Source organism: Macrococcus bovicus, from assembly GCF_030376725.1.
Lineage (GTDB): Bacteria > Bacillota > Bacilli > Staphylococcales > Staphylococcaceae > Macrococcus > Macrococcus bovicus.
The window spans coordinates 171813-633185 of sequence record NZ_CP128470.1; the positions used below are offsets into that span (position 1 = coordinate 171813).

General features: G+C 44.0%; 478 protein-coding genes, 10 tRNA genes, 3 rRNA genes, 1 other RNA gene, 2 pseudogenes and 5 riboswitches (1 of these 499 cut by a window edge). Of the genes and pseudogenes, 367 read left to right on the forward strand and 127 right to left on the reverse strand.

The features are described from left to right. A protein-coding gene (locus tag QSV55_RS01260) for a glucosamine-6-phosphate deaminase (RefSeq protein ID WP_289650384.1) crosses the window boundary here: on the forward strand, window positions 1–24 show its final stretch. Its footprint begins 714 nt before the window's first position; 24 of the gene's 738 nt are visible here — the last part of the coding sequence; its start codon lies beyond the left edge, outside the window; the stop codon is at window positions 22–24. A gap of 40 nt (window positions 25–64) precedes the next feature. Here the strand turns inward: QSV55_RS01260 and QSV55_RS01265 are convergent, their stop codons facing one another. Beyond that, on the reverse strand, window positions 65–1096 hold the full coding sequence (locus QSV55_RS01265) for an NAD(P)/FAD-dependent oxidoreductase (protein ID WP_289650385.1): 1032 nt from the start codon (window positions 1094–1096) through the stop codon (window positions 65–67). Window positions 1097–1197: 101 nt separating this feature from the next. Between QSV55_RS01265 and QSV55_RS01270 the strand changes: the two genes are divergently transcribed. From QSV55_RS01270 to QSV55_RS01345, 16 genes are all read left to right on the forward strand, one after another. Then, window positions 1198–2001, forward strand: a complete 804-nt coding sequence (locus QSV55_RS01270) for an ABC transporter ATP-binding protein (protein ID WP_289650386.1) — start codon at window positions 1198–1200, stop codon at window positions 1999–2001. Window positions 2002–2003: 2 nt separating this feature from the next. Continuing rightward, window positions 2004–2990, forward strand: a complete 987-nt coding sequence (locus QSV55_RS01275) for a FecCD family ABC transporter permease (protein ID WP_424960682.1) — start codon at window positions 2004–2006, stop codon at window positions 2988–2990. After that, window positions 2987–4009, forward strand: a complete 1023-nt coding sequence (locus QSV55_RS01280; protein WP_289650387.1) for a FecCD family ABC transporter permease — start codon at window positions 2987–2989, stop codon at window positions 4007–4009. Before QSV55_RS01275 ends, QSV55_RS01280 begins: the two co-directional genes overlap by 4 nt. A gap of 54 nt (window positions 4010–4063) precedes the next feature. Continuing rightward, window positions 4064–5104, forward strand: coding sequence for a GTPase domain-containing protein (locus QSV55_RS01285; RefSeq protein ID WP_289650388.1), 1041 nt, complete (start codon window positions 4064–4066; stop codon window positions 5102–5104). Window positions 5105–5245: 141 nt separating this feature from the next. Beyond that, window positions 5246–6544 (forward strand): ABC transporter substrate-binding protein, encoded by a 1299-nt coding sequence (locus QSV55_RS01290; protein ID WP_289650389.1) that lies wholly within the window; start codon window positions 5246–5248, stop codon window positions 6542–6544. Window positions 6545–6602: 58 nt separating this feature from the next. After that, the gene (locus QSV55_RS01295) at window positions 6603–7469 is read left to right on the forward strand and encodes a carbohydrate ABC transporter permease (protein WP_289650390.1); all 867 of its coding nucleotides are present in this window, start codon (window positions 6603–6605) and stop codon (window positions 7467–7469) included. Next, window positions 7469–8278 (forward strand): carbohydrate ABC transporter permease, encoded by an 810-nt coding sequence (locus tag QSV55_RS01300; protein WP_133451690.1) that lies wholly within the window; start codon window positions 7469–7471, stop codon window positions 8276–8278. The genes QSV55_RS01295 and QSV55_RS01300 overlap by 1 nt, the downstream gene beginning before the upstream one ends. A 1-nt stretch (window position 8279) precedes the next feature. Then, a complete protein-coding gene (locus QSV55_RS01305) occupies window positions 8280–9290 on the forward strand; it encodes a LacI family DNA-binding transcriptional regulator (RefSeq protein WP_289650391.1) in 1011 nt (336 codons plus the stop codon). After that, window positions 9287–10015: a ThuA domain-containing protein gene (locus tag QSV55_RS01310; RefSeq protein ID WP_289650392.1), complete on the forward strand. Its 729-nt coding sequence runs from the start codon at window positions 9287–9289 to the stop codon at window positions 10013–10015. Before QSV55_RS01305 ends, QSV55_RS01310 begins: the two co-directional genes overlap by 4 nt. Continuing rightward, the gene (locus QSV55_RS01315) at window positions 10008–11024 is read left to right on the forward strand and encodes a Gfo/Idh/MocA family protein (protein ID WP_133451687.1); all 1017 of its coding nucleotides are present in this window, start codon (window positions 10008–10010) and stop codon (window positions 11022–11024) included. The genes QSV55_RS01310 and QSV55_RS01315 overlap by 8 nt, the downstream gene beginning before the upstream one ends. A 12-nt stretch (window positions 11025–11036) precedes the next feature. Beyond that, the gene (locus QSV55_RS01320) at window positions 11037–12083 is read left to right on the forward strand and encodes a Gfo/Idh/MocA family protein (RefSeq protein ID WP_289650393.1); all 1047 of its coding nucleotides are present in this window, start codon (window positions 11037–11039) and stop codon (window positions 12081–12083) included. Beyond that, the gene (locus QSV55_RS01325; protein WP_289650394.1) at window positions 12083–13051 is read left to right on the forward strand and encodes a sugar phosphate isomerase/epimerase family protein; all 969 of its coding nucleotides are present in this window, start codon (window positions 12083–12085) and stop codon (window positions 13049–13051) included. The genes QSV55_RS01320 and QSV55_RS01325 overlap by 1 nt, the downstream gene beginning before the upstream one ends. Before the next feature lie 12 nt (window positions 13052–13063). Continuing rightward, a complete protein-coding gene (locus QSV55_RS01330; protein WP_133451684.1) occupies window positions 13064–14200 on the forward strand; it encodes an ABC transporter ATP-binding protein in 1137 nt (378 codons plus the stop codon). A gap of 84 nt (window positions 14201–14284) precedes the next feature. Then, complete coding sequence (locus QSV55_RS01335; protein WP_289650395.1) at window positions 14285–15955, forward strand: glycoside hydrolase family 13 protein; 1671 nt, start codon at window positions 14285–14287, stop codon at window positions 15953–15955. Between the two features lie 137 nt (window positions 15956–16092). Continuing rightward, window positions 16093–18462 carry a thermonuclease family protein gene (locus tag QSV55_RS01340; protein WP_289650396.1) on the forward strand — a complete coding sequence of 790 codons (2370 nt, stop codon included), beginning with the start codon at window positions 16093–16095 and terminating at the stop codon, window positions 18460–18462. 77 nt (window positions 18463–18539) lie between these two features. Continuing rightward, complete coding sequence (locus QSV55_RS01345; protein WP_133451681.1) at window positions 18540–19262, forward strand: VOC family protein; 723 nt, start codon at window positions 18540–18542, stop codon at window positions 19260–19262. Here QSV55_RS01345 and QSV55_RS01350 read toward each other — a convergent pair. Then, window positions 19253–19507 (reverse strand): hypothetical protein, encoded by a 255-nt coding sequence (locus QSV55_RS01350; protein ID WP_133451680.1) that lies wholly within the window; start codon window positions 19505–19507, stop codon window positions 19253–19255. The two genes, QSV55_RS01345 and QSV55_RS01350, sit on opposite strands and share 10 nt — an antisense overlap. A gap of 84 nt (window positions 19508–19591) precedes the next feature. Between QSV55_RS01350 and QSV55_RS01355 the strand changes: the two genes are divergently transcribed. After that, window positions 19592–20830, forward strand: a complete 1239-nt coding sequence (locus tag QSV55_RS01355) for a lipid II:glycine glycyltransferase FemX (protein ID WP_133451774.1) — start codon at window positions 19592–19594, stop codon at window positions 20828–20830. A gap of 32 nt (window positions 20831–20862) precedes the next feature. Here QSV55_RS01355 and QSV55_RS01360 read toward each other — a convergent pair whose 3' ends face one another. Then, on the reverse strand, window positions 20863–21150 hold the full coding sequence (locus QSV55_RS01360) for a hypothetical protein (protein WP_133451679.1): 288 nt from the start codon (window positions 21148–21150) through the stop codon (window positions 20863–20865). 166 nt (window positions 21151–21316) lie between these two features. On the opposite strand from QSV55_RS01360, the gene QSV55_RS01365 reads away from it, so the two are divergent. After that, the gene (locus tag QSV55_RS01365; RefSeq protein WP_289650397.1) at window positions 21317–24574 is read left to right on the forward strand and encodes an efflux RND transporter permease subunit; all 3258 of its coding nucleotides are present in this window, start codon (window positions 21317–21319) and stop codon (window positions 24572–24574) included. Between the two features lie 35 nt (window positions 24575–24609). Here QSV55_RS01365 and QSV55_RS01370 read toward each other — a convergent pair whose 3' ends face one another. From QSV55_RS01370 to QSV55_RS01380, 3 genes are read right to left on the reverse strand one after another with little or no spacing between them, the layout of a single operon-like run. Further along, window positions 24610–24921, reverse strand: coding sequence for a hypothetical protein (locus tag QSV55_RS01370; protein ID WP_289650398.1), 312 nt, complete (start codon window positions 24919–24921; stop codon window positions 24610–24612). Next, window positions 24918–26108, reverse strand: coding sequence for an MFS transporter (locus QSV55_RS01375; RefSeq protein ID WP_243721467.1), 1191 nt, complete (start codon window positions 26106–26108; stop codon window positions 24918–24920). Before QSV55_RS01375 ends, QSV55_RS01370 begins: the two co-directional genes overlap by 4 nt. Then, window positions 26059–26223: an SE1832 family protein gene (locus QSV55_RS01380; protein WP_289650399.1), complete on the reverse strand. Its 165-nt coding sequence runs from the start codon at window positions 26221–26223 to the stop codon at window positions 26059–26061. The genes QSV55_RS01375 and QSV55_RS01380 overlap by 50 nt, the downstream gene beginning before the upstream one ends. Before the next feature lie 74 nt (window positions 26224–26297). Here QSV55_RS01380 and ybaK point away from each other — a divergent pair, with 74 nt between their 5' ends. Further along, window positions 26298–26771 carry a Cys-tRNA(Pro) deacylase gene (gene ybaK, locus QSV55_RS01385; RefSeq protein ID WP_289650400.1) on the forward strand — a complete coding sequence of 158 codons (474 nt, stop codon included), beginning with the start codon at window positions 26298–26300 and terminating at the stop codon, window positions 26769–26771. Further along, window positions 26768–27850, forward strand: a complete 1083-nt coding sequence (locus QSV55_RS01390) for a metallophosphoesterase (RefSeq protein WP_289650401.1) — start codon at window positions 26768–26770, stop codon at window positions 27848–27850. The genes ybaK and QSV55_RS01390 overlap by 4 nt, the downstream gene beginning before the upstream one ends. On the opposite strand, the gene QSV55_RS01395 is transcribed toward QSV55_RS01390, so the two are convergent. From QSV55_RS01395 to QSV55_RS01415, 5 genes are all read right to left on the reverse strand, one after another. Next, on the reverse strand, window positions 27844–28245 hold the full coding sequence (locus QSV55_RS01395) for a DUF4064 domain-containing protein (protein WP_289650402.1): 402 nt from the start codon (window positions 28243–28245) through the stop codon (window positions 27844–27846). The genes QSV55_RS01390 and QSV55_RS01395 overlap by 7 nt on opposite strands. 75 nt (window positions 28246–28320) lie before the next feature. Then, complete coding sequence (locus QSV55_RS01400; RefSeq protein WP_289650403.1) at window positions 28321–29106, reverse strand: glucose 1-dehydrogenase; 786 nt, start codon at window positions 29104–29106, stop codon at window positions 28321–28323. Window positions 29107–29121: 15 nt separating this feature from the next. Further along, window positions 29122–29976: a GRP family sugar transporter gene (locus QSV55_RS01405; protein WP_289650404.1), complete on the reverse strand. Its 855-nt coding sequence runs from the start codon at window positions 29974–29976 to the stop codon at window positions 29122–29124. Window positions 29977–30072: 96 nt separating this feature from the next. After that, a complete protein-coding gene (locus QSV55_RS01410) occupies window positions 30073–30879 on the reverse strand; it encodes a GNAT family N-acetyltransferase (RefSeq protein ID WP_289650405.1) in 807 nt (268 codons plus the stop codon). After that, window positions 30869–31672: an HAD-IIB family hydrolase gene (locus tag QSV55_RS01415; RefSeq protein WP_289650407.1), complete on the reverse strand. Its 804-nt coding sequence runs from the start codon at window positions 31670–31672 to the stop codon at window positions 30869–30871. The genes QSV55_RS01410 and QSV55_RS01415 overlap by 11 nt, the downstream gene beginning before the upstream one ends. Before the next feature lie 104 nt (window positions 31673–31776). Here QSV55_RS01415 and QSV55_RS01420 point away from each other — a divergent pair, with 104 nt between their 5' ends. Together QSV55_RS01420 and QSV55_RS01425 are read left to right on the forward strand one after the other, a co-directional pair. Beyond that, window positions 31777–33894: a DNA topoisomerase III gene (locus QSV55_RS01420; RefSeq protein WP_289650408.1), complete on the forward strand. Its 2118-nt coding sequence runs from the start codon at window positions 31777–31779 to the stop codon at window positions 33892–33894. A 148-nt stretch (window positions 33895–34042) separates the two neighbouring features. After that, window positions 34043–35380 carry an NCS2 family permease gene (locus QSV55_RS01425; protein WP_289650409.1) on the forward strand — a complete coding sequence of 446 codons (1338 nt, stop codon included), beginning with the start codon at window positions 34043–34045 and terminating at the stop codon, window positions 35378–35380. 149 nt (window positions 35381–35529) lie between these two features. Here QSV55_RS01425 and QSV55_RS01430 read toward each other — a convergent pair whose 3' ends face one another. Beyond that, window positions 35530–35925 (reverse strand): hypothetical protein, encoded by a 396-nt coding sequence (locus tag QSV55_RS01430; RefSeq protein WP_289650410.1) that lies wholly within the window; start codon window positions 35923–35925, stop codon window positions 35530–35532. A 346-nt stretch (window positions 35926–36271) separates the two neighbouring features. On the opposite strand from QSV55_RS01430, the gene rpsJ reads away from it, so the two are divergent. The 42 genes from rpsJ (at window position 36272) to QSV55_RS01635 (ending at window position 63682) form a co-directional block, all read left to right on the forward strand. After that, window positions 36272–36580 (forward strand): 30S ribosomal protein S10, encoded by a 309-nt coding sequence (rpsJ, locus tag QSV55_RS01435; protein WP_133417834.1) that lies wholly within the window; start codon window positions 36272–36274, stop codon window positions 36578–36580. 25 nt (window positions 36581–36605) lie between these two features. Further along, entirely contained in the window at window positions 36606–37268 is a 663-nt protein-coding gene (gene rplC / locus QSV55_RS01440; RefSeq protein WP_133451665.1) for a 50S ribosomal protein L3, read from the forward strand. A 24-nt stretch (window positions 37269–37292) separates the two neighbouring features. Then, window positions 37293–37916, forward strand: a complete 624-nt coding sequence (rplD, locus tag QSV55_RS01445) for a 50S ribosomal protein L4 (protein WP_133451664.1) — start codon at window positions 37293–37295, stop codon at window positions 37914–37916. Further along, complete coding sequence (rplW, locus tag QSV55_RS01450; protein WP_133431425.1) at window positions 37916–38191, forward strand: 50S ribosomal protein L23; 276 nt, start codon at window positions 37916–37918, stop codon at window positions 38189–38191. The genes rplD and rplW overlap by 1 nt, the downstream gene beginning before the upstream one ends. 35 nt (window positions 38192–38226) lie before the next feature. Next, window positions 38227–39057, forward strand: a complete 831-nt coding sequence (rplB, locus tag QSV55_RS01455) for a 50S ribosomal protein L2 (RefSeq protein ID WP_133451663.1) — start codon at window positions 38227–38229, stop codon at window positions 39055–39057. Between the two features lie 65 nt (window positions 39058–39122). Beyond that, the gene (rpsS, locus tag QSV55_RS01460; protein ID WP_133417839.1) at window positions 39123–39401 is read left to right on the forward strand and encodes a 30S ribosomal protein S19; all 279 of its coding nucleotides are present in this window, start codon (window positions 39123–39125) and stop codon (window positions 39399–39401) included. 24 nt (window positions 39402–39425) lie between these two features. After that, complete coding sequence (gene rplV / locus QSV55_RS01465; RefSeq protein WP_133451662.1) at window positions 39426–39767, forward strand: 50S ribosomal protein L22; 342 nt, start codon at window positions 39426–39428, stop codon at window positions 39765–39767. A 27-nt stretch (window positions 39768–39794) separates the two neighbouring features. Continuing rightward, window positions 39795–40448 (forward strand): 30S ribosomal protein S3, encoded by a 654-nt coding sequence (gene rpsC / locus QSV55_RS01470; protein WP_133451661.1) that lies wholly within the window; start codon window positions 39795–39797, stop codon window positions 40446–40448. 2 nt (window positions 40449–40450) lie between these two features. Then, window positions 40451–40885, forward strand: coding sequence for a 50S ribosomal protein L16 (gene rplP / locus QSV55_RS01475; RefSeq protein WP_133431430.1), 435 nt, complete (start codon window positions 40451–40453; stop codon window positions 40883–40885). Continuing rightward, a complete protein-coding gene (gene rpmC, locus QSV55_RS01480; protein WP_133417843.1) occupies window positions 40875–41087 on the forward strand; it encodes a 50S ribosomal protein L29 in 213 nt (70 codons plus the stop codon). Before rplP ends, rpmC begins: the two co-directional genes overlap by 11 nt. A gap of 22 nt (window positions 41088–41109) precedes the next feature. Then, window positions 41110–41373, forward strand: a complete 264-nt coding sequence (gene rpsQ, locus QSV55_RS01485) for a 30S ribosomal protein S17 (RefSeq protein ID WP_133431431.1) — start codon at window positions 41110–41112, stop codon at window positions 41371–41373. A 29-nt stretch (window positions 41374–41402) separates the two neighbouring features. Then, entirely contained in the window at window positions 41403–41771 is a 369-nt protein-coding gene (gene rplN, locus QSV55_RS01490; protein WP_133451660.1) for a 50S ribosomal protein L14, read from the forward strand. A 31-nt stretch (window positions 41772–41802) separates the two neighbouring features. After that, on the forward strand, window positions 41803–42108 hold the full coding sequence (gene rplX, locus QSV55_RS01495) for a 50S ribosomal protein L24 (protein ID WP_133451659.1): 306 nt from the start codon (window positions 41803–41805) through the stop codon (window positions 42106–42108). A 24-nt stretch (window positions 42109–42132) separates the two neighbouring features. After that, window positions 42133–42672, forward strand: coding sequence for a 50S ribosomal protein L5 (rplE, locus tag QSV55_RS01500; RefSeq protein ID WP_133451658.1), 540 nt, complete (start codon window positions 42133–42135; stop codon window positions 42670–42672). 29 nt (window positions 42673–42701) lie between these two features. Further along, window positions 42702–42887: a 30S ribosomal protein S14 gene (rpsN, locus tag QSV55_RS01505; protein ID WP_133417847.1), complete on the forward strand. Its 186-nt coding sequence runs from the start codon at window positions 42702–42704 to the stop codon at window positions 42885–42887. Between the two features lie 29 nt (window positions 42888–42916). Further along, window positions 42917–43315, forward strand: coding sequence for a 30S ribosomal protein S8 (gene rpsH / locus QSV55_RS01510; RefSeq protein WP_012656119.1), 399 nt, complete (start codon window positions 42917–42919; stop codon window positions 43313–43315). 28 nt (window positions 43316–43343) lie between these two features. After that, a complete protein-coding gene (gene rplF, locus QSV55_RS01515; RefSeq protein WP_133451657.1) occupies window positions 43344–43880 on the forward strand; it encodes a 50S ribosomal protein L6 in 537 nt (178 codons plus the stop codon). A 25-nt stretch (window positions 43881–43905) separates the two neighbouring features. Then, window positions 43906–44262, forward strand: coding sequence for a 50S ribosomal protein L18 (gene rplR, locus QSV55_RS01520; RefSeq protein ID WP_133451656.1), 357 nt, complete (start codon window positions 43906–43908; stop codon window positions 44260–44262). A gap of 18 nt (window positions 44263–44280) precedes the next feature. Further along, window positions 44281–44778 (forward strand): 30S ribosomal protein S5, encoded by a 498-nt coding sequence (gene rpsE / locus QSV55_RS01525; RefSeq protein ID WP_133451655.1) that lies wholly within the window; start codon window positions 44281–44283, stop codon window positions 44776–44778. A 13-nt stretch (window positions 44779–44791) separates the two neighbouring features. Beyond that, window positions 44792–44971 (forward strand): 50S ribosomal protein L30, encoded by a 180-nt coding sequence (gene rpmD, locus QSV55_RS01530; protein WP_133431436.1) that lies wholly within the window; start codon window positions 44792–44794, stop codon window positions 44969–44971. Between the two features lie 29 nt (window positions 44972–45000). Then, entirely contained in the window at window positions 45001–45441 is a 441-nt protein-coding gene (gene rplO, locus QSV55_RS01535) for a 50S ribosomal protein L15 (RefSeq protein ID WP_133451654.1), read from the forward strand. Beyond that, complete coding sequence (gene secY, locus QSV55_RS01540; protein ID WP_289650411.1) at window positions 45441–46730, forward strand: preprotein translocase subunit SecY; 1290 nt, start codon at window positions 45441–45443, stop codon at window positions 46728–46730. The genes rplO and secY overlap by 1 nt, the downstream gene beginning before the upstream one ends. A gap of 15 nt (window positions 46731–46745) precedes the next feature. Further along, window positions 46746–47393: an adenylate kinase gene (locus QSV55_RS01545; protein ID WP_289650412.1), complete on the forward strand. Its 648-nt coding sequence runs from the start codon at window positions 46746–46748 to the stop codon at window positions 47391–47393. Between the two features lie 187 nt (window positions 47394–47580). Beyond that, window positions 47581–47799, forward strand: a complete 219-nt coding sequence (infA, locus tag QSV55_RS01550) for a translation initiation factor IF-1 (RefSeq protein ID WP_133417855.1) — start codon at window positions 47581–47583, stop codon at window positions 47797–47799. A gap of 32 nt (window positions 47800–47831) precedes the next feature. Beyond that, the gene (rpmJ, locus tag QSV55_RS01555) at window positions 47832–47945 is read left to right on the forward strand and encodes a 50S ribosomal protein L36 (protein ID WP_089831635.1); all 114 of its coding nucleotides are present in this window, start codon (window positions 47832–47834) and stop codon (window positions 47943–47945) included. A 19-nt stretch (window positions 47946–47964) separates the two neighbouring features. Continuing rightward, window positions 47965–48330 carry a 30S ribosomal protein S13 gene (gene rpsM, locus QSV55_RS01560; protein WP_133451650.1) on the forward strand — a complete coding sequence of 122 codons (366 nt, stop codon included), beginning with the start codon at window positions 47965–47967 and terminating at the stop codon, window positions 48328–48330. A 22-nt stretch (window positions 48331–48352) separates the two neighbouring features. Continuing rightward, entirely contained in the window at window positions 48353–48742 is a 390-nt protein-coding gene (rpsK, locus tag QSV55_RS01565; RefSeq protein ID WP_133451649.1) for a 30S ribosomal protein S11, read from the forward strand. A gap of 78 nt (window positions 48743–48820) precedes the next feature. After that, window positions 48821–49765: a DNA-directed RNA polymerase subunit alpha gene (locus QSV55_RS01570; protein ID WP_133451648.1), complete on the forward strand. Its 945-nt coding sequence runs from the start codon at window positions 48821–48823 to the stop codon at window positions 49763–49765. A gap of 18 nt (window positions 49766–49783) precedes the next feature. After that, window positions 49784–50152: a 50S ribosomal protein L17 gene (rplQ, locus tag QSV55_RS01575; protein WP_133431442.1), complete on the forward strand. Its 369-nt coding sequence runs from the start codon at window positions 49784–49786 to the stop codon at window positions 50150–50152. 250 nt (window positions 50153–50402) lie between these two features. Beyond that, window positions 50403–51194: an energy-coupling factor transporter ATPase gene (locus QSV55_RS01580; RefSeq protein ID WP_289650413.1), complete on the forward strand. Its 792-nt coding sequence runs from the start codon at window positions 50403–50405 to the stop codon at window positions 51192–51194. After that, window positions 51191–52042: an energy-coupling factor transporter ATPase gene (locus QSV55_RS01585; protein ID WP_289650414.1), complete on the forward strand. Its 852-nt coding sequence runs from the start codon at window positions 51191–51193 to the stop codon at window positions 52040–52042. Before QSV55_RS01580 ends, QSV55_RS01585 begins: the two co-directional genes overlap by 4 nt. Then, entirely contained in the window at window positions 52032–52829 is a 798-nt protein-coding gene (locus tag QSV55_RS01590) for an energy-coupling factor transporter transmembrane component T family protein (protein WP_289650415.1), read from the forward strand. Before QSV55_RS01585 ends, QSV55_RS01590 begins: the two co-directional genes overlap by 11 nt. A 9-nt stretch (window positions 52830–52838) precedes the next feature. Then, window positions 52839–53660 (forward strand): tRNA pseudouridine(38-40) synthase TruA, encoded by an 822-nt coding sequence (gene truA, locus QSV55_RS01595; RefSeq protein WP_289650416.1) that lies wholly within the window; start codon window positions 52839–52841, stop codon window positions 53658–53660. Window positions 53661–53778: 118 nt separating this feature from the next. Further along, window positions 53779–54216, forward strand: coding sequence for a 50S ribosomal protein L13 (gene rplM / locus QSV55_RS01600; RefSeq protein ID WP_239047514.1), 438 nt, complete (start codon window positions 53779–53781; stop codon window positions 54214–54216). Between the two features lie 19 nt (window positions 54217–54235). Continuing rightward, window positions 54236–54628 carry a 30S ribosomal protein S9 gene (gene rpsI / locus QSV55_RS01605; RefSeq protein ID WP_133431452.1) on the forward strand — a complete coding sequence of 131 codons (393 nt, stop codon included), beginning with the start codon at window positions 54236–54238 and terminating at the stop codon, window positions 54626–54628. Between the two features lie 72 nt (window positions 54629–54700). Further along, window positions 54701–55030, forward strand: a complete 330-nt coding sequence (locus QSV55_RS01610; protein ID WP_289650417.1) for a hypothetical protein — start codon at window positions 54701–54703, stop codon at window positions 55028–55030. Between the two features lie 243 nt (window positions 55031–55273). After that, window positions 55274–56977 carry an ABC transporter ATP-binding protein gene (locus QSV55_RS01615; RefSeq protein ID WP_289650418.1) on the forward strand — a complete coding sequence of 568 codons (1704 nt, stop codon included), beginning with the start codon at window positions 55274–55276 and terminating at the stop codon, window positions 56975–56977. A gap of 237 nt (window positions 56978–57214) precedes the next feature. After that, entirely contained in the window at window positions 57215–59203 is a 1989-nt protein-coding gene (locus QSV55_RS01620) for an elongation factor G (RefSeq protein WP_289650419.1), read from the forward strand. Between the two features lie 1209 nt (window positions 59204–60412). Next, entirely contained in the window at window positions 60413–60715 is a 303-nt protein-coding gene (locus QSV55_RS01625) for a hypothetical protein (RefSeq protein ID WP_289650420.1), read from the forward strand. Window positions 60716–60992: 277 nt separating this feature from the next. Further along, window positions 60993–61475, forward strand: a complete 483-nt coding sequence (locus QSV55_RS01630; RefSeq protein WP_289650421.1) for a hypothetical protein — start codon at window positions 60993–60995, stop codon at window positions 61473–61475. 190 nt (window positions 61476–61665) lie between these two features. After that, a complete protein-coding gene (gene rpsI, locus QSV55_RS11380; RefSeq protein WP_210152996.1) occupies window positions 61666–61749 on the forward strand; it encodes a 30S ribosomal protein S9 in 84 nt (27 codons plus the stop codon). A 256-nt stretch (window positions 61750–62005) separates the two neighbouring features. Continuing rightward, a complete protein-coding gene (locus QSV55_RS01635) occupies window positions 62006–63682 on the forward strand; it encodes an RNA-binding domain-containing protein (RefSeq protein ID WP_197932701.1) in 1677 nt (558 codons plus the stop codon). A 471-nt stretch (window positions 63683–64153) separates the two neighbouring features. On the opposite strand, the gene QSV55_RS01640 is transcribed toward QSV55_RS01635, so the two are convergent. After that, window positions 64154–64690, reverse strand: coding sequence for a cysteine hydrolase family protein (locus QSV55_RS01640; RefSeq protein ID WP_289650422.1), 537 nt, complete (start codon window positions 64688–64690; stop codon window positions 64154–64156). A 112-nt stretch (window positions 64691–64802) separates the two neighbouring features. Between QSV55_RS01640 and QSV55_RS01645 the strand changes: the two genes are divergently transcribed. The 9 genes from QSV55_RS01645 (at window position 64803) to QSV55_RS01680 (ending at window position 71079) form a co-directional block, all read left to right on the forward strand. After that, the gene (locus QSV55_RS01645) at window positions 64803–65219 is read left to right on the forward strand and encodes an Lrp/AsnC family transcriptional regulator (protein WP_289650423.1); all 417 of its coding nucleotides are present in this window, start codon (window positions 64803–64805) and stop codon (window positions 65217–65219) included. A 221-nt stretch (window positions 65220–65440) separates the two neighbouring features. Continuing rightward, window positions 65441–65524 carry a 30S ribosomal protein S9 gene (rpsI, locus tag QSV55_RS11385; RefSeq protein WP_210152996.1) on the forward strand — a complete coding sequence of 28 codons (84 nt, stop codon included), beginning with the start codon at window positions 65441–65443 and terminating at the stop codon, window positions 65522–65524. A 395-nt stretch (window positions 65525–65919) separates the two neighbouring features. Then, on the forward strand, window positions 65920–66933 hold the full coding sequence (locus tag QSV55_RS01650; RefSeq protein WP_353507452.1) for a S66 family peptidase: 1014 nt from the start codon (window positions 65920–65922) through the stop codon (window positions 66931–66933). Between the two features lie 28 nt (window positions 66934–66961). Then, window positions 66962–67342, forward strand: coding sequence for an NUDIX hydrolase (locus tag QSV55_RS01655; protein ID WP_133452316.1), 381 nt, complete (start codon window positions 66962–66964; stop codon window positions 67340–67342). Between the two features lie 42 nt (window positions 67343–67384). Next, window positions 67385–67849 (forward strand): hypothetical protein, encoded by a 465-nt coding sequence (locus QSV55_RS01660; RefSeq protein ID WP_289650425.1) that lies wholly within the window; start codon window positions 67385–67387, stop codon window positions 67847–67849. 64 nt (window positions 67850–67913) lie between these two features. Continuing rightward, window positions 67914–68426 (forward strand): hypothetical protein, encoded by a 513-nt coding sequence (locus QSV55_RS01665; RefSeq protein ID WP_289650426.1) that lies wholly within the window; start codon window positions 67914–67916, stop codon window positions 68424–68426. Window positions 68427–68756: 330 nt separating this feature from the next. Further along, window positions 68757–69674: an ABC transporter ATP-binding protein gene (locus tag QSV55_RS01670; protein WP_289650427.1), complete on the forward strand. Its 918-nt coding sequence runs from the start codon at window positions 68757–68759 to the stop codon at window positions 69672–69674. Beyond that, complete coding sequence (locus tag QSV55_RS01675; protein WP_289650428.1) at window positions 69667–70656, forward strand: ABC transporter permease; 990 nt, start codon at window positions 69667–69669, stop codon at window positions 70654–70656. Before QSV55_RS01670 ends, QSV55_RS01675 begins: the two co-directional genes overlap by 8 nt. 111 nt (window positions 70657–70767) lie before the next feature. Then, a complete protein-coding gene (locus tag QSV55_RS01680) occupies window positions 70768–71079 on the forward strand; it encodes a thioredoxin family protein (RefSeq protein WP_289650429.1) in 312 nt (103 codons plus the stop codon). A gap of 66 nt (window positions 71080–71145) precedes the next feature. On the opposite strand, the gene QSV55_RS01685 is transcribed toward QSV55_RS01680, so the two are convergent. After that, the gene (locus QSV55_RS01685) at window positions 71146–71586 is read right to left on the reverse strand and encodes an LPXTG cell wall anchor domain-containing protein (RefSeq protein WP_289650430.1); all 441 of its coding nucleotides are present in this window, start codon (window positions 71584–71586) and stop codon (window positions 71146–71148) included. 293 nt (window positions 71587–71879) lie between these two features. On the opposite strand from QSV55_RS01685, the gene QSV55_RS01690 reads away from it, so the two are divergent. Together QSV55_RS01690 and QSV55_RS01695 are read left to right on the forward strand one after the other, a co-directional pair. After that, window positions 71880–72119 (forward strand): DUF3923 family protein, encoded by a 240-nt coding sequence (locus QSV55_RS01690; RefSeq protein ID WP_289650431.1) that lies wholly within the window; start codon window positions 71880–71882, stop codon window positions 72117–72119. A gap of 184 nt (window positions 72120–72303) precedes the next feature. Further along, the gene (locus tag QSV55_RS01695; protein ID WP_289650432.1) at window positions 72304–72711 is read left to right on the forward strand and encodes a hypothetical protein; all 408 of its coding nucleotides are present in this window, start codon (window positions 72304–72306) and stop codon (window positions 72709–72711) included. A 21-nt stretch (window positions 72712–72732) separates the two neighbouring features. On the opposite strand, the gene QSV55_RS01700 is transcribed toward QSV55_RS01695, so the two are convergent. Then, the gene (locus tag QSV55_RS01700; protein WP_133452297.1) at window positions 72733–73071 is read right to left on the reverse strand and encodes a YbjQ family protein; all 339 of its coding nucleotides are present in this window, start codon (window positions 73069–73071) and stop codon (window positions 72733–72735) included. A gap of 106 nt (window positions 73072–73177) precedes the next feature. Here QSV55_RS01700 and QSV55_RS01705 point away from each other — a divergent pair, with 106 nt between their 5' ends. Continuing rightward, window positions 73178–73414: a hypothetical protein gene (locus tag QSV55_RS01705; RefSeq protein WP_289650433.1), complete on the forward strand. Its 237-nt coding sequence runs from the start codon at window positions 73178–73180 to the stop codon at window positions 73412–73414. A gap of 74 nt (window positions 73415–73488) precedes the next feature. On the opposite strand, the gene QSV55_RS01710 is transcribed toward QSV55_RS01705, so the two are convergent. Beyond that, complete coding sequence (locus QSV55_RS01710) at window positions 73489–74010, reverse strand: NADPH-dependent FMN reductase (RefSeq protein WP_289650434.1); 522 nt, start codon at window positions 74008–74010, stop codon at window positions 73489–73491. A gap of 232 nt (window positions 74011–74242) precedes the next feature. On the opposite strand from QSV55_RS01710, the gene QSV55_RS01715 reads away from it, so the two are divergent. The 5 genes from QSV55_RS01715 (at window position 74243) to QSV55_RS01735 (ending at window position 79259) form a co-directional block, all read left to right on the forward strand. Next, the gene (locus QSV55_RS01715; RefSeq protein WP_289650435.1) at window positions 74243–74599 is read left to right on the forward strand and encodes an ArsR/SmtB family transcription factor; all 357 of its coding nucleotides are present in this window, start codon (window positions 74243–74245) and stop codon (window positions 74597–74599) included. Further along, entirely contained in the window at window positions 74596–76686 is a 2091-nt protein-coding gene (locus tag QSV55_RS01720; RefSeq protein WP_289650436.1) for a heavy metal translocating P-type ATPase, read from the forward strand. The genes QSV55_RS01715 and QSV55_RS01720 overlap by 4 nt, the downstream gene beginning before the upstream one ends. A 399-nt stretch (window positions 76687–77085) precedes the next feature. After that, window positions 77086–77724 carry an NAD(P)-dependent oxidoreductase gene (locus QSV55_RS01725; protein WP_289650437.1) on the forward strand — a complete coding sequence of 213 codons (639 nt, stop codon included), beginning with the start codon at window positions 77086–77088 and terminating at the stop codon, window positions 77722–77724. A gap of 542 nt (window positions 77725–78266) precedes the next feature. Then, window positions 78267–78956 (forward strand): transglycosylase family protein, encoded by a 690-nt coding sequence (locus tag QSV55_RS01730; RefSeq protein WP_289650438.1) that lies wholly within the window; start codon window positions 78267–78269, stop codon window positions 78954–78956. A 117-nt stretch (window positions 78957–79073) separates the two neighbouring features. Beyond that, entirely contained in the window at window positions 79074–79259 is a 186-nt protein-coding gene (locus QSV55_RS01735) for a CsbD family protein (RefSeq protein ID WP_289650439.1), read from the forward strand. Window positions 79260–79302: 43 nt separating this feature from the next. On the opposite strand, the gene QSV55_RS01740 is transcribed toward QSV55_RS01735, so the two are convergent. Further along, window positions 79303–80403, reverse strand: coding sequence for a DUF418 domain-containing protein (locus QSV55_RS01740; RefSeq protein ID WP_289650440.1), 1101 nt, complete (start codon window positions 80401–80403; stop codon window positions 79303–79305). A gap of 197 nt (window positions 80404–80600) precedes the next feature. Between QSV55_RS01740 and QSV55_RS01745 the strand changes: the two genes are divergently transcribed. Together QSV55_RS01745 and isaB (QSV55_RS01750) are read left to right on the forward strand one after the other, a co-directional pair. Beyond that, window positions 80601–81590 (forward strand): alpha/beta fold hydrolase, encoded by a 990-nt coding sequence (locus QSV55_RS01745; protein WP_289650441.1) that lies wholly within the window; start codon window positions 80601–80603, stop codon window positions 81588–81590. A gap of 23 nt (window positions 81591–81613) precedes the next feature. Next, a complete protein-coding gene (gene isaB, locus QSV55_RS01750; protein ID WP_289650442.1) occupies window positions 81614–82123 on the forward strand; it encodes an immunodominant staphylococcal antigen IsaB family protein in 510 nt (169 codons plus the stop codon). Window positions 82124–82195: 72 nt separating this feature from the next. On the opposite strand, the gene QSV55_RS01755 is transcribed toward isaB (QSV55_RS01750), so the two are convergent. The 3 genes from QSV55_RS01755 to QSV55_RS01765 form a co-directional block, all read right to left on the reverse strand. Beyond that, window positions 82196–82747 (reverse strand): YdhK family protein, encoded by a 552-nt coding sequence (locus tag QSV55_RS01755; RefSeq protein ID WP_289650443.1) that lies wholly within the window; start codon window positions 82745–82747, stop codon window positions 82196–82198. A 154-nt stretch (window positions 82748–82901) separates the two neighbouring features. Beyond that, entirely contained in the window at window positions 82902–83846 is a 945-nt protein-coding gene (locus QSV55_RS01760; protein WP_289650444.1) for an L-threonine 3-dehydrogenase, read from the reverse strand. Between the two features lie 32 nt (window positions 83847–83878). Beyond that, on the reverse strand, window positions 83879–85069 hold the full coding sequence (locus QSV55_RS01765; protein WP_289650445.1) for a glycine C-acetyltransferase: 1191 nt from the start codon (window positions 85067–85069) through the stop codon (window positions 83879–83881). A 316-nt stretch (window positions 85070–85385) separates the two neighbouring features. On the opposite strand from QSV55_RS01765, the gene ald reads away from it, so the two are divergent. From ald to QSV55_RS01780, 3 genes are all read left to right on the forward strand, one after another. Further along, a complete protein-coding gene (gene ald / locus QSV55_RS01770) occupies window positions 85386–86507 on the forward strand; it encodes an alanine dehydrogenase (RefSeq protein ID WP_289650446.1) in 1122 nt (373 codons plus the stop codon). Between the two features lie 20 nt (window positions 86508–86527). Then, the gene (tdcB, locus tag QSV55_RS01775) at window positions 86528–87568 is read left to right on the forward strand and encodes a bifunctional threonine ammonia-lyase/L-serine ammonia-lyase TdcB (RefSeq protein ID WP_289650447.1); all 1041 of its coding nucleotides are present in this window, start codon (window positions 86528–86530) and stop codon (window positions 87566–87568) included. 109 nt (window positions 87569–87677) lie between these two features. Further along, window positions 87678–88340 (forward strand): YjjG family noncanonical pyrimidine nucleotidase, encoded by a 663-nt coding sequence (locus QSV55_RS01780; protein ID WP_289650448.1) that lies wholly within the window; start codon window positions 87678–87680, stop codon window positions 88338–88340. A gap of 108 nt (window positions 88341–88448) precedes the next feature. Here QSV55_RS01780 and QSV55_RS01785 read toward each other — a convergent pair whose 3' ends face one another. Both QSV55_RS01785 and brnQ read right to left on the reverse strand, forming a co-directional pair. Next, window positions 88449–89075 carry an NAD(P)H-binding protein gene (locus tag QSV55_RS01785; protein ID WP_289650449.1) on the reverse strand — a complete coding sequence of 209 codons (627 nt, stop codon included), beginning with the start codon at window positions 89073–89075 and terminating at the stop codon, window positions 88449–88451. A gap of 133 nt (window positions 89076–89208) precedes the next feature. Further along, complete coding sequence (gene brnQ, locus QSV55_RS01790; protein ID WP_289650450.1) at window positions 89209–90549, reverse strand: branched-chain amino acid transport system II carrier protein; 1341 nt, start codon at window positions 90547–90549, stop codon at window positions 89209–89211. 145 nt (window positions 90550–90694) lie between these two features. Here brnQ and QSV55_RS01795 point away from each other — a divergent pair. From QSV55_RS01795 to QSV55_RS01825, 7 genes and pseudogenes are all read left to right on the forward strand, one after another. Next, window positions 90695–91825: pseudogene (locus QSV55_RS01795) on the forward strand (SulP family inorganic anion transporter); the annotation flags it as partial. Window positions 91826–92275: 450 nt separating this feature from the next. Continuing rightward, complete coding sequence (locus tag QSV55_RS01800) at window positions 92276–92575, forward strand: metal-sensing transcriptional repressor (RefSeq protein ID WP_289650451.1); 300 nt, start codon at window positions 92276–92278, stop codon at window positions 92573–92575. Continuing rightward, window positions 92576–94963, forward strand: a complete 2388-nt coding sequence (locus tag QSV55_RS01805; RefSeq protein WP_289650452.1) for a heavy metal translocating P-type ATPase — start codon at window positions 92576–92578, stop codon at window positions 94961–94963. It begins immediately after the preceding gene. A 71-nt stretch (window positions 94964–95034) separates the two neighbouring features. Beyond that, complete coding sequence (locus tag QSV55_RS01810) at window positions 95035–95580, forward strand: transposase (RefSeq protein WP_289650453.1); 546 nt, start codon at window positions 95035–95037, stop codon at window positions 95578–95580. 77 nt (window positions 95581–95657) lie between these two features. Next, window positions 95658–96434 (forward strand): annotated as a pseudogene (locus QSV55_RS01815) (IS3 family transposase); the annotation flags it as partial. Between the two features lie 115 nt (window positions 96435–96549). Continuing rightward, the gene (locus tag QSV55_RS01820; protein ID WP_289650454.1) at window positions 96550–97599 is read left to right on the forward strand and encodes a S66 family peptidase; all 1050 of its coding nucleotides are present in this window, start codon (window positions 96550–96552) and stop codon (window positions 97597–97599) included. Beyond that, complete coding sequence (locus tag QSV55_RS01825) at window positions 97577–98008, forward strand: hypothetical protein (RefSeq protein WP_289650455.1); 432 nt, start codon at window positions 97577–97579, stop codon at window positions 98006–98008. Before QSV55_RS01820 ends, QSV55_RS01825 begins: the two co-directional genes overlap by 23 nt. A gap of 34 nt (window positions 98009–98042) precedes the next feature. Here QSV55_RS01825 and QSV55_RS01830 read toward each other — a convergent pair whose 3' ends face one another. Continuing rightward, window positions 98043–98396, reverse strand: coding sequence for a DUF2200 domain-containing protein (locus QSV55_RS01830; RefSeq protein ID WP_289650456.1), 354 nt, complete (start codon window positions 98394–98396; stop codon window positions 98043–98045). Window positions 98397–98701: 305 nt separating this feature from the next. Between QSV55_RS01830 and QSV55_RS01835 the strand changes: the two genes are divergently transcribed. Together QSV55_RS01835 and QSV55_RS01840 are read left to right on the forward strand one after the other, a co-directional pair. Beyond that, window positions 98702–100516, forward strand: a complete 1815-nt coding sequence (locus QSV55_RS01835; protein WP_289650457.1) for a M30 family zinc metallopeptidase — start codon at window positions 98702–98704, stop codon at window positions 100514–100516. Between the two features lie 86 nt (window positions 100517–100602). Continuing rightward, complete coding sequence (locus tag QSV55_RS01840; protein WP_289650458.1) at window positions 100603–101811, forward strand: NADH:flavin oxidoreductase/NADH oxidase family protein; 1209 nt, start codon at window positions 100603–100605, stop codon at window positions 101809–101811. Between the two features lie 52 nt (window positions 101812–101863). Here QSV55_RS01840 and QSV55_RS01845 read toward each other — a convergent pair whose 3' ends face one another. Together QSV55_RS01845 and QSV55_RS01850 are read right to left on the reverse strand one after the other, a co-directional pair. Beyond that, window positions 101864–102718: a homoserine O-acetyltransferase/O-succinyltransferase family protein gene (locus QSV55_RS01845; protein ID WP_289650459.1), complete on the reverse strand. Its 855-nt coding sequence runs from the start codon at window positions 102716–102718 to the stop codon at window positions 101864–101866. Beyond that, the gene (locus QSV55_RS01850; RefSeq protein ID WP_289650460.1) at window positions 102719–103993 is read right to left on the reverse strand and encodes an O-acetylhomoserine aminocarboxypropyltransferase/cysteine synthase family protein; all 1275 of its coding nucleotides are present in this window, start codon (window positions 103991–103993) and stop codon (window positions 102719–102721) included. Window positions 103994–104060: 67 nt separating this feature from the next. Then, window positions 104061–104156: riboswitch (SAM riboswitch) on the reverse strand. Window positions 104157–104654: 498 nt separating this feature from the next. Between QSV55_RS01850 and QSV55_RS01855 the strand changes: the two genes are divergently transcribed. From QSV55_RS01855 to QSV55_RS01875, 5 genes are all read left to right on the forward strand, one after another. Beyond that, window positions 104655–105794, forward strand: coding sequence for a 5-methyltetrahydropteroyltriglutamate--homocysteine S-methyltransferase (locus QSV55_RS01855; protein WP_289650461.1), 1140 nt, complete (start codon window positions 104655–104657; stop codon window positions 105792–105794). 152 nt (window positions 105795–105946) lie between these two features. Continuing rightward, window positions 105947–106423, forward strand: a complete 477-nt coding sequence (locus QSV55_RS01860) for a peptide-methionine (S)-S-oxide reductase (RefSeq protein WP_289651035.1) — start codon at window positions 105947–105949, stop codon at window positions 106421–106423. A gap of 58 nt (window positions 106424–106481) precedes the next feature. After that, window positions 106482–106552 (forward strand) — tRNA-Thr (locus QSV55_RS01865). 70 nt (window positions 106553–106622) lie between these two features. After that, entirely contained in the window at window positions 106623–107024 is a 402-nt protein-coding gene (locus tag QSV55_RS01870; protein WP_289650462.1) for an NUDIX hydrolase, read from the forward strand. Beyond that, window positions 107014–107406 (forward strand): hypothetical protein, encoded by a 393-nt coding sequence (locus tag QSV55_RS01875; RefSeq protein WP_133452266.1) that lies wholly within the window; start codon window positions 107014–107016, stop codon window positions 107404–107406. Before QSV55_RS01870 ends, QSV55_RS01875 begins: the two co-directional genes overlap by 11 nt. Window positions 107407–107760: 354 nt before the next feature. Here the strand turns inward: QSV55_RS01875 and QSV55_RS01880 are convergent, their stop codons facing one another. Beyond that, window positions 107761–109398 (reverse strand): FAD-binding dehydrogenase, encoded by a 1638-nt coding sequence (locus tag QSV55_RS01880; RefSeq protein ID WP_289650463.1) that lies wholly within the window; start codon window positions 109396–109398, stop codon window positions 107761–107763. A gap of 453 nt (window positions 109399–109851) precedes the next feature. Between QSV55_RS01880 and rpsN (QSV55_RS01885) the strand changes: the two genes are divergently transcribed. Further along, the gene (rpsN, locus tag QSV55_RS01885) at window positions 109852–110121 is read left to right on the forward strand and encodes a 30S ribosomal protein S14 (protein WP_289650464.1); all 270 of its coding nucleotides are present in this window, start codon (window positions 109852–109854) and stop codon (window positions 110119–110121) included. A gap of 32 nt (window positions 110122–110153) precedes the next feature. On the opposite strand, the gene QSV55_RS01890 is transcribed toward rpsN (QSV55_RS01885), so the two are convergent. Together QSV55_RS01890 and QSV55_RS01895 are read right to left on the reverse strand one after the other, a co-directional pair. Next, the gene (locus QSV55_RS01890; protein ID WP_289650465.1) at window positions 110154–110474 is read right to left on the reverse strand and encodes a branched-chain amino acid transporter permease; all 321 of its coding nucleotides are present in this window, start codon (window positions 110472–110474) and stop codon (window positions 110154–110156) included. Beyond that, complete coding sequence (locus QSV55_RS01895) at window positions 110471–111163, reverse strand: AzlC family ABC transporter permease (protein ID WP_289650466.1); 693 nt, start codon at window positions 111161–111163, stop codon at window positions 110471–110473. Before QSV55_RS01895 ends, QSV55_RS01890 begins: the two co-directional genes overlap by 4 nt. Window positions 111164–111287: 124 nt before the next feature. On the opposite strand from QSV55_RS01895, the gene QSV55_RS01900 reads away from it, so the two are divergent. Further along, window positions 111288–111581, forward strand: coding sequence for a hypothetical protein (locus QSV55_RS01900; protein WP_289650467.1), 294 nt, complete (start codon window positions 111288–111290; stop codon window positions 111579–111581). 48 nt (window positions 111582–111629) lie between these two features. Here QSV55_RS01900 and QSV55_RS01905 read toward each other — a convergent pair whose 3' ends face one another. Then, the gene (locus tag QSV55_RS01905; protein ID WP_289650468.1) at window positions 111630–112373 is read right to left on the reverse strand and encodes a thermonuclease family protein; all 744 of its coding nucleotides are present in this window, start codon (window positions 112371–112373) and stop codon (window positions 111630–111632) included. Between the two features lie 167 nt (window positions 112374–112540). After that, window positions 112541–112717: riboswitch (Lysine riboswitch) on the forward strand. Window positions 112718–112788: 71 nt separating this feature from the next. Here QSV55_RS01905 and QSV55_RS01910 point away from each other — a divergent pair. The 15 genes from QSV55_RS01910 (at window position 112789) to QSV55_RS01980 (ending at window position 128355) form a co-directional block, all read left to right on the forward strand. Continuing rightward, window positions 112789–113991, forward strand: a complete 1203-nt coding sequence (locus tag QSV55_RS01910) for an aspartate kinase (RefSeq protein ID WP_289650469.1) — start codon at window positions 112789–112791, stop codon at window positions 113989–113991. A gap of 17 nt (window positions 113992–114008) precedes the next feature. Next, window positions 114009–114998: an aspartate-semialdehyde dehydrogenase gene (locus QSV55_RS01915; protein ID WP_289650470.1), complete on the forward strand. Its 990-nt coding sequence runs from the start codon at window positions 114009–114011 to the stop codon at window positions 114996–114998. Further along, window positions 114995–115876 carry a 4-hydroxy-tetrahydrodipicolinate synthase gene (gene dapA / locus QSV55_RS01920; RefSeq protein ID WP_289650471.1) on the forward strand — a complete coding sequence of 294 codons (882 nt, stop codon included), beginning with the start codon at window positions 114995–114997 and terminating at the stop codon, window positions 115874–115876. The genes QSV55_RS01915 and dapA overlap by 4 nt, the downstream gene beginning before the upstream one ends. Continuing rightward, complete coding sequence (gene dapB / locus QSV55_RS01925) at window positions 115873–116592, forward strand: 4-hydroxy-tetrahydrodipicolinate reductase (RefSeq protein WP_289650472.1); 720 nt, start codon at window positions 115873–115875, stop codon at window positions 116590–116592. Before dapA ends, dapB begins: the two co-directional genes overlap by 4 nt. 12 nt (window positions 116593–116604) lie before the next feature. Next, entirely contained in the window at window positions 116605–117324 is a 720-nt protein-coding gene (gene dapD / locus QSV55_RS01930) for a 2,3,4,5-tetrahydropyridine-2,6-dicarboxylate N-acetyltransferase (protein WP_289650473.1), read from the forward strand. Between the two features lie 16 nt (window positions 117325–117340). Continuing rightward, the gene (locus tag QSV55_RS01935) at window positions 117341–118486 is read left to right on the forward strand and encodes a M20 metallopeptidase family protein (protein WP_289650474.1); all 1146 of its coding nucleotides are present in this window, start codon (window positions 117341–117343) and stop codon (window positions 118484–118486) included. Further along, window positions 118483–119547, forward strand: a complete 1065-nt coding sequence (alr, locus tag QSV55_RS01940) for an alanine racemase (RefSeq protein ID WP_289650475.1) — start codon at window positions 118483–118485, stop codon at window positions 119545–119547. The genes QSV55_RS01935 and alr overlap by 4 nt, the downstream gene beginning before the upstream one ends. Beyond that, entirely contained in the window at window positions 119548–120810 is a 1263-nt protein-coding gene (gene lysA / locus QSV55_RS01945) for a diaminopimelate decarboxylase (protein WP_289650476.1), read from the forward strand. A 12-nt stretch (window positions 120811–120822) separates the two neighbouring features. After that, the gene (locus QSV55_RS01950) at window positions 120823–121989 is read left to right on the forward strand and encodes an aminotransferase class I/II-fold pyridoxal phosphate-dependent enzyme (protein WP_289650477.1); all 1167 of its coding nucleotides are present in this window, start codon (window positions 120823–120825) and stop codon (window positions 121987–121989) included. 164 nt (window positions 121990–122153) lie between these two features. After that, window positions 122154–124247 (forward strand): ATP-dependent Clp protease ATP-binding subunit, encoded by a 2094-nt coding sequence (locus QSV55_RS01955; protein ID WP_289650478.1) that lies wholly within the window; start codon window positions 122154–122156, stop codon window positions 124245–124247. 107 nt (window positions 124248–124354) lie between these two features. Beyond that, complete coding sequence (locus QSV55_RS01960; protein WP_289650479.1) at window positions 124355–124783, forward strand: GNAT family N-acetyltransferase; 429 nt, start codon at window positions 124355–124357, stop codon at window positions 124781–124783. 69 nt (window positions 124784–124852) lie between these two features. Next, window positions 124853–125233, forward strand: a complete 381-nt coding sequence (locus QSV55_RS01965) for a MerR family transcriptional regulator (protein WP_289650480.1) — start codon at window positions 124853–124855, stop codon at window positions 125231–125233. A gap of 12 nt (window positions 125234–125245) precedes the next feature. After that, entirely contained in the window at window positions 125246–126553 is a 1308-nt protein-coding gene (locus QSV55_RS01970) for a hemolysin family protein (RefSeq protein ID WP_289650481.1), read from the forward strand. Window positions 126554–126782: 229 nt separating this feature from the next. Further along, window positions 126783–127622 carry a DegV family protein gene (locus tag QSV55_RS01975; protein ID WP_289650482.1) on the forward strand — a complete coding sequence of 280 codons (840 nt, stop codon included), beginning with the start codon at window positions 126783–126785 and terminating at the stop codon, window positions 127620–127622. Between the two features lie 67 nt (window positions 127623–127689). After that, window positions 127690–128355 carry an NAD(P)H-dependent oxidoreductase gene (locus QSV55_RS01980; RefSeq protein WP_289650483.1) on the forward strand — a complete coding sequence of 222 codons (666 nt, stop codon included), beginning with the start codon at window positions 127690–127692 and terminating at the stop codon, window positions 128353–128355. Window positions 128356–128376: 21 nt separating this feature from the next. On the opposite strand, the gene QSV55_RS01985 is transcribed toward QSV55_RS01980, so the two are convergent. From QSV55_RS01985 to QSV55_RS01995, 3 genes are all read right to left on the reverse strand, one after another. Then, a complete protein-coding gene (locus tag QSV55_RS01985) occupies window positions 128377–128934 on the reverse strand; it encodes a GNAT family N-acetyltransferase (protein ID WP_289650484.1) in 558 nt (185 codons plus the stop codon). Between the two features lie 67 nt (window positions 128935–129001). Next, a complete protein-coding gene (locus tag QSV55_RS01990; RefSeq protein WP_289650485.1) occupies window positions 129002–129559 on the reverse strand; it encodes an NADPH-dependent FMN reductase in 558 nt (185 codons plus the stop codon). 16 nt (window positions 129560–129575) lie between these two features. Then, entirely contained in the window at window positions 129576–130010 is a 435-nt protein-coding gene (locus QSV55_RS01995; protein WP_133452391.1) for a MarR family winged helix-turn-helix transcriptional regulator, read from the reverse strand. A 138-nt stretch (window positions 130011–130148) separates the two neighbouring features. Between QSV55_RS01995 and QSV55_RS02000 the strand changes: the two genes are divergently transcribed. From QSV55_RS02000 to QSV55_RS02010, 3 genes are all read left to right on the forward strand, one after another. Then, a complete protein-coding gene (locus tag QSV55_RS02000) occupies window positions 130149–131462 on the forward strand; it encodes a sodium-dependent transporter (RefSeq protein WP_289650486.1) in 1314 nt (437 codons plus the stop codon). 61 nt (window positions 131463–131523) lie between these two features. Next, entirely contained in the window at window positions 131524–131805 is a 282-nt protein-coding gene (locus QSV55_RS02005; RefSeq protein ID WP_289650487.1) for a GNAT family N-acetyltransferase, read from the forward strand. Between the two features lie 89 nt (window positions 131806–131894). Continuing rightward, window positions 131895–133490, forward strand: a complete 1596-nt coding sequence (locus QSV55_RS02010; RefSeq protein WP_289650488.1) for a MutS-related protein — start codon at window positions 131895–131897, stop codon at window positions 133488–133490. Between the two features lie 45 nt (window positions 133491–133535). On the opposite strand, the gene QSV55_RS02015 is transcribed toward QSV55_RS02010, so the two are convergent. Continuing rightward, complete coding sequence (locus tag QSV55_RS02015) at window positions 133536–133853, reverse strand: four-helix bundle copper-binding protein (protein WP_289650489.1); 318 nt, start codon at window positions 133851–133853, stop codon at window positions 133536–133538. A 180-nt stretch (window positions 133854–134033) separates the two neighbouring features. Between QSV55_RS02015 and QSV55_RS02020 the strand changes: the two genes are divergently transcribed. After that, window positions 134034–134444: a hypothetical protein gene (locus QSV55_RS02020; RefSeq protein WP_289650490.1), complete on the forward strand. Its 411-nt coding sequence runs from the start codon at window positions 134034–134036 to the stop codon at window positions 134442–134444. Between the two features lie 142 nt (window positions 134445–134586). Here the strand turns inward: QSV55_RS02020 and QSV55_RS02025 are convergent, their stop codons facing one another. Next, window positions 134587–135030, reverse strand: a complete 444-nt coding sequence (locus tag QSV55_RS02025; RefSeq protein WP_289650491.1) for a MarR family winged helix-turn-helix transcriptional regulator — start codon at window positions 135028–135030, stop codon at window positions 134587–134589. 104 nt (window positions 135031–135134) lie between these two features. Here QSV55_RS02025 and QSV55_RS02030 point away from each other — a divergent pair, with 104 nt between their 5' ends. The 4 genes from QSV55_RS02030 (at window position 135135) to QSV55_RS02045 (ending at window position 140659) form a co-directional block, all read left to right on the forward strand. Continuing rightward, window positions 135135–135563 carry an organic hydroperoxide resistance protein gene (locus QSV55_RS02030; protein WP_289650492.1) on the forward strand — a complete coding sequence of 143 codons (429 nt, stop codon included), beginning with the start codon at window positions 135135–135137 and terminating at the stop codon, window positions 135561–135563. 200 nt (window positions 135564–135763) lie between these two features. Continuing rightward, window positions 135764–138355 carry a pyruvate, phosphate dikinase gene (gene ppdK / locus QSV55_RS02035; protein WP_289650493.1) on the forward strand — a complete coding sequence of 864 codons (2592 nt, stop codon included), beginning with the start codon at window positions 135764–135766 and terminating at the stop codon, window positions 138353–138355. Between the two features lie 11 nt (window positions 138356–138366). After that, window positions 138367–139170 (forward strand): pyruvate, water dikinase regulatory protein, encoded by an 804-nt coding sequence (locus tag QSV55_RS02040; protein WP_243721495.1) that lies wholly within the window; start codon window positions 138367–138369, stop codon window positions 139168–139170. A gap of 157 nt (window positions 139171–139327) precedes the next feature. Then, window positions 139328–140659: an APC family permease gene (locus QSV55_RS02045; RefSeq protein ID WP_289650494.1), complete on the forward strand. Its 1332-nt coding sequence runs from the start codon at window positions 139328–139330 to the stop codon at window positions 140657–140659. Between the two features lie 29 nt (window positions 140660–140688). On the opposite strand, the gene QSV55_RS02050 is transcribed toward QSV55_RS02045, so the two are convergent. Beyond that, window positions 140689–142290 carry an ABC transporter substrate-binding protein gene (locus QSV55_RS02050; protein WP_289650495.1) on the reverse strand — a complete coding sequence of 534 codons (1602 nt, stop codon included), beginning with the start codon at window positions 142288–142290 and terminating at the stop codon, window positions 140689–140691. 92 nt (window positions 142291–142382) lie between these two features. On the opposite strand from QSV55_RS02050, the gene QSV55_RS02055 reads away from it, so the two are divergent. Further along, window positions 142383–143603 (forward strand): MFS transporter, encoded by a 1221-nt coding sequence (locus QSV55_RS02055; protein WP_289650496.1) that lies wholly within the window; start codon window positions 142383–142385, stop codon window positions 143601–143603. A 108-nt stretch (window positions 143604–143711) separates the two neighbouring features. Continuing rightward, window positions 143712–144212 carry a GNAT family N-acetyltransferase gene (locus QSV55_RS02060; RefSeq protein ID WP_289650497.1) on the forward strand — a complete coding sequence of 167 codons (501 nt, stop codon included), beginning with the start codon at window positions 143712–143714 and terminating at the stop codon, window positions 144210–144212. Between the two features lie 32 nt (window positions 144213–144244). Here QSV55_RS02060 and QSV55_RS02065 read toward each other — a convergent pair whose 3' ends face one another. Further along, window positions 144245–145405 (reverse strand): LPXTG cell wall anchor domain-containing protein, encoded by a 1161-nt coding sequence (locus QSV55_RS02065; protein WP_289650498.1) that lies wholly within the window; start codon window positions 145403–145405, stop codon window positions 144245–144247. Between the two features lie 284 nt (window positions 145406–145689). On the opposite strand from QSV55_RS02065, the gene QSV55_RS02070 reads away from it, so the two are divergent. The 4 genes from QSV55_RS02070 (at window position 145690) to QSV55_RS02085 (ending at window position 147632) form a co-directional block, all read left to right on the forward strand. After that, entirely contained in the window at window positions 145690–146061 is a 372-nt protein-coding gene (locus QSV55_RS02070) for an NIPSNAP family protein (RefSeq protein WP_289650499.1), read from the forward strand. Then, window positions 146036–146551, forward strand: a complete 516-nt coding sequence (locus QSV55_RS02075) for a GNAT family N-acetyltransferase (RefSeq protein ID WP_289650500.1) — start codon at window positions 146036–146038, stop codon at window positions 146549–146551. The genes QSV55_RS02070 and QSV55_RS02075 overlap by 26 nt, the downstream gene beginning before the upstream one ends. Beyond that, complete coding sequence (locus tag QSV55_RS02080) at window positions 146548–147189, forward strand: endonuclease III domain-containing protein (RefSeq protein WP_289650501.1); 642 nt, start codon at window positions 146548–146550, stop codon at window positions 147187–147189. The genes QSV55_RS02075 and QSV55_RS02080 overlap by 4 nt, the downstream gene beginning before the upstream one ends. A gap of 62 nt (window positions 147190–147251) precedes the next feature. Further along, window positions 147252–147632, forward strand: a complete 381-nt coding sequence (locus tag QSV55_RS02085) for a VOC family protein (RefSeq protein WP_133452409.1) — start codon at window positions 147252–147254, stop codon at window positions 147630–147632. Between the two features lie 298 nt (window positions 147633–147930). Here the strand turns inward: QSV55_RS02085 and QSV55_RS02090 are convergent, their stop codons facing one another. Beyond that, window positions 147931–148377, reverse strand: a complete 447-nt coding sequence (locus tag QSV55_RS02090; protein WP_289650502.1) for a MarR family winged helix-turn-helix transcriptional regulator — start codon at window positions 148375–148377, stop codon at window positions 147931–147933. 136 nt (window positions 148378–148513) lie between these two features. Between QSV55_RS02090 and QSV55_RS02095 the strand changes: the two genes are divergently transcribed. Next, complete coding sequence (locus QSV55_RS02095; protein WP_289650503.1) at window positions 148514–150154, forward strand: alpha-keto acid decarboxylase family protein; 1641 nt, start codon at window positions 148514–148516, stop codon at window positions 150152–150154. 126 nt (window positions 150155–150280) lie between these two features. Next, window positions 150281–150865: a signal peptidase I gene (gene lepB, locus QSV55_RS02100; RefSeq protein WP_289650504.1), complete on the forward strand. Its 585-nt coding sequence runs from the start codon at window positions 150281–150283 to the stop codon at window positions 150863–150865. A gap of 23 nt (window positions 150866–150888) precedes the next feature. Here the strand turns inward: lepB (QSV55_RS02100) and QSV55_RS02105 are convergent, their stop codons facing one another. Continuing rightward, entirely contained in the window at window positions 150889–151824 is a 936-nt protein-coding gene (locus QSV55_RS02105; protein ID WP_289650505.1) for a DMT family transporter, read from the reverse strand. 159 nt (window positions 151825–151983) lie between these two features. Between QSV55_RS02105 and QSV55_RS02110 the strand changes: the two genes are divergently transcribed. From QSV55_RS02110 to QSV55_RS02125, 4 genes are all read left to right on the forward strand, one after another. Then, the gene (locus QSV55_RS02110; protein WP_133452414.1) at window positions 151984–152304 is read left to right on the forward strand and encodes an ArsR/SmtB family transcription factor; all 321 of its coding nucleotides are present in this window, start codon (window positions 151984–151986) and stop codon (window positions 152302–152304) included. Continuing rightward, window positions 152301–153593 (forward strand): arsenic transporter, encoded by a 1293-nt coding sequence (locus QSV55_RS02115; protein ID WP_289650506.1) that lies wholly within the window; start codon window positions 152301–152303, stop codon window positions 153591–153593. The genes QSV55_RS02110 and QSV55_RS02115 overlap by 4 nt, the downstream gene beginning before the upstream one ends. A 12-nt stretch (window positions 153594–153605) precedes the next feature. Next, window positions 153606–153998, forward strand: coding sequence for an arsenate reductase (thioredoxin) (arsC, locus tag QSV55_RS02120; protein ID WP_424960689.1), 393 nt, complete (start codon window positions 153606–153608; stop codon window positions 153996–153998). A gap of 83 nt (window positions 153999–154081) precedes the next feature. After that, window positions 154082–155209 carry an MFS transporter gene (locus QSV55_RS02125; protein WP_289650507.1) on the forward strand — a complete coding sequence of 376 codons (1128 nt, stop codon included), beginning with the start codon at window positions 154082–154084 and terminating at the stop codon, window positions 155207–155209. Between the two features lie 97 nt (window positions 155210–155306). Here the strand turns inward: QSV55_RS02125 and QSV55_RS02130 are convergent, their stop codons facing one another. From QSV55_RS02130 to QSV55_RS02140, 3 genes are all read right to left on the reverse strand, one after another. Beyond that, a complete protein-coding gene (locus tag QSV55_RS02130) occupies window positions 155307–155507 on the reverse strand; it encodes a cold-shock protein (protein ID WP_133418548.1) in 201 nt (66 codons plus the stop codon). A 194-nt stretch (window positions 155508–155701) separates the two neighbouring features. Then, complete coding sequence (locus tag QSV55_RS02135; protein ID WP_289650508.1) at window positions 155702–156820, reverse strand: ABC transporter permease; 1119 nt, start codon at window positions 156818–156820, stop codon at window positions 155702–155704. Next, window positions 156817–157539, reverse strand: a complete 723-nt coding sequence (locus QSV55_RS02140) for an ABC transporter ATP-binding protein (RefSeq protein ID WP_289650509.1) — start codon at window positions 157537–157539, stop codon at window positions 156817–156819. Before QSV55_RS02140 ends, QSV55_RS02135 begins: the two co-directional genes overlap by 4 nt. Before the next feature lie 237 nt (window positions 157540–157776). On the opposite strand from QSV55_RS02140, the gene copZ reads away from it, so the two are divergent. The 3 genes from copZ (at window position 157777) to QSV55_RS02155 (ending at window position 159733) form a co-directional block, all read left to right on the forward strand. Beyond that, the gene (copZ, locus tag QSV55_RS02145; RefSeq protein WP_133452420.1) at window positions 157777–157995 is read left to right on the forward strand and encodes a copper chaperone CopZ; all 219 of its coding nucleotides are present in this window, start codon (window positions 157777–157779) and stop codon (window positions 157993–157995) included. Between the two features lie 87 nt (window positions 157996–158082). Next, window positions 158083–159315, forward strand: coding sequence for an aminopeptidase (locus QSV55_RS02150; protein ID WP_289650510.1), 1233 nt, complete (start codon window positions 158083–158085; stop codon window positions 159313–159315). A 28-nt stretch (window positions 159316–159343) separates the two neighbouring features. Continuing rightward, window positions 159344–159733, forward strand: a complete 390-nt coding sequence (locus QSV55_RS02155) for a hypothetical protein (RefSeq protein WP_289650511.1) — start codon at window positions 159344–159346, stop codon at window positions 159731–159733. 36 nt (window positions 159734–159769) lie between these two features. Here QSV55_RS02155 and QSV55_RS02160 read toward each other — a convergent pair whose 3' ends face one another. Continuing rightward, the gene (locus QSV55_RS02160) at window positions 159770–160282 is read right to left on the reverse strand and encodes a DUF402 domain-containing protein (RefSeq protein ID WP_289650512.1); all 513 of its coding nucleotides are present in this window, start codon (window positions 160280–160282) and stop codon (window positions 159770–159772) included. Window positions 160283–160445: 163 nt separating this feature from the next. On the opposite strand from QSV55_RS02160, the gene chrA reads away from it, so the two are divergent. The 3 genes from chrA (at window position 160446) to QSV55_RS02175 (ending at window position 163483) form a co-directional block, all read left to right on the forward strand. After that, complete coding sequence (chrA, locus tag QSV55_RS02165) at window positions 160446–161591, forward strand: chromate efflux transporter (protein ID WP_289650513.1); 1146 nt, start codon at window positions 160446–160448, stop codon at window positions 161589–161591. Between the two features lie 94 nt (window positions 161592–161685). Beyond that, entirely contained in the window at window positions 161686–162711 is a 1026-nt protein-coding gene (locus tag QSV55_RS02170) for a S66 family peptidase (protein ID WP_289650514.1), read from the forward strand. Between the two features lie 22 nt (window positions 162712–162733). Further along, complete coding sequence (locus tag QSV55_RS02175) at window positions 162734–163483, forward strand: class I SAM-dependent methyltransferase (protein ID WP_289650515.1); 750 nt, start codon at window positions 162734–162736, stop codon at window positions 163481–163483. 28 nt (window positions 163484–163511) lie between these two features. On the opposite strand, the gene QSV55_RS02180 is transcribed toward QSV55_RS02175, so the two are convergent. Then, window positions 163512–164639, reverse strand: a complete 1128-nt coding sequence (locus QSV55_RS02180) for an MFS transporter (protein ID WP_289650516.1) — start codon at window positions 164637–164639, stop codon at window positions 163512–163514. A gap of 97 nt (window positions 164640–164736) precedes the next feature. On the opposite strand from QSV55_RS02180, the gene QSV55_RS02185 reads away from it, so the two are divergent. The 3 genes from QSV55_RS02185 (at window position 164737) to QSV55_RS02195 (ending at window position 168369) form a co-directional block, all read left to right on the forward strand. Next, entirely contained in the window at window positions 164737–165348 is a 612-nt protein-coding gene (locus QSV55_RS02185) for a tetratricopeptide repeat protein (RefSeq protein ID WP_289650517.1), read from the forward strand. 84 nt (window positions 165349–165432) lie between these two features. Further along, window positions 165433–166908 carry a BCCT family transporter gene (locus QSV55_RS02190; protein ID WP_289650518.1) on the forward strand — a complete coding sequence of 492 codons (1476 nt, stop codon included), beginning with the start codon at window positions 165433–165435 and terminating at the stop codon, window positions 166906–166908. Between the two features lie 114 nt (window positions 166909–167022). Continuing rightward, the gene (locus QSV55_RS02195) at window positions 167023–168369 is read left to right on the forward strand and encodes a YjiH family protein (protein WP_289650519.1); all 1347 of its coding nucleotides are present in this window, start codon (window positions 167023–167025) and stop codon (window positions 168367–168369) included. 30 nt (window positions 168370–168399) lie between these two features. On the opposite strand, the gene QSV55_RS02200 is transcribed toward QSV55_RS02195, so the two are convergent. The 3 genes from QSV55_RS02200 to QSV55_RS02210 are packed head-to-tail and all read right to left on the reverse strand — an operon-like array spanning window position 168400 to window position 169749. Next, window positions 168400–168717 (reverse strand): heme oxygenase, encoded by a 318-nt coding sequence (locus tag QSV55_RS02200; protein ID WP_133452431.1) that lies wholly within the window; start codon window positions 168715–168717, stop codon window positions 168400–168402. Window positions 168718–168729: 12 nt separating this feature from the next. Beyond that, entirely contained in the window at window positions 168730–169437 is a 708-nt protein-coding gene (locus QSV55_RS02205) for an SDR family NAD(P)-dependent oxidoreductase (RefSeq protein ID WP_289650520.1), read from the reverse strand. Window positions 169438–169488: 51 nt separating this feature from the next. Beyond that, window positions 169489–169749 carry a SunI/YnzG family protein gene (locus tag QSV55_RS02210; RefSeq protein WP_133431720.1) on the reverse strand — a complete coding sequence of 87 codons (261 nt, stop codon included), beginning with the start codon at window positions 169747–169749 and terminating at the stop codon, window positions 169489–169491. A gap of 165 nt (window positions 169750–169914) precedes the next feature. Here QSV55_RS02210 and QSV55_RS02215 point away from each other — a divergent pair, with 165 nt between their 5' ends. The 9 genes from QSV55_RS02215 to QSV55_RS02255 all read left to right on the forward strand — a co-directional run bounded on the left by QSV55_RS02215 (window position 169915) and on the right by QSV55_RS02255 (window position 177311). After that, window positions 169915–170514 carry a hypothetical protein gene (locus QSV55_RS02215; protein ID WP_289650521.1) on the forward strand — a complete coding sequence of 200 codons (600 nt, stop codon included), beginning with the start codon at window positions 169915–169917 and terminating at the stop codon, window positions 170512–170514. Continuing rightward, on the forward strand, window positions 170511–171197 hold the full coding sequence (locus QSV55_RS02220; RefSeq protein ID WP_289650522.1) for a DNA alkylation repair protein: 687 nt from the start codon (window positions 170511–170513) through the stop codon (window positions 171195–171197). Before QSV55_RS02215 ends, QSV55_RS02220 begins: the two co-directional genes overlap by 4 nt. Continuing rightward, on the forward strand, window positions 171194–171703 hold the full coding sequence (locus QSV55_RS02225; RefSeq protein ID WP_289650523.1) for a metal-dependent hydrolase: 510 nt from the start codon (window positions 171194–171196) through the stop codon (window positions 171701–171703). Before QSV55_RS02220 ends, QSV55_RS02225 begins: the two co-directional genes overlap by 4 nt. Before the next feature lie 25 nt (window positions 171704–171728). Beyond that, the gene (locus tag QSV55_RS02230; RefSeq protein ID WP_289650524.1) at window positions 171729–172916 is read left to right on the forward strand and encodes a UTP--glucose-1-phosphate uridylyltransferase; all 1188 of its coding nucleotides are present in this window, start codon (window positions 171729–171731) and stop codon (window positions 172914–172916) included. A gap of 8 nt (window positions 172917–172924) precedes the next feature. Beyond that, complete coding sequence (locus QSV55_RS02235; RefSeq protein ID WP_133452435.1) at window positions 172925–173155, forward strand: hypothetical protein; 231 nt, start codon at window positions 172925–172927, stop codon at window positions 173153–173155. A 41-nt stretch (window positions 173156–173196) separates the two neighbouring features. After that, window positions 173197–174258 (forward strand): efflux RND transporter periplasmic adaptor subunit, encoded by a 1062-nt coding sequence (locus QSV55_RS02240; RefSeq protein ID WP_289650525.1) that lies wholly within the window; start codon window positions 173197–173199, stop codon window positions 174256–174258. A 92-nt stretch (window positions 174259–174350) separates the two neighbouring features. After that, on the forward strand, window positions 174351–175232 hold the full coding sequence (gene ypfJ, locus QSV55_RS02245) for a KPN_02809 family neutral zinc metallopeptidase (RefSeq protein ID WP_289650526.1): 882 nt from the start codon (window positions 174351–174353) through the stop codon (window positions 175230–175232). A gap of 66 nt (window positions 175233–175298) precedes the next feature. Beyond that, entirely contained in the window at window positions 175299–176828 is a 1530-nt protein-coding gene (locus QSV55_RS02250; RefSeq protein ID WP_289650527.1) for an amidohydrolase, read from the forward strand. A gap of 12 nt (window positions 176829–176840) precedes the next feature. Further along, window positions 176841–177311 carry a SepA family multidrug efflux transporter gene (locus QSV55_RS02255; RefSeq protein ID WP_289650528.1) on the forward strand — a complete coding sequence of 157 codons (471 nt, stop codon included), beginning with the start codon at window positions 176841–176843 and terminating at the stop codon, window positions 177309–177311. A gap of 36 nt (window positions 177312–177347) precedes the next feature. Here QSV55_RS02255 and QSV55_RS02260 read toward each other — a convergent pair whose 3' ends face one another. Next, window positions 177348–178808, reverse strand: a complete 1461-nt coding sequence (locus QSV55_RS02260) for an alpha-amylase (protein ID WP_289650529.1) — start codon at window positions 178806–178808, stop codon at window positions 177348–177350. A 163-nt stretch (window positions 178809–178971) separates the two neighbouring features. On the opposite strand from QSV55_RS02260, the gene QSV55_RS02265 reads away from it, so the two are divergent. From QSV55_RS02265 to rocF, 13 genes are all read left to right on the forward strand, one after another. Continuing rightward, window positions 178972–180000, forward strand: coding sequence for an Mrp/NBP35 family ATP-binding protein (locus QSV55_RS02265; protein WP_434784208.1), 1029 nt, complete (start codon window positions 178972–178974; stop codon window positions 179998–180000). A 12-nt stretch (window positions 180001–180012) separates the two neighbouring features. Further along, the gene (locus tag QSV55_RS02270) at window positions 180013–180699 is read left to right on the forward strand and encodes a KinB-signaling pathway activation protein (RefSeq protein WP_289650531.1); all 687 of its coding nucleotides are present in this window, start codon (window positions 180013–180015) and stop codon (window positions 180697–180699) included. Between the two features lie 478 nt (window positions 180700–181177). Beyond that, window positions 181178–182730, forward strand: a 16S ribosomal RNA gene (locus QSV55_RS02275). A gap of 88 nt (window positions 182731–182818) precedes the next feature. Next, window positions 182819–182895 (forward strand) — tRNA-Ile (locus QSV55_RS02280). A gap of 138 nt (window positions 182896–183033) precedes the next feature. Continuing rightward, window positions 183034–185955 (forward strand): 23S ribosomal RNA (locus QSV55_RS02285). Between the two features lie 80 nt (window positions 185956–186035). Further along, window positions 186036–186150 (forward strand): 5S ribosomal RNA (gene rrf / locus QSV55_RS02290). The 16S, 23S and 5S rRNA genes sit together here with 7 tRNA genes alongside, the layout of an rRNA operon. Window positions 186151–186164: 14 nt before the next feature. Continuing rightward, window positions 186165–186239, forward strand: a tRNA-Asn gene (locus QSV55_RS02295). Further along, a tRNA-Glu gene (locus QSV55_RS02300) sits at window positions 186240–186311 on the forward strand. A 3-nt stretch (window positions 186312–186314) separates the two neighbouring features. Continuing rightward, window positions 186315–186390: transfer RNA gene (locus QSV55_RS02305), tRNA-Val, on the forward strand. A 30-nt stretch (window positions 186391–186420) separates the two neighbouring features. Next, window positions 186421–186504, forward strand: a tRNA-Tyr gene (locus QSV55_RS02310). A gap of 4 nt (window positions 186505–186508) precedes the next feature. Next, window positions 186509–186583, forward strand: a tRNA-Gln gene (locus QSV55_RS02315). Between the two features lie 3 nt (window positions 186584–186586). Beyond that, window positions 186587–186659 (forward strand) — tRNA-Lys (locus QSV55_RS02320). Between the two features lie 164 nt (window positions 186660–186823). Beyond that, entirely contained in the window at window positions 186824–187729 is a 906-nt protein-coding gene (gene rocF, locus QSV55_RS02325; protein ID WP_289650532.1) for an arginase, read from the forward strand. Between the two features lie 23 nt (window positions 187730–187752). Here the strand turns inward: rocF and QSV55_RS02330 are convergent, their stop codons facing one another. After that, window positions 187753–188199: an ArsR/SmtB family transcription factor gene (locus tag QSV55_RS02330; RefSeq protein WP_289650533.1), complete on the reverse strand. Its 447-nt coding sequence runs from the start codon at window positions 188197–188199 to the stop codon at window positions 187753–187755. Between the two features lie 186 nt (window positions 188200–188385). On the opposite strand from QSV55_RS02330, the gene QSV55_RS02335 reads away from it, so the two are divergent. From QSV55_RS02335 to glmM, 4 genes are read left to right on the forward strand one after another with little or no spacing between them, the layout of a single operon-like run. Then, window positions 188386–189654, forward strand: coding sequence for a helix-turn-helix domain-containing protein (locus tag QSV55_RS02335; protein ID WP_289650534.1), 1269 nt, complete (start codon window positions 188386–188388; stop codon window positions 189652–189654). A 31-nt stretch (window positions 189655–189685) separates the two neighbouring features. After that, window positions 189686–190504 (forward strand): diadenylate cyclase CdaA, encoded by an 819-nt coding sequence (gene cdaA / locus QSV55_RS02340; protein ID WP_133451279.1) that lies wholly within the window; start codon window positions 189686–189688, stop codon window positions 190502–190504. Then, on the forward strand, window positions 190491–191435 hold the full coding sequence (locus QSV55_RS02345) for a CdaR family protein (protein WP_289650535.1): 945 nt from the start codon (window positions 190491–190493) through the stop codon (window positions 191433–191435). Before cdaA ends, QSV55_RS02345 begins: the two co-directional genes overlap by 14 nt. A gap of 14 nt (window positions 191436–191449) precedes the next feature. Further along, complete coding sequence (gene glmM / locus QSV55_RS02350) at window positions 191450–192796, forward strand: phosphoglucosamine mutase (RefSeq protein ID WP_289650536.1); 1347 nt, start codon at window positions 191450–191452, stop codon at window positions 192794–192796. 83 nt (window positions 192797–192879) lie between these two features. On the opposite strand, the gene QSV55_RS02355 is transcribed toward glmM, so the two are convergent. The 4 genes from QSV55_RS02355 to QSV55_RS02370 all read right to left on the reverse strand — a co-directional run bounded on the left by QSV55_RS02355 (window position 192880) and on the right by QSV55_RS02370 (window position 197997). Further along, window positions 192880–193989 (reverse strand): mannitol-1-phosphate 5-dehydrogenase, encoded by a 1110-nt coding sequence (locus tag QSV55_RS02355; protein WP_289650537.1) that lies wholly within the window; start codon window positions 193987–193989, stop codon window positions 192880–192882. Then, entirely contained in the window at window positions 193989–194423 is a 435-nt protein-coding gene (locus tag QSV55_RS02360; protein ID WP_133451283.1) for a PTS mannitol transporter subunit IIA, read from the reverse strand. Before QSV55_RS02360 ends, QSV55_RS02355 begins: the two co-directional genes overlap by 1 nt. 16 nt (window positions 194424–194439) lie before the next feature. Next, window positions 194440–196404 (reverse strand): BglG family transcription antiterminator, encoded by a 1965-nt coding sequence (locus QSV55_RS02365; protein WP_289650538.1) that lies wholly within the window; start codon window positions 196402–196404, stop codon window positions 194440–194442. A 75-nt stretch (window positions 196405–196479) separates the two neighbouring features. Next, complete coding sequence (locus QSV55_RS02370; RefSeq protein WP_289650539.1) at window positions 196480–197997, reverse strand: PTS mannitol transporter subunit IIBC; 1518 nt, start codon at window positions 197995–197997, stop codon at window positions 196480–196482. Between the two features lie 396 nt (window positions 197998–198393). On the opposite strand from QSV55_RS02370, the gene glmS reads away from it, so the two are divergent. The 3 genes from glmS to QSV55_RS02385 all read left to right on the forward strand — a co-directional run bounded on the left by glmS (window position 198394) and on the right by QSV55_RS02385 (window position 202132). Beyond that, window positions 198394–200196: a glutamine--fructose-6-phosphate transaminase (isomerizing) gene (gene glmS, locus QSV55_RS02375; RefSeq protein ID WP_289650540.1), complete on the forward strand. Its 1803-nt coding sequence runs from the start codon at window positions 198394–198396 to the stop codon at window positions 200194–200196. A 143-nt stretch (window positions 200197–200339) separates the two neighbouring features. Further along, the gene (locus tag QSV55_RS02380) at window positions 200340–201305 is read left to right on the forward strand and encodes an SGNH hydrolase domain-containing protein (RefSeq protein ID WP_289650541.1); all 966 of its coding nucleotides are present in this window, start codon (window positions 200340–200342) and stop codon (window positions 201303–201305) included. Next, entirely contained in the window at window positions 201305–202132 is an 828-nt protein-coding gene (locus tag QSV55_RS02385; protein WP_289650542.1) for an SGNH hydrolase domain-containing protein, read from the forward strand. Before QSV55_RS02380 ends, QSV55_RS02385 begins: the two co-directional genes overlap by 1 nt. 85 nt (window positions 202133–202217) lie before the next feature. On the opposite strand, the gene QSV55_RS02390 is transcribed toward QSV55_RS02385, so the two are convergent. Next, entirely contained in the window at window positions 202218–203516 is a 1299-nt protein-coding gene (locus tag QSV55_RS02390; protein ID WP_289650543.1) for a TcaA second domain-containing protein, read from the reverse strand. 160 nt (window positions 203517–203676) lie between these two features. On the opposite strand from QSV55_RS02390, the gene isaB (QSV55_RS02395) reads away from it, so the two are divergent. The 5 genes from isaB (QSV55_RS02395) to trhA all read left to right on the forward strand — a co-directional run bounded on the left by isaB (QSV55_RS02395) (window position 203677) and on the right by trhA (window position 207023). After that, window positions 203677–204180 carry an immunodominant staphylococcal antigen IsaB family protein gene (gene isaB, locus QSV55_RS02395; RefSeq protein WP_289650544.1) on the forward strand — a complete coding sequence of 168 codons (504 nt, stop codon included), beginning with the start codon at window positions 203677–203679 and terminating at the stop codon, window positions 204178–204180. A gap of 128 nt (window positions 204181–204308) precedes the next feature. Further along, the gene (locus QSV55_RS02400; protein ID WP_289650545.1) at window positions 204309–204806 is read left to right on the forward strand and encodes an NUDIX hydrolase; all 498 of its coding nucleotides are present in this window, start codon (window positions 204309–204311) and stop codon (window positions 204804–204806) included. After that, window positions 204803–205306, forward strand: a complete 504-nt coding sequence (locus QSV55_RS02405; protein ID WP_289650546.1) for a DNA topology modulation protein — start codon at window positions 204803–204805, stop codon at window positions 205304–205306. Before QSV55_RS02400 ends, QSV55_RS02405 begins: the two co-directional genes overlap by 4 nt. 163 nt (window positions 205307–205469) lie before the next feature. Continuing rightward, a complete protein-coding gene (locus QSV55_RS02410) occupies window positions 205470–206297 on the forward strand; it encodes an MBL fold metallo-hydrolase (protein ID WP_289650547.1) in 828 nt (275 codons plus the stop codon). Window positions 206298–206357: 60 nt separating this feature from the next. Beyond that, window positions 206358–207023, forward strand: coding sequence for a PAQR family membrane homeostasis protein TrhA (gene trhA, locus QSV55_RS02415; protein ID WP_289650548.1), 666 nt, complete (start codon window positions 206358–206360; stop codon window positions 207021–207023). An 82-nt stretch (window positions 207024–207105) separates the two neighbouring features. Here the strand turns inward: trhA and QSV55_RS02420 are convergent, their stop codons facing one another. Then, the gene (locus QSV55_RS02420) at window positions 207106–207492 is read right to left on the reverse strand and encodes a hypothetical protein (RefSeq protein WP_289650549.1); all 387 of its coding nucleotides are present in this window, start codon (window positions 207490–207492) and stop codon (window positions 207106–207108) included. Between the two features lie 126 nt (window positions 207493–207618). On the opposite strand from QSV55_RS02420, the gene QSV55_RS02425 reads away from it, so the two are divergent. The 8 genes from QSV55_RS02425 to QSV55_RS02460 all read left to right on the forward strand — a co-directional run bounded on the left by QSV55_RS02425 (window position 207619) and on the right by QSV55_RS02460 (window position 213768). Next, window positions 207619–207690, forward strand: a tRNA-Val gene (locus tag QSV55_RS02425). Between the two features lie 227 nt (window positions 207691–207917). Next, window positions 207918–208472: a hypothetical protein gene (locus QSV55_RS02430; protein WP_133451295.1), complete on the forward strand. Its 555-nt coding sequence runs from the start codon at window positions 207918–207920 to the stop codon at window positions 208470–208472. Between the two features lie 239 nt (window positions 208473–208711). Beyond that, window positions 208712–209272 carry a hypothetical protein gene (locus QSV55_RS02435; protein WP_289650550.1) on the forward strand — a complete coding sequence of 187 codons (561 nt, stop codon included), beginning with the start codon at window positions 208712–208714 and terminating at the stop codon, window positions 209270–209272. Between the two features lie 95 nt (window positions 209273–209367). Beyond that, entirely contained in the window at window positions 209368–210555 is a 1188-nt protein-coding gene (gene fmdA / locus QSV55_RS02440) for a formamidase (RefSeq protein ID WP_289650551.1), read from the forward strand. Continuing rightward, complete coding sequence (locus tag QSV55_RS11390) at window positions 210555–210824, forward strand: zinc ribbon domain-containing protein (protein WP_353507453.1); 270 nt, start codon at window positions 210555–210557, stop codon at window positions 210822–210824. The genes fmdA and QSV55_RS11390 overlap by 1 nt, the downstream gene beginning before the upstream one ends. A 419-nt stretch (window positions 210825–211243) precedes the next feature. Continuing rightward, window positions 211244–212311 (forward strand): YeeE/YedE family protein, encoded by a 1068-nt coding sequence (locus tag QSV55_RS02450; RefSeq protein ID WP_289650553.1) that lies wholly within the window; start codon window positions 211244–211246, stop codon window positions 212309–212311. Window positions 212312–212322: 11 nt separating this feature from the next. Beyond that, window positions 212323–212547, forward strand: a complete 225-nt coding sequence (locus tag QSV55_RS02455) for a sulfurtransferase TusA family protein (RefSeq protein ID WP_133451298.1) — start codon at window positions 212323–212325, stop codon at window positions 212545–212547. Between the two features lie 117 nt (window positions 212548–212664). After that, window positions 212665–213768 (forward strand): hypothetical protein, encoded by a 1104-nt coding sequence (locus tag QSV55_RS02460; RefSeq protein ID WP_289650554.1) that lies wholly within the window; start codon window positions 212665–212667, stop codon window positions 213766–213768. A gap of 423 nt (window positions 213769–214191) precedes the next feature. Here QSV55_RS02460 and QSV55_RS02465 read toward each other — a convergent pair whose 3' ends face one another. Beyond that, window positions 214192–215835, reverse strand: coding sequence for a peptide ABC transporter substrate-binding protein (locus QSV55_RS02465; RefSeq protein ID WP_289650555.1), 1644 nt, complete (start codon window positions 215833–215835; stop codon window positions 214192–214194). Between the two features lie 173 nt (window positions 215836–216008). On the opposite strand from QSV55_RS02465, the gene QSV55_RS02470 reads away from it, so the two are divergent. The 5 genes from QSV55_RS02470 to QSV55_RS02490 all read left to right on the forward strand — a co-directional run bounded on the left by QSV55_RS02470 (window position 216009) and on the right by QSV55_RS02490 (window position 224333). Further along, window positions 216009–216140: a hypothetical protein gene (locus QSV55_RS02470; protein WP_289650556.1), complete on the forward strand. Its 132-nt coding sequence runs from the start codon at window positions 216009–216011 to the stop codon at window positions 216138–216140. A 507-nt stretch (window positions 216141–216647) separates the two neighbouring features. Further along, entirely contained in the window at window positions 216648–221027 is a 4380-nt protein-coding gene (locus QSV55_RS02475) for a SpaA isopeptide-forming pilin-related protein (protein ID WP_289650557.1), read from the forward strand. Window positions 221028–221048: 21 nt separating this feature from the next. Beyond that, the gene (locus tag QSV55_RS02480) at window positions 221049–222560 is read left to right on the forward strand and encodes a SpaH/EbpB family LPXTG-anchored major pilin (protein WP_289650558.1); all 1512 of its coding nucleotides are present in this window, start codon (window positions 221049–221051) and stop codon (window positions 222558–222560) included. A gap of 73 nt (window positions 222561–222633) precedes the next feature. Then, window positions 222634–223518 (forward strand): class C sortase, encoded by an 885-nt coding sequence (locus tag QSV55_RS02485; protein ID WP_289650559.1) that lies wholly within the window; start codon window positions 222634–222636, stop codon window positions 223516–223518. Then, complete coding sequence (locus QSV55_RS02490; protein WP_289650560.1) at window positions 223515–224333, forward strand: class C sortase; 819 nt, start codon at window positions 223515–223517, stop codon at window positions 224331–224333. Before QSV55_RS02485 ends, QSV55_RS02490 begins: the two co-directional genes overlap by 4 nt. 161 nt (window positions 224334–224494) lie before the next feature. On the opposite strand, the gene rarD is transcribed toward QSV55_RS02490, so the two are convergent. Then, on the reverse strand, window positions 224495–225391 hold the full coding sequence (gene rarD / locus QSV55_RS02495; protein ID WP_289651036.1) for an EamA family transporter RarD: 897 nt from the start codon (window positions 225389–225391) through the stop codon (window positions 224495–224497). Window positions 225392–225523: 132 nt separating this feature from the next. Next, a riboswitch (SAM riboswitch) is annotated at window positions 225524–225626 on the forward strand. Between the two features lie 72 nt (window positions 225627–225698). Here rarD and QSV55_RS02500 point away from each other — a divergent pair. From QSV55_RS02500 to mqo, 3 genes are all read left to right on the forward strand, one after another. Then, on the forward strand, window positions 225699–226517 hold the full coding sequence (locus QSV55_RS02500; RefSeq protein ID WP_289650561.1) for a MetQ/NlpA family ABC transporter substrate-binding protein: 819 nt from the start codon (window positions 225699–225701) through the stop codon (window positions 226515–226517). A 133-nt stretch (window positions 226518–226650) separates the two neighbouring features. Continuing rightward, on the forward strand, window positions 226651–228132 hold the full coding sequence (locus QSV55_RS02505) for an FAD-dependent oxidoreductase (protein ID WP_289650562.1): 1482 nt from the start codon (window positions 226651–226653) through the stop codon (window positions 228130–228132). 87 nt (window positions 228133–228219) lie between these two features. After that, window positions 228220–229707 (forward strand): malate dehydrogenase (quinone), encoded by a 1488-nt coding sequence (mqo, locus tag QSV55_RS02510; RefSeq protein ID WP_289650563.1) that lies wholly within the window; start codon window positions 228220–228222, stop codon window positions 229705–229707. A 20-nt stretch (window positions 229708–229727) separates the two neighbouring features. On the opposite strand, the gene QSV55_RS02515 is transcribed toward mqo, so the two are convergent. From QSV55_RS02515 to QSV55_RS02525, 3 genes are read right to left on the reverse strand one after another with little or no spacing between them, the layout of a single operon-like run. Beyond that, entirely contained in the window at window positions 229728–230048 is a 321-nt protein-coding gene (locus QSV55_RS02515) for a hypothetical protein (protein ID WP_289650564.1), read from the reverse strand. A gap of 58 nt (window positions 230049–230106) precedes the next feature. Then, window positions 230107–230493 (reverse strand): GNAT family N-acetyltransferase, encoded by a 387-nt coding sequence (locus tag QSV55_RS02520; protein WP_289650565.1) that lies wholly within the window; start codon window positions 230491–230493, stop codon window positions 230107–230109. Between the two features lie 44 nt (window positions 230494–230537). Further along, a complete protein-coding gene (locus tag QSV55_RS02525; RefSeq protein WP_289650566.1) occupies window positions 230538–231020 on the reverse strand; it encodes a DUF805 domain-containing protein in 483 nt (160 codons plus the stop codon). Between the two features lie 153 nt (window positions 231021–231173). On the opposite strand from QSV55_RS02525, the gene QSV55_RS02530 reads away from it, so the two are divergent. Both QSV55_RS02530 and QSV55_RS02535 read left to right on the forward strand, forming a co-directional pair. Then, complete coding sequence (locus tag QSV55_RS02530; protein ID WP_289650567.1) at window positions 231174–232619, forward strand: NAD(P)H-binding protein; 1446 nt, start codon at window positions 231174–231176, stop codon at window positions 232617–232619. A 289-nt stretch (window positions 232620–232908) separates the two neighbouring features. Further along, complete coding sequence (locus tag QSV55_RS02535) at window positions 232909–233577, forward strand: C40 family peptidase (RefSeq protein ID WP_289650568.1); 669 nt, start codon at window positions 232909–232911, stop codon at window positions 233575–233577. 24 nt (window positions 233578–233601) lie between these two features. Here the strand turns inward: QSV55_RS02535 and QSV55_RS02540 are convergent, their stop codons facing one another. Then, window positions 233602–234297, reverse strand: coding sequence for a type 1 glutamine amidotransferase domain-containing protein (locus QSV55_RS02540; protein ID WP_289651037.1), 696 nt, complete (start codon window positions 234295–234297; stop codon window positions 233602–233604). An 86-nt stretch (window positions 234298–234383) separates the two neighbouring features. Between QSV55_RS02540 and QSV55_RS02545 the strand changes: the two genes are divergently transcribed. The 4 genes from QSV55_RS02545 to QSV55_RS02560 all read left to right on the forward strand — a co-directional run bounded on the left by QSV55_RS02545 (window position 234384) and on the right by QSV55_RS02560 (window position 236314). Then, complete coding sequence (locus QSV55_RS02545) at window positions 234384–234821, forward strand: GNAT family N-acetyltransferase (RefSeq protein WP_289650569.1); 438 nt, start codon at window positions 234384–234386, stop codon at window positions 234819–234821. Next, window positions 234805–235293 (forward strand): methylated-DNA--[protein]-cysteine S-methyltransferase, encoded by a 489-nt coding sequence (locus QSV55_RS02550; protein ID WP_289650570.1) that lies wholly within the window; start codon window positions 234805–234807, stop codon window positions 235291–235293. The genes QSV55_RS02545 and QSV55_RS02550 overlap by 17 nt, the downstream gene beginning before the upstream one ends. A gap of 31 nt (window positions 235294–235324) precedes the next feature. Continuing rightward, a complete protein-coding gene (locus tag QSV55_RS02555) occupies window positions 235325–235660 on the forward strand; it encodes a zinc ribbon domain-containing protein YjdM (protein ID WP_289650571.1) in 336 nt (111 codons plus the stop codon). A 156-nt stretch (window positions 235661–235816) separates the two neighbouring features. Beyond that, on the forward strand, window positions 235817–236314 hold the full coding sequence (locus tag QSV55_RS02560; protein WP_289650572.1) for a hypothetical protein: 498 nt from the start codon (window positions 235817–235819) through the stop codon (window positions 236312–236314). 30 nt (window positions 236315–236344) lie between these two features. On the opposite strand, the gene QSV55_RS02565 is transcribed toward QSV55_RS02560, so the two are convergent. Next, window positions 236345–236719, reverse strand: a complete 375-nt coding sequence (locus tag QSV55_RS02565) for a hypothetical protein (protein ID WP_133451315.1) — start codon at window positions 236717–236719, stop codon at window positions 236345–236347. Window positions 236720–236850: 131 nt separating this feature from the next. Here QSV55_RS02565 and QSV55_RS02570 point away from each other — a divergent pair, with 131 nt between their 5' ends. The 16 genes from QSV55_RS02570 (at window position 236851) to QSV55_RS02645 (ending at window position 253360) form a co-directional block, all read left to right on the forward strand. After that, on the forward strand, window positions 236851–237924 hold the full coding sequence (locus QSV55_RS02570; RefSeq protein ID WP_289650573.1) for a YkvI family membrane protein: 1074 nt from the start codon (window positions 236851–236853) through the stop codon (window positions 237922–237924). 86 nt (window positions 237925–238010) lie between these two features. Continuing rightward, window positions 238011–238925, forward strand: a complete 915-nt coding sequence (locus QSV55_RS02575; RefSeq protein ID WP_289650574.1) for an NAD-dependent epimerase/dehydratase family protein — start codon at window positions 238011–238013, stop codon at window positions 238923–238925. 195 nt (window positions 238926–239120) lie between these two features. After that, window positions 239121–239738 carry a DUF47 domain-containing protein gene (locus QSV55_RS02580; RefSeq protein ID WP_289650575.1) on the forward strand — a complete coding sequence of 206 codons (618 nt, stop codon included), beginning with the start codon at window positions 239121–239123 and terminating at the stop codon, window positions 239736–239738. Window positions 239739–239748: 10 nt separating this feature from the next. Further along, window positions 239749–240747 (forward strand): inorganic phosphate transporter, encoded by a 999-nt coding sequence (locus QSV55_RS02585; RefSeq protein WP_133451319.1) that lies wholly within the window; start codon window positions 239749–239751, stop codon window positions 240745–240747. 59 nt (window positions 240748–240806) lie between these two features. Beyond that, a complete protein-coding gene (locus QSV55_RS02590; protein ID WP_165983700.1) occupies window positions 240807–241355 on the forward strand; it encodes an esterase/lipase family protein in 549 nt (182 codons plus the stop codon). An 11-nt stretch (window positions 241356–241366) separates the two neighbouring features. Beyond that, window positions 241367–242893 carry a gluconokinase gene (gene gntK / locus QSV55_RS02595; protein ID WP_289650576.1) on the forward strand — a complete coding sequence of 509 codons (1527 nt, stop codon included), beginning with the start codon at window positions 241367–241369 and terminating at the stop codon, window positions 242891–242893. A 56-nt stretch (window positions 242894–242949) separates the two neighbouring features. Then, window positions 242950–243579, forward strand: a complete 630-nt coding sequence (locus QSV55_RS02600) for a Bax inhibitor-1/YccA family protein (RefSeq protein WP_243721450.1) — start codon at window positions 242950–242952, stop codon at window positions 243577–243579. 79 nt (window positions 243580–243658) lie between these two features. Continuing rightward, complete coding sequence (locus QSV55_RS02605) at window positions 243659–244372, forward strand: YebC/PmpR family DNA-binding transcriptional regulator (protein ID WP_133451323.1); 714 nt, start codon at window positions 243659–243661, stop codon at window positions 244370–244372. A 37-nt stretch (window positions 244373–244409) separates the two neighbouring features. Continuing rightward, window positions 244410–244901, forward strand: coding sequence for a cupin domain-containing protein (locus QSV55_RS02610; RefSeq protein ID WP_243721451.1), 492 nt, complete (start codon window positions 244410–244412; stop codon window positions 244899–244901). Next, complete coding sequence (locus tag QSV55_RS02615) at window positions 244901–246901, forward strand: acyltransferase family protein (RefSeq protein WP_289650577.1); 2001 nt, start codon at window positions 244901–244903, stop codon at window positions 246899–246901. The genes QSV55_RS02610 and QSV55_RS02615 overlap by 1 nt, the downstream gene beginning before the upstream one ends. A gap of 65 nt (window positions 246902–246966) precedes the next feature. Further along, window positions 246967–247347: a GNAT family N-acetyltransferase gene (locus tag QSV55_RS02620; RefSeq protein WP_289650578.1), complete on the forward strand. Its 381-nt coding sequence runs from the start codon at window positions 246967–246969 to the stop codon at window positions 247345–247347. Between the two features lie 12 nt (window positions 247348–247359). Next, window positions 247360–248139, forward strand: a complete 780-nt coding sequence (locus tag QSV55_RS02625) for an SDR family NAD(P)-dependent oxidoreductase (RefSeq protein ID WP_289650579.1) — start codon at window positions 247360–247362, stop codon at window positions 248137–248139. Between the two features lie 460 nt (window positions 248140–248599). Next, entirely contained in the window at window positions 248600–248989 is a 390-nt protein-coding gene (locus QSV55_RS02630) for a GntR family transcriptional regulator (protein WP_133451328.1), read from the forward strand. Then, a complete protein-coding gene (locus QSV55_RS02635) occupies window positions 248970–249875 on the forward strand; it encodes an ABC transporter ATP-binding protein (RefSeq protein WP_289650580.1) in 906 nt (301 codons plus the stop codon). The genes QSV55_RS02630 and QSV55_RS02635 overlap by 20 nt, the downstream gene beginning before the upstream one ends. Continuing rightward, window positions 249847–251742, forward strand: a complete 1896-nt coding sequence (locus QSV55_RS02640) for a hypothetical protein (protein WP_289650581.1) — start codon at window positions 249847–249849, stop codon at window positions 251740–251742. The genes QSV55_RS02635 and QSV55_RS02640 overlap by 29 nt, the downstream gene beginning before the upstream one ends. A gap of 52 nt (window positions 251743–251794) precedes the next feature. Next, entirely contained in the window at window positions 251795–253360 is a 1566-nt protein-coding gene (locus QSV55_RS02645; protein WP_289650582.1) for a phospholipase D-like domain-containing protein, read from the forward strand. Between the two features lie 37 nt (window positions 253361–253397). Here QSV55_RS02645 and QSV55_RS02650 read toward each other — a convergent pair whose 3' ends face one another. Together QSV55_RS02650 and QSV55_RS02655 are read right to left on the reverse strand one after the other, a co-directional pair. Then, window positions 253398–254741, reverse strand: coding sequence for an N-acetylglucosaminidase (locus QSV55_RS02650; protein ID WP_289650583.1), 1344 nt, complete (start codon window positions 254739–254741; stop codon window positions 253398–253400). A gap of 72 nt (window positions 254742–254813) precedes the next feature. Then, window positions 254814–255359 carry a TetR/AcrR family transcriptional regulator gene (locus tag QSV55_RS02655; RefSeq protein WP_289650584.1) on the reverse strand — a complete coding sequence of 182 codons (546 nt, stop codon included), beginning with the start codon at window positions 255357–255359 and terminating at the stop codon, window positions 254814–254816. A gap of 121 nt (window positions 255360–255480) precedes the next feature. Beyond that, window positions 255481–255585: riboswitch (SAM riboswitch) on the forward strand. A gap of 69 nt (window positions 255586–255654) precedes the next feature. Between QSV55_RS02655 and QSV55_RS02660 the strand changes: the two genes are divergently transcribed. The 6 genes from QSV55_RS02660 (at window position 255655) to QSV55_RS02685 (ending at window position 261692) form a co-directional block, all read left to right on the forward strand. Then, window positions 255655–256668, forward strand: a complete 1014-nt coding sequence (locus QSV55_RS02660; RefSeq protein WP_133451482.1) for a methionine ABC transporter ATP-binding protein — start codon at window positions 255655–255657, stop codon at window positions 256666–256668. Beyond that, window positions 256658–257323, forward strand: a complete 666-nt coding sequence (locus QSV55_RS02665) for a methionine ABC transporter permease (RefSeq protein ID WP_133451481.1) — start codon at window positions 256658–256660, stop codon at window positions 257321–257323. Before QSV55_RS02660 ends, QSV55_RS02665 begins: the two co-directional genes overlap by 11 nt. 12 nt (window positions 257324–257335) lie before the next feature. Further along, window positions 257336–258172, forward strand: a complete 837-nt coding sequence (locus tag QSV55_RS02670; protein WP_133451333.1) for a MetQ/NlpA family ABC transporter substrate-binding protein — start codon at window positions 257336–257338, stop codon at window positions 258170–258172. Window positions 258173–258502: 330 nt separating this feature from the next. Next, a complete protein-coding gene (locus tag QSV55_RS02675) occupies window positions 258503–259153 on the forward strand; it encodes a biotin/lipoyl-containing protein (protein WP_133451334.1) in 651 nt (216 codons plus the stop codon). 12 nt (window positions 259154–259165) lie between these two features. Continuing rightward, on the forward strand, window positions 259166–261034 hold the full coding sequence (locus QSV55_RS02680; RefSeq protein ID WP_289650586.1) for a DHA2 family efflux MFS transporter permease subunit: 1869 nt from the start codon (window positions 259166–259168) through the stop codon (window positions 261032–261034). A 121-nt stretch (window positions 261035–261155) separates the two neighbouring features. Further along, a complete protein-coding gene (locus QSV55_RS02685) occupies window positions 261156–261692 on the forward strand; it encodes a ribonuclease FAU-1 family protein (protein ID WP_133451336.1) in 537 nt (178 codons plus the stop codon). A 121-nt stretch (window positions 261693–261813) separates the two neighbouring features. On the opposite strand, the gene QSV55_RS02690 is transcribed toward QSV55_RS02685, so the two are convergent. After that, a complete protein-coding gene (locus QSV55_RS02690; RefSeq protein WP_289650587.1) occupies window positions 261814–262683 on the reverse strand; it encodes an SDR family oxidoreductase in 870 nt (289 codons plus the stop codon). A gap of 139 nt (window positions 262684–262822) precedes the next feature. On the opposite strand from QSV55_RS02690, the gene QSV55_RS02695 reads away from it, so the two are divergent. The 3 genes from QSV55_RS02695 to QSV55_RS02705 are packed head-to-tail and all read left to right on the forward strand — an operon-like array spanning window position 262823 to window position 265087. Next, on the forward strand, window positions 262823–263581 hold the full coding sequence (locus tag QSV55_RS02695; protein ID WP_289650588.1) for a TatD family hydrolase: 759 nt from the start codon (window positions 262823–262825) through the stop codon (window positions 263579–263581). Then, on the forward strand, window positions 263568–264419 hold the full coding sequence (locus QSV55_RS02700) for a LysR family transcriptional regulator (protein WP_289650589.1): 852 nt from the start codon (window positions 263568–263570) through the stop codon (window positions 264417–264419). Before QSV55_RS02695 ends, QSV55_RS02700 begins: the two co-directional genes overlap by 14 nt. Window positions 264420–264430: 11 nt before the next feature. After that, a complete protein-coding gene (locus QSV55_RS02705; RefSeq protein ID WP_289650590.1) occupies window positions 264431–265087 on the forward strand; it encodes a GTP pyrophosphokinase in 657 nt (218 codons plus the stop codon). 48 nt (window positions 265088–265135) lie between these two features. Here QSV55_RS02705 and QSV55_RS02710 read toward each other — a convergent pair whose 3' ends face one another. Next, window positions 265136–265771 (reverse strand): MOSC domain-containing protein, encoded by a 636-nt coding sequence (locus QSV55_RS02710; RefSeq protein ID WP_289650591.1) that lies wholly within the window; start codon window positions 265769–265771, stop codon window positions 265136–265138. 56 nt (window positions 265772–265827) lie between these two features. Between QSV55_RS02710 and QSV55_RS02715 the strand changes: the two genes are divergently transcribed. The 3 genes from QSV55_RS02715 to QSV55_RS02725 all read left to right on the forward strand — a co-directional run bounded on the left by QSV55_RS02715 (window position 265828) and on the right by QSV55_RS02725 (window position 268136). After that, on the forward strand, window positions 265828–267033 hold the full coding sequence (locus QSV55_RS02715; protein WP_289650592.1) for a sugar efflux transporter: 1206 nt from the start codon (window positions 265828–265830) through the stop codon (window positions 267031–267033). Further along, window positions 267030–267518 carry a DUF456 domain-containing protein gene (locus QSV55_RS02720; protein WP_289650593.1) on the forward strand — a complete coding sequence of 163 codons (489 nt, stop codon included), beginning with the start codon at window positions 267030–267032 and terminating at the stop codon, window positions 267516–267518. Before QSV55_RS02715 ends, QSV55_RS02720 begins: the two co-directional genes overlap by 4 nt. Window positions 267519–267659: 141 nt before the next feature. Further along, window positions 267660–268136: a DinB family protein gene (locus QSV55_RS02725; protein WP_289650594.1), complete on the forward strand. Its 477-nt coding sequence runs from the start codon at window positions 267660–267662 to the stop codon at window positions 268134–268136. 30 nt (window positions 268137–268166) lie between these two features. Here the strand turns inward: QSV55_RS02725 and pflA are convergent, their stop codons facing one another. Both pflA and pflB read right to left on the reverse strand, forming a co-directional pair. After that, window positions 268167–268922 (reverse strand): pyruvate formate-lyase-activating protein, encoded by a 756-nt coding sequence (gene pflA / locus QSV55_RS02730; protein WP_289650595.1) that lies wholly within the window; start codon window positions 268920–268922, stop codon window positions 268167–268169. Window positions 268923–268945: 23 nt separating this feature from the next. Continuing rightward, complete coding sequence (pflB, locus tag QSV55_RS02735) at window positions 268946–271195, reverse strand: formate C-acetyltransferase (protein WP_289650596.1); 2250 nt, start codon at window positions 271193–271195, stop codon at window positions 268946–268948. Window positions 271196–271426: 231 nt separating this feature from the next. Between pflB and QSV55_RS02740 the strand changes: the two genes are divergently transcribed. Continuing rightward, complete coding sequence (locus QSV55_RS02740) at window positions 271427–271840, forward strand: GNAT family N-acetyltransferase (RefSeq protein WP_289650597.1); 414 nt, start codon at window positions 271427–271429, stop codon at window positions 271838–271840. Between the two features lie 9 nt (window positions 271841–271849). Beyond that, a complete protein-coding gene (corA, locus tag QSV55_RS02745) occupies window positions 271850–272797 on the forward strand; it encodes a magnesium/cobalt transporter CorA (protein ID WP_289650598.1) in 948 nt (315 codons plus the stop codon). 33 nt (window positions 272798–272830) lie between these two features. On the opposite strand, the gene QSV55_RS02750 is transcribed toward corA, so the two are convergent. Then, on the reverse strand, window positions 272831–273334 hold the full coding sequence (locus QSV55_RS02750) for a cupin domain-containing protein (RefSeq protein WP_289650599.1): 504 nt from the start codon (window positions 273332–273334) through the stop codon (window positions 272831–272833). A 71-nt stretch (window positions 273335–273405) separates the two neighbouring features. Here QSV55_RS02750 and QSV55_RS02755 point away from each other — a divergent pair, with 71 nt between their 5' ends. From QSV55_RS02755 to QSV55_RS02780, 6 genes are all read left to right on the forward strand, one after another. Then, the gene (locus QSV55_RS02755) at window positions 273406–275439 is read left to right on the forward strand and encodes a cation:proton antiporter (RefSeq protein ID WP_289650600.1); all 2034 of its coding nucleotides are present in this window, start codon (window positions 273406–273408) and stop codon (window positions 275437–275439) included. A 63-nt stretch (window positions 275440–275502) separates the two neighbouring features. After that, entirely contained in the window at window positions 275503–275796 is a 294-nt protein-coding gene (locus QSV55_RS02760; RefSeq protein WP_289650601.1) for a hypothetical protein, read from the forward strand. Window positions 275797–275900: 104 nt separating this feature from the next. Further along, window positions 275901–277580, forward strand: coding sequence for an immune inhibitor A domain-containing protein (locus QSV55_RS02765; protein ID WP_289650602.1), 1680 nt, complete (start codon window positions 275901–275903; stop codon window positions 277578–277580). Window positions 277581–277713: 133 nt separating this feature from the next. After that, window positions 277714–280059 (forward strand): immune inhibitor A domain-containing protein, encoded by a 2346-nt coding sequence (locus QSV55_RS02770; protein WP_289650603.1) that lies wholly within the window; start codon window positions 277714–277716, stop codon window positions 280057–280059. 55 nt (window positions 280060–280114) lie between these two features. Then, window positions 280115–280663, forward strand: coding sequence for a GNAT family N-acetyltransferase (locus QSV55_RS02775; protein WP_289650604.1), 549 nt, complete (start codon window positions 280115–280117; stop codon window positions 280661–280663). Continuing rightward, window positions 280647–281114, forward strand: coding sequence for a 2-thiouracil desulfurase family protein (locus tag QSV55_RS02780; RefSeq protein ID WP_289650605.1), 468 nt, complete (start codon window positions 280647–280649; stop codon window positions 281112–281114). Before QSV55_RS02775 ends, QSV55_RS02780 begins: the two co-directional genes overlap by 17 nt. On the opposite strand, the gene QSV55_RS02785 is transcribed toward QSV55_RS02780, so the two are convergent. Further along, complete coding sequence (locus tag QSV55_RS02785; protein ID WP_289650606.1) at window positions 281088–281624, reverse strand: LOG family protein; 537 nt, start codon at window positions 281622–281624, stop codon at window positions 281088–281090. The two genes, QSV55_RS02780 and QSV55_RS02785, sit on opposite strands and share 27 nt — an antisense overlap. A gap of 49 nt (window positions 281625–281673) precedes the next feature. Here QSV55_RS02785 and QSV55_RS02790 point away from each other — a divergent pair, with 49 nt between their 5' ends. Next, window positions 281674–282141 (forward strand): GNAT family N-acetyltransferase, encoded by a 468-nt coding sequence (locus tag QSV55_RS02790; RefSeq protein WP_289650607.1) that lies wholly within the window; start codon window positions 281674–281676, stop codon window positions 282139–282141. Here the strand turns inward: QSV55_RS02790 and QSV55_RS02795 are convergent. The 4 genes from QSV55_RS02795 to QSV55_RS02810 form a co-directional block, all read right to left on the reverse strand. After that, window positions 282135–282578 (reverse strand): YaiI/YqxD family protein, encoded by a 444-nt coding sequence (locus tag QSV55_RS02795; protein WP_289650608.1) that lies wholly within the window; start codon window positions 282576–282578, stop codon window positions 282135–282137. The genes QSV55_RS02790 and QSV55_RS02795 overlap by 7 nt on opposite strands. After that, complete coding sequence (locus QSV55_RS02800; protein ID WP_289650609.1) at window positions 282579–283223, reverse strand: hypothetical protein; 645 nt, start codon at window positions 283221–283223, stop codon at window positions 282579–282581. 92 nt (window positions 283224–283315) lie between these two features. After that, window positions 283316–283735, reverse strand: coding sequence for a MarR family winged helix-turn-helix transcriptional regulator (locus tag QSV55_RS02805; RefSeq protein ID WP_289650610.1), 420 nt, complete (start codon window positions 283733–283735; stop codon window positions 283316–283318). Window positions 283736–283758: 23 nt separating this feature from the next. Continuing rightward, the gene (locus QSV55_RS02810) at window positions 283759–284601 is read right to left on the reverse strand and encodes an undecaprenyl-diphosphate phosphatase (protein WP_289650611.1); all 843 of its coding nucleotides are present in this window, start codon (window positions 284599–284601) and stop codon (window positions 283759–283761) included. Window positions 284602–284748: 147 nt separating this feature from the next. Between QSV55_RS02810 and QSV55_RS02815 the strand changes: the two genes are divergently transcribed. From QSV55_RS02815 to QSV55_RS02825, 3 genes are read left to right on the forward strand one after another with little or no spacing between them, the layout of a single operon-like run. After that, window positions 284749–286341 carry an ABC transporter ATP-binding protein/permease gene (locus QSV55_RS02815; RefSeq protein ID WP_289650612.1) on the forward strand — a complete coding sequence of 531 codons (1593 nt, stop codon included), beginning with the start codon at window positions 284749–284751 and terminating at the stop codon, window positions 286339–286341. Then, on the forward strand, window positions 286334–287959 hold the full coding sequence (locus QSV55_RS02820) for an amino acid ABC transporter ATP-binding/permease protein (protein WP_289650613.1): 1626 nt from the start codon (window positions 286334–286336) through the stop codon (window positions 287957–287959). Before QSV55_RS02815 ends, QSV55_RS02820 begins: the two co-directional genes overlap by 8 nt. A gap of 9 nt (window positions 287960–287968) precedes the next feature. Then, entirely contained in the window at window positions 287969–288814 is an 846-nt protein-coding gene (locus QSV55_RS02825; RefSeq protein ID WP_289650614.1) for a DegV family protein, read from the forward strand. 18 nt (window positions 288815–288832) lie between these two features. On the opposite strand, the gene QSV55_RS02830 is transcribed toward QSV55_RS02825, so the two are convergent. Next, on the reverse strand, window positions 288833–289273 hold the full coding sequence (locus QSV55_RS02830; RefSeq protein ID WP_133451364.1) for a MarR family winged helix-turn-helix transcriptional regulator: 441 nt from the start codon (window positions 289271–289273) through the stop codon (window positions 288833–288835). 133 nt (window positions 289274–289406) lie between these two features. Here QSV55_RS02830 and QSV55_RS02835 point away from each other — a divergent pair, with 133 nt between their 5' ends. The 8 genes from QSV55_RS02835 (at window position 289407) to QSV55_RS02870 (ending at window position 297372) form a co-directional block, all read left to right on the forward strand. Continuing rightward, window positions 289407–290306, forward strand: coding sequence for a CobW family GTP-binding protein (locus QSV55_RS02835; protein WP_289650615.1), 900 nt, complete (start codon window positions 289407–289409; stop codon window positions 290304–290306). A gap of 123 nt (window positions 290307–290429) precedes the next feature. Then, window positions 290430–291164 carry a DeoR/GlpR family DNA-binding transcription regulator gene (locus tag QSV55_RS02840; protein WP_289650616.1) on the forward strand — a complete coding sequence of 245 codons (735 nt, stop codon included), beginning with the start codon at window positions 290430–290432 and terminating at the stop codon, window positions 291162–291164. Window position 291165: 1 nt separating this feature from the next. Further along, window positions 291166–292068: a 1-phosphofructokinase gene (gene pfkB / locus QSV55_RS02845; RefSeq protein WP_289650617.1), complete on the forward strand. Its 903-nt coding sequence runs from the start codon at window positions 291166–291168 to the stop codon at window positions 292066–292068. Window positions 292069–292087: 19 nt separating this feature from the next. Next, window positions 292088–293995, forward strand: coding sequence for a PTS fructose transporter subunit IIABC (locus tag QSV55_RS02850; protein WP_289650618.1), 1908 nt, complete (start codon window positions 292088–292090; stop codon window positions 293993–293995). A gap of 112 nt (window positions 293996–294107) precedes the next feature. Further along, window positions 294108–294881 carry an alpha/beta fold hydrolase gene (locus tag QSV55_RS02855; protein WP_289650619.1) on the forward strand — a complete coding sequence of 258 codons (774 nt, stop codon included), beginning with the start codon at window positions 294108–294110 and terminating at the stop codon, window positions 294879–294881. A gap of 106 nt (window positions 294882–294987) precedes the next feature. Further along, window positions 294988–296325 carry a hemolysin family protein gene (locus tag QSV55_RS02860; RefSeq protein ID WP_289650620.1) on the forward strand — a complete coding sequence of 446 codons (1338 nt, stop codon included), beginning with the start codon at window positions 294988–294990 and terminating at the stop codon, window positions 296323–296325. Then, on the forward strand, window positions 296322–296630 hold the full coding sequence (locus QSV55_RS02865; RefSeq protein WP_289650621.1) for a DUF3817 domain-containing protein: 309 nt from the start codon (window positions 296322–296324) through the stop codon (window positions 296628–296630). The genes QSV55_RS02860 and QSV55_RS02865 overlap by 4 nt, the downstream gene beginning before the upstream one ends. A 37-nt stretch (window positions 296631–296667) precedes the next feature. Then, entirely contained in the window at window positions 296668–297372 is a 705-nt protein-coding gene (locus tag QSV55_RS02870; RefSeq protein ID WP_289650622.1) for a pseudouridine synthase, read from the forward strand. A 552-nt stretch (window positions 297373–297924) separates the two neighbouring features. Here the strand turns inward: QSV55_RS02870 and QSV55_RS02875 are convergent. Then, window positions 297925–298716: a TIGR00266 family protein gene (locus QSV55_RS02875; protein ID WP_289650623.1), complete on the reverse strand. Its 792-nt coding sequence runs from the start codon at window positions 298714–298716 to the stop codon at window positions 297925–297927. Between the two features lie 121 nt (window positions 298717–298837). Between QSV55_RS02875 and QSV55_RS02880 the strand changes: the two genes are divergently transcribed. Beyond that, entirely contained in the window at window positions 298838–299557 is a 720-nt protein-coding gene (locus tag QSV55_RS02880) for a YwiC-like family protein (protein ID WP_289650624.1), read from the forward strand. A gap of 57 nt (window positions 299558–299614) precedes the next feature. Here QSV55_RS02880 and QSV55_RS02885 read toward each other — a convergent pair whose 3' ends face one another. The 5 genes from QSV55_RS02885 to queC form a co-directional block, all read right to left on the reverse strand. Next, window positions 299615–300067: a DUF4385 domain-containing protein gene (locus QSV55_RS02885; RefSeq protein ID WP_289650625.1), complete on the reverse strand. Its 453-nt coding sequence runs from the start codon at window positions 300065–300067 to the stop codon at window positions 299615–299617. Window positions 300068–300115: 48 nt separating this feature from the next. Continuing rightward, window positions 300116–300370: a GlsB/YeaQ/YmgE family stress response membrane protein gene (locus QSV55_RS02890; protein ID WP_133430865.1), complete on the reverse strand. Its 255-nt coding sequence runs from the start codon at window positions 300368–300370 to the stop codon at window positions 300116–300118. Window positions 300371–300472: 102 nt separating this feature from the next. Then, a complete protein-coding gene (gene queE / locus QSV55_RS02895) occupies window positions 300473–301180 on the reverse strand; it encodes a 7-carboxy-7-deazaguanine synthase QueE (protein WP_289650626.1) in 708 nt (235 codons plus the stop codon). Beyond that, window positions 301177–301590 carry a 6-carboxytetrahydropterin synthase QueD gene (gene queD, locus QSV55_RS02900; protein WP_289650627.1) on the reverse strand — a complete coding sequence of 138 codons (414 nt, stop codon included), beginning with the start codon at window positions 301588–301590 and terminating at the stop codon, window positions 301177–301179. The genes queE and queD overlap by 4 nt, the downstream gene beginning before the upstream one ends. Further along, window positions 301587–302243 carry a 7-cyano-7-deazaguanine synthase QueC gene (gene queC / locus QSV55_RS02905; RefSeq protein WP_289650628.1) on the reverse strand — a complete coding sequence of 219 codons (657 nt, stop codon included), beginning with the start codon at window positions 302241–302243 and terminating at the stop codon, window positions 301587–301589. Before queC ends, queD begins: the two co-directional genes overlap by 4 nt. 164 nt (window positions 302244–302407) lie before the next feature. Here queC and QSV55_RS02910 point away from each other — a divergent pair, with 164 nt between their 5' ends. The 5 genes from QSV55_RS02910 (at window position 302408) to ltaS (ending at window position 307945) form a co-directional block, all read left to right on the forward strand. Further along, a complete protein-coding gene (locus QSV55_RS02910; RefSeq protein WP_289650629.1) occupies window positions 302408–302971 on the forward strand; it encodes an anthranilate synthase component II in 564 nt (187 codons plus the stop codon). After that, window positions 302968–304644, forward strand: coding sequence for an aminodeoxychorismate synthase component I (gene pabB, locus QSV55_RS02915; RefSeq protein ID WP_289650630.1), 1677 nt, complete (start codon window positions 302968–302970; stop codon window positions 304642–304644). Before QSV55_RS02910 ends, pabB begins: the two co-directional genes overlap by 4 nt. A 50-nt stretch (window positions 304645–304694) precedes the next feature. Next, the gene (locus QSV55_RS02920; RefSeq protein ID WP_133451381.1) at window positions 304695–304907 is read left to right on the forward strand and encodes a hypothetical protein; all 213 of its coding nucleotides are present in this window, start codon (window positions 304695–304697) and stop codon (window positions 304905–304907) included. 42 nt (window positions 304908–304949) lie between these two features. Continuing rightward, window positions 304950–305816, forward strand: coding sequence for a 5-oxoprolinase subunit C family protein (locus QSV55_RS02925; RefSeq protein ID WP_289650631.1), 867 nt, complete (start codon window positions 304950–304952; stop codon window positions 305814–305816). Window positions 305817–306004: 188 nt separating this feature from the next. After that, window positions 306005–307945 carry a polyglycerol-phosphate lipoteichoic acid synthase LtaS gene (ltaS, locus tag QSV55_RS02930; RefSeq protein ID WP_289650632.1) on the forward strand — a complete coding sequence of 647 codons (1941 nt, stop codon included), beginning with the start codon at window positions 306005–306007 and terminating at the stop codon, window positions 307943–307945. A gap of 37 nt (window positions 307946–307982) precedes the next feature. Here the strand turns inward: ltaS and QSV55_RS02935 are convergent, their stop codons facing one another. Continuing rightward, window positions 307983–308795, reverse strand: coding sequence for a ZIP family metal transporter (locus tag QSV55_RS02935; RefSeq protein WP_289650633.1), 813 nt, complete (start codon window positions 308793–308795; stop codon window positions 307983–307985). Window positions 308796–308885: 90 nt separating this feature from the next. On the opposite strand from QSV55_RS02935, the gene QSV55_RS02940 reads away from it, so the two are divergent. Genes QSV55_RS02940 through QSV55_RS02965 form a run of 6 tightly spaced genes read left to right on the forward strand, consistent with a single transcriptional unit; the run spans window position 308886 to window position 316585 of the window. Then, complete coding sequence (locus QSV55_RS02940; RefSeq protein WP_289650634.1) at window positions 308886–310742, forward strand: ABC-F family ATP-binding cassette domain-containing protein; 1857 nt, start codon at window positions 308886–308888, stop codon at window positions 310740–310742. 7 nt (window positions 310743–310749) lie between these two features. After that, entirely contained in the window at window positions 310750–312504 is a 1755-nt protein-coding gene (gene recQ, locus QSV55_RS02945; protein ID WP_434784209.1) for a DNA helicase RecQ, read from the forward strand. A 39-nt stretch (window positions 312505–312543) separates the two neighbouring features. Then, window positions 312544–313464, forward strand: a complete 921-nt coding sequence (locus QSV55_RS02950; protein ID WP_289650636.1) for an ABC transporter ATP-binding protein — start codon at window positions 312544–312546, stop codon at window positions 313462–313464. After that, window positions 313464–314978, forward strand: a complete 1515-nt coding sequence (locus QSV55_RS02955) for an ABC transporter permease/substrate-binding protein (RefSeq protein WP_289650637.1) — start codon at window positions 313464–313466, stop codon at window positions 314976–314978. Before QSV55_RS02950 ends, QSV55_RS02955 begins: the two co-directional genes overlap by 1 nt. A gap of 12 nt (window positions 314979–314990) precedes the next feature. Next, on the forward strand, window positions 314991–316052 hold the full coding sequence (gene hisC, locus QSV55_RS02960) for a histidinol-phosphate transaminase (RefSeq protein ID WP_289650638.1): 1062 nt from the start codon (window positions 314991–314993) through the stop codon (window positions 316050–316052). After that, window positions 316049–316585: a 5' nucleotidase, NT5C type gene (locus QSV55_RS02965; RefSeq protein WP_289651038.1), complete on the forward strand. Its 537-nt coding sequence runs from the start codon at window positions 316049–316051 to the stop codon at window positions 316583–316585. Before hisC ends, QSV55_RS02965 begins: the two co-directional genes overlap by 4 nt. A 32-nt stretch (window positions 316586–316617) precedes the next feature. Here the strand turns inward: QSV55_RS02965 and QSV55_RS02970 are convergent, their stop codons facing one another. The 5 genes from QSV55_RS02970 to QSV55_RS02990 form a co-directional block, all read right to left on the reverse strand. After that, a complete protein-coding gene (locus tag QSV55_RS02970) occupies window positions 316618–317526 on the reverse strand; it encodes a diacylglycerol/lipid kinase family protein (RefSeq protein WP_289650639.1) in 909 nt (302 codons plus the stop codon). Between the two features lie 72 nt (window positions 317527–317598). Next, a complete protein-coding gene (locus QSV55_RS02975; protein ID WP_289650640.1) occupies window positions 317599–319101 on the reverse strand; it encodes a peptide MFS transporter in 1503 nt (500 codons plus the stop codon). Between the two features lie 132 nt (window positions 319102–319233). After that, complete coding sequence (locus QSV55_RS02980) at window positions 319234–320706, reverse strand: peptide MFS transporter (protein ID WP_289651039.1); 1473 nt, start codon at window positions 320704–320706, stop codon at window positions 319234–319236. 113 nt (window positions 320707–320819) lie between these two features. Then, the gene (gene queF / locus QSV55_RS02985; RefSeq protein ID WP_289650641.1) at window positions 320820–321314 is read right to left on the reverse strand and encodes a preQ(1) synthase; all 495 of its coding nucleotides are present in this window, start codon (window positions 321312–321314) and stop codon (window positions 320820–320822) included. 49 nt (window positions 321315–321363) lie between these two features. Beyond that, a complete protein-coding gene (locus QSV55_RS02990) occupies window positions 321364–322212 on the reverse strand; it encodes a DMT family transporter (RefSeq protein WP_289651040.1) in 849 nt (282 codons plus the stop codon). A gap of 306 nt (window positions 322213–322518) precedes the next feature. On the opposite strand from QSV55_RS02990, the gene nrdI reads away from it, so the two are divergent. From nrdI to nrdF, 3 genes are read left to right on the forward strand one after another with little or no spacing between them, the layout of a single operon-like run. Next, entirely contained in the window at window positions 322519–322905 is a 387-nt protein-coding gene (nrdI, locus tag QSV55_RS02995; protein WP_133451393.1) for a class Ib ribonucleoside-diphosphate reductase assembly flavoprotein NrdI, read from the forward strand. Next, window positions 322868–324973: a class 1b ribonucleoside-diphosphate reductase subunit alpha gene (gene nrdE, locus QSV55_RS03000; RefSeq protein WP_289650642.1), complete on the forward strand. Its 2106-nt coding sequence runs from the start codon at window positions 322868–322870 to the stop codon at window positions 324971–324973. Before nrdI ends, nrdE begins: the two co-directional genes overlap by 38 nt. Before the next feature lie 26 nt (window positions 324974–324999). Next, complete coding sequence (gene nrdF / locus QSV55_RS03005) at window positions 325000–325965, forward strand: class 1b ribonucleoside-diphosphate reductase subunit beta (protein ID WP_289650643.1); 966 nt, start codon at window positions 325000–325002, stop codon at window positions 325963–325965. A gap of 183 nt (window positions 325966–326148) precedes the next feature. Here the strand turns inward: nrdF and rpmG are convergent, their stop codons facing one another. Further along, window positions 326149–326298 carry a 50S ribosomal protein L33 gene (rpmG, locus tag QSV55_RS03010; protein ID WP_289650644.1) on the reverse strand — a complete coding sequence of 50 codons (150 nt, stop codon included), beginning with the start codon at window positions 326296–326298 and terminating at the stop codon, window positions 326149–326151. 338 nt (window positions 326299–326636) lie between these two features. Here rpmG and QSV55_RS03015 point away from each other — a divergent pair, with 338 nt between their 5' ends. Next, entirely contained in the window at window positions 326637–327350 is a 714-nt protein-coding gene (locus tag QSV55_RS03015; RefSeq protein ID WP_289650645.1) for a FixH family protein, read from the forward strand. A 22-nt stretch (window positions 327351–327372) separates the two neighbouring features. Here the strand turns inward: QSV55_RS03015 and QSV55_RS03020 are convergent, their stop codons facing one another. From QSV55_RS03020 to QSV55_RS03045, 6 genes are all read right to left on the reverse strand, one after another. After that, window positions 327373–328320 carry a cation diffusion facilitator family transporter gene (locus QSV55_RS03020; protein ID WP_434784203.1) on the reverse strand — a complete coding sequence of 316 codons (948 nt, stop codon included), beginning with the start codon at window positions 328318–328320 and terminating at the stop codon, window positions 327373–327375. A 2-nt stretch (window positions 328321–328322) separates the two neighbouring features. Further along, window positions 328323–328757 carry a DUF2231 domain-containing protein gene (locus QSV55_RS03025; protein WP_289650646.1) on the reverse strand — a complete coding sequence of 145 codons (435 nt, stop codon included), beginning with the start codon at window positions 328755–328757 and terminating at the stop codon, window positions 328323–328325. A 67-nt stretch (window positions 328758–328824) separates the two neighbouring features. Then, window positions 328825–330009 carry a sensor histidine kinase gene (locus QSV55_RS03030; RefSeq protein ID WP_289650647.1) on the reverse strand — a complete coding sequence of 395 codons (1185 nt, stop codon included), beginning with the start codon at window positions 330007–330009 and terminating at the stop codon, window positions 328825–328827. Beyond that, complete coding sequence (locus QSV55_RS03035; RefSeq protein WP_289650648.1) at window positions 330002–330658, reverse strand: response regulator transcription factor; 657 nt, start codon at window positions 330656–330658, stop codon at window positions 330002–330004. The genes QSV55_RS03030 and QSV55_RS03035 overlap by 8 nt, the downstream gene beginning before the upstream one ends. Before the next feature lie 29 nt (window positions 330659–330687). After that, complete coding sequence (murB, locus tag QSV55_RS03040) at window positions 330688–331608, reverse strand: UDP-N-acetylmuramate dehydrogenase (RefSeq protein ID WP_289650649.1); 921 nt, start codon at window positions 331606–331608, stop codon at window positions 330688–330690. A 44-nt stretch (window positions 331609–331652) separates the two neighbouring features. Continuing rightward, window positions 331653–332117, reverse strand: a complete 465-nt coding sequence (locus QSV55_RS03045) for a GrpB family protein (RefSeq protein ID WP_289650650.1) — start codon at window positions 332115–332117, stop codon at window positions 331653–331655. 77 nt (window positions 332118–332194) lie between these two features. Between QSV55_RS03045 and QSV55_RS03050 the strand changes: the two genes are divergently transcribed. Next, the gene (locus QSV55_RS03050) at window positions 332195–333085 is read left to right on the forward strand and encodes an EMYY motif lipoprotein (RefSeq protein ID WP_289650651.1); all 891 of its coding nucleotides are present in this window, start codon (window positions 332195–332197) and stop codon (window positions 333083–333085) included. 9 nt (window positions 333086–333094) lie between these two features. On the opposite strand, the gene QSV55_RS03055 is transcribed toward QSV55_RS03050, so the two are convergent. After that, a complete protein-coding gene (locus tag QSV55_RS03055) occupies window positions 333095–333295 on the reverse strand; it encodes a hypothetical protein (protein WP_289650652.1) in 201 nt (66 codons plus the stop codon). Between the two features lie 101 nt (window positions 333296–333396). Between QSV55_RS03055 and ytxJ the strand changes: the two genes are divergently transcribed. Beyond that, a complete protein-coding gene (ytxJ, locus tag QSV55_RS03060) occupies window positions 333397–333717 on the forward strand; it encodes a bacillithiol system redox-active protein YtxJ (protein WP_133451403.1) in 321 nt (106 codons plus the stop codon). Between the two features lie 54 nt (window positions 333718–333771). Next, a complete protein-coding gene (locus QSV55_RS03065) occupies window positions 333772–334839 on the forward strand; it encodes a glycerate kinase (protein WP_289650653.1) in 1068 nt (355 codons plus the stop codon). A 28-nt stretch (window positions 334840–334867) separates the two neighbouring features. Here the strand turns inward: QSV55_RS03065 and pepT are convergent, their stop codons facing one another. The 5 genes from pepT to QSV55_RS03090 are packed head-to-tail and all read right to left on the reverse strand — an operon-like array spanning window position 334868 to window position 339303. Beyond that, window positions 334868–336091 (reverse strand): peptidase T, encoded by a 1224-nt coding sequence (pepT, locus tag QSV55_RS03070; RefSeq protein WP_289650654.1) that lies wholly within the window; start codon window positions 336089–336091, stop codon window positions 334868–334870. A 27-nt stretch (window positions 336092–336118) separates the two neighbouring features. After that, on the reverse strand, window positions 336119–336580 hold the full coding sequence (locus tag QSV55_RS03075; protein WP_434784210.1) for a threonine/serine exporter family protein: 462 nt from the start codon (window positions 336578–336580) through the stop codon (window positions 336119–336121). A 2-nt stretch (window positions 336581–336582) separates the two neighbouring features. Then, the gene (locus QSV55_RS03080; protein ID WP_289650656.1) at window positions 336583–337332 is read right to left on the reverse strand and encodes a threonine/serine exporter family protein; all 750 of its coding nucleotides are present in this window, start codon (window positions 337330–337332) and stop codon (window positions 336583–336585) included. Between the two features lie 47 nt (window positions 337333–337379). After that, window positions 337380–338441, reverse strand: a complete 1062-nt coding sequence (gene gdpS, locus QSV55_RS03085) for a GGDEF domain-containing protein GdpS (protein WP_133451407.1) — start codon at window positions 338439–338441, stop codon at window positions 337380–337382. Next, window positions 338434–339303: a YitT family protein gene (locus QSV55_RS03090; RefSeq protein ID WP_289650657.1), complete on the reverse strand. Its 870-nt coding sequence runs from the start codon at window positions 339301–339303 to the stop codon at window positions 338434–338436. Before QSV55_RS03090 ends, gdpS begins: the two co-directional genes overlap by 8 nt. A gap of 165 nt (window positions 339304–339468) precedes the next feature. On the opposite strand from QSV55_RS03090, the gene QSV55_RS03095 reads away from it, so the two are divergent. Further along, on the forward strand, window positions 339469–340512 hold the full coding sequence (locus QSV55_RS03095; protein WP_133451409.1) for a glycosyltransferase family 4 protein: 1044 nt from the start codon (window positions 339469–339471) through the stop codon (window positions 340510–340512). Here the strand turns inward: QSV55_RS03095 and QSV55_RS03100 are convergent. Next, complete coding sequence (locus QSV55_RS03100; protein ID WP_289650658.1) at window positions 340505–341140, reverse strand: YigZ family protein; 636 nt, start codon at window positions 341138–341140, stop codon at window positions 340505–340507. The genes QSV55_RS03095 and QSV55_RS03100 overlap by 8 nt on opposite strands. Before the next feature lie 122 nt (window positions 341141–341262). Here QSV55_RS03100 and QSV55_RS03105 point away from each other — a divergent pair, with 122 nt between their 5' ends. From QSV55_RS03105 to whiA, 21 genes are all read left to right on the forward strand, one after another. Continuing rightward, complete coding sequence (locus QSV55_RS03105; protein ID WP_289650659.1) at window positions 341263–342120, forward strand: DegV family protein; 858 nt, start codon at window positions 341263–341265, stop codon at window positions 342118–342120. A 69-nt stretch (window positions 342121–342189) separates the two neighbouring features. Next, window positions 342190–343404: a DEAD/DEAH box helicase family protein gene (locus QSV55_RS03110; RefSeq protein WP_289650660.1), complete on the forward strand. Its 1215-nt coding sequence runs from the start codon at window positions 342190–342192 to the stop codon at window positions 343402–343404. Further along, the gene (locus QSV55_RS03115; protein WP_289650661.1) at window positions 343392–344060 is read left to right on the forward strand and encodes a ComF family protein; all 669 of its coding nucleotides are present in this window, start codon (window positions 343392–343394) and stop codon (window positions 344058–344060) included. The genes QSV55_RS03110 and QSV55_RS03115 overlap by 13 nt, the downstream gene beginning before the upstream one ends. A gap of 65 nt (window positions 344061–344125) precedes the next feature. Next, window positions 344126–344680: a ribosome hibernation-promoting factor, HPF/YfiA family gene (gene hpf / locus QSV55_RS03120; RefSeq protein ID WP_133451414.1), complete on the forward strand. Its 555-nt coding sequence runs from the start codon at window positions 344126–344128 to the stop codon at window positions 344678–344680. A 113-nt stretch (window positions 344681–344793) separates the two neighbouring features. After that, a complete protein-coding gene (secA, locus tag QSV55_RS03125) occupies window positions 344794–347325 on the forward strand; it encodes a preprotein translocase subunit SecA (protein WP_289650662.1) in 2532 nt (843 codons plus the stop codon). Next, window positions 347325–348426 (forward strand): peptide chain release factor 2 gene (prfB, locus tag QSV55_RS03130; RefSeq protein ID WP_289650663.1). Its coding sequence is split into 2 segments (ribosomal slippage): window positions 347325–347396 and window positions 347398–348426, totalling 1101 coding nucleotides; the frame shifts between segments, so codons are not numbered across the junction. The genes secA and prfB overlap by 1 nt, the downstream gene beginning before the upstream one ends. A 54-nt stretch (window positions 348427–348480) precedes the next feature. Then, window positions 348481–348798 carry a cytochrome c551 gene (gene cccB, locus QSV55_RS03135; protein ID WP_133451417.1) on the forward strand — a complete coding sequence of 106 codons (318 nt, stop codon included), beginning with the start codon at window positions 348481–348483 and terminating at the stop codon, window positions 348796–348798. 108 nt (window positions 348799–348906) lie between these two features. Continuing rightward, window positions 348907–349809 carry an NlpC/P60 family protein gene (locus tag QSV55_RS03140; protein ID WP_289650664.1) on the forward strand — a complete coding sequence of 301 codons (903 nt, stop codon included), beginning with the start codon at window positions 348907–348909 and terminating at the stop codon, window positions 349807–349809. 160 nt (window positions 349810–349969) lie between these two features. Further along, window positions 349970–350404, forward strand: a complete 435-nt coding sequence (locus QSV55_RS03145) for a CHAP domain-containing protein (protein ID WP_289650665.1) — start codon at window positions 349970–349972, stop codon at window positions 350402–350404. Between the two features lie 79 nt (window positions 350405–350483). Further along, window positions 350484–351023, forward strand: a complete 540-nt coding sequence (locus QSV55_RS03150; RefSeq protein ID WP_289650666.1) for a TlpA family protein disulfide reductase — start codon at window positions 350484–350486, stop codon at window positions 351021–351023. A 9-nt stretch (window positions 351024–351032) separates the two neighbouring features. Next, window positions 351033–351263 carry a DUF2198 family protein gene (locus QSV55_RS03155; RefSeq protein WP_289650667.1) on the forward strand — a complete coding sequence of 77 codons (231 nt, stop codon included), beginning with the start codon at window positions 351033–351035 and terminating at the stop codon, window positions 351261–351263. A 104-nt stretch (window positions 351264–351367) separates the two neighbouring features. Continuing rightward, entirely contained in the window at window positions 351368–353344 is a 1977-nt protein-coding gene (uvrB, locus tag QSV55_RS03160; RefSeq protein WP_289650668.1) for an excinuclease ABC subunit UvrB, read from the forward strand. A 4-nt stretch (window positions 353345–353348) separates the two neighbouring features. Then, entirely contained in the window at window positions 353349–356177 is a 2829-nt protein-coding gene (uvrA, locus tag QSV55_RS03165) for an excinuclease ABC subunit UvrA (RefSeq protein ID WP_289650669.1), read from the forward strand. Window positions 356178–356267: 90 nt separating this feature from the next. Next, complete coding sequence (gene hprK / locus QSV55_RS03170; protein WP_289650670.1) at window positions 356268–357194, forward strand: HPr(Ser) kinase/phosphatase; 927 nt, start codon at window positions 356268–356270, stop codon at window positions 357192–357194. Window position 357195: 1 nt separating this feature from the next. Next, the gene (gene lgt, locus QSV55_RS03175) at window positions 357196–358038 is read left to right on the forward strand and encodes a prolipoprotein diacylglyceryl transferase (RefSeq protein WP_133451424.1); all 843 of its coding nucleotides are present in this window, start codon (window positions 357196–357198) and stop codon (window positions 358036–358038) included. Further along, window positions 358016–358489: an acyltransferase gene (locus QSV55_RS03180; RefSeq protein ID WP_289651042.1), complete on the forward strand. Its 474-nt coding sequence runs from the start codon at window positions 358016–358018 to the stop codon at window positions 358487–358489. The genes lgt and QSV55_RS03180 overlap by 23 nt, the downstream gene beginning before the upstream one ends. An 8-nt stretch (window positions 358490–358497) precedes the next feature. Further along, complete coding sequence (locus QSV55_RS03185; RefSeq protein ID WP_289650671.1) at window positions 358498–359910, forward strand: tetratricopeptide repeat protein; 1413 nt, start codon at window positions 358498–358500, stop codon at window positions 359908–359910. 54 nt (window positions 359911–359964) lie between these two features. Then, entirely contained in the window at window positions 359965–360900 is a 936-nt protein-coding gene (gene trxB / locus QSV55_RS03190; RefSeq protein ID WP_289650672.1) for a thioredoxin-disulfide reductase, read from the forward strand. A gap of 84 nt (window positions 360901–360984) precedes the next feature. Next, on the forward strand, window positions 360985–361887 hold the full coding sequence (gene rapZ, locus QSV55_RS03195) for an RNase adapter RapZ (RefSeq protein WP_424960678.1): 903 nt from the start codon (window positions 360985–360987) through the stop codon (window positions 361885–361887). Continuing rightward, window positions 361874–362854, forward strand: a complete 981-nt coding sequence (locus tag QSV55_RS03200) for a gluconeogenesis factor YvcK family protein (RefSeq protein WP_289650673.1) — start codon at window positions 361874–361876, stop codon at window positions 362852–362854. Before rapZ ends, QSV55_RS03200 begins: the two co-directional genes overlap by 14 nt. Before the next feature lie 14 nt (window positions 362855–362868). Continuing rightward, window positions 362869–363819, forward strand: coding sequence for a DNA-binding protein WhiA (whiA, locus tag QSV55_RS03205; RefSeq protein ID WP_289650674.1), 951 nt, complete (start codon window positions 362869–362871; stop codon window positions 363817–363819). An 18-nt stretch (window positions 363820–363837) separates the two neighbouring features. Here whiA and QSV55_RS03210 read toward each other — a convergent pair whose 3' ends face one another. The 3 genes from QSV55_RS03210 to clpP all read right to left on the reverse strand — a co-directional run bounded on the left by QSV55_RS03210 (window position 363838) and on the right by clpP (window position 366732). Next, on the reverse strand, window positions 363838–364557 hold the full coding sequence (locus tag QSV55_RS03210) for a hypothetical protein (protein ID WP_289650675.1): 720 nt from the start codon (window positions 364555–364557) through the stop codon (window positions 363838–363840). A 64-nt stretch (window positions 364558–364621) separates the two neighbouring features. After that, a complete protein-coding gene (locus tag QSV55_RS03215) occupies window positions 364622–366001 on the reverse strand; it encodes an alkaline phosphatase (RefSeq protein ID WP_353507458.1) in 1380 nt (459 codons plus the stop codon). Window positions 366002–366138: 137 nt separating this feature from the next. After that, window positions 366139–366732, reverse strand: a complete 594-nt coding sequence (clpP, locus tag QSV55_RS03220) for an ATP-dependent Clp endopeptidase proteolytic subunit ClpP (protein WP_133451431.1) — start codon at window positions 366730–366732, stop codon at window positions 366139–366141. Between the two features lie 147 nt (window positions 366733–366879). Here clpP and QSV55_RS03225 point away from each other — a divergent pair. The 18 genes from QSV55_RS03225 (at window position 366880) to QSV55_RS03310 (ending at window position 382455) form a co-directional block, all read left to right on the forward strand. Then, window positions 366880–366951: transfer RNA gene (locus QSV55_RS03225), tRNA-Arg, on the forward strand. A gap of 106 nt (window positions 366952–367057) precedes the next feature. Beyond that, a complete protein-coding gene (locus QSV55_RS03230) occupies window positions 367058–367360 on the forward strand; it encodes a hypothetical protein (RefSeq protein WP_289650676.1) in 303 nt (100 codons plus the stop codon). Beyond that, window positions 367347–367592 (forward strand): glutaredoxin family protein, encoded by a 246-nt coding sequence (locus QSV55_RS03235; RefSeq protein WP_289650677.1) that lies wholly within the window; start codon window positions 367347–367349, stop codon window positions 367590–367592. The genes QSV55_RS03230 and QSV55_RS03235 overlap by 14 nt, the downstream gene beginning before the upstream one ends. Window positions 367593–367705: 113 nt before the next feature. Continuing rightward, entirely contained in the window at window positions 367706–368746 is a 1041-nt protein-coding gene (locus QSV55_RS03240) for a sugar-binding transcriptional regulator (RefSeq protein WP_289650678.1), read from the forward strand. Window positions 368747–368762: 16 nt separating this feature from the next. Further along, window positions 368763–369776: a type I glyceraldehyde-3-phosphate dehydrogenase gene (gene gap / locus QSV55_RS03245; RefSeq protein WP_133451435.1), complete on the forward strand. Its 1014-nt coding sequence runs from the start codon at window positions 368763–368765 to the stop codon at window positions 369774–369776. Window positions 369777–369875: 99 nt separating this feature from the next. Beyond that, complete coding sequence (locus QSV55_RS03250) at window positions 369876–371066, forward strand: phosphoglycerate kinase (protein WP_289650679.1); 1191 nt, start codon at window positions 369876–369878, stop codon at window positions 371064–371066. A gap of 12 nt (window positions 371067–371078) precedes the next feature. Continuing rightward, window positions 371079–371828, forward strand: coding sequence for a triose-phosphate isomerase (gene tpiA, locus QSV55_RS03255; protein ID WP_289650680.1), 750 nt, complete (start codon window positions 371079–371081; stop codon window positions 371826–371828). Continuing rightward, window positions 371825–373363 carry a 2,3-bisphosphoglycerate-independent phosphoglycerate mutase gene (gpmI, locus tag QSV55_RS03260; RefSeq protein ID WP_289651043.1) on the forward strand — a complete coding sequence of 513 codons (1539 nt, stop codon included), beginning with the start codon at window positions 371825–371827 and terminating at the stop codon, window positions 373361–373363. The genes tpiA and gpmI overlap by 4 nt, the downstream gene beginning before the upstream one ends. Window positions 373364–373432: 69 nt before the next feature. Then, on the forward strand, window positions 373433–374737 hold the full coding sequence (gene eno / locus QSV55_RS03265) for a surface-displayed alpha-enolase (RefSeq protein WP_289650681.1): 1305 nt from the start codon (window positions 373433–373435) through the stop codon (window positions 374735–374737). Window positions 374738–374835: 98 nt separating this feature from the next. After that, window positions 374836–375069, forward strand: coding sequence for a preprotein translocase subunit SecG (gene secG, locus QSV55_RS03270; protein WP_133451440.1), 234 nt, complete (start codon window positions 374836–374838; stop codon window positions 375067–375069). Between the two features lie 93 nt (window positions 375070–375162). Beyond that, on the forward strand, window positions 375163–375903 hold the full coding sequence (locus tag QSV55_RS03275) for an alpha/beta hydrolase (protein ID WP_289650682.1): 741 nt from the start codon (window positions 375163–375165) through the stop codon (window positions 375901–375903). 15 nt (window positions 375904–375918) lie between these two features. Beyond that, complete coding sequence (gene rnr, locus QSV55_RS03280) at window positions 375919–378216, forward strand: ribonuclease R (protein WP_289650683.1); 2298 nt, start codon at window positions 375919–375921, stop codon at window positions 378214–378216. A gap of 10 nt (window positions 378217–378226) precedes the next feature. Beyond that, window positions 378227–378688, forward strand: coding sequence for an SsrA-binding protein SmpB (gene smpB / locus QSV55_RS03285; RefSeq protein WP_289650684.1), 462 nt, complete (start codon window positions 378227–378229; stop codon window positions 378686–378688). A gap of 79 nt (window positions 378689–378767) precedes the next feature. Beyond that, a complete protein-coding gene (locus QSV55_RS03290; RefSeq protein ID WP_289650685.1) occupies window positions 378768–379301 on the forward strand; it encodes a hypothetical protein in 534 nt (177 codons plus the stop codon). 77 nt (window positions 379302–379378) lie between these two features. Next, window positions 379379–379736, forward strand: a transfer-messenger RNA (tmRNA) gene (gene ssrA, locus QSV55_RS03295). A 294-nt stretch (window positions 379737–380030) separates the two neighbouring features. Beyond that, the gene (locus tag QSV55_RS03300) at window positions 380031–381026 is read left to right on the forward strand and encodes a M23 family metallopeptidase (RefSeq protein WP_289650686.1); all 996 of its coding nucleotides are present in this window, start codon (window positions 380031–380033) and stop codon (window positions 381024–381026) included. Between the two features lie 96 nt (window positions 381027–381122). Continuing rightward, window positions 381123–381848 carry a type I 3-dehydroquinate dehydratase gene (aroD, locus tag QSV55_RS03305; protein ID WP_165983707.1) on the forward strand — a complete coding sequence of 242 codons (726 nt, stop codon included), beginning with the start codon at window positions 381123–381125 and terminating at the stop codon, window positions 381846–381848. A gap of 67 nt (window positions 381849–381915) precedes the next feature. Then, window positions 381916–382455: a nitroreductase family protein gene (locus QSV55_RS03310; protein WP_289650687.1), complete on the forward strand. Its 540-nt coding sequence runs from the start codon at window positions 381916–381918 to the stop codon at window positions 382453–382455. Between the two features lie 20 nt (window positions 382456–382475). Here QSV55_RS03310 and QSV55_RS03315 read toward each other — a convergent pair whose 3' ends face one another. Then, a complete protein-coding gene (locus QSV55_RS03315) occupies window positions 382476–382799 on the reverse strand; it encodes a thioredoxin family protein (RefSeq protein WP_133451447.1) in 324 nt (107 codons plus the stop codon). A gap of 136 nt (window positions 382800–382935) precedes the next feature. Here QSV55_RS03315 and QSV55_RS03320 point away from each other — a divergent pair, with 136 nt between their 5' ends. From QSV55_RS03320 to QSV55_RS03380, 13 genes are all read left to right on the forward strand, one after another. Further along, complete coding sequence (locus tag QSV55_RS03320) at window positions 382936–383289, forward strand: arsenate reductase family protein (protein WP_289650688.1); 354 nt, start codon at window positions 382936–382938, stop codon at window positions 383287–383289. 67 nt (window positions 383290–383356) lie between these two features. Further along, on the forward strand, window positions 383357–383737 hold the full coding sequence (gcvH, locus tag QSV55_RS03325) for a glycine cleavage system protein GcvH (RefSeq protein ID WP_289650689.1): 381 nt from the start codon (window positions 383357–383359) through the stop codon (window positions 383735–383737). Window positions 383738–383806: 69 nt separating this feature from the next. Further along, on the forward strand, window positions 383807–384190 hold the full coding sequence (locus tag QSV55_RS03330) for a toprim domain-containing protein (RefSeq protein WP_133451450.1): 384 nt from the start codon (window positions 383807–383809) through the stop codon (window positions 384188–384190). Window positions 384191–384245: 55 nt separating this feature from the next. Further along, window positions 384246–384449, forward strand: coding sequence for a YbbN family protein (locus QSV55_RS03335; protein ID WP_465249760.1), 204 nt, complete (start codon window positions 384246–384248; stop codon window positions 384447–384449). A 36-nt stretch (window positions 384450–384485) separates the two neighbouring features. Further along, window positions 384486–384586: riboswitch (SAM riboswitch) on the forward strand. 67 nt (window positions 384587–384653) lie between these two features. Next, a complete protein-coding gene (locus QSV55_RS03340) occupies window positions 384654–385679 on the forward strand; it encodes a methionine ABC transporter ATP-binding protein (protein WP_133451452.1) in 1026 nt (341 codons plus the stop codon). Beyond that, the gene (locus QSV55_RS03345; protein WP_424960680.1) at window positions 385672–386367 is read left to right on the forward strand and encodes a methionine ABC transporter permease; all 696 of its coding nucleotides are present in this window, start codon (window positions 385672–385674) and stop codon (window positions 386365–386367) included. The genes QSV55_RS03340 and QSV55_RS03345 overlap by 8 nt, the downstream gene beginning before the upstream one ends. Window positions 386368–386392: 25 nt before the next feature. Beyond that, on the forward strand, window positions 386393–387214 hold the full coding sequence (locus tag QSV55_RS03350) for a MetQ/NlpA family ABC transporter substrate-binding protein (protein WP_289650691.1): 822 nt from the start codon (window positions 386393–386395) through the stop codon (window positions 387212–387214). Between the two features lie 207 nt (window positions 387215–387421). After that, window positions 387422–388195, forward strand: coding sequence for a Fe-S cluster assembly ATPase SufC (gene sufC / locus QSV55_RS03355; RefSeq protein ID WP_133451454.1), 774 nt, complete (start codon window positions 387422–387424; stop codon window positions 388193–388195). 12 nt (window positions 388196–388207) lie between these two features. Then, complete coding sequence (gene sufD / locus QSV55_RS03360) at window positions 388208–389503, forward strand: Fe-S cluster assembly protein SufD (protein ID WP_289650692.1); 1296 nt, start codon at window positions 388208–388210, stop codon at window positions 389501–389503. 18 nt (window positions 389504–389521) lie between these two features. Next, the gene (locus QSV55_RS03365; RefSeq protein ID WP_289650694.1) at window positions 389522–390757 is read left to right on the forward strand and encodes a cysteine desulfurase; all 1236 of its coding nucleotides are present in this window, start codon (window positions 389522–389524) and stop codon (window positions 390755–390757) included. Next, window positions 390747–391181: a Fe-S cluster assembly sulfur transfer protein SufU gene (sufU, locus tag QSV55_RS03370; protein WP_289650695.1), complete on the forward strand. Its 435-nt coding sequence runs from the start codon at window positions 390747–390749 to the stop codon at window positions 391179–391181. The genes QSV55_RS03365 and sufU overlap by 11 nt, the downstream gene beginning before the upstream one ends. Window positions 391182–391193: 12 nt before the next feature. After that, window positions 391194–392591, forward strand: a complete 1398-nt coding sequence (gene sufB / locus QSV55_RS03375; RefSeq protein ID WP_133451458.1) for a Fe-S cluster assembly protein SufB — start codon at window positions 391194–391196, stop codon at window positions 392589–392591. Window positions 392592–392715: 124 nt separating this feature from the next. Next, complete coding sequence (locus QSV55_RS03380) at window positions 392716–393642, forward strand: magnesium transporter CorA family protein (protein WP_289650696.1); 927 nt, start codon at window positions 392716–392718, stop codon at window positions 393640–393642. Between the two features lie 29 nt (window positions 393643–393671). On the opposite strand, the gene QSV55_RS03385 is transcribed toward QSV55_RS03380, so the two are convergent. Next, window positions 393672–394430, reverse strand: a complete 759-nt coding sequence (locus QSV55_RS03385) for an ABC transporter permease (protein ID WP_133451460.1) — start codon at window positions 394428–394430, stop codon at window positions 393672–393674. Continuing rightward, window positions 394427–395143, reverse strand: a complete 717-nt coding sequence (locus QSV55_RS03390) for an ABC transporter ATP-binding protein (RefSeq protein ID WP_289650697.1) — start codon at window positions 395141–395143, stop codon at window positions 394427–394429. The genes QSV55_RS03385 and QSV55_RS03390 overlap by 4 nt, the downstream gene beginning before the upstream one ends. 63 nt (window positions 395144–395206) lie before the next feature. On the opposite strand from QSV55_RS03390, the gene QSV55_RS03395 reads away from it, so the two are divergent. The 5 genes from QSV55_RS03395 to QSV55_RS03415 all read left to right on the forward strand — a co-directional run bounded on the left by QSV55_RS03395 (window position 395207) and on the right by QSV55_RS03415 (window position 399617). After that, window positions 395207–396055, forward strand: a complete 849-nt coding sequence (locus QSV55_RS03395) for a DUF72 domain-containing protein (protein WP_289650698.1) — start codon at window positions 395207–395209, stop codon at window positions 396053–396055. Between the two features lie 10 nt (window positions 396056–396065). Further along, window positions 396066–396884, forward strand: coding sequence for a sulfite exporter TauE/SafE family protein (locus QSV55_RS03400; protein ID WP_133451463.1), 819 nt, complete (start codon window positions 396066–396068; stop codon window positions 396882–396884). A gap of 12 nt (window positions 396885–396896) precedes the next feature. Then, on the forward strand, window positions 396897–398210 hold the full coding sequence (locus QSV55_RS03405; protein ID WP_289650699.1) for a bifunctional metallophosphatase/5'-nucleotidase: 1314 nt from the start codon (window positions 396897–396899) through the stop codon (window positions 398208–398210). A 61-nt stretch (window positions 398211–398271) separates the two neighbouring features. Then, window positions 398272–399177 carry a lipoyl synthase gene (gene lipA / locus QSV55_RS03410; RefSeq protein ID WP_133451465.1) on the forward strand — a complete coding sequence of 302 codons (906 nt, stop codon included), beginning with the start codon at window positions 398272–398274 and terminating at the stop codon, window positions 399175–399177. Beyond that, the gene (locus QSV55_RS03415; RefSeq protein WP_434784204.1) at window positions 399177–399617 is read left to right on the forward strand and encodes a YutD family protein; all 441 of its coding nucleotides are present in this window, start codon (window positions 399177–399179) and stop codon (window positions 399615–399617) included. The genes lipA and QSV55_RS03415 overlap by 1 nt, the downstream gene beginning before the upstream one ends. Window positions 399618–399639: 22 nt before the next feature. On the opposite strand, the gene QSV55_RS03420 is transcribed toward QSV55_RS03415, so the two are convergent. Then, a complete protein-coding gene (locus QSV55_RS03420) occupies window positions 399640–399903 on the reverse strand; it encodes a DUF3055 domain-containing protein (RefSeq protein ID WP_133451466.1) in 264 nt (87 codons plus the stop codon). A gap of 76 nt (window positions 399904–399979) precedes the next feature. On the opposite strand from QSV55_RS03420, the gene QSV55_RS03425 reads away from it, so the two are divergent. From QSV55_RS03425 to QSV55_RS03435, 3 genes are read left to right on the forward strand one after another with little or no spacing between them, the layout of a single operon-like run. After that, window positions 399980–400417, forward strand: coding sequence for a DUF86 domain-containing protein (locus QSV55_RS03425; protein WP_133451467.1), 438 nt, complete (start codon window positions 399980–399982; stop codon window positions 400415–400417). Further along, window positions 400404–401192, forward strand: coding sequence for a TIGR01457 family HAD-type hydrolase (locus tag QSV55_RS03430; RefSeq protein ID WP_289650700.1), 789 nt, complete (start codon window positions 400404–400406; stop codon window positions 401190–401192). The genes QSV55_RS03425 and QSV55_RS03430 overlap by 14 nt, the downstream gene beginning before the upstream one ends. Next, window positions 401189–402142 carry a 2-hydroxyacid dehydrogenase gene (locus QSV55_RS03435; RefSeq protein ID WP_289650701.1) on the forward strand — a complete coding sequence of 318 codons (954 nt, stop codon included), beginning with the start codon at window positions 401189–401191 and terminating at the stop codon, window positions 402140–402142. The genes QSV55_RS03430 and QSV55_RS03435 overlap by 4 nt, the downstream gene beginning before the upstream one ends. A 42-nt stretch (window positions 402143–402184) precedes the next feature. Here the strand turns inward: QSV55_RS03435 and QSV55_RS03440 are convergent, their stop codons facing one another. From QSV55_RS03440 to QSV55_RS03450, 3 genes are all read right to left on the reverse strand, one after another. Further along, on the reverse strand, window positions 402185–402856 hold the full coding sequence (locus QSV55_RS03440; protein ID WP_289650702.1) for a helical membrane plugin domain-containing protein: 672 nt from the start codon (window positions 402854–402856) through the stop codon (window positions 402185–402187). Beyond that, window positions 402856–405813 (reverse strand): formate dehydrogenase subunit alpha, encoded by a 2958-nt coding sequence (gene fdhF, locus QSV55_RS03445; RefSeq protein WP_289651045.1) that lies wholly within the window; start codon window positions 405811–405813, stop codon window positions 402856–402858. The genes QSV55_RS03440 and fdhF overlap by 1 nt, the downstream gene beginning before the upstream one ends. A 225-nt stretch (window positions 405814–406038) precedes the next feature. After that, complete coding sequence (locus QSV55_RS03450) at window positions 406039–406281, reverse strand: NifU family protein (protein WP_133430760.1); 243 nt, start codon at window positions 406279–406281, stop codon at window positions 406039–406041. A gap of 81 nt (window positions 406282–406362) precedes the next feature. Between QSV55_RS03450 and QSV55_RS03455 the strand changes: the two genes are divergently transcribed. Continuing rightward, window positions 406363–406680, forward strand: coding sequence for a YuzD family protein (locus tag QSV55_RS03455; protein ID WP_289650703.1), 318 nt, complete (start codon window positions 406363–406365; stop codon window positions 406678–406680). A 50-nt stretch (window positions 406681–406730) separates the two neighbouring features. On the opposite strand, the gene QSV55_RS03460 is transcribed toward QSV55_RS03455, so the two are convergent. Beyond that, complete coding sequence (locus QSV55_RS03460; protein ID WP_289650704.1) at window positions 406731–407795, reverse strand: NAD(P)/FAD-dependent oxidoreductase; 1065 nt, start codon at window positions 407793–407795, stop codon at window positions 406731–406733. 111 nt (window positions 407796–407906) lie between these two features. Here QSV55_RS03460 and QSV55_RS03465 point away from each other — a divergent pair, with 111 nt between their 5' ends. The 7 genes from QSV55_RS03465 (at window position 407907) to QSV55_RS03495 (ending at window position 413052) form a co-directional block, all read left to right on the forward strand. Then, entirely contained in the window at window positions 407907–408143 is a 237-nt protein-coding gene (locus tag QSV55_RS03465; RefSeq protein WP_133451473.1) for a YuzB family protein, read from the forward strand. A gap of 11 nt (window positions 408144–408154) precedes the next feature. Beyond that, entirely contained in the window at window positions 408155–408511 is a 357-nt protein-coding gene (locus QSV55_RS03470) for a HesB/IscA family protein (protein WP_133451474.1), read from the forward strand. 108 nt (window positions 408512–408619) lie between these two features. Next, entirely contained in the window at window positions 408620–409837 is a 1218-nt protein-coding gene (locus QSV55_RS03475; protein ID WP_289650705.1) for an NAD(P)/FAD-dependent oxidoreductase, read from the forward strand. A gap of 136 nt (window positions 409838–409973) precedes the next feature. Then, window positions 409974–410294, forward strand: a complete 321-nt coding sequence (locus tag QSV55_RS03480) for a YuiB family protein (protein WP_133451476.1) — start codon at window positions 409974–409976, stop codon at window positions 410292–410294. Between the two features lie 11 nt (window positions 410295–410305). Beyond that, window positions 410306–411271 carry a hypothetical protein gene (locus tag QSV55_RS03485; RefSeq protein WP_289650706.1) on the forward strand — a complete coding sequence of 322 codons (966 nt, stop codon included), beginning with the start codon at window positions 410306–410308 and terminating at the stop codon, window positions 411269–411271. Window positions 411272–411329: 58 nt separating this feature from the next. Then, complete coding sequence (locus QSV55_RS03490) at window positions 411330–412640, forward strand: Na+/H+ antiporter family protein (protein ID WP_289650707.1); 1311 nt, start codon at window positions 411330–411332, stop codon at window positions 412638–412640. A gap of 16 nt (window positions 412641–412656) precedes the next feature. Further along, window positions 412657–413052, forward strand: a complete 396-nt coding sequence (locus QSV55_RS03495) for a PaaI family thioesterase (protein ID WP_289650709.1) — start codon at window positions 412657–412659, stop codon at window positions 413050–413052. A gap of 344 nt (window positions 413053–413396) precedes the next feature. On the opposite strand, the gene mnhG is transcribed toward QSV55_RS03495, so the two are convergent. The 8 genes from mnhG to kapB all read right to left on the reverse strand — a co-directional run bounded on the left by mnhG (window position 413397) and on the right by kapB (window position 419552). Next, entirely contained in the window at window positions 413397–413738 is a 342-nt protein-coding gene (gene mnhG / locus QSV55_RS03500; RefSeq protein WP_133452383.1) for a monovalent cation/H(+) antiporter subunit G, read from the reverse strand. Beyond that, window positions 413719–414003, reverse strand: a complete 285-nt coding sequence (locus tag QSV55_RS03505) for a Na(+)/H(+) antiporter subunit F1 (protein WP_133452382.1) — start codon at window positions 414001–414003, stop codon at window positions 413719–413721. Before QSV55_RS03505 ends, mnhG begins: the two co-directional genes overlap by 20 nt. Continuing rightward, a complete protein-coding gene (locus QSV55_RS03510; protein ID WP_289650713.1) occupies window positions 414000–414479 on the reverse strand; it encodes a Na+/H+ antiporter subunit E in 480 nt (159 codons plus the stop codon). Before QSV55_RS03510 ends, QSV55_RS03505 begins: the two co-directional genes overlap by 4 nt. Then, window positions 414479–415948, reverse strand: a complete 1470-nt coding sequence (locus QSV55_RS03515; RefSeq protein ID WP_133452380.1) for a Na+/H+ antiporter subunit D — start codon at window positions 415946–415948, stop codon at window positions 414479–414481. The genes QSV55_RS03510 and QSV55_RS03515 overlap by 1 nt, the downstream gene beginning before the upstream one ends. Continuing rightward, complete coding sequence (locus QSV55_RS03520) at window positions 415938–416279, reverse strand: Na(+)/H(+) antiporter subunit C (protein ID WP_133452379.1); 342 nt, start codon at window positions 416277–416279, stop codon at window positions 415938–415940. Before QSV55_RS03520 ends, QSV55_RS03515 begins: the two co-directional genes overlap by 11 nt. Beyond that, window positions 416279–416707 carry a Na(+)/H(+) antiporter subunit B gene (locus QSV55_RS03525; protein ID WP_133452378.1) on the reverse strand — a complete coding sequence of 143 codons (429 nt, stop codon included), beginning with the start codon at window positions 416705–416707 and terminating at the stop codon, window positions 416279–416281. Before QSV55_RS03525 ends, QSV55_RS03520 begins: the two co-directional genes overlap by 1 nt. After that, entirely contained in the window at window positions 416688–419057 is a 2370-nt protein-coding gene (locus QSV55_RS03530) for a Na+/H+ antiporter subunit A (RefSeq protein WP_289650716.1), read from the reverse strand. Before QSV55_RS03530 ends, QSV55_RS03525 begins: the two co-directional genes overlap by 20 nt. Window positions 419058–419177: 120 nt before the next feature. Then, window positions 419178–419552, reverse strand: coding sequence for a sporulation phosphorelay system protein KapB (gene kapB / locus QSV55_RS03535; protein ID WP_289650717.1), 375 nt, complete (start codon window positions 419550–419552; stop codon window positions 419178–419180). Between the two features lie 61 nt (window positions 419553–419613). Between kapB and QSV55_RS03540 the strand changes: the two genes are divergently transcribed. From QSV55_RS03540 to QSV55_RS03575, 8 genes are all read left to right on the forward strand, one after another. After that, complete coding sequence (locus QSV55_RS03540; protein ID WP_133452375.1) at window positions 419614–420207, forward strand: peptidylprolyl isomerase; 594 nt, start codon at window positions 419614–419616, stop codon at window positions 420205–420207. A 98-nt stretch (window positions 420208–420305) separates the two neighbouring features. Next, entirely contained in the window at window positions 420306–420512 is a 207-nt protein-coding gene (locus QSV55_RS03545; RefSeq protein WP_133452374.1) for a hypothetical protein, read from the forward strand. Then, window positions 420496–420750: a DUF1871 domain-containing protein gene (locus tag QSV55_RS03550; protein WP_133452373.1), complete on the forward strand. Its 255-nt coding sequence runs from the start codon at window positions 420496–420498 to the stop codon at window positions 420748–420750. Before QSV55_RS03545 ends, QSV55_RS03550 begins: the two co-directional genes overlap by 17 nt. Window positions 420751–420813: 63 nt before the next feature. Next, on the forward strand, window positions 420814–421179 hold the full coding sequence (ygs, locus tag QSV55_RS03555; RefSeq protein ID WP_133452372.1) for a S1 domain-containing post-transcriptional regulator Ygs: 366 nt from the start codon (window positions 420814–420816) through the stop codon (window positions 421177–421179). Window positions 421180–421345: 166 nt separating this feature from the next. Further along, window positions 421346–422890 carry an L-glutamate gamma-semialdehyde dehydrogenase gene (pruA, locus tag QSV55_RS03560; protein ID WP_289650718.1) on the forward strand — a complete coding sequence of 515 codons (1545 nt, stop codon included), beginning with the start codon at window positions 421346–421348 and terminating at the stop codon, window positions 422888–422890. A 59-nt stretch (window positions 422891–422949) separates the two neighbouring features. Further along, window positions 422950–424143: an ornithine--oxo-acid transaminase gene (locus QSV55_RS03565; protein WP_289650719.1), complete on the forward strand. Its 1194-nt coding sequence runs from the start codon at window positions 422950–422952 to the stop codon at window positions 424141–424143. A gap of 102 nt (window positions 424144–424245) precedes the next feature. Continuing rightward, the gene (locus tag QSV55_RS03570) at window positions 424246–425490 is read left to right on the forward strand and encodes a Glu/Leu/Phe/Val family dehydrogenase (RefSeq protein WP_289650720.1); all 1245 of its coding nucleotides are present in this window, start codon (window positions 424246–424248) and stop codon (window positions 425488–425490) included. A 102-nt stretch (window positions 425491–425592) separates the two neighbouring features. After that, entirely contained in the window at window positions 425593–426753 is a 1161-nt protein-coding gene (locus tag QSV55_RS03575) for an iron-containing alcohol dehydrogenase (RefSeq protein ID WP_289650721.1), read from the forward strand. Window positions 426754–426768: 15 nt separating this feature from the next. Here the strand turns inward: QSV55_RS03575 and argH are convergent, their stop codons facing one another. Next, on the reverse strand, window positions 426769–428133 hold the full coding sequence (gene argH, locus QSV55_RS03580) for an argininosuccinate lyase (RefSeq protein ID WP_289650722.1): 1365 nt from the start codon (window positions 428131–428133) through the stop codon (window positions 426769–426771). Beyond that, on the reverse strand, window positions 428130–429326 hold the full coding sequence (locus QSV55_RS03585) for an argininosuccinate synthase (protein WP_289650723.1): 1197 nt from the start codon (window positions 429324–429326) through the stop codon (window positions 428130–428132). Before QSV55_RS03585 ends, argH begins: the two co-directional genes overlap by 4 nt. A 409-nt stretch (window positions 429327–429735) precedes the next feature. Between QSV55_RS03585 and QSV55_RS03590 the strand changes: the two genes are divergently transcribed. The 10 genes from QSV55_RS03590 (at window position 429736) to QSV55_RS03635 (ending at window position 443466) form a co-directional block, all read left to right on the forward strand. Continuing rightward, a complete protein-coding gene (locus QSV55_RS03590) occupies window positions 429736–431082 on the forward strand; it encodes a glucose-6-phosphate isomerase (protein WP_289650724.1) in 1347 nt (448 codons plus the stop codon). A gap of 91 nt (window positions 431083–431173) precedes the next feature. Further along, on the forward strand, window positions 431174–431767 hold the full coding sequence (locus QSV55_RS03595) for a TVP38/TMEM64 family protein (protein ID WP_289650725.1): 594 nt from the start codon (window positions 431174–431176) through the stop codon (window positions 431765–431767). After that, window positions 431764–432246 (forward strand): signal peptidase I, encoded by a 483-nt coding sequence (gene lepB, locus QSV55_RS03600; protein WP_289650726.1) that lies wholly within the window; start codon window positions 431764–431766, stop codon window positions 432244–432246. The genes QSV55_RS03595 and lepB (QSV55_RS03600) overlap by 4 nt, the downstream gene beginning before the upstream one ends. Before the next feature lie 10 nt (window positions 432247–432256). Continuing rightward, window positions 432257–432817 (forward strand): signal peptidase I, encoded by a 561-nt coding sequence (gene lepB, locus QSV55_RS03605; protein ID WP_289650727.1) that lies wholly within the window; start codon window positions 432257–432259, stop codon window positions 432815–432817. A 55-nt stretch (window positions 432818–432872) separates the two neighbouring features. Next, a complete protein-coding gene (addB, locus tag QSV55_RS03610; protein WP_289650728.1) occupies window positions 432873–436247 on the forward strand; it encodes a helicase-exonuclease AddAB subunit AddB in 3375 nt (1124 codons plus the stop codon). Next, on the forward strand, window positions 436228–439671 hold the full coding sequence (gene addA, locus QSV55_RS03615) for a helicase-exonuclease AddAB subunit AddA (RefSeq protein ID WP_289650729.1): 3444 nt from the start codon (window positions 436228–436230) through the stop codon (window positions 439669–439671). Before addB ends, addA begins: the two co-directional genes overlap by 20 nt. Beyond that, window positions 439668–440600: a hypothetical protein gene (locus tag QSV55_RS03620; RefSeq protein WP_289650730.1), complete on the forward strand. Its 933-nt coding sequence runs from the start codon at window positions 439668–439670 to the stop codon at window positions 440598–440600. The genes addA and QSV55_RS03620 overlap by 4 nt, the downstream gene beginning before the upstream one ends. 14 nt (window positions 440601–440614) lie before the next feature. After that, the gene (locus QSV55_RS03625) at window positions 440615–441514 is read left to right on the forward strand and encodes a fumarylacetoacetate hydrolase family protein (RefSeq protein WP_133452359.1); all 900 of its coding nucleotides are present in this window, start codon (window positions 440615–440617) and stop codon (window positions 441512–441514) included. An 88-nt stretch (window positions 441515–441602) separates the two neighbouring features. Then, the gene (locus tag QSV55_RS03630; protein WP_289650731.1) at window positions 441603–441980 is read left to right on the forward strand and encodes a YisL family protein; all 378 of its coding nucleotides are present in this window, start codon (window positions 441603–441605) and stop codon (window positions 441978–441980) included. Between the two features lie 106 nt (window positions 441981–442086). After that, window positions 442087–443466, forward strand: coding sequence for an alpha-amylase family glycosyl hydrolase (locus QSV55_RS03635; RefSeq protein WP_289650732.1), 1380 nt, complete (start codon window positions 442087–442089; stop codon window positions 443464–443466). Between the two features lie 292 nt (window positions 443467–443758). Here QSV55_RS03635 and QSV55_RS03640 read toward each other — a convergent pair whose 3' ends face one another. Both QSV55_RS03640 and QSV55_RS03645 read right to left on the reverse strand, forming a co-directional pair. Next, window positions 443759–445075: a CoA-disulfide reductase gene (locus QSV55_RS03640; protein WP_353507460.1), complete on the reverse strand. Its 1317-nt coding sequence runs from the start codon at window positions 445073–445075 to the stop codon at window positions 443759–443761. 2 nt (window positions 445076–445077) lie between these two features. Continuing rightward, window positions 445078–445899: a Cof-type HAD-IIB family hydrolase gene (locus QSV55_RS03645; RefSeq protein WP_289650733.1), complete on the reverse strand. Its 822-nt coding sequence runs from the start codon at window positions 445897–445899 to the stop codon at window positions 445078–445080. An 88-nt stretch (window positions 445900–445987) separates the two neighbouring features. Here QSV55_RS03645 and QSV55_RS03650 point away from each other — a divergent pair, with 88 nt between their 5' ends. Continuing rightward, the gene (locus QSV55_RS03650) at window positions 445988–446296 is read left to right on the forward strand and encodes a metal-sulfur cluster assembly factor (RefSeq protein WP_133452354.1); all 309 of its coding nucleotides are present in this window, start codon (window positions 445988–445990) and stop codon (window positions 446294–446296) included. Between the two features lie 40 nt (window positions 446297–446336). On the opposite strand, the gene QSV55_RS03655 is transcribed toward QSV55_RS03650, so the two are convergent. Continuing rightward, complete coding sequence (locus tag QSV55_RS03655; protein WP_289650734.1) at window positions 446337–447032, reverse strand: Crp/Fnr family transcriptional regulator; 696 nt, start codon at window positions 447030–447032, stop codon at window positions 446337–446339. Window positions 447033–447196: 164 nt separating this feature from the next. Between QSV55_RS03655 and clpB the strand changes: the two genes are divergently transcribed. Then, entirely contained in the window at window positions 447197–449788 is a 2592-nt protein-coding gene (clpB, locus tag QSV55_RS03660) for an ATP-dependent chaperone ClpB (protein ID WP_289650735.1), read from the forward strand. A gap of 31 nt (window positions 449789–449819) precedes the next feature. Here clpB and QSV55_RS03665 read toward each other — a convergent pair whose 3' ends face one another. Further along, window positions 449820–450011 carry a YjzD family protein gene (locus tag QSV55_RS03665; protein WP_133452351.1) on the reverse strand — a complete coding sequence of 64 codons (192 nt, stop codon included), beginning with the start codon at window positions 450009–450011 and terminating at the stop codon, window positions 449820–449822. An 81-nt stretch (window positions 450012–450092) separates the two neighbouring features. On the opposite strand from QSV55_RS03665, the gene QSV55_RS03670 reads away from it, so the two are divergent. From QSV55_RS03670 to fabF, 3 genes are all read left to right on the forward strand, one after another. Next, the gene (locus QSV55_RS03670; protein WP_289650736.1) at window positions 450093–451085 is read left to right on the forward strand and encodes a BMP family ABC transporter substrate-binding protein; all 993 of its coding nucleotides are present in this window, start codon (window positions 450093–450095) and stop codon (window positions 451083–451085) included. Between the two features lie 67 nt (window positions 451086–451152). After that, window positions 451153–452094 carry a beta-ketoacyl-ACP synthase III gene (locus QSV55_RS03675; RefSeq protein ID WP_289650737.1) on the forward strand — a complete coding sequence of 314 codons (942 nt, stop codon included), beginning with the start codon at window positions 451153–451155 and terminating at the stop codon, window positions 452092–452094. Between the two features lie 9 nt (window positions 452095–452103). Then, window positions 452104–453342 (forward strand): beta-ketoacyl-ACP synthase II, encoded by a 1239-nt coding sequence (fabF, locus tag QSV55_RS03680; protein ID WP_289650738.1) that lies wholly within the window; start codon window positions 452104–452106, stop codon window positions 453340–453342. 43 nt (window positions 453343–453385) lie between these two features. On the opposite strand, the gene QSV55_RS03685 is transcribed toward fabF, so the two are convergent. Next, a complete protein-coding gene (locus QSV55_RS03685; RefSeq protein ID WP_133452347.1) occupies window positions 453386–453757 on the reverse strand; it encodes a DUF3899 domain-containing protein in 372 nt (123 codons plus the stop codon). Between the two features lie 469 nt (window positions 453758–454226). Here QSV55_RS03685 and opp3b point away from each other — a divergent pair, with 469 nt between their 5' ends. The 5 genes from opp3b to QSV55_RS03710 all read left to right on the forward strand — a co-directional run bounded on the left by opp3b (window position 454227) and on the right by QSV55_RS03710 (window position 460272). After that, complete coding sequence (gene opp3b / locus QSV55_RS03690; protein ID WP_289650739.1) at window positions 454227–455153, forward strand: oligopeptide ABC transporter permease; 927 nt, start codon at window positions 454227–454229, stop codon at window positions 455151–455153. Then, a complete protein-coding gene (gene opp3C, locus QSV55_RS03695; protein ID WP_289650740.1) occupies window positions 455153–456202 on the forward strand; it encodes an oligopeptide ABC transporter permease in 1050 nt (349 codons plus the stop codon). The genes opp3b and opp3C overlap by 1 nt, the downstream gene beginning before the upstream one ends. A gap of 16 nt (window positions 456203–456218) precedes the next feature. After that, a complete protein-coding gene (locus QSV55_RS03700) occupies window positions 456219–457292 on the forward strand; it encodes an ABC transporter ATP-binding protein (RefSeq protein ID WP_133452344.1) in 1074 nt (357 codons plus the stop codon). Continuing rightward, on the forward strand, window positions 457292–458452 hold the full coding sequence (locus tag QSV55_RS03705; RefSeq protein WP_289650741.1) for an ABC transporter ATP-binding protein: 1161 nt from the start codon (window positions 457292–457294) through the stop codon (window positions 458450–458452). Before QSV55_RS03700 ends, QSV55_RS03705 begins: the two co-directional genes overlap by 1 nt. Window positions 458453–458607: 155 nt before the next feature. After that, a complete protein-coding gene (locus tag QSV55_RS03710; RefSeq protein WP_289650742.1) occupies window positions 458608–460272 on the forward strand; it encodes a peptide ABC transporter substrate-binding protein in 1665 nt (554 codons plus the stop codon). 67 nt (window positions 460273–460339) lie between these two features. On the opposite strand, the gene trpS is transcribed toward QSV55_RS03710, so the two are convergent. After that, window positions 460340–461332 carry a tryptophan--tRNA ligase gene (gene trpS, locus QSV55_RS03715; protein WP_289650743.1) on the reverse strand — a complete coding sequence of 331 codons (993 nt, stop codon included), beginning with the start codon at window positions 461330–461332 and terminating at the stop codon, window positions 460340–460342. Window positions 461333–461373: the final 41 nt, after the last annotated feature.

Genomic DNA, 461373 nt, shown 5'->3' on the forward strand with positions numbered 1-461373 from the left:
GCACAGCACATTCCGTTCAAATAGGAAAATCCCGTCTAGCATGTGCTAAACGGGATTTTCTTAGTTATAGCATATTGGACAGCAGTTCTTCATTCTTCTCTTTAAAGACTTCATTATGGCTGGAGACCGTGCCGGCATCATTTGCTGTCGGATCAATATAAGTCTTTGCCAGATTAGCTGCGTTGGCCGCATCATGAAAACAGCCCGCCATCAGCTGGACTTTACTGTCATGTGACAATATATCGCCGACTGCATAGACCCCTGCAACCTGGGTAGAGGAATCTGCATGACCTTTAATATAGAAGTTGTCTTGACGTTCGAGTTTGATGTCACATTGATCGAGCAGATCACTCTCCATATGGAAGCCGTGATTGATGATGACATCATCTACAGCTATTTCTCGTGGCTCCCGTGTCCGGCAATGCTGGATGATCACAGATTCAATCGCATCTCCTTCAGCCTGCAGGGAATGGATGGAGTGACTCATAATTTTTTCAACACCGCGGTCATCCAGCTTACGGACCATTTCTTCATGCCCCTTGAAATCATCTTTGCGGCATAAGATGGAGACATGGGCAGCGAATGGCGCGATAGCATAGGCCCAGTCGACTGCTGCATTGCCGCCGCCGGAAATCAGTACACGTCTATCTTTAAAACGGCTGAGTGAAGGGACTACATAATGAAGATTGGATACTTCATAACGTTCAGCCCCTTCGATTGCGAGCTTCATCGGCGAGATAATACCGCTGCCGATCGCAATAATGACAGATCTTGATAAGTAGCGGCTCTTATCTGTTATCACTTCAAAAAGCTGTTCATCTTTTTTCGTTATATTGATGACTTTCTCACTTAGATGGACATCTGGTTCAAACGTCAGTCCTTGCGTGATCATATCCTCTACAATCTCGCCGGCAGGTTTAGGTGCGATGCCACCGATGTCCCAGACAATTTTCTCTGGATAGAGATTGACTTTACCGCCTAGTTTGTCCTGGTATTCGATGATACGGACCTTCATACCACGTAAACCGGCATAAAAAGCAGTATACAGACCAGCTGGGCCGCCACCGATAATGGTTATATCTAATAATTGACTCAAAATAAAGTCCCCTTACTTCGTTAAGTTGCGTTGTTTACCATTATACTATAAAATGAGTGCATTGATAATGATTATCACTTAAAAAGTGAAGGCGGTTTAAAATGGAAAGATTATCCGGAGAAAAAATAACAATCAGCTACGGCGAACGCGAAATCGTCAAAGAACTGACAGTCCACATTCCTGACGGCAAAGTGACATCGATTATCGGGCCGAACGGCTGTGGTAAATCCACGCTTTTGAAAGCGATGGCCCGCATCATTCCCGTCAAGGATGGACGAGTGGTCCTTGACGGCAAAAATATCCATCAGCAATCAACGAAAGAAGTGGCGAAAAAAATTGCGATACTGCCGCAGTCACCTGAAGTAGCAGACGGTCTCACAGCAGGCGAACTGGTCAGCTATGGGCGTTTTCCATATCAGAGCGGCTTCGGTCGGCTATCGAAAGAAGATAAGGACGTCATCGACTGGGCGCTTCGCGCGACAGGCACTTACGAGTTCAAACATCGGGCCGTCAATGACTTAAGCGGCGGACAACGCCAGCGTGTCTGGATTGCTATGGCACTTGCACAGAAGACAGATATCATGTTCCTCGATGAACCCACTACCTATCTGGACATTTCCCATCAGCTTGAAATACTGGACCTTGTGCAGACGCTGAACCGTGAACAAGGGACAACGATCATCATGGTCTTACATGATATTAATCAGGCGATTCGTTTTTCGGATCATCTGATTGCGATGAAAAAAGGGGAAATCGTTCAGCAAGGTTCTCCGGCAGACGTTCTGACGCACGAAGTACTGGAAGAAGTCTTTAATATCGATGCAGAACTCAGTCTGGATCCACGTACAGGAAAACCTTTGCTGATCACTTATGATTTATTGTGTAAACACTACACGAGGATTTGATGATGAAAAGTATACATAAACCTATTGTTCTCAGTATATGTATCTGTCTGGCCATTATCGGGATGTTGATCCTCTCATTCTGTCTGGGTACCACTTATTATTCAGTGCAAGAAGTTCTCGGCGCATTCTTTCATTACCGGAACACAGAAAGTCAGAATATCATCAGGGATATCAGAGTCCCGCGTGAATTAGGCGCCCTGCTCGTCGGTGCGGCGCTTGCCTGCAGCGGGGCCATTATGCAAGGTGTGACGAAGAATGCGCTCGCTGACCCGGCACTCCTCGGACTGAATGCGGGTGCAGCTATGATGATCAGTGTCACAATGGCTCTGTTCAGAGAAACCAACTTCCTCTGGCTCATGATAGCAGGTTTCTTAGGGGCGGTGCTCGGTGGCACACTGGTCATGGTGATCGGCAGCTCCAGAAGAGGCGGCTTTAATACGATGCGTATCGTCCTGGCAGGTGCGGCTATCTCGGCTTTACTGACAGCACTGGCTGAAGGTATCGCTCTACTTTTCAGACTGAATCAGAGTATTACATTCTGGTCGGCAGGCGGTGTTGCCGGCACAACGTGGCAGCAGCTTGCGTATGCTGCACCGGTCATTCTGATGATCATCATTGTCGCATCACTGACTGGCAGACAGCTGACAGCCCTCAGTCTCGGGGAAGAGATGGCACAAGGGTTAGGAGTGAATACGCACCGGATCAGAATCCTCTTCTCTGTGATGACGATGCTTCTGGCAGGGGTAGCCGTCTCATTAGTGGGTTCACTTGCTTTTGTCGGGCTGATGATACCGCATATCGTCAGATTGCTTATAGGAACAGACTACCGTTTGATCGTACCGTTCTCCGCGCTGCTGGGCGGGCTGTCCATCGTGGCGGCAGATACCCTGGCACGCCTGGCAGGCGAATCGCCGCTCGGTGCCATCATTTCGATTGTGGGTGTACCGTTCTTTATTTATTTAGTGAGAAAGGACGGTAAACTATTATGATAGAAAAGTATAAAAGACGCAGACAGTTGCTTATTCTGGTGGTCCTGTGCATCATCGCGCTGTTGACTATGGCGTTCAGTATGACTACCGGTGACTTCAAGATGACGGTTCCCCAGTTCTTCCGTACATTGTTCGGCCATGGAGAGGCGACGGATACGATGGTGCTGTTCGAGTTCAGGATGCCGCGACTTGTGGTCACGTTACTCAGCGGCATGGCACTTGCTATCAGCGGTGCCCTGTTACAGAGCATCACTAAGAATCCGCTGGCAGATCCCGGTATCATCGGCATCAATGCAGGCAGTGGTTTCTTCATCGTGCTCCTGATCATGTTTATGCCTGTTGACAGCAGTACATTCGTTTATATACTGCCGCTCTTCAGTATGCTCGGCGGCCTGCTGACAGCTCTGTTGATTTTTATGCTGAGCTATAAAAAGAATGAGGGCATTCAACCGGTCAGAATGATACTGATGGGTGTTGGGATGGCGACGGCGTTAAGTGGTGCCTCCATTATGATGACGTCAACTTTCAACAGTGATCAGATGGAGTTCATCTCTGCCTGGTATGCGGGTTCCATCTGGGGAGATACGTGGCCGTTTGCTGTGATGATTACGGTAGCAGTCTGCATCCTGATGCCGATTGTATTGATGAAAGCTAACATATTGAATATCTTAAACACGCATGAGCATGTATCGACTGGTGTAGGGGTCGACGTTAACAGACAACGGCTGATCATGGTCTCTATCGCTGTATTTTTAAGCTCCTGTGCCGTCGCTGTAAGTGGAGGAATCGGTTTTATCGGTCTGCTTGGTCCGCATATTGCGCGAAGCTTAGTCGGGCCAAGACACCAGATGTTTATGCCGGTTGCACTGCTGATCGGTGCTATTCTGCTGGCGTTATCCGATACGCTCGGCCGAATGCTGCTGCAGCCGGCGGGTATTCCGGCCGGTATTATTGTGAGTATCATGGGCGCACCTTATTTCCTCTATCTGATGAATAGAAGTGCACAGAATGAATACTAGGGGTTATTTATTGGTATAGTAGAAGTATAACTATACGTTAATGGAGTGATGAAGATGAAGAATCATCCCTTGATCAAGGCATACAGAAAGTTTGTGGCGAACCGTACACCGCATGCCATTGGTTTTATCGGCCAGCCTGATGCAGGTAAAAGCAGCCTGATCAATCAGCTGCTGCCAAAGGCGAAAGCTTATACAGGGGTTCATACAGATGCAACGCTGACTGCGCAGTCCTACATCTATCCTGAATACGGAGAACTCGTTGATTTTCCGGGCGTCGGCACTGAGGAAATCACGTTAGCACAATATAAGAAGATCATTAAAGCAAGTGATATTCAGCAGTTCTACTATATTTTAAGCAGTAAAATCAGAGAGACTGATATGGACTTGATCAAGTATCTGGCGAAAGAAGGAAAAGAGATTCATTTCGTCTATAACAAAGTGGACGCCTTGATTGATGTCAACCGTACAGAAAGCAGTGAGCTGCTGCGCCACACGAAAAATACCGAGCTGAAAGTGATGCTGCGTGGTATTTTGAACGAACATCAAGACTATTTATTTACAAGTGCCTTATCGGGTGAAGGGATAGAAGCGCTCAGTGAACAGATACGTCAGCAGATGACCATGATGTACGACGAATATCTGAAGCACTATCAAAGCGAAGAGATGAAAGAAAGCTATCTGAATTACAAAGTGAACACCGTCTTTCCTAAACTTTTCACTCCTGCCTTGAAGGAAGTCCTGTCACATCAGAACTATACCATTCTAGAGCGGACGATTCGCAGCCACTTCAGAGTAGAAGCAGATGATGTCTATGACCGCTTTCATCACTGGCCCTCTATAGAGAAGAACGTGAGGGAGATAGAAGAGCAAGGATCTTCACTGATGAAGATGATGGATATGACGAAGATGATCCAGATGGTCCGCAGTGCCTTTAAACTCAAATCAATCAATCCCATTCAGGCGGTGTTCAGCTCGCTGTTTGAAGCGGGCATGGCACAGGCACTCCCTGCCGTCCAGGGCATGATTCATTACACGAATGATATGAAAGCAGTGGCGAAACATATATTAGATCAATCGACCCCTCTTTACAGATAAGGATGCTCTTCGGAGCTTCTTTTTTTATGATTTTATGCAATCGTTTGCAAAAAAGTGTTGACGCTCGATGAAGAAGGATGCTAAGATGATTTTAAGAATGAAAACGTTTTCTAAAACTATATAGCTAAAGGAGATTAAGAGATGAAGAAATCGTCATTGTTAATGCTTGTTCTATCTTTAATTTTTGCCTCAGTTCTTGCAGCGTGCGGTAATTCAGGTTCCGGCGGAGGTACTGCCAAGAAAGGTGACGGTGATCAAGTTACGGTCAATGTCTTCCAGTTCAAAGTGGAATTCAAGCAGCAGTTTGAAGAAATGGCTAAGAAATATATGGCTGAACATCCAAATGTAAAAATCAATGTTGAAACAGTAGGCGGGGGTAACGATTACGGTCAAGCATTAAAAGCTAAAATCGCTTCTAAAAACGAGCCGGACATTTTCAATATCGGTGGTCCTGAGGATTTAAAACAACACGCAAGTCGTTTAGCAGATTTATCAGATATGAAATCAACTAAAGCGGTTGTCGATGAAGCGTTACTTGCACCAGTCCAGAAAGATGGTAAAACATATGGTATCCCAATGAACCAGGAAGGATACGGCTTGATCTACAATAAAGAGATCTTCGAAAAAGCAGGCGTTAAAGCAGAAGATATCAAAACATTGGACGATTTAGAGAAAGTGGCACAGACCATCGACTCTAAAAAAGATGAGTTAAAATTAAGCGGTGTCTTTGCATTACCGGCGAAAGAAAAATGGGTTTTAAGTGACCACGCAGCAAGCATGTTCTTAGCAAAAGATTTCGACAATGATATTCAGAAAGCAGCAGATGCTAAAACACTGCCTTTCACTCAAAAAGATCAGTTAAAACAATATTTAGATATCCAGAACAAATATTCTAAACAACCTGTTGCTTCTCTTGATTATTCTCAGCAGGTAGAAGAGTTATTCTCGACAGGTAAAGTAGCTATGATTCAACAAGGTAACTGGGCTTATCCGACAATCGAAGGTGTGAATCCTGAAGTGGCTAAAAACGTCGGCCTCATCGCTGTACCAACAGGTTCAGGTGAAGCGACTATTCCAGTAGGGGTTGCAAACAACTGGGCAGTCAACAAAAAATCAGATGAAAAAGTTCAAAAAGCAGCCAAAGAATTCTTGGACTGGTTATACACATCTGATGAAGGTAAAAAGATTGTCATGGAAGACTTCAAGTTCATTCCAGCTTATAAAGACTACGATACTTCTAAAATTGCTGACCCACTCTCAAAAGAAATCTATAAGTATTCAGAAGAAGGTAAAACATCTGCGTGGGTATTCAAAGGTTACCCGACAGGTTACACCGATGACGCATTAGGTGCTTACCTGCAAGATTACTTAACAGGTAAAATTTCATTTGATGAAGCAATCAAAAAATCTCAAGATGCTTGGGAAAAAGCAAGAAAATAATAGTTTAAAAAGGGGGTCACATTGCGTGTGCCCCCTTTTTAAAATCTGAGGTGAAAAAATGAAGACAAAAAGTTTTGCGTTCTGGCTGTTCCTGCTGCCTGTTTTATTCGCATTGTCAATGGTCATCATCATTCCATTTTTATATGGTATCTATTATTCATTTACCAACTGGAACGGTGATACATCACAGGTGCCTGATTTTGTCGGCTTCGATAACTATATCAATCTGCTGAGTGATGACACCTTTAAAAACGCACTCTGGTTTACGTTCAAATATTCAATTGCAGCGGTATTCATCATCAATATTATTGGGCTCGGACTGGCGCTGTTAGTCACAAGCCGGATCAAATCAAGAAATTTCCTGCGGACGATTTTCTTTATGCCGAACTTGATCGGTGGACTGATCCTCGGTTTCATCTGGCAGTTCATCTTCACGAAAGTATTTGCTTCTATCGGAATGGCGATCGGCTCGGAATGGATGCAGGGCTGGCTCAGTGATACAACGACCGGTTTCTGGGGCATGGTCATTCTCTCTACGTGGCAGATGGCAGGTTATATCATGATCATCTATATCGCTTATTTAGAGAATGTACCAGCAGACTTACTGGAAGCGGCTGAAATAGACGGCGCGAATACTTGGCAGCGTTTCAAGAACATCACTTTCCCGCTCGTGGCACCCGCATTTACAGTCAGCATGTTCCTGACACTATCAGGTGCTTTCAAGATTTACGACCAGAACTTATCACTGACAAACGGTGGACCGGGTAACTCCACGAAAATGGTCGCGATGGATATCGTCGACACAGCCTTCAAAATGAACTTGATGGGTTCTGCGCAGGCAAAAGCGGTGATTTTCTTCCTGATCGTGACAGCGATCAGCTTGATTCAGGTTTATTACAATAAGAAAAGAGAGGTGGAGATGTAATGAAAGCAAAATGGTATATCCTTGAAATCATTGCACTCGTTATCGGTCTTCTCTGGCTGTCTCCTTTCTACTTGATGATTGTCAACGCCTTTAAGACAAAGCTTGAGATCTTCAACAATACGCTGGCATTACCGAAAGAGAAGACATTCCAGAACTTTATTGATGCCTTCCAGCAATTGAACTTCGCGCAGACGTTCCTGAACTCTGTCCTTGTCTCTGTTGCCAGTGTCGCGCTCATTATTATCTTTTCAAGTATGGCGGCCTATGCTCTGAGCCGGAATAAAGGTAAGGTGTCAAACCTGATTTTCTTCCTGTTCGTCGCAGCGATGCTTGTGCCGTTCCAATCGGTCATGATTCCACTCGTCAAAATATTCGGCGATCTGCAGAGCTTGAATATCTGGGGTCTGATGTTCATGTACCTCGGCTTCGGTGCAAGTTTATCTATCTTCCTGTATCACGGTTCACTGCAGGGGATTTCAAAATCGCTCGATGAGGCAGCGATGATTGACGGCGCAAGTAAATGGCAGATTTACTGGCATGTCATCTTCCCGTTATTAAAACCGATCTCAGTAACAGTCGGTATCCTGAATGTGATCTGGATCTGGAATGACTATCTGTTACCAAGTCTCGTACTCGGCCCTGGTCAGGAAACGATTCCACTGAAATTATTCCTCTTCTTTGGTCAGTACACTAAGCAGTGGCATTTAGCACTGGCAGGTCTGACGATTTCAATTATTCCTGTTATCATCGGTTATTTCTTTGCGCAGAAACAGATCATCAAAGGTGTTTCTGACGGCGCAGTGAAATAACATGGTAACGATCAAAGATGTGGCGAAACGAGCGAATGTCGCTCCCTCCACTGTTTCACGGGTGATCAGTAACAGCGATGCGATCAGTCAGAAGACAGCCGATAAAGTCCGCAGAATCATGGAGGAGATGGGCTATATCCCGAACGTTTCTGCCAGAAGATTAGTGACAAAGCAGTCGAATACGATCGGTCTCTTGCTGAAATCATCTTCAAAGGAGATGCGGCAGAATCCATTTTTCACAGATGTACTCATGAGTATCTCGAGAGTCTGTAAGGATAATGGTTATTCCACGGTTATTTCGACCAGTAAGGAAGAAGCAGAACTACTGCATGAAGTAAAAGAGATGGTCAGCAGTAATGCGGTTGATGGTTTTATCGTCCTTTATTCAAAAGAAGAGGATACGGTCTTGGATTATCTGCGCAAGCTTGATTGCCCCTACGTCATCATCGGTAAGAAGATGAATCAATCAACAGATATATTTATTGATAATGATAATGTCGAAGCTGCATTTAAGCTGACGCAGTACCTAATCGATTTAGGCCATGAAAAGATTGCCTTTATCGCAGAAAATAAGACCTATGCCGTTAACATTGACCGCCTGACAGGATACAGAGAAGCCTGTGCAGATGCAGGGCTTGAGACTACGGTTTTTGAAGGTGCTGCAGGAACAGAAGATGTGAAGCATATCGTACAAAATATGCCCGAGGAAATAACCGCAATTATTACATCAGACAGCATGATGAACTTGAGCGTTCTAAGTGAGTTGTATCTTTTAGGCAGACGTATCCCGGAAGATATCCAGACGGCTACTTTCAATGATTCTTATCTGAATGAAGCTGCTTGTCCCCCGCAGACGGTAGTCGATATCTTCCCTGAACGTCTGGGTCAGGAAGCAGCCAGCCGATTGATTGAATATTTACATCACCGTGATATGCTGAAGGTGAGTAAAATGATTCCTACTCGTATTATTGAACGACAGTCTACAAAACGTTTAAAGGAGAGAGAAGCATGAAAGTGACCGTATGGAATGAATTCAGACATGAAAAAGAATCAGAGGAAGTCAGAAGCATTTATCCGGAAGGTATTCATCAGCAGATTGCCTCGTTTATAGAAGGAGCTGAGGTCACAACTGCGACATTAGATGAGCCGGAACATGGACTGACAGAAGATGTGCTGAATCAGACAGATGTTTTGATCTGGTGGGGGCATAAAGCGCATGATGACGTACAGGACGCAATCGTTGACCGCGTTCATAAACGAGTACTGGAAGGAATGGGTCTGATTGTTCTGCATTCAGGCCACTTCTCGAAAGTATTCAAGAAGCTGATGGGAACCGGCTGCGACTTGAAGTGGCGTGAGGCAGGCGAGAAAGAACGGATCTGGACTGTGATGCCGAATCATCCGATTGCAGAGGGCCTGGGTGAATATTTTGAACTGGAACAGGAAGAGATGTACGGTGAGCATTTTGATATTCCTGCTCCGGAAGAACTCCTCTTCGTCAGCTGGTTCCAGGGCGGAGAAGTCTTCCGTTCAGGTGCCACTTTCAGACGAGGTAACGGTAAGATCTTCTATTTCCGCCCGGGACATGAGACTTATCCGACTTATTACAATGAGAACGTGCAGCGCGTCATCAACAACGCAGTGAAATGGGCACGTCCAACGACGAATGCCTATCCGACATACGGGAACTATCAGCCGCTTGAAGACTTGAATAAAGGAGAGAAGTCAGATGTTTAAGGTAGGAATCATTGGCTGCGGAAGTATTGCTACACATCGCCATATTCCGGAGTATCAGCAGAACGCGAACGCTGAAATCATCGCATACTGTGATATTGTCAAAGAGCGTAGCGATGAGCTCGCTGCAGCATTTGGAGGTGTGAGTTACAGTGATTATCATGACCTGTTAGCTGATCCGGAAGTGGAGGTCATCAGCATCTGTACACCGAACTACCTGCATGCAGAGATGACGATAGCAGCGCTTAAGGCTGGCAAGCATGTGCTCTGTGAGAAACCGATGGCGACGTCACTTGAGGATGCAGATGCCATGATCAGAGCGGCAGAAGAAAGTGGCAAGACATTGATGATTGGCCATAACCAGCGTATTAATGAGGCACATCAGCGGGCAAAAGAGGATATCGCAGCAGGGAAGCTCGGGAAACTCTATTCATTTAAGACGACGTTTGGTCATCCGGGCCCGGAAGGCTGGAGTGTCGATGGACCTGACAGCTGGTTCTTTGACAAAAAGCGTGCCTTCATCGGCGCGATGGGAGACCTCGGTGTCCATAAGGCAGATTTGATGCGTTATATACTTGGTACAGAATTCACGGAAGTCGGTGCGATGATTGAGACGTCTGCAAAAAAAGCAGATGTTGATGACAATGCGGTCCTTATTCTGAAGACCGCTGACGGCATCATCGGCACATTAAGTGCATCCTGGGCTTATAACGGCCAGGAAGATAACAGCACGATGATATACGGTGAAAAAGGGATCCTGAAATTGAATGCAGATGACCTCTATACTTACCAGTTCTTCGGAGCGGATGGGCAGATTGAAAGAGAGCAGCTCGGTGAAATACAGACCAATGAAGAAGGCGGTCAGAAAAATTCACATACGATTGATGCGTTTCTTGAAGCGCTGAGCCGTCATGAAACACCGATCTGTGACGGGTATGAAGGCCGTGCATCTTTAAACGTCATCATTAAAGCGATAGAATCAGCACAAACTAAATCAATTATACAAATTTAAGGAGCGTTTCTTATGACGAAAGTCAGACTAGGTATAGCAGGTGTCGGCGGTATCGCGACAGATAGACACATCCCGGCATTCAGAGATTTTGAACAGGTTGAAATCACACATGTTTATGATATCAATAAAGAGCGTGCGATGGTTGTCGCCAATCAGTTCCAGATACCGCACATCGCTTCCAGTTATGAAGAGATGCTTGACCAGATTGATGCGGTTGTCATCACCACACCGAATAAGTTTCATGCACCCATGGCGATTACAGCCCTTGAAAAGAATATCTCTGTCATGTGTGAGAAACCGATGGCGACGACGCGGGCGGAAGCAGAGGCTATGGTTCAGGCAGAAGAGAAGAGTAAAGGTGTCCTGCATATCGCCTATCATTATCGCTTTATGAAAGAGGCGATTGCTGCGAAGAAAATCATCGATAAAGGGATTATCGGGGAACCATTAGTCGTCCGGGTCAAAGCCATGCGACGACGTAAAGTACCAGGCTGGGGTGTCTTCACGAACAAAGAGCTGCAAGGCGGCGGAGCGCTGATTGACTACGGCTGTCACTTACTGGACCTGGCAATGTGGCTGACGGGCAACCAGAAACCGGTCGAAGTATCAGCGCAGACTTATAATAGACTCAGTCGTATGCCGAACCCGGTCAATGAATGGGGCGTGTTCAATCCAGAGACATTTGAAGTGGATGACCACGTGACGGCTTTCATCCGGTTTGAGAATAACGTGACGATGCTCTTTGAGACGAGCTGGGCTGCGAATGTTGAGAGTGACGAAGAACATATCAGTATCTCGGGTACTAAAGGGGGGCTGAACGTTTTTGAAATGAAAGTGAACCAGGCGGATGATACGCTGATGACGACACTGAATATTGATTACATCCAGGTTGATCATCCATTCGAGTATCTGCAGGCAGAAAACTTCATTTCAGCCATTATGAACAGCACACCTTTACGTGTACAGCCGGCAGAAGCAAAAGACGTCTCGAGTGTGATAGAAGCGATTTACTTAAGCGCACAAAAACAGCGGGCGATTCGACTGGAGGGGGAAAAATAATGAAATTAGGCGTATTTAATCCACTTTTTAATGACAAATCTTTCGAAGAGATGCTTGATTATGTAAAGGCATCAGGTGTAGAAGCGGTAGAAGTCGGCACGGGCTGCTATCCCGGCAGTAAGCACATCGATGTTGATCAGCTGCTGGCAGATGCGGATGCACGAGAAGCTTACTTAAAAGCCTTTGCAGAACGCGGTCTCTTTATTTCATCATTCAGCTGTCATGGTAATCCGATCTCACCTGATGCTGAGTTCCGCAGAGAATCGGATGAGACCCTCCGCAAAACAATCAGACTGGCTGCACTGATGAATGTGCCGGTCGTCAATTGTTTCAGCGGGACAGCGGGTGAATCAGACGATGCTAAGCAGCCGAACTGGCCAGTGGTCGCGTGGCCGACAGAATATGGCGATATCTACAACTGGCAGTGGGAAAACAAGCTGATTCCTTACTGGCAGGATATTGCAGAACTGGCCAAAGAAGCGAATATCAAAATCGGCTTAGAGCTGCACGGCGGCTTCCTTGTTCACTCACCTTATACGCTCCTTAAACTGAGAAAGGCGACGAATGAGTTTATTGGGGCGAACCTCGACCCAAGTCATATGTGGTGGCAGGGTATTGATCCGGTTGCGGCTATCAAGATTCTAGGTCAAGAAAATGCCATTCACCATTTTCATGCAAAGGATACCTATCTCGACCAGGATAACATCAATATGTACGGCCTTCTGGACATGCAGCCTTACGGTGATGTTCAGTCGCGTAGTTGGACGTTCAGAAGTGTCGGCTGTGGTCATGATATGGCGGAATGGACCCGGATGATGAGTGCGCTTAGAACGTATCATTATGACTATGTAGTCAGTATAGAACACGAAGATCCGCTGATGTCGATTGAAGAAGGATTTCAGACAGCAGTCCGTAACTTAAAGCAAGTCATCATTAAAGAGACACCGACAGATATGTGGTGGGCTTAAGGAGGAAGTTAAATGGCAGAACTTAAACTGGATCATATCCAGAAGACATATGAGGGCGGCAATACGGTCGTCAAAGATTTTAATTTACACATTCAGGATAAAGAATTTATCGTCTTTGTCGGCCCGTCCGGCTGCGGTAAATCAACAACGTTGCGGATGATTGCAGGCCTCGAAGATATCACGGGAGGCGACCTGTTAATAGACGGCGTCCGTATGAATGATGTGCCGCCGAAGAACCGCGATATCGCAATGGTCTTCCAGAACTATGCCCTTTATCCGCATATGACTGTATTTGACAATATGGCATTCGGTCTTAAATTACGTAAAATGCCGAAGGAAGAAATCAAAACTCGCGTCCATGAAGCAGCGGAGATACTCGGTCTGACAGAATACTTGAACCGTAAGCCGAAAGCATTGTCGGGCGGTCAGCGTCAGCGTGTGGCATTAGGCCGGGCGATTGTCCGTGAAGCAAAAGTCTTCTTGATGGATGAACCGCTGTCAAACCTCGATGCGAAACTGCGGGTACAGATGCGTGCCGAAATTTCTAAGCTGCACCATCGTCTGCAGACAACGACGATTTACGTGACGCATGACCAGACAGAAGCGCTGACGATGGCGACACGCATTGTCGTCCTTAACAAAGGAGATATCATGCAAGTCGGGACACCGAAAGAAGTCTATGATTTCCCGGAAAATATCTTTGTCGCAGAATTCATCGGTTCACCGCCTATGAATATCTTCTCAGCTCAGCTGCAGGATAATCAGCTGCATATCGGTGAGTATTCATTCGATGTACCTGAAAGCACGCTGCGTACGTTGGAAGCAAAAGGCTATAAAAACAAGCCGGTCAAGTTCGGTATTCGTCCGGAAGATATTCATGATGAACCTGTCTTCATTCAGTCATCAGAAGGTACTTCCTTCGAGACGAAGGTGACCGTCAGTGAGCTCCATGGTTCAGAAGTCATGGTTTACAGCACATTTGAAGACCAGGAATTCATCTCTAAACTGGATGCTCGTAATGACTATCAGCCGGGAGACATCATCCGTCTCGCGATTGATATGAACAAAGCCCATTTCTTCGATGCTGAGACAGGCGAGCGTATTCGTTCAGCAGCTGAAGACCGGAGACGTCAGGCAGCACAAGTTTAATGTTTGAAATGAGAGTGAAAAGCTGTTAACATGCATGAATGTTAATGGCTTTCTTTATGGCTGAATACAGGAGGATATAACAAAATGGAACGGATCTGGTGGAAAGAAGCGGTATGCTATCAAGTATATCCGCGGAGTTTTAAGGATTCAAATGGTGATGGTATTGGTGATATTAACGGTATAACGGAGAAACTGGATTATCTGCAGGATTTAGGAATTGATGTGATCTGGGTCAGCCCGATCTATAAGTCGCCGAATGACGATAATGGCTATGATATCAGTGACTACCAGGCTATTATGCGTGATTTCGGTACAATGGAAGATTTCGACCGCTTACTTCTTGAGGTGCATTCACGCGGTATGAAACTGATCATGGATCTCGTCATCAATCATACAAGTGATGAGCATCCTTGGTTCATTGAGTCACGTATTTCAAAAGACAATCCGAAGCGTGACTGGTATATCTGGCAGGACGCTAAAGAGGGTAAGGAACCGAATAACTGGGCCAGCATCTTTGAAGGTTCTGCGTGGGAGTATGATGTGACGACAGATCAGTATTTCATGCATGTCTTCAGCCGGAAACAGCCGGATCTGAACTGGGAAAATAAAGAGATGCGTGAAACCATCTACAATATGGTGAACTGGTGGCTCGATAAAGGTATCGACGGCTTCCGGGTGGATGCAATCAGTCACATTAAAAAATCATTTGACAAAGGCGATCTGCCGAATCCCGATCAGCTGAACTATGTCGATTCATTTGAAGCGCATATGAATCAGCCGGGTATTCACAAGTATTTAGAAGAGCTGAAGGAAAAGACGTTCTCTAAATATGATATTATGACGGTCGGTGAAGCAAATGGGGTGACGACTGAAGATGCAGATGTCTGGGTCGGTGAAAAAGAAGGCAAGTTCAACATGGTCTTCCAGTTTGAGCATTTAAATCTCTGGGACCATAATATCGGCACCGGCTTCGATATTCCGGGCTATAAGAAAATACTGGCTAATTGGCAGAAAGGCCTTGAGAATAAAGGCTGGAATGCACTTTTCATTGAAAACCATGACCGCCCGCGTGTTCCTTCGACTTGGGCAGATGACAAAGATCACTGGTACGAAAGCTCAACCAGTCATGCGACAGTCTATATGCTGCTGCAAGGGACACCATTCATCTACCAGGGTCAGGAAATCGGCATGACGAACTATCCTTTTAAAGATATTACGGAATTTGATGATGTCCACGCCAAGAACATCTATAACAACGAACTGATCAACGGTGCTGCTAAAGAAGAAGTGATCGAGATGCTCCAGCGTATCAGCCGCGATAATTCACGTACACCGATGCAATGGGATGCAACGGACAACGCAGGGTTTACAACTGGACATCCTTGGATGAAGGTCAATCCGAATTATCCTTATTTAAACGTTGCCCACCAGCTTGAACGTGAGGATTCGATTCTTAACTTCTATAAAAAACTCATCCGGTTCAAAAAAGAAAACCTGGTTATGACGTACGGCACATTTGACCTTGTCTATCCAGAACATGAAACTGTCTTCGCCTATACTAGAACGCTGGAAGATGAGAGAATTCTGGTCATCGGTAATCTGGATAATCAGAAAGTCGAACTTGATGACGCTGAAAATATTGAATTCAATGCCGAGCAGTTAATCATCGCTAACTATGACTACGGCTTTGATAGTAAGACAAGCAATAGTATTCAATTACAACCTTATGAAGCACGTGTCTACCGTTTATCATAGAACAAAGACCCTCTTTTGCAGATGCAAAAAGAGGGTCTTTTACATATTTAATAATATGTTTACATTATCTACATATTGACTCCATATTCAGTTGTTAAACTGATAAGGTATTTAATCACATGAAGAGGAGTAACGGGATGAAATCAACTTTCAAAGCACTTTTATCCATCATGATGGTACTGTCGCTGGTTCTGTCATTTTCAGGACAACGGGTACAGGCAGCGGGAACATTAATTATTTCAGAATACATAGAGGGTTCAGGCTACAATAAAGCCGTCGAAATCTATAATCCGACGTCAGCAGCAGTGGATTTATCAACCTATTCACTTGTCAACTTTGTTAACGGCGCCAGCGAGACAACGGGCACTGTAGCAGAACTGAAATTAAGCGGTACATTAGCACCGGGAGATGTTTATGTTATTTCTCATCAAAGTGCAGCAGCAGAAATTTTAGCGCAGGCAGATTTAAAAACAGGTTCGACCGCTGTTAACTTTAACGGTGATGATACACTCGTGTTATTCCAAAATTATAATGCGGCTACCAAGACAGGCGATGTGAATGATTCAATCGGTCAAGTCGGTGTAGATCCGGGCACAGCATTTGGTACGACGGTTTCTACTTTAGACATGACATTAGTGCGTACAGCAGCTAATCTCACGGGCGATACGGATATCCATAATGCTTATGACCCAGCAGCACAGTTCACAGCCTTGCCGAAAGATACAACTTCAGAACTTGGAACGTTCAGCGCACAAGTGACACCTCCGGCACCAGAAGTCCCTCAAGCTGAATATCATGTCAACGTCGAACGTGTGGTTGATGGCGACACCATCAAGATCTCACCAAGTATCATGGGTTCAGATACGATTCGTTATGTGAACATCGACACACCTGAAACGTATCATCTGACTACTTATGACCCGGCACTGATCGATACTGATTTAGATCAGAACCAGAAATATCACGGTGAGCAAGCGAAGAAGTCATTAAATGAAATGCTGACACCAGGTACACCGGTCACCGTTAAAGTGAATCCGGACAACATCACAGATGCATACGGGCGTATTTTAGGTCAGGTTATCAGAGAAAATGATCATCTGAATACAAACTTAGAGCAAGTGAAACGTGGGATGGCGTCTACTTACTTTATCTGGCCGGTCGCTAATATGGAGGACTACGCTATGTTTCAGGCGGCCGTGGCAGAAGCACAGGCGAATCATCTAGGCATCTGGCAGACAGAACATCCCCTCAAAGAACTTGCGTTTGAGTTCCGTGCACGTTATGACAACAAAGGCCTGCAGCGTTATGTCGGTGATTCCGAAACGAAGTTGTATTATGCGCCAGAAGACTTCGCGAAAGTACCTGTAGAGCGTCGGATTTTCTTCGCACAGGAAGAAGCTATCGCGCAAGGCTATAAAGCAGCACCCGATACAACATTACCTACTGAACCCCCGGTGACACCGGCAAAAGCAATGACGATTCAAGAAGCAAGAACAGCAGGTAAAGGCACACAGGCCATCGTGACAGGTACAGTGACAGCTATCGATGGTTATAACATCTACATTCAAGATGACACAGCAGGGATGGTCGTTCGCAGCAAAACAGTCAAGCCTGCAATAGGTGATGTCATCACTGCAACAGGCGCAACCACTGAATATTACGATTTATATCAGCTGGAAACAGAAGATGTGAAAGTGACGGGACAAAAAGTAGTTCGACCTACTGTTACAGCACTTAATCAAATCGGTGAAGAGACAGAAGCGGAATATATTGCGATTGAAAAAGTGAAAGTAGAATCAGTCAACACATATAATGAATACACAGTGACAGATGCAGCGGGCTATACTTTCCTTGTTAAAACCACACAACCACTCGACATCGGTGCTACTTATGACCGTATTGAAGGTGTGGTGACGTATAGTTTCAATGCTTATAAATTACTGCCGACAGTGATTACTAAACAAGCTGACGTACCGACGACGGAAGCGCCGACAACAGAAGCGCCGACAACAGAAGCACCGACGACAGAAGCACCAACAACAGAAGCACCGACAACAGAAGAGCCAACAACGGAAGCACCGACAACGGAAGCGCCAACAACAGAAGCACCAACAACAGAAGCACCGACAACGGAAGTGCCGACAACAGAAGCACCGGTGGTTCAACATGCTATAAGCGGATATGTCTTCTTTGATCAGAACAGTAATGGTAAATATGATAGACCTGACCGCAAATTATCAGATGTAAAAGTTGACGTGTATCAGAATGGTCAATGGGTCAAAACAGTTAAAACAGATAAAGAGGGTCACTATAAAGTAACTGTTAATGAAGGCACTTATATCCTGAAATTTGCTGCACCCGACCATTTAGTAGAAACATTTGCTGATCAGACAAGTGACGATCTTGATTCTGATATGAAGGACGGCAAGGTTACTGTCAAGGCAACAAAAGATGTAAAAGATGTCACAGCAGGGTTTGCAAAAAATATCGGTAAATTCCGTAAATAAGTATTTTTTCATCAGAAAACACCTTTTCAGGTGTTTTCTTTTGTTTTCTTCCTTACAATAGTTTTGAGGTGAAAGAGATGAAATTACAGTGGGATCATATTATTCATTATATAGACGGGCTTGATTCATTTGAGTTTCCCGATGAGCTCCTTGATCTGCATAAGGGAGGCAGACATGAGCAACTTGGAACCTATAATTATCTGAGCTACACAGATTTAAGTTATATCGAGTTCATTGATGTTTTTGATAGAGACTTGCTGGAGAAAGCTGCAACAGATGAGCAGCGGCTCAGTTTTGCAGCAACATTAGAGAGAACAGGTTATGAGGAAGGCTGGCAGCGACTATGTTTTCGGACGGACGATATTGAAGCGCTGAATGATCACTTCATTTCTTGCGGCCTGGCGACAATCGGTCCGAGTAAGATGTCCCGCACGCAACCAGACGGACAAGTCATCAGCTGGCAGCTGCTTTATATTGATGACGACAGAACGGATAGAGAGCTGCCTTTCTTCATTCAGTGGGGAGAAAGTGATGAAGTCAGACGCGAGCAGCTGGCGCCATGGTTTCAGCCGCTTCGTGTCGTCAATATGACCTTGATGACGCAAAATAAAGACCAGTTCATCCAAAACTGGACAGACTGGTTTAATGCAAAGTATGATGATAATCAGCTGCTGATACCGGATGGTCCGACTTTTACGTTAATGGAAGGTGATAGAGAAAGCATTGAAGCCATTACCATAGCGGGCATCGATCATCCTTCTATAGAAGTACACGGTGCAACCTATCATTTTCAGGCATAAACATACTGATAAATATGCAGGATGATAAGTGAAACATGAAAGGCTACAATTAAAAGTGTTATAATAGCGAACGTAAAGTTGAGTCGGCTTTTTCTGACGATAAGAAAGAGAATGCTGATAATCGCTCCCAGTGCCGCGACAATGATATTTAAATCAATTCGGTCAACGGACTGGTGTCCCTGAATGATGACGATAAAAATCAAGTTCAGAAGTGCAATAACTGCAAGAAAGATATTTCTAAACATAGTAGCCTCTTTTCTTTAGGATAGTGCTATTATAACAGAATAAAAATGAACATGCTTGATACTGAAAGGAAGAAACAATTAATGATCGAATTGAGCACAATCAGTGATAAAGAGCACGATGAATTTGTCAAAACCCATCCTTATGGAGACCTGCTGCAATTATCTAAATGGGCAGAGGTGAAAAAGTCGGCCGGCTGGTACAGTCAACGTATTTCAGTCAGCCGGAATAATGAAACAGTGGGTGTCGCACAGCTGTTATTCAAGAAAGTGCCAAGAATGCCGTATACGCTCTGCTATATTTCACGAGGCTTTGTCTGTGACTATCGTGACCACGAAGTTGTTGAAGCCCTGTTAAAGCAGGCGATTGAGGTCGCGCGTCGCGAACGTGCATATTCCATCAAGATCGACCCGGATATTGAAGTGACAGCAGTGCCGGATCTCGTGGAGTATATGGAGTCCATCGGCTTTAAGCATAAAGGTTTCGAAGATGGCCTGAGTAAACATTATATTCAGCCGCGTATGACGATGATCACTAACATCGATCAAAGTGATGAGGACCTGATCAAGAGTTTTGAGCGCAACAACCGCTCGCGGGTGAAACTGAGTCAGAAAAAAGGGACAGAAGCCTATATTGCGGGGCGTGATGAGCTGCAGACATTCGCAGATTTAATGCAGGAGACGGGTTCAAGAGACGGTTTCCTGACACGTGATGTGTCTTATTTTGAAAATATCTATGATGCGCTGAATCCAGATGGTGATGCAGAGCTGGTGCTTGTCAAGCTGGTACCCGGTCACGTCCTGCCGAAGTTACGAGAAGAACTGGCAGTTCGTCAGGAGAAAAAAGAACGACTACTGACAAAAGAGAAGAATCAGAAGGTTGAGAATCAGCTGAAGGATCTGGATGTCCAGATGGCGAAACTTGAGAAACAGATTGAAGAACTGACTGAAATGGAGAAAACCAGTCCGGAAGGTAAAGTGCTGTCAGGCGCTATCCTGACGTTCGCCGGTCATAAAGCATATTACCTGTACGGGGCGTCCAGCAACGAGTACCGTGACTATCTGCCGAACTACAATATGCAGCTGACCATGATGCAGATAGCACGTGAAAGAGGGGCGAAAACTTATGATTTCGGCGGGACAAGTAATCATCCGGATAAAAGCTCTGAATACTTCGGTCTCTGGCAGTTCAAGAAAATGTGGGGCACGAGACTCAGCGCCAAAGTCGGAGAATTCGATTATATTCTGAATCCATATGTGTACCAGCTGGTGGAGCAGGTAAAACCACGAGTATTGAATCTGAAGCGTAAAATAGGCCGTAAATAGATAAAAGTCTTATCCAGCTGGATAAGACTTTATTATTTTATATCGAGATAAAGATAGGGATTGATAAACGTGATATATATCAGAAAAAGCAGGCTGACAAAAGCTGTTAACGTCAAAATAATCGACAGAATGCGATACATCAGATCTTTTTCAGTCAGATTCATTTTACTGAAGTAATAACGCAATCCGATGAATATCGAGATAAGACTGAACAGCATCCAGAAATAACTGGTGAAGAAGATAATGCCGCTGTTGATGAAATAGCCGGCGATGAAGACGAAGTGCATCAGGATTGAAAGAAGCATCAGAACTTTTTGCATAGAATCCCTCCACTCTTTATTGTAGTTGAAAAACAAAAATAAGGAAAACTGAAATCAGGTCAGACTGCCTTCAATAAAAGAGTGGAGAATTCTGGTTTTATTATTAGTAAACCCCATACGTTTAAGTTATATTACTTAGTAAGACAATCTTTTTAGGAGGCAAGTTGTGATAAAGAAAATAATTGACTTCTCGTTACATAATAAACTGGCATTATGGCTGATGACTTTACTTGTTGCAGCGGCAGGTATTTACTCGGCGATGACGATGAAAGAGGAGATGCTGCCGAGTATTTCTTCTCCCGTTCTTACAGTCACAACCCCTTACCCTGGTGCAACACCAGAGGCAGTACTTGAGAATGTAACCGATCCGATAGAAAAGAAAGTCAAGAGTATGGAAGGTGTCGACACTGTTTCCAGTCAGTCGATGCAGAATGCTTCAGCCATAACCTTACAGTATGATTTTGGTACTGATATGGATAAAGCAGAGAAGAAAGTTCAGGAAGCGATTGATTCACTGGATCTGCCTGAAGAAGTTCAGGAGACAAGTATCGATCAAATCTCAATGTACACATTCCCGATCATCAGTTATTCGTTTTCGAATGACAAGAATGATATCAAAGGTCTGACAGAAAAAATCAAGGACGATTTAATCCCTGAAATCGAAGGGATAGAAGGTGTCTCAAGCGTTTCGTTCTCCGGTCAGCAGGTTGAGCAGGTTGAACTTCAGTTCGATGAAGACGAGATGAAGAAAAAGGGGCTGACCGAGGAATCAGTCCTTCAGTTCATCAAAGGGGCGACAGCAAATGCGCCGCTCGGTCTCTATACATTCGGCAATGACTTGAAATCTATCGTAGTAGATGGTCAGTTCACCTCTGTCGATGCCCTTAAATCACTCAAGGTGCCTGTAACAGGTTCGCAGGCGGCTCAAGGTGCCGGTGCTCAGGCAGGACAAAGTCCTCAGGCGGCTCAAGGTGCCGGTGCTCAGGCAGGACAAAGTCCTCAGGCGGCTCAAGGTGCCGGTGCTCAGACAGGACAAAGTCCTCAGGCGGCCCAAGGTGCCGGTGCCCAGCTGTCACCTGAAGCTCAGAAAGCAATGGCTGAACAGATGAAAAACGCGAAAATCCCGACTGTGAAGTTAGGAGATATCGCCACCATCAAAAATGTGGAGAGCCGTGAATCTATTTCAAAAACGAACGGCAAGGATTCTTTAAGCATTCAGCTCGTGAAAACGGACAATGCCAATACAGTCAGCGTGGCCAATGACGTCAAAAAAGTAGTTGATGACTACGTCAAAGAAAACAAAGATGTCAACGCACTGTTGCTCATGGATCAGGCCAAGCCTATCCAGGATTCAGTTAAGACGATGGTGGAAAAAGCGGTGATCGGCGCTATTTTCGCGGTTATCATGATTCTGATCTTCTTACGGAATATCCGCTCAACATTTATTGCGGTCGTCTCTATTCCAATGTCGATTCTGATTGCCCTGCTGATTCTGAAGCAGTTAGGTGTGACATTGAACATCATGACGCTCGGGGCGATGACAGTGGCAATCGGTCGGGTAATCGATGACTCAATCGTTGTTATTGAGAATATCTTCCGCAGAATGTCGAGTAAGACAGAACCTCTGCGGGGCGCAGCATTAATTGCCGATGCGACGAAAGAGATGTTTATGCCTATCATGTCCTCTACCATGGTAACAATCGCAGTATTCCTGCCGCTTGGACTGGTATCCGGGTCAATCGGTGAACTTTTCCGGCCGTTTGCATTGACTGTTGTCTTTGCACTTCTTGCGTCACTCTTGATCGCGATTACTATCGTGCCGATGCTCGGTCATATCTTCTTCCGTAACGGCATAAAAGGACATCATGATGAGAAACCGGGTCGTATTGCTCACTTCTATCGCAACATTCTGGAATGGGCACTAAACCATAAGTGGACGGTCGGTCTTTTAAGTACCTTATTACTGGTCGGCAGTTTAATGCTGACACCCCTTGTCGGAACCTCATTCATCTCTACGGGTGAAGATAAGTTACTGGCCTTAACTTATAAACCGGAACCAGGTGAAACAGAAGAAGAAGTGGTGGCCCATGCTGACGAGGTACAGCAAGAACTCGCTAAAAATAAGAACGTCTCCAATATTCAGTATTCAGTAGGCGGCAAGAATCCGTTCAGCCCGGTCGCTTCTAACGATATGGCGATGATGGTGGAATATGATAAAGATACACCGAACTGGGATGCTGAAGCGGAGAAAGTACTGAATAAAATTGCAACCTTCAAGCATCCGGGGTCATGGAAGAACCAGGACTTTGCGACAGGCGGTACTTCTAATACGGTATCTGTCTCTGTTGTCGGTCCGACGACAGATGCTATCCGTGAAACGGTAAAAGAAGTTGAAGATGTGATGAAGGAACAGAAAACATTATCCAATGTAGATTCCTCGCTTGCAAGCAGTTACGAAGAATATACGATTAAGGTCGACCAGAACAAACTGGCTGAAAGCGGTCTGACGGCAGGACAGGTGGCTCTTGCACTGAACCAGCGTTCACCTGAGACGGTCGTAACGAAAGTCGGCAAGTCAGGTCAGTCAACAGATGTCATTCTGACGAAAGACCAGGACACAAAGTGGACGGAGTCAAAGCTTGAAAACACCAAACTGACATCGCCGCTTGGCCGTGAGATCAAACTCAGCAGTGTCGCTGAAATTAAGAAGGGCCAATCATCAGATACAATCCTGCGCAAAGATGGTGACGTTGCTGCAACGGTAGATGGCAAGATTAAGGCTGATGACGTCGGTAAAACAACAGCGGATGTCACTCAGGCAATAAGCAAGATCGATAAACCGGATAATATCAAAATCAACGTCGGCGGGACAAATGAAGATATTGGCGAAAGCTTCTCTCAACTGGGACTGGCGATGCTTGCAGCCATCGGTATCGTCTATCTGATTCTTGTGCTGACATTCAGAGGTGGTCTGGCACCACTTGCCATCCTTTTCTCATTACCATTTACGATTACCGGTGTGATCGCCGGACTGCTGCTCTCAGGTGAGACTTTGTCAGTCCCATCTATGATCGGGGTGCTGATGCTCATCGGTATCGTTGTAACGAATGCGATTGTGCTGATTGACCGTGTCATCCATATGGAGGCAAGCGGTCTGTCAACACGAGAGGCGTTACTTGAAGCAGCCTCTACTCGTGTCAGACCGATTCTGATGACAGCACTGGCGACTGTAGGTGCCTTGTCGCCTCTTCTCTTCGGCGGTGACGGATCTGTATTGATCAGTAAATCACTCGGTGTGACCGTGATCGGTGGTCTCGTATCATCTACTATCCTGACCCTGATAGTAGTCCCTGTTGTGTATGAACTGCTGATGAAACTGAAAAACAGACGAAAAAAAATGACGACTGAAACAGTCGTCAGATAATAAGGAACGGTTAGTCGATCAGACTAACCGTTTTTTTATAGCATAAAGGCAGTCACAATTACCATCGCTGCAAGCATCGCAGTGAAAATATGCAGAATCTGCAGGGCTTTCAGGTCATTGAGCTTAAACTTGAAGGCAGTGATCTCTATATTGATGACAAGTGCTGTGACCAGCAGGATGACCCATAGCGAGCCGCTCTGACCGATCAGCATGCCGGCAGCGAAGACGATAAGGGCAGCACCGAATATCATGCGTCCGATATGGGTCAGTTGTATGTTGTAGAAATAGATGCTTAAAAAAGCGATAAGTAAGTAGATGACAATGAAGAGTGTCAGTAATAGAATCATGCTGTTTTTCCTTTCGAGAAGTATAAAGCGATCAAAATAAGCGCGATTAGACTTGTGACTGCGCCGATGAAGAACGGCAGACTCAAGCTGTATGATAAGAGCCCGGTGAATAATAGCGGTCCGATAATACGGCCGAGGCTATCGAGGGAATAGCTGACGCCTGTCAGCTTACCCATATTCTGTGACGATGTCGACTTTGTCAGTGTGGAAGTGAGCAACGTACGCACTAATGCATTGCCTGACATGAGAAGGACCAGACAGATGCCGGCGTAGTAGATATTCATGGTGAAAGGCAGCATGACAAACGCAATCATTGTCACAATCTGGCCGATTACCATGATCTTTCTCTCCTGGCCATGCTTCACTTTACGCAGAAAACCGCCTTGCAGCAACGCATTGACCAGGCCGCCGATCATGAACAGGATGCCCATCTGCGTCGGAGTGATGTCGATACGTTCAATCTCAAGTAATTGGAATGAACTTTCCATCCCGCTCATCGTCAAAGTCACAATAAAAGTGCTGATCAGCAGAATGAGGATAGGCGCTGTGTAGTTCAGTTTGCCGCCTGACTGTTTTCCTGTCTCATGGAAGTGAGTCTCAGGCAATTTTGCAGCGACTGCCCCTATAATAGCCAGCAGAATGGCAGAAGTGACGAAATAAGGCAGCTGGTAAGAATAACCTGCCAGCAGACCCCCGACTGCAGGTCCGAAAATAAAACCGAAGCCGATCATCATACCCATCAGGCCCATATAACGGTTTCGTTCTTCTGAAGTCGTCACATCCGCCACAATACTTGTCGTCGTACTGAAGCAGGCACCTGAGAACAGACCGCCGATAATACGCGAGATATAGAGCATCGGCAGATTATCGATGAAGAGACCGAACGTCAGAAAGCTGAGCGTGAAGCCTGTCAGACCGATGAGCAGAATCTTCTTACGTCCTATTTTATCGGACAGCTGGCCCCAGAACGGTGCCGCGATAAAAGAGGCAATTGAATAAATAGAGAGCAATAAGCCCATATGAAAGGCATTCAGGCCCATATCCTTGACGAGAGCCGGGATAACAGGGATAACGATACTGAAGCCAAAATAGATGAAAAACTGTATAGCCATCAATACGGAGAAGAATGATTTAAGTTCAGGCGTCGAGCTGTTCGCGGATCTGTCTGATTTCATGTTCGAGTTCAATTAAGCGTTCCTCCAGTTGATCCGCAGTACGGCCGGTTGACTGCACTTTCTCAATATCACCTTGAATGCGGACATATTCATGTTTAAGTTCGGTAAGCTGATCATTTAAATTCATGATGATCTCCTTTATTTCTAGTGTATAACCATTATAAGCTATAATGAAGAAGACTTGAAAGAGGTGGGATTGAAATGACGAAAAAACTGAAAACGAATGCCATCCGCAAGCTGGATCAGCTGAAGTTGGCGTATGACATCATCCATTACAACAGTGAGGATGCGGTTGACGGCGTCAGTGTCGCTGCACAGATCGGTGAAGACCCTTCGGTTGTATTTAAGACATTGGTGACACATGCCGGAGCAGACTTATTTGTCTATGTGATTCCTGTGGCAGGCGAACTGGATATGAAAAAAGCGGCACAGGCGGCGGGCGTCAAGAAACTTGAAATGCTGCCGCTGAAGGAGCTGCAGCCGAAGACAGGTTACATGCGCGGCGGCTGTTCGCCTGTCGGCATGAAGAAACCGGCACCGACCTTCATCGATCAGTCAGCGGCCCCGCTGGACTATATGATTGTCAGTGCGGGCCAGCGCGGCACGCAGATGAAACTGAAGCCTGCTGACTTGAAAGAAGCGGTGAAAGCACAGTTCAGTGAGGTCTGTCGATGAAACTGAAGGATAAATTAGTCCGTCTGTCCATCCGAGGGAAAAGAACTATCGTTATCTCAGATATTCACGGTGAACTTTCACTCTTTAAAGCACTGCTTCATGACGTGAAGTGGACAGATGAAGATATTCTGATCATCAATGGAGATATCTTGGATAAAGGACCGGATAGTCTAGGGACGATGCAGTATATCAGAGCATTATCCGAGTCGGCCAATGTCCATGTCATTGAAGGCAACTGTGATCGCTTCTTCGATGAACTGGAAGAGGAGTGGCTGTATGCCTATATGAACGACCGGTATACAGTGGCACATGAATTTCTGAAGGAGACCGGCACGACGCTCAACGATTATCCGACGCAGCAGGACTTCGCTCAGGCGGTACTCGCTCAGTACGGAGACGACCGGCAGTGGTTCAGCCAGCTGCCGACTGCGATCGAGACCGAAGATTATTTATTTGTTCATGCGGGCGTTGAAGCGGATTATCTTGAGACGCCAAGAGAAGTCGCACTGACGATGCCCGAGTTCTATGTGCAGACGCATCAGTGTCCGAAGACAGTCATCGTCGGACACTATCCGGCAGCGAACTTTGTGGAGGACGGCCTGTATAGCCATGCAGTCAAAATCAACCAAGAGCGTCGGGTGATAGCGCTTGATGGAGGCAACCAGGTTAAAGAGAGTGGCCAGCTGAATGCGCTGATAATAGAAGCGGATGGCACGCTCTGCACGGCCTCTGTTGACCATCATCCAGAAGTACTGGTCATCCAGGACTTTGAAGTGAGCTATCAGGAACCCCATACATTTACATTCCCGGATTATGCGGTCAAGATATTTGAAGGCGATGAATACTTTACGTTTGCCGAACATCTATCAAGTGGTGTGCAGCTGATGATCAAGACCGAATGGATTAAAGAGAGAGACGACCAGCACTTCTTAAAAGATGATTACACCGATTATTTTATGGATGTGACTGCGGGTGAACAGGTGAAATTGATCAGTCGATATACAGGCTATGCTCTAATCAAGCGTAACGGCGTAGTCGGCTGGGTGCCGGAGGAAGTGCTGGACACTTCCTCTCAATAAGGGGTCTGATATTTTTCGTTGCGGTTATAGTAGCGGTGACGCGTGATGAGCATGGTGCCGGCAGTGACAAGCAGAATGGGCAGGATCACTGTATAGAGCATCATAAGCCCTGACAGAATCAGCATGATGGCACTTGCAAGAATATAGCGCTTCATGTAGAGGATGCCGAGCAGATTGAGCAGCAGCGGGATGAAAAGGATGATGCTGAAGGGCAGCAGAACTTCTTTTAAAGCGGTCGTTGCTTCAGTGACATGGTCCGTTCTTGCGCTGAGAAATTCCTGTACGACGGACTGATCGGCGAGCAGATAGATGGCTATTGTACAGAGGAAGAGAAGAGTCTGGATCGTGATGCCGATAAGGGCGAGTGTTCTAGGGAGTTTGATAAATTCGTTCATGGTTACACCTCGTTATTTTCATCTATCATAACAAAAAACGCACTGAATGTTGAAATTCAGTGCGTTTTTCATATATTAGCCTTTCCCGCCCATAAACGACGGATATTTTGTCATACCACCATCAACGTAGATAGTTTCACCGGTGATGTAGCTGGCATTCTGGCTGGCAAGGAACGTTGCCACTGTTGCGACTTGCTCCGGCTGGCCGATCATGCCCATCGGAATCATCTTCTCCGTCTGAGCGAGTGTCTCAGGATCAGTGAATTTATCACGCGTATGGGCAGACATGATGGCACCTGGTGAGATATTGTTGACGCGGATACCTGCAGGCGCAAATTCCATGCTCATGGTTTCCATCATCATCTTCATGCCCCCTTTACTGGCGGCATAATTGACGTAATTCGGCCAAGGGATGACGTCATGGACACTTGAGATATTAATGATAGTGCCTTTGATGTGATGAGCGATGAAGTATTTGGCAGCTTCACGGCTGCCGATGAAAGCACCTGTCAAGTTGATGTCCATGACACGCTTGAATTCTTCGATAGTCATTTCAACAGTCGGCACCGCTTTTTCCGTGCCGGCATTATTGATCATGACATCCAGGCTGCCGAATTCGTCAATCGCTGTCTGAATAAGCGCAAGAATCTCTTCTTCTTTTGAGACATCTGCCTGTTTGATGACGGCCTGACCACCATTATTTCGCACAGTCTCCGCGACCTGTTCCGCTTCTTCTGCGCTGGAACGATAGTTGACGACCACTTTCGCACCGTTTTTGCCGAATTCTTCTGCCATCGCTTTACCGATTCCGCTTGAAGCACCTGTGATGACCACCACTTTTTCTTTTAAATCAGGATACATGAATGTTCCTCCTCCTTAGTTCTTTGTATAACCCAGTAAAAAGGCGGCGGCAATAATCAGGATAATACCGATTGCGATGCCGATGTACTGCTTCTTCGTCTTGCTTTCTTTTAAGAAGAAGATACCGCCGAGTGTTGAAACAACCACGAGCATCTGGGAGAATGAAAAGCTGGTTGCGACACCTACGCGTGGTTGAGAGTAGAACATCGCCATATTACCCAGCGCCCAGACAACGCCTGGTACAATGTTCTTCATCACTGCTTTCTGTCCAGGGCGATGCTTGAAACTTAACAGAAAGCCGCCGATTATCATACCGATAGCCTGCGGGAATAAGGCTTGCCACCCTTCAACACCGAAGAACTGGCCGATGACCACATAAGTGATGTAACCCACGCTCGAAATCAGGAGGACAGGGATGGCTTTAGCAAAGTTATTCTGACTTTTATCGTTCTCCTGATCGCCTTTCAATGAAGTGAGTATGACACCCCCGACAAGTAAGAGGAGCGCTGTAAGGCCGAGTATGACAGCGGTTGTACTCCGCCATTCATGGAAGAAGAGAACAGAGATCAAAGTCGTGCCGACAAGCTGAATCCCGGTAGAGATGGGCATAGTACGGGAAACCCCGATCATTTCCACACTCTTTAACTGGTTACCTTGACCGAGTGCCCAGAAAGCGCCGGATACGATCCCGACCAGCAGTATCTTCCAGTTCAGAGCCGGCTGAACGAAAAGATAGACACTGATACCGATCAGAAAAGCGCCGATAACCGTTCCCATAATCTGCTCATAAGGCGAGCCGCCGACTTTAACATTAATGAGTACAACGCTTCCCCAGAGGAGAGCAGGTAATAATGCAATTAGTATATCCATTGAAAGCTCCTTTACTATGCTGTTAGTTTTTTCATTCCCTTCATTGTTTTTGTAAAACATTCAAATTAAAACACGGCAACCTGAAAGTTCGCCGTGTTAAATGGTCGTATATTTAAAGTGATGCATTTCCTCGGTCTTCTGAAAACCAAGCTTCTCATAGAATTCAATGGTGCGTTTGCGCTTATCTTCGACGACCAGCTGGATAGCTGTCGCCTGGTGCTCGCTGAAGGCATGCTCTGCCGCATATGCCACGAGTTTATGGCCGATGCCTTGCTGACGGTAATGTTTATGGGTTTCGACATGGTCGATATAGCAGATAGCGTGGTCGTTCGCTTCCAGGATGACATAGCCTTTAACGATGCCTTCACTGAGCAGCAGGAAAAGTTCGTAGTGGTCATCCAGAGCGTCCAGAATCTCTTTTTTCTTGGCGGAGACATCCACATACAGACTTTTGAGCAGCTCACAGAAACTCTTCTTATAGATCGGGCTGTATTTGATGACTTGACGGGTGTCTATCTTATCAGTCAATCGCTCTGCTGTCATCGTGTACTGCGTACCCAGGTACTGGGTTTTCAAGGATTTCATTGCCTGCTGACCGAACTGGTAGCGCTCTGCTATATAGAATTCATAGGTCTTTATGTCGGGATGCCGGCTGGTTAAAGTGCGCCACATCTCATAAATCGTATGAAGATTGAAGTCAGTGGTCAGCGGACCCAGTACTTTCGCTGAGTCATCTTCTTTGATCAATCCGATGAAGGTCTGATCATTCATGATGATCTGATCATCGGACAGAGTGCTGAGCAGTGTTTCAATTGCATCGCTAGACCGGGGGAGGTAGCCGACCCGATGTTCAGGTGCCTGGTTCAATGTATGAATGAACTGAGCCGTCTTCTTAATATCCATTTGACTCGCTCCTTGCTTCAAGAATAGAGAGGATGCCTTTATTATATGGGAAGTCCGCATGTTTGAGATGTCTTTTTTTCGCTTCCGCTGTTGCATTACTGACTAAATACCCATGTTTGACTGCATTTAGCATCTTAATATCATTGCCGCTGTCACCGAATGCGTAGGTCTCGTCAAAGTCGATATCATATTTCCCGATAAGATAGCGGACGACTGCATCTTTACCCGCACTTGCCGGGAAGAAATCGACGTCATAGCAGTCGGCAGGGTCGCCGATCAGTGGATTGCATTTGCTGATGTTGACGATTAAACGCTGTTCTTCTGCGGCGGCACGAATCTGTCTGAAGCGGCGTTCGTCTTCTTGCGGCGTTGTTTCGCGGTAATAATAATTACGTGAAAACGGTGCATGTATGAAAGGTTCTTGTACCATCAGCTGAATATCATGCGCTGCCAGAGTCTTCTCGACATCCAGTATCGTCGTCTTGGTGAATCCTTGACGCAGCATCATCATTTCATAAGCTTGATCATAGATTTCAACACCATCTTTAAAATAGTAAAGTTCCGTGCCGGAATTGCAGGCGATAAAGTGAGGGTATTCCATCTTCATTTCATCGAGACAGCCTTTAATCATATCGAGTGTACTGGCGGAGACGATACCGAACAGCATATGGCGTTCTTTGTTCAGATAAGTCGTCAGCGCTTTGACGTCTTGTGCATGGTTGCGGTCATGTGCGAAGTAAGTTTCATCAAAATCAGAGCAGACAAGTGTTCGGATTGATTCAGGAAACAGCATGCAGAAAACCTCCTTATTTTCAAATAGCATACAGTACTTAAGATGCGAACTCAACTGAAAGAATGCTATAATGATGCAATGACTTTACGAGAAGGAATGATAACATGAAATCAGTCGTACTTGCTGAGAAGCCGTCTGTCGCACGTGATATTGCACGTGTCCTCGGCTGTAATCAGAAAAAAGAAGGCTATATGGAGAACAACCGTTATATCGTGACGTGGGCCCTGGGTCATTTGGTCACGAATGCAGACCCGGAACAATACGACAGTCAGTATAAGACATGGGACTTAAATGCATTGCCGATCCTGCCTAAATATATGAAGACCGTCGTCATCGGTAAGACGCGTAAGCAGTTCAATACAGTCAAACATCAGATAGAGCGCAGTGACGTGAGTGAGATCATCATCGCGACAGATGCCGGCCGTGAAGGGGAACTTGTAGCGCGGCTGATCCTGGAAAAGTGTAAAGGAGAGAAGCCCGTTAAACGCCTCTGGATTAGCTCGGTCACTGATAAGGCGATTAAAGAGGGCTTCAATCATTTGAAAGACGGCCGAAAGTATCAAGGGCTGTATGATGCAGCTTTGGCACGAAGTGAAGCGGACTGGATTGTCGGTATCAATGCCACGCGTGCACTGACAACGAAATATGATGCCCAGCTGTCAACAGGCCGCGTCCAGACACCGACCTTACAGATGGTCAAGCTGCGTCAGGATGAGATCAATCAGTTCAAGGCGCGTCAATTCTACGGCCTTGAAGCCGTTATCAATGGCACGAAGTTCAGCGGGCCTCATCAGATTTTTGATGAGAGAGAGATTGATCAGCTGCTGCAGAGACTGCAGGGCCAGGAAGCGGTCGTGAACGCTGTTGAGAGCCAGGAGAAGAAGAAATATCCGGATAAACTGTATGATCTGACTTCACTGCAGCAGGAAGCTTATAAGCGCTACAAATACTCCGCCAAAGAGACGCTGAGTACGATGCAGAACTTATATGAAAGTCATAAACTGGTCACTTACCCAAGAACGGATGCGAACTATCTGACAGAAGATATGGTGCCGACACTTCGTGACCGTGTCGCCGCACTCAGTGGTACGCAGTTCAGACCGGTCGTTGTGGATCTGATCAAGACACAGATTAGAGGCAGCAAACATTTTATCGATGATGCGAAAGTGTCCGATCACCATGCGATTGTACCGACAGAAGTGAAGGCGCGGCTGGATGACCTGACGCTCCGTGAACGTCATATATATGAACTGATTGCTGAACGCTTTCTGAGTGTCCTGCTGAAGCCTTACCGCTACGAGCTGCAGACCATCAAAGTGACAATCGGTGACACAGTCTTCACAGCGAAGCATGAACGGCCGCTCGAACTCGGTTTCAGAGCCCTCTATGAACAGCTGACAGAAAAAGATGCGCTGGCATTCAGAAAAGGTGACCGGTTAAACGCAAAACTAACGAAAACATACGGTGAAACAGCACCGCCGCCTTACTTCAATGAAGGTACGCTGCTGAAAGCGATGGAAAACCCGGCTGCCATCTTCAAGCTGGCTAAGGAAAGCCGTTCCACATTGAAAGAGACAGGGGGCATCGGTACCGTTGCGACAAGAGCAGATATTATTGAGAAACTCTATAATCTCAATGCGATTGAGTCCATTGACGGCAAACTGCGTGTCACGAATAAAGGGAAACAGCTGCTGGAACTGGCACCTGCTGAACTGAAATCACCTGAACTGACAGCAGAGTGGGAGCATAAACTGATGCTGATTGAACAGGGCAAATATAACCGCAAAGCGTTCATCAGTGAGATGAGAACATTCACGGAAGAGCTGATCCAGGAGATCAAGGACAGTGAAGATAAATTTAAGCACGACAATCTGACGTCAACAGAATGTCCGACTTGCGGAAAGTTTATGCTGGAGATCAAGACGAAAAATGCGAAAATGCTGGTGTGTCAGGATCCGCAGTGTAAGACGAAGAAAAATGTCCAGCGTAAGACGAATGCGCGCTGTCCGAACTGTAAGAAAAAGCTCACGCTGCACGGTAAAGGGCCGAAAGCCATGTACAGCTGTACATGCGGTTTCCACGAGACCCAGGAACAGATGGATAAAAGATTCAGTGCCAAGAAAACAGGGAAAGTGTCCCGGAACGATATCAAGAAATATACGCAAAAAGAAGAACCCGTCAATAATCCGTTCGCGGATGCCTTAAAAGGACTTAAATTATAAGACTGCCTAGAAGGGCAGTCTTTTTTTAGGGAGATTAATTACGAACAAAAGTGATATTTTTGTTATGAATGTTCGATTTCTTATTGCTTTTTAGCGAATCACGTAATAGAATATACAAGTATTTTAAAAAAGAGCGTAAGGAGTTATTATGAAGAATTATTTTAAATTCGATGAACTCGGCACTAACTATAAACGCGAGATACTCGGCGGACTGACCACTTTCTTATCCATGGCTTACATACTGGCTGTCAATCCGGCGATGTTATCGCTGAAAGACGTCCCTGACCTGCCAGATGCCATGCGCATGGATGCAGGAGCCGTCTTCGTTGCGACGATACTTGCATCAATTGTCGGCTGCCTCTTTATGGGACTGATCGCTAATTATCCGATTGCACTCGCACCGGGTATGGGACTGAATGCATTCTTCGCGTTCACGGTTGTTCTGACTTACGGCATTCCTTGGCAGATCGGTCTGACAGGCGTGCTTTTCTCAGGGATGATCTTCGCCCTGTTAACAATGAGCGGCTGGCGCGAAACGATTATCAATGCGATACCGTTTGAGCTGAAGATGGCGGTTTCTGCAGGGATCGGGCTCTTTATCACCTTTGTCGGACTCAAAGGAGCAGGTATTGTCGCACCGAGCAAAGCGACTTTGGTGACTATCGGTAATATTCATGACCCGCATGTCTTGCTTGCAGTAGGCGGTATTGTCATCACGGTCATTCTGATGGCGCGTAAAGTACCAGGCAGTATCTTTATCGGTATGGTACTGACGGCTATCTTCGGTATGGTGTTCGGCCTGATTGACCCACCGAAACAGATCGTCAGCCAGATTCCAAGTGTTGAACCGACATTCGGTAAAGCATTCGAAGCATTTCAGAATCCGGGGCAGTTATTGACATGGCATTTCGTTGCCGTCGTTCTGACCTTCCTTTTCATCGATTTCTTTGATACAGCAGGCACATTAGTTGCTGTAGCGAACCAGGCAGGATTCGTTAAAGATAACAAACTGCCTCGTGCAGGCCGTGCGTTATTCGCAGACTCACTTGCTACAATGACTGGCGCAGTCTTCGGTACGTCAACAACGACTTCTTATATTGAATCATCAGCAGGTGTAGCAGTCGGTGCACGTACCGGCTTTGCGAGCGTGGTGACAGCCCTCTGCTTTGCATTGGCGTTATTCTTCTCTCCGTTGATGGCTGTCGTGACCAGTGCAGTAACCGCACCGGCGCTTGTCATCGTCGGGGTACTCATGGTCTCCAACTTAAGCAAGATTGAGTGGGACCGCTTTGAGATTGCTGTGCCGGCATTTCTGACTATGATCATGATGCCGCTGACCTATTCGATTGCTACAGGTATCGCATGTGGCTTTATCTTCTATCCGATTACCATGATAATGGCCGGCAGAAGAAAAGAGATTCATCCTATTATGTATGTGCTCTTTGTTGTCTTCGTCCTTTATTTCATCTTTGTACAACATTCATAGGAATGGCTGCGGCCATTCTTTTTTTATGTAGTTATGTGTATGAAAGGGTAAGTTATGAGCGACAAACAGTAAATATCGCTCATAACTTTCACACCAACTAACATACGACAAAAAATCGACTCTCCTTTATAAAGGAGAGTCGATTTATTTTAATATTGTCTTCTATTAACGGTTTTGTCGGTATCGCCACCGTAATAGACATGCGTGTTACCGACTTGGTTCGGCAATGTCATCACACGGATGATGAAGTAGATCAGAATAAGGGTCATCACCCAGTGCAGCACCATCGCAACAAATGGAACGACAGCAATGATGCTGAAGACAATTCCTATCAGCGGCACCCATAAGAGCTCTTTAGAGCGCCCGTAGCGGTCCGCGAGCATCACTGCAAGCATGATGCCATAAATCAGAATACTTGTGCCGAGCGGTGCCCATGCGAGCGATAAAACGTAGGAGCCACCGATGACCGGCAGACCAAAGAATGCTTCACGCATCAATGCGATAATGCCTAGCACTAAAAATACAATACGAAATGAACTTTTCATTTAATAACCTCCTTGTTTCTCCTCTTCCATCCACAGTTACCCTTTCTAATGGAAGATACTTCTATTATACGCTCTATCACGAAAATCCTTAATCATAAAGACTTGCACCCGCCACACATAATCGGTAGAATATAAAAATACGGTTTGAAAATAAATTCAACATTTTTAGTGTAAAGTGTTGAATTTTATAGCAAAGTCCTGTATTATATCTACTGTTGGACTTTTAAAAGCGATGAAGCGAGAGGTTACTGACACACCCGGCCGCTTTGCCATGGCGATGTGTGAGACAATTTTCGTGGAGAAGTCTATCAAACCAAAATAGACGATATCAAGAGGAGGTAAAATAATGGCAAAACAAAAAATTCGTATTCGTTTGAAAGCTTATGATCACCGCGTGATCGATCAATCAGCTGAAAAGATTGTAGAAGTAGCGAAACGTTCAGGTGCTGAAGTATCTGGTCCGATTCCGTTACCAACTGAAAAAACAGTTTATACAATCATCCGTGCCGTGCACAAATACAAAGACTCACGTGAGCAATTTGAGCAACGCACACACAAACGTCTTATCGACATTGTTAACCCTACACCTAAAACAGTTGATGCTCTTATGGGCTTAAACTTACCATCAGGCGTAGACATCGAAATCAAATTATAATTTAAAGTAGGAGGTGCGACTTTCGATGACCAAAGGAATCTTAGGAAGAAAAGTGGGAATGACTCAAGTATTCGCTGAAAACGGTGAGTTAATTCCAGTAACTGTAGTAGAAGCAGCACAAAACGTTGTATTACAAAAGAAAACTGAAGAAGTTGATGGTTATTCATCAATCCAGATCGGTTTCGAAGACAAACAAGCATATAAAAAAGACCGTAAGTCTAATAAATATGCAACTAAGCCAGCTGAAGGCCATGCTAAAAAAGCAGGCACAGCGCCTAAGCGCTTCATTCGTGAATTCAGAAACGTAGATGCTTCTGAATACGAAGTAGGTCAAGAAGTCACTGTGGATGCATTCCAAGCAGGTGACATCGTTGACGTGACAGGAACTTCAAAAGGTAAAGGTTTCCAAGGCGCAATCAAACGCCACGGACAGTCACGTGGACCAATGAGTCACGGTTCTCGTTACCACAGACGCCCAGGTTCAATGGGTATGGCATCTGACGCTTCTAAAGTATTTAAAGGTAAAGCATTACCAGGCCGTATGGGCGGTAATACTGTTACAATGCAAAACTTAGAAATCGTTAAAGTTGATGTTGAAAACAACGTTATCTTAGTTAAAGGTAATGTGCCAGGACCTAAAAAAGGATTAGTTAAAATCCAGACTTCAATCAAAAAAGGCAATAAATAATAGCTGAAAGGAGGACATAACATAATGGCTAATTATGATGTATTAAAAGTAGATGGATCTAAAGCAGGTTCAATCGAATTAAACGACAACGTATTCGGTATCGAACCTAATCAACATGTATTATTCGAAGCAATCAATCTTCAACGTGCTTCACTTCGTCAAGGTACCCACTCAGTGAAAAACCGTTCAGCAGTACGCGGTGGTGGACGTAAACCTTGGAAACAAAAAGGGACTGGCCGTGCTCGTCAAGGTACAATCCGTGCGCCACAATGGCGTGGTGGTGGTATCGTATTCGGACCAACACCAAGAAGCTACTCTTACAAAATGCCTAAGAAAATGCGCCGTTTAGCGCTTCGTTCAGCATTATCAGCTAAAGTAAGAGATAACGAATTCACAGTACTTGATGCATTAACATTCAATGCACCAAAAACAAAAGAATTCAAATCAATGACAACAACACTTGAATTACCTAAAAAAGTACTTTTCGTTATTGACGCTGAAGACATCAACGTGTTCTTATCAGCTCGTAACATCCCTGGTGTAACAGTTGTAACTGCAGCTGGCCTGAACGTTTTAGATATCGTTCATGCTAACCAAGTAGTGATGACTCAAGCAGCAGTTCAAAAAGTAGAGGAGGTGCTCGGTTAATGGAAGCTCGCGATATCATTAAGCGCCCCGTAATCACTGAACGTTCATCTGAGCAGATGGCTGATGAGAAGTACACATTCGATGTAGACACTCGCGCTAACAAAACTCAGATCAAAATTGCGATTGAAGAAATCTTCAACGTCAAAGTTGATAAAGTAAACGTGATGAACTACAAAGCGAAAAAGAAACGTGTAGGTCGCTACACTGGCTACACAAACAAAAGAAGAAAAGCTATCGTTACATTAAAAGAAGGATCAATCGATTTCTTCAACTAAAAATAACCATTTACCATTAAGGAGGTAAAACGACAATGGCAATTAAACATTATAAGCCAATTACAAACGGTCGTCGTAATATGACAAGTTCAGATTTCGCTGAAATTACGTCAACGTCACCTGAAAAGTCATTACTTGAGCCCCTTCCGAGAAAAGCGGGCCGTAACAACCAAGGTAAACTGACAGTTCGTCATAGAGGTGGCGGACACAAACGTCAATACCGTGTAATTGATTTCAAACGTAACAAAGACGGTGTTCCAGGTAAGGTCGCTACAGTTGAGTACGATCCAAACCGTTCAGCAAACATCGCATTAATCCACTATTTAGATGGTGAAAAACGTTACATCATCGCGCCTAAAGGCTTAGTTGTCGGTCAAGAGATCAACAACGGCCCAGAAGCAGATATCAAAGTAGGTAACGCATTACCACTTGCTAACATTCCTGTTGGTACAGTTATCCACAACATCGAATTAAAACCAGGTAAAGGTGGTCAGTTAGTGCGTTCAGCTGGTACATCTGCTCAAGTACTTGGTAAAGAAGGTAAATACGTTCTTGTTCGTCTTAAATCTGGCGAAGTACGTATGATTCTTGCAACTTGCCGCGCAACTATCGGTCAAGTTGGTAATGAACAGCACGAACTTATCAACATCGGTAAAGCCGGTCGTTCTAGATGGTTAGGCAAACGCCCAACTGTTCGTGGTTCTGTAATGAACCCTAACGATCACCCACACGGTGGTGGTGAAGGACGTTCACCAATCGGACGTAAATCACCAATGTCTCCATGGGGTAAACCAACTCTTGGTAAGAAAACTCGTAAAAAGAAAAATCGTTCTAACAAACTTATCGTTCGTGGACGTAAGAAATAATAAAATCAACTTGCTGACTGCGGCGTAAGCCGCAGTGTACAGCAGGATAAGAGGGAGGCGCCACAATGGCTCGTAGTCTTAAAAAAGGACCTTTCGTTGACGATCACTTAATGAAAAAAGTGGAGGCAATGGAAGCAAATTCAAAAAAATCAGTAATTAAAACTTGGTCTCGTCGCTCTACTATTTTCCCTAACTTCATCGGCCACACTATCGCAGTATACGATGGACGTAAACACGTGCCTGTATTCGTAACTGAAGATATGGTTGGACACAAATTAGGCGAATTCGCACCTACACGTACTTACAAAGGTCACGGTGCAGACGACAAGAAAACTAAACGCTAATTTCATATTTAAGGAGGAGAAACCATGGAAGCAAAAGCGGTAGCAAGAACAATCCGTATCGCACCTCGTAAAGTGAGATTAGTTTTAGATCTTATCCGAGGTAAAGAAGTTGGCGAAGCAATTGCCATCTTAAAATTAACAAACAAAGCATCTTCACCAGTAGTGGAAAAATTATTAATGTCAGCTTTAGCAAATGCTGAGCACAACTATGACATGAACATCGACACTTTAGTGGTGAAAGAAGCATATGCTAACGAAGGTCCGACTTTAAAACGTTTCCGTCCACGTGCACAAGGCCGTGCGAGCGCGATCAACAAACGTACTAGTCACATCACTATCGTTGTAGCAGATAAAGAAGCTAAATAATTAATATCTCATTAAGGAGGGAATACAGTGGGTCAAAAAATTAATCCTATCGGACTTCGTGTCGGTATCATCCGTGACTGGGATGCGAAATGGTATGCAGAAAAAGATTTCGCTACTCTGTTACACGAAGACTTAAAAATTCGTAAATATATCGCAGAAAACTTAAAAGACGCTTCTGTTTCTCGTGTAGAAATCGAACGTGCAGCTAATCGCGTTAACATCGCTATCCACACTGGTAAACCAGGTATGGTTATCGGTAAAGGCGGTTCTGAAATCGAAAAATTACGTAACAACTTAAACGGTTTAACTGGCAAACGCGTACACATCAACGTAGTTGAAATCAAGAAAGTTGATATGGATGCAACACTTGTTGCTGAAAACATCGCTCGTCAATTAGAAAACCGTGTATCATTCCGTCGCGCTCAGAAACAAGCAATCCAACGCGCTATGAAACTTGGAGCTAAAGGTATCAAAACTCAAGTATCAGGTCGTTTAGGTGGTGCGGATATCGCACGTGCTGAGCAATATTCTGAAGGAACTGTTCCACTTCATACATTACGTGCTGACATCGATTACGCACATGCTGAAGCAGACACTACTTATGGTAAATTAGGTGTTAAAGTATGGATCTACCGTGGAGAAGTTCTTCCTACTAAGAAGTCTAGTGAAGGAGGAAAATAATAATGTTATTACCGAAGCGTGTAAAATACCGTCGTCAACATAGACCTAAAACAACAGGTCGTTCAAAAGGCGGAAATGAAGTAACATTTGGTGAATATGGTTTACAAGCAACTACAACAGCTTGGATCACATCACGTCAAATTGAATCTGCTCGTATCGCAATGACTCGTTACATGAAACGTGGCGGGAAAGTTTGGATCAAAATCTTCCCACATACACCATACACTAAAAAACCTTTAGAAGTACGTATGGGTTCTGGTAAAGGTGCCGTTGAAGGATGGGTAGCAGTAGTTAAACCTGGACGTATTATGTTTGAAATCGCTGGTGTTCCAGAAGAAACAGCTCGTGAAGCATTACGTTTAGCATCTCACAAACTTCCAGTGAAAACTAAGTTTGTAAAACGTGAAGAATTGGGTGGTGACACAAATGAAAGCTAAGGAAATTAGAGATTTAACCACTTCTGAAATTGAATCAAAAGTAAAAGCGCTTAAAGAGGAACTTTTCAACCTACGCTTTCAGTTAGCTACAGGTCAACTTGAAAATACAGCACGTATTCGTGAAGTAAAGAAATCAATCGCGCGAATGAAAACTGTTGTACGTGCAAGAGAAATTGAGCAACAAAAAACTGAACAAAAATAATTGAAAAGAGGAGGACACTCTAGTGAGCGAAAGAAATTACCGCAAAGTTTACACTGGTAAAGTGGTATCTGACAAAATGGATAAAACAATCACAGTGTCAGTAGAAACTTACAAAACACATTCTTTATACGGCAAACGTATCAAGTATACGAAAAAATATAAAGCACATGATGAAAACAATACAGCTAAAATGGGCGATATCGTAAGAATTATGGAAACACGTCCTTTATCAGCTACAAAACGCTTCCGTTTAGTTGAAGTAGTTGAAGAATCAATCATTATTTAATCACTATAAGATAAAGGAGGTAACTCAGAATGATCCAACAGGAATCACGCTTAAAAGTAGCAGACAACTCTGGTGCCCGTGAAGTATTAACTATTAAAGTATTAGGCGGATCTGGCCGCAAAACAGCTAATATTGGTGACGTTATTGTATGTACTGTTAAAAATGCTACACCAGGTGGCGTTGTTAAAAAAGGTGACGTTGTTAAAGCAGTAATCGTTCGTACTAAGTCTGGTGTACGTCGTACTGACGGTTCATACATCAAATTCGATGAGAACGCTTGTGTTATCATCCGTGACGACAAAGGTCCTCGTGGAACACGTATCTTCGGACCAGTTGCTCGTGAATTACGTGACGGCAACTTCATGAAAATCGTTTCATTAGCACCTGAAGTATTATAATCATCACTAAAAATTGAGGAGGTGTCTCGACATGCACGTAAAAAAAGGCGACAAAGTTATCGTTATCACAGGTAAAGATAAAGGTAAAACAGGAACTGTAATTGAAGCACTTCCTAAAAAAGATCGCGTTGTAGTTGAAGGTGTGAACATCATCAAAAAACACCAAAAACCAACACAAATGAATCCTGAAGGCGGAATCGAAGAGCGCGAAGCTGCGATTCACGTATCAAACGTTATGTTACTGGATCCTAAAACAAACAAACCAACACGTGTCGGCTACAGAGTAGAAGACGGTAAAAAAGTTCGTGTTGCGAAGAAGTCTGGAGAAATCATTTAATAATCTTGGAAGGAGGTTCTCACTTTGACTCGTTTAAAAGAAAAGTTCAATAATGAAATTACACCTGAATTGATGAAAAAGTTTAACTACTCATCAGTAATGGAAGTACCAAGAATCGAAAAAATCGTTGTGAATATGGGTATCGGTGATGCAGTTCAGAACTCTAAAGTATTAGATACTGCAGTTGAAGAGCTTCAAGCAATCACTGGTCAGAAACCAATGGTCACTAAAGCTAAAAAATCAATCGCAACATTCCGTTTACGTGAAGGAATGCCTATCGGTGCGAAAGTAACGTTACGTGGCGAAAGAATGTACGAATTCTTCGACAAATTAGTAAACGTTTCACTTCCTCGTGTACGTGACTTCCGTGGTATCTCAAACAAAGCGTTTGATGGCCGTGGTAACTACACTTTAGGTGTTAAAGAACAACTCATTTTCCCTGAAATTGACTATGATAAAGTAAGTAAAGTACGAGGAATGGATATCGTTATCGTTACAACGGCTAACACTGACGAGGAAGCTCGTGAATTGTTAACTCAATTCGGTATGCCATTTCAAAAGTAATCTCTAATCTAATAGGAGGCTAAAACTTAATGGCTAAAAAATCAATGATCGTTAAACAACAACGTGAACCTAAATTCAAAGTTCAAGCTTACACAAGATGTGAACGTTGTGGACGTCCACATTCAGTTATCCGCAAATTTAAACTTTGCCGTATTTGTTTCCGTGAATTAGCTTACAAAGGTCAGATTCCTGGCGTTAAAAAAGCAAGCTGGTAAAATCAAAGAGTTGAAAGGAGGAAATTTTAATGACTATGTCAGATCCAATCGCAGATATGCTAACACGTGTGCGTAACGCAAACATGGTGCGCCACGAAAAATTAGAATTACCTGCATCAAACATTAAAAAAGAAATCGCTGAAATCCTTAAACGTGAAGGATTCGTGAAAAGCGTCGAATATATCGAAGATGACAAACAAGGTGTTATCCGTATGTTCCTTAAATACGGTGCGAACAACGAACGTGTTATCACTGGTTTAAAACGTATCTCAAAACCTGGTTTACGTGTTTACGCAAAAGCTGATGAGCTTCCTAAAGTATTAAATGGTTTAGGTATCGCATTAGTTTCAACTTCTGAAGGTGTATTAACTGATAAAGAAGCGCGTCAACGTAACATCGGTGGAGAAGTATTAGCTTACATCTGGTAAGAATTATTAAAGAAGGAGGTGCCGACAGATGAGTCGTGTTGGTAAGAAAATTATTGACATCCCAGCTGGTGTTGAAGTGAAGATCAACGGCAACACAGTGACAGTTAAGGGTCCTAAAGGTGAATTAACAAGAACATTTAACGAAGAAATGACTTATAACTTAGAAGAGAACACTTTAGAAGTTGTTCGTCCTTCTGATTCTAAAGCACACAAAACAATCCATGGTACAACTCGTGCATTACTTGCAAACATGGTTGAAGGTGTGTCTAAAGGTTTCGAAAAGAAACTTGAATTAATCGGGGTTGGTTACCGTGCGCAAATGCAAGGTAAGAACTTAATCCTTAACGTTGGATACTCTCACCCAGTTGAAATCGTAGCAGAAGACGGTATCACATTATCTGTTGAGAAAAATACTAGCGTAAAAGTTGAAGGTATTTCTAAAGAGCGCGTAGGTGCGATCGCATCAAATATCCGTGCTACTCGTCCACCAGAACCTTACAAAGGTAAAGGTATCCGTTACGAAGGCGAATATGTTCGTCGTAAAGAAGGTAAAACTGGTAAGTAATTAACTTAAAGAAAGGAGTATTCACATGATCTCTAAAATCGATAAGAATAAAGTACGTTTAAAAAGACATGCTCGTGTGCGTGCGAAACTTGCAGGTACAACTGAACGTCCACGTTTAAACGTCTATCGTTCTAATAAACACATCTATGCGCAAGTCATTGATGACGCTCAAGGTGTAACAATTGCTCAAGCATCTACTCAAACTTTAGGCTTAGATGCAACATCAAACGTAGAAGCAGCTAAAAAAGTAGGCGAAGCAGTCGCAAAAGCAGCAACTGAAAAAGGTATCACTGCAGTTGTCTTCGACCGCGGAGGGTATTTATACCACGGTCGTGTTCAAGCTTTAGCTGAAGCAGCTCGTGAAAACGGACTTCAATTTTAATAAAAGGAGGGACACTTAATGCGTCGTGAAAGAGAAGTAAAAGAATTTGAAGAACGCGTAGTTACGATTAACCGTGTTTCTAAAGTAGTTAAGGGTGGACGTCGTATGCGTTTCACTGCACTTGTAGTCGTTGGAGATAAAAACGGTCGCGTTGGTTTCGGTACTGGTAAAGCACAAGAAGTACCAGAAGCGATCAAAAAAGCAATCGAAGATGCAAAGAAAAACTTAATCACTGTTCCTCGTGTAGAGGGTACGACTCCTCACCAAGTCATTGGTCGTTTCGGTGCGGGTAGCGTATTAATTAAACCAGCTGCACCTGGTACTGGGGTTATCGCTGGTGGTCCAGTGCGTGCCGTGCTTGAATTAGCAGGTATCACTGACATCTTATCTAAATCTTTAGGTTCAAACACACCAATCAACATGGTCCGCGCGACAGTTGAAGGCTTAAAAGAACTTAAAGTGGCTGAAGAAGTAGCTCAGTTACGTGGAAAAACAGTCGAAGAACTATTAAATTAAGGAGGGCATACACATGGCTAAATTACAAATTTCCCTCACTCGTAGTATCATCGGTCGTCCTGAAACACAACGTAAAACTGTTGCTGCTTTAGGTCTTAAAAAAATGCATCAGACAGTTGAAGTTGATGACAACCCTGCGATTCGTGGGCAAATCAATAAAGTAAGTCACTTAGTGACAGTTAAAGAAATTTAATTTCTATTATTAATTAAGGAGGTGCCGTAATGAAATTACATGAGATGAAACCTGTTGAAGGTGCTCGTAAAGAACGTAACCGTGTAGGCCGTGGTATGGCTTCAGGTAACGGTAAAACAAGTGGCCGTGGACATAAAGGTCAGAAAGCTCGTTCAGGTGGTGGCGTACGTTTAGGCTTCGAAGGTGGTCAATTACCATTATTCCGTCGTCTGCCAAAACGTGGTTTCACTAACATCAACCGTAAAGAATATGCTATCGTTAACTTAAGCGAATTAGATCGTTTCGAAGAAGGTACTGAAGTAACGCCAGCATTATTACTTGAAACTGGTGTAGTAAGTGCTGAAAAATCAGGAATCAAGATTCTTGGTAACGGAGAACTGTCTAAAAAGCTTACAGTCAAAGCTCATAAATTCTCAGCTTCTGCGATTGAAGCAATTGAAAGTAAGGGCGGAACTCACGAGGTGATCTAATGTTTGAGACACTCAAGAATTTCTTCACAACAAAAGAAATTCGTAGCAAGATATTGTTTACACTCGCTATGTTATTAATCTTTAAGATCGGAACTTACATTCCGGTCCCGGGTGTTAACCCTGGTGCCTTTGACACACAAGGCAACGCTGGTGTGACTGATTTATTCAACACATTCGGCGGGGGCGCATTAAAGAACTTCTCCATTCTAGCAATGGGGATTATGCCTTATATCACGGCATCTATCGTCATGCAGCTTCTGCAGATGGATGTTGTACCGAAACTGACGGAATGGTCTAAGCAAGGTGAAGTAGGACGTAAGAAGATCAATCAGGTGACGCGTTACTTCACAATTATCTTAGCCTTCATTCAAGGTTTGGGAATGAGTTATAGCTTTAACAATATGCTTGGAGGCCAGTTGATTCAGAACACATCGATCTGGAGCTTCTTGCTGATTGCACTTGTCTTAACTGCTGGGACTGCATTTTTAGTGTGGTTAGGCGAACAGATTACACAGTACGGTGTCGGTAATGGTATCTCTATCATTATCTTCGCAGGTATTCTGTCTTCTATCCCTACAGCACTTGGACAGTTCTATCAGCAGAGTTTCGTCGGTGCTGAAGATACGACGATGGCAATCCTGAAAGCAGTGGGCTTACTTGTGGGTATGATTCTATTAACAGCGGGTGCGGTATTTGTACTGCAGGCAGTACGTAAAATTCCGATTCAATATGCTAAACGTCAAACAGGCAATCGTCTTGCACCACAGGCAACATTCCTTCCTATGAAGGTCAATGCTGCCGGTGTAATTCCGGTGATCTTCGCGATGGCATTCTTTATGTTGCCGAAGACACTGACAATGTTCTTCCCGACACAAGATTGGGCTCAGAATGTTGCGACTTATGCAGACCCTACTCATGGTGTCGGCATGGTCATCTATATCGTTCTCATTATCGCGTTCTCTTACTTTTATGCCTTTGTCCAGGTCAACCCTGAACAGATGGCAGAGAATTTAAGAAAACAAGGGAGTTATGTACCGGGCATCCGTCCTGGTAAATCAACTCAAGACTATATTACACGCGTATTATATCGCTTAACTTTTGTCGGTTCATTATTCCTTGCTGGTATTTCGATTCTGCCGCTTATTGCGACAACCTTCATGAACTTGCCTCAGTCACTTCGTATCGGGGGTACAAGTTTACTGATCGTTATCGGTGTAGCACTTGAAACAATGGCTCAATTAAAAGCTCAGCTTAATCAACGTGAATATAGAGGATTTAGAAGACGTTAGTAGGAGGGCAAATTAATGAACATCATTTTAATGGGTTTACCTGGTGCAGGTAAAGGAACTCAAGCGAGTGAGATTATTAAGAAATACCCTATCCCACATATTTCAACTGGTGACATGTTCCGCGCTGCTATCAAGAACGGCACACCGCTCGGCAACGAAGCGAAGTCATTCATGGATAAAGGCGAACTTGTACCAGATGAAGTGACTATTGGTATAGTGAAAGAACGTTTAGCAGAAGAAGATGCTAAAAAAGGATTTTTACTTGATGGTTTCCCACGTACAGTTGAACAGGCTGAAGCACTGAATCATATTCTTGCAGAGTCAGATCGTAAGATTGAAGCTGTGATCAATATTGAAGTGCAGGAAGAAGAACTGATGAACCGTCTGACGGGACGTCGGATCTGTGAAACTTGCGGAACAACTTATCATCTTGTATTCAATCCGCCTAAAGTAGAAGGTATTTGTGACCTTGATGGTGGTAAATTATATCAACGTGAGGATGACAATCCTGAAACTGTTGCTAATCGCTTAAGCGTTAATATCAAGCAGACGAAGCCGTTACTCGACTTTTACAGCGAGCAGGGCGTGCTGAAGAATATTGACGGTTCCAGAGAGATTCAAGACGTGACAGCTGACGTTGAAGGTATTTTAACTAACCTTTAATTCACATTACCGTTTCGCCTCCGGGTGAAGATACTTTTTATGTTCCAAATCAATCTTTGTGATATGACGTTATCCTCACCTAAAGTCCAAACAAGCTCGTGGATTTATTGCACCGAATCATTTATAATAGATGAGTTGACAATGTATCTCGACTTTCTTGAAACTTCAAAAAAGGGGGCAAATGATAATGGCTAAGCAAGATGTTATTGAATTAGAAGGTACAGTACTTGATACTTTACCGAATGCAATGTTCAAAGTAGAACTGGAAAATGGTCATGAGATCTTAGCACACGTAAGTGGCAAAATCCGCATGAACTATATCCGTATTCTGCCAGGTGACAAAGTAACAGTGGAAATGAGTCCATACGATTTAACGCGTGGACGCATCACGTATCGTTTCAAATAAACGAACTCCATCATAAATAGGAGGTTATAAACATGAAAGTAAGACCATCAGTTAAACCTATGTGCGAAAAATGTAAAGTTATTCGTCGTAATGGTAAAGTAATGGTAATTTGTGAGAACCCAAAACACAAACAAAAACAAGGATAAAAATGGAGGTGCACTATAAATGGCACGTATCGCAGGTGTAGATATCCCTCGTGAGAAACGCGTTGTTATCGCGTTAACTTACATTTATGGTATCGGTAAAACTTCCGCACAAAAGATCCTTTCAGAAGCTGGTATTTCTGAAGATACTCGTGTGCGCGACTTAACAGAAGATGAATTAAACAAAATCCGTGAAACGGTTGACGGTTACAAAGTAGAAGGTGACCTTCGTCGTGAAACGAACTTAAACATCAAACGTCTGATGGAGATTGCTTCTTACAGAGGTATCCGTCACCGTCGTGGTTTACCGGTTCGTGGTCAGAACACTAAAAACAATGCACGTACTCGTAAAGGCCCAGTTAAAACGGTCGCTAACAAAAAGAAATAATAAGTAAAGGAGTGAAACATAAATGGCTCGTAAACAAGTATCTCGTAAACGTAGAGTTAAAAAGAATATTGAAAACGGTGTAGCTCACATCCGTTCAACATTCAACAATACAATCGTCACAATTACTGATGAATTCGGTAATGCTTTATCTTGGTCATCAGCTGGTGCGTTAGGTTTCAGAGGTTCTCGTAAATCTACTCCATTCGCAGCACAAATGGCTTCAGAAACTGCTACTAAAGCAGCAATGGAACACGGCTTAAAAACAGTTGAAGTGACAGTTAAAGGTCCAGGTGCAGGTCGTGAAGCAGCTATCCGTGCTTTACAATCAGCTGGTCTTGAAATCACAGCGATCAAAGACGTAACGCCAGTTCCTCACAACGGTTGTCGTCCGCCAAAACGTCGTCGCGTATAATTTTATTTAGTACTTCAGTTCATTTACAATAGCAGTAGCACTAAAAATTATTCGACGTTGTTGAAGGAGGATAAATAAATGATTGAAATCGAAAAGCCTAGAATTGAGACAGTTGAAATCAGTGAAGATTCTAAATTCGGTAAATTCGTTGTTGAACCGTTGGAACGTGGTTATGGGACAACTTTAGGTAACTCCTTACGTCGTATCCTACTTTCTTCATTACCTGGTGCGGCTGTTAAAAACATCGAAATCGAAGGCGTACTCCACGAATTCTCTACAGTAGAGAACGTAGTAGAAGACGTGACAACAATGATCATGAACATCAAAGGACTGGCGCTTAAAATCTACTCAGATGAAGATAAAGTGCTTGAAATCGATGTGAAAGATGAAGGGATTGTCACTGCCAAAGATATCATGCATGACAGCGACGTTGAGATTTTAAATCCTGATTTAAAAATCGCAACAGTATCCAAAGGTGGACACCTGAAAATGCGTTTAATCGCGAATGCAGGTCGTGGCTATGCTTTAGCTGAAGATAACAATACGAGTGATTTACCAATTGGTGTGATTCCAGTGGATTCTCTTTATACACCAGTTGAGCGTGTGAACTATACTGTTGAAAATACACGTGTAGGGCAAAGTACGAACTTTGATAAATTAACTTTAGATGTCTGGACAGACGGATCATTAACACCACAGGAAGCAGTATCGCTGGGTGCGAAGATCATGACTGAACATTTGAACATCTTTGTTAACTTAACAGATGAAGCACAGAACGCTGAAATCATGATTGAAAAAGAAGAAGATCACAAAGAAAAAGTACTTGAAATGTCTATCGAAGAATTAGACTTATCAGTACGTTCATACAACTGCTTAAAACGTGCAGGAATTAACTCTGTACAGGAACTTGCAGATAAATCTGAGGCGGACATGATGAAAGTTCGCAACTTAGGCCGCAAGTCACTGGAAGAAGTTAAATTTAAACTCGAAGACTTAGGTCTTGGATTAAGAAAAGAAGACTAGTAAAAGGAGGTACGATTCATGGGTTACAGAAAATTAGGCCGCACTTCAGATCAACGTAAAGCGATGTTACGCGATTTAGCTACATCTTTAATCGTGAACGAACGTATCGAAACAACTGAAGCTCGTGCGAAAGAATTACGTAGAATTGTTGAAAAATTAATCACTTTAGGTAAACGCGGTGACTTACATGCTCGTCGTCAGGCAGCAGAAGTATTACGTCGTGTTGAAATCACTAACGAAGATGACACTACTCAATTCGCAGTACAAAAATTATTCAATGAAGTGGCACCACGTTACAACGAACGTCAAGGTGGCTACACTCGTATCATGAAAGTTGGACCACGTCGCGGAGACGGTTCAGAAATGGTTATCATTGAATTAGTTTAATTCATGTTTATAGAGATCACTTATCTTACACACACACTATAAGCAAATGAGTGCAACGATAATGTTTACCACACATAGATATTGTCTAGCTCAGAGTATTCTGCCACAACTGAACAACGATATGCGTGAACTCCTGTGGCAGAGTGCGCGCTTTTTTCATTCTTAATCCTTTTAGCAGGCGCTAAAAGGTTTTTTTTATGACCGGTATTTACGGTATACTGGTAATACATACTTTGGAGGAGGAATACAGATGCTGCAGGTCCATCACGTGAGTTATCAATATGAAGAGCAGGAGGCGCCTGCACTGACGGATGTCTCTTTCTCCATCAGGCGCGGTGAATGGGTCTCCATTGTCGGCCATAACGGCTCGGGCAAGTCGACCTTAGTCAAACTCCTCGGTGCGATCATGCCGCTCCAGACAGGCGAGATCACGATTGATGGGCTGCCGGTCACTGCAGAGAACGGCTATGAAGTGCACGGTAAAGTCGGCATGGTGTTCCAGAACCCGGATAATCAGTTTGTCGGTGCGACAGTCGAGGATGATGTAGCGTTCGGGCTTGAGAATTACGGCATTGAACATGATGAGATGCACCGGCGGGTCGATGCCGTGCTGAGGGCGGTCTCTATGGACCATATGAAGACACATGAGCCGCATCACTTGTCAGGCGGCCAGAAACAGCGCGTGGCGATAGCGGGCGTTATCGCTTTACGCCCCGATATCATCATCCTGGACGAAGCGACTGCCATGCTGGATCCTGAAGGTCGCCTGGAAGTGCTCGCGACCATCCGTCAGCTGCAGCGTGAGTTAAATCTCACTGTCATCGCCATCACCCATGACCTCGAGGAGACGCTGGAAGCGGACCGTCTTTTAGTGATGCATCAAGGGAGGCTCGTGATGGAGGGGACACCGGAAGCGTTATTTGAGCGTGGTGATGAACTGGAGGCGATCGGTCTGCCGCTGCCGTTCTCGATGCGCATGTACCAGATGATCACAGGGACATCTAAATTTGTGAAGGATGAGGAGCTGCTCGAGTACTTATGATTAAATTTGACCAGACAGGCTTCGCTTATTCGAAAGGGACTCCTTTTGAAGTGCGGGCGCTGCACGCCATAACAACAGACTTCAGGCTTGGACGGTATTACGCTGTTATCGGTCATACAGGGAGCGGGAAATCAACGCTTATTCAGCACTTGAATGCTCTGCTGAAACCGACAGAAGGCATGATGCATTTTGACGACGTCCAGGTCACAGCGAAGACGAAGAGTAAAGAGCTGCTACCGCTCCGTCGTAAAGTCGGGGTTGTTTTTCAGTTCGCTGAACAGCAGCTCTTTGAAGAGACCGTGCTCAAGGATATTATTTTCGGGCCCCTCAACTACGGGGTACCTAAAGAAGAAGCCATCGAGCGGGCTTACCGTCTGGCAACCCTCCTTGCCATAGATGAAAGCCTCTTCAGTCGTTCGCCTTTTGAGCTCTCAGGCGGACAGATGCGGCGTGTGGCGATAGCTGGGGTTCTCGCCATGGAGCCGGACATACTGGTTCTCGACGAACCGACAGCGGGCCTTGATCCGCGCGGCCAGGAAGAGATCATGGCGCTCTTTGACGATATCCAGGCGACCGGCATGACCATCATCTTGGTGACGCACCAGATGGACCAGGCTGCTCGTGCGGATGAGATCAAAGTGCTGCACGACGGCCGACTGGTGCTGGAAGGGACACCGGCAGAGATATTCAGTAGAGACCTCACACCGTATGACATGATGCCTCCAAAAGTGGTGCAGCTGCAGCGTGCCGTAGAAGAGAAGCACGGCATCAAGTTCCCGGCGCTCGCGCTGAATATGCACGACTTCAGCCGCATGTATCAGGACTGGAGGCAGCACGATGCTCGATAAAATGGTACTCGGCCGCTACGTGCCGCTCGACTCATTCGTTCACCGCCTGGATCCGCGGACGAAGATCATCTTCGTCTTCCTGATGACGATCGTGATCTTCTTTGCGAATAACGTCATCACCTACGCCTTCCTGATCCTCGTCATCCTAGGCATTCTCTATGCAGCGAAACTGAAGCTGTCCTTCCTGCTCGCAGGTCTGAAGCCGATACTGATCCTGTTGCTCTTTACGTTCTTCATGCATCTCTTCTGGACGAAAGGCGGCGGCACACTCTTTAAGCTCGGCTTTATCACAGTCGACCGGAACGGCGTCGAGCAGGGGATCTTCATCATGCTCCGTTTTGTCCTTATCATTATCCTGACGACCATCATGACGCTGTCAACAAGCCCTATCTCGCTGACAGATGCCATCGAGACCCTCTTCAGACCGCTGAAGAAAATCAAAGTGCCGGTCCATGAACTCGCGCTCATGATGTCGATCGCACTGCGCTTCATCCCGACCTTGATGGATGAGACGCAGAAGATCATGCGGGCACAGATGTCACGGGGCTCTGATATGACGACAGGCAGCCCGGTAAAGCGGCTGAAAGCTATCGTCCCGCTGCTGGTGCCGCTCTTTGTCTCGGCCTTTAAGCGGGCAGAAGATCTCGCTGTCGCGATGGAGGTGCGGGGCTACCGGGGTGACATCGGCCGCACGAAATACCGCAAGCTGCACTGGCGACAGGCGGACACGCTCGCCCTGCTTGCAATCATCCCGATTACATTATTGATCCTGTACTTCAGGAATTAGAGGTGACTCATGCGTATACTATTACAGCTGACTTATAACGGTGCGAACTTTCAGGGCTTTCAGATCCAGAATGAAGGGCGCACCGTGCAGTACGAACTGGAGCGCATCCTAAAGCGTATGCACCGGGATTTCGTACGTATTCATCCATCATCGCGTACCGACAAAGGGGTCCATGCCCTCTGTCAGTACGTCCATTTCGATACTCATCTGAAGCTGACACCCGACAAATGGCAGCATGCCTTCAACTCGGCGCTGCCGGATGATATCTATATCACAGCCGTCAGAGAGATTCCTGAGACGTTCCACAGCCGCTATGACTGTATCGGTAAAGCCTACCGCTATAAGATCTACCAGGCGCCGCACAGAGACGTCATGAAGACGGGACTCGAGACGTGGTATCCTTATGACCTGGACCTTGCGAAAATGAATGAAGCGGCGCAAGCCTTTCTCGGCACACACGACTTCACCTCCTTCTGTTCAGCGAAGACGGAGATTGAGAACAAAGAACGGACCATCTACAGCTTCACCGTGACGAAGACGCGTGACGGCTACGACTTCCACGTCATCGGCTCAGGGTTCCTCTACAACATGGTCAGAATCATGGTGCAGCATCTGCTCGATATCGGACAAGGCAGACGTCAGGATGATACGACAGCGCTACTTGCCGCACGTGACCGTAAGAAAGCGGGCAAGACCGCACCGGCAGAAGGACTCTACCTCGAGAAGATCTATCTGACCCCTGAAGAACTGGCAGAAGACATCCCGCCGGGCACGAAAATAATTACCAAAAATACACCGAAGTCATTGACAACAGACCCCGGAATGTTATAAGATAGACAACGGTATTGTTTAATATCAACCACTACAATAAGCCCCGGAAACTTATTGTGTTACAGATATATAGACAGAAATCATGAGGGAACTTTTTTTATTTTAGGAGGAAAAACACATGCGTCAAACATTCATGGCAAACGAATCAAACATCGAACGCAAATGGTACGTTGTTGATGCAGAAGGACAAACATTAGGTCGTCTTTCTTCAGAAGTAGCATCTATCTTACGCGGTAAAAACAAACCAACATTCACACCACACGTTGACTGTGGCGATCACGTGATCATCATCAACGCTGAGAAAATCCAGTTCACTGGTAACAAAGCACAAGACAAAATCTACTACCGTCACTCATTACACCCAGGTGGTTTAAAACAGATCTCTGCTGGTGAATTACGTGAGAAAAACCCAGTACGTTTATTAGAAACATCTATCAAAGGGATGTTACCAAAAGGTTCACTCGGCGATAAAATGGGCAAAAAATTACACGTATACGCTGGACCAGAACACAAAAACCAAGCACAACAACCTGTAAACTACGAGTTACGTGGTTAATTAAGAGGAGGACAATACATTGGCACAAGTTGAATACCAAGGCACAGGCCGTCGTAAACATTCAGTAGCACGTGTACGTTTAGTACCAGGCGAAGGTAACATCACAATCAACAAACGTGACGTACGTGACTACTTACCATTTGAATCATTAATCTTAGACTTAAACCAACCATTCGATATCACTGAAACTAAAGGCAACTACGACGTATTAGTCAACGTACGTGGCGGCGGTTTCACTGGACAAGCACAAGCAATCCGTCACGGTATCGCACGTGCATTAATCGAAGCAGATCCAGAATACCGTGGATCATTAAAACGCGCGGGCATGTTAACACGTGACCCACGTATGAAAGAACGTAAAAAACCAGGTCTTAAAGGCGCTCGTCGTTCACCACAGTTCTCAAAACGTTAATATCGTTGTTATATCAAGGTTCAAAGCACTTCTTGAAATCTTCCAGGAAGTGCTTTTTTATATGGTTTCGACATGGATGTTAAGTTATCGAGCATTAGTAAAATATATATCAATGAATTAATAACTGACAGAAATCAATTGGATGAAGATTCATATAGAACACTAGTAAAATTAACAGAAGGGTACAATCAACTCCATGGTAAATCTACAAAATTAGATTTACCTGACCAAGAAAAGATAGCGATTGCTAAAGCAGCAATCGGTATTATTGCAATTGATGGCATAGCTTTAAGTGATGAGTACATTGATTTATTATATAAAAATGCCAGAGGAGAAGTCACAGGTAGACAATTTGATGAGTATGTTAGACATGGAATTTATCCAGGGGAGAATGAGTGGTGATTACACCTATTGAAGATCATGTTTTTATTATAATAAAATGAATTGTTGTAATCAGTCCAAGTATAGTTTAATATTAAATTAACAGATAAGTCTGTAAACTTAAATTGAAAGGAAGATACAAATGAGAGCATTCTTCAATGTAGTAAATGTAACTAAAGCCGCGGAGGTCGTTTACCTTTAAGCTTTAAGTTTCTTTAGGTTTTTATTGGTAGACGACACCAATAAACTTAAGGAGCCATCACATTGAAATACAAAAAATTCTTTTCATTTTACAAACCATATAAAAAGATTTTCAGTTTAACGTTGCTAAGCACTTTGTTTGTGACTTTTAGTACTTTAACAATTCCTCTTATCATTCAATACATCACGGAAAACTTAATCAGCAACTTCTCAGAATCAAATCTTAGGTCAGTGATTCTAATTGGTGCATTATTATTAAGTTTAGTGTTTGTCCAGTTTCTATGTCATATCTTCATAGACTATTATGGACATGTCATGGGAGCAAAGATGGAGAAAGATATGAGTGAAGAACTATTTGATCACATACAGCAACAGGACCATGCTTTTTTCGATACGACGAGTACGGGGAGTTTGATGTCACGGTTAACACATGATCTGGAGAATCTTTCAGAGCTGTACCATCATGGACCGGAAGATTTTGTGATGTATTTAGTCCGTTTTGTCGGAGCAATCGTCATTTTGTCGTTCATAGAGGTCAAGTTAACATTAGTGTTGCTACTTTACGTACCAGTGACATTGTTTGTTTATTTCTATTTTTTAAAAAAATTAAATGTTATTTATGCTGAAGATAAAGAAAAGAGTGCGGAAATTAGTGGTTTCCTGGAAAATTCTTTAGCAGGTATAAAGGTCACGAAGTCTTTTACGAATGAGTACTTAATTTCGAGAAATTATAAACAATTGAATGCTGAAGCAATTGAAATAAAGAAGAAAGTCCATAAAACTGAAGCTCTGTATTCTGAAATAATTGGTTCTTTAATGCAATCGATGCCTATTGTTATTATCATAATAGGAGCAGTCCTGATTATGAATAAAGAATTAACAATACCAGCATTATTAACTTTTATATTATACGTAGGGAACATTACTTCACCTATAGAAGCCTTTGTTAGACTTTCTGTCATGTATAACGAAGGGCTATCTGGATTTAATAGATTTTATAATCTGTTGTTAAAGAAACCGAATATTATCAAGAATTCTATTAATAAGATTAACAACATTGAATCCATTGTGTTTGATAAGGTAACCTTTAAATATGATGACAGTAATGTACTGAACAATTTTGATCTATCGATTACTAAAGGAGAATATATCGCTTTAGTCGGTCCATCTGGATCAGGTAAGTCAACAGTAGCTAACTTGTTGCCACGATTTTATGATGTTAATAATGGATCTATAAAAATTAATGGACAAGATATTAAAGATATTGATCTTGAAAGTTTAAGAAAATCGATAGGAATCGTTCAGCAGGACGTATATATTTATTCATGTTCTGCTTATGAGAACATTAAGTATGGAAATCCAGATGCGACAATGGAAGAAGTCATGAATGCTGCAAAACTCGCAAATGCTCATGAATTTATATCTGAGTTACCTGAAGGCTATCATACACTCCTTGGTGAAAAAGGAGCAAGATTATCTGGAGGACAGAAACAGCGAATCAGTATTGCCAGACTGTTTCTGAAAAATCCCGAGATTGTGATATTCGATGAAGCAACGAGTGCCCTTGATACATTCAGCGAGAAGATTGTTCAGGAATCACTTGAAAATTTAACTGAGAATAGAACGACGTTAGTCATCGCTCATAGATTATCTACTGTTAAAAATGCGGATAAAATTTATGTACTGACGAAAGACGGGATTATCGAATCTGGAAGTCATCAGGCACTAATAGACGCAAAAGGATACTACAGCAGAATGTATGTATAGAAATAACTGAAAAGGACTTTCCAAGGTAGATGGAAAGTCCTTTCTTAATAAATGAATCAATGTAATAGTTATAATCGTAAGATTATTAAAATTTTAAATATTTACAATTTACTAAATTATATAATGGAGGTATTCGACATGAGAGCAAATACAACAATACAGGGGAAAATAAAAAATAAGGGGAAATTCGCCTAAATTACCCGACTAACTGCGATACCCCTTTAAGTTGGGGATTCAATGAATAAAAATAAAATAATAAATATCGGTATTTTAGCACATATAGATGCCGGTAAAACAAGTTTGACTGAACGTATATTATTTGAAGCAAGTATCATAAAGGAATTAGGTAGTGTGGATAAAGGTACCACACAGATGGATACGCTTGATATTGAGAAAGAAAGAGGTATAACGATTAAGTCAGTGGTCACCTCTTTCAAGACAAATGGTACTAAAGTGAATATCATTGATACACCGGGACATCCTGATTTCATTTCGGAAGTTGATAGAATCTTATCAGTTCTGGATGGCGTAATTCTAGTGGTTTCTGCAGTTGAAGGTGTACAGGCACAGACTATTACTTTAATGAAAATATTAAAGAAAATGAATCTGCCAGTCCTGATCTTTGTAAATAAGATTGATCGAAAAGGTGCAGATATAGATAGGGTAGTAAAAGAAATACAAAATCGATTAAGTGATAATGTTATTACATTAGGTGAGACTACTAATGCCGGAGAAAATGATTCTCATTTCCTACCGTTTCGTTATTCCGATGAAACTTTTCTTAATCATGCAATCAATCTATTAGGTGAAAATAGCACTCATTTTTCAGAAATCTTTATTAAAAACGAGGGCAATTTACTTGAGGAGACAGAAAGAGAATTTATAAAACAAGTGGAGAAAGGTCTACTGTATCCCATCGTATTTGGATCTGCTAAAACAGGTGAAACGGTAGATTATCTCATCAATCAATTGGTAAGACTTTTCCCTTCCTCCGCCAATAAAAAGTATGAGAAGTTACAAGGCTATATCTTTAAGATGGAGAAAGATGAAAGAAATGAATCAGTTGCATATGCTCGTATTTTTTCCGGGGAAGTTAATCCGAGACGGAAGATTCAATATGGTGATAAAAAAGAGGATAAAGTAACGCGTGTTCTAAAACCGGAAGAGGGAGCTTTTATCCAAATTGATTATATTCCCGCTGGTGACATTGCGATCATATATGGACTCAATGATGCACGCATTGGGGATTATATTGGAGAACATCATTATTCACTTACTAATTACTTTAGTCCTCCGACAATAACATCAGTGATTCATCCGGTAAACCTCAATCAGAAGATGGATATGTATAATACATTAAAGGAACTTGAAAAAATGGATCCTACCCTTCAGGTCTATAATGATACTGAAACAAATGAAGTGCAACTTTCATTATATGGAGAAGTCCAAAAAGAAGTGATTTCTAAAACTTTAATGGATGATTATCAAATCGAAGTGACGTTTGAAAATTCAAATGTCATATACATTGAAAGAATTGCAGGAACGGGAGAAGCTGTTGAATTTCTATCAGAAGATACTAATCCATTCATTGCTACAGTAGGGTTAAGAATAGAACCGAATGAATTAAATGGTGGAAATCAATTTGTCATCGAGGTTGAGAATGGAGCAATGCCGAAGCCCTTTTTCCGTGCAATTGAAGAGACTGTCTATAAGACGCTTAAAGAAGGATTATATGGATATGAAGTACATGATTGCATCGTCTATCTTACACATACAGAGTACTGGGCAAGACAAAGTGCCTCACACGGTGGATTTGATAAGAATATGTCATCTAAAGGCAGTGACTTTAGATTACTAACACCATTGGTCTTAATGAAGGCGCTGAAGAAGGCAGGAACTCATATATGCGAGCCATATGATGAACTCTACATTGAAATTCCGAAAGATTCGAACAATAATATACTATCATTATTATCGAAAAATGAAATGAAGATATCATCTCAAACTTTTTCAGAAGATATTATTAGAATTAAAGGGGAAATTCCGACTTCAAATCTTGTTAATATCAATGAAAAATTCAGAGACTTAACTGGTGGCGAAGGTATATTGATGAATGAATTTTTAGAATACCGGAAGACATATAAAAAAGTGTCTTCAAAAAAACGTAACTGCGTAAACCCATTAAATAGAAAAGAATATTTGTTGAGTGTACTAAAAGGGTACTAATAAATGAAGTGTATGTTAACTGAAGTTCTCAAAACTATAATTACCAGAGCTGCTGCGAACTTCTTCGATTACAGATATGATATGCAAATTGTGACAGCAATTTGTTTTAAATAGAAAATGCGTTCAAAGCACTTTCCAGCAGTTACTGGAGAGTGCTTTTTTGTTTAGAAATTTCCTTATAATTCACTTGGTAAATTTATAGTTTTATATGAATTCATTTTTTAACATTAAATTACTTTAATAAAATTCAAATTCTATATCGTATTACTAAACCGATTTTAGGTACGTGAAGAATCAAAATATGATTATAAAGTAAATGACGAGATTATTGGATAAGATGAAGCCTATGAAGTAAATGAAAGAATTTTTTATAATCCTATCGATAGAAAGAAAAGAAACAAACCAACCTTACGAACGTTAAAAACGATTTATGAAATAAATTATTATGATCATCTTAGTTATTATAAAGTGAAAGATTTGTTGTCTGTTAAGTTTGTTGATGAATTTATCGCATTGATTGAGACAAAAGAGTTTAAATACGTTGCTGATCAATAATGATTGTAAGGAGAGATACAATGGAGAATGAAAAACCTACTGAGCAACCAGCAAGAAGAAAAGCTAGTGAGATAAGGAAAGGATTAAAAGCAAAAAGGTATTATAATAAATAGAAAAAGTAGAAAAAATGTTTAAATTTCTAAAAAGTGAATTTCAAATTCAATTTGAAACATATTCAAGTTTGGGGTACAAACTTGGAAAAGATTAATTTATTAATACAAATCTATAATAACGATGAAAATCGAATGGTATTTACAAAATAAAAATAAAAATGAAATTATGGAAGAGTATTACCAACGTAAAAAAATGATAGAGTCTCATATAACCTATATGGTAGGCAGATTAAAGGAGATAAATGGTTTTAATCTTGACCAGTACAGTTTAAAATAACAGTTTTTTCATTTTTTTCATTATCCATTTGATAATCAAATTCAATATTTGACGTAATGATTAGAATTGTCGGATATGAATGTTTCATATTGTAAGCAGCGATATAATTTTAAAAAAACACTAATAACAATTTCCATTTTTCTACAGGAAATTAAAATTCATTTTAATAAATAGAATAAACATTTCAAGAAAAGATTATTAATTTAAAGATGTATTAAATTTTATATAGACAATTATTAGTGTAAATATATAAATTTAGAGAAGGTGAAGAATATAAATAAGAATCCTGAATTTACAACTATTAAAAGCCAAAAATATAAGAGATTGATTGAGGATGAATGTAACATACATCATTTTATAACATTTAGATATATGCTCCCATTTAGAATACCAGTTCCTAATGGTTCTATTTTTCATATTAATGACTTTATGTTTATCTATATTCAGAAAACATATCCTTTTTATGGATTAAAAGATGGTTTTGGTGTACCTGAAATTAAAAATACTGTAATAGAAGTGACCAATGCTTTAAAAATAAGAAATTATAAAAAAAACAAAAAAAAGTGAAAAAATATGAGATTAAAGAAATAGAACTTACTTAGATATTTGATAATCAATTAGAAATATTGAATGACTTTTTAGAGAACATAATTATTTATGCCCAATATCATAGTTTGCACAAAGTAGATAAATCATCATTATTAGGGCAACCAGTATTTAAACAGTATACTTGGGATAAAGACAATCTTAGAATAGATGATACGAATATTTTTATTATTAAATTATTTGATAAGATAGTAGGAGATACTTTAACTGATCTCAAGAGATAAGAGATAGATATGTTATGAATAATTTTTATTCTATTAAAAATCATCCTTTAAAGCAGGCAACATTATTTTTTAGAAAAGGAGAGAGATTTTTTTTCAATTATGATTTTAACTCTAGCATAGTAAACAACCAAACTGGATTTGAAGTTTTTATAGTTTTATTTGTTAAAAAGTACTACGAAATTACAAAAATAAAAAATGAGACACAAATAATCAACGTACTAGTGAGTGGATTTAAAAATATTTTTAAAGATCATTTTTTAAAAACATTATATAATATTTCGAGTGACCAAAATGAAGAAATAGAAGAAATAGAGAAATATTATTTAGAAGAATGCTACAAATTAAGAAATGAAATTGTTCATGCTGGAAAAGTTTATTCTGAGAAAGAAGCGAAACAATTTAAAGATTGTGTGTGTGATTTTATTTATATTATTAATCAGAAACTAAATAAAGAAAAAATGATGAATTTGCAAAATGTTTTTCCAATATTTCAATAAATAAAGAGAAAAGAGACATATATGAAATATTGGAATATTATAAAGATAAGAATTCTTAAAATATTAGTACCACCGGCCAGCAGTTTATTTAGTTACCCTTTAGTTACCCCTGAGTGATATTTGATGCAATTCTATGCAATTGAAAAAATTAGAAATCCTTTAATATCAAGGCTTACGATAGTCTATACAACTGTACGAAACCCTAAAGTTTTTTGAACGTAAAAAACCTGGTCTTAAAGGCGCTCGTCGTTCACCACAGTTCTCAAAACGTTAATATCGTTGTTATATCAGCGTTTACAACACTCTTTGGATTATTCCAAAGAGTGTTTTTTGTATTTTTATAGAGGTGTTTAGATACCATTTAGTTACCCCTTGGGGAACTATTTTGTGTGAAGCTTGATTAAAATTTAATGATATGAAACTGTATGACACCACATGAAATGACCTGGTTTTTCTCAGGGATTCAAACACTGTCTTTACAAATTAGTTATTGTATAATACTTATAAATATATGGTGGGGAGTTATGAGAATGTTAGAAAAGAAATTTGAAGATATTTTATACAATTCAACAGAAAATGAAACAATAGAATTTAAAGCTGCCCAAAATAATTTTAAGATCCATACATTTGGTAAGTATTTTTCTGCATTAAGTAATGAAGCAAATTTAAATGGGAAAGAAGTAGCTTGGCTTGTCTTTGGAGTTAATGATCCTAAAACATACAGAGGAACAGATAAATTCATTGTGGGTACTCAATTTAAAAAAGAAAGTGAAGCTATGAATAAAATGAAACAGGAATTAAAAGAAGAAATGAGTAATAATCTTTCTTTTACTGAGGTTACTGAGAAAGTTATTAAAGGGAAAAGAGTTATCTTTTTCGGAATTCCAGCTGCTTTAAAAGGACTTCCTACTACATATCAGGGTAGAGCGTATGGAAGAACAGGTGAATCAATTGATACGCTGTCTACCTATGAAATGAAAAAAATATATAACCAAACTTCAGAAGATTGGTCTAAAATGATTGTTGAAGATGCTACTATCGAAGACTTAAGTAAAGAAGCAATTAAAATGGCACGTGAAAAATATAAAGTAAAAAATAGTAGTCTAGCTGATGAAGTTGATGATTGGGATGATGTTACGTTTCTTAATAAAGCTAAAATAACATTGAAATCAAAGATTACTAATACTGCTATTATTCTATTAGGTAATCCTGAGTCAACTTCACTATTAAATAATGCACAAATAAATGTATCATGGATATTGAAAGATCAAGATAATATCGAAATCGACTATGAACATTTTTCAGCACCAATGTTAATTAATATAGATAAAATTTATAACAAAATAAGAAATTTAAATTATCGATATATTGCTGATGACTCTATATTTCCAACAGAAACTAAGAAATATGATTCATACGTACTTCGTGAATCATTGAATAATGCTATAGCGCATCAAGATTATACATTGAATGGTAAGATTAATCTTGTTGAATATCCAAATAAAGTGGTTATATCAAATGTCGGTGAATTCTTACCAGAATCAATAGAATATGTGATAAATTCAGATACACCAAGCGAAATATACAGAAACCAGTTTTTAGCAGATGCTATGGTGTCTTTAAATATGATAGATACTATCGGTAGTGGTATTAAAAAAATGATGAATATTCAAATGAAGAGAACGTTCCCTTTACCAACTTATGATATTACTGATAAAGGTGCTTTAAATCCAAAAGTTCAAGTAACAATCTTTGGGGAAATAATTGATGAAAATTATACTAAGTTATTGGTACAAAATAGTGATTTATCTTTGAGAGATGTTATGCTATTAGATAAAGTTCAAAAGAACGTTCGCATTGATAAAAGAGATGCTGATAATCTAAGAAAACAAAAATTAATTGAAGGTAGATATCCTAATATTATAATAGCTTCACATGTAGCTAATCTAACAGGAAAAAAGAACGAATATTTGAAAGATGCTGGATTAAATAATGATTATTACAAGGCCATGATTGTAACTATGCTGGAAAAGTATCCTAAAAGTACTAAACAAGAAATTTTTTCTTTATTAGAAGATAAACTACCTAATGTCCTAGATAAACAGCAAAAAATGAAAAAGGTTGATAATCTTTTACAGTCGTTATCTAGAAGTGGGAAAATTAAATCAACAGGCAGAGGTTCAGGTTCAGGGTGGATAAAGCAGTAACCTAAATTGAATTAATTAGGTTATTAAAAATAAGAAATTAGGTTATTAATACCTTGAAATATTGATATTATGAGCTTTTAGTGTGAATAAGTTAGGTTATTATTAGGTTATTAGTTTAAAGATGTAGGTTGTTAATTAAAGCACTTAGCACTGATCTGCAGATCATTTAGTACTAACATTTGGACCGAGATTGGACCGCAAACAACATCTAGGTATAGCAAAGAATTAATACTATTCCTATCTTCAGTTTCGGAAGAAATATTAGAAATCCTTTAATATCAAGGTTTGCGACAGTATATACAGCTGTACGAAACCCTAAAGTTTTTAACGTAAAAAACGCTGGTCTAAGGTATCAGTCGTTCAAAGCAGTTCACAAAATGTTAGGCAGCAGCTGTTGCAAGTTTAAAGCACTTTCCAACTCATGTTGGAGAGAGCTTTTTTTGCATTTTTATTGATGGATTCAGTTACCTTTTAGTTACCCAATAATGTTTGTGTATCAATTACATTCGCAAATTCATCATGCAGTGCAGTTAAATTGTAATGATGAATATCTTCAGCTTTTTGTAACTTTCCATGATAATCTAACAGATCAAATGATGCTGTTGCATCACTAATTAAAGTAACATTAAATCCAAAATTTTGAGCCATTCTTGTAGTTGTCGAAACACAGTGTGGTAAGGTTAGTCCAATAATTGTTAAAGATTTGATACTTTTGCTTTGTAAATATTCAAGTAAGGTTGTCCCGATAAATGCACTATTAACAGTCTTTCTAAAAACTTTCTCATGCATTAAAGGTTCAAATCCATTTGTAAAATATTGTAAGTTATCTTTGTGAAAAAGTGAAATAGGATTATCAGATACATGCTGAATATGTATGACTTCATTGTTCTGATTTCTAAAATAATCAATAATCATTACCATATTATTTTCGGCATCAGGATTATTTCGTTTTCCAAATTTTTCGTGATTAAATGCTTTTTGTACATCAATGACTAATAGTGCTTCCATATGACATCTCCTTATAGGTATAATACATATATCATAACGATGTTATTATTTAATTTAAATATGAATAACATTGAAATTTTGATGTTTTACTTTTGAAAAGGAGGTATTTTATATGAATGACTTAATAAATGACAATATCCTAGAAATTTTTACTGAAAATAGCAGGATTACTATGAATGATCTAGGTAGAAGAGTAAACCTTTCACCACCAGCAGTAAGAGAAAGAGTAAAAAAATTAGAAGAACAAGGTGTTATAAAGTATTATACGATTGATATTGATTATAAAAAATTAGGATATACCATTGAAATGATTGTTGAGATTGTAATTAAAAATAATAGATATGATGACTTTAAAGCATTTGTAATGAATCAAAAAAATATTGATTTTTGTTATAGAATATCTGGTGAAGCATGCTATATTTTTAAAGTATTGTTTGAAGATATGGAACAGGTCGAATCATTTATAGATGTATTACAACCATATGGTCACACAAAAAGTCATCTCGTATTTTCAACAGTTAAAAAATAAGTTATGAAATAGATAATAAAACTGAAAGCTAATGTATAATTATATTATTATACGTAATTAATTTTAGAATAGTTGTATTATTAAATGCCATTGATATTTACTACCGGCCAGCAGTTTATTTAGTTACCCTTTAGTTACCCCTGAGTGATATTTGATGCAATTCTATGCAATTGAAAAAATTAGAAATCCTTTAATATCAAGGCTTACGATAGTCTATACAACTGTACGAAACCCTAAAGTTTTTTGAACGTAAAAAACCAGGTCTTAAAGGCGCTCGTCGTTCACCACAGTTCTCAAAACGTTAATATTGCGTTCAACACTCTTCAGCAGGTGCTGGAGGGTGTTTTTTGTTTTTTCATTTGAGTTTATAGAGGATTTCTATATTTTTTTACAGCATGAGAATTAATAAAGAATTGATATAATAATAAAATGATACTAAAGGGAGGTTCTAAAGGTACCCATTAATCATGCAGGGACATTATCAGTTTGTTATTTCGTAAGTACTTGTGAATGAAACAAATAGATAATATAATAGTTAATTTTGCAAAAAAACTATTGTTAATGAAACTAGAAGATTTGAAAGTTTTATTTTTAAATAGTATTCCTTTATCGTAGAAGAAGGATTGAGATTACTAGGTATTCAAACGCCGCGTGAACTATAGGAAGATAGAGAATCTTATTTAAATTCTGAAAAGGAGAGATGTTATTGATTAAGTATCCCATATTGGAAGGTAATTTTACAATTGGCGTCACAGCTCCATCTTCTGGTTTAACTGAAACAATGTATGGATATATTCATGATATAAAAAAACGATTTTCTAACCATGAGATTAATATCGCGCCAACCACTTTGATGCAACATAAAGCTAAATCTACTGAGGCTGATGTCCGAGCATCTGAGTTGAATGCTTTTTTTAAAGATCATACTACTGATATCATTATTCCGCCTTTTGGAGGGGAGCTAGCTCTAGAAATTATTAATAAGATAGATTATAGACAATTAAGAACGAAGTGGTTACTTGGTTATTCTGATATCAGTACTATTCTTTTAGCGATTACTTTAAAGACTGGTATTGCAACTGCTCATGGTCCTAATCTTGTTGATTTGAGAGGAGTATATTCAGATTCGACAACTGATATGTGGACAAAAGTCTTAAAAACAAAAACGGGTGGAGAAGTCATTCAGTGTTCTTCAGAAAAATATCAAAGCAAATGGGATCACAACAATCCTACTGAGTGTGTATTTAATTTAGATTCACCGACTGAATGGAAGGTTGTCAATGAAGACGAAGTACAGATAGAAGGACGGTTGCTAGGTGGATGCACGGATGTTATTCACCACTTGATAGGAACTCCTTTTGGAGATGTAAATAAATTCAGAGAAACATTTATCAATAATGATGCTGTTATCTGGTACTTAGAGAATTGTGAGGCTAGTTCAACAGAGTTCAGAAGAACGTTGCTGCAGATGCAGTTAGCAGGTTGGTTTGATAATTGCAGTGGATTATTATTTGGTAGAACGAGAGTCGTTGATGATATAGAAGGCTATACAATTGATGATGTCTATAAAGATTTGGCTGAAGAATTAAAGATGCCTGTTATCTATGATATAGATTGTGGACATATGCCACCACAGATGACATTTATTAATGGTGCATACGCTATTGTAGAATGCAAAAATGGAAATGGGAAACTGACACAAAGATTTATATAACATTTCTTTAGAAAGGAAATCAGATATTATGATCTGGAATGGTGTATCTGCAATCGTCATTAAAAATTCTAAATTACTAATAGTGAAATCAAAAAGTGAGAATAAATGGTCTATACCTACAGGCGGGATTGAGGCAGGAGAAAGTAAAGAAGAAGCTCTAGTGAGAGAAGTCCACGAGGAGACAGGCTATAAAGTAAATATTATAAGACATGTAAAGCAGATGAAAAAGAAAGTGAAAGAATATGATGTAACAGTCGACTACTTTTACTGTAATATTATAGGTGGGCAGTTAGAAATAATTGATCCAGACAATGAGATTGCACAAGTTAAATGGATTGAGAAGGATGAATATAATAAATTAAATTGGCTCTATCCTGAAGACAAAGAAATGATTTTTAATTATCTATAATACTTATTGAAATGGGAAGTGATAAGTATGCAAGGATTTATTTTGAATGAAAAAGGTTATGTGACTTTTCCTTATGAAATTCTGAAACACATTGAACCCTACGTAAAATCTCTGAAATGGAAAGTGAGATGTGTGGAACATAATAATCCTGATAATGAGTCTTTTCCGTTGAATGAGCCACATGATTATTTTCTGGATGGTGAACAATTGTTTTCGCTTCTGCAGCAGTATGCACATGTTCAATGGATATGGGGCGTATTATCAGGTTTTCCGCGTGAGCTTTCCTGGGAAGAAATAAAGGGAAACTCAAACTGCTATGATATTACAGTGGACCAGCCTTATTTAAAGAATGGGTTATGTCATATTGAACCCCAGGCTGTCTTTGAATTAATAGCGTTGGATAGTTCGGAGACGTATGTTTTGATTAATGATGATGCTATTATCTCAAGTCTGTCCAGCCACTTTCCGCACGCTGAACGGCTGGAAAGCGAGTTTAAGAAGCGATGAATTTTTGAGAAGATATTTTTATGTTATAATTATCCAAAATAACGGTTTTATACAGGAGGGTGCCATGACGACTTTATCTATCCAGCAGGCTGTATTTCTGATCAGCACGTTACGTCAGCAGTTGAACCGTGAGATGCAGAAGTTCCATTCTGAATACCGGACGCCGATAGCGGTGAACAGTAAGAGTATTGTTACGGCTGAGAAGTCGCAGAAAGTGTTCGATTCTCTGCAGAAGATGGACCAGTTGAAGCATGATATTGTGACGCTGAAGACAGCGATTCATCTGAAGAATTCAACCTCTGAAATTGAGCCAGGCGTCACGGCTTCTGATATGCTGGAGCAGCTGAAGCTTGAGCGTAAGATGATCGAGGAGCTGCAGAGTTATACGGCATTCGGCTATGGCCAGGAACGGATTAAAACGGTCGCTGGTGTCGGCGTAGTGGAGGAAGGGATTATTGAAGAGGATAGGGTGAATGCTTATATCGAGGAGCTGGAAGCGGCAGCAAACGCCAAGTCCATGAAGGTCGACCAATTCAACAGCACGATGATGATTGAAGTCGAACTGCTCACGTCATAATCTGTTTCTGGTAGAAAGACTACTTCTCAATAGATCATATTTTGTACGGACGTTAACGCCTTACGACTTACACTTTGTTACGCCTTATGGATACGAATCTAGGAGACGAAGTATGTGATTTTAATCTTTCGATGGGCAAATGCCAAAAACTTTGGGCACCTAGTTTTGCCTTTAGCGGTGTTCTTCACTGTTCATAATCAGCCGGTCCTTAGGGGCTGGCTTTTTTTTATTGGACCTATCTTCTCAACCTTAAAGTTTCCTTAAATTTCTAGCTGACGGGTTACATCCTGGAATGATTTCATATACAGTGGGAGAAAAGGAGGTCATGTTGTGGAAGAGAATATAAGTCTGTCTGTTGCGCATTTAAAGAAGACCATCGGCAAGCGGACCATCATCAATGATGTCAGCTTTGCGGTCAGAAAGGGCGAGGTGTTCGGCTTCTTGGGGCCGAATGGGGCCGGTAAAACGACGACAATCCGGATGATTGTCGGTCTGACGACACCGACAGCTGGAGATATTACTATATTAGGTCACTCCGTCACTACTGAACGGGCGGAGGCCATGGAACATGTGGGGGCCATTGTTGAGAATCCTGAGCTGTATCCGTTTCTGTCCGGGCTTGGAAATCTGAAGCAGTTCGCCCGTATGCAGAAAGGGGTCACCCGGGAGGATATTCAGCGTGTCGTCAAGCTGGTCGGACTTGAAGAGAGCATCCATGACAAGGTGAAGAAGTATTCACTCGGGATGCGGCAGCGCCTCGGGCTTGCGCAGGCGCTTCTGCACAAACCTTCTCTGCTTATTCTGGATGAACCGACGAATGGCCTTGATCCGCAGGGAATCAGAGAAATCCGCGATTATATCCGTAAGCTCGCGCGCGAGGAAGGTCTCTCTGTTATTGTCTCGAGTCACCTGCTCAGTGAGATGGAGATGATGTGTGACCGTATCGGCATTATTCAGCATGGTCAGATGCTCAGTATAGAGGATGTGCACCAGGTCAGTACGGCTGAAGATGTTGTGCCGCATCGCTTCGATGTCTATCCGGTAGAAGCGGCAGCGCACTATTTTGCGTCACGCGGCATGGCGACTGTTCAGGAAAAGGGTCTTGTCGTCCAGGTCAGCCAGAAGGATGTACCCGATATCATCAGAGGTCTCGTCCAGGCGGATATTGATGTCTACGGGGTGGTCATGGACAAGGAGACACTGGAAGAACGATTCCTGAAGATGACTGGAGGTGCCAAGCATGTTTAATCTGCTTAAAAATGAATGGATCAAGTATTTTATGCGTCCGGCGACGTGGGTGATGCTGACGCTTATCGTCCTGGTCTTTGCGCTTGGCATCATGCTGGAGCGCTTTACGACAGGTGAGACGGATAGAAATAAGACATATGGAGAGAACTGGCGGACAGAAGTGCAGGCGGACATCAAGGACTTGAACGCTCAAGTGGACAAGCTCAGCAAAAAGGATATGAATAATTTGTCATTCAAAGAGTCCATCACTTTGGCTGAAAGTCAGCAGGAGCTGTCACGACTGAGCTTCTATCTTAAGAAGGATGTACAGCCTCCAGCGATGCAGAATCTATATGCCTACTTGCTTGATACTTCACCGCTGATCAACTTGGTGGCATTGATGGTGATTGTGATAGCAGGAAGTGTGATGAGCCGTGAACATCAGCAGGGCACGATCAAGTTACTGATGATTCGGCCCGCTTCCCGCCTGACAATATTCTTCGCTAAATATCTGTTTGTGCTGCTGACCTCACTGATCTTTGTGGTCTTCACGTACGGCATCTCGATGCTGTTCGGCCTCGTGACACGAGCACACAACCCGACGTCTAAGTTAGCTGTGACCGATGCCGAGACAGGCGACTTTAAGATGGTGGAATTCTGGCCGCTCCTTGCTAAAGTCATGGCCAATGATCTGGTGATGGTCATTGTGCTGGCAACGATAGCGTATGTATTATCCGTCGTTCTGCGTAATACAGCAGCAGCGCAGGGGATTTCACTGGGGCTGTTATTCTTAGGTTCACTGATCGTCAGTTTCATCGCCTCAAAAACAGAGCTGGTCAAATATATCTGGCCGGCGAACTGGTCGCTGAATCGCTATATAACAGGATTACCGCCTGTCAAAGAGATGACGTACGGTTTTTCACTCAGCTACAATATCATCGCACTTATCATAGTTGTCGCAATCGCTGCCTATGTCTTTAATAGACGGGATATTGCGAACTAAGTGTCTGAAAGCATACAAAAAATAGATGAGGGCCAGTTTAGGCCTCATCTATTTTTGTCGTTAAAGAACTGAAAGTGTTATTCTGTTAAGATTTCAGTAGGAGGTGAAGCGATGGAACAGATTCATCATTATACGGAGCTGACAGAGCGTATGGCTGGAGAGAAATTTGTCCTGTATGTCATGTCTGAAGGATGCAGCGTCTGTCATGCCGATCTGCCGAAGGTCGAAGAACAACTTACTCGTTATGATATTCCATGCGCGAGGATTATGGTCAATGACATGCCGGAAGCGGCAGGGCAGCTGTCTTTATTTACGGTGCCGGTTGTTATTTTATTTGCGGATGGCCGCGAATTTCACAGGCAGGCCCGCATCATTGATTTTAAGACGTTGGATTACCGGCTGAGCCAGCTGGCTGCACTGTAACAGCATTGCTGACAGATTTTCAGACTTTAAAAAAGACCTTCTCAAGCCTTGAGAAGGTCTTCGATGTTAGGCACGTCTTGTCATCAGTCTGAGGCCAAATGCCAGTAAGAGGATGCCCATAACAACGATTCCAGTTGAACGGTTCTCCTCACCTGTATCAGGCAGCTGTGTAACGGTCGTCTGATCCTGTTGCGTCTGAACACTTTGCTGGTTTTCAGATGCCTGCTTAAAGATAGCAGCCACTTGCTCGTTATATTCTACTTGAGATAATTGACCTGAGTCTTTTTGAATGGTCAGCTGGTTTACCTTCTCGAGGTCTGCAGCCGGCAGTCCAGATGGATCAAAGCCGACATTCGCCCAGCCATCACCATCCGTATCGGTAGATGCAGGTAAAATCTCACCCGTCACAGTTTTAGCCCCTTCATCTGCAAAAGCAGTCGTAGTGATAGTCGGAAGTTGCAAAGTACCTATAGCCAAAGATGCAATAAGAAGTTTGTTCAGTTTCATTATATTTCCCCCTTTATTGTAAGATACCTCCATTATAATATAAATAAGGTCTTATTTTTGAATTTTATGTAAAGAAAATAGATTTATTTTGATGAGGCTTTATTGAGCCGGATGTTTAAAAAAGAGTAATTCACTGATACTGACAATAGAACAAGCACTTCTCAAAAATAAGCGAGGAATGCTTTTTCATATATTGGGGTTAATTATAATTAGATTGTTTATGGAATAATTTTGAATTTAGGCTATAATGGAATTATTACGATTTTTGTAAATTACTATTTTGGGAGGTTATGATGACTAAGTCGACGTCATGGATTCTCTGGAGCATTTACAGTGCAGTAATTTGGTTATTATTCTTGATTCCAGCTATATTTGTCTGGGTCAGAACGGTAGATGGAACTGGGGCTAGCCAGACCTTTGAAAGCAGAATGATCAGTTTAATGGTACTTATGGTCTTCTTCCTTGTTCCATTCATCATTCAAATCATCTGGCTGATCGGTAATATTGTTTTTTACCGGACATCGAGTCCATGAAATAAGTGAATAAGACATCAGTGCTTATGCAATATCTTTGGGGTCTCGTCGTGTGGTTTCTATAAATAGAGGGTTGGTTCAGAAGGCGATACAGGAAGTCGACAAGATGGATTACGTAAGAGATGACAGTGAAAAAATTGAATGACAAAATGTCCTTGATTAAATACAGAAAAGGGGTATGACGATGAATCAGCAGTTGATTGAAGCGAGAGATGCAGTGGACGTGGCATTGGGGCGTATAGATGAGATTCAGAAAATGACGAGCAATGCTAAGGCGTGGAGCTGGTTTGATATTTTAGGTAATGGGTTTATAGGTAGTTTTTATAAGCGTCAGAACATCAAGAATATCAACGACAAGATGTCCGCATTACAGGAGGATCTGCAGAGAGTAGTGGCGGAGCTTGAGGATATTGATTTGACCGCTGATTTCAATCTGTCAGATACGTCGCAGGATCTGTTTCTGGATGTGTTCTTCGACAATATTGTCACAGACATCAGAGTACATCAGGAACTGAGTGACCTTAACCATGAGCTTGAGAATACAGCAGAGCAATTAAATATTATTGCCAGAGTCATTGATAACGAATTTTAAAAAGCAGCACGGAGCTGCTCTTTATGCTTTAGGTTGGATAACAACGGCTGTCCCGTATGCAACAACACTGGAAGTACCTTCTGTCGACATATTGGAATCAAAACGAACTGCAAGTACAGCATTTGCTCCCTTTGCGAGTGCGTTGTCCTGCATTCTATCGACAGCCTCTATACGGGCGTTTTCAAGCATCGTCGTATAGCTTTTCACTTCGCCACCGAACATATTTCTGATACCTGCCCCGAAATCTGTAAACATATCACGGGATTGCACAGTGATTCCGAAGACCTCACCTATCGTCTTCACTACTTCATGATTTGCAATACTTTCAGTCGTTACAACAAGAACATCTTCTCTATTCATCACATCACCTCCTGATATAATTTTACAATTAATAGAAAATTTATTCAAAATTTAGCTTAAGAACCATAATATAAAATTCTATAATATCACTGAGGAGGCTGAATGGATGAAAGAAGTGACGGTACATGGCATTACAATCAAATACCGTGAAACAATGAATCTTGTTAAAGATGACTATCGAATGGTGTTACTTACGCCAGGATTCGATGACATACACTGTGTGATTGATTTTAACTATGAGAATGGTCGATTTAAAAATATCAATATCAAACCGCGTTTCAATATTGATATCACAGTTGAAGAGGGCGTCTATATTTTTGACGTTAATTATGCGGGGGATTAATGACGATTATATTATAGTAGCGAAGAGAACTAAAAAGTAAGAAACCGTCTGTCATTATTGCAGACGGTTTCTCATTATTTATAGTCAGATATATTTTGTATCAATGCTTTTAATTGCTTATTAATCACTTCATCCTCAAACCAACCATCCTCTTTTTGCAGTCGTTTATTATAACTAATCAGTAATTTTAAGGCGTCTTGCGTGATGGCTCCACTGATTTTGAGATGTGTATTTAAGGCTTCATATGCAAGTCTGCCATGTGGTGAATGAATGACATATGCGACAGGCTTCTGCATTAATGTCGCCTCTGAGAGCATCCATTCAAGTGCATTCTTTAATATGGCAGGGACACCTCCCATATATTCCGGGCTGACGATGACAACAAAGTCAGCTGCTTTAATCTGCTCCCTCATTTGATTAACGACTTCATAGTATTCCTGGTATTCGGTTTGTGGATTGAATAGAGGCAGGTCTTTGATCGAATGAATGACTTCGAATATATGGCCGGCTTTTTCAAGCTCAACACCTATCTTCTCAAGCACCCCTAAGTTTGTTGAACGGGGATAAGGATTACCGCTGATACCGACAATTTTCATAATTGACCCTCCTTTATGTACGAAGATATATCAAAGCTACCTGAGTAGCAAGAAATCGGTTTATACTGTGCCTATATTGGAACCACCAGTCATAGGATTCACCTTGAATCATCTCAGTCTGGAACTTATCATGTGCCAGGCTTTTTTTCTGTCATTCCACTTTTTGGTTGAATCTGTATTGATTTAGGCGTATACTACATTCAATTAATGAGTTGAATGAGGAGCTGAGATGATGAGTGATTATCAATGTGATGTTGTCTGTCATAATGAAGCGCAGGTCGCCCGTGTAAGGCAGCATTTAGATGCCCTGCCCATGCTTGATGTGACATCTATTCTTAAGGCGCTTGCTGATGTGAACCGCGCCAAGATTATCCGTGCATTATGTGTGGAAGAGGAACTGTGTGTCTGTGACCTTGCCTGTATACTGGATATTTCTATCGCGAATACATCCAGTCACTTAAGGAAGCTGCATAGGCAAGGGCTGGTGAAGTCAAGACGTGAGGGTAAAATGGTTTATTACGGCTTGGATCATGATCTGGCTGAACAGATTATGACGCTGTCCTTAAAGCATCTGGAGGTGACCGTATGAGTGAAGGAACTGAACGCAAAACCTATCGTATCCAGAATTTATCATGTTCCAGCTGTGCGAAGACTTACGAAGAGAATTTAAAGGCATTGCCTCATGTCCAGGATGCGGAAGTGAATCATGCTGCAGCGAAGATTTATATCACCGGCGATGCGACGATTGCGGAGATGGAAAAAGCGGGCGCATTCGACAATGTGAAAGTCAGAGATGTCAGTGAGCGTAAAGTCGAGAAAGAGAGCTTCTGGAAGAAGAAAGAGAACTATCCGGTCTACGTGGCTGCCGTTCTTGTCATCATCAGTTTCATTCTTTCTTATACATCGGGCGAGAATGCATGGCTGCCGACAGTCGGCTATCTTGCTGCTATTATCGTCGGGGGTTATTCATTATTCATAACCGGATTCAAGAATCTTATCCGACTGAAGTTTGATATGAATACACTGATGACCATTGCGGTGATCGGGGCTGCATTAATCGGTGAATGGCAGGAAGGGGCGACGGTTGTCATTCTTTTTGCGATCAGTGAAGCGCTCGAACGTTATTCTATGGATAAAGCACGGCAGTCTATCAGTCTGCTGATGGACGTTGCACCGTCTGAAGCATTGATCCGTAGAAACGGTGAAGAACAGATGATGGATGTCGCTGATATTCGAGTGGGCGATGTAATGATCGTCAAGCCCGGCCAGAAAGTGGCGATGGACGGCAAGGTGATTGAAGGACAGTCAACAATCAATCAGGCCGCGATTACAGGGGAAAGTGTGCCTGTGACGAAGCAGGTGGATGACGAAGTCTTTGCGGGTACATTGAATGAAGAAGGCTTGCTGGAAGTAGAAGTCACTAAGCTTGTAGAAGATACAACGATTTCAAAAATCATTCATTTAGTGGAAGAAGCACAGGCTGAACGTGCACCGTCACAGGCCTTTGTCGACCGCTTCGCGAAATACTATACACCAGCGATTATGCTGATTGCCTTTCTCGTCATGCTCATACCGCCGTTATTGTTAGGCGGTGGCTGGCATGAATGGCTCTACCAAGGTCTGGCTGTGCTGATCATCGGCTGTCCGTGTGCACTGGTTGTCTCTACACCAGTTGCGATTGTCACAGCTATCGGTAATGCCGCAAGACACGGGGTGCTGATCAAAGGGGGAATTCATCTTGAAGAAGCGGGGCATATTGACACCATCGCTTTTGATAAGACGGGTACCCTGACAAGAGGCATTCCCGCAGTGACAGATATGTATCCGCATAATAATGAAGCATTAACAATCGCAGCCGCACTTGAAAACGGCTCACAGCATCCACTGGCTGCTGCCGTGGTCAGGAAGGCACAGGATGAGCATCTGGATTATGCGGCAGTCAATCTCAACAATTTTCAGTCTCTGACCGGAAAAGGAGTCAAAGGAGATGTGGCTGGCAGAACTTATTATATCGGCAGTCCGGCGCTCTTTGAATCACTGGGACTGGGGACAGATGCCCGCATAGCGGAGTGGCAGTCAGAAGGAAAGACAGTGCTGTTATTTGGCAGTGACCGCATTGAGCTGATCATGGCAGTTGCAGATGAACTGCGTCCGGAAGTGTCCGGTGTACTGCACGAACTGCATAACATGAAGATCAGTACGATGATGCTTACCGGTGATAACGAGAGAACAGGGGCAGCCATCGGTAAACAGGCAGGTCTCTCTCTCGTTAAGGCGAACCTTATGCCGGAAGATAAATTGAAGATCATCAAAGAAACGAAGCAGCAGCATCAGGTCGCAATGATTGGTGACGGTGTCAACGATGCTCCTGCACTCGCAGCAGCAGACATCGGTATAGCGATGGGAGGAACAGGGACAGACACGGCACTTGAGACAGCGGATATCGCGCTTATGTCCGATGATCTGAAGAAACTGCCTTATACGATACGTCTAAGTAAAAAGACGTTAACTATCATCAAGCAGAACATCACTTTCTCGCTGCTGATTAAAGTGATTGCCCTTCTGCTGGTTATACCAGGCTGGCTGACATTGTGGATCGCTATCTTCTCTGATATCGGTGCTACACTGATAGTGACCCTGAACAGTATGCGGCTGTTGAAAGTGAAGGATAACTAAATTAACGGATTACTCTATCTGTAAATTTATTTAGTACTCAATATTGCCTGGATGTTCTTCATCTATTATAGTTTCACACCTGCATTTGATGGATTTAGATTGAATCCGGTCATAATTCCGTTTGCTTTGCTTATTCTGCTATTAGTCTATCTATACATTTTATGGAATCGAAAGACAATGCCGAATAAGGAAATAGATTAACAGCCTTTCAGTGATGAAAGGCTGTTTTTTGGCTTCTGAGCCGACGTATCGATTATCAGGCCGTTCAAATTGATGACTCATAAAGTGAGATGTGGCGGTGAAGACTGTATACACAGTATTTTCCGGACAAGAGATTGGATTCCTTCAGAACACCGCACTATAATGAAGAAAGTAATATAATATCAGGAGGAATAGACAATGAAAATAGGTATTGTAGGTGCGAGTGGTAAAGCTGGTCGTTTAATCTTGAAGGAGGCCCTAGACCGTGGTCATGAAGTAACTGCGATTGTACGCGACCATTCTAAAGTGACCGCAGAAGTGCCTGTTATTGAAAAAGACATTCATGATTTAACTCGTGAAGATATTCAGCACTTCGACGTGCTGGTGAATGCCTTTGGGGCGCCGCTTGGTAATAGTCAGGGACATATTGATGCAGGACGGGCACTTATTAAGCTCGTTGAAGGTACTGATATCAGACTGATCGTACTCGGTGGTGCAGGTAGCCTTTACACGGATGACAGTAAGACAGTAAAAGTCGTGGATGCACCTGATTTTCCTGATGTCATTAAACCGACAGCGAGTGGCCAGGCTCAGAATTTAGATGAGCTGCGTCAGACGACTGATGTCAACTGGACATTCCTCAGTCCAGCTGGATTCTTTGATCCTGAAGGGGCTCGCACAGGCAGCTATCAGTTAGGACAGGATGTACTATTGATGAATTCTAAAGGTGAAAGCTACATCAGCTATGCTGACTTGGCTATTGCTATGGTAGATGAAATTGAACATGCAGCACACCTTAAGCAACGATTTACTGTAGTAGGAGAAAGATTAAATTAATGACGGCTGAAGGCGCAGATGAAAATCTGGGCCTTTTTTTATTTGAGCGAATGAATGGGATACTGAATCTTATGGTGTAGAGGAGAAAAAGGATTATTCCCTAGGGGTTCTCAGATAGTGTGGGCGTTATGAGCGATAAACGGGGAATATCGCTCATAACTCAAAGGAAAGCACTGATATGCCGGCGTTATGAGCGATAAACAGGAAATATCGCTCATAACTCAAAGAAAAGCACTGATATGCCCGAATTATAAGCGATAAACAGGAAATATCGCTCATAACAACTAACCAGTATAGGCATCAGAGTAATAAACCCTCAACCCTTCATTTATCTGAAAGTCAGAAAGCGTCCCAGAACCGAACATAACATTACAAACACATTTCAAATCGTAATGGTTGTTATATGGCTGATATAATTTGTTATTTTGGCGTAACTCATGACATCTTTCTATGTGTTATAGTATATCTTGTAGCTTAAAGCATAACGAATAACGAATTAAAAACTAATATATAACCAACAAATTTTGGAGGGTTTTTCTATAATGAATAAAACTATCTTATCAACTACTTTAGCATTAGGTTTAGGTGCAGCATTAACAGGTCAATCAGCAGATGCTGCTGAACAGCCAGTCAACAAAGCAGAACTTGCAGATCTTGCAATGAACCACCAGGACAAATTAAATGCAGCACCTATTCAAGAAGGAACTTATGACTATGAGTTCGACTACAATGGATACCACTTCGATTTCGAATCTAACGGTTCATCTTGGACTTGGAAATACTACACAAACGGTTACACACCAGTTGCTGCGCCAGCAGTTACAGCGCCAGCAGCAATCGCTCCAGTAAAAGCGCCTGTTACTCAAGCAGCACCAGTACAACAAGCGCCAGTTGCTCAAAAAGCAGCTTACCAAGCACCAGTAAGCTACCAAGCACCAGCTCAGACTTACTCTGCGCCTAAAGCAGCGACTACTCAAACATCTACTTCAGGTGTATATGTAAATGCTCACTTACAAGCAATTGCACAACGTGAATCAGGTGGTAATATCCACGCAATCAACCCAACTTCAGGTGCAGCAGGTAAATACCAATTCTTACAAAGCACTTGGGATACTGTAGCGCCAGCTGAATGGAAAGGTAAATCACCTGCATCAGCTCCAGAATCAGTGCAAGATGCTGCAGCGGTTAAATTATACAACGAATACGGTGCTCAACACTGGGTTACTGCATAATAACTCTATAACTTCAAGCCTGGGATTATCCCGGGCTTTTTTGTTTTTGTCAAAGGTTTATCTCCTTATCAGCAAGGGTAAAATGTGATTACATAACTGATAGAAAGGATGATTATCATGGCTTTAGATGGTAAATTTGATCAGCTTAAAGGGAACGTGCAAGAGAAAGTTGGAGAACTGACGGACAACCAGGACTTAAAAGAAAAAGGGATAGAAAACCAAGTATCTGGTAAAGTTAAAGAAACGACTGATCATGTTAGAGATGCAGTGAACGATAAAGTGGATGAGTTTAAAAATAAATAACAGTAAAACGACTGATGATACGGTATCATCAGTCGTTTTTTACTTATCTTAAGTATGTGATTTTTCGCCATAACCATTCCAGTGGGCCTATTCTGTAATATTTCAGATAGAGATTGCTTAACCATAAGAGTACAAGTGCAATGGCTGTCAGTAACAGATGAAGAGTGATGATATGCAGGCTATTATAGAACTTGAATAGATAGAAAATCAAAAACAGGATCACGCTTTGAGAGATATAGACACTGAAGGCAAGTTTCCCGAGTGCCTGAAATGGCATAAGCACCTTAAGCGAGCTGGATTGACTACACAACAGTACCAGTGTCATGACGTAAGCTGCCGCGAGGATGGTGCCGCCCACATAGACGAGTTCATAATGGCCGTCTAGTGCAAGTATCTTGAGGGTGATACCACTGATGGCAGTCACTGCGATTGAGAGAAGTGTAGCCTTTTTGTGGATGACCAGCTGACTGAAGACATGCGTTCTGAAGCACCACATACCGAATAAGATAAACGGCATAATCATCAGGACGCCTGAAATGATATTGAACATAGAGAGAGGCGTCGCTAGATCCATGAATTGCTGGGCGTTCCAGCTGATTATCCCGGCAATATCATGCTGACTGATTGCCTTCGTCAGCAACGTATCGGATGTAGAGGCTAGAGACTGGCTATCTGCAAACAGTGCAGTCATGATGACCGTTAAGGTAGTCAAAGCGAACTGAATGATAGCGACAATCAGTGAAACTACAGGTTTGACGAATAGAAAGGGAATACACAGTATGGCGAGGGTAGCATAAGTCTGCAGGATATCGCCGTAAAATAAAATGAATCCATGCAGCAGACCGAAGACCATCATGGCTAAAAAGCGTCTTAACAGAATAGGAGAGGGATTCTGCTCACGCTGCGTGATATTTCTGTACATAATAGCCATTCCCATACCGAACAAGAAAGCGAATATCGGATAAAAGGAGTTATGGATGATCACAACGTTGAGGTCATAAATCCACTGACTTAATGGATCACGGTAGATTTCTTCAGGTGCATTGTAGACATTGGCATAGTGAAAGCCAAGTGCATTCATAAAGAGAATACCGATAAGGCTGATGCCACGGATAATATCGATGCTGATAATACGTTCTTTCATAAAAAATCATTCCTCTGCTATTTCGATTGAATGTATGGTTCCTTCTCAGTATAGACCACATTGCCGAGAAAATTTCTTAAAGTTTTCTTAAAAAACAGCATCAAGCGGATCAACAGCCAAAAAATTGACAATCAGTACAGTTAAAATCTGTCACTACAGGGTAGAGAAGACTATCAGTCAGGTAATCAGGTGAGTATATGAAATTGTTACGTTATTTAACGAAGATTAGTTTAGTCTTATGCGGTATCGGGATCATTTTATTGACTGTGTCATCCATTTATCATGATGCGCAAACTCCGAAGGATAAGGAGGTATTACGTCAGTATCTTGGCGCTCATCATCATTTTGTGCAGACAGCAGATGGCACTTACAGTGTCTATGAAAAAGGGAGCGGACATGATGTCATTCTGTTCAGAGAAGGACTGCTGACCGTATCCAATATTCTTGATTTTATGCCACTTGCTGATGCATTGAGCAAACATCATCGTGTCATCCTGATAGATCCGTTAGGTTACGGTATGAGCAGCAGTCCAAAAACGAAGCGGACAAATGCGCATATCAATCAGGAATATCATAGAATCGTTTCCAAGCTGACAGATAATCAGGACCAGCTGACATTCATCAATCACTCAATCAGCGGTGCCTACACAATGGATTATGTGAACCGTTATCCGGCGCATGTGAAGTGGGTGATTAATATCGATGGTTCAAGACCTGTGCAAGGACTGAAAGTAACGGACGACCATCCCTTTGAGCTTATTCGTCTCGCGCCTATATTGAATGAGACCGGTATAATCAGGCTGGCTTTTCAGTTCGAAACGACGCGCCAGCTCACTGGTTTCAGCGAGATGCTGCGCGATATGACGCCGCTATATCATCAGACCCTTCAGCAACAATACAGCAGAATGAATCAGTGGGCTTTTCTGACCAGTGATATGCTGAAGTACTACACAGAATCCAATAATAATATCGCGCGCATCAAAGGCATGACATATCCGCCTGACATAGCCGTACGGTCATTTGCGGCGAGCGACACCGTCAGAAAATATTCAGACTGGCTCCATCTGCAAAATGAGGCTTTCAGCAATCCGGCGCTGCAGCATACCATTCAACTGGATGGGCCTCACTACCTGCATCATACTTCCAAGCTTTTAACAGAAGATATTATCAAATTCACAGATTATTAATGATGAATGGAGAGGTGAGTCAAATGAACAAATTATATTCATATGCATTATCAGCAACCCTTTTATTATCAGGCCTGACGATTGTCTCTTCTGAACCGGCAGCGGCAGTGACTACTGCGTCACCATCTGTCAATCCGTCTATACCATACTATATCTATAACGGTTACTTCAAAAACAATTCACAGACATTGATCAATCCACAATTTGTACGGGCACTGAAAAATGACAACGTGAAGATCAACGGCTATATGATCAACAAAAAACGACCGAAAACAGAACAGAATACCCAAATCAAATATCGTTATGACATCATGATGAATCTCTATCAAAATAAAGTCGTCGCTATTCATTTACTGGCAGATGAGAAAGCCATCACGCTGAGACAGTTCAAAGCTGCGCATAAAGGCACTAAAATATTGAAAGTCAAAGACTATCATAATGGTGCTTACCATATCATTTACCAGACAAAGAATGGTGGTAGCTATGAAGCTACTTTTGCCAACGGTTATCTGACGCTTGTTTCAATCTACTGACCGTTAAACAATCTATCGGACGGAACACTCGCAATAAAATAAGAGAAGCCCTTCAGTTACGAAGGGCTTCTCTTATTTTATAGCTGCAAGTTCATCTTGAGTGATCCATTTATGATTTGTCACTTTTTTACCTGTTTTCTGGTCTGTGTAATTGACCATGTAAACGGTGGTAGGTGTGGCTGAATCTATAGTCGCTTTAGCGCCCATCATTCCCGGCATATGATCGGCGTTCAATGTCACTTCATCACCCTTTTTAAATGGTTTTTTACCGGCGTTCTTTATCTCTTCATGAATCACCCATTTATGATTTTTAACAGGTTGACCTCCGTCTTCAGGTTGATAGGATACAGCATACACGGTGGTATCATACGCCCCGGCAACGGTTCCTTCTGCACCTTTCATCCCCGCCATATGATCGGCATTGATTCTGACTTTTTCTCCTTTAGGGTAGGCAGGCTTGACCGCTTCTTTCATCCCTGCGGGTAATTTGCTCTCCTGCATCTGCATATCAGTGTGATCCATTGAGGAGTGACCCATTGAAGTGTCCTGATTTTGTTGTCCGCATGCACCGAGTGCCAGTAAAGTCGTAAACGCTGTAGTCAGCAATAAGTATTTCTTTGTCATCTTGAAACCTCCTTATCAATTTAACCAGATTATAGCGGATATTATTCTGGAAGTATCCTTCACGCTCTCCCTATCACATAATTGTCAGAATTTTGTTAATAACAGGGCAAATGACAGAAAAAGACCTCTCCGGTGCAGGAGAGGTCGAATCATCTTATTTCTTTCTGATAGCTTCAAGCATTTCTTTGGTCATCGTATCTAAGTCAAACTTAGGAGCGAAGCCCCATTGTTTTTTAGCTTCTGATGCATCGATTGAGTTTGGCCAGCTTTCTGCGATAGCCTGACGTACTGGATCGACGTCATAGTCTAACTCGAAGTCAGGGATTTCTTTACGGATGCTTGCTGCTACCATTTCCGGATCAATACTCATAGCTGTTACATTGAATGCGTTACGGTCTTTTAAATTTTCTGCTGGTGCTTCCATTAATTTGATGATAGCGTCGATAGCATCGTCCATGAACATCATATCCATGAATGTGCCTTTGTCGATGTATGAAGTGTATTTGCCTTCACGAACGGCTTTGAAGTAGATTTCTACTGCGTAGTCCGTTGTGCCGCCACCCGGTTCTTTGACGTGTGAAATCAGACCAGGGAAACGGACACCGCGTGTATCGACGCCGAAACGGTGGAAGTAGTAGTCACATAATAATTCACCGGACACTTTGTTGACACCATACATCGTCGTTGGACGCTGGATAGTCGTCTGAGGTGTATTGTCTTTAGGTGTATTCGGTCCGAATGCACCGATTGATGAAGGTGTGAAGAACTGCATGTTATATTTACGCGCTACTTCCAAGGCATTCAGTAAGCCGCCCATGTTTAAGTTCCAGGCAAAGACAGGATTCTTTTCTGCCGTTGCTGATAATAATGCAGCCATATGCATGATCGTATCAGCTTTGAAGTCTCCTGCAATTTGGTCCATTCTTTCAGCATCTGTTACATCCAGTTCTTCGAAAGGTCCTTCGAGCACTTTTGAACCTTCTTCCGGACGACGTAAGTCAGTTGCTAATACATTATCTACCCCGTAGATTTCACGAAGTTTCAGTGTTAATTCTGTCCCGATTTGGCCGAGCGCGCCTGTGATCATAATACGTTTCATTGTTGTACTTCCTTTCTGTCGTGGAAAATAAATTATTTAATGATATTTAACTCTTTACCGACTTTTTCGTAGATTTTAAGGGCATCATCCAACATTTCTTTAGTGTGAGCAGCTGTCGGCATATTACGTACACGTCCTGTACCTTTAGGAACAGTAGGGAACACGATAGATTTAGCGTAAACGCCTTCTTCCATTAAGCGTTTTGAGAATTGTTGAGTTGTTTTTTCATCACCGATAATACAAGGTGTAATCGGTGTTTCTGAATGGCCGATGTCGAAACCGAGTTCTTTCAGACCTTTTTTCAGGTAGTCGCCATTCTCCCATAACTTATCGTGAAGTTCAGTAGATTCCATCAAGATATCGATCGCTTCAATGATAGCCGCTGAGTCTCCTGGTGTGAGTGAAGTCGAGAATAAGAATGGACGTCCTGCCACTTTGAGCCAGTCGATGAGTTCCTGTGTACCTGCTACGTAGCCGCCGACTACGCCGATTGCTTTTGATAATGTACCCATCTGGAAGTCGATTTTGTCCTGCAGACCGAAGTGTTTGACAGTACCTGCGCCTTTACCCATAACGCCTGATCCATGTGCATCGTCGACATAAGTGATGAGGTTGAATTCTTCAGCGATTTTTGCGATTTCAGGCAGTAATGCCACATCGCCATCCATTGAGAAGACGCCATCTGTGATGTACATGATTTTTTTGTACAGGCCTGATTCAGTCGCTTCTTTTGCTTTTGCGCGTAAATCTTCCATATCTGAGTGTTTAACACGGATGATTTTTGCTTTGGACAGACGGCAGCCGTCGATGATTGAAGCATGGTTCAGTTCATCTGACAGGATGGCATCATCTTTGTTCATGACAGCGCTGATCGCCCCCATGTTACAGTTGAAACCAGACTGGAATGCAATTGCTGCTTCAGTTCCTTTGAACTCGGCAATCTTCTTCTCAAGTTCTCTGTGGACATCAAGAGTACCGTTGATAGTCCGGACAGCTCCCGCACCGACACCGTGAGAATCGATGGTTTCTTTTGCGGCTTTTTTCAGACGGTCATGTGTCGCAAGACCTAAGTAGTTATTGGATGATAAGTTGATCAGTTCTTTACCATCGATTTTGATTTTCGGACCATTGGGACCTTCAACTACGTTGATTTCATTGTAGAGTCCGTTGTCTTTTAAGTAATCCAGATTTTCATTTAAAAACTGTTCTAAAACTTTAGACATAAATAATGACCTCCTAAGTTTTTGTCATGACCATCATAACATTTCTCAAGTGAAAAATAAAAGAAAAGTCCATCTGAAAAGTACAATTTAATAATTTAGACACAATAAAAGCCTTATTTTATGCATTATTTGCATTTATTTATCTTGTATAGGACAGACATTTTCTTATTTGTTCATTTCAGATGTACATATGTATGTATATCGTGCAACCGTTTACAGTCAATATTTTGTCGAAAATTATTGCCCGGAAGCACTTTACAATCAAAACTTTTGGTTATATGCTTATTGTGAAATAAATCACAAAGGAGTTTTGGTCATGAAAATCGGTATTGTGAAAGAACTGAAACAAGGTGAGGGACGAGTAGCCTGCACGCCTGAGAATGTGAAAAAGTTAGTGGACTCAGGGAGCGAAGTCGTGGTGCAGCAGGATGCAGGGATCGGCTCAGGATTTACGGATGACATGTATGTAGAAGCAGGTGGTCAGATTGTGTCGCATGAGGAAGCCTGGACGGCAGACCTGATCATTAAAGTGAAAGAGCCGGCAGCCAGTGAATTTCAGTATTTCAGGAAAGGTCAGATCATCTGGGGATTCCTGCATCTCGCTTCTTCCAAAGAGACAGTGGAAGCGATGAAAGAAGCAGGTGTCACAGCTATCAGCGGTGAAACTATTATTAAAGATGGTAAGACAGAACTGCTGGCGCCGATGAGTGCGATTGCGGGTCAGCGTTCAGCGCTCATGGGTGCTTACTATCTGGAAGGACAGCACCAAGGTCAAGGTATTCTGCTGTCGGGTGTACAGGAAGGCGTTGATATTCCGGGTGGTACGGTAGTGATCTTCGGTGGCGGTGCAGCAGCGGTCAATGCAGCGAATATTTCTCTCGGCCTGAACAGTAAAGTCATCATCATCGAACTGAATGATGAGCGGATCAACTGGCTGACAGAACACTATGCCGGCAGAAATGTGGAAATTGTGAAGTCAACACCCGCAAATCTTGCAGAGGAAATCAAGAAAGCGGATATCTTTATTTCAACCATTCTGATTCCAGGCGCTAAACCGCCTAAACTGGTTACGCGTGAGATGGTCAAATCCATGAAAAAAGGCTCAGTGATTGTGGATATAGCCATCGACCAGGGGGGCACAGTGGAAGGTATCAGACCGACCACGATAGCTGATCCGGTTTATGTTGAAGATGGTATTATCCATTATGCGGTCCCTAACCAACCCGGCGCTGTACCTAGAACCTCAACAATGGCTCTTGCACAGGGCAATATCAAATACCTGCTTGAAATCAGTGAAAAAGGACTGGAGACAGCATTGACTGAAGATGCTGACCTGAGAACAGGTGTCAATATATATCGTGGACATATCACTCATAAAGGTCTTGCCGACTCGCATGACATGGCTTACGAAGAACTTGAAAGCTTGCTTAAAAAATAACAATAAGGTGTGAACTTATCATGACAACCAATCCACTTGTTTTACAGACCGCACATATCGTCAATATCGGTGACATCGAAGCAGCTAAAGCACGCATCAAACCATATATTCGTGAAACCCCGATGATTCAGTCGATGTACTTAAGTCAGAATGTCGTTAAAGGGAACGTCTACCTCAAACTTGAAAATATGCAGTACACCGGCTCATTCAAATTCCGGGGTGCTAACAACAAGATTAACTCCCTGACAGAAGAACAGAAGGCGAAAGGCATCATCGCAGCATCGGCGGGTAACCACGCCCAAGGTGTTGCACTGACGGCTAAACTGATGGGGATTAAAGCGACCATTGTGATGCCTGAGACTGCACCTATAGCGAAGCAGAAAGCGACAGAAGGATACGGCGCAACCGTTGTGCTGAAAGGTGATAACTTCAATGAGACGCGTCTTGCGATGGAGGAAATGGCACAAGAGACCGGTATGACCATCGTCCACCCATATGATGACCGTGAAGTCATGGCGGGGCAAGGCACAATCGGCCTTGAAATTCTGGATCACATCTGGAATGTGAATACAGTCATCCTGCCGGTAGGTGGCGGCGGTCTGATTGCGGGTATTGCCACGGCACTGAAATCATTCAACCCGTCCATTCATATCATCGGCGTCCAGTCAGAAAATGTCCATGGCATGGCGGAATCGTTCAAGAACCGGAAGCTGACGGAACATCGCGACGGTCCGACACTCGCAGATGGCTGTGACGTTAAGATCGCAGGTGATAAGACGTATGAAGTCGTCAAACACCTGGTCGATGAATTCATCCTTGTATCTGAAGATGAAATCGAACACGCCATGAAAGACCTGATGCAGAGAGCTAAAATCATCACTGAAGGCGCAGGTGCCCTGCCGACAGCAGCACTGCTCAGCGGAAAAATCGATAAAGAATATCTGGAAGGCAAGAACATTGTCGCACTTGTATCAGGTGGTAACGTAGACTTGACACGCGTCTCAGGTGTGATTGAACATGGTCTGAAAATAGCGGACACCAGTAAAGGTGTCGTAGGCTGAATCAGCAGGAACGCTCCTCTCGTTATGAGAGGAGCGTTTTTTACTTTTACAGCCAACAGATTGCTGCTTAATTAGTTATAATAGAAGTAAATCGAAATGAGAGAGACGCATGTATAAACATATTTTTTTCGACTTAGACCATACCTTGCTGGATTTTGCGGCGGGTGAACACATTGCTATTACACAAGTGATTGAATCTGAAGGGCTGACGATGACTGCTGAACGCTTCCAGCAGTATCAGTCTATCAACAAAAAGCTCTGGCAGGCGCTTGAACGCGGTGAAATAAAGAAAGATGAAGTGCTGACAAGGCGATTCAGTGAATTCTTTCAGCTGCAGGCTATCACAGTGGACGGGGTCTTAAAGGAACAGATCTTCAGGACCGCCATTAATGACAGCCATCAGTTATTACCGGGTGCCATAGACATACTGGAGTACCTTAAGGACAAACCAGTTATATTGTCATCAGCGACTAATGGGGTGTATGCAACGCAGATGAAGCGGATGAAAGAGGCAGGGATTTATTCTTATTTCAGTCATCATTTTATTTCCGAGGAAATCGGCTATTCAAAACCACAGCCTGAATTCTTTGCCTATGCTCTTAAGAACGCGAATGCTAAACCAGAAGAAGTGCTGATGGTAGGAGATTCCATAACATCGGATATCGCGGGTGCTCAAGCAGCGGGCATAGATAGCTGTTATATTGGGCGTGAGAAAGTAGACGCTACTTATTCAATCAGCCATCTGATGGAGCTGACAGACATCATAAAATAAGATGAGGTGAATGAAGTGACATTACGTGGGTCAAAGAGCTGGAAAGCAATCAGCAGTTAAGTATTGTTGCACAAAAAGAAGCACATCGATTTTCGATGTGCTTCTTTTTTAGACGTTCTTCATGAGTGTAGCGATATCTTTATCGCCGTTGCTGATCGTCACTACTTTACCGATTGTGTTATCTTCTTCAGCAAGTGCTGCCAGAGCAAGTCCGACGTCTGGTATAGCTACAGTCTGTTCGGTCGCGTGGTCACCTTTACCATTGCCAGCTTCTTCTTCAAGTGCCACAGCCTGCAGAATCGTATAGTCCAGTTGTGTGCTGTCCATTAAATATTTATCCGCCAGGAATTTAGCTTCATAATATTCTCTTAAGTCGCTGTAAGGCTTGTCGTCCCATGCATCCGGGTTAAGTGATTCATAAGCACTCAGCATGATGTAACGCTTGATATTATTTTTCTCTGCTGCAAGCATCGTGCGTACTGCGCCGAAAGCATCGATCTGTAGTAAATCTTTGCCACGTGAACCTGCAGTGAAATAAACAATATCCACTTTACCGATTGCTTCTGCAATAGCACTCACTGAGTCAGTTAAATCAAGCTTAACTGTCTGAAATCCATCTGCATCGATTTTCTCGGGAGAACGGCTGCCCACTATGACGTTATGATTATTGTCTTTAAGCGTCTTTGCTAATTCCAGTCCTACTCGGCCGCTGCCACCTACGATAAATATATCCATGATATCAACATCCTTTCTGAATTAGGGCCATTGTATAATTTAGGGATGAGGGAAGCAAATATTTGGATTATAGTATTCGATAAATGACAGAATTAGCAGGGTAAGGACTTTGTAAATCTCTTGCTATTCCCGATCAGTCATTCTGATACTTGATCGGTGCCTGTCTGGTCATTAAACTCATCAGATAGCTGATAATGATGATAGACAGCGCAATAGGTAGCCATTCCAGTGAAATACTGTAGAAAGGTAGTTTATCGAGTCCTGCTATAGACAATAAGTGATGACGGTGCATCATATCGACGATAGAAAAGATGATCATACAGACGACGGTTACGCGTTGCACGAAAGGCTTCATCGGTATGATGGCGGCAAGTAATATCAGCAGCATCGTCGTGATTGCTACAGGATAGATCAGAGAGAGGACCGGCACTGACATTCTGATGACCTGGTTAAGTCCTAGGTTCGACAAGATAAAACTGATGAACGAGAAGCTGTAGACGAACGTTTTGTAAGGTATCTTCGGCACAATAGAATGGAAATACGTGCTGACTGCAACAATCAATCCAGTGGCTGTTGTCAGACAGGCAATGGTGACAGCAAGTCCCAGTAAAATACGGCCGAAGCTACCGTAGCCGAGCTGTGAGATATGCGTCAGAAGATAGACGCCTAGATTCTTATCATTCGTCGTGATATCTGCCATTTGTGCTGTGCTTAAGTTCACATGGTTGCCGATGAATGCAAGCGAGACATAGACAAGGGCCAGTAACGCACCTGCTGATAGGGCAGCCAGTGTAACTGACTTGAAGAGCTGCTTTTTATCACAGATACCACTCAGCTTGATACTGTTGACGATCAGTATAGAAAAAGTGATAGCCCCCAGTGCATCCATTGTCAGATAACCTTCAGATAAACCGTTTGAGAAACTGGCAGGTAGTGTAGGGAACATCTCCTGATTCCCTGCAGTCTGCGGCGCCTGTCCTAACAGAAAGAAGCCTCTGATGACAATCGCTGTGATGATAAGGAGCAGGATAGGTGTCAGCAATGAGCCGATGCGGTCAACGAGTTTAGTCGGGTTGAGCGAAATATAAGTCACGAGGGCGAAGTAGACGAGTGAAAAAAGCGCTAGACCGACTGCGCCTGGATTTTGAATCGCTGAACCAACAGTCAGTTCATACGCTGTTGTCCCGGTTCTCGGAATAGAGAACAGAGGACCGATGACGATATATATAGTAGAGAGCAGTAAGATAGAATAAAGCGGACTGATCTCATTCAGTGCACCTTCATAGCCACGTTTATCGAGCGCACCGACGATAACACCGATTAAAGGGAGGCCCACACCTGTCAGGACGAATCCTATCATAACAGGCCAGAAGAAATGCCCGCTTTCCAGACCAAGCTTCGGTGGGAAAATAAGATTCCCTGCGCCGAAGAACATGGCGAATAACATAAAACCGATACTTAATTGTTTTTTCATAGTCATTTCCTTTTTATTGATTTTAAAACCTCTAGCATTATAACACTTTAAAGTGCGATTAACTAGGGAGGCTCTTTTTATTTTCTGACAACTTAACGACTGTTGATATGCTATACTCTAAGCTGATATTTTAACGGAGGTTACAATGAATAATTCGATAAAAAAAGAATGGCTTACACGTCCGGGAGCCAATATATTAGCGGGCATCGTAGTCTCACTCGCCCTTATTCCTGAAGTGATTGCCTTTTCGGTGATTGCAGGTGTGGATCCCATGGTTGGCTTATATGCTTCATTTGTGATTGCGCTGACCATTGCATTTACAGGCGGGAGACCTGCTATGATATCTGCTGCTGCCGGTGCAATTGCTTTACTCGTCTTTCCCCTCGTACGTGATCATGGTGTGCACTACCTGTTTGCAGCGACCATTCTAATGGGCATGATCCAGATTATCTTAAGTCTGCTGAAAGTGGGCCGTCTGATGAAGTATATCCCGAATACAGTGATGATCGGGTTTGTGGATTCTCTCGCCATCCTGATTTTCCATTCGCAGCTGCAGCATATATTTGGTTTATCACGTGAGACTTATCTTTTCACTGCAGTGACCATTTTGATTGTCTACTTCGTTCCAAAGTTTTTCACAAGAATACCTGCACCGTTAATCGCAGTCGTTCTGTTGACCACTGCTTCTATTATGACGGGTGCTGATGTGCGAACGGTTGGCGATTTAGGGGACATTAAACGCACGCTCCCTCATTTCTTGGTGCCAGATGTACCTTTCAATATGGAGACACTGCGAATCATTCTGCCATATTCTCTTTCCATGGCGGTGGTTGGCTTAATAGAAAGTCTGCTTACTGCTCGAATCGTTGATGAAACACTTGATTCAGACAGCGATAAAAACCGTGAGGCAGGTGGGCAAGGTATTGCTAACATTATTTCAGGGTTTTTTGGGGGTATCGGCGGCTGCGCAATGATCGGACAGTCTGTGATGAACTTGAAGTCAGGCGGAACATCGAGACTATCTTCCTTAACAGCAGGTGTCTTCCTGATGTTCATGATTATGGTACTGGGTGATTTTCTTGTTCAGATACCCATGGCGATATTAGCGGGTATCATGGTGGTCGTTGCTTTCAGTACATTTGAATTCAAGACGTTCCGGTTGATGAAGCGGGCGCCAAAAAAAGATGTCCTGGTGATAATGGTGACCATCATTCTTGTTCTGCTGACACATAATCTGGCAGCAGGTGTGATTGTCGGCAGTGTCCTGAATCTGTTGTTGAAGGGAAAAGAACATACTGCGTTTCATACGGATTAAATCGAGGCTACGTAACGTCCCGCAGAAGCGGTTTGCGGGACGATACTCAGGAAGAAGAGTGGCCTGCCGCTCCGTAACGTCCCGCAGAAGTGGTTTGCAAGACGATACTCAGGAAGAAGAGTGGCCTGCCGCTACGTAACGTCCCGCAAAAGCGATTAGCGGGACTTTACCCTGTGCAATACTCTTCTGATCAGTAAATTAAATAAAGAAAAATAGCGATATACGCTGAGTTTTATCAGGTATATCGCTGTTTTTAATTTCATATATCCAGGCTATACGATGAAGCAACGGATCAATTCATGTAATTTGACATATACCACAGGGGGGTATAAGATATAACTGTAGATAAGTTCTATCTTATATTTTTTGGGCGGAATTTATACCCCCCGATCGTATGAAAGGAGTGTCCAGATGTCTGAAGAACATAATTATACTGTGACGCCGAGGAATACAGAAGAGAAAGAAAAGATGCTGAAACGGCTGAAGCGTATAGAAGGGCAAGTCCGTGGCATCCAGAAGATGATTGAAGAGGACCGCTACTGTGTCGATATTCTGATCCAGATCAGTGCGATTGAGTCGGCCCTTAAGCAAGTCGGCTTCTCAGTGACGGAGCGTCATATGAATCATTGTGTGGCGGATGCCATTCGTAAAGGTGAAGGCGAAGCATCCATCGATGAACTGATGAAAGTATTACGACAATTCGGAAAGTAGGTGTCAATATTGAAACAAGTGACCTTACCTATTGAAGGCATGACCTGTGCAGCGTGTTCAACACGTATTGAGAAGGTGCTGAATAAGATGGACGGTGTGGATGCCAAAGTCAATTTAACCACTGAACAGGCGGCGATTGTTTATGACAGTGACAAAGTAACTGTGGATGACCTGAGCACAAGAATCGAGAAGCTGGGCTATCATGTCAAGGCGACACAAAGTGAGTTTGATGTCATGGGCATGACCTGTGCCGCTTGCTCCAGCCGGATTGAGAAAGTGCTGAATAAGCAGCCGGATATTAAAGCGGCGACAGTCAACCTGACCACTGAAAGCGCAGTTGTGGAATATTATCCGGGTAATATGGACGACACCGCAATCATTGAACGCATCCAGAAGCTCGGTTATGACGCCAAAGTCAAATCAGATGATGCCGAAAAAGTGGATGCCAAAGAAGAGGCGCTGAAGAAGAAAAAATACAAACTGCTGCTATCAGCTCTGTTATCATTACCGCTCTTTCTGACGATGCTGACCCATATTTTCGGCATTCATCTACCGCATATCATGATGAATCCGTGGTTTCAGTTCATCCTGGCCCTGCCCGTGCAGTTCATCATCGGCTGGCAGTTTTATGTGGGTGCCTATAAGAACTTAAGAAGCGGCGGTGCGAACATGGATGTGCTCGTCGCACTCGGTACAAGCGCTGCCTTTTTCTATAGTCTGTACGAGGCAGTGAAGACGATCGGACATCCGGACTATCAGCCGCATCTCTATTTTGAGACGAGTGCCGTGCTCATTACACTGATTCTGTTCGGCAAGTACCTGGAAGCACGTGCTAAATCACAGACAACCCGTGCGCTCTCTTCACTGCTGAGTCTGCAGGCAAAGGAAGCGAGAGTTATCCGCAATCATGAAGAAGTGATGATGCCGGTCGAAGAAGTGAAAGCGGGAGACATGCTAGTCGTCAAACCTGGTGAGAAGATACCCGTTGACGGTATCATCATAAAGGGTCATACAGCAATTGATGAGTCGATGCTGACAGGGGAATCAATCCCTGTTGAGAAAACGGTGGAAGATGCGGTGATCGGCGCGACGCTTAACAAGAATGGACATATCACCATGCGCGCGACGAAAGTCGGACGGGATACAGCGCTTCAGTCTATCGTCAAAGTCGTTGAACAGGCGCAAGGCTCTAAAGCACCGATTCAGCGGCTGGCAGATGTGATTTCAGGCTATTTCGTGCCGATTGTCATCAGTATCGCCGCGCTGACCTTTCTGATCTGGATACTCTTTGTGACACCAGGTGCGTTTGAACCGGCGCTGGTCGCAGCGATTGCAGTCCTTGTGATTGCCTGTCCGTGTGCCCTGGGACTGGCGACACCGACTTCGATTATGGTCGGCACAGGACGTGCAGCTGAACAAGGGATTCTCTTTAAAGGCGGCGAACATTTAGAGCGGACACATGCGATTGATACGATTGTCTTAGATAAGACGGGTACGGTGACGAAAGGGAGACCGGAAGTGACTGACTTCACGGGTGACGCTGAGACGCTTCAGTATCTCGCATCCAGTGAAAAAGCATCTGAACACCCGCTGGCCGCAGCCATCGTCGATTATGCAAGGGAACAGCAGCTCACTTTAAAAGAGATAGAACAGTTTGAAGCAATACCAGGCCACGGTATCAGCACACAGATTGAAGGACGGTGTATTCTGATTGGTAACCGCAAGCTGATGACAGATCAGCATATTGATGTGTCAAATGTAGTTGATGAGATGGCTCGTTATGAAGCGCAGGGTAAGACCGCTATGCTGATTGCGGTGGATGAACAGATCAGAGGCATCGTCGCAGTGCAGGATACAGTGAAAGCAACAGCTGCAGCTGCGATTCATGAGATGCAGGAGATGGGTATTGATGTCATTATGCTGACAGGTGATAACGAGCGGACAGCGAGAGCCATTGCGCAAACTGTCGGCATTGACGAAGTCATAGCGCAGGTACTTCCAAGTGAGAAGGCAGAGAAGATCAGACAGCTGCAGGCAGCAGGACGAAAAGTCGCGATGGTCGGTGATGGTGTCAATGATGCGCCGGCTCTTGCAGTCGCTGATATCGGTATCGCCATCGGTACGGGTACAGAAGTGGCGATAGAAGCGGCAGATGTGACCATACTCGGCGGCGAACTGACACTCATTCCGCAAGCCATCAAAATCAGCCATGCGACCATCCGTAACATCAAGCAGAACTTAGGATTTGCATTCGGCTATAATATTCTCGGCATTCCGATAGCAGCACTAGGCCTCCTGGCACCATGGATTGCAGGGGCTGCCATGGCGCTGTCTTCAGTCAGCGTTGTCACCAATGCACTAAGACTGAAAACCATAAAGATCAAGTAATAAAAACGCATGCTGAACTGTACTGCACCCCAAAAGTTAGACCTAAAATCTAACGTTTGGGGTGCTTTTATTTGGCTAAATATGATCTGGAATTCAAGATGAAAGTAGTAAATGAATATATCAATGGTCCGGGAGGATATAAGACAGTTGGTGAACGCCATGGAATTGGACATGCAATGGTTCGAAAATGGTATCTGGCTCACTGTGCCTCCAGCATGGAAGGACTGGAACGTAAAAAAACAAGAACGAAATATAGTTTAGAAGATAAAATTGCTATACTGAGATGGATGAGGGAAAATGATGCTTCACTGACCATCAACTCCGCCAAATTCCGCATCAATAATCCGTCTCTTATCGCTGCCTGGAGAATTGCTTTTCGCAGGCATGGTATAGATGGATTGACTGAAAAGAGGAAAGGACGTCCATCGATGAAGAAACCAAAGAAAGTTGATAAGCGCAAAACTGACTATGTCAAAAATCTTGAACACGAGAATGAACTCCTTAGAGCTGAGCTGGCCTACATAAAAAAGTTGAAAGCTTCAGGGATAAATATACCGAGCCGACTTCTAAAATCGAATCACGGGTCATTAAGGAACTCAGAAAAGAATTCAGATTAAAGGTTATCCTTGAAGCACTTAATTTTCCGAAGGCGACATATATGTACTGACAGAAACAGTTTGATAAAGAAAATGAAGACCAGGAGATAGAGGACGAGATCAAAAAGATTTTCGAGGAGAATGACGGGAACTATGGGTACAGGAGGATGACAGGCGAGCTGAGAAGGAGAGGCCACCTGATTAACCATAAGAAAGTTCAAAGAATCATGCGTAAATTCAAGCTGAAATCCATCTCATTCACAAGAAAAAGCAGAAGATATTCTTCTTATAAGGGGACGATTGGACGTATCGCTGATAATCTGGTAAACCGCCGGTTTGATACAGGTATCCCCTATCAAAAGATAACGACTGATACATCAGAGTTCAAATACCATTATCTGAATGAAAACGGTAAAGTTTGTATCGGCAAGCTTTACCTCGATCCTTTCATGGATCTGTTTAACAGAGAGATCATCTCATACTGTATATCCGGAAGACCCAATTCCGAAGCCGTTTTGTCAGCTCTTTCTGAGGCAATCGCAGTTACTGATGCATGTGAATTCAGGAGGACCTTTCATAGTGACCAGGGCTGGGCCTATCAGATGGGCGCATATACACGCAAACTCAGTGATAACGGAATATTTCAGAGTATGTCGCGCAAGGGCAACTGTCTAGACAATTCTCCTATGGAGAGCTTTTTCAGTGTCCTGAAGCAGGAAATGTTCCATGGAAAAATATACGAAAGCTATGAGCAGCTGGAAGAAGCAATCCACAGCTATATATGGTATTACAATAATAAGCGCATTAAATCTAGACTGAACTGGATGAGCCCGGTAGGGTTCAGAGAGAAAACTCTAAGTCTGAAAACTGCATAAAAAAAGGAATGGATTTCTCCATTTCAAAAAAGTCTAACTTTCGGGGGTCACTTCACACTACAAACTAGCATGCGTTTTTATATAATATAATGAAACAAGTGAAGGGGATGGTTCAATGATTAAACCGGCAAAATTGAAGCGAGGAGACACTGTAGCTATAGTGTCATTGTCAAGTGGTCTTGCAGGCGAAGAAAATATCAAGTGGCGGACAGAACAAGGTATTCAGCGGCTGGAGAAAGTATTTGGCCTACGGGTGAAAGTGATGCCCCATGCATTAAAGGGCATTGAATACCTTTACCAGCACCCTGAAAAGCGGGCAGAGGATTTGCACCAAGCATTGCAAGATGAAGAAGTGAAAGGAATTATCTGCGCGATCGGCGGATACGAGTCAATTAGATTGCTGCCATATATCAATTTTGACATTCTTAGAAAAAATCCAAAAGTATTCTCTGGTTATTCTGATTCAACCATTCAGCATCTCATGTTCTATCGAGCAGGAGTATCTAGTAGCTATGGTCCGGCTTTACTAACTGATTTCGCTGAAAATATCGCGATGGACGAATATACAGTAGATTACATCAGAAAGACATGGTTCAGCAGTGAAGTGATAGGAGAAATAACACCAGCAAAACAGATCAGACAGTATGGCCTGAAATGGGAGCCTGAAAATCAATTTAAAGCACGTGATATGATTACAAATGGGGGCTATGAAGTTTTGAACGGCAGCGGTAAAGTGCAGGGGCATTTAATCGGTGGTTGTTTAGAAACATTGGCGAGTTTAAGAGGAACTTCTCTTTTCCCGACACTAACAGATTTTAAAGGAGCCATATTTTTTGTTGAGACATCTGAGGAATATATCACGCCGATTGACCTAGAGAGTGAGCTCAGAACTCTTGCAACGATAGGCGTATTTGAGCAGATAAATGGTGTCATTGTAGGGAAACCGCAGAATAATGTCTACTACGAAGAATACAAGGGGGTCTGGCAGACTATTATGAATGAATTTGGTTATCATGATTTACCTATCTTATACAACGGCAGTTTCGGACATAATGAACCTAAATGCATCTTACCATATGGACTTCAGGCAGAAATTGATGTCAACCGTCAGACGTTTAAAATACTAGAGGCAGCGGTAAAAAATGAAAGTAATCTTATCAATTGATGAATTAGGATTAACACAGCTTTATCTAAATCAAAGAAAAGTGGAAGCTGTTACAAATTGGCTAAATGAAAATTCAGTAACTTCAACAGTTGTAACAGTTATTTATTACAGAAACAAGCCGTATTTAATTGATGGGCATACAAGAGCATTTGTTGCTTATGGTAATGGAACAAGACAGATTATAGCTGAAATATATGAGGCTGATTTAGATACAGCTGAACTGCAGTTATATTTAACGTGTATAAAATGGTGTCAGGAACAAGGACTTTATCATATTGCAGATTTAAATACGCGAATTATCTCTGAAGAGGTATTTAGTGAAAAGTGGATTCATCGTTGTACAAATTGGATGGATCAAATGGAAAATGAAAAGGAGAGGTCCTTTTTAAATAGTGGCTATAAAAAATAAATAGATGTTAAAAATCCGACCAGGTCGGATTTTTTTATTTCGGTTGTCTTTTAATTTTTTCAATGGCTTTACCTTTTGCGAGTTCATCCACCAGTTTGTCCATATACCGTATTTCTTTCATCAGCGGCTGCTGAATTTCAGCAATTTTGACGCCGCAGATGGAACCTGTGATGAGATGGCGGTTCTCATTCAGCCGGGCGTTGTCATAAAATTCACGCATCGTGCGATCATTCGTTTTATAGTTATCCAGTTCTTCCTGACTATAATTGGTCATCCAACGAATGATTTCGTCCAGTTCTGCCTGTGTCCGATTTTTGCGTTCAACTTTCTTAAGTAAACTGCCATAGATTGAAGAAAACGTCATATTATAAATTCTATGCTGGTCCATCTGATCACCTCATTCTTATTATAATGGATAGCTCTGTTTTGTCATTTAAAGTATCTAATTAAATATTCATAAATGCATAATTTAAAGCTTTATTATTTAAGAAATAAGTAATAGAAAGTGTTCAATTCAAAATCAAGCTGTCAACCGGAAAATATATTCTTGAAAAGTCCTTTTGTAACAACTTTTGTCTATTATATGGAAATATTTAATAAATATTGGTTTATTTATAAAATATGTTTACTTAAATAAATATTATGCTTATAATAATTTTGAAATATTGAATCACTACTTACTGGAGGCTGATCATGATTATGAAAAAGTTAGATAAAGGATTTGCGCGAGCGCTTTTAGTGACATCGTTATGCTTTACATCAGCGGTACCGTTTTCTCAACCGGCTCTCGCAGTGACAGAGCAGGGGACAGTAGCGGAGTATGAAGAGCTTGCAACCAATCAGACCATTACTTTACGCGATAGTCTTTATGAAAAGCATTACTTGAAACTGACAGACATTCGAAGTGAGAACGGGAAAGTTAAACTGGTATTTGATTACAATTCACGCTCAATTATCAAAGATTCTTATTTAAATGCGAAATTACTGGTGCAAAACAATGGTCTGAAGACTGTCCAGACATTGAGTAAGAACGTAAAAAGAAAATCTTCTGCCCAGTTCGTCTTTACGGTTGATCAGCGTAAGCTTAAACAAACAGATGGTTCTCTCTTTATTCAGTTCAATGTAGCGGAAGCTGCGAAGTCATTCAGCGGCGATAATGTCAAGAAGCTGAAAATCGCGCTTGAAGGGGCACCTGCTACAGAGTTGCCGACAACAGAAGCGCCGACAACAGAGGCACCTACATCTGAAAATCCAGCTGAAGGGCCAGGCTATGTGGTCGTTAATAATGAACGTGTTGCAACAACCCGCGGTTCTGAAAGTACGGGGATGGATGTGCAATCTGTCGTGATGAAAAACGAGATGAACACGATTATTCCTCAGGAAAAGCCGATAATGATTGATAAAAATATTGAACTGACGCAAGCGGATAAAGAAGCATCGGAAGTCAACTTGAGTCGTTCGCAGCAGCGTTCATTATCTGATTATCAGGTAGGAGATTCACGGACATTCAACACCGTGAACATCTCTACCAACCAGGCGGAATCTACACGCGCACAGCTGCAATATGCAGGGACAAAGGCACTTGTATGGGTGGCGGATTCCAATGTAACGCAAGCAGATGCTGAGAAACTGGGTAAGGAATTTGATGCGAATATCGCACCGCTTATTCATAATAATTTCGGCACGGAATCTGACGTGGATGGCAACGGTAAGGTTAATATTCTCTTATATGATATTAAAGATGGTTTCGGCGAACAGTCACGCAGCTATGTCGGTGGTTATTTCAGCGGCCGGGACTTACTGAATGTAGCAGGTTCTAATAAAGGTGAGATTTTCTATATGGACACTTATCCTTCGATGGGATATGTGGATAAAACTAAAAAAGATGTCACTCAGATTTATTCAACTGTTGCTCATGAATTCCAGCATATGGTGAACTTTAACAAGAAGTATTTAGAACAGGGTCAGCCGATGGATACTTATTTGAATGAAGCATTCTCGATGGCGGCAGAACATATTTACTCAGGTCCTATCAGTGACCGTATTGATTACTACAATAATTCGAAATCCATTCAGAATGGTCATTCACTTACAATTTGGTCGAACGCCGGCGATACTTTATCAAATTATTCTCTTAGCTATCTGTTCGGTCAGTACTTAAATGAGCAGGCAGGAATCGGTGATAGAGTCTATAAAGAAGTAATCAATTATAACGGCAATACGCATGATTCACTGCAGCATGTGATTCATCAATATATCGATCCGAATAAAACAGTGGCTCAGTTTATGACGGACTTCCGTGTAGCTCTCCTGAAAAAAGAGCCGCAAGGGAAATTCAGTCTAGGCGATGAGCAGGAGTTCCAGCGTCTGAATACATTGGTGGCTGACCACGTTCCGGCGCAACTGGAACCGCAGGCATCTGTTGTCTTCAAGGTGGAGGACTTAAGCCGCTTTGAAGCACCTGCTAATAAAGGTACGAATATCAGTTATACAAAAGTAAGCGAATAGACAATGCGCATCATTCTGCGGAATGATGCTTTTTGATTTCAAATGTTATATGAAATCATTACAATGAAAGCAAAGGAGGGTTCTTAATGACCAATCAATTATTTGAACCATTGACGCTGAAGAGTGGAGTGACCATTAAAAATCGTCTCTATAAAGGAGCCATGAGTGAAGCGATGGGCACGAAGGAGCTGGGACCATCTGAAGAACTGATACATGTCTATCATCGCTGGGCTCAAGGGGGTATCGGCTTAGCTCTGACAGGCAATGTCATGGTCGACAGTCGATACTTAGGTGAACCGGGTAATGTAGTGGTGGAAGATTCAAGACATCTTGCTATGCTGAAACGCTGGGCGGAAGCTGGTAAGGAGAACGGCAGTCAAATCTGGATGCAGATCAACCACCCGGGTAAACAAAGCCCGAAATCTATGACAAAAGAACCCATTGCCCCGAGCGCAGTGGCGATTACCGGTAGTGCAGCAGGTGGTTTCAATCCGCCACGTGAGATGACGACTGAAGAGATAAAAGAGACAGTTCAACGCTTTGTGACAACAGCGACCATCGCTAAGGAAGCCGGATTTACAGGTGTGCAGATTCACGGTGCCCATGGCTATCTTGTCAGCCAGTTCCTGTCGCCGCGTGATAACCGCCGGACAGATGAATATGGAGGCTCTCTTGACAACCGGATGCGCTTCTTAGTGGAAATCTATCAGGGCATGCGTGAAGCATTAGGGGAAGACTATCCGATCAGCCTGAAAATCAATTCAACTGACTTCAAAGAAGATAGCTTCACTGAAGAGGAGTCCACTCTGGTCATCAAGAAAATGGCTGAACTTGGCATGGATCTAGTGGAGATTTCAGGTGGCGATTATGAGAAACCGAAGATGATGAGTGACGGTGAAGTCTTCTTCCTTGATTATGCTGAGAAAGTCAGCCGTGAAGTGGATATACCGATTGCAGTCATTGGCGGTTTCCGTAAAGAGGAAAGCATGGTAGATGCGATTGAAAAAACAAATGTGTCCATGATCGGACTTGCGAGACCCCTTGTTTTAAGACCGGACCTGCCGAACCGTCTGAAGAATGGCACTTACCGTGAAGTAGTATTACCAAGGCTGTCTACAGGTGTTAAGGCGCTTGACGCAGCCATTGGCGGCTTTGCCGGACTGACATACTATGAACAGCAGATTAGTAGACTGGGCCAAGGTCTACCGCCACAGAAACATACCAATGCATGGTCACCGCTTTTCCATCTTGTGAAAAGTCACGGTCCGGCTGCCCTCTCACCGAGAAGACGCTGATTGAATAAAGCCGAAAAGGCGCGCAACGTTGATGTTGCGCGCCTTTAAAGTATCAGGACGTTTTGTCCTTAATCAGCCTGAGCCAGTTGGTGTAGAACTGTTCAGCATGACCGGCCCACTGGTTGACAGGCTGCAGGTCAGAGTTATCATCCGGGAAATAATGGCTGGGTTTCTTTGCATGAGGATATCTCTGACGATCACGGATATATTCTTTTTTCAGCGTGTCAGTCTCATACTCCAGGTGACCTAACATAAATGTATCGCGGCTGTCAGGGGTGGTGATGAGATCGGCGCCCAGCTGGTCATGTCTCGACAGAATGATGAGTTCGGACAGGTCCTTGTCATCAACAGTGGCATGTCTGGACTGCGGAATAACATAGGAAGGCGCAAGACCAGCTGTCAATGGATGAGGCGCCGTGACCTCATAACGGTAGACTCCTGTCAGTTTAGTGGGCAGCACCTTCTTTTGAACACTGAAAGAGTGATGAAGTGCAAACAGAGCGCCCCAGCAGATGAAAAGACGATAGGGGATGACCTGAAACCGGTCCAGCAGCATCCTCAGTTCCTTGCTGTAGTGAACCGCTTCAAACGACAGATGTTCAAGCGGTGCGCCTGTCACGATGAGGCCGTCAAACTCATGGGCGCTGCTGTCACTTGCCCGGTCGTAATAAGACTGACAGGTATAATAGGCCGGATTAGTGGACTCTGGTGCATTTATATAGGCGAATGTAAGGCTGACTGTATAAGGCACTTGATGCAGGATCGCCATCAGTTGATATTCAGCCGCTTTTTTATCCGGCATCAGATTGATGATCAGCAGCCGGATGGCAGCTGTGTCGGTTTTAGAACCGTCTATCTGCAGGCGACTCAAAGTCTCCGGGTGACCATTTGCCTGGATAACAGACATCTAGATCACACTGAACCCTTTTTCAAGGTCATGGATGATATCGTCAATATGCTCGGTGCCGATTGACAGACGGATGGTCTCAGGTCTGACGCCGCTGGCCAACTGTTCGTCAGGCGTCAGTTGAGCATGGGTAGTGGATGCCGGGTGAATGATCAGTGACTTGGCATCACCTACATTGGCGAGGAGAGAGAACAGGTCAAGGGCTTCAATGAATTGACGGCCGGCTTCGTAACCCCCTTTCAAGCCGAATGTGAAGATTGAACCAGCCCCTTTCGGCAGATATTTTTCTTTCAGCTGATGATAAGGGCTATCCGTAAGGCCCGCATAGTCCACCCAGTCCACCTGTGGATGGTCATGTAGAAACTGAGCGACTTTCTCCGCATTAGCCACATGGCGTTCGACGCGTAGGGACAGTGTTTCGAGGCCTTGAGCAAGTAAGAATGCATTGAAAGGTGAGAGCGCTGCACCTGTATCTCTGAGCAATGTCGTTCTGATTTTGGCAGTGAATGCCACGTCACCGAATGTTTCATAGAATTTCAGGCCATGGTATGAAGAATCCGGTTCAGTCAGGCCTCTGAATTTGCCGTTCGCCCAGTTGAATGTCCCGCCTTCTACAATGACACCACCGATGGACGTGCCATGGCCACCGATGAACTTGGTGGCTGAATGCACGACGATGTGGGCGCCGTGTCTGAGCGGCTGACATAGATAAGGCGAGGCGAAGGTATTATCGACGACAAGGGGGATCTCGTATTCATCTGCCAGGGAAGCGAGCACGCCGATATCTGCTATATTACCTTCAGGATTGCCGATGGTCTCGACGAAGAGTGCCTTCGTATTCGGCCGGATGGCCTCTCTGACAGCCGTGAGGTCCTCCGTGTCAACGAGAGTGACTGCAATCCCGTACTTACGGAATGTATGAGTCAGTAACGTGTGTGTCCCGCCGTACAGGCTCTTTGCTGCAACGATATGGTCTCCCTGTTCTGCCAGAGCCTGCAGGGCATAGCTGATGGCTGCCATGCCTGATGCGACGGCGAGGCCTGCTGTCCCCCCTTCAAGGGCTGCTACACGCGCTTCGAAGGCGGCAGTGGTCGGATTCGTCAGACGGCTGTAAATATTGCCGGCTTCTTTCAGGCCGAACAGATTGGCAGCATGCGTCGTATCATCAAACGTAAAGGAAGTGGTCTGATAGATCGGTAAAGCTCTGGCGTTGGCATCGTTCTTGTCAGGCAGTCCTGCATGAAGCTGAAGTGTCTCGAAGTGGTATTGAGTCATAGTGATGATCCTCCTTAAAGATAAAATAAAATACACTTATCCAGAGGGGGATAAGTGCACACGCACAGACTCATCTCTCAGGATATACCTGCTGGAATTAGCACCTTACTGAAAAGGTTGCCGGGTTTCATAGGGCCAGTCCCTCCACCACTCTGGATAAGTGATATTTAATTAATCCTAATCATAATCAGCTCGAACCCTCATGTCAAACTATTTTTTGACAATATTAAATTTTCTAAAAATATTGACAAATAAAAATCTGCTCTATATACTGACGATAATTTAATATTTTGAAAGCGAAAAAGAGAAAAAGTAATGACAGCATCTTTTTGACAGCGAGCTTCTGGTGGTGAAATGAAGCAAAAGAACTGTGATGAAAAATGGCCTCTTTGCTGCAAGCTGAAAATGTGAATGAGTAGGTGATGTCCGAGGGTTGGCGCTCGTTATCAACGTCAAAGTATACATCTGTGTACTTGCTGAGGTGCAGTCAGTGATGGCTGGACGAATAAAGGTGGTACCGTGGGCAGACCCCTCACCCTTTACTAACCAGTAAAGGAGTGTGGGGTTTTTTAATTTGCTATGGAATATGACATGTTGACCCTTTATGCGACAACTGAAGCCAAAAGAAGACAACTGACTCAAAACAGGGGAGGAATTATAGATGACAGTAAATAAAACAGTGACACAACCGAAATTTGATTATGTAGGCAGTTTTCTACGCCCGGAGATTCTGAAAGAAGCACGCGCTCAGTTCGAACGTGGAGAAATCTCTCAGGCGGAACTGACAGCAGTAGAGGACCAGGAGATCATCAAGCTGATTAATAAGATTGAAGCACTCGGCTATACGACTGTGACGGATGGTGAATTCAGAAGAAGCTACTGGCATCTTGATTTCTTCTTCGGCTTTAACGGAATTGAGCGCCAGTTACTGGACCAAGGTTATCAGTTCCGTCATGTTGAGACCAGAAAAGACAGTATTAAGTTTGTAGACAGAATCTCCGGTGATCATCACCCGTTTGTCGAACATTTCAAGTTTGTACGGGATCACGCGCCTGGTCATCTGACGGTCAGACAGACCATCCCTGCACCTGCTCAGCTGCTTGTTGAGCTGACACGTCCTGGCGTCAAGGAATCAGTGGAAGCGGTATATTCCTCCAGGGCAGCTGTGATAGATGATATTGTCAGCACGTATAAACAAGTCATTGATGACCTGTACAGTGAAGGGCTTAAGGTCCTGCAGCTGGATGACTGTTCTTGGGGTATCCATCTGTCAGAAGAGACGGCACGCAAGATTCACGGGGAAGGGAACGGTTCGACCATCCCACTGGATGAGCTGAAGGCAGAGCTGCTTGAGATTAATAACCGCGTCATCCATCAGGCACCTGATGACCTGATCATCAACACGCATGTCTGCCGTGGCAATTACCAGTCAGACTGGGCAAGTGAAGGGCCGTACACAAGAGTGGCAGATGAACTGTTCGGCCGGGAAGATGTCGATGCTTACTATCTGGAATATGATACGGAGCGCGCAGGGGGATTTGAGCCGCTGGAGAAAGTCAGCGGTGATAAGCATGTGGTGCTCGGTCTGATCACTTCGAAGTTCCCGGCTCTTGAAGAGAAGGAAGCAGTCAAAAAACGTATCGATGAAGCAGCGAAATACATCCCTGCTGAACGTCTGAGTATCAGCCCGCAGTGCGGCTTTGCTTCTACAGAGGAAGGCAATCTGCTTACTGAAGACGAACAGTGGGCGAAGCTCAAATGGGTGAAAGAGATTGCTGAAGAGTATTTTGCGGGCAGATAAGGACAGGCGTTTTCTCTGTCTTCCTGCTATTCAGACAAATGACACCTCGCAAGGTGTCATTTTTCATGTCTATTCGACTTTGTCCATCATTTGAGGAGACTGTCGCCGTGAAAAATATGTTACCCTTAAAGGAAATAAAGGAGGTTATCATGATGGAGACACTTTATCTGGCAGGCGGCTGTTTATGGGGCGTGCAGGCCTTCGTCAAGACGATTCCAGGCGTCATCTGTACAGAAGCGGGAAGAGCGAATGGAACCAGTTCGGCACTTGAAGGACCGTATGACGGCTATGCGGAATGTGTGAAGACGACATTTGATCCTGCCAAGATCAGTGTGACTTCGCTGGTTGACCACCTCTTCATGATCATCGATCCGTATAGCGTCAACCGGCAGGGGGAAGATGTGGGAGAGAAGTACCGGACGGGTGTCTACAGCGAAGATCCTGCCCATCTCTCTCTGGCTGCACGCTATATTCAGAGTCGTCCGGACCGGGAGAAGATTGCAGTTGAGGTGAAGCCGCTCACCCACTATATTCCGAGTGCCGACGAACATCAGGATCATCTGGCTAAATTCCCGCAGGATTACTGCCATATCCCGCCTGAACTGATGAATCGATACCGGAAAGATTAAATCTTGAAAAAGGAACTTGAAATTCGCGCGGAAATTCATTAGACTAGAAGATAGTTTCGCCTCCATAGTTAAGTGGCATAACGTATCAATGGTAATGATGAATCCTCAGTTCGATTCTGGGTGGAGGCATTATACACCGAAGTCTGTCTAAGACTTCGGTTTTTTTATTGCTATAATATAAGTGAAAGGGTGAAGAGAAATGGCTGATATCAACTGTGCAGCACTTGTTTATATAGAAGACGATCGACTGTTGCTTGTTAAAGTAAGAGAGCTCGAAAAATATTATTTACCTGGCGGCAAGATAGAAGTGGACGAAGAACCGATTGATGCTGCAATCCGCGAGACTTATGAGGAGCTGAATGTCGTATTGGATAAGTCTCTCGTCCGTTATCTGGGGCGGGTGGAAGGGCCCGCTTATCCACAGGATGCCGTGGTTTCATTGGAATGTTTTACATATGACGGGAAATTAAACGACGTCTCTGAAAATAATGAGATCACTGAAGTCCGTTACTTCGACCTCCGGCACCACGAACAGATTGCGCCGGCAGTGCTGGTGCTTATTGAGCAGTTGAACACGGGGGAATTGTCCTATGCAAAGTGAGAGAATCTTGCTGTCGCAACTGCCGGATGAGCTGAAAGAATTAGTAGAGATAAAGGATGCAGAAGCCATCATCAATTATTTCTTTGAATATGATATAGACGAAAGGCGACTTGCTGATGCTTTGTCCCGTTATGCGATTGTAAAAGATGATGTTGAGCTGCACCGGGCATCAGCTGGTGTCTATATGCACTGCCTGCCGTATCTGGATGATGCTTTTCATCTCGCTTATTTTCATGAATGGCGTGCTCTTGAACTGATGGACTTCACTAGTCGTGATGATTTGTCTGATTTTCTGCAGAATCGGGAGCACCCGGATTTTGATATGATTCCTGAGACGCATTATGAATGGGTGCAAAATAAATTGGATGAAATAAGGGGATAATCTATCGAGCAACGTCCCGCAAAAGGAGTTAGCGGGACGATACGCATGATATGGGTAGATGATCCGCTGAGTAACGTCCCGCAGAAGGAATTAGCGGGACGATACGCGTGACATGGGTAGATGATCCGCTGAGTAACGTCCCGCAAAAGGAGTTAGCGGGACGATACGCGTAATATGGGTAAATGATCCGCTGAGTAACGTCCCGCAAAAGGGATTAGCGGGACGATACGCATAATATGACACAATTCATCATGCCAGTAGTATGATGAATTCACTATAAAGAAAAAAACAGCGATGAGCTCTGAGATTTTCAGGCTTTATCGCTGTTTTATTTATCCGATTCCTTTGTTTATATTATTCGGCATCTATTCCTCTGGCTGCACGCAGGCCGCTAAAGATACAGCCGCCGAGAAATGTACCTTCTAAGGCGCCGTAACCATGGACACCGCCGCCGCCGAAACCTGCGACTTCTCCGGCGGCATACAGACCTTTAATCAATTCTTCATTCTGATTGAAAACTTGGCTGTTTAAATTGGTCTGAATCCCTCCTAATGTCTTGCGGCTGATAATATGAAGTTTGACAGCAATCAGTTTTCTGCCATCCAGGAACTTATGCGGCTTCGCAGTGCGGATAAACTTATCCCCTAAGAAATGGCGTGCACCGTTGATAAAAGTGATTTGAGGGTCTTTGCTGAATGGATGATCCACTTGTAAATCACGCAGCTCAATCTGTTTCCTGATTTCCTCATAATCCAGCAGTTCATTACCGGCAAGTGCGTTCATGCCACTGACTAAATCCTTCAGGTTATCTGCTTCCACAAAATCTTCACCGTCTGTCCGGAACTTTTCAACTGGTGCTGTTGCTGCACTGGATAAGCGTTCTTTCAAGATGCGGCGATAGTCTTTGTCTGTTAAATCCGGATTCTGTTCTGAGCCTGACAGCACAAATTCTTTTTTCAGGATATCTTCTGTCAGTATAAACCAGGAATAATCATAGCCTGTCTTGCAGATGGATTCCAGTGTATGAAGTGTATCAAATCCGGGATAGTCAGGGGCATCGAAACGCTTGCCCGTCGCATCGAACCACATCGAAGAAGGGCCTGGAATGATGCGGATGCCGTGTTTATTCCAGATAGGCGTATGGTTCTGAATCCCTTCCGTGTAATGCCACATGCGGTCTTTATTGACGAGACGGACTCCAGCATCCTCACTGATTTTGAGCATCTTACCATCTGTTGAATCTGGTACGCCTTGTATCATCTTCTCAGGTGCTTTGCCAAGTCGCTTCGGCCAGTTCTGTTTGATCAGTTCGTGATTGGCACCCACTCCGCCCGTTGTGATGATTAAAGTTTCGACAGGCATACTGAAAGTATCGATGATTGTACGGGATGATGGTGCACCGCGTTCAACATCACTCTGCTCCAGAATGTTGCCTTCAATCCGTCTGATCGTATTGTCAGTGATCTCGATAGCAGTGACCTGATGGCGCGGCAGGAACTGGAATGATGGATGAGAGAGACAGTAGTCGACGAAAGGCTCAATCAGCCCGGGGCCGGTACCCCACGTGATATGAAAACGAGGTACTGAATTGCCGTGGCCTGCTGCACTCGATCCGCCGCGTTCAGCCCAGCCGAGAACAGGCGCGAATTTTATACCCATCGACTTCAGATAACTTTCTTTTTCAAATGCGGCGAAACGAATATAGGCCTCCGCCCATTTCTTCGCCCAGACATCCTCATCTTCCAGGCGGTCAAAGCGAGCAGTGCCCAGCCAGTCGTTTAAAGCAAGGTCGTATGAATCATGCACTTTAAATTTGCGCTGCAGACTTGAATTGACTAAGAACAAGCCGCCGAATGACCAGAATGCCTGACCGCCTATCGCTTGCGCCGGTTCCTGGTCCAGCATGACGACATGATGGCCTGTTTTCAGTAATTCTGTCGCAGCGACTAATCCGCTTAATCCTGCGCCGATGATTGTGACTGTTTTTGTCATTAGATCCCCTCCTTGAATGCTTTCATTCTAACATGTCAACAGCCAGTTGTTAGGCAATCATGGCATAAAACCTTATAATAACAATGAAAAAGAATTTTGCAGGGGAAGGGGCACACATAACAGAATGAAGGTTCATTTGTTACTATCAATTGTCTTGATAGTAATCGCACTGGTTTACTTAGTGCTGTCGATTTTGATTCCGAGTGACGTACGGATTGGCTCCGGTTTGATCTGTACTGTACTTTCTATCATCTTTTATTTCGTTTACAGATGGGAAAAAAGATAAAAATCGAGTGGCGAGGGTGAAAGGATAAGTTAAACAGAAGGTTTTTGTCGGCGACAGGCATTTAACATTGATGATAAGCATGCCGCCATAATGAGGGATTTGCGTAAGTCATAGAACTATGATATATTTATAAAACGTAATAATTACGATTTATAAAAGGAGGAACTATGGCTAAAAAATCCAAGATAGCAAAAGAGAAGCAAAGACAGGCATTAGTCGAGCAGTACAGAGAAAAACGTGAACAGCTGAAGCGCGACGGAGACTACGTAGCACTAGCAAAGTTACCACGCGATTCCTCCCCGACTCGTCTGACTAGACGCTGTGAATTAACGGGGAGACCGAGAGGTGTCTACCGGAAATTCAAACTCTCTCGTATCGCATTCCGTGAACTGGCCCATCAAGGACAGATTCCGGGTGTCAAGAAGTCAAGCTGGTAACAGACAAGCCCGTTCCTGAAGGAACGGGCTTGTTATATTCTGATCAAGATCATATAGGTGAGAGTACCGACGGCAATAGACACCAGCATATTTCGTTTCCATAAATGAATCAGCACAATGGCGATAATGGCAGCTATTGCAGGCAGACTGTTCGCAAAGGATGACCATTTGATGTCCCGGAGTGCATATATAACGAGTAAACCGAATAGAGCAGGCGGCAGAATGCTGCCGAAATACTGAATCATCGGTGGTATCGGTCTATCTGATCTGAAGATGATGAAAGGCAGAAAGCGAGTCAATAATGTCGTACACGTAATCAGTGCGATCAGCATCAGCTGTTGTGTCAGGGTCATGATGTATCACCCAGCCTGATGAAGTAACGCTGGAAGACGAAAAAGATGACGATCATGACTATAAAGCTGGGGATAAGAAAGTAATCTTTGCCGAACACCATGAGACAGATAATAGAAATCATCATCCCGATAGTCGCTGGGGCACGCTTCCCTTTTAGAAACTCATCCAGGAAGATGACCAGGAATAGCGCCGCAAGAACAAACTCCAGACCGGTCAAATCAATTATGATGAAAGAACCGATTAAACTGCCGAGAAGTGAGCCGACGACCCAGTAACTATGAATGAACAGAGTCACATAGAACATGACCAGATTTTTATTCTGCCCCTCCGGGATATGGATGGTCTGATTGACAACAAATGATTCATCGCACATGCCGTAGATCAAGTAAGGCTTTAATTTGCCGGTTCCTTTGAAGCGGTCCAGCATAGCAATACCATAGAAAAGATGACGTCCATTGATCATGAGGGTCATGATAATAGCAGCCAAGGGATTAAAAGTCCCTAATAATAAGACGCCAGCAACGAACTCCATCGACCCTGCCAGCATGATTGCCGCCATCAACGGTGCAAAATAAGCGGGGTGACCGAGTTCGTGCATGTAGATGCCGTAAGTGATACCGAGAAACAGGAATCCTGCCATAATAGGGATGGTAGGTGGGAAAGCAGTGTGAATGGCTTCTTTATGCATAGCAGTCCTCCTTTTAGACTTTTGCTTATAGTAACACAAAATCAGTTTTGATTATCAAGAATTTTCAGATAACGTTTCCAACCACTCTCTTTTTGGTTTATTATGGTAAAAAGGAGTGATATCTATGCAATCCAAATGTTCCATTAAAAAGTTTCAGTTTAGACATATTAAGCGTCCCGGCATTCTTTTATTAGATGAGGAGCGACGCCTATTAGAGTTCAATGCCTATGGACTAACTGCGGCCGATAGCTTCAGCCAGACAATTCCAATCGATCTGATTGAGAAAGTTGAACTCTCAAAAGGCTTATTCCATGATACATTGAGCCTCTATTATGATGGCGAATGGTATAAATGGACTGATTTTCTGGATGACCACTATCAAGGGATATTTAAGGTCTTGCAGGACAGGACAGCTTAAGTTTTTCGGTAGATAAAAGCCAGGTTCTTCACAGAACCTGGCTTTTATCTAATTATATTTCATCCAGCTTTCGTACTTGATACCTGTTGCTTCACAGCCTAGCTTATCATTATCACGATCATGTTTTGTTAAATATGAGATATGGTGAACTGTAATACCATATGGATAATACTTCTTGACTTCTGTACAGTTTTTTAAATATTTTGGCGCACCGTTTCTGTATTTTGAAGTCGGATAACCGGCCTTAGAGGTGGCTGGCTTAGCGGTTGATGTAGGAGTCACGAATCCTTCCCCTTTTGTGTTCACGTAACCTGCTTTAGACCAAATGCGTAATTTCTGTGCTTTAGCATAGCTCTCACTTTTTTTCAGTGTGTTCAGATAATACTTCTGACTCATGATGTAACCGACCCGAGCATAGCCGTTTTTAACCATGGCGTTGTTAACGAGTACATTGTCAGCATATAAATAGACAAGGTGACGGCCATATTTGTCTTTCTTGATTGCATTGTCATAAGCGATGGTCAGTTTTTTGCCTTGCAGGTATTTTGTAAGGTATGCTTTCGCTTCTTTACTGTACGGCTGGCCCGCTTTTGAAGAGGTAGCGATTTCTGGTGCATCAATCAGAAGGAGGCGCAGTGTAAAGCTGGTGCGACTGTTTTTCACTCTGACTGTATCACCGTCAATGGTGGAAACGTAGGAGACAGCCATTTTCTTGGATAATGCGTATGATTGAGGTGCAGGAATCAAGAGCAGCAGCAATAAAATAGTGATCAATACTTTAAATGATTTCATCTTTTTTCCCCTTTGTTTATTTGTTCTATCATTATTATATTTAACTTTTTAAAGATATCTACATATTTTTTACATATTCAGTTAAAAAATTGCGCTGAGATTTTAAGATTATAAATATTCTGTACATTCTGATATTGTTTATGTATAATAAATAACAACAATTAAATAGATAGAGATGAGGCGCATTGATCATCAGTAAGTAAAGTCTGGAAGCTGCAAATACTTTGCTGAAAGGGTGAGATGCCGAAATGTAGTGATTCTTGCAGGGGTGGCTATGTTGGATTATTGAGTTAAGAGCTCTTAGTCTGTCATTATTTGAAAAATAATGGAGTGCATCACTTGTAAATAGATTAAACAAGTTCATTCCAGTGATGAACTTGTTTTTTTGTTTTTAGATGCCATGGGAGGATATAGTGTGATAAAACGTAGTGTAATCAAATTTGGTGGAACTTCGGTAGCGGATTTCACCAAGCTCAGAAATATCAGCCGCTATCTGAAAGACAGAACGGCACAAGGTGAGCAGCTTGTCGTCGTAGTGTCTGCGATGGGCAAGACAACAGATGAACTGCTCAGCAATGTAGAACTGTTGACAGCAAAGCCGAATGAACAGGATCTGGCACTCCTCTTGACGACAGGTGAACAGCAGACTATTTCGTATCTGTCGATCATCCTGAAAGAACAAGGAGTGGCGACGCGGGCGATGACTGGCTTTCAGGCAGGTATCAGAACGAAAGGGCATCATCTGAAAAGTAAAATCCTCAATATTGATGAACAGAAGTTTGAACAGGCATTTGAAACTTGCGACGTCGTTGTCGTGGCTGGATTCCAGGGGATGAATGAGCTGGGTGAAATCACGACTCTGGGCCGCGGGGGCAGCGATACAACGGCTGTCGCCATTGCATCAGCCCTCAATGTTTCATGTGAAATATACACAGACGTGGCCGGTGTTTACGGGACAGACCCGCGAATCTATCCGGCGAAACGTCTTGATTATGTCAGCTACGAAGAAATGATGGAGATGAGTGCATTAGGTGCAGGAGTTCTTGAGACACGAAGCGTAGAGATCGCTAAAAATTATCAGATACCGATTTATTTGGGACAGACATTATCAGACGAGAAGGGGACTTGGATTATGGCACAGGAAGAAATACTGGAGAAAAAAGCGGTCACGGGCGTCGCGCTTGATAAGGATATGGACTATGTGACAGTCAGCTATCCGATGAATGACTCAGCACTGCTGAAAAAATTATTTGAACTGCTGGAACAGGAAGAAGTCAATATCGATATGATTTCGCAGATCGTCAACATGGAAGGTCTGCAGATTTCCTTCACTATGAAAGATACGGATACTAATCAGATCAATAAGATCTTCACGATACTGCAGTCTGAATATCCATCGCTGAATTTTATTATTCAGGAAGACTATGTCAAAGTATCAGTTATCGGTTCCGGTATGAGAGATATGTCAGGGGTGGCAAGTAAAGTGTTCATGACACTTCTTGATAACCGCATTCCGTTCTATCAGGTCACAACATCAGAAATCAGTATCTCATACGTGGTCGATCAGCAGAACGGTAGACAAGCAGTCGAGCAGCTATGTTCAGCTTTTGAGCTATAAAAAGAGGAGGAGTAAAAATGAAATTAGCAATCGTGGGTGCTACAGGTTTAGTAGGTACAAAAATGATGGAAGTGGTCGAACGGAAAGGCATCCCCTTTGACGAACTGACGTTATTTTCTTCAAAGAAATCAGCAGGACAGATCGTTTCGTTTAAAGGACAGGACTATGAGGTGCAGGAATTAACTGAAGAACGTGCAGCAGAGCATTATGACTACGTACTGATGAGTGCAGGGGGCGGCACATCCCTGCAGTTCTCACCTATCTTTGAACAGGCAGGTGCAGTGGTCATTGATAACTCAAGTGCATTCCGTATGCAGGAGGATATTGATCTGATTGTACCGGAAGTGAATCAGCCGAAGCTGAACCGCACAATCATCGCGAATCCTAACTGCTCGACCATCCAATCAGTAGTCCCGTTGAAACCTCTGGCGGATCAATTTGGCTTGCAACGTGTCGCTTATACGACGTACCAGGCAGTCTCAGGTTCTGGTCTTGCCGGACTGAACGATCTGCGGGAAGGGGCTAAAGGCGCGGAACCGACGAACTATCCGCACCCGATTCATAACAATGTGCTCCCGCATATCGATGTTTTCCAGGAAGACGGCTATACAAAAGAAGAAGTGAAAATGATTGAAGAGACCAAAAAAATTCTTCAGCTGCCTGAGCTGCGTGTCACTGCAACGTGTGTAAGAGTACCGGTTGAAGACAGCCATAGCGTGGCCATTAACGTGACCCTTGAAAAACCGGCTACTGTCGAAGCCATTAGAGAAGTGCTGAGTCACCAGCAGGGAGTTGTACTGGTTGATGATGTAGAAAATAATGCCTACCCGCTTGCTATTCATTCCACTGGTCGCGATGAAGTGTTTGTCGGCCGTATACGGGCAGACGAATCGCTCGATAATACATTCCACATCTGGTGTACAGCAGACAACCTGCTGAAAGGGGCCGCACTGAATGCCGTGCAGATTCTGGAATCGTTACTTGAAGAGAGGGGACAGATTCAATGACATTATTTACAGGGACAGCAGTAGCGATCACGACACCTTTTAAGGACGGTGCCGTAGATTACGCAACATTTGAACGGCATGTAGAGTTTCTGATTGCGAATGGGATGCAGTCTATTTTTGTTAACGGTACGACGGGAGAAGGATCGACACTGAATGAGGAGGAAAAGCTCAATCTCGTGAAACTGGCGGTCAAGGTCGCTGCTGGCCGAGTGCCGATCGTCGTAGGGACGGGGTCCAACAATACAGCAGTCTCCATCGAGCATTCCTTGAAAGTCAAGGAGGCAGGTGCCGATGCAATCATGCTGATCACCCCTTATTACAATAAAACGAATCAGCGCGGACTTATTGCACATTTCACTGCCATCGCGGATGCTGTGGAGCTGCCTGTCGTCTTGTATAATGTGCCGGCTAGAACCAATATGACGATTGAGCCGGAGACTGTGGTTAAATTAGCGGCACATCCTCATATTGTGGCGCTGAAAGACGCAACAGGCGATATGCGTTATCTGGAGCAAGTAAGAGCCGCTGTATCAGATGAATTTGCCCTTTACAGCGGTAACGATGATTCTATCATCCCCTTTTACGCTCGCGGGGGAGACGGCGTCATCTCGGTGGTGGCGAATGCAGTGCCTGCTGAATTCCAGGCCATCTACGAAACATATGCAACAGACCCACAGGAAGCAGAACGTCTGTTTAATCAAGTGAGTCCTTTGATTGATGCACTCGGTGTTGATGTCAATCCGATGCCGATCAAAGCGCTTGTCACTGAACTGGGATATGCAAACGGTGAAGTCAGATTACCGCTTGTGCCGCTGGAGCAAGCAGACAGCGAAGTTATCCACCAGGCATACAAGACCTATAAAGGTGAAGTGTCATGAAGGTTCTGTTAGTCGGTTATGGTGCTATGAATGAACGCGTCGCCCGTCTTGCTGAAGAGCGTGGTCACAGCATTGCAGGTATTATCACAAAGTCAGATAAACATTATCCTTATCCATCATTCAAAATAGAAGAGGAGTGGCCGGCAGCAGATGTCATCATTGATTTTTCACATCCTGACCTGTCGCTGCCTGTCATCCGCAAAGAACAGCCTGTGCCGCTGGTCATGGCAACGACGGGACGGAAAGAAGAGATCATCCAGGCACTTGAAGCAGCTGCAGCAACGAAGCCGGTCTTCTTCAGTGCCAACATGAGCTACGGCGTGCACATTCTGACTGAAATTATCAAGTACAGCGTCCCTCTACTGCAGAACTATGATATCGAGCTGACAGAAAAGCATCATCGTAAGAAAGTGGATGCCCCGAGCGGGACCCTCGTTAAGCTGTATGATGCCATCAAAGAAAAGCGCGAAGCCGCGTATCCGGTATATGACCGAACTGAACTGGAAAGTGCAAGAACAGATGACGAAATCGGCATCAATGTTGTCCGCGGCGGTACCATTGTCGGTGAACATGAAGTCCTGTTCGCCGGCCATGACGAAACGATCCAGATCATTCACCGCGCACAGAGCAAAGACATCTTCGCCAGTGGCAGCCTTGATGTCGCAGAACAGCTGGTGAACAAAACGCCTGGCTACTACACATTCGATAACTTATAAAAAGGAGATTAAATGATGACATTACAATCAGCACAGGAAATTATTCAATATATCAGTGATAGCGAGAAGAAGACGCCGGTCAAAGTCTATGTCAACGGCAATTTCAGTGACGTCACATTCCCGGAGAGCCTGAAAGTCTTCGGCAGTGAATCATCTAAAACGATTTTCGGTGACTTCAAGGACTGGACAGCTTTCTATGAAGAACATCAGGCTGTCATGACAGATGTCGAAGTGGAGTATGACCGTCGTAATTCAGCGATTCCACTGATTGACCAGACCAAAATCAACGCGCGTATCGAGCCGGGGGCATTTATCCGTGAGCATGCGGAGATCCATGACGGGGCAGTCATCATGATGGGAGCAACCGTCAATATCGGCGCAGTCGTCGGTGCCGGGACGATGATTGATATGAACGCAACACTCGGCGGCCGTGCGACAACCGGCAAAAACGTCCATGTCGGTGCCGGAGCTGTACTTGCCGGTGTCATTGAGCCACCGAGTGCACAGCCTGTCATTGTGGAGGATGATGTCTTGATCGGTGCCAATGCCGTCGTACTGGAAGGGGTTCGTATCGGTAAAGGCGCCGTTGTAGCGGCGGGTGCCATTGTGACGGAAGATGTACCGGCCGGGGCGGTCGTCGCAGGGATGCCGGCACGTGTCATCAAGCAGGCACATGAAGTGGAAAGTTCTAAAATTGAGATTGTACAGGCACTGAGAAAACTGAACGACTAATATAGAGGTGAAGGTTATGGAATATGAATATCTGAAAGAGACGAGACGCTGGCTACATCAGCATCCTGAACTGAGCATGCAGGAATTTGAGACGACAGCTTTCATTAAAAACGAACTGGACGTGGCAGGCATCCCTTATGAGACGCCGCTGCCGACGGGGGTCGTCGCGTATCTGAAGGGCACGACAGATCGAGCAGTCGCTTTCCGCGCAGATATCGACGCGCTGCCGATTCAGGAAGAGAATGATGTTGATTACCGCTCAGCAGTAGACAATGTCATGCATGCTTGTGGCCATGACGGGCATACGACGATGCTGCTCGCTTTTGCAAAGCGTGTCAAAGCGCTATACGATGCAGGTCAATTGACAGCGACCGTCTACTTTATATTCCAGCCTTCCGAGGAAACAGAAGCCGGGGCGCACCAGCTGCTGCAAGCCTACACCTTTAATCCACTACCTGACTATATCTTCGGTCTGCATATGATGCCTGATAATGAGGAAGGACTGATTCTGTCGAAACCAGGTGCAATTACAGCGAGTGCGACAGAATACCGCTTCTTTATCACAGGACTGTCAGCTCATGTCGCGAATAAGGAGCAGGGGCATTCTGCCGGTGAGGCGCTGACCTTTATTTTGAATCAGGTGTCACAGCTGCAGCATTATCATCTGCCGGGTCTCCGGCAGAATATTGTCCATATCGGCCAGTTCCATGCCGGTGAAGCGATCAACACCGTTCCTTCGAATGGTTATCTGGAAGGGACCATCAGAACGTATGATAAGGCTGACCTGGAGACCGTTCAGACACAGATGACAAAGATTGCTGAAGCCTGTGCCGTCGTGACAGGTACAAATGTTGAAGTGAAGTTCTCAGAAGGCTATCCGTCGACACATAATGATCGTGCGGCCTATGCCATGATGAAAGCGGCGAGTGAGGACACGAGTCTTGAATGGGTCGAGAAAAAGGAGCCCTATTTATTCGGTGAGGATTTTGCGTTCTACAGTACGATCGCACCGACTGCCTTTGCCTTTCTGGGCTGCCGCAATACCGCCCAGAATTTTGTCACCGGTTTACACACATCAACCCTGAACTTTGATGAGAAGGTGCTGCTCGGCGGCGTCGACCTGTTCAGTGCGATTCTCAGTAGATTCGAGGCGACGCTATGACCGCTAGATGGACACTTGATACTCAGGTCTTCAAAGAAAACATTCAGCATGTGATCCAAGGACAGCCGGTCATGGCTGTCGTTAAAAACAATGCCTATCACTATGGACTGGACTTTGCAGTGGCAGCCTTTCTGTCAGCAGGTATCGATACGTTCAGTACCACTGTACTGCATGAAGCATTGCGTGTACGTGAACTAGCCCCTGATGCGAACATCTTTCTGATGAATCCATCTACCGAGTTCGATGTACTGAGACATCACCGTATCCATATGACATTGCCGTCGCTCGCATTCTACGAAGAATATCAGACAGAACTTGCGGGCCTCGATGTCCATCTGGAGTATGAAAATCTGCTGCATCGTTCAGGATTTAAGACGTTCGATGAGATGCGAGAAGTCATCCGCCTCAATGAGCAACGACCGGAACATGAACAGATGAATATCACAGGGATATGGACACATTTCGGCTATGCAGATGAGTTTGATGTGCCGCATTATGAAATGGAGAAAGCTGCGTGGCTGGCGGGACTAGGTGAGATGCTAGAGGATTATCATTTTGACTATGTGCATGCCCAGAACAGCGCAAGTTTCGTCAGGGACGGTCTCTTTAGTCAGCACAGCCATGCGCGGCTAGGCATTATTCTCTACGGCAGCAGGCCTTACTCAAGTCTGGATGAAACCATTACTCAGCAGGCTCTGACTGTCAGTGCGAACGTTATTCAGATACGTGAGCTTAAAAAAGGGGAATCAGCCGGTTATAGTTTCGCTTATACAGCTGATCATGACGTGAAGATAGCCGTCATTGATATCGGGTACGGCGACGGTATACTCCGGACCCGTAGCAAGCACGACTGTCTGATCAACGGCAGGCGTTTTCCTATCCGTGCGCTGATGATGAGCCATCTCTTTGTGGAAGTGGATGACAGCGTGAAGCCGGGCGACACGGTGATTCTCTATAGCAATGCTATTCGTATCGATGAACATACATTCAAAGGCGTCGGTGCAAATTCAGAACAACTGAGTGCTCTGAACCATCACTCACTCAAAAAGGAGATACTTTAAATGACATTACAATATGTGAATAATGAACTGACGCTGCATGGCCATAAGCTGTCTGATATCGCGAAGGAATACGGAACACCACTTTTCGTCTATGATGAAACGATGATCAGAGAACAATGCCGGAGATTTCACCGTGCGCTTACAGCATCCGGGCTGGACTATACGATTTCTTATGCTTCCAAAGCCTTCTCAAGCGTCCAGCTGTTCAATCTGATGGCGGAAGAACAGATGGGACTGGATGTGGTCAGTGAAGGTGAACTCTATACAGCGCTACAGTCACATGTAGCACCGGACCATATTCATTTCCACGGCAATAATAAGACGGACCGGGAGATTATCTATGCGATTGAGTCAGGCGTTGAATACTTCGTCATCGACAGTCTGGATGAAATCGCGCGTATCAATGCGCTGGCGACGAGACAGGTCAAGGCAGTGCTCCGTATTAACCCAGGTGTTGAAGCACACACGCATGAGTTTATTCAGACGGGACAGGAAGACAGCAAATTCGGTCTCAGTATCAAGAAAGGGCTGGCGCTAGAAGGTGTCCGCCAGATTGAGGCGGCTGAACATATCGACTTTATGGGTGTGCACTTCCATATCGGCTCACAGATTTTTGAATCAACAGGGACAGTGGAGACTGTTAAACTGGTGATTGAATGGCTGAAAGAAAACGATATCCATATTCAGGTGCTGAATATCGGCGGCGGCTTCAGCATTAAATACACAGATGATGATGTAAGCTATCCGATTGAAGAAGGTATCAGAACCATTACAGATGCCATTCAGTCAGCCTGCCAGACACATGATTATCCAGTGCCGGAACTTTCTCTGGAACCGGGCCGTTCCATCGTCGGAGAAGCGGGCATCACTTTATATGAAGTCGGCAATATCAAGGATATTCCAGGTACAAATTACTATGTGTCGATTGACGGCGGCATGAGCGATCATATCCGTACGGCGTTATATGATGCCAAGTATGAACTGCGGCTGGTGAATCGTGAGGAAACGCATGACAAGATGATGACGATTGCCGGCAAGCTATGTGAGTCAGGTGATATTATCCGCCGGGATATCAAGCTGCCGGCAAGTATCAGACGGGGCGATCTGCTCGCAGTTCTGTCGACTGGCGCTTATCACTACAGCATGAGTTCAAACTACAATCAGATGCTGAAACCCGCTGTTGTCTTCGTCTCTGAGGCAGGCGTCAGACCGGTTATCAAGCGTCAGACACTGGAACAGCTCATCCAGAATGACATCATCTAAGGAGGAACAGCCATGCCACAATTCAATGACCGGGTGATGGCATTACAAGTACCGGGGACCCGTCAGTTTGCGAACAAGGTCAGCCAGTATGAGAATGGCATTAATCTGACTTTAGGACAGTCGGGATTTGATACGCCGGACTTCATCAGACAGGCGATGACCGCAGCCATCGAAGCAGGGCAGTTGCGCTACACGCATAACAAAGGCCTGATAGAATTGCGTACGGCAATTACAGATTACACAGCTGAGCGGTTTAATGTGGATTATCATCCTGAGACTGAAGTGCTGATTACAAATGGCGGCTCAGAAGCGATTGACAGTATCTTCAGAACGATTCTGAATACGGGGGATGAAGTCATCATTCCTGCACCTGCCTATGCGGGCTACGAGCCGATTATTCAGCTGCTCGGTGCGAAGACGGTATTTGTCGATACGACAGAGACGCATTTTGTGCCGACAGCAGCACAGATCGCTGCAGCAATCACTCCCCGGACGAAAGCGGTCCTCTTCAATTATCCGACTAATCCAACTGGCACGACATTGAGTGCAGAAACCATCCAGGAACTTGTGCAGCTCTTGAAGGACAGAGATCTCTTCATCATTACGGATGAAATCTATTCAGAGAATATCTATGAAGGTCAGCATCATTCCTTCATAGAACATCCTGAAGTACGCAGTCAGCTCTTCTATATCAACGGCTTATCGAAGTCACATGCCATGACCGGGGCTCGAATCGGTTATGTGCTGGCACCGGAAGCGGCCATTGACCAGGTGACAAAAGTCCATCTCTATAACTCGATCTGTGCTGCCACACCCTCACAATACGGTGCAATTGCAGCTTTGACGCATCCAGCCGCCAAGCAGATGATCACTGATATGAATACAGCTTACCGGGAGAGAAGAGACTATCTCTATGACAGACTGAGACAGATGGGACTGCCAGTGGAGCTGCCCACCGGTGCATTCTACATTCTGCCTGATATCTCAGCCTATAACAGCGACTCCTTTCAGTTTGCGACAGAGCTGCTGGCAGCGGAGCAAGTAGCAGTCGTCCCTGGTGCTGCCTTTACATCCTACGGCGAAGGTCATATTCGAATTTCTTTTGCGAGTACAATGGAAGAGATTGTAGAAGGCTGCAACCGCCTGGAACGATTTTTAACAGATTATCATCATCATTAGCAGCAGTCTCCTTTTTGGAGGCTCTTTTTTTATGCAAAAATAATAGTCAAAAAAGGTCAATAAATTGTTTGACCTTTTTTGACCTTGGGTATATAATGAATATATCAAAGGAATAAGCACCCTTTGATAGTAAAATGACAACTGAATATTAGGAGGAATAAGTTATGAATAACTCATTTTTCAGCAACGAATTTGATGCATTATTTAACAGTATGTTTAACGATATGAACCAGATGAAAACTAACAATTACACTAAAAAACGCTACTATATCAACGGCCAGGAAGTCACACCTGAACAATTAGCTGCACTTAAACAGCAGGGCTACCACTTCAAGGAGGATCAACAGCCATCGTCTGTCACAGGACAGAATAACCCGTTATCTGCAGATGGAATACTCGGTAAACTAGGCCGCAACTTAACTGAAGAAGCACGCCAAGGCAAACTTGACCCGGTGATCGGCCGCGATAAAGAGATTCAGGATACCGCGGAAGTACTGAGCCGCCGTATCAAGAACAATCCAATCCTAGTCGGTGAAGCAGGGGTCGGTAAGACAGCAATCGTCGAAGGCCTCGCTCAGGAGATAGTGAAAGGAAATGTCCCGGCTTCAATCAAAGACAAGGAAATCTACTCACTCGATATTTCAGCGCTGGAAGCAGGCACACAGTACCGCGGTGCATTTGAGGAAAACGTTCAGAAATTACTGGATGAAGTGAAGGCACACGGCAATATCGTCTTATTCCTGGATGAAATCCATCAGATGATCGGTGCAGGCTCTACTGGCGGCGACTCAGGCAGCAAAGGACTGTCGGATATCATGAAACCGGCACTGAGCCGTGGTGAAATCTCTGTCATCGGTGCGACAACTCAGGATGAATACCGTAATACCATCTTGAAGGATGCAGCTTTATCACGCCGTTTCAATGAAGTCGTCGTCAATGAACCTTCTAAAGAAGATGCCTTTGAAATCTTGAAAGGCATCCGTGACAACTACGAAAAACACCATAATGTTGAGATTCCGGACGCAGCACTGAAAGCAGCGATTGAGCTGTCTATCCAGTATATTCCGCAGCGCACTTTACCGGATAAAGCGATTGACTTGATGGATATCACTGCAGCACACGTCTCTGCTGCTCATACTGCAGTAGATAAAGTAGAAGCAGAGAAAGAAATTCAAGCACTGACAGCAGAAAAAGAACAGGCTGTCCAGAAAGAAGAATATGAAAAAGCAAGTCAGCTGCAGGCTCAGATCAAAGAACTGAATGATAAAGTGTCAGCAGCACATGACGACAATAAAAATACGGTCACAGTTGATGAAGTCGCAGCAACGGTTGAACGCCTGACAGGTATTCCGGTCTCTAAAATGGATTCTGATGATCTGGAACGTCTGAAAAACATTCAGTCACGCCTTGAAGAAAAAATCATCGGCCAAGCGGATGCAGTGACAGCAGTATCCCGTGCTATCAGACGTAATCGTGCAGGGTTTGACGAAGGCAACCGTCCGATCGGCAGCTTCTTATTCGTCGGTCCGACGGGTGTCGGTAAAACAGAACTTGCTAAACAACTGGCGGTGGACCTGTTCGGTAATAAAGATTCCCTGATCAGACTCGACATGAGTGAATACATGGACCAGACAGCAGTCTCTAAAATGATCGGTACAACAGCAGGCTATGTCGGCTACGATGATAACGCCAACACATTGACTGAAAAAGTCAGACGTAACCCGTACTCTGTCATTCTGTTCGATGAAATCGAGAAAGCGAATCCGCAGATCCTGACACTGTTACTGCAAGTACTGGATGACGGTAAACTGACAGACGGACAGGGCAACATCGTTAACTTCAAGAACACTATTATCATCGCCACTTCAAACGCAGGGTTCGGTGATGGTCAGGAAGCAGACAGAGAGAGCATCTTTGATGACCTCAAGCACTTCTTCCGTCCGGAATTTCTCAACCGTTTCAATGCGATTGTGGAGTTCAAGCATCTGACAAAAGAAGACTTAAGACACATTGTTGAACTGATGCTCGCAGATGTGCAGCACACACTCGACAAAAAAGAAATCACGATGAACATTTCGGAAGACGCTAAAGACTGGCTGATTGAACAAGGCTACGATGAGAAACTCGGGGCACGTCCATTACGCCGCGTCGTTGAACAGCATGTACGTGATATGATCACAGATCACTACCTGGATCATCCGGAAGTTAAAGAAGTGAATATCGACGTTCAAGATAAACAACTTGTCATCAATGCATAAGCAGAAGGCAGCTCAGATGAGCTGTCTTTTTTGCGTTAGTCAATCAGTAGTTATTTCTCATCAAAACATCTATAATGGACACCATAAACAGTAAGGAGAGTGAGCGCATGGAACTCAAAGTGAAGAAACTGCAGGAACTTTCTTCAGAAGAGATATTGACGATTATTGAAGCGAGAATCAACACCTTTATTGTAGAACAGGACGGACATTACGGTGATGTGGATCAGCACGACCGCACGTGCCTGCATGTTTCATTGGAAGAAGATGGCCAGCTTAAAGCGTATTCTCGTATCATTGAAGAACCTGACTGCATCAGATTTGGCCGAGTGCTCGTCCTGAAGGAGTTTCGCAAGCAGAAGTTAGGCCGAAAGCTCGTCGGTCTGACCATTGAAGAGATTCAGAAACGCTATCCGGGCAAGACGATCAAGATTATTGCGCAAGCTTATCTGAAGGAATTCTATGAATCCTTCGGTTTTACTGCGACATCCGATGTCTATAATCATCATGAAATCCCGCATATCGATATGGAACTTTAACAGCCTTTCAGCAGAAGGGTTGTTTTTTTGTGTCTATCAGTCAGCATGTTATAATAAAACTATCACGTGATGGTTTGGAGGGATATTGATGGGAAGGACTTACTAAAAATCGGTGAACTGGCGAAGCTGGCAGGTGTTACTAACCGGACAATTGATTATTACACCAATATGAAGCTGCTGGACTTCGAACGGACAACATCTAATTACCGGCTGTATGATGTAGCGATGGTTGACCGTGTTCATCAGATCGAAAATCTGAAAGAACAAGGTAAGCATCTCACTGAAATCCGCCAGATTCTCACACCTGAACGGCGCGATATACAGTCGCAGATTAAACAGCTTGAACAGGATATCAAGCGCATCGCACAGTCTGATAATCTCGAACAGATTAAACAGCTGGCAACAAAAGACTTGGCAGTAGTTAAAGCACTGCTTCTACTTCTACATTAACGGAGGATATTTTTGGAAACCACAATCAATTTAATCATTTTTACGCTACTCATCATCTTGACCGCATTTTTCGTCGCTACAGAGTTCGCTATCGTCAAAGTGAGGCACTCAAGATTAAGTCAGCTTGTAGCTGAAGGGAAACCGGGTTCACAGGCCGCACAGAAAGTGGTCAGCCAGCTCGATGAATACTTAAGTGCCTGTCAGCTCGGCATTACCATCACGGCCCTTGGTATCGGGATGGTCGGAGAGAAGACGTTTGAGTTCATGCTGCATCCGCTTTTTACAGCCTTAGGAATCCCGCACGGCTGGATTCATGGCTTCACACTGGCGGGCGCTTTCATCATCGCGACCTTCCTGCATGTCGTCGTAGGCGAACTTGCGCCGAAGACCATTGCGATCCAGAAAGCAGAAGCGGTGACGCTGATGTTCAGTAAACCCATTATGTTCTTCTACAGACTGCTCTATCCATTCATCTGGATACTGAACGGTTCTGCCAGACTGCTGATCCGACTGCTGGGTATTAAACCGGTCAGTGAGCATGAAATGACACACAGTGAAGAAGAACTGCGTCTCCTGTTATCTGACAGCTATCAGTCAGGTGAGATAGATATAGAGGAACTGAACGTCATCAATAATGTCTTTGAATTTGATGACAAAGTGGCAAGAGAAATCATGACGCCGCGTAATGAAATCATCGGTTTTGACGTGACGGCTTCAATGGCAGAAGTCCTGAAGTGTATGACGGAAGAACGCTATACAAGATATCCGGTCTACGAAGGCGATAAAGACCAGATCATCGGCTTTATCCATATGAAGGATTTCATCAAGTTCACCATGATGGATAAAGAAAGCGTCTTGAACATGAAGATGACGGACTATATCAATCCTGTTATCCGGGATATCGAATCCGTTTCACTGAACAGTCTCCTGCAGAAAATGCGTCAGAAACGTGTCCATCTGGCGATACTGATGGATGAGTACGGCGGTACAAGCGGTATTGTGACCATTGAGGATATCATCGAAGAACTGGTCGGTGAAATACGGGATGAACACGATGAGGAAGAACCTGAACGGATCATTAAAATCGCTGACAACCATTATAAAGTCCATTCAAGCGCAGCCATCAATGATATTGAGAAATTACTGGACATCACCATCGAACGGAATTCGATAGACACGATGGGCGGCTGGATGGGCCTCTTGACAGAAGAGTCGGACGAGATCTTTCATGAAGGCTATATGTTCCATGTCTTGGAAAGAGACGACCATCACATCAACTGGATAGAGATCTACGAGACACCTCAAGTGGCAGAAGGATAATAAAATCAGAATGGCACGATTCAGGGACGGATGGTCATCGATATGCATAAGCAATGTCATCATTAATAGCAGAAACCTCATCAGTAGATGAGGTTTTTATTTTTATTTGATAGTAAAATTATGTCAGTCATTTTATTTTGTCCTTATATTTGTCATCTTATTGATTCATCATATATTATTGAATAAAAGTAAAATATGCTATGATGATATAAAATAAGGAGGTTTAACATTGGAAAAAATCGCTTTTATAACTGATTCGGCATCCGGATTCGGTATCCATGAACATCCTGATGTCTATGTTGTACCCATGGGTGTTGTGTTGAATAATCAGGAGTATGTCGATTATATAGATATACAGACTGATGAATTCTATGACAAGCTGCAGACTTATGGTGACGGCGCAAAGACGTTCCAGCCGTCCAGACAGAAATTCCACGAGACGTATCAGAAGATTGTGGATAGTGGCTACACGCACGTGATCGCCATTCATGCGACGCAGGAGATGACAGGCACTTACGAGAGTTCTGAGATGGCAAGTCGTGAGTTCGATATAGAATCGACTGTCATCAACTCCAAGATCGGTGATTATCCTGAACGTCGTATGATTGAAGAAGGGGTAAAGGCCGCTGAAGCAGGGATTCCTTATGAGGAGATTGTTCAGAGAATCAAGGACTTTACGAAGGACCCGGTACTGATGATTTATCCTAAGAACTTGAACCAGCTGAAGAATAGCGGACGTGTCAGTAAATCACAAGGCATTATCGCCGGCATCCTGAACATTCAGCTGATTCTTGATTTCGAAGACGGCAAGCTCTATCCGATAGAGAAAATCCGCTCGAAGAAGAAGGCGCTCAGCTTTATTCATGGTAAACTGGAGAGCAGAATTGAACAGGACAATCCTTCAAAAATCGGTGTCTCTTATGCCGGGGAGCACAGTGAAGCAGATCAACTGATTGCTTGGTTAAAAGAGCGTTATCCTGAGAAGACTATTGAAAAATATCCTCTTGTCCATGTAGCAGGTGTACATACCGGCTTTGGGACCATTGCTATCGGCTGGATCAAGGCCTAAACATCTCTTAAATGAGGTGTTTTTTCTTTTAGAGGGAATGGGTATGTAACAGTAAGGAGGTTTTAGTGTGGATAAAGAACAAGTGAAGCAACAGGTGTTAGAAGCTTTCAGATTTCGTCGTGCCATCAAGTCCTATGACCCGGCTAAAAAGGTGGAGCAGGCTGATCTGGACTATATACTAGAGGCGGGTCGTCTCAGTCCGAGTTCAGTTGGTCTTGAGCCGTGGCGGTTTATCGTTTTGGACAATGAAGCAGTCAAGCAGCAATTACATGACATCAGCTGGGGCGCGAAAAAGCAGCTTGAGACGGCCAGTCATTTCATCCTCATTGCCGCGCGTGAACATGCACGCTATGATGGTGATGCGTTTCATGAACTGACTGAGCGGATGGGTCTCAATCCTGAGCAGAGAGAAAAAGTACTGACGATTTATAAAGGTTTCCAGGAGCGTGATATGGAGATCGCTGACTCGGAGAAAGCGTTGTTTGACTGGTCCAGTAAGCAGACGTATATTGCGCTCGGCAATATGATGACAGCAGCTGCACTCATCGGCATCGACTCTTGTCCGATAGAAGGATTCCAGTACCGTAACGTCAACCGGATTCTGCATGATGCAGGTGTGCTCCGTCCCGATGAAGGCATCTCTGTTATGATGTCTCTCGGTTACCGGGATCATGAGCCGAAGCGACCTCAGAGCCGTAAGAATACAGAGGAAGTCATTTCATATTTTAAATAAGAGCCGGCAGTCTGCCGGCTCTTATTTGTTTATAACGTATATTGACTTGTCGACCCAGCCAGTTTCTTCCTGGATAAACTTCTCCCGGATGCATTCGAAACTAAGTCCCGCATTCTCAGCGGTTCTGATCGAACGGCTGTTATCAGGCGTAATATGCGCTTCGATACGATGGTAGTTCAGGTGCTGCAATGCATATTGAACAGCAGCTGCGACAGCCTCGCTTCCATATCCTCTGCCCCAGTAGCTGTTATTCAGTACATAACCGACCATACCCCAGTTGAACTGGTCCCGTAGCAGGGTGGTGAACTCAACTTTGCCGATAGGTAAATGACTTTCCTTCAGGAAGATAGCGAATATATATGACTCATCCTCTGCAGCCAGCTGAATCAATGACTGAATGACTTGTTTAAAGGTAGCCCTCGTATAGCTTGAGACGTCGATATCATCTGCATCGAATGCATTCTGTTTCGGCTTGCGCTGCGCGAAACCTTCTTTGAACGCCTCCAGATCGTTTGACTTCAGGGGGCGGATATAAAGTCTGTCTGTTTCGATATAAGTATCCAGATAAGTGATTTTCACGGGCCGTGCTCCTCGAATATTTGCGCTCATTATAACAAAAAAAAGACCGGAAGACCCGGTCTGATGATTATCCGATGAAAGCGATGAATTCTTTGACGAATGCTTCAACTTTCTCTTGTTGTTCAGGTTCTAACTCTAATTGACCTGTTCCCCACGCTGCTCCTGGAATTTTGATGCCAAGACCTTCGTGGTCCATCGGTTTCATACGAGTGTAAGCGACTAAAGTGTTTAAATTCTGACGTACGAATTTACCGTAAGTAGAGTTCGCCACACTTGCCACCGCAACAGGTTTACTGTTGATGACAGTGATTTCTTCATTGTTACCTTGTTCTGTCGGACGAGATAACCAGTCGATTAAGTTTTTAAGACGTGCAGTATATGAACCGTTGTACTCAGGAGAGACAATCAGCAGGGCATCTGCTGCTTTTACCTGTGCGCGGATATCTGTGATAACCTGTTGGTTCGGATATTCATTGTTCTGACTCAGTAATGGTAGTGCAGAGTAGTCAAGAATTTCAGCAGCTGCACCGTTTTTTTCGAGTTCTCCTACTAATTGTGCTGCTAATTGACCATTGAATGAACCTTCGCGGTCTGAACCATTGATAACTAATACTTTTTTAGACATGATAAATCTCCTTTAATCAGTTTTTGTTTTTGAATTTTTTGAGGATAGTGATCAACTGACTGCGTTCTTCTGCAGACAGTACATCAAAAGCCTCGTCGATTTCTGAGCGATGGGCAGGGAGCACCTGTTCAAACTTCTTGCGACCTTCAGCTGTCAGGCCGATGACTGACTTTCGTTTATCATCAGGAGAAACGTTCCGGCAGACAAGGCCGTCACGTTCCATATTCTTCAGGATAACCGTCATATTGCCGGCAGTCCCAAGAACCTTCTCCATCAGATTGCAGATGGGCATTTCACCTTTGCAGTACAGGACATCAAGGACACCGAACTGTGAAAGGGTAAGACCTGCTTCTCTGATACTCTTTCCGACATTCTTTTCGAGTGTGCGGTTAGCAAGTTGAAAGACAATCATCGCATGGACAGCTGAATGACGTTCAACTGTAGTATCCATTATTCACCTCATAACTACTAACTAGTAGTAACATCCATTATATTAATACTAGTTAGTAACATTGTCAAGAAGGTTGTTTAAAAAAATAAACCATGTTACAATGACACTTCACAGCGTTAAAGTGAAGGAGTGTATTAATTGGATAAAAAGCAAAATTGGAATTCATCATTAGGATTTATCCTTGCAAGTGCTGGATCTGCCATCGGTCTCGGTGCGATATGGAAGTTCCCCTACATTGCCGGGCAGTACGGCGGCGGCGCATTTCTACTGGAATTTGTCTTATTTACTTTAATCATCGGTCTCCCGCTGCTGATGACAGAATTCAGTATCGGTCAGACAGGCGGCACCTATTCAACAGCTATTTTTGGCAAACTGACGCCCAATAAAATCATGAATGGTATCGGCTACCTAGGGAATATTACGGCCTTTATTCTCTATTCTTTTTATAGTGTCATCGGTGGCTGGATCATTATTTTCATCGGCTACTATCTTCTGGGAAGTGTCGGACTTATCAAAGAAGATATCGGCTTCTTCCCTTATATGACGACCAGTCCATGGCTCTCGCTGCTCGGTCAGTTTCTCTTCATTGCAGTGACCGGTCATATCGTGTCATCCGGGATAGAGAACGGAATAGAAAAAGCGTCTAAAGTGATGATGCCACTTTTACTCTTGCTGTTCATGATCATTGTCGTGCGGTCATTGACGCTGGATGGTGCAATGGCAGGCGTCAAATATTTCCTCGTACCCCGATTCGAGGATTTATCCGTCGAAGGCACATTATATGCCATGGGCCAGTCCTTCTTTGCATTATCCCTCGGTACGACGGGCATGATTACCTATGCTTCTTATACGAAACAGGAGACCAATATCTTCAGCTCAGCGGGCTGGATTGTCATGATGAACTTACTTGTCTCGGTTCTGGCAGGACTCGCTATCTTTCCGGCAGCGAGTGCACTGGGTATTAAGGCAGAAGCAGGACCTGGTCTTCTCTTCATCGTCCTGCCGCAGCTGTTCAGTAAACTGACGTTCGGAACAGGCTTCTACATACTCTTTCTCATTCTGTTCCTCTTTGCGGCGCTTACGTCATCTATATCACTGCTGGAGCTTAATCTGTCTAATGTCATCAAGGGTCGTGAAGATAAGCGGAGAAGCGCTGCGCTGTGGCTCAGCCTCGCCGTCTTTATTGCCGGGATTCCAGCTGCATTATCGTTCGGTGTACTGAACAAAGTGAAATTCGGCGCGGGTACGATCTTTGATAATATGGACTTTATGGTGACCAACATCATGATGCCGCTTGGTGTCTTATTGACGACGCTGTTTGCGGGTTATGTAATGAAGCCGGAACAGCTGCAGCGTGTAATGCCGAAGGGCTTCCATTTCTGGTATGCGCTGATCCGCTATGTGCTGCCGGTTGTCATTATAATCGTATTTATCTCGCAGCTGATGGGTTAGATGTTCAGGCGCGCGGAAAAAGGGGTATAGTGAATCATCACTGTCAAAAGGAGAGATATAAATGAATCGTGTAAAACATGGCGATAAAATGTTCTACTTAGGAGATTCTCCAGATAAGCCTGATGCAATGATGACCTATGTACCTAACGGCGATGACAAAATCGTCATCGACCATACAGAAGTTAATGAAGCATTAAGAGGACAAGGCATCGGTCAGCAATTAGTAGCCGCTGCAGTTGAATATGCGCGTGAAACCCATAAGAAGATTGTACCTGTCTGTCCATATGCAAAGAAAATCCTGGAAGAAAACAAAGAGTATCAGGATGTACTGGCAGCGGAATAATCGGTTAGGCTCCTTCAGAAATGAAGGAGTCTTTTTTACAATATGAGCCATTTATGAGAAGATAAGAGAAAATGGCAAGGGGATAAATGATGCTGCTTAATTATGTATGGATTACACTGGGATTTCTTATTCTCGGTATCGGGCTTATGATCTATGACAAGAGAAAACAGAATAAACGTATTAAAGGATTGTGGAATCAGAGGACTGCGCTCAAGATTCAGAAAGGGGATTATATCCGTTATGACGGCTATTATCTGAACTACCGTAAGGAAGATGAGGGCATTGATGATATTACATGGAATGATTTGAATATGATGGCGGTCTTCAGGCAGCTGAACTATAACTTCACGACAGTAGGCGAGGAATATTTGTATGCTGCCTTAAGGAATGTCGGCACACTGCCGAAAGTAGACCGTGACTTAATGGAGCGTTTTCGAACAGACCATGGGTTCAGAGAGGATGTCTCTATAGCACTCGCTGACCTGGGAAAGAACGCTAACAGCAATCCTTCGCAGTTTATTGATAAAACATTTAATAAAGAGTACTATAATAAGTTCTATATATTTCTCAGTATACTGCCGCTTATAAGTCTCCTATTGTTTAATATATCTGTAACAGTGGGTTTGGTCGCCCTTTTTATGAGTATAGGATTCAATATGATGCAATCTTTTACCTTTACTTCTAGAAATGAGACTAATTATAGTGAACTGTTTTATGCGGTTCAGCTGATACGCAGTGCAGAACAACTGTCGAAGGTCAGCCCTTATTATTCAATTAAGCAGGGCCGACTGCGTAGTGTAGGACTACTGAGTTATCTCATGTTGAATGATAAGCAGAATGATCAGAACTTCTTCTTGCAGATTCTGAACGCACTGAAGTCGGTCTTTAATGCTGACTATCATCTCTATTATTATGCTGTCAGTATTCTGCATCGTAACCATGAGACTTATGAGGCATGCTTCCACACTATCGGTCTGCATGATCTGAGTTATGCGACTGCCCTATGGCGTGAGACATTAACCTACTATACAGAGCCTGAAGCGGGGGAGACATTGGTCGTGCAGGGCGGCTATCATCTGCTTCTCAAGGATTTTGTAGCCAATGATATAAAGGTGGATAGTGATATTATTCTGACTGGCTCGAATGCTTCAGGCAAATCAACATTCATGAAGATGCTGGCGCTTAATATCGTCCTGTCAAAAGGACTGGAAACCGCTGCTGCTGAACAATTTATATTGCCTCAAGGAGATTTGTACACCTCCATGAACCTGGAGGACAGTATTATGGCAGGAGACAGTTACTTCATCAGTGAGATAAAGTCATTGAAGCGTATTCTGCAGCAGGTCGATCGTCCCGTCTATATTTTCATTGATGAGATTCTGAGAGGCACCAACACAAAAGAACGTGTGGCGTCAGCAGAAGCGATACTGAGGTATCTGAACGATAGGGACGAAGTGACGCTGATCACCGCCACTCATGATATAGAGCTGACAGCGATGCTTGAGGATGAATTTGATTTCTACTATTTCTCTGAGACGTTGACCGAGAATAATGATGTAGAATTTGATTATAAATTGAAACGTGGTGTAACGAAGACGTCAAATGCGATTGAACTGATGCGGATATACGACTATCCAGAAAGCATCTATCAAGGGGCAAGAGAGACGGTAAGACAGACAACCTGACATAAAAGAAGGACCGAAGCCGGAGGCGTCGGTCCTTCTTTTATGTCAGGCAACTTGGCGGCATGCTTCTGCGCACTTTGCACAGGCATCTGCACATTTCTGACAGTGGTCATGGTCATGCTGCTTACACTCAGCGGCACATGCATCACAGATTTTCGCACATGCTTCTGCGAGCTCCTGAACCACTGGAGAATTGCGAGATAATGCCCCTTCTAAGTAACCGCAGATTTCGGAGCATTCACGGTCGAGACGGATGCAGTTGGCCATCATTTTAACATCATCCTCGTTTAGACACGCATCGAAACAATGATTACAAGCTGCCATACAGTCATGTAACGCCTTAATTAATTGCTCATTTGCCATGCTAAAAGCCCCCTTTAAAAGTGTCGATATACAAATAACCGAATTCATTTCTGGTAAACATCCTTCAGCCCAGGGACTATCAGACAGTTTGATAAATATCATTATGCTCAAGCCCTCTTTTTTGAGATGACTTTTATATTTGGGGTTTATTGGTATTATGGTTATATATGAGGTGATTAAGTGATTAATCAGAAAGAATGGAAAAATATTTTATTTGTTATTATTTATTTTGTCATCGGTGAATGGATAGGGTATCAAGTGGCTATATGGGTTTTATGTGCCGTGCTGACTTTAGCAGTGCTCATGGGTCTATACAAAATTATCAAAAGACTGAAAAGTAAATTAAGAGATTTTCCTGTAGAAGGTCAGTTTCTATTCAGCAGAGAAAAAGATATTTATCTATTGTATGGTCATCAAGTCTTACTGTTGATGGGAATATATATCTTGATAATAGGAATCTTGATGTTTCAGCGGCCGCTAAACTGGATGATTGCAGACAGCGGAGTGATTCTGTTGATTATATCTTATATAATTGAATGGAACACTAAGGACCGAGGAGATATCTTTAGTGAGATGGATGAAGAAGAATGAATACAGGCTTCTCACGCAAAATGGAATCTGGTTTGGCGCGTGAGTCAGCTGTCGCGCAGAATGACCGACTGATTCTGCGCGACAAGCTGATTTCATCACTTGTCAACTTTATAAAAGGGACCGTGCATATGCATGGTCCCTTCTATTTCTTGATGATTTCTTTCAGCTGCTGTTCAAGTTGCTGCGTCATCCTATGGGTTTCCTGTAGGAAATTCAGGTCAATATTTTGATCAGAGACGCAATGCTGGATTTTAGTGGAAATAATGGATTCATGCTGACGTCCTTTTTCCGTCAGACATACGTACAGCTGGCGTTTATCGCTTTCTGAGGCGCGTCGCTCAATCCAGCCTGCATGCTCCATTCGCTTGAGGAGAGGGGTCAGGGTATTGCTTGCAAGATTGAGCTGGCTGCCGATTTCGTGTAAAGGCTGTTCATCTTTTTCCCATAGAATCATTAATACAAGATACTGGGGATAGGTCAGTTCGAATTCTGACAGTGCCTGATGATAGAACTTAATAAAAAGGCGGCTTGCATTATAAACAGAAAAGCAGAGTTGGTCAGCAAGTTGATTTGAATGTGGTTTCATTTAGACTCCTTTCAGTCGTGCGCGATTGACTTAAAGATATTTAAGCAGTATAATCATTAATATAACTTAAATGATTTAATTAATATAGAGAAGGAGAGATAAGCATGGTCAAACCGTTATATGAAACAACTGTTATCAGTAAGGACGGCAGAGATGGTAAGGTCTTCAGTGAAGATAATACATTCTATTTAGATATCGCGACACCGAAAGAGATGGGCGGCCAGGCAACGACTGAGTCTAATCCAGAACAGTTATTTGCGGCGGGCTACAGTGCTTGTTTTAATAATGCGCTGATTTTTATTCTGAAGAATGCGAAAGTAGAAGATGCAGAACCAGAAGTGAGAGTCACAGCATCATTGTTACCTGATAAAGCGGATGGAGGGGTCAAGTTAGCAGCTGCGCTTGAAGTGACCCTGCACAATATGTCGCAGGAAGAAGCAGAAGATTATGTAGATAAAGCGCATCATTACTGTCCTTATTCCAAAGCGCTGAAAAACTCTATCGATATTGAAATAGATGTCAATGCAATTTAATTTGACGAGACTGGAATAAGTTCCAGTCTCTTTTTTTATGATCCGTCTGATAATCTGTCAGCGATTAAGACAATCTATAATAGCCCATTCTTCGGAATGGGCTATTTTACATTTTGTGATATTTATCGTTGTTATTTATTTTTAAATATGACATACTATTATTCAAATAGTATAACACATTAAATGATGAGGTGAATGGAATGAGCAAGTTTATTTATGCGTTTGAAGAAGGTCAGCAGTCAATGAAAGACTTATTAGGAGGAAAGGGTGCTAACTTATCAGAAATGATGCGACTGGGTCTGCCGGTTCCTAACGGCTTCACCATCACGACTGAAGCATGTATCCAGTACCTTCAGAATGGTGGCTTATCTGATGAAGTGAAAGCTGAACTTGAAGAACAGCTGCAAGCGCTGTATAAAAAGACAGGTAAAGAATTCTCTGCTGATTCTCTTCTCTTAGTCTCTGTTCGAAGCGGCGCTAAAATCTCTATGCCAGGGATGATGGATACCATTCTCAACTTAGGACTGAATGACGAAAACGTCGAAAAACTTGCGAATAATACGAATGATGCGCGTTTTGCCTACGACTGCTACCGTCGTCTCTTACAGATGTTCGGTCAGGTTGTTTATGAAATTCCGATGCATGCATTTGAGTCTTATTTCAACGACTTCAAGAAGCAGAAAGGTTATGTGTCAGATGCAGATATTCCTGCTGAAGATTTACAACAGATCTGTGAGCGTTTCAAAGAGGTGTATATGGAAGAGGTCTACAAACCTTTCCCGCAGGAGCCGCTTGAACAGTTGAACGAAGCGATTGAAGCGGTCTTCAAGTCATGGAATAATGACCGTGCCCGCATCTATCGTGAACTCAATGAGATTCCGCATGATATCGGGACTGCGGTTAATGTTCAGGAAATGGTCTTCGGTAACAGCGGCGAGAAATCAGGGACAGGTGTTGCCTTCACACGTAATCCGTCGACGGGTGAGAACAAGCTATACGGTGAGTACTTACTGAACGCACAAGGTGAGGATGTTGTAGCAGGTATCCGTACACCGAAAGAAATAGAGACATTGAATACACAGATGCCCGCTGTTTATCAGGCATTCGTGGATGTCACGCATAAGCTGGAAGAACATTATCATGATATGCAGGATATCGAATTCACGATTGAAGACGAGAAACTCTTCATCCTCCAGACGCGTAATGGTAAACGTACGGCTAAAGCGGCTATGAAGATTGCGGTTGATATGGTTGAAGAGGGTGTACTCTCTAAAGAGGAAGCTATTTCAAAAGTAGAATCTAAATCAATCGACCAGCTTCTGCATCCGGCATTTGATGCAAAAGCACTGGAAGAAGCAGAAGTGATCTCTCATATCGGACTGCCGGCAAGCCCGGGTGCAGCGACAGGTCAAGTGGTCTTCTCAGCAGCGGAGGCAAAAGCGCAGGCTGAAGCAGGCGAGAAAGTCATCTTAGTGCGTCCGGAAACCTCGCCTGAAGATATCGAAGGAATGATCGCCAGTGAAGCCATCGTGACGACGCACGGCGGTATGACATCTCACGCGGCTGTAGTGGCACGTGGTATGGGTAAATGCTGTGTCACAGGCTGTTCAGACCTTGATATCGATACGAAGAATAAAACAGTGAAGTTTCCGGGTGGAGAACTGGCTGAAGGCGATATCATCTCAGTGGATGGTTCGACAGGTCATATCTACCACGGCGAAGTGCAGACGACGAATGCTGAACACAGTGCAGAATTCGAACAGTTCATGACTTGGACGGATGAAGTTGCGCGTCTTAAAGTCCGTATGAATGCTGAGACAGAACAGGATATCGCTGCTGGTTACGAATTCGGGGCAGTCGGTATCGGTCTTGTCCGTACGGAGCATATGTTCTTTGGTGAGGAACGCCTCATTCAGATGCGCCGCTTCATCATCGCGTCTAATCACGAAGAGCGCGTGGCAGCGCTTGATGAACTGAAGAAGTATCAGGCAGAAGACTTCGAGAAAATCTTCCGTCTGTCAGGTGAAAGACCGACGATTGTTCGCCTGTTAGATCCACCCTTACACGAGTTTGTACCTAGAGAACGTGAAGAAGTAGAAGCGGTAGCTGGTCAGCTCGGATTATCTGTTGAGAAATTGGAACGTCGTATTTTAGAGCTGCAGGAAGTGAACCCGATGCTCGGCCACCGGGGCTGTCGCCTGGCCATCACTTATCCGGAGCTGTACGAAATGCAAGTAGAGGCAATGATGACAAGTGTCCAGAAATTAAAAGACGAAGGTATCAACTGCCAGCCTGAAATCATGATTCCGCTTGTCTCAACAATGAAAGAATTCACCAACTTGAAAGCCGTCATCGAGCGTAAAATCAGTGAACTGAACATTACAGTGGATTACAAGATCGGTACGATGATTGAAACGCCTCGTGCCTGCCTCATTGCAGGTGACTTAGCGCAGGAATGTGACTTCTTCAGTTTCGGTACCAATGACTTAACACAGCTGACTTATGGTTTCTCACGTGATGACGCAGGTAAATTCATCAATGACTACATGAATGATGATATTCTCGCAATCGATCCGTTCCAGACTTTAGACGTTGACGGAATTGGACGCTTGATCAAGATTGCTGTTGAACAGGCGAAGTCAGTTAAACCTGAAATCAAGATTGGTGTCTGCGGAGAACTGGGTGGAGATCCTAAATCCATCAACTACTTCAATACGCTGGCAATTGACTATGTTTCTTGTTCACCTTACCGTGTGCCAGGTGCTCGTCTTGCTGCTGCTCAGAGCAAATAGGAGGGAATCGTTTGGACGATTTAAAAATATATGTCATCTCTGATTCGATCGGGGAGACTGCGCAGCGGATGATTCAAGCCACGTTGACGCAGTTCCCTTCCATTGAGACGATCGAAATCAAGAAGTTCTCTTTCATCCATGATAAAGACAGCTTCATCAATATTCTCAATCTGGCTAAAAAGAACCGCGCCATCATTGTGACGACGATTGTCGATGAAGAGTTCAATGCGTTCGCCAGTGAATTCTGTGAACGTGAAGGTGTCTCTTATATCGATTATATGACGAGCCTGATACATGTCATCCAGGAGCATACTGGGCTTGAGCCACTCATGGAACGCGGCGCTTTCCGTAAGCTGGATGACAAGTATTTCAAACGTATCGAGGCGATGGAATACTCAGTCAAATATGATGATGGCAAGAACTTCACCAATCTGCAGGAAGCGGATGCTGTCATTGTCGGTGTATCCCGTACATCTAAGACGCCGCTCAGCATGTATCTGGCGAATAAAGGCTACAAGATTGCTAATATACCGCTTGTGCCTGAATCACCCATCCCAGAGGAAGTATACCGTCAGAAAGGTCTGCGTGTCTTCGGTCTGACAGCAAGTCCGGATTATATCGCGAATATCCGTACGGAACGTGTGAAAGTGCTCGGGCTGCGTCAGGAGTCGAACTACAACAATTTAAAACGAATCAAAGAGGAACTGAGTTATGCTGAGGAAGTCTTCCAGCGGCTCAATGCAACTGTTATTAATACAGAGTACAAATCAATTGAAGAATCAGCATTTTATATTGAGAAATACCTCGGAAAATAGTGAAACACACTTGACTTGTCAAGTGTGTTTTCTGTTTTACAACAATGTTCATAAAGGTGTTAAATATTAATCAAATTTAAGTGCTTTAACGCGTTTATTTATTATATAATGTAATTGCTTTCAAGGAAGAAAACATATAGAAGGAGAGGAAGCAACAATGGCAGCACAAACAGAGTTAAAAAAAGATATCGGCCTATTCCCTGCGCTCGCGCTCGTAATGGGTACTGTTATCGGATCGGGGGTCTTCTTTAAAGTAGCCGCAATCACCGATGCCACACATTCCGTAGGCTTAACGTTCTTAGTGTGGATTCTCGGTGGTATCATGACTATCTGTGGTGGTCTGACAGCCGCAGAACTTGCCGCAGCAATCCCGCAGACAGGTGGTATGACGAAGTACCTTGAATACACATTCGGCGACTTCTGGGGCTTCTTATCAGGCTGGGCACTTGCATTTATCTACTTCCCGGCAAACGTAGCCGCACAGGCGATTATTTTCTCAACACAGCTGATCAACTTATTCCATTTAGACAAAGGGTTATTGATTCCGATCGCATTTATCGCAGCATTATCTGTATTACTTATTAACTTTATGGGATCAAAAGCAGGCGGTATGTTACAGTCCGTCACACTTGTCATCAAGTTGATCCCACTGGCACTCATCATTATCTTCGGCTTATTACAGCAAGATAAAGTCGACTTCTCATTATTCCCGCCGATGGAAAGCGGCAATGGTAGCTTGTTCTCGATCATTGGTACAGGTTTACTGGCAACCATGTTCGCATATGACGGCTGGATGCACGTAGGTAACATCGCAGGGGAAATGAAAAACCCTAAGAAAGACTTACCACTTGCAATCTCAATCGGTATCGGCCTTGTCATGGCTATCTACTTATTAGTAAACGCAGCGTTCATGTTCTCATTACCGATCTCAGCATTAGCAGGTAATGAAAACGCAGCAGCAGACACAGCAATGAAATTATTCGGTGACCAAGGTGGTAAATTAATCACAATCGGTATCATGATCTCAATCTATGGTTCAATGAACGGCTATACGATGACAGGTATGCGTGTTCCTTACGCAATGGCTGAAAACGGTATGCTGCCATTCAGCAGACAGTTCCTGAAATTATCTAAATCAGGTGCACCTTGGTTCAGTGGTATCGTATTATACATCATCGCAATGGCAATGGTATTAATGGGTGCATTCGAAACCATCACTAACATGCTGGTCTTCGTTATCTGGTTCTTCTACTGTATGACATTCGTCGCAGTGATGGTACTGAGAAAGAAACAGCCGAATATGGAACGTCCATACAGAGTACCGCTCTACCCAATCATTCCGCTTATCGCATTAATCTCAGGTCTGTTCGTACTTGCGAATACATTATTCACACAACCTGTACTGGCATTAATCGGTATCGGTATTACTTTAATCGGGGTTCCTATCTACTTCTACAAACGTAACCAGAACCGCGCACACGGTATCTAATTATATACAAAAAGCGATTAATCTACGGATTAATCGCTTTTTTTGCGCCATATTTGATTGAAGTTAATAAAGCCATACTGGTTAAGTGACACACCCTGTAATGAACGGGCAAAAGTAATACTGTCTTCAACGATATAGAGCGGGTAAAGAATAGCATGCTGATCAAGTTTTCGGTCAATAAGACGATTCAGTCGATTCCAGCTATGATAAGGGATTACATGATAAAAGGATTTGACACGATGGAACCAGCTGTATGATGACATCAGCTGATGAATACTGGAAGATGAGCCGAAAATAAAATGGTGATAGGCAAGGGTTTGCGGTATATCCAAATATTCGCCGAAAAAATAATAGTCACCGCATAAGTTCATGTCACCGCCAATTGAATCAGCAAATGTATGATTGATGAGTTCATAAGGAATCTGGTGGCGATCGAAAATGGTGTCGAAAGTCTGCCGAGCAGTGTCGTTAATTTCAATACAGTCAATTCGGATAGGCGTATCGAAGACCGGTTTGACAACCTTTTCTTGTTGTATATAGGTGGAGTTACTTAATATCTTGGGTGCTGGCCGGTCCATTGTCAGATGATATTCATTTTTTAAGATTGATTTGATGTATTGTTTTTGGTCTGAAGTCAGTGTGCTAGCAGGATGTTGACACATATAATAAAAGCCGATATTTTTTGTCATCGTGGTCGTCGGTTCATCTGAGTCACCAATGACAGGTTTCTTGACTTCTGGTATGTAGACGAGCTCTATTTCATCGATGAATGCAGCATGACCATAGTAATCATTAAACCGCTTCAGGATAGTCGTATACTGATTATCACGTTTAATGAAATAAGGTCCTGTTCCGATATACCTGCCCTCTGTCTCTTTGTAAATAGCAAGAGATAAATGACCCAGTAAAGCTACAATCTGTGGACAGTTATCAAAATGAATCGTTAAAGCCAGTTCATCTATCAGTTCAATACGAGTGATCTGCTCAAGTGAATCAGCTGTATACTGATGCGACCGAGCATGTTCCAGACTTCGTTTGACATCTATAGAGGACAGGTAAGAGCCGTCGTGAAATTTAACATGTGGTCTTAAATAAATATCAATAGAATGCGCATGACATTCATAATGATGTGCCAGATGGTATTCAACGGACTGGTCTTCGTTGACTTTAAATAATGTATCGAAGACGCTCATCAGCACACTGGCATTTTTAGCTTCAAGAACTTCAAAAGGGCGTGTAGACAGTAGACTGTGTCTCTTAGTAATAGTCAGCTTGTCTTCATTCAGCGAGGTTTTGGCGAATCCTAGTAACTTATTTGATTTCGTCAATAACTTCTGCTGTGTGAGACTGCTCCATGACCATGATAAATAGGGCAGTGCTTCTTCCAGATGCCCTGCATTAAGTAACCTTTTAATTTTGCGGTAGTAGCTGGCTTCAATATCTTTATGCCAGGTAATAACCGTATATCGACTTCTTCCTTTACCGCTTACATAATCGAGAATACCTTCTGATTGCCAGCGTGCCAGGTTACGGGAAAGCTGTTTTTGACTTAAGCCGATGTGTGCTGCCAATTTACTCTGAGGAATACGCTGATTCTTATATTGATAGAGCGCAAGCAGATGCTTTTCCATATTTCCTCCATTAAGTAGACATATTAAATGATATGTCTATTTTTATTTGTGGGTGTCTGTAATAAGCTTATAACATTAAGGAGGTGCAGACAATGCGAATGAGCGAGTTACCTGCAAATGTTCATGTCAGACTATGGGGTTCATTTATCAGTCGCATAGCGGCAAGTGCTGTGTTCCCATTCCTAGCTTTATACTTAACTGAGACAATCAGCAAAACCTTTGCTGGTTTATTCCTATCATTTACAGTTTTAATATCCTTTATTTTGAATATCATTGCAGGCTATATATGCGATAGACTACCGCGGAAAAAATGGCTGGTTTCTTTATCCTATATTGACAGTGCGTTTTTATGTTTAATGGCAGCGGGTGTCATTTTAGATGAGATTGGCCTGTTTATCGTTAGCTTTCTGGGTAGCCTGACAGCGACGACCTTAAAGCGACCTGCCATGCGCGCACTTGTTCAGGATTCAGCGACACCTGCAAATAGAAAGCTGATCTATCAGCTGGATTACTGGCTCATCAATCTCTCTATGGCGCTAGGCGCTGCGATAGGCGGGCTACTGTATCATGATTATAAAGGTCTGCTCTTCACTATTTTAGGCATCACGACCTTTCTCGTCGCTATCGTCTATCACATCTTCATACAAGAAACACGGGCATTTATTGGACAGAAGGTGCATGACAATATTTTCAGAGATTTACTGCACGCTTATGTGGAAGTTTCTAAAAATAGACCTTTTGTTATATTAGTGCTTGGCAGCGTCTTTATTATGTGTGCAGAGTTTTCGACAAGCAGTTATATTGCTGTTCGCTTGGCAGAAACGTTTAAAACAATAACACTGTTTAATTTTGAAGTAACAGGTGTGCGCATGTTTTCGGTGATCAATATTATCAATACGCTGACAGTGGTCTCATGTACATTTTTAGTCGCTAAGATTGTTGCTAGAAATTCATTAAAGAAAATCATGATCGTCGGTCTTTCAATATATGGTGTAGGTTATACCATACTTGTATCGGCGAATGTGTGGTGGCTGATTGTCGCAGCTATTCTATTAGCAACAATCGGTGAATTAATCTATGCACCTATCAAAAACGCTGAAGAACTTGACTTGATTCCTGCTGATAAAAGAGGAGCTTATGGTGCGTTCAGCAACCTCGGCTTCAATGGAGCGGACTTGCTCAGTAAGGGCGGCATCATTTTAGGTGCATATTTAAATCCGCTGGCTATGAGTGCAGTGATGGCAGTCATTGTCTTGTTAGGGGCGTTCTTTATGCTGTATAGCCTGTTCGATTATAGAACCCATCATGAATAGCGCTTATGTGAATGAGTAAAAGATATATGAATCAGTGTAATGTAAGGTTTCAATATAAACTGAAAGGGAAAAATGGGTGTGGTTATCTAATATAAAGGGGTGAATGATATGTTTGAGTTTCGCAAGCTGAAACGAGAGGATGAAGCGGCATTCCTTGATTATTATAATGAATGGCCGGTACCGGATGAGATGGTTCCTTTTTCAACGAATTTCAGTCGTTATGATCATTTTGAGCAGTTGCTGGAAGGCTTGAACCACCAGGAATCAGGGGATGACTGGGTCAAGAACAGCACTTATTTTTATTTTGATAATGGACGTATTGTCGGCGCAGGGAATATCCGTCATTATCTGAACGATGCACTTCTTGAGACAGGGGGACATATCGGATACGGTGTGAGACCCAGTGCCCGGAACAAAGGCTATGCATCAGCCATTCTTCAGCACTCGCTGCAGTATCTGGAGACGCTAGGTGTTGATAAGGCACTGCTGACTTGTGATGCTGATAACCCTGCATCTGCTAACGTCATTCTTAAAAATAGAGGTATAGAAGCTGAACCTTTCATACAGACAGACGGGACGAAAGTGCGTCGTTTCTGGATTCATATATAAATAAACCTCGACATTCTCTGTCGAGGTTTATTTTACTTCTGTGGACGTCTTCTTGAGAAAAAGATTAATGCTGAACCCAATATTAAAGCGAGGGCGCCCATGAAGACGGGTGAATAAGATGAGATCTCACCTGTATTAGGTAAGTGAAAAAGTGAATCACTGGATGAGTTCCCATCTAATAACTGAAAATCGTTTTTAGGACGATTATTGATAGCCGTGAGCGAGTCATTGACTTTTTCCACAGCATCATGTGCTTTCATTTTGTCAGCATTTATTTTTTCTCTCAGCTTAGAAAGGTTGTCTTTTAATTCAGCAAGCTGGTCATTCATTATGGCAGACACACGGTTGTTGAAATCATACTGTGACAGACCGCCGAAATCTTTTTCATGAGCCAGATCATTAATCAGACGCTGGCGCTCCTCAGAGAGCCAGCTGATATCAAAATCAGTATAAGGGGATTGATTTAAGTCTACTTTACCACCCATCTGCTTAGTCCAGTTGTTGAGTGAAGAAAGTTGTTTGTGCATTAAATCGGCAATCTGTGTTAAGTAGCTTTGTTCAGATATTGCTTTGTTATTATATTGCTGTAACAATTTATCTGCTGCTTCTCGGTCAGCGGTATTTAACCAGGCAGTATTAATATGCTGGAAGGCTTCGGGATTTTCAGACTGTTTTTTTGCGATGTCCTGAATCTTTTGATAGTCCGCTGATACTCGCTCAGCTTTTTGATCGATGTTATCAGCATGTAGCGGCGCATCAGATTCAAGTAAGTGATCGACTGTCTGACTGAGCGATGTGTTGTCAGCTGGTTGTGCGCTCTGGAGGTCTGACGCTTGCTTCTGGAGATCTGAAGTTTGCTGTCTGAGGTCCTGCTTTTTCTCGTCGATGGCTGACTGCAACGTGCTTTTAGCTTCAGCCGCTTGTTCTGATAAAGGCATTTCAGTTGAAAGGTTAGGTGTTTCTTTAGTAGGAGCTGCAGGTGTCGTCACCTTACTGTCAGGTGATAGGCTTGCTTTAATGTCGCCTGGCGTCTGGGATTCTTGCTGTTCTATAGATTGCGTCTTAGCTTTTGCAGTGTCAATTAAGTGCTGGATATCCTGTGTCTGACTTGCATGACCTATGGATGAGCTCATCGTCAAAAGGAGAAGAGTACTAAGACCGGTTTTAGCTGCTGCTGATTGAGTGATTTTCATGGTCAATCCACCTTTAGTATATTAATATATTTTTATTTTACACCGACTGCAATCTTATGTCATCATGGTTATCCTGATTTTCAACTATCATTCTATGATTGATTTTCGTTACAGTGGTATGAAAGTGAACTCCGACTTATCGTGCAGCAAATCGTTATTATATCAAACTGAACAACCGTCAGTCGAACTCTTAAAAGCAGTCATCGATAAGCGGACAGATTAAGCAATCTGTCCATTTTTTTATCTCTGATATTAAACTATGATTGGCATAGGGAGGGATCACATTGTTTTACAGAAGAAAATATTATATGGTTAAGGATCATTTCGTTGACGCATTTAATCAGCATTTCAATCAGACCAATCTGCCTCACCAGCTTAAAAACGGCGCAAGGCTGGTTGGAAGGTGGATGAATAATAAGGGTGACGGGACACATGAAATCTTTGCGATTTGGGAATATGATAGTATCAGGTCATATAAAGAAATAGAAGCAGCGGTCAGAAGTGACCCGGCGCATCGCCTGAAAATTGAGGCTTGGTATGATGAACAAGGCGGGCGACGGAAAATATTTAATGACTATATACTTGAAGTCAGAAATGAAGAACTGATTTCTACTTTGGAGGATGATACTTTTGGAAATACTTATCAGACAACTTGACAGCCAGGAGGCCTCAACATTACAAGCAATCAGCATAGAAACATTTAAAGAAACATTCGAAGCGGATAACTCAGAAGAACAGATGGCGGATTACCTAAGTACGGCTTATGCTCTGGATAAACTGACCGCTGAACTGAATAACAGCCATTCCTATTTTTATTTCGCAGAGACTAAAGACGGGATTGCGGGCTATCTTAAATTGAATCAGCTGGATGCTCAATCTGAGAAGATGGGCAGCGACGCGCTTGAAATCGAACGGATTTACGTGAGATCTTCATATCATCGGCAGGGGATAGGTCAAGCACTGATGAAGAAAGCATACAACGTTGCTGTAGACAAAGATAAATCGAGAATCTGGCTGGGTGTCTGGGAGCATAATCATAAAGCCCGGGCCTTTTATGAGGCGGAAGGCTTCGTTAAGACAGGGGAGCATCTTTTCATGATAGGTGACGACGCGCAGACTGATTATATTTATGAGAAGCCGCTATGATATCATCTCGTGAACTCTTTGAATTGATGTACGAGGAGATGGGTCCGCAAGGCTGGTGGCCGGCGGATGATGAAATTGAGATGATGATCGGCGCTGTTTTAGTGCAGAATACGAGCTGGACGAATGTTGAGAAATCGTTATTAAGATTAAAGGATGCAACACAGTTTAATCCGGAACGTCTGGAAATGCTGTCGTCTGAAGAGATGCAGGAACTGATCAGGCCAAGTGGCTTTTTCAAGAATAAATCCAAGGCGCTGAGCGGGTTATTTGAGTGGCTGAAACAGTTTGATTATGACTACGAGAGAATCAATCAGCACTTCGGTCGTTCCTTACGCAGTGAACTGCTGAAACTTCACGGCATCGGACCGGAGACAGCCGATGTACTGCTGGTCTATCTATTCGGACGAGTTGAGTTTATTCCGGATAGTTATACGAGACGACTGTACAGGCAGCTGGGTTATGCGAACACAGAAAGTTATCAGGCATTCAAGAAAGAAGTCAGGATTGATGATTTCACAAATGAAGAAGCAAAAGAATTTCACGGCCTGCTGGATGAATTCGGTAAAAAGTATTTATCTACAAAAATGACTGATCATGACCATTTCTTAAAATCATTTTTTAAATTATCAGAAAAATAGATTTTACATTTAATGCATAATTATAGTATTCTTTACGTAACTAAAGAAAAGAAGGTGAAAAAATGATTCAGAGTTTGCATCAGGTTATGCTTTATGTCGATCATCAGGAAGCAGTCATCAAGTTCTGGACTGACAAAGTGGGGTTCAAGATTATTGCGGAGAACACGCTGCCAGAGAACTTCAAATCAGTTGAAATAGCACCGCATCAGGAATCTGAAACTTCTCTTGTTGTTTTTGATAAGGCGTTCATTAAGAAGTACAGCCCGATGGTCAGCCTTGAGCCACCTTCTCTTATGTTTAATGTCAACGATGCAGAAGCCCTATACAATGAATTTAAAGCAAAAGGTATAAATGTTGGAGAATTGACGGAGATGCCCGGTATGAAAGTCTTTAATTTTTCTGATCCGGATGAGAATTATTTTGCCGTTATGGAACAGCTTTAATAGACGCTTTAGAAGGATGATACAACAGTCAAATGAGTTATGAGCGACAAACACTAAATATCGCTCATAACGTGGCAAAAGAGCCGACATTCCATGAGTTATGAGCGATAAACACTAAATATCGCTCATAACGTGGCGGAAGATTCGAGGTTACATGAGATATGAGCGACAAACCTTAAATATCGCTCATAACTTCTACATATTTATGCCAGAAAGAAGACCATACGCTTCAATGCGTATGGTCTTTTTTCATTGTTCCAATTAATTAAAGGATAATTCAAATCGAACCAGCAGTTGTTTAGTGTCTTTTATCTTTAAATTGTTTGATGATATCGTAGCCTGGCCTTTTTGCGGCAAACGCTTCTGTTACTGCATGCCAGTCATCGCCTTCATCCTGAAAAATCTGCTGGAAAAGATCAATCTGTGCCTTGTTCAGTTTCTGAATCAGCGCTTCTCCTTGTGCAGTCGGATAGAGTTGTTTCAGCCTGCGGTCATGCTCCGCAGGCTCCTCTTCGATCAACCCTTTAGCTTTTAATGTCTTCAGCGTTTCATGAGACCCTTGCTTAGAGATTTCCATCAGTTGCAACAGCTCTTTTACGGTAATACCCGGCAGTTTACTGATGAAGAAAAGAAAACGATGATGCTGACGGTTCATCCCGTACTGTTCAATGATATCGTCAGCAGTCTTGATGAATGTCTGATAACCAAAATAAAAAAGCATTAAATCATAATCGCTCGTTTTCATAGCTTCACCTCTTTCCTCTTAGTCCCATTATAAAACATTTTCAAGATGCTGACGAATATTAATAGGTCAAGTTTGTTGACTTATTTAAATGCCAGAATTATACTTGAGATATTGAAGAAGGGAAAGGGTGGAGAATATGAAAAGAAGAGTAGGACAATACTTGATAGACCAGATCAGTGTATATGGCGTGGATAAGATTTTTGGTGTGCCTGGCGATTTTAACTTGGCTTTCCTGGATGATATTGTGAGCCATGATAAAGTGGAATGGGTCGGTAACACGAATGAACTGAACGGTAGTTATGCCGCTGATGGTTATGCACGAATCAAAGGATTAGGGGCTTTGGTTACCACGTTTGGTGTCGGCGAACTGAGTGCTGTCAATGGTATCGCAGGCTCATATGCTGAACGTGTGCCGGTTGTAGCGATTACAGGTGCACCGACGACAGTTGTGGAACAGGCAGAGAAGTATATTCACCATTCGTTAGGTGAAGGTCGCTTCAATGACTATCGCAAAATGTTCGAACCTATCACTTGCGGCCAGGTTTATTTGACGAAAGAGAACGCGGCAGTCGAGATTCCCCGCATCATTGCTAAAGCAGTTCGTTTCAAGCGTCCCGTCCATATCCATATGCCGATTGATGTGGCGATGGCGGAAATTGAAGTAGAGGAAGCGGAAGTCAAACCCCTGATTGTGCAGGATGTATCAGGTTATATTGAAAAAGTGGCTGCACGTCTGAAACAGTCAGAGCGCCCGGTCCTATTAGCGGGTCACGAAATCAATTCGTTCCATCTACACAAAGAACTAGAAGCATTCGTCAACAAAACGCATATTCCGGTTGCTCAGTTATCGCTGGGTAAAGGTGCATTCAATGAAGAAAATCCGCATTATATCGGTATCTATGATGGTAAATTTGCGACTAAAGCAGTCAACGAATATGTTGATGGCAGTGACTGCATCATCAATTTAGGTGCAAAACTGACCGATTCAGCGACTGGTGGTTTCACTTATACGTTCGATTTAAAAGATGTCATCTTCATGAACGATAACGAGTTCAGAATGGGCAACACGTATGATTCAGATGTTTCATTACGTGATTTATTAAATGGACTGTTAGAAATGGACTATGACAACAAATCAGACTTCCCTGAATTCAGTCGTGAAGGTTCCGCTGATTATCAACTGAATGATGAGCCGCTTACCCAGGAGAATTATTTCAAACTGATGGCTGCATTTCTTGAGAAAGATGACATTCTGCTTGCAGAACAAGGGACCTCATTCTTTGGTGCCTATGACCTGCCGCTATATGACGGCAATACATTCATCGGTCAGCCGCTATGGGGTTCAATTGGTTATACATTACCGTCATTGCTCGGTACACAGATGGCTGATGTCAACCGTCGCAACGTCTTATTGATCGGCGATGGGTCATTCCAGCTGACAGCACAGGAAATGTCAACCATGATTCGTCATCAGCTAAAACCGGTCATTTTCCTGATCAATAATGATGGGTATACAGTTGAACGTTTAATTCACGGTGAAAAAGAAATCTATAATGATATTCAGATGTGGGATTATACAGCGTTGCCAGCTGTCTTTGGCGGAAAAGACCATGTCATGACGCAGAAAGCTGCAACGGCGAATGAGCTGAAGAAAGCTATGGACGTCATCAATGACCATCAAGATAAGATGCACTTTGTTGAAGTGGTAATGGATGTTATGGATGCGCCCGTGAAATTAGAACAGATCAGTCAGGCATTTGCCAGCCAGAATAAATAGTAGCGTAGGGCCTTCCGGCGGGGAGGTCTTTTTGTGTTACATAATTTGGATTTTAAGCGGTTCATAAGAGATTTTTCTCTGCCATCATGGTAGTATTGAAAGAAAAAATCTCGAGGAGAGACGATGATGAAGAAAGAACTCAGAGAATGGCTGATTGCAATCATCACTGCGGTGATCATCTATTTTATAGTGAATACTTTTTTATTCACTCAATACGTAGTGAGCGGGGAGTCGATGTCACCGACGTTCCATAATGGTGATCGCCTGATTGTCAGCAAGATTGCGAACTCAATGGATAAGATTCAGCGCGGTGATGTCGTGATTTTCCATGCGGATGAAGAGAAAGATTATATTAAGCGTTTAATCGGTGTGCCAGGTGATACGGTGGAATATCGTAATGACCAGCTGCTGATTAACGGTAAAGAAGTGGCAGAGCCGTATCTGGATGAAAATAAGAAACATAAACGGAATGAATTTTTAACGGAGAATATTTCAGTCAAAGAATTGGTGCATGCCAACGGTGAATCGAAAATACCGGCGGGCTATTATATGGTTCTCGGAGATAACAGGGATAACAGTAGCGATAGTCGGTATGAGCTGGGGCTGGTCAAGAAAAGTCAGGTTGTCGGAGAAGCGGTGGTCAGAATCTTTCCGTTTGACCGGATGCATTACGATTTCTATCCTGATTCATTTAATGTAGTGAACAAATAAAGAGAGGCGTATGCCTCTCTTTTTTATACAAGTTTAATCAGAATGACACCGGCTATCATCAGGACAAGTCCGCATACCTGAATGCCTGTCGTCGGTGATTTACGGGCGTCGAACCAACCGAACTGGTCAATCGCAATACTGCAGACCAGCTGACCGAAGAGAACGATGACCACGACCAGACCGGTCCCTAAAATCGGCACAAGGGCAGCCATCGTCAGAACGAAGAATGAACCGATAATACCGCCGAGCCAGATCCATTTAGGCTTGTTCTTGCCGAATGCCAGTTTGACCTGACTTAATTGACGCCGGATGAGTGTGATGATGAACAGCAGAATGACCCCGACCAGAAATGAGATGAAGGCGGCATGAATAGGTGACTCAAGGACGGCACCCAGCCGGCCGTTGATAGCGGACTGCGTTGCCATCATGGCACCCGCAAGAATCCCGAACAGCTGGAAGGGCAATCGCCCGCTTTCCGTTACTTCAGGCACTTGTCCTTTGCGCTTACGGAGGTAACCGGGCAGTGCGATGACGGCAAACATACCTAGAATCAGCAGTAGGACACCGAGTGCTCTGATCAGTGAAAACGGAATGACAGGCGAGCCGAACAGGCCGAAGTGATCAATCATCATACTGGCCAGTATCTGACCGAGAATAGGCAGGATGACTGTCTGGACACCCCCTAGTTTTGGGAAGAGGAGGATATTACCTGTCAGACCGATAACGCCGAGTAATCCGCCGGTCCATAGCCACCAAGGTGAGGCCGTGAATACCTCAGCAGGTATGAGCAAGGTGTGTTTGGTAAGTAGTGTCACAATCGACAGGAAAATCGTGCCTACTAAGAATGAGATGAAAGAAGCGACGAAGGGTGACAGCACATAAGAGCGCAGTCTTGAATTGATCGCCGTCTGAATCGGAATACCTAAACCGATAACAAATGCAATGACTAAATAAAGCAATGACAACACTCCTTCTCACAGTAATTCTATTATAGAACGATTGAAGAGTGCATGGGTATTATTTGTTCTGATTAAGATAAGCATTATTTCATATAGACAGTTATCTATATTTAATTTATATTAGATATAGATAAATATCTATATGAAAGAAGTGGAAGTATGAATTACGAAGAAATGGCACAGATTTTTAAAGTGCTGTCTGATAAGAACAGGATTGAGATTGTTGATCTATTATCCTGTGGTGCGTTATGTGCCTGTGATATTCTGACGCATTTTAATGTGTCGCAGCCGACTTTGAGTCATCATATGAAGCAGCTGGTGTCAGTCGGCATCGTTCAGTCATGGAAAGACGGTAAGAAGACGATGTACCAGTTGAATGCTGAAAAAGTAGGGGACTGGCGTGCGGTTCATGATCAGTTATTCACGGCACAGGAACGTTGTATCTGCCATTCTGCCGACTGTTGTGGTGACGCATCATGACAATCATTGCTATCTTGATTTTTCTCTTGACCCTTACGCTGGTCATCTGGCAGCCGAAAGGTTTATCCATCGGTTATTCCGCTGTAGGTGGGGCTGTTCTTGCCTTATTGTTCGGCGTTGTAGATTTCAATGATGTGCTGGATGTGACCGGCATTGTCTGGAATGCAACGTTTACGTTTATCGCGGTGATCCTGATTTCTCTCATACTGGATGAGATTGGTTTCTTTGAATGGGCCGCACTTCATATGACGCGTCTTGCTAAAGGAAGTTCGCTCCGGATGTTCATCTATATCGCGATACTTGGCGCACTGGTCGCTGCTTTCTTTGCGAATGACGGGGCGGCGCTGATTCTGACGCCGATTGTACTCGCTATGGTGCGCCACCTGAAATTCAGTGAGAAAGTGGTCTTTCCGTTCATTATCGCATCCGGTTTTATTGCGGATACAACCAGTCTGCCGCTCGTTGTCAGCAATCTTGTGAATATTGTGTCAGCCGACTATTTCAGCATCGGGTTTGCGCATTATGCCAAAATTATGCTGCTGCCGAATTTGTTCAGTTTAGTCGCTAGTATCACTGTGCTGTGGCTTTATTTCAGAAGACATATCCCGGAACGTTATGATGACTCCATGCTACGTGAACCGAAGTCAGCGATTAAAGATTTCCGTCTGTTCAAGTTAGCCTGGGTGGTGCTTATACTCCTGTTGATAGGTTACCTTGTCAGTGATGTCATCCATGTACCTGTATCGCTTATCGCTGGTTTCATCGCCCTTATCTTTATTTTGCTGGCACGTAAGAGTCCTGCCGTTCATACGGGCAAAGTAATCAAAGGTGCACCGTGGGCCATCGTCTTCTTCTCTATCGGTATGTATGTCGTTGTGTACGGTCTGCGCAATGTCGGTCTGACAAATGTCCTGGCAGATGTTATCAATCAATTCAGCACGACAGGCTTATTCGGTTCCATTATCGGTATGGGCTTTATGGCAGCCTTTCTGTCTTCTGTCATGAACAATATGCCGACTGTGCTGATTGATCTAATTGCCATTGATCAGTCACAGGCGCAAGGTGCCCTGCAGCAGTCACTGGTCTTTGCCAATGTCATCGGCAGTGACTTGGGTCCGAAGATTACGCCGATCGGCTCGCTTGCTACATTACTCTGGTTACATGTGCTCAGCCAGAAAGGGGTTAAGATTTCATGGGGGACTTATTTCAAGACAGGTATTATGATTACAATTCCTGTGCTTTTCATCACTTTAGTCGGTCTCTATATTTCGATTTTATTATTTAATTAAGGAGTGTGTAAGATGAAAACTATTTATTTTCTCTGTACGGGCAACTCATGTCGCAGTCAGATTGCAGAAGGTTTTGCCAAGAAGTATCTGCCGGACTGGAAGGTCTATTCAGCAGGCATTGAGACACATGGTGTCAATCCGAAGGCAGTGGAGGCGATGAAGGAGGTGGGCATTGATATCAGTGATCAGACATCTGATAAAATTGATCCTGCTATCTTGAATAATGCTGATCTAGTGGTGACCTTATGTGATCATGCCAAGGATGTCTGCCCGGTTACCCCGCCACATGTGCGTACAGAACATTGGGGCTTTGAAGATCCGGCGGGTCAGGACTGGCCAGTCTTTCAACGTGTCCGTGATGCAATCGGCGCACGGATTAAACAGTTCAGTGAAACGGGACAATAAATAAACCTGTCATTTAATGACAGGTTTATTTTTATGGCCGCGGGTATAAGAAACAGTATTTCGAAAGAAGGAGTAGTCTTAAGTTGAACAAACAGAATGAAATAGTGTTTACGGGGATTGTCTTTATCGCCATGGCTTATGGTATTTCCCGTTTCAGTTATGGTTTGCTCTTGCCTTATTTCGGTGAGGATCTCGGGCTTTCCAATCAAGTTTCAGGGGTCATCTCATCCATCTCTTACTTAACTTATTGTCTCGGTCTGGTTTCTATGTTCACGATTTTTAAGAACTATCAGCCACGGGCTATCTTGCTCATCTCAGGCTCATTGTCTTTATATGGATTATATAATCTGATGGTAGCTGAAGAATATCCGCTGTTCGGCGCTGGCGTTATCATACTGGGTTATGCTGCAGGGCTCGCCACAGCGCCTTTCGGCCAGATTATCAAGGAGAAAGTGAGCTACGGCTATCAGGATAGAAGTAATTCATGGATCAATACCGGCATCGGTGTCGGCCTGATTCTAGTTGGTGTGATCGTCTGGCTTGTCGGTGATGCATGGCGCATCAGTTATGCGATTTTCCTCTTGATCAGTTTGATCATCATGTATTTCAGTTATAAGAAGCTGCCGAAAGTAGAGATGAGTCATCTGAACTATCAGACAGACCTCAGAAACATTTTTGTAGGGCGCAAGATGATTATCTCGACTGTTCTGCTGGGTATCGGTACGTCCGCTTACTGGACTTATTTTCAGTCATATGTCTTCCAGACACCGCACGATGACGTGAAAAATCTGTTCTGGATTATGCTGGGCGTCGGGGGTGTACTGGGCGGCTTTGCAGGCCATATGAATGAAAGACTGGGGACCGTAAAGATTCACATGCTGACCTGTGTGCTGCTCGCCATTGCGAACGTCACACTTGTTGTGACAGAAAATTTCTTCCTGATGGTGTTCTCTACCGCTTTATTTGGACTTGTCTATGTCTTTGCGATGGGGGTGTATGCCTTCTGGTGTGCGCGGTGCTATACAGAATACCCGGCGATGGGGATCATTGTCACCTTTGTCAGTCTCGCAGCAGGACAGTTCATGGGCACTTTCCTGGCAGGTTTCCTGCTTGAACGTTTTGGCTATCAAGGTCTGTTTTATATCTACGGCGCATTCAGTTTCCTGAATCTCTTTTTCAGACCACTGGCTGAGGAACTGGCAGATATATAAAAGGCTATCTCTTATCGAGATAGCCTTTTATATAGGTTTTGAGTATACAGATACACAAAAAAAGACACCTCAGTTGAGGTGTCTCTTGTACGTTAAATTATAATTTAACGATGTTAGCAGCTTGAGGTCCGCGTTGACCTTCTTCGATATCGAATTCAACTGCTTGGCCTTCTTCTAAAGTTTTGTAACCTTCACCTTGGATAGCGCTGAAGTGAGCGAATACATCGTCTCCACCTTCAACTGAGATGAAACCAAAACCTTTTTCTGCGTTAAACCATTTAACTGTACCTTGTGTCATGTGTAATGACCTCCAATAAATTATTACTAAATCAGAATCTTCCTTAAAAAGAAAATTCACACGTTACAAAGGAATCAACAAACCACGATTACTTTTGTACCATGTGAATGCCTTACTTTTTAACGTTCGATTTAATTTATTTAATTATATGACAGATATTCATTTTTGTCCATAGAAAGTTCTTATATTCTTTTTTATAAAGCCCGGTACTTTTTCAGAGTGATGATATTTAACACGATAAATAGGCAGGCAAAACCTAGCAGAATAATCAGGTCTGAAATGATGTAACTGAGCGATAATCCTTGATACATGACAGCCTTCAAGGCATCTCCTGCATAGTAGAGAGGTGTTAAATAAGCAAGCCACTGAATCCATCTGACGAGCGTATCTAAAGGGAAGATACCAGAGAGAAATATCTGCGGAACGATGACAATAGGAATGAATTGCATCATCTGAAACTCTGATTTAGCGAAAGCAGAGAGCAGCAAGCCAAGTGACAACGCGACAAGTGCAACAGTCACATTGATGATGATCACCTTGATGATGGAGTCAGATGGACCAAGCTTCAGCACATAGACGGCATAGAGAACGATGAGGGTCGTCTGAATGATGGCCATAAGACCGAAGCCGCATACATAGCCCAATACGATTTCATAGCGCCTGATCGGTGTCGTCAGCATACGTTCAAGCGTCCCGCTCATTCTTTCTTTCAGAAACCCCATACCTGCGAGAAGAAAGACAAACAGAAAGACAAAGAAACCGATCAGAAGCGGTGCAAATGTATCGAAAGGAGTGGTGTCTGCGTCGCCATAAAGATAGGTGGTCTCTATCTCAGTCTTTTTCGGTTCATCCAGTTTAATATTCTTCGTCGGACTGAATGGAATCTTGTTTAATGATTCAGTTAAATCCTTGAATTTTGCTTTGATATCTTCTATTACAGTGATTTGTGCTTTCTTCTGATAAGTCTGGTTGACGACAAGTTCCAGTTTTCTCGAAACTGTGACGTTTTGATTAAGCAGTGTCAAAGTCACTTTATCATTCACCTTTTCAGCGATGCCGTCCAGTTCTTCATGCCTGAGTTGTGATAGGTCCATCTCATGAAGTTCTGTTACATCGATATTCTGTGCTTCAATCGTATCGATAACAGAAGGTTCTAAATTTACAGCCCCTAGTCTTGCGGCAGGTTCATCGCTCTGAAAGACAAGATAGAAAAGGGTCAGTATGAATATCGGAGCGATGATAAGAAGGGCAAGTGTGCGTCTGTCGCGTAGTTGTTCGAGTAGTAAGCGCTTTGTCAGTCCGAGTATTCTCATGCTTGTCCTCCTTGTCCGGCACGAATAAACACTTCATCGAATGTCTCTGCATGATATCTTTCAAGAAGCGCCTGAGGGGTCCCTGAAGCGATGATAGTCCCGTCTTTAACTAGTGAGATAAAATCACAGCGCGCTGCTTCATCCATGACATGGGTGGTCATCAGAATCGTCTGGCCGTCTGCTTTCATTTTCTGCATTTCAGTCCAGATCGATGCGCGCAGCTCAGGGTCAATGCCGACTGTCGGCTCATCCAGTATTAAGATATCAGGATGATGCAGCAGGGCTGTCGCAAGGGACAGTCTTCTTTTCATGCCGCCTGAATAGTTTTTTACCTTCTTCTTCAAATCCGCTGTCAGGTTGACTAAATCTGCTGCGTAGTCAATCCTGCTTTCTGCCGTCCCTTTTTTCAGATTGAAGAGCTGAGTGAAGAACTTCAGATTTTCGTAACCGGACAGCTCCATATAGAGCGCATCTGATTGCGCCATATATCCGATATGAGGCAGCAGGCTTAAATTCGGCACACGTGTATCCTTGATGTAGATGGAACCGCTGGAAGGTGATTCAAGTCCGGCGATCAGGCGCATCAGCGTCGTTTTCCCTGAGCCGGAAGGGCCGATGAAGCCGTGAATGGTGCCCGCCTCTATGATCAGATCGATATTCTGCAGCACGGGGTGGTCATAGGACTTTGAGATATCGTTAATAATGATGATTTCGGCCATAAAAGCTGCCTCCTATATATTAGCTTGACATGTGGAAAAAAGGGTATTGAATGATTATCTTTATTATAAACTACTTGGTAGTGTTTAAGGAGTGGTGATGAGTGTTTGATACCTCTCCTTGTACATTATCCTCCAGGAGATTCTCAGTCAGCGGATTATATCGCTGAAATTTGGATTCCTATCGAATAAAAAGGGTATAATATAATAAATGTGAATATTGAATAAGGAGTGAAAGATTTGGCTACCCAGACTTTAGATGTAAGAGGTATGACTTGTCAGCACTGCGTTAACGCTGTTGAAACGAGCGTCGGTGCAGTAGAGGGTGTTCAGCAGGTCAATGTCGACCTGGACAATGGTAAGGTCGCAGTGGATTACGATGACAGCAAAGCGACAGTAGAGAATATTCGCGATGCCATCGAAGACCAAGGTTATGAGGTCATCCCGCAAGAATCTTAAGGTGGACAATTTGTCCATCTTTTTTAATTATCAGATTTCTATTTATTTCGGAATCCGATATAATGATGTAAAGGAGTCGAATGAAAAATGAAAAATGTTGAAGAGAAAATTAAAAAATATGCAGAAACTATTGCGAAAGTAGGACTGAATGTTCAACCTGAAGAAACTGTGGTAGTGGTATCCGATATCGCGGCACTTGATTTAGTGCGTGCTGTCACTGACATGTGTTATGAGTTAGGTGCTAAACGTGTGATCACTGATTTATCTGATATCCAGCTGACTTTGGCACATGCGAAACATCAGACAGTGCAGACATTAGAAGAAATCCTGCCGCAGATTGAAGCGAAGAATGCTTACTACCTGGCGGAGAAAGCATCAATGCTCTATATCCATGCGACCTCACCTGAAGCATTGAAAGATGCAGCAACAGAGAAAGTCATGGCAGCAAACCGTGCAGCACGTGCAGCTTCAGCTGAACTAGGTGCATCACGTATGCGTTATGACCAGAACTGGTGTATTGTCGGATACCCTTCTCCGGAATGGGCGGCACTTGTCTTCCCGGACTTACCGGTAGAGGAGGCGGAAGAGAAACTGCTGGACTATATTCTGCAGGCTGTACGAGTCGATCAGCAGGATCCCGTTGCCGCATGGGATGCACATAGCAGATTTCTGAAATCGCGTGCACAATGGCTATCAGATTATAACTTTGACCGCTTGAAATATACAGCGCCAGGGACTGATCTTGAAATAGGCCTGATTGATGGGTCGCGGTTCACAGGCGGGGGGCACAAAAATGCTAAAGGACTGGATATAAGGGTGAACATGCCGACGGAGGAAGTCTTTACGTCTCCGGATTATCGCCGTGTCAATGGTGTGGTTTCCAACACGCTGCCTCTCAGCTATAACGGACAGATTGTCGACGATTTCAAACTGACTTTCAAGGACGGTGTCGTGACTGATTTTGAAGCAGCGCAAGGTTATGAAGTGCTGAAAGAACTGCTTGAGTCAGATGAAGGGGCTCGCAGACTGGGAGAAGCTGCCCTTGTCCCTGTAGATTCTCCGATTTCGAATTCAGGAATCCTGTATTACAATACTCTTTTTGATGAAAACGCCTCTTGCCATATCGCGATTGGTAAAGCTTATCCAGGACCGGTGCCTGGCGCAACTGAGATGACTGAAGATGAGCAGGATGCAGTCGGTCTGAACAATTCTGTCATTCATGTTGATTTCATGATCGGCTCTAAAGATCTTGATATTGACGGGATTACACGTGACGGAGAAGTTATTCCTGTTTTTAGAGAGGGAAACTGGGTAGAATAGAAAAGTGAGTACAAAAGGAGGCAGTCAAATGAATAAATGGGTTAAACTTGGTCTGGGTGCAGGTGCGACGTACCTTACTTATAGAGCAGGACGTAAAGTATTATCTAAATATGACGATGTGAATACATTAATGAATGACATTGTCGGACATGAAAACTATGATGACTTAAGAAATCTGGTCTTTCAAGTTCTGGATATGATGACAGGCACACAGAAACTGACGCCTCATGAGTCAGTGCAGGCTGATGCGCCGAAAGTAGAAACGACTGATGAATCAATAGCAGGCGCGATTAAGTCAATCGTCGATATGCCATTTGTTGCTGAGATGATTCCGGACCAGAAAAATGTCCAGATGATTAAAGAAGTCATCGACGAAGCAGCAGAAGTAGAAAAGCTGATTCGCGGCTGGTTCAAATAATGAAAAACCATTCAATCCCTGATTGAATGGTTTTCGCTATTTATGGGAATATTTTTCGATTGAACTGAAATTGGTGATGCCGAAGGGGAAGACATTATCAGCAATATTGTTTTTAAGTTCCTGCAACGAAACGACAGCAAAGTTAGTCAGCTGTATCGGATAATTGAAGGTGCGGCTGTTTGTCACATAAGTATCGCTGTTCTTGATATACCATTCCTGGTTGATCTTGACGTAATCCATGTCAATATCTATATAGGTGATAAAGCCGTCTTTATACGTACAAGGTGTTGAGATATTACAGAACATGCTGAGCGGCTCCATCTTGTCATTGATGGCTATAGAGACCGTATAGCCGTGATATTTAGAGAAGAAGTGGAGCGAGGCTTCCTGGTAGACGATTTCTTTCTTTTTTATATGATGCTTCAGTATATTGTTTTGAGGGCATTTAACAAACCAGTAATGGCTCGTTTCTTCCAGAAGTTCTCCTGAATATTCAACGTAAGGTACATCAGGATATTTATAAGAGCGGATGGTAATTGTATTCGGCATATAGGCTATCCTCCCTTTGTGATATCTATTTATTATAAACGTGAACGGCGTCAAATGTATACGTTTTCACAAAATCTTAATAAACTCTTTAATTTACAATCTTGTAATACTTCTTGCGCGCCCTTTCATAGTACGATAAAAGAAAATGACTTTAAGGAGCCATATGAATCGCATACTGGAAATTTTCATCGTCGCATTAAAACTAGGTATCACTTCATTTGGGGGACCTACTGCCCATCTAGGTTATTTCAGAGCAGAATACGTGGAGAAAAGGGAATGGTTGTCTGACAAAGTCTATCAGGATTTAGTGGCGCTCTGTCAGTTTCTGCCGGGGCCGGCCAGCAGTCAGGTGGGCATGGCTATCGGCATGATGAGAGGCGGCCTGCTCGGCGGAATCGCCGCTTTTCTCGGCTTTACGCTGCCTTCTGTACTGCTTCTGATTCTGGCAGTCAGACTGATGCCGCCTTCCATCGACTGGGTACAGGGACTGAAGCTGGTGGCTGTTGCCGTTGTCCTGCATGCCCTGATTGGGATGGCGAAAGGCAGTCTGCAGTCATGGCAGACGGTCGGAATAGCGCTGCTGGCACTGTTAGCCTGTCTCTACCTGTCCACTGCTGTGACACAGATAGCGGTCATCATCATTTCAGCCCTTATCGGTATAGCGCTCTTTAAAGCGGGTTCTGAACAGGGCGGCCCTGTAGCATTACCGCTGTCGAGACGTACAGGTATCATCAATTTGGTCTTGCTGGTGATTCTACTGGTCGGTTTACCTGTCTGTGCGAATCTTCTTCAGAATGACTGGCTGACTGTCTTTGATAAATTCTACCGGTCAGGCTTATTAGTCTTTGGTGGTGGCCACGTCGTACTGCCGCTTTTGGAACGGGAATTTGTCCCGGTCTTTTTAGAGGCTGATGAATTCATTGCGGGCTATGGTCTTGCACAAGCTGTACCGGGGCCGTTATTTACCTTTGCTTCATATATTGGCGCGGTGATCGGCGGACTATGGGGCGGGTTATTGGCCATGGTAGCGATTTTCCTGCCGGCCTTTCTGCTTGTAGCGGGGTGTCTGCCATTCTGGCAGCAGATGCGTGAGAAGACAATGATGCGAAAAGCTTTAATCGGCATCAATGCAGGGGTCATCGGTATTCTTGCTGCCGCCTGGATTGATCCGATCATCAGTCATACATTATTTGATATTAAAGATTATCTTTTATTTGTGCTGTTATTCTGCTGCCTGCATTATTTCAAATTCGCCCCGTGGCTGATTGTTCTGCTGGGTCTTGTCATTGGACTTGTCTTCTACAGATAAGTCACTTATATGCATATTAAGTGTTTTTCCTTATGGAAAAGCGCTTTTTGCTTTATAATTGAGAAAGACTACAATACAGAATGGGATGACGCATATGAAATATCCGGTATTATTGGAACACAGCACAATTGGAATCACACCTGTATCTAACGGTATTTTCTCTGAGGCGGAGGAAATGTTCGAACAGGCCTTTAAACGTATGGAAGAAAGAGGCTTCAAAATTGTCCTGAACGAAGATATCTGGGGACAAAAAAAGGCGCGGGCTGTTTCTGCTGAGAAGCGTGCAGCAGGCTTGGTGCAGATGATGACTGATCCGAATATAGATGTCATCATGCCGCCGTGGGGTGGCCATCTGGCCGTTGAATTACTGGAATATCTTGATTTTGATAAGCTGCAAACAAAGTGGCTGACCGGTTATTCTGATATCTCCACTCTATTACTCGCTGTGACGCTGAAGACAGGGATTGCCACTGCGCATATGGCGAATATTGTGGATTTACGCGGCAGTCATATGGACGAAGTCACAGCACGCTGGCTGGATGTACTGAGTGGTAAGTCCGGCCAGCAAATCATCCAGACTTCTTCTGAACGTTATCAGCTCGAGTGGGATCATGAGCATCCTACTGATATTGTCTTCAATCTGACAGAGAAGACAGAGTGGAAGGCAGTAGACGCAAAAGGACACGATTTAACAGGGGCTCGCTTTGAAGGGCGTGTGCTCGGTGGATGTATAGATACGATGAGACACTTAATCGGCACCCCTTACGGCGACGTTGCTGCCTTCAGAGACAACCATACAGAAGGTGAAGACATTCTATGGTATATAGATGTCAGTGAACTGGATACAGTTGATCTGAAACGTTCATTGACCCAGATGAAATACGCGGGCTGGTTCGAATCTGCAGCCGGTGTTATGTTCGGCCGTGTGGGCAAACCAAGTGTCAAGGAAGACTATACTTATAAAAATGTCTATCAGGATTTAGCGCAGGAACTGGGGAAACCTGTGATCTATGATGTGGATTTCGGACATAAACCGCCGCAGATGGCGATTATTAATGGAGCGTATGGTATGATAGAAATGATTGAAGATAAGGGACAGCTGACACAGTGGTTTAAGTAGTCTTTTAACGGGGGGAACACGTATGGACCATACGGATGTTTTTACGACTAAAGCATTTCTATATGAAAAAAGCAGACCATCCTATCCGGATGAAATGCTTACTTTTCTAAAACATCAATTTAATATAAAAGAAGATACACTCATAGCAGATATTGGTGCCGGCACCGGTAAATTCACCGAAAAGATTCTTGATTTAGGCTGTCGGGTCATTGCGGTCGAACCTAATCAGGTGATGGCTGAGCGTCTGCGGGATAGTCTGATGTGTGACCAGCTGGTTGTCAGTGAACGCCCTGCCGAACATACAGAGATAGACGCAGGCACCGTTGATCTGGTAGTGGCAGCACAGGCCTTCCACTGGTTCGACTGGCAGCAGTTTAAAGAGGAATGCAGCAGAATACTTAAACCGCGGGGCGTTGTCTGCCTCATCTGGAATGTCAGAGATGAAGCAGCACTTATCAACCGTCGAACAGCGGATATCTTCAAGACCTATTGTCCGGCATACAGTGGCAGTAGTAACGGGATGATGAATAATGATGATGCTATTCGTCAGTTCTTTGAAGGAGAGTTTGAACTGTTTGAAACTCGTCAGGACCTGACCTATAAGGAGCAGCAGTTTATCGACCGTTGTCTATCAGCAAGTTATGCGCTTGAGGCGACAGATGAAGATTTTGATGCCTTTGTGACGGCGCTCAGATCGTTATTCCAGGCATTCGCAGAAGAAGGTAAAGTGGTTATCCCTAATATGACGCGCTGTTATTACGGCACAATATAAGAGGTCAGGTTATACCTGACCTCTTTTTTTAACGTTTGATTGCGAATGCGATGCAGAGACAGATAACGACCAGACCGGCTGCCATATAAGGGCTGTAAGTGAGCGAGAAGTTCTCGAGCAGAATACCGCCGAGGAGGGCACCTGCGCCGATGCCTGCATTGAGCGCTGACATATTCCATGCCATAATCTGACTGGTATCACCTTCTACCTGCTTGATGATACCCATCTGAATAGCAGGATTGGTGCTCCATTCAGAGAAATTCCAGACCAGAATGACAACTAACAGCACGACAAATGAAGACAGTACAAAATTAAAGATCAGCAGTGTCAGCATAAAGAGTGTCAGACTGACCAGCAGCCATTTGCGGCTGCCCAGGCGGTCGGTCATTGTACCACCAAAACTGGTGCCGGTCATGCTGCCGATACCCGCAACAAAAAGTGCGATAGAGACATCGGTCAAGTTGTAGCCGTGTTCAATCATGATCGGACTGATATAAGTGAAGACAGCTGAATTCGCCGCCAGCAGTATAAAGGTAATACTGATATATTTAGCGGCTTCCTTCGGATAGAGCAGCTGGTTGCGGCTGGAATCTGAAGTCTCACCCTGAATGTGTTTCGGTAACTGGTAGACCAGCAGGATGGCAGCGACGAAGCTGAAGAGGACGATCATCCAGAACGTTGCACGCCAGCCGAGCAGTTCACCGAGCTTCGTACCGATAGGGACACCGAAGACATTGGCGCCGCTGAATCCCACATAGACGAGCCCGAGCATCTTGCCCCTTGTTTCAGGCTTGCTCAGGACAACTGTCAAGGCCAGTATTTTAACGACGATGATGGAAGCGGCTGCTGAAGCGATGATACGTCCGATGACAATAAGGGTAAACGTCTGACCGGCGGCATTAAGGGCATTACCTGCCATAAAAACCGCGAGACTGACCAGAAGGACCGTTCTTGGATTGAAACGCTCTGTCAGCTTGACCAGGATAGGACCAGAGATAGCGAAGGTCAACGCATAAATCGTGACGAGCTGACCAGCAAGGCCGGGCGAGATGTGCAGATCGTCACTGATCAGTGTCAGCACACCTGCGACGACGAGTTCAACCATACCGACAACAAAGATGCTGAGAATAAAAGTAAAAAGTTTAAAATAAGACATAAAGTTTCCTCTCAATAATTGGTAAGTCAATTATAACATGTCTTCATTAGACATTGCGCATGACTGACATTACAATGAAGAAAAAGGAGGAATCCATGTGATAGAAGAGAAAATTGAAGCAGCTTTCGATGCTTATGACCAAGGAGACGACAAAGAGGCCTATCGTCTGTTCGATGAAATGAAGAATGAATTGACACCCGGTACAGAGGACTATGTGACTTATCAGCATGCGCTCGGTTATCTATACATCACTGAGCAGAAGTTTGATACGGCAAGAGCCCACTATCTCGAAATGCTGGCAGCGACGACTGCTGAAGAGAAGCCGGCCATTTTGCATCAGCTCGGGACTGTAGAACAGCTTGACAGTGAATTTGAACAGGCGGCAGATTATTTCCAGCAAGAAGAAAGGTTACTTGATGCCCACGATGTCGAGAGTTTTGCGGCTAATTATTATGCTCAAGGTTATACAAAGATGCTGAGTGGTGATTACGAGGGTGCCCTTCTTATACTGACAAAAGCACGAGATCATGCGCAAGATGAGATCAGTCAAGCCTATGCAGAGCGTGCACTCGGTGAACTTTATGCTGCGCAGAGTCAGCCGGTAGAAGCGAAAGATTATTTTTCACAGGCGAAGAAACATTTTCGCGTGGCGGGAGACGAAGTCGGCGCAGCTGAGATTGAGATGCTGGAATCCATCATATTTGAGTGAAAAGAGAAGCGGCTGCTTCTCTTTTTTTTGGTTAAAGCGCTGCTAATAGGGAATAAGTAGACGTAAATTATTGTGGAGGTTATTATGAAAAAATATACGCCTGTCTTTATGATCTCAGCTGTCATCTGTATTCTCTTTGCAGCCTGGGGCGTTGTGTCGCCTGCAGGTATGCAGAAGAGCACGCAGCAGATGACTGCATTTATTACCACGAATTTCGGCTGGTATTATCTGATCACTGTTGCCATTATTCTGATTTTCTGTCTTTACATCTTCTTCTCACCGTTTGGTGGCATCAAGCTGGGTGCACCGGATGAAGAAGCCGAGTTTTCACTGCCTTCATGGTTTGCTATGCTTTTCAGTGCAGGAATGGGGATGGGGCTTGTCTTCTGGACGACGGCTGAACCCATCAGCCATGCGTTCAAACAGACACCTAAAGCTAAACCGGGGACCAATGAAGCAATCGGTGATGCGTTCCAATATGCTTTCTTCCACTGGGGAATACATGCCTGGGCAGTTTACGGTGTCGTAGCGCTTGTCCTTGCTTATTTCAGCTTTTATAAGGGCTACCCCGGACTCATCAGTGCGACGCTTGTCCCACTTTTCGGCAAAGAAAAAATGGCAGGACCTATCGGTAAGACCATTGATATACTCGCGATTATCGCGACTGTTATGGGTGTAGCAGCGACACTTGGTTTCGGTGCAGCACAGATTAATGAAGGTCTGAATTATTTGTTTAAAGTGCCAAGTAACTTTACGATCCAAGTGATTATTCTCGTCGTGTCGACGATTCTCTTTACCTGGTCTGCATGGTCAGGCATTGATAAAGGTATCAAGACACTCAGTAACATCAACATGCTGCTAGGTTTTGCGCTGATGATTTTACTGTTCATTGTCGGGCCGACCGTCTATATTCTGAATACATTCACCGATACACTCGGGAACTACGTTGCTCATTTCGTGGATATGACATTGCGCCTTGAGCCTCTGGCAGATGGCAGACGTCAATGGATTAACAGCTGGACCATCTTCTACTGGGCATGGTGGATCGCCTGGGCGCCGTTTGTCGGTATTTTCATTGCACGGGTCTCACGTGGCCGGACCATCAAGGAATTTATCTTAGGTGTACTATTAGTGCCTGCCTTGGTCTGCTTTATTTTCTTTGCAGTCTTCGGTGCATCTGCTGTCCATTTACAGCTGGGGGGCATTGATTTATCGCAGTTCCCGGTTGAAACCACCACATTTGCTATGCTGCAGCATTATCCACTGGGTAAAATAATGAGTTTCATCACGCTTTTTGTTATCGCGCTATTCTTTATTACATCAGCGGACTCGGCGACATATGTCCTGGGTATGCTCAGCAGTAATGGAGATATCAATCCGACTGCACTTGTCAAAGTCACCTGGGGATTACTCTTATCTGTCATTGCTGGGATCGTCATGTATGCAGGCGGTACTGCGGGATTACAGAACGTCCTCATTATTGCGGCACTGCCGTTCTCTGTCGTGATTTTCTTCATGATGATTTCTTTGTTGAAGGCATTAAGAAAAGATCATTTTTAGATATTGAAAACGTTTTCTAAATTGTGTATACTTCTATATATCTGCATTGCATATAAATAATAAGGAAAGAGCGTAAAAATTCTTTTACGCTCTTTTTTTCGGATGGAGGATATAATGGAGAAGTTAACACAGAAGCAGCATACGATAGGGATGTGGAAGTTTATTCTGACTTCAATCCTGGGATTGTTCTTATTTGTCACACCATTGACAGTGGACGGAGAGGCGACATTGCCGGTCGCACTTCTTGCCGGCTGGCTTAAAGAGACGATAGGCAAAGGTATGCCGACCGTACTCATCATCATCATCACTATTTCCATGCTGATGACCCTCTACTGTTCAATCTTAAAGAATGCGAAGACTTCTTTTATGAAGAATTTGTTTGAAGTCAATATCATCTGGTTGATCATCCGGCTTTTAGGGACGTTCTTTGCGATTGTTGTCTATTTTAAATTACCTGTGCCTTTTGTGAATACAGAAGCGACCGGCGGACTGATTTATAATGACCTGCTGCCGACACTCGTCACAGTCTTCCTGTTTGCAGGACTTTTCCTGCCGCTACTTATGGATTACGGTTTATTCGAGTTTATCGGTCCGATGTTCTCGCGTGTCATGCGTCCGCTCTTTACCTTACCTGGACGTTCTGCCGTTGAGAATCTAGCTTCATTTGTCGGCGATGGTACAGTCGGTGTCATGATGGCGTCTAAGCAATATGCAGAAGGCTTCTATACAAGAAGAGAAGCCACGATCATCGCCACCAGCTTCTCAGTGGTCTCGATTACGTTTGCGATTGTCATCGCCAAACAAGTAGAAGTCATGAACCATTTCTTTTTCTTTTACTTTACCGTGATTGCATCCTGTCTGATCGCTGCGATGATCACACCGCGCATCTGGCCGCTGTCGTCCATACCGGATACATATTCAAATGGTTCAGCTGAAAAACTGAAGGAGGATATTCCCGCTGGTTACAACGCCCTCAGCTATGGTTTTGAAAATGCGGTATATAGAGGCTATAGAGGACGGAATTTCAGTGATTTCCTCGGCCTCGGTTTCCGCACGGTGATGGATATGTGGTTTGCCGTTCTACCCGTAGTCATGGCCATCGGTACCATTGCGACCATGCTTGCAGAATTCACACCGCTCTTTAAGATTTTAGGCGCTCCATTTGTTCCTATACTGAATTTCCTGCAGGTCCCTCATGCGGCTGAGGCGTCACAGACTATTCTGATCGGTTTCGCGGATATGTTCCTGCCGGCCATTCTGATTCAGGATGTGCCGAGTGAGATGACGCGGTTTGTCATCGGTGCACTCAGCATATCGCAACTGATCTATCTATCAGAAGTAGGCGGTGTGATACTGGGCTCCAAGATTCCAGTCAGTCTGCCTAAACTATTTGCCATCTTCTTGATTCGGACGGCCATCATTTTACCGATTATCATTGCGATGGCACACCTTATCTATTAAAAAAATTCCAGTCATATGACTGGAATTTTTTTATGGACGCTCAAGTTGTGATTTAAGTTCATAGATGACGAGCTCAGAACCGAGCATCGGTGATTCACCCTGGGACTGAGAGGGACGCTGATGTGCTTTCTTAAATGCATCTGAAGTCTTCCAGGCTTCAAAGTCCTCCAGTGTCTCCCAGTAAGTGTTGACGTGCAGCTCATCATGTTCCGGGTTGCCCTGAACAGCGAGAACTTCTGTCTTGACGAAACCTTTCAAATCTTCAATGCCGCCACCTTGCGTGAAGCGCGGGGCCATTTTTTCTGCAAAACCTGTTTTCATTTTAATGCGGTTGGATACGACAAACATAAAGTTTCCTCCTTATTTCTGGACAGGATGAGTTGCCCAGATCTGATTCGTTTTAATGAATGTACGGCGGTTGAGTTTAAGCTGGCTGACGATGACGTCCGCGATATCCTCAGGATGGGTCATCGTGTCCGGATCAAGTGAGGTTTCACCGATTAAATCTGTCAGGACAGCTGAAGGATTGATAGTGAAGGTACGAATATGATGTTCGCGCATTTCACGCATCACACCTTCAGTCATACCTGCCACTGCAAACTTAGTAGCTGAATAGGCAGCAGTCTTAGCCGTTGCATTGATGGAAGACATAGAGGCGATATTAACGATGTCACCGGCCTGCTGTTCGATCATATGAGGCAGGACTTGCTGCATCATGGTGAAGACGCCCATGACATTCGTTTCAAACATGTCACGGAGCTCCTCGGCAGATGTCTCGAGGAAAAGATTTGTTTTCATGATGCCTGCATTATTGATGAGGATATCGATACGGCCGAATGTGTCGAGTGTATGTTCGACTGCTGCTTTGATATCCTCTTCTTTTTTCATATCGCAGACTACAGCTGTAGCATCAGTGTCCAGCATATCAAGTGTTTCCTGCAGGGCATCAGCATGACGGCCGGTGATGGCTATTTTGACACCTTCATCGGCAAGTGCGATAGCGGTCGCGCGCCCGATACCACGAGATCCCCCCGTAATAAGGGCGACTTTATTTGCTAAGTTTTCCATTGAGAGTCCTCCATTGACAGAAAAAGCCGCACAGAAGTGCGACTAGTCATATTATTTATTTAATTCATTCAGGATTTTTTTATCATTGTGTGTATAGATAATATATGATTTATCTTTTGTTTCTAACAGAATACGGTTTGTTTTACCAAAAGTAGAGCCAATACGTACAACATTCTCCTGGTTCTCATCGGTAGCAGCATAAATATTAGTATCTTCTTTAACGCTGACGATATCTTCGTTCGGGATTGTAATATCCGCTACACGCCATTTAATGTTAACCTCTTTGTCGTTTTTAGTGATTGTCATTGCCATTGATAAACACATCCTTTTTATATTTTGTTACTTATAATATACCCCTTTTTTTACACGCTTACAAATAATGCGTATAAAAATTGACAGGCATAGTAACTATTAATAGATTCCTTTTTCATGAATAACCAGTATAATAGTTAAATACTAATGGTAAGGAGAGAGAACATGAAACAGTTAATGGTTCTAGTTCTTGGCTTAGTGCTGATACTGTCAGGCTGTCAGCAGCAATCAGATGAGAAAGATCCACAGATTGATAAGGAAAATACAAAAGAAATGAAAGATGAACATAAAGAAACCGAACAAGCGACTGGCCATAACGATGCTAAGAAGCCCTCGGTAAAAGTAAGAGTCAAATCACCGGAGACAGAGAACGATCCGGCAACAGAAGCGGTGAGTGACGAGCATTACGATACAGCCATCTATAATGCAGCGAGAAACTGTCTATTGACAGGCACTTGTACCAAATATACTGATACGCCTGAATACTCGCGCGCCTGGAATAACCTCGCGACTGAAGGTTATCTCTGCCAGGATCATCATTGTGTCAAGACAGAACAGCCGACTGCAGAAATAAGAACAGTCCCGCGTACAACAGAAAGCGTGACGACAGAACAAGTGACCTCTGAAGTTCCGACTACTGAAGTGCCGGCGACAGAACAGCCGTCAGCCGAGAAGACGGCTGAAGAAACAGCTGAAGAGACATCAATACAATCAGCAGAAGATGTGAAAGTATCATCTGCTGAAGCAATGGATGTGTCCTCATGATACTGACGCTTGATATCATTAAAGAAACCTATACACCCTATGCAGATGCTGATAATAGTGTCACGATGAGCAGATATATGAAGAATCAGTTTCCGTTCCTAGGTATTAAGAAGAAAGACAGCGCACCGATTAATCGTGAACTGTTCAGAACATACGAATTACCTGAAAGTCATGCCCTGAAAATGCTGGTGCAGGCCCTGTTTTCCGAGCCTGAACGCGAATATCATTACTTTGCTATAAGGCTGCTGGAAAAACAGAGGCATGAGCTCACCTCAGATGACCTATCTTTTCTGGAGTCCTTGGTGCTGCAGAACAGCTGGTGGGATTCCATAGATGATCTTAGTCCGAATATCGTCGGTCCTATCATCCGTCAGGGTCATCCGGAGGATCTTGAGCGCATGATGGGCTGGGTGACTTCTGATAATTTCTGGTTGCAGCGTGCAGGGCTGCTGCATCAGCTGAAATTTAAGAGTAAGATGAATGAGGAATTGTTGATTAAAATGATTGAACAACTGAAACACGATAAAGAATTTTTTATCAGAAAAGCGATCGGCTGGATTCTGAGAGAATACTCGAAGACAGCCCCTGACTTTGTTATGGACTACGTCAGTAAAGCAGGCTTGTCAAAGCTCAGTGAACGAGAAGCGCTGAAATGGCTGCGAGCGAAGGGGGCAGTCGTATGACAGGTAAAACCCATCTCGCTTTCGGTATTCTGCTCGGCACAGGATATGCGCTTAGAACGACGACTGATTTAGGTCAGTCTGTGGCGATTATTACCACAACAGCGGCGTTCAGCCTGGTGCCTGATATTTGTCACGCAGGCAGTAAAATAGGTCGCAAGCTAAAGCTTCTTAGCTTACTGATCGGCTTTTTCTTCGGTCATCGAACGATGACACATTCTCTCTTTTTTATGGGGCTGACGGCTGTCATTCTGACTCTGCTCAATATCGATTTTATTTATATCATCTCTAGTTTACTTGGCATTGCGAGCCATATTATACTAGATATGTTAACACCGAGAGGCGTTGCACTCTTTTTCCCGCTTGACTATAAAGTCGTTTTGCCGATCCACTTCAAGACAGGAGGCATTGTCGACCTGTCTCTGGCAACAACTTTCACATTATTGACTGTCTATCTGGTCTATGTTGAAATGTTTCATCGCACAATCAACTGGCTAAATGGATACTAAAACTCATGTTATTAAAGGAGAAATTATGGCTACTTTGCAGGATTTACCGACTTATCATCACCATGCACTGTCTGAAATGCTGACGATGATGTCTGAAGAAGAAAAGAACCGACTGACCCAGGAATTAAGTTCACTGAATTTGGATGAAGTGGCAGCACTTTATGAAGATGTTTACGTCAATCGTCACGTTGAAGCGCCGGCGGGTCAGCTTAGAGATGTAGAGACAGAAGTGAAATCTGAAATGTCCGAGGAACGCCTGACTGAACTTGAGGGTCTTGGCCGTCAGGCTATCCGCGAAGGACGCTTTGCTGCACTTCTGATGGCTGGCGGCCAGGGCACACGTCTTGCGCATCCGGGACCGAAAGGGACGTTCACTTTTGATGGTATCAGTCTCTTTGAGCTACAGGCGAAACAACTGCTGAAGATTTCTGCTGAGTGCAATACAACCATTCCGTGGTTTATCATGACAAGTGATATCAATCATGAAGAGACACTGGCATTCTTCAAGGCGCATCATTTCTTCAATTTTCCGGAAGAAAATATCACGTTTTTCAAACAGCCTAATATCGTGGCTTTATCACCTGAAGGACAGCTGCTACTGAATAAGCAGGGCGAACTGCTGACCTCTCCTAACGGCAATGGAGGTATTTTTGAGGCACTTGCTGCGACAGGCCTTTATGAGACGATGCACAAACGTGGCATTGATTATATCTATCTCAATAACATCGATAATGTTCTGGTGAAGGTGCTGGATCCGGTGTTCTGTGGTCTTGCTGTCGAGTCCGGGGCCGATGTCACGACAAAGACCATCCGACCTCTGAACGGTGAAAGTGTGGGACGTGTGATTATGGCAGATGATAAGAAGCAGGTCATGGAATACACAGAACTGCCGGAAGGACTGGAGAATCAGTTTACGAACGGGAATATCGGCATCCATATTTTCAGACGTGATTTTCTTGAAGCGGCGTCGACTCATAAGCTGCCTTATCATCTGGCCGTGAAGAATCTCGAACAGCTTGATGAAGATTTTGCTGTCGTGAAAAAAGAAACGTTGAAATTCGAAAAATTCTACTTTGATATCTTCCGTTATGCTGAGACTTTCAAGACGCTGCAAGTGGACCGTGAATCGGAGTTCAGCCCGCTTAAGAACAAAGAGGGAAAAGATAGTATAGAGACAGCGAGACAAGCGTTGCTCGACAATCATATGATCTAGGAGGCCATATGTTACCTTATATCGGATTTGGTGCGATTGCACTGATCAATCTTTATTTTGCCTATTATTTTATTCTGGCAGATGGCCGGGGCCAGTTGACTTGGATGGGTTTCGTATCGCTGTTTGTAGCACTTGTCTTTATCTATCTGCTCATGCGCTATTATCAGTCGATGAAGCGTCAGGATATGAAGCACTTCAATGCACATATAAAATCTGATGACGACCGTCTGTTGAAATAAGGCAGATCATATTCTGGATGACATAATGAATGAGGGGAAAAATGAAAAGAAAATGGCTATGGCCGCTGCTGCTCACTTTGCTTATCTTTGCCATGATTGCTGGAAGTGCAGTCTATATGGCTTATCAATCTCATCAGGCGAAAAACACGATTTATATCGATGATTTTATTAAGAAACAGACGATCATCATCAAGGGTAAAGTCGCACAGCATCAGGCTACTTATTATCTGAAGCCCGCAAAGAATGATCCGGTCAAGGTTCATGTTAAAGAAGGCGAGAAGGTTGCAGCGGGTAATCCGCTTTATACTTACAGAGAGGCAGATCAGGAAGGTAACACTGAACTGAGCCTGCAGCTTGATAATAAACGCGTGGAAAAAGAACAGATTGAAGGACAGATCACTGCTTATGAGGAGCGGCTAGCTGAAGCGACTTCTGAAGAAAGTGCCTCTATTGAAGCGCAGATCAACTGGCTGGAGTCTGAGCTGACGAAAGCAGAGAATAACATCAGTATTCTTGAGGAGAAACAGAAGAAGCAGGAAGATAAAGTGGGGGCTCTGACCATCAAGGCGAGTCAAGCAGGCACCATTCTTGATATCGATGATGACCAGCTGCAATCCTTTACAGCTGTGAGACAAGACAAACCTGTCCTTACGATGAGCGTAGGTAAACCTTATTTTGAAGGCTATGCACGTCGCGGCGAGGTGGAACTGCTATCACCTGTCATGCCTTTTGACAGCACGGATGATAGTCCCGTTAAAGGCTCGCTGACTAAAGTCGCTTTGACACCGCGTGATGAATTACGGGGTAAATCGCAGGGCGTTCAAGGCTTCCTCATTGAAGGCAGTCTCGACAAAACAGATGACCTGTATTTAGGAGACCGGTTATCTATAGCAGTGCATCCATCGAAGAAAGGTCATATCTGGCTGCCTGAAAAATATGTGAAGAAAGTCATGAAGGCTGATAAACCTGAGTATTTTGTCAAAAAAGTGTATGGCAGTGATAAAAATGAAGCTAAAGTAACGGTGGAGAAAGAAGCTGAACAGTATTATCTCGTCACACAGGGCTTATCCGCTATCGATAAATTAGAAGCCTATAAAAAGTAAGCTGAGGAATCAGCTTATTTTTTTTGGCATGATAGTTTCTTAAAATTATGGGTATAAATTAAATAAATTAAGTAGATAGCGGAGGTAACCTTATGCAGTGGCAAGGTAGACAAGGAAGTTCAAATGTAGAAGATATAAGTGGCGGTGGCGGCGGCTTTCCGGGTGGCGGTATGGCAGCAGGCGGTGGCGGTGTCGGCTGTCTCGGTATTATAGTTGCCATTATCTATATGCTGATTACAGGAAATAGCCCTGGCGATATTTTAGGTGGAGATTCCGGCCAGCAACAACAGACGCAGCAGCAACAGACGACCCAGACGGATGGTTCGGCAGATGACCGCAAACAGTTTGCATCTGTTGTACTGAAAGATACAGAAGATGTCTGGAACAACATTTTCCAGCAATACAATCGTACTTATCATGAACCTAAGATGGTTCTGTTCTCTAATGGTGTCAATACAGCTTGCGGTAGTGCAAGTTCATCGATGGGACCTTTCTACTGTCCTGGCGACCAGAAGCTTTATATCGACTTAACGTTCATGGATCAGCTGGAACAGCAGTTAAACGCGCCGGGTGACTTCGCGATGGCTTATGTCATCGCCCATGAAGTCGGACACCACGTTCAGTATGAACTGGGTATCTCTGATAAAGTCAATCGTTTAAGACAGCAGTTAAACGAAACAGAGTTCAATAAATATTCAGTAGCTCTTGAGCTTCAGGCTGACTACTTCGCCGGTGTCTATGCCCATTATGAAAATGAAGCAGGAATTACTGATGAAGGTGACATGGAAGAAGCAATCAAAGCGGCTCATGCAGTCGGCGATGATACCCTTCAGCGAAATGCGACCGGCCGCGTCAATCCGGAAAGTTTTACGCACGGTACAAGTGAGCAACGTATGAAATGGTTTAAAAAAGGCTTTGATACAGGTGACGTCAACGGCGGGGACACATTCAGCGCTATGGGCCTTGACTTATAATTGCTTATAGAAGTGAAGAGAAGATATACTTAAAGGAGTATATCTTCTTTTTTTTGGAGGTAATAGATGAAATTATTTTACGGCGGCACCATTTACACGATGCAGCGAGAAGGTCACAAAGTTAAAGCGGTTCTGGTAGATGACAACCGGATAGTAGCTCTATTTGATGAAGTGCCGAAGGTAAAGGCGGAATATATTGATCTGCAAGGTGCAGTCATGTTTCCGGGCTTTGTGGATACGCATATCCATCTGGTAGGTACAGGAATGGCGCTTGGCAGCGTGAATTTCAAAGATGATGTTTCAATAGAAGATGTAAAAGAAAAGCTCAGGGCTGCGGCACAGCAGCTTCCGAGAGAGAGCTGGCTGGTCTGCGAGGGCTATAATGACAATCAGCTGAATTATAGACTGACGCGTGATGAGATCGATGAACTGGCAGATTGCCGCGTCATCATCAAACGCGTATGCCGCCACGCTGCTATTGTCAATAGTGCGGCCTTCAGTGCCCTATGCATCGAGGACGAGGTCCAGGACATGGATGGCGGACATTTTGAAAAAACAGAGGGGCGATTGAACGGCTGGGTGCATGATCACGCGATGGATCTGTTCGTGAATGCCAGCCTGAATGAGACAGTTGATTCACTTGCGCGACATATGGAACGGGCGGCACGTGGAATGCATGCAGTCGGACTGACAGGTATTCATACCGAAGACTTAGGTTACTATAATAGCCCCGAAAATGTACTGGCTGCCTACTCTCAAGTGTTCGGTAAGAATAAAATGCAGCTGAGGCTTAATCTGCTGCGTCATTATTCTGTCTTCGAGTCAGTGGCTGACTACGTGTTCACTGATTGGCTGAAAAAAGATGCGATGAAGTTTTACGCAGATGGTGCACTGGGGGGCAGAACCGCTTTATTCCGTGAGCCGTACAGTGACCAGCCAGATACGAGAGGGCTTGCTATTTTCAATCAAGAGGAATTAGAAGAACAGGTGCAGCGCGCACGACGTCACCATTCAGCAGTCGCTGTCCATATTATCGGCGATAAAGCGTGTGAAATGGTGCTGGATGCGATTGAAAAATATCCATTGAGGTCGGGACATGACAGGCTGATTCATGTCAGCTTCCTGTCGCCGGATTTAATAGCGCGTATGAAGAATCTGCCGCTCATCTGTGATGTACAGCCCCTTTTTGCCACTTCTGACTTCCCCTGGGCAATCGACCGGGTAGGTGAAGCACGCAGTCGATATGCTTACGCCTGGAAATCATTGACGGAAGCGGGTATCATGTTAGGCGGTGGCTCGGATTCGCCCATCGAGTCATTTAATCCATTGAAGAGTATAGATGCCGCTGTCAACAGACGGCCATTCGATGCGCAGAACCAGTATTTCACTGAAGAATGCCTGTCCATTTATGAAGCGATTCAGCTCTTTACGGTTAATGCTGCGATGATTGGCCAGCGTCCGGAGAATGGCATGATAAAAGAGGGTTATTTGGCGGACTTCACAGTGCTCGAGACAGATCCATTCACTGCTGAGCATATTGGAGATATTCGCAACAAGATGACGATTGTAGACGGTGATATTGTCTATAGACGATAAAGGAGGCGCAGGATGAAATTCAAAATAGATGTCAGCAAGATGATGACACTGCTTTTTATGACCACTATCTTTCTGGTATCCGGTTTGATATTTCTCATACTTGTGTCATTCGGACTGTTCGGCCTGAGTCGCATACTGATTGCGTGGCATCTGGCTGAATTTACTTATAATCAGAGTTTTGCGGACAATCTTTTTTACTACGGCTCCTATATAGCCGGAGGTTTTTTTCTGCTGCGGATAGTGGAATTCGTTTTTGATAATCTGAAACGCCTTTATCAGGATAATCCTTATTTTCAGGCACCTCTTGTGCATGGAATCATTCCTATTTCAGCGACGTTGATATTCTATTTCTTCGTTCACGTCAATTATCAGTATATCCGCATCAATTTCTTAGTCATTATGATAATTATCACCGTTCTTTATGTGCTGACTGAAATCTTTTATCCGAATAGTGAAGACTTAAATCAGACAGATGATCAATAAAAGGCACGGAATCTTTTGATTCCGTGCCTTTCTTATTTAGAAGTCTTTCTGGCAGTATACTGACACGCTGCCTGGATTGACTTTAAAGATGCCATTACCCTCGTCATCTATAATGACTTCATCTTCTCGGACATTGTTGTAATCAAGCCAGACTTGACCGCGCCGTTCTTTGCCGACAAACATCTGTTTCTGTGCTTCTTCTGTGCTGCTGTTCATAATGACAGCACAGCCTGAGTTTTCCACTTCTTTTGCACCACGGCGCACCCAGCCGATTACGTTTTCGTGATCAAAGTAATCATCTTGAAGGCCGTAAGCTTTGTTTTTGCGGATGAAGAGCAGCGTATCAATCATTGCTTGTTTGCCTTCTATCGGCATCTCTCCGCCGATACCGTAGTAGTCACCGTAAAAGACAACGGGAAAGCCGTCATATCTCAGAAGGATTGACGCATAGGCAAGTGGTTTGAACCAGTCTTTGACGAATGACTCCAGCGCTTCTCCCGGCTGAGAATCATGATTGTCGACGAAAGTGACAGCATTTAGCGGATTTTCCTGAACGAGTGTTTTATCGAACAATTGACGAAGATCATAGCCCTGCCCTTTTTCGGAGGCTTCCTTGAAATTGTAATGGAGCTTCACATCAAACAGATCAAGCGCATAGTCAGCCTCTGTCAGAAAGTTCTCGTTGGTTTCAAGGTCCGGCAGCCAGAATTCACCGACGAAGTAGAAAGGTTTGTCAGAATGATCAGTCATCGCATGAACAAAATCTCGTATAAAGTAAGATTCAATATGCTTGATAGCATCTAAGCGCATCCCGTCAATATCCAGTTCATCTATCAGCCATTTCCCCCAGTCAATCATTTCTTTTCTGACGTCTGGGTGCTTATAATCGATATTTGAGAACATCAAGTAGTCGAAATTACCTTTTTCATCGTCCACATTTTCATTCCAGTCCTTATTTTCACCGAGAATTTTATAGATTCCTGTTCTTCCGGTACTGTGATCATAATCAGTGCCGTTGAAATGGGTGTAATTCCATTTGAACTGACTGTATTTGTCTTTGCGGCCGGGGAAAGTGAATTTTGTGTAACCTTCAATGTCAAACGGTTCGGAAATGACCTTCATACGGTTTTCCGGGTCTACTTCTACGACTTTGAATACTTCGGTTTCATCAGCGCCTGCTTTATGATTCATCACGATATCGACATATACTTTTATGTCATTGTCATGACAAGCTTTAATAGCAGCTTTTAGTTCTTCTTTCGTACCATATTTAGTCCGGACCTCGCCTTTTTGATCAAATTCGCCGAGATCATAGACATCATAGACGCTATAACCAGGATTTGCGACGTTATCTGCTTTGGTCACAGGAGGAATCCAGACGGCATCAATACCTCTTTCTTTCAAATTGGGCGCATCTTCTTTAAGGCGGTTCCAGTGATTACCGTCGCCGTTCGTATGCCATTCGAAGTACTGCATGATTGTATGATTCTGTATCATCTAGCCTCATTCCTCTACATTTTAGTTGGTGGATATATACAGTATACCACCATAGCTGAAAAGTAAGACAATTCGGACGAATAGTACTGTGATTTATTGATTTTTTGTTATACTAGTTCTAATAGAAGAAGAAGGAGCGTTTAAATTGCTAAGTAAAGAACTGATGATTGAATTAATCGGCCAACTGAAAGATCCTGTCATTAACCATCCATTAAAAGAAACAGGCGGTATTAAGGAACTGACTGTTAAAGAAGAAAAAGAACATGTCAGCGTTAAACTGGCGATTGCTAAACTAGGCGGTCAGCCTCAGCTTGATCTGCAGCAGCAAGTCGTGGAGACCCTTAAAACAAATGGGGCCAAAACTGTAGGCATCCGTTTTGAGGAACTGGATGCTGCAACGCTTGAACAATATCGCGGAGAAGCGGCATCACCTGTTGAACGTAAACTGGAAAATGTTGAGTTCATCTCCGTCGCTTCAGGTAAGGGCGGGGTCGGTAAATCAACAGTATCTGTTAACCTGGCTGTTGCACTTGCCCGTTTAGGTAAGCGTGTAGGACTTGTAGATGCAGATATCTATGGTTTCAGTGTGCCGGATATGATGGGAATCACTGAACGACCAGGTATTAAGGGCCAGATGATTGTGCCTGTCGAACGGTTCGGCGTGAAAGTCATCTCGATGGCATTCTTTGTAGAAGAGAATGCGCCGGTAATCTGGCGCGGCCCGATGCTCGGTAAAATGATCAATAACTTCTTTGAAGAAGTGGAATGGGGCGAACTGGATTATATCCTTCTCGATTTACCGCCCGGCACAGGGGACGTCGCACTTGATGTGCATACGATTCTGCCGAAGAGTAAAGAGATTATCGTTACGACACCGCATCCGACAGCAGCCTTCGTTGCAGCACGTGCAGGGGCAATGGCTCTTCAGACAGACCATGAAATTCTGGGGGTTGTAGAGAATATGTCTTATTTCGAAAGCAAGGAAACAGGCAACCGTGAATATGTGTTCGGTCAAGGGGGCGGTGCTAAGCTTGCTGAAGAACTTCATACAGAGCTGCTCGGACAATTACCACTTGCACAGCCTGAATGGGATGAAGCGGACTTTGCACCATCCATCTATGATGAGAATCATGAGTTAGGCTACATCTATCAAGAAATAGCAGAAAAAATCATTAGCAAGACTAATAGATAGAGAGGCAATATAGTGACACTTAGAAATTTATTGAAGTTTTATGGCACGACCTTAGTGATCGGCCTTATCACCACCATTTTGGTCAGTCTGATTTTTGCGTATGACAAGCTCACTGCTTTTCTGGTAGAGGGGCAGATAGGTGAGTTTCTGGCAGCACTCATCTGGTTTATGGGCTATGGTTTACTTATAGCAACTATCAGTCAACTTGCATATTTCAGTTATCTCTTTATTCATCAGCTGGGGCTGGGGATATTTAGAACAGCATGGAAACCTATCCAAGTGGTTATCATCCTATTTGCATTCTTCGACCTCGTCTATTTCCGATTCCTGAGATTCGGTGAACAGCACGGAGATGTTGTGAGATTTATCTGGATACCGATACTTGTCCTGATCAGTGCGCTGCTTGTCAGCTATTATAAATCTAAACTGACTGCGACAAACGTCTGGGTACCTGCAATGTTCTTTATGATAGTGATGACAACAGTTGAGCTGATTCCTTTCCTAAAGGTAGAAGATACGACCTGGCTGTACACAACTATCTTCCCTCTGATCTTATGTAATACGTTCCAGCTTCTGATGATGCCTAAATACAATGAAGCCTCAAAGATAGAACGTGCTAAACGTCGGGAAACAAGAGAAGAACGCATGACAGCATCGCGAACAAAGTCAGCGACAGTTAAGAAGAAAAAGCAACAATAGAACGTTTGGTTGGCCCCTGTAATAATGGGGGTCTTTTTTTTCTAAAAAAATTAGATAAAGTAGTTGACAGTTTTATATCCGCTTGTTATGATATTAAAGTCGCTGAAAACGACAAGAGCTTTAAAATAAATTGCAAGAAAAAAGTCTTGAAAGTGTAAAAGTGGTACTTGAAACGAAAGAATGATTCGAGTAAAATTTTTAATGCAAGCTTGAAAGACATAGCAACTTAACTTTAAATGACTGATACGAAGTGTAAAACTTCTTAAATAAAAGGCTTGCAAAGTTAAAGAAAAGCTGTTATCATTTAATCTTGTGAGACGAAAAATGAACATTGAAAACTGAATGACAATATGTCAACGTTAATTCCAAATAAGACTGCGATTTTAATCGCTAGTCGCATTTGCAAACTCGCGTAGCCGAGTTTGTACAATGTTAAAGAGTGATTGGCTTAACCAATCAGAGAGCTTTATCAAACACTTTTATGGAGAGTTTGATCCTGGCTCAGGATGAACGCTGGCGGCGTGCCTAATACATGCAAGTCGAGCGGACAGACGAGGTGCTTGCACCTCTGAAGTCAGCGGCGGACGGGTGAGTAACACGTGGGTAACCTACCTGTAAGACTGGGATAACTTCGGGAAACCGGAGCTAATACCGGATAATATTTTCCACCTCATGGTGGAATAGTGAAAGACGGTTTTGCTGTCACTTACAGATGGACCCGCGGCGCATTAGCTAGTTGGTGAGGTAACGGCTCACCAAGGCGACGATGCGTAGCCGACCTGAGAGGGTGATCGGCCACACTGGGACTGAGACACGGCCCAGACTCCTACGGGAGGCAGCAGTAGGGAATCTTCCGCAATGGACGAAAGTCTGACGGAGCAACGCCGCGTGAGTGAAGAAGGTCTTCGGATCGTAAAACTCTGTTGTAAGGGAAGAACAAGTACGTTAGTAACTGAACGTACCTTGACGGTACCTTACCAGAAAGCCACGGCTAACTACGTGCCAGCAGCCGCGGTAATACGTAGGTGGCAAGCGTTATCCGGAATTATTGGGCGTAAAGCGCGCGTAGGCGGTTTCTTAAGTCTGATGTGAAAGCCCCCGGCTCAACCGGGGAGGGTCATTGGAAACTGGGAGACTTGAGTGCAGAAGAGGAGAGTGGAATTCCATGTGTAGCGGTGAAATGCGCAGAGATATGGAGGAACACCAGTGGCGAAGGCGGCTCTCTGGTCTGTAACTGACGCTGAGGTGCGAAAGCGTGGGGATCAAACAGGATTAGATACCCTGGTAGTCCACGCCGTAAACGATGAGTGCTAAGTGTTGGGGGGTTTCCGCCCCTCAGTGCTGCAGCTAACGCATTAAGCACTCCGCCTGGGGAGTACGGTCGCAAGACTGAAACTCAAAGGAATTGACGGGGACCCGCACAAGCGGTGGAGCATGTGGTTTAATTCGAAGCAACGCGAAGAACCTTACCAAATCTTGACATCCTCTGACAACTCTGGAGACAGAGCGTTCCCCTTCGGGGGACAGAGTGACAGGTGGTGCATGGTTGTCGTCAGCTCGTGTCGTGAGATGTTGGGTTAAGTCCCGCAACGAGCGCAACCCTTATCTTTAGTTGCCATCATTCAGTTGGGCACTCTAGAGAGACTGCCGGTGACAAACCGGAGGAAGGTGGGGATGACGTCAAATCATCATGCCCCTTATGATTTGGGCTACACACGTGCTACAATGGATGGTACAAAGGGCAGCAAAACCGCGAGGTCAAGCAAATCCCATAAAACCATTCTCAGTTCGGATTGTAGTCTGCAACTCGACTACATGAAGCTGGAATCGCTAGTAATCGTAGATCAGCATGCTACGGTGAATACGTTCCCGGGTCTTGTACACACCGCCCGTCACACCACGAGAGTTTGTAACACCCGAAGCCGGTGGAGTAACCTTTACAGGAGCTAGCCGTCGAAGGTGGGACAGATGATTGGGGTGAAGTCGTAACAAGGTAGCCGTATCGGAAGGTGCGGCTGGATCACCTCCTTTCTAAGGATAATACGGAAAAGGAATCTTAATTCCTTCGGAATGACGTCTGACATATTGTATTCAGTTTTGAATGTTCATTCATTCAAATGGGCCTATAGCTCAGCTGGTTAGAGCGCACGCCTGATAAGCGTGAGGTCGATGGTTCGAGTCCATTTAGGCCCACCATTTAAAAAATTGTACTTTGAAAACTAGATAAAGCAAGAAGAAAAAGATTTTACCAAGCAAAACCGAGTGAGTTCATTGATTGAATTCTCAAAAAAATCGCGCGTCTGTATTCATACAGACATCACATTATTAATAACAGATTAAGTTATTAAGGGCGCACGGTGGATGCCTTGGCACTAGAAGCCGAAGAAGGACGTTACTAACGACGATATGCTCTGGGGAGCTGTAAGTAAGCACTGATCCAGAGATTTCCGAATGGGGAAACCCAGCATGAGTCATGTCATGCTATCCATATGTGAATACATAGCATATGAGAAGGCACACCCGGAGAACTGAAACATCTAAGTACCCGGAGGAAGAGAAAGAAAACTCGATTCCCTGAGTAGCGGCGAGCGAAACGGGAAGAGCCCAAACCAGGATGCTTGCATCCTGGGGTTGTAGGACACTCTATACGGAGTTACAAAGGAACGATTTAGACGAATGACTTTGGAAAAGTCAACCAGAGAAGGTAAAGGTCCTGTAGTCGAAAAGTCGTTCCCTCCTGAGTGGATCCTGAGTACGGCGGAACACGTGGAATTCCGTCGGAATCCGGGAGGACCATCTCCCAAGGCTAAATACTCTCTAGTGACCGATAGTGAACCAGTACCGTGAGGGAAAGGTGAAAAGCACCCCGGAAGGGGAGTGAAATAGAACCTGAAACCGTGTGCTTACAAGTAGTCAGAGCCCGTTAATGGGTGATGGCGTGCCTTTTGTAGAATGATCCGGCGAGTTACGTTTTGATGCAAGGTTAAGCAGTGGATGCGGAGCCGCAGCGAAAGCGAGTCTGAACAGGGCGAATGAGTATCAGGACGTAGACCCGAAACCAGGTGATCTACCCATGTCCAGGTTGAAGTTCAGGTAACACTGAATGGAGGACCGAACCGACTTACGTTGAAAAGTGAGCGGATGAGGTGTGGGTAGCGGAGAAATTCCAATCGAACCTGGAGATAGCTGGTTCTCTCCGAAATAGCTTTAGGGCTAGCCTCGCATGATGATTACTGGAGGTAGAGCACTGTTTGGACTAGGGGCCCCCCTCGGGTTACCGAATTCAGACAAACTCCGAATGCCAGATAATTTAGTGCGGGAGTCAGACTGCGGGTGATAAGGTCCGTAGTCGAGAGGGAAACAGCCCAGACCACCAGCTAAGGTCCCAAAATATATGTTAAGTGGAAAAGGATGTGGCGTTGCCCAGACAACTAGGATGTTGGCTTAGAAGCAGCCATCATTTAAAGAGTGCGTAATAGCTCACTAGTCGAGTGACGCTGCGCCGAAAATGTACCGGGGCTAAACATATTACCGAAGCTGTGGATTGTCCTTAGGACAATGGTAGGAGAGCGTTCCAAGGGCGTCGAAGCATGACCGTAAGGACATGTGGAGCGCTTGGAAGTGAGAATGCCGGAGTGAGTAGCGAAAGACGGGTGAGAATCCCGTCCACCGATTGACTAAGGTTTCCAGAGGAAGGCTCGTCCGCTCTGGGTTAGTCGGGACCTAAGCCGAGGCCGACAGGCGTAGGCGATGGATAACAGGTAGATATTCCTGTACCACCTGAGATTGTTTGAACGATGGGGGGACGCAGAAGGATAGGCGATCGTACTGTTGGTTATGTACGTGCAAGCATTGAGACTGAGTATCAGGCAAATCCGGTACTCTTAAGGTCAGGATGTGATGCGGAGCGAAATTAAGTAGCGAAGTCGTCGATTTCACACTGCCAAGAAAAGCCTCTAGTTAGAGATCAGGTGCCCGTACCGCAAACCGACACAGGTAGTCAAGATGAGAATTCTAAGGTGAGCGAGCGAACTCTCGTTAAGGAACTCGGCAAAATGACCCCGTAACTTCGGGAGAAGGGGTGCTTTTTAGGGTGCAAGCCCTGAAGAGCCGCAGTGAATAGGCCCAAGCGACTGTTTATCAAAAACACAGGTCTCTGCAAAACCGTAAGGTGACGTATAGGGGCTGACGCCTGCCCGGTGCTGGAAGGTTAAAAGGAGTGGTTAGCATCTGCGAAGCTACGAATTGAAGCCCCAGTAAACGGCGGCCGTAACTATAACGGTCCTAAGGTAGCGAAATTCCTTGTCGGGTAAGTTCCGACCCGCACGAAAGGCGTAACGATTTGGGCACTGTCTCAACGAGAGACTCGGTGAAATCATAGTACCTGTGAAGATGCAGGTTACCCGCGACAGGACGGAAAGACCCCGTGGAGCTTTACTGCAGCCTGATATTGAAATTCGGCACAGCTTGTACAGGATAGGTAGGAGCCTTTGAAGCGTGAGCGTCAGCTTACGTGGAGGCGCTGGTGGGATACTACCCTGGCTGTGTTGACTTTCTAACCCGCGCCACTTATCGTGGCGGGAGACAGTGTCAGGCGGGCAGTTTGACTGGGGCGGTCGCCTCCTAAAGAGTAACGGAGGCGCTCAAAGGTTCCCTCAGAATGGTTGGAAATCATTCGCAGAGTGTAAAGGCACAAGGGAGCTTGACTGCGAGACCTACAAGTCGAGCAGGGTCGAAAGACGGACTTAGTGATCCGGTGGTTCCGCATGGAAGGGCCATCGCTCAACGGATAAAAGCTACCCCGGGGATAACAGGCTTATCTCCCCCAAGAGTTCACATCGACGGGGAGGTTTGGCACCTCGATGTCGGCTCATCGCATCCTGGGGCTGTAGTCGGTCCCAAGGGTTGGGCTGTTCGCCCATTAAAGCGGTACGCGAGCTGGGTTCAGAACGTCGTGAGACAGTTCGGTCCCTATCCGTCGTGGGCGTAGGAAATTTGAGAGGAGCTGTCCTTAGTACGAGAGGACCGGGATGGACATACCTCTGGTGTACCAGTTGTCGCGCCAGCGGCATAGCTGGGTAGCTATGTATGGACGGGATAAGTGCTGAAAGCATCTAAGCATGAAGCCCCCCTCAAGATGAGATTTCCCAACTTCGGTTATAAGATCCCTCAAAGATGATGAGGTCAATAGGTTCGAGGTGGAAGCGCAGTAATGTGTGGAGCTGACGAATACTAATCGATCGAAGACTTAATCAATTATCAGATTTTTTGGCCGGCTTTGCCTGGTTTCTTCTTCCTTGCTTATCTAGTTTTGAGAGTACAATATTCTCACCCTGTCTGGTGATGATGGCAGAGAGGTCACACCTGTTCCCATACCGAACACAGAAGTTAAGCTCTCTAGCGCCGATGGTAGTTGGACTTACGTTCCGCGAGAGTAGGACGTTGCCGGGCAGTTTTTTTATTTATCCACAGTAGCTCAGTGGTAGAGCTATCGGCTGTTAACCGATCGGTCGTAGGTTCGAGTCCTACCTGTGGAGCCAGGCCCCTTGGTCAAGCGGTTAAGACACCGCCCTTTCACGGCGGTAACACGGGTTCGAATCCCGTAGGGGTCATTTGGAGGATTAGCTCAGCTGGGAGAGCATCTGCCTTACAAGCAGAGGGTCGGCGGTTCGATCCCGTCATCCTCCACCATTTTAAAATTCATCCTTATATATATAAGCTGGAGGGGTAGCGAAGTGGCTAAACGCGGCGGACTGTAAATCCGCTCCTTCGGGTTCGGCAGTTCGAATCTGCCCCCCTCCACCATTATTGGGGTATAGCCAAGCGGTAAGGCAACGGACTTTGACTCCGTCACTCGTTGGTTCGAATCCAGCTACCCCAGCCATTAGAGCCATTAGCTCAGTTGGTAGAGCATTTGACTTTTAATCAAAGGGTCAGAGGTTCGAATCCTCTATGGCTCATCTTAAACCATATCCTTAGGGATATGGTTTTTTTTATATGGTAAATCAGATATATACTATATGGTAAAATATTGAATTTTATACATGGTTGCATATTATAAGTCTCTCGTTTAAAATGAAGTTATGAGAACGTTTTCTTAAACTTGTTTAAAGGGGATACTATAATGAACAAAACAATTGAAATTATTGGGGCACCAAATGCATTTGGCCAGCGTAAATTAGGGGTGAATCTAGGACCAGATGCGATGCGATATGCAGATTTAGTGTCTAGACTTGAGAACTTAGGTCTTGACGTCAATGATAAAGGAAACGTGCCAAGTCCGGCGATAGATATGAATAAATATCGCGGAGAGCAAGACGGTGGACTCCGTAATCTTCCTGAAGTAGTAGAATTCTGTGAAACACTTTGCCATGAAGTCGATGAGACAATAGCAGCTGGAAAGTACCCACTTGTTATTGGTGGCGATCATTCGATTGCTATGGGAACCATTTCTGGTGTTAAAAAGCATTACAATAATTTAGGCGTCATCTGGTATGATGCGCACGGCGACTTAAACGTTGCAGATTCATCGCCGTCCGGTAATATTCACGGCATGCCTTTAAGAGCGCTTATCGGTGATGGTCATCCGGACCTCGTCAATATCGGTGGCTATAAGAACAAAGTAAAAATAGAGAATATTGTCCTGATTGGTATGCGTGACTTAGATGAAGGGGAAAAAGCTTATATCAAGGAAGTCGGAATCAAGACATATACGATGTCAGATATCGACAGAATAGGTATGGGACAAGTTATTGAAGAGACGCTTGAATATCTTAAGGATACGGACGGCATTCATCTATCACTCGATGTAGATGCTCTGGATCCAGTGGAGACACCGGGAACGGGAACAACAGTACCGGGCGGTATTTCTTACCGCGAAAGTCATTTAGCGCTTGAGATGCTCCATGACTCACAACGCGTGACATCAATGGAAATCGTTGAAGTGAATCCACTGATTGATATTCATAACAAGACAGCGAACCAAGCAGTAGAATTACTCGTGACTTTCTTCGGAGATAAATTATTATAGAAAAAGAGCAGCTTCGGCTGCTCTTATTTTTTAACTGTTTCGATATGGATTTCATATTGTGTATCCCCAGATTTAGATGATGCTTTTTTCAGGAATTTCTTTAAATCTTTTTTCAGCTGTGGCAGTTCTTTTTCGTCAATCTGCACTTTCAGCTCTTTTCCCGATTTTTCCTGCTGGTCATCTGGGTGAAATTGCAGCAGATGATCCGCAGGAATAAAGGCTTTGGCCGTGGGGGCATAGAATTTCTGGATGATACTAATTTTCTGTTCAGTCTTAACAATTTCAATAAAGCCGTATTTCTCCATCTCTCTTAGATGATAGTGAATCTTTGCACGTGGAATCTCCAGTTCATCAGCAAGCTGCTGGCCGGTCTTTGAAGTATCATAGAGACATTCCAGTAACTTGATGCGGAATGGATCACTGATACATTTAAGCTGTGCCAGGTTGTCAATCAGTAAAAAATCCTGCATGAGAAGCTCCTTTATATACATTGATGACTTAATTATTAACTTGAATAAGCGCGATGTCAACTTTCTACACGAATAGATATATTTATCCCTACATACGTTAACTTAAAATTAGCAAAAAAATAGTAACTAAGATTATTATTTTTTTTTGTTAATTATTGTATAATAAATCTAAAAGGAGTATATAGAATGGTTGGACAACGAGTAAAGGAATTAAGAAATGCAGCTAATATGACTCAACAGGAACTGGCAGAAGGTATTATTTCAAGAACTTATTTAAGCTTAATCGAGAAAAATGCTGTCCATCCCTCCACTAATGTGCTGAAGAAATTAAGTGTTAAATTAAACTGTACGCTTGATGACTTCACCACCACTGCATCAGAAAGAAACTTGAGTCTTCTGGATATTAAGAAAGAAATAAAATGGGCTGAGAATAATGTGAAATCAGAGGATTTTTCTCGCCTGGAGGACTTTATCGCGAAAGACTATCAGACACTGGAAAGTATTACTGAATACGAGCGGGGAGATACTTACTGGATAAGAGCGAGCTATTTCTTCAGTAAAGAAGATTTTGTATCTGCAAGAGAAGAAGTGAATAAAGCCATCAAAATTGTAGAAGGCATGAAAGAGGTCAATCTCTACTTGCGTTGTCTTATACTGCTCGCCCGTATCGAATTCGAGGAATATCATACAGATGAAGCAATCAAACAGCTCACGAAAGCGAATAACGTCACTATTTATGAGAACATCTCTAATACGACTCGTGTCACTATACTGGCACTATTGGGTGAATACTATCGTCTCATGGGTGAAAATCTGGTATCTATCAACTTCAATAAAGATGCCCTTGCGCTGAACAAAAAATTGAATACGCATCACAAAGGATGCAGTATAGAGAACTCACTATTCAAAGCTAAATATGGGATCAAAAACTATGAATTAGCAGAAAAGCATATCCGACGTGCTATCAAATATGCTGAACTGGAAGATGATCCGATGCAAGAAGCGGGTATAACCACTAATCTGGCAATCTTAATGATTAAAACGAAGAAGTATCAAGAAGCTTATAATGAGCTGAAAAAGGCCCTTAAGATTATTGAAGATAATAAAGTTGACCATCCATTTGTACTGACTATTAAATTACGCTACGCCCAGGCTATGGCTCATCTCGGTCAAGTGAAAGAAGCGAAGAAACTTGTCCAGGAGTCTCTTGCAGAAGATTCAGCTGGCTTTGTTTTCGAAATCATGGGTGATATCTGTGTGATGGAAGGCTATTTGGACACTGCCATTGAATACTTGCATAAGTCAGTGGAAGCAAAGGAAGAACCGTTATTCAAAACAAGACTTTATCCGAAGCTTGCTGACTTATATCGTAAAGTCGGAAAAATTGATAAATCATTAGAATATTACGAAAAAAGCGTGCACTTCTATGATGAACTCGTTACTGACATGATATAATGAGGGAGAGTCACAGCATGGAGGAGATGCAATGTACTTTTTAGATTCATTGGGCAATTTAAATGCCGCTAAAGTCATTATCAGCATCCTCGATTTGTTAATTGTCTGGTATGTTCTCTATTTAATCATCAATGCGATTAAAGGCACGAAAGCAATACAGTTGCTAAAAGGGATATTCTTCATTTTAATCGGTAAATATGTCAGTCTATTGCTCGGTTTAACGACAACCACTCGATTATTTGATTTTGTACTTGAATGGGGGTTTCTCGCTGTTATTGTCATATTCCAACCGGAACTTCGAAGAGCACTGGAGCAGTTAGGACGAGGAAGTCTGTTTAAAAGAAGTTCAACTCAGAACATCAATCAAAAAAAATTAACAGAAGATATGGTGAAGTCAGTACAGTATATGGCTAAAAGACGTATCGGTGCGCTGATCGTCATCGAGAAGACAACGGGACTCCAGGATTATATTGAGACCGGTATACCGATATATGCCAATATTTCATCAGAGCTTCTCATCAATATTTTTATTCCGAATACACCTTTACATGACGGTGCCATGATCATTCAAGGTGATAAGATTGCAGTAGCAGCCAGTTATCTGCCACTATCTGATTCTGCCAAGATTCAGAAGAGTTTAGGTACGAGACATCGTGCGGCTGTAGGCATATCTGAAGTATCAGATGCTTTTACAATCGTTGTCTCAGAAGAAACAGGCGCTATTTCCGTCACTTATAATGGCAGGCTGCGAAAAGAAGTCTCTCTCGAAGTGTTTGAGGCTTTGTTAACCGAACACTGGTTCAGTGCACAGCTGGATAAGAAGGGCGGTGAAGATCATGTTAGAGACTAAATGGGGACTCAGAATCATCTCATTTATACTGGCCTTGGTCCTGTATCTGTCCGTCAATGATATCTTCAACGTCTTCGTGACACAAGAACAGCTGAGTGGCGATGATACAGTGGTTATTAATGATGTGCCTGTTGAGACGATCTATGACAAGAAAAATCTTTATCTGTCTGGTGCACCGCAAAGTGTCAATGTCAAAGTGACTGGACCGCAGGCGATTGTCAGAAAAACTGAAAGTATGATGGATTTCAGTGTCAAACTGGATTTATCTAAAGATCTTGTGGGAGATCACAAGAAAAAGTTTCAAGTTGAAGGTTTGTCTGATAAACTGACTTATGAAGTGCAGCCGAAGACAACCAATATCACACTAGCTGAAAAAGTGAGCACCACACATGCAGTGGAAGCAGAGATCAATCCGAGTCGTCTGGCAACGGGCTATGAGTTAGTTGAAAAACAAGTGGACCCTACCCAGGTTTCTATAACAGGCAGCAGTGATGAGATCGCTAAAATAGCTTATGTCAAAGCAACGCTCAGCAATAGAACAAAAATTTCCGAGACCACGACTGAAGAAGCTGAAGTCGGTGTCTTCGACAGTAATCTTAATAAGCTGGATGTTACTGTCAAACCGGCAAAAGTGAAAGTGACGATGAAAGTACAGCCGATTTCAAAAGTCGTCAAGATTGTACCTGTCACAAAGGGAACCTTACCTGCTGGAATGACGTTAAAAGGTATCACACTTTCAGACGATGAAGTAGAACTGCAAGGTAAACGCTCGACGCTGGATGGTATCGGTGATATTGAGGTGGAGGTTAATCTGGATACTATTAATGCAGACACTACTCTCGATGAGAAGATTCCATTGCCTAGCGATGTCTCAAAGGTGACACCGAAGCAAGTGACTATAAAAGTAGACGTAACAAAAAAAGAACAATAAAGGAGTATTGACTGATGGGCAAATATTTTGGAACAGACGGCGTAAGAGGCGTTGCAAATAGCGAATTAACACCTGAATTTGCATTTAAATTAGGACGTTTCGGAGGCTATGTACTTGCGCATAATGGCCATGATAATCCGACTGTATTGGTGGGACGTGATACACGTGTATCAGGAGAGATGCTTGAATCGGCACTTGTTGCAGGATTATTATCGACCGGCGCTGAAGTAATGCGCCTGGGCGTTATCTCAACACCTGGTGTATCGTATTTAACACGTGAACTGGAAGCACAGGCGGGGGTGATGATCTCAGCAAGTCATAATCCTGTGCAGGATAATGGTATTAAATTCTTCGGTGCAGATGGATTTAAACTTTCTGATGACCAGGAAGCGGAAATTGAAGCACTGATTGATGCAGAAGAAGACACAGTACCTCGTCCAACAGGCGTTAATCTGGGTCATACATCTGATTATTTTGAGGGTGGCCAGCGTTACTTAAGCTTCTTGAAATCAACGATTGAAGGCGACTTAGAAGGCTTGAAAATCGCTCTCGATGGTGCGCACGGTTCAACCTATTCACTCGCACCCTTCCTGTTCGGTGACTTAGAAGCGGATACAGTAACGATGGGATGCAATCCAGATGGTAATAACATCAATGACGGTGTAGGTTCTACGCATCCAGAAGCATTGGCTGAGCTGGTTGTGGAGAGTGGCAGTGATTTCGGTCTTGCTTTTGATGGCGACGGTGACCGATTAATCGCAGTAGATGAAAAAGGTCAGATTGTTGATGGTGATCAGATTATGTTCATCCTGGCGCAAGCCATGAGTAAACGTGGTGAGCTGAAGGACAATATGGTGGTTTCTACAGTCATGAGTAACCTCGGCTTCTATAAAGCGCTTGAAAACTTCAATATTCAAAGCGATAAAACAAAAGTCGGTGACCGTTATGTCGTAGAAGAAATGCGACGAGGCCATTATAACCTGGGCGGTGAGCAGTCGGGCCACATCGTTATGATGGACTACAATACGACAGGGGACGGCTTATTAACAGGCGTACAATTAGCATCTATCATCAAGCAGTCAGGTCAGACATTAAGCGAGCTGGCAGGGCAGATGACAAAATATCCGCAGCGTTTAGTGAATATCCGTGTGACTGATAAACACGCTGTAGAAGATAATGCAGATGTGGCAGCAGCCATTAAAGCAGTAGAAGATGAGATGAACGGTGAAGGCCGTGTCCTTGTTCGCCCGTCAGGTACCGAGCCGCTTGTGCGTGTCATGGTTGAAGCGAAAACAGATGAAGATGCCGAGCGTTTTGTTCATAGCATCGCAGACGTTGTAAAAGAAAAAATGGGATTATAATAGATAAACGCCTTGCAGCTGCAAGGCGTTTTTAATTGCTATCCAGTAAAAAAAAGCCGCTCTTAGTGAGCGGCTTTGAGTCATTATAATGTTTGATATTTTGCTTCAATTTCTTGAGCTAAACTGTCATCTATCTTAGCATATTCTTTTAAGAACTGTGCAGGGCCGTGTTCTTTAATATAGTGATCTTTGTCGACAGCTTCTGGGTCATGCTCATCGGTATAACGCATTAAATAGGCAGCCATATTGATTAAACCTTCGTGTGGTTTGTCTTCAGTCACTAAGTATGACAGAGGTTTAATGATACGGTCTTCCGGACTGATTTTACGTAGTGGTGAACGGCCGACACGATTTAGGTCATCTGACAAGTATGGGTTCTGGAAGCGGCCGATGATTTTTTCAACGTATGCAGCCTGTTCTTCTTGAGTGAAATCATATTTGCTTGTTAAGTAGTCGCTTGTTTCGCCTAGTACTTGACGGAGCTGTTCAACGACTTCTGGATCTTTCATGGCTTCATCGACTGTTGCATAGCCTTTATATTTACCGAAGTATGCGATGAAGGCATGGCCTGTGTTGACAGTCAGTAGTTTACGTTCGATGAAGGGGTGAAGATCCTGAACATATTTGACGCCTTCAAGTTGCGTACCATACCATTTCTCTTCTTCAATGACCCATTCAAAGAAAGGCTCAACCATTACATCTAGTGGATTCTGCTGTTTCTGAATCGGCACAATACGGTCGACTGCTGAGTTAGGGAAGTGAATATGCTCACCGAGTTCACCGACTTCATCAACAATCGCTTTTTTCAGCTGGTCTGTTGCCATAATGGCATTCTCACATGCCACGACATTGACGGGACGAAACGCATCACGCTTAGCCAGAGCAGAGGCGATTGATTTACCGATGATAGGCAGAATATTGACGCCGACAGCTGTTGTGATTAAATCAGCTTCCATCAATGCCTGCTCTAATTTATCTAATTCTTCAACGCTATGAATCCCTTTAACACCTTCTACTCGCTGACGCGTCTTGCTTTCTTCAGCGATAATAACATCATAGGCCTGCTCCTGGTTGATCAAGTAGATGATCTGTGAGCTGACATCAGCGAATGTGATTTCGTAGTGGTTATCATAAAGAACTTTACCGATGAAGCCGCGGCCGATATTTCCGGCACCGAAATGGACAGCTTTCATTATAGTTCTACCTCCCCGAAGATGGCATTGATTTCATCAGCTGACTGGGCATTAATCACACGCTCAACATTCTCTTCTTCTGAGAAAACAATGGCGATCTGAGACAATAAATCTAAATGGTCACCGTCTTTACCTGCGATACCCACTACTACTTTCACGATATTACCGTCCCAGTCGATACCTTCTGGCGCTTGCAGTAAGGTGATACCTGACTTGATCACTTCAGCTTTCGCTTCGTCTGTACCATGTGGAATCGCAAGGAAGTTACCCATATAAGTGGAAACAATCGCTTCACGTTCTTTCATGGCCTGAATATATCCGGGATTGACAGCGCCTGCCTCTACTAATTTCTGTCCTGCTGCTTCGATTGCTTCTTCTTTAGATGTGAAATGCTGGTTAACGAGAATATTTTCTGTTGGAATTAAGTTTGACATGTTTGATTCACTCCATTTAATAGATTTTTTGGCTGATTTGTTTAATCAGTGTATCTTGCATATGCTGAATGACAAGTTCAGAATTGCTGAATAACTCGTCAGGTGCTTCCAGATGGGCCATGAGTAAGGTGCTTAACTCGCTGACAAAGGGTCTGGCTGTTGTTTCTTCCGGCAGTAGCATGATAAGCAGGTAATTGACCTCCTGCATGATGCCGTTCATATTTTTCATCTGAACCGGAGAAGTTAAGGTTACCAGTTCAATGAACGGATGAGAAACTGCAGCATGAACAATATGTGGAAGAGCAACGGGATAACCTGAGAGGGCGAATCCCTGGACTGCTTCTCTTTTGCTTAGCTCATCTGCTGCCGGCAGCTGCTTTCTGTATTCATCCCAGCTGGAGATGGAAATCGTCTTGAATTCGATACCCTGTAAAATAGCATCAGATTCAATAACGAATGGTATAACATCATTATACACGCTTCGTTTAGTTGATTGCACATGTGACGATACAGAGGTAGAGAAGACCTGCTGCAGAAGGGCCTTGTCTCCTTCCGGTAATAACGGATTGACTATAGTATAGGGCTGACTGATGTCAAGCCCGACTGTCGACACGATATAGCTGTAACTATCTAGATGAAGAGACTTCAAATCACTGACAGAAGCAAGCTTGGTCACCTGCACAGCAGGAAAATGCTGTTCTATCTGATTGGCAAGGATTCTACTGGTCCCAAGACCGCTTGTACAGACGACAAGGACACTTGCTTTTGTATTCTTCATGGCACCCCCGAAATGGAGGACGAGAAACGCAACTTCATTATCCGGGAAATATACATCTGGAAATACAGTCTCCAGCGCAGTGCTGATTGACTTGAATAACCGCTCGTAATCCTGCATGATCATCGCCGTTAAAGGGTTATATGTCTCTATTCCCCCGGTCATACGATTTAATGCGGGTACAAGATGAAGAAGAAGCCCTTCTTTCAGAGTGGGATTACCGGAAAAATCATGATGCATCAGACGGGAGACTTCGTTAATCAGCTCATCTGTTGCAGGACTGATATCACTTTCAGCCGCACTCTCAGCGGCTCTACGCTTGGCGCCCCGTAAGTGCATCGTAATAAAAATGACTTCTTCAAAATCGAAATCAATATCGTAGGCGGCTGATAATGAGCGCGCTAGATTCTGAGCGACCTGAAACTCAGGTGTTACTTCCAGCGATTTGATAATATCACTGGAGATTGAAACTTTTTCATTGTTACGGATCCGTTCAATGGCCAGTACAATGTGGATGGTGAGTGTAAGATAAGCAGTTTCAAGCAGCACATAAGGCAGTTCAGCTAATTCGTCCATAAGAAGACGTTCAACGCTGAATATCTGATCGATATCCACTAAATCCTTAAGACTTGTATCGTTTAAAGTCTGGTAGACAAAATGATCCTCAATGACTGAGTAAACACTCGTAGAATTCAGTTTATCGAGCATGATATCTGCAAGCAGCTGTCTTTTGTTCACTTCTTCGCCGAATAGCTGCAGGCCTTCGCCACGTTTCTTCTGCAATGTCAGATGATAACGGGTGAGGTCAGGACTGAGTCCATCAAGCTCCTTGGACAGTTTATTGATGGATACACCAATCTCGCTGGCGAGACTATAAAGTTTGACCGGATCTTTCGCCCTGATCAAAGTGTAGAGAATAATAACTTTCCGCTCTTCAACGGATAAATCGAGCACAGTAGAGGCATCCAGTTGCTCGCTGAGTAAAGCGAGGTCGATATCATCACCGGCAATGCGGAGGCCTTTACCGGTCCGCCGGTCAAGGCTGAGATTCATGCGGCTAAGCGTTTCTTCGACAAACTTCAGTTCACGATGGACAGTACGGCTGGAGACCCCCAAGTTCTGTGCAATCTGATGAATAGACAAAAAGGAGCGTGGACTTTTCAGCAAAGACTCGATGATTTTTTTCTCTCGATGACTGATTTGCATATCCACACCCCTTTCTTCTGGTAGATTATTCAATTACTTGATTCCATTGTAGGACGGATCACATAAGATGTCTAATTACTGGTCTTGCTTCAAGTTGGCAATCAGCTCGTCATAACGAGGAGAGTTCAGGAAGTTATCCACTGAAATATGAATAGCACCTGGAACTTGCTTGATTGCACGGTCTGTCAGGACTTTTTGTGTGATGACAAGCTGAGCATCTTTCGGTAACTGGTTGATAGCTGAGTTCGTGACTTCAGCATTGATGCCAGCTTTTTTGAACTTATTACGTAACATACCAGCACCCATCGCACTGGAACCCATTCCTGCATCACAAGCGAAGATAACCTTGTTGACATGAGAGTAGTCATGGGCAGATACATTTTCTGTATCATACTGAGCCAGTAAATCTGGTTCAGTTGTTTCATCTTTATCCACTTCAACCACTTTCACACGATCAGAAGTAGTTGCAGAAGCACCTGTCAAAGCACCAGAAACAGAAGATTTCTTACCTTTACGTGCTTCCATTTCAGCAGTCGCTGCTGCTAAATCATCTTCACCTTTGTCCTTAGAGAATTTCAGGATAAGAGAACCGATGATGAATGACACAAGAGCGGCGAGTAAAACACCGATAAACATATGAATGTGTTCACCTTTAGGTGTAACTGCAGTATAAGCAAGAATTGATCCCGGTGCTGCTGGAGATTGTAAACCAAAGTCGACGAGTGAGAAGTAAGCGACACCTGTCATACCACCTGCGATTGCTGCAATAATCATAGCTGGCTTCATTAACACATAAGGGAAGTAAATTTCATGGATACCACCCAGGAAGTGAATGATTGCTGCGCCCGGTGCTGTTGCACGTGCAGATCCTTTGCCAAAGAGCATATAGGCAAGCAAGATACCAAGACCAGGTCCAGGATTTGATTCCAAAGTGAATAGAATCGATTTACCTACTTCTGCCGCTTGATCAGTAGCAAGTGGCGTTAATACACCATGGTTAATTGCATTGTTTAAGAACAATACTTTAGCTGGCTCAATTAGAAGTGACGTTAAAGGTAAAATGTGCAAGTTAACTAAGAATTGTACGCCTTCACCTAGAATCTTCATAATCCAGCCTACAACCGGCGCTAATAGATAGTAAGAGACAATCATCATACCTAATGCCAGGAAACCTGCTGAGAAGTTGTTCACTAACATTTCAAACCCTGTGCGGATTTTAGGTTGAACCACTTTATCAAACTGCTTCATCAGCCAGCCGGTTAATGGTCCGATAATCATAGCTCCGAGTAGCATATGCTGGTTTGGAGGAAAAGCAGCGATAATTCCCATCGTTGCAGCTGCACCTACAACGCCCCCGCGGACGTCATGGATAAGTTTACCTCCCATGAAGGCAATCATGATAGGAATTAAATAATGAATAGTAGGATCGACGATTGATGCCAGGTTTTTATTTGGCCACCAGCCGACAGGAATGAATAAAGCTGTTAAAAAACCCCAGGCAATGAAAATGGGGATATTCGGCATGACCATACTACTTAAAAAAGAACCGAATGCTTGAACGCGACGTTGAAGGCCGCTTTTTTGTTCTGCCATAATATTTCTCCTTTATTTTTTTATTTGTTAATTCTATTCTAATAGGAAGTAAATACGAATACTATGGATAGTAAACTTAAGTTTGTCATATCGACTCATGACAAAGCAGAATAAATGATGTCTGAACTTGTATCTACAAATCTTTAATTGTATAATGAATTAGGTTTAACTTTTTGGGAGGATAGGGAATTATTAGGGCTACAGCGCCAGTACAGTCATGACTGTTGACGAGGAGAATGGTGATCGAAAATTCGGCGGATGCCATTCCGGACTTGCTGTTCGACAGCTGTTTGTTAAAACTTCCAGGTGACTGGTTGAACAAAGACACTCAGCATAAGCAAATATTAAACCGAAATCAAATATTAATCATAAATTGACTATCGGAGGAATTATAATATGTGTGGAATTGTTGGCTATATTGGAACACAAGATGCAAAGGAAATCTTACTTAAAGGTCTTGAAAAATTAGAATATCGTGGTTATGACTCTGCGGGTATCGCTGTCCGTAATGGTGAGGATGTTCGCGTCTATAAAGAAAAAGGGCGTATTGCTGAATTACGTAAAGTAGTGGACAGCTCTTTTGAAACATCTACAGGTATCGGTCATACACGCTGGGCCACTCACGGTGTTCCTAACCATGAGAACTCTCACCCGCATCAATCAGAATCAGAGCGTTTCACGTTAGTGCATAACGGTGTGATTGAAAACTACGAACAACTTAAAAAAGAATATTTAACAGGTGTGACTTTCACTTCAGATACTGATACTGAAATCATTGTTCAGCTGGTCGAATACTTCTCTAAACAAGGTTTAGACACTGAAAAAGCATTCGTTGAAGTCCTTAAATTACTTCACGGTTCTTATGCACTTGGTTTACTGGATAAAGAAAATCCAGATGTGATCTATGTTGCGAAAAATAAATCACCTTTACTTGTCGGTCTTGGTGAAGGTTTCAATGTCATCGCTTCTGACGCAATGGCCATGCTTCAAGTAACAGATACTTACGTTGAACTTGTTGACGGAGAAATCGTGCTTGTTGAAAAAGATAAAGTGACGATTAAAAACTTAGACGGTAAAGTAATCACTCGTAAACCTTACAAAGCTGAAATTGATGCTTCAGATATCGAAAAAGGCACTTATGCTCACTATATGTTAAAAGAAATTCACGAACAGCCAGGTGTGATGCGTAAAATCATCCAGGAATACCAGGATGAAAAAGGCGAACTTAAAATCGATAAAGACATCGTGAAAGCTGTACGTAAAGCAGATCGTATCTACATCGTTGCTTGCGGAACTTCTTACAATGCAGGTCTTGTAGGTAAAGAATATTTAGAGAAATGGGCAGGCGTTCCGACTGAAGTCCATGTGGCGTCAGAATTTGTCTACAACATGCCGCTCCTTTCTAAGAAACCGTTATTCATCTTCATCTCACAATCAGGTGAAACAGCAGATAGCCGTGCTGTGCTTGTCGCTATCAAAGAACTCGGCCATACTGCCCTGACTATCACAAACGTACCAGGCTCAACATTATCACGTGAAGCGGACCATACATTAATCTTACACGCAGGTCCTGAAATTGCTGTTGCTTCAACGAAAGCTTATACCGCTCAGATTGCTGTTCTTGCGATCTTAGCGCAGGTTGTCGCTAAAGATGCAGGCATCAAAGTGGACGTCGAGCTGTTACCGGAACTGGCAAAAGTGACAGCAGCGATAACAGCAGTGATTGACGATGCTCATAAAATTGAAGGCTTCGCTACAGAATTCCTTGAAACGACACGTAATGCATTCTTCATCGGACGGACGATGGATTATTATGTAGGTGTCGAAGGCTCTCTTAAACTGAAAGAAATCTCTTATATTCAGGCCGAAGGATTTGCCGGCGGAGAACTTAAACATGGTACGATTGCCCTTATCGAAGAAGGAACACCGGTTATTGCACTTGCTACTCAAGAGGCAGTGAACTTATCCATCCGTGGTAACGTCAAAGAGGTCGTCGCACGTGGTGCGCATCCGCTGATCATTACAATGGAAGGTCTTGAACAAGAAGGCGATACTTACGTGATTCCTCATGTTCATGAGATGCTTGCACCACTGGTATCTGTCGTGGTGACACAGCTCTTAGCTTACTACGCAGCTCTGCATAGAGGTTGCGACGTGGATAAACCTCGTAACTTAGCAAAATCAGTTACTGTTGAATAATATTAAACCCACAGATTCATATCTGTGGGTTTTTTAAATGCAAGAAAAAATTTAAATTATTTGTAAATTTGTAAAATTAGGTTGTTTTTGCTCAGTGATTTATTTATTCTTATAAAGGTAGAAATAAATCAAAGGAGTATGACATGAAAAAATTATTTGTGGCGTTGTTATTATTATTAGCTGTATTCCATTCTGACGTTCAAGCAGCGAAGCTGAATCCGGCCCTTTATCCTGGTGCACGTTCGGCTGAAGTGAATGAACCTGTCATGCCTGTCATACCTTCTGTAGATAAGGCACTAGCTGATATGCCACAAGCATATAGACAAAAAGTTAAAGGTGGCTACTGTCATGCAGGCACAAGTAAAGCAACTGTTTCTGTCTGTAAATACGGCATGATTGAAGGCTATGATTACACATTAGCGATTATCGGTGATTCTCACGCAGGTCAGTGGCTTGGCGCAGTGCAGGAATTTGCGAATAAAAATAAGATTCGGATTGTTTATGCGACAAAAAGCGCTTGTGCGCTGACGACAGATGTCTTCACTAATTATGCGAACGATAAAAATAATAATACATGTACCCTCTGGAACAAATCGATTATTCCCACAATTGCACGGTACAAGCCTGACTTAGTGTTAACTAAAGCAGACTCTAATAGCGGGGCACATCCAGGAACACTGTCTCAAGGTTTTATCAATAAATACAATGAACTGAAAGCACGGAATATTGAGGTGTTTGCAATTCGAGATACGCCTTACTTCCATATCAAAGAGACACCGACAAGCCGTGATATGTTCTTGCCGGCATGTGTCGACAAATACGGAAGAAATAGCAGTAAATGCCGAGTATCCAGAAAAACAGTACTGCCTACTTCAACTGACTGGACTAAACTTGCAAATAAACCCTCAAACGTACATTATATTGATTACTCCAGAAAGATCTGTGGGTATACTTATTGTTATCCTGTCAAAGGGAATGTGATGATTATTCGAGATCAGCACCATCTGACTGATTCGTTTGCCAGAACGTTCAGTACATATATAGAACGTGACATGATGCCGATACTAAGAGAAGTTCGCGCTAAGAAATTAGCAGCTGCTACACCATAATGAAAAAGATACTTTCAACATTATTGTTGTTAGCTTTATTTTACGGAAATCAAGCGGATGCCGCACTTTCACCATCGCCGCAGAGTGCTTTTAATGATATACCAGTTTCTTATAAGGATGGTTGTCATGCGAATGTGAACCAGGCTCGTGTAAAAGTCTGTAAATATGGTGATACGATTGAATTTAACTACACAGTGGCAATTATTGGAGATTCTCACGCTGGACATTGGTTAGGGGCGCTACAAGCTTTTGCTAAGAAATATGATATCCGTATCGTCTATGCTACAAAGAGCGGTTGCAGCATGACATCACAGTATATGCCGAAATATCCGAGTTGTAATGAGTGGAATAAGAACTTGATTCCGACCATTGCACGTTATCATCCAGACCTTGTACTGACTAAAGCAGATTACTCATTGGCGTCTGTAAAAACAGTTCCATCTGGTTTTATAGATAAGTTTAATGAACTGAAAAAGCGTAATATTGAAGTATTTGCTATTCGTGATACACCTCGTTTTGCCGTGAATATTCCAGCTTGTGTGAGTAAATATGGCGCGGATAGTATTAAATGCAAGACGAAAGCGATGCCTAAACCTTCAAACTGGAGTAAGCTAAAAACAAAACCAACAAACGTTCATTATTTTGATTATACTTTCAGACAATGTGACAATACGTATTGTCATCCAGTAAAGAATAATATCATTACTGTGCGTGATCAACATCATATGACAAATACTTATTCTCAAACATTTAGAACTTATATTTTAAAAGACATGATGCCGATACTAAGAGAAGTTCGCGCTAGAAAATTAGCATCAACAAAATAGTGAATGATAGTTAAAAGACCCCTAAGGTTGAGTTTTTAAGATTCAACCTTAGGGGTTGACTACATTTCTGAGCCAGTTTTTTTATTTAATAGGCGTAACCGCTGGCTACTTCTGAGCCATCTTCATCATATTCAATGACATAACCATCATGGTGTATATCGAATGATTTGATAGGATTACCATTAGCGTCGAAGATACCAAATCCCCAGCCTGTAGCATTTGCGACAGGCGTTCTTACTTCATTGCTTCCTGTATTGAATGAACCACCTGAGAAACGTAGAGCAGCAGCGCGTGCTTCTTCAGGTGTAGAGATGAAAATTTCATCATCATCTCGATCAACTTCAACAGTTTCTTTCTCCTTAATGACTACTACTTTCGGTTCAGCTGTGCTGTTTTCTTCCGCGATATAATTTGAGATTTCATCTTCATTAAACTGAAGATGAACCTCTGCCATTGAATTCTTGAAATCGTCCTTGGTCAGCAGCTTTGAAGTCGTTTTAAAGTTTTCACCGTTAACTTCTCCTTCAGCTGAAACATTTAATTCATTCTCGAGACTGAACGGCCCATATTGCTCCTTATTTTCATCAAACTCTATCTGCTGGTCATTGACTTTAATGATTGTTTCACCATTGTCCAGAGAATCATCGCCATTAAGCGTCACTTTTATATAACCGACCTGGAAGTTCTCCTTAACTTCTGGTGATTGAGTAGTATCTACCACGAGCTCACCTTTATAACTTGTACCATCCAGACTTTTTGTTGCGGGTATAGTATATAGACCCGCAGGCATCGTCCCAAGGTCAACAGTTTGTCCTTTCATTAAATCGACTTCTTTTTCTTTGCCATTCGATGAATAAGTTAATGTTGAGTCATCTTGAGCTTCCAGCTGCACTTTCTGGCTTGCCACATTGAACTGATAGTCATTGAGGATACCGTATTTCTTTCCGTTATTAGCTATCTCAAGAAGAGGGCGATCAGCAAGTTTGATGGTAGAAGGGACTGACTTAGCCTGATTTTTCAGCTGAGCTACAAATGAATCGGTAGCCCCTTTATCATCTAATAACTTCATAAAAGCTTCCGACTGATCTGCAGTTAAAGATTCGCCGTCTGAAGACAGCAGTTTTGACAGAGCTGCAGAATCTTTATTTTTTATTGCAGTTCCGATAGCATCAGCTGTTTTTGATGAAGTGTCTATCTGCGTGAAAAGAAAGAACGCAAGCAGCAATAAGGCGGCCACAATGATGATGGGAATCAAGAATTTCTTTTTCTTTCGGTGAGCTGTTTCGGTGGGAACGGTTTGCTGTTGAGTTACTTCGGCGCCGCAGTTCGTACAAAACCTTTGTCCTTTTACAAGTTCAGCCCCGCAATTTTGACAGAATTTCATATTAGCCTCCAATGGGTGTTTTTATTTATTATATATCAAAAAATGGGAAAGTTGTGCATAATGTAATGGATAAAAATGGAATTTATAATGGTAACTTTTTGTAAAATGAGAGGTAAAGTATTATAATGGTATGGCAACAACAACTTGAGGAGTGATAGCAATGAATAAATGGAGCAGCTTAGTTGGAGCAGGTATGATTGCTTCAACACTAGTAGCGGGTACAGTCGTGGCTGAACAGCCGGCTCAAGCGAAAACTGATACTGTCCAGAAGCCATACTATAACTATAAAGGCTATACGAAATACGACGGCGGGTTTGTACTTGATAAGTATTTTGTTTCAGCACTGAATAATGAGAATTTTACGCTTAACGGCTATAAAGTGGCGCCAGATGCCAAAGTAGGTGGCGAAGGTCAGAAATCAGAAGTATTTGGCTCGGCTATTGTAAAAGATAACAAAGGCAAGGTCAGTACGATTGAGTTTACGGTAAAAAAAGGAACAATCTCTCAAGCGGATTTTAAGAAAGCACATAAAGATAATCGACTTGTGAGAACAACGACCAGCAAAACAGGTGAGACTTTCCTGAAATATAAAACTAAAAATGGTGGTTATCTTGCAGCGTTTGACGCGAAGGGCTATCTGACAGGTATGTCAATCTACAGCTAAAGGCTGAATAGAGAACCGGAGTAGACACTCCGGTTTTTTTAATACAGATAGCCGGCTATAACTAGCTCTACAAGTTATGCCACAACTTTCACGGTATAATGAAAAATAACACATTAAAGGGGGATATCATGGAAATCTGGGATGCATATGATAGGGACTTAAATCATCTTGGGACAACTCTGACGCGAGGAGAGCCGATTCCGCGGAACCAATACCACATTGTCGTTGAAGTGACATTAAGACATCAAGATGGCTCTTTTCTCGCGATGCAGCGAGACTGGAGTAAACATGGGGGACCGGGGCTGTTTGAAATAACAGCGGGAGGCAGTGTTCTACACGGAGAAACAATCGAAGCGGGCGCTATGCGTGAGCTGCAGGAAGAGACGGGGATCACTGTCACAGAACTTATCCCCCTTTACAACACGTCAAATGACGTCAACCAGACACATTATTTCGGCTATCTAGCTGAAACAGATGTATCCAAAGACAGCGTCACTTTGCAGGAAACTGAAACAATCGATTACAGATGGATAGAACCTGACAAACTGGCTGAATTTATCGCTTCTGACAGAGTGGTAAATGGTACAAAAGAGCGTGTCTGGCCGCAAATAGAAGGTCTATTATGAAAAAAATCATGATAATTGGTTCCGGTGGTGCCGGTAAATCAACCTTAGCCCGAAAACTCGGTGACAGGCTGAATCTGCCTGTCTTCCATCTCGACGCCTATATGTGGAAACCGAACTGGACGTTATCCACCCGAGAAGAACAGAAAGACATTCAGTCAGCGTTGATGACATATACAGAATGGATCATAGACGGCAACTATTCCGGTACGATGGATATCCGAATCAATCAAGCGGATACGATTATTTTTCTCGATATCAGCAGAAGAATCTGTCTTTATCAAGTCATTAAACGGTACCTCACGCATCGTCACACTGTCAGACCTGATATGGCAGAGGGCTGCGAAGAAAAGATAGATAGAGAGTTCCTGCAGTGGGTCTGGAATTATCCACGTGATAAAAGACCTGGTATTATCCAGAAATTGAATCATCTTAAAAGTGAAAAACAGGTTATTATTCTTCATTCACCGCAGCAGATAGAACAATGGATCCGTCATCTATAATTTTAAATAAAACGGGTATAGTTGGTAGAAGACCCTTCTAAGGAGCCGCATATATAGCTCTGATGGATGGACGATTAAAAATGAGACACAATATCCAGTTTATTATCGACGAAGAACAGCGGATGATACCAATCAGAGAAAATAATATAGAGGAGCTGAAATCATGAATTACGGTAGCGACTATAAATCGATTCCCATGACTTCTATTGCAAGTGGTCATACGACTGAAGTAAAATCAGGTGTTACCCAGCATACATTGCAGATGGTTAATATTTTCCTTGTCGAGAATATAGACGGCTCATTTGTACTGATTGATGCCGGCATGCCGAATAAGGCACAGGCAATTATCGAGTTGGTTGAACAGCAGTACGGCAAAGGTGCCAAACCACAGGCTATTCTGCTGACGCATGGTCATTTTGATCACGTCGGTTCTATTATTGAGCTCATTGAAGAATGGCAGGTGCCTGTCTATGCGCATCCTCTCGAGCTTCCTTATCTGACGGGTCAGACCGCTTATCCAGATGCAGATCCTCTTGTTGAGGGAAGCTCTTCAGGCCGACTGTCATTTATCTTTCCGAAAGAACCAATTGATCTCGGGACTCATGTTCGGGTACTGCCGCAGGATGGTACGGTTCCTTATCTGGACGATTACAGATGGCTTCATACACCGGGTCATACACCTGGACATGTCTCATTCTATAATGACAAAGAAGGACTGCTGATTGCAGGCGATGCCATCACAACAACCGATCAGGATTCGCTCTACAAAGCGATGAGCCAGAAACATGAGTTGAACGGTCCGCCGAGATATTTCACACCAGACTGGCAGGACGCAAAAGAATCTGTCCGTAAACTGAATGCACTGAAGCCGAAAATTGCTGTGACAGGTCATGGCATGCCAATGGCAGGAGAGACACTCGCAACTAACCTCCAGGAACTTGCCGAGCAATTTGATAGACTTGCTAAACCGAAGCATGGTAAATATGTCTAACATCGTCAACACTCGAAATTAGTGTTAAAATAAAAGCAATAAGCATATCGAGGTGAATGTATGTCATCAACAAAAGACTCCTATAATTTCAGGGATATCCGTCCCCTTAAACTAGGGGAAGAAGTAGGAAACTCTGTCTCACATGGCGTACCGGCGCTTTTGATTTTATTGTCACTGCCATACTTTGCGGTTAAGACTTATTTGATGGGTGGCATGGTACTGTCTCTCGGGATTTCAGTTTTTCTCATCAGTATTTTCCTGATGTTCCTGTCGTCCTGTGTCTATCATCTCATGCCGAATCATTCTGTTCATAAATATGTCATGCGTATTATCGACCATAGTATGATCTATGTTGCGATTGCAGGGACCTATACACCGATTGCATTAAGCATAGTCGGCGGCACATTAGGCTGGACGATTATGGTGATTCAGTGGGTTGTCACTATAGGCGGCATCGTATATAAAGCAACTGCGAAGAATGTGAATCCGAAAATAAGTCTGACCTTATACTTAGCAATGGGCTGGCTGGGCATTATCCTTTTCCCGAGTCTCATCGGTAAAGTCAGTATGGAATTTGTTCTCTTGATTGTGGCAGGTGGACTTGCTTATTCCATCGGTACCTGGTTCTATGCCCAGAAGTCGCGTCATTATTTCCATATGATCTGGCACTTCTTCATTCTGTTTGGTGCAGCTTTTCATTTTATTGCACTTTTATATTTCATATAAAATTAATCTATATTAAAATAGACCCCCGCATGTTGAATTTTGTAGTTCAACATGCGGGGGTCTGACAAAGACAGAGATGTCCTTATTTAATGCCATATTGATTTTTAATTGCTTTAGTCTGCTGATAACTTGTATAAGCAGAGTAGAGCAGCAACGCACTGAATATACCAGAGAATAAGATGCCATAAACGATATTAAAAATTAGTGTGATAGTAAAGAGAAACATCAGCAGCATGAGGAGGCTGATAGAGAAGTTGATCACTTGTGGCAGTGTGAATTTTCTCATCCATTTAGAGTTCAGGTTGGATATCATCAGCTGATTGATGACGAGTCCGATGATGCCAAGATACATAATGGGTGACATGAGGCCTGCAAGATTACCGGCCTGAATAGCCTGATACGTGGCATAGATCTGATAGAGTGTGAAGGCAGCAATCAGTATAATAGTAATATAAATTCTTTTATCCATAAGTCCTCCTAGAGAAATGTGTATCACTAGATTATCACGGTTAGAAACTAATTGAAAGAAATGTCCAAAGGTGCTTGGCTGTAGAAGAATCGTTTGCTATAATAGTAAGACATCAACTTAATATCTGCACCCTTAGTTCAGCGGGAGAATACTTGCTCGACAAGCAAGGGGTCGGCGGTTCGAATCCGTCAGGGTGCACTATTAACCACTTATCTAATAATAAGTGGTTTTTATATTGTCAATGATGTCATTGCAGAACCGATATCATTTTAAACCCTATCCCATTGATAGAGTTATAGAAAATAAGGGACATATCGAGCTATTTAGCAGATGATACCATAAATGATAAAAGAATTCATAAAAGGCTATTCCCACTAAAACTCTTTCAAGTTATAATAAATTAACTAACTAAAAGGGGAATTCAGATGAAGAAACTAATCGTATTTCTGGCAGTATTTGTACTTACATTTGTATTAGTGGAACAAGCAGATGCCGCTGAACTTGGACAGGTCAACTTAAAAAGCAAATCTACCATTACAGCGATGAAAAATGGCACGATGAAGTTCAAAGGTGTTAAACTGGGGAATACAGTGGGATATGCCAAAACTAAATGGGGTAAAGGCTATGAAGGCGTGACAAGTCTTTATAAATATTATGACTACAGCATGCTCTTTGAATCAGATGATGACTCAGAGGACTACGATACAGTAGGTGCGTACTTCACAGGCAAACGTGGCATGAAAATCTCACAGTATCAGCTTGAATCTTTCGAATACTACGGGTCATCAACAACTCTCAAATTCAAGGATATGCAGAAATACTGGGGTAAACCAGCGTTTCATTTTGTATCCGCAGGTGAAGAACATTATGTGTATGGACAGACAGCACTGGTCTATGATGATTTAGATGGACAGTTCCTTGGATATAAATATTTAAATAAAGCGGTCATGAAAGAAACAAAACAAGCATTTTCTAAATAAAAATAACTGATGAAAACCTGCCGGGTAAAGTAGACGCTTTTACTAGGGAGGTTTTTAATGTTTAATGATCTGGTTTTTGCATCCTATTTTATTTCAGCTTTCACTTAATTCATTTTCTAGCACTTACTAGTCGGGTATAAGTTATTTCTATAAATTATTTATTAATAGTGTAAAATCTATTTCTTTTCTTATAAATGACTATATAATGGAATTATTAAAATTAAATGGGGGATTTATCGATGAAAAAATTAATGACGAGACTTGTTGCTGCTTCAGTCCTACTTCTGCCTGCAGCAGGTCATCATGCTTCTGCTGCTACTAAAACACCGACTTACACATTGCCGAGCGTGACAAATGCAACAGTTGCTAAGCAGCTGAAAGAGGGAACATATATTTATAAGCGCTCGGACGGCAAAAAAATTAAAATGGGAGATACTTTCGGTACACTGCGTACGACTTATGGTGATCCTAAGTTTTTCACGACAAACCGAACAGCTAAAATTTCAAATTTCACAGCCACTTATGGATATTCGACAACACCTGTCAAATTTGCAGGTGATGTAAGCAAGGGTCTCTATAATTTTGATACGGCACCTATCGAAATGATGGTTTTCAACTACAATAACAAATATACGTTGGATACGATTCAGAAAGTGTATGGTGAGGCACCCCTGATTAAGAAGATGTCAGATGTTCAGTATAACTATTATTACAGCAATGGTTTCTACCTTACTTATTATAAGGTGGATGGCGTTCTGAAACTGAATTCGATGACCTACTATAAGCTGCTTAACAACTAAAGAGTGATGACATTTATTGCCCTATTAATATTTGTAATTTTCTGAAAATATTACTATACTAAAAGTGTAATATTAATTTAATAGGAGGGACTCAAATGGCGAAAAAAATCTTCGAAATCGATTTAACTAAAAAGATGCACGAACAGAAACATCCAGGACATAACAGATGGCATCCTGATATTCCGGCTGCTTTTTCTGTTGAACCGGGTGAAAGTTTTAAGATGGAATGTCTAGACTGGACGGATGGTCAGATTAGCAATAATGATGATCCATCAGATATTAAGAACGTTAATTTGAAACGTGTTCATGTTCTAAGTGGTCCGGTTCATGTGAATGGTGTTGAACCGGGTGATTTGTTAGTGGTTGATATTTTAGATATTGGTACTTTCAGTGCACACGAATGGGGTTTCAATGGTATTTTTGCTAAGGAAAATGGCGGTAGTTTCTTAGTGGATCATTATCCAAATGCAGCGAAATCAATTTGGGATTTTGAAGGTATTTATGCGACGAGTCGCCATATCCCTAATGTTAAATTCGCAGGTATCATTCACCCCGGTCTAATTGGTGTTGCGCCAAGTCAGGAGATGCTGGATGAGTGGAATAGACGTGAGAAAGCATTGGTGGATACGAATCCGAATCGTGTTCCAGCTTTAGCAGAGTTACCAGATCCTGATTCTTGTGTGCTCGGTACGTTGAAAGGCGAAGATTTTGATCGTGTGGCTAAAGAAGGGGCACGTACTGTACCTCCTCGTGAGAACGGAGGTAACTGTGATATTAAGAACTTATCGAAAGGTTCTCGAATTTACTTCCCTGTATTTGTGGATGGTGCTAAGCTATCTGTCGGAGATCTACACTTCTCTCAAGGAGACGGTGAGATTACGTTCTGTGGAGGTATTGAAATACCGGGTTGGATTGAACTTAAAGTGAATGTCATCAAAGGTGGCATGGATAAGTATAAGATTAAGAGAAATCCGGCATTCCAACCAGGACCAGTGATGCCGCATTATAACGAATACTTAGTATTTGAGGGTATTTCAGTCAATGAATTTTCTGGTGACCAAACCTATTTAGATGCTAATACGGCGTACAGAAACGCGTGTCTCAATGCGATTGAATTCCTGAAATCATGCGGTTACACAGGTGAACAAGCTTATATGTTACTCGGCTCAGCACCTGTTCAAGGTAACATTGCGGGTATCGTTGATATTCCAAATGCGTGTTGTACGGTCTCTTTACCGAAAGAAATCTTCTTAAATAACATTATCCCGAAACTAGATGAATAATGCCTAAATATACATTTCTTTGTTCAAGTTGCGGAGAGTATGACACATGGAAATCAATGAACAGTAACCTGCAAGAAGACACGTGCCCTGAATGCAGTGAAGTGACCAAGCGGATCTATAAAAGCTTTAGAACGAATCAAATGGATACAAAGTTATACAAAAGAATCAATTCAGGCATGACACCGAAAGTCGTTAAGCGCGAGAACCTGCCAAAGAGTAATGTCAAACAACTCAATCGTAATCAAAATCCTATGCCATGGACGTTATAAAAGTGTCCACTAAGAACAGTTTTTCAATTAAAATAGCGAAGCAGAAAAAAGGAACCATTTTGACCGTCTATCTGAAAGATAAAGCGGGTAACAAGAGTAAGGGAACTATGATTAAAGTATCATAAGAGTGAGTTGATAATTGGACCAGACGGATGTATATCATCCGTCTGGTTTTTCATCTCTTCCTACAATAAATATATACTTAATAAAGTAACAACTTTTATATGACTTGCTACAAGATTATTGACGTCTTGAAACTAAATTCGATGATTTATTATAAGATGCTTAAAAACTAATGATGAAGGCCACAGTAGGCGGTCTTTTTTAATTTGCTTGACGTAGTAAGCTTCCATTTACATCTCAGATTTCGTATGTTATTATTCCTTAGTAACTTTATCGGAATAATAGGAGGAAACTTTATGTGGTTAATCATAAGTGGTCTGCTGGTCGGTGGTATGCTTGGTTTCGTCATGCAGCGTACGCGCTTTTGTCTGACTGGCGGCTTTAGAGATATGTATGTGCAGAAGAACAACAAAATGTTTTATGCATTACTGATTGCAATTACGATTCAAGGTATCGGATTATGGATCTTATCATTGTTCAACATCGTACAGTTACCTTATGAATCATTTTCGGTCATCGGAACAATCATCGGTTCATTCGTCTTTGGGATTGGGATTATTTTAGCAGGAGGATGCGCGACAGGTACGTGGTATCGTGCAGGTGAAGGATTGATTGGCAGTTGGATTGCGCTCGGCATGTATGCTCTTTTTGCGGCCATCACAAAAGCCGGCGTGTTAAAGCCGTTCTTGGACAAAATGAATAGTGTGACTGTAGTTGATTCGAATGTCAGTCAAGTAACCGGCATTCCGTACTGGCTGCTAATATTAATGTTAGGACTTATTACATTATTCTGTGTCAGAAAAGAGCTGACTAAACCTAAACCGAAGTTTGCTGTACCTACTCTGAAGCCGAAGTTTAACGGGGTTAGACATCTTTTCTTTGAGAAGAAGTATCATCCTTTTATGGCCGCAGTGGCTATCGGTCTGATTGCTCTTATCGCCTGGCCGGTGAGTATTTCAACAGGGCGTAATTACGGCCTCGGTATTACAACACCATCTGCTCATTTACTGCAGTTTCTAGTCAATGGAGATACGAAGCTACTGGACTGGGGGGTCTACTTAGTCCTTGGTATTTTTATCGGGTCATATATTGCAGCGCGCGGTTCACGTGAGTTTAAATGGCGACTGCCTGATAAGATCACAATCAGAAACAGTGCAATCGGCGGAGCATTTATGGGTATCGGTGCTTCGCTTGCAGGTGGCTGTTCGATTGGTAATGGTCTGGTGTCTACTGCGACCATGAATGCACAAGGCTGGTTATCTCTATTATTCATGATTCTCGGCACATGGTTTATGAGTTATTTCTTATTTGTAAAACCGATGCGACAAAATAAAAAGGTATCAGTCAAACCACAGACTGCTTAAGGAGAGATGAGATGTTATACGAATTAGGTACAGTAGGAATGGTCTGTCCGTTCCCGTTAATTGAAGCACAGAAGAAAATGGAAGAACTGAATCCAGGCGACGAGCTGAAAATCGACTTCGACTGCACGCAGGCAACAGAAGCGATTCCAAACTGGGCGGCCGAACAGAACTATCCAGTAACGAACTACGAACAATTAGATGATGCATCGTGGACAATCACGGTTCAAAAAGCATAGCAGTGAGAGAGAAGTTTCATCGCTTCTCTCTTTTTTATTTCCATTTTCTTATATTATGGTGCATATTGGATGCGCTTTCGTTATAATTGATGTGAGTAGACTAGCAGGAGGATGGATATGAAGAAATATATGCTGATAGGGGCTGCAGTCATATTTCTTGCAGCATGTGGTAATAAGCCAGAAGAAAAAAGTGAAGTCAATCTCGAAACGAAAGAGACTGTTACAGAGGCGACAGAAGCGGTTACTACGGAAAGTCAGACGACAGAAATACCAACGACTGAAAAACTGACAACTGAGGAGAAACAAGCTGTAAAAGACAGTGATATCACAACGATAGACGGTATCGCACATTTCAACTTACCGCGTGTAGATACTTATGAGTACGGGCAGGTTCTGCTCTCAAATTCATTTAATATTAAAGGCTATCACGCAGGTGATGCTGCTGGGGACTTGATTACCCAGTTAGGACCTGCTAAAAAAGTCTATGAACAAGAAGACATCAAGTCATATGAGTATGATAATTTTACTGTCGGTGTTAAAGGCGACAAAATCTACGGTTACAGCCTGAATATTGAAGATCAGCATATCGCAGACGGCTTGGAAGAAGCATGGCAGAATCAATCTGAGAATACACACAGTGAGTACATGAGATTCGATCGTGACAAGACGAATGGTTACTATATTGAGGTTTATCCTGATATGGACAAAGGTCTCTATACATCAATCGCTATAATAGGAGAGAATCATAAGGAATCTATAGCTGAAGATAGTCAGCCGTCAGGTTCCAACTATAATTTTGTCAGTTCTGATGGGACTGTTGATGTGACTTCACCTGAATTCCATGACTATTTCTTCTTTGAGAATCATACGAATGACTTTGCCGATATTAAGGCGGGCATGACGATCGATGAGATTGCGGATATCTATGGTCGGCCGACTGAAAATGGTCAGGACGGGCACCAAGGCGGCTATTATAAATTTGGGGATATTGCAGTTTCGATGATAAATCCAACCGATAAAATAGCCATCAATCCAAGCCAAAAAATCTCTAAAGACCAAGTGCTTGAACTTTACGGGGAGCCGACAGAACAATCTAATGAAGAGCCGATGGGTGATATGTTTATCTACAATACCAATCCGACTAATGGCTACCAGATCCGCATTATGTTTGATGGTAGCGGTTATGTATCAGCTATGCTGAACGAACCGGAGGAACAATAAAGTGAAAGTGAATGTTTCATTATGGCATTCAGGAAGATGAAACTAAACATGGGCACTGAAGCGCGAGCATACTTTTATCAATTTAACTAGCAAAAAAGCTGCAATTATCCTGCAGCTTTTTTATTATGCTGTTTGTAGAGCTTATTCAAACGATGTTTATGGCTATTTTTGATGAGGTAAAAATAAAGAAGGGTAAGATTATTCTGATGAAAGTCCAAATAATACTTTCTTGAATTAGAATCTAACAGCTTACACAAATATGAAGGCTTCATGAAAAATAGTGAATTGTCATCTGAAAGGAGGGCAAGCCTCGTGAAATCTGGCAAGCACGTTCATGTGAAGATGACCCATGTGAAGAAAAGGTCTAGCATCAGAAGTTATTAAAAATGCGTCCATGACAAGATTGTCATAGACGCATTTTTATTAGTCTTCCATATAGGCTTCTTTTAAAGAGGTGTCTCCTGCAAACTTATGAAGTACCATGTTTTTAACTGTAGGATTGACGAGACGCGCCATGCCGCTCTGATACATCGGTGCGATTGCAGCATCTTCCAGAAGGATAGATTCTGCTTGCTGTAAAGTGGTCCAGCGTTTTTCTGGTGTCGCAAGCAGCGGACCTTTAGCATCTTTAACCAGTTGGTCGAATTCTTTGTTAGACCAGCCTGTCTCATTGTTAGGACCATCTGTCAGGAACATGTCGACATAAGTCATAGGGTCTGGATAATCGGCACCCCAGCGACCAAATGCTATCTCATAGTTCATTTTAGATTCGAGGCTTAGCTTCTGCTTGAATGGTTGCTGTTTAATCGTTAAGGTTACACCTGGTAAGTTTGTTTCAATTTGTTCTTTGACATATTCAGCATCCTTCTTGGCCGTATCCTGATCGTAAGTTAAGTATTCAAACTCAAATTTATCTTTACCGAGTTCTTTTTTAGCTTGTTCATATAGTTTCTTGGCTTCTTCTTTGTCATAGTTAAGCGGCGACTTAACGCCTTCAACATAATCTTTACCGTCTGGCCCTGTCACAAATTCAGTCGGCGTCAGGACATCTGTTGCCTTAGAGCCATTGTTCAGCAATTTCTCAACATATTTTTCCTTATCAATAGATTTTGCCATAGCGAGACGCAGATTCTTGTTTTTAAGTTCAGGTACTTTATCCTGATTGAAACGGATAAAGTAAGTACGTGCCTCAAGCTGTGCATCGAAACCTTTTTCATTTTTGTATTTACTCACCTGTTCTGCAGCAAGCTGGACGACATCAAGCGCACCTGTCGTATAGAGACTGGCTGCCGTCTGCTGATCTTTTACGACCGCATAATTGATTTTTTTAAGTTTCACTTTATCTTTATCCCAGTAGTTCTTGTTAGGCTCAAGGACATAATTTTTCTCAACATTCCATTCTGATAAAACAAACGGCCCGTTATAAAGGGTGGTATCTGCTTTAATCCCGAAGTTCTTGCCTTGTTTCTCGACGAACTTCTGGTTCTGCGGATAGAATGTTCCAAATGCGAGCAGTTCCTGGAAGTAAGGGACATTTGTGTTGAGATCAATTTGCAGCGTGTGGTCATCTATTGCCTTAACACCTAATTCTTCCGGCTTCTTCTTCCCTAAATTGACATCTTCTGCGTTTTTGATGTCATACATGATATAGGCATATTCAGCACCTGTATCAGGATTAAGCGTACGCTGCCATGAATATACGAAGTCTTGTGCAGTGACAGGATCACCATTGGACCATTTAGCATCTTTGTTCAGCTTGATAGTCCATGTCTTGCCGTCCTTTGATTTTTCAGGATCTCCTTCAGCAACACCGGGAATCGCTTTATCTTTATCATCTAAAACATAGAGACCTTCCATCGTCTGATTCATGACGTTGAATGCAACCATATCAGTAGCGAGAGATGAATCCATTGTCGGGATATCAGAAATCGACATGAGCTTGAGCTCTTGCTTAGAGCCAGATTTTTTGTTGTCTGAATTCGCTTCTTTATTTCCATCTGATGAACAAGCAGCCGTAATAGTTGAGACGGTTAATAAAGAGGTAAGTAATAGTAGCTTTTTCTGCATAAGTTGCACTCCTTTTGACTGAATTATCTGAATATTAAACTTATTATAACGCAATGAAGAATAAATACAATAACAATTTGAATTTTTATGCACAGAAAAGGAGCAGTAATGAGAGTTTATCAGTGAAGTGTAAAGGGTAAATAATACTATCATGTTTATCACAGGAGGCTATTATGACTGAAGAGAAAAATACCAATGTAGAAGAAATAAAAGAAGAACGCACCAATAAGCGTTTTGAGCAGGATGAAGCTGCTGAGCGACAAGAGGAAGAAACACCTGAAGCGGAAAAGAAAAACTTTATTTAAACTCATCATAGAGTAAGTGCCGCTCCTAGAAATCAAGTTAATGAATTCGGGAATAATCTAGATGATCTAGCAGAAAATAAGCCGTAAAGAACTGACTATTTATTGATAGTCGGTTTTTTGATGGATAGATAGTTTAAGAGTTAATCTAGTGATGTATATGTATATTTAACATTTAATAACACAAAGTTAACAATAAAAAAAGATTAAATAATTTTAAATTTATTTTTAATATTGTCGAAATATGTCGAATATAGTATTATATTCGACATTTTTTTATGATATGCCGAAAAAATTGAATGAATGAAGCATATTGTAATCTAAACCATTTTAGAAAAGTTATTTTATAAAAACAATTGTTCAACTTAAAAGTGTACATATAAAACGAGAAACTTAAAGTTAACAAAATAATACGTTGATAAATTTTTAAAAGGTGTTAATATGATTCTACAAACCTTATAAGAAAGGGGGTTAGGAGTCATTTTTAACACCTTTAAACATTATTTTACAATGTTAATTGTTATCTTAATCATTGCCCAGACATTAACAACTGTTGCTTATGCAAATACCTCTACCGCTATTTCAGGTGATGAGAATATTATCAACATACTTGAAACTTCTCATGATCAGTCCATTATTCATTGGCAATTAGACCTTAAAAAATTGTCGAATAATATTGTTAAATTGTCGATTGAGGGAAGCCATCAACTTGATTTAATACAAGTAACTGAAGTATTCAAAGCTCAAGGTATAGAGATCACGCAACCGGATCCTATGAAGCCGGATTATCTACTGAAAGTCTCAGATATAACTAAGACTTATTCAATTGAATTTCAATCAACAATCATGGAACAGACGACAGATTATCGTATAACGGCTGAAACACTTTATAACGATGTCTCTATCAAAGCGACTGATGGAGTCTATCAGCTCATAAAAGTGACAGGAAATCTGACATATCAGAAGGTACCGGCTGGTACATCGTCACCAGATACCGTCATTTATCTGGTCAATACGGCGACAAACGAAATGGTTCAAAAGCAAATAGTTCCTGCATCTGCGACTCAATATATATTTTCAGATGTTAGAAAGTTTGACGATGCTGGCAAGGAAATCGTTTATACCATTACCACACAGAAATTAGGGACTTATGAGACAACGATTTCAAAATATGACATCACTCAGACTTATCTGAATGCAGACATTAAAGGGACTATCACCAATCCGGAAAGTCAGCCGTTAGAACTCAAGCTGTTCGATAAGGCGACAAATCAGTTGATTGATACACAGACAGTCACTGGTTCTGAAACAAGTTACACATTTCTTAATGCACCTCTCAATGATCCAGCAGGACAACCGGTTCAGTATGAGGTGCAAGTGACGCAGCTTGCTGGTTATCAGATAGAGGTCACAGGCTATGACATAGCAGTCACTAAAGAGGCATCAACAGAAGCACCGACAACGGAGACGCCTAAAACAGAAGTGCCCGCGACAGAAGCACCGACAACGGAGATGCTTACAACAGAAATGCCCCTGACAGAAGCACCGACAACGGAGACATCTACGACAGCAACACCGACAACAGAAGCCCCAACTGTACAGGCGCCAACAACTAGTACGTCTACTACACAAAGTTCAGTGATAAAGACGCCTACCAAGACAGCGAGAACAATGACAACCTTTAGTCTGGCACCCACAAGTACAACTTCAACACTTACCGCTTCTCCGTCTTATGCATTCAATACAGTTAAGTATTCATATAACGGTATTCTTATGACGATGACAGCAGTGATGAACAGTACGAATACCTCAATCGATTGGACCATTTCTATATCTAATAAATCTGGAAAGACGTCTAATACCATTGACTATAATAACTGGACGTTAAGTACAGGTCTTGGTAAGCCGACATCATTTAGTTATTACAATGGTGCAACAGGGGGCACAGCTGTAAATAAAACATGGGCGACGAATCAGACCCTGACTTCCTACAGTGCCAATGTTAACACCATCAAATTTACGACGCCGATCACGACCTCTGGTTTAACAAGTTACAAATTTTCAATTAGTCCGATCTATGTTGATACCTGGAGCAATGGATCAGGTATCTGGGGTGAATTTCTGATGCGGACGAATACGCCTGCTGTCAATGCCGTCTCATCTTCTGATACGAAGGTGACAGGAACGGCTGTAGGCAATTCGACAGTCACTATCAAAGATGCAAATGGCAATATCTTAGGTACCACAACAGCAGATGCATCTGGTAACTATACAGTGACAATCCCTAAGCAGGCCGCGGGCACGGTCCTGAACGTGACAGCAAAAGCCTCTAACTTAGCTGAAAGTACAGCAACCCAGGTCACTGTGACACAGTCAGCTGTTGCACCGGATGCACCTGTCATCACTAATGAAGTTATGCCGTACACCACCGCTTTAAAAGGGACGGCAGAACCTAATATGACGATTGAAGCGACATTACCTAACGGTACGAAAGTCACTGGTAAATCAGATGCATCAGGAAATTTCTCATTAACCATTCCTGTGCAGACAGAAGGAGCCAAGATTTTAGTCGCTGCTATCTCTCCGAACGGTTTAAGAAGTAACAATACAACTGTCACGGTGCAAAAAATGGCAACGACAACCATCAGTAAGATTGACAGTAGTCAGGTGGGCGTTGTAGGTACAGCAGACCCCTTTTCGATTGTGACGTTGACAGATGCAAATGGTAATGTGCTGGGAACAACGAAAGCGTCAGCAGATGGAACCTATTATATTGATCTGTATAAACCGCTGCCCGCAGGAACTGTCCTCTATGCTCAAGCGAAAATGGCAGACGGCACACTGAGCAATAAAGCGACTACAACAGTCGTACAGGCAAGTGCAACAACGACGCCCGGCACTGGCACAGCAATCATTGAACCTAATCCGACCTATGTCGGCAGTATCTCGAATATGAGCTGGGATGAACGCGGACTTTACCGCAACCGCGTACCGCAGCCTGTGGAATACAATGAAGGTTATTTATGGAAGTATGCGAAACCGACAAGTGTCAAGAATCAATATGCCATCGATCTTAAGACGCAAGGACGTTCAACTGTCAGTCAGCAGCCACTTGATATTGTCTTAGTTGTCGATAACTCAGGTAGTATGGATCAGATCGGTTCTAATGGCATGACGCGTTGGGAGAACTTGAAAGCAAGTGTCAACAGCTTTATCGATGAAGTAATGAAGAACAATTCGACCGGTACATCGCCTTTAGTTCGAATCGGTGTCGTCAATTACGCTCAAAATATTATTAGTCAGAAGACCTTCTCTGCTGATCCTGCAGTCGTTAAAGGTGCGATACCTGCATCTCCTTCCTACGGTAGTCAGAGCGGTACATTCACTCAGCTTGGAGAACGGACAGGTGCTCAGATGCTTGCAACGTCGCCGAACAAACAAGTGATGATTGTGCTGACGGATGGGGCGCCCACACTGAGTTATAAAGGAACGGCTGGTACAGGTCCGGAAGATATGACCGCATTCTCTACTCTTATCAAAGGGAGCGGCTGGACTTATCTGCTGGATGGACGATCTGAACCAGGTTATGACCACAATGCTTACACACTTAACGGCTTTACAGTCACCAATCACGGACAGCCTACCATCTCTGAGGCGAAGCTGATTAAAAAGAACAATCCTGGCTTCACAGTCTTTTCGGTCGGTATTGATACGAATGTGCCATCAGCAGGTGCCACGACTGATGATATGAACAAAGTGCTGACCAATATCGCTTCTAAACCTGAGTATGCCTTCCAGACAACGGACTCAGCTACTCAGTTATCTCAGATACTCTCAAACATTTCTCAGATTATGTCTGACAGTATTTCGAAAGGGGTAGTAACCGACCCGATCGGACCAATGTATGATCTCGACCTTGGCAGTAATGGTGTATTTGATTCATCAGATTATACACTGACTGCATCAGATCCGTCACTGCTGATAGGTGTCACTGTTACCTATGATGCTGCGACACGGACCATCAAAATCAATGGCTTAACTCTCGGTAAAGGTGAATGGGTCAACTTGAACTATAAGGTGAACCTCCGAACAACAGATTCATCATTTGTCGAGAATCAGTGGTATCCGATGAACGGCAAGACTACATTGCAGCCGACACCAACTTCAACTCTTTTAAGAGAATATCCAGTGCCTGAAGCGAAATATGCGGAGCCGGTCTACAGCTTCACGTTCAACAAAGTAGATGATAAAGGTAATACACTCGCAAATGCGACATTCTCATTGAAGAATAATTCGGGTGTCACTGTCACACAAACATCCGATGCGTCAGGGCTGGTAAGTTTTGCAAATCTGAAGACTGGCACTTATACCTTGAATGAAACTGCAGCGCCGGCAGGTTATACGATGGATACAGCAACTCATACTGTCAACATTGGTTCAGACGGCTCTGTTACAGTGGACGGCAAGGCTTATACAAGTGGCACACTCTACAAAATCATCAATACAAAGATACTAGGTAAACTCGATATTGTTAAATATCAAGCTGGCGATGAAAGCAAGCTACTTGCTGGAGCAACCTTTGATCTGAAAGATTCAACTGGCCATGTGATTGCCTCACGTACGACGGGGACTGATGGTAAGATTTCATTTATTGACTTACCACTTGGTACATACACATTAGTGGAAGCAAAAGCACCCACTGGCTATCAGCTCGATCAGACGCCAATCAACGTCACGATTAAGGACGGCACGCTGGTTACTGTTAAGGTCTCCAATAAAAGCAATTCAGCAATTCTGCCGAATACAGGAGGGTGGGGTACATTACTCTTCACCTTCAGCGGCATTATCATTATATTCCTGTCCCTCATGTACCGACGCCAACAAGTTTAAAAATTAAAAGGAGGACATTCCATGTCAACTATCGCAAAGCGTTTTTCTGCATTACTTATTATCACTCTTATCGCCTCTCTTTTCGCACCGTTCCAGCAGGCATTTGCAGCTGGCCCTGCCACAAATTTAACCATTCACAAAATCACAGGTGACACTGCTAGAACTTCAACATATGGTGAATTGACAGGTACTGAGACACCGACTGGTGAACCAATCTCCGGTATTTCATTCACATACTGGAAAGTCACTTCAGATCAATTGACAGCTATGAAAGCAAATCCATCTTCTTATGATACAGCAGCCGAAGTAGAAGCCTACTTAAATGGTGCAACCGGCACTGCTACAGGCACTACAGCAGCAGATGGTACCGTACAAGTAACCAACTTAGCTGAAGGCTACTACTGGTTCATTGAAAACGGATCGACAGCAGTTAAATCTTCTGCAGCTGTTCCGTTCGGTCTTGAATTACCTATCACTAACGAAGCAGGTACAGGTTACATCACAGACTTAAATGTGTATCCAAAGAACGTTTTACAGGATACACCAACGATTGATAAAGACGTAGAATCAGATGGTAACAAATCATCATCATTCGCTGTGGGAGAACAATTCAACTGGTTAATCCAGCCGACTGTTCCAACAGGTATTGAAGAATACAACAAATTTGAAGTAACTGATAAAATTGCAACTCAACTTGATTTTGCAGGTGCTGCTCAGGTGGAAGTCACTGTTAACGGAACAGAACTTGTAGCAGGAACAGATTTCACGGCAGCTTATGATGCAGCAACACGTGAACTGAAAGTGGTATTTACAGCAGCAGGAATCGATAAATTAGGTACATTCGGCGCAGCACCAAAATTAAACATCTTAGTACCTACAACTATCAACAATACAGCAGTAATGGGTCAACCTATTTTAAACAATGCGACTTTAAACTTTGACAATGGTCACGGTATTACCACAGAGCCGAACGGAACCAATACACCGGTTACACCACCGACAGTCCCATCTACTGATGTCCCTATGGTTTATACAGGGGGTAAAAACTTCGTGAAAACGAACGGTTCAGGTACAAATCTGCAAGGAGCACAATTCGTTGTTAAAAATGCAGCAGATGAGTACTTAATTCAAGATGCAACAACTAAAGCCGTTTCATGGACAACTGATAAAACAAAAGCAACTGTCTTCACTTCTGATGCTAACGGTGCATTTGAAGTAACTGGTTTACCATATGGTGCAGATGGCTCAGCTAATGGCGGTTCAACATCATATTACATCGAAGAAACACAAGCCCCATCTGGCTACACATTACCGACAAATCCGACAACTGAGTTTACAGTCAATTCAACTTCTTATTATTCAGATCCAACTGCAGTAACAGCAGGTGCAGCGGCAACAGCAACGCCGCAGGAAGTCATCAATAAACAGACTTCTATTCCTAATACAGGTGGTATGGGTACGGTCATCTTCACAGTAGTTGGTCTTGGCTTAATGTTAGCGGCATTAATGTTCTTCAGAAGAAGACAAGCTTAATCGATTCTTAAATATGATAAAAGATAAGGTGGACCAAGGTCTGCCTTATTTATTTATGAAATGAGTGATTCAAGTGATAAAACAAAAACCAGATAAGCAAAAAAAGAACAGCTTACTATCGAATCTGCTCTTCCTGATGATTTTTTTAAGCGGACTCGGCATTCTGATTTATCCTATGATCAGCGCTGTCTATTATGATTACCAGGCGAGCACTGACATCAATGATTTCAATAAAGAAGTGGAGCTGCTCTCGGAAAAAGAACTTGATAAACGTATAGAACAGGCTAAAGCCTATAACGAGTCCTTAACTCACACTACCCAGGTGCTGCACGACTCCTACACTGAAAAAGAAGAAGAAATCGGTAAAAAAGCTTATGCAAAGATGCTCGAAGTCAATGAGAAAATCGGCCACGTTGAAATACCGAAGATTCATCAGGACCTTCCAATTTTTGCAGGTACAACAGAACGTGTTCTTCAGAAAGGAGTCGGGCATCTTGAGAATACGTCTTTACCCGTTGGCGGTAAATCCACTAGAGCCGTTTTGTCAGCGCACCGAGGGTTACCGGATAAGAAGCTGTTTACAGATCTTGATAAAATGAAAAAAGGGGATATGATTTATGTCTATAATATTCGGGATGTCCTCGCCTATAAAGTCGATAAAATTGAAGTGATTAAACCGGAAGAATTCGATAAAATTAAAATTCAGGAAGGAAAGGATTTAGTGACACTCCTGACTTGCACCCCTTATATGATTAATTCTCATCGTATGCTTGTAACTGGACACCGCGTTCCTTATACGCCGGAATTACAGAAACAGCATCAAGCAGAAAAGGATCCATGGTGGTATAAGTTCATCACAGTCTATAAGAATTACCTGATTGGATTAGCCATTGCGTTTGTGCTTTTTCTGCTTTGGCGAATCTGGCAGAATAAAAAGAGAAAACGGGAAGCTGTATGAGAAAAATAGTTTTAACGCTTATATTTTTAACTGGCCTTATCATTGTGCTCTATCCGCTTGTCACTAAGATTTATTACAATTATGATATGTCGCGGCAGTCAGCAGTTCTGCTGGAACAATTCCAGGTTAATTCTGATGACCAGAAACAACGCTATATTGCTCAGCGCAGGTCAAATGAGGAACTCGCGATGAATCAGCCGACTCCTGATAGCCCTGCTGTCGAGGTGAAGAAGAACGACCGACAGAAAGAAGAGATGATAGGCGATGATATCATTGCCACAGTTAAAATTCCGGCACTGAAGCTGCATTATCCGGTATATGAACGGGCGACACCAGAAAGCCTGAATCGTGGAGTCTCACGAGTAATCGGCACCAGTTTCCCTGTGGGAGGGCGGTCAACCAATAGTGTACTGGCCGCACACTCGTATTCACCTTTTCATGAATGGTTTACGCATATTGACCGACTGAAAAATGGTGATCAGATCATTATCAATAACTTCAAGGAAACACTCTATTATAGAGTGTATGATAGAGTGATTGTGACGCCGGATCATGTGGAAGCGATGGCCATCAAAAAAGGCAGAGACATTGTCACGCTGCTTACCTGTACACCTTCCGGACAGGAAAGACTACTGATTTATGCAGAACGGACAACGAAAAATGGCCAGAAAGTGGTCTCCGAACCTAAGCGTCCACTTGAACATCGCTATCATCTCATAGATAACCTTAAGGTTCTGGCAGAATCCTGGTATGTCATCGGTATCGTTATTATTCTGACGCTTATATTTATTATCTTTTTGCGGCAGGAGAAATAATTATTGAGATTTTGTAAAGATGCCAGTAAAACGTTTAAAAAAGGTGCACGTGTCGTATAGTATCAGTGAAGATAAATTCTGCAAGGGGGGTAATGAATATGATGACATCTATTTCGGTTGCATTACCCAAAAAAGCATCACAGCGCCTGCTGTGATGCTTTTTATATACGTTTTTGTCTTCGATAGGTCATGATTTTTGAAATACTGTAGAGAATGAGTCCCGTCCAGATCAATCCGAATGTCACAAGGTGGGTGATAGTAAACTGCTCATTGAACAGAAAGACACTTTGGATCAGCATAAGTGTCGGTCCTATGTACTGCAGAAAACCGATTAATGACAACGGGATGCGACGTGCGCCCGCTGTAAAAATGATCAGCGGAATCGCAGTCAGCGCACCTGAGAACAGCAGAATAAAGCTGTCCTGATTCATACCAAAATGACTCATATTAATGCTTTTCAAGTAAACCAGTCCTATTAATGCGAAAGGTAAGGTGAACAGACATTCAAGCAGAATGGTATAGATGGCATCGATTCGGATATTCTTTTTCAGGAGACCGTAAATTGCGAAAGAAGCAGCAAGCAGCACAGAAATATAAGGAAATACACCGAGCGATAACGTCATATAGAATACACCGGCCGCAGCAAGTGCGATAGCAAGCCATTCCACTTTAGTGAAACGTTCCTTCATGAAGAAAAGACCGAGCAGAATACTCATCAAAGGATTGATGTAATAACCAAGACTCGCCTGCATCACATGGTCATTCGAGACCGCCCAGATAAAGAGCCCCCAGTTCATAGCGATGACAACGGCCGCAATGAATAGACTGAGTGCCTGTTTCGGTTCGCCGAACAGGCTTTTTGTCTGAATCTTGAGTTCAGATGTCTTACCGAGAAAGAAGACGAGAAGTATCATAAAGACTAGGGACCAGATGATGCGATGCGCTAGAATTTCATAAGACTGGATACCGTCGATTAGTTTCCAGTATAAAGGTAGTACGCCCCACATGACATAACTGCCTGCAGCGTAGAGAATTCCTTTTTGTTCTTCAGACATAATTTCACCTCCTTGCTATCATACCAGAAGAAGTCTGGATGTTTTCTGAAAAAGTTTGTTAGTCAAGAAATTTTTGATTGGTCAGTTATTGACGAATGTCGATACAATTGCTATGATTTTAACAACTTAATAAAACTCTTATCAAGAGTGGTGGAGGGATGTGCCCGATGAAACCCGGCAACCAGTCAGTTTGACATGGTGCTAATTCACATAAAGCGATTGCTTTAGAAGATGAGAGAAAGCGGATACTTTCTCTATTTTTTATGGAGAAAGTATTTTTTTTATTAAAAAATTTGAGGAGGATTCTATGATGAAAAAAGGTTTAGGAATTTTAAGTGCATTCTTATTATCAGTGACGCTTACAGCATGCGGTTCAGCGGATGAAAAAGAGAACGATAAGAAAATCGTAGTCGCGGCATCACCTACCCCGCACGGAGAAGTGGTCAAACATGCAGCTGAGGCGATGAAGAAAAAAGGTTACGACGTTGAAGTTAAAATCGTCAATGATTACAAAGTGCCTAATAAATTACTCGATGAAGGTGATGTAGACGCCAACTTATTCCAGCATGTTCCATATCTTAATGCAGAAAAGAAGACCCATCATTATAAAATTGAGGAAGTCGGCAAAGTATTCACGACACCGATGGGAGTCTATAGTAAAAAATATAAGAATCTAGCTGAAATCCCGGACGGTGCAGAAATCTTTGTCTCCAGTAATCCGGCTGAAGAAGGCCGTTTCCTCTCTTTCTTCGTCAATGAAGGGGTCATCAAGCTGAAGGATGGCGTGAAGATAGAAGATGCCAAATTTACGGATATCGTTGAGAATAAGAAGAATCTTAAATTCAATAATAAGCAGAGTGCAGAATTTCTGCCGAAGACTTATAAGAACGGAGAAGGTGCGGCAGTCATTATGAACTCCAACTATGCAATCGATAATGGTATTATTCCTCATAAAGATGCGATTGCACTTGAGGATAAATCATCCCCGTTCGCGAACATCCTGGCTGTACAGGAAGGGCATAAGGATGATAAAAAGTTTCAGGAGCTGATTAAAGTCCTGCAGTCAGAAGATATGAAAGCTTATATTAACAAGGAATTCGGCAAAGATGTCGTCCCTTATGAGAAGTAAAAAGTGTAAGAGGTTACATCCATAACACCGACTGTCAAAGGTAGGTGTTATTTTTATGTAAATAGCGTGAACAGTGTATTTTTTATCCAGCAGAGGGTATAGCAGAGGGAATGACATTTGGGGAGGTTATATAATGAAAAGAGAGAATATTTCTTATTGGACTGAGTCGGCGAAAGTGACTGATTTTCCTGCACTGGAACAGGATATCAGAACTGAAGTGCTTGTCATCGGGGGAGGGATCGCAGGTATTCTTGCCGCTTACCGTTTAGCTGAAGCGGGTCAAGATGTCACGCTTGTTGAAGGCCGTAAACTGGTGCAGGAGACGACAGCTAATACAACGGCTAAGATTACTGCGCAGCATCACCTCATGTACCAGGAGATTCTGAAGTCTCAAGGAGAAGATAAAGCAAAAGCTTTTTATCAGTCGCAAGTGGATGGGATCAAGGCTATTGAAGATTTAGTTCAGAAACATGCTATAGACTGCGATTTCGAGAAAATGTCCAGTACGCAGGTGACAGATGGCCGCAACGAAAAAGCTATACGCGATGAATATGAGGCTTATCAGACGTTAGGAATCAAGGCGAGATTGCACGAAGAAGATCTAGGTCTGCCATTTAAAACAACACTTGGACTGGAGATGCCGGACCAGGCTCAATTTCATCCGATTAAATTCCTGTCGGGCATGGTCGAAGCAGCTGTGAAAGCAGGCGTTAGGTTCTATGAAGAAACTTTGATTACAGAGCTCGGGAAAATTAAAGCCCTGACTGAAAAAGGTCACACGATTCATTTCGAAAAGGCAGTCATGGCGACGCACTTTCCCGTCAATCACCTGAAAAATAACTATATGTCTCAACTGCAGATCGAACGTTCTTATATTGTCGCAGCAGATGGCATCGATATTCCACACGGGATGTATCAGACGGTGGACGCACCTAAACGTTCAATCCGCCATTATCATCATGAAGCGGGAATCGGGGTACTGGTGGGTGGTGAGAATCATATCACAGGTGCCAAAGACCGGACTGAAGAGGCGTATGAAAAGCTCGGTGAATTCGCTCAGGAAAACTTTAAAGGCCATATAACGGCACAGTGGTCCGCACAGGATATGATGACGGTGGACCGTATGCCGCTCATCGGTCAGTATGATAAACAGGATCCAAACCTTTATGTGATCACGGGTTTCAATAAGTTCGGGATGGCCACAGCAGCAACAGCAGCCCAGTTGATCAGCGATTTAATCAATCGTCGGCATAATCCATATGAAGCACTCTTCAGACCGGAACGCATCAATACTCTCGGAAATCAGGCGAAAGCACTGGGTAAACAAATCAAAGATGCAGTCAAAGGAGAAACGCTGGCGCTGAAAGATTACAGTACGGACACCTCTGAACTTAAAACCGGAGATGGCGGTATCTTCAATATAGAAGGAAAACTGCAGGCGGTTTATAAAGATGACGAAGGCAATGAGCACCATGTCAGCCCGTTCTGTACGCACCTCGGCTGTGTCGTTAAGTTTAATGGTGCCGAGAAAACATGGGACTGTCCATGTCATGGCTCAAGATTCGATCGGCAAGGTTGTGTGCTGGAAGGACCGGCGACAAAGGATTTAAAGTAAACAGATTCTTTAATCATGTAGTTATGTAATCGCATACTTTTTTCTTGCAAGAGATAAGCGTATAATAGGTAGAAACAAGGTAGGAGGATGCGAAACATGACGAACAAAACCGATGTTATTTTGATTGGTGGCGGTATTATGAGTGCCACTTTAGGGATATTACTTAAAGAGTTGAAGCCGGAGCTGAATATCACTGTCTTTGAAAAACTTGATCAGCCTGGACTTGAGAGTTCAAATGCCTGGAACAATGCAGGAACAGGTCACTCTGCTTTATGTGAGCTCAACTATACAAAGGAAGATAAAGACGGCAATGTTGATATTTCAAAAGCACTGGATATCAATGAGCAGTTTCAACTGTCAAAACAGCTGTGGGCGCATCTGGTGAAAAAGGGGCTGCTTCAAAACCCGCAGGACTTTATCATGCCGGTGCCGCATATGAGTTATGTCAGTGGTGAGGATAATGTTCGCTTCATTAAAAACCGCTACAAGGCATTGTCTGACAATCCGCTGTTCCGTGGCATGAAAATAACAGAGGATAAAGAAGAAATGAAACAATGGGTGCCTCTTATGATGGAAGGGCGCGATCCGAATGAAGTGATGGCCCTGACGATGATGGAGTCAGGCACTGATATCAACTTCGGCAAACTGACAGAAGATCTGTTTGATGTATTGCAGGCACAAGGGGTGAGCCTGCAATACCGTCATGAAGTGAAAGATTTAAACCGTGTGCAGGGCGGCGGCTGGCAAGTTAAAGTGTATGATGAAGACCGCAAGAAGACAGAGTATCATAATGCTGATTTCGTCTTTATCGGCGCAGGGGGCTACAGTCTGCCGCTACTGCAGAAGACGGGTATACCGGAATCGAAGCATATCGGCGGTTTCCCTGTAAGCGGACTCTTCCTAGTATGTAAGGATCCGGCTATTGTTGAGAAGCATCATGCCAAAGTCTATGGTAAAGCTAAAATCGGTGCACCGCCAATGTCAGTTCCTCACTTGGATACGCGTTATATTGACGGTGAACAATCGCTGTTATTCGGTCCTTACGCCGGATTTTCTCCTAAGTTCCTGAAAACAGGTTCTTATATGGATCTGATCGGATCAGTGAAGCCGAACAACTTGCTGACAATGCTCTCAGCAGGTGCAAAAGAAATGAAACTGACACAGTATCTGATTGAACAGGTGATGCAGTCTAAAGAGCAGCGCATTGAAGAATTACGAGAATTTGTGCCGAATGCGAAAGCGGATGACTGGGATATCGTAGTAGCGGGTCAGCGTGTACAGGTCATTAAAGATACAGATCAAGGCAAAGGCACACTGCAGTTTGGTACAGAGGTCATCACTTCAGAAGACGGTACAGTGGCAGCACTGCTCGGTGCGTCACCAGGGGCTTCAACCGCGGCACATGTGATGCTTCAAGTATTGGTCAAATGTTTCGGCAGTCAGATCCCGAATATTGAAGAACGCCTGAAAGACATCATTCCTTCCTATGGTCAGAAGTTAGGGGATAATGAAGCATTATTTGAGCAGGTCAACCAGGAAGTGTCAGAGGCACTTAACTTAATACCGAAAAAATAAAAGCAGCCAGACGGCTGCTTTTATTTTGTATCTTCTGATGGAATGAAAGTGAACGTGTAATGTGGAAGTTCAGTCTGAAGTCTTTTTGTCAGGAAGATGCCTTCTTCGTTATGTTGTCTTTCAAGCGTCTCGCCCTCAGTGATGATTTGATCTGTTTCGAGGTCAAGCCATTCACCGTAGCGATTTGTCCATCGGAATAGATCGTGATCGAGTGTATCAGAAATAGGGAATTCAGTGACATCTAAATTAGAATGACAGATTGCACACCAGATAGGATCAGCGCCGTAGTCGGCTGAAACATGGATGTGGCTGAGCGTAGCACAATTGCAGAGAGTAGACATGGTAAAAGCTCCTTTTAAGTTGCTGTATACAACAAAATTTTAATGATGATACGTTAGATTATTTTTCTTCTTGATATTCCATGATTAAGAACTCCTGCAGGACATCACCGGCAAGCATCAGTTCATAATCCTTCTCAGCAAAACCGCAGCGTTCATATACTTTAATGGCACGTTCATTTGACGATATAACAGCGAGCTGGATGGTTTGACACACCTGTTCTTTAATGAAGAGAACAGCTGCTTCCACAAATTTTTGTCCAAGCCCTTTACCCGTCATATCAGGTCTGAGACCGAGGCCGAGTGTACAAGTTCCTTCATTATAATGAAGTTTTAACATCCCGACTAAATCTTCATCTCTATAGACAGTGAAAAAGTCATTTTTACTGTCAAAGTCATCCTTGGTCAGGTTGTATAGGTGATAAGGCGCAGGATAACGCCACGACACTATTATGTCCTCTTCATGTGGGGTCATTTTATGCATGCGATACATCAGTATTTCCTCGGATTCAGTTCATCTATTTCTTCTTTAGGATCGTGGCCGTATTGATTAGGTCCTTCCGTGCCATCAAACGTCATAATAATGAGTAAGATAAGCGTGATGAATAGATGAAGGATTTCAATAAAAAGCTGAATGTCGATATCGAGGAATCGAGCGGGCAAGGCTGCTGGTAGATGAAGAACAGGCACCAGTAATGTGAACCAGCCCGGGATGTTTAAATCCTGTAGTCTTCTGAAGGTCACCGAAAAGGTAGGGATAATCAGGATCAAGTTACTGACTAAATTCATGATGACATAGATGTGTTCGTTATCTAATTTATAGTACATTCCTACTACAATATAGGCGATGGAATAAAGCAGGAGATGGAGACTCGTAGGAACCCAGAACTCTTTACGTCTGGCCCGGTCATGCAAATTAAATGCCTGCGTCCAGAATCGCTTATAAGCTTCCATCGCCGTCATGGTTACAATCAAAAATAACACCTGCTTTCGAATATCTGTCTAAAATATAGCACAGAATGATTTCGTTGCTAAGGTTTGTCTGACAGTTTAAGAAAACTTTAAGGTTCATACATAAAAAGGAAATATACGGGTATAGTTTATCATCATAAAAAAAGAGGGGTTTACATGAAGAAAATATTACTGACTGGTGCTTCTGGCTATATTGGTGCTAACCTGCTTAATGAAATCAAGGATGATTATCAGATTATTGCTGCATCCCGCAGTACTAAAAATAAAGAAAATGAACAGAATGTCGAATGGAAGAAAGTCGACCTGTTCTCTATTAAAGATGTTGAAGAGGCGATGGAAGGTATTGATACTGCGATTTATCTTGTCCATTCAATGCAGCCTTCAGCTAAGTTGACGCAGGCTTCATTTGTCGATATGGATGCTATTCTGGCTGATAACTTCGGGCGTGCGGCTAAAAAACAAGGGGTCAAGCATATCATCTTTATGAGTGGTATTATGCCGCATGAAAAATCTGAGGATTTATCAGATCATCTGCGCAGTCGCTTAGAATGTGAAAAGATTCTTGGTTCATACGGCGTACCCGTGTCAACGTTACGGGCGGGACTCATCATCGGACCGAAAGGCTCGTCATTCCCGATCCTGAAAAAATTAACTGAACGTCTGCCGGCACTTGTGCTGCCTAAATGGGCATACAGCAAAACGGCACCCGTTGCTTTAAAAGACGTTGTGAAAGGGCTGGCTGCTCTGATTGAACGTCGTCCCGAGAAAAATGAATCCATTGATATTTTCAACGATGTAACAGATTATAAAGGTATGTTTAAAGCGACCGCAAAAGTCATGGGTAAAAAACTGCCGATGATGGATCTGCCGATTATTCCGGTCTCCATCACTAAACCGATTGTCAGTCTGATTACCGAAGAGCCGAAGGAACTGGTGTATCCGCTTCTTGACAGTCTGGTCCATGACATGGTGCCTTCAAAGGAAAATTATGTTGAAGGTATTACGAATGCGCCTACTCCACTGGATGAAAGTATTAAGACCGCAATCGAGGAAGATAAAGAGGACAAAAAGAAATCTAAAAAGTCGGAGTCCATTGGGCAAGCGCTGAAGAAAAGTGATGTTAAGTCGGTACAACGTATTACGATTCCATCATCCTGGTCCATCGATCAGACAGCTAATTATTATATGAACTGGCTATCCCGTATTGGTATGTCATTTATTAACACGGCAATCGATGGTGACACGTTATCAATCAGCCTGCCTATTTTCAAGGATCCGATTCTGATCCTGCAGAAAAATAAGGATTATTCAGATGATGACCGGGTTTTATTCATGATTAAAGGGGGTAAATTCTCTAAAGCAGTCAAAGAAGGCGAAGAGGGAAGAGCACGCTTAGAGTTCCGTAGAATCCTGGATACTAATGAATGTATTATTGCGATTCATGAATATGAGCCGACATTACCATGGTTTATCTATAAACTGACTCAAGCACGTATTCATTTAATTGTGATGACATTGTTTGGCTGGGAAACTAAAATCCTTGAGAAGACTTTAGATTCCACTTATTTGGTCGACAAAGGGAAGAAAACAAAAGAAGCTTAAGTCATCTTTGTAATATAATTGGTAGAAATTTGAATTAATAAATATGATAAAAACCGCAAAAACCTTATTAGAATAAGGTTTATTGCGGTTTTGCTGTTTATTACATAGCTGATCAGTCATTGTAACATTTAGCCGTTAAACATATCACTTATGTAACAAATATATAACAACGCCCCATTTTCAAATTTTAAATGCTAATATAAATTCATCGCAAAGCGCTGATAAATGACGCAGCACTTATTAAAAAATTACAAATTCATTCAACTGAATTTCTGGAGGATATTATATAATGAAAAAGACAGTACTTACTTTAACAACTTTAGCTGGCCTTGCAACATTAGGTTCTCACCATGCAGACGCAGCAGCTCACACTATCGATGAAGTGAATAATGGTCAAGCTGAATCGCCAGCAGTATCATCTAACCAATCATACAGCTACACATATGTAGTTAACCAAGATGGTTCAAGAACTTATAACTACTCAAACGGCTTCAACCGTACAGCTGCAGTTCAAGCACCAGCTGTTGCAGCTCCAGCAGCTAATTTAGATCGTGTCTCTAATTCTGATACAGCTGCAGCACCTGTTGCTAAAAAAGCAGTAGCTACAACTGCTTCAGTTAATAACAACGTTGCGGCAATCGCAAACAGCATGGCAGCAAGCCGTTCATACGTATACGGTGGTAATTCATCTACTGCTGTTGACTGTTCTGCATTTGCTCAGCAAGTATTAGCAGCAATGGGTAAATCAATTCCACGTACAACTTGGGCTCAAATGGCAGCAGGTACACCTGTCTCAACTCCACAACCAGGTGACTTAGTCTTCTTCAACGGTGGTTCACACGTTGGTGTCTATATTGGTAACGGCCAGATGGTTGATGCATTAAATCCATCAGCTGGTGTCGGTCAACGTGCAGTATCATATATTGATGGTTCTATTACAGGTTACTACCGCTACTAATTAAAAGCTTAAGGCCGGATATCTCTAAGATATCCGGCTTTTTAATGCTTTCACCAGTTCTTTACCTACTTTTTGAGCAGAAGTTGGATTCTGTCCAGTAATAATCCGCCCGTCTGTCCGCACATATTCTTTCATTGGACGTTTAGCCTTATATTTAGCTCCCGCTTCTTTCAGACTGTCTTCTGCCAGGAAAGGCACATGTTTTTTAGTGCGATTTAAACGCTCTTCAAGGTTACTGAAACCTGTTACTTTCTTCCCTTTGATTAAGCGTTGTCCTGTTGTTGTGTCCAGTAGATTAACTAGGCCGACAATTCCGTGACAGACGCCTGTCACATAGCCACCGTCCTGATAGATCTGCTCTGCAATCTGCTGAAGTTCCATATTATCTTTGAAGTCCCACATAGTGCCATGTCCACCTGTATAATAAATCGCTGCATAATCTGCCGGATTGATATCAGCTGGTTTTAGAGATTCTGCGAGGGCACGGCGCTGAAAATCTGCGTCGCCATACCATTTAAAGTCGATGTCATCAGCTGTCGGCATGCTGGAAGGATCAATCGGTACAAAGCCGCCTTTTGGACTGACATAATCGATTTCATAGCCTGCTTCTGCAACCACCTCTACAAACTGTGCTGCTTCTCCTAGCCATAAGCCGGTCGCACGATTAATATCTTGATATTTTTCAGTATTGGTCAAGACAACAAGAATTTTTTTCATGATGGTTTCACTCCTTTGTTATTTTATACCCGATAATGTCGTATTCATGCTTCATCTGTAGTAGAATGAACAAAAATGAGGTGATGACCGTGTGGGAAATAAGAAAAATTGACGAATTATCGACGAGAGAATGGTATGATATCACAAGACTTAGGGTAGATACGTTTGTCGTCGAACAGCAATGTGCCTATAGAGAAATTGATGACCAGGATCTTGCTGCTCTCCATGTTACAAAATTTGACGGCGGCTTAGAAGCTTATGCCCGAATCATTGAAGGTGATGACCTTTATATTGGCCGTGTCATTGTCAATCAGAAATTTCGGGGGAAAGGCTTATCGCGGGAACTGATGACGGTCTGTCTGAACTATATTGATGAACATTATGCGGGCAAGAACGTAAAATTACAGGGCCAGGCGCATCTCGCTGATTTTTATCGTTCATTCGGTTTCACAGAGACGTCTGTTATTTACTTTGAGGATATGATTCCACATGTTGATATGGAGCGTACTTATGAAAAAAATCTATAGAAGCGACTTTACATTATGGGATGAGAAACTGGTGCTCTGCTCTACTGATCAGGGTGTCTGCTCACTCAGCCATACCATGCCGACTATTGCAGAGGCTACGTGGGTCACTGGAGAAGCGGCAGATCAGAAAAATCATACCTATATGGAGGACTTGCTGGCCTATGCGGCAGGTGCAAGAACAGCATTCAACTGGTCGTATGATCTGACAGGCACACCATTTCAGCTGGAAGTATGGAATGCACTTCAGACCATCCCGTACGGCACAACGCGGACATACAGTGATATCGCTGACATGATTGGACGGCCACAAGCTGTTCGTGCAGTGGGCGGTGCAATTGGACGCAATCCAGTCCTGATTTCCGTTCCCTGTCACCGTGTGATCGGAAAAAATGGTAAACTAACAGGCTTCTCAAGTGGTCTTCATCTAAAAAGAATATTGCTGGATATTGAAGCTGTCCCTTATAATGATTGAGAGAATAAATGATAATGAAGGAGAATAACGCATGACTTTGCCCTTATGCCCGCAGTGCGGCTCTGAATATACTTATGAGGATGGAATGAATTATGTCTGTCCGATGTGTGCGCACGAGTGGCCCATACATGCAGATGAAGAAGAAGCGGTAGTAATCAGAGATGTCAACGGTAATGAACTCGCAGACGGGGATTCAGTCACTGTCATCAAAGATCTAAAAGTAAAAGGTGCTTCTTCTGTGATTAAACAAGGCACAAAAGTTAAGAATATCCGTTTGGTCGATCCTGAAGATGGTCATGATATTGACTGTAAAATAGAAGGCTTTGGTCAGATTGGTCTGAAATCGTCAGTCGTCAAAAAAATATAAAGTTCAGAGGTATGGCGAGGATGCAGCATGCTATATTAGCTGTCAACACTTCTCAGGCTGCTTGATAATAAGAGGAAATTTACTCATTTGAAGTAGTAGGTATTAAGGTGAGGATATGTTACAATATAAATGCTGAAAAAGAAGGAGGATCATCAATTGAAAGAACAAATTGAAGTTCTGATTCTGAACGGTGAGTTTGAGCGTGTCAGGCAGTTGATGACCGATAATGATTTCCTGGATTTTGAAGAGGCATTCATTGGAGCGGCTCAGAATACAGAATCTGTTATGTTCTATACCTTTATTGTAGAAGTGATGAAAGAACAGGAAAGTGCGGAACTTCACGATCTGGCATTTTTATTACTGGTTTATCCGCTCAGTGAAGTGACCGATGCATTCAAAGCAGCCTATTATCATGCTGAACGCTCTGCTGAATTGACCGAATACAAGGAGATCAAAAGCTTGCTGCAGCTCTTATTCCTGTACACGGTACCGGAGCCTGTCCTGACGGATAGACAGGCTTATCAAGTGGCAAAGGAAATTCTGAAGCTGGATCCGCATAATAAGATTGCAAGAGATCTCATGAAAAGAGCAGTTAAAAAAATGGATGCCGGCGTTGTGGATATCAATGATCTTAGCCGTTCTCAAAACGCATAAAATCCTCGGATGACTCATCCGAGGATTTTTCTATTCTTCCAGCCAGAGTTCAACTGGAACAATGACCGGAAACATACCGCGGTCTTCAGTTATTTTTGTGATAATAGCAGAAGCTTTAGAGAATAATGGCACGGCATACATCTTTTCGTTGCTCAGAAGCTCCTGAAGCACATCAGCAGAAGGATCATCACTTTTCACAATAATCGTCGCCTGGATGACGCCATCTACTTGCGTGCCAAAATGGCCGAACATGAAGTTGAGGGTGAACTCAAAAATCTCGTTATCCTCAGGATGCTGTTCAATATCGATACGGTGCATTTTAGTGATTTCAGGAGAATGCTGCTCGAAATCTCGGACATGCAGCTCTTTTAAATGCATATGTACTACTTGTTTATGTAATTCCATAGTCAAGCTCCTCTCAAGTTGATGTACCTCCTTATTATAACCTATCTCTTCATAAAATGTTTATTCATGACTAAGCCGGGTAAACAAGAGATTGTGTTTTGAGTTTTTATTTCAATTTAGGAGGAGATGTAGTGTCGAAAAATACAGAAGCAGTTAAAATCGGATCAGCCTATGTGGGCGTAGTGGTCGGAGCAGGATTTTCCACTGGTCAGGAAGTTTTGAAGTTTTTCACGAACTATGGTACTTATAGTTATTTAGCTATTCTGATTGCGGGGCTGATGCTGACCTTCTTTGGGCGTCAGATCTCAAAAATCGGGAATGCACTGGATGCAGAAGATCATGTCGGTGCGATTCATTACTTATTTGGTGAAAAATTTGGAAAAATCATTGACTATATCTTGATTTTCTTTCTTTATGCCTTATCAGTCGTTATGATTGCCGGGGCCGGAAGTGCAGCACATGAAAGCTTTGGTGTACCGACATGGCTCGGCTCACTGCTGATGATGCTCGCTGTCAGCTTTACGTTGTTAATGGATTTCAATAAAATAGTCGGTGCACTTGGCATGGTGACACCGTTTCTGATTACTGTTGTAACGATTATCGCTGTCTATTTCTTCTTTAATGGGACCGTACCATTCAGCGAAGTGAACGAGCATATTGATGTTTCCAGACAACCGACGCATCTATGGTGGTGGGATGGTATTCTCTACGGTGCCCTTGCATTCTCAACGGCCTTCAGTATGATGACTGCGATTGGTGGAGACGCAAGCCGTAAAGTAGTAGCCGGGCGTGGCGGTTTAATCGGCGGTCTCATCCTGTTAGTGTTAATTTTGATGGTGAATTCAGGATTGCTCGCTGAACTGGATAAAGTCAATCAGGCAGCGATTCCAACCATCTTACTGGGAAGGGAGATTAACCCGATTATCAGCGTTGCGCTGAGCATCATTATGTTGCTTGTCATCTACAATACTATCGTCGGTTTGATGTACTCATTCGTCGCTCGGTTCACTACACCTTATTCAAGAAACTATAAACTCCTGCTCTTCGGTTCAATGATCATCGGCTACGGTTTAAGTTTCGTTGGTTTTGTAGAATTAGTAGATGTTATTTACCCGCTGATGGGTTACGTCGGACTTGCCTTATGTATGGGTATCACCGTGAAATATTTTCTGCGTAAACGTAAAGGCAAGAAACATATTGCATAATTCAGAGATACAGGGTGAGAACCCTGTATCTTTTGTGCTTGAAATGGGTAAATGTTAGAATGAAATGAAGAATGAGTGGAGGCAGAATGATGCGAGTGTTATTGACGGGCGTTAGCGGTTATATTGGAAAACATCTTTATGAGTCCTTACATATGGAGCACGACCTGGTTGTCTTATCGCAGTATAAACAGGCTTATGAGGATGTCAGCTGGATGAGAGGAGATATCTTTGCGCTTGAAGATGTGATAACAGCGATGCAAGACATTGATATTGCTGTCTACTTCCTGGATCCGACCAAACGGTCATCCAAAACGATGGAAGCGTCCTACAATGATATGAATGCTCTTGCGGCTGATAACTACGGCCGCGCAGCAGAGGCCATGAATGTGAAAGAAATCATCTATGTGGCAGGTGCAGTGGAGGACGATGAAACGCTGAAGATCCTACGGTCCTATCAGACACCCGTCAGAGTGACGCATACAGCAATCAGACGTAAAGGCATGCTCGCGCGGTTTCAAAGTGCAAGAAGAGATGATGTCAGGATTATCAGACGTTTCAAGATACCGGCATCATGGACGCTTGAAAAGTTTACGGCACATTACTTCGACTATTATAAGAATGTTCTGCCGGGACTATCCAATGTTGAGATTGATGAGAACTCATATTATCTGCAAGGTGCTAAAAGAGACTTGATACATCTTAAAAGACGCACAGCTTTGACCAACAATGACCGCCAGATATTTGATATTGCAGGCGGGGAACTGGCGACAATAAGACATCAGCACACCGGCACACTTGAGTTCCGGCGGATGCTCGGGACGGAAGAAATCATGGTCTGCATCCATCGCTATGAGCCTTCTAAATCGTGGTTATTCTATCAGCTTCTCCAGGCACCATTTCATGCCTTGACCATGCGTATATTTGAAGTGGAGATGCGAATAGAGAAGTTCAACGAAGAGCAGCGGAACGGTCAGACTAAGACATATACACCCCATCGATAACTATAAAATCTATTCTGAAAGTGTCAGAATAGATTTTTTGTTTCTTTGACGCTTTAATTTAGCAATATATCAAAAAAATTAATATTATCACTACAAAATTTACTTAAACTTTACAAAAAGGTATCGTTTCTTTTTATTTTGTTTTACACTAATAGGTGTTGTGAGATTATTCCACATAATTCTAGGAGGATTTTCATGTTTACGAAGAAGAAAGATAAGTTTATATTACAGCTGGAAGATATGGCTGAGAATCTGAAACGTGCATCTGTTGTGTTTGGCGATATGTCTTTCCATAACGCATTTGATCTCAAGAAGTATGCTGACAATATTAAGTCATACGAAAAACATGGTGATGATTTAATGCAGCAGATGATTTCAGACCTCAATCAGACATTCATCACACCGATTGAACGTGAAGATATTCTGGCATTAGGTAATGCAATTGATGATGTCATGGATGGCATGGAAGAGACGTCTGCCATGTTCGAGATGTATTCAATAGAGTATACTGATGACTTCATGAGTGAATTCGTTAAAAATATTCAGGCATGTACAGATGAAATAAAAATGGCTGTTGATTTAATCGGTACAAAAAAATTCTCTCATATTCGTGTCCATTCAATGAATATCAAAGATCATGAAACCATTTGCGATAATATTTTACGTCAGTCGATTAAACATATTCTTTCTGTTGAAACAGAACCTGTTACCATCATGAAAATTAAGGATATCTATCAGGCACTTGAAAATATTGCGAACAAGTGTCAGACAGTGGCCAACAATCTTGAATCAATCATTATGAAAAATAGTTAGGAGTTTCATGATGGATCAATTATTAATTATCACTATAGCCATCGTAGTCTGTGCGCTGGTGTTTGACTTTATCAACGGTTTCCACGATACAGCGAATGCGATTGCCACAGCAGTGTCAACTAAAGCGTTAAAACCAAGACATGCCATTTTGATGGCAGCCGTCTTGAATTTTCTCGGTGCTATGTATTCAACAGGGGTCGCGAAGACGGTCACAAAAGATATCGTCGATCCTTTTACATTGAAGAATGGCTCGGTTGTTATATTGGCGGCATTATTGTCCGCAATCATCTGGAACTTAGTCACTTGGTATTACGGCATTCCGAGTTCTTCATCCCATGCATTAATAGGATCTGTAGCCGGCGCCGCGATTGCATCAGCAGGATTTGGCGTCCTGCATTACAGTGGCTTCGTCAAAATCATTATGGCACTGATAATTTCGCCTTTACTGGCGTTCGGTGTCGGTTATATTGTCTATTCAATCTTTAAAGTCGTGTTTAAGAACAGTAACCTGACACGAACCAATCGTAATTTCCGGTTCTTTCAGATTTTCACGGCAGGACTTCAAGCTTTTTCTCATGGTACAAACGATGCCCAAAAAGCGATGGGTATTATCACGATGGCTCTCATTGCGGCAAATATGCAGACAGGGACAGAAATACAGCGCTGGGTTCAAATATGTTGTGCAACGGCGATGGGTCTCGGCACGGCAGTCGGCGGCTGGAAAATTATTAAGACGGTCGGTGGGAACATCATGAAAATTCGTCCGGCGAATGGTGTCGCAGCTGACCTCAGTTCAGCGCTTATCATTTTTGGGGCGACTCATATCCATCTGCCTGTCTCAACCACGCATGTCGTATCCTCATCTATACTGGGTGTCGGTTCTTCTCACCGTATTAAAGGAGTGAAATGGACTACTGCACAGCGTATGGTTGTGACATGGGTCATTACATTACCTATATCAGCTCTTATCGCTGCACTCACTTATTTTATATTGCATTTATTTTTATAGAACTTTAAAAAAGGGTAAACTTATCATGAGTTTACCTTTTTTATATGGGAGGAATGACCATGAAACATGTACTTGTTGTTCATAGTGCAAGTGAACAGAACTATGACAGCGGGAGCAATCCGCTGATTCGTTACTTAAAGAGCCAGCTGCAGGGAATCGAGTGGCACACGCCTTCCTTCCCGCGTGAAGACGGACAAGTCTACAAAAACTGGGTTAAAGTGCTGACAGAGACACTTGCTGATATTCCGGAAGAAGATGAGCTGATTATTATAGGACATTCATTCGGGGGTACAGTCGTCATGAAATATCTGACAGAAAATCAGGATACGCATCATATCTCTAAGGTGGTGCTGATCGGTTCACCTTTCTTCGGGTGTGATGATAAATTCAGCGCACCGGAGAATAAACTGAAAGAACATGCAGAAGACGCATTAGACAGTAAGATCATTCTGTATCATATTCAGTCTGAAGATGATGACCGTGTCAATATCAGTCATCAGGACTGCTGGCGACAACACTTCAAAGGATTGAATACCATTACGAAAAAAGAAGGCAAACATGAGTTTCATCAAGGTATAGAAGATTTGCTGCCTATTTTAGAATCATAAGGAGAAACGTGATGTTTATAGGTGTAGATATAGGAACGACAAGCACAAAAGCAGTGCTATACCATCAGTCAGGTGCAGTGATGGCTGTGCACCATGTGGAATACCCTCTGCTGACGCCTGTCCCGGATGTCGCTGAACAGCGACCGGATGATATTTTGGAGGCGGTCATAGAAACTATCGGACAAGTCAGCCCTGACAACGGAGAAGCTGTTCAGTTTGTCAGTTTTTCAAGTGCGATGCATAGTCTGATTGTCATGGATGCAGAACATCAGCCGTTGACAAACAGCATCACCTGGGCGGATAACCGAAGTCAGGCTTATGCCAAGGAACTGAGGATGACGAACAGGGGGCAGCAAATATATGATAGGACAGGGACCCCGATACATGCAATGAGTCCGCTCTGCAAGCTCATCTGGCTTAAACATGAAGCGCCGGAAATATTTAACCATGCAGCTAAATTTATCGGTATCAAAGAATACGTTTTTCAACGTTTCTTCGGTCAGTATGTGATTGATTATTCGCTTGCTTCTGCGACAGGGCTCTTTAATATTCATGAGCTGAGATTTGATGCAGAGATCTTAAAGGAGCTAGGAATCGAGGAACAGCAGCTCTCGCGCGCGGTGGATACAACTTTTATTCTGCGAGGGCTGGATGAATCGATTGCAGCGCGAATGAAACTCGATCCTATGACCCCGTTTGTTATCGGTGCATCTGACGGCGTCCTCAGCAATCTCGGTGTAGATGCATTCAGACCAGGTGAAGTCGCGGTGACCATCGGCACAAGTGGTGCTATCCGGACTGTTGTTGATGCGCCGCGTACTGACCATGAGGGCAGGCTTTTCTGTTATGCTCTGACGAAAGATAAGTGGGTGATCGGCGGTCCGGTCAATAATGGTGGCGTGGTGTTGCGCTGGGTTCGTGACGAGCTTGCTGCCAGTGATACTGAAGAAGCGAAACGACAGGGCATCGACAGTTATGATATGCTGATGCGGCTAGCAGAACAGGTACCTGCAGGCAGCAACGGTCTGATATTTCATCCTTATCTATCAGGCGAACGTGCCCCATTATGGAATTCAGATGTCAGAGGATCGTACATCGGTCTTACCCTTGCACATCGAAAAGAGCATATGATACGTGCTGCATTAGAAGGTATTCTCTATAATCTTTATACAGTGTACAGGGCATTAACTGTTCTGATGGATGAACCGGTGATTTCGGTGAAGGCAACCGGTGGCTTCGCACGCAGCAAGCTGTGGCGCCAGATGATGGCAGATATATTCGATGAGAAGCTGATTGTTCCGGCAAGTCACGAAAGTTCATGTCTAGGTGCAGTGATACTGGGGCAGGTGGCAATAGGTGAGAAGGCTGATTTTTCGCATGTCTCAGACTGGGTCGGCCATTCATTCTGTCATATCCCTGAAGATGAGCAGGTCAGTATGTACCGGGAAATAATGCCGCTTTATATGGATACCGTCCAGTCACTTACTGAGCAATATTCACGTATAGCAGATTTCCAGCGCAAGTATAATTCTTTGTGAAATTAGTCAGAGCCGTGTACAATGAATGCTACTAATAACTTAAAGAGGTAATGCTTATGAATTATCAAAATGTTTCTATATCAAGGTCCGGACAGATTCGCCAGGCATGGCTGTATTTTATGTACTACTGGCTTATCTTTGCAGTAGGTACTTTTGCCGGACAATTCGTCCCGCCTGCTCTTCGCATGTCAGTTTCGATACTGATTATGGCCATCGTTCTGATTTCATTGTTTGTGAAGTCCTCACGTAAATTCAGTGCCCTGATTGCAAATGTACTGGCATTCCTGATAGGGGTCGTCAGCTATGCGTCGTTTATGTATTTTCTGAATGACCTTGGCACAGTTGCTTTTTATCAGAATGTCGGACTCGCAGTTGCTGCATTCTTTATGTTTGGTTTCCTGGGTTATTTTGTAATCGGTGACGCATCCAGCTTAGGCCGTTTACTCTTCCCGGCACTGATTGCACTTATATTTGCGAGTATTCTCGGCTTCTTTATCCATATACCTATGTTTCACCTGGTGATTACTGTTTTTGGACTGGCTATTTTCCTCGGTTATACGATCTATGATTTCAACCGTATGAAACGCGGCGCTTTCTCACCGCGTGAGATGGGCTTCAACTTATTTATGAATTTATTGAACATCATCATGGATGTGCTGAGACTGGCAAGTATCCTGAGAGATTAAGAGTGACGTGAAGTCACTCTTTTTTTTGTGTGAAATAGTGTATAATAAGCTTATATTAAATCGAAAGAGAGATGGCTTTATGGGTCGTAAATGGAATAATATCAAAGATAAGAAAGCAGCAAAGGACAAGAATACGAGTCGAATCTATGCCAAATTCGGCCGTGAAATCTATGTGGCTGCGAAGTCTGGCGAACCGGACCCGGAATCAAATCAGAATCTGAAATTCGTACTGGAGCGCGCCAAGACTTATTCAGTACCTAAACATATCATTGACCGCGCAATCGAGAAAGCGAAGGGCGGCGGAGAAGAAAATTATGATGAGCTGCGTTATGAAGGCTTTGGGCCGGCGGGTTCTATGCTCATCGTTGATGCACTGACCAATAATGTCAATCGTACAGCGAGTGACGTCCGCGCTGCATTTGGTAAGAACGGTGGGAACATGGGTGTCTCCGGTTCTGTTGCCTATATGTTCGATAATACAGCGGTATTCGGTTTTGAAGGCAAATCAGCTGACGAGACGCTCGAACTGCTGATGGAAGAAGATATCGATGTACGTGACGTCATGGAAGAAGACGGACAGACGATTGTCTATGCTGAACCAGATCAGTTCGCAGCTGTCCAGCATGCACTGAATAATGCAGGGATTGAAGAATTTACGGTTGCAGAACTTTCAATGTTAGCCCAGAATGAGCTGGAATTAAGTGAAGATGATCTGGCTACATTTGAAAAGCTGGTTGATGCGATTGAAGATTTAGAGGACGTCCAGAACGTCTATCATAACGTGGAACTATAAGCCAAGATTTTTCTTGGCTTTTTTTATAGGGGGAACTATGAAGGATAATAAGAAAATGCAATTGATCAGTGGGCTCAATATGACACCGCATCCTGAAGGCGGGTATTATAGTGAGACATATCGTTCGACCTTAACAACAGAAGGACGCGAACTTTATTCAAGCATTTATTTTTTACTGGAGACAGGCAATATCTCACATTTTCACCGCATTGATGCTGATGAACTGTGGTATTTTCATGGGGGTGATGCACTGACATTGCATATGATTATGGCAGATGGCACCTATCAATATGTAAAGCTCGGTCTTGATGTATTGAACGGCGAAGTCCCGCAGTTTCTTGTGCCTAAAAACACTATTTTCGCGTCTACAGTTGAAGCGGATCATGAGTGGAGCCTGGTCGGGTGTATGGTGTCACCGGGATTTAAGTTCGAGACATTTGAACTTTTCACGCAAGATGAACTGCTGAAGATATACCCTGAACATGAAGCACTGATTTTAAAATATGCATTGAAGGAGATCAGGGATTAGTGGAGACGGTTAATCAAAATAAAAAGTTTCGTCCGGAGATCGAAGGCCTGCGCGTCATCGCTGCGCTCCTTGTAGCCGTCTATCATATCTGGTTGGGTAAGGTATCGGGAGGAGTAGACGTTTTTTTCGTGGTGTCAGGCTTTCTGATCACGACAAGTCTATTGTCTAAAGTCAGAAGGACGGGTACGGTCAATTTCTTTGACTTTATCTTCGGACTGCTGAGAAGACTAGTGCCTGCTGCATTTTTTATCTTGTTTACAGTCATTGTCCTCAGTTATTTCTTTTTGCCGGAAGTACAATGGTCACAGACAATAAAGGAAATCTTTGCATCAGCTTTCTATTATGAGAACTGGCAACTGGCCTATACAGCTACTGACTATCTGGATCACACCAACGCAAAAAGTCCGGTTCAGCATTTCTGGGCAATGAGTATCCAAGGACAGTTCTATATCATCTGGTTCTTGCTGATCTGGTTAGCAATCTGGAGTGCGAAGTGGATGAAAACAACGGTGAAAAAACCACTTTTCATTCTGTTTTTAATTCTATTTGCTGTTTCGTTTGTGTTTTCAGTTTATCTGACTGCTATCAATCAACCGTGGGCCTATTTTGATACACGAACACGGGTCTGGGAGTTTGCGCTTGGCGGTTTACTTTGTCTGCTTCTGACTCGTATTAAGCTGCCTCATATGCTGGCTGGCTTACTCGGCTGGCTGGGTTTATTGATGCTGGTATCGTGCGGTTTAATGCTGAATGTATCATCACTGTTCCCTGGCTATGTGGCATTATGGCCGACCCTGGCAGCAGTCTTCATTCTGATTTCAGGTGAGAATCCTTCGAAGTTCGGGGTTGAGAAACTGCTCGGCACCGCCTGGATGGTTAAACTGGGCGCATTGTCTTATGGGTTTTATTTATGGCACTGGGTAGTATTGACATTCTACCATGTGTTTAAAGAAGTTAAGCATGTTCCCCTTACAGATGGCCTATTGATTCTAGCAGGCTCACTTCTCCTGTCCTGGCTGACGACACGCTTTGTCGAACGGCCGTTACGAAAACTGAAGTTTCCGAATAAAAGTGCACGTACAGCGTTACTGCTAGGTAGCTTGTTGGCGATTGTAGCGGGCAGCAATGCATTCTGGTTCTACCAGATGAGCAGTGATCAGGTGGCTGACCAGAAACTGATAGGTTCAGATGATTATCCGGGCGCACGTTCTATTGACATGGATAATGTGCCGCAAAAAGATTATCTGCCTGAAGCAGAAGCAATCAAAAATGACAAAGCAGACCCTTATACAGATGGCTGTCATGTGGCGGCGGGTGACCCGGTGGTGAAGGTTTGTGAGTATGGTGTTACAGAAAATTATGATTATACTGTCGCATTAGTAGGAAGCTCTCATGCGGCTCACTGGCAGCCTGCTCTAGTCAAAATGGCAGAGAAAAATAAAATCCGCGTCCTCAATATAACGAAAAGCGGCTGTCGTTTTTCCACCTACAAAGCAAAGCAACCATCATGTATCGCCTGGAATCAGCATGTTATTGATAAAATCGTGGCTGAGAAACCGGATATAGTCTTTGCGAATGCCGATGTAGGTTACTGGAATATTCATGAAGTGCCGGTGGGCTATATTGAACAATTCGAAGCACTGAATAAAAAAGGGATTGAAGTATTTGGTGTACGTGATACACCGTATTTCCGTAAGGATGTACCGACTTGTGTCAATCAGTATGGAGCAGATAGTCCGAAATGCCAGACAAAGCGAGAAGTACTATTCCCTGAACCTTCAGACTGGGCTAAGTTAAAGAATCCGCCGGAAAATGTACATGTCTTTGACTACACTGATTTTTTCTGTGATGAAGAAGTATGTAGACCTGTCATAGGGAATGTTATGGTGTATGTAGACAATGGTCACATTTCAAGATCCTATATGGAGACTTTGAGTCCCTATATAGAGAAGGACTTAATCCCGTTACTCAAAAAAGCAAAAGCGAAACGTTTGTCCTGATGGATGAACGTTTTTTTCGCAAATAAAGATGCATTTAATTACAATAGGATTAAGGAGATGATGCGATGATTCGAGCATTCAGGACGGCTGATATTGATCAGATTCAGGCTCTGAACAAGGCAGAAGGCTGGGATAATTTAGTTGCTCGTCACGAACAGACCCTGCATAGCTGGCAACATAGTGTCGCATTCGTAATGGAGCTAGAAAATGAAGTGGTCGCCTGTATTCGTGCGCTGACAGATGGCTATGTCTCCCTCTATGTCTGTGAGCTGATAGTGAGAAAAGATGTCAGAGGTAAGGGGTATGCAAGAGCTTTGCTGGATTATGTACATGATATCTATCCTTCTACACGAATGGAACTGCTTGCAACAGCGGATTCCAAGGATTACTATACACCCAGATTCAGACCGTTTTACGGCTTTAGAAGAACATACCATGAAAACTAAGGAGTGAATAGAATGGATTTAGGTTTAAAGGATAAAGTCGCAGTGATTACAGGTTCAAGTAAAGGAATTGGCAAAGAAACAGCCATGCTCCTGACTGAAGAAGGAGCGAAAGTTGTTTTGGTGGCACGCAATGAAACGGGATTAGATGAAGCGGTTCAGGAGATAAAAGAGAAAACCGGCCAGACTCTGAGTTACGTCGTAGCAGATGTCACAAAAGAAGAAGATGCAAAGAAAATTATTGCACATGCGGTACAAACATATGGCCGTCTGGATATTCTGATCAACAATGCGGGTTCTGCATTTGCTGAAAATTTCGAGAATGTTGAACTCAGCGACTGGCAGAATGATTTAAATCTGAAGCTTTTTGGTTGGCTGCATATGATTCATGCTTCTTTGCCTGAACTCAAGAAACAAGGTGGTGCTATCCTTAATCTAACAGCAGTTGCCGGCAAAACACCACCCGCTGAATCGTCACCGACATCTGTGTCACGAGCAGCAGGACTTGCACTGACTAAAACACTCAGCAAAGACTTAGCACCCTATAATATTCGTGTCAATGCAGTCTGTATCGGTCTGATTCGAAGTGGGCAGATTGAGAAACGCTGGCAGCAGGAAGCGCCTGAGAAGTCATGGGAAGAATATGCAATAGATCCGAAGTTCAGTATTCCGCTTGGCCGAATCGGTGATACGAGAGAAGCAGCAAATGTTATTTCATTCCTTGTTTCAGATGCTGCAAGCTATGTAACAGGTACGGCAGTTAATATTGATGGTGGCAGTGGAGCTGCTTTATAGATTATATGACTAAATATACGCTGAGTTATGAGCGATAAACGTAAAATATCGCTCATAACAAGGGACGACCGCAGCAATTGTATGAGTTATGAGCGATAAACGTGAAATATCGCTCATAACAAGGGACGGCCACAGCAGTTGTATGAGTTATGAGCGATAAACATGAAATATCGCTCATAACAAGGGACGACCGCAGCAATAGTATGAGTTATGAGCGATAAACGTGAAATATCGCTCATAACAAGGGGCGACCGCAGCAATTATATGAGTTATGAGCGATAAACATGAAATATCGCTCATAACATTATCAAACTTATGCTATTAGTAGACCGCATACCCGAAGGGTATGTGGTTTTTTTATAGTAACAACAATTTTTATAAAATGCTTGCGCTTATACTGTACTAACTGTATTATTTTAATTAATACAGTTAGTACAATATTGTTAAAGGAGGTCATCTATTGATTTCAATTGATAACCGCAGTCGTACGCCTTTATATGAGCAGTTAATCGAGAACATTAAACTGCAGATTATTAAAGGTGTCATGAAACCTGATGAGCAGCTGCCATCTGTCAGACAGATGGCACAGGAACTGACCATCAATCCGAATACGATTCAAAAAGCATATCGAGAACTTGAACGCGAAGGCTTCACTTATTCTATTCCAGGCCGAGGCAGCTTTGTTCAAAAAATAGAGACAGATATTAATAAGGAGCGTGTGGATGAATTGACAACTGAACTGGAACGTATCATACAGGAACTTTTATTCCTCGGTCTGACGAAAGAAGAGTTACAGCAAAAAATTGAAATTATCGCGGGAGGTGAACAGCATGAACGTCAAGGCGATTGAAGTTAGTAAATCATTTGACCGTTATCAGGCGGTCAGAGAAGCCACATTAGAACTGATTCCTGGTACCATACATGGTTTACTGGGATCAAATGGAGCAGGAAAGACGACTTTCTTAAAATTATTAGCCGGTATCTATCAGGCTGACAGCGGACAGATTCTCTATGATGAAGAAGAGGTTTATGAAAATACGGTTATCAAAGAACAGATGCTTTTCATGCCGGATATTCCTTATTTCTTCAATTATTCTAATTTAAACGAGATGTCTGCTTTTTATAAAGAATCTTACCCGGGATTTAGTGACAGCCGTTTTCTTCAGTTGGTCAAACTACTGAAGCTGAATCCGAAGCTGCGATTCAACCGCATGTCAAAAGGGATGAAGCGTCAAGCAGCATTCATTCTGTCGTTGTCCTGCCAGCCTAAAGTACTCCTGCTCGATGAACCATTTGACGGACTGGATCCTGTTGTCAGACATACCATCAAAAATCTGCTTATTCAGGATGTTTCAAGCCACCAGATGTCTATTCTGGTTTCCAGCCACAATCTGCGTGAGATGGAAGACTTCTGTGACAGCATCTCCATCATGCACGAAGGAACGATGCTGATTAATCGTGAACTCGACAGCCTGAAACGGGAGCACTGCAAAGTTCAGGTTGCATTCGAAACACTGCCGCCGGAATCATTCTACAGGGACTTAAAAGCACTCGACCGCAAAATAAAAGGTCGTGTCGTCACATGTATCACTGCAGGCAGTGACAGCCATATAGAAGAAATCATTACGCAATATCATCCGCTCATGTATGATATTCTGCCGCTGACTTTAGAAGAGATATTTACTTATGAGATGGGAGGACACGGCTATGCTATCGAAAATATTATCGTTGAATAAAGGCTTGTTTCAGCATTTCTTTTTCAATAATTTAATCTTTATGGCAATCAACATCATCTGTACATTCTTCCTGCTGCCATTTGGTTATATCTTAATGACTTATAGTGAAGATGGGCAAATGTATAGCACGAATAGTCATCTGCTAGGTATGGACGCTGCTATCCTTTCCATCTTTCTGGTCGGCACATTATTTTATGGTGTACTGAGTGCGCTAGGCATGACTTATTTCCTGAAGAATGAAGATGCGTCAGATTTTATGCATAGCCTGCCGTTTAAAAGGCATCAGATACTGGCACATATGCTTGCTGCTTTTACGGTGACAGTTGCCATCAATCTAATCATTAATGGCGTTATTCTTAGTCTGTTTTCACTTCATTTCAAGGACATCACGGCCGGTAAAATCTTTGACTGGGTGATTCTGACGTTAATTGTCTCACTGTTCTCGTTCATATTTACGCTTTTTGTTGGCCAGCTGATCAATCATTACTTTGGCCATCTGGTGCTCACTGCTTTATTGCTCATGCTGCCTGTTCTCTTCCACAGCCTTGCAACAGGGATATACAATAATTTATTCCGCGGTGCGACGATACTGGATTTTGATCCGGGCCAGGAAAAAGTCTATACACTGTCAGAGAATCTGACATTCCCGGTTGGTATGGTCAATCATATCGTTGACCGGATAGACTGGCTGTATTTTGGTATTGCGATGCTCGTAGCATGCCTACTGCTCGCTTTGACCTATTTCCTTTATGAGCGCCGTCGCAATGAGCGTATTGTTCATTCTTTCCAGCGTTCTTGGCTTGAATGGGCGTTTATCACGTTAGTTGTCCTACTCGGTGTAATGGTGTCAGGGACTATTTTTACTGCAGGCGTGCAGAACTTATTGATTATCGCCATCATCTATATTCTGTCATTCCTGATCATCTATCTGCTGGCACAGGCAGTCAATCAGCGAAGTCCGAGAGTAAGATTGAATGTCCGCGCTATGGCTTTGACGTTTCTAGTGGTCGCGCTGATACTCGCAGCGACTTATGCCTATGGTAAATGGCAGGAAGGTTACGTGCCGGACGTGAATCAGGTGGCATCAGTGAATATGGAAACCGAAATGTCTGAGGAAATGAGACCACATCTGAAAAGTTACGTGACAGATCCCGCTTATATTAAAGAAGTTGTGACGCTACATCATGAAATTATTGACCATAATGCTAAAGATTCGTATGGCAGCTTCTCTGTGACGTATAAGATGAAAGATGGAACACTTCAACACCGCACGTATAGCGATCTCTCTGAAGAACAGTTCAAACAAGCATCAAAGTTAGTGGACAATAAAATCTATGCCAAAGCTATCGCAGCAGGTTATGACTGGGCTGATTTGAAAAATGATACTGTTAATATCGATATCGATGAAGGTGATACACAAGTCATTGAACCTAAATATAATTCAGAATTTATAAAAGCATTAAAAGCAGATATGGCAGAAGAGAATATCGAAAAATCTTCAGTACGTCTCTCATCTTCAGGTATTCTAGTGAGTTTCTCGCAAACGAGCAGATATGCTGAATTTAATCTCTCACCTTATCATCACCATTTAATTGACTATATGATGAAGAATAAAATGATTGATCAACCGAGTGATATCTTTAAAGCAGATGAATATTATCGTCTGAATGTCAAACCGGATCACTTTGATGGTCAGACGACTGTTGATGACACTGAAATGAAAAAGCTGAAGAAAACAAAAGTGACTCAGCAGGCTTTCAATCAGGCGTTGAATGAGGGTTCAGCTGATATCGAGGGTGATGATATATATGCTGTCGGTAAAGATGGATTTTTTGCTATAATTAAGATGAATAAAGAAGTGAAATAAGAAGATGCTTGCATCTTCTTATTTCCTTATGACCCGGGAAATGGAGGATGTTATGGCAGAGAAAAAAACGACAGCCCAAAAATCAGCCGGTAGAAAACCAGCTGCTAAAAATAAATCAGTAAAGAAAATGACAGCGAAGAAATCTGCCCCTAAAAATAGCAAGAGTCCTTCTGCGCGGCAGAAATCAAGATCACAGAAGAAAAAGCCTGTCGGTAAATGGATAGTAGGCGGCCTGTTTTTAATTGTTGCGGCTGTTACAGTTTTTAATGTGCTGAAGCCGATGCCAGTTGGTCTGTCCAAACGTTTTGAGCCCAGCAGAACCAATGATGTGAAGCTATTGCTTGATCATACTTATGGCCAGCAGTACGACCAGGAAATTTTCAGTACAATCTTCCAGACGATTGATGAGGCAGATGATTTCATCATACTGGATATGTTTTTATTTAATGATGCCTATGACGGGCGAGTGAAGTTTCCTGACCTGGCTGGCGAGCTCACCAGACATTTGATCAGGAAAAAACAGGAGAATCCGGATATACGGATATACGTGCTGACCGATCCTATTAATTCTGTTTATGGCAGCTATACGCCGCTCCATTATAAACAGATGCGCGCCCATGATATTTATGTCTATGAAACAGATTTAACGAAATTACGCGATTCTAACCCGCTTTATTCAGGCTTATGGCGCTCAACATTTTATTTCTTAGGTAACAGTGAGAATGGCCACTTGACCAATATTTTCTCAAAGAAGGCGCCTGATGTAACAGTGAGGGGAATGGCAGAACTGCTTAATTTTAAGGCGAATCATCGCAAGACACTGGTGACTGAAAAAGCCGCTGTTATTGCCAGCAGTAATCCTCATAATCCGAGTGGCCATCATCAGAATATCGCGGTTAAAATGTCCGGCCGTATTCAGGAGGACTTGATCAGGAGCGAGGTTGCTGCCATCAATATGAGCGGAGGCAGCCTGGAAAGAGAAGACTTTACTATTCGTAACCGTGCATTTAATAATACGATGGATTACGAAACGACCCTTGTCACGGAAGGGAAGATTAAAGAGGCACTCCTTGAATATATTGAGAGAACGAATGATAATGACACGATGAAGATAGGAATGTTTTATTTGTCTGACCGAGATATGATTGACGCACTGCTCAGGGCAGCCGAGCGTGGTGTCAATATCAAGCTGATTCTTGATGTCAATAAAGAAGCATTCGGCAAAGAGAAGCCGGGTATCCCCAATAAGCCGGTCGCCCATGAACTGGTCTCGAAAAGTGATGACCGTATTCAGGTGAAATGGGCGGTGTCACATGGTGAGCAGTTCCATAGCAAATACTTGCTGATAGCAAACGATCAGCAACAGACTTCCACCTTATTTGTCGGCAGTGCGAACTTTACGCGTAGAAATTTGGCGGATTATAATATGGAGACAGATGTCATCCTGTCAGGTAAATCCGATCTCCCTGTCTTTAAGCAGCTGGATGCTGATTTTGATGCTAAGTGGAATAATGACCGGGCACATGTGACAGATAGCTATGATGTGAAGAAAGAAGTATCGTTCTGGAAGACAGTGCTCTATCGTCTGCAGGAATTCACCGGTCTCTCCAGTTTTTAAAAAATAGACGTTCAGCTATATGGCTGAACGTCTATTTTTATTTGCTGTACTGAACGAAGTCAAAATGGGTGCCTTCCAGCCCTAACTGCTGATAGAACTGGACCAGGTATCTTGCATTGGCATGTGCCCAGTGGATATCAGTCGCATATTGTGTCTGTCCGGGTGCATCCGGATTCCAGCGCATCTTATACAGTGTGTTCTGTGACTCGCTTAAATAACCTGTAGCAATGAACTTTGCGCCCCCGATGATCGCCTTATCAGGTGTATCCCAGCCGACATTTGCTGCATACTGCGCGCCGTATTTCACTGCATGTTTATCAAAGGCGCCGATGCCGAACATGTTGTAATATTTCTTCTTTTTGTCAGCACCTTTCACTTTCTTGCCTTGTGCAAGTTCACTTGTCCCTTCACCTGTTTCCAGCAAAGCATGTGAAATTAAATAGATTTCATTGATGCCATAATGTTCACTGGCCACTTTAAATGCCTGTCCACGTCCTTCTAAAATACCTTTACCTTGAAGCAGGTAATTGAGCTGCTCCACAGAGAGACCTTGAGGTTCGGTCAGATTAAGGAACTGGTAACGGTTGATGCTGTCAGCTGCCAGTTTGCCAGTATCCATCGCTTCAAGAATGGCTGTCTTAGGTGCGTTATACCACTTGATACCATTAGAGGTCTGTGGTCTTGGTGTCAGTCTCATCTGCGCTTTGTAAGCATCTTCAAGACTGGCTGTGACCATGCGTGCCCCTGCAATAGGGGTGGCCTTAATTTCTGTTTTAGTCACTGGCTTCTTAATGCTCGGTTGGGCTGGTTTGCTGACTTTCTGCTCTTGGCTGACAGCATGTTTGATCTCAGATTTCTTAGTTGCCGGCTGCGATGTAGGGTGGTCAGCTTTTATCCACCCTGTTAAACCGGTAGTCCGGGTGATTTCATGATAGAGTGTATCTCCGACCTGCAGTGACTGATTCACTGTAACGCTTTCACCTTTAGGTGCGCGGTCTATGATTTGTCTGTCTGTCCCTTCAGGAACGCTGTAGACCTTTGTGCTGGCTGAAAGCTGAAGCGTTGTATCAGGTTTTGCTGCATCTTTAACCGGGCGAATCACGAGGTCGTCTGCTGCAACGTAGCCGATTGCATTGTTGATGTCAGGCGTCACCTGGACACGATAATAAGGTTGCTGGTTGATCATCACTTTATCATTGACATAAAGCGTATAGTTCACATAATCACCTGCGACTTTTTTCGTCATCGCATTCATACTGGTGATGATAATGGAGTTAGTATCTTTAATATGCCCCATTCTTAATGTGTCTGCTTGTGCGTAAGAAGAGCACAGAATAGTGGAAAGCATGGTCAATGCAAGTGTGCGTTTAATATACTTCATTCAGGACCCCCAGTAGTTTAGTGATTTTATTATACAGGAAACAATCGATCAAAAGCTGAGTTTTACAATAAATTAACGATTTGTCTTGAGAATGTTACGATAGACGATATCTGCTATCTTCTCCGGGGGCTCGACGCAATAATTCTGCAGCCAGAAATAAATAATTCCAAACTGGCCACCTAACGTGTAATTGACAAAATGCTCAGGATCCTGAAGGTGATGATCCATAATGATGTGCATGTAGTTTTCCTTCAGAACCCCCATAAATTTTTGTGTGAAGTTCTGAGCCGGATGAACTGTCATCAATGTACGAAAAAAACTCTGATTCTCATAGATATATGAGAACAAATGATTCAAATAAAGGCGTGATGAAGTACGTAGAGTATCAGAATCCGTCTTTATGGCTTCTGCAAACTGACTGCCGATTAAGTTGAGTTCTGATAGATGCTGTTCAATCATATTATCCAGCAAGTCATATTTATCAAGATAGTATGTATAAAAAGTGGAGCGGTTGATATGCGCTTCTTCGCAGATCATTTTAATAGTAATTTCACGAAAACGATGTTGTTCCAGTAGTTTTAAAAACTGTTCTTGTATCAGCGTTTGTTTGTCTGTCATAAGTACCTACTTCTTATCTCTATTATAGTCACTTATTTTATCATAGATTCAAGATTGCGAAAATTAAAAAAAGAAGTTGACACTTTATTCATGTCCATGTACTATGAGTATAACTTCATAAAACTTATCAAGAGAGATCGAGGGATATGGCCCGATGACATCTCAGCAGCGGACTCAGAAATGAGCACTGTGCTAATTCCATCAAGCTTAGCTTGGCAGATAAAAGGACGTTTAAGACTTTTTAGCTTCTGGCTAAAAGGTCTTTTTTTTGATTTTTAAGGAGGCTACCATGGCAATTATTGAAATTGATGAAGTATCAAAACAGTTTCAGACGAAGAAAGGAACAGTGACGGCACTGCAAGATGTGACACTGAATATAGAGAGAGGACAGATATTCGGCATTGTGGGTTATTCAGGCGCCGGTAAGTCCACTCTGATCCGGTTGATCAACAAGCTCGAAAAACCGACGAGCGGTCGCATCATAGTAGATGGTGAAAACATCACTACCTTAAAACCCCAGCTGCTCAGAAAAAGACGGCAGAATATCGGCATGATTTTTCAGCAGTTCAACCTTTTTAAGGCAAAGACAGTCGCAGATAATATTAAATATCCACTGAAGCTGACCAAAAAGTATTCACAAGCAGAACTGGATCAGCGCGTCGATGAATTACTTCAGTTTGTCGGTTTGTCAGATAAGAAACATGATTATCCGGCTCAGCTGTCAGGTGGCCAGAAGCAACGTATCGGTATCGCCCGTGCGCTTGCAACGAATCCGGAAATTCTGCTTTGTGATGAAGCGACGTCTGCTCTGGACCCCGAAACAACGGATGAAATCCTGCGTCTTCTGAAACGTATCAATCAGGAACTGAACATCACCATCGTACTCATTACGCACGAAATGGAAGTCGTCAAGACAATCTGCGATGAAGTGGCGGTCATGGAACAAGGGCGTATTGTAGAACAGAACAAAGTCTTTGACCTATTCACGAATCCCGTGCATCCGACGACGAAACGTTTTGTCCATTCTGTGCTGAATGACCATGTGCCAAAAGGTGTAGAACCCTCACGGAAGTTATATCGATTCATCTTCAATCATCAGCAGATACTGGAACCCGTGCTGAGCCAGATTGGCCGCAAGTATGAAGTCGATTTTAATATTTTGTATGGCAGTATAACTGAGTTGACCGATCGTTTATTCGGTAATTTACTGATAGAGGCGGTCGGCTCAGATTACAAGGTCCAGTTTGCCCTGCTGGAGCTGAAGCAATATGGTATTGAAATCAAGGAGGTTGATGGCTTTGCAAGCTGATTTATCTGAATTTTATCCGATTATTCTGCAGGAACTCATTCATACATTGATTATGGTCGGTATTACATTGGTGCTCGCAGCAATGATAGGTATTCCGCTCGGGATATTGCTCTATGCAACAGGACGGGGCCATGTCCTTGAGAATCGTTCAGTGAATATGGCGTTAAACTTTGTGATCAACACCATCAGACCGATTCCATTCATTATATTTCTGGTTGCATTGATACCTGTTACACGTTTCTTGGTGGGCACATCTATTGGCATCTGGGCAGCTATTTTCCCGATGACGCTCGCGGCTTCACTGTCCATCGCCCGGGTTGTTGAGAATAACATCATCTCGGTTGATAAAGGGGTGATAGAGGCAGCGGAAGCAATGGGTTCAACAAAATTCGACATTCTGTTTAAAGTGCTTGTCCCTGAAGCGGCAGGCGCATTGATATTGGGACTGACATTTACGACCGTGTCGCTGATTGAATTCTCAGCTGTTGCTGGCCTTGTCGGGGCAGGCGGCATTGGGTATCTCGCATTTACCTATGGCTATCAGCGGTTTGATGTCGCAGTCATGTTCATTACGGTGCTGATACTGATCATTCTAGTTCAGATCGTCCAATTCATTGGCAATAAGATTGCAAATATATACACAAGTCGATTATAAGGAGAGAAAATGATGAGAAAATTAATTTGGGTTGTCTTAAGTGTGGTAGTATTTTTAGCGGCGTGTGGAGGTAAGGATGACAAAACAGTTAAAATCGGTGTGACAGGGGAAGATAAAACAGTCTGGAATATCATCAAAGAAAAAGCGGCGAAAGATGGTATTAAAGTAGAGCTCGTTGAATTCCAGGATTACACGATTCCTAATAATGCCCTCAACGAAGGTGAAATTGACCTGAACGCATTCCAGCATTTTGCGTTTTTAGAGGAATTCAAGAAAGCACATCACTTGGATATTACACCGATCGGCACAACTGTCTTTGCACCGATGGGTATTTATTCAGAGAAGATTAAAGATATCAAGGAACTGAAAAAAGGGGATACAGTCGCGATTCCTAATGATCCGACTAACCAGGCCCGTGCACTTCGTCTGCTTGAAACAGCTGGCATCATTAAATTAAATGATGACTTTGGGCTGTTAGGCGACCCGTCAAAAATAAAAGAGAACAAATTAGACATCAAAATCAAAGCGATTGATGCGCAGCAGACACCACGAGTGTTACCGGATGTAGCAGCAAGTATTATCAACAATGGTGTAGCGGGTAAAGCAGGATTCGATACTAAGAACGATCCGATTTATCTTGAAAGTGCGGATGCTGAAAATGCAAAGCCGTACATCAATGTCATCGCTGCAAAAACTGAAAATAAAGATAAAGCCGAATACAAAAAAATCGTTGAATATTATCAGACACCTGAAGTAGCAGAAGCGATCAAGAAAAATTCTAATGGTGGCGAAGTCGTTCATAAGCTGACGGCAGATGAGATTAAGGAAGTCGAAGAAAGCGTGAAATAGAGAAGGTGAACACCCCGTGCTGATGACGGGGTGTTCTTTTACGTAGAGGCTGTCACAGACTGGCCATTTTTCTGTTCTAAAGTCTCTACAGAAATAAAAACCTTCATTAATATAGCTGTTAATACAGACTCTCATCTTTAAATCTCATTGACTTGTAGTCCTGATCAATACGAGTACTTGATAAGTTCCAGACTGTAATAAAAAATGTAATCGTTTGCGATTTGAAGAATGGCAAGAAATCCAACACTTTGTTGAATATTGTTGGTTGATAGTGTGATGAAACTCACTATAATATAGTTTATGTGAAAAAAATTAAATGGAGGAATACACATGAAAAAAATAGTCTTAATCAATATCTTAACGTTGCTTATCCTTGCAGCTGCTGGTATTGCTGCTTATCATTTCTATGATGAAGCAACAAATTATGTTAAAACAGATAATGCAAAGGTAGACGGTACACAATTAACAATTGCAAGTCCTGCAGCCGGTAAACTGACTACATTTGACAAGCAAGTCGGCGATGAAATTTCTAAGGACGATACAATCGGTGAGGTCATGACGCAAGGTGCGGACGGCAAACCAGCAAAAATGGACCTTAAAATGCCTCAAGACGGTACAATCGTTAAAACTCAAGCAACTGAAAATGGTTTTGTTGGCGCTGGTACACCTATCGCTTACGCTTATGACATGGACAAATTATTCGTTACAGCAAATATTAAAGAAACAGATCTTGATGGTGTCGAAAAAGGTCAAGACGTTGATGTATACGTTGATGGTTACAAAGACACAACACTTAAAGGTGAAGTAGAACAAATTGGTTATGCTACTGCTTCTAGCTTCTCATTATTACCTTCTTCAAACGGTAATGCGAACTTTACTAAAGTCACTCAAGTAGTGCCTGTTAAAATCAGCCTTTCTAAAGACAAATCATTAGACATCTTACCAGGGATGAATGTAACTGTACGCATTCATAAAAACTAAGGAGGTTATCGTATGACCTCATTTATCATTGCATATATCCTATTATCTCTGGCGGTATTCTTTGTTATTAACCGCCTTTTCCTGAGAAGAAAGAAAGTTAAACCGGTTGACCGCGAAGAACAGGTTGTGGAAGAAACACCTGTCTACAATCATCAATCGGAGAAGGTGACTTATGAGCAGCCGATCAAAACACATGTTGAGCCGGAAGTCATCTATAATAGTGCAACTCACAGTACACATGAAAAAACAGAAGCGCATCCTGAAGAAGTGATCTATAACAGTGAAGTAGCGCGCGAACATGACAATAGAGAGACCGCTGCTACTGAAGAATCACCAAGAGAATCAGCAGCTCATGCGCATGGTCCGAACTTAACTTTCGGAAAAAATATCACTATCCCTAAGATCATCACTGCGCTGATGATCGGGATGTTCGTCGCAATCTTAAACCAGACGCTCATCAACGTCGCCTTACCGGTCCTGATCAATGACTTTGGTATTACGACTTCTACTGCACAGTGGCTGACAACAGGCTTTATGCTGGTCAATGGTATTTTAGTGCCTATCAGCGCCTTTCTGATACAACGTTTCACTTATCGTCAGTTATTCATGACGGCCATGATATTTTTCACAATCGGCTCTCTGATTTGTGCCATCGCAGGCAACTTCCCGGTGATGATGGCCGGCCGTCTGACACAGGCAGTAGGTGCCGGTATCTTGATGCCGCTTGGTACGAACATCTTTATGTCTATCTTCCCGCCTGACAAACGAGGTGCGGCTATGGGTATGATGGGTATCGCATTTATTTTAGCACCTGCAATCGGTCCTACCTTGACAGGCTGGGTCATCCAGAACTATCACTGGAATGTCATGTTCTACGGCATGTTCATCGTCGGTGCGATTGCACTTCTGATTGGAGCCGTGTGGTTCAAAATTGCACAGCCGACGCATAAAGCCAAACTTGATATACCAGGTGTTATTTTCAGTACTATCGGGTTTGGTAGTGTTTTATACGGTTTCAGTGAAGCCGGTAACAAAGGCTGGGACTCAGCCGTTGTAGATTCTACCATTATTATCGGGCTGATTTTCATCGGTTTATTCGTTTTCAGAGAACTGTCAATGGAAAATCCGATGATGGACCTCTCAACTCTGAAATACTCAGGTTTCTCATTCACGACATTGATCAACATCATCGTCACGATGTCATTATTCGGTGGGATGATCCTTCTGCCGGTTTATCTGCAATCCATCAGAGGATTCTCACCACTTGATTCAGGATTGCTGTTATTACCTGGATCACTCTTAATGGGTCTGATGGGACCTATCGCAGGCCGTTTATTCGATAGAATCGGCATTAAACCGCTTGCTATCTTCGGTCTTGCTATCATGACTTATGCAACGTGGGAACTGACTAAACTGAATATGGATACACCTTACAGTCATATTCTGAGTATCTATATTCTGCGCTCATTTGGTATGTCATTTATCATGATGCCGATTATGACAGCAGGTATGAATTCATTACCAGGCAGATTAATTCCTCATGGTAACGCGTTCAGTAATACGATTCGTCAGCTGGCCGGTTCAATCGGTACCGCTATCCTGGTCACTGTTATGACGCAGCAGGCAACAGCGCATCTCGGTGATATAGCGGATAATCTGGATAAGACCAACCCTGCCATCATGAATCAGATGCAGCAGGCGGGACAAGCAGTCGGGAATGATGCACTAGGTACTCAGATGATGCTCGGCCGCATGCAGCAGCTTGCAACCATCAATGGTATCAATGATGCCTTCTGGGTCGCTACCGTACTCAGTGCACTGGCACTTATCTTATCGTTCTTCCTGAAAGGCAAACATCATTACCGCTCAGATGAAGCATAAAAGAGAAGCTCAATGCTTCTCTTTTTTTGTATAAAGAACCACTTACATATGAGGTCAAAATAAAAAATACTATCTCTGAAATGGTTAATTTTATATAATAATGTGTAAGGAGTTGTGCGATTTGAAAACGAAATATATTGATAAACGTTACTGGCGCAGATTGCAGAAGAAAGAATATAAAGAACTGAGAATAGAAGATCATACGTTTGACGGCATTGTGGGTCTCGTGACGATGAAGAAAGTGAGAGCTCCCTTACAAGTAGAGGTCGTAGGGACAACGATTACGGTCGCAGAAGCCGGATATCAATGGTTGCAGTTATTGCCTAAAGATAAAAAATACAGCATCACGGCGATGTATGACCGTGCAGGTAAGCCGGTACAGTATTATATCGATATTAATGAACGGAATATATTGGAGATGGGCGAGGCGAGAACAGCTGATATGTTTCTCGACATTCTTGTACTCCCGACAGGTGAATATGAACTGGTGGATGAGGCGGATATCAAGCGTGCGCTCCATAAAGGTGAGATTACGCAGGAACAGTATGATGCAGCCTATCAGACCGCGAATGAGCTGATGCAGCGAATCAGCAGTGACTTTGTCTCTTTTGCTGAAAAAGTAGAATATTGCAGACGGAAAATAGCCCCTATGATATAGAGGCTATTTTTATTAATATTAGAGTAATGATTGAATTCATAGTCAGCGACTGCTTGAATGCAGCTGATTTAATAAACACAGATAAGTATGAAAAAAGCCTCTTTAAAAGAGGCTTCAATCATTAGCTTGTGATAAAGTCGCCACCGTTGATATGAATCGCTTGTCCCGTGATGTAGGTAGAGTCCTGCGAAGCAAGGAAGACATAGGCAGGTGCATTTTCACTTGGTTGACCGCGACGTTCCATCGCTGTTTCTTGTCCGTGTTTCTCTACTTTCTCAGCAGAGAAAGTCGCTGGGATAAGAGGTGTGTAGATCGGGCCTGGTGCTACACTGTTGACACGGATCCCTTTTGGTGCCAGCTGCTGAGACAGTGAGCGTGTAAATGCCGTAATCGCACCTTTAGTTGCTGAGTAATCAATCAGTGTTTCAGAGCCACGGTAAGCTGTTACACTGCTGGTATTGATGATGGAATCACCTTTAGACATATGAGGCAGGACAGCTTGCGTTAAATACATCATGCCGAAGATATTAGTCGCGAATGTCTCCTGAATCTGTTCCGGTGTAATATCCAGGAAGTCATCCTGTGGGTACTGTACGCCGCCGTTGTTCACTAAGATATTGATCTGACCGAAATCGGTGACTACATCAGCAGCGAGTTTTCGACATTGCTCTACGTCCTTTAGGTCAAAGGCATAAGCTTTTGCTTTAGCGCCGAGTTCTTCTAAGCGTTTCACCGTATCATCTGCATCCTGCTGTTCATCATAGTAACCGATGGCAACGTCCGCGCCTTCTTTTGCATATAGGATGGCTACTGCACGACCAATACCTGAGTCACCGCCTGTAATTAAAGCCACTTTACCTTTCAGTTTACCGCCTGCTTGATAATCTTCATCTTCTGCGATAGGCTTTGGATCCATTTCATGCTCGCGGCCTGGTTGACCCTCCTGTGTATAACCTTTAATCTCTTTATCAATCTTTTCAAACTTATCCATGAGTGAGCCTCCTCGATTTGTATTATTTAGTTATACCTTTTATAAAGACGCCTAAAACATGGCATACTATATAAGTAAAAGTTGAGGTGAATGCTATGACCATGCAACAGACGAATAAAATAAGAAAAGAGGGCGCGACATGTATGACAGTCATATACATCTAGCTCAATATCGTGATGTCGAAATGATGGATATTCTGTCTCAAGTAGAAGAGGTCATTGCTGTTGCAACAGATTTGACCAGCAGTAAAAGATTACTCGACTTAAAAAGAAGTTATGATATCTCCATCGCAGCAGGCTTTCATCCTGAGCAGACCTTATTATCAGAAGCACAGCTAAACGAACTTGTGGACTGGATACGAGACAACCGGTCAGCGCTCTCTGCCATCGGTGAAATAGGACTGCCGCAATATCTGAGACGGGAAGGAAAAGTCGAAGATGAACAAGCATACATCCATTTACTCGAAACACTCATTCATCTTGCAGGTGAACTGGAACTGCCGGTCGTTCTTCATGCCGTCTATGCGGATGCTGCGATTGCGCTGCAGCTGCTTGATCAGTACAACGTCCACGGTCACTTTCACTGGTTCAAGGCGACAGACGATTTAATCAATGAAGTCATCAAGGCAGGTCACTTTATAAGCGTCACGCCGGATATTCTTTGGAACTCCAAGACGAGACGGGTAGCAGAACTTGTACCCCTTGAACAGCTGATGATTGAGACGGATGGTCCTTGGCCGCATACAGGATTTGACAAGTGCGACATTCACGGTCAACTATCTGCTATAATAGATGAGGTCGCAGTCATTAAACAGATGACACGTAATAAAGTGATGGAACAGATCAGATATAATACACGTTCATTCTATCAATTGGAGGCGCATGATGAAAATAGATGATTACCGATTAATTGTGACATTAGCTGATGCAGAAACACTCAGGAAAGCTGCAGCGCTTCTGTATATCTCGCAGCCTGCCGTCAGTCAGCGCCTGAAGTCGATTGAAGAGGAATGGGGTACAGCTATTTTCATTCGGACGAAGAAGAAGTTGATTGTGACGACACATGGTGAAAGTATTATTCAGCATGCGCGTAAAATGCTGAAGGAAGAAGAGACCCTTAAAGAACTGATTCATTCCTCAGAGGGGGTTGTCAACGGTAAGTTATCAATCGGGGCTTCTTCCTTGATCGGTCAGACGGTTCTGCCTAAAGTGCTTGGTCGTTACGTCGAACTTTATCCGGAAGTGAAGATTCAGCTGCAGGTAGGTTCAAGTGCACAGATTTCAGCACATCACCGGGATTTCCATGTGGCGATTATCCGCGGGACAGAAATGATGAACATGACCAACGAGCTCTTTTTAGAGGACAGACATTATTTTATCTATCCTAAAGCTAAACAGCATCAGCTGAGTCAGCTCCCTGTCATAGAATTTCAGGCGGATGCCGCTTACCTGAAAGAAATTGAAGAGTGGTATACCGAACAGTTCGGGCAACTGTACGCGCCGCAAATACGGACCGATCAAATTGCGACATGTAAAGAACTGCTGCTCAGTGGTGTCGGTATGACCGTGCTGCCGGAAATCGTGATCGGTGATATCGATCAGGAACGATTTGCCGTTGAACTTCTGGACGCCGGACAGGGACATATGACCCGTAAGACTTACATGAGTTATGATCATGATATATTAAGCCTGCCGCAAGTGGAAGCTTTCATCAGCTTGATGAGACAATATCAGTAGAAGGTGACAAGATGGATCTAAGAACAATATTTAATAGCCTCGGTGCACGAGAAGATTATAGGCAGATCATAGAAGAGTTCAATGATTTTATTAAGCTTTATGAAATGGCTCTTCTTGAGCTGCAAAGCGATATCGAAATAATAGAACTGGAATGGCAGACGCGCTATGAATATTCTCCTTTTGAGCATATTAAGACGCGGATGAAGACACCGCAATCACTCCAGAAGAAGATAGAACGAAAAGGCGTGCCATTCACGATTGAAGGTATCCGGGACAATATATTTGATATCGTCGGCTTAAGAATTGTCACGAGCTTCGAGGATGACGTCTATAAGATATATGAGTTGTTAAAAGGGCGTAATGACCTTAAAATAAAAAGAGTGAAAGATTACATAAAGAATCCGAAACCGAGTGGTTATAAAAGTCTGCATCTCATCGTTGAAACTGAGCTGATTCTCTCTGAAGGCATCAGATGGGTTCCGGCAGAGATTCAGATTCGCACGTTAGCGATGGACTTCTTTGCTTCTACAGAACATAAACTGCAGTATAAATACAACACGAAAGAACTCAGTCAGGAAATCAAGGATGAACTGTTTGAGGTAGCTCAGGCATCAAGTCAGCTTGATGAAAAAATGACAAGAGTCCGCAATACGATTCTGATTGATTAAAACGTCATAGCGAGCGGGCTATGACGTTAAGTATGACTGAGGCTGCAATTAATTCAGGCGTTTCTGGAATGTCTGACGTTGATCTTCACTCAGTGCTGATACACTGATCGCTTTCTTCAGAAGATTGACGTTTTTCTTATCTGTATACAGGAGTGAGTTGAACTCATCTAGAGTAAACTGTGCAGGATCACGCTCCAACAGTTCGAGCTGACTGTCCGGCTGAACATAGCCTTCTTCAAGCACCCGGAAATAACAGCCTGTCGCATGGGCAGCACTCATCATTTTGACAAGTGTCGGGACACCATATTTCTTTGCGATGGTATTGCATGGACCACGGCCTTCTGATACTTGAATAACAGCATCACCGAGTCTGAATGTATCACCAATTGCAATGTTTTCTTTTGTCAGACCGACTGTCGTAATATTCTCACCGAACATCGCGTAATCCGGCATATCTGAAATGAAGCCCTGCCAGAGTGCATAATCCAGCTTATCGTATAGACAGACCGCCTTATTGACACCGCCGTGGCCTTTATAGGCATGCTCGTCTCCTTCAAAACCGAGTCGCGATAAATAATTCGGTTCAGTAATCGGATATTTATTGACGGCAGTCCTTTTAGGGGTGCCGCCCAGCAATACTTTTTCAACTTTACCCGTACATATTTGAATGACTTCATACTCCATCTGATCACCTCAAGTTTTACTCCATCATACAATATATTAAGAAAGTACGTGAGAAAATGTTCCGAGATTTAATGAAAATAAAGAACTACAAACTATTCCTGCTGGACATGATACTGCTCGGGATGGCACTCGCGATCACCGTACCCTTCTTCATCCTCTATGCGACTCAGGAACTCGGTATGACCCGTGGCATGTATGGCATCATGATGGCGCTCTTCGCACTGGCAGGATTTCTTGTGAATACGATTGTCGCTCGTTTTTCAGATAAAGCCGATTTCAAGCGCAAGTATATGATTCTCTTCAGTCTGTCGATGTCGTGTATTGCGTTCAGCAGTTACTTCTTTGTCCAGACGCCTGTCATCTTCATCATGATGTACGTCTTTTTTGCGGGTATGGGTGCACCGGCCATGCCGCAGCTCTATGCATCAGCCCGTGAAAGCATCAACGAGTCTGCTTCCGTCAAGCATGCAGCTTTTGCCAACACAGTCTTACGTTCAATGTTCAGCTTCGGTTTCCTGTTCGGACCGCTTGTCGGGACAGTTCTGCTGAAGCAGTTTGGCTACGCCGGTCTTTTCGGCGGGACGATTCTTTGCTATTTAACTGCCCTACTCACAATCATCATCTTCTATAAAGAGGTAGAAAAGAAAGAAGTGGTTCGTGAAGCAGGTTATGTTGAGCCTGTTACACCCAACTTACTACGCGACATGTTTCTGTTGATTCCTTTTCTGGCCTTTGTCTTCCTGCATGTGGGACAATGGATGTATACACTGAACATGCCGCTATTTGTCACAGAATACCTTCATGCTAAGGAAGCGAACGTCGGTTATCTAGCGAGTCTCTGTGCCGGACTTGAAGTGCCTTTCATGATTATTCTGGGGATTATGTCAGCAAAAATGGAAACACGAACTCTGCTGATGATCGGTGCTGTTCTAGGCGGCGGCTATTACTTCTCAATCGGTATCTTTGATAATGTCGTCGCTATGCTGATCGGCCAGATCGGTCTTGCCTTTTTCCTGGCCATCTTACTCGGACTGGGCATCAGTTATTTCCAGGATATCCTGCCTGATTTCCCGGGTTATGCTTCAACGCTGTTCTCGAATGCGATGATTGTCGGCCAGTTAGTCGGTAATCTGCTTGGTGGCTTCATGAGTGACATCGTCGGACTCAGCAATGTTTTCTTCGTCTCTGCATCGTTTGTCCTGCTGGCCTTCGTCTTACTGATCTTCACGAAACCCGTCAGAATGGAGGATATTATTGAATGACGACCTTACTCTGGTTGCTGGTCACGGTTTCATTTATACTGGCATTCGTCAGTTTAGTCGTACCCGTTATTCCGGGCGTGCTGATGATGTGGCTCGGGTTTCTGATTTATCATTTTGCCATAGACAGTACCACGCTCTCCTGGTTCTTCTGGATGGTCATGGTCATCATCACAGCATTCATGCTCGTCAGCGATTATGTCGCAGGCAGTTACTTCGTCAAACGCTACGGCGGCAGTAAAGCAGGCGAGATCACAGCACTCATCAGTGTGATAATCGGGAGCTTCGTCTATCCGCCGTTCGGTATCATTCTGTTCCCTCTGATCACTGTTTTTATAGTGGAACTCTTAGTCGTCCAGGATATGAGGAAAGCGATGGACGCGAGTTTGGGTTCATTACTGGGCTTTCTCGCAAGTACATTTGCGAAACTCGTCATGCTGATGGTGATGACGGTATGGTTTATAGGAGACATAAATATCAATTTCTGAAGAAATACTTAATAACCGAAGAGGCCGCTCACTGCTGTGAACGGCCTCTTCGGTTATCTTCCTGACTGGAACAAAGTGCATTTGTTGCACTTTAGGGTTTCACCCTCTACACTTAAATCATCACAGTAGAGGAGGATTTACATGTACACATCTAAAGCTGCATTTATCGAGGAATATGAACGCGAAGGTCAATTGACGCTGAACTGCTTGAGAGAACTGACTGATGACTCTCTGGAACAGGCAGTGTCTGAGCAGGATCGTACTTTAGGTGAAATTGCATGGCATATCACACAAAGTGTCGGCGGTTTTGCTTCACTTACGGGCGAATCATTTGAAGGTGCGCGCTTTACGCCTGACTCAGCACCTGACAGTGCGGAAGAGATTGCAGATATCTATGAAAAAACATACAAAAGCGTAGTGGCGTCTTATCAGAACTCTCTGTCAGATGACAATCTATCAGATGAAGTGGATATGTTCGGAACAAAGATGCAAAAAGGGGCACTGCTGCAAGCTGCGAACTTACATCAAGTTCATCATCGTGGGCAGATGACTGTGCTGATGCGTCAGGCCGGTCTTCACGTGCCTTCAATCTATGGTCCATCAAGAGATGACAAATAAAAAAGATTCAGGCAGCTGCCTGAATCTTTTTTAACTGTTAAGAGGGGTCAATCCTTTAAAGCCGACTAAATCATAGGCTGTTTTGACTGCTTCGTCGCTTGGGGGTTCGACGTCAGTTAATTCATATGGGATACCGAGCGCCTCCCATTTATGGACGCCCAGCTGGTGATAGGGGAGGATTTCAAACTTTACTACATTATCCAGGGAGTTAACAAACTCACCGAGCTTGATCAGATCTTCTCTGCTATCTGTCAGCCCCGGTACAAGAACGTGTCTGATCCAGACAGGCTGTTTACGGTCAGACAATAGACGCGCAAACTTCAGAATATGGGTGTTAGGCTTGCCTGTCAGCTTTAAATGTTTGTCATTATCGATATGCTTGATGTCCAGCAGGAATAAATCAGTATATTTCTGCAGTTCATTAAAGTGATTCATAAAGGCAGGTGTTTCATTGAAGCAGCCGGCTGATGTATCTATACAAGTAGAAATACCTTCAGCTTTGAGCTGTTTAAATAATTCTTCAAGGAAGGGCAGCTGCAGGAGCGGTTCGCCGCCGCTCACTGTCACACCGCCACCTGATGCATCAAAATAAGGCTTATAAGGGAGGATCTCCTGAACCATTTCCTCAGCTGTCACTTCACGTGAAGGTTCACCGATTTGCCAAGTATCTGGATTGTGACAGAATAGGCAGCGTAGTAGGCACCCTTGGGTAAATAAGATATATCTTAGACCGGGTCCATCTACCGTTCCTAAACTTTCGACTGAATGAATGTGTCCTTTAATCAATTGAAGTCCCCCTAAGCAATTAGTTACATTTTTTCGTGGAATGTTCTGGAGATAACATCCAGCTGCTGTTCACGTGTTAATTTGATGAAGTTGACTGCGTAACCCGATACACGGATAGTCAGCTGTGGATATTCTTCTGGATGTTCCATTGCATCCAGTAAAGTTTCTCTGTTGAATACATTGATATTTAAGTGGTGACCATGCTGCATCGCGTAACCGTCTAACACGCTGACTAAGTTCTGCTGCTGTGCAGCGTCTTCTTTACCAAGCGATTTCGGTACGATGGAGAAGGTGTTTGAGATACCGTCTTTAGCGCAGTCGTATGGTAATTTAGCGACTGATGATAATGACGCTAAAGCCCCTTTTTGATCACGTCCATGCATTGGGTTTGCGCCTGGTGCGAATGGTTCGCCTGCTTTACGGCCGTCTGGTGTATTACCTGTTTTCTTACCATATACAACGTTTGAAGTGATAGTTAACACTGACATAGTGTGTTCAGAATCACGGTATGTTTTGTGTTTACGTAATTTGGTCATGAATTCTTCTACTAATTGAACAGCGATATCATCGACACGTGCATCGTTGTTACCATATTGCGGGAATTCACCTTCAGTTTCGAAGTCAACCACTAATCCGTCTTCGTTGCGGATCGGTTTCACTTTAGCATGTTTAATTGCTGATAGTGAGTCAGCTGCAACTGACAGACCTGCGATACCTGTAGCCATTGTACGAATAATTTCTGTATCATGTAAAGCCATTTCAATTCTTTCATAGCTGTATTTATCATGCATGTAGTGAATGACGTTTAATGAATTGATGTAGACACCTGCCAGCCATTCCATCATATCGTTGAAGCGTATCATCACTTCGTCGTAGTCCAGATATTCTGAAGTGATCGGTGCAAGAGCCGGACCGACTTGAGCGCCAGATTTTTCGTCTTTACCGCCGTTGATGGCATAGAGTAATGTTTTCGCTAAGTTAGCACGAGCGCCGAAGAACTGCATCTGTTTACCGATTCTCATTGCAGAAACACAGCAAGCGATACCGTAGTCATCACCGTAGCTTTCACGCATCAGATCATCATTTTCATACTGGATGGATGAAGTCTGAATACTCATCTTCGCACAGTATTTCTTGAAGTTCTCAGGTAAACGTGTAGACCAGAGTACGGTTAAGTTTGGTTCTGGTGCAGGGCCTAAGTTATCTAAAGAATGCAGGAAGCGGAATGAGTTTTTAGTCACAAGTGCACGGCCATCCATGCCGACACCACCGATTGATTCAGTTACCCATGTCGGGTCGCCAGAGAATAATTCATTGTAGTCAGGTGTACGAGCGAATTTCACTAAGCGTAATTTCATGATGAAGTGGTCAACAATTTCCTGTACTTCTTCTTCTGTCATAACGCCGTTCTTAATATCGCGTTCTGCATAGATATCCAGGAATGTAGAAGTACGACCTAAACTCATCGCAGCCCCATTCTGTTCTTTGATTGCCGCTAAATAAGCAAGGTAAGTCCACTGTACAGCTTCTTTGAAGTTCTCAGCCGGACGGCTTAAATCAAAACCGTAGATTTCGCCTAATTGTTTCAGTTCATTTAACGCGCGGTACTGTTCAGATACTTCTTCACGTAGACGGATGATATCTTCAGACATGGTTGTGGAGATATTATCGAAGTCGCGTTTTTTCTCAGCCATTAAGAAGTCCACACCGTATAAAGCCACTCGACGATAGTCACCGATGATACGGCCGCGGCCATAGGCATCTGGCAGACCGGTGATGATCCCCGCTTTACGACATGCCAGCATTTCTTTTGAATAAGCATCGAAGACACCTTGGTTATGAGTTTTACGGTATTCAGTGAAGATGTGTTCAGTTTCTTTATCAAGTTCATAGCCATAAGCTTCACATGCTGCTTTAGCCATCCGGATACCACCATAAGGCTGCATGGAACGTTTGAATGGTTTTTCTGTCTGAACGCCGACGATAGTCTCAAGATCTTTATTCAGATAACCTGCATCGTGAGAAGTGATGGAAGAGACCACTTTAGTATCCATATCCCACATACCGCCGCGGTCACGTTCTTCTTTAGTCAGTTCCATGACTTGTTTCCATAATTGTTGAGTTGCAGCAGTTGCTGGTGCTAAGAACTCATCATTACCTTCGTACAGTGTATAGTTCAGCTGAATGAATTCTCTGACATCAATTCGTTTAGTCCATTTCCCTGTTTTGAACCCAGACCATGCAGTTGTTTGTTTTTGTTCATTCTTTAACATAATTTATGCCTCCCAAACATAATGTGATTGACTTCACAATATGATTATATCATGTAAGTGAATATAATCACATTATTCATCAATTTTTTTTATTGTTTTTATCGATTCAGTAGTATCAAGGGTTGAGCTGTAATAGAACATACTTTGAAATGAAAGCTGTCTCTATAACAGTTGTTTACCCGGTGGTCTGTTCTCTACTCATCGTGCTAAAATAAGCATATGATAATACATATGAATGATGATCACCCGTTACTTAAAGAAATCGCTTATTTGCATGAGTCAATTCCTGCTGGCTATGAAGACTGGCAGCCGACGGACCTGGATTACCTCTTAAGAGAAGAGTCACTGAAATTACTGATGCAGCATGAGGGCGATCAGATATTAGCCATCGTTGAAGAAGAACTGATAGCCTTCATCTGGTATAAGATGACTGATCATACACACATCAAATCGTTGTGGGTAGATCCCCGTCGAAGAGGACAAGGTTATGCAAGCAGACTGAAAAATGAAGTGAAGAGAATGAGCGAAGCACAAGGGATGGCTTATATCAAGGGTACTGTCCATCCCGCTAATAGAGGGATGGTCGCCCTGAACAAGAAATTAGGCTATAATTGGGTAGGTAAAGAAATGAGACTTGAACTCTAGAGGTGGCCAATGATCCGTACGTTATATATCGATATTAATAATGAGCTGAAGATATGCGAATCACCTTATGAAATGACTTCAGAGCCGCGGCTCCTGTGGGTGGATATGTCCGAACCGACATTGCATGAGAACCTTCTGCTCAGCCAGTTCTTTCATTTTCATCCTCTTTCTATAGAAGATGCAGTTTCAGTGAGACAAAGACCGAAATATAAGGAATATGACGACTATCTCTTTTATGTGTTCCATGCCATTGATCTGAATACGATGAAGCCGGAAGAAATAGATGTCTTCATCAATGATATTCTGGTCGTGACCTATCACAAAGAGCATTCAGAAGAAGTCGATAAAGTATGGAATATGATGATCCATAAGAAAGATAACTCGAAAGCATCCACATCTGAAATCATGTTCCTGACACTCGATGCGATTGTCGATAACTATTTTCCTTTCGTCTATGAACTTGAAGATAAAGTGTTCTCTTTTGAGGACAGACATTCAGTAGACATCTCAACAGAGGTACTGATTGAGGAAACCTTTGATTTAAGGGAAGACTTGCTCTTGATCAGACGAACAGTACTGCCGATGAGAGACTTGGTGTATAGACTGCTGGAAGGCAGAATCATGTCGTTATCGAAGAAGCAGAAAATATTTCTGCATCATATCAATGACCATTTGATCAAGCAGGTGGAGATGATTGAATCGTCACGTGAGATGACTGCCGACATTCGTGATAATTACATCTCACTTAACTCATTCAAAATGAATAACATCATGAAGATTCTGACCATCTACTCCGTGATATTCATGCCGCTGACACTGCTTGCCGGGATCTACGGCATGAATTTCGACGTCATGCCTGAACTCCACTGGAAATATGGATACTTGGGCGTCTGGATAGTCATGCTGGTCATTACATTCGGTATGATTCTCTACTTCAGACGGAAAAACTGGTTTTAAAAAGGTCATGTTTCTGAAGAAACATGACCTTTTCTAATATTCAGCGTTACAGTAATAGATGTTATGCCATTCTTTGAACATGGGGCCGTTACTGCCGGTTACTGGATCTGAACCCGGCAGCTTAACCCGGTTGATTGTTCTGTTGACAGCCGTTAAGTCATCATAGGAAGTAGTGGTCTCTACTGCATCTTCCGTCGGATAAGCGCCGACAATCCTGAAATCCTCTGACATGGCAAGCCGCTTATGACCGTAACCGGCGGGCAGCAGAAGCACATCGCCTTTATGTACCGTGACGGTCTGGCCGTTCTCGCCTCCGATCAGTAGTTCTGCCTGACCTGCTTTAACGCCGAGCACTTCATGGCAATTCGGATGGAAGTGGTGGTAATCAAATACGCCGTTCACCCAGATCTGATGCCAGCCATTGCGTTTAAATAGTTCGGACGGGTCCTCTTTGATATCATGATAAATGATAACCGGCAGCACCATATGATTAGGTGCTGATGGTGAAACGGGTGCGTGTAAGATGGTATGTCTCATAAAATAACCTCCTTTATTTAACAGCTTATTTCCCTTTATCAGATTGATTAAGCATAGAAAGGAATGATCAGATGGAAATATTTATTATGCTCTCGAGCTTTATTATCGCTACTATTCTATCGACCATTATTCATTACAAGTTTCCGCGGATACCTCTTGTCTTTATTCAGATATTTTTAGGCATGCTCATCTTTCTGACACCGATTCCTATCGTCATGGAATTTGAACCTGAGATGTTTCTGATCGGTATCATCGCACCGCTGTTATTTCTGGAAGGTAATCATGTCTCGCGCATTAAACTGTTGAAATATATAAAACCTGTCGTCCTGATGGCGATTGGTCTCGTTTTTACGACAGTCATCGGTCTCGGCTATATTACACATTTTATCATGCCGCTTATTCCGATAGCCGCTTGTTTTGCCTTGGCTGCTATCATCTGTCCGACAGATGCAGTTGCTGTACAGGCCATCGCACAAGGTAAAAAACTGCCGAGAGGACTGATGACCATCCTTGAAGGAGAGTCGCTGCTGAATGATGCGGCGGGCATTCTGAGTTTCAATATCGCAGTGGTCGCCCTGACTGCTCATGTTTTCACTGTGCAGGGGGCTGCGATACAGTTTGTGACGACTTCTCTCGGAGGTGTCATCATCGGGCTGATTATCGGCATTATCTTTGTGCAGATCAGAATCAGATTGTTAGATGGTGGCTTTGAAGAAGAGTATATTTTCAGCCTGATTCAGCTGCTGACGCCCTTCGTTATTTATATGGTTGCTGAAGCCTTTCATGTATCAGGTGTCATCGCCGCGGTTATCGGTGGTATTATTCACGGCATAGAACGCGACCGTTTCAGCCAGGCGACGACTAAGCTGCAGATGGGATATAACTATACCTGGGGCCTGTTATCGACTGTGCTCAACGGCATGGTCTTCACCATCCTCGGCTATATTATTCCGGAGGTGACGCTTGAGATCGTCACCCACGAAAGACAGAATTTAGTGGGGCTGTTAATCCTGACAGCCATCATCTCACTTCTGGTCTACCTCTTCAGATTTATATGGGTTTTCATGCTCTATGACATGTTTTATATACCTGAGAATCCATTTATCAAAATACTGAATAATCCGGATGCAGGTCTGCCGGAAGAACGTCCTTCACGCTTTAAATATGCGCTTATAGCGGCAGTGTGTGGTGTTCACGGGACTATTTCAATGGCGATTGCGCTGACATTGCCCTATGAGATCTATCAGGACCGGTCGTTCATTTACAGAGACGATCTGCTATTTATAACAGCAGGGGTGGTGGTCATCAGCTTAGTCGTGGCTCAGGTACTGCTGCCGCTGCTCGTGGAGAACGATGTTATCCAGAACACCTCCAAATATTCGTTCAAAGAAGCGCGTATATTCGTGATTGAAAAAGCCATTGAATACCTGCAGCAGCAGACGACAGAAGAGAATACAGCGATTACAGGTAATCTGATTCGACAGAATACGATGCGCATCAACTTCTATAAGCGTATCCGGGATAATGATGAAAACCCGAAAGAAATCATCAGACTCCAGAATAAAGCGCTCGATGTCGAGGCAGCGGTGCTGGAAGATTTAACGGCCAGCGGTGCTATATCTGAGACTGCTTATCAAAACTATGTCGCCTATGTCGAACGGACACGGTTATTTGCACATACTTCTTTCGTTAAGAGAGTACTGTTCATTATGCGCGTACGTAAAAGTAGACGTAAACTGAGCACGCGTTTCAGTGGAGTAAGTCCTCTTACCTTCAGAAGTCATCTGATTGAACTGCAGAATATCGCCAATAAGGTATACACTGAAGTGCTCTCTGCCTTACTGGAAGAAGCGGGCGACCATAACCGGATGGAAGTGGCACTTGTCTCAGACATCTACCTGAACCGGGTAGAACAGTTAAAGCGTAATATTGTGAACGAAAAACTTGAGGATGCGGAAGCACTGATGGCGCTGAATATGATTGGGATGGAACGTGAAGTGGTGCAGCAGCTAGTGAGACGAGGCAAGATTTCCCCTGATGTGGCAATTGAACTGCGACAATCCTTGAACTATGACGAAATGATTCTGCTTGATAATCAGAGTTAATGTTTCTCGATGTAAGGGACAGGGAATGAAAAAGCTAAGAATATTAGAAAAAGGATGATGACCATGCATGAAGAGAAGTTTGTTCTGATTGAAAATAAGGAGATAACTTTAAGAGAGCTCGCTAGTGAACTGGAAGCCATTACGGGTTATACGGTGACGGACAGCTTCGGGGATATCAATCGTATCGTTGCCCAGAAGCCGAATTTTGATGATGACTTTGAAACATTTCTAGTCACCTATGAATTCAACGAGACAGCTGATATCGTGGATGCGACGGTAACCACACCGCGTAATGAGAAGATTAACTTTAAAACAGACCCAGTGAAACTTCGTCTATTATCTTACAAATCCAGATAACCTCAAGAGCATCTGATTTTTACGGAAATCAGATGCTTTTAATATTAAAGAAAGGACAGTCATGGTATGATTTAGGGAAAGAGCAACAATAATTGAGGGATAAAATGAAGAAAATAATGATCACAGCACTTGCAGCACTCCTTCTCGCTAGTCAGTCCGTTATAGCGGATGGTGCTGAAAAAGTGAAAACTAACCCAGAAATCGTTCAAAAAAGAGATTTTCTGCCTACTTTCGGTATGCCCGCTTTTAAATCAAGAAAATATAGCGGTCCTGTGACGAAAGAGAACGTACTGATTGTCATGATGGATTTCAGTGACAGCAAGCAGTCGACGCTAAAACCGGGAGTCGGCCGCTATTCACCGGCTGCAAATGCTTCAAGAAACTATTATCCGAAATATACGAAGGAACATTACAGAGATTTATTTTTTGCAGATCGGTTTAAAGGGTCAGACGGCAAAAGCTATCGCACTGTAAAAAATTATTACGAGATTTCCTCAGGAGGCAGTTTTACATTAAGCGGTCAGGTATCAGGGTGGTATCGTGCGAAGAAGCCGCTCAGTTATTATGGCGTCAATGAGGATGCGAATGATGATGCCCATGTCCATGAACTGATCATGGAAGCAGCGGCACGTGTCGCTAAAGACAAATCCATCAATCTGAAAAAATATGATCGCTATGATTATTATGACCGGGATCAGGATGGCAACATCAACGAACCAGACGGCATCATTGATAAATTTATCGTCGTTTTCAGCGGTATCGGAGAAAGTGAAGGAGGCGGGGCGCTCGGCACGAATTCAATCTGGGAGCACGTCAGTGAAGTAGGCTCGCGCCCTCATACCATTCCCGGCACTTACAGTCGGACCTCCAAGTTCCCTGGACATCGACTGGCGATAAGCGAATACGGGGTGATGGCAGAAGATAGTTCCGTCGGTACATTCACGCATGAGTTCGGTCATATGCTCGGACTCATTGATGAATATGACACCTCCCGCTCGGCTGGCAGTCATGCAGGAGAACCTGTGCGTTACTGGTCACTGATGAGTTACGGTGCAGATACGGGTAAATTGGTCGGCTCGAAACCTGTCGGCTTAAGTCCGCTGGCTAAATCTGACCTGCAGATGATGTACGGCGGGAACTGGCTGCGCGGAGCGGTCATCAAATCCACTGATATCACGAAAAAAGGCAAAACCTATCTGCTGGATCAGGCCAGCAGTAAAGGGCGTAATAATGACATTCTGCGAATCGAACTGCCGGACATCAGAAAAAGACTGAAATCGGGCCGCTATAGAAACTATCAGCAGTATTATCTGGTTGAGTGGCGCACCCATACCGGGCTAGATAGCGGACTCAGTGAAATATATGATCCATTCGGCCGAAACTATTACGGCAAAGGCATGCTGATCTGGTATGTCAACGAATATTACCGTAATAATTCCGCGTTGATCAATCACCCGGGTAAAAGTTTAGTGGGGGTAGTCGATGCGACGCCGAAGACCCTGACTTCTAAGACAGGTCACGCACCGACGACAGATATCCAGATATTTGATGCCCCGTTCAATACGAAGCGTTACGGCAACTATAATAAACTGTCAAATTACTTCTTCAAGAAAAACAACACAGACCCAGTACCTGTTTTTTCTGACTACAATTATACCCAGGCGAAACTGGATAAACTGATGCTGCCTGAAGCTGGACGAGTACTGCCGCAATACGGCATTAAAATGCGAGTGGTCGAGCAGAATAAAGAAGGCACAGTCGCTAAAATAAAAATATATAAATAATAAAAATGCACATTTCAATATGAGATGTGCATTTTTATTTTTAAGAAAATATATCAGAAAATTTAAAATACTTATTTACAACTCATTCGAATTCCGACATAATAGATTTAATCAAACACAAGGGGGCCTTTATTTGAAGAAGAAAGTTATTTCATCTGTCTTGACACTAGGGATCATTTCATCGGGTACTGCATTTGCGAGTGACTATTATAAGGGAACGGGCTTTGACAGTGTCATTGCCAATGAAGACCGTTTAATTGAGATGCTGAAACAAGAAGGGATCTTAAAGGAAAATGCTTCACGTGCTGAAGCCGAAAAAGCAGTAAAAGCTTATGTGAAAAATAAAGGGGAAGCAGCGACAGAGAAAGTAAAAAATGAAGGCAAGTTCGTCAAGAAGTTCAAGAAAGTCACCAATCAATCCAACAAAGCAAAAGATAATCGCTTCGTTAAAGGAAAAGGACAGAAGAATGGCCATGCCAATGTTCTGAAACCTGTACAGCTGGAAGGTTATAACGGCGAAAAGCGTACAGACAAAGTCCTGCTCCTCGCCATTGATTTCCCGGACTACAAAAACTCAACTATCACAAAAGAAGAAAGTGATATGTTCTATGAAGATTATCCTGTTGATCATTACCAGCAGATGGTATTCGGTGATAAAGGATTCAAAGGGCCGAATGGTGAGAACCTGCTTAGTATGAAACAGTTCTATCAGAATCAATCAGGTGGCAGTTACGATATTGATGGAGAAGTCCATGGCTGGTACACGGCTGATCACCCGGCAGCCTATTACGGCGGCAACTATCCTGACGCTGATGGCAGTGACGCTCGTCCGAAGGAACTTGTAAAAGAAGCGCTTGAAAAAGCGGCACAAGATCCAACACTGAATCTATCAGATTATGATCAATGGGACCGTTATGATCTAGATGGTGACGGCGTGCTGAATGAAAAAGACGGCATCGTTGACCACGTCATGATTATTCACGCTGGACCAGGTGAGGATGCTGGTGGTGGTCGTTTAGGTCCGGATGCTATCTGGTCTCATCGCTGGAGCCTTGACTTCAATAACCAGGGGGAACCTTACACTATTCCGAATACCAAGTCTGGACTGAATCAGTTTGGCGGTAAACTGGCAGTCATTGATTATACTATTGAACCTGAAGACGGCGCTACCGGCGTATTCTCTCATGAGTTCGGCCATGATTTAGGACTTCCTGATGAATATGACACAATCTATTCCGGTAAAGGGGAACCGGTCTCATATTGGTCAATCATGTCAAGCGGTAGCTGGGCAGGTAAAATTCCAGGTACAGAACCAACAGGTTTTGACGCATATATGAAAGAACTGCTGCAGAACTACCACGGTGGTAACTGGCAGACAGGCAGTGAAATTGATGTCAAAGACGTCACATCGACTCCGCAGTCCTTCACATTAGATGAAGCTTCTAGTAAAGGGACAAATGATGATGCAGTGAAAATCACGTTACCTGATAAAGAAACACAGGTGGTCAAGCCGGCTGAAGGCACTAAAACTTATTTCAGTGGTGCCGATAACAATCTGCTGACATCGATGACGACAACAGTAGATTTAACAGGCAAAAAAGCAGCAGCATTATCATTTAAGGCTTCATACGATATTGAAAAAGGTTATGACTATGCCTATGTACAAGCCTCTACAGATGGTAAGAACTGGACTAACCTGGCAGGTAACATTACGAATAATGATGACCCTGAAGGTTCAGGTGCCAATGCGGGTAATGGTATCGACGGCACAAGCAACGGCTGGGTAGATGCTCAATTCGATCTGTCAGCATATGCAGGCAAAAAAGTTCAGCTGCGCTATCTATATGTCACAGACGCGGGTGCAATCGGATCAGGCCTCTATATCGATGATATCAAGGTCAATGCAGACGGCGCTACACTGCTGGCAGACGGCGCAGAAAATACTGCTAGATTTGATCTGAATGGTTTCTCAGTGTCAGACGGTAAGAAATACAGCAAAAACTATTACCTGCTGCAGTGGAGAAGTCATCATAAGATTGATGAAGGACTGGCACATATTAAACGTGCAGGTAACTTAATGAGTTTCAACCAAGGCTTGAACATCTATTATGTGGATGAAAGCTATTCTGATAACCATGTAGCGAAACATCCAGGCTATGGTTATATCGGTATCGTCGATGCAGACCAGAACGCACTGAAATGGAACGGTGCCAATTCATCTTATGCATCTACGCAGTATCAGGTTCGTGATGCCTCATTCAGCATGACGGCGCAGGAACCGATTCAATTGAAACTTGACGATGGTTCAACGCTTGTTGACAATAATCTGAAGTCAAGCGTTCTCTTCAACGATCAGAATGACTACTCTAACCCAGCACAGCCACATGCCGGTAAAATCTTACCGCAATACGGCCTGAAAGTGAAAGTGGTCGCAGAATCTAAAGATAAGTCGGTCGGTAAAGTTATCGTCTATAAATAAAAAATGCCACTTCGGTGGCATTTTTTATTTGCTATAATAGAGACGAGGTGAGGAGATGAATTATATAGAGACGGACCGCCTGATTCTACGCAACTGGCAACAGAAAGATCTGCCTTTATTCCAGCAGATGAATGCTGACGCTGAAGTCAGACGCTATTTTCCAGACCGGCTGAGCTATAAAAGATCGGAAATCATTTTTCAGCAGATGCAACGCGATATAGCAGAAAACAACATCGGTTTATTTGCAGTAGAGCTCAAAGCGACCGAAGCGTTTATCGGTTTCATCGGCATGCACTTACTGGAGAAGAATAAGTGGTTCTCCCTAGCTGAGATGCCTTTTTATGAGATTGGCTGGCGTCTCCGCAAAGAGGCGTGGGGAAACGGCTATGCGACAGAAGGGGCCAAGGCCGTCCTTTCTTATGGAAGAGAAAGGATTAATGGTCCTATCTACAGTCTGACAAGTGTCAGAAATCTGCCGAGTATTCGCGTTATGCAGAAAATCGGGCTCGCTGAATACAGAACGTTCAATCATCCTATGATTCCGTCCGGCCATCCCCTCGAAAAACATGTGCTTTATAAGGATCAAAATGATACTGATCAGTAGCTGTCTTGTCGGGCACCCTGTTCGTTATGATGGTCGTGACCAGTTAAATTCACGTCTTAAACAGTTAGTGGAGGACGGGAAGGCCATGCCGGTTTGTCCGGAACTGATGGGCGGGCTGCAGGTGCCTAGAGAGCCGGCAGAAATAAGGGGAGGGGACGGAGAAGCGGTCTGGCAAGGTCGTGCGCGCGTCGTTACGCGCTCCGGTCAAGACGTCACTGCGCAGTTTAAGGAAGGGGCGCTGCAGACGCTTGCTATGTGCCGGCAATATCAAGTGACCCTGGTGATACTAAAGGAATATAGCCCGAGCTGTGGCACTCAAATGATTTATAACGGTCAGTTTGACAGCACTAAACAGCCGGGGCTCGGTGTCACATCAGCACTCCTCAGACGGAATGGTATTCAGGTCATCAATGAAAAAGACCCTCTACTTGAGGGTCATGGATTGGATTAAGGCGTCCGGTTCTTCTTCCAGAACTGCCAGTGATAGATAACGCTCGTCTAAAAATCCGCGGTCATGCATTTCAAGCAGCATCTGGTAGAGCGTATTATAATAGCCGTCTATATTGTAGATACCGATGGGTTTATGATGAAGCTCCAGCTGTGCCCAAGTGAAGATTTCAAAGAACTCTTCCAATGTACCGGCACCTCCCGGCATCATAATAAAACCATCAGAGTAATCAGCCATCATTTTTTTACGTTCATGCATATTGTCGACAATATGCAGTTCTGTCAGTCCGGTATGCGCGACTTCTTTATCTCGCAGGAAACCCGGAATCACACCGATGACTTCACCGCCATGCGCGAGTACGCTGTCAGCAATGACACCCATCAGTCCGACGTTACCGCCTCCATATACTAAACGGATGTTGTGAGCGGCTAGATAAGCGCCTAATTTTTTGGCCTGTTCGGTATAAATAGGTGCCCCTAGACGGGAGCCGCAGAAGACTGCTACTGATTTCATGGAAAAAATCCTTTCTAAATATGTTATCATTAGGGCAAGAGGTGACGGTATGATCAGAATTATGAAAGTATATCCTGGAATGGAGATTCCGTTAGAACATTACTCATTATCACTCGGGCAGATGAGATTTTCCGGCCATCCTAAATATATCATCAATCGAAAAAAAGCGGATTACCAGCCTTTTGTCATATTAAAAGATAATGAAGTGATCGGTGTATTTGCACTGGAAACAGGCAGCATCCTGCCAGTCATGGGTGCAGATACCGATGCTATCTATCTGCGCGGCTTATCCATCTCAAGTCAGTATCAAGGCAAGGGTTATTTCAGACAGGCGCTACGGGCAATAGAAGAATACTGTTCTAGTCTCAATAAATCAGAACTGTACTTGATGGTCAATGTGAAAAATGATAATGGCTATTATGCATTTATCAAGACAGGTTTTGTAGACAGGAAACGAATGGTGCGGCAAGGATTTCTTAACTTAAAAGTATTATCAAAAACCATCCATAATCATTGATTAAGGATGGTTTTTTTCAGTTGGTCTTTAAAATAGGACTTGTCAGCAGGTGATAAGGCTTTTGGACCTTTAGTACGGTGCCCTGCCCGTCGCATCTGCTGAGAGGTATGTCGAACTGTGAGCAGCTGGTCAATATTATCTTGCGTATAGCGTTTGCCGTTATGATGAAGAATGATGGCTTTCTTATTAAGAAGAAGACTCGCTAGCCCGTAATCCTGAGTAATGACGATATCTTCTGGACGTGCTAGGGCGACGATTCTGTAATCTGCACTGTCTGCGCCGTCATCGACATACTGAACCGAGACGTATGCAGGGTACTGTTTAGAAGTGAAGTGATTGAAGTTTCGCACCAATATCACTTCAAGCTGATGCTTACCCGCCAGCTCAATGATTTCGTCAATCACCGGACAGGCATCAGCATCGACGATAATCTCCATTTAATATTTGCCACGTCGTTCGATATGAGCAGCCATCTGTTGACGATGGGTCTCGAACAATGGTGCATTAGAGTAATCCTCATCATGATTGAAATCGTAAACTGTTTCCGGCGTTTCTACTTTTGTCTGCGGACGCAGCCGTGTAAATGCACTTAAAAATGAAGCGGAATCTGCTTCTTTCTTCTTCATTCCTTTTAATTCTGCTTGATGTTTTTTCTTCGCTTCTTTATCAGCTTTCGCCAGCTCTTCTTTCATCTGCTGCTGGCGTTCTTTCAGTCGTTTTTCTTCTTCTTTCTGACGTTGACTGATAGCTTTTTCGAGCTGCTTGCCCATCTGTTTTGTTTCTTTGAGCTTCTTGTTTTCTGCGCGGTTCTCCTGAATATTCTGGGCAGTCGACGCTACAAAATGAGAGGCAGCGACAGTTTTGTCTTTTACATTTCTCGTCGTCTGAACCATTTTCTGCGTTGTATCCACTGTTCGGTCTTTCGCTTTTGCAGCGACATCTTTCGTAGCGATAGCCGTATTCACCGTCTTCTTTTTGATAGCGACATAATCAGGGTTATCTTTTAAGCGGTGGCGTTCATTAATTAGGGGGACGAGGATAAGAGCCCCTAGGTTTACAGCGGTTTTAATTTTATCATTCATCGTCATTCTCTCCTTCATAAGGTCGTATTAATAACTTCATCTTACCCTGAATATGCTTAAAATAAACGGCTGTCACAAGGACAACCGTCATTTTACTCTTCAAGACTATTCGTAATTTTATCTGTTAAATACATTAAATGCTTGTAATCTGCGTAACTGATACCGGAATGCACAAGCATCTCCTCAGGGATTGTATTGATTTGTTCAATCAACGTTTTACCTTTAGATGTTAAATGGACAAGTACGATCCGTTCATCTTCACACGATCGGATTCTCGTCACTAATTCAGCCAGCTCCATCTTTTTAATGATAGGGGTGATAGTACCGGACTGAAAAGCCAGCCTTTCGCCTAATTTCAGGACAGGCAGGCCATCTGACTCGTTCAATACCATGAGAACCAGATACTGCTGATAACTCAGCTGATAAGGCTTCAGTAATACGCGGTTATAATATTTAATCAGTTGATGCTGTGCATGATAAAGATGATAATCAAGCGATGATATTTTATTCATAGTTACTCCTCAACAATAAAAAATTAAATCCCTTTACCGATACCGAAACCGAAGTAGAGCACCGCAATAATTGCGACAAGAATCAGTCGATAAATGGCAAATGGTATCAGTTTGACACGGTTGATCAGTTCCAGGAACAGTTTAATGGATAAAACGCCGAAGACGAAGGCGAAAATAAATCCTAGAATGTAGAACCATGTCTGATCAGCATGGATGTACTGATAATTACTGATCAAGCTTTTGGCACTGGCAGCAGCCATGATAGGCACAGCCATCATAAAAGTGAAATCAGAAGCTGCTTTATGGTCAAGCTTCGTCAGAACACCTGCTGAAATGGTGGAACCAGAACGTGAGAAGCCGGGCCAGAGCGCCAGGATCTGGACCAGACCGATAATGAAAGCCTGACGATAAGTGATGCTGTCCACCGTCTGCGGCTGCTGAACTTTCTTCGCATATATATCTGCTGCAATCATCAATATAGCACCGAGCGCAAGGCCTATAAGGACAGTAGGTACAGAGAATAAGTGTTCATCGATGAAATCATCAAACAATAGGCCGGCAATCCCTGCCGGTAACAAGCCGACGATGATGTGCGACAGCTTAAGACGACGAGTCCCGCGTTCTGCTTTAAAGCTGAGCATATCGACAAAACGATGTCTGAAAATCCATGCCGCAGCGAGTATTGAACCGAGCTGAATCACAATTTTAAATGTATTGGCAGATTCTTTTGATCCGAGAACCTGTGCTGAATGCAGCCACATATCATCCACTAAAATCTGATGACCTGTAGAAGAGACAGGCGCAAACTCTGTCAGACCTTCAACAATCCCTAAAATAATCGCTTTTAACAGTATAAAGAATTCCATTTCTTAACCACCTTGTGTTATATCATTTTCTTTGACAGTATAACACATCACAATGTCATAATAATATTTTTAACCAGCGGGAGATGCAAAGCGTATTATTTTTGTTTTCCACATTTATCATTATAATATAACTGAGGATGTGAAAATGTGAAATATTTAACAAGTTTATCTAAACGCTATCTCTATATACATGTATTATTGGTCGCTGCTTCCTTGTCACTGGCCGCTATTATTATTTTACAGAGTCTGAATATCGGACAGCTGATAGATGGTGTTCTTCACCAATCTATACCTTATCAGTTATTAGCTATCATTCTTGCCATACTAATCGGAAGAAGCGTCCTGCATTTTGCCATAAAATGGCTCGGTGTAGTGCTCAGCGCCAGAATCAAGCATCAGCTGCGTCGGTCAGTGATCAATGAGAAACGACCGGCCGCTGATACTTTGAACCTATCAACTGAAGGAATCGAAGGGATTGACAGTTTCTATGCTGACTATCTGCCGCAAGTCTACCGCTCTGCTATCATTCCGTCAGCCATCATTGTTTTTCTGCTGTTCTTTCACCGGAATGCAGCCTTGATCATGCTGATCACTGCGCCGTTTGTACCATTATTCTATATTATCATCGGCATCAATACCGCTAAAAAAGCGACGGATCAGATGACGGCACTTAATCAGTTTGCCGGTTATTTCCTTGATGCGATACGCGGCATTGTGACGATCAAACTGTTTAATAATGAGGCACGCGTTAAACAGGATATTGCAGAGAAATCTGAAGGATTCAGAGCGAAGACAATGATTATCCTGAAGACGGCTTTTCTGTCCACACTGATGATCGAATTTATCACGATGCTGTCTATCGGGATTATCGCCCTTGAAATAGGACTCGGTCTGATCGTCTTTAAAACCATTTCTTTCTATACGGCGATTGTCGTCCTGATGCTTGCACCGGAATTCTATAATGCGTTAAAAGATTTAGGTGCTGCTTTTCATACGGGTAAACAGGCGGAAGGTTATGCGGAACTTCTCAGCGGACAGGGGGCAGAGCGTATTCAGTATGCTTATTCAGTTCGTGATACTATTAAAATGAATACACAACTCGCTTATTCAAACTTCAGTATGCAGATTCACGATGAACTGCCAGTGCGTCATGCCGTGATCTTCGGTCCGAGTGGAGCAGGTAAATCCACTTTCGCGAAAATGCTGTCGGGTGTAGAGACTCATGGCCATGGTCAGATTGAGCTGCCTGCTTATCTTGAAAATAATATCATCTATATGTCTCAGCAGCCTTTTGTGATGAATGATACACTTCGACATAATGTCACGATGTTTAATCCGGTCTCTGAAGAGGCGCTGCTCTCTGCTGCAAGACAGGTCGATATGCTGGAACGTATTCAGGCTCTGCCGCAAGGATTCGATACCGTCCTCGGCAGTGGCGGCGAACAGCTGTCAGGTGGAGAAACACATCGACTGATGCTGATGCGAGCGCTATTGAATCCGGCAGCCATGATTATTTTTGATGAGCCGACTGCCATGCTCGATGCAAAGACAGCAGGCATTGTAAGCGCTACTTTGAAAGAACTGAGTGAACGATCCATTGTTTATACGATTGCGCATCAGCGGACAACTATTCAGTCAGCTGACTATCTGATTTATATTGAAGCAGGCAGAATGACGCATGGTAGGCCTGCAGATTTCAGGGAGCAGGAATTTTATCAGGTGGTGATGCAGGATGTTTAAATGGATCAACAAAAAGACTTACCGCTCTCTGTCACTGGCTATTGTCATCGGTGTGATCGGTGGCTTAACGGCTATCGGTATGTTCAGTTTGAGCGGCCTTATGTTGTCGAAAAGTGCCTACGGTGTCCCGCTTTATTCGCTGATGATTCTCGTGGCTTCCATCAAACTGCTCGGGGTAGTGCGTGCAGTGGCTCGATACTTTGAACGGCTGATCAGCCATGATGCCACATTCCGTATGTTGAAGGAAGTCAGAGTGAGTGCATTTGATCAGCTGATGCTGGACTTTGTCAATCTGCATCAAAAATGGCGTCTGTCCGAACTTCTGCAGCGTACTGTCAATGATATCGAGAAGCTGCAGAATGTCCTGTTAAGAGTGATCTACCCGCCAGTGGTGGTGCTGCTTACTGCGCTGAGCGTCTGTGGCATCTATGCCTTCTACGACTGGCAGGCAGTCCTGGTTATTGCCGGCGTGATGCTGATAATATTGATCGCACTGCCGCTTATATTCAGTCATATACTCAGCCGGCTGACGGCTGCAACAAGAAGCAGTCAATCGAGCTTTATGTCTCTACTGACAGATTATCAATTGGGCCGTGAAGATTTAGCAGTGTTCGACCAGGAAGGCCGGTATGAACACAGGCTGCAGGTTGCGCAGCATGCATTTGAAAGAAATCTTCTGCGGGAGAAGCAGCTGCTCGCTCTCTATGATTTTCTGCTCAACCTATTCAGTATGCTGGCCATCTGGGGTGTGCTATTTGTGATGCTGGACCGCACCGTCCTGATGTACGCAAGCATCGTCATGGTCACTATTACTTTATTTGAAATGGCCGTTCCGATGACCAACTTCCCTTTCTATTATCAGGAAACGAAGCGGGCGAGTGAGCATCTGTTGACATTTTCTGCACCGGAAGTTAAAACACAGCCGGCCCGTGTCCTGCCGATTGAACTTAATCACCTCACCTTTAGCTATCCCGGGCAGACGCGTCCGGTTTTAGACCATTTGAATATGACGATACAGGAAGGTGAAAAAGTAGCGATTGTCGGCAGCAGTGGTTCCGGGAAGTCTACTTTGATGAATCTGCTAGCAGGGCTCTATTCAAGTGATATTGTGACGGGCGGCGTATCGATGCAGGACATCGACCGGGAAAGCTATATGAATGAACTGAATGTCATGCAACAGAAGAATCATTTCTTCCAGGGGACTGTGCAGGACAATCTCTTCAGCGATAACACCGAAGCCATCAATCAGTATTTACAAGATTTCAACCTACCTTTTACAGCTGAGAGCGAAATCAGTGAATTTGGTCGTAATTTATCCGGGGGTGAGCGGCAGAGACTGCACTTTATAAGAATGCTGCTCAGAGATAGAACGCTCTGGCTGCTCGATGAACCATTCAATGGCATCGATGTCGTGAATAAAAAATTGATGATTGAACAGATTCTTCAGCAAAAAACGGTTGTCGTGATCAGTCATGAACTTGAAATCTTACGGGACTTTGATATGATTTATGTATTGGAAGATGGAAAATTGATGGAGTCTGGTCAGTTCGAGTCATTAATGGAGAGACGAGGCATTTTCTATCATCAACTTCTATTGGAACGCCAGAGAATTAATTAGGAGGACAACATGACAAAAATAGCGTGGTTAGTCGATACGGCGGCGGGATTTACGAAGGAAGAAATTGCAGAACATGATCTATATGTCGTGCCGATGGGCCTGATCTTAAACGGTCACAGCTATATCGATCAGGTCAATCTGTCATCAGAGGAGTTTTATCAACTGCTGCAGCAATATGGTGAAGGGGCAAAATCTTCTCAGCCGAATTTTCAGGCGATGCTGAATACGTATCACAAAATCAAAGAAGATGGGTACGATGCTGTGATCGCTGTTCATCCGACGAGCGAATTAACAGGGTCCTATCAGAATTCTCTCACTGCGAGCAGTGAAGTCGAGATAAAGTCAGCGGTTATTGATTCACGTACGGGTTCTTATCCTTATAAGAAAATGGTTCTTGAAGGGATGGCACTGACTGAAAACGGAGAATCCTTCGACACAGCGGTGAGTCATATTAAGCAACGAGTGAACGACTCTGTGCTTTACCTGCAGCCTAAAAATCTGCAGCAGGTCAGAAGAAGTGGCCGGCTCACTGCCTCACAAAGTTTCCTGGCAGGTCTCCTCAGTATCCAGCTGATTCTAAGTCTGGAAGAAGGTAAGATCATTCCTTACGAAAAAGTCAGAACGCGGAAAAAAGTATTAGACCGAATGATAGAAATAGTGGAAGATGCGATTGAAAATGATAATATCAAGGAAATCTGTGTACTGAATTCCGGAGATAAAGAAGAGGCACAGAAGTATGTAGAACGATTACAACAGGATTATCCGGACCTCATTATTCACGAGGATTATATGGTGGCAGTCGCCAGTGTCCATACAGGATATGGTACAGTATCAGTGGGCTGGCTTAAAAATTAAAATAACCTGAGCACATGCTCAGGTTATTTTATTATTCATATTATGAACCATCTTATCCAGCAATTCTTTCAGCTCGTCGATTTCCTGATCTGAAAGAATATCCTTCTCCAATAAAACGTCGGTACAGTTCTGGAGCGGTTCCTGAAGTTCCCGGCTTTTATCGGTAAGGTGAACGAATACCTCCCGCTGATCAAGTTCGGAACGCTTGCGAACGATGAGGTCATTCGCTTCCATACGCTTGAGAAGAGGAGAGATAGTACCTGTATCAAGTGCCAGCGCCTCAACGAGTGTCTTGACATTAACCGGTGACATCTGCCAGAGTATGGAGAGAACGAGGTACTGCGGATAAGTAAGATTATATTGTTTAAATACTTGATTAGTATAGAAGCGATTCATCTTACGCTGTGCGTTGTAGAGACTGAAACACAGCTGTTTGTCGAGCTTGAAATTATCGGACATTGAATTCCCCGCCTTAAATATATTCTGAGTTGTATAATACTTACTAACCTTATTATAAAAACGTGGCTAATTCAAGGCAATAATATTTGAATAACATGTAAATGTGATTAAAAACTGTATGTGGGAGGATTTTATGGGTAAAATTAAACTCTATATTATAAGTGGTTTTCTAGGCAGCGGTAAAACAACACTGCTGAAACAGATGCTGACACAATGGCAGGACCAGAAAGTAGCCATTCTTATGAATGAACTCGGACAGTTTAATGTAGATTCTACTATACTAGGTGACAAAACACCGATGAACGAACTGCTGAACGGTTGTATCTGTTGTGACCTGAAAAGTGATGTTGAGGTTCAGCTGCATGATATCAGACATCGTCATCAGCCGGACATCATCATTATTGAAGCAACCGGGGTAGCGCATCCCGTTGAAATCTATGAGGCATGTCTTGCGCCTTCTTTGACGTCGTTCATTCAGATACAGTCCATATTGACCTTAGTTGATGGGCCGCGGTTTCTTGACCGTGCCAAGTATAGTGTCACGACTGTCCACCTGATGGAGGAGCAGGTGCGCTATGCACACAGTGTCATCATCAATAAGAAAGATTTAATGAGTGCTGAGGATATCCGTTCAGTTACTGAACAGGTTGAATCATTGAATCCCGCGGGTGAGGTCTTCGTGACTTCCTACTCAGAAGTCCCGGACACAGTATTTGCAGGAGAAGGGGTGAGACCTGGCATCCACCAACATCACCATCATGGTATCCAGTCCATGGTCTATACGTTTACTGCGCCGATAGATAGTCGCAGATTCGTCAGCTGGCTCAGATCATTGCCGGAAAGCGTACTCAGAATCAAAGGTTACCTCAAGTTCAGAGAGAATCCTGGCCAGGTGGTTCTGTTCCAATATTCCTATGGTATCCCGCAATATGAGCCTGAAGAGATGAACCTGCCCCTTAAGCTGGTGGTCATCGGCGAACAGCTGGATAAAAATAAGATGCTGGACCAGCTGGACCAGCTGCAATTCAGTTAAGACAATCAGAGGATTGTCTTTTTTTGTGCGTGAATTTGAAAGTTTTTGAATGATTTTGATAGTTTTTGATTGATTTTTGTAAACGGTACCATTATACTGAAATTGTGATAAGGGGGTCAGAGAATGCTTACTGAAAAACGTCATGAAATGATCTGTGACATGCTCAGTCAATATGACATTGTCACACTGCAGCAACTGACAGAGATCATAGGCAGCAGTGAATCTACTATAAGGCGTGACTTATCTGCACTGGAAGAAAAGGGTCAGTTAATCCGAGTCCATGGTGGTGCCAAACAGATATCAGACCAGCACGACACAGAGCTCAATATCAAAACAACAAGATTCGTCCGTGAGAAAGATGAAATAGCGAAACAGGCAGCTGCACTGATAAAAGACGGTGCCTGCATCTACCTGGATGCAGGGAGTTCAACACTCGCAATGATTCCCTATCTCACTCAGCGCGATCTGACAGTCGTGACAAATAGTGTGACCCATGTAATGGCACTCATTGAGCGGGGGATCAGGGCGTTGATGATCGGTGGCTTGGTCAAGCCTAATACGATGGCTAACGTCGGCTGTGCTGCTGAGGAGATGCTGAGGACATTTAACTTCAGTATGGCTTTCATCGGCGTGAACGGGGTGGATGCTGATAATGGCTTTACAACGCCTGACCCGGAAGAAGCGGCCATCAAGCGACTAGCCATCAAACAGAGCAGACAGAGCTATTATCTGGCTGACGAATCGAAGTTTGATCATGTGACATTTGCGACGATAGTGCCACTCAGCGAAGCCAGTATTATTACAAACCATAATCATTCTTACATCAAGCAATATGCTAAATATATAAAGGTGGGGTAGCATGATCTACACAGTGACTTTAAATCCATCAGTGGATTACATCGTGTTCACTGACACGATGAAAATCGGAGAATTAAATAGAGCCAGTCAGACTTACAAGTTCGCAGGAGGTAAAGGTATCAATGTCTCACGTGTTCTGAAGTCCCACGGCGTTGAATCGACAGCACTCGGCTTTACAGGCGGATTTCCCGGAGATTTTATTAAAAACAGCTTACAAGAAGACCGCATCATGACTGACTTCATTGAAGTGGCAGAAGATACGAGAATCAATATTAAATTAAAAGGCACGGCTGAAACAGAGATCAATGCGCCAGGGCCGTCCGTCACACGCGAACAGACAGAACAGCTGCTCCAGCAGATTCAAAGGCTGTCTCCTGACGACACGCTCGTACTCGCCGGCAGTATCCCGTCTTCTGTAGATGCAGATATCTATAGCCGGATTGCACAGTTATGTCCCGGGAAAATTGTGGTAGATGCAGAGAAAGACTTGCTGTTATCCGTGCTCGACAGTCAGCCTGAATTCATCAAACCGAATAAAGCTGAACTTGAGCAGATTTTTGAGAGGAAGCTTGAGACTGTCGATGAAATAATAGATTGCGCAAGAGAACTCATCAAGAAGGGGGCCAAAAATGTGATGGTCTCACTTGGCGGTGAGGGCGCACTCTATGTAAGTGAATCACTGGTCTATCAGGCAGAAGTACCTAGCGGTCATGTAGTCAATACGGTAGGGTCAGGAGACTCTACTGTGGCAGGCATGATTGCGGGTATGACACAAGGACTTTCTATCGAAGAGAGCTTTAAACTGGCAGTGGCCTCAGGGACAGCGACTGCATTTACAGAGGATCTGGCCACACAAGAACAAATAGCACATGTCTTATCGGATATTAAATTGACAATCGTCTAATTATAAGGAGGGTAAATCAATGAGAATTACAGAACTGCTGACACAGTCAACTATTGCGATGGATTTAAATGCTGCCACTAAGAATACAGTGATCGATGAGCTTGTGGAAACATTATGGCAGGCAGGAAAACTGAATGACAAAGAGGCCTACCGTGAAGCCATCCATGCCCGTGAAGCACAGAGTACGACAGGAATAGGAGAAGGCATCGCGATTCCACATGCGAAGACAGATGCGGTGAAGGTACCAGCGATTGCTTTCGGTAAATCAAAGCCGGGCGTTGATTATGAATCACTGGACGGAACGCCGGCGCATCTTTTCTTTATGATTGCCGCACCGGCAGGCGGTGCACAGACCCATCTGGATGCCTTGGCTAAATTGTCCGGTATTCTGATGAATGAAGAAGTAAGAGCACAGTTACTGAACGCTAATTCTAAAGAAGAAGTACTTGCTATTATCGATCAGAATGATGAAAGCGCAGCAGAAGTTGAGGAAGTGGTTGCGACGCCAGCTCCAGCTGCTGATGATAACCTGATTCTTGCGGTCACAGCTTGTCCGACAGGTATTGCGCATACCTATATGGCGGCGGATTCTTTGAAGAATAAAGCAGCGAAAATGGGTGTGCCGATTAAAGTGGAGACGAATGGCTCCGGTGGTGTGAAAAACAAGCTGACTGAGGATGAAATCAGACGCGCGAAAGGGATTATCGTTGCGGCAGATGTCAATGTCGATACAGCACGTTTTGATGGAAAAAACGTAGTCATGGTGCCAGTGGCAGATGGTATCAAACGTCCGGAAGAACTGATCAATATGGCCCAGGATGATTCACGGCCAAAATTTGTCGCTTCCAATAAAGCACGTACAACAGACTCAGGTGAGAAAAAAGGATTCTATAAGCACCTGATGAGTGGTGTATCCAATATGCTGCCCTTCGTTATTGCCGGGGGAATATTGATTGCGCTTAGTTTCTTCTGGGGGATTAAGTCATCAGACCCTACTAACGCACAATATAACGAATTTGCTGCAGCATTAAATACAATCGGTGGTGGTAAAGGTGCATTCGGTCTGATGATTCCGATTCTAGCTGGTTTCATCGCTCTCAGTATTGCTGACCGTCCAGCTCTTGCACCAGGTATGGTAGGGGGTCTGATGGCTGTACAAGGGGGCTCAGGTTTCTTGGGAGGTCTCATCGCAGGTTTCCTGGCCGGCTACTTAGTGAAAGGGCTGAAAGCGCTGTTCAGTGTTCTACCACCAGCTCTTGAAGGGATTAAACCGACCTTGCTCTATCCCGTGCTAGGGGTGGGTCTGACGGGTCTGATTATGTACTATTTAATCAATCCGCCGGCGAAATGGCTGAATGATTTACTGACAACAACATTGAACAATATGAATGGTACAAATATTATCCTGCTCGGTCTCGTGCTGGGAGGAATGATGGCCATCGATATGGGTGGGCCATTCAATAAAGCAGCCTACGCATTTGGCCTTGCAGCGATTGATGCAGGTAACTATGCGCCGATTACTGCGGCAATGATTGGCGGCATGGTACCGCCGCTTGCCATTGCACTTGCGATGATTATCTTCAGACGTAAATTCACAAAAGTTCAGCGTGGATCGACTGTCTCGAATGCTGTAATGGGGGCATCATTCATCACGGAAGGTGCGATTCCATTTGCAGCGGCAGATCCGCTTCGTGTTATTCCGTCAATGATAGCAGGTAGCGCGACAGCAGGGGCTTTAGCTATGGCATTTGGCTGCCGGGTTCCTGCACCCCATGGCGGTATGTTCGTGATATGGCTCGACAAAACTCACTGGCCGATGTTCTTACTTGCTCTCGCAATCGGTACAATAGTGTCAGCATTAATCTACGGCTTTATTAAACCGAAACTCACTGAAGAAGAACGGCAGGCTGAAATGGCAATGGAATAAACACTAAGCATCCGACCTACGTCGGATGTTTTTTAATAACTGACGTTATATATTGTAATAAAGGGGTAAATTTTATAACATTATAGTTAACTTAGTAGAGAAGGATGAGCCCATGTTATATTACAAAACATACATTAAAGATAAGGAGGCGCCCTGGATCACCTTTATTCATGGTGCAGGCGGCAGTTCGACCATCTGGTTTAAACAGATCAGGTATTTCAGAAAAGATTTTAATATCCTGCTCGTGGATTTACGCGGGCACGGTAAATCTCAAGAAGACAAGTGGAAAAAAGGAGACACTTTCGGGCATCTGGCAGCCGAAGTGATAGAAGTTTGTGATCACCTCGGAATTGAGAAAACACATGTCATCGGTATGAGTCTCGGTACGATTGTGTCTCAGTCTTTAGCCGACCGTTATCCAGAGCGCGTACAGTCACTCGTTTTAGGCGGGGCTATTATCGCTCTTGATATCCGCACAAAGCTTTTACTCTGGTTGGGTCGAACAATCAAGCGTATCATCCCGTTTATGCTCCTTTATAAATTGTTTGCGTACATCATTATGCCGAGAAAAACGCATGAGGAATCCAGACTCGCTTTTGTCAACGAAGCTAAGAAGATGAGTCAGAAGCAGTTTGTTAAATGGTTCAGTCTGACCAAGCTGATCAATCCTTACCTGAGCCATCTGCAGGTCTCCACTAAAAAAATTCCGACCATCTTTATTATGGGGTCTGAAGACTATTTATTTATTCCGCCTGTCAAAAAAGTGGCTGAAGAGAATAGTAACTTCAAAGTAGAAATCATTGAAAACTGTGGCCATGTCTGTAATATCGATCAGCCTGATATTTTCAATGACATTTCAAAACGATTCATTATGTCGCATGCGTAACGCTGCGACATAAAATATGTTAGAATAAGACTATTATGACAAGTGGCTGTCGTTTCAGACAGTCACAAAATTTTCCGGAGGTGAATCCCTAATTCTAGGGAATTAATTGGACATAGAGACCATTATCAAGCTTTTCGTATTTGCATTTTTAATCTTAATGACTGCCCTGTTCGTAGGATCTGAATTCAGTTTAGTTAAAGTCAGACTTTCCCGTATTGAGCAACTCGTATCTGAAGGCAACAAAGCTGCCAAGATAGTCCAGCACATGGTTCATGAACTGGATTATTATCTGTCAGCCTGTCAGTTAGGTATTACTGTTACTGCACTTGGACTCGGCTGGATTGGTGAATCGACTTTTGAAGCAGTTATTCATCCAGGATTAGAACTTCTGCATATTCCAGTAGAACTCGCAAAGCCGATTTCGATTGCACTGAGTTTCCTGATCGTCACCTTTCTGCATGTGGTGCTAGGCGAATTAGCACCTAAGTCGCTGGCAATTCAATACGCGGAGCGCATGACCTTAATATTCGCTAGACCGCTGTATTATTTCGGCATTCTGATGAAGCCGTTGATCTGGGCGATGAATGGAACGGCGCGTACTATCCTGAGAATGGTAGGGGTTCAGCCTGCCGGGCACGAGCAGGCGATGAGTGAAGATGAGCTGAAGATCATTATGACGCAAAGTTACCAGAGCGGTGAAATCAATCGGACTGAACTGGCTTACATGCAGAACATCTTTTCATTTGATGAACGTCTGGCAAAGGATATCATGGTACCGCGGACCCAGATGATTTCATTGACGCAGCCATTTGATATTTCGGAGCTGCTTGAAGTGGTCAATGAGCATCAGTTTACTCGCTATCCGATTACAGAAGACGGTGATAAGGACCATATTGTCGGTTTTATCAATGTCAAAGAATTCCTGACCAAATATGCATCAGGTGATCCTGTCCGTATTAAAGAGCATGTACATGAACTGCCGCTGATTCACGAGGTCACTCGGATCAGTGATGCGTTAATCAAGATGCAGCGTGAACGTGTCCATATGGCTCTGGTTATTGATGAATACGGCGGTACAGCGGGTATTCTGACGATGGAAGATATACTGGAGGAAATCGTCGGTGAAATTCGTGATGAATTCGATGATGATGAAGTCAACGATATCATCAAGACAGGTGAAGCGACCTATCAGATTAACGGCCGGGTTTTGTTAGCAGATATTGAAGAGCAGTTCGGAATCACCTTCGAAGAATCAGATGATATCGATACGATCGGAGGCTGGATGCAGGCCCAGAATCCTGATATCGATAAAGATGACTATGTAGATACGTACTTCGACAAATGGGTCGTCCTGGATGCAGAGAATCACCAGATTAAATCAGTGGCGTTGCATAAGGACTTCAATGCATCGCGAGAAGAAGAAAATGGTGAGAGCGAAGCATGAACCGTTCGACATTAAATAGTTTGTTTCGTTTTTTCAGTTATCTGGAAGGGGGCTCGCTCTTAATCCTGTTCTTTATAGCGATGCCTCTGAAATACTTGGCAGGGAAGCCGGAAGTGGTGATGGTCTTCGGTTCCGTGCATGGATTCCTCTTCACCATCTATATTATTCTGGTGCTGTGGCTGACTTTTAAGCTTAAATGGCACTTTAAATGGATCGCAGGCGCTGTTATTGCGGCCTTTCTGCCATTCGGTACATTTGTATTTGATCATTACTATAAACGGACTTTATATTATAGAAACGAATAAGAGAGACGAAGGTCTCTCTTTTTTTGGAGGTTAAGCGATGAGAATCAATAAATATCTATCAGAATCAGGTATTACTTCTAGACGTGGTGCAGATAAATATATAGATGCCGGTCGTGTGAAAATTAATGGAGAGCTGGCTGAACTTGGGAGTCAAGTAGAAGAGGGAGACATCGTCACTGTCGATGGCCGGCCGGTTACCCTGGAGAAGAGTTATGTTTATCTGAAACTGAATAAACCGCGAGGCATCACCTCGACGACCGAACGGCATATTAAAGGGAATATCGTGGATTTCGTGGGCCATCAGGAGCGTATTTTTCATATCGGACGCTTAGATAAAGATTCGGAAGGCTTGATCTTACTGACGAATGACGGAGATATCGTCAATGAGATCTTGCGTGTGGAAAATAAGCACGAGAAGGAATATGTCGTGTCTGTCGATAAGAAAATCACTGATGAGTTTATCGAACGGATGGCAGCGGGCGTCGATATCCTTGGGACTACCACCTTGCCGGCTAAGGTCAGAAAGATCAATGACCGGACTTTTAATATTATTCTGATGCAGGGCCTTAACCGTCAGATCAGACGGATGTGTGAAGCGCTTGGCTATGAAGTGAGACAGTTGCGCCGTGTACGAGTGATGAATATACTTGTCGATGACCTGAAACTGGGGCAGTGGAAAGATTTATCGCAGCAGGAGAAAGACGAACTCTTCAGGCAGCTGGACTATCAACCTAAAAGATAATAAGATTCTTTAGATGAGTGGATGGGCGCTGCGTAAAGTCCCTCAGAAGCAGTTAGCGGGACGATACTCACCATTGTGAGTGGATGGGCGCTGCGTAAAGTCCCGCAGAAGCAGTTTGCGGGACGATGCTCGCCATTGTGAGTGGATGAGTGCTGCATAAAGTCCCGCAGAAGCAGTTAGCGGGACGATACTCACCATTGTGAGTGGATGAGTGCTGCATAAAGTCCCGCAGAAGCAGTTAGCGGGACGATACTCACCGTTGTGAGTGGATGAGTGCTGCGTAAAGTCCCGCAGAAGCAGTTTGCGGGACGATACTCACCGTTGTGAGTGGATGAGTGCTGCGTAAAGTCCCGCAGAAGCAGTTAGCGGGACGATACTCACCGTTGTGAGTGGATGGGCGCTGCGTAAAGTCCCGTAGAAGCAGTTAGCGGGACGATACTCACCATATGAAAAGCCTCTTTATACCATTAAAAAAACAGCGATAAATTCTGATTGAATCAGATTTTATCGCTGTTATCATTTCTGAATATTTAATAGTCGGTAATCGCTTTATTATTCGCCACCAAGCATGTCGAACAGACCACCGAGTGGGCTGCCTTCACCGTAGCTTGAACTTTTCCCTGATGCAGGCGCTGCAGCAAAGACGCGGCTTGCCAGACGCGAGAACGGTAAAGATTGGATAAATACGGTTCCCGGCCCTTGGACACGGGCGAACCATAGACCTTCACCACCGAACATTTTTGTTTTGATACCTGGAATCGGTTCGATATCGTATTGAACGCTTGATGTCATGCCGACAAGGCAGCCTGTATCAATCTGCAGCACTTCACCAGGTTGCAGATGGCGTTCAACGATAGCGCCTCCTGCATGAATAAAGGCCATGCCATCACCCGTCAGACGCTGCATAATAAACCCTTCACCACCGAAGAACCCGACGCCGAGCTTTTTCTGGAATGCAATATCAATGGATACACCCTTGGCAGCAGCTAAAAAGGCATCCTTCTGACAGATGAACTCACCATTTAACCGGTTCAGGTCAAGCGGGATAATCTTGCCGGGATAAGGGGCTGCTAAATAGACATGTTCTTTCTGATGACCGCGATTGGTGAAAGTCGTCATAAAAAGGCTCTCACCGGTTAAAGTACGTTTACCAGCAGAGAAGAGCTTATCCATAAAGCCGCCTTGCTTAGCGCCATCACCGAAAATAGTGGCCAGTTCAATGTTAGGATTGACCATCATCATACTGCCCGCTTCAGAGATGACTGTTTCATTCGGATCAAGCTCTATCTCTACATACTGGATATCATCACCGTAAATTTTATAATCTATTTCGTGGTTATTCATGCTACTCTCTCCCTTTTTTTCTTCAGTATAACGATTTGGATGCTGAACCGCCACAAAGTTGTTAATAATCAAAGAAAGATTATAAATACATCTTTAGTATAATGAGCTTGAGGTGAAGCCTATGAAGTTTAAGAAGCCAAATCAGCATGGGGTATGGGCGATGCTGATCATGCCTTTTTTATTCGGTATTTTTGCCGGCGTCTTCAGCTTGTATCACTTATTATTTATAACAGGCTGGTTTTTAGTGTTCTTTGCGGTTGATAATCTGCTGTTTTACATCAAAAAACGTAAAAAAGATAAAGGCTATCTGTTGTCAGCGGGTATGTTTGGCGGTCTGGCAGTATTATGTCTACTGCTGCTGGTTATACACCAGCCAGCCTTACTGTTCTTCTTCGGGATGATGATACCTTTTGGCGGGCTTAATATTTACTTCGCCAGTATCCGGGATGAAAGAAATGTATTAAATGATCTGAGCGCGGTTATCATTTTTTCAATAGCCGGTTGTATCAGTTATTTTACCGGACGCGAGGTCTTTGATGGTGAAATGGTTAAAGTGTTTGTTTTCAGCTTTTTATACTTTGTCGGTACGATTCTTTACGTTAAGACTATGATCCGAGAAAAAAGAAATAAGAAATATAAATGGCTGTCCTATAGTTATCATTTACTGCTGGTGGTTGCAGGCTTTTTATGTCATATTTTAATTGGAATGGCTGTCATACCTAGTCTGATGAGAGCGGTTATGTTCTACGGCAAGAATTATAAGCCGATGAAGATAGGGCTGTTGGAGATAGCGAATGCTTGCTTCGTCACTTTAATGGTCGGGCTGTATTTTCTGAAGTGAAGAATGCAGTGGGCATATATCCTGATTGAAATATAAAAAATGACGACCAGATGGTCGTCATTTTTCATATTTTTCTCGATGCTCTTTTTTCATCTTCAGGTATTCTTTGTCTTCACGAATGGTATCCCAGTATTCTTTGAAAATAAGGGCGGATTCTCTTTTTTCCGGGGCCTCATCATTCAGATAGACAGAACCATTCTCTGCATATTTCCTGCCGCTTTTATGGTGGGCGTAACGCATAGCACGGGTATAGCCCATCTGGATGAACTTACGGGCCATGTCCATGCCGACAAAATCGTTCTCTTTCTTATAATCCTGATAGAGTCCATATATGGTCTCGGCTGATTCTCTAGCGATTTCAGGCGTCTTAAATCGCCAGTGAGGCAGGATTTCTCCTTTATAGGGCTGAACTAATAATACGCCCTGCTCCCCGCGGCCGACTTGATACAGCTCAGGATGCGCTCTAAAATCAAGCGTCTCAAAATCCTGATCATAATTGAATTCCTTCACTGCAAATTCCCCCTAATAAAAAAAGAGCCTTGGAAGGCTCTTTAAAAATTAACGACGTTTGTGCATCATACCAAGTACGATTGAAACGATAGCGATTAACAGGATAGTACCTACTAATGCTGGTAAGATGTAAACGCCCCAGATTTCTGGTCCCCAGTGTCCAAGTAATGATCCACCGATAGATGCACCCAGTAAACCTGCGATGATATTACCGATTTTTCCGCCTGGAATATCAGTACCCATGATCATACCTGCTACCCAGCCGATAAGACCACCCATGATTAACATTAAAATAAAGCCCATATGTGTTTCCTCCTGTTAAGTAAAATAAGAATAATAAAACATTTATCTCTTATGATTTATATATACCCAGGCGTTTAACCCGCAAACATAAAAAGCTAAAATTTATACCCCTTTTCTGTTGCTCCATAGCAACGTATGCAGCTGAGGGGTCACATAGACGTTGTTCATCTCAGCGTCCTGCATGACACGGGCAATCAGTTCTTCGTAGCGTTCTAACAGCTTAGCAGTATGGTCATTTACATCGTCTTCAAGATACGGGTTACCTACCTGTACATAAAAAGGCAGACCTAAATAGCGGTGATGTATCTGCTTGGCGAACTGGTAGTCAGCCTCGTCGAAAACAACGACCTTCAAGCTGATTTTAGGTGCATCCAGCTGACTGATGACCTCATCGAGAAGGGTGAGATTCTGCTGCATATTTGATGACGGCGGTTTCGGACTGAGGGTCAGCTGGTCAATGTCCCGCATCCATGTCTGGAACTTAGAGCCTTGTGTTTCAAGCGCAACCTCACAGCCCTCAGCATGCAGTAAATCAACCAATGTCCCGATAGCCTTAATAAGAGCCGGATTACCGCCTGAGATGGTCACATGATTGAATGACGGGCCTCCAATTTCTCTTAGCTCTGCATAAATGGCTTCAGCTGTCATCATTCTGATGGCTTCCTTCATTGAACCGTCCCATGTGAACTTTGAATCACACCAGCTGCAGCGGAAATCACAGCCGGCTGTTCTGACAAACATCGTTTTGCGACCGATGACCTTGCCCTCACCTTGTATCGTAGGACCGAATATCTCCATGACCGGTATCATAGGGCACCTCGGTAGACGACATAGCTTGTCGGTGTTTCACGAAGAAAAACTTGCAGGCATGTCGGCTGATTGTCCAGCCCGTCCAGATAGGCTTGAACAATCGTATAGATGAGTTCAGCCATCTTCTCAGTGGAAGGGATCAGACCCTCGACTTCAGGCAGTTCGTTCAGAAGCTGATGGTCAAAGCGGGCGTGTATCAGTTTTTTTAACTCGCTGAAATTGACCAGAAAGCCGAGGTCATCAAGCTCATTGCCGGCTATCGTCAGATTCAGAAAGTAAGTATGACCATGTATACGTGCACAGGCCCCTGCACGTGCGTCAGGAATGTAATGAGCGCTTGAGAAATTCATATCTTTATTCAGTTCAAAACGGTAGGAGTGGGTAACTTGCGGATAGATTTGACCGATCATTTTGTCCCTCTTTCTGCGAGATAGGCTTCTAGCCCCGCCTTTCTTAATTGACAGCTTGGACATTCTCCGCAGCCATCAGCCATGATGCCTTCGTAACATGTCAGCGTCTTAAATCGCACATAATCCAGCTGACCGAGTTCATCTGCCAGCTGCCACGTTTCCTTCTTATCCAGCCACATAAGCGGCGTATGGATGACGAAGTCTTCATCCATGGCCAGGTTCACGGTGACGTTCAGAGACTTGATGAAGATGTCTCGGCAGTCTGGATAGCCTGAGAAGTCGGTTTCACATACACCGGTTATAATATGTTTCGCACTGATCTGATAGGCCAGGGCAGCAGCGAAACTCATAAAAAGAAGATTACGCGCCGGCACGAACGTATTGGGAATGTCGCCGTCTTCTATGGCCATGGAATGGTCTGTTAACGCGTTAGGTGACAGCTGAGAGAGAAGGGACATATCCAGCACATGATGCTTCAGCCCTTGTTCTGCAGCTATATTTGTCGCGACTTCTATTTCAAGCGCATGACGCTGGCCATAGCTGAAAGTGACGAGTTCGACTTCCTGATAATGTTTCAGTGCATGGAACATGCAGGTCGTACTATCCTGCCCCCCACTGAAGACGACGAGGGCTTTATCATTGTTTAATTTCATTATTTCCACCTTTTCAATAAAAAAAGACATCTTTCCCTAGCAAGATGTCTGACTAGTTTTTTATAGAGGGTGTACGCTAGGAACCTCTTATTCAATTCGTTACTCATTGTAGCAGAAAAAAAGCTATACTAAAAGAGATAAATTTTGAGCACCGGAGTGAAAGCATGTTTTTAATGATAGATAATTATGACTCATTTACTTATAATATCGTCCATTATATCGAAGGTATGGACGAGGAGATCATGGTACGTCAGCCGCATGAAATCACGATTGCTGAGATAGCTGATATGCAGCCGGAAGGGATTCTGCTATCGCCAGGTCCCGGTCATCCGGAAGATGCTTCATTGACACTCGAAGTGATCAGAACTTTTGCCGGCAGCATTCCACTGCTGGGGATATGTCTCGGTTTTCAGGCAATTGTGACAGCTTTCGGCGGTAAGGTTGATAAAGGACAGCCAGTTCACGGTCATAGCGCTGACATCAATCATGATGGCAGAGGACTGTACACCGGTCTGCCGACGCCGCTGAAAGTAGCGCGCTATCATTCGCTGCGCGCGGTCAGTCTGCCAGCATCCTTGATGGTGACAGCCAGCACGTCTGATGGTATCATCATGGGAATCAGACATCATGAGTTTCTAGTTGAAGGGGTGCAGTATCACCCTGAATCGGTGCTGACAGAACGGGGTCATGAACAGTTAAAACAATTTATTAGGATGTGCAGAGAATGAGAGCATGCATGCAGTTCAAGGAATTTGGGACTTTATATTTTGAAAATCCGCTTCAGATACTTACCGCTTACACGCTGGATGACGTGAAGAGCGTTATTGACGTAGCGGAGGAGTGGAGCAGGACGCACTATGTCGTCGGCTATCTGAACTATGAAGCAGCGGGAGCATTTTCCCCGTTAATGGCGGTTAAAGAAGCAGACTGCTATGCGAAATTCTATGTGTTCAACGAGCCGGTTGCCCCGTTTGAGAAGGCCGTGCTTGAACAGCCGGTCAAATTCGCCTTTACAGAGACAAAAGAAATGATAGAAGACCATATCCGTGAGATCAAAGAAAGGATAAAGCTCGGAGATACTTATCAGGTCAACTATACGACCCGCCTAAAGGCTGCAGCTGATGTGGATGCCTATGCCCTCTATCTGAAACTGACGGAAATGAGTAACGGCGGTTACTGTGCTTTTATTGAAGAAGGCGACCATGCCATCATCAGTATATCGCCGGAACTGTTCTTTAAATACGACCGGGCGTCACGTGTCATTCAGACTAAGCCAATGAAAGGTACTCTCGCACGGCACCCGGATCCTGAGCAAGATAGAAAGAATTTCGAGCAGCTTCAGTCTTCCGAAAAGGACCGGGCAGAGAATGTGATGATAGTTGATTTATTGCGCAATGATTTAAGCCGCATTGCGATGAGAAATTCTGTGCAAGTGCCCGCTCTTTTTGACATCGAAGCTTATCCGACAGTCTATCAGATGACGTCTACAGTAGAAGCAGTCATTAAGCCCGCTCATACCCTTTTTGATGTGCTCAAGGCGCTGTTTCCCTGCGGCTCGATTACAGGGGCCCCGAAAATCAGCACGATGACCATCATAGATGAACTCGAGAGTGAAAGAGGGATATACTGCGGAACAATCGGTATCCTGACACCGGAGCAGGCTGTTTTCAACGTCCCGATTCGGACAATTGAAAAGAAAAACAATCAACTCGTTTACGGGGTAGGCGGCGGCATCACCATCGATTCTGATGAAACAGCGGAATTCAACGAAATGGTCATGAAGACTCATATTTTAAGGCAGCTGGCCCCCTATTCAGATTTTAATTTAATCGAGACCATGCGCCTGGATCCGACAGGCATCAGACGGCGTGAATTTCACTATAAGAGACTCTTAAACAGCCTTGAACATTTTAATTTTGCTTTTGACCGCGAGCTTCTGCAGCATATATTCAGTCGTCAGGGAACGGGCAGCTACAGGCTCTCTGTCTATGATGGCTATATCTCAGCAGTGAACCGTCCGCTGCCAGCCCGGACTTTTACTCAGGCACTGCTCACGCCTATGAAAGAGGTGCCTATAGAGCGTCTGCAGCATAAAACCTCAGAGCGAGATCATTACACGTCAGCTGACGGTTTTCTTTCTTTATATTATAATGAGAATAATTATCTGACAGAATTCAATATCGGCAATCTGGTCTATGCGCTTGACGGTGCTTTATATACGCCCCGGTCAGAAGACCAGCTGCCGGGCTGCATGCAGGCCGAACTCCTTGCAGATAAGCGGATTAAAAGGCGTGATCTGCATATAGATGAACTTGATTCAGTCGACCAGCTCTGGATGATTAACTCTCTTAGAGAATGGGTGAAAGTTGAACTTTATCAACAAAACGTGGCAAAGTTCTAGATAAAAGCGTAAAATTAAATCAATTAACTTATGAGCGTTAGGAGAACCTTATGATTATCACTTTAATACTTCTCATCGGTTTATGCGTCTGGATATACTATTGTAATCAGCGTGTGATATCTTTCTTGAAAGCAGGAGAGGATAGGAGCGCATTGATCTGGCTCTATACGGCTATCGTTACTGCTGTGCTGATTGTAGGCGTCCTTGTCTTCAGTATGAGACAGGCATTAATCAGTCTGCTTGATGTGTTCTATCACCACTAAGTGATCAGCCTGGAAATTTAGTAAGTAGAGAGAGGTTCTATGATGATATTTGAAGACGCAGGATTATATACAACTTATCAGACAGCGAAAAGTGATCAACTGTCTCATACTATTGCGAATGGACTTGTCGGCAATGATTCAGAAATGCCGACATTCGAAATGGCAGTGGTGCCGGCAACCATCTATTTTGAAGAAGAGACTTTGATTGCGCTGACAGGGGCGGATTATCATGCCTATACATCGGAACGGGAAATCGAGATGTTCAAGCCTTACTTGATGGCGAAAGGGGAGACCCTGCATTTCCGACGGGCGGCAAAAGGGACACGTGTCTACATGGCAGTGGCAGGTGGCGTGCAGGAAGCTGTGCTGAATCAGAAGATAGAAGCAGCTACTTCTTTTAAGTTGGCACATCAATATACGGACGTACAGAAAAAGCTGATCCAGAAATTATCTGTGGTGGAGTCATGTCCATGGGGCGTTGATTATTATTCTTTATCACGTGTCTATTATTCTGATATTTTTCATATCTATCCTGTTAAAGATATTGTCATTCCGGATGATGAAGTTTATGAAGTTTCAAGTTATCTTAGTCGCCAGAGCTTTACATTAGAAGGGCCGCTGATTCAATATCACGAACAGCCTGAGACTCACCTCAGCCCCGGCAGCATCCAGGTGACTGTGGACCAGAAATTAAGAGTGATTCTGACGGCGGTGACCGGAGAGGAAGCTGTTGCCCAGATTGCCCCTTATCATTTCTCGAAACTGGTTCAAAAGAGACCGGGCTCAAAACTTATTTTTAAGAACGTGACTCAGGAAGAGTACGATGAGCGTAAAAATTCTTATGATCACTGGGTAAAAAGTCTTTTAATGCAGCTGTCTTACCAACTGAAAAGTTATGTGAATGCTTGATGTCTGATTATAGACAAAAAACATTCACATATTACACAAAAAATAGCTTATCAGCTATTTTTTATTTGCTTATATAGCAAAATAAGGTTAAATTTATATATTGAAGCTAATCATATTAATTTAAATTAAAGAACGTTAATTTTATGTAAATACTACCGGAAGGGTATAGGATGGGAGCTGTTAAATGGATGTTTAAAAATAAAAAAATAACGATATTTACTTTCTTTCTGATGACTGTCCTCACAGTATCAGTCAAAACATATTTTGCGTATTATATTGATCTATCTCTAGGGGTTAAAGGCATCGTGCAGAACCTGATTCTCCTGCTTAATCCTTATAGCCTGGTGGCCCTTATTTTAAGCACACTCCTCTTCTTCAAGGGCAGAAAAGCATTCTGGCTGGTCTTTACCGGCGGGACATTGCTGACACTCCTGTTGTACAGTAATGTTGTGTACTTCAGATTCTTCTCTGATTTTCTGACATTCAGTACATTGAATCAGGTCAGCAACGTGGAATCAATGTCAGGCGCTCTCTGGAGTTCATTCCAGTGGTATGATTTCGTTTATTTCCTGGATACGATTATTTACCTGGTTTTATTGACTGTTAAACGCGACATGCTGTCCACACAGTCATTCAAACGTAAATTTGTGCCTGTGATGATGGGAATCTCAATAGCCTTATTCTTCATTAACCTGGCATTCGCAGAAATGGATAGACCTGAACTGCTGACGCGTACGTTTGACCATAAATATTTAGTGAAATATCTAGGCCCTTACAACTTCACGGTCTATGACGGTGTGAAGACGATTCAGAACAATCAGCAGAAGGCGCTGGCTAGTGCAGACGATCTGACACGTCTCCAGTCCTATACGAAAACCAAATACGCTGAACCGAATAAAAAATATTTCGGTATCGCCAAAGAAAAAAATATCATTAAAATTCATCTGGAAAGTTTCCAGACAGAGATGATCGGCCTTAAAGTCAATGGTAAAGAAGTGACGCCTTTCCTGAACACACTGGCGACAGGTAACGGGGATTTCGTCTATTACAGCAATTTCTTCCATTCCACAGGCCAAGGTAAGACATCAGATGCTGAATTAACGATGGATAACAGTATCTATGGTCTCCAGCAAGGTTCAGCCTTCTCATTGAAGAGTGACAACACATTCCAGTCGCTGCCCGCTATTCTGCATCAGAAGCAGAACTACTCAACTTCCGTGATGCACGGTGACTACAAGACGTTCTGGAATCGTGACCAGATTTACAAACGTTTCGGCGTTGATAAGTTCTATGATGCAACGTATTATGATATGAGCGATGAAAACTTAGAGAACCTCGGTCTGAAAGATAAGGAATTCTTCAAGGAATCGATTCCTTACCTGAAGAAAGAGCAGCAGCCTTTCTATTCTCATCTGATTACACTGACAAACCATTATCCGTTCACAGTGGATCCGTCAGAAGCGACTATTGCATCGCCGAACACTGGTGATGCGACAGTAGATGGCTATGTTCAGACAGCACGCTATTTAGATGAGGCCGTGAGACAATTCATAACAGATTTAAAGAAAAACGGACTTTATGATAATTCCGTCATCCTTATCTACGGTGATCACTACGGTATTTCAGAGAATCACAATAAAGCGATGGGTCAGCTGATTGGTGAGACAGTGACACCGGCTAAATTTATGGATTTACAACGTACTGGTTTATTCCTGAAGGTACCTGGTATCAAAGGACATGTGGATCCTACTTATGCGAGCCAGGTAGATGTCATGCCGACAATCCTTCACTTGACAGGTATTGATGCTAAACCGTATACCCTCTTTGGGACAGACTTATTGTCGAAGAAACATCGACAAGTGGTCGTCTTCAGAAACGGGGACTTCATCACGCCGGAGATCAAGTCAATCAATGGTGTGTTCTATGACAATCAGACAAATGAACAACTGACAGATGAGAAATTGATTGCAAAAGCAACGAAGATCAAAAATACAGTGGCAACAGAACTTGAAATGTCAGATAGCCTGCTCAATGGGGACTTACTGCGTTTCTATGACAATAAAGAATTCAAGAAGATCAATCCTGCTGACTATGAATATAAGGATGGCACAGTCAGTGCGATGAAATAGAAAAAAGAGGCGATTTCATATGAAATCGCCTCTTTTCTTATCCAAGTGATACATCAAGAATCATCATGATGGTGAAGCCGACCATGAGACCAAGTGTCGCAAGGTCGGTATTCTCGCCGGACTGTGATTCAGGTATCAGTTCTTCTACTACGACGAATATCATGGCACCTGCTGCAAATGCAAGCGCGTAAGGGAGTAAAGGGGTCACAAGAAGAACTGCTGCAGCACCGATGACTGCGAAGACAGGTTCAACAAGTGCAGAAGCCTGTCCGAAATTAAAGGCACGCCATTTGGATTTGCCGTCCCCGTGAATTGGCAGGCTCAGTGCTGTTCCTTCAGGGATGTTCTGGATACCGATACCGATTGCGAGCCCGATTGCAGCCATCAGTCCGCTGTCCGTTGCGTGACCGATTGCACCGAATGCCACACCGAGTGCCAGACCTTCAGGAATATTGTGAAGAGTGATGGCGAGTAAAAGCAGCGTGGACTTGTTCAGATTGCTCTTACGTCCTTCCGTCTGATGACCAGGTGATGCATGAGCGTGCATATGCGGAATAATCACATCCAGACCCCGGATGAAAACGCCCCCAAGCAGAAACCCGATCGCTGCCGGAATCCAGGGAATCTGACCGGCTTTTTCACTGAATTCAAGTGCGGGTGCCAGCAGTGACCAGAATGAAGCGGCAATCATGACGCCGGCAGCAAAGCCTTGCATCGTATTCAGCAGCTTGTTGTTGACTGACCTGACTAAAAAGACTACAGCCGCACCTAATGCTGTCATGCTCCAGGTGAAAATACCGGCGATGAGTGCCTGATAAACATGTGAGAGTTGACTAAACCACTCTAACATAGTGTCTCCTCCTCCTTAAAAGTGTATAATATATAAATGAATTTTTGACAATAACCATATGATAGCATACATATGAGAAAGAGGTTAACGATGGAAGCGTATAAAATAGAGAATTTAACGAAGCAGTACGGAGACAAGACTATTTTTGACCAGGTTAACCTGAGCATAGCAGAAGGCGAAAAAATTGCCCTTGTCGGTATCAATGGTACAGGTAAGAGCGCACTTTTAAAAGCCATCGCAGAAATCGAGCCGCATAATGGTGTCGTAACACATCCGAATGGTTTTAAAATCGGTTATGCCGCCCAGGCCCCGGTATTAAATCTGGAGGAGAACGCCATTCAGAACGTACTGGACCCTGAAAATCCGGTTGTCAGGCTGCTGAATGATTACAATGAAGTGCTGATCCAAATGACGACAGACATGTCTGATCAAACCATGCAGAAATTCAATCAGCTGCAGGAACAGATTGAAGCGGTTGACGGCTTCAGCTATCAGGCTGAAGCCAAGACGATTTTAACGAAGCTAGGCATAATGGACCATGATAAATTGCTGCGTGACATGAGCGGGGGTCAGCAGAAACGTGTGGCGCTTGCCAAGAGTTTATTGTCCCGGCCGGATTTACTATTGCTTGATGAGCCGACCAACCACCTGGATTTTGAGTCTATCGCCTGGTTGATACAGTTCATCAAAACGTATCCGAAAGCGGTTTTAGTTGTTACCCATGACCGCTTCTTCTTGAATGAAATCACTGACCGTATCATCGAACTGAGAAATGGACATCTCCACCCATACAGCGGCAATTATGACGCTTATATCGCCCAGAAGGCAGAAGAAGAACTGACAGCTGAACGCATTCAACATAAAGAGAAACAGCTTTATAAGCAGGAACTGGCCTGGATGAGAAAAGGGGCTAAAGCACGGACGACTAAGCAGCAGGCTCGTATTGACCGTTTTAAGACAATAGAGGAGAAAGTCGGCGAGCATCAAGTGAAAGACCAGATGTCAATCGATTTCAGTCATCAAAGGCTCGGTAAACAGGTCTTTGAACTGGAGAACATAGGCATCCGTATGGGCGAGAAAGAGTTGTTCAACGGCTTAACCACTATTGTCCAGACCACTGACCGCATCGGTATTGTCGGTGAGAACGGCAGCGGTAAATCAACACTCTTAAATATTCTGAGTGCGCATCTGACTGACTATACCGGCACGCTGAAGACGGGACAGACCGTTAAAATCGGCTACTACCAACAGTCTTACGCAAAGATGAATGAAGAAATGCGTATCATTGATTTTTTACGTGAAAAAGCAGAGGAGGCCACTCAGAAAGATGGTACCAAAATTTCTGTCACCCAGCTGCTTGAACGGTTTTTATTCCCGTCCAGTATGCACGGGACATTGATACACCGGTTATCAGGGGGGGAGAAGAAGCGACTTTATCTGCTCAGTATTCTGATAGAAGGGCCGAATGTCCTTCTTCTGGATGAGCCGACGAATGACCTGGATACCGAGACGCTGACCATTCTGGAAGCCTATCTCGCTGATTTTAACGGGGCAGTCATCACTGTCAGCCATGACCGCTATTTCCTGGACAAAGTCGTGACGAAGTACTGGTATATTTCAGACCGGAAAGTCAATATCATCCTCGGCGAATTCAATGACTATCTTGCTTATAAGAAAGCGATTGTTACAACGCCCGTTAAAGAAGTGACCGTGAAAGAAAAACGCACACAGACCCGCGTGAGCTACAAAGATAAAAGGCGGTTCGAGGAATTAGGCAGAGAGATAGAAGCACTGGAGCAGCAGCTGGAAGATACGGATGATCAGATAGCGCAGGAGACCACGAACTATGAACGTCTGAATCAGCTGACGGCCCTACGAGATGACCTGAATACACGCTATGAAGAAGCATTTTTAGAGTGGAGCGAACTCGCAGAACGGATGGAATAGAATGAAGCTGGAAGATATACTACAACAATATTATGGCTATGAGACATTCAGAGAAGGACAGAAAGAGCTGATTGAGCACGTCTTGAATCATCAGTCAGCGCTCGGCATCTTACCGACAGGGGGCGGGAAATCCATCTGTTATCAGGTGCCGGGTATTGCGAGGGGTGGACTGACACTCGTCATCAGCCCGCTCATCTCCTTGATGAAAGACCAGGTCGATACATTGAATGCAGCGGGAATTTCAGCCGCTTACTTGAACAGTCAGCAAAAAGCGGCAGAAGTACGTGAAATTGAATCAGCCTTAAAAGATGGCGCTTATCAATTTCTCTATGTCGCGCCGGAACGATTTGAACAGAATCATTTCAGATATTTACTGACACAGCTGGATATCAGACTGATTGCGTTTGATGAAGCACACTGTATCTCAAAATGGGGTCATGATTTCAGACCGAGTTACCGCCAGGTCGTCTCTCGTGTGATGACGATAGGCGCACCTTGTATGGCCGTGACAGCGACTGCCACTGTAGACGTCCGAAAAGACATTCAGGAACTGCTTTACATCAATGATCACTGTGTCGTTGAAACAAGTGTTAAACGCGATAATCTTGATTTCAAGATTGACCCGACATTCCAGAAAGACAAGATGATCAGACGCTACGTGAAAGAACATATCAAAGATTCAGGGATTATTTATGCGACAACACGTAAACAAGTCGAGGCGCTCAGCGAACAGTTCACGACTCATCACCTCAACCACACGATTTACCATGCTGGATTGTCCAGTGAAGTGAGAGAACAGAACCAGACGGCCTTTGTGAATGATAATAGTCCCGTTATGATAGCTACCAATGCATTCGGCATGGGCATCGATAAATCTAATGTCAGATATGTCATCCATTATAATCTGCCGCAGGACCTGGAATCTTATTATCAGGAAGCGGGTCGTGCCGGTCGTGATGGCCTGCAGAGTGAATGTATTCTTCTTTATAACGAGCAGGATATTCGCCTGCAGCAGTTTTTCATCAGTCAGACACCGGACGAAGTCATTCAGGAACGTAAAAAAGAGAAGCTTGAGAAGATGGTTCAGTATACGAAGACCACACAGTGTCTACAAGGGACGCTCATCAATTATTTCAATCCGGAAGAACACCTTGAACCATGTGGCAGATGTACGAACTGTCTGATGGAAGCTAAGTATGATATGTCTGTTGAAGCCAAAAAACTGATGAGTTGTCTGATTCGCATCAAGATTCCTGTCAGCAGGAGCATACTGACGAAAGTGATCAGAGGCGAACAGGTGTCACGTGAAATGTCTCAGCTCAGTACATTCGGACTGATGAAGGAGTATGAGACCAAGGATATTCACGGCTTCATTGATACCCTTCTTTTCAACGGGTATTTAGATGAGAGAGATGGCAAGCTGCATGTGCATCCCAGTGCCAAAGAGGTCTTGATAAGTGACGTTAAGATCATGACGCATTATCATCCCGTTTCCTACAATGAACGCGTGACGATTCATACGCTTGTCAATGTAGATGAGGAGTTATTCGAACATCTGAAGAGCGTCAGAAAAACGTTAGCCGTCGAACTGGGTGTCCCGCCTTTCACCATATTCTCTGACCGGACACTGACGTTATTCGCCCAGAAACAACCGACTTCCAAACAGGAGATGTTTCATATAGAAGGCGTCGGTTCCTATAAACTGAAACATTACTGTCCGCGTTTCATCGAAGCGATAAAAAGTTATCAATCCTCAGTTTAGCCCGTCTGATACAGGTTATTAGAGTACAGAGGTGAAGACATGATAAAATTTGACAATGTTGCTAAAGTCTACGGCCATAAAGCTGCTGTAGATCATATCTCCTTTGAGGTGAAGGAAGGGGAATTCTTTGTATTGATTGGGCCGTCAGGGTGCGGGAAAACGACCACTCTGAAGATGATCAACCGCCTCATTCCGTTATCGAGTGGTTACATCTACTTTAAGGACCAGCCTATCAGTCATTATAAGCTGGATGAGATGCGCTGGGATATCGGCTACGTTCTGCAGCAGATTGCGCTTTTCCCCCATATGACAGTACGGGATAATATTGCGCAAGTCCCTATGATGAAGAAGTGGTCAACGGACCGGATAGATGAACAGATCAATCGTCTGCTGGATATGGTCGGACTGCCGCATGAGCAATATAGAGACCGTTATCCATCTGAACTGTCAGGGGGACAGCAGCAGCGTATAGGTGTTGTCCGGGCGCTCGCTGCAGATCCGCCTGTTATTCTGATGGATGAACCTTTCAGTGCACTTGATCCGATCAGCCGTGAGAAATTACAGGATGATTTACTGCAGCTGCAGTCAGAAATCAATAAAACGATTATCTTCGTCACGCATGATATCCATGAGGCCTTCAAGCTCGGCGACCGCATCTGTCTGATGAATCAGGGCCGTATAGAACAGATCGGCACACCACGAGATTTCGTCGATAGACCGAACAGCGAATTTGTACGGTCATTCATCGGCCATACGAAGATAGAACGTCACGCAGCTGACTGTATACAGCCACTGCCTTATGATGGACGTTATCCGGCAGTCAGACCTGACACGCCTGTCTCCGAACTCTATAAGCTGTTAGCAGAACAGGAGCAGCTGAATGTCATCGATACAGAATATAGAGGGGCTGTTACGCGTACTTCAGTCTTTCAGGCACTGAGTAAAGGAGTCGCTGAATAATGAAAGAATTGATCTCAACTTTTCAGGAAAGACAAGGAGAGCTCTGGACTGCGCTCTTTGAACATATCCAGATTTCCTTTATTGCACTGCTCATCGCCATGCTCATCGCCGTCCCACTCGGTATTCTGCTGACCAGACGGGAGCGTGTCGCTGAACCTGTTATCAATGTAACAGCTGTCCTGCAGACGATTCCCTCACTGGCTCTTTTAGGTCTCATGATTCCGCTGTTTGGTATCGGACGGGTGCCTGCTGTTATTGCGCTTGTCATCTATGCGCTGCTGCCGATTCTGCGTAATACCTATACAGGCATCAAGGAAGTAGACCCGTCGCTGAAAGAAGCGGCGAGCGGTATCGGTATGAACCCGTTCAGACGGTTGACACGCGTTGAACTGCCGCTTGCGATGCCGGTCATTATGGCAGGCATCAGAACAGCGATGGTCCTCATTATCGGAACAGCAACACTCGCTGCATTTATCGGGGCTGGTGGACTGGGTGACCTGATTTTACTCGGCATTGACCGTAACAATATGGCTCTTATACTGCTCGGTGCCATACCTGCAGCAATTCTAGCGATCTTCTTTGACCTCCTCCTCCGATGGATGGCAAAGTTATCTTATCGGAAGATTGGCATTATCTTAGGTATTATTGTGCTCGCTGCCCTGCTGATGGCAGTCATCCCTCTTTTCTCCAAAGAAAAAGGACAGCTTAAGCTTGCTGGTAAACTAGGCACCGAACCTGAAATTATCACGAATATGTATAAAGAACTGATAGAAGATGAGACTGACGTTTCTGTCGAAATCAAGCCGGGACTCGGCAAGACTTCATTCCTGTTCAATGCGTTGAAGGCTGATGAAATAGACGGCTACCTCGAGTTCACAGGTACCGTGCTCGGCGAACTGGTCAAAGAAACGCCGAAAGCCAATACGGAGGCTGAGGTTTATCAGCAGGCTAAAGACAGTATCATGCAGCAAGAGAAGATGGCCCTGCTTGAGCCGATGCAGTACAATAATACTTATGCCCTTGCAGTGAAACGCAGTTATGCAGAAAAAAATGGACTGACAACAATTTCTGACCTCAGTAAAGTGAAAAATGATATCCGTGCTGGATTTACACTGGAATTCAATGACCGTGAGGACGGCTATAAAGGAATCCAGAAGAAATACAACTTGAAATTCAGTCACGTCAATACAATGGAACCTAAAATTCGTTATCAGGCGGTAGAAAGTAACAAGATTGATCTGATTGATGCGTATTCTACAGACGCTGAGCTTGAAAAATATGATATGGTGGTATTAAAAGATGATCAGCATCTCTTCCCGCCTTATCAAGGTGCGCCGTTACTGAAAGAAGAAACGGTTAAGAAGTATCCCGAAGTGGTGAAAGCACTTAATAAGCTGGGCGGACAGATTTCAGATGAAGAAATGCAGCAGATGAATTATGAGGTCGCCTACAAAAAGAAAAAGGCGGAAGACGTTGCGCATGCATTTCTGAAGAAGAAACAGCTGATCAAGTAAGGAGATTGTAATATGAAGAAACAGCTTGCCTCGCTAAACATTTATTCACCGGGTAAAACAGCAGAGGAAATCCGGCGCGAACTGAATCTCGAAAGTGAAATGATGAAACTGTCATCCAATGAAAATGTGTACGGGCCTTCGCCGGCAGTCGAACAGACACTTCAAGCTGCCATCCAGAATATCCATGAGTATCCGGATGCAGCAGGGTCTGATCTGAAACAGGCGATCAGCGAATTCTATCAAGTCCCGGCGGAAGCGGTGCTGCTGGGTGCAGGACTGGACGAAGTGATTCAGATGCTTTCCCGGGCCATCCTGAAGCCTGGAGACGAAATCGTGACAAGTGAGCAGACATTTGTACAATATTCCCACCATGCAGTGATTGAGGACTGTACAATTGTGACAGCTCCGCTTGTCGACGGCAAATTCGATTTAGAGGCACTGGCTGATAAGGTGAATGACAACACAGCACTCGTCTGGCTCTGTAATCCGAACAATCCGACCGGCCATTATTTCTCAGAGGAAGAGCTGACGCTATTCCTGAATAAAGTAGGTAATATCCCTGTCGTCCTGGATGAGGCCTATGCTGAGTATGTCACGGCCGAAGATTATCCGCACAGTATGAAGCTGAGAGAACAGTTTGACAATATCATTATTCTGCGGACTTTTTCGAAGGCTTATGGGCTCGCTTCTCTTAGAATCGGTTACGCGATCTCGTCAGATGAATGGACAGACCTCTGGCACCGTGTCAAACTGCCTTTTAATGTGACCACATTATCCCTTAAGGCAGCAGAAGCAGCGCTGGCTGATCAGGCGTATTTACAGCGAACGGTCAGACAGAATGCGGCAGAACGAGCACGTTACTACGCGTCTGATTTTAAACATCATCTTCTGCCGTCAGAGACGAACTTCGTCTTTATTCAAACAGATGATGTAATGAGATTAAACGATTATCTGCTTAGAAGAGGGATCATTGCCCGTCCGGTGCCTGGTGGCGTACGTCTGACGATTGGAACAGCTGACCAGAATGATGTTATCATTGAAGTGTTAGAGCGATATTTTAAGGAGGAAGTATAGTGAGAGAAACCATTGCAATTGATATGGATGAAGTATTAGCAGATACATTGAAGAAAGTGATCTTCAAGTTCAATGAAGAATCAGGAGAAACGGTGACGGCTGAAGACCTACAAGGTGTCAAATTGCGCGATCTACATCCTCAGCATGTTGAAAAACTGTCAGAACTGCTGCTCGACCGCAGCTTCTTCAGGGACCTTGAAGTTTTTCCGGATGCCATCCGTGTGGTCAGACGCCTGACTGAACATTATGATGTCTACATCGCTACAGCTGCAATGGATGTGCCGACTTCTTTCGATGCAAAATATGAATGGCTTTTGGAACATTTCCCGTTTCTTGATCCTCAGCATTTCATTTTCTGCGGTAACAAAGGTGTCGTAGGAACTGACTATTTAATAGATGATAATCCGAAACAGCTTGCTGCTTTTAAAGGCAAGGGGATCATGTTCAACGCAGCGCATAATATTCATGAAGAAGGCTTTGACCGCGTGCATAGCTGGAAGGAAGTTGAAGAATATTTCTTCGGTAAAGCTTAAAAAAGAGATGTCTCGTCAGAGACATCTCTTTTTTAGCATACTTCAGGTCCGACAAACATGCGGAGCCGTTTGCTGAGAACGGTGATATGCACCGGTGTGGATAATTCAATTTCACCGTCGACATCAACGTCCATCGGCTCCCTGGTTCTGATTATCATCTCTGTTCCTTCTATCTGCTCCACATTTTTGCTGATATTGTTCCAGTTATCAATCGATTTCTCCTTGATCATTTCAGTGAATAATTTAATGCCTGCTTCCTTAAATATGAAGGCATGCATGACGCCATCATCCGGGCAGAGTTCTTTAAGCGGTATACGATTACCGCCGACGAACTGACCATTAGCGACCACTATCATAGAGGCATTGCCGGAAGTGGTCTGTCCATTAACCTCTATCTCATAATCAAAGAAAGTCGGGTCTGTCACAGTCTTTAAGGTAGAGAAGAGATAACTGAATTTACCGAGCTTACTTTTCTTTTCATCGACAACGGCTTCGGCATTCTCAACGATGAGTCCCATACCGACAAAATTCAGCACATAGCGGTCGTTGGCCTGCATGACATCAATATGTTTGACGCGGCCATCAAGCAGGACTTCTGATGCTTCTTTTGGGGTAGGAGGGAGATTCAGCGTTTTGGTGAAATCATTAAATGTACCGCCAGGCAGAATACCGATCGGCAGGTTCAGTTCAGCTTCAATGACGCCGTTGATGAGCTCGTGGACCGTCCCGTCACCACCCAGTATGAAGATGGCATCATAAGTATCCTCTTTCTTGATGAGCTGGCAGTGTTTCCTGATATCTCCTTCCTCGTCACTCCGGTAGATGACGAGTTCCTTGCACATCTTAAGCAGGTTCGTTGAGACCTGTCCCAGTTCTTCGTGTACATCTCCCTGTCCCGCTGCTTCATGATAATAAAGAATGCCTTTATTGAACTTAACCATAGATGATACATCTCCTTTTACCTAACAGTACCCGAAAATAAAAGAAAAACACGTCCGGAGAGGACGTGTTAATTAATGAATACCTTCCATTTTACGAGAAACCCATTTATTCAGTGTAAGTAAGATAACGAAGAGAACTAGAGCCATACCACCAATAAAGCCGAAGTAATTCGTATAACCCATGGGCTCAACGAGTTTGACAAGCTGAGCGTTGATTGCCTGTGCACTGGCATTTGTCAGGAACCAGAGACTTAGCATCTGTGAGCTGAATGCTTCAGGTGCAAGTTTGACGGATACAGAAGAACCCGTTGGCGACAGACATAACTCACCGATTACACATAGGAAGAAGGAGAGGACGAGCCACATTGGATTATAAAGTTCACCTTGACTCGTCATTGCTGGAATAATCATGATGAGGAACGAAATCCCAGCAAAGAATAAGCCTAACGCAAATTTAAGCGGTGTTGAAGGGTTGTATTTGCCCAACTTTGTCCACATTGCCGAGATGAAGGGTGCCAGCAAGACAATGAAGATAGGATTAACTGATTGGAACCATGCTGCTGGAACAGTGAAATCCACACCGAATACCTTATTGAGGTCGAGCTGGGTCTGTTCTTTAGCGAAGATACTTAGCACGTTAGCCCCTTGCTCCTGGATGGACCAAAACATAACCCCGGCAATGAAAAGTGGAATATAAGCCAGTAATCGCGAACGCTCTGTAGAGGTCACGTCATTGCTTCGGTACATGGTCAAGAAATAAAGAATCGGTAATAACACCCCAAGCACGGTTACGACGATAGAGAAAGTATTAAATGTCAGGATTCCCATGTTGAGTGTTATCACTATGATGGCAACTAAGAGAATCAACACAATAGAAATCATTTTTGTATATTTTGCTTTCTCCTGCGCGCTGAGTGGATGGGAGGGTACTGACCCTACTAAACCTAGTGAGCGTTTCTGGAAAATAATATAAGCAATAAGTGCAAGAGCCATTCCGATGGCTGCAGCTAAGAAGCCGATATGATAGTTATAGTTTTTCTGAAGCGCACCGACAATAAATGGTGACACCAGTGCACCCATATTGACAGACATGTAGAAGATAACAAATCCGGCGTCCATACGGTCATCATTTTTATGATAAAGTCCACCTACCACATTTGAAATGTTAGGTTTCATCAGCCCGGATCCTATTATAATGAGAAACATGGACGCTAAAAATGAGGGAACACCAAACGGCAGACTCATCGCGACATGTCCTGCCATAATGAGAACAGCACCATACATTAGTGAACGTCGTGAACCTAATACTCGGTCAGCGAGCCATCCCCCTATGATTCCTGTCATGAAAATCAATGCGCCGTACATTGAAGCGATGCTGGATGCAGTCGTCTGATTGATGCCGAGTCCACCGTTGACGACTTTGTCATACATGTAATAGACGAGAATGGCACGCATGCCGTAATAGCTGAACCGTTCCCAGAACTCTACGAAAAACAGAATGCCGAGTCCTTTAGGATGGCCAAAGAATCCTGTCTGAGGGACACTGTTGACCATTTCTTCTCTCGTGTATTTCATACTTCCAACCCCTAACTTTATAATTACTCATATTGTAGCGATGGACAATGGAAAGGACAATAGTTGTGTAAAAAGTTGGAATATTTAAATAATTCATAGCAAATGAAAAAGCACTCAACATGAGTGCTTTTCTTAATGAATACCATGCATTAACTTTTTGATAAGCGGACTGAACAACATGACGATGACACCAAGTCCGATGGCGATAGCACCGAAATAGCCGAAGTAATGGGCTGAGTCGATACTTGTATAGACGTTGACAAGTTGAGCATTTAAGCCTTGTGCCATTGTATTGGACAAGAACCAGATACTCATCATCTGTGCCGTGAAAGCTTGAGGCGCCAGTTTAGTGGTGGTTGATAATCCGACTGGTGATAAGCAGAGTTCTGCGACTGTTACGAGGAAGAAACTGAGCACAAGCCAGAAAGGATTGATCAGCTGCTCACCTGAAATCAGAGGGAAAATCATGACCAGGAAGCTGGAACCTGCAAGCAATAAGGCAATCCCGAACTTGATAACTGTTGGTGGGTTATAACGACCGAGACGCACCCAGAGCGATGCAACAAGCGGCGCTAATGTCACGATGAATAATGGATTCAGTGACTGGAACCAGGCAGCAGGAATCGTGAAGTCGATCAGACCATTCGTGACAATACCCAGGTCGAGCTGTGTGCGTTTATCTGAGAAGTTGGCGAGTACAGTCGAACCCTGCTCCTGAATCATCCAGAACATCACAGAAGCCAGGAATAACGGGATATAGGCAAGAAGTCGTGATTTCTCGACTTTGGTTGTCTGACGAGATAAGAACATGGTAGCGAAATAGATGACAGGCAAGACAACCCCTAATATAGAAATGGTTAAGCTGATAGTCTGTAAGTTCAGTTGGTTCAACGCATTCAGAACGAACAGATAAAGAATAATGGCAGCTAAGAGAACACCGACATATAACCATGTTTTGTTACGCGTTTCCGGTGTAATCGGATTGGGTACATTCAGACCTGAAAGCCCCAGTGTCTTTTTCGCTGTCAGCACGTAAACGACAAGGCCGAAGAACATCCCGATAGCCGCGGCTGCAAATCCGGCATGGAAACCGATACGTGTCTGCAGCAGACCGACAAGAAGCGGCGATAAGAAGGCCCCTAAGTTAATCGACATGACGAATAACGTGAATGCTGAATCAACTTTTGAGTCGTTCTTCAGGTAGAGCTCACCGACGTTAGATGAGATATTCGGTTTCAGTAACCCTGTACCGATGATCAAAAAGAATAAAGCGATTAAAAAGAGGGTGAACTGGTTCGGTAAAGAGAGCAGTATATGACCGATCATGATGAGAATGGCACCGATTAAGATGGAATGTCTCGTGCCAAGCAGACGGTCAGCTATCCAGCCGCCGATAATACCGCTCATATAGATCAGTGCGCCGTAGATGGAGACGATCTGTAAAGCAGTCCCTTCTTCGAGTCCGAAACCACCTTTTGAAACTTCATAATAAAGATAGAATGCGAGAATCGCCTTCATACCATAGTAACTGAATCGTTCCCAGAATTCTGTCACCATCAATGTGAAGAGTCCCTTAGGGTGTCCGAAGAAACCGGTTCTTGGCATACTGTTGACGATTTCTTCGCGTGTGTACTGTGACAAATTAATCTTCCTTTCCCTAAAAAAATAAAAACAATGTATCTAATATACACTGTTTTTAATTCTCTGACAATTCTAATTTATCTATTTGTAATCGTTTCCGGGTATAAATCATGGTTCATCAAGCGATAATTCGCTATTTCTTCATATTTTGAATCAGGACGACCATAGTTGGTATAAGGATCAATTGAAATACCGCCGCGTGGTGTGAACTTGCCCCATACTTCAATATAATGCGGATCCATCAGTTCTATTAAATCATTCATGATGATATTCATGCAGTCTTCGTGGAAGTCGCCGTGGTTACGGAAGCTGAAAAGATACAGCTTCAGTGATTTAGATTCTACCATCTTGATATTTGGAATGTAGCTGATGTAGATAGTGGCAAAGTCGGGTTGACCGGTTATAGGGCATAAGCTCGTGAATTCCGGACAGTTGAACTTGACGAAATAGTCACGGCCCGGGTGTTTATTATCGAACGACTCTAATATAGAGGGATCGTATTCATATAGGTATTGGTTGTGCTGATTGCCAAGCAGTGTGATGTCCTGCAGTTCATCTTTTGAACGTGTCATGGTATGACCTCCTTCATTAATCGTACTGATACTACTATAAATCTGGTGTTTACTCAAGTTTTGCTTTTTTGAACATATATAAACTTGCGCTGAAGACAATGAAGTAACCAAGAAAACTGAATATATCCGGTACTTGATTGAACAAGGCGAAGCTGATGATAGCGCTGAAAAGCACCGTTGCATAGAAGAATATGGAGATATCTTTTGCAGGCGCGTACTGATAGGCGATGGTGATTCCGAACTGGCCGATTGTCGCGAAAACACCAGACAGAATCAGATAGAACGTCTGCGTCATGGTCATGGCATGAAAATCAGATAGGACGAAGGGCATCAGGACAACAGTTGAGAAGAAAGAAAAATAGAAGACAGTGGTATAGAACTTCTCTCGCGGCCCGAGGACCCGTAACGTTGTGTATGCAAAACCTGCAAACAGAGCGCCGGCAACACCGATAAGTGCATAGAACATATCGCTTGAGAAGCTCGGCTTAATAATGAAAAGTGAGCCGATAAAAGCGACAAGGATAGCTGTCATCTGATAAGGTTTAATCTTCTCTTTCAGGAAGAGGGCACATAGGAGGATGGTAAAGAAGGGACTCAGTTTATTCAGCATATCTGAATCACTCAGCACCATATGATCGATGGTTATATAATTCAGAACGACACCGATCAGACCGAACGTGCTTCTTGCTATCAGAAGGGGCTGATTCTGCATTCGTCCGAAGAGACGTTCCCGGTGCTTGATGACAAAGTAAAGCGGAATGATCATTCCGACGAGATTGCGGAACAGCGTTTTCTGCAGGACAGGGATATCACCTGACAGTTTGACAAATGCCCCCATCAGGCTGAAGCCGAGGGAGGCGATGAGTAGAGCGAAGATACCTTTTTGTATATGATTCATGATGACGACCTTCCAAATAAGATAATTCATTTTAACATAATCATCCTAATGGGCTGGAATCCTGTCATCAAAATGTAATAATTTTTCAAAGCTATGTGTAGCAACAGGTTAAGAATTTCGGCTAAAAGTCAAGGGTCTAAATTAAAAAAAATCTGGGTATAATCGATTGAAAGAGCGAACAAACGTGCTATAATATTTCATATATCTTGTGGTGCTTCTGAGGACAAAACACAATATATTGTGTTTTGTCCTCAGATATCCTACATATTCATTTTTAGAGCGTTTTTTACATAGGAAGTGATAAATGTGAAAATAGTCTACTATTCGCTCACCGGTAATGTGAGACGTTTCTTACAAAAATCAAATTTTACTGGCGAATCATTGCTGGATATCCAGACGATTGAGGAGCCTTTTATTGTAGTGACAGGAACAATTGGCTTCGGTGAAGTGCCTGATCCAGTTCGTCAGTTCCTGAACCGGAACAGTCGTTATCTTGTAGCAGTCGCCAGCAGTGGAAACCGCAACTGGGGTCAGAATTTCGCCCGGTCAGGTGATCTGATTGCGGCTGAATACCATGTTCCGCTACTCATGAAATTTGAGCTCCATGGCAACGCGCATGACGTACAATTATTCAACGAAAAGGTGGATGAAGTAAATGAAAGTCTTAGACGACAAACAGTACAATCATATTGAACTTAATAACCAGGTGACAAAGCGTCGTGCAGATGGCTTCTTTGATATCGAAAAAGATCAGGATGCCCTTGCTGTCTACTTAGAGGAAATCAATGACAAGACTATTCATTTTGATTCACCCCTTGAACGACTCCATTATCTAGTGGACAATCAGTTCTATTATAATCTGTTTGAGGATTATTCTGAGACTGACCTTGAAGAAATTATCGCTTATGCAGAACGTCTGCCGTTTAAGTTCGCGAGTTATATGTCTGCAAGTAAGTTCTTCAAGGATTATTCGCTGAAGACAAATGATAAAAAAGCCTACCTCGAAGATTATAAAGAACACGTTGTAATCGTCAGTCTCTACCTGGCGAAAGGCCATAAAGAGAAAGCGAAGGAACTCATCAATGCTATGTTCGAGCAACGTTACCAGCCGGCCACACCGACCTTCTTGAATGCAGGCCGTGCGCGCCGTGGTGAACTTGTATCATGTTTCCTGCTGGAGGTAGATGACTCTCTGAACTCTATCAACTATATCGATTCAACAGCGAAACAACTGTCTAAGATCGGCGGCGGTGTTGCCATCAATCTCTCAAAACTTCGTGCCCGTGGTGAAGCAATCAAAGGCATCAAAGGTGTCGCAAAAGGTGTGCTGCCGGTTGCCAAAGCATTAGAAGGCGGCTTCAGTTATGCCGATCAGCTGGGTCAGCGTCCGGGAGCAGGAGCGGTCTACCTCAATATCTTCCATTATGATGTGCTCGAGTTTTTAGATACTAAGAAAGTCAACGCCGATGAAGATTTACGTCTTTCTACTATCTCAACAGGGCTCATTGTCCCTTCTAAGTTCTTTGAGCTAGCAAAAGAAGGCAAGGACTTCTTTATGTTCGCGCCTCATACAGTAGAAGCGGAATACGGACAGACATTGGATGATATTAACTTGGATGAGATGTATGACAAATTAGTGGCAAACCCTAATATTATGAAGAAATCTAAAGATGCGCGTGAAATGCTCAACATGATTGCACAGACTCAGCTGCAGTCCGGTTACCCGTACTTAATGTTCAAAGACAATGCCAATAAAGTCCATGCCAACAGCAATATCGGGCAGATCAAGATGAGTAATCTGTGCACGGAGATTTTCCAGCTGCAGGAAACGTCTGTTATCAACGATTACGGCACTGATGATGAGATTAAACGTGATATTTCATGTAACTTAGGTTCACTGAACATCGTCAACGTCATGGAATCACGTAAAGTGCGTGAATCAGTGCATACAGGTATGGATGCACTGACAACTGTCAGTGATGAAGCTGACATCAAGAATGCGCCAGGTGTCGCAAAAGCGAACCGGGAATTACATTCTGTCGGACTCGGCGTGATGAATCTGCATGGTTATCTCGCTAAAAATAAGATTGCGTATGAATCAGAAGAAGCTAAAGACTTTGCCAATACATTCTTTATGATGATGAACTACTATTCCATCGAACGATCAATGGAAATTGCCAAAGAACGTCAGGAAGTCTACGCTGACTTTGAAAAATCAGATTATAAATCCGGGGTGTATTTCGAGAAATATATCAAGGAAAGCTTTGCACCTCAATCAGAGAAAGTACAGGCACTTTTTGAAGGCATTCATATTCCGACACAAGAAGACTGGCAAGCACTGAGTGCACAGGTAAAAGAGCACGGGCTCTTCCATGCATACCGCTTAGCGATTGCGCCGACACAAAGTATTTCATATGTCCAGAACGCCACAAGTTCGGTCATGCCGATTGTTGATCAGATTGAGCGTCGTACATATGGGAATGCTGAAACCTTCTATCCGATGCCGTTCTTATCACCAGAGACGATGTGGTTCTACAAATCAGCTTTCAGTACGGATCAGATGAAACTGATTGACTTAATCGCAACAATTCAGCAGCATATCGATCAAGGTATTTCTACTATCTTATTCGTCAATTCTGAGATTTCTACGCGTGAACTATCACGACTCTACGTTTATGCCCATCATAAAGGACTTAAATCACTTTACTATACACGTAACAAACTACTGAGCGTTGAAGAATGTACAAGTTGTGCAATCTAACTAATTAATGCAAGGATGGATTAAAGATGAAAGCAGTAAACTGGAATACACAGGAAGATATGACTAACATGTTCTGGCGTCAGAATATCTCGCAGATGTGGGTGGAAACAGAATTTAAGGTTTCTAAAGATATCGCCAGCTGGAAAGAGCTGACAGAAGACGAAAAGTATACATTCAATCACGCTCTGGCCGGTCTGACAGGTCTCGATACCCAGCAAGCTGATGATGGCATGCCGCTCATTATGATGCATACAACTGATCTGCGCAAAAAGGCGGTCTACTCCTTTATGGGGATGATGGAGAATATCCATGCGAAAAGTTATTCTCATATCTTCACGACGCTCCTGCCATCAAATGAAACAGATGAGCTGTTGAACGAGTGGGTACCAAGTGAGCCTCATTTGACTTATAAAGCCAACCGTATTTTAGAGAAATATCATAAACTCTGGACGAAGGAAGCGAGTGTTTATGATCAGTACATGGCGCGTGTGGCATCTGTATTCCTGGAAACATTCCTCTTCTACAGTGGCTTCTACTATCCACTGTACTTAGCCGGCCAGGGCAGAATGACCACTTCAGGTGAAATCATCCGTAAGATCCTGCTCGATGAATCGATTCATGGTGTCTTTACAGGACTGGATGCACAGAGCCTGCGCAATGAATTATCAGAAGATGATAAGCTGAGAGCGGATAAAGAAATGTATGCAATGCTGGATGATCTGTACCGCAATGAGGAGTCATATACACGTGAACTATATAATCGTGTCGGGCTGACAGAAGACGTACTGAATTATGTGAAATATAACGGGAACAAAGCGCTTGCTAACTTAGGATTTGAACCTTACTTCGAAGAGCGTGGCTTCAATCCAATCATCGAGAATGCACTGAATACAAGTACCAAGAACCATGATTTCTTCAGTGTGAAAGGTGATGGCTACGTCCTCGCACTAAATGTTGAAGCACTGACAGACGAAGATTTCATATTTGAATAAAATGAACCCATCACAATGTGTATATTGTGATGGGTTTTTTAGAGCGAATTGTATAGCAGGCGAGCAACGTCCCGCAAAATGGATCTGCGGGACGATACGTGATGAAAAGCGCCTCTATGTGAAGAGCAACGTCCCGCAAACAGAATCTGCGGGACTTTACTCATTCCAATCTCATAACTTCTCTTATTTTGTTTCTCGGTGCAACGTGTATTTCTTTAAACGCGGACAATATTTCATCAGTTCGATACGTTCAGGGTTATGACGTTTATTTTTCTTCGTGATATAGTTGCGGTCTCCGCATTCTGTACAAGCTAAAGTAACATTTACTCTCATTTTGATTGCTCCTTATATTATAGTGTGATTTCTGCATCCTACTCTTTTACGGTAGTAGGTGATGGATCAGACATGTCTCAACAGTGAAATTCATTGGAAGGCAGGCATTATCCAAGACAATAATACCTGATGACAGTCATTCATCCACCTACAATTCGTAATTGTTACGATTTATAATATTACGCTAAAAACCTATAAAAGTAAAGAGGCTCCTGAAATTTTGTCAGAAAAAGAAACACTGCTAGTCAAGTCGGCTTCTGTCACGATTTCGACATTGATTAATAGAGGAAGAATCAAGATAATAGGAAATGACTGACAAATAGAAAGGGAGTTATACAATGAAGAAACTAGTCGTTATCCTGTCTGCCGGCCTTATACTTGCTGCGTGCGGTCAGACTGAAGAAAAGCATGACCATGCCAAACAGGAGACAGCATCAGTAGAGCCTGTTAAGGTGGCTCTCAGCGTCCCGGAAAAAGCGGAAGCAGGTCATGAAGTTAAATTGACAGCAAAAGTCACCCAGGATGGAAAAGCAATCAATGATGCTGATGAAGTCATGTTTGAAATCATCAAAGATGGAGACAAAGACAAATCGACTAAAAAAATGGTGAAAGAAGCTAAAGACGGTGTCTATGAACTGCCTTATACATTTGATGAGGATGGCAGCTATCAGGTGATCAGTCACGTCACAGCTAAAAGTCAGCACACGATGCCTGATAAAACCATTACAATCGGCAATGTCAAACATAACGAACATGCACATCACGAAGGTGCTATTCACGTGATGCCGATTAAAGCCGTGAAAGGTGAACCGACTGACTTCATGATCCACGTAAAAGATGAAGCGGGTAAAGCGAAAGAAAAACTGATGACGCGTTTAGAAGTGATGATGCCTGACGGTAAAACTAAATGGGTTGACCTGAAAGAAACAAAAGCGGGTCAGTATGAAGGCCAGGAAACATTTGATGAAGCTGGGAAATATACAGTGACCGCACATGCGGAAAATAAAGAAGGTTTCCACGTCCATACGGATGCAACGTTCACATTAAAATAAGAGACAGGCGGCTGCCTGTCTCTTATTTGATTTGTTCGAAATAAGGGTCATCCAAGTGATTGGCCTGAAGATGTTCAACCTGTAAAGTAGTATGATCGAGCTTGTAGGTTTCCTTCAGCATCGCCGCCAGCTCATTGATGACCTGATAGTTCTCAGCATCACTTCTGTTATCCACGACGACGTGGGCAGACAGATTATAATGACCGGTTGTAATAGCGGATAAATGGAACTCGTGGACATCCAGGACATTCGGATGCTCTTTCATCCGCGCGATGATTTCATCTGTATCCAATCCATCAGGCACTTTCTCCATCAGAATATCCCAGGCGTTCTTAACAATCTTATAACCACCGCGGAAGATGATAAGTGAAATCAAAATACTTAGGATAGGGTCAATCAGCACCCAATGCGTGAAATAGATGACCACAACGGCAACAATGACGCCGACAGAATTTAAAAGGTCACCGATGAAATGCCAGAGCGCACTCTGAACATTGATATTATCTTCACCCTTCAATGACCGGGCAAGGATAAGGGTCAGAATGATGTTAACCACCAGACCGATCAGTGAGATAGTCAGCATCAGTTTCACATCAACTTGCTGTGGATGCACAATACGCATAATGCCTTCATAACAGATACCGAGAGCGATGACGACAAGCGCAAGCCCGTTGAGCAGTGCCGCCAGAATTTCAAGTCTTAAGTAGCCGAAGGTATAACGGGCAGTAGGGGCTTTTGCTGCGAAGTAAATCGCAATCATCGACAGCCCAAGTGCTAATACATCGCTCAGCATATGGGCAGAGTCAGACAGAAGGGCGAGTGAGTTCGACAGAATACCGCCGACAACTTCAACAATTGTAAAAAATAAAGTGATTAAAAGAGACGCCCAGAGCGTCTTTTTGGAGCCTTGCTGTTCTTTTAGGTGTTCAACGTGATGGTAGTAATGAGGCTGACTGTATGTTTTTCTCATAGTTATTCTCCTTGAGTCGCAGTGATTTTATTGTTCTCATATACAATTCTACCCCCAAGGTGACCTGTGTAAGCAAGGAAGCCGCTTCCAAGTACAGAAAGAATCAGGACAACGATTAATAATTCTTTTCTGAATCTGGTGCTGAAGTGTGTGTACACTTTAATGACAGCGGCAGCACCGAACAAGAACATGGAAGTAAGCGCCATCTGTTCATGCTGGTGAATCAGCCCTTCAACTTCTCCGAAATGCATTTCAGCGAAACGCTCGGCGCTGTCACCGGTCATATAGGAGACAATCCCTGTTACAACACCCGCCACTAGAAGAATAGTGCCGGTCATGTTAAGCTGACCTCTGTATTTCAGTGAAACGAGCTCAATAATAGTGGCAAGTAATAATAAGGCAATGGGAAAGTGCACGATCAATGGATGTAATGGCATGTATAAAACCTCTCTTCTATTTGATGAGAAAAAGATAACATGCCAAACTGACAGTAAACTGACAAAGCTATATTTTTTTAAATTTTATTTCTAAGACAAAGCCATGATCATTATACGCCTGATACAGGCCGTTATGCTGACTGACTATAGATTTTAAAAGTGCAAGGCCTATCCCGGATCCAGCAATATGCTGCTGTCCGTGCGCACGGTAGAAACGGTCGAAAATATAGGGCAGGGCTTCAGCAGGCACGCCGGAGCCGTTATCTCTGAAAGTCAGAAGTGCGTCTGCTCCGTCAGACTGCAGGGTTAAATGAATCTGGACATCTGGATGGTTGTACTTCCGGGCATTGTCAGTCAGGATATAAAGGAGCCGTTTAAGTGCCTGACTGTCTCCTGGTATAAAAATGTCAGGTTCAACCGACGCTATGATATTCAGTTTCCGTGCGTTAGTCTTACAGAGTGCTGAAAGGTTGAGCGGCACCCGCTCTATTGTTTCAGACATCTGGGTAAGATCACTGATCAGAGCGGACATATCAGCGATTTCACTGCGCATATCATGTAGCGCGTCCTCACTTTCATCAGATAATTTCTCTCCGTCAAATAATCTGATGACATCAGTGGCGGCCTGCATGACGGCAAGCGGTGTTTTCAGTTCGTGGGTTGCATCCTGAATAAACTGGCGCTCCCGCTCCATGCCTTTCTCATAAGGTTCAATCGCCCGCTTAGCGAATAGATAGCTGATCAGTGCAATCAGAATGACGTAAAGAATGACCAGACTGATGAGTGTCGTACGCAGCTGCTTTAAGCCATGATAGGCTTCTGTGGAATCATGAATCGTATAGATCCAGTAAGTCTTGGTCTGTACTTTGACGGCGCTGCTGGCGACGGTGAAATGTCGCTCGTCCATGGAATAGAGCTGATGATGCAACTGCTGTTCTGGTAAGCGCTGATAGAGGTCATTGATCAGTTCCTGACCAAAGTGTGAGGACTTGACGATACGCTTGCCGTCAGTGATGAAATAAAGCACAGGTTCCTCGTCTGAAGAAGAATCTTTGAGGGATAACCGCAAACCATCAGCTGTCCTGATAAAATGTTCCTCTTTCTCTTCGGCTATTTTCTGACGAGACTCCAGCTGCTGTTGGTAACGGATACTTGATGACAGGCTGAAATAAGCGATGAGTGAAAAAGAGAGAAGAAGCAGAAAGATAAGCGCAGCAAAGAATACAAATAAACGCTTCAACTGATTATTCACTGAGCTGATATCCGATATTTCTGCTGGCTTTGATTCTGACAGGACCGATTTTTTTACGGAGACGACCGACTAATGCTTCGACTGCATTCTCGCTGACGTCATCATCCAGCCGCCACACCTTGTCTAAAATCAGTTCTTTTGATATCATCCCTTGCTGATGATGGAGAAGGAGCTCAAGTAGCAGATGCTCTTTATGGGTCAAAGACAGCGCCTGACCCTCCTGTGTGATGAGACCATTCTCTGTGTTAAGTGTCAGCGAACCGAACGTGATGACCGAAGATATACGTTTTTCTGCACGTCTATTAAGGGCCATGATGCGCATATTCAGTTCTTCTATGTCAAAAGGCTTCGTGATATAGTCGTCTGCACCTTGTGTGAATCCAGCCAGCTTATCATCTATCTCACCTTTGGCAGTGAGCAGAATAATAGGGGTATCAATGCGTTCTGCCCGCAGCTCGGCGATGATCTCCAGACCGCTTAGAGTGGGGAGCATCCAGTCGATCAGCAGGATGTCCGGAGAAGCGGCGCGGGCATATTCGAGGCCATCAGCACCGTCTATCTGCCAGTTCACTGTATGGTGCTTCTTCTCAAGCAGCATCTTCGTCATCCTGCCTAACTTCAGATCATCTTCAATCAATAATATATTCATTATCTCACTCCTATCAAAAAAGCAGCAGATTAGTCTGCTGCTTTTTCACCTATTACTCTGACTTCCGGCTGCAATTCCACACCGGCATTTTCAAGAACAGTGGCCTGGACATAGGCAATCATCTCTTCATAATCCGTTGCGGTGCCGTTATCGACATTGACGATGAAGCCGGCGTGTTTGGTGCTGACTTCGACTCCTCCGATACGATGACCTTGCAGACCCGCCTGCTGAATCAGCTGGCCAGCGAAATGGCCGGGAGGTCTTCTGAACACACTGCCGCATGACGGATATTCAAGCGGCTGCTTTTCTTCACGTCGTTGCGTCAGGTCATCCATTTTAGCTTGAATGACAGTAACATCACCGCGTTCTAGATTGAATGTAGCTTCAAGGACAACAAGATGCTGACTCTGTATAGAACTCGTTCTGTAATCCAGTTCGAGCTCTTCTTTGGAAAGAGTCAGGATGTCACCTTCTTCATTGACCACTTTCGCGTGGTCGATACAATCTTTGACTTCGCCGCCATATGCTCCGGCGTTCATATAGACAGCTCCGCCGATTGAGCCGGGTATCCCGCAAGCGAATTCCAGCCCGGTCAGATGATGGTCACGTGCGATTCTTGAGACCTCGATAATAGCTGCCCCGCTTCCTGCGATGATCTGATCATATTCGACCTGGACATCAGTGAAGTTGAGGAGGCTCAGAACGATGCCGCGGATACCGCCATCCCGGATGATGATATTTGAGCCGTTACCCAGAAAGGTGACCGGAATGTCGTGTTTCTTGGCAAACTTCATAATGAGACTGACTTCTTCGTAGCGATGGGGTGAAATATAGAGGTCGGCATGGCCGCCGGTTTTAGTATAAGTATATTTCTTCAGGGATTCGTCTACTTTAATCCGTTCACGTGGGATAAGAGTGGACAGTTCTTCTAGTAATGAATTTTCAATCATGGCGTTCGCCCTTTCGTACAATCTTAATAACCATTATAGCAATTTTAATGCTTATTTGCGATACGCAGCCTGAACCAGTCCGCTTTGGCTGATTCATAATCCTTCTTTTGCAGGTGCCGGATACTTGCTTTATAGGCCCTGAACTCTGCAGCCAACGTTTCGGACTCGGTAAGCATGTCCTGAGCAGCCTGGTAATGAAGGGCTTTAGTGCTTTGATCTTCCACGATGTGCAGCCGGCATCTTTCCTGCAATGAAATCAGGTCGTGAAACTCACTGAAGACACATTTCTTGTGATAAGGGTGGTGAAGGCGATAAAATCCTGCTTGGTTGAGGCGTTTCTCGTCAAGTGTGGTCATGGCATGTAAACTCGGTACAATCACCAGGATGTCCATAATTCCATCGTCGCCTAAAGCAGTACTGCCGATATGCTGAACATCGATTACAGGTGAATCCAGAAGATCCAGCAGCATGCGGCGTTTATCGTTGAATTGGTTCTGAATATCAGTCATGAAATAACCTCTGTCATTATTTAGTATTTATATTGCTGAGCGGTTTAGTTATAATAGGGTAAGCAAGGAGTAGATATATGAATATAAAATTCTATGGTCTTATGCTGTTCGCTATCATTTTTTTAGCGGGATGCGGGAATAGTCTGCATGCCGATATTAAAGATTATAAGATGCAGATGAAAGATGTTCAATCTGAAGAAAAGAAATTAGTGAAATATATCGATGAGCTGGCACTGGACAAAGTTGACCAGCTGATAGGTTCAGAAGTGACAGACCAGAAAAAGAGAAATTTACAGGAAAAAGAGCAGGTCATTCAAAATAAAGTCTTACCTCAGCTCGCAGTATATGAAGATAAAATGAATAAAGTGAAGGTGGATAATCCGGATATACAGGAGGTCCATGATATTTATATCAGTAACTTTGATGAGAAAAAGACATTTATCCATAACATCTATACTTATATCTCACTTTATAATCATTCAATAGAATCTAACGAGGAAATTCTAGGTTATACCCAGATCTTTGAGAAGAATAAGAAAACAAGTGAGAAATATGCAGCATTAGCTTCAGCGGAGAAAAAGGAAGCAAAAGATTACAATCAATTAACGCAGGTCATCAATCATAACAACGAAGAACTGAAAACGCATGTCGAAGAGTTGATGAATACCTCTGAAACATCCAGACGGATTGCTTTTATCGATAATAAACTGATACCGCTGCTCAACGGTCACGTAAAGTCTCTTAATCAGATTCATCTGACTGCTGAAAATACATTACGCTTAAGGCAGTCGCAGCTTGAAATCTACTATAGCTTGATCAGTTACTACAAAGAACGCAAGACCGCAATGAAAATAGAGGAGAAACTCAGAAAATTACCCGTTCAGAATATCCTGTCAAAAGCCAAAGAAATCAAGACATTAGATAACCGGTATTACCAGGCACTAAAAAAACTTGAAGAGCAGGACTGACTCTTCAAGTTACTTCTGCCTTAACTTTGACAGATAAATATTGCGCGCAATCACAGTGATAATCCAGATACCGAAGGCGATAATAATCACCCATGATAATGTGGCGTTCTTCTGAAAGTCTATGACAAACAGGCAGACCGCAATCAGCAGACAAGTATTGATCGTGTCAACTACACTCCAGCGTTTCACGGGAAGTGGGGGCTTGGCCATAATATCCCTCCTTTTTAATTTAGATTATAACATGACTATTTAAAGCGGCGTGGGGTATTAAATAAATAAGTTAACGAGTTAACCAATGATGAGGTGAAAGAATGGTTATTAAATTAAACAGTATTGAACAATTCGAACAGACCATCCAGGAACATGATAAGGTCTTTGTGATGAAGCATTCCCTGACATGCCCGATTTCGTTGAACGCTTATGACCAGTATAATAATTTTCTGTATGAACGTGATATGGATGGCTATTATCTGACCGTACAGGAAGCGAGAGAACTTTCGAATTATATTGCTGAAAAGACCGGTATCAAACACGAATCACCGCAAGTGTTCTATTTTGTAGATCAGCAGGTTGTCTGGCATGACTCTCACAATCATATTACGGTGTCTTCATTATCAGCAGCAGAAGAATAAAAAGGGATAACTGATAGCCTGGCTATTGGTTATTTATTTTTGAAGGAGATTACAATGAATATATTAGTGGCGATAGATCGTTTTGAAGATATATTGACGTCAGGTGAGGCGTCCAGTTACATCGAAGAAGGGGTAAGAGCCGTTTATCCTGACGGCAATATGATCAGTGTCCCTTTATTTGATGGTCAGAAACACCTGATTGAAGGCATCTTATCCTGGCAGCAAGGCATCAAATATCAATGGCAGGTTCAAGATGCTGATCTCAGGCAGCGTGATGTGACAACGGCTGTAATCCAGGATTGTCTCTATATTGACTGTACGCCGCTGTTCGGTGCTACAGCCAACCCGCTCAAGACTTCTTCATATGGTCTCGGTCAGGTGATATTGAACGGCCTTGATCTAGGGTATCGTTCGTTTACTATTGCGTTAGGCAAATCAGAGGTCTATGACGGTGGTATCGGGCTGCTAGAAAAACTCGGCGCAGTATTCTTTGATAGAGAGGATAACAGAATGACGGGGCCACTATCCTCAGAACACATTAAGTACGTCAGAAGAATGGATCTGAGCGGACTTGATGATCGTCTGTCGGAGAGCACCTTCAAAGTGATCAGTGACCGGGATTATTATCTCTTCGGTAACGACAGCCAGATAGCGGCATCTCTGCTTGATGATACGGCAAAAATGACCATTGATAATAACATCTGGTATTTGAATGAGCAGTATAAAAAAGCGGGGCTGACTTTAAATCCGAAGAACGGTGGCCATGCAGGTGGATTGCGCAGTATCTTCGAGAGTCTGTTCGGTGCGCGCATCCTGTCTTCAAAAGACATGATTTTTGAGGAGACCAGCCTGAAGGAACTTCTTGAAGAAGCAGATATTGTGGTCTACGGCGGCGGAACAATCAGCCCTTCTGACAGCTCACTCGTCGCTCAAGCGATGACACAAAGAGCAGGCACACAACTATACATTTATCTGGCGGCAGGACAACAGTTTGCGCCGCCGGGTGAAGCCGTGCACTTTCTGAATGTCTATCCGGATATGACGACTGATACCGATAAACTGAAGCTGGGCATACAGCTGCAGAACGGCATTAAAACATTGCTGACCCTTGCAAAGCAATAGAAGCCACTGAATTGTCAGTGGCTTCTTTTTATGCAAGTTCTTCAAATTTTCTGATGATACCGACGATATGGTGTACGGATTTCTCCATATCGTCAATAGAGACGTATTCGTAGGGGCCATGGAAGTTTTCAGCTCCAGTGAATAAGTTAGGCGTCGGCAGTCCCATATAAGAGAGCTGTGACCCATCTGTCCCGCCCCGGATCGGCTCGACAATCGGCTCGATTTCCAGTTCCTCCATCACTTGCAGCGGGATATCGATCAGCTGAGGATAAGGCTTGATTTTCTCACCCATATTGAAATACTGGTCATGGATTTCTATATGCACAGACGTCTCGCCGTATGTCTCAGCAATGGTCTGAGCTGCACGCTGCATGGTTTCTTTACGTGCACTGAATTTCTCTTTGTCATGATCGCGGATGATATAGGAGAGAGAAGCAGCTTCCACAGAACCTGACATCTCAACAAGATGATAGAAGCCTTCGTAGCCTTCAGTCTGCTCAGGGACTTCATGGGCCGGCAGCTGCTGATGAAAGGCCATTGCCAGTGTCTGTGCATTCACCATCTTATCTTTTGCGGAACCAGAGTGCACGTTGACTCCTTTGAAGTGCACTTCAACACCTGCTGCATTGAAACTTTCATATTGCAGTTCCCCGCGACGGCCGCCGTCAATCGTATAGGCAAATTCAGCCCCGAAACGTTCAACATCGAAGTGGTGAGGACCCCGGCCGATTTCCTCATCTGGTGTAAAGGCGAAGCGGATAGTGCCGTGCTTGATTTCTGGATGATTCTGCAGATAGATGATGGTCTCCATGATCTCGGTGATCCCCGCTTTATTGTCAGCGCCGAGTAAAGTTGTACCATCTGTTGTCATTAACGTATGGCCAGTATAGTGCTGAAGCTCCGGGAACTTCTCTTTGGCGATCACTAAGCCATTTTTTAAGGTGATATCGCTGCCGTCATAAGACTCGATGATCTGCGGCTGAACGCGAGTGCCTGTAAAGTCTGTTGCTGTGTCCACATGTGCCAGAAGTCCTAGAACCGGCACTTCTTTGTCACTGTTAGCAGGCAGTGTCGCCATCAGATAACCTTTATCATCGACGGAGACTTCAAGACCTAACGCGCTTATCTCGCTTTCCAGTAAGCGCAGTAAGTCCCACTGCTTCTCTGTAGATGGTGTAGTCGTACTTGCTGCATCTGATTGTGTGTCGATCTGAACATAACGACTCAGACGGTCGATTAATGCTTGTTTCAATTGAACCCCTCCCTTGTTGTCCCCTTATTATAACGAATTTTGTCTTCTGCGAACATATCTGCGTACTCTGAAGAAAGAGTGGAAAATCATTTCTGCGACGATGAGACCGAAAGCAATAGCCCCGGATATGAGCGCAACCTTTATCCCGTTCTGAATCGCCGTATCATAATCATTGATGATCAGATTTTTGGTTGCATCATAAGCAAGTCCTCCGGGCACGAGCGGAATGATGCCCGCTACATAGAAAATGATGACCGGCTGCTTATAATACCGGCTCATTAAGTGAGCGGTGATGCCTAAGAATAGAGCGCCCGCAAATGAGGCGGTCACCGCTGAGACGTCGTAAGTGAACAGCACATAATAGATGATCCAGCCGACAGCGCCGACAAAGCCGCACGGTAACAGCAGTCTTCTTGGTGCATTGAAGACAATGGCGAAGAAAACCGTGGCAAAGAAGCTGGTGATAAACTGCAGGACGAACCAGAGCATTTCTAAAGTAAAATCAGACATACTGCAACCCCCGTTCCGATTGCAAAAGCAGTCAGACTTGCTTCGACGCCCTTGACTGCCCCTGCGAGAAGATGCGCCGCCATGAGATCCCGGATGGCATTTGTAATGAGTACACCCGGGACAAGAGGCATCACAGCAGAGATGATGACTTTATTAAGCGAGACCCCACCTAAATAATTCACAGCGAGGAGAGCAGTGACCGCAATCACAAATGCACCGCCAAACTCAGCGAAGAATTTCAGGCGAGTATGCTCCTGGATAAATTCAGCGACCATCAGGCCGATACCGCCCGCGATAATGCTTGGAATGATATCCCGGAAATCCCCGTTGAACATAATAAGGAACAGGCCGCTGACAATAGCCGCTGACATCATGCGCAGCCAGTAAGGGAAGTGCTGATTGGACGCTGCCAGATCCTGCAGCGCTTCATGGGCGGTCTCGAGTGATAAGACATCCGCCGTAATGGCCCGTGATATCTCATTGGTTTCTGCGATTTTCTCGAGGTCTGTTGTTCGTGATAAGACCCGTAGAAGTCTCGATGATGACTCTGAAGAAGCAGAGAAAATGATGGCAGTGGGTGTGACAAAACTGTTGGTGGAATGTAGTCCGTAGTGTCTCGCGATTCGTGTCATCGTATCTTCGACGCGGTAAGTTTCTGCACCGCTTTCCAGCAGGATTTTACCGGCGAGTAAGACAACGGCAATGACTTTATTTTCATCTATCTGATTCATGATGACCTCCTTGTTCATAAAAAAAATAACAGAAAGGAGCCTTTCTGTTATTTAATAATAGGGTTGAACATCACCGTGTCGCGTCCTTGTTCTTTAGCAGCATGAAGCGTATCATCTGCATCTTTAAAGATTTTGCGATGCGATTTGATATCCTTTTCTTGAAGATACCCAACACCGATAGAGACAGTCAAGGAAATTGTTTCTTTGTTCGGTAGGTGGAACGCAGAATTTTTGACGCCTTTACGAATACTTTCGGCAAGTTTGATCGCCGCATCGAGTGTGACATCTGTCAGAATGACGGAAAATTCCTCCCCGCCATTACGATAAGCTTTAATATTTCTTGGGATATAGTTGGTCAGCACCTGGCCCATCTGTCTTAAGACGGCGTCACCCGCATTATGGCCGTATGCATCGTTGACATCTTTAAAGCCGTCGATATCAATCAGTAAGAGCGCAATAGTACGGTGTTCAGCTTCATAGCTCAGTTTATTCAGTGAGCGGTCAAATTCTCTCACATTGCCGAGGCCTGTTAAATAGTCCATCGTCTTCTCGTTTTCATAGCGCTGGATCAGCTGAGAGATGCGCCAGATATCGACGAACATCAGACTGCTGCAGATGGACAGGATAAAAGATGAACAGAATATCAGAATGAAATATTCCATTGGATGCGTCAAGTCTCTGAAATACAGACTGGCTGCAATGATAGCGAGACCGATGGCTGTCAGCCACTGGATACTGACGAAGTGAGAATAGGAGAGAAAAGGACCTATCAGGCCGGTGACAGCCGCAATGACAAGAAGGATGATCGCAATATCCATGTCGTAGCCGAGCCAGAAGACTGCCACCAGACTCGTCACGACAGCACCTAGCATCGTATAGACAAAATTAGTATAACGAGCAAGGAACAATAAGGGAACGAAAGCCAGCACAAAAGTGACATCATCGAACTGAAGCGGATTGGTCAGTAACAGACAGCTGATGAAAGTCATCAGCAGCGTAATATAATTTTTTGAGAAGACAATTTCTTTCTCTTCAAAAAACTGCAGGCGATGGAAAAGATAGAATCCGCTGATGGTAATCGCAACATTAAATATCAGGGTCTCAATCATGTGACACATCCTTAGTCATATAGTTTTTTTCTTTTGAGAATCCGCGGCCGATAATGTCGGATGCGCTCAGGAAGACGGTGAAGGCATCGAGATTTTCATCGTTGATCACCTGCTTGAAATAAATCGCTTCCCGCTGCTCCATGACCGAAAACAGCAATGTCTTCTCTTCGCCGGTGAAACCGCCCATAGAACTGATTTTGGTATAACCACGTTCAACCGTGTCATAAATCAGCTGACCGACCACAGCCTCCTGATCTGTAATGATGAAGACGAGCTTATTGTCACCAGCTTTCAGTTCGACGAAATCGATGACCTTACTTGTCACGTAGATGGATATTAATGCATAAAGCGCAGATTCAAAGCTGAGGACGAATGCACTGAGCAGCACGACGACAGCATCGACTATCAGCTGACAGAACCCGCTGGATAATGATGTATATTTTTTTACGATCTGAGCAAGCGTCGCAGTCCCGCCTGTTGAGCCTTTACCGCGGTAGACAAGACCGAGGCCGATCCCGAGGACAATCCCGCCGTAGATAGCACCTAGGAGAGAGTTATGGACACCGTGAACGACGAAATCTTTCGAGATAAAGATAAAGAAGGGGATCAGGAAAGTCGCGATTGCTGTCTTCAGACTGAACGAGCGTCCGAGAACAATCCATCCGGCAATAAAAATCGGAATATTAATCAAGGCCTGGGTCAGATAAGGCTGAATGCGGAAAGCGTTATAAAGTATGGTGCTGACACCCGATATCCCACCCGCTGCTATCTCAGAGGGGAGCAGGAAAAAGTTATAGCTGATACCGACCAGAATAGAACCTATAATCATGTAGAAATAATCTCTTAAAACCGGATTTTTCATATAATCCTCCTTCTTATAAATTGTATTTTTTCATTAACCGTCTTATTATGAGTCATAAATGAACATTCGTCAATGACGTCAGCAGTCATAATAAATATTTAATATAATTCCTAGATGTAGACGATTATGCTATATTTAAAGATAAGATAAACCTCGAGGTGGTCTATGTTTACCTTAAAGCTGATTGCTATTACAGCAGCTATTTCCTACTGTCTGACGCCGCTTTTGATCTGGGTCTCTCCCTACATCGGCGCAATGGACAAACCTAATATACGCAAAGTTCATAAAGAGCCTGTTTCAGTTATCGGTGGACTAGCCCTGCTTATCTCATTTCTGATTGGTATTAAAATCGCGCAGCCGATAGAGGAAGAAATTGTTCCCCTGGTGATAGGGGCCATCCTGATTAATTTGCTCGGCCTGATTGATGATATATTTGATCTGAAGCCTATTATTAAACTGATCGGACAGATCTTAATCAGTCTGGTCGTGGTCTATCATGGCATTACAATTGATCTGATCACGTTACCCTTTGGTGTCATCATCCAGTTTGGCGTCCTCAGTGTCCCGGTGACGATTCTCTGGATTGTCGCTGTGACAAATGCCATCAATTTAGTGGATGGACTGGATGGTCTCGCATCGGGTGTCTCAATGATTGCGCTCGGTACTATCGGCCTTATTGCCATCTTCCAGGGCAATATTTTTATTTTGATGATCTGCAGCGTACTGATCGGCTCGCTGCTCGGTTTTATTCGCTATAATTTTTATCCGGCGAAGATCTTTCTGGGTGATAACGGTGCCTTGACGCTCGGTTTTATCATCGGGGTGCTCAGTCTGCTCGGCTTCAAGAATATTACGCTGATCTCGCTTCTGTTCCCGATTATTATTCTGGGGGTGCCATTCATCGATATGGTCTTTGCGATGATCAGACGCTACTTGAAAGGTCAGCCGGTTATGCAGGCGGATAAGTCTCATCTGCATCATAAGCTGCTCGATCACGGTTACTCACATCCGCAGACGGTCATCCTCATTTATTCCATAGCGCTGCTCTTCAGTTCAGCATCCGTCATTCTGTACTTATCGACCAATATCGGTGCCATTGTCATGACCGTTCTTATTCTGTTCACCATTGAGATGATTGTAGAATTTACCGGTTTGATTGATGACAACTATAAGCCGCTCATCAAGCTCTATCGAAAAATCATTAAATAGATAGTGGAAAAGGAAGCATCAGTTCTGCTTCTTTTTTTATTTGGCCCTGACCTTGTGTAGTCTCGCTGACAAAGCTTTCGAAGCTTGCGGCATCTTCAGCCGTCACGTGGATGCTGTACGTCACCTTATCGGTATAGACTTGGTCGACGATTTCGTAAGGCTGGTCGGCGATATCATATTCAAAGCGGCCCGTCTGATCATAGTTCAGCGTCACCTCGTAAAGTATGGCATTCTGGATGCGTACTTTCCCGGCTGCTTTGATGGCCTCTGTTACACCTGACTGATAAGCACGGATAAGGCCGCCTGTACCGAGTTTGATGCCGCCGAAATAACGTGTGACGATAGCGACGACATTATGGATATCCTCTTTTTTCAGCGTCTCCAGCATCGGAACACCTGCAGTGCCGGATGGTTCACCGTCATCATTCGCCTTTTGGATCTGGTGCTGATCCCCTATTGTATAGGCAGAGCAGTTATGGTTCGCCGTCTTATGCAGTGCTTTGATCTCCGCTATCCGCGCTTTTGCTTCTTCCTCATTCTCGACTTTAAAGAGATAAGTGATAAAGCGGGATTTATTGATCAGTTCTTCTGTTTCAAAGTCCTCTTTAATCGTGATATAGTTCTCCATTCTGCATTCCTCCATATTCATTTTCAGTATAGTCAACTTGCGACACATCAACAATGCTTTAACTTTATTTTTAGGATAAAAATGGTATGATACTTGTGTGGGGAACTGTAAGGAGGGAAGTTATGAAGATTGCAGTATTAACAGATTCAACCGCAAATATCAGCGACGAAATGAAAGAACGGTATCCTATTCATGAAGTCTATCTGAATGTCTTGTTTGATGGCCAGCCCTACCGCGAGAAAGTCGATATGTCAATGGAGGAATTCTACATCAGAATGCGTGCTGAAAGTGAATTGCCGACGACCAGCCAGCCCGCTGTCGGTGAATATGTGGGGAAACTGGAAGAGCTGAAGGCAGCAGGTTATACCGATGTCATCGCCGTCCATTTATCGAGCGGTATCAGTGGAACCTATCAGAGCGCTATTACAGCAGGTGATATGGTAGAAGGCATTACGGTTCATGCAGTGGATTCAGAAATTTCACTGACACCGCAGGCCTTTCTATGCATCAGAGCAGCGCAGATGATCAAGCAGGGTGCTCTTGTAGACGAAATAGTTGCAGAACTTCAATCAATGGTTCGTGAGCAGGCTGCTTATTTCATGGTCGATGATCTGAAGAACCTTAAAAAGGGCGGCCGTTTGACAGGGGCCCAAGCCTTCGTGGGCAGCATGCTGCAAGTGAAGCCGATTCTGCATTTTGTTGAGACTAAAATTGTCGCTGCAGAAAAAGTCAGAACAAAGAAAAAAGCGTTGAAACGCATTGAGGAATTAACGGCAGAATTTATAGATGGTGAAACAGCAGTGACTGGATGTGTCCTGCATTCCAACGCAGAGGCAGAAGCACTCGAATGGCTGAAAGATGTGCAGCACAGATTTCCGGACATTCATTTCATCGTCTCCGATATTACACCGGTCATCGCCACTCACTTAGGTGAAGGCGCAATGGCGCTCGGCGTGGTTAAAAGAGATTTAAAATTGTAAACTGTTTTTATTCTTAATATTTTATGACAGCACACTTATTTAAGTGTGCTTTTTTCTTTGGAGGTAAGAATGGGCTTACTTATTGAAGGTAAAGAGATGCAAGGTGTGAAGGATGGCCGCTGTCACTACTGTATGAATGAAGAGAAGGAGCTGTTCCACCAGTTCTACCATCATGGCTTCGAGAAGGAAGTGAGCTATTGCCGGTCCTGTATACGGATGACCTACTCGTCGACCGAGACATTCTATGATTTACTGGAACTGCCGCCTGTATATGAAGAGGCGGATTACCAACTGGACTTCGAACTCACCGACCAGCAGCAATATGCCAGCCGTGCAATCGTGGAAACGGTCATAGAAGGAGGGCGGAAGCTGCTTCACGCAGTGACCGGTGCCGGCAAGACAGAGATGATATTAGAGGGCATTAAAGTAGCGAGACAGCGGGGGCAGAACGTGGCACTAGTGTCGCCGCGTGTAGATGTCGTCAAAGAACTCTATCTGCGGATGAATGAATATTTTCGTACAGACATCGATGTCTTATATCAGGGGCAGACCCTGCAATTTAACAGTACATTCGTCATCAGCACCGTGCAGCAGCTGGTCAAGTATCAGAACCACTTTGGTCTGGTGATAGTCGATGAAGTGGACGCCTTTCCGCTGCCGATGGACAAGCGTCTGAGACAGACGCTGGAACGGGCTGCGACAAAGGATGCCGCTCTGGTCTACCTGACAGCAACGCCGCCAAAAGAGCTGCAGAGGGAGATGAAGGAGGTGACAGTCGTTCTGCCGGCTAGGTATCATAGAAGACCTTTACCTGTTCCGAGTTATAAATATCTGTCGAAAAGGCAGCTGATGAAAGGTGGATTGTCACCCTATCTGAAACGTCAGCCGGCTACTTATCTGCTGGTTTTTTTCAACAATATCTCAGATATGGCACAAGCGGCAGATGTATATCGCGACTTTCAGCCGGTGACAGTCTATGCCGCTGATGCTCTAAGACATGAGAAAGTAGAAGCCATCCGGGCCGGACAGCACGCCATTATATTCACGACGACTATACTTGAACGCGGGTTTACAATGGCGAATCTGGATGTCTATGTGATAGGTGCAGAATCCTACACGGCTGAATGCCTGGTCCAGATGGCCGGACGGGTAGACCGCAAATTCATTCCTTACGAGGGGACGGTCAGATTTTTTCATGATGGAGTTTCAAGAGAGATGCAGGCGGCCGTCCAGGAGATCAGAAAGATGAATGTTGACGCGAAGAAAAGGGGATGGATCGATTGAAATGTCTGGTTTGTCTTCAGCCTGTCAGTGAACCTTTGTTTCTCAGCAATTACTTCTCGCCTCCGCGGATCATCTGCATGGAATGTGAGGCAGCATTTGAACAGTTGCAGGGACAGCGCTGTCCACACTGCCACCGTCTTCTGGTCGATGAAAAGACATGCTCAGATTGTCGGTTCATGCATCAGTATTTTAAGCCGCTGGACCGCATCCAGATTCTCTATGATTACAATGATTTCATGAAAGAAGTCATCCATGCATACAAAGGCAGAGGGGATATCAAGCTTGCTCAGGTTTTTGCATATCTGCTCCGCGGGCATCTATCTTACATGAAATCGTTCGATGCGGTCATCGCATTACCGACGAGTGATGAGAAACTGAAGCAGCGGGGTTTCAGTCAGATGGAGGAAATCTTATCCCATTTGCCGGTGCCGTGCAGCCGCTGCCTGACAATGAGCAGCCGGCTGAAGCAGTCTGAACTGACCAAGAAAGAGCGGCTGAAGCAGGTGAATCCTTTTGCTGTCAGCAGGCCGGTCGATGGCCGTATTCTGCTGATTGATGACATCTATACGACAGGTCTGACCGTCCATCATGCAGCCGAAGTTCTGCGGGCACAAGGTGTTCATACTGTTGAAGTGTTAACGTTTGCAAGACCTTGATTATATGCTAGAATAAAGGTAGGAAGAAACACCACAGAATAGGTTTCATAAGGAGTTGTTTCATTATGATCAGATATGAAATTCACGGAGAGAATATCGAAGTAACAGATGCAATCCGAAACTACATCGAGGAGAAATTGAGTAAACTTGAGCGTTACTTTGCTAATGTGCCGGAGGCGAATGCACATGTCAAAGTTAAGACTTACCAAGATTCTCGCTCTAAAATTGAAGTCACTATTCCACTTAAAAATGTTACCCTGCGTGCAGAAGAACGTCACGATGATCTATACGCGGCAATTGATCTGATTGTTGAGAAGTTGGAACGTCAGGTCAGAAAACATAAAACAAAAGTCAATCGTAAATTCCGCGAAAAAGGGATTGAAAGAGATGTTTTCCCTGTCTTCACTGAAGCGGAGAAAGAAGAGGAAGAGCCTGAAATTGAAATCATCCGTTCTAAACAGTTCGATTTAAAACCGATGGATTCTGAAGAGGCCGTCCTGCAGATGAATATGCTCGGGCATGATTTCTACATCTTTAACGATGCTGAAACAAATGGCACTCATATCGTCTACCGTCGTAAAGATGGCAAGTATGGTTTAATTGAGACATCAGCAGAATAATGAGCATCCCCTCTTACGTGTAAGAGGGGATTTTTCATGCCGTTATGTTTTTATAACAATTGAATAAATGGTATTATTAATTGTTGTAGATGGTAACTAAAGGAGAGAAAAACATGGGATTCATTAAAAAGATGTTTGACGGCAATAAACGTGAAGTAAAATCATTGTCTAAGATTGCAGATCAAGTAGATGGCTTCAAAGATATCATGGCAGCAAAAACAGATGATGAGCTGAAAAACATGACCGTTATGTATCAGAATGAACTGAAAGAAATAGAAGATTATAGAGCGCAGCAGGATTATCTTGACCGTATTCTGCCTGAAGCGTTCGCAGTTGTACGTGAGGCATCGAAGCGTGTGCTTAACATGTTTCCTCATCCCGTTCAGATCATGGGTGGGACCGTTCTTCATCGCGGTGATATCGCGGAAATGAAGACCGGTGAAGGTAAAACACTGACGGCGACAATGCCGGTCTATTTGAATGCACTGACAGGACGCGGTGTGCATGTGGTTACCGTCAATGAATACTTATCAAGCACGCAGTCTGAAGAAATGGCACAGCTTTATAATTTCCTCGGCTTATCTGTCGGTCTGAACTTGAACAGTAAGACAACCGCAGAGAAACGGGAAGCCTATGCAGCTGATATTACATACAGCACGAATAACGAACTCGGCTTCGACTATTTACGGGATAACATGGTGACATACAGCGAAGAACGCGTCATGCGTCCGCTGAACTTTGCGATTATCGATGAGGTTGACTCCATCTTAATTGATGAAGCGAGAACCCCTCTTATCATCTCAGGCCAGGCTGAGAAATCGACCGGCATGTATATTCAGGCGAATGTCTTTGTCAAGATGCTGAAGCCGGACATCGATTATAACTATGATGAAAAAACAAAGGGTATCCAGTTATCAGAAAGTGGTATCGATAAAGCGGAGAAAATGTTCAAAGTGGATAACCTCTATGACGTGAAAAATGTCAGCCTGATGCATCACATCAACATTGCTTTAAAAGCCCATCGCTCGATGCTGAAGGATGTGGATTACGTCGTGGAAGACGGCGAGATCGTTATCGTCGATCAGTTCACAGGTCGTACCATGCCGGGACGCCGTTTCTCTGATGGTGTCCATCAGGCGATTGAAGCAAAAGAAGGCGTGGAAATTCAGAATGAATCTAAAACGATGGCCTCTATTACATTCCAGAACTTCTTCCGTATGTATAACAAACTGTCTGGTATGACGGGGACAGCAAAAACAGAAGAAGAGGAATTTATCAGCATCTACAATATGGTCGTGACACAAATTCCGACGAATAAACCTATTGCCCGCGAAGACAACGCGGATTTAATCTTTGCCTCTGAAAAAGGTAAGCTGGGTGCTGTCGTTGAAGAAGTGATTGCACGTCATAAGACCGGACAACCTGTGCTGCTCGGCACCGTAGCGGTTGAGACGAGTGAATATATCTCAGATCTGCTTAAGAAACGTGGCATCCGCCACAACGTGCTGAATGCCAAAAACCATGAACGAGAAGCAGAGATTGTAGCGAATGCCGGTCAGAAAGGCGCCGTGACCATTGCGACCAACATGGCCGGTCGTGGGACAGATATCAAGCTGGGTGAAGGCGTGAAAGAACTCGGTGGTCTTGCGGTTATCGGGACAGAACGTCACGAATCCCGTCGTATCGATGATCAGCTGCGAGGACGTGCAGGTCGTCAAGGAGACCCTGGTTTCAGTCGCTTCTATCTGTCACTGCAGGATGAACTGATGGTCCGTTTCGGCTCTGAACGGATGCAGAATATGATGACACGACTCGGTATGAACGACGAGGCACCGATTGAATCTAAGATGGTGTCACGTGCAGTGGAATCTGCACAGAAACGAGTTGAGGGCAATAACTATGACAGCCGTAAACGTGTCCTTGAGTATGATGATGTGCTGCGTAAACAGCGTGAGATCATCTACAAAGAGCGTAACGATATTCTCGAGCAGGAGGACTGTTCAGCTCAAGTCCACTCCATGATCCAGGAATCGGTGCGCCGTGCTGTCAATGCCCATTTTACAGGTGAAAATGATCAGCAGGATTACGCAACCTTCATCAATTATATTGAAGATATGTACATTCCTGAAGGTGACCTGAAAGAGGAAGAGATCGCTCGTCGGGATAACGATGAAATCTATGATATCGTCATGAATCACATCGACGCCCAGTATAAACGTCAGGAAGTTCAGCTCGGCGAACAGATGCATGAGTTCGAGCGTATGATTCTGCTGCGCACCATTGATATGAAATGGACTGACCATATTGATACAATGGATCAGCTGAGAACGGGTATCCATTTACGTTCTTATGGACAGATCAATCCATTACGTGAGTACCAGAATGAAGGTCTCACCATGTTTGAGGATATGCTCGACAACATTGAGGATGACGTCTCTAAATATGTGCTTAAGTCGATCATCGATAAAGGCGAACAAGTAGAGCGTGAACAAGTGGCTCAAGGTGAAGCCATGATTGCAAATGATGGTAAAGAGAAAGTGAAGAAACAGCCTAAACAAGCGGAGCCGACAATTGGACGTAATGAACCTTGTCCATGCGGCAGCGGCAAAAAATACAAAAACTGTCACGGAAGAGATGAGAATTAATGGAAGCATTTGAAATCAAGAATACTCTTTCATCAATTGATGAAAAATTAACGAGTTTCAGGGGGTCTCTTTGACTTAGAGGAAAAAGAGACGAATATACAGGAATATGATGAGATGATGGCTGAGCCGGGCTTCTGGGATGATGCCACTCAGGCGCAGGACATCATCAATAAAAGCAACGCCTTAAAAGAAGTAGTGAACGGCTATAAAAAGCTGCTCGAAGAGAAAGAGAACATCGAAGTCATGCTGGAGATGGTCAGAGAAGAAAGTGACGAAGAGATGGAAGCGGAGATCGCTGACAACTTAAGAAGTCTCAGCGAAGAGGTCGATCAGTTCGAACTGAAGATGCTCTTAGACGGTGAATATGATGCCAATAATGCGATTCTTGAACTTCATCCGGGCGCCGGCGGTACAGAGTCCCAGGACTGGGGGGCGATGCTCCTGCGCATGTATCAGCGTTTCAGCGATAAGCAGGGCTTCAAGGTAGAAACGCTTGATTATCAGCCAGGAGACGAGGCCGGTATTAAGAGCGTGACGTTGCTGATTAAAGGTCACAATGCCTACGGTTACTTAAAAGCGGAAAAAGGGGTCCATCGGCTTGTACGTATTTCGCCATTTGATTCATCAGGTCGACGTCATACGTCCTTTGCATCGTGTGAAGTCGTGCCTGAATTCGATAATGATCATATTGAGATTGAGATCAATCCGGAAGATATTAGTGTGGACACATACCGGGCGACAGGTGCAGGCGGACAGCATATCAATACGACAGACTCTGCTGTCAGAATCACCCACCATCCGACCGGGATTGTAGTGACATGTCAGAATGAACGTTCACAGATCAAGAACCGGGAGCAGGCGATGAAAATGCTGAAGGCGAAGCTCTATCAGCGTAAACTTGAGGAACAGGAAGCGGAGATGCTCGCGATCCGGGGCGAACAGAAAGAGATCGGCTGGGGCTCACAGATTCGCTCCTATGTCTTTCATCCTTATTCGATGGTCAAAGATCACCGGACGAACGCTGAAACAGGTAATACCTCAGCTGTCATGGATGGTGATATCTCACTTTTTATCGATGCTTACTTAAAAAGTCAGCTGTAATGGTTTAACAGATGCTATATAATGGTAAGTGTAGAATAAAAGGGGGTATTGCTGATGAAGAAATGGTTAGTAGGCACAGTATTAGCAGGCACGCTTGCCCTGGCAGCGTGTGGTAACGGAGAAGAGACGAAGACAGCGGACAAGAGTAACGCTGACCCGGGGCTGACAGCATTCCAGAATAATTCCTGTGTAGGCTGTCACGGCAAGAACCTGGAAGGCGCAAGTGGCCCGAACCTTACTCAGGTCGGTGCGAAATACTCTAAGGCAGAAATTGTAGACATCATTAAAAATGGTAAAGGCAATATGCCGAAAGGTCAGGCACAAGGTGATGACGTCGATAAAATTGCCGAATATTTAAGCAAACAGAAGTAATATTACAGTTATATAAAGATAGCATTCAAAAGATATCTTTATATCTCCCCCTATGCTATATTTGAATCAAAATGATGAAATTGATTCAAAAGCGGGGGGATTTTTTTTATGAAGAAAATAGTTCTGACACTTGCTTTAGCCACAACTTTGTCGATGACAACGATGACCGGCGCTGATGCAGCTGAAAAAGTGCATGCCGGTGAATATAAAGTGAAAAAAGGCGATACTTTATTAAAAGTAGCGGATAAATATGACATTTCGACTTTACGTCTCAAAAAATGGAACCATCTTAAATCCGATAAGTTGAAACCAGGTAAGATCTTAATTGTTGACGAAAAAAAAGTGAAACAGGCGCAAGAGCTTGAAGTGATGCTTGACCCTAAAGTAGAGATAGTCAGAGTCAAAGAGACGCCTGAAGCTAAAATAACAGAGCCCGCTGTCCCAGGACGCAATCATACGGCTGAACCGACCATCACGACTCAAGAAGAACCTGTTCAGCCGGCAACCCCTGTTACCCGCCCGCATGAGGAAGAAGTCAATAGCAACCCTCAGGACACGGATTATACTGACTTAGTCTCTAGCGAGTCAGTCATTACTGACTTAGTCTCTAGCGAGTCAGTAGAGACGGAGTCGGTAGTGAAGCAAACAGAAGAAACTCCTGCAGACAAGGCGCAAAACAAGGTGGCACAGATTGCACTGAAGATCGCAGCCAATAAGACGTATGTCTATGGTGCGAATTCATCTACACAAGTCGATTGTTCTTCATTCGCTCAGCAAGTTTTTGCTGCTATGGGCAAAACACTGCCACGGACGACTTATCAGCAGATGGCGGTCGGAAAGCGAGTGACTTCTCCGGTCGCAGGAGACCTGGTCTTCTTTAATAACGGGAGTCATGTAGGCATTTATATCGGTAACGGCCAGATGGTTGACGCCTTGAATCCTAGAGAAGGCGTTAAGCAGCGTGCCGTCAGTTATATTAACGGCAGTGTGACAGGCTATTATAGATACTAAAAGGACAGTTTAATCTGTCCTTTTTGTTTAAGTTTATAGAAATGTGTCTATAAGTATATATTAGGTAACAGATATATTACGGTTAAGTAACATCGAAATATCCTCTCATTTTCTATGCTAATATCATCTTACTAAGAAAATGTTGGAGGAACAATTCACGATGAAAAAAATGATGATGTCGATCTTAACAGTCCTTATGCTACTTACCTTCTCTACTGCTGTTGAACAGCCTACTGCTCATGCTTATTCTAATCCTGTTAAATATAAAGCAGCTAACTACTATACTTGGGGAAGCTGTGCATACTACGCATTCAATCGTCGCGCTCAACTCGGCCGCTATGTTTCCAACCAATGGGGCAATGCAAAGAACTGGGCATATAACGCTTCACGTAGCGGTTACACTGTCAGCCGTAAACCAATTAAAGGAGCGGTCCTCGTTTCTCAATTAGGTTACTACGGTCACGTTGCGGTCGTTGAAAAGAAATATACAAACGGTTCAATTGTCGTCTCAGAAATGAACTATCCACGTCAAGGGGTTAAAACGTACCGTACGATTCCTAGCTACCAAGTGGGAAATTACCAATATATCTATTAATTTTTAGCACGGATAAACGAATGTTTATCCTTTTTTTTATGGATTCTTGCTATAATAGCGGAGAAGGAGGAGGCAGAATATGAAACGAATAGTGATGTGGGTATTGAGCGGTATTTTTATGCTGCTGGCGGCGTACAGTGTCTACACTGTCGTCCATCAGGATCCTGCAGAGTTGAAAGTCAGCGGACAAGCGCATTATATTAACGGTCGCAATATCAGCAAGGAGCCGGTACAGAGTCTGGAAGGACAGAAGCTGGAGCTTAGTCGTGAACTGTCAGCTGACATCAATATCATTAATTTCTGGGCCTCCTGGTGTGAACCTTGTAATCAAGAGATGCCTGAACTGATTCAGTACAATCAGGAGAAGCCGAATCATATTAAACTGATAGGGATGAACGTTCAGGATAAAGAGAAGGGACGGACGTCTTTCCTTAACAAGTATCAGCCTGATTACCCGATCGTGATCGGTACTGAACAGATAGTCAAACAATACAAGATCTATAACATTCCGACCACGATTTTTGTCAATAAAGAAGGACGGGTTCTGACGACTTATGTCGGTGAACTGGATGCCGGCAAACTGGAGACACTCATTCAGGAAGTGGAAGGGAGATCATAGGTCAGTATCATGATATGGTATATACTTGCCGCTTTGCTGCCCGCTCTTATGGTGATCATGTTCAGTAAGATGACAAAAAATAAATATACAGGATTAGCGTTAGCCACTTTAGTGATAGGGGTATCTGTCTATAAAGGCTTTTTTCATTCAGAAATGATTGTGTTTCTTGATACCATTTCGCTGATGCTGGGCTACTTCACTGTTGATCAGCTGAAGCTAGATCAAACGATCCACTATTGACAGACACGGTCGCACATGCGAGCGTGTCTTTGTTTTGAGAGCGAACAGATGTTTGTATTTTTACCGCTATCTTTGCTAAAATAAATACGTTAAGGAGGGGTTACATGGAACATCATCCATTTAAACTGCAGTCAGAATTTAAGCCCGGCGGTGATCAGCCGGAAGCGATCAAGAAGCTTGTAGCCGGTATTAAAGAAGGGAAACGTTATCAGACGCTGCTCGGCGCAACAGGGACAGGGAAGACGTTTACGATGAGCAATATCATTCAGGCAGTCGGGAAGCCGACATTGATCATCGCCCATAACAAGACGCTGGCAGGTCAGCTGTACAGTGAGTTTAAGGAGTTCTTCCCCGATAACCGTGTAGAATATTTTGTCAGCTACTATGATTACTATCAGCCGGAAGCGTATGTCCCCTCTACAGATACGTTTATTGAAAAGGATGCTTCAATCAACGATGAAATCGATAAATTACGTCACTCAGCGACTAGTGCGCTTTTTGAGCGTGATGACGTCATTATCATCGCATCCGTGAGCTGTATCTATGGTCTCGGCAATCCCGAAGAATATAAGGATATGGTGGTCAGCGTCCGTACTGGCATGGAGATGGACCGCAATGCGTTACTCCGTAAACTGGTGGATATCCAGTATACGAGAAACGATATTGACTTTCAGCGGGGGACTTTCCGCGTGCGGGGAGATGTGGTCGAGATATTTCCTGCTTCACGTGATGAGCAGTGCGTGCGTGTCGAATTTTTCGGTGATGAGATAGACAGAATACGTGAAATCAACTATTTAACAGGCGAAGTCCTGAAGGAACGAGAACATTTCGCTATTTTCCCGGCCAGCCACTTTGTGACGCGGGAAGAGAAGATGAAGCTCGCCATCGAACGGATTGAACAAGAACTTGAAGAACAGCTGAAAGTATTTCGGGCGGAAAATAAACTGCTGGAAGCGCAGCGCCTTGAACAGCGGACAAACTACGATATCGAGATGATGCGGGAGATGGGCTTCTGTTCCGGTATCGAGAACTATTCGGTTCATTTAACACTGCGCCCTAAAGGCTCGACCCCCTATACGCTGCTGGATTACTTCGGTGACGACTGGCTGATCATGGTCGATGAGTCCCACGTCAGTCTGCCGCAGATTCGGGGTATGTATAACGGGGACCAGGCCCGTAAAAAGGTGCTGGTTGATCACGGCTTCAGATTGCCGAGTGCACTCGATAACCGTCCCCTTAAATTTGAGGAATTTGAAGAAAAAGCCCGGCAATTCGTCTATGTTTCTGCGACACCAGGTCCGTTTGAGATAGAACATACTGACGAAATGGTCGAACAGATTATCCGTCCGACAGGCCTGCTGGATCCGATCATTGAAGTTCGACCTTCAAAGCATCAGATTGATGACCTGATGGAAGAAGTCCGCTTACGTATTGAACGGAATGAACGTGTCCTGATCACGACACTCACGAAGAAAATGAGTGAAGACCTGACTGCTTACCTGAAAGAAGCAGGCATTAAAGTCAACTACCTCCATTCAGAAATTAAGACACTGGAACGTACAGAGATTATCAGAGATCTGCGTCTCGGGGTCTATGATGTGCTGATTGGGATCAACCTCCTTCGTGAAGGTCTGGATATACCGGAAGTGTCACTGATTACTATTCTGGATGCAGACAAAGAAGGCTTCCTGCGTTCAGAGCGCTCGCTGATTCAGACTATCGGGCGCGCTGCGCGTAATGAGAACGGGAAAGTCATCATGTATGCGGATAAAATCACTGATTCGATGCGTACAGCGATAGATGAGACCAAGCGTCGTCGTGATATTCAGGAAGCGTACAATAAAGCCCATGGCATTACCCCTACGACGATCCATAAGAAAATCCGTGATGCTATCAGTGCGTCTATAGAAAGAGACGACACAGTAAAAGAAGCTAAACCGAAGAAAAAGCTGACGAAAAAAGAACGTGCAACCCGTATGGAACAGATTGAACACGAAATGAAAGAAGCAGCCAAGGCACTCGACTTCGAACGGGCGACAGAGCTGCGTGATATCCTATTTGAACTGAAAGCAGAAGGGTGAAGTTATGAAAAATAAAGAGATTGTCGTTAAAGGAGCAAGAGCTCACAATTTAAAAGATGTAGATATTAAAATACCGCGTGATAAGCTCGTCGTGATGACAGGACTATCTGGTTCGGGGAAGTCGAGCCTTGCATTTGATACGATTTATGCAGAAGGCCAGCGTCGCTATGTGGAATCGCTCAGTGCTTATGCGCGCCAGTTTTTAGGGCAGATGGACAAGCCTGATGTGGATACTATTGAAGGTCTTTCACCCGCCATTTCAATTGACCAGAAGACGACAAGCAACAATCCGCGCAGCACGGTGTCAACTGTGACGGAAATCTATGATTATTTACGTCTGCTGTTTGCGAGAATCGGGACGCCTTATTGTCCGATTCATCACATCAAAATTGAATCCCAGACTATCCAGCAGATGGTGGACCGTATTATGGAGCTTCCGGAACGGACTAAAATTCAAGTGCTGGCACCTGTTGTCACCGGTCGTAAAGGTGAGCATAAGAAACTGATTGAGGACATCGGCAAGAAAGGCTATGCCCGCTTACGAATCGACGGTGAGATGATGGAAATCGGAGATGAGATCAGCTTGGCGAAGACCTCGAGTCATGATATTGACGTCATCATCGACCGTTTAGTTGTCAAACCGAACATCGAGAGCCGGTTGGCGGATTCCCTGCAGAATGCACTGGAACTTGCTGAAGGGAATGTCGTGATCGATGTCATCGGTGACAAGGAAATGAAGTTCTCAGAAAACCATGCCTGTCCAAAATGTGGTTTTTCTATAGATGAACTGGAACCCAGAATGTTCTCGTTCAACAGTCCGTTCGGTGCCTGCCCAAGCTGTGATGGTCTCGGCACAAAGTTGACTGTTGACCTTAGTCTGGTGATACCGGATGAATCCGTCAGCCTGGCTGATGGGGCACTGGTGCCTTGGCAGCCTATCAGCTCGGAATACTATCCCTCTCTGCTGAGACAGACGGCCAAGCATTTCAAGATAGATATGAAGAAGCCCTTTAATAAGCTGACCCAAAAAGAACGTGACATTATTCTGTACGGTTCACCGGAGCTGATCACCTATAAGTTCAGGCAGGATAACGGCGTCAGTCGTTCCAGAACAATGGCTTATGAAGGTATCGTCAACAACATCGACCGTCGTTTCCATGACAGTCCTTCTGACTTTACACGCGAACAGATGCGCAAGTACATGACTGAAGAAGTATGCGAGACATGTGAAGGATACCGTCTGAATCAGCAGGCGATGGCCGTCAAGATAAATGATGAGCATATCGGTCAGGTCGTGAAACGTTCAATCGGCCAGGCCCTGCAGTATTATGAAGAAATTGAACTGACGGAAAAAGAGAACGTGATTTCAGCGCTCATCATCAAGGAAATTACTTCCCGGCTGTCTTTCCTGAATAATGTCGGCTTGGAATATTTGACGATGGATCGCCGCGCGGGTACCTTATCAGGCGGTGAAGCACAGCGTATCCGTCTTGCCACACAGATCGGGTCGCAGTTGACGGGCGTCCTTTATATACTGGATGAGCCGTCTATCGGCCTTCATCAGCGCGACAACGACCGCCTCATTTCTTCTCTGGAATCGATGCGTGATCTAGGTAACACCCTGATTGTCGTTGAGCATGATGAGGACACGATGCTCGCTGCAGATTATCTCATTGATATCGGTCCAGGTGCGGGGGTACATGGGGGTCAGATTGTAGCGGCCGGCACACCGAAGCAAGTGATGAAGAACCCTAAATCGCTCACCGGCCAGTATTTGAGCGGCAAGAAACAGATTGATGTCCCGGAGAGCCGTCGTGAACCGGACGGACGGTATATCAAGATAAGAGGCGCACGCAGTCATAACTTAAAGGATATCGATGTGGATATTCCGCTGGGTGTAATGACTGTCGTAACCGGTGTCTCAGGCTCCGGCAAAAGCTCATTAGTGAATGATGTGTTATTCAAAGGACTGGCACAGGAAATCTATAAGACTAAAGGTAAGCCAGGTGCTCACGATTCGATAGAAGGCATTGAACACATCGATAAAATCATCGATATTGATCAATCACCGATCGGCCGCACACCGCGTTCCAACCCTGCCACCTATACAGGTGTATTTGATGATATCCGTGACCTCTTCAGTCAGACGAATGAAGCAAAGCTTCGGGGTTATCAGAAGGGCCGTTTCAGCTTTAACGTCAAAGGTGGCCGGTGCGAAGCCTGTAAAGGGGACGGCATCATCAAGATTGAGATGCACTTCCTGCCGGATGTCTACGTGCCGTGTGAGGTCTGCCATGGTAAACGGTATAACCGTGAGACTTTAGAGGTCACCTATAAAGATAAGAGTATCGCTGATATCTTGGAGATGACGGTCGAGGATGGCTATCATTTCTTTGAGAATCATCCGAAAATCAGCCGGAAGCTCAAGACGATAGTCGATGTCGGTCTGGGTTATGTCGCTATGGGACAGTCCGCCACCACTTTATCAGGTGGTGAAGCACAGCGTGTGAAACTGGCTTCAGAACTTCATCGCCGGTCAAATGGCAAGACATTGTATATCCTGGATGAGCCGACGACAGGACTGCACGTCGATGATATCGCCCGCTTGCTCAAAGTCCTGCATCAGCTGGTGGAGAACGGGGACTCTGTTATCATCATCGAACACAATCTCGATGTCATCAAGACAGCAGACCACATCATCGACCTTGGGCCTGAAGGAGGCGACGGGGGCGGTACGATTCTTGCAGAAGGGACCCCTGAGATGATTATGGAAGTCAAAGAATCCTACACGGGTCAATACCTGAAAAAAGCGATGGCGCGTACGAAGAAATAAGGATAGATCCGCATTGAACGATGCGGATTTTTTGTTTGATTGTATTTCAGCTGGAAGTTCATTAAAATTAAGGTATGGAGGAATAACCGAATGAATAGTGCTGAACTACAGAACCATTTTAAATTTAAATTATTAGCCGGAGAAAAGGGGCTGGAGCGACCGATCAGCAACTCAGATATCTCAAGACCCGGTCTCGAGATGGCTGGCTACTTTTCTCATTACTCATCAGACCGTATACAGCTCTTAGGTACAACAGAGACCTCTTTCTTTGAGATGCTCAGTAAAGAAGACAAAGCAGAGCGGATGAGCAAGCTCTGTCGGAAAGAAACGCCGTGCATTATTATTGCACGGGGTATCGAGGCGCCGGAGGAATTAATCGATGCCTGTAACCGTCGTGATACACCGCTCTTCAGCTGTGAGGATGCCACGACGAACTTGATCAGCCGCCTGACCAATTATCTGGAGACCCAGCTGGCACCGGCAACAAGCCTGCATGGTGTACTGGTCGATGTATACGGCATCGGGGTGCTGATCACGGGTGACTCAGGAGTCGGGAAAAGTGAGACTGCACTGGAACTCGTTAAACGAGGACATCGACTTGTCGCAGATGACAACGTTGAAATCAAGGAAGTGTCGCGTAATGTCCTGATGGGCAGCCCCCCTAAACTGATAGAACATCTCCTAGAGATCAGAGGGCTGGGCATCATTAATATCATGACATTATTCGGGGCAGGATCCATTCTTCCGGAGAAGCGGGTCATGCTGAATATCAATCTCGAGACCTGGGACCGGGACAAGATGTATGACCGTGTCGGACTGGTCGAGGAAACCTTATCTATCCTTGATTCTAAAATCACCAAAAAAACAATACCTGTTAAACCTGGACGGAACCTCGCAGTCATCATTGAAGTGGCCGCCATGAATTATCGTCTGAACAAAATGGGTGTCAACACAGCAGAAGATTTCAACAATCGTCTGAATCAGCAAATCAAAAAACAGTCACTGAAGGAGAACTAATATGTTATATTCAATCGATCCTATTGCCTTTCATGTCGGCTCATGGCCGGTACGTTGGTATGGCATTATTATTGCGACAGGCATCCTGCTGGGTTTTCTCATTGCCAATCGAGAAGCGAAGAAACATGGTATGGCAGAGGATGACCTGATTGATTTAATTGTCTGGCCGATTATCGTGGGCATTATTTGTGCCCGTATCTATTACGTGGGATTTGAATGGCATTACTATAAAGAGCATCTTGCTGAAATTCCGATGATCATGAACGGGGGGATAGCCATTCACGGGGGACTGATCGGTGCGCTGACCACGGGTTACTTCCTGGTGAAGAGACGTCATCGCTCATTCTTTCATATGGCAGACTTGATTGCGCCGAGTATTATTCTGGCACAGTCCATGGGACGCTGGGGAAACTTTATGAATCAGGAGGCGCATGGCGGGCCGGTCTCCCGGGCCTTTCTTGAGAATTTAATGATTCCTGACTGGATTATCAGACATATGCAGATTGACGGCGTCTACTACCAGCCCACTTTCCTGTATGAATCACTATGGAGTCTGCTCGGGTTCATCGTACTGCTGCTGCTGAGAAAGCATCTGCGAATCGGTCAGACCTTCCTGCTGTACGCCATCTGGTATTCCATCGGCCGTTTCTTTATCGAGGGCTTAAGAACAGACAGCCTGATGCTGACTGAATACCTGAGAATAGCGCAAGTGATTTCTCTGGTCATCATTGCGGTCAGCATCATCACCTGGATTTACAGAAGCATGAAGTATCGTCTGCCGAAATACGGCGACGTCCACCATATTTTACGGAGCAGTGATGATGAGACGTACCGAGCAGCATAAGGTTGATGGTCCTAATCCGTTATGGAATGTCTATCAGAGACTGCCGTTCGGACGGACATTCTTCAATACAGCCATCATCGAAATAGGCAGATATTGCCCTTCTATGCCGGTCAAGAAAAGACTGTATGAATGGACAGGTATGACGATCGGCCGCGAGACTTCGATTGCCTATAAGGTGACGCCGGACATCATGTATCCGGAGAAAATCACAATTGGTGCAAACTGTGTGATCGGCTTCAATGCGACCATTCTCTGCCATGAATATTTGATAGACGAGTACCGGATCGGTGAAGTCATCATCGGTAATGAAGTCATGATTGGTGCAGGTGCACTGATATTACCGGGTGTGACCATTGGGGACAGAGCCGTCATCGGGGCGCATACTGTCGTGACAAAAGATGTGCCCGCCAGAAGTTTTGCATATGGTAATCCGATGCAGATAAGAGAGTAGGAATCAACATGAATGAAAAAATAGTCAGTCTACCTGTAGACGCTGATGGCTATGCACATATCGCGCAAAAGAAAATAAGGCAGCAGCTGTACCGGGATGCGATTCCTTATCTGGAGAAAGCCATCAGTCTGAACAGCAAGCAGGACTATTATATGGCCCTCGCGACGTGTTTGGTGAAAGCAGGGAGAACAGAAGAGGGCATCCACACCCTGTTTGAGAGAATTGTGAAAGAAGAGGATTTTGCCGTTTATTTCTATCAGCTCAGTCAGATCTATACGGAGATAAGAGATCCTAACAAAGCATTTCTCTACGGCCTCTATTATGTTCAGCTGACCGATGATCAGGATTATTTTGACACGCTAAAAAAGACATTTGAAGTCACTTATACGAGTCAGACAGCTGTGGAAGCGGAAAGTACACTGTATGTCGCCCAGCAGTTGTTTCAGTATCTGTTCTCCCATGGCCGTATCGATGAATCTATTGACTGGTTGAGCAGTCAGCCGGTTCATATCCAGGAGCGCAAAGAGATGCGAAACCTGAAAGCGATGGCGTACCTTTTTATGTCGAAGTATCAGGAAGCTGAAGCGCTTCTGGATCAGCTGCTGGCAGAAGATGAGACAGATATACACGCGCTGTGTCACTATACGTTGCTGCTCTATAATACCCATCAGCATGAGAAATTCAATCATTATCTGCAGCGGCTGAACAAGCTGCACCCCATCAATGAAGATGAGTCATTCAAACTGGGTATCGTCCTGAGTTTCCTGAAACAATACGAGGCTTCGCAGCAGCTGCTGTTACCGCTTTATAAGAAGAGGAACTTAAAGAATGCGCAGCTGCTTCATGCGTTAAGCTTCAATTATTTTGCGTTAGGACAGGAAAAAGAATCGGAAGAAACGTGGCGCAAATTACAATCATTTTCTAAGGCTGCCCCCAGTCCGAAGGAAGTTCACGACACAAGCCGGTTCATTGAAAAGGATATCCTGCCGTTACTTCATAGCGATGACAGACATGCCAGAATTGTCGGGCTCTTCAAGCTGTCTCAGCTGCCCTATAAGGAGGCGATTATCTCCAAGGAGCTGTGGGATCAGCTGGAACAACTGGGCGATTATGAAAAATTATATCTATCTTATATATTCAACGAGTTACACCTTGTGAAACTTGACTATATTCATCAAGGCTTAGTCCTGTTATGGCAGCACGATCAATCGACAGAACTGCTGATCAGCTGGGTGGATAAGGCCCAGGCTCTGATTGAACTGAACGAACTGAAAGAAGTGACAGCGTATGCCGCAGCCTGCTATTACTTATACATGAAAAGAACGGCGGCGATTTCCCTTCAGCATTGTGCTGAGCTCTTTCAGCTTACGCGCTACCGCTTGACTAAAGCACTCGATTTCTATAAGCAAAATAGTATTTAAATCAGCCAATGTAGGATATTATGATACTACTAAACAATCCTGAAGGAGGATACTATGACTGAACAAAAACAATATGATGTAATTATTATCGGGGCAGGTCCGGCCGGTATGACAGCAGGTTTATATGCTGCACGCGCCAACCTTTCTGTTGTGATGGTGGAACGTGGTATGCCTGGCGGCCAGATGGCCAATACAAGTGATGTGGAGAACTTCCCGGGGTTTGACCTCATTACAGGACCTGACCTCTCAACGAAAATGTTCCAGCACGCACAGAAATTCGGCGCTGAATATGCCTACGGGGATATTAAAGGTATCCGTGTAGAAGGTGATGATAAGATCGTCTCATTAGGCGACAAGGAACTGGTCGGTAAAGCGGTCATCATCGCAACGGGTGCGGAATACAAAAAAATCGGTGTACCCGGTGAAAATGAACTGGGTGGACGCGGTGTATCTTACTGTGCGGTCTGTGATGGTGCATTCTTTAAAAACCGCAATCTGATTGTCATCGGTGGCGGCGACTCAGCAGTTGAAGAGGGCGTCTACTTAACGAAATTTGCCGATAAAGTGACCATCGTTCACCGTCGAGACGAGTTACGTGCCCAGAAGATTCTGCAGGAGCGTGCCTTTAAAAATGAGAAGGTAGATTTCATCTGGAATTCTACGCTGAAAACAATCAATGAAAAAGACGGTAAAGTGGGCAGCGTCACCCTCGTGGATAAAGAGGGGAAAGAGTCTGAAGTTCAGGCTGATGGTGTCTTCATCTATATCGGTATGCAGCCATTGACAGGTCCATTCCTTGATCTCGGTATTACCAATGAAGCGGGTTATATCGTCACAAACGAGCAGATGGAAACAGCTATCCCTGGTATTTACGCAGCGGGTGACGTCCGTGTGAAAACATTGCGTCAGATCGTTACGGCAACAGGCGACGGCAGTATTGCTGCTCAGAACGCGCAACATTACATTGAAGAACTTAATGACAAAAAATAAATGATGTGCTTATGACAGATGCGTCCAAATGGGCGTATCTATTTTTATGATTTTGTGTAAAATGATATTGAAGGAGGGATCGGCTTGAATTCAGAAGAAGGTATTAAAAAACTGATTGTGGTAACGGGAATGAGCGGGGCAGGTAAATCGGTGGCCATCCAGAGTCTGGAGGACTTAGGTTATTTCTGCATCGATAATTTACCGCCTATTCTGCTGCCTAAGATTGTGGAGCTGATGCATGAGAACAATGAATCGCTGTCCAAGGTCGCAATCGGCATCGATTTGAGAGGGAAGGATTTTTTTGATAATTTATCCAACGAACTGCAGCAAGTCACCAATCTGACGGATATCGCTGTCCAGATTCTCTATTTAGACGCTAAAGACCGTGTTCTGGTGACACGTTATAAAGAGACGCGGCGCAACCATCCTCTATCTGAAGGCGGCTCACCGCTGCATGCGATTCAGCAGGAACGTCAGATGCTGGCTGATTTACGGGGAATGGCGACCCATATGATAGATACCACAGAAATGAAGCCTAAAGCATTGCGCAGTCATATATTAGAGCTGTTCAACAACGGCAAAGATAATATTTTTAAGATTAACGTGATGAGCTTCGGGTTCAAGCATGGGATTCCGATAGATGCAGATCTTGTATTTGATGTGAGATTCCTGCCGAACCCTTATTATATCGAGACATTAAGGCCGTTAACCGGTCTGGATGCTTCAGTCTATGATTATGTCATGAAATGGAAAGAGACGACTATCTTCTACAATAAACTGATGGACTTGCTGAAGTTCATCATGCCCGGCTATATGCGCGAAGGTAAGTCACAAGTCGTCATCGCTATCGGCTGTACGGGCGGCCAGCACCGTTCCGTCGCACTGGCAGAACGCATCAGCCATGATCTGAAAGATTTCTTCGATTTTGAACTCAGTACATCTCACCGGGATGCGATGATTGAAGGTAAGATCAATGAGAAGGCTTAGAATTTGTCTGATCGGCGGAGGGACAGGCTTATCTGTTCTGGCGCGGGGTCTGAAGGCGTATCCAGTGGATATCACGGCGATTGTGACTGTAGCTGATGACGGGGGAAGTACCGGTAAAATAAGAAATGAGATGAATATTCCGGCGCCCGGAGATATTCGGAACGTACTTGCAGCTTTAAGCGACGTCGAGCCGTTACTTGAAAAACTATTTCAGTATCGATTTGATTCAGATAGTATGGGACGTCATCCTGTCGGCAATCTCATGCTGGCAGCGATGACCGATATTACTTCGGATTTTGGCCACGCCGTAAGAGAGCTGAGCAAAATTCTGAATGTCAAAGGGACGGTCATCCCTTCGACCAATACCAGCCCTATTTTAAATGCCGTCATGGAAGATGGGGAGATCGTAGTCGGGGAATCATTGATACCGAAAAAGAATAAAAGAATTGATCATGTCTTTCTGACACCTGCCAATATTCAGCCGATGAATGAAGCAGTGGAGGCGCTCTATGATGCGGATTTAATTGTGATGGGACCCGGCAGCCTCTATACAAGTATTATTCCGAATATGCTTCTTCAGGAGATAGCAGAAGCCCTGATCAATAGCACTGCCAAAAAACTGTATGTGTCGAATATTATGACGCAGCCGGGCGAAACCACAGATTATACTGTTTCGGATCATATCGAAGCGATTCATAAGCATGTCGGCGCGCGTTTCATACAGTTCGTCATTGCGAACCGGAAAACATTAAGCGAGAAGATATCCTCTAATTATGAACGGCGGAATTCTGCTTTCGTCCACTGCGACACTGAAAATATCGAAGCTGAAGGCATCAAAATATTAACCGATGATCATTTAGTCCTTGTCAATGAGGACTATGCAGTGCGGCATGATAACAATGTCCTGGCAGAGATGATCTATGAACTGGTTCTATCTGAAGTGAGTACCATTCAGGTAGATGAATAGAAAGGAAGAGTAACGTGTCATTTGCATCTGAAATGAAAAATGAACTGACAAGAATAGAAGCAGATGACTGCTGCAGTAAGGCAGAGCTTGCTGCCCTCATTCGCATGAATGGTAACTTAAGCATATCGAATCGTGAATGGGTGATTAATGTTCAGTCAGAAAATGCAGCGATAGCGCGGCGTGTATTTTCATTGATCAAAAAAATATTCGGCGTTGAAATCGAGCTCCTGGTCCGTAAAAAGATGAAGCTGAAGAAAAACAATGTCTATATCTGCAGAATTAAGACGAAGGCCAGAGACATCCTGGAGGAACTCGGCATCCTGGTGGAAGGCAGCTTCACACATGAAATAGAAGACCATCTCGTCAAGAACAACTGCTGTAAGAGAAGTTATCTGAGGGGGGCTTTTCTCGCAGGAGGCTCGGTCAACAATCCTGAAACTTCCTCTTATCACCTGGAGATATTCTCATTATACGAAAGTCACTCACGCGACTTGACGAAACTGATGAATGAGTATCAGTTGAACGCTAAAACGTTGGAACGGAAAAAAGGCTATATCTCCTATATGAAAGAAGCGGAGAAGATTGCCGACTTCCTGAGTCTGATCGGTGGATACCAGGCACTGCTCAAATTTGAGGATGTGCGTATTGTACGGGATATGCGTAATTCAGTGAACCGTCTGGTGAACTGTGAGACCGCTAATCTGAACAAGACCATCAGTGCAGCGATGAGGCAGGTTGAGAATATAGAACTGATCGAGCAGGAGATCGGGCTGGAAGAGCTGCCGGATCGGTTACGCGAAATTGCAAAACTGCGGATTATCCATCAGGATATCTCTCTTAAAGAGTTAGGTGAAATGGTATCGACGGGTGTGATTTCGAAGTCGGGTGTTAATCATCGCTTAAGAAAGCTGGATGAAATAGCCGAAAAGCTGCGTAATGGTGAAGCCGTAGACCTAAAAAAATAACAGATGCCGCGGCATCTGTTATTTTTCATTTTTAAAGACATCGAATGGCTTGAAGTGTTCTTCCGGAATGGTAAGACTGCCCGGTGTTGCATGATTAACTGCATGAATAGCGGTATGCATGAGCATCTCGCGTTTATAGTCATACTGTCTTTCGCCGAAATGATGGGCATACTTCACATAGTCCTGATATTCAGGATCATGCTGATCCAGAGATTTTAAATATTTCTCATCATCTTCATGCATTTTAAAGACGGGATACTTGTTCATGCTGTTACCTGTTTTAATGACTTCAACATGTTGAGGATCTGCAGTGATGAAAGTGCCGTTATCGAGCATATACATCGTCATATGATCGAATTTCACCTCAAGAATCGCATGGAATTCCTGACCTTCACCCGCTGGTTTAGTCGGGATGCCGTGCCCTGTATCTTCAGTATAGAGAACAGTATCGTTATCTTTTACTCTGACCTTCTTATCAATCGTTTCCGTTGTAAGCTTCGTCAATGGATATGTTTTTTTGACGCCCGGCTTCAGACTTTCAGTATCCTTGAAGGCGGCGTCTTCATGGTCATGAATATCTTCTTCCTGAGTCTTCTGTATGTTTTTCTCGGCAGAAGGCTGTTCAGTTGTAGCGGAAGAGACTTTCTCCTTCGTCGCCTGTGTACTTGCAGAATCATCTTTTTGAGCACAGCCGGTCAGCAGACCCGCTGCGAGCAATATGTATAAATACTTGTGCATCAGAATACTCCTTTAAAAAGAAATAGCCCTCTATCACTTCAACAGAGGGCTTTTTAAATATTAATTATTTAATCAGCTTGAAGATTTGTTTAGCGTTGTCTGTATTCTCGATATTGCCTCTCCATAAGCTGCTTGATGGACCGTAACCGTAGACGTTAACGTCTTCGCCTGTATGACCACCAGTTGTCCAGCCAGTTAAGCTGCGAGCGTTGACAGGTGCTTCGATGGCGTTTTCGATCTTAGTCGCATCTTTAGCTGCAACTGCGTCTTTGATAGCTGCCATTTCTTCTGGTTTCAGTTCAAAGCCGACGTTCGCTTTGATGATTTCTTCTACATTAGCGCCGTCTTTCATCAACTGTGCACGTAAGTATTCAGGTGTATGTTTCATCTGTTTGATCGGCTGAGTGAACCAGTTATAGATACCGTTTGCACCGATTGAGAAACCACCTGTAGAGTGATCGGCTGTTGCGATAACCAATGTATTACAGTCTTTTTTAGCGAAGTTGATCGCTTCTTGGAAGGCTAAATCAAAGTCTCTCATTTCGCTCATTGCGCCCGTGATATCATTGGCATGACCTGCCCAGTCAATCTGAGAGCCTTCTACCATTAAGAAGAAGCCTTTTTTGTTTGTATCTAATTTTTTGATCGCTGTTTTAGTCATATCCTTTAATGAAGGCGTATTAGCGTCACGGTCGATCATTTTAGGCATGCCGCCTGGTGAGAATAAACCGAGGATCTGCTTATCTTTAGAGTTAGAAGCAGCTTTTAATAATCCTTTTTTATTACCGACATATTTGTAGCCGTCATTTTTAAATTCTTTAATTAAGTTTCTGTCTTTACGCTGGAAGTAATCTTTACCGCCACCCAGGATGATATCAACTTTGTGTTTACCGTTGATCATTTCATCGTAGTAGTCATCAGCGATCGCTGGCATATTTTTACGGGATTCATCGTGCGCACCGTAGGCAGCCGGAGTTGCGTGTGTCACCTCTGAAGTAGCCACTAGACCAGTTGATTTACCGACTTCTTTAGAGCGTTCAAGAACAGTCTTCACTTCAGTCTTGTTATTATCAACAGCGATTGCGTTGTTATATGTTTTGACACCTGCACTCATCGCTGTAGCAGCAGAAGCAGAGTCTGTGATATTTTCATGCTCATCTTCAGCAATCGTACGTTGAGTACCTAATAAGTAATGGTCGAATGAGACAAGATCCATTCTTTTAGTTGCAGGGTTATCCATCATATAACGATAAGCAGTGTTGTAAGAAGGGCCCATTCCATCACCGATCATGAAGATGATGTTTTTTGGCGCTTTCTGCTCGCTGCAAGGCGTTACTTTCTTAGTCGCAGCTTCTACAGTATGAACGCCCGTGGAAGTCGGCATTGAAGATAAGAAAAGACCAGCAATAACTGATGAAGCAATAACTTTATTGAATGATTTCACAATGAATCCTCCTAAGTTTTATGATTACAAACTAAATTTATCAGTAAAATGTAAAGGGAAGTCGCAGTTCTTGTAAAAAGTATGTAAAGTTAATGTAAAAAAAGCACTGAGCTAGTGCTCAGTGCTGATCAGATATTCTATTTTTCTTCCACTGCTGGATGCATCACATCGTCAATAAGACCATATTCTTTTGCTTCTTCAGCGCTTAGGAAGTTATCGCGGTCTGTATCTTTTTCAATTTTTTCAATCGGCTGACCTGTACGTTCTGACAGGATGCGGTTTAATTTCTCACGTGTTTTTAAGATGTGACGCGCAGCAATTTCAATCTCGGTCGCCTGACCTTGTGCTCCGCCAAGCGGCTGGTGGATCATCACTTCTGCATTAGGCAGTGCAAAACGTTTACCTTTCGCACCGGCAGCCAGTAAGAATGAACCCATAGAAGCCGCCATACCGATACAGATCGTCTGTACATCAGGTTTAATGTGCTGCATCGTATCATAGATCGCCATACCCGCAGTCACGCTGCCGCCTGGAGAGTTGATATAAAGGTAGATATCTTTTTCAGCATCCTGCGCCTGTAAGAAGAGTAACTGTGAAACGATAGAGTTAGCGACATTGTCATCAATCTGAGAACCAAGCATAATGATGCGGTCTTTCAGAAGGCGTGAGTAAATATCGTATGCACGTTCACCGCGGTTAGTAGATTCAATAACTGTTGGAATTAAATTCATCAATAAATCCTCCTTTAAGGTTTGATAATAATATACTATATATGGTCAAAAATAGTCAAAAGATAGAGCTTATTTTTAAATTTCTTGCAGACTTGTATTTTTTCATATTTAAATATATAACAATTACCGTTATAATATAAGTTAATTGCCCTCGTGGTGTAATGGATAACACGTAAGATTCCGGTTCTTGAAATGGGGGTTCGATTCCCTCCGAGGGCGTTATAGCTTCATTTTTTGAAAATCTGTCATTCCTGACAGATTTTTTTGTGTACAATCACTGAGAATAGGGTATATATGGGCTAATAGAGTCAAGGAGGACAGCCGTATGTTAAAAGACCGTTTAAAATTTATTATTTTATATGAACTGAGGAAAGGGACTGTGCTCGCAAATTTCTTTGGCTGGATTGATACAAAATTACTGAAAGATTCTTTTATTGAAATGAAAAGAGAAGGGCTGATTTCCGGGGAAGTCATCGTAGACGATCTGGTTGTTCTTAAGGATATTGAGATTACAGAAAAAGGACGCCTGGAGTTAGTGGATATGCTTGATGATCCTGCATACGAGAAAGGTTATCAGCTCTGCTGTGAAAACAATCGTTTGAAGGACTGGGTCTATGGCGGCGCATAAATATTTTCTGACGCTTTATACGCAGCCGAACTGCTCATTATGTGAAGAAGCCAAACGACAGCTTGAATTTGTGGATTTAGATATTACATATGAAGAAGTCAATATAACTGAAGATGATGAATTAATGATGGCATACCAGATCCGTGTGCCGGTGCTGACTTATAAGGACAGAGTCGTACAGGAAGGCATCATTGATTTTGTCACCGTGACTGAAAACCTCGAACAATATTAAATGATGTTCGAGGTTTTTTCTTGCAAATAAAAGGTTATCTTGCTATCATATAGGTGTAACACACATTGTCCCAACTGGGACGTTTTATGTCTCATTAAGTTGGAGGAAGTCGAATGGATCAAATTTTCGCCGTTCAACAGAGACTGGTTCCAGATTTGATTGAAAAAATGCAGCGTCGTTTTAATGTGCTGTCTATGATTCACCTTGCTCAGCCTATTGGCAGACGTGCCTTAGCAGAACGGCTTCATCAGACTGAAAGGATTTTAAGGAGTGATGTTGAAAGTCTTAAGGCTGAACATCTTATCGATATTCATCCTAAAGGGATGACCATCACTTCAGAAGGACTGGAAGTGCTGAATTTACTGGCCAGACATATGGAAGTCTACAATGATTTGTCGGCGCTAGCGACGGAAATCAGTAAATTGACGGGTATCAGTAAATTGATTGTCGTTAAAGGTGATGCAGATGAAAGTCAGGAAACATCGATTAATCTCGGTGTTGAAGCAGGACGTTATCTTCATTCGTTGCTCGGACCGGATATGAAGGTGACCGTCACTGGAGGTTCCAGTACAGCGAGTATGGCAAGTCATCTGGCTCAGGTGCCATTTGACGTCACTTTTACGCCTGCGCGTGGGGGGCTTGGTGAGGATATGATTCATCAGGCGAACTTTATCGTCGCAAAAATGGCGGAATCAACGGGCGGTTGTTATGAGGCATTGTATGTACCGGACCAAGTCAGTGAACAGACTTATCAGAACTTGATTGAAGAACCTTCAATTCGGTCAGTGCTCGATCAAATTAAATCAGCAGATATCGTAGTTCATGGTATCGGTAATGCAGCCAAGATGGCAGTCAGAAGAAAAACCGATTCAGCTGTTCAGAAATTATTGCTTGAAAATGAAGCGGTCGGTGAAGCTTTTGGTTACTATTTTGATAAAAAGGGTAATATTGTTTATAAGGTGCGGACGATTGGTTTGCAACTTGAAGATGTGATCAACAAGGAACATATTATCGCTGTGGCAGGTGGGAGCAGTAAAGTAGATGCGATTGCAGCCTATTTGAAAAACGCACCGAAACAGACCACACTTATTACAGACGAAGCAGTAGCAAAACAGTTATTGAAGGCATTTGCCTTTGACAATAATATAAATTAAAAGGAGGCCATTATTCATGGCAGTTAAAGTAGCAATCAACGGTTTTGGACGTATCGGTCGTTTAGCATTCAGAAGATTACAAGAAGTAAAAGATATCGAAGTTGTAGCGGTTAACGATTTAACAGATGACGATATGCTTGCACATCTTTTAAAATACGATACAACACAAGGCCGCTTCAAAGAGGAAGTACGTGTCGTTGAAGGTGGTTTCCTTGTCAATGGTCGTGAAATCAAATCATTCGCTAACCCGAAAGCAGAAGAACTTCCATGGGGAGAACTGGGCATCGATGTGGTATTAGAATGTACAGGTTTCTACACTAGCGAAGAAAAAGCCCAGGCTCATATTAAAGCTGGCGCCAAAAAAGTATTGATTTCAGCACCGGCAACTGGAGACCTTAAAACAGTTGTTTATAATGTCAACCATGACATTTTAGATGGTTCTGAAGAAATCGTGTCAGGTGCATCTTGTACAACAAACTGTTTAGCACCTATGGCTAAAACTTTAAATGACAAATTCGGTATCATCGAAGGTTTAATGATGACTGTTCACGCTTATACAGGTGACCAGAACACACTTGATGCACCACACGCTAAAGGTGACTTCCGTCGTGCGCGTGCAGCAGCTCAGAACATCGTACCTAACTCAACAGGTGCTGCTAAAGCGATCGGTCTAGTTATCCCTGAATTAAAAGGTAAATTAGATGGTTCAGCTCAACGTGTCCCTGTTGCGACAGGTTCTATCACTGAGTTAACATGTATCTTAGAAAAAGAAGTGACAGTTGAAGAAATCAACCAGGCAATGAGAGAAGCTTCAAATGAATCATTCGGTTACACAGAAGACCAGATCGTCTCTTCTGATATCATCGGTATCACTTACGGTTCATTATTTGATGCAACTCAGACTCGTGTAATGACAGTCGGTGACCATCAAATGGTTAAAACTGTATCATGGTATGACAATGAAATGAGCTACACTGCTCAATTAGTGCGTACTTTACAACATTTAGCTGAACAAGCACAGCAAGCTTAATCTAGTTAAGCGTAAGCAGGAGAAGATACGCTTCTCCTGCTTATTTTTTCTTAAAAATTGTTATACTGATACTGACACCCATATTGAGGAGGAATAGTAATGGCAAAGAAGATTGTTTCAGATTTAGAATTGAAAGATAAGAAGGTTCTGGTTAGAGCGGATTTCAATGTTCCGATGAAAGACGGCGAAATCACGAATGACAATCGTATCGTTGAAGCATTACCTACAATTAAGTACATCATTGAGCAAGGCGGTATTCCCGTTATTTTCTCTCATTTAGGTAAAGTAAAAACAGAAGAGGATAAAGAAAAATTATCGCTTCAGCCTGTAGCGCGTCGTTTAGCTGAGTTACTCGGTACAGAAGTCGGTTTTGCGAATGTCACGCGTGGTGAAAAATTAGAGGCTTCTATTCAGAATCTGACACCTGGCGATGTGTTCTTAGTGGAAAATACACGATTTGAAGACGTTGATGGCAAAAAAGAAAGTAAAAATGATCCTGAACTCGGTAAATACTGGGCTTCTCTCGGCGATGTCTTTGTCAATGATGCTTTTGGTACAGCGCACCGTGAACACGCATCCAATGTAGGGATTGCAGCGCATCTCGATTCTGCTGCAGGTTTCCTGATGGAAAAAGAAATCAAATTCATCGGTGGCGTTGTAGAGAATCCTGAGCGTCCATTCGTCGCCATTTTAGGTGGTGCCAAAGTATCGGACAAAATCGGTGTGATTGAGAACCTGCTGAAAGTAGCTGATAAAGTTCTTATCGGCGGCGGTATGGCCTATACATTCCTGAAAGCACAAGGCAAAGAAATCGGTCAGTCATTGTTAGAGGAAGATAAGATTGACTTAGCGAAAGATTTACTGGCACGCGGGGAAGGCAAAATTGTCCTGCCGGTTGATGCGAAGGTCACAAAAGAGTTTTCTAATGACGGCGAAATCAAGGAATTATCAGTCGATGAAATTCCAGCAGACGAACAGGCCCTGGATATCGGCCCTAAAACTGTTGAATTATTTGAAGAGCAGTTAAAAGGTGCTAAAACAGTGGTATGGAATGGACCGATGGGTGTCTTTGAAATGAGCAACTTCGCTAAAGGAACTATCGGTGTCTGTGAAGCAATCGCGAATTTAGAGGATGCTACAACGATCATCGGTGGCGGTGATTCAGCAGCAGCAGCAATGGAACTGGGCTTTGCTGACAAGTTTACTCATATCTCAACAGGCGGCGGTGCGTCACTTGAATATTTAGAAGGTAAAGAACTACCAGGTATTAAATCTATTTCAGATAAATAGGAGTGTTTAATGATGAGAAAACCAATTATTGCAGGTAACTGGAAAATGAATAAAACAGTTGCAGAAGCGAAAGAATTCGTTCAGAACTTACCGGAACTGCCTTCTAGTGAAGAAGTGGACACAGTGATCTGCGCGCCGGCTATTCAGCTGGATGCGCTGGTCAGTGCGAATGTGGAAGGATTGAACATCGGTGCCCAGAATGCCTACTTCGAAGAGAGTGGTGCGTTCACTGGAGAAACGAGTCCTGCTGCACTGAAAGACTTAGGTGTTAAATATGTCGTACTGGGTCATTCAGAACGCCGTGAATACTTCCACGAGACAGATGAGGATGTTAATAAAAAAGCGCTGGCTGTCTTTAAAAATGATATGACGCCCATTATCTGTGTGGGCGAAACGTTAGAGCAGCGTGAAGGCAATGAATTTGAAGCAGTCATCGGTCAGCAGGTTTCAGCTGCTTTAAAAGGTTTTACAGAGGAGCAGGTCAAGCAGGCAGTCATCGCATATGAACCTATCTGGGCTATCGGAACAGGCAAATCAGCAACGTCACAGGATGCGCAGGACAGCTGTCAGTTTGTGCGTTCAGTAGTAGCGAAAGACTTCTTGCAGGAAGCAGCTGAAGCTGTACGCATCCAGTACGGTGGTTCTGTTAAACCGGACAATATTAAGGAATATATGGCACAACCTGATATTGACGGGGCTTTAGTCGGCGGTGCTTCTCTTGAAGTGGAGTCATTCGTCAAGCTGTTAGAAGGTGCAAAATAATGACTCAACCTACAGCGCTGATTATTTTAGATGGTTTTGCCAATCGTGATGAAATCAAAGGAAACGCTGTTAAGCAGGCGAATAAACCGAATTTTGATCGTTATTTCAACCAGTATCCGCATAATCAGTTGAATGCATCCGGACTTGATGTCGGATTACCTGAAGGGCAGATGGGTAACTCGGAAGTGGGTCACCTGAATATCGGCGCGGGCCGCATCGTCTATCAGTCACTGACACGTATCAATAAATCGATTGAAGATGGCGACTTCTTCAAAAACCAGGTGCTGCTGGATACCATGCAGCACGTTAAAGAGCATCACAGTACGCTGCATTTAATGGGCTTATTGTCTGATGGCGGTGTCCACAGTCATTACAAGCATTTATTTGCGCTGCTGGACATGGCGAAACAGCAAGGCGTTGAACGTGTCTATGTGCATGCTTTTCTTGACGGACGAGACGTTGGTCAGGAAACAGCGCTTCAGTATATTGAAGAGACTGAAGCGAAGTTCAAAGAGCTCGGACTCGGACAGTTTGCTTCTGTCTCTGGTCGTTATTATGCCATGGACCGTGACAAACGCTGGGAACGTGAACAGATGGCGTATGACGCCATGACGTATGGTAAAGGTAAGGAATATCAGACCGCTGCTGAAGGCGTGAAAGCAAGCTATGCCGAAGGTGTGACGGATGAATTCGTTATTCCGTTCGTCGTCAAAGATCATGAAGTCCATCAGGAGAACACAGGGGTCAATGACGGCGACGGCATGATTTTCTTCAATTTCCGTCCTGACCGTGCAGCCCAATTATCGGAAGTCTATACAAATGAAGAATTTGTCGGCTTTGAGATGGACCGCCGTTTGATCGGTATTAAGTTTGTGACGTTCACGAAGTATAGTGATACCGTCAAAGCAGATGTTGTTTTCGAGAAAGAGAACCTCATCAACACAATCGGTGAAGTGGTGGCCAGCGCAGGAAAGAAACAGCTGCGTATCGCTGAAACTGAGAAATATCCGCATGTCACTTATTTCATGAGTGGCGGCCGTAATGATGAGTTTGCCGGCGAACGTCGTGTGCTGATCAATTCACCTAAAGTTGCCACTTATGACCTTAAACCTGAAATGAGTGCCTATGAAGTGAAAGATGCACTGCTTGCTGAACTGGATAAACAAGACCTTGATCTCATCATTCTGAACTTTGCTAATCCGGATATGGTAGGTCATAGCGGAAAGCTTGAACCGACCATTAAAGCGATTGAAGCGGTAGATGAGTGCCTGGGTGCTGTTGTCGATAAAATCCTTGAGCAAGGCGGTAAAGCGATCATCACAGCAGATCATGGGAACTCAGATGAAGTCATTACAATGGATGACCAGCCGATGACTGCGCATACGACGAACCCTGTTCCCGTTATAGTGACAGACGAAACCGTTACACTGCGTGATGGCGGTCGTCTCGCGGATCTTGCGCCTACTTTACTTGACTTGATGGCTATCGATCAACCAGCTGAGATGACTGGAGAATCGTTGATTCAGAAGCAATAGATATTAGTTGATTAAATACAGTGAATATTCAATAATATAAGAGAAAATACATTCAAAGGAGTTTTAACTATGCCAATTATTACAGACGTATATGCACGCGAAGTCCTTGACTCACGTGGTAATCCGACAATCGAAGTAGAAGTATTAACTGAAAGCGGTGCATTTGGACGTGCACTTGTGCCGTCAGGTGCTTCAACGGGTGAACATGAAGCAGTTGAGTTACGCGATGGCGACAAAGAACGCTATTCAGGTAAAGGTGTAGAAAAAGCTGTTGAAAATGTAAACGAGATTATTGCACCAGAAATCATCGAAGGTGAATTTTCTGTGCTTGAACAAGTGTCAATCGACAAAATGATGATTGCTTTAGATGGTACACCAAACAAAGGTAAATTAGGTGCGAACGCAATCTTAGGTGTCTCTATGGCTGTTGCGCGTGCAGCTGCTGATTATTTAGGACAGCCTTTATACAAATACTTAGGTGGCTTCAATGGTGTGCAGTTGCCGGTTCCGATGATGAACATCGTTAACGGTGGTTCTCACTCAGATGCACCGATCGCATTCCAGGAGTTCATGGTATTGCCAGTCGGCGCTGAAACATTCAAAGAAGCTTTACGCTGGGGCGCTGAAATCTTCCATAACTTAAAATCAATCTTAAAAGAACGTGGACTTGAAACTTCAGTAGGTGATGAAGGTGGTTTTGCACCACGCTTTGATGGAACTGAAGACGGTGTTGAAACGATTTTAGAAGCCATCAAAAAATCAGGCCTTGAACCAGGAAAAGATGTCTACCTCGGTTTTGACTGTGCGGCTTCAGAATTCTACGAAGACGGCGTCTATAACTACGCGAAGTTTGAAGGCGAGAACGGCGCGAAACGTTCTTCTGCTGAACAAGTGGATTACTTAGAAGAACTCGTCAACAAATACCCGATCATCTCTATTGAAGATGGTATGGACGAGAACGACTGGGACGGCTGGAAAGCTTTAACGGAACGTTTAGGCGATAAAGTACAGCTCGTGGGTGATGACTTATTTGTTACAAACACTGAAATTCTTGCTCGTGGTATCGAACAAGGCATCGGTAACTCCATCCTTATCAAAGTAAATCAGATCGGTACATTAACTGAGACATTTGAAGCGATTGAAATGGCTAAAAAAGCAGGCTATACAGCTGTTGTTTCCCACCGCTCAGGTGAAACAGAAGATACAACCATCGCTGATATCGCTGTGGCGACAAATGCAGGCCAGATCAAGACAGGTTCATTATCAAGAACAGACCGTATCGCGAAATACAATCAATTACTTCGTATCGAAGATGAGTTATATGAAACTGCGAAGTTTGAAGGCATTAAATCTTTCTACAATTTAAATAAATAAGTAGGCTGAAAGACACGGGACGCCGTGTCTTTTTGTGTTTTCATTTGTAGCATTTCATGGTAAAATAGGGCAAGTGACTATGAGTAGGAGGACCCTATATGCATACAGTGCTAACCATTTTATTGGTCATCGTTTGTATCGGATTGATTACTGTTGTTTTACTGCAGGAAGGTAAGAGTAATGGTTTATCTGGTGCTATCAGTGGTGGTGCAGAAACATTATTCGGCAAACAGAAGACACGGGGTGTCGACTTGATTTTACTGCGTACAACGATTGTACTGTCAGTGTTATTCTTCTTAATTATGCTGGCATTAACTTATTTCAACATGTAGATGATAAGTCCGGTGATTCACCGGGCTTTTTTATTTTGAATAGCACTTAAAAACACATACAATAGTATTAATACCATAAAAGGAGTTATCATCATGAAAATTCGATTACCTGAACCATTTTTCTTTGAAGAAGGTCCGCGTGCTGTGCTCTTGCTGCACGGTTTCACCGGCAACTCTTCTGATGTCAGACAATTAGGGCGTTATCTGCAGAAGAAAGGGTATACGTGTTATGCACCGCACTACGAAGGTCATGGCGTCCCCCCTGAAGAACTGCTTGCTTCAAGTCCGCATGTCTGGTGGGGTCAGGTGCTTGAAGCCTATGACTTCCTGAATGAGAAAGGTTATACTGATATTGCTGTAGCGGGCCTTTCCTTAGGTGGCGATTTTGCGCTCAGACTTTCTCAGAACAGGGATGTCCATAGTGTCGCGACCATGTGCTCGCCGATGTATATCAAGACAACCGGCAATATGTTTGAAGGGGTCCTGGAATATGCCAGAGAATTCAAGAAACGTGAAGGCAAGGCTACTGAGCAGATAGAAAGGGAGATGGCGGCCTTCCATCCGACAAGTCTGCTGGAAGACCTTCAGCAGACCATCGTCAAAGTGCGCGAATCGATTGACGACGTCTTTGCACCTCTCTTTGTCGCACAAGGCCGACTGGATACGATGATCAATCCGGATTCCGCCAACATTATTTTCGAGGAGTCATCAAGTGATTTGAAGGAGATTCACTGGTATGAACATTCAGGTCACGTCATTACTATAGATAAGGAAAAAGAACAGCTCTTTGATGATTATTTTGCATTTTTAGAAGGGCTGGAATGGTCTCACTAAAGAAAGGGGAAGACTATGACACAAACAGAAATTTTAAACATTCTTCAGACTAGAAAAGGCGAGGCGCTTGCCATCAGTGATATCGAACAGGCACTGACGCTGTCAAACGCGGAGGAATTCAAGGCACTCGTCAAAATACTGGTTGAATTAGAACAAAAAGGCAAGATCAAACGGACAAAAGAGGACCGTTATATGCTGATTGACTCTGAGTATGTTGAGGGCATTGTCAGTCAGAACAAAAAAGGCTTCGCTTTTGTGCGTCCGACGACTGAAGGGATAGAAGATATCTTTATTCCGCCGAATGCTATCAATCAGGCCATGGACGGCGACACGGTTCTCGTCAAAGTCTCAAAAGGTCGCGACGGCCGCGAGGAAGGCGTCATCAAGGAAATTACCCACCGCGCCATAACGACCGTTGTCGGCACATATACAGAAGCGAAACACTTCGGTTTTGTGTTGCCTGACGATAAACGGATCACGCAGGATATCTTTATTCCGAAGAAACGTAACTTAGGAGCGGTGGAAGGCCACAAAGTGCTGGTGGAGCTGACAGCCTATCCAGATGGCAGCAGTAACCCTGAAGGACATGTCACTGCGATTCTCGGTCATAAAAATGACCCGGGTGTCGATATTCTGTCCATCATCTATCAGCATGGTATCAATATTGATTTTGCGCCAGACGCTATCAAAGAGGCGGAACGTGTCCCGGATGCTATCAGTCCTGCAGATATTAAAGGGCGCAGGGATTTAAGAGATAAGCTGACGATTACCATTGATGGTGCTGACGCGAAGGACTTAGATGATGCCATCAGTCTTGAACGTAAAGGTGAAAATTATCTTCTGACAGTCAGTATCGCAGACGTCAGTCATTATGTGACGGAAGGTTCTGCACTGGATAGGGAAGCTTATGAGCGCGGCACGAGTGTCTATTTAGTTGACCGCGTCATTCCGATGATTCCTCATCGCCTGTCCAATGGCATCTGTTCATTGAATCCGCAGGTAGACCGGCTGACAATGAGCTGTGAGATGGAGATTACGCCTGAGGGTGAAGTTGTTCATCATGATATCTTCCAGAGTGTCATCTACTCAGATGAACGGATGACCTACAGCGATGTCAATGAGATTCTGGCTGGAGATAAAGAACTGCGAGACAAATACGCCCATATTGTACCGATGATTGAAGATGCACAGGAACTGAATACCATTCTGGCTGCAATGCGTAAGCGCCGCGGAGAAGTTGACTTCGATTTCAAGGAAGCGAAAATTCTGGTCAATGAAGACGGCGTGCCATTTGATGTTGCTATCCGTGAGCGCGGTAAGGGTGAACGCCTGATTGAGTCGTTCATGCTGGCAGCAAACGAGACAATTGCTGAGCATTTCCATCATATGAAGGTGCCATTTATCTACCGTATCCACGAAGAACCGAAAGCAGATAAAATCAAACGTTTCTTCGAATTCATCGCGAACTTCGGTATTATGGTGCGCGGTGGTACAGAGCATATTCATCCGAAAACCTTGCAGACCATCGCGAAAGAGATTAAAGGTAAGCCGGAAGAAATGGTGATTTCTACATTGATGCTCCGGAGTATGCAGCAGGCGAAGTATTCCGAGCAGTCACTCGGTCACTTCGGTCTGTCAGCGCAGTATTATACCCATTTCACTTCGCCGATTCGTCGCTATCCGGACTTGATCGTGCATCGTCTGATCCGTAAGTATCTGATTGAGCAATCAATGGATGACGCCGCACAGGACAAATGGGAAGAAATGCTTGTCGAAATCAGTGATCACACGTCAAAACGTGAACGACGTGCAGTAGATGCAGAACGTGATACCGATGATCTCAAAAAAGCTGAATATATGCTGCAGCATGTCGGTGAGGAGTTCGAAGGCATTATCTCGTCCGTGGCAAACTTCGGTATGTTTGTGGAGCTTGAGAACACGATTGAAGGCATGGTGCATAATACGAATATGACAGATGACTACTATCACTTTGATGAACGTCAGATGGCGTTGATCGGGGAACGTGGCGGCAAAGTCTTCCGTATTGGGGATAAAGTCAAGATTAAAGTACTCAGCGTCAATATCGACGAGCGCATGATTGACTTCAGCATCGTCGGTATGGAACCACGACAGGTAGAGCGTAAGGCGCGGGGAACAGTCATCCGTACTGAGAAAAAAGGTCAGGATGATAACCGTAAACCTCGCGGTAAAGGAAGAGGTAAAGGAAGAAGTAACAGAAGCGGCGGTCAGAATAAAAAGCCGTTCTACAAGGCAAAAGCTGTAAAGAATGCTGGACGCGGCAAGAAGAAATAGAGGTGAAAATATGCCGAAAGGTGAAGGCAAGACACTCGCACAGAATAGAAAAGCGAGTCATGACTATACAATTGAAGAAACGATTGAAGCCGGCATTGAGCTGAAAGGCACTGAAATCAAGTCGATCAGACGAGGCAGTGCCAACTTGCGTGATTCCTATGCCCGTGTCTACAAAGGTGAGATGTATGTCTATAATATGCACATCGCTCCTTACGAAGAGGGGAACCGCTTCAATCATGATCCGCTGAGAACACGTAAACTGTTACTTAAGCGTAAGCAGATTGATAAGTTATTCGGTGAAACAAGGGAGCAGGGCTATGCACTCGTACCGCTCAAGCTATATATCAAGAACGGTTACTGCAAGATGCTGCTCGGGCTCGCAAAAGGTAAGAAAGACTACGATAAGCGACATGCCCTGAAAGCGAAGGAAGCGAAGCGTGAGATGGACCGCGCGATGAAGGAAAGATATTAAACCTGCCGGATTGGGCAGGTTTAATTTTTTATTGTCAAATGACAGTTACATGCTACAATAAAGAAAAAAGAGGTGTGTAATGAATATTAAAAGTCTTCTGCTTTCTTCTGCTGTTATGATGACCTTAACGGCTACTGTTGTCCCTGCTGAACCGGTACAGGCACAAGCACAGCCGGCTAAGATGACAAGAGCTGCTTTCTACAAACTGACTACTGACATCCATAAAGACTATCTGAAATTAGTCCCTGCCACAAGACAAGGGGGCACTTATGTTAACGAGAAAAAGCAGGTTGTCTATATCGGAATCGTTAAGCTGAAACAAAACCAGAAATACGTGGATCTCTTCAAGAAAAAATATGGTAAGAACGTCGGGTTCTATGATGCAGAATATTCAGTTCAAGGGCTTAAAAAAGCAAGACTCAAGCTTGAAAACTACGTGAAAGAACATCAGATTGAATTCTTTTTCATTGGCACGGATACGAAGGAAAGCAAAGTAATAATCGGTTTAGATGATAGACACAAGACAGATATCGCCTTGCTTAAAAAACGTTTTCCTCAGGCAGCATACGAGATTCAGGCTATCCCTTTCGAGAATAGACCTCAACTGGATTAATCAGGACCTTTTACTTGTTAAAAGGTCTTTTCTTTGCTATATTTAAATATGCTAGTTTTATGACATACTACCATTTCGGGGGCGTTACGGATTCGACAGGGGTCACTTGGGTTGGTATAGCGTGCCGGAGGGTTGTCTCCGCATCAACACAACAGTTATAATAACTGGCAAAACAAACAATTTCGCAGTAGCTGCCTAATCGCACTCTGCACCTCTCTCAAGCATCGCCTATGTGCCTGAGCACGAGGTTCAACTGAAGTAGGATACGCTGTTCACTTCCGCCTGGAGTCTGAACAGAAGAGATGAATCGGGCTAGCTATTAAGTAGGTTGTCCATTGTCAGCTTAATAGTGAAACCTTAACAATGCGACTACGCACGTAGAAGTATCAACTGCAGGATCTTTGGACGCGGGTTCGACTCCCGCCGTCTCCATATATGAGTTCATCTTAACGGATGAACTTTTTTTGTACCCAAAAACATTACAACAGACTTACAAAACGAAACTGTCCAGTAAAACGGCTTGTCACAATTGTTCATTTATGTGAGGATATTGCATACTCGATATTACCCGAAGATGACGCTCTGTAACAATGTTCAACAAATGGACAAAATACATTAATATCGCTGTTATCGTTTTAAAAGCGCAATACAAAGCTGTTACATGTGTTTATTTCAGCCTGTTAGACTGCTAGAGTTAATTTATCACGAAACACGAAAGGAAATGAACAGATGAAAAAATTTATAGCAGCTTCAGCGCTTGGTGTCGGATTCGCACTTTATTCAGGCGGAGGTTATGACGTTCAGGCAGATGAAATGATCCACGAGGCAGTAAAAGGATATTCTTATGAATACGGTTCATACTATACAAAAGATATGCAGGGCGATTATCACCATACGAAAGATGGTAAATGGGACCAAAGCATGTTTGATGATAAAGAATGGTATTTCTATTTGACGGATCGCAATCATAAAAAGCATTATTTCTATTTCCCGAAAAGTGAACTGAATATATTTATTCCGGACAATAACTATTCCGCATCCCAGTCGCATCAAGATATTGAGAAAAAGGGTTATGATATAGCACAGCCGAGTCGTCACGTGAATATGGCTCAGGTTCCAACTTCTGTGAATGTCAATGAAGAAAAAGCAGAACCAGTGGCTGGAAGCCAGACGAACATAAGTCCTTCAGCTCAGTCCTATCATGAGTCTGCAGGTCAAACATCATCTCAAAAACAAAACACAGCTTCAACTCAAACTAACGTAACTCAACTACAATCTCAAGCTTCTTCAGCACAGCAGACAACTGAAACGGCTCAATCTGATGATGCACAAGCGTCAAGCAGCTGGCTGAAGAACTACAGTAAGATGCAGCCTTACGGTCAATACTACGGCGGCGGGGCGCATTATGGTGTCGACTATGATATGCCTGAGAATACACCGGTCTACTCACTCACTGACGGAACCGTTATTCAGGCTGGCTGGAGTAATTACGGCGGCGGAAATCAGGTCACCATCAAAGAAGCGGACAGCGACTATTATCAGTGGTACATGCACATGAATTCACTGAATGTCTCTGCAGGACAGACTGTTTCAGCTGGCCAGCAGATTGGATTGTCCGGCAGCACAGGCAATTCCACTGCGCCGCATCTGCATTTCCAGCGTATGGCAGGTGGCGTCGGTAATGAATACGCTGTTGATCCGACAAACTATGTCAATCAGCAATAGCATGACCAGAGCTCTGAACTTAGTTCAGGGCTCTTTTATTCGTTTACTTCAAGCATTTATATGGTATATATTTATAATGAGAACGGAGGGAACGTTATGGATAAAGTGAATGTGAAATCTAAAATTGTAGTGACCTTATCCGCCGATAAGGATCAGTGGGAAGACCTCTATAAGAAAGTGGAGGATAATGAGCTCTATATTGACATTATCGAGTATAGGGCTGACCTATGTGGCGGGGACCAAACAGCGGATTATCTGGAAGACCTCAAGACATTGAAAGAGAAATTCAGTAATCTGCCGATCATCTTTACTTATCGCACCTGTGGTCAAGGGGGCAAGGGCAAGCTTGAACCTAATGAATATTATGCGCTCAACCGTTCTATTATTGAAGAAGGACACATCGATATCATTGATATTGAGCTTTTCCTTTATGAAGACCTGCGGAATGAGCTGATTGACCTTGCACATGACAAGGGGATCCAGGTGCTGGTTTCTCATCATGAGATGGACCACACGCCGAGCCTGAAAGAAATGAAAGCATTTTATCAGCATATGCAGCAGCTGAACGTAGATTACAGCAAGCTTGCGGTCATGCCTGAAGATGGCCGCGACGTGCTGAAGCTTCTGACTGCTGTCTACGAAACGAAGCAGGATTCCGATCATCATATTGTCGGCATAGCGATGGGTGAACAAGGGAAACTCAGTCGTCTAGCAGGCGGTGTCTTCGGCTCAGCGCTGACTTATGGCCATATCGGTCAAGAAGCAGCGCCGGGTCAGCTGCACGTTCAGCAGTTGAAGGCCTTGATGGAGATTTATCAGTAAGCATTTACAAAATAATCGTCCTTCTCTATAATTGATAATAGTTATCAACTAGAGGAGGACTTTTCTCATGTCTATTCAGGACCTGATCATTAATAGAAGAAGCATAAAAAAGTTTGAGCAGGATAGTCATTTTGAGGACGCCAAGATACAGCAGGCGATTGAGCTTGCCGCTTATGCCCCGAATCACGGTATGCGTGAACCATGGCGCGTAATCTGGGTGAAGAAGGACCGATTACCAGCTTATGGACGCCTTTTTGCTGAAGTCAACTTTAAGAATGACAGTGCAAAAGGACAGGCATTTATCGATATGGCTGCCAAGCTTGGCGGCATACTTATTATTGCAGGACCGGTAGACCGTAGACAGAAGCAGCGTCTGGAGGACCTGCTCGCTGTGGGCGGCTATATGCAGACATTATCGCTGCTACTCTTTGATGCAGGGGTCGGCAGCTGCATCAAGACACCTGCCAGCCTGACTGAGCCGAAGTTCAACGAGGCACTCGGTATTCATGGTCATGAGATGATTCATGGTTTAGTGTATCTGACTGAGCTGCCTGAAGAGACAGCGGGCAAGCCGCGTAAAAATATCAATTTAATCAGTGAATTTTAAAAAGCCGGCTATGCCGGCTTTTATTTTTCGATATGTTCTGCTAGAAATGCTTTCACTTCTTCAGGGGTCTTGGCATTGGCTGAATGAAGATGGGCTTGTTTCACACCGTTCTTGAAGATCAGTAAGCTTGGAATACCCATAACGTCATTTTCCGTTGCAGCTTCCGGCACTTGATCACGGTTGATTTTGTACCAGGTGATATCATGGTACTCATCAACAATCGGATCAATCCAGTAGTCCATTCTTGAGCAGTCCGGACACCAGTCAGCAAAGAATTTCACAACAATCTGTTCATCCTGGTTAATAATCTCTTCGAATTCTGCATATTGACTTATTGTTCTCATAGTCATACTCCTTTTTGTCTTTATATTGAGTATATACCATTCTTGGTCAAAAAATAAACGATGAGCTTGAGAGACATTTGTCCTATTGTCGAAATATTGGTACTATTATTCTATCTTACTGTTATGGAGGAAGACGATGCTAAAATTTTATCAGTTACCTAATTGTTCAACATGTCGAAAAGCAGCTCAGTTTCTGCAGGAGCATGGCGTCAGCTTTGAACCGATTCATATTGTGGAGCTGACACCGACTGCTGCTGAATTCAGGAAGTTGATTGAAGATACAGGTGTTGAGGTCGATCAGTTGTTCAACCGTCAAGGCACTAAGTTCCGCGAGCTTGGACTGAAGGATAAATTGGAAGCGTTACCACTGGATGAAAAATTAAATCTTCTGGCATCTGATGGGATGCTCGTTAAAAGACCGCTTGCAACCAACGGTAAGCAGATTACGCTTGGTTTCAAGGAGGAACAGTATCGACAGATCTGGCTATAAAAAATGTTGAATAAGCTGTCATGCTGTGTCATTATTAGAGTGTAATTACTATTAGGAGGGGATTTTTGTGGCAACTATTGAAGGCTTAAAGTATTCTAAAGATCACGAATGGGTAAAATCAGAAGGAAACATTAAAACAATCGGTATCACTGACTTCGCTCAATCAGAGCTCGGAGACATCGTTTTCGTTGAACTTCCAGAAGTCGGCGATGAAATTTCAGCAGGACAACCTTTCGGCAGCGTTGAGTCTGTTAAAACAGTTTCAGAATTATATGCGCCGCTTAGTGGTAAAGTTGTAGAAGTAAACAACGAACTTGAAGATTCTCCGGAATTCGTTAATGAATCTCCTTATGAAAATGCTTGGATGATTAAAGTTGAGACTGAAAGTGACGATGAATTAAATGAGTTACTTGACCAAGCTCAATATGATGAAATGATTAACGCGTAAATGCTATAATTTCCTTGATAAGATGCTTATCAAGGATTTTTTTATAACTGCATATGAAAAGGTGATGAGATGTCTGTAATCAGTAAAGTCATAGTTGTGGAAGGCAAGTCTGACAAGAAAAAGTTACAACAAGTATTATCTGAACCTGTACATATTATCTGCACGAACGGCACGATGGGTGTCAGTAAAATGGACGAAATGCTCGATGAACTGACAGGCCATAACGTCTATATCATGACTGATGCTGATAAAGCAGGGAAAAACATTCGCAGCTGGTTCAAACGCCATTTAAGTGAATGCAAGCATATCTATATTGATCCAACTTATGGTGAGGTCGGCCGCTGCCCTGTAGATTATCTCGCCAAAAAATTAATGAAACATGAGTTTGAAGTGAAAGGTCTGGAAGCGGAAGATGAAAGTCAGGGAGTATTTGCCTTCAGCCCCGTCTGGTAATTATGTGATATTCGGTTATACGCCCCTCTGCGGTACATGTAAGGTCGCAGAGCGCATGATAGACATCATGCCAGAACTGATTGAAGTCAATATAATGAAAGTAGATTTAAATTTTGCGGCGTCATTCGCGCAGCGCTATCAGCTGATGAGTGTGCCTGTTCTGCTCATTGTAAAAGACGATGAAGTAGTGGAAACCATCTATCGTTTTGAATCCGTCACAAATATTTATGAAATTATTCGTAAAGTATTGACGATTTAAATATTGTAGTCTAATATGTATAACAATTGAATATAACTCTTATCAAGAGTGGTGGAGGGATGTGCCCTATGAAACCCGGCAACCGTCATATGACATGGTGCCAATTCACATAAAGCATACGCTTTAGAAGATGAGAGACGATGAACTCATTGCGTCTTTCTCTTTACGGGAAAGACGCTTTATTCGTTTAAAGGAGGTACGTAAGTGATTACGTTAAATCATGTTGTCAAGCAGTTCGCAACAAAAAAAGGAATGATAACCGCTGTTGATGATGTCAATCTGACGATCAACGAGGGTGAAATATATGGTGTCATCGGTTTTTCAGGTGCAGGTAAAAGTACGTTAATCCGTATGTTCAATGGCCTTGAAAAACCGACGACGGGTGATGTGGTCGTCGGTGGCGATAACATTGCAGAGCTCAGTCCGACTGACCTCAGAAAGAAAAGACAGAAAATCGGTATGATCTTCCAGCATTTCAATCTGCTGTGGTCACGTACAGTATTCGATAACATTGCATTTCCGCTTGAAATTGCAGGTGTCTCTAAAACTGAACGTACTGCACGGGTCAATGAACTGATCCGCCTGGTCGGACTTGAAGGCCGAGAAAATGCTTATCCCTCTCAGCTGTCAGGGGGGCAGAAACAGCGGGTCGGCATTGCCCGTTCGCTGGCCAATAACCCGACTGTGCTGCTCTGTGATGAAGCAACCAGTGCACTTGACCCGCAGACGACAGATGAAATTCTGGAGCTGTTGGTGAACATCAATCGCCAGCTCAAACTGACGATTATTCTGATCACGCATGAAATGCAGGTCATCCGAAAAATCTGTCACCAGGTCGCTGTCATGGAAAATGGGCGTGTGGTGGAGCAGGGTCCTGTCATGGAAGTGTTTGAAAATCCGCAGTCAACTGTCACGCAGCGCTTTGTCAAAGATGATCTGAAAGACGCTGAAGTTGAAGCTTCTATCGATGAGATTATGGCACATTATCCGACCGGAGCGATTCTTCGCCTGAAGTTTGTCGGTTCTTCTACCGGGCAGCCGATTGTCAGCCGGATGATCAGAAAGTATGATCTGGATGCGAATGTTCTTGCCGGTAACATTAAGCATACGCAGAACGGTTCTTTCGGCCATCTGATCGTACATGTGCCTGCCCTTAATGCTGAAGTCGAAAGAATGTTCGACGAGTTAAGGGTGCACGGCGTTGAAGCGGAGGTGGAAAGACGTGGATAATACGATGATGGATACGTTAAGAGAAATGTTCAGTTTTGAGAATGTCATCTGGCCGGATGTCTGGGTGGCTGTTTATGAAACGCTGTATATGACGATTATTTCGGCAATCTTCACTTTTATATTCGGTCTGATCATCGGAACGGCGTTATTCCTTGCTTCACGCAGCAAATCAAGAGGGGCAAAGATTTTCTATAATATCATGGCCTTTTTTGTCAATCTGTTCCGGGCGATTCCGTTTATTATTCTGATTCTGCTTCTTATTCCATTCACCAACGTCCTGATGGGGACGATCAGCGGGGTCAAAGGTGCGCTGCCTGCATTAATTATCGGCGCTGCTCCCTTCTACGCCCGTCTTGTGGAGATCGGTATGAAAGAAATCGATAAAGGTGTCATTGAAGCAGCAGAAGCGATGGGCGCGAGCCGCTGGACACTTATCTGGAAAGTGCTGCTGCGTGAATCATTGCCAGCTCTGATCTCAGGTATCACGGTTACCACGATCTCGCTGGTAGGTGCTACGGCAATCGCCGGTGTTATCGGTGCCGGTGGGCTCGGTAACCTTGCTTATTTAGTAGGTTTCACCCGTAGTCAGAATGATGTGATCTTAGTATCGACTGTCTTCATTCTGCTCATAGTCTTTGCAATACAGTTTATCGGTGACTTCCTGGCGAAGCGCACAGACAAACGTTAAATATAAAATACAAAGGAGAAAAACGATGAAGAAAATTTTAGTATTTACACTTACGCTGTTATTCGCTGTTGTCCTGACAGCATGTGGCTCCGAGTCAAAAGAAAACGGGAAAGAAGATAAAACGATTAAAGTAGGGGCTTCACCGGCACCTCACGCAGAACTGCTTGAGCAAGTGAAACCGATCCTTGAAAAAGAAGGCTACAAACTGGATATCAAAATCATCAACGACTATACAACACCGAACCGTCTGTTGAACGATGGCGAATTAGATGCAAACTTCTTCCAGCACACACCTTACCTTGACACTGAAGTGAAGGAAAAAGGCTATAAAATCGAATCTGCTGGTAATGTGCATATCGAACCGATGGCTGTCTATTCTAAAAAATATAAATCACTGGATGAACTACCTGACGGCGCAGAAATCTTCGTCTCAAACAACCCGGCTGAAGAAGGTCGTTTCTTATCATTCTTCACAAAAGCAGGCTTAATTAAATTAAAAGAAGGTACAGACCCAGTCAAAGCGACATTCAAGGATATCGCTGAAAACAAAAAGAACCTGAAATTCAACAACAAACAGGCAGCTGAATTTTTACCTAAAACGTTCAACAATGGCGAAGGCGATGCAGTCATTATCAACTCCAACTTCGCACTTGATAATAAACTGAATCCAGTGAAGGACTCTATCGCACTTGAAGATAAAGATTCACCATACGCTAACTTAGTCGCTGTTCAGAAGGGCCATAAAGACGATGCGAAAATTAAAGCACTCGTTAAAGCGCTTCAATCCGATGACGTTAAGAAATTTATCGATGAGAAATATAAAGGCGCAGTTATCGCTGCAAACTAATCTTTAACACTCAGACTCGTTCTGAGTGTTTTTTATTTTCAATCACTCCGGTATGATTCTCAATGAAATGGTCTCAATCCGTTTAACAATCCATCTATTTACGTTATAATAATTGAGTAAATGAATTTAAGAGTCTTTGACTGTAAATTAAAATCATTATAAACTATAAAAAGTCTAAAATAATTATAATTCGTGGAGGGTACACAAATGGCATCAGTATTAGAGATTAAAGATTTACACGTTTCTATCGAAGGAAAAGAGATTTTAAAAGGTGTAAACTTAACAATCAAACAAGGTGAAGTTCACGCTATCATGGGACCGAACGGTACAGGTAAATCAACTTTATCTTCAGCAATCATGGGTCATCCGAAATATGAGGTCACTCAAGGGGAAGTTTTACTTGATGGTGAAAATGTACTTGAAATGGAAGTAGATGAGCGTGCGAAAGCAGGTCTTTTCCTTGCGATGCAGTATCCATCTGAAATCTCAGGTGTAACCAATGCAGACTTCTTACGTTCAGCGATTAACTCTCGTCGCGAGGAAGGTCAGGAAATCAACCTGATGCAGTTCATCAAGAAAATGGACAAACAGATGGACTTCCTTGAAATGGATCCTGACATGGCGACACGTTATTTAAATGAGGGCTTCTCTGGCGGTGAGAAAAAACGCAATGAAATTCTGCAGTTAATGATGCTGGAACCTAAATTTGCCATTTTAGATGAGATTGACTCAGGTCTCGATATCGATGCGCTTAAAGTGGTATCAAAAGGTATCAATGAAATGCGTGGCGACAGCTTCGGTTGCCTGATCATCACTCACTATCAGCGTCTTCTGAACTACATCACACCAGACTTCGTCCACGTGATGATGCAAGGCCGCGTCGTTAAGTCAGGCGGAGAAGAACTTGCTCAGCGTCTTGAAGCAGAAGGTTATGACTGGATCAAGCAAGAATTAAACATTCAGGATGAAGCAGCTGAATAAGGAGGAACTGAAATGAGTGACATCAACTTAGAACAAATCAAAGGTTTATCAGAATCCCGCAATGAACCTGCATGGATGACGGCGATTCGAGAAGATGCGTTTAATCGTTTAGACGCGATCGACATGCCTAAACCGGACAAAACAAGACTTGACCGCTGGAATTTCGACGTGACTTATCATGCGGCGGACAGTACAACTTTTGACAGTACAGACGCGTTACCGGCAGAAGTGAAATCTATCATTGATGTTGAGGCTGTCGAAAATCTTTACGTCCAGCACAATAATACGCCTGCTTTCCTGAAAGTGGACGAAAATTTAGCGGCACAAGGTGTCATCATTAAAGACATTCACACTGCGATGGCAGAGCATAGCGACCTTGTTCAGCAGTACTTCATGACTGAAGGGGTTAAAGTCGATGAGCATCGTTTAACTGCCTTACATGCTGCCTTACTGAACGGCGGTCTGTTCATCTATGTACCAAAGAACGTGATCATTGAGTCGCCGATTCAGATGGTCGTGTTACATGATGACAAAGACGCGAATCTTTTCAATCACCTGCTGATTGTAGCGGATACAGGTTCAGAAGTGACTTATGTAGAGAACTATTTATCCACAGTGGAAGAAGCAGCGGGACAACTGAATGTGATCTCAGAAGTTATCGCCAATGATAACGCTAAAATCACTTACGGCACTGTTGATTTCCTGGCAAAAGGTTTCACAGGCCACGTCATCCGTCGTGGTATCGCTCACAAGGATGCAACGATTGACTGGTCACTGGGTCTGATGAACGATGGTGACACAATCAATGACAATACGACTTACTTGATGGGGGATAACTCAACAAGTAACTTAAAGACTGTCGTCGTCGGTCGCGGAGAACAGAAACTGAATTTCACGACGCAGATTATTCAGTACGGTAAGAATTCTGTCGGTCATATTCTCAAGCACGGTGTAATGAAGGATGCGGCGTCTTCAATCTTCAACGGTATCGGCTATATCAAGCACGGTGCGACTAAAGCGGATGCGCAGCAGGAATCGCGTGTACTGATGCTGTCAGAGAAATCACGTGGGGATGCCAATCCGATCCTGTTGATTGATGAAGATGATGTAACAGCAGGGCATGCGGCATCAGCTGGACGTGTAGATCCAATGCAGCTCTTCTACCTGATGAGCCGTGGTATCTCTCAGGCTGAAGCAGAACGCTTAGTCATTCATGGTTTCCTGGCGCCTGTTGTCAATGAATTACCGATTGAAGCGGTAAGACGTCAGCTGACAGACGTTATCGAACAGAAAGTAGCAATTAAATAACAGAAAGGTCCTGATCTAATGGCACCATTCGATATCAATAAAGTTAAAGCGGATTTTCCGATTCTGACTGAAACGGTCAACGGCCAACCGCTCGTCTACCTTGATTCATCTGCGACCAGCCAGAAGCCGCAGCAGGTCATTGATAGAATGAATCAGTATTACCAGCATGAGAATGCGAACGTTCACCGGGGTGTTCACACACTCGGTACCCGTGCTACTGATGGCTATGAGGGCGCACGGGAAGCCGTCCGCCGTTTCATCAATGCACAGTATTTTGAGGAGGTCATCTTCACGCGTGGAACGACAACCGCTATCAATACTGTGGCCCACAGCTACGGCGATATGGCGGTTGAAGAAGGTGATGAGATTGTCATTACTCAGATGGAGCATCATGCGAATCTGGTACCATGGCAGCAGCTTGCCAAACGTCGTAAAGCTGTGCTGAAATATATTCCGCTGCAGCCGGACGGCACACTGGATTTAAAGGATGTTGAAGCGACGATTACAGACAGAACTAAGATTGTCTCTGTTGCCCATGTCTCCAATGTACTCGGAACAATCAACGACATTAAAGCAATCGCGAAGCTTGCCCATGATAAGGGCGCGATTATGGTGTCAGACGGCGCGCAGGCGGTGCCGCATATGACAGTAGATGTCCAGGACTTGGATGTCGACTTCTATGCATTCAGCGGTCACAAAATGGTGGGTCCGACCGGTATCGGTGTATTATATGGACGCAAGTCATTGCTGAATAAAATGGAACCGATTGAATATGGCGGGGATATGATTGACTTCGTCGGTCTCCAGGACTCCACTTGGACAGAACTGCCGACCAAGTTTGAAGCAGGTACGCCGCTGATAGCTGAAGCCATCGGTCTACATGCAGCCATTGACTATTTAGAAGCCATCGGACTGGATGAAGTCCTGACATATGAACATGAGCTGACAGCCTATGCCTATGAGAAGATGTCAGAGATCGAAGGGCTTGAAATCTACGGTCCGGGTCCGGATAAACGTGCAGGGCTGATCACTTTCAATCTTGCCGGTGTTCACCCTCATGATCTCGCAACAGCACTTGATTCTGATGGCATCGCTATCCGCGCAGGCCATCACTGTGCACAGCCGCTGATGAAGTGGCTGAACCAATCTTCAACTGCACGCGCAAGTTTCTATATCTACAACACGAAAGAAGAAATAGACCTGTTAGTGGATAGCTTGAAAAAAACAAAGGAGTTTTTCAGCTATGAGTTTTAATAATTTAGACCAGCTTTATCGCTCAGTGATCATGGATCATTATAAAAATCCTCGTAACAAAGGGGTGATTGAAGATGGTTCACTGACCATTGAGATGAACAATCCGACTTGTGGAGACCGCATTCGTCTGACGCTTGATGTTGACGGTGATATCGTCAGAGATGCAAAATTTGAAGGTGAGGGATGCTCTATTTCAATGTCCAGCGCTTCAATGATGACTGAGGCGATTAAAGGACACACGATTGATGAAGCATTAGCGATGGGCCATGAATTCAGTCAGATGATGCTTGGCAATGACTATGAAATCACCGAGGAAATGGGTGACATCGAAGCGTTATCAGGTGTCGCTAAATTCCCTGCACGAATCAAATGTGCCACTCTTGCCTGGAAAGCACTTGAAAAAGGAACAAAAGACGAAGAATAAGGAGTGAACCAAATGGCTAAAAAAGCACCAGATGTGGGCGATTATAAATATGGTTTCCATGATAAAGACGTATCGATTTTCCGTTCAGAACGGGGTCTGACTGAAGATATCGTGCGTGAAATCTCTAAGATGAAGGAAGAACCGGAATGGATGCTCAATTTCCGATTAAAATCATTAAAGCAGTTCTATAAAATGCCGATGCCGATGTGGGGCGGTGACTTATCAGAGCTGAACTTTGATGAAATCACTTACTACGTTAAACCATCAGAACATACAGAGCGTTCATGGGACGAAGTACCTGAAGAAATTAAGCAGACCTTTGATAAATTAGGTATCCCTGAAGCGGAGCAGAAATATCTTGCCGGTGTCTCTGCCCAGTATGAATCAGAAGTGGTATACCACAATATGCAGGAAGACCTGGAAGCACAGGGCATCATCTTTAAGGACACAGACTCAGCATTACGTGAGAATGAAGATATCTTCAAAGAACATTTCGCATCAGTGATTCCGCCTGCCGACAACAAGTTTGCGGCTCTTAACTCTGCGGTATGGTCAGGTGGCTCATTCATCTATGTACCGAAGAACGTTAAACTGGATACGCCACTGCAAGCTTACTTCCGTATCAACTCAGAGAATATGGGGCAGTTTGAACGTACACTGATTATCGTGGATGAAGGCGCAAGTGTCCACTACGTAGAAGGCTGTACAGCCCCTGTTTATACAACCAACTCACTGCACTCTGCTGTCGTTGAGATCATCGTTAAGAAAGACGCATACTGCCGCTATACAACCATCCAGAACTGGGCGAATAACGTCTTCAACCTGGTGACTAAACGTACATTTGTCTATGAAAACGGCACGATGGAATGGATCGATGGTAACATCGGTTCTAAACTGACGATGAAATACCCGGCTTGTTACCTCCTCGGCGAGGGCGCACGTGGTATGACATTATCTATCGCCTTGGCAGGTAAAGGACAGGTACAGGATGCCGGCGCGAAGATGATCCATAAAGCACCGAACACCTCTTCAACCATCGTCTCTAAATCTATCTCTAAACAAGGCGGTAAAGTGGTTTACCGCGGTATCGTTCACTTCGGCCGTGATGCTGAGGGTGCACGTTCAAATATTGAATGTGATACACTCATCATGGACAACGCGTCAACTTCTGACACGATTCCTTACAATGAAGTCATGAACGACAACATCTCTTTAGAGCATGAAGCAAAAGTCTCTAAAGTATCTGAAGAACAGCTCTTCTACCTGATGAGCCGTGGTATTTCAGAAGAAGAAGCGACTGAAATGATCGTGATGGGCTTCATCGAGCCATTCACCAAAGAATTACCGATGGAGTACGCAGTAGAGATGAACCGTCTCATCAAGTTCGAGATGGAAGGTTCAATCGGTTAATTCACAACAAAAAAGACGAGTCTGATGCTCGTCTTTTTTTGTTTGTGAAAATTTAGGTATCTTTATTAGTGAAATTGCGTTAAGATTTTTATGTTAACGACGGCAGACAGAAAGGAGACATCTTATGATTAATACCTATATCAATTCAGATGAAGGGACCATTATTAAAGCTGAACGATTCCAGCCGAACAACTGGATCAATATGACGCAGCCATCGCGCGAAGAAATGGAAGAAGTAGCGGAGTATTTCAATATCCCGATTGAATTCCTGGAAGATCCGCTCGACCCGGAAGAAAGTGCGCGTATTGAATATGATGAAGAGACGAACAGTACATTGATCATCAATGATTTTCCGATTATAGATGAAAACATCAAACAGACTGTATCCTATATCACAGTACCGATCGGCATCATCTTAAGTAAAGGTTATATCATCACGATCTGTTCCCGTGAACATGAGATGTTCAATAAACTGATGAATCGCCGTTTTGATCTGCGCATGAAATCGAGATTTCTGCTGGAAGTACTCTTTACAGTAGCGACGATGTACAACAATACACTGAAGCGACTGAACCGTGAACGTCTGCGCATCGAGAGTAACTTAAGAACATCACTGACGAATAAGCAGCTCTATGAACTGATGGAACTCGAGAAAAGTCTGGTGTACTTCCTGACCTCACTCACGGCCAACGGTGATACAATCAAGCGGATCTTCCGCTCCCGTTCAATCAAGCTTTATGATGAAGATAAAGAACTGCTGGAAGACTTGATGATTGAGAATACACAGGCTTTAAGTACGACAGAGCTCTATACGAATATCCTGGAGAGTATCGCCGGGTCCTATTCTTCACTCATCGGTAATGAGATGAACAATATCATGCGGCTCCTCACACTAGTCACAGTATTCCTGACCTTGCCGACCCTTGTCTTCAGTTTCTTCGGTATGAACGTCGACTTGCCTCAACTGAACTGGATAGGCACGGTATCAGTCGCGTTTCTTCTGATGGCACTGACCTATATTTTCCTTGTCAAAAAGAACATCTTCAAATAGCAGAAGGACTGAACAATATGTTCAGTCCTTTATTTTTGATATTCGCCGAGAAACTGCTCTTTTTCATTGAAGAGTGTCGGGTAACTTAAGAAGCCGACCATGACACTTGATACAGTCGCAGCAGTGAGCAGCAGGAAAAGAATAAGCAGCTGGAACTGGACAGCGACGATAGGGTCTGCCCCCCCGATAATCTGGCCGCTCATCATCCCCGGCAACTGTACGAGCCCCATCGTCTTCTGACTTTCAATCGTCGGTATCATCGCACTTCTGATGGCTGACATCAGGCTTCTATGTATGGCCTGTTTATTCGTTCCGCCAAGCGATAATATCAGTTCGATCTGTTCATCGTTATTTCTGATTTCACTGAGGAAGCGGTTTAAGAACAGAAGGGAGAGGACCATCGAGTTACCGATGACCATGCCGCTGATAGGGATGACATAACGCGCTTCAAACGGGATGATGTGAAAGCCGAGCATAATCCCCATCGTAATGACTTCAACTGTGATCAGTGTCACGACAATCTTCCATGTGATACCTTTTATACCTTGCCCTTTTTTGATGATATTCTGAGTCGCTGCTGTGATCATCAGTAAGATCATCAGCAGGATATAGACAGGATGATTGCCCTCAAAGACAAATGTCAGAATATAACCGACTATAAAAAGTTGGATGGTGCTGCGGATTGTCGCGATGATAATATCTTTCTCGAGACCCAGTTTCAGGTAAGCTGTGAGCACTAAAGGAATGATGACGAAGATGATCGTCAGACTAAGCTGTAATAGGGTCATTGTTCTTCTCCTTCAATAAATTCTCTGACTGCTGAAATTTGACTGTGCAGCAATGTCTTGGAATCACCTGTATGTTCGACGCGTCCGTCTTTCAGCATGATATAACGGTCTGTGGCCCGCACTGCCTGGTCAACATCATGTGTAATCCAGATAATGGTGACTTGCTGACTCTCATGAATAGAATGAATGAGCTTTTCCACTTCTTTCACACTGCGCGGGTCCAGACTGGAAGTGATTTCATCGAGCAGGAGCACACGCGGCTGATTGACGAGTGTACGTGCTATAGACAGTCTCTGACGCTGACCACCGGACAGAGATTTGATGTCCTGTGTCAATGGGACATCTTCTAAATCGACCTGGGTAAGAAGACGGACCGCTTCATCTTCAGTTAGAGTGTCTGCCGCAATGGCTCTTGGCAGATTCAGGTTGTCAAAGACTGTGCCGGGCAGCATCGGCGCACTCTGCAGCGCCATACCGGCATGGCGTCTGAGATTCAGCATATCCATATTGGAGATAGGGGTGTCATTGAAGTAAATTTCTCCGGAAGTGGGGCTATGCAGTCCGTTCAGGAGTTTAAGCAGAGTCGTTTTGCCGGCCCCTGAAGGTCCGATGAGTGCTGTGATGGTGCCGGACGGAAACTGGCAGGTGATATCATGCAGAATATGATGCTCATTTCGAGTGACATTAATTTTTTCAAGTTGGATGGTCGTCATTTTTAGATTCCTTTCTAGAGAGTGTCCTCATGACTTATGATATGATTAGACTAGGTGATGATAATGATAAATATAGGATTAACCGCCTGGTCGGATCATGATACATTATATCCTGAACTGGCGAATAAAAAAGATAAATTATATACATATGGCAGTTATTTTCCGACTGTTGAACTGGATGCAAGTTACTATGCGATCCAGCCTGAACGGAATATACGGAAATGGATCAGTGAGACGCCGGACCGCTTCAAGTTTGTCGTCAAAATTCATCAGGCACTGACCGGCCATGCGGAAGTCGAGCAGTACGCAGATACGAGAATCCAGCTGATTGAACAGTTTAACCTGATGGTAGGTCCATTGATAGAAGAAGACCGGCTGGCCATGGTCCTGGTGCAGTTCCCGCCCTGGTTCGACTGTAATACCCAGAACATTAATTATATACTATATCTGAAGCAGCACTTACGAGAAATGCCTATCGCGATAGAATTTCGTCATGACAGCTGGTTTACAGAAGAGATGACAGAGAATACGCTGCATTTTCTCTATGAAAATAAACTGATCCATGCGGTATGTGACGAGCCGCAGAGCGGTCATGGCTCTATTCCGATGGTGAACCGGGTGACGCATCCCATCTCGCTTGTCAGGCTGCACGGCAGAAATGTGGCAGGCTGGACGAAGAAGGATATGTCTGACCAGGAATGGCGGGATGTCCGCTATTTATACGAATACAATGAAGAAGAACTGCAGGCTCTCGCAGCCAAGTTCAGAATACTCGATCAGAAGGCAGAAGAAGTGTACGTCATCTTCAATAATAACTCAGGCGGACATGCAGCAGGCAATGCCTTACGGATGAAAGAGATACTCGGGATTGATTATGATCATTTAAATGCACAGCAGCTGTCGCTGTTCTAAGGAGGACAAGATGTCTATTGTACTACTCATTTTACTGGGCGTCGGCTCAGCTATTCTCGGCTCATTGGTCGGTCTCGGCGGGGGTATTATTATCGTGCCTTCCCTCATCTTTTTAGGTGGGACAGGTCTAATAGGCGGCATCACCCCGCAGACAGCTATCGGGACCTCAACGGTCATCCTGATCGCCACAGGATTATCGGCTTCAATCGGCTATATCAAGGCAAAACAGGTCGATATCAAGTCCGGTTTTCTCTTTCTGCTCGGCATTGTGCCGGGCGCTATTGTGGGCGCTTATCTCAGTCATTTTCTGACGCTGAAAAGTTTCAATCTTTATTTCGGTCTGCTGATGATTATGATGAGTATCGTCCTGATGTTCAGGGATAAGATCAGGCCGATCAGGTTTTTTCAGAATCCCGCCCGTATGCGGTCTTTCACTGATGCCAAAGGGCAGACCTTCGAGTACAGTATTGCGCCGGTGCCTGCTGTGATGGCGACGTTTCTGGTCGGCTGCTTAACGGGATTGTTTGGTATTGGCGGCGGTGCGCTGATGACACCGCTCATGATTATCGCCTTCAGATTCCCACCGCATATCGCAGTCGGTACAAGCATGCTCATGATCTTGTTCTCCAGTATCTCTGGTGCTATCAGTCATATTGTGCAGGGCAATGTCATCTGGCATTACGCAGTTATTCTAGTCGTTTCAAGTTTTATCGGCGCCTCAATCGGTGTCCAGATCAATAAACGTGCAAAGTCAGAGACAGTCGTACTGATGCTGAGACTCATTATGCTGGCTCTTGGTTGTTATCTGATCATAAAAAGCCTGATTTAAAGAGGGGATATTATGGAAATCAAACTCTACCATACAAATGATATTCACAGTCATCTGTCGACTTTCAATAAGATTATTCGCTATTTAAAGGACAGACCGGACAACAGTTATTACGTCGATCTAGGCGATCATGTGGATAGAAGTCATCCTTATACCGAGGGAACACTGGGCAAAGGAAACGTTGAACTGCTGAACGAAGCACATGTCAAAGTAGCGACCATCGGCAACAATGAAGGCATCACATTGACCCATGAGGACTTTAATGCACTGTATGATGAGGCAGACTTTAAAGTGACATGCTGCAATCTGTTTGATATGGAAGGACAGCTCCCCCGTCACCTCAGGCTGCATGTGATCGATGAGTTCAAGGGTGTTAAATTCGGCTTTATCGGTGCAACAGCAGAGTTCACACCTTTTTATAAGGCACTCGGCTGGCAGGTGACTGAGCCGCTTGACGCCATCCGCAAGCAGGTTGAAGCGATCCGCAGTGAATGTGATGTCATCATTATTCTGAGTCATCTAGGGATTTTTGCCGACCGCCGGATTGCCGAGGAAATTCCAGGTATCGATTTAATACTCGGTGCGCATACGCATCATCATTTTGATAAGGGGGAACGGGTCAACGGTGTCCTTATCGGTGCGGCGGGCAGATATGGTGAATATATCGGTGAGATCAAACTGCAATTTGACGGCCGACGTCTCGTGCAGAAAGAGGCAAGACTGATTGAGACTGATGAACTGACCGATAGTGAGGATCATTATTATGAGGAAGGCCGTGACTTGCTCAGTGAAGTCATCCATCACAGTCCGGTCAGTCTGCCAAGACGACTGTACAGCGCGTCCTACACGACGGCACTGCTGGCAAGGGAACTGAGAATTGAACTGGATGCAGACTGTGCCTTGATCAATTCAGGACTGATCGTTGAAGGTTACGAAGGAGACAGCTTGACGAAATATGATCTGCATAAGATGCTGCCGCATCCCATTAATCCTGTTAAGATCACACTTTCCGGACGAGAGCTGAAGGAAGTCATCGCTATGAGCAGCAAGCATGAGTTCCGCGATGAAATCGTCAAAGGATATGGCTTCAGGGGTGACGTCTTCGGTATGTATGTGACGGATCATATCGGCTATATTCAGTCCGAGCGACAGTTTTTTGTGGGGGATCAGCTGATTGATGATCATCAGACCTATACACTTGCCACGCTAGATATGTATACGTTCGGACGCTTTTTCCCGCAGTTCGTTCAGAATGACAAAGCCTACTTTATGCCTGAGTTTCTGCGGGATGTCATGCAGCTCGCACTGGATAGAAGGTTTTCATGAAGCAGACATTTTAATTTAAATCACTTTGCGTTATAATTAATGGATATCGGAGGGATGTATTGTGGCGACAAGAAATGAAGAAATTCTCAGAAAACCTGAATGGTTAAAAATAAAGCTTAATACGAACCAGAACTATACAGGACTTAAGAAAATGATGCGTGAGAAGAACCTGCATACGGTATGTGAGGAAGCAAAATGTCCGAACATCCATGAGTGCTGGGGTGAACGACGTACAGCGACTTTCATGATTCTCGGTGCAGTCTGTACACGTGCCTGCCGCTTCTGTGCGGTTAAGACAGGTCTGCCGAACGAACTTGACTTAAATGAACCCGAACGTGTGGCAGAATCAGTCGAACTGATGAACCTGAAGCACGTTGTCATCACAGCGGTGGCACGTGATGACTTGAAAGACGGCGGTTCTGAAGTCTATGCAGAAACGATCCGCAAAGTACGCGAACGCAATCCATATACGACAATAGAAGTGCTGCCATCAGATATGGGCGGCAGCTTTGAGAACTGGGAGCGCCTCATGAATGCGCGACCTGATATCCTGAATCACAATATCGAAACAGTCCGCAGATTGACACCGAGAGTTCGGGCTCGTGCGACCTATGACCGCTCACTTGAAGTGCTCCGTCGTTCAAAGGAACTGCAGCCGGATATTCCGACTAAATCAAGTCTGATGGTCGGCCTGGGTGAGACTTGGGACGAAATCCTTGAAGTGATGGATGATCTGCGTGCAAATGACGTGGACATCATGACAATCGGCCAGTACTTGCAGCCGTCTCGGAAGCATATCAAAGTTCAGAAATACTATTCACCGCTTGAATTCGGTAAATTGCGTAAAATAGCGATGGACAAAGGTTTCAAACACTGCCAGGCTGGGCCGATGGTACGTAGTTCTTACCATGCTGATGAACAGGTGAACGAGGCAGCGAAACAACGTCAGGCGCTCGGAGAAGCTTAATGATTGTGAGAGCAGGCGACCATCATTTTGAGATAATGGTCGATCATAAGAATGCTTTCAATCAGGAGCAGTTTGAAACGCGCTATTCAGAAGTACTCGATAAATATCCGATTATTGTCGGTGATATCGGCTATGAACAGCTGCGTCTGAAAGGCTTCTATGAAGATAAAAATAAAAAAGCGGATATCAGCCGTAGATTTTCAAGCATCCAGGATTATCTGCTCGAATACTGTAACTTCGGCTGTGCTTATTTCGTCCTGAAACGGCTGACAGTACATGAAGTGATTCGCCACCAGGCAGAAGAGGTTGACGGAGAAACAGTAGAGGAAACGCCAGTAGAGGCTGAGGCAGTCCAAATAGAAGAGCCGGTGACACTCGCACCGGCTCAGGAGATTGACGATCTTAACACTGGTAAAACGCTCAAGGATTTTTTAAAGTAACTGCGCAGGCAGTTACTTTTTTTTAATGGATGACGTCATTTAAGAATTCAGTCACTTCTGCCGCTTCAGCGTCACTGATACCAAGCACATAAGCAATATAACCTTCCTCTTCCAGGTCATCACGACCGATGATGCCGAATTTATTGGACTGCGTATTCAGCACGATGGTCTTACCGTAATGGCGGTCGGTCTGGATGAGTGTCAAATCATGACGAGATTCTCCTAGAAAGCTGACGAAACGGACATTCGCCTTCTCAGAGTCATCGTATAAGAACATATCTATCATAATATCCCTCCGTCTCAAGTATATCAGTAATGAAGGCGATAAGAAAATTTGTTAAACTAGGGATGGAGGCGATAACATGTACTTTGTAGATCGAGATGAACTCGCATTAAAGCTTGACTATATCACACAACTGACAGCTGATTTCACAGCTGCAGAAGGCTATGCGCTTGAACGCATCTGTCATATGCTGATTGAAAGCACGGTGGACGTCGGCAATATGATGATAGATGGCTTTATCATGCGTGACCCGGGTAGCTATCAGGATGTGATTGACATCATGGAAATGGAGAAAGTGATTACAGGTGATGATGCCAAGATGATATCAGCGACATTACCGACGAGACAGTGGATGGTCCGTGACTATACCCACATCGACCACGATAAACTGAAATCTGTATTCAGTGCCAATCTGGCAGCTTATACGCATTTCCAGCGTGCTGTGGAATCATTTATTGACAGAGAACTGGGACCGGTATCTGCATTCGGTAAAGGAGGCAATCATGAAAAAATATAAAGGGTATCTGCTGGATCTTGACGGAACGATGTACGCTGGGACACAAGTGATTGAAGGCGCAAAGGAATTCATCGATTATCTGCATGATAATGAACTGCCTTATCTATTTGTGACCAACAATGCTTCAAAGACACCGGACGAAGTCGCAGCGAAAATGACGGGAATGGGTTTCCCCTGCACGGCTGAGAATGTGGTGACGTCTGCGATGGCAACAGCGATGTATATAGCAGATGAGAAGCCCGGCGCTCGTGTTCACTGCGTCGGCGGTAAAGGCATCAGACAGGCACTTGTAGATGAAGGACTGGAAATTGTCGAGGATGTCGAGGCGGATTATGTCGTCATCGGATTAGATGTGGACATCACTTATGACAAGCTGGCGAATGCAGCACTGGCCATTCGGAACGGGGCCACATTTATTTCAACGAATCCGGACCGGACGTTGCCGAGTGAACGAGGGCTTTTGCCGGGGAACGGCGCACTGACCAGTGTGCTGACAGTAGCGACGGATGTAGAACCTCTTTTCATCGGCAAGCCGGAAGTCCATATTATGAATAAGGCAGTCGAGATGATCGGACTGCCGAAAGAGGAGCTGGTGATGATCGGAGACCTTTATATGACGGATATACTGTCCGGCATCAACAGCGGGATTGATACGTTGCACGTCCAGACGGGGGTCTCGACTTATGATGCAGTGATGGCAGAAGAAGTGCCGCCGTCTTATTCAGTCAAGAACTTGAATGATGTCATTAAGAGTTATCAGGAGGGTGCAGAATGAAGGTTTTAGTGACCAGACAGATACCTGAACGATTTATAGAGGACCTGCAGAGTGTCGCTGACGTTGAAATGTACGGCGAAAAATTAAAGGCGATGCCAAGAGAAGAGCTCCTTAACAAGAGCCGGGATGCAGATGTGGTCATCACGATGATGAGTGATCAAATCGACCGGGAATACCTGGATAGTTGTCCGGAGCTGAAGGCTGTCATCAACTTAGCGGTCGGTTATGATAATATAGACGTCGATTATGCGAAGGAAAAAGGAATCATCGTCTGCAACACGCCTGACGTTCTGACAGAGACCACTGCAGAACTCGGCTTCACGCTGATGCTTATCACGGCGCGCCGTATCATTGAAGCGGCTCAATTAGTGGCAGCAGGCGAGTGGAAAGGCTGGGAACCTTATTTGATGGCAGGCACAGATGTCTACAGAAAATCTGTCGGTATCTACGGCATGGGATCAATCGGTACTGCCTTTGCAAGGCGCTGCAAGGGATTTGATATGGATATCATGTATCATACGCGTTCAAGACATGAAGACGCTGAAAGAGAGCTGGGCGCAAAGTATGTCTCATTCGATGAACTCCTGCAGGCAGATTACATCGTCTGCACAGCCCCTCTCACGAAAGAAACAGCCGATATCTTCAATAAGGATACATTCCGCAAGATGAATGACCATGCAATCTTCATTAATATCGGACGTGGCGGCCACGTGGTAGAGGAAGACCTGCTCGCAGCTGTCCAGAATGGTGATATCGCTGCGGCAGGGCTGGATGTACTCCGCGAGGAACCGATTAAGGAAGGACATCCTTTCCTGAAGGAGAACAAGATTGTCGTGTTACCGCATATCGGCAGTGCGACCGTTGAGACACGTGACGCCATGATCCAGCTCTGTGTCGATAATGCTAAACATGTGATAAGAGGTCAAGAACCTAAGACACCTGTACACTAAAGAAGACCTGGAACTTGAAGTTCCAGGTCTTCTTTAGTGTTCTTATTTTTTAAGGAGGAGGGCACCGACAGATAATGCGGCCCCTGCAGCCATACCGAGCATCTTCACCTTAGGGTTAGCGCTCGGACGGTTACTTTCACGGGTGCCGGCTGCTTTGCTTGGCAGTTCGGCAGCTGACACTCTGTCTATATTGCCGACGTCCGTCTGAACGGGATCGACAATACCCTGTTCTTGTTTCAGCTGCTCAAAGCTGGTACCGAATCCTTTAACAAACTTCGTCAGGACGATAGAGCCTTCAACGAAATCTTTATTCGTCAGCACATTGAGAAGTCCCATCCAGCCGAGTGGTTTACTCTGGTTGTATTCAGTAGATAATTTCAGCCCTTTATTGAACTTTAAGATCATCGGTTCAATTTCACTGAAGTTGAATTTCCCGAGTCCCTGGACGAGCAGGAGACCATTACGGATGGCTTTATCTGTCTCTGTATCGTTGACTGCTTTTAGGACACGAGTCAGGATCGGATCACTTTTAGCAAGTCCGGCATTCAGCGCATTGATGACTTCATGGTCATCCAGCTGTTCAAGCAGGCGGAACAGCTTATGCAGGGTGTCTTTATGCATAATCAGCTGATCTTCAAGTTCACGAAGTTCTTTCGCGCGAACGGCTTCAACATCGACTTCTGTTCTTCTGATCACTTTAGTAGCTTGTGCCATTACTTACCACCTCTTCTTTCTTTGACGATAGTGCCCGGGAAGATATAGTCACGACGCGCCCATTTCTTCTGGACATTGACACCCATCTGCGGTACACGGTGACCATAGCGGAAGTTCGTTTTAGGGAGTGGTGATTTACCACCTTTATCTAAAATGATTAATTTTGCTTTCGTTTCCTTATAGGCAGGTGTTGAGGTATCTTTATCAGCAATAGAACTTGACAGCAGGTTGATCGCTGCGTCGCCTGAGTCGTTCATTGGCAGGTAGACTTCTTTGCCATAAACGCGGTCAGTGACGATGGTCTTAACATCTACACGGCCATAAGGAGACTGCAGACGTACGAGTGTGCCGTCTTCAAGGCCACGCTCTGCTGCCAGTTCATGAGAAACCTCCAGGAAGGCACCCGGTGTCTCAAGCACCAGACCTTCTACTTTATAGGTCATATTCCCCTCGTGGAAATGTTCAAGCAGACGGCCGTTGTTGACATGGATATCATATTCTGCCGGATATTCAGTTGGTTCTGTCCAGTCCACTGGTGCGAATCGAGCTTTCTTATCATCAAACGGGAAGCCGTCTGTGAAGAGAAGAGGTGAATCAGTGCCGTCTTCATGGACCGGCCACTGCAAGCTGTTGAAGCCTTCAAGACGTTCATAGTTGACACCCGCATAGATAGGTGTCAGTGCAGCGATTTCGTCCATGATCTGGCTTGGGTGCGTGTAATTCCAGTTTGCACCGAGCAGGTTGGCGATCTCCTGAATGATGATCCAGTCAGGTTTAGAACCTTCGAGCGGTTCCATCACCTGATACAGACGCTGGATACGACGTTCTGTATTGGAGAATGTACCTGTTTTCTCGAAGCTTGGTGCAGCAGGTAAGACCACGTCTGCATACTCTGCTGTTTTAGAGAAGAAGATGTCCTGGACCACCATAAACTTCAGTTTCTCGAAACCGGCACGGACGTAGTTGACGTTAGAATCGACGATACCCATGTCTTCACCTTTTAAGTAAAGAACATCAAGTTCACCGGCATGCATCGCATCAACCATCTGGTGGTTGTTCTGACCTTTTTCAGGATTCAGTTCACGGCCCCATGCTTTGCTGAACTTGGCAAGTGCTTCTTTGTCGTCAATCTTCTGGTAACCTGGTAAGTGAGTCGGCATACTACCCATATCACTTGCCCCCTGGACGTTGTTATGACCGCGGAGAGGATAAGCGCCTGCGCCCGGCTTCATATAGTTACCTGTTGCAAGCAGGAGGTTGGAGATCGCTGTCGAAGCATCACTGCCTCCACGCTGCTGGGTGATACCCATTGCCCACATGACCACTGTCGATTTCGCTTCGTGAATCATCGTTGCCACTTTAATCAGTTCGTCTTTTGTCAGACCTGTATGCTGCACGGCATAATCCAGTGTATATTTCTCAAGACCTTTGACAAGTTCATCAAAGTTGTTGACGTGCTCAGCGATGAACGCTTTGTCATGCCAGTCATTGTCGATGATATATTTAGTGACAGCATTCAGCCAGACTAAGTCAGATGATGGATTTGGACGGATGAACATATCCGCACGTTCGGCAAGCTCGTGTTTACGGATATCAGAGACCAGAATCTTCGAGCCGCGGACTTTCTGTGCACTCTTCACACGTGTCGCGATGACAGGATGTGCTTCTGCGGTGTTAGTACCGATACCGATGATCAGTTCCGCGCTACCGATATCTGTGATAGAACCAGAGTCACCACCATAACCGACTGTACGCCATAAGCCCATAGTCGCCGGAGACTGACAGTAACGTGAACAGTTATCGACATTGTTTGTACCGACAACTGCACGAGCCAGTTTCTGCATGAGATAAGACTCTTCGTTCGTACACTTAGAAGAGGTAATAAACGCTAGACGCTCAGGTCCACGTTTTTCGATAGTCTCTTTGAAGTTCTTGGCAATCAGGGCATAAGCCTCTTCCCATGAAGCTTCACGGAATTCATTGCCTTCACGTACTAAAGGCTTCGTTAAGCGCTCGCCTGAGTTGACAAAATCCCAGCCGAATTTACCTTTCACACATGTGGAAATCTGGTTCGCCGGAGATTCAGGAGACGGCTCTACCTTAAGAATGTCACGGCCTTTAGTCCAGACTTCGAATGAACAGCCGACACCACAATAAGTACAGACTGTCTTTGTTTTCTTGATGCGGTCTTCACGCATTTCTGCTTCAATATCAGAAATAGCCATAAGAGGCGTATAACCTGTTTCAACGGCTTTCGTCACTTCAACTGCCGGACGGAATGCGTCCTTCAGCATACCAGTCAGGAAACCAGCTTCGCCTTCCATGCCGACCTCCATCATGGCGTTACATGGACAGACAGTTGAACAGTGTCCGCAGTTGACGCAGGAAGACTCGTCGATGAGTGTAGAACCGTTACCGTCCCAGATGACACGTGGACGTTCAAGTTCCCAGTCTATCATTAATGTCTCATTGACCTGGACATTCTGACAGGCCTGTACACAACGTCCGCAGAGGATACACTGATCAGGATCATAGCGATAGAATTTACCGCGGTTGACCGGTGCACCTTTAGGCGACTGATGAGTAGCCTGATGATCGATTTTTAATTTTTTAACTGTATTATGGACTGTACAGTTGCCGTTGTTGAAATCACAGACCGTACAGTAGAGTTCGTGGTTGTGTAAAACGCGGTCCATTGCGATCATCTGTGCTTCAAATGCTTCGCTTGTACCGGTTCTGACAACGTCACCTTCATTTAACTGAGTGCTACATGAACGCACGAGTTCCCCGTTGACCTCAATAATACATGCGTCACATGTTTCGATTGCTCCAAGATCCGGATGATAACATAGAGCGGGTACTTCAATACCTTTGAATCTTAAATAGTCTAACAGATTGGCTTCCGCCGGCACTGCCATTGGCTGGCCGTTTAAAGTGATTTGGATGGTTCCCGTCATAACTTCACTCATGTATTAACCCCTCTCAAAATTGATGAAAAAACTTTATGCCTACCTTAATTATATGTTTTTACAGGATTTATACAATGTAAACCCTTAAATTAATTAAAATTTCACCGCAAATACTGACGGTATCATCCGTCACTTGTTCAGGCTGTGCTATACCCGGTCTTATAGGAGAGGGGCTTACTGAAGAATAAAAAAAGACCGCTCCGAAGAGCAGTCTTAAAATACTTGTTCAACTTCTACGATACCCGGTACTTCTTCTAAAAGCGCGCGTTCGATACCTGCTTTAAGTGTGATGGTAGAAGAAGGGCATGTGCCGCAAGCCCCTAATAGACGTAATTTAACGATACCATCTTCTACATCGACAAGTTCACAGTCACCGCCGTCACGTAACAGGAATGGACGTAACTTATCAAGTACTTCACTGACTTGATCAAATTGAGTTTGTTGTTCAGTCGTCATCATAGACTCCTTTCTTTATTCATTTACTGTATAGTATAATCACTATAGCATAGTTTATTCAATTATTTAAGGGGGTTGCACATGGAACAGGTAAAAGTAAATGTTTACGGTGCAGATGTCGTATGCGCAAGCTGTGTCAATGCACCGACATCTAAAGATATCTTCGACTGGGTACAGCCGAATTTAAAGCGTAAGTTCAACAATGTGGATTTTACATTCAACTACATTGATATCAATGACAGCGCCAATCATTCAGACTACGACGAGTCTATCGTTGAACGTATACAGGCCGATGAACTTTTCTATCCATTGATCACCATGAATGATGAAATTGTCGCAGACGGCTACATCCAGCTGCCTCAGCTGACGAAGTATGTGGAGCAGCATTTCGTCCGGTAGTATCAAGATAATAAAAAGCATTGTCTCTTCAGAATAGAGACAATGCTTTTTTAACCGTTATGGTACTTGTAAAGCCAGAGGACACCTGACTTCATTAAACGAGCGATACGGCCTGTGACAGTACGGTCCATCAGGAAGGCAAAGCCTTCTTTTTCGCCGAGAGAACCGAGGAAGCCCTGCAGTTTCAGTTCCGGCATAGTGTCCGGGAGTTCCACGCCTTGCCAGACCTTTTTCAGGATGTCTACAATCTGTTCTGCCTGAACTTCCGCAAGTTGGGCACTCGGCGCATGAGGAAGGAGGGCGCAGTCACCCACGACGTAGACATTGCGATGAGTCGGAATCTGATGATACTGGTTAATGCGGACCCTGCTGCCTTCACCGAATTCGACAGGCAGATTACGCACGATTTCGACAGGCTGGATACCCGCTGTCCAGACACACAGGTCCACGTCATATGTCTCATCATTGTTATACAGTTTCCCAGGTTCCACTTTTACCACATTAGAGTGCGGAATGACTTCGACGTTGTGCTGATCGAACCATTTCTTGACATAATTGCTCAGTTTCTCCGGAAAAGCAGGTAGAATACGCTCACCGCGGTCAAAGAGTCTGATGTTAAGGTCAGAACGTGATTCTCTGAGTTCACTTGCAAGTTCAATACCGCTTAGACCTGCACCGACAACACCGACAGTACTACCTGAAGGCAGGTCTGCGATGGCGCTGTATGTATCACGCGCCTGCATGATGGATTGAATGCTGTAAGTATATTCCTCAGCACCCGGCACATTATGATATTTATCTTCGCAGCCGAGACCGATGATCAGCTCATCATAGTCAACATGTGTTTCACCCATTGAGACAATCTGTTTTTCGAGGTCAATCGACGTGATCTCTCCATACGCAAAGTTAAGACGAGCATCTTTCGGGAACTCCACCCGGACATCTTTATCTGATTCAGTTCCTGCTGCCAGCGCATAAAATTCTGTCTTTAAACCGTGGAATGGTACCCGGTCGATCAAGGTAATCGTATATTCTTCCGGTAAAGCATCTGGAAGCAGACGCTGCATGATGCGCATGTTGCCGTAGCCCCCACCAAGTAAAACAAGATTCTTCATTTGTTAATCCCCTTTTCTTACATGAGTCAAAATCCTATTTTTTTATGTACGCTTAAATTATAATATATTATACAATTGATTAGTAGAAATATCTGAAAATAGAGGTGAGCCATGAATCCGATCGTCGAATTCTGTATCTCAAATCTGGCAAAAGGCGGTCAGGTTGTATTTGATGCGCTCGAAAAAGATCCCGATATCGATTGTCTGGAATATGGGTGTCTGACCTATTGCGGACAGTGTAGCAATGAACTTTACGCCCTGGTGAATGGAGATTATGTGGCAGGGGAGAGTCCGGAACAGCTCCTTGCCAATATTTATAAGCATATAGAAGAAACATGGATGTTTTAGGAGGTTTTAAGATGACGATTACACTGACAGAAGCGGCAGCTTATGAAGTGAAGGATATGATGGAGAAGAACGGTATGCCTGATGGCTACTTGAAGATTTCAGTGAAAGGTGGCGGCTGCACCGGTCTGTCCTATGGCATGAGTGCAGAAGAAGCCCCTGGAGAAAATGACGAAATTTTGACATTTTATGGTGTTAAAGTACTCGTTGATCAGACAGATGCACCGATCTTAAAAGGAACAGTGGTCGATTTCAAACAATCATTGATGGGCGGCGGATTCGCGATTGATAACCCGAATGCCATTGCTTCATGCGGCTGTGGCAGCTCTTTTAGAACTCGCGAAGTCGCGGGCACACCGGAAAACTGTTAGTTTATATATTGAATATTCCAGTTTTTAATATTATTATTATAGTGGAATGATTTAAATATAACATGTGACGAAAATCACAATAAAATAAAAATAAGATGGGTGAATATAATGGGCTTTGAAAGAAAAAAAGTTGTTGTACTAGGTGCGGGCTACGCCGGCTTACAGACTATCACTAAATTACAGAAAAAAGTTTCAGCACAGGATTGCGATATCACTTTAATCAACAAAAATGATTATCACTATGAAGCAACTTGGTTACATGAAGCATCTGCAGGGACTTTAAAAACTCAAGATGTGCTTTATCCGATTGCGAGCGTAGTAGATGCGTCTAAAGTCGACTTCGTTAAAGCAGAAGTGACTAAGATCAACCGCGATGAAAAAACGGTCGAGACAACGAACGGTATCTTCCATTTTGATATCTTAGTCGTTGCGCTTGGTTTCGAGTCAGAGACATTTGGCATCAGCGGCATGAAAGAACATGCATTCCAGATTGAAAACGTGAATACATCCCGCCGTATCGCAAAGCACATTGAAGAGCGTTTCTCTCATTATGCACAGAGCACAGAAAAAGACGACAAAGATCTTGCTATTCTTGTAGGTGGTGCTGGGTTCACTGGTATCGAATTATTAGGTGAGTTAACAGACCGCGTACCTGAGCTGTGCAAAAAATATGGGGTTGACCCAGCTAAAGTTAAATTAACTTGTGTAGAAGCAGCGCCTAAAATGTTACCGATGTTCTCAGATGAACTTGTTAACTACGTTGTAGAATACCTTGAAGCGCGTGGTGTCGAGTTCAAAATTGCTACGCCGATCGTCGCAGCAAATGAACATGGCTTCGTTGTGAAAAACGGTGAGCAGGAAGAACAGCTCTATGCTAATACAGTGATCTGGGCTGCAGGTGTACGTGGCAGCAAGCTGATGGAAGAATCATTCGAAGGTGTGAAACGCGGCCGTATCGTCGTTCGTGAAGATAACCGTATTGACGGTTACGATGACATCTTTGTTATCGGTGACTGCTCAGCGGTTATGGCAGGTGAAGGCGACAATAAACGTCCTTATCCTACAACTGCACAGATTGCGATGCAGCAAGGTGAATTCACTGCTGATGCCATCGTTAAATTACTCAATAACCAGCCGCTTGGAAAATTCATCTACAACGAAAGAGGTACGGTTGCATCACTCGGTGCTCATGACGGCGTAGGTGTGGTAATGGGTAAAGAAATCACAGGTAAAAAAGCAGCCTTCATGAAAAAAGTGATTGACACACGTGCCGTTTTCAAAATCGGTGGTACGGGCTTAGCACTTAAAAAAGGTAAATTTTTATAATTCTTGATCAAGCAGGACTCTGACAGAGGAGTCCTGCTTTTTTTGTGCGGATCAGACTGCCTTTAATAGCCGCCATGTTCTATATTTCATGCTATAATAGGTGCAATGACTTTTTTTGTAACATGAGGAGGAAACAATGACTGCCTTAGTTCAGTTAATTATCAGCGTTGTACTATTTTTTGTCTTATTTTTCGGGATTGCCTTTATCTTAAATATGCTCCTTAAATCCACATGGATCATGACTGCCTTCTATCCCTTTGTCGTCTTTGCGATTGTTGACAAGATTTCGACAGCTGACTATATCTTGAAACCACGCTATGCGTTCAGTCAGCTCTGGCGTGGACTGACGCATCTTCTGCCTGCCGACATCATCATGCTCTCGGCAGGATTAGTGGGGGCTGTGGCAGCGGGTATTGTGATCAGAAACCTACGCCGCAGCGGCTACACGATGTTCTAGGAGTGATGAATATGACTAACCCACCGGCACATATAGAGTCAGTCTATATGTGCTTTTTACCTTTTCAGTCCAATCAATGGCAGCAGACGGGCATTCACTGGATCGATGAAGAGATAGAACACTTTTATCATCAGCATGACATAGAACTGGATGTACGATATGAGAACAGACGGCTTATCGGAATTCCTGCCGGCAATCCGAAGCGATATACCATGGAAGACGAACTGATGCTGCATGACAGAATCAGGGCTTTACATATCGATACAGCGCTGATCGTTGATCTGGCGACGCTGAATCACTATATGGATGTCTCCGGCTTATACTGGACGATTAAAGATAAGTGGCCACATGCTGAAGTCCTGGGCTATCACGAGGAGCTGCCTGCACCACACGTTGAGCCGAATGCACTAAGCGAGCACGATATGTATCAGCTGCTTCCCCTGACCTATCACGACTATAAAGTCAAAGTCACGGAATGGCATACCGGGACGAGGGCCAAACAGGTCGTAATCGTGCTGCATCCCGATCTAATCCAGCCGGCACTTCTTGCAGCAACTAGAGAGACAGTCGTGCTGACAGTAGCGTATGACAATCAGATGAGTGAGGCAAGACGTCTGGCACGGGACGGCAGACTCGTCGCACTTCAGTCAGTGAGACTCGCTATCATGAACGATCTGATTCATTATGGCCTGCAATATAAAGTCCAGCCGCTTGTGCTTGATTATTTACCGAGTGACAACAGGCAGATCACGTTATACGGTGTGAAACGTTCCAGTGAGACAGCCTTGAAGTATCGCATGCAGAATCCTCACTACACGTTATTTCCCTCTAAGTACCGGCAGTTATCTGTCCTGTCTTATGACTATTTTGCTGATCAATTCGGCGAGACATTCACGATAGCAGAAATGACGCATATACTGCCTCTTAAATACCAGGTCGAACTGATACACGAAATAATAACAGTTGACAAAGTATAAAATTTCATTTACTTTAGTATGGTAGCACTTTACCAAGATAAAGAAGAGGGGTTTTTAAATGAATGCTGTCTTAATAGCAGTAATTGTGATGATTGTACTCAGTCTCTGCAGGCTGAATGTCGTACTGTCATTGTTTATCGGTGCATTAGTAGGAGGCCTGACTGCCCATATGAGCCTTGCTGATACAATCAGCTATTTTACAGCAGGCATTGGTGACGGTGCAGAAGTGGCGCTCAGTTATGCCTTACTGGGAGGTTTTGCCGCCTTAATATCATACAGCGGCATCACCGATTATTTCGTGGAACGTATCATCCGGTTGATCAAGCAGGATAGCACAGTTAAAACGAGAGTCTGGACAAAAGTGGTGATAGTGGTCAGCCTGCTTATTCTTGCCTGTATGTCACAGAATATCCTGCCTATCCACATCGCATTTATACCGATTGTCATTCCACCGCTGCTCAGTTTATTCAATGAACTGAAACTGGATAGAAGAATGATAGCAGTTGTCCTGACATTCGGTCTTTGTTTCCCGTATACATTGCTGCCGTTTGGTTTCGGTCATATTTTTCACGAAATCATCAAGAAAGGATTCGACCAGGCCCACTATACGATTCAGTTTGATGATATCTGGAAAGCGATGCTGATTCCTTCCATGGGGTTTGTAGTCGGTTTACTGATCGGTATCATTCTTTACCGTAAGCCCCGTGACTATCGTCAAACTGCGGATGAAGCGTTTGAAGTGAAGGAAATCAGCCGTTACACGGTCTTTGTCACAATCTTGGCCATTGTCACAACATTTATCGTTCAGCTGCTGACAGAATCGATGATTTTTGGTGCGCTGGCTGGTATTCTCATCTTCTTCCTATTCCGTGTCTATGACTGGAAGACGCTTGATAATGAACTGGTGACAGGAATCAAGATAATGGCGTATATCGGTGTGGTGATGCTGACAGCGAACGGTTTCGCGAGTGTCATGAACCATTCAGGGCAGGTGGAATCGCTTGTACATGGCATGGTGAATATTACAAATGGCGATAAATCACTCAGTATTATATTTATGCTGACTGCGGGTCTGATTATTACGTTAGGCATCGGGTCTTCCTTTGCGACTGTTCCGATTATCGCTGCCTTATTCATTCCTTTTGGCCAGCAAATCGGACTCAGCCCCCTCGCATTGATTAGTATCATCGGGACAGCAGGCGCGCTGGGAGATGCCGGCAGTCCGGCCAGTGATTCAACACTCGGGCCGACAGCAGGACTCGATATGGACGGGCAGCACGATCACATCTGGGATACGTGCGTGCCGACTTTCATGCTCTTTAATATCCCGCTTCTCATTTTCGGCTATATTGCAGCCATGGTATTATAAGAGTTGAGGTGAGAAGATGGATTTTGAAGCTTTATTTGAACAGCAGAATATGCTCTCGAACTTTGAGATGCAACTGGAAGAGAGACAGCCAGGTGAACTTTGTATCAGCATGCCTGTCACCGATAAAGTCAGACAGCCCTTCGGTTATCTGCACGGCGGCGCGACAGTGGCATTATGTGAGACTGCCGCATCATTAGGTGCAGCAGACCTGATAGACTTGAACCATTCGCTTGCTTTCGGACTTGAAATCAATGCGAATCATATTTCTTCTGTAAGAGCAGGACGTGTGTATGCGCGAGCGACTGTGTTGCATCACGGGAAATCCACTCAAGTGTGGGAAGTTCGCGTGACAGCGGAGGAACGTTTAGTATCGATAGCCCGCTGTACCATAGCTGTAAAAGAGAAAAGATAAAAAATGCGATTCACCGGGATGGTGAATCGCATTTTTTATTGGGATGGTCGTTGTGTCCGCCAATTAAGGTTTATCGCTCATAACTCAGTGAAAAGATATCGGGCACCCTAGTTATGAGCGATAATTAAGATTTATCGCTCATAACTCCGCGCAAAGACACCAGGCCCCCTAGTTATGAGCGACAATTAAGGTTTATCGCTCATAACTCCGCGCAAAGACATAGGGTCCCCGAGTTATGAGCGATAATTAAGATTTATCGCTCATAACTCCGCGCAAAGACACCGGACCCCTAGTTATGAGCGACAACAGAAGTTTATCGCTCATAACTCCGCAAGAACCACTTTCTATTCTGCTTCCTTCAAGTCATCACGTACGGTCTGATCTGTATATTTGACACCGTTGTGATAAGCTGTCCGCATCAGCAGATGACCACCGATCGGGCCGGTCATAAAGATGAACAGGATCGCCAGCAGCAATGCCGGCTGAAAGAAATGGTCTCGTGCCAGGAAGAAGAACATAACGCCGCTCATCACAAACATAACCCCGAGGGTCGCTGCCTTACTTGCGGCATGGGCCCGCGTATAGACATCGGGTAAGCGGAATAAACCGATGGAAGCGACCAGGCTCAGTAATGAACCGATCATAATTAAGACGGCAGCAATGATATTAAGAATCATCTCGTTCATATTCTATGATCTCTCCTTTATCCATGAATTTAGCAAACGACACCGTGCCGAGAAACGATAGGACAGCTAGCAACATGATGATACTGATAAAGTACTGCGTATTCAATATGATCGAGAAGAGGGCGATGACTGCCATGAGCGCGATACCGATTGCATCAAGCGCTACGACGCGGTCAGCCATCGACGGTCCTTTTATCGCGCGATACAGAAAGCCGAGTATACTGATTGAGACGATGACGAGACCGATTGCTGCAATATAATTCATCTTACACCGACCTCCTTAATAGCCGCTTCAAATGAAGTACGAATGCCTTCTATTTCATCTTCGAGATTCGAGAAATCTAGCGCGTGAATATACAGCGTCTTCTTATCATCACTGACTGCCGTCACGACTGTTCCCGGTGTCAAGGTAATCAGAAGTGACAGCAGAGAGATCTCCCAGTCTTTCGTGAGTTCCGTCGGATAAGCAAAGAAGGCTGGCTTGATATCGATTTTCTTGCTTAGTACAATTTTCAGTACATCAAGATTAGCCTTAAATAATTCGATCAGGAATACAACACCTAATCGCAGCGCTTTAACAAACGGTCTTAAATAGAAGCGTCCTGGCAGAAACTTACGCATGACATAAACAGCGAAAAGGCCGAAAAGGTAACCGAGCAGGATATTGCCGAATGAAAATGATAATGTGATCAGACACCATAATACAGTGAGAAGTATATTGATCAACGCTTGTATAGCCATTACTTCACCTCCAGTATCTTCGTGTATTCAGATGGATCTGTCAGAGTGACTGCAGCCTGATGAAACAGCGGGAACAGAGAGTCGGCATAAAACCCGAAGGCAACTGCCAGCATCGTTACGAGTAAACTGACCACCATCATTTTCATATAAGGTGGATGCTGGATCAGGGCACCTGGTCTGCCCCAGAAGACATTAATGAAGATCCTGATGACCGAGTAGAGTACGACGAGACTACTCAGCAGAATAATGATGGCAGAGATGACATGCTGTTCCTGTAAGAGTGCCTTGACGATATAATACTTGCCGTAAAATCCGCTGAGCGGAGGTATACCGGCGAGCGACAAGGCGGCAATGAAGAAGGTCCAGCCGAGCAGTGGATACTGCTTTATCAGTCCGCCAGTCTTATCGAACGCTGTCTCACCTGTAATGCGGATGATGACACCAACGAGCATAAAGAGGGCAGCTTTGATGATGATGTCATGAAACACATAGTAAATCGCGCCAAGCATCCCATCGACTGTCAGGAGACTGACCCCTGCGATAATGACGCCGATCGCTATCATGATGTTATAGATGATGATTTTCTTCATATCGCGGTAAGCAAGGGCCCCTATACAGCCTGCTATGATAGTCAGGAGTGCAAGGACGAGAAGAATATGGCCCACTGTTTCCGTCGGGAAGAAAAGAGAATATGTTCTCATGATGGCATAGACCCCCACTTTGGTCAGCAGGGCCCCGAATGTCGTTAATATGGCTATCGGCGGTGCATAATAAGCACCCGGCAGCCAGAAGTAAAGCGGGAACATACCGGCTTTAGTTGCAAAGACAAAGATGAAGAGAATCGCACAGATCGTGATAATTGAATGATCTTCCAACCCGGCCAGTTTAACGCTGATATCAGCCATATTCAATGAACCGACAACTGAGTAAAGCATGGCCACTGCTAATACAAAGAATGAGGATGAAATGACATTGACCAGAATATATTTGATACTTTCCTGCAGCTGAATCTTTGTGCCGCCGATAATCATGAGAACGTAAGAACTCATGAGAAAGACTTCAAAGAAAACGAACAGATTGAAGATATCACCTGTTGAGAATGCACCGTTCAATCCTGCCAGCATGAACATCAGTGAAGAGTAGTAATAATAACGTTCTCTTTCAAATGAGATGGATTGGTAGGAGTAGACGATGATGAATATCATCAAGAGTGACGTAGTAAAGACAAAGGCGGCTGACAGATAGTCGACAGTAAGCGTTATGCTGTAGGGTACAGGCCAGTCGCCGAGCTCAACAAACTGAATGCCATGCTGCATCACATTCCAGAGGTTAAAGCTCGCACAGATGAGTGTGATCAGCGCACCTGCAAAGACGACCATTCTTTTTGTCAGGGCTTGTTTGCCCAGAAATATCAGAATGATTGAGATGATAGCAGGGATGACGATAGGTAACACGAGACTATTGCTCATCTGGAACACCTCGCATTTCTTCTAGATTATCTGTACCGAGTTCTTTGTAGCTTCGAAACGCCAGAACGAGTATAAAAGCTGTAATAGCGAAACTGATGACGATAGCTGTCAGTATCAGCGCCTGAGGAATAGGGTCGACATATCGTTTGATCTCCTTACCGTATATCGGGATCGCCCCTTCTTTCAGGCCGCCCATGGACAATAGGAGCAGATTGACGGCATGCGTCAGAATGGAGGTACCGATGATGACGCGTAACAGACTTCTGGACAGAATCAGATAAACGGCCGCTGCAACGAGGATGCCGGCTAATATAATCATGACTACTTCCATTATTCATTCTCTCCAATCGTCAGGATGATCGTCATGCATGTACCGATAACAGCAAGCATGACACCTAAATCAAATAACATCGCCGTGTGCCAGTGAATCGCACCGACTCCAGGAAGATGGATGTCGCCATAATAGTGCTTGAAGAAAGGATCACCTTTTATGACGGCGATAAAGGGTGTAATAAAGCAGAATGTTAATCCCCATGCAATCACCTTCTTGAAGTCAATGGGCAGCAGCTGGTTCAATGTTTTAATATCATAGGCAATTAAAATCAGCAGAAGTGCGCCCGAGACCAGCAGCCCTCCCACAAAGCCGCCTCCAGGTGAATAGTGACCACCCAGGAAGATGGAGAGACTGAACATGATGATGATAAAGAAGATGACGAGCGTGCTGAACTGCAGAATGACATCATTTCTCTGTTTGTTCATGCGAGTCATCCTTTCTGTAACGTAATTTAATCAGGGTGTAAATACCGATACCGGCAATGCCGAGCACCGTTGATTCGAAGAGTGTATCAAAGCCGCGGAAATCGACGAGTATGACATTGACCATATTCTTGCCTGCTGCCAGGTCATAGACGTGCTTAATATAATAGTCATTGATAGATGGATAGAAACGATGACCGTAAGCAACAAGTCCGATGACTGTAACGGCGATACCTGTCATGATGGCAATGAGTGCATTGCTCAGTTTGAAGCGGGCAGTTTCACCGTACAGCTTAAGCTTAGGCAGGTGATAGAAACACATCAGGAAAAGGGCTGTCGAAATCGTCTCGATCGTCAGCTGTGTCAACGCCAGATCAGGCGCGTTGAAGAAGACGAAGAATAACCCGATCGCATAACCGATTGTACTCAGCATGATAATGCTGAAAAGACGTGATTTTGCTTTCAGTACCATCAAGGTGGCAATCAGGATGATAACGAGCAGTATCATCTCATAAATACGCATATCAGCCAGCTGCCACTGACCGAAATCAATAGGTTGCAGGATGAAGCTGACAGCCGTCAGAACAATCAATGTACAGAAAATCAAGATGATATGGAATCTGCTGCCTGCCTTGATGATGCGATGATTAAGCCGGTAAGTGAATTCTTCAGCTTTCTTCAAGGTCGCCTGGTACAGATGATTAAAGGTGACGTGTTCAGGCTGCAGCTGATAGACACGCTGCCACTTGGCATAGAAGTAGACCATGACACTGCCGACAATAACAATGAGCAGTGTCGTCAGCAGCGCCGGATTGAAACCATGCCAATGGACGATATGAATAGCGTGAAGCGGCTTATTTAAGATAGCATGGCTTGCTGACTGAATCATCGGTGTCAGGATGCCCGGGATAAGTCCGGTCACTACAACAATAGTCACGAGGACAAGCGGTGAAATGAGCAGCGGCAGCGGAGCCTCATGGGTGCCTTCTGGTAGTTCGCCTCTCTCGCCGAAAAAGACATCTTTGATCATTTTGACTGAATAGATAAACGTGAACAGACTGCCGACAATAATGAGGGCAAGCAGCACGAAGACCATCAGTGGATTGAATAAATCCGTATAACGTGTGTCGAACATACTGGATAGAAACATCTCTTTGGACAGGAAGCCGTTAAATGGGGGCAACCCTGCCATACTCAGTGCACCGATGACTGCTGCTGTAAAAGTGATCGGCATGAGCTGAAGAAGACCCGACAGCTTACGCAGGTCACGCGTTCCTGTTTCATGGTCGATAATTCCGACGACCATGAACAGCGCCCCTTTAAATGAAGCGTGGTTAAAGATATGAAAAACACAGGCTGCAATACTGAGATAGAAAATTTCGTCATGCTGGAAATGCAGGCTGATGCCCCCGACACCCAGCAGGGTCATCATCAGGCCGAGCTGACTGACGGTGCTGTAGGCGAGGACCCCTTTTAAATCCCGCTGCTTTACAGCATTGAACGAGGCCCAGAAGAGCGTCACGGCCCCTGCAAAGGTGACCGCATAGATCCAGAGCGCTGAGACGGCAAAAATCGGCGTGAAGCGCGCCACCAGATAGATCCCTGCTTTGACCATTGTCGCGGAGTGCAGATAGGCACTGACAGGCGTCGGTGCCTCCATCGCATCCGGCAGCCAGATATAGAACGGGAACTGCGCTGATTTTGTAAAGGCGGCAAGCAGCATGCAGCAGAGTGCGACGGGGAACAGCGGAGATTGAGCGATGGTCTCCTGCATCGTAAACATGTCACGAATGCTGAAAGTATGGGTGATCGCCACCAGTGTCAGCAATCCACCGAGCAGCATCAGACCGCCAAAGACAGTGATCAGCATGGATTTCAGGGCCCCTTGTATGGACTTCTCTTTCTGATTCCAGAATGCGATCAACAGAAAGCTTGATATACTGGTCAGTTCCCAGAACATATAGAGTGCGAGGACATTATCGCTCAGCACAACGCCGAGCATCGCACCCATGAAGAGCATCAGATAACAGTAGAAATGACCGAGTGCTTCCTGACGTCCCAGATAATGAATGGAATAGAAGACGACAAGCGTCCCGATCACTGTGATCAGCATCGTAAATAAAAAACTGAAGCCGTCAAGGTGAAAGTCGAGGTTCAGTCCTATTCTCGGCATCCAGCTGAATGAGCTGACGGCCTGACCGCTAAATTTTGCGCTGATGAGTATAAGGGCAGCTGATACCGGAAATAATAATGCGATATATCCCGGATGTAGTCTTTTAAGATAACGATAAATAAGCGGCACGATAACGGCACCTAGAAAAGGCAGAAGAACTGCGAGCTGTAACAAATGCATATTTGACCTCCTTAGCATAGTCATCAGTATACAGAAAAATGAGTCGCCTTCAAACAAGGGGATAACGGATTATCCGCTGTTCTTAAATAGGAAGAAAGCGAATGAATGTTCACAGAAATGTCAAAAAATGATGTGATAGTAATGACGATATTCTTCCTTCAGATTGTTTAATGCTGCCAGAGCCTGCTGATGATAAGGCGTGTTTTCGGCTCTTAATTTGTCTTCCAGACGACTGACCGCCTCTTTAAGAGAAACATTGTAATCAGGAAGCTCACCGTCGTGAGGTTTCAGCAGGTTAGGATGTACAATCCGCTTCTCCTTATAGGCTAATGCTTTTCGTTCATGGAAAAAAACGTCGGTCTCGCCGGGTGCGTGCAGGTCACCTTGTTTAGGATGGTGGACGACCGCCAGTACTTGAACGAGGACACCGTTCGGATGCTCGCCGATTTCTTCTACTATATAGCGCCCTGTTTTGAAGGGGAGTTGATAATACATATTCATCATCCTTTATGTTAATATATTATGGTACTTATCATATCACGAAGGAGTATTCATCATGACACAATTTCCACAATTAAATCACGAAATTGCAGAAAACGAACGCGCAGTCAATCTGGTGACTTCAATGGGAACGATGAAAATCAAGTTATTCCCTGAACTAGCGCCAAAAACTGTCGCAAACTTTATCGGCCTGGCCGAAAAAGGCTATTATGAGGGGATTACTTTCCATCGCGTCATCAATGACTTCATGATCCAGGGGGGCGACCCGACTGGCACAGGTATGGGCGGCGAAAGTATCTACGGTGATTCCTTTGAAGATGAATTCTCAATGGAAGCATTCAATCTGTACGGCGCACTGTCAATGGCAAATGCCGGTCCTAATACGAACGGTTCACAGTTCTTCATCGTTCAGATGAAAGATGTCCCGGCTCAAATGTTATCACAGTTAAAGCAGGGAGGCTGGCCTGAAGAAATCGTCGAGGCTTATGGCGAAAAAGGCGGAACACCTTGGTTAGACCAGAAGCATACGGTATTCGGTCAGGTCATCGAAGGTTTTGACGTTTTAGAAGCGATTGCAGCTGTCAAAGTAGGACCACAGGATAAACCGGTTGAAGATGTCGTCATTGAAAAAGTTGAGATCATCAAGTAAATCCGAGTGAATCAATAAGTCATGAAATGTTCATGACTTATTGATTTTTTTTAATTATAGCGTGCTATAATTTTTGAAGGATGAGGAGATGATGAATCATGATGGAATTTCTATATTTTCCGGAAAATAAAATGGAATATATCCCAGCTGTCATTACGCTGGTTATATTCATGGTGATGGCATACGTCACATTCCGTTATTTCAGAAATCATGCTTCAAAAGAAGAAGCAAAAATGGAAGCATTCGAGCAGGATGTCCTGAGAAAACTTGAGAACAAGGAACTGAAAAATGAACGCAGAATTTAACATTGAACTCTATAAACTACTCGCAGACTGGAATCCGATGCATCTTGAGGATCCGACAATGGGCGACCAGGAAATATATGACTGTATGGAACTGATTCATCAGAAGAAGAGCAGAGCAGAAACTATTGAAGGCATCCGGGCGATTTATGATTACGCGTTTCTGAGCGCACCGCCAGAAGAAGACGTAGAGCGGGTTCTTGACCAGGTGGATCTTCTCAATCAGACGTGCGCGCTCTAGTTCATCCATACCTCTTTATGATACACTGATAGTGTCGATAAAAGAGTAAAAGGAGGGATGAAGATGACGAAGTATCATAAGGGTCAGTTCGTCAAAGTGAAGGTGACGGGCATCCAGCCATATGGTGCATTTGTAGAAACACTGGACCACGTCGAAGGACTGATTCACATCTCAGAAGTCATGAATGATTATATCCATAATTTAAACGTCTTCTTATCAGTCGGCCAGATTGTGAAGGCGAAGGTGCTCGATGTGTCATCTGATGGGAAACTCAATCTGACTCTCAAAGAAAATGATTATTTCAGACGTCAGGAACGCAAAAAAGAGAAGAAATCTGTACTGGATGAGATCAACCAGGAACAGACGATTGGCTTTGAATCGCTGCGGCAGAAGCTGCCGGAATGGATCAATAAGTCAGATTTATACTGAGAACATGACTGAATGCGGGTGATGTTCTTTTTTGTATGTTTAACCTGAAATAAGCATAAATATTTTTCTTCACAATTTATTGCAAAGGACTTGAAAGTAAAACGCTTTTTGTTCATTATTAAGGATGTAAGGGTTTTCTATGAACCTAATTTTAGGAGGGACAATAATGATTCCATATAAACATGAACCATTTACTGATTTTACTGTTGCAGAAAATCAGGAAGCAATGAAAAAAGGCCTTGAAACAGTTAATAACTACTTAGGTCAGGACTATCCACTGATCATTGGTGGCGAACGCATCATGACAGAAGATAAAGTTCGTTCATACAACCCATCTAAAAAAGATGAAACAATCGGTTACATTTCTAAAGCAACACAGGAGCATGCTGAACAAGCGATGGCTGTGGCTAAAGAAACGTTTGAGACCTGGAGAACATCAGCACCTGAATTCCGTGCAGATATCTTATTCCGTGCAGCTGCGATCATCCGTCGCCGCAAATGGGAGTTCTCAGCCCTTCTCATCAAAGAAGCAGGGAAACCTTGGAACGAAGCAGATGCGGATACAGCAGAAGCAATCGACTTCCTTGAGTTCTACGGCCGTGAAATGTTACGTCTTAAAGACGGTGTTAAAGTAGAAAGCCGTCCAGGTGAATTCAACCGTTACGATTACATTCCATTAGGTGTGGGTGTTGTTATCTCACCTTGGAACTTCCCGTTTGCCATCATGGCAGGAACGACTGTAGCACCTTTAGTAACAGGTAACACAGTGCTTCTTAAACCATCTTCAAACACGTTGGTTGTGGCTTACAAATTCATGGAAGTATTAGAAGAAGCGGGTATGCCTAAAGGGGTTGTTAACTTTATCCCTGGTTCTTCACGTGACATCGGTGACTTCATCGTTGACCATGTTGATACACGTTTCATCTCATTCACAGGCTCACGTGACGTCGGTGTCCATATCTATGAACGCGCAGCGAAAGTACACGAAGGTCAGCTGAACCTTAAACGTGTGATTGCTGAAATGGGCGGTAAGGATACAATCGTTGTTGACTCAGAAGCAGATCTTGAGCTGGCAGCTGAATCTATCGTTAAATCAGCATTCGGATTCTCTGGTCAGAAATGTTCAGCATGTTCACGTGTCATCATCGTAGAAGATGTTTATGATGAAGTCGTGGCTAAAGTAAAAGAAAAAACAGAAAAATTAACAGTCGGTAACCCTGAGACAAATGAACACTTCATGGGTCCTGTCATCGATGAAAATTCTCTTAACAAAATCAAGGAATATATTGAAATCGGTAAGCAGGAAGGTGAACTGCTTGTCGGTGGTACAACAGACGAAGAAGAAGGTCACTTCGTACATCCAACAGTCTTTGTCGGACTTAACCACGATGACCGCATCATGCAGGAAGAAATCTTCGGACCAGTTGTCGGTATCGCTAAAGCGAAAGACTTCACAGAAGCGATTAAATTTGCGAATAATACAGATTACGGTTTAACAGGTGCTGTTATCACGAATAACCGTGAGCATCTTGAAGAGGCACGCCGTGACTTTATGGTCGGTAACCTTTACTTCAACCGTGGCTGTACAGGCGCAATCGTCGGCTACCAGCCGTTCGGCGGCTTCAAAATGTCAGGTACAGACTCTAAAGCGGGCGGTCCTGATTACTTAGTCCTTCATATGCAAGGTCGTACATCATCTGAAATGCTTTAATACTTAAAAACTGCAGTAGTGCTTATTGAGCACTACTGTTTTACTAAAAGGGGATAATTATGACTAAATCATCTGAAATCATTGAACAGACAAATCATTACGGCGCACCGAACTATCATCCACTGCCAATCGTTATTTCTGAGGCGGAAGGCGTCTGGGTAAAAGATCCGGAAGGCCATCAATATATGGATATGTTATCTGCCTATTCAGCAGTTAACCAGGGTCACCGTCATCCGAAGATCATCCAGGCATTGAAAGATCAGGCCGATCGCGTCACATTGACTTCTCGTGCATTCCATAGCGACCAGCTCGGCCCATGGTATGAAAAAATCTGTAAACTGGCAGGAAAAGATATGGTACTGCCGATGAATACAGGTGCTGAAGCAGTTGAGACCGCGATTAAAGCGGCTCGACGCTGGGCGTATGACGTCAAGGGCGTTGCGAAGGATCAGGCAGAAATTATTGCGATGAAAGGCAACTTCCATGGTCGTACAATGGCAGCAGTTTCTTTATCAAGTGAAGCGGAGTATCAGCGTGGCTATGGCCCGTTACTCGGCGGCTTTAAACTGGTTGACTTCGGTGATATCGAGCAGATCAAGGCAGCCATCACACCGAACACAGCTGCCGTATTACTTGAACCTATCCAAGGTGAAGCAGGTATCAACATTCCGGCTGACGGCTTCCTGAAACAGGTGCGTGAAGTCTGTGATGAGAACAATGTTCTCTTCATTGCTGACGAAATCCAGGCTGGTCTTGGCCGTTCAGGTAAACTTTTTGCGACGGACTGGGATAATGTTAAACCGGATATGTATATTTTAGGTAAAGCACTCGGCGGCGGTGTCTTCCCGATCTCATGTGTATTAGCAGATAAAGAGATTCTGGAAGTATTCAATGCGGGCTCACACGGCTCGACATTCGGTGGTAACCCGCTTGCTTGTGCCGTCTCCATCGCCGCACTTGACGTACTGGTTGATGAGAAATTATCTGAACGTTCACTTGAACTGGGAGAATACTTCAAAGCGGAGCTTCAGAAGATTGATAATCCAGTCATCAAAGAAGTACGCGGCAAAGGACTCTTCATCGGTGTTGAATTAACTGAGAATGCACGTCCATACTGTGAACAGTTAAAAGAACTGGGGCTCTTATGTAAGGAAACGCATGACACAGTGATTCGTTTTGCACCGCCTCTGATCATTACGAAAGACGAACTTGACTGGGCACTCGAACGCGTGAAACAAGTATTTGCTAAATAGATTGGTAGCGTTTTCAAAAAAATTGAGTTAAGTCTGTTATTGTGAATTAAATATGTTACAATAATTGAGAACTAAAGTATTGAAAAAAGAGGCGAAGAGGATATGGCAGAGCACGAAAACTTAGTAAAATCATCACAGATCATCATAAAGGATGCGCTTGATAAATTAGGTTTTGATGAGGGTATGTACGAATTAGTGAAGGAGCCGATGCGTTTACTCACTGTGCGCATCCCGGTTCGTATGGATGACGGGACAGTGAAGACATTCACAGGTTACCGTGCACAGCATAATGATGCTGTGGGTCCCACTAAAGGGGGCGTACGTTTCCACCCTGACGTAGATGAAGATGAAGTTAAGGCATTATCGATGTGGATGACACTGAAATGTGGTATTGTCGACTTACCTTACGGGGGCGGTAAAGGCGGTATCGTCTGTGACCCTCGTCAGATGAGTATTCATGAAGTTGAGCGTTTATCACGTGGTTATGTGCGTGCAATCTCACAGATTGTAGGACCGACTAAAGATATTCCGGCACCGGACGTCTTCACAAACTCACAGATCATGGCGTGGATGATGGATGAATACAGTAAAATGGATGAGTTCAACTCACCAGGTTTCATTACAGGGAAACCGATTGTACTCGGTGGCTCTCAGGGTCGTGACCGCTCTACAGCACTAGGTGTTGTCATCGCGATTGAAGAGGCAGCAAAACGTCGTGGCAAAACAATTAAAGATTCACGTGTTGTCATTCAAGGTTTCGGTAACGCAGGTAGCTTCTTAGCGAAGTTCCTTTACGATGCAGGCGCTAAAGTCATTGCTATTTCTGATGCACATGGCGCGCTTCATGATCCGAACGGCTTAGATATTGATTATTTACTTGACCGTCGTGACAGCTTCGGTACAGTGACAAATCTATTTGAAGATACAATCACTAACAAAGAACTGTTTGAACTGGACTGCGATATCTTAGTCCCTGCTGCAATCTCCAACCAGATTACAGAGGACAATGCACACGATATCAAAGCGGAAATCGTTGTCGAAGCGGCTAACGGTCCAACAACGATGGAAGCGACGAAGATTCTGACAGAACGCGGCATCCTGCTGGTTCCTGATGTTTTGGCAAGTGCTGGGGGGGTAACGGTCTCTTATTTCGAATGGGTACAGAACAACCAAGGTTACTACTGGACTGAAGAAGAAGTTAACGAAAAACTTCGTGAGAAATTAGTACGAGCATTTGATAACATCTATTCTCTCGCGCAGACCAGAAATATTGATATGAGACTTGCTGCTTATATCGTCGGTATCAAGCGTACAGCTGAAGCTGCACGTTACCGCGGCTGGGCATAATAGAGAGGCTCCCTGCTAAGGGGCCTCTCTTTTTTGAGCAGTTTATTTCTTAGAATGGTGCGAAGCGTCTACAATAGAAGTACTTAACAGAGGAGGTCTATCATGAATTCATTTACATTTTACAATCCGACACAACTCGTATTCGGTAAAGACAGTATCGAAAAACTGCCCCAGATGATCAGCCAGTTTACAGACGGCAAAAAAATCCTGGTCACTTACGGCGGGGGCAGCATCAAGAAGTCCGGCCTGCATACACGTATCATGAACTTGCTGGCAGACTATGAAGTATATGAATTCGGCGGTATTGAACCGAACCCCCGTCTTTCAACCGTAAAAAAAGCAGTAGCGGTTGTTAAGGACAAAGACATCGACTTTATTCTCGCAGTAGGCGGCGGCAGTGTGATTGACGGCACCAAACTGATTTCTGCTGCAAGTAAGCTGGACAATGACCCGTGGGATATCGTGACACGTCAAGTCACACCGACAGAAGTCGTCCCGTTCGGAACTATCCTGACAATCTCCGCGACTGGTTCTGAGATGAATGCAGGCTCAGTCATCACCAACTGGGAAACGAATGAAAAGCTGGGCTGGGGCTCACCGCTCGTCTTCCCTAAGTTCTCATTGCTGAATCCGGAAGTATTGTATACATTGCCTGCGAATCAGACGGTTAATGGTATCGTGGATTCAATGAGCCATTTAATTGAGCAGTATTTCAATGAAGCAGACAACAGCGCGATTGGCGATGCCATGATTGCGGGTGTCATGAAGGAGATCATGGCAGCAGGACGTGTCGCTTTAGCGCAACCTGATAACTACGAGGCACGCGAGATATTGATGCTCGGCGCAACGGTCGCTTTAAACGGCTTTATGCGTATGGGATACAACGGAGACTGGGCAACGCATAACCTGGAGCATGCAGTCAGTGCCGTACATGATATCGCGCACGGTGCAGGACTGGCGATCCTCTTCCCGGCCTGGATGAAATATGTCAGTCAGCATCAACCGGCACGCTTTGCACAGTTTGCGGAGGACGTATTCGATGTGGATCAGCAGCTATCTGAAAGTGCGAAAGTGGAGGCAGGTATTAAAGGTCTTGAAGATTACTGGCAGTCCATCGGCGCACCGAGCAGACTCAGTGATTTTGATATTGCGGCAGATGATTTTGAGACATTTGCAGACAAGACATTGTTCAATGGGCCATTCGGTAATTTCTATCAGTTAGATAAAGAAGCCGTTATCGCCATCTATAAGTTAGCTGAATAAAGAGAAGGGAAGACGCTATCGTGAGATGAGCGTCTTCCCTTCTTTTATTTGCTGCAGTACCGCATCTGTACCGGTACCGTTCAGATTCTGACGTCTGTTGACAGCTGCAGCAGGCGTGAGAAATGTATAGACTTCTTCGGTGATTGAGGGATGGATGGAACGATAGGTTTCCAGCGGCACATCCATCAGCAGCTGATTCTTCTGTATACATGAATAGACCAGCTTGCCGGTTAATGCATGCGCTTCTCTGAAGGGCACGCCGAGTGTTACCAGGTAATCAGCAAACTCTGTGGCATTCGAGAAATCATTCAGTGCCATCTCCTCTTTGTTGAGGGTCATTGTGCGGATCATACCGTTAAAGATATTGAGACTTTTCTTCGTATCTGCCACTGCTTCAAAGAAGGGCTTCTTATCTTCCTGCATATCCTTATTGTAAGCAAGCGGTAAGCCTTTCATCGTCATCAGGAGACCCATATAACGTCCCGCAACTGTCCCGGCCTTCCCTCTGATAAGCTCAGCCATATCCGGATTTTTCTTCTGGGGCATGATGGATGAACCGGTCGAAAAAGCATCGCTCAAAGCAATGAAATTGAACTCATGTGTACACCAGAGAATAATCTCTTCACTGAAGCGGGAGAGGTGCATCATGATCAGATTGAGGTTGTTCATCGTTTCCAGCAGATAATCCCGGTCAGATACCGCGTCCATGCTGTTCATGTAGAGTCCGCTGAAACCGAGAAGCGTCTGTGTCATTTGCTGGTCAATCGGATAGGTCGTTCCTGCCAAGGCACCGGCACCGAGAGGGGAGAGACTGATGCGTTTCAGACTGTCTGTCAGACGTTCTTTATCACGTTGCAACATCCAGAAGTATGACATGATATGATGAGCGAAAAGAATAGGTTGTGCACGCTGAAGGTGTGTATAACCGGGCATGATGACATCTATATTCTCTTCAGCTCTCTCTGTTATTGTCGTCTGTAACTGTTCGATAAGATGGACGATGGCATTGACCTCTTTAACCGTATAAAGATGCATATCTGTAGCGACCTGGTCATTGCGCGATCTGCCGGTATGCATTTTACCGCCAGTCGGACCGATTTTCTCAATGAGCAGTTTTTCAATGTTTAAATGAATATCTTCTGCCGCTGCTGTAAAGACTACATCACCATTTTCATAGTCTGCCTCAATGCTTCTGAGACCCTGATGGATAAGGTCTTTCTCAGAGTGCGTCAGGATGCCGCACTGTGCAAGCATTTCCACGTGAGCGATACTCCCTTTGATATCTTCATAAAAGAGAACATGGTCGACATCGATTGACTGATTGAAGTCCTGAACATCTGCTGACATCTCTTCAGTGAATCTGCCGTCCCAGGCCGTCATGACTGTACACCATAAATCTGTGTGGCCTGCTTGACGGGCAGCTCATAGATTTCAATAAAGCCGCTGCTTGCCTGCTGATTAAACGTATCCGCTTTCGTGTAAGTAGCAAGCTGTTCATTATAGAGGCTGTTCGCGCTTTTTCTGCCGGTCACAATCATATTGCCTTTATGAAGTTTAATTCTGACGGTGCCGTTCACATATTTTTGCATATCATCGATCAAGTGCTGCAGATGCTTGCTGAGGGGTGAAAAATAGAGACCGTTATAGATCAGGTTAGCGAACTGCTGTTCAGCATATGGCTTGAAATGCTGCACGTCCTTGGTCAGTGTGATGGTTTCGAGTGCCTGATGCGCAGTCAGAATAATCATGGCGCCGGGTGCCTCGTAAACTTCACGGGATTTGATACCCACCAATCTGTTTTCCACGTGGTCAATACGCCCGACACCATGAATGCCCCCTAAGCTATTCAGACTGGCAATGAGTTCATGAAGCGCCATTTGTTCACCATTGATGGCCGTAGGAACGCCTGCTGTAAATGTCAGTTCAATGACTGACGGTTCGTCGGGAGAATCTGCTATGGATTGTGTCAGTTCATATGCATCTTCCGGCGGCTCTGCAAAAGGATCTTCCAGAATACCGCACTCATTGCTTCTGCCCCAGAGATTCTGGTCAATGGAGTAAGGTGAATCAAGGTCGATTGGAATAGGGATGTCATGCTTGAGCGCATACTCGATTTCTTCTTCCCTGCTGAAGCCCCAATCCCGTACAGGCGCCAGTGTTTTGAGTGATGGATCGATGCTGTGAATGGCGACCTCAAAACGGACCTGGTCATTACCCTTACCTGTACAACCATGCGCGATGTACTCGGCGCCTTTCTCCTGTGCCACTTTAACAAGTTCCTTGGCAATGAGAGGACGGCTTAAAGCGGAAACCAGCGGATAAGTCTGTTCATAAAGGCTATTACCTTTAATGGCATAGCTTAAATATTCATCAGCAAATGTGTCTACTTTATCCAGCATGATGGATTCTGAAGCGCCGACTTTTAGGGCTTTCTCTTTGATAAGTGTAAGATCTTTATTTTCGCCGACATTGAGGCAGCAGGCGATGACCTCGTAACCTTGTTCGACCAGCCACTGAATGGCCACACTGGTATCAAGACCTCCGGAATAGGCAAGTACTACTTTTTCTGACATAACTAAAACCTCCAAGTGAGTTTATAAATATTTATATTTATGAGTTATTATGCAAAAAGAATAACATAGTGGATTGCATGAAGTAAAGTATTTTTATTCATATTTTTGAATTTATATTACTTTATGGCCAGCTGGTGTTTTTAATAAGGGCTGGAGACTGGTTGCATCGCGCCACTCAAAGCACGGATTCTGTCTGAGTGGCGTCACCCGCGCCACTCAAAGCGCGGATTCTGTCTGAGTGGCGTCACCCGCGCCACTCAAAGCACGAATTCAATCTGAGTGGCACCATTCGCGCCACTCAAACTACTCTATCTGTTGATAAATCGACATATTCCTTTTCTACATTCGTTGAGAAGTAGGAGAGTTTCAAGTAAAATGAAGGGGAAATTAATTACAGGAGGCTATTCAGATGACACATATCAAATTTGATTATGAAACAGCTCTAACCTTTCTCGGCCAGCATGAACTGGATCAGATGAGAGATCTTGTCAAAAATACGCACCACACCATTCATGAGGGTTCTGGTGCCGGCAGCGACTACCTTGGGTGGGTGAATCTGCCTGAGGCGTATGATCAAGATGAGTTTGCACGCATCAAGGAATCAGCAGAGAAGATCAAGTCAGATAGTGAGATCCTGCTCGTCATCGGTATTGGGGGTTCATATTTAGGTGCCCGTGCAGCTATCGAGATGTTATCAGGCACATTCGATAATTTTGCGCCGAAAGAAGGTCGTCCGCAGATTATCTTTGTCGGTCATCATCTGTCTTCCACATATGTGAGTGATCTGATTCAGTATATTGATGGCAAGGACTTCTCAATCAATGTCATCTCTAAATCAGGTACGACTACAGAGCCAGCTGTGGCATTCCGCATCTTCAAGAAGATTTTAGAAGAAAAATACGGTAAAGAAGAAGCTAAATCTCGTATTTATGCGACAACTGATAAAGCGAAAGGGGCACTTAAATCACTGGCAGATACAGAAGGCTATGCAACGTTTGTAGTGCCGGATGATGTCGGCGGCCGTTACTCTGTTCTGACGGCTGTAGGCTTACTGCCGATTGCAGCTGCAGGTATTTCCATTGATGAGATGATGCAAGGTGCAGCTTCTGCCCGTAAGGATCTGTCAAGTTCAGAACTTGAAGATAATATCAGTTATCAATATGCAGCGATTCGCAATATCCTGTATAACAAAGGCTACACAATTGAAATGCTGATCAACTATGAACCGAGCCTGATGTATTTCAATGAATGGTGGAAACAGTTATTCGGCGAATCAGAAGGGAAGGACTTCAAAGGAATCTATCCATCAAGCGCCAATTTCTCTACTGACCTTCATTCACTCGGGCAATATGTCCAGGAAGGTCGACGCGATATTTTTGAGACGGTCGTCAAAGTAGCATCGCCACGTGCCGACATTACCATCGAAAAAGATGATAATGATCTGGATGGGCTGAACTTCCTGGCGGGAGAGACACTGGACTTCGTTAACACGAAAGCGTTCCAAGGGACTCTTCTCGCCCATACTGATGGCGGTGTACCGAACTTAGTCGTGGAAGTGCCGAAACTCGATGCCTTCACATTCGGCTATCTGGTCTACTTCTTCGAACTCAGCTGTGCCATGAGCGGTTACCTGCTCGGTGTGAATCCATTTAATCAGCCGGGTGTTGAAGCCTATAAACAGAACATGTTCGCACTTCTCGGCAAACCGGGATTTGAAGATAAGAAAAAGGAACTGGAAGAACGTCTGAATCAATAATATTCATAAGAAAACCGCGTATAGCGGTTTTCTTTTTATTTTTGGGCGGATAGTATAAACTAGTAATAAATACGTAAAAGAGGGTCAGCTCATGTTTCATGATTTATTTTCTCCTGAGACCCTGCAGTTCTGGGTTGAACAGCATCCGATATGGGGACTGCTTCTCGGCTTTTTCCTTCCTTTTGCTGAAGCCTTTCTGCCTGTGCTGCCGATTGTCGTTTTTGCAGTGGTAAATGTCAATGCATTCGGTCTGCTTCTCGGCTTTCTCTTGACCTGGTCAGGGGCAGTAACAGGTGCCTATGCGGTATTTCTTATCGTCAGGCGCTATGGGCAGAATCGTTTCGTCAAAAAACTCAACGGTCATCCCTATGTCGAGAAAATGATGTGGCGCATCAATGAGCAGGGGGTCATCCCGCTTTTTGTCCTGCTGTGTTTCCCGTTTACACCGTCCTTTCTGATCAACATAGTCGGTGCGCTCTCTAATATCAGACAGCGTCATTATCTCCTCGCTACGATGACAGGTAAAGCAGTGATGTTACTGCTTCTGAGTTATATCGGTGCCGATTTAAGGTCGTTTATCACGCAGCCGCTGAAGTCTGTAGTTGTCATTGCTGTACTTGCTGCACTGTGGTTCATCGGTAAGAAAGTAGAAGAATATTATCACGCACACGGTGGTAGACGATGAAGAAATGGCTCTGGTACACGATAAGTTGTCTCGTCTTCCTCGTTATCTTTCGTACTTTTCTGCTGACCTCGTATGTAGTGGACGGCCGGTCGATGGAGCCTGCATTACGGGATGGAGAGCTCGCCTTTATTAATGTGATAGGTGATATCATACATCCTGTTGAGACGCATGATATTATTTTCTTCAAGGTCAATGATCAGACGTTCGTCAAAAGAGTGGTCGCAACACCGCATGATTATGTGTCAGTGCATCATCAATATCTCTATGTCAACGGAGAAAGGTATTCAGAACAGCAGGCGGATTATCAGGAACTGCTGAATATCAATGGACATAACGGGCAAGTGGTCCCTGAAAAATGTTATATTGTATTAGGAGATAATCTGAAAGAGAGTGTCGATTCAAGAACATTTGGCTGTGTGAACGAACATGAGATTATGGGTAAAGTAATAGGTCACTTAGACCTGAAATTTAATGAATGAGGTGTCTTGTTTGAAAAAAGAGCTTTTTGAGTGGCTGATTGCGATTATCGTTGCAGTCGCACTTTACTTTGTCATCCATCAGTTTTTATTCTTAGTTTATACGATTAACGGTGATTCGATGCATCCCACACTGAAAAACGGGGAGAAAGTCATCGTCAATAAAATCGGTTATACAGTCGGAGATATTCATAAAGGAGATGTCATCGTCTTCCATGCAGACAAGACAGATGATTACGTCAAGCGAGTCATCGGTACCGGCGGCGATAAAGTCATGTATAAAGATGATAACCTTTATGTGAACGGCAAAAAAGTGGATGAGCCTTACCTAGATGAAAATAAGCTATCTAAAACCAACGTTCAATTGACTGAGAACTTCTCGGTCAAGGATATTACGTCCCCGTCAGTAGATACGATACCTGAAGGTAAATTGCTGGTGCTGGGCGATAACCGGGAAGTCAGTAAGGATAGCAGATATTTCGGACTGATAGATGAGAAGCAGGTCGTGGGTGAAGTCGCCCTTCGTTTCTGGCCATTCAATGTCTTTCATTATAATTTTGATCCAGCTCAATAAGAAGCAGACACTTTTTATACCCGTATAAAAAGTGTTTTTTAATAAGGGGGATATTATGACAGTTCAATTAATACTCGGTCGGCGAGGCAGCGGTAAAACACATCGTATTATGGAATCTGTTAAAGACGCTATTCGAGAAGTACCGCTGGGTGATCCGATCATCATTATCACACCGAAGCAGAGCACGTATACTTTTGAGCAGCAGTTAGCGCGGGACCCGGAAATAAAAGGCAGCCTGCGTGCTTCCGTCTATGGTTTTGACCGTTTATCCTGGCGTATTCTAAGTGAAGAGGGCGGTCTGACTGAAGAGATGATATCAAGTTCCGGTGTGGAGATGCTGGTTCATATGATCTTAAAAGAGCAGCAGGAGCAGTTGGCATTATACCGGTCGTCTGCACGCTATTATGGTTTCAGCCAGAAGGTGACAGAAGCCATCAAAGACTTTAAGAAATATGGTGTCAGCGCGGAGATGCTTGAAGATCTGAGCGGAGACGAGACGTTCCCGGTCAGAACACAGCATAAATTACAGGATATTTCATTGATATACAGCCTGCTTGAGACTGAGCTGGCAGGCCATTATACCCAGGCAGAAGATATTCTGAACTTTCTCTATGATCGAATTCCGCAGTCTGCAACAATTCGGAAAGCGGATATTTATATCGACGGATTTCACAACTTTACAGCGCTTGAATATCAGGTCATTCAGCAGCTGGCTAAGTATGCAAAATCAATGACGCTCACACTGACCGTTGATTTAACGGCAATGAATGAAACCTTCAGAAAGACTTTTGAAACTTATCAACTGCTGACGGAGGCATTTCATCGTGCAGCTATAGACGTCCATGTTGAACAGCTGTCAGACACAGCCAGATTTAAAAATCCGTCGCTTGCATTACTTGAGCAGCAGTTCGATGCGCTCTTGCCTGCGCCAGGCGAGGCTGAGGGTGTGACAGTCAATGAAGCGCCGAGCATGCGTAAAGAAGTGGAGTATGTCGTCAGAATGATCCATAGACAAGCTCGAACAGGCCGTTACCGCTATGCAGATACAGCGATTCTTTATCGTGACGACAGCTACATCAATCTCTTCAAGGAATATTTCTCAAAATATCACATTCCCTATTATACCGACCGGAAGGAACAGATGATCCACCACCCCGCAGTAGAACTGGTACGGTCATTACTTGATTTCATCAGTCAGCCGTGGCAGACGGAACATTTATTCCGCGTACTGAAGACAGGGCTGTTGTCACGCCGGTTTGATATCGCGGATGACCAGCTGCTGATTGATATGCTTGAAAATACCGTAATCGAACGCGGTCTGGCTTTCAACCGCTGGCTGGAAGATGAACGCTTCTTCTATGATAAGCGCAAACCCTATGGCGAAGAAGAATGGCAGCAGATGAACCAGTTCAGAACTTATATCACCCCTTTGATGACACAGATTCTGACTCTGCAGGATGTCACGAACGCACATGATTTCGCGTTACGACTCTATCAGTTTCTGGAAGAGATCAAGCTGCCGGACTATCTTATGGCTGAGAAAGACCGGCTGACCAAACAAGGGCTGAACGGTGAGGCACTGCAGTATGAGCAGGTCTATACAGGTATAATCGGTCTGCTGGATGAGCTGGTGGAAATGCTTGCAGATAAAGAAACGGATTTTCAGACGATGAAGGACATGATGGATGTCGGTCTGACGACACTGGAGTTCTCGAGTATTCCTCAGGCACTGGACGAGGTGCAGCTTTTGAATATGGATCTCGCGCGTATAGAAAATACGCCATGCGTCTTCGCTGTCGGATTTAATGAGGATGTACTGCCGAGAGCATCTAAAGATAACGTGCTGATCACAGACCAGGATAAGGCAGTGGTCGAAGCAGCGGCCGATATCAGACTGGCACCCTCAAGTCTAGCCCTCACAATAGATGAAAGCTTTGTGGCCTATCAGGTGCTGACGAATGCGTCAGAGACACTGCATATCACCTACAGTCTGATGGATGAGAGCGGAAATGCGAGACAGCCCTCCAGCTATCTCAGCCAGCTGCAAGCTATTTTTCCGGCGCTTGAAGTCAACTATCTGAACGCACAGCATAAGCCCGAAGATTTAATCGAGACCATCGCTGCGGGCGTCAGCCACGTGATTGAGCAGCAGGACAATCCTGAATGGCACTACGTGAAGGAGTGGATGAATCAGTTCGCTGTCTTCCGGCGTATTATGCGCATCAGTGATTATCGTAATCAGACTGTTCAACTGGATGACTTACGGACGCGGAAAATATATGGCAATGAGATCAAGGCCAGTGTGTCCCGATTTGAGACGTATAATAACTGTCCGTTCCAGCATTTTGCAGCGCACGGCCTTGCTCTCAATATCAGACAGCCCTTTGAATTCCAGCACTTCGAACTCGGCAATATCTTCCATCATGCGCTCAAGATCATTTCCGAGGAAATTAAAGACCGGATTGTCATGATGGATAAGAAGGAATTGCAGCAGTATGTTGAAGTCACATTGCAGAGTTTAATTCCGGATGTTCAGTACCAAGTGCTCTATTCTAAAGCTTATTATCAGTATATGGTGCGTCAGATCACCAAGATTCTGACGGAAACTCTTTCTGTTATTCAGCTGCAGCAGTCCCGCTCGCATTTCCGGATGGCGCGGTTTGAGCAGAGTTTCTCCGGCGATCCGCAACGTAAAGGGCAGTTCCGCGCTGCAAAGATATATACAGAGCAGGGCGTACCGATCTCCATCAGAGGCCAGATAGACCGCATTGACCTTCTGCAGGGAACAGACCGCGACTATGTCAGTATCATCGATTATAAGTCATCTAGTCATGCACTGCATTTGAATGAAGTCTATTACGGCAAGCAGATGCAGATGCTGACTTATATGGACGTTGTCCTGCAGAATGCGGACCAGCTGACACAGCATGCGCTGGACCCGGCGGCTATGCTTTATTTCCATGTTCAGCAGCCTTATCTGAAGTACGGGCTGAAGAAGGAGACAGCTGAGCATGCCCGGCGTTATGTGGAAGCCTATAAACTGGAAGGTTTTGTCGTGGACGATCTGGATATAGCGACCAAGCTTGACACTGAACTGACAGCAGGTGTCAAGTCGAGTGTGATCCCGGTGACGATGACGAAAAAAGGCATGTTCGACAGCCGGTCAAAACGGCTGACGAAAGACGAAATACTGGCACTCATAGAGATCAACAGAAAGAATTACATCCAGACGGCGACAGCTATTATGGATGGTGAGACAAAGGTAGCACCGCTTGAATTCAACAAACAGCTGCCTTGTCAGTTCTGTAACTTCAAGTCAACGTGTCATATCGATCCGCTGATCAACGGCGATGATGTCAGACATGTCGATGAGAAGATAGATGTCAAAGCACTTCTGAAAGGAGAGACAGATGAGAACGAAACCGATTGATGCCCAGTGGACAGATGCGCAGTGGCAGGCTATCACAGCAAACGGTACAGACATCCTGGTTGCTGCAGCCGCAGGAAGCGGTAAAACGGCGGTCCTGGTTGAAAGGATCATCCACAAGATTATCTATGAAGAGATGAGTCTGGATGAGCTACTGATTGTGACCTTCACCAATGCCAGCGCCAAAGAAATGAAGGAGAGAATCCAGCAGGCGATCAAGCGGGAAGTCATCAATCAGCCGACTGATCATCTGAAGGAACAGCTGGTTAAAATTCATGCAGCTGAGATTTCAACCTTACACCGATTCTGCCTGAACCTTATTGAACAGTATTACTACACCATTGACTTAGATCCTGTATTCCGTACTGCGAGCGATGAGGAAGGCACGCTGCTTCTGATGCAGTCACTCGATGAAGTCATGGAGAAACACTACGAAAACCCGTCTGATGCTTTTCTGAAGACGAATCTCCATCTGTCGAGCGACAGAAGTGACCAGTCTCTCCGGGATGCAGTGCTGAAGCTCTATTATTTTGCCGTGGCAAATCCAGCACCGGAGGAATGGCTGACGGATCTTCCGGCACTCTACAGAGAAGTATCACTCCGTCACCCTGTTATTCAATCTATGGAGTCAGCCGTTATCAGTGAAGTTGAACGGGCACTCATGCTCTTCAGGGAGGCGGCAGCTGAACTGGATAGCCCGGTCTACGAAAAGCAATTTTTAAAAGCTGAAGCCTATATTGCCGAACTGGAGCAGGTCAGCGGTGACTATACAGCGCTTTATCACCGGCTGACCGCGCTCGATAACTGGTCAACGCCGCCTTTCAGATTCAAGAAAGAGCTCGAAGATATGCGTCTAGATACAGCTGAAGAAGAACGGATTAAAGCACAGTTCAACCAGGCGAAAGAGATCTTGAATGCAGTTAAGACCGATTATTTCTTCGCACCTCCTGAAGAGATGATAGATGACCTGCATGCTATGGCAGACGAGGTGGCATTACTCGCTCAGCTGACGATTGAACTGATTGAGGTGTTCAGCCGCAGCAAGCGTGAGCGTAAGATTCTGGATTTTACGGATTATGAACATCTGGCTCTCGACATCCTGCTGAAAGACGGACAGCCGACACCGATCGCGCTTAATCTACAGCAGAAGTATAAGGAGATTCTGGTCGATGAGTATCAGGATACCAACCGTGTGCAGGAGACGATCCTGCAGAGCATCAACCATGACCATCTTTTTATGGTGGGGGATGTCAAGCAGTCCATCTACAAATTCCGCCAGGCAGAACCGGGACTTTTTCTTGATAAATATAAACGTTTCGACGGCAAGAGCGGCCAGGTCATCGATCTATCACGCAACTTCCGTTCACGACGAGAAGTGATTGACGACACGAATGCGGTCTTCAGCAGAATAATGGACGAAGCTGTAGGCGAAGTCGATTATGATGAACGCCAGCAGCTGTACTTCGGAGCATCATTCGATGACACACCGCACCCGACAGAACTGAATGTCATCATCAAGAATGATGAACCGCTGGAAAGCGAATGGATAGCCCGCAAAATCATGGACATTGTGGCGCACGCTGAAATCTATGACAAAGGCGTCTACCGACCAGCCTCTTACCGCGATATCGTCATTCTGCAGCGCCAGATTTCAAATAGTGCAGAACTTCAGCAGATATTCAAGAAATACGGCATCCCGTTTCATGTCAACAGCCGCAGCGGCTATTTTGAAACAGATGAAATACGGACGATGATCAGTCTGCTTCGTATCATCGACAACCCGCTGCAGGATAACCATCTGGTGGGTGTCTTGCGTTCACTTCTCTATCAGTTCAATGAAGAAGAACTGGTGGATCTGAGACAATCCGGTCAGTATTTCTATCAGGATATGCTGGCATATGCGGAGACTTACCGCACACCACTTGCTGACAAAGTCAAGCACTTCATCACGACGCTGGATCATTACCGCAGCGCAGCCCGGACGATCGGGGTCAGACCACTGCTCGAAATGATTTATGAGGAGCAGTATGTCGTCGAGAAATTCTCAATGCTGGTAGGCGGTGAACAGAGACGGGCTAACCTATTAGGACTGCTCGCCAAGTCTGAAGATTTTGAACGCTCAAGCTACCGGGGTCTCTTCCAGTTCATCAGATATGTAGACAATATGATAGACAAGAATAAGGATTTCGGCGAAGTGAATATATTATCTGAGGAAGCTGATGTCGTCAGACTGATGACGATTCATTCGAGTAAAGGGCTTGAGTTCCCTTATGTCATCTATTCAGAGCTAGGTAAAAAGTTCAATATGCTGGACTTGTCCGGTGCAGTGATTCCTAATCAGAAGCTCGGGGTTGCCATGACTTATTATGATCAGCGAGAGCATTATAGTTATCCGACACTCTTCAGTCAGTACTTTAAGAAGGAAGGCAGGCGCGAAAGTATTTCTGAATCGATGCGACTCATGTATGTGGCGTTCACACGTGCAAAAGAACAGTTGATTCTAGTCGGTTCAGCGACAGAAAAAGAACTTGAAACCTGGCAGCAGCAGGATGCTGAAGATGAGTATGTCAGACTGAATGCGACGAAACCGCTTGAACTGATAGTGGCAGCGGATGCACTGGATATTCAGGTCATCCGGGAACTGGATGATATAGCCCATGAGGAAGCGGTGGTTGATACGGTCATCACGTCCCGTTCACCTGACTGGCTGGTTGAACGAGCGGACTATCAGTATCCTTATCTTGAACTCAATAAGCTGCCGACTAAAGAATCTGTATCGGATATTAAACGTCAGACTGAAGTCGATGATGATGCGACAACCTGGACGATTGTCAATCAGTATCAGCTGGAACGGGCGAGCTATGAGCGGCCGAAATTCATGTCTGAAGTGAAAAAGACAGCAGCGGAACGCGGTACTCTGATGCACACGGTCATGCAGCATTTCCCTTATGACGGCACGGTCAAAAGTCACGCAGATATTAAGAAGCTGCTGCTCACACTCGTGGACAAACGCATCATCTCAGAGGAGGACAGCAAACTGGTTGACCAGGAAGCGCTGATCCGTTTTTCATCTTCAGAACTTTATCAGCAGATGTCGGGAGGAGAACGCTATACTGAATTACCTTTTGTCATCGGCAAGTCTTATCTGACTGGACGAGTGATTGAAGACGCACCGGTCGAGCCCCTTGTCCAAGGGATGATTGACTGTGTCTACAGACTTGATGATCAGTATTATTTTGTGGACTTCAAGACAGACCGTCTGATTCCGAGACTGGGTGGGTCCGTGCATGATGCCGCACTGGCTGCGCGTCAACGTTATACCGTCCAGATGCACTACTATCAGAAAGCGCTGGAGGAAATGCTGAAACAGCCAGTCAAAGGCTATCTTTATTTCTTCGACTACAAAGAACTAGAGGTTGAATCATGAAACATATGCTAGTATTAATCGGTTTATTTGCTTTACTAATGGAGACGAGCCTGAAAATGGCTCATCCATTTATGATGACGGTGCCTGCTGAATATTTTGCCGAGCCTGAACGTTCGACATTCCTGCTCACTGTTATTCTGGCATTCGGCGTCGGACAGGCTGTGATCCCCCTCGCCCTGAGGGAGCTGTCACTGTCGCTGCGCGCCATTATGATCATAATCGGCTGCGGTCTGCTGGATAAGTGGCTGTTCAGTTCAACAGGCTACGTGCTGGCACTTGGCCTCGGCCTCTTCTGTGCAAAGTTTCTAAGAAAAAGCATGGGTTATGTACTTCTCGCACTCGGTTTATTTGCTGTGGCGATCCCTTTGCTGATTTTATATTTCTCAAGTGAGACATTTATGGATGCAGCAAACTTCCAGGAACTCGTCACACTCTACCGCTCTCATGATTATCTGGGTTACGTGACACATAGTTTACAGACGGATTATATATTCATCGTTGTCCTGGCTTTATTCGTCATCACCCCGTTACTCTTGATTGATTTCAGTGGCGTGAAGTATCGAGTCATGCCTGCAGTAATCTTGTTTTCTGCCGGCACCATGCTGAAGACCTTGATCATCAGTACAGAATCTGTGCTTGCCTTCACTATATTGACGCTGATAGGCGGCCTGCTGCAAGGGATTGCACTTTATCTGCTGCTGCGCGGAGCGGCTGGACTGGCACTGGTGCCCGCTCTTATCAGCAGCTCGCTTATTACGCTCTTCGTCTTTACAGCACTCGGCATCGGAGACTATAAAAATCTCGCTGTCGATATCGTGCTGATACGGGGAACTGTTATTTTTATCATCACTGCTGTCATCTATTTTGTATTGCAGCGGAAAATGCATGCTAATAATCCAAATATTCTGTATAATAAAGAACAAACATAGAAGGAGTGACCTTAATGAAATTTCTTTCATTTGAGTACCAAGGCAAAGAAACATATGGCGTTAAAGTAAAACGCGAGGAAGCAGCATGGATCTTACCTAAAGTCTTTGAAGCGTTCGGGAATGCTGACTATCCGAAAACATTACTTGAAGGGCTGCAGAAAAATGCAGAGATTGATTTTCAGGAGGCTGTACGCCAAGTAGTCTCTAAAGCAGAACAGCAAGGGGATAAAGAGAGTTATAAAGCGCCATTTGCTGACATCAAATTCCTGCCACCGGTGACACCGACGAACAATGTGATTGCGGTCGGTCGTAACTATAAAGAGCATGCAGAAGAACTGAACAATGCAGTCGATCGTCTCTACGTTTTCACTAAAGCACCATCAAGCTTAATAGGCGATGGCAACGCAATTCCGCTGCACTCAGATGTGACAAGCCAGCTGGACTATGAAGGAGAGCTCGGTATCGTCATCGGTAAATATGGTCACCAGATTCCAAAAGGTCTTGCGCTTGATTATGTCTATGGTTACACCATCATCAATGACATCACAGCACGTGACCTCCAGAAAGAGCATCTGCAGGCTTTCCTGAGTAAAAGCCTGATCGGCGGTTGTCCGATGGGCCCTTACATCGCGACGAAAGATGAGCTGCCGAATCCTGAGAATGTTAACATCGTGACGAAAGTCAACAACGAGATCCGTCAGGACGGCTCAACATCAGATATGATCCTGAAAATCGATGATCTGATTGCTGAAGTGTCCAAATATGTGGCACTCCATCCAGGTGATGTGATTGCGACAGGTACACCAGCTGGAGTGGGTGCTGGCATGAATCCACCGGTCTTCCTGAAGGCAGGGGATGAAGTCAAAGTCTCCATCGATGGCATCGGTACATTGGTCAATACGATTGCTGAATAAGGAAGAGAACAGAAAAGAGCGTCAGCTCTTTTCTTTTTTGCCATTAATTATGTTAAACTGATAACAAATACATGAAAGGAGGATACAGATGTTACACCTTCATATTTTAAGCTGGATTCTAGCTATCATTCTTTTCTTTGCTGCTTATCAGAATTTCTCTGATCGCCAAGGACCAAGTCAATACTTCAAACCGCTGCATATGGTACTGCGAGTCTTTTTATTGCTGACACTGATCAGTGGTGGTGTCGTGTTCTTCCAGACAATGGGCGGCGGTATGGCAGCTCAGTACGGTATTAAATTCCTGCTGGGTCTGATCACCATCGGCCTAATGGAAATGACACTCGCTAAAAAGAAAAAGAAGAAACCTTCTCGTACTTTCTTCTACTTAGTTGTCTTATTCGCGTTACTGACAATCGGCATGGGTATCTGGTTGCCAATGGGACCTATTACTGCCATGTTCCGCTAAGCTGATTCCTCGGAATCAGCTTTTTCTTATGAACTTTTTATGAATTAAGTCACAATTTCTGTCACTTCAAGTATAATTTAAGTATTAAGCGAATAGAGGGATAGAAATGAAGAAAATGATATTACTGCTGATGGCAGGCCTGCTGGTCACGCCGGTAGCACAAGCACAAGAGAAACAGCAGCCGAGGGTCTATAGTCTAGTCGTAGACCGTTTCTTGAACGGCACAGAAAAAAATAATGCGCATATCCATAATGACGATGACGATCATCTGCCTTACGGTGGAGATTTTCAGGGGATTGAAAGCAAGCTCGATTATATTAAGGATATGGGCTTCAACGTCATCCATATCTCGCCGATATTCAAGCATGAGCAGAATGACTATCTAGGCTATAAAGTCTCAAACTATGATACTATTGATGCTGTTTATGGTGGTGACAAGGATTTCAAGGAACTGGTCAAGAAGATTCACGATAACAAGATGAAGATTATCGTGGATATGCCGGTCGTCGCCACAAAGGAATTTACGCCTTTGAAGTCTCCTGCGATGAATGAGATCCAGAAAGCCTATTATGGCAATACCCAGATTATCGACCTGCAGAATGCGGCCAACCAAGAGAAGTACAAGAAAAAAATGGCTGCCTTCGTCAAGACTTATCAGGTAGATGGTCTTTCCATGTATACGCTGCAGGACGGAATTGATGCCCAGAAAATCATGCCTGACCTGCCGCTGAATATCGCTATTCTGAACAAAGGCATGGCCGCCAAGAATTTTGATTATATCCAAAAAGAGGAGTCAACCTTAAAGCTGGCGAACGGCTTTAAGACAACGGACCAGCCACTGCCAGATTCATTCGGTAAAAATGAATTACTCGCGGCAGATAATTTCTTTATGCCGCGTTTCACGAAATATGCTGCTGATGAAAATATGTTCCCGGGCACCCGTATTAAGTTACTGCTCAGCTATCTGCTCAGTCAGAATCAGCCGATGAGCATGACATACGGGACGGAGATTGCCATGAACGGCGGACAGATGCCTGATATGCATCAGCTGCTGGATTTCCGGACGGAAAAAGAAGTGACAGATTACCTGCAGGAGACCTCACGCGTCTTCGATAAATATCGTGAAATGTTTGATGGCAAGATGCAGGTGCTGATGAATAAAAACGGCAATCAGGTCATTCATTATGATACTGATAAGGTGGATTTTATTTATAATCTCAACAATACAGATAAAGCCACGAAAGTTGAGCTGGGTACTGACGTCGTCCCTGAAGGAAAAATGTTAAGTGGACTGCTGATCGGCGATGCTATTCATGAAAAAGATGGTCAGTTTGATTTAATCACCAATCGTGAAGAAGCAGAGCTCTATGCCATCATCAAGGATAGAGGACTTAATATCGGCTATATTATCGCATCAGTCGGGGTGATTATCGCATTTACCCTGTTCATTATACTCGCCGCCAGAAAATCAAAGCGCAATAAATAGCTGGGAAATGTGAGTTATGAGCGATAAACAGCAAATATCGCTCATAATGAGACTGAAGCCTTGAGTTCCTGTGAGTTATGAGCGATAAACGATAAATATCGCTCATAATGAGGCTGAAGCCTTGAGTTTATGTGAGTTATGAGTGATAAACAGCAAATATCGCTCATAATGAGGCTGAAGCCTTGAGTTTATGTGAGTTATGAGCGATAAACGACAAATATCGCTCATAACTCGCAGCACAACTCGCAGCAAATAGAAGACCGCATGCCCCCCCGGCATGCGGTCTTTCCTATTATTTCGCACGATAGCCTATCATATTGATGATGTCCTTCGGGGATGAGAAAGGAGGCGCATAGGCAATCTCAATATCTTTTAAGTCATCAATCGTCATCTTAGCGATTATAGCAGTCGCTATGACATCCACGCGTTTATCTACTCCCATCTTACCGAAGAAGCAGGCACGTAGGATCTGACGGGTATCTGGGTCATAATAGACTGAGATATGCATCGGATGAGAACGAGGCATATATCTTGCCTGCGGATACTGATCGAACGAGAGATGTGCTGCCCCGCATTCTTGTGCTTCTTTTTCGCTGATACCGACGCTTGCAATGGCATGGTCAAAGAAGCGGATGATATTAGTCCCGAGCAGGCCGTTGAACGCTTGTTTATGACCAGCAAGATTGCCGGCGATCAGATTTGCGGCACGGTGCGCACCCCATGCAAGGGCGACGGTTGTCTTCTGACCGGTGTGCATATAGAATGTTTCAATGGCATCGCCGAGTGCATAGACATCCTGGACGGAGGTCTGGAAATATTGATCGGTCACGATATACCCTTTGTCGTTCAATTCAATGCCGCTCTTGGCCAAGAATTCCGTGTTCGGCGTGATTCCGACTGCCTCAATAATGAGATCATAGTCAGCTGATAGCCCGGATTTAAACGTGACAGTTTTACCCTTTATACGGTCTACTTCATCATTCAGCTGGATATTGACGGCTGCTTCCTTGAGGCAGTTCATCAGATGCGGCAAGAACTGTCCATCCATGGTCTTCAGCAGACGTTCATTGCGATGGAGAAGTGTCACGTCAAGTCCACGGTGCTTCAGGTTTTCAACCATTTCAAGGCTGATATAGCCGGCCCCGATAATCAACGCCTTCTTCACATCATACTGTTCTATATGCTGTTCGATGATATCCGTATCTTCGAGTGTTCTGACAGGAAAGGCGATGTCTGAATCTGCCAGCTGCGGCAAACGAACGGCCTGACAGCCCGGGCTTAAGATCAATTGATCATATGTATCTTCTGTTGTCTCCTGGGTCAGGTGATTAAGAATCGTCACGGTTTTATGCGCTGGCTCAACTGCTGTGACTTCGTGATACAGCTTGACCGTGATTTCTTTTTGTTCCTTGAATGTCGCAGCTGATGCCTGAGTTAGTTCAGAACGGTCTGTTATCTCAGCGCCGAGATAATAGGGCAGTCCGCAGTTGGCAAAACTCATATCGCGGCCTTTCTCGTAGATGACAATCTCTGCATCAGGCAGTTCACGTCTGATTTGTGAGGCGACAGTTGCACCGCCAGCCACACCGCCTACAACAATAATCTTCATAATTAAGCTCTCCCTTCAAGATTGAAATAATCAGCCAGAAATACGCCGATGCCATCTTCATTGTTAGAGAGCGTCACCTTATCAGCGCGCATCTTCAGTTCCTGAATGGCATTAGCCATGGCAACACCTGTGCCGGCATACTCAATCATCTCAAAATCATTGTCCTCATCACCGAATGCAATGATATTCTTCTGATTGATGCCTAATTTTTCAGAGACATACTGGATGCCGACTGCTTTATTGATTCCTTTTTTGACGATCTCAATGACAGGATAAGGGGCACCCCAGCGTCGATGTTCGACCTGTTCGGCATAGACGTGACTTAAGTGTTCGCGGATAGCCGGCACATGCTCATCCTCGGCCTGTATCAGAATACTGGTCGGCCCTTCCTGCAGTATGAGATTCAGATTACCATTCTTGACGACAGGGTTACCCATCGTGAAGCCCTGGAACAGATACTCATCATGATAGTGAAAATAAACATGGTCCTTCACTTCAGCGATGATATTCTGGATGTTCAAGTCTTCCAGCTGCTCAAAAATAGCTCTTGCGATAGATAGATCGAGCGGCGTATGGACCCCTTTAAAATCGTCGTCCTTAGGGTGATGGATAAAAGCGCCGTTAAAGTTGACGATAGGGGAATCGAGAGCGAGCTCATTGTAATAGATTTCGCTTGCACGGTAGGGACGGCCGGTTGAAATCATGACTTCGTGGCCTTCTTCTCTCAAGCGTTCAAGTACATGTTTAGTGTAAGGTGAAATGGTTTTTTCATCAGTCAGTAAAGTGCCGTCGAGATCGAGGCAGATTAAGTGTTTATCGTTCATCAGGTCAATCCTTTCTGCCTTCTATCATATCATTTAATTGGCGATAGGTAAGGAATTTGATATAGTTAGAGAAAAAGGAGTGAACAGCATGGAAGAAGCAATGAAAGACAGTATTCTCGGTGCACTTGAAAATGTCATCGATCCAGAGCTTGGTATTGATGTCATCAATTTAGGGCTCGTCTATCACGTCGATATGGATGATGACGGCATTGTGACCGTTGATATGACTTTAACATCTATGGGCTGTCCGATGGGACCCCAGATTATTGATCAGGTGAAGACAGCACTCGGTGAATTACCGGAAATTAAAGGTGTAGAAGTGAATATCGTCTGGAATCCACCTTGGAACAAAGAAATGATGAGCCGTTACGCTAAGATTGCACTCGGCGTCAGCTAATCAGAAAGCCCGCAGCTTCGTGCTGCGGGCTTTTTTTGTCTTATTCAATTCTGCAGATATTGACCGGGCAGCTTTCACAGCTGATCTCATCTTTCAGATACTGGATGTTGTTAAGCACGATATATTTACCTTTCACACTGATGATATCATCAGCCCTGAGCTGACTGATGATCCGGTTGACACCTTCCCGGGTCGTTCCGCAGAGATTGGCCAGGTCGTTATTGGTCAATTCTACGTTCAGCAGAATACCTTCCTCCTGCTTGACGCCGTAGGTATTGCTGAGTCTGATTAACGTCGAATAGAGCGCCCCTTTTTTGCCGAGAGTAAATAAATCGCGCATCTTGTATTCATTTTTGCTGTTTTCATTCTGCTGCCACAGCATCCATTCGTATTTCATGACTTCATCAGCCAGCAATGCAGTCTCAAAGGTCTTCAGCTCTATTTTGCGGACGACAGCGGCTGATTTCACCTTCGCGAACAGTGAATGCTTCTTTGGACCACAGAACAGGGTCACAGCACCAAAAATAGAACGGCTTGAGAGCATCTTCATCGATAACTCCTTACCATCCTCCACCATGCGGTTGATGAGCACAACCCCGCTTTTAATGACGTAGATATAATCAGCGGGATCCTCTGCCTGATAAATATATTGTCCTGCCTTATAAGACTCTTCTTTACCATTATCCATGATATAGTTGACGACGTTCGTGGCTTCATGAAAATTAATCTGTACCATCCTGTTCATCCTTGTCCACTTTTTTTCTATTATAGCATAGACATTTTTCATAATATGGCACGATTTAAATTTTTCTGAGCAGATGGAGCATGATGTTTGGCTGAGACGGAAAATGGCTATATAATAGGGGTAAAGGTCAAACATAGTCAAATGAGGTGACAGGGATGAATGCAGAAAAAATGACATACAATGTACAGACTGCTATTGAAGCAGCACAAAGTGACGCGGTTGAACGGCACATGCAGACGATTGAACCGGAAAGCGTGCTGCTGCATTTTGCCCAGGACAGCGACAGTATGCTGTCGACTGTTTTCGAAAGAGCGAACCTTGATATTAAAGCCTATACTGCCCGGTTAGAAGAAAGATTGAACAGTCTGCCGGCTGTCAGTGGCGACAATATGCAGTACGGGCAGTATTTAAGCAATGATCTGAATCAACTTATGCAAAAGGCAGAACAGCTGCAGCAAGAGATGGAAGATGACTACTTATCAGTGGAGCATCTCATTTTAGCTGCTGTTCAGTCACATGCACTGACGCGCGATTTTGTCGGCAGCAAATCAGCCGTCATCACAGAAATCATCAAGCAGATTAGAGGGGGTCATCACGTGACATCACAAAATCCGGAAGTTCAATATGAGGTGCTGAAGAAATACGGCAGAGATTTAGTGGAGGAAGTCCGCAACGGCAAAATGGATCCTGTTATCGGCCGGGACGAAGAAGTCCGTAATGCTATCCGTATTTTAAGCCGCAAGACAAAGAATAATCCTATCTTGATCGGGGAACCGGGTGTCGGTAAAACAGCTATCGTCGAAGGCCTGGCACAGCGTATCGTCCGCAAAGATGTGCCGGAATCACTCCTGAACAAGACGATATTTGAACTGGATCTCAGTGCGCTTGTCGCAGGTGCTAAATTCCGCGGCGAATTCGAGGAGCGGTTGAAGGCTGTGCTGAAGGAAGTGAAAGACAGCGACGGCCAGATCATTCTCTTTATTGATGAGATTCATATGATGGTAGGCGCCGGTAAAACGGAAGGTGCGATGGATGCCGGCAATATGCTGAAACCGATGCTTGCCCGCGGAGAACTTCACTGCATCGGCGCGACGACGTTGAACGAGTATCGTCAGTATATTGAGAAAGATTCGGCGTTAGAACGTCGCTTCCAGAAAGTAATGGTCGCAGAACCCGATGTTGAAGATACAGTATCTATTCTCCGCGGCCTGAAAGAACGTTACGAAGTGTATCACGGTGTACGGATTCAGGATAGAGCGCTCGTCGCAGCAGCTGAGCTGTCAGACCGTTATATCACCGACCGCTTTCTGCCGGATAAAGCGATTGATCTGGTCGACCAGGCCTGTGCGACCATCCGGACGGAGATGGGCTCAAACCCAACTGAACTGGATGCAGTCAACCGCCGTGTGCTCCAGCTGGAGATTGAAGAAAAGGCGTTGAAAAATGAGGAAGACAGTGCCAGTCGTCTGCGGTTAGAAGAGCTGCAGAAAGAACTGGCTGATGAAAAAGAAAGACAGCAGATTCTGGCTGCCAAAGTTGAAAAAGAGAAATCTCAGATCCAGGTCGTCCAGGAGAAACGCTCCGAACTGGATCAATACCGCACGCAGCTGGAAGAGGCGCAGAATAATTATGATTTGGCAAAAGCTTCTGAGCTCCAGTACGGTAAGATTCCGGAGATCGAAAAAGAGCTGGCCCAGCTGGAGGAAGATTTTCAGGAAGAGACAAAGGGTAAGGACCGTCTCATCCGCGAAGTCGTAACAGATGAGGAAATCGGCTATATTGTGTCTCAATGGACGGGCATCCCTGTCTCTAAACTAGTGGAAACAGAGAAAGAAAAACTGCTGAAATTATCAGACATCCTCCACGAGCGTGTGGTCGGTCAGGACGAAGCAGTAGATTTAGTAGCAGATGCTGTCGTGCGTGCGCGTGCCGGCATCAAGGATCCGAACCGGCCGATCGGCAGCTTCCTCTTCCTTGGACCGACCGGTGTCGGTAAGACAGAGCTTGCAAAAGCACTGGCAAGTACGATGTTTGATTCAGAGAAGCATATGGTCCGCATAGATATGAGTGAATATATGGAGAAACATGCTGTTGCTCGGTTAATCGGAGCGCCTCCTGGATATGTCGGCTATGAGGAAGGCGGCCAGCTGACCGAAGCGGTTCGACGTCAGCCTTACTCAGTCATCCTGCTGGATGAAGTCGAAAAAGCACATAGTGATGTCTTCAATGTCCTGCTGCAGCTCCTGGATGAAGGACGCCTGACTGATTCTAAAGGCCGCGTCGTTGACTTTAAAAATACCATTATTATTATGACAAGTAATATCGGCTCTCAATATCTACTGAATGGCATTGAGGAAGGTGAGATCACGGCTGAAGCCCGCAGTCAGGTGGATGAAGCACTGCATCAGTACTTCAAGCCGGAGATACTTAACCGGATGGATGATATCGTGCTCTTCAAACCACTCAGCGCGAATGATATGACATTTATCGTCGACAAACTGGTTGACCAGTTGAACCGTCGACTGCTGGAGCAGCATATGTCCGTCACAGTCGCTCAGCCGGTTAAAGAATGGATCGCTGAAGAAGCATATGCACCGGAATTCGGTGCTCGGCCGCTTAAACGGTTTGTTCAGCGGCATATCGAGACACCTGTCGCACGACTTCTGCTGCAGAATAATCTTGCAGAAGGGGCACATATCGATATCACGATGAAGGATGGCCAGCTTGACCTAGAGATTAAAAAATAAAAGCACGGTAGCTTAAAGCTACTGTGCTTTTTTAGTGATGGTCTGTCGGAACGGGTTCATCCGGAATCAAGGCTGCAACAATCAGTGCCAGGACAGCGAAGACAACAGCCATGACATTGGCAGTCATCAGATGAAGTTCATGGCCACCGCCTAAGCTCATCAGTACGAAATTGATCATATGGACGAGGATGAAAGCCCATACAAACGTCATAATATAATGCATGTTAAATCCCCCAATAATTGATATACTATTGATTATAGAAGAGTTGATGGAAAAAGTATACCCTTACATGAGAGGCGAAATATGAAAAAAATCAGTCTGTTGGTCACCCTTGTTGCTGTACTTTTAGTTGCCATTTTCATGTTCAGCCGTCCTCAGCACCGGCTGACAACAATCGGCTTTCTTTTCCCGGACTCCATGTACGACCAGACATGGGGGACTGAAGGCTATAAAGGCATGCTGGAGATCGCCCAGTCTTATGATACCGCATTCTTTTATGAGCAGAATATCAATACAAGTGAGGAAATCAAGACTGCTGTCAAGCGCATGGCAGACCGGAACGTGCAGGTGCTGTACGGCCAAGGCATGGAGTTTTCCGATGCCTTCAATGAGGTGGCAGCAAAATATCCTCATATTCATTTTGTGGTGTTTAACGGCGAATCTAAAGCGGACAATGTGACCATTGTTAATTTAGATGCCTATGCCATGGGATATCTGGGCGGTATGGCGGCTGCGCATCAGTCTAAGACGGGTCATATAGGCGTCATCGGTTCCTTCAAGACACAGCCTGAGATAGAAGGTTTCAAGGACGGCGCAAGATATGAAAATAAAGCGATCAAACTGCACGAATACTATGTCAAAACCTTCAGTTATGACAGCCGCGGCACTGATATCGCGGAGGATTTCATCAAAAAGAAAAATGTGGATGTCCTCTTTCCGGCTGGTGATGGCATCAATGCAGACATTATGTCGTATGCCCGGGATAACAATATCAATGTCATCGGTTTCATCAGTGACCAGAGCAATTACGGCCCTCAAGTATTGATGAGTGTCCAAGTCAAGATTCCCGCAGCTTACATGAAGGTGGCAGAACTGTATGAAGAGGGTAAGCTGCAAGGCGGACAGCTGGACTGGGGAATAAGAGAGGACTTAGTCGGCATGGGTAAACTCTCTAAACGGATGGATGCTCAGTTCAGTCAACAGCTGAAAAAAGAGCTGGCTCATTACAAAGAAACGAATCTGCTGCCTGGCGGCCAGGAGCCACCAGCAGAGCATGATGCTTACCATCAAAATTGATATTCAGGCTGTTCTATGATAAATTAGTACCTGGTTATAATAACAGATTATAAGTAGGTGGATAGAAGTGAATATAGGGATAGTCGGTATTGGTGGTTACGTGCCAGAAAAACGGATGACCAATCATGATTTCGAAAAATTTCTCGATACATCTGACGAATGGATCACAAAAATGACAGGTATCAAGGAAAGACGATTTGCTGCACCAGATGAGGACACGAGTGACATGGCTGTCAGAGCTGCTGAACGTGCGATTGAAGATGCAGGCATTGATAAGAATGAGATAGATATGGTGCTCGTTGCCACGTCAACAGGCGACCACAGGTTTCCTTCTGTCGCCTGTCAGCTGCAGGAGCGTCTCGGTCTGCGCCAAGTACCGGCAATGGATCAGCTCGCGGCATGCACGGGATTCATCTATTCGATGGTGACAGCGCAGCAGTTCATACAGACAGGGGTCTGTAAATACGTCTTGGTTGTCGGGGCGGAAAAATTATCGAAGATAGCAGATATGACGGACCGGAATACCGCTATTCTCTTCGGTGACGGCGCCGCTGCGGTCGTGATGGGCCAAGTCGGCGAAGGACACGGCATAAAGGACTTTCAGCTCGGCAGTGATGGTACTGGCGGAGAGTATCTCTATGACAGAAAAGAAGACCATATGCTCGCCATGAACGGCCGGGAGGTCTTCAAGTTTGCGGTGAGAATAATGGGTGATATGGCGCAGAAGACGGTGAGTGAAGCGGGGCTTGAACCGGATGATATCGATATGTTCATCCCGCATCAAGCGAATATTCGGATCATGGAGTCGTCTCGCCAAAGACTCGGCATCGCCAAAGAGAAAATGAGTGTGACAGTCGATCGTTATGGCAATACATCTGCTGCATCTATCCCTCTGTCCTTGCTTCATGAACTCGAAAAAGGTACGGTAAAGGAAGGCAGTAAAATTGTACTCGTAGGATTCGGTGGCGGACTGACATACGGTGCCATTACAATCGTCTACGGTAAATAGGAGGATAATATGAAGAGAAGAGTAGTGATTACAGGTATAGGGGCGTTAAGTCCGCTGGGGAACGATGCACCTACCACTTATAACAATGCGATTAAAGGCGTCAATGGCATCGATTTTATTACAAGACTTGATGTCTCTGACTTCAGCGTGAAGATTGCCGGAGAACTGAAAGATTTCAACATTGAAGACCATCTGGAGAAAAAAGAGGCGCGTAAGATGGACCGCTTCACGCAGTACGGTGTAGTGGCTGCACGTGAAGCACTGAAAGACAGCGGCCTTGAAATCACAGATGATAACAGTGCCCGTGTCGGCGTGTGGGTCGGCTCTGGGATCGGCGGAATGGAATCCTTTGAGAACGCGTATGATCAGATGCTGAAGCGTGGACCTAACCGCATCAGTCCCTTCTTCGTACCGATGCTGATTCCGGATATGGCTTCAGGACAGATTTCGATTGATCTCGGTGCTAAAGGTCCGAACGGCTGTACGGTTACAGCATGTGCGACCGGGACGAATAGTATCGGTGATGCTTATCGTATCATTCAGTATGGCGATGCTGATGCGATGATAGCAGGAGGTGCAGAGGCCCCTATCACGAAGATGGGTCTCGCTGGCTTCATCGCCAATAAAGCATTATCTACTCATAACAATCCGGACGAAGCATGCCGACCTTTCCAGGAGGGACGAGATGGATTTATTATGGGCGAAGGTGCAGGGGTACTCGTTCTTGAAGAACTGGAACATGCCAGAAAACGCGGCGCGCATATCTACGCTGAAATTGTCGGCTACGGCAATAATGGCGATGCCTACCATATTACAGCACCCGCACCAGAAGGAGAGGGCGGTGCACGTGCGATGAAGATGGCCATTGAAGATGCGGGTATTACACCGGATCAGATTCAGTACCTGAATGCGCATGGTACAAGCACACCGATCGGCGACCTCTATGAAACAAAAGCGATTAAATCTGTTTTCGGGGCAGCGGCTAAGCATCTGAAGATCTCATCAACGAAGTCAATGACAGGTCATCTGCTCGGCGCAACTGGGGCTATTGAAGCCATATTGACCGCACTGGCGATTGAGAAAGGCACTGTGCCACCGACGATTCATCAATCTGCACCGGATCCGGAATGTGATCTTGACTACATACCGAACGAAGCGATTGAGATGGATATTGAATACGCATTATCTAACAGCTTAGGATTCGGCGGGCATAATGCAGTGCTCGTCCTCAAAAAATATCATGATTAACTGATAAAAGAGAAGACTCAGGGTAAAACCTGAGTCTTCTCTTTTATTTGATCAGATAGGACAGTCCGAGTGAGATGATGAGACCGGCAAGGGCGGTCACAATCATGGGAACAGTGAATGGATATTTTTCATTGCGGATCTTGACTTCCTTCTGATTATACAGCTCATCATCAGCCATCGTCTCTTTCAAGCGTCTGGGCGCAGTGACGTAGTGGAAACGTCTGAAAGAATGACCCATGATGCTGAACGCTCCGTCAGAAAACATATAGAGAAGAAGACCGAGACACAGCAATAGCATGGACAAGATAAACAGGCTATCGAGCAGATGGATAGTCGTAAAACCTCTCAGCAGCGTCAAAAGGAAACTGATAGCGAGCAGGACTGCTGCTAAGAGTGTATATATTTTAATTTTCATGATGTAACCTCCACTTAATACTCCAATATTATTGTACAGTAAAAATGATTTGATGTATAACAGTTTATCAAAGTTGAGTATGACAGTCGGATTATCGGTGATATAGAACAGGAAATCAGTTTCTAAAAGTATATATATACAATTATATAAATATATATTGATATAATAACACTTTAACGTGTTGAAATAGGATAATTTTATACATTTTAGTTCTCTCTTCTTCTAAAAAATGTATTGCCAAAAATAAGAATGTATCATTATAATGATTTTAAGTCTTTAAGATCATAGGGAATAAGAGGTGTAAGTGACTGGATTATTTTTTTGTAATATAACAGTTTTATTTTTTTAGGGCGAGTTATCAGAATAATCATGTTTTTCTGATTAAACTTCAAAAAGTAGTATGAATTTTGTGAAAACTTAGTTATGATAGTTTTTAAGCTTAACTTAAAATGAAGAAGGAGGAACTATAATGTTAAAATTTGCACTTAAAAGACTGGGATTCATGCTCATCACGTTATTTATTGTTACAACTGCAACATTCTTCTTGATGAAGTTAATGCCTGGATCTCCCTATAATGATGAAAAATTATCGGCTGAACAAAAGCAGATAGTCAATGAGAAATACGGCTTAAATGACCCTGTTGGTGTTCAGTATGTAAACTATATGAAAAACGTGGCTCAAGGAGATTTCGGTAACTCATTCCAGTATGATAACAGACCGGTCACTGAACTCATCCTTCCGCGTTTAGGCCCATCGGCTGAGATCGGGTCTTATGCACTCATCTTTGGTACAATCGTAGGTATTTTTCTCGGGATTGTGGCTGCGGTCAAGCAGAACACCTGGGTGGATTATTTAGCGACCATCTTCTCGGTTATCGCCATCTCTGTCCCTTCATTCGTCCTTGCTGCCTTACTGCAATTTTATTTCACAGTTGAATGGCGCCTGCTGCCGACAGCGGGCTGGGAGGATATCACCTATGCCATCTTACCGGCACTTGCTTTATCTGCCGGGGTTATTGCAACTATTGCCCGTTATATCCGCTCAGAGATGATTGAGGTTCTTAGTTCAGACTATATTACACTGGCGAAAGCGAAAGGGAACTCGACAAATAAAGTACTCTTTGGTCATGCGCTCCGTAACGCCCTGATTCCAATCATCACTTTAATTGGACCGATGGCAGTCGGTATCCTGACGGGTGCACTGACCATCGAAACAATCTTTGCAATTCCAGGTCTCGGAGAACAGTTCGTCCGTTCGATCCAGCAGAACGACTATCCTGTTATCATGGCCCTGACGATTATGATCAGTTTCTTATTCATTCTCGTATTATTCATTGTAGATGTACTATACGGTATTATTGATCCGCGTATCCGAGTACAAGGAGGTAAAAATTAATGGTCACTGAAAAAGAAGTCTATACACATGCCGACGTTGATCAGGAACTATCAACGAACAGAGCCCAGCCCTTTGTGCTCGCTAACCGCGAAGAGATAGATGAAGAGAAAATCGAACGTAAAAGCAGAACGTTCTGGCAGGATGCCTGGCTGCAGCTGAAAAGTAACAAAGCTGCCATTCTAGGCTTGGTCGGCCTTATTTTACTGGTGATTATGTCTCTGATCGGTCCTCACATCACATCTAACACCGATAAGATTGATCTGGATAAGACAAGTCTGCCGCCTAAGATTCAGGTGCTGGAAAAAGTACCGTTCCTACCGTTCGATGGTGTCGATAAAAATAATTATGATGCTTACAAAGAAAATAATATCAAGGAGTACCACTGGTTTGGGACAGATTCATCAGGACGTGACCTGTTCGTGCGTGTCTGGAAAGGGACGCAGACTTCGATTCTGATCGGCCTTATCGCCGCTTTCCTTGATGTCGTCATCGGTATTACATACGGTGCGATCTCAGGTTTCTTCGGGGGCACTGTTGATAACGTCATGCAACGTATTATCGAGATCATCGCTTCTATTCCGAACTTGATCATCATGATCTTATTCGTTGTATTCTTCGGTCCTAGTCTGATGACTATCATTCTGGCGATGTCTGTTACCGGCTGGATTGGGATGAGCCGTATCGTCCGCGGTCAATTCCTGAAACTGAAGACACAGGAATATGTCATGGCATCTAAAACACTGGGTGCGACAAACTGGAGCTTGATCTTCAAGCATATCTTACCGAACACACTGGGTCCGATCATCGTCACTGCCATGTTCTCTGTACCGAGTGCGATTTTCTTCGAAGCCTTCCTGAGCTTCATCGGTTTAGGTGCGCCACCACCGGCAGCATCGTTAGGAACGCTTGTCAATGACGGCCGTAAGATGCTGATGATCAATCCATATCAGATGTTCGTGCCTTCCACTATTTTAAGTTTACTGATTCTATGCTTCTACTTATTCGGTGACGGTGTACGTGATGCCTTCGACCCGAAAATGCGTAAATAACAAGGAGGAAATATAAATGGCACAAAGAATTTTAGAAGTGAGAAACCTGAAAGTTTCCTTCGACATTCATGCAGGAGAAGTACAGGCTGTCCGTGGCGTAGATTTTCATCTGGATAAAGCTGAGACGCTGGCCATCGTAGGGGAATCAGGTTCCGGTAAATCAGTCACAACGAAAGCGATTATGCGTTTACTTCCAGAGCCGCCGAGCCGTATTAAAGAAGGTCAGATTCTCTTTGACGGTAAAGACTTAGCGAAACTCTCTGAAAAAGAAATGCAGAAAGTCCGCGGAAAAGATATCTCAATGATCTTCCAGGATCCGATGACCTCCCTGAATCCGACAATGAAAATCGGTAAACAGGTCATGGAACCGCTGATCAAGCACCAGAAGCTGTCTAAAGCAGATGCAAAAGCACGTGCCTTAGATATTCTGCACTTAGTCGGTCTCCCGAATCCGGAAGGTCGCTTCAACAACTATCCTCACCAGTTCTCTGGCGGTCAGCGCCAGCGTATCGTCATCGCAACCGCCCTGGCCTGCGACCCGAAAGTCCTGATTGCTGATGAACCGACAACAGCGCTCGACGTTACCATCCAGGCACAGATTCTGGAACTGATGAAAGACTTGCAGAAGAAAATTGATACGTCCATTATCTTCATCACCCATGACCTGGGTGTGGTAGCAAATGTCGCAGACCGCGTGGCCGTTATGTATGGTGGCCAGATTGTTGAGACAGGCACGGTCGATGAAATTTTCTACGACCCTAAACATCCTTACACATGGGGTCTCCTGTCCTCCATGCCGAGCCTTGATACTTCACAGGATATGGAACTGAAAGCCATTCCGGGTACACCGCCTGACCTGATCAAGCCACCGGTCGGTGATGCGTTTGCCCGCCGTTCTGATTACGCGCTGCAGATTGACTTCGAACAGGAGCCGCCTTGGTATCAGGTTTCACCGACTCACTTTGTCAAATCATGGTTGATGGATCCACAGGCACCGAAAGTAGAGCCACCTGAAATGGTAAAAGTGAAACAACGAAATCTCCCGGGTCAATTTGACAAGCCGAGACAAGTAGAGGGGGTAAGTTTCTAATGCGTGAAGATTTAAATAAAGACCTTCATCCCGATGCAGTTGAAGAACATACAATTGAAAATGGGCCTTTAGTCGTTGAGGAGAAGGACCTAGTAGAAACAACGGATCAATATACAGAGCGTGAACTGAACAAGACCGAACTGACTGAAGCAGAAAAACGTGCTGCAGGCTATACAGAGCATTATGGCGACGGCAAGGAGAAGCTGATTGAAGTTCATAACCTGAAGCAGTACTTTAATGTCGGCAAATCCAACGAAGTAAAAGCGATTGATGATATCTCTTTTGATATTTATAAAGGAGAGACGCTCGGACTGGTTGGAGAATCAGGCTGTGGTAAATCCACGACCGGCCGCTCACTCATTAAATTATATAATGCGACAGGCGGAAAAGTTTTCTTTGACGGTACAGACATTCAGTCGATTAAACGTAAGAAAGACTTATTGCACTTTAACCGCCGCATGCAGATGATCTTCCAGGATCCATACGCATCGCTCAACCCGCGTCTGAAAGTCATGGATATCATTGCAGAAGGTATCGATATTCACAAGCTTGCGAAGAGCAAAGAAGACCGCGCAAATCGTGTCTATGAATTACTGGAGACAGTAGGCCTGAACAAAGAGCACGCCAACCGTTATCCGCACGAGTTTTCGGGCGGCCAACGTCAACGTATCGGTATCGCACGTGCACTTGCAGTTGAACCTGACTTTATCATTGCAGACGAACCGATTTCAGCGCTTGACGTGTCGATTCAGGCACAGGTGGTCAACTTGATGCAGCGTCTGCAGAAAGAGCGGGGTATCACTTTCCTCTTTATCGCCCATGATTTATCGATGGTGAAATATATCTCAGACCGTATCGGCGTCATGTATTTCGGTAAACTGGTTGAAATCGGGCCGGCAGATGCGATCTACAACAATCCGCTGCATGAATATACAAAATCACTTCTGTCAGCTATTCCATTACCGGATCCGGAAAGTGAACGGACACGCGTACGTCGCACATACAATCCGGATGTCCATGCTTATTCAGCAGATGACGTACTCGAATTACGTGAAGTCGCACCTGATCATTATGTCTACTGTTCACCGAAGGAATATGAAGTTCATAAAGCCAATTACAATCATCATGCCCAGAATGAACCAGTGGCTGAAAGACTGTGATAAATAATTGAATTTTTGAATTTATATAAATTTTAAAAAATTCTAAAAACTTTCAAAAAAGTATTGCTATACAAGAATGGTTAAAATATAATTAATACAAATCTTCTGAAAATTCAATACAGATTGATTTTCATCAAACATTAGGGGGCACACTCATGAAGAAACAAAGTTCATTATTCTTGGCATCATTAATCGCAGTTTCAGGTTTCACAGCAGCATGTTCATCAGGCGGCGGAGATAATAAAGATGCAAATAAAGACGCATCAAGCGGCTCAGGCGGCGGAGAGAAACAAGTCCTGAACTTACTGGAAGGTTCAGATATTCCATCTCTTGACTCATCTATCGCAACTGACCAAGTTTCATTCAATGTCTTCAACCAGGTCTATGAAGGTCTGTACACTTTAGACAAAGATGACAAAGCGGTGCCAGGTGTGGCAGAAGGCGAACCAGAAAAGTCTAAAGACGGTAAGACTTGGACGATCAAATTACGTGAAGACGCAAAATGGTCTAACGGCGACCCTGTTACAGCTAAAGACTTCGAATTTGCCTGGAAACGTACATTAGATCCGAAAACTGCATCTGAGTATGCCTATGTGATGTATGACCTGAAAAATGCTGAAGCAGTCAACTCAGGCAAGATGAAACCTGATGAGCTGGGTGTTAAAGCGATTGATGACCATACACTTGAAATTCAGTTAGAGTCAAATGTACCATACTTCCAAGAACTGTTAGCGTTCGGTACGTTCATGCCTCAGAATGAAAAGTTCGTCAAAGAAAAAGGGGATAAATACGGAACATCTAAAGACGATGTCATTTACAATGGACCATTCGTTCTGAATGACTGGAAAACAGAAGAAAAGTTCCAGCTGACACCTAACAAAGAGTACTGGGATAAAGACAAAGTAAAATTAGATGAAGTGAACTACACAATCGTTAAAGACCAGCAGACAGGTCTTAACCTTTACACAACAGGTAAAGTTGACCGTGTCGGTTTAACAGCTGAGCAAGTTTCTAAATACAAAAATGATCCGAACTTCTCAACTGAATTACAATCATCTACTTACTTCATGCGTCTGAATGAAAAGAATAAAGACCTTGCGAACAAAAACCTGCGTTTAGCTTTAGCAAAATCAATCGACAAAGAAAAATATGTTAAAACATTATTGAATAACGGTTCTGAAGCGACAGACAGCTTAACGCCAAAAGATTTCCTGAAAAATGAAGCAGGCGAAGACTTCCATGACGGCATCAAATCACCACTTAACTACGATACAGCTGCAGCTAAGAAAGCATATGACGCAGCGAAAAAAGAACTGGGTAAAGATAAATTTGACTTCGAGTTATTAACGTACGATGCTGATACATCTAAGAAAGATGCAGAGTACTTCAAAGATCAAATTGAAACGAACTTACCAGGCGTCTCTATCACTATCAAGCAACAGCCATTCAAACAGAAGCTTGACTTAGAATCTAAAGGTAACTACGATATCGCATTCGCTGGTTGGGGTCCTGACTATCCAGATGCGATGACATTCCTTGATATGTTTGTTACTGGCGGACCGCACAACCAGATGAACTACTCTAACAAAGAGTACGACAAACTGATCAAAGAAGGTAAAACAACGTTACTTGCTGACCCAGAAAAACGCTGGACTACATTACAAGATGCTGAGAACTTATTCTTAGAAGATGCAGCTCTCATCCCGATGTACCAACGTGGAGCGGCTCGTTTAGTTCAACCTTACGTGAAGAACTATGTGACTCACAAATTTGCTGGGGACACTACGCTTAAAGAAACTTACATCGAAGGCAAGAAATAATATGAAAGGAGCAATCAGCTGATTGCTCCTTTTTTGAATATAAAAATCACGGTCAGAAGACCGTGATTTATTTGCGTTTACGGCCGAGGCCCATCGCATTCTCCATTTTTTTCAGCATCTTATTCGCTTTTAGGCTCGCTTTCTCGGCACCGCGGTCTAAAATGGCATCCAGTTCGTCCGACTCCATATAATACTGATATTTTTCCTGGAACTGTGTGATAAAGTCTGCGACGACTTCAGCGAGATCACTTTTAAATTCGCCGTAGCCTTTGCCGGCATATTTTGATTCAAGCGCTTCAATCGTCTCACCGCTGAATATAGAGTAGATGGTCAGCAGGTTGGAGATTCCCGGTTTGTTCTCTGTATCAAATTTGACGACGCCTTCAGAATCCGTAACGGCGCTCTTGATTTTCTTCGCGACGGTGGCCGGTGGATCAAGCAGGGAGATAAAGCCCTTTGTATTGCTGTCAGACTTGCTCATCTTCTTAGTCGGTTCCTGCAGACTCATGACACGACCACCGACTTTCGGCATGCGGACTTCAGGGATCGTGAAGATGTCATTATAGCGCGCATTAAAACGTTCTGCGAGGTCTCTGGTCAGCTCAAGATGCTGCTTCTGGTCATCACCGACAGGAACGATCTTAGTGCTGTATAACAGAATGTCGGCAGCCATGAGCGGCGGATAGGTGAGCAGACCGGCAGGAATGCCTTCTTTACGGTCTTTCGCTTTATCCTTATACTGAGTCATACGCTCCAGTTCGCCGATAGTCGAGATAGATGTCAGCATCCAGCCGGCCTGCGCATGAGCCGGTACTTCCGACTGAATGAAGAGCGTAGCCTTATCAGGATCGATGCCGCTTGCGAGATAGAGTGCAGCAAGTGAACGGATATTATTGCGAAGTGCCTTCTTATCTTGAGGGACTGTGATAGCATGCTGATCGACGATGCAGAAATAGCATTCATAATCGTCCTGGATATCGACGAATTGTTTGAGTGCACCGATGTAGTTGCCGATTGTCGGAATACCACTCGGTTGAATGCCTGAAAATAAAGTTTCCATAGCGAGGCTCCTTTTCAAAGTGTTTGTTATATTGTACACTA

Coding starts and splice junctions, on each gene's coding strand:
- QSV55_RS01270 (WP_289650386.1), top strand. CDS start 1,198: ATGGAAAGATTATCCGGAGAAAAAATAACAATCAGCTACGGCGAACGC.
- QSV55_RS01275 (WP_424960682.1), top strand. CDS start 2,004: ATGAAAAGTATACATAAACCTATTGTTCTCAGTATATGTATCTGTCTG.
- QSV55_RS01280 (WP_289650387.1), top strand. CDS start 2,987: ATGATAGAAAAGTATAAAAGACGCAGACAGTTGCTTATTCTGGTGGTC.
- QSV55_RS01285 (WP_289650388.1), top strand. CDS start 4,064: ATGAAGAATCATCCCTTGATCAAGGCATACAGAAAGTTTGTGGCGAAC.
- QSV55_RS01290 (WP_289650389.1), top strand. CDS start 5,246: ATGAAGAAATCGTCATTGTTAATGCTTGTTCTATCTTTAATTTTTGCC.
- QSV55_RS01295 (WP_289650390.1), top strand. CDS start 6,603: ATGAAGACAAAAAGTTTTGCGTTCTGGCTGTTCCTGCTGCCTGTTTTA.
- QSV55_RS01300 (WP_133451690.1), top strand. CDS start 7,469: ATGAAAGCAAAATGGTATATCCTTGAAATCATTGCACTCGTTATCGGT.
- QSV55_RS01305 (WP_289650391.1), top strand. CDS start 8,280: ATGGTAACGATCAAAGATGTGGCGAAACGAGCGAATGTCGCTCCCTCC.
- QSV55_RS01310 (WP_289650392.1), top strand. CDS start 9,287: ATGAAAGTGACCGTATGGAATGAATTCAGACATGAAAAAGAATCAGAG.
- QSV55_RS01315 (WP_133451687.1), top strand. CDS start 10,008: ATGTTTAAGGTAGGAATCATTGGCTGCGGAAGTATTGCTACACATCGC.
- QSV55_RS01320 (WP_289650393.1), top strand. CDS start 11,037: ATGACGAAAGTCAGACTAGGTATAGCAGGTGTCGGCGGTATCGCGACA.
- QSV55_RS01325 (WP_289650394.1), top strand. CDS start 12,083: ATGAAATTAGGCGTATTTAATCCACTTTTTAATGACAAATCTTTCGAA.
- QSV55_RS01330 (WP_133451684.1), top strand. CDS start 13,064: ATGGCAGAACTTAAACTGGATCATATCCAGAAGACATATGAGGGCGGC.
- QSV55_RS01335 (WP_289650395.1), top strand. CDS start 14,285: ATGGAACGGATCTGGTGGAAAGAAGCGGTATGCTATCAAGTATATCCG.
- QSV55_RS01340 (WP_289650396.1), top strand. CDS start 16,093: ATGAAATCAACTTTCAAAGCACTTTTATCCATCATGATGGTACTGTCG.
- QSV55_RS01345 (WP_133451681.1), top strand. CDS start 18,540: ATGAAATTACAGTGGGATCATATTATTCATTATATAGACGGGCTTGAT.
- QSV55_RS01350 (WP_133451680.1), bottom strand. CDS start 19,507: ATGTTTAGAAATATCTTTCTTGCAGTTATTGCACTTCTGAACTTGATT.
- QSV55_RS01360 (WP_133451679.1), bottom strand. CDS start 21,150: ATGCAAAAAGTTCTGATGCTTCTTTCAATCCTGATGCACTTCGTCTTC.
- QSV55_RS01370 (WP_289650398.1), bottom strand. CDS start 24,921: ATGATTCTATTACTGACACTCTTCATTGTCATCTACTTACTTATCGCT.
- QSV55_RS01380 (WP_289650399.1), bottom strand. CDS start 26,223: ATGAATTTAAATGATCAGCTTACCGAACTTAAACATGAATATGTCCGC.
- ybaK (WP_289650400.1), top strand. CDS start 26,298: ATGACGAAAAAACTGAAAACGAATGCCATCCGCAAGCTGGATCAGCTG.
- QSV55_RS01390 (WP_289650401.1), top strand. CDS start 26,768: ATGAAACTGAAGGATAAATTAGTCCGTCTGTCCATCCGAGGGAAAAGA.
- QSV55_RS01395 (WP_289650402.1), bottom strand. CDS start 28,245: ATGAACGAATTTATCAAACTCCCTAGAACACTCGCCCTTATCGGCATC.
- QSV55_RS01400 (WP_289650403.1), bottom strand. CDS start 29,106: ATGTATCCTGATTTAAAAGAAAAAGTGGTGGTCATCACAGGTGCTTCA.
- QSV55_RS01405 (WP_289650404.1), bottom strand. CDS start 29,976: ATGGATATACTAATTGCATTATTACCTGCTCTCCTCTGGGGAAGCGTT.
- QSV55_RS01410 (WP_289650405.1), bottom strand. CDS start 30,879: ATGGATATTAAGAAGACGGCTCAGTTCATTCATACATTGAACCAGGCA.
- QSV55_RS01415 (WP_289650407.1), bottom strand. CDS start 31,672: ATGCTGTTTCCTGAATCAATCCGAACACTTGTCTGCTCTGATTTTGAT.
- QSV55_RS01420 (WP_289650408.1), top strand. CDS start 31,777: ATGAAATCAGTCGTACTTGCTGAGAAGCCGTCTGTCGCACGTGATATT.
- QSV55_RS01425 (WP_289650409.1), top strand. CDS start 34,043: ATGAAGAATTATTTTAAATTCGATGAACTCGGCACTAACTATAAACGC.
- QSV55_RS01430 (WP_289650410.1), bottom strand. CDS start 35,925: ATGAAAAGTTCATTTCGTATTGTATTTTTAGTGCTAGGCATTATCGCA.
- rpsJ (WP_133417834.1), top strand. CDS start 36,272: ATGGCAAAACAAAAAATTCGTATTCGTTTGAAAGCTTATGATCACCGC.
- rplC (WP_133451665.1), top strand. CDS start 36,606: ATGACCAAAGGAATCTTAGGAAGAAAAGTGGGAATGACTCAAGTATTC.
- rplD (WP_133451664.1), top strand. CDS start 37,293: ATGGCTAATTATGATGTATTAAAAGTAGATGGATCTAAAGCAGGTTCA.
- rplW (WP_133431425.1), top strand. CDS start 37,916: ATGGAAGCTCGCGATATCATTAAGCGCCCCGTAATCACTGAACGTTCA.
- rplB (WP_133451663.1), top strand. CDS start 38,227: ATGGCAATTAAACATTATAAGCCAATTACAAACGGTCGTCGTAATATG.
- rpsS (WP_133417839.1), top strand. CDS start 39,123: ATGGCTCGTAGTCTTAAAAAAGGACCTTTCGTTGACGATCACTTAATG.
- rplV (WP_133451662.1), top strand. CDS start 39,426: ATGGAAGCAAAAGCGGTAGCAAGAACAATCCGTATCGCACCTCGTAAA.
- rplP (WP_133431430.1), top strand. CDS start 40,451: ATGTTATTACCGAAGCGTGTAAAATACCGTCGTCAACATAGACCTAAA.
- rpmC (WP_133417843.1), top strand. CDS start 40,875: ATGAAAGCTAAGGAAATTAGAGATTTAACCACTTCTGAAATTGAATCA.
- rplN (WP_133451660.1), top strand. CDS start 41,403: ATGATCCAACAGGAATCACGCTTAAAAGTAGCAGACAACTCTGGTGCC.
- rplX (WP_133451659.1), top strand. CDS start 41,803: ATGCACGTAAAAAAAGGCGACAAAGTTATCGTTATCACAGGTAAAGAT.
- rpsN (WP_133417847.1), top strand. CDS start 42,702: ATGGCTAAAAAATCAATGATCGTTAAACAACAACGTGAACCTAAATTC.
- rpsH (WP_012656119.1), top strand. CDS start 42,917: ATGACTATGTCAGATCCAATCGCAGATATGCTAACACGTGTGCGTAAC.
- rplF (WP_133451657.1), top strand. CDS start 43,344: ATGAGTCGTGTTGGTAAGAAAATTATTGACATCCCAGCTGGTGTTGAA.
- rplR (WP_133451656.1), top strand. CDS start 43,906: ATGATCTCTAAAATCGATAAGAATAAAGTACGTTTAAAAAGACATGCT.
- rpsE (WP_133451655.1), top strand. CDS start 44,281: ATGCGTCGTGAAAGAGAAGTAAAAGAATTTGAAGAACGCGTAGTTACG.
- rpmD (WP_133431436.1), top strand. CDS start 44,792: ATGGCTAAATTACAAATTTCCCTCACTCGTAGTATCATCGGTCGTCCT.
- rplO (WP_133451654.1), top strand. CDS start 45,001: ATGAAATTACATGAGATGAAACCTGTTGAAGGTGCTCGTAAAGAACGT.
- secY (WP_289650411.1), top strand. CDS start 45,441: ATGTTTGAGACACTCAAGAATTTCTTCACAACAAAAGAAATTCGTAGC.
- QSV55_RS01545 (WP_289650412.1), top strand. CDS start 46,746: ATGAACATCATTTTAATGGGTTTACCTGGTGCAGGTAAAGGAACTCAA.
- infA (WP_133417855.1), top strand. CDS start 47,581: ATGGCTAAGCAAGATGTTATTGAATTAGAAGGTACAGTACTTGATACT.
- rpmJ (WP_089831635.1), top strand. CDS start 47,832: ATGAAAGTAAGACCATCAGTTAAACCTATGTGCGAAAAATGTAAAGTT.
- rpsM (WP_133451650.1), top strand. CDS start 47,965: ATGGCACGTATCGCAGGTGTAGATATCCCTCGTGAGAAACGCGTTGTT.
- rpsK (WP_133451649.1), top strand. CDS start 48,353: ATGGCTCGTAAACAAGTATCTCGTAAACGTAGAGTTAAAAAGAATATT.
- QSV55_RS01570 (WP_133451648.1), top strand. CDS start 48,821: ATGATTGAAATCGAAAAGCCTAGAATTGAGACAGTTGAAATCAGTGAA.
- rplQ (WP_133431442.1), top strand. CDS start 49,784: ATGGGTTACAGAAAATTAGGCCGCACTTCAGATCAACGTAAAGCGATG.
- QSV55_RS01580 (WP_289650413.1), top strand. CDS start 50,403: ATGCTGCAGGTCCATCACGTGAGTTATCAATATGAAGAGCAGGAGGCG.
- QSV55_RS01585 (WP_289650414.1), top strand. CDS start 51,191: ATGATTAAATTTGACCAGACAGGCTTCGCTTATTCGAAAGGGACTCCT.
- QSV55_RS01590 (WP_289650415.1), top strand. CDS start 52,032: ATGCTCGATAAAATGGTACTCGGCCGCTACGTGCCGCTCGACTCATTC.
- truA (WP_289650416.1), top strand. CDS start 52,839: ATGCGTATACTATTACAGCTGACTTATAACGGTGCGAACTTTCAGGGC.
- rplM (WP_239047514.1), top strand. CDS start 53,779: ATGCGTCAAACATTCATGGCAAACGAATCAAACATCGAACGCAAATGG.
- QSV55_RS01610 (WP_289650417.1), top strand. CDS start 54,701: ATGGATGTTAAGTTATCGAGCATTAGTAAAATATATATCAATGAATTA.
- QSV55_RS01620 (WP_289650419.1), top strand. CDS start 57,215: ATGAATAAAAATAAAATAATAAATATCGGTATTTTAGCACATATAGAT.
- QSV55_RS01630 (WP_289650421.1), top strand. CDS start 60,993: ATGAATAATTTTTATTCTATTAAAAATCATCCTTTAAAGCAGGCAACA.
- QSV55_RS01635 (WP_197932701.1), top strand. CDS start 62,006: ATGTTAGAAAAGAAATTTGAAGATATTTTATACAATTCAACAGAAAAT.
- QSV55_RS01640 (WP_289650422.1), bottom strand. CDS start 64,690: ATGGAAGCACTATTAGTCATTGATGTACAAAAAGCATTTAATCACGAA.
- QSV55_RS01645 (WP_289650423.1), top strand. CDS start 64,803: ATGAATGACTTAATAAATGACAATATCCTAGAAATTTTTACTGAAAAT.
- QSV55_RS01650 (WP_353507452.1), top strand. CDS start 65,920: ATGTTATTGATTAAGTATCCCATATTGGAAGGTAATTTTACAATTGGC.
- QSV55_RS01655 (WP_133452316.1), top strand. CDS start 66,962: ATGATCTGGAATGGTGTATCTGCAATCGTCATTAAAAATTCTAAATTA.
- QSV55_RS01665 (WP_289650426.1), top strand. CDS start 67,914: ATGACGACTTTATCTATCCAGCAGGCTGTATTTCTGATCAGCACGTTA.
- QSV55_RS01675 (WP_289650428.1), top strand. CDS start 69,667: ATGTTTAATCTGCTTAAAAATGAATGGATCAAGTATTTTATGCGTCCG.
- QSV55_RS01680 (WP_289650429.1), top strand. CDS start 70,768: ATGGAACAGATTCATCATTATACGGAGCTGACAGAGCGTATGGCTGGA.
- QSV55_RS01685 (WP_289650430.1), bottom strand. CDS start 71,586: ATGAAACTGAACAAACTTCTTATTGCATCTTTGGCTATAGGTACTTTG.
- QSV55_RS01690 (WP_289650431.1), top strand. CDS start 71,880: ATGACTAAGTCGACGTCATGGATTCTCTGGAGCATTTACAGTGCAGTA.
- QSV55_RS01695 (WP_289650432.1), top strand. CDS start 72,304: ATGAATCAGCAGTTGATTGAAGCGAGAGATGCAGTGGACGTGGCATTG.
- QSV55_RS01700 (WP_133452297.1), bottom strand. CDS start 73,071: ATGAATAGAGAAGATGTTCTTGTTGTAACGACTGAAAGTATTGCAAAT.
- QSV55_RS01705 (WP_289650433.1), top strand. CDS start 73,178: ATGAAAGAAGTGACGGTACATGGCATTACAATCAAATACCGTGAAACA.
- QSV55_RS01710 (WP_289650434.1), bottom strand. CDS start 74,010: ATGAAAATTGTCGGTATCAGCGGTAATCCTTATCCCCGTTCAACAAAC.
- QSV55_RS01715 (WP_289650435.1), top strand. CDS start 74,243: ATGAGTGATTATCAATGTGATGTTGTCTGTCATAATGAAGCGCAGGTC.
- QSV55_RS01720 (WP_289650436.1), top strand. CDS start 74,596: ATGAGTGAAGGAACTGAACGCAAAACCTATCGTATCCAGAATTTATCA.
- QSV55_RS01725 (WP_289650437.1), top strand. CDS start 77,086: ATGAAAATAGGTATTGTAGGTGCGAGTGGTAAAGCTGGTCGTTTAATC.
- QSV55_RS01730 (WP_289650438.1), top strand. CDS start 78,267: ATGAATAAAACTATCTTATCAACTACTTTAGCATTAGGTTTAGGTGCA.
- QSV55_RS01735 (WP_289650439.1), top strand. CDS start 79,074: ATGGCTTTAGATGGTAAATTTGATCAGCTTAAAGGGAACGTGCAAGAG.
- QSV55_RS01740 (WP_289650440.1), bottom strand. CDS start 80,403: ATGAAAGAACGTATTATCAGCATCGATATTATCCGTGGCATCAGCCTT.
- QSV55_RS01745 (WP_289650441.1), top strand. CDS start 80,601: ATGAAATTGTTACGTTATTTAACGAAGATTAGTTTAGTCTTATGCGGT.
- isaB (WP_289650442.1), top strand. CDS start 81,614: ATGAACAAATTATATTCATATGCATTATCAGCAACCCTTTTATTATCA.
- QSV55_RS01755 (WP_289650443.1), bottom strand. CDS start 82,747: ATGACAAAGAAATACTTATTGCTGACTACAGCGTTTACGACTTTACTG.
- QSV55_RS01760 (WP_289650444.1), bottom strand. CDS start 83,846: ATGAAACGTATTATGATCACAGGCGCGCTCGGCCAAATCGGGACAGAA.
- QSV55_RS01765 (WP_289650445.1), bottom strand. CDS start 85,069: ATGTCTAAAGTTTTAGAACAGTTTTTAAATGAAAATCTGGATTACTTA.
- ald (WP_289650446.1), top strand. CDS start 85,386: ATGAAAATCGGTATTGTGAAAGAACTGAAACAAGGTGAGGGACGAGTA.
- tdcB (WP_289650447.1), top strand. CDS start 86,528: ATGACAACCAATCCACTTGTTTTACAGACCGCACATATCGTCAATATC.
- QSV55_RS01780 (WP_289650448.1), top strand. CDS start 87,678: ATGTATAAACATATTTTTTTCGACTTAGACCATACCTTGCTGGATTTT.
- QSV55_RS01785 (WP_289650449.1), bottom strand. CDS start 89,075: ATGGATATATTTATCGTAGGTGGCAGCGGCCGAGTAGGACTGGAATTA.
- brnQ (WP_289650450.1), bottom strand. CDS start 90,549: ATGAAAAAACAATTAAGTATCGGTTTTATGTTATTCGCCATGTTCTTC.
- QSV55_RS01800 (WP_289650451.1), top strand. CDS start 92,276: ATGTCTGAAGAACATAATTATACTGTGACGCCGAGGAATACAGAAGAG.
- QSV55_RS01820 (WP_289650454.1), top strand. CDS start 96,550: ATGATTAAACCGGCAAAATTGAAGCGAGGAGACACTGTAGCTATAGTG.
- QSV55_RS01825 (WP_289650455.1), top strand. CDS start 97,577: ATGAAAGTAATCTTATCAATTGATGAATTAGGATTAACACAGCTTTAT.
- QSV55_RS01830 (WP_289650456.1), bottom strand. CDS start 98,396: ATGGACCAGCATAGAATTTATAATATGACGTTTTCTTCAATCTATGGC.
- QSV55_RS01835 (WP_289650457.1), top strand. CDS start 98,702: ATGATTATGAAAAAGTTAGATAAAGGATTTGCGCGAGCGCTTTTAGTG.
- QSV55_RS01840 (WP_289650458.1), top strand. CDS start 100,603: ATGACCAATCAATTATTTGAACCATTGACGCTGAAGAGTGGAGTGACC.
- QSV55_RS01845 (WP_289650459.1), bottom strand. CDS start 102,718: ATGTCTGTTATCCAGGCAAATGGTCACCCGGAGACTTTGAGTCGCCTG.
- QSV55_RS01850 (WP_289650460.1), bottom strand. CDS start 103,993: ATGACTCAATACCACTTCGAGACACTTCAGCTTCATGCAGGACTGCCT.
- QSV55_RS01855 (WP_289650461.1), top strand. CDS start 104,655: ATGACAGTAAATAAAACAGTGACACAACCGAAATTTGATTATGTAGGC.
- QSV55_RS01860 (WP_289651035.1), top strand. CDS start 105,947: ATGGAGACACTTTATCTGGCAGGCGGCTGTTTATGGGGCGTGCAGGCC.
- QSV55_RS01870 (WP_289650462.1), top strand. CDS start 106,623: ATGGCTGATATCAACTGTGCAGCACTTGTTTATATAGAAGACGATCGA.
- QSV55_RS01875 (WP_133452266.1), top strand. CDS start 107,014: ATGCAAAGTGAGAGAATCTTGCTGTCGCAACTGCCGGATGAGCTGAAA.
- QSV55_RS01880 (WP_289650463.1), bottom strand. CDS start 109,398: ATGACAAAAACAGTCACAATCATCGGCGCAGGATTAAGCGGATTAGTC.
- rpsN (WP_289650464.1), top strand. CDS start 109,852: ATGGCTAAAAAATCCAAGATAGCAAAAGAGAAGCAAAGACAGGCATTA.
- QSV55_RS01890 (WP_289650465.1), bottom strand. CDS start 110,474: ATGACCCTGACACAACAGCTGATGCTGATCGCACTGATTACGTGTACG.
- QSV55_RS01895 (WP_289650466.1), bottom strand. CDS start 111,163: ATGCATAAAGAAGCCATTCACACTGCTTTCCCACCTACCATCCCTATT.
- QSV55_RS01900 (WP_289650467.1), top strand. CDS start 111,288: ATGCAATCCAAATGTTCCATTAAAAAGTTTCAGTTTAGACATATTAAG.
- QSV55_RS01905 (WP_289650468.1), bottom strand. CDS start 112,373: ATGAAATCATTTAAAGTATTGATCACTATTTTATTGCTGCTGCTCTTG.
- QSV55_RS01915 (WP_289650470.1), top strand. CDS start 114,009: ATGAAATTAGCAATCGTGGGTGCTACAGGTTTAGTAGGTACAAAAATG.
- dapA (WP_289650471.1), top strand. CDS start 114,995: ATGACATTATTTACAGGGACAGCAGTAGCGATCACGACACCTTTTAAG.
- dapB (WP_289650472.1), top strand. CDS start 115,873: ATGAAGGTTCTGTTAGTCGGTTATGGTGCTATGAATGAACGCGTCGCC.
- dapD (WP_289650473.1), top strand. CDS start 116,605: ATGATGACATTACAATCAGCACAGGAAATTATTCAATATATCAGTGAT.
- QSV55_RS01935 (WP_289650474.1), top strand. CDS start 117,341: ATGGAATATGAATATCTGAAAGAGACGAGACGCTGGCTACATCAGCAT.
- alr (WP_289650475.1), top strand. CDS start 118,483: ATGACCGCTAGATGGACACTTGATACTCAGGTCTTCAAAGAAAACATT.
- lysA (WP_289650476.1), top strand. CDS start 119,548: ATGACATTACAATATGTGAATAATGAACTGACGCTGCATGGCCATAAG.
- QSV55_RS01950 (WP_289650477.1), top strand. CDS start 120,823: ATGCCACAATTCAATGACCGGGTGATGGCATTACAAGTACCGGGGACC.
- QSV55_RS01955 (WP_289650478.1), top strand. CDS start 122,154: ATGAATAACTCATTTTTCAGCAACGAATTTGATGCATTATTTAACAGT.
- QSV55_RS01960 (WP_289650479.1), top strand. CDS start 124,355: ATGGAACTCAAAGTGAAGAAACTGCAGGAACTTTCTTCAGAAGAGATA.
- QSV55_RS01965 (WP_289650480.1), top strand. CDS start 124,853: ATGGTTTGGAGGGATATTGATGGGAAGGACTTACTAAAAATCGGTGAA.
- QSV55_RS01990 (WP_289650485.1), bottom strand. CDS start 129,559: ATGTCTAAAAAAGTATTAGTTATCAATGGTTCAGACCGCGAAGGTTCA.
- QSV55_RS01995 (WP_133452391.1), bottom strand. CDS start 130,010: ATGGATACTACAGTTGAACGTCATTCAGCTGTCCATGCGATGATTGTC.
- QSV55_RS02005 (WP_289650487.1), top strand. CDS start 131,524: ATGAATCGTGTAAAACATGGCGATAAAATGTTCTACTTAGGAGATTCT.
- QSV55_RS02010 (WP_289650488.1), top strand. CDS start 131,895: ATGCTGCTTAATTATGTATGGATTACACTGGGATTTCTTATTCTCGGT.
- QSV55_RS02015 (WP_289650489.1), bottom strand. CDS start 133,853: ATGGCAAATGAGCAATTAATTAAGGCGTTACATGACTGTATGGCAGCT.
- QSV55_RS02025 (WP_289650491.1), bottom strand. CDS start 135,030: ATGAAACCACATTCAAATCAACTTGCTGACCAACTCTGCTTTTCTGTT.
- QSV55_RS02030 (WP_289650492.1), top strand. CDS start 135,135: ATGGTCAAACCGTTATATGAAACAACTGTTATCAGTAAGGACGGCAGA.
- ppdK (WP_289650493.1), top strand. CDS start 135,764: ATGAGCAAGTTTATTTATGCGTTTGAAGAAGGTCAGCAGTCAATGAAA.
- QSV55_RS02045 (WP_289650494.1), top strand. CDS start 139,328: ATGGCAGCACAAACAGAGTTAAAAAAAGATATCGGCCTATTCCCTGCG.
- QSV55_RS02050 (WP_289650495.1), bottom strand. CDS start 142,290: ATGGAAAAGCATCTGCTTGCGCTCTATCAATATAAGAATCAGCGTATT.
- QSV55_RS02055 (WP_289650496.1), top strand. CDS start 142,383: ATGCGAATGAGCGAGTTACCTGCAAATGTTCATGTCAGACTATGGGGT.
- QSV55_RS02060 (WP_289650497.1), top strand. CDS start 143,712: ATGTTTGAGTTTCGCAAGCTGAAACGAGAGGATGAAGCGGCATTCCTT.
- QSV55_RS02065 (WP_289650498.1), bottom strand. CDS start 145,405: ATGAAAATCACTCAATCAGCAGCAGCTAAAACCGGTCTTAGTACTCTT.
- QSV55_RS02080 (WP_289650501.1), top strand. CDS start 146,548: ATGATATCATCTCGTGAACTCTTTGAATTGATGTACGAGGAGATGGGT.
- QSV55_RS02085 (WP_133452409.1), top strand. CDS start 147,252: ATGATTCAGAGTTTGCATCAGGTTATGCTTTATGTCGATCATCAGGAA.
- QSV55_RS02090 (WP_289650502.1), bottom strand. CDS start 148,377: ATGAAAACGAGCGATTATGATTTAATGCTTTTTTATTTTGGTTATCAG.
- QSV55_RS02095 (WP_289650503.1), top strand. CDS start 148,514: ATGAAAAGAAGAGTAGGACAATACTTGATAGACCAGATCAGTGTATAT.
- lepB (WP_289650504.1), top strand. CDS start 150,281: ATGAAGAAAGAACTCAGAGAATGGCTGATTGCAATCATCACTGCGGTG.
- QSV55_RS02110 (WP_133452414.1), top strand. CDS start 151,984: ATGAATTACGAAGAAATGGCACAGATTTTTAAAGTGCTGTCTGATAAG.
- QSV55_RS02115 (WP_289650506.1), top strand. CDS start 152,301: ATGACAATCATTGCTATCTTGATTTTTCTCTTGACCCTTACGCTGGTC.
- arsC (WP_424960689.1), top strand. CDS start 153,606: ATGAAAACTATTTATTTTCTCTGTACGGGCAACTCATGTCGCAGTCAG.
- QSV55_RS02130 (WP_133418548.1), bottom strand. CDS start 155,507: ATGACACAAGGTACAGTTAAATGGTTTAACGCAGAAAAAGGTTTTGGT.
- QSV55_RS02135 (WP_289650508.1), bottom strand. CDS start 156,820: ATGAGAATACTCGGACTGACAAAGCGCTTACTACTCGAACAACTACGC.
- QSV55_RS02140 (WP_289650509.1), bottom strand. CDS start 157,539: ATGGCCGAAATCATCATTATTAACGATATCTCAAAGTCCTATGACCAC.
- QSV55_RS02150 (WP_289650510.1), top strand. CDS start 158,083: ATGAAAAATGTTGAAGAGAAAATTAAAAAATATGCAGAAACTATTGCG.
- QSV55_RS02155 (WP_289650511.1), top strand. CDS start 159,344: ATGAATAAATGGGTTAAACTTGGTCTGGGTGCAGGTGCGACGTACCTT.
- QSV55_RS02160 (WP_289650512.1), bottom strand. CDS start 160,282: ATGCCGAATACAATTACCATCCGCTCTTATAAATATCCTGATGTACCT.
- chrA (WP_289650513.1), top strand. CDS start 160,446: ATGAATCGCATACTGGAAATTTTCATCGTCGCATTAAAACTAGGTATC.
- QSV55_RS02170 (WP_289650514.1), top strand. CDS start 161,686: ATGAAATATCCGGTATTATTGGAACACAGCACAATTGGAATCACACCT.
- QSV55_RS02175 (WP_289650515.1), top strand. CDS start 162,734: ATGGACCATACGGATGTTTTTACGACTAAAGCATTTCTATATGAAAAA.
- QSV55_RS02180 (WP_289650516.1), bottom strand. CDS start 164,639: ATGTCTTATTTTAAACTTTTTACTTTTATTCTCAGCATCTTTGTTGTC.
- QSV55_RS02190 (WP_289650518.1), top strand. CDS start 165,433: ATGAAAAAATATACGCCTGTCTTTATGATCTCAGCTGTCATCTGTATT.
- QSV55_RS02195 (WP_289650519.1), top strand. CDS start 167,023: ATGGAGAAGTTAACACAGAAGCAGCATACGATAGGGATGTGGAAGTTT.
- QSV55_RS02200 (WP_133452431.1), bottom strand. CDS start 168,717: ATGTTTGTCGTATCCAACCGCATTAAAATGAAAACAGGTTTTGCAGAA.
- QSV55_RS02205 (WP_289650520.1), bottom strand. CDS start 169,437: ATGGAAAACTTAGCAAATAAAGTCGCCCTTATTACGGGGGGATCTCGT.
- QSV55_RS02210 (WP_133431720.1), bottom strand. CDS start 169,749: ATGGCAATGACAATCACTAAAAACGACAAAGAGGTTAACATTAAATGG.
- QSV55_RS02215 (WP_289650521.1), top strand. CDS start 169,915: ATGAAACAGTTAATGGTTCTAGTTCTTGGCTTAGTGCTGATACTGTCA.
- QSV55_RS02220 (WP_289650522.1), top strand. CDS start 170,511: ATGATACTGACGCTTGATATCATTAAAGAAACCTATACACCCTATGCA.
- QSV55_RS02225 (WP_289650523.1), top strand. CDS start 171,194: ATGACAGGTAAAACCCATCTCGCTTTCGGTATTCTGCTCGGCACAGGA.
- QSV55_RS02230 (WP_289650524.1), top strand. CDS start 171,729: ATGGCTACTTTGCAGGATTTACCGACTTATCATCACCATGCACTGTCT.
- QSV55_RS02235 (WP_133452435.1), top strand. CDS start 172,925: ATGTTACCTTATATCGGATTTGGTGCGATTGCACTGATCAATCTTTAT.
- QSV55_RS02240 (WP_289650525.1), top strand. CDS start 173,197: ATGAAAAGAAAATGGCTATGGCCGCTGCTGCTCACTTTGCTTATCTTT.
- ypfJ (WP_289650526.1), top strand. CDS start 174,351: ATGCAGTGGCAAGGTAGACAAGGAAGTTCAAATGTAGAAGATATAAGT.
- QSV55_RS02250 (WP_289650527.1), top strand. CDS start 175,299: ATGAAATTATTTTACGGCGGCACCATTTACACGATGCAGCGAGAAGGT.
- QSV55_RS02255 (WP_289650528.1), top strand. CDS start 176,841: ATGAAATTCAAAATAGATGTCAGCAAGATGATGACACTGCTTTTTATG.
- QSV55_RS02260 (WP_289650529.1), bottom strand. CDS start 178,808: ATGATACAGAATCATACAATCATGCAGTACTTCGAATGGCATACGAAC.
- QSV55_RS02265 (WP_434784208.1), top strand. CDS start 178,972: ATGATTGAATTAATCGGCCAACTGAAAGATCCTGTCATTAACCATCCA.
- rocF (WP_289650532.1), top strand. CDS start 186,824: ATGAACAAAACAATTGAAATTATTGGGGCACCAAATGCATTTGGCCAG.
- QSV55_RS02330 (WP_289650533.1), bottom strand. CDS start 188,199: ATGCAGGATTTTTTACTGATTGACAACCTGGCACAGCTTAAATGTATC.
- QSV55_RS02335 (WP_289650534.1), top strand. CDS start 188,386: ATGGTTGGACAACGAGTAAAGGAATTAAGAAATGCAGCTAATATGACT.
- cdaA (WP_133451279.1), top strand. CDS start 189,686: ATGTACTTTTTAGATTCATTGGGCAATTTAAATGCCGCTAAAGTCATT.
- QSV55_RS02345 (WP_289650535.1), top strand. CDS start 190,491: ATGTTAGAGACTAAATGGGGACTCAGAATCATCTCATTTATACTGGCC.
- glmM (WP_289650536.1), top strand. CDS start 191,450: ATGGGCAAATATTTTGGAACAGACGGCGTAAGAGGCGTTGCAAATAGC.
- QSV55_RS02355 (WP_289650537.1), bottom strand. CDS start 193,989: ATGAAAGCTGTCCATTTCGGTGCCGGAAATATCGGCCGCGGCTTCATC.
- QSV55_RS02360 (WP_133451283.1), bottom strand. CDS start 194,423: ATGTCAAACTTAATTCCAACAGAAAATATTCTCGTTAACCAGCATTTC.
- QSV55_RS02365 (WP_289650538.1), bottom strand. CDS start 196,404: ATGCAAATCAGTCATCGAGAGAAAAAAATCATCGAGTCTTTGCTGAAA.
- QSV55_RS02370 (WP_289650539.1), bottom strand. CDS start 197,997: ATGGCAGAACAAAAAAGCGGCCTTCAACGTCGCGTTCAAGCATTCGGT.
- glmS (WP_289650540.1), top strand. CDS start 198,394: ATGTGTGGAATTGTTGGCTATATTGGAACACAAGATGCAAAGGAAATC.
- QSV55_RS02380 (WP_289650541.1), top strand. CDS start 200,340: ATGAAAAAATTATTTGTGGCGTTGTTATTATTATTAGCTGTATTCCAT.
- QSV55_RS02385 (WP_289650542.1), top strand. CDS start 201,305: ATGAAAAAGATACTTTCAACATTATTGTTGTTAGCTTTATTTTACGGA.
- QSV55_RS02390 (WP_289650543.1), bottom strand. CDS start 203,516: ATGAAATTCTGTCAAAATTGCGGGGCTGAACTTGTAAAAGGACAAAGG.
- isaB (WP_289650544.1), top strand. CDS start 203,677: ATGAATAAATGGAGCAGCTTAGTTGGAGCAGGTATGATTGCTTCAACA.
- QSV55_RS02400 (WP_289650545.1), top strand. CDS start 204,309: ATGGAAATCTGGGATGCATATGATAGGGACTTAAATCATCTTGGGACA.
- QSV55_RS02405 (WP_289650546.1), top strand. CDS start 204,803: ATGAAAAAAATCATGATAATTGGTTCCGGTGGTGCCGGTAAATCAACC.
- QSV55_RS02410 (WP_289650547.1), top strand. CDS start 205,470: ATGAATTACGGTAGCGACTATAAATCGATTCCCATGACTTCTATTGCA.
- trhA (WP_289650548.1), top strand. CDS start 206,358: ATGTCATCAACAAAAGACTCCTATAATTTCAGGGATATCCGTCCCCTT.
- QSV55_RS02420 (WP_289650549.1), bottom strand. CDS start 207,492: ATGGATAAAAGAATTTATATTACTATTATACTGATTGCTGCCTTCACA.
- QSV55_RS02430 (WP_133451295.1), top strand. CDS start 207,918: ATGAAGAAACTAATCGTATTTCTGGCAGTATTTGTACTTACATTTGTA.
- QSV55_RS02435 (WP_289650550.1), top strand. CDS start 208,712: ATGAAAAAATTAATGACGAGACTTGTTGCTGCTTCAGTCCTACTTCTG.
- fmdA (WP_289650551.1), top strand. CDS start 209,368: ATGGCGAAAAAAATCTTCGAAATCGATTTAACTAAAAAGATGCACGAA.
- QSV55_RS11390 (WP_353507453.1), top strand. CDS start 210,555: ATGCCTAAATATACATTTCTTTGTTCAAGTTGCGGAGAGTATGACACA.
- QSV55_RS02450 (WP_289650553.1), top strand. CDS start 211,244: ATGTGGTTAATCATAAGTGGTCTGCTGGTCGGTGGTATGCTTGGTTTC.
- QSV55_RS02455 (WP_133451298.1), top strand. CDS start 212,323: ATGTTATACGAATTAGGTACAGTAGGAATGGTCTGTCCGTTCCCGTTA.
- QSV55_RS02460 (WP_289650554.1), top strand. CDS start 212,665: ATGAAGAAATATATGCTGATAGGGGCTGCAGTCATATTTCTTGCAGCA.
- QSV55_RS02465 (WP_289650555.1), bottom strand. CDS start 215,835: ATGCAGAAAAAGCTACTATTACTTACCTCTTTATTAACCGTCTCAACT.
- QSV55_RS02470 (WP_289650556.1), top strand. CDS start 216,009: ATGACTGAAGAGAAAAATACCAATGTAGAAGAAATAAAAGAAGAACGC.
- QSV55_RS02475 (WP_289650557.1), top strand. CDS start 216,648: ATGTTAATTGTTATCTTAATCATTGCCCAGACATTAACAACTGTTGCT.
- QSV55_RS02480 (WP_289650558.1), top strand. CDS start 221,049: ATGTCAACTATCGCAAAGCGTTTTTCTGCATTACTTATTATCACTCTT.
- QSV55_RS02490 (WP_289650560.1), top strand. CDS start 223,515: ATGAGAAAAATAGTTTTAACGCTTATATTTTTAACTGGCCTTATCATT.
- QSV55_RS02500 (WP_289650561.1), top strand. CDS start 225,699: ATGAAAAAAGGTTTAGGAATTTTAAGTGCATTCTTATTATCAGTGACG.
- QSV55_RS02505 (WP_289650562.1), top strand. CDS start 226,651: ATGAAAAGAGAGAATATTTCTTATTGGACTGAGTCGGCGAAAGTGACT.
- mqo (WP_289650563.1), top strand. CDS start 228,220: ATGCGAAACATGACGAACAAAACCGATGTTATTTTGATTGGTGGCGGT.
- QSV55_RS02515 (WP_289650564.1), bottom strand. CDS start 230,048: ATGTCTACTCTCTGCAATTGTGCTACGCTCAGCCACATCCATGTTTCA.
- QSV55_RS02530 (WP_289650567.1), top strand. CDS start 231,174: ATGAAGAAAATATTACTGACTGGTGCTTCTGGCTATATTGGTGCTAAC.
- QSV55_RS02535 (WP_289650568.1), top strand. CDS start 232,909: ATGAAAAAGACAGTACTTACTTTAACAACTTTAGCTGGCCTTGCAACA.
- QSV55_RS02550 (WP_289650570.1), top strand. CDS start 234,805: ATGAAAAAAATCTATAGAAGCGACTTTACATTATGGGATGAGAAACTG.
- QSV55_RS02555 (WP_289650571.1), top strand. CDS start 235,325: ATGACTTTGCCCTTATGCCCGCAGTGCGGCTCTGAATATACTTATGAG.
- QSV55_RS02565 (WP_133451315.1), bottom strand. CDS start 236,719: ATGGAATTACATAAACAAGTAGTACATATGCATTTAAAAGAGCTGCAT.
- QSV55_RS02575 (WP_289650574.1), top strand. CDS start 238,011: ATGATGCGAGTGTTATTGACGGGCGTTAGCGGTTATATTGGAAAACAT.
- QSV55_RS02580 (WP_289650575.1), top strand. CDS start 239,121: ATGTTTACGAAGAAGAAAGATAAGTTTATATTACAGCTGGAAGATATG.
- QSV55_RS02585 (WP_133451319.1), top strand. CDS start 239,749: ATGGATCAATTATTAATTATCACTATAGCCATCGTAGTCTGTGCGCTG.
- QSV55_RS02590 (WP_165983700.1), top strand. CDS start 240,807: ATGAAACATGTACTTGTTGTTCATAGTGCAAGTGAACAGAACTATGAC.
- gntK (WP_289650576.1), top strand. CDS start 241,367: ATGTTTATAGGTGTAGATATAGGAACGACAAGCACAAAAGCAGTGCTA.
- QSV55_RS02600 (WP_243721450.1), top strand. CDS start 242,950: ATGAATTATCAAAATGTTTCTATATCAAGGTCCGGACAGATTCGCCAG.
- QSV55_RS02605 (WP_133451323.1), top strand. CDS start 243,659: ATGGGTCGTAAATGGAATAATATCAAAGATAAGAAAGCAGCAAAGGAC.
- QSV55_RS02610 (WP_243721451.1), top strand. CDS start 244,410: ATGAAGGATAATAAGAAAATGCAATTGATCAGTGGGCTCAATATGACA.
- QSV55_RS02620 (WP_289650578.1), top strand. CDS start 246,967: ATGATTCGAGCATTCAGGACGGCTGATATTGATCAGATTCAGGCTCTG.
- QSV55_RS02625 (WP_289650579.1), top strand. CDS start 247,360: ATGGATTTAGGTTTAAAGGATAAAGTCGCAGTGATTACAGGTTCAAGT.
- QSV55_RS02635 (WP_289650580.1), top strand. CDS start 248,970: ATGAACGTCAAGGCGATTGAAGTTAGTAAATCATTTGACCGTTATCAG.
- QSV55_RS02640 (WP_289650581.1), top strand. CDS start 249,847: ATGCTATCGAAAATATTATCGTTGAATAAAGGCTTGTTTCAGCATTTC.
- QSV55_RS02645 (WP_289650582.1), top strand. CDS start 251,795: ATGGCAGAGAAAAAAACGACAGCCCAAAAATCAGCCGGTAGAAAACCA.
- QSV55_RS02650 (WP_289650583.1), bottom strand. CDS start 254,741: ATGAAGTATATTAAACGCACACTTGCATTGACCATGCTTTCCACTATT.
- QSV55_RS02655 (WP_289650584.1), bottom strand. CDS start 255,359: ATGACAGACAAACAAACGCTGATACAAGAACAGTTTTTAAAACTACTG.
- QSV55_RS02670 (WP_133451333.1), top strand. CDS start 257,336: ATGAGAAAATTAATTTGGGTTGTCTTAAGTGTGGTAGTATTTTTAGCG.
- QSV55_RS02675 (WP_133451334.1), top strand. CDS start 258,503: ATGAAAAAAATAGTCTTAATCAATATCTTAACGTTGCTTATCCTTGCA.
- QSV55_RS02680 (WP_289650586.1), top strand. CDS start 259,166: ATGACCTCATTTATCATTGCATATATCCTATTATCTCTGGCGGTATTC.
- QSV55_RS02690 (WP_289650587.1), bottom strand. CDS start 262,683: ATGGATAAGTTTGAAAAGATTGATAAAGAGATTAAAGGTTATACACAG.
- QSV55_RS02695 (WP_289650588.1), top strand. CDS start 262,823: ATGTATGACAGTCATATACATCTAGCTCAATATCGTGATGTCGAAATG.
- QSV55_RS02700 (WP_289650589.1), top strand. CDS start 263,568: ATGAAAATAGATGATTACCGATTAATTGTGACATTAGCTGATGCAGAA.
- QSV55_RS02705 (WP_289650590.1), top strand. CDS start 264,431: ATGGATCTAAGAACAATATTTAATAGCCTCGGTGCACGAGAAGATTAT.
- QSV55_RS02710 (WP_289650591.1), bottom strand. CDS start 265,771: ATGGAGTATGAAGTCATTCAAATATGTACGGGTAAAGTTGAAAAAGTA.
- QSV55_RS02715 (WP_289650592.1), top strand. CDS start 265,828: ATGTTCCGAGATTTAATGAAAATAAAGAACTACAAACTATTCCTGCTG.
- QSV55_RS02720 (WP_289650593.1), top strand. CDS start 267,030: ATGACGACCTTACTCTGGTTGCTGGTCACGGTTTCATTTATACTGGCA.
- QSV55_RS02725 (WP_289650594.1), top strand. CDS start 267,660: ATGTACACATCTAAAGCTGCATTTATCGAGGAATATGAACGCGAAGGT.
- pflB (WP_289650596.1), bottom strand. CDS start 271,195: ATGTTAAAGAATGAACAAAAACAAACAACTGCATGGTCTGGGTTCAAA.
- QSV55_RS02740 (WP_289650597.1), top strand. CDS start 271,427: ATGAATGATGATCACCCGTTACTTAAAGAAATCGCTTATTTGCATGAG.
- corA (WP_289650598.1), top strand. CDS start 271,850: ATGATCCGTACGTTATATATCGATATTAATAATGAGCTGAAGATATGC.
- QSV55_RS02750 (WP_289650599.1), bottom strand. CDS start 273,334: ATGAGACATACCATCTTACACGCACCCGTTTCACCATCAGCACCTAAT.
- QSV55_RS02755 (WP_289650600.1), top strand. CDS start 273,406: ATGGAAATATTTATTATGCTCTCGAGCTTTATTATCGCTACTATTCTA.
- QSV55_RS02760 (WP_289650601.1), top strand. CDS start 275,503: ATGCATGAAGAGAAGTTTGTTCTGATTGAAAATAAGGAGATAACTTTA.
- QSV55_RS02765 (WP_289650602.1), top strand. CDS start 275,901: ATGAAGAAAATAATGATCACAGCACTTGCAGCACTCCTTCTCGCTAGT.
- QSV55_RS02775 (WP_289650604.1), top strand. CDS start 280,115: ATGAATTATATAGAGACGGACCGCCTGATTCTACGCAACTGGCAACAG.
- QSV55_RS02780 (WP_289650605.1), top strand. CDS start 280,647: ATGATACTGATCAGTAGCTGTCTTGTCGGGCACCCTGTTCGTTATGAT.
- QSV55_RS02785 (WP_289650606.1), bottom strand. CDS start 281,624: ATGAAATCAGTAGCAGTCTTCTGCGGCTCCCGTCTAGGGGCACCTATT.
- QSV55_RS02790 (WP_289650607.1), top strand. CDS start 281,674: ATGATCAGAATTATGAAAGTATATCCTGGAATGGAGATTCCGTTAGAA.
- QSV55_RS02795 (WP_289650608.1), bottom strand. CDS start 282,578: ATGGAGATTATCGTCGATGCTGATGCCTGTCCGGTGATTGACGAAATC.
- QSV55_RS02800 (WP_289650609.1), bottom strand. CDS start 283,223: ATGAATGATAAAATTAAAACCGCTGTAAACCTAGGGGCTCTTATCCTC.
- QSV55_RS02805 (WP_289650610.1), bottom strand. CDS start 283,735: ATGAATAAAATATCATCGCTTGATTATCATCTTTATCATGCACAGCAT.
- QSV55_RS02810 (WP_289650611.1), bottom strand. CDS start 284,601: ATGGAATTCTTTATACTGTTAAAAGCGATTATTTTAGGGATTGTTGAA.
- QSV55_RS02820 (WP_289650613.1), top strand. CDS start 286,334: ATGTTTAAATGGATCAACAAAAAGACTTACCGCTCTCTGTCACTGGCT.
- QSV55_RS02825 (WP_289650614.1), top strand. CDS start 287,969: ATGACAAAAATAGCGTGGTTAGTCGATACGGCGGCGGGATTTACGAAG.
- QSV55_RS02830 (WP_133451364.1), bottom strand. CDS start 289,273: ATGTCCGATAATTTCAAGCTCGACAAACAGCTGTGTTTCAGTCTCTAC.
- QSV55_RS02835 (WP_289650615.1), top strand. CDS start 289,407: ATGGGTAAAATTAAACTCTATATTATAAGTGGTTTTCTAGGCAGCGGT.
- QSV55_RS02840 (WP_289650616.1), top strand. CDS start 290,430: ATGCTTACTGAAAAACGTCATGAAATGATCTGTGACATGCTCAGTCAA.
- pfkB (WP_289650617.1), top strand. CDS start 291,166: ATGATCTACACAGTGACTTTAAATCCATCAGTGGATTACATCGTGTTC.
- QSV55_RS02850 (WP_289650618.1), top strand. CDS start 292,088: ATGAGAATTACAGAACTGCTGACACAGTCAACTATTGCGATGGATTTA.
- QSV55_RS02855 (WP_289650619.1), top strand. CDS start 294,108: ATGTTATATTACAAAACATACATTAAAGATAAGGAGGCGCCCTGGATC.
- QSV55_RS02865 (WP_289650621.1), top strand. CDS start 296,322: ATGAACCGTTCGACATTAAATAGTTTGTTTCGTTTTTTCAGTTATCTG.
- QSV55_RS02870 (WP_289650622.1), top strand. CDS start 296,668: ATGAGAATCAATAAATATCTATCAGAATCAGGTATTACTTCTAGACGT.
- QSV55_RS02875 (WP_289650623.1), bottom strand. CDS start 298,716: ATGAATAACCACGAAATAGATTATAAAATTTACGGTGATGATATCCAG.
- QSV55_RS02880 (WP_289650624.1), top strand. CDS start 298,838: ATGAAGTTTAAGAAGCCAAATCAGCATGGGGTATGGGCGATGCTGATC.
- QSV55_RS02890 (WP_133430865.1), bottom strand. CDS start 300,370: ATGGGCTTTATTTTAATGTTAATCATGGGTGGTCTTATCGGCTGGGTA.
- queE (WP_289650626.1), bottom strand. CDS start 301,180: ATGATACCGGTCATGGAGATATTCGGTCCTACGATACAAGGTGAGGGC.
- queD (WP_289650627.1), bottom strand. CDS start 301,590: ATGATCGGTCAAATCTATCCGCAAGTTACCCACTCCTACCGTTTTGAA.
- queC (WP_289650628.1), bottom strand. CDS start 302,243: ATGAAATTAAACAATGATAAAGCCCTCGTCGTCTTCAGTGGGGGGCAG.
- QSV55_RS02910 (WP_289650629.1), top strand. CDS start 302,408: ATGTTTTTAATGATAGATAATTATGACTCATTTACTTATAATATCGTC.
- pabB (WP_289650630.1), top strand. CDS start 302,968: ATGAGAGCATGCATGCAGTTCAAGGAATTTGGGACTTTATATTTTGAA.
- QSV55_RS02920 (WP_133451381.1), top strand. CDS start 304,695: ATGATTATCACTTTAATACTTCTCATCGGTTTATGCGTCTGGATATAC.
- QSV55_RS02925 (WP_289650631.1), top strand. CDS start 304,950: ATGATATTTGAAGACGCAGGATTATATACAACTTATCAGACAGCGAAA.
- ltaS (WP_289650632.1), top strand. CDS start 306,005: ATGTTTAAAAATAAAAAAATAACGATATTTACTTTCTTTCTGATGACT.
- QSV55_RS02935 (WP_289650633.1), bottom strand. CDS start 308,795: ATGTTAGAGTGGTTTAGTCAACTCTCACATGTTTATCAGGCACTCATC.
- QSV55_RS02940 (WP_289650634.1), top strand. CDS start 308,886: ATGGAAGCGTATAAAATAGAGAATTTAACGAAGCAGTACGGAGACAAG.
- QSV55_RS02950 (WP_289650636.1), top strand. CDS start 312,544: ATGATAAAATTTGACAATGTTGCTAAAGTCTACGGCCATAAAGCTGCT.
- QSV55_RS02955 (WP_289650637.1), top strand. CDS start 313,464: ATGAAAGAATTGATCTCAACTTTTCAGGAAAGACAAGGAGAGCTCTGG.
- hisC (WP_289650638.1), top strand. CDS start 314,991: ATGAAGAAACAGCTTGCCTCGCTAAACATTTATTCACCGGGTAAAACA.
- QSV55_RS02970 (WP_289650639.1), bottom strand. CDS start 317,526: ATGGTTAAGTTCAATAAAGGCATTCTTTATTATCATGAAGCAGCGGGA.
- QSV55_RS02975 (WP_289650640.1), bottom strand. CDS start 319,101: ATGAAATACACGAGAGAAGAAATGGTCAACAGTGTCCCTCAGACAGGA.
- QSV55_RS02980 (WP_289651039.1), bottom strand. CDS start 320,706: ATGCCAAGAACCGGTTTCTTCGGACACCCTAAGGGACTCTTCACATTG.
- queF (WP_289650641.1), bottom strand. CDS start 321,314: ATGACACGTTCAAAAGATGAACTGCAGGACATCACACTGCTTGGCAAT.
- QSV55_RS02990 (WP_289651040.1), bottom strand. CDS start 322,212: ATGAATCATATACAAAAAGGTATCTTCGCTCTACTCATCGCCTCCCTC.
- nrdE (WP_289650642.1), top strand. CDS start 322,868: ATGAAAGTCTTAGACGACAAACAGTACAATCATATTGAACTTAATAAC.
- nrdF (WP_289650643.1), top strand. CDS start 325,000: ATGAAAGCAGTAAACTGGAATACACAGGAAGATATGACTAACATGTTC.
- rpmG (WP_289650644.1), bottom strand. CDS start 326,298: ATGAGAGTAAATGTTACTTTAGCTTGTACAGAATGCGGAGACCGCAAC.
- QSV55_RS03015 (WP_289650645.1), top strand. CDS start 326,637: ATGAAGAAACTAGTCGTTATCCTGTCTGCCGGCCTTATACTTGCTGCG.
- QSV55_RS03020 (WP_434784203.1), bottom strand. CDS start 328,320: ATGAGAAAAACATACAGTCAGCCTCATTACTACCATCACGTTGAACAC.
- QSV55_RS03025 (WP_289650646.1), bottom strand. CDS start 328,757: ATGCCATTACATCCATTGATCGTGCACTTTCCCATTGCCTTATTATTA.
- QSV55_RS03035 (WP_289650648.1), bottom strand. CDS start 330,658: ATGAATATATTATTGATTGAAGATGATCTGAAGTTAGGCAGGATGACG.
- murB (WP_289650649.1), bottom strand. CDS start 331,608: ATGATTGAAAATTCATTACTAGAAGAACTGTCCACTCTTATCCCACGT.
- QSV55_RS03045 (WP_289650650.1), bottom strand. CDS start 332,117: ATGACTGATATTCAGAACCAATTCAACGATAAACGCCGCATGCTGCTG.
- QSV55_RS03050 (WP_289650651.1), top strand. CDS start 332,195: ATGAATATAAAATTCTATGGTCTTATGCTGTTCGCTATCATTTTTTTA.
- QSV55_RS03055 (WP_289650652.1), bottom strand. CDS start 333,295: ATGGCCAAGCCCCCACTTCCCGTGAAACGCTGGAGTGTAGTTGACACG.
- ytxJ (WP_133451403.1), top strand. CDS start 333,397: ATGGTTATTAAATTAAACAGTATTGAACAATTCGAACAGACCATCCAG.
- QSV55_RS03065 (WP_289650653.1), top strand. CDS start 333,772: ATGAATATATTAGTGGCGATAGATCGTTTTGAAGATATATTGACGTCA.
- QSV55_RS03075 (WP_434784210.1), bottom strand. CDS start 336,580: ATGCTCTGGTTCGTCCTGCAGTTTATCACCAGCTTCTTTGCCACGGTT.
- QSV55_RS03080 (WP_289650656.1), bottom strand. CDS start 337,332: ATGAATCAGATAGATGAAAATAAAGTCATTGCCGTTGTCTTACTCGCC.
- gdpS (WP_133451407.1), bottom strand. CDS start 338,441: ATGATTGAGACCCTGATATTTAATGTTGCGATTACCATCAGCGGATTC.
- QSV55_RS03090 (WP_289650657.1), bottom strand. CDS start 339,303: ATGAAAAATCCGGTTTTAAGAGATTATTTCTACATGATTATAGGTTCT.
- QSV55_RS03095 (WP_133451409.1), top strand. CDS start 339,469: ATGTTTACCTTAAAGCTGATTGCTATTACAGCAGCTATTTCCTACTGT.
- QSV55_RS03100 (WP_289650658.1), bottom strand. CDS start 341,140: ATGGAGAACTATATCACGATTAAAGAGGACTTTGAAACAGAAGAACTG.
- QSV55_RS03105 (WP_289650659.1), top strand. CDS start 341,263: ATGAAGATTGCAGTATTAACAGATTCAACCGCAAATATCAGCGACGAA.
- QSV55_RS03110 (WP_289650660.1), top strand. CDS start 342,190: ATGGGCTTACTTATTGAAGGTAAAGAGATGCAAGGTGTGAAGGATGGC.
- QSV55_RS03115 (WP_289650661.1), top strand. CDS start 343,392: ATGGATCGATTGAAATGTCTGGTTTGTCTTCAGCCTGTCAGTGAACCT.
- hpf (WP_133451414.1), top strand. CDS start 344,126: ATGATCAGATATGAAATTCACGGAGAGAATATCGAAGTAACAGATGCA.
- secA (WP_289650662.1), top strand. CDS start 344,794: ATGGGATTCATTAAAAAGATGTTTGACGGCAATAAACGTGAAGTAAAA.
- cccB (WP_133451417.1), top strand. CDS start 348,481: ATGAAGAAATGGTTAGTAGGCACAGTATTAGCAGGCACGCTTGCCCTG.
- QSV55_RS03140 (WP_289650664.1), top strand. CDS start 348,907: ATGAAGAAAATAGTTCTGACACTTGCTTTAGCCACAACTTTGTCGATG.
- QSV55_RS03145 (WP_289650665.1), top strand. CDS start 349,970: ATGAAAAAAATGATGATGTCGATCTTAACAGTCCTTATGCTACTTACC.
- QSV55_RS03150 (WP_289650666.1), top strand. CDS start 350,484: ATGAAACGAATAGTGATGTGGGTATTGAGCGGTATTTTTATGCTGCTG.
- QSV55_RS03155 (WP_289650667.1), top strand. CDS start 351,033: ATGATATGGTATATACTTGCCGCTTTGCTGCCCGCTCTTATGGTGATC.
- uvrB (WP_289650668.1), top strand. CDS start 351,368: ATGGAACATCATCCATTTAAACTGCAGTCAGAATTTAAGCCCGGCGGT.
- uvrA (WP_289650669.1), top strand. CDS start 353,349: ATGAAAAATAAAGAGATTGTCGTTAAAGGAGCAAGAGCTCACAATTTA.
- hprK (WP_289650670.1), top strand. CDS start 356,268: ATGAATAGTGCTGAACTACAGAACCATTTTAAATTTAAATTATTAGCC.
- lgt (WP_133451424.1), top strand. CDS start 357,196: ATGTTATATTCAATCGATCCTATTGCCTTTCATGTCGGCTCATGGCCG.
- QSV55_RS03180 (WP_289651042.1), top strand. CDS start 358,016: ATGAGACGTACCGAGCAGCATAAGGTTGATGGTCCTAATCCGTTATGG.
- QSV55_RS03185 (WP_289650671.1), top strand. CDS start 358,498: ATGAATGAAAAAATAGTCAGTCTACCTGTAGACGCTGATGGCTATGCA.
- trxB (WP_289650672.1), top strand. CDS start 359,965: ATGACTGAACAAAAACAATATGATGTAATTATTATCGGGGCAGGTCCG.
- QSV55_RS03200 (WP_289650673.1), top strand. CDS start 361,874: ATGAGAAGGCTTAGAATTTGTCTGATCGGCGGAGGGACAGGCTTATCT.
- QSV55_RS03210 (WP_289650675.1), bottom strand. CDS start 364,557: ATGCACAAGTATTTATACATATTGCTCGCAGCGGGTCTGCTGACCGGC.
- clpP (WP_133451431.1), bottom strand. CDS start 366,732: ATGAATTTAATTCCAACAGTTATTGAATCTACTAACCGCGGTGAACGT.
- QSV55_RS03230 (WP_289650676.1), top strand. CDS start 367,058: ATGTTAAAAGACCGTTTAAAATTTATTATTTTATATGAACTGAGGAAA.
- QSV55_RS03235 (WP_289650677.1), top strand. CDS start 367,347: ATGGCGGCGCATAAATATTTTCTGACGCTTTATACGCAGCCGAACTGC.
- QSV55_RS03240 (WP_289650678.1), top strand. CDS start 367,706: ATGGATCAAATTTTCGCCGTTCAACAGAGACTGGTTCCAGATTTGATT.
- gap (WP_133451435.1), top strand. CDS start 368,763: ATGGCAGTTAAAGTAGCAATCAACGGTTTTGGACGTATCGGTCGTTTA.
- QSV55_RS03250 (WP_289650679.1), top strand. CDS start 369,876: ATGGCAAAGAAGATTGTTTCAGATTTAGAATTGAAAGATAAGAAGGTT.
- tpiA (WP_289650680.1), top strand. CDS start 371,079: ATGAGAAAACCAATTATTGCAGGTAACTGGAAAATGAATAAAACAGTT.
- eno (WP_289650681.1), top strand. CDS start 373,433: ATGCCAATTATTACAGACGTATATGCACGCGAAGTCCTTGACTCACGT.
- secG (WP_133451440.1), top strand. CDS start 374,836: ATGCATACAGTGCTAACCATTTTATTGGTCATCGTTTGTATCGGATTG.
- QSV55_RS03275 (WP_289650682.1), top strand. CDS start 375,163: ATGAAAATTCGATTACCTGAACCATTTTTCTTTGAAGAAGGTCCGCGT.
- rnr (WP_289650683.1), top strand. CDS start 375,919: ATGACACAAACAGAAATTTTAAACATTCTTCAGACTAGAAAAGGCGAG.
- smpB (WP_289650684.1), top strand. CDS start 378,227: ATGCCGAAAGGTGAAGGCAAGACACTCGCACAGAATAGAAAAGCGAGT.
- QSV55_RS03290 (WP_289650685.1), top strand. CDS start 378,768: ATGAATATTAAAAGTCTTCTGCTTTCTTCTGCTGTTATGATGACCTTA.
- QSV55_RS03300 (WP_289650686.1), top strand. CDS start 380,031: ATGAAAAAATTTATAGCAGCTTCAGCGCTTGGTGTCGGATTCGCACTT.
- aroD (WP_165983707.1), top strand. CDS start 381,123: ATGGATAAAGTGAATGTGAAATCTAAAATTGTAGTGACCTTATCCGCC.
- QSV55_RS03310 (WP_289650687.1), top strand. CDS start 381,916: ATGTCTATTCAGGACCTGATCATTAATAGAAGAAGCATAAAAAAGTTT.
- QSV55_RS03315 (WP_133451447.1), bottom strand. CDS start 382,799: ATGAGAACAATAAGTCAATATGCAGAATTCGAAGAGATTATTAACCAG.
- QSV55_RS03320 (WP_289650688.1), top strand. CDS start 382,936: ATGCTAAAATTTTATCAGTTACCTAATTGTTCAACATGTCGAAAAGCA.
- QSV55_RS03330 (WP_133451450.1), top strand. CDS start 383,807: ATGTCTGTAATCAGTAAAGTCATAGTTGTGGAAGGCAAGTCTGACAAG.
- QSV55_RS03335 (WP_465249760.1), top strand. CDS start 384,246: ATGATAGACATCATGCCAGAACTGATTGAAGTCAATATAATGAAAGTA.
- QSV55_RS03350 (WP_289650691.1), top strand. CDS start 386,393: ATGAAGAAAATTTTAGTATTTACACTTACGCTGTTATTCGCTGTTGTC.
- sufC (WP_133451454.1), top strand. CDS start 387,422: ATGGCATCAGTATTAGAGATTAAAGATTTACACGTTTCTATCGAAGGA.
- sufD (WP_289650692.1), top strand. CDS start 388,208: ATGAGTGACATCAACTTAGAACAAATCAAAGGTTTATCAGAATCCCGC.
- QSV55_RS03365 (WP_289650694.1), top strand. CDS start 389,522: ATGGCACCATTCGATATCAATAAAGTTAAAGCGGATTTTCCGATTCTG.
- sufU (WP_289650695.1), top strand. CDS start 390,747: ATGAGTTTTAATAATTTAGACCAGCTTTATCGCTCAGTGATCATGGAT.
- sufB (WP_133451458.1), top strand. CDS start 391,194: ATGGCTAAAAAAGCACCAGATGTGGGCGATTATAAATATGGTTTCCAT.
- QSV55_RS03380 (WP_289650696.1), top strand. CDS start 392,716: ATGATTAATACCTATATCAATTCAGATGAAGGGACCATTATTAAAGCT.
- QSV55_RS03385 (WP_133451460.1), bottom strand. CDS start 394,430: ATGACCCTATTACAGCTTAGTCTGACGATCATCTTCGTCATCATTCCT.
- QSV55_RS03390 (WP_289650697.1), bottom strand. CDS start 395,143: ATGACGACCATCCAACTTGAAAAAATTAATGTCACTCGAAATGAGCAT.
- QSV55_RS03395 (WP_289650698.1), top strand. CDS start 395,207: ATGATAAATATAGGATTAACCGCCTGGTCGGATCATGATACATTATAT.
- QSV55_RS03400 (WP_133451463.1), top strand. CDS start 396,066: ATGTCTATTGTACTACTCATTTTACTGGGCGTCGGCTCAGCTATTCTC.
- QSV55_RS03405 (WP_289650699.1), top strand. CDS start 396,897: ATGGAAATCAAACTCTACCATACAAATGATATTCACAGTCATCTGTCG.
- QSV55_RS03415 (WP_434784204.1), top strand. CDS start 399,177: ATGATTGTGAGAGCAGGCGACCATCATTTTGAGATAATGGTCGATCAT.
- QSV55_RS03420 (WP_133451466.1), bottom strand. CDS start 399,903: ATGATAGATATGTTCTTATACGATGACTCTGAGAAGGCGAATGTCCGT.
- QSV55_RS03425 (WP_133451467.1), top strand. CDS start 399,980: ATGTACTTTGTAGATCGAGATGAACTCGCATTAAAGCTTGACTATATC.
- QSV55_RS03430 (WP_289650700.1), top strand. CDS start 400,404: ATGAAAAAATATAAAGGGTATCTGCTGGATCTTGACGGAACGATGTAC.
- QSV55_RS03435 (WP_289650701.1), top strand. CDS start 401,189: ATGAAGGTTTTAGTGACCAGACAGATACCTGAACGATTTATAGAGGAC.
- QSV55_RS03440 (WP_289650702.1), bottom strand. CDS start 402,856: ATGGCACAAGCTACTAAAGTGATCAGAAGAACAGAAGTCGATGTTGAA.
- fdhF (WP_289651045.1), bottom strand. CDS start 405,813: ATGACGGGAACCATCCAAATCACTTTAAACGGCCAGCCAATGGCAGTG.
- QSV55_RS03450 (WP_133430760.1), bottom strand. CDS start 406,281: ATGACGACTGAACAACAAACTCAATTTGATCAAGTCAGTGAAGTACTT.
- QSV55_RS03455 (WP_289650703.1), top strand. CDS start 406,363: ATGGAACAGGTAAAAGTAAATGTTTACGGTGCAGATGTCGTATGCGCA.
- QSV55_RS03460 (WP_289650704.1), bottom strand. CDS start 407,795: ATGAAGAATCTTGTTTTACTTGGTGGGGGCTACGGCAACATGCGCATC.
- QSV55_RS03465 (WP_133451473.1), top strand. CDS start 407,907: ATGAATCCGATCGTCGAATTCTGTATCTCAAATCTGGCAAAAGGCGGT.
- QSV55_RS03470 (WP_133451474.1), top strand. CDS start 408,155: ATGACGATTACACTGACAGAAGCGGCAGCTTATGAAGTGAAGGATATG.
- QSV55_RS03475 (WP_289650705.1), top strand. CDS start 408,620: ATGGGCTTTGAAAGAAAAAAAGTTGTTGTACTAGGTGCGGGCTACGCC.
- QSV55_RS03480 (WP_133451476.1), top strand. CDS start 409,974: ATGACTGCCTTAGTTCAGTTAATTATCAGCGTTGTACTATTTTTTGTC.
- QSV55_RS03485 (WP_289650706.1), top strand. CDS start 410,306: ATGACTAACCCACCGGCACATATAGAGTCAGTCTATATGTGCTTTTTA.
- QSV55_RS03490 (WP_289650707.1), top strand. CDS start 411,330: ATGAATGCTGTCTTAATAGCAGTAATTGTGATGATTGTACTCAGTCTC.
- QSV55_RS03495 (WP_289650709.1), top strand. CDS start 412,657: ATGGATTTTGAAGCTTTATTTGAACAGCAGAATATGCTCTCGAACTTT.
- mnhG (WP_133452383.1), bottom strand. CDS start 413,738: ATGAACGAGATGATTCTTAATATCATTGCTGCCGTCTTAATTATGATC.
- QSV55_RS03505 (WP_133452382.1), bottom strand. CDS start 414,003: ATGAATTATATTGCAGCAATCGGTCTCGTCATCGTCTCAATCAGTATA.
- QSV55_RS03510 (WP_289650713.1), bottom strand. CDS start 414,479: ATGGCTATACAAGCGTTGATCAATATACTTCTCACTGTATTATGGTGT.
- QSV55_RS03515 (WP_133452380.1), bottom strand. CDS start 415,948: ATGAGCAATAGTCTCGTGTTACCTATCGTCATCCCTGCTATCATCTCA.
- QSV55_RS03520 (WP_133452379.1), bottom strand. CDS start 416,279: ATGGAAGTAGTCATGATTATATTAGCCGGCATCCTCGTTGCAGCGGCC.
- QSV55_RS03525 (WP_133452378.1), bottom strand. CDS start 416,707: ATGAACAAACAGAGAAATGATGTCATTCTGCAGTTCAGCACGCTCGTC.
- QSV55_RS03530 (WP_289650716.1), bottom strand. CDS start 419,057: ATGCATTTGTTACAGCTCGCAGTTCTTCTGCCTTTTCTAGGTGCCGTT.
- kapB (WP_289650717.1), bottom strand. CDS start 419,552: ATGTATTATCAACTCCCCTTCAAAACAGGGCGCTATATAGTAGAAGAA.
- QSV55_RS03540 (WP_133452375.1), top strand. CDS start 419,614: ATGACACAATTTCCACAATTAAATCACGAAATTGCAGAAAACGAACGC.
- QSV55_RS03545 (WP_133452374.1), top strand. CDS start 420,306: ATGATGGAATTTCTATATTTTCCGGAAAATAAAATGGAATATATCCCA.
- QSV55_RS03550 (WP_133452373.1), top strand. CDS start 420,496: ATGAACGCAGAATTTAACATTGAACTCTATAAACTACTCGCAGACTGG.
- ygs (WP_133452372.1), top strand. CDS start 420,814: ATGACGAAGTATCATAAGGGTCAGTTCGTCAAAGTGAAGGTGACGGGC.
- pruA (WP_289650718.1), top strand. CDS start 421,346: ATGATTCCATATAAACATGAACCATTTACTGATTTTACTGTTGCAGAA.
- QSV55_RS03565 (WP_289650719.1), top strand. CDS start 422,950: ATGACTAAATCATCTGAAATCATTGAACAGACAAATCATTACGGCGCA.
- QSV55_RS03570 (WP_289650720.1), top strand. CDS start 424,246: ATGGCAGAGCACGAAAACTTAGTAAAATCATCACAGATCATCATAAAG.
- QSV55_RS03575 (WP_289650721.1), top strand. CDS start 425,593: ATGAATTCATTTACATTTTACAATCCGACACAACTCGTATTCGGTAAA.
- argH (WP_289650722.1), bottom strand. CDS start 428,133: ATGACGGCCTGGGACGGCAGATTCACTGAAGAGATGTCAGCAGATGTT.
- QSV55_RS03585 (WP_289650723.1), bottom strand. CDS start 429,326: ATGTCAGAAAAAGTAGTACTTGCCTATTCCGGAGGTCTTGATACCAGT.
- QSV55_RS03590 (WP_289650724.1), top strand. CDS start 429,736: ATGACACATATCAAATTTGATTATGAAACAGCTCTAACCTTTCTCGGC.
- QSV55_RS03595 (WP_289650725.1), top strand. CDS start 431,174: ATGTTTCATGATTTATTTTCTCCTGAGACCCTGCAGTTCTGGGTTGAA.
- lepB (WP_289650726.1), top strand. CDS start 431,764: ATGAAGAAATGGCTCTGGTACACGATAAGTTGTCTCGTCTTCCTCGTT.
- addB (WP_289650728.1), top strand. CDS start 432,873: ATGACAGTTCAATTAATACTCGGTCGGCGAGGCAGCGGTAAAACACAT.
- addA (WP_289650729.1), top strand. CDS start 436,228: ATGAGAACGAAACCGATTGATGCCCAGTGGACAGATGCGCAGTGGCAG.
- QSV55_RS03620 (WP_289650730.1), top strand. CDS start 439,668: ATGAAACATATGCTAGTATTAATCGGTTTATTTGCTTTACTAATGGAG.
- QSV55_RS03625 (WP_133452359.1), top strand. CDS start 440,615: ATGAAATTTCTTTCATTTGAGTACCAAGGCAAAGAAACATATGGCGTT.
- QSV55_RS03630 (WP_289650731.1), top strand. CDS start 441,603: ATGTTACACCTTCATATTTTAAGCTGGATTCTAGCTATCATTCTTTTC.
- QSV55_RS03635 (WP_289650732.1), top strand. CDS start 442,087: ATGAAGAAAATGATATTACTGCTGATGGCAGGCCTGCTGGTCACGCCG.
- QSV55_RS03640 (WP_353507460.1), bottom strand. CDS start 445,075: ATGAAGATTATTGTTGTAGGCGGTGTGGCTGGCGGTGCAACTGTCGCC.
- QSV55_RS03645 (WP_289650733.1), bottom strand. CDS start 445,899: ATGAACGATAAACACTTAATCTGCCTCGATCTCGACGGCACTTTACTG.
- QSV55_RS03650 (WP_133452354.1), top strand. CDS start 445,988: ATGGAAGAAGCAATGAAAGACAGTATTCTCGGTGCACTTGAAAATGTC.
- QSV55_RS03655 (WP_289650734.1), bottom strand. CDS start 447,032: ATGGTACAGATTAATTTTCATGAAGCCACGAACGTCGTCAACTATATC.
- clpB (WP_289650735.1), top strand. CDS start 447,197: ATGAATGCAGAAAAAATGACATACAATGTACAGACTGCTATTGAAGCA.
- QSV55_RS03665 (WP_133452351.1), bottom strand. CDS start 450,011: ATGCATTATATTATGACGTTTGTATGGGCTTTCATCCTCGTCCATATG.
- QSV55_RS03670 (WP_289650736.1), top strand. CDS start 450,093: ATGAAAAAAATCAGTCTGTTGGTCACCCTTGTTGCTGTACTTTTAGTT.
- fabF (WP_289650738.1), top strand. CDS start 452,104: ATGAAGAGAAGAGTAGTGATTACAGGTATAGGGGCGTTAAGTCCGCTG.
- QSV55_RS03685 (WP_133452347.1), bottom strand. CDS start 453,757: ATGAAAATTAAAATATATACACTCTTAGCAGCAGTCCTGCTCGCTATC.
- opp3b (WP_289650739.1), top strand. CDS start 454,227: ATGTTAAAATTTGCACTTAAAAGACTGGGATTCATGCTCATCACGTTA.
- opp3C (WP_289650740.1), top strand. CDS start 455,153: ATGGTCACTGAAAAAGAAGTCTATACACATGCCGACGTTGATCAGGAA.
- QSV55_RS03700 (WP_133452344.1), top strand. CDS start 456,219: ATGGCACAAAGAATTTTAGAAGTGAGAAACCTGAAAGTTTCCTTCGAC.
- QSV55_RS03705 (WP_289650741.1), top strand. CDS start 457,292: ATGCGTGAAGATTTAAATAAAGACCTTCATCCCGATGCAGTTGAAGAA.
- QSV55_RS03710 (WP_289650742.1), top strand. CDS start 458,608: ATGAAGAAACAAAGTTCATTATTCTTGGCATCATTAATCGCAGTTTCA.
- trpS (WP_289650743.1), bottom strand. CDS start 461,332: ATGGAAACTTTATTTTCAGGCATTCAACCGAGTGGTATTCCGACAATC.